A 459,202-nucleotide genomic window follows, 5' to 3' on the forward strand; every position below is an offset into this window, starting at 1 on the left:
GTTGCCGTCATCATCCACGAAGCCCGGCGTGGCGACCAGCGACCAGTTGTGCGTGACGGCGCCGTTCTCGTGCACGTGCCCGTCGAACATGTAGCCGCCGTCGCTGAACAGCCGCAGCCACGCCGAACCCTTGACGCTGGAGGGCAGCAGGCTCCCGGAGAACCACTCGCTCGACGTCTGTTCGAGCTGTACGAGCAGCCGGCGGGTGGAGCCGGTGGGGTGGCCGAGTTCCGTGCCGACCTCCCGCACCGTCAGAGGCGCCTCGAACCGTAGGTACTTCCCGGCCTTCTGACGCAGGCTGTTCATGACGTGGTCACCATGATCGGCACCAGTGCCCGACCGGTCGGCAGCGGCCCGAGCGCCTTGCCCAGGATCGCCCCGACCGCCTTGAGCGGGTCGGCCACCCGCATGGCGTGTCCCCGGGTGGGGGAGGTGGTCAGCAGGTCGCCGGGGCGCACCGCGCCGTGCGCCGCGTCGACCAGGCAGTAGACCTTGCCGGCCAGGGCCAGCGGGCGACGCTGCTCGCTGTCCGGTCGCCGGTCCAGCACCATCGCCGGCGCGAAGCTGCCGGCGCCGGAGACCACGCCGGCCACCGCCGTGTCGTACGGCTTGTCGGCCAGTTCCAACGCGCCGGTCTCGCCGATCACGAGCACCGCCCCCGGGATCGCCGACGGCAGGTGACCGGCCGCGACGTCGAACTCCTCGGCCAGGTCGGCGTTGCTGAGCGAGATGTCGCCGTGCACCCCGTCGATGACCACCGTGTACGCCCGGGTGTCCGGGTTGGCGAAGGACATCGAACTCTGGTCACCGCTGATCGCGACCGTGTAGGTGCGCGTCTTGCTGTGGCAGAACTTGATGTGGTTGTTGGCGCCGTCGAGGTCGACCTCGTTCGCCGCGACGACCTTGGAGTTGACCGCGTTGGTCGCGGACACGTTGGTCGCCGTGACACTGGGGCTGTTCACGTTGTTGGCGGCCCACACGTCGCCCGTGGTGCCGTTGAGCAGCAGCCGGTACTGCCGGGTGTCCGGGTGGGCGAAGGACATCGAGCTGTGCTCGCCGTCGATGCCGATGGTGTACGTGCGGGTCTTGCTGTGACAGAACTTCACGTGGTTGCCCGGCCCGTCCAGGTCGACCTGGTTGGCGCTCAGGCTCCGGCTGTTGACGTTGTTGGCGGCCCACAGGTTGCCGTTCTGCCCGTCCAGAACGGTCGTGTAGGCGCGCTTGTCGTTCGCCAGGCTGATGGTGCTGGTGCCGCCGTTCATCCCGATCGTGTACGCGCGGGTCGTGAAGTTGGTGAGGACGAGAGCGTTGTCGGCGCCGTCGAGCACGACGGCCCGGGCGGCGACGGTGTCGGCGGTGATGGTCGTCGGCGGTGTCGCCGTCGGCGTGGCCGGTGCCGCCTGGGCGTCACCCTTGGCCGCCGGCATCGCCGTGGCGGGCGGCCCGTCGGCGCGCTGCGCCTGCTCGGCCTCGCGGGCCGGCGCGGGTGCCCGGACCGGCGGCGGGGCCGGTGCGGCGACGTCCGCCCGGGCCGGAACCTCGTCCGGGGTGGTTCGTTGCGGCGGTGTGGTCGGTGCGGTGGTGGGCCGGGCGATCGCCTCGGCGCTGTCCGGGTTGCTGGCCTTCGCGGCCTCGTTGCTGGTCATGTGTCCATTGCAGCCGCGAGTCGGGTGGTTGGACGTCCGCAGCCGCTACGTAGATTGGCCCACCCGACTACGTAGTCGTCGGCCGGCGTACGCTGCCGCGATGGCCGCACCGCGTCGCATCCTGATCTACGGGGTGTACGGCGCGGGCAAGTCCACTCTGGCCGCCCGGTTGGCGCAGCGCCTCGACGTGCCGTGGTATCCGGTGGACGACCTGCTGTGGCTGCCGGGCTGGGTCGAGGTGCCGGTCGCCCAGCAGCGCCGCCGGATCGAGGAGATCTGCCGCCGGGACGCCTGGATCCTCGACGGCGCGTACCACGGGTGGCGGGACGTACCGCTGGCGCGCGCCGACCTGGTGGTGGCCCTGGACTACCCGCGGTGGCGTTCGTTCGGGCGTCTGCTGCGTCGTACGCTGCGCCGCCTGGGCACGGGCGAGGTGATCTGCAACGGCAACCGTGAATCAGTCGGCAGCGTGCTGTCCCGGGACTCGATCCTGCTCTGGCACGTCGCCGCGTTCGGGCGCGCACGGCGGCGGATGCGCGCCTGGCAGGCCGATCCGGCCGGCCCGCCGGTTCTCCTGTTCACGCACCCCGCGGCCCTGAACGACTGGCTGTCGAGCCTGCCGCCCCGGTGAGCGCGCTCAGGTCGCCCGCTTGTCGACCCGGGTCGCCCGGCCCACGACGCACGGCGAGGAGGGGCTGGAGCTGCCGGTCGGGAACCGGAAGCGTCGCAGCTCCTCGACGGCGAACCCCGCCGCCGCGATGGCGGCCGTGGTGTCGCGGCCGGTGTGGCAGCCGGCGAACAGCTTCGGCCACAGCGTGGCGTCGGACAGCCGCTGGACCCGGCGCAGGCGGCTGGTTTCCTCGGCCGCGACGTGCTCGAAGAAGCGCAGCTGCCCGCCGGGGCGCAGCACGCGGTGGATCTCGGCGAGCGCTGCCGCCTGGTCGGGCACGGTGCACAGCACCAGCGCGACCACTGCCGCGTCGAACTCGCCGTCGGCGGCGGGAAGCGCCTCGGCCAGGCCGTCGACGACCGTGACCGGCACCGGTGCGCCCGCGGCCGCGCGGACGGCGGCGGCACGCAGGCGACGTTCCGGTTCGACCGCGACGACCTCGGTCACGGCGCGGGGGTAGTGGGGGAACATGCGTCCGTTGCCGGCGCCGACCTCGATCACCCGGCCACTCAGGCCAGCGGCCAGGTCACGGCGGAATTCGGCGGTGCCGGCACGGTCCATGGCGACGCTGAGTCGCTCGTAGACCCGCGCGAACACCGGATGGGACACAGCGGCCACGTCGACCTCCAGGATTCGCGGGGCGGCGACCACAATCATGGGTCGCGATGTCAACCGCGCCGGTCCGGCGCGCTCCGTAGGCTGGGTTCGTCAGGCGATTCGGCACACCGGAAGTGGTCCGATCATGAAGATCGTCGTCATCGGCGGGAGCGGTCTCATCGGCTTTAAGGTCGTCCAGAACCTCGGCGGGCAGGGCCACGAGGCGGTGGCGGCATCCCCGAAGACCGGTGTGAACACCCTGACCGGCGAGGGGGTGGCCGAGGCGCTCGACGGCGCCGCTGTCGTCGTCGACACGTCGAACTCCCCGTCGTTCGAGGACACCGCCGTCCGGGAGTTCTTCGAGACGTCGACCCGGAATCTCCTCGCCGCCGCCGCCACCGCCGGGGTGCGGCACTACGTCGTGCTCTCGATCGTGGGTTCCGACCGGCTCCCGGAGAGCGGGTACATGCGGGCGAAGGTCGCACAGGAGAAACTCGTCGCCGCGTCCGGTCTGCCGTACACGCTGGTCCACGCCACCCAGTTCTTCGAGTTCCTCCCGGGCATCGTCGACGCCGCCACGGACGGCGACACGGCGCGGCTGGCGCCGGTGCTCATCCAACCCATGGCGGCGGACGACGTCGCGTCCGAGGTGACCGCTGTCGCGCTCGACGCGCCGACGAACGGCGTCGTCGAGATCGCCGGCCCGGAACAGTTCCGTCTCGACGAGCTGGGACGGTCCGTCCTCGCCACCCGGCACGACTCCCGTTCGGTCGTGTCCGACCCCGGGGCGCGTTACTTCGGCGCCACGCTGACCGAGCGCTCGCTCGTTCCGGACGACGGCGCCCGCATCGCCGCCACCCGCCTCGACGGGTGGCGTGCCCGAGCGGCGAGGTAGCCACCGCCTCACTCCGGTGGCGTGCGCCGCAGGCGGTGCGCCAACTCCCGCACCGCCGCCGCGAACCGCTCGTCGGACTCGGCCGGCCAGTGCCCGAGGATCGGCGGCGGAACGCTGTCGCCGGGCGGGGTCACCACATCGCTGGGGTCGACCTCCCGGCGATCCACCGCGGCGGCCGGGTCACCGGCGGACGCCTCGGGTCCCCGGTCGGGAAAGACGCGCCCGCCGATCGGGTCGGTGTCCCGCCAGAGGTTGACCCACCGCCAGCCCACCCGGTTGCCGATCTCGTGCAGCACCGCGTCGTCGAGGTAGGCGGGGAAGAGTCGCGCGTAGAGCCGGCGCAGCGGTGACCCGTGCGTGAGCAGCGCGACCCGGCCGCCGATCCGGGATGGCAACTGGAGCACCGCGGCGGCGAGCAGGACCGAGCCGTGGCTGTGCCCGGAGAGCAGCACGCGGTCCCCGCGCTCCACCAGGTAGGTGATCCGCCGCGTCAGCTCCGGCACGGCCCGTTCGGCGTAGCAGGGCGGCGCGAACGGGTGGGCGGCCCGGGGCCAGAAGGTGCCGAGGTCCCAGATGACACCGATGTGCCGCCGGAAGCTGGTGGTGCGGTAGGCGAAGATACCGGCGAGCACCAGGCCGAGAAGGCCCACCGCCTTCACCCAACTGGTGAACGCGATGCTGAAGGTGACCGCGCCCGCCGGCAACCGGGTGTACCGCTCGACGACGTCGCCCGGAAACACGCCCAACAGGCCGAGGGTGGTGCTGGCGGAGCCGACCCCGGCGAGACAACCGAAGATCACGCCCAGCAGCACCAGACGTTCGGTGAAGCTGGCCCGGGCCACCGCGTCGCGTACCTGTCGCAGCCGCGGGCGGGCCTCCGTCGGCGCGTCCGGGTAGTCGCGTGTGACGATCGCCGCCGCACGGCGGCGACGTCCGGAGCGGGAGACCGTGACGACCAGCACGGCGACGAGCGCCGTGACCAGCGCGGTGCGGAGAAAACCGAAGATCGCCCAGGTGTACGCCCGGGGCGGACCCGACGCGATGCCCTCCCCGGTCGGCAGGTCGCGGTCGAGGTAGTCCGCCACCCGGTAGACCAGCTCGGCGGAGTACCCCACCGCCGTGCTGATCCCCGCGGCCGCGATGACCAGCGCTCCCAGCCCGAACAGGGGGCTGCCCCTGCGCCGCCAGAGCAGGAACACGCCGAGGGCGGCCAGCAGGATCGTCTGGGTGGCGAACAGCCAGACCAGCGTCCTGTCGTAGCCGGGCAGTGCGGCGTCCTCGCGCCAGCCGGCCGGGCTGGTCGCCACGTGGGCGGCGACCACGACGGCCAGGACCATCGCGGTCGTGCGCAGGGCGGTGGTGATCGTGTCGAGCCGCCGGTCGGTGGGGGACCGGTCGATCAGCGCCGGCGTGCAGAGCAGCGCCACGCAGGCCGCCAGGACCACGCCGGTGACCACCGCCAACGCGATCGTGGCGACCGAGACGCCGCGCGCGGCGCGAGCGGTGAGCAGGACGAGACTCAACGTCCCGAACGCCGCAGCGACGTGTACGGATCGCAGCCGCCCCACCAGGGGTTCCGCGTCCCACGTGCCGACCGTGCTGAGCCGATGCCCGGCGACCTCCTCGTCGGGCGCGCGGAACGCCTCGAACGACCGTCCGGGCCGGTTGCTGAGCCGCCACACCAGGCCGATCGCGGCGGCCGGGACCAGCGCGAACACCGCCAGTCGTCGCCCGACGGGCTGACCGCTGAACCAGGACAACCAGCTGCGGCCGGCCAGGCAGCGGGGCGAGTTCAGGCAGTGCCAGGCGAGCAGGTCGAGGGCGACGCCGGCGATGGCGAGCACGTACAGCACGGTGAGGGTGAGTGCCAGCACCCGGCAGAGGGACTTGACCACGCTCTCCGAGCGGGGGTTCGCCGGCCGCATCCAGATCGCCACGTTGACCAGCAGGAACGGCAGTAGCAGCACCAGCGCCAGGGTGCGGGCGACGGTTCCGGAGGGTAGGTCGCCCCAGCGGTACGCCTCCAGCGTCACACCGCGCGCCTCGGGGGTCGCCCAGCTCGGCCGGACCCGGACGAAGCCGCCCATCTGGTCGCCCGCGACCTGCACCGTCCGCGCCAGGCCCAGCACCTGCTCGGTGCTCGCGCCGGAGACGCCGTGCACCCGCAGCTCCACGATGTCGGAGGCGGTGTCGGGGCCGCTCATCCGCGCTGATCCATCCGCCACCGCCCCCCGAGACACCCCGACCGCCCGGTGCCGGCGATCGGCCCGTGGGTGGCCCGCCACCGGCGTGGCGGACCGGGGTCTACCCGGCCGGGACGCGCCCAATCGCCCGGGGTCGCCCCCGGTCGGCGCTCGCCGCGTCACCTACCCGCCCGGAACGCTCCCGGCCACCTTGTGGCGGTAGGCGCGTGGTGAGACGCCGGTGACCCGTTTGAAGGCCACGCTGAGGGCGCTCTCCGAGCCGTATCCGACGGCTCGGGCGATGGCCGCGACGGAGTCGGAGCCGTGCCGGATGCGGTCCGCCGCGAGTTCGATCCGCCATCCGGTGAGGTATTCCAGCGGACCGACGCCGACGACCTTCCGGAAGCGGGCGGCGAGCGTCGAGCGGGAGACGGCGGCGCTGCGGGCGATGGCATCCACCGTCCACTGCTGCGCGGGCCGGGCGTGCATCGCCCGCAGAGCGGGGGCGACCACCGGGTCGGCGAGCCCGGCCAGCCAACCGGAGGTGTGCTGCGGGTCGCGGGCGAGGTGCACCCGCAGGACCTGGATCAGCAGGACGAGCGCCAGGTGTTCCGCGACGAGCCGCGACCCGAGCTGAGGCCGCCGCAGCTCGATGTCGATCTGGTCGAGGGCCCACCGGATGGTGGCGGCCTCGGGAGCGTCGGCCGGCACGTGGATGACCGGCGGAAGGCCGTCCAGCAGGAGGCTGCGACCCCTGTCGCCCAGGGAGAACGCGCCGCCGATGAGGAACATGTCGGCACCCTCGCCGACGTGTGCCACGCCGTCGCCGGCGGCGGCGAAGATCGGGTACGCCGGCTGGGTCGGTACGTCGGGATCGCTGAAGAGCGTGTACGACACCGGCCGGGTCAACAGGTAGCAGTCGCCCTCGGTGAGGGCGATCGGTTCGGCCTCGCCCTCGATGAGCAGGTGGCAGCTGCCGCGTCGGATGGCGTTGAACTTGGCGCCGGCCGGCGGGTCGAACCGGACCGCCCAGCGCCCACCCGCGACGAGACCGGCGGACAGGTGCGCGGTGGCACCGAGCAGTGCCAGCACGTCTTCGAGTGGGTCCATCCGCACCGTCCTGGACGCTCGCGAAAGTATGAAGGACTTATGACTATAGGCAGTCCAGGGTGAGCTTGCATAGCGTGGTGGACATGACAGCGCACGCACGCCTCACCACCGGATTCACCGCCCGCACCACCGCCGCCGAGATCCTCGACGGCGTGGACCTGACCGGGCGTCGGATGATCGTCACCGGCGGCGCCTCGGGCATCGGTGTCGAGACGGTTCGCGCACTGGCCGGCGCCGGCGCGCAGGTCACGGTAGCGGTCCGTGACCCGGATCGGGCCGCGGGGATCGTCGAGGAGTTCGCCGGCGACGCCGCGCGGGGAAGCGTCCGGTCGGCCGCGCTCGACCTCGCCGATCTGTCGTCGGTCGACGCGTTCGTCGCGGCCTGGGACGGCCCGCTCGACGCGCTGGTCGCCAACGCCGGCATCATGGCGCTGCCGACCCGTCAGCTCTCGGCCCAGGGCTGGGAGCTCCAGCTCGCGACCAACTACCTGGGGCACTTCGCGCTGGCCGTTGGAGTGCGCGACAACCTGCGGGCGGCGGGCGCTGCGCGGGTCGTGCTGGTCAGCTCCGGAGCACACCTGAGCGCCCCGTTCGACGCCGCGGATCCCCACTTCGAGCGGCGGCCGTACGACCGGTGGACGGCGTACGGGCAGTCGAAGACGGCGGACGTACTGCTGGCGGTGGGCATCACCCGGCGGTGGGCGGCGGACGGGATCACCGCCAACGCCCTCAACCCCGGCTACATCCACACCAATCTCCAGCGCCACCTCGACGACGACACGATGCGCGCGCTCGGCGGGATGGACGAGGCGGGCAACCTCGTGGTGCCGGACTACTACAAGACGCCCGCCCAGGGTGCGTCGACCACGGTCCTGCTCGCGGCGTCGCCCCTGCTTGAGGGCATCGGGGGCCGGTACTTCGTCGACAACCAGGAGATGGAGGTGGTTCCCGGTGGCCCCGATGCCTCGGACGGCGTCGCGGACCACGCGGTCGACCCGGTGGCCGCGGACGCGCTCTGGGCGTACGCCGAGAAGGCGCTCGCCGAGCGCTGAGCGGGACCGCCGTCCGACGCCGGGCGCGGCGCGGGCCCGCGTGGCCGCGCCCGGCGTTCAGGATTGATCGGGGTGGGGCGGGGTAGCCGCCCGCCATGGTCGCTGCCGGTCGTCCCGGTGTGGACGGGGACGCGTCGGCGCGCGCCGACGGGGCAGCGCCGCCCGGCCCGGCGTCGACCGCCGCGCGGCTGCGGGGCCAGCTGTCGGGCACGCTGCGGGATCGAGCGCGGCGGGTTCGGGGTATCGGGGGGCTGGCCCTGCAGGCCGGCGTGGCAGCGGCGCTGTCCTGGCTGGTGGTGCGCGACGTGCTGCACGTCTCGCAGCCGGTGTTCGCGCCGATCTCCGCGGTCTCCACCCTCGCGGCGTCGGTCGGGCAACGCCTGCGCCGCACCGTCGAGCTGATCATCGGTGTCACCGTCGGGGTGCTGGTCGGTGACCTGCTGCTCGGGGTGATGGGCACCGGGTGGTGGCAGCTCGCTCTGATCGTCGTGTTGGCGATCGTCGTCGCGCTGTTCCTCGTCGGCAGCGCGGCCGTGGTGATCCAGGCGGGCGCTACGGCCGTGCTCATCGCCACGCTGAGTCCAGCCGTGCGCGACCTGGAGATCCCCCGCTTCGTGGATGCTCTCGTCGGGGGCGCCGTGGCACTGCTGGTCACCGCCGTCCTGCTGCCGTTGAGCCCGTTGCGGGTGCTCAACCGGGCCGCGCGACCGGCGCTGGACCTGCTCAGCGCCCAACTCGACGCCACCGCCGGCGCGTTGGCCGACCGGGACATCGACCGCGCGCTGACCGCCCGGGCGAGGTTGCGGCAGAACAAGGACGAGTTGGGTGCGCTCGTCGAGGCGACGCAGGGTGCCCGGGAGGCCAGCACCCTCTCACCCGTGCACTGGCATCAGCGGCAGGGGCCGGTGGCCCGGTACGCGCGCACGGCGGAGCCGATCGACCGGGCCATGCGCAATGCGGGAACGCTGATCCGTAGGGCGGTGACCCTGCTCGAGGACGGTGAGCCCGTCCCGGAACCCCTGCCCACGGCGGTCGCCGGCCTGGCCGAGGCGGTACGCCTGCTCCAGCGGCAGTTCGCCGCCGGCAAGGAGCCCGTTCAGGCGCGCGAGCGGGCGCTCCGCGCGGTCTGCGCCGCTGGCGACGCCTACCGGGAAGGCGTCGGTTTCTCCGGGAACGTCGTGGTGGCGCAGGTTCGGACGACCGCCAGCGACCTGCTGGTGGCCACCGGTCTGAGCCAGGAGGCCGCGAACCGGGTGGTCCGCCGCGCGTTCGCAACCGCTGACACACCCGCTGACACACCCGCTGAGCAGCGCCGATGACTACCGTGGCAGCAATCTGAGCCACAGGTGTTGCATGCTGAGCCAAAGTGGTGCCATGATGGTGCCATGGACTTGAGGCCGTACGTCGAGAACCTGCGTAACGAGTTCGCCGTGGCAGCCGAGGGCGTGGATCCGGAGAGTCGGGCGCTGGCCGAACGGCTCTTCACCCAGCTCGAAGCGGCCACCCATCTCACGCTGCTCGAGGCGCTGTCCGACGCGGCCGACGAGATCACCCGCGATCTCGCCCCCGGGTCGGTGCACGTCCGGCTGCGCGGACGCGAGCCCGACTTCGTGGTGGCGCCCGCCGCCGCGCCCACGGACGGGCCGGGCGAGCCCGCCGCGCCAGCTCCGGCCCCGGCGCCTCTGCTGCCACCCGAGGGCGACGAGGGCGGCACGTCCCGGATCAACCTCCGCCTTCCCGACCACCTCAAGGCCAGCGTCGACGAGGCCGCGAGTCGCGCCGGGCTCTCCGTCAACGCGTGGCTGGTGCGCGCCGTCGCCGGCGCGGTCGGGGCCGGTGGCCCCGACCGTCAGCCGCCGCGCCGGCCGGAGCCCCCGAGGTCCGGCCAGCACGTCACCGGCTGGGCGCGCTGAGCAGCCGCACACCCACCCCGTAGCTCTTTCCGCCTCCGCCAACACCTCCCGGGAGACCACCATGCCTGTTTTCGACACGCCAGAACCGATCTCCGTCCAGGTCGAGCTGCCCATCGGGGACGCCTGGATCGCCGCGACCGACCGCACCGACACCGTGGTACGGGTACGGCCCCGCGACCCGTCGAGCAAGGCCGACGTGAACGCGGCCGAGCAGACCTCCGTCGACTTCGCCGCCGGGCAGCTGCGGATCAGGGTGCCGAAGAGCTGGCGCCGGTACGGCTTCGGCTCCGGCCCGTCGGTCGACGTCCTGATCGAGGTGCCGAGCGGCACGCGGCTGCACGCCGAGGCGGCCTGGGCGGCCTTCCGCGGCGAGGGTCGGCTCGGTGAGTGCCGGATCAAGACCGGAAGCGCGATCCGGCTGGAGGAGACCGGGCAGTTGGAGATCGACAGCAGTCACGGCGAGGTCGTGGTGGAGCGTGTTACCGGTTCGGCCCGGGTGAAGGCGTCGTCCGGCAAGGTGCGCCTCGGCGCGGTAGACGGCACCGCCGAAATCAAGAACTCCTCCGGCGACTGCTGGATCGGGCGCAGCGGAGGCGACGTCCGCATCAACACCGCGTACGGCGACATCACCGTCGACGCGTCGACCGCCTCGGTGGCGGCGCGCACCGCGTACGGCAACGTGCGGCTGGGTGAGGTCGTGCGCGGGTCGATCGAGTCACAGACCTCCTACGGCGCGATCGAGGTGGGCGTCCGGCGCGGCACCGCCGCCTGGCTCGACGTCAGCTCCCGACACGGCCGCGTCCACAACGCCCTCGACGCCGCCGACAGCCCGGCCGAGACCGACGAGACGGTCGAGATCCGCGCCAACACGTCCTACGGCGACATCACCATCCGCCGCGCCTGACGCGCCCCGGCCCGACCACAGATGAGGAAACCATGACCGGCAGCAGCAGACCCGCGATCGTCACCACCGAGCTGCGCAAGTCCTACGGCGACAAGGTCGTGCTCGACGGCATCGACCTGATGATCACCGAGGGAACGATCTTCGCGCTGCTCGGCCCCAACGGCGCCGGCAAGACCACCACCGTGCAGATCCTCTCCACCCTCCTTTCGGCCGACGGCGGCCACGCCCGCGTCCTCGGCCACGACGTGACCCGCGACGCCGACGCGGTACGCGAGCTGATCGGCGTCACCGGCCAGTTCTCCGCGGTGGACAGCCTGCTCACCGGCCGGGAGAACCTGCACCTCATGGCCGATCTGTGTCACCTGGACCGCGCGGCGGGTCGCCGCCGGATCGCCGACCTGCTCGACCAGTTCGACCTGACCGAAGCGGCGGACAAGCCGGCCGCGACGTACTCCGGCGGCACGCGCCGTCGACTCGACCTCGCGATGACACTCGTCGGCGATCCCCGCGTCATCTTCCTCGACGAGCCGACGACCGGGCTCGACCCGCGCAGCCGCCGCGCCATGTGGCACATCATCAAGGCGCTGGCCGCCGAGGGCGTCACCATCCTGTTGACGACCCAGTACCTGGAGGAGGCCGACCACCTCGCCGACCGCGTCGCCTTCCTCGACCACGGTCGGCTGATCGCCGAGGGTGCCCCGCACGAGCTCAAGCGGCTCATCCCGGGCGGTCACGTGGTCCTGCGCTTCACCGACCAGGGCCAACTCGACTCGGCGGCCCGTACGTTCGCGACGGCCACCCGGGACGACGCCGCGCTGACCCTCGAGGTGCCGAGCGACGGCGGGGTGGGTTCGCTGCGGTCCCTCCTCGACGACCTAGACCGGGGCTCCATCACCGTCGCCGGTCTCGCCGTGCACACCCCGGATCTCGACGACGTCTTCCTCGCCCTCACCGGCCAACCCGACGCCCCCTCCAGCCGTGAAAGGGCCACTGCGCGATGAGCACCCTGACCTTCGCCCTGCGCGACTCCTCGACCATGCTGCGGCGCAACCTCCTGCACATGCGCCGCTACCCGTCGCTGACCCTCATGCTCATCGGCATCCCGGTCATCCTTCTGCTGCTCTTCGTGTACGTCTTCGGCGGCACGCTCGGCGCCGGCCTCGGACCGACCGGCGGCCGGGCCGAGTACGCCAACTACGTCACCCCCGGCATCCTGCTCATCACGGTGGCCAGCGCGGCGCAGGGCACCGCGATCTCGGTCGCCATGGACATGGCCGAGGGCATCATCGCCCGGTTCCGTACCATGGCGATCTTTCGACCGTCGGTTCTCACCGGCCACGTCGTGGGCAGCGTGTTCCAGACGATGGTCAGCCTGGCGGCCGTCACCGGCGCGGCGCTGCTCGTCGGGTTCCGCCCCACCGCCGACGCCGTCGAGTGGTTCGCCGCGATCGGCGTGCTGACCATGGTCACCGTCGCCGTCACCTGGCTGTCGGTCGCCCTGGGCCTGGTCACCAGGAGCGTCGAGACGGCCAGCAACCTGCCCATGCCGCTGGTGCTGTTGCCGTTCCTCGGCAGCGGGTTCGTCCCCACCGACTCGATGCCGACGCCGGTCCGCCTGTTCGCCGACTACCAGCCCTTCACCCCGGTCATGGAGACGCTCCGCGGCCTGCTGCTCGGCAGTGGAATCGGTGTCAACGGGCTCCTCGCGGTCGCCTGGTGCGCCGTCATCACGGTCGGCTGCTTCTGCTGGGCCAAGGCGCTCTACAACCGTCCGCGCACGGCCTGACCCAACGTCCTCCGACGACCGACGACCGACGACCCGGCCCGGATGGGGGCCGGGTCGTCGGTGTGTCACCGGGCGGTCCCTGCGTCAGCCGGGGGCCCGGCCCGCCCGTCCGGCGGGGCCCGGAAAGCCCCGACACGGCCGGCCCGGAGCCGATCACTCCGGCGACGAGTCGACCCCGCGATCATGCATCGAATGTTATCGATAACACGCCGCGCCGGCCAGCGACCCGCCGTGGCGGTCGGGTGCTGGAGCGCCGGGTCAGGGGTCCGGACGCGGCGGCGGCGCGTTCGACGGGTCTGATCATGCCTGGGTGGCGACGCCGTCGATGTTATCGCTGCCATCCGCGCCGGCCGTCGATCGTCATCGCCATCTGACGGGGTCGCGACCGCCCGCTGCCCCGGATCGAGCGCCTTGCGCCGGTCCGGTATTGACGCGCCCGAGTCGGTACGGCCTCCGCGTTCCGTTACGGAGCTGTTGCAGGTAGATGTCTTGACGAGGCTGGATGTGAGCGTTAACACTATCCCCGTTAACGGTGGAGGTGAACATGGAGCGTGTGGGCGGAGCTGCCGAAAGCTACGTCGTGGGTGTCGATTTCGGCACCCTCTCCGGGCGGGCCCTGGTGGTCCGGGTTTCTGATGGTGCCGAGCTCGGGACCGCGGTGCACGAGTACGGCGACGGGGTCATCAGCGAGACGCTGCCCGGAGGTCGGTCGCTGCCCCCGGACTGGGCGTTGCAGAATCCGGACGACTACCGCGACGTGCTGCGCCACGCCGTTCCGGCCGCGGTCGCCGCGGCGGGGGTGGACCCGGCGGCGGTAGTGGGCATCGGCATCGACTTCACCGCCTGCACCGTGCTGCCGACCGACGCCCACGGCACCCCGCTGTGCGAGGTTCCCGAGCTGCGCGACCGGCCGCACTCCTGGGTCAAGCTGTGGAAGCACCACGCCGCGCAGCCGCACGCCGACCGGATCAACGCGCTGGCCCATGAGCGGTCGGAGCCGTGGATCGGCCGGTACGGCGGAAAGATCTCCGCCGAGTGGCAGTACGCCAAGGGTCTGCAGCTCCTGGAGGAGGACCCGGAGATCTACCACCGGGCCGAGCGGTTCATCGAGGCCGCCGACTGGATCGTCTGGCAGCTCAGCGGCACCGAGACCCGGAACGTCTGCACGGCCGGCTACAAGGGCATCCTGCAGGACGGGCAGTACCCGTCCGAGAGCTTCCTGACCGCGCTCAACCCTGACTTCGGCGACTTCGTGGCCAAGCTCGACGGTCCGCTGCTGCCGCTCGGCGCGCGGGCCGGCACGCTCAGCGCCCGCGCCTCCGCCTGGACCGGCCTCCCGGAGGGGATCGCCGTGGCGGTCGGCAACGTCGACGCGCACGTCACCGCGGCCTCTGCCCAGGCCGTTCAGCCCGGTCGGCTGGTCGCCATCATGGGCACGTCCACCTGCCACGTGGTCAACGGCGAGCACCCGGCCGAGGTCGCCGGGATGTGCGGCGTGGTCGACGGCGGCATCAGCCCCGGCGCGTGGGGCTACGAGGCCGGCCAGAGCGGTGTCGGCGACATCTTCGGCTGGTTCGTCAAGCACGGCGCACCGGCCGGGTTCGACTCGCACGAACGTCTCACCGAGCTGGCCGCCAGCCAGCCGGTCGGCGCGCACGGCCTGATCGCGCTGGACTGGTGGAACGGCAACCGCTCGCTGCTGGTCAACCACGACCTGAGCGGGATGATCGTCGGGATGACCCTGGCCACCCGCCCGCAGGACATCTACCGCGCGCTGCTGGAAGCCACGGCGTTCGGCACCAGGATGATCATCGACGCGTTCGTCGAGGCCGGGGTGCCCGTCAACGACCTGGTGATCGCCGGCGGCCTCACCAACAACAAGCTCCTGATGCAGATCTACGCCGACGTGACCAAGCGCCCGCTGAACATCATCGCGTCCGCGCAGGGGCCGGCGCTCGGCTCGGCGATCCACGCCGCCGTCGCCGCCGGGGCGTACCCGTCGATCCACGAGGCGTCCCAGGCGATGGGGCGGGTGCACGAGGCCGTCTACACGCCGGACCCGGAGCGGGCCCGTGCCTACGACGGCCTGTACGCCGAGTACCGGGCGCTGCACGACCACTTCGGTCGCGGCGGCAACGACGTCATGCTCCGCCTCCGGGCGATCCGCAACGCGGCGGTAGAGGCCGCCGTGCCCACCCACGAGGCCACGCTGGAGGTCGTCGCATGAACGCAGAGGTGAGCCGGCAGATCGGTGAACTGCGCGAGACCGTTGCCCGCCTGCACAGCGAGCTGACCCGGTACAACCTGGTCGCCTGGACGTCCGGCAACGTCTCGGCGCGGGTGCCCGGCCAGGACCTCATGGTCATCAAGCCGAGCGGCGTGGGCTACGACGACCTCACGGCCGAGACGATGGTGGTCTGCGACCTCGACGGCGTCCTCGTCGAGGGTGACCTGGCGCCGTCCAGCGACACGGCCGCCCACGCCTACGTCTACCGCGCCATGCCCGAGGTCGGCGGCGTGGTGCACACGCACAGCTCGTACGCCAGCGCCTGGGCGGCCTGTGGCGAGGCGATCCCCTGCCACCTCACCGCCCAGGCCGACGAGTTCGGCGGGGAGATCCCGCTGGGCCCGTTCGCGCTGATCGGCGGCGACGACATCGGCAAGGGCATCGTCGCCACGCTCTCCGGGCACCGTTCACCCGCCGTGCTCATGCGCAACCACGGTGTCTTCACCATCGGCCGCAACGCCCGCGCGGCGGTCAAGGCCGCGGTCATGTGCGAGGACGTGGCCCGTACCTCGTACCTGGCGCGCACCCTCGGGCAGCCCGTGCCGATCGCGCAGGCCGACATCGACGCCCTCTACCACCGTTACCAGAACGTCTACGGCCAACAACCAGTCGCACCGGCGAGCTCCTGACCGTCTCCACACGGCCCGCCGGTCTGCTCCACCGACGCACCAGCACGCACCACCCGCGTACGCCACCTCTGCTCGTCGGCGGCTGACGCGGTCCCCACCACACCCAGCCAAGGAGATCTGATGAGAAAGATGCGAACGCAGCGCGCTATCGCGGTCCTCGCCAGTGTGCTGCTCATCGGCGGCGTGGCGGCCTGCGGCAACAGCGACACCGGCGGCGGCGGGTCCAAGGACGATGGCAAGATCACGATGGGCTTCTCCCAGGTCGGCGCCGAGAGCGGGTGGCGTACGGCGAACACCACCTCGATCAAGGAGTCGGCGGCCGCGGCGGGCATCGAGCTGAAGTTCGACGACGCGCAGCAGAAGCAGGAGAACCAGATCAAGGCCATCCGCAACTACATCCAGCAGAAGGTGGACGTCATCGCCTTCTCGCCGGTGGTGGAGTCCGGTTGGGACACCGTGCTCAAGGAGGCCAAGGACGCCGGCATCCCGGTCATCCTGACCGACCGCTCGGTCGACTCGGCCGACAAGAGCCTCTACAAGACCTTCCTCGGCTCGGACTTCGTCAAGGAGGGCAAGCTCGCGGGCGAGTGGCTGGTCGAGCAGAAGAAGGGCGCCACGGGCCCGGTCAACATCGTCGAGCTGCAGGGCAACACGGGTGCCGCTCCGGCGAACGACCGCAAGAAGGGCTTCGGCGAGGCGATCGCCGCCAACCCGAACCTGAAGATCATCGCCTCGCAGCCGGGTGACTTCACCCGGGCGGGTGGCAAGCAGGTCATGGAGCAGTTCCTCAAGGCCAACCCGAAGATCGACGTGCTGTTCGCGCACAACGACGACATGGGTCTGGGTGCTCTCGAGGCGATCACCGCGGCCGGCAAGGTGCCGGGCAAGGACATCACCATCATCACGGTCGACGCCGTCAAGGACGGTATGCAGGCTCTCGCCGACGGGAAGTTCAACTTCATCGCGGAGTGCAGCCCGCTGCTCGGCCCTCAGCTGATGGACCTCGCCAAGAAGGTCAAGGCGGGCGAGACGGTGCCGGCTCGGATCGAGACCGAGGAGACCACCTTCACGCAGGAGCAGGCCAAGGAGGCTCTGCCCACCCGCAAGTACTGATCGACGAGGAGGGGTCGCCACGCTCGCGTGGCGGCCCCGCCGCGTCGCCCCGTAAACCACGAACGGACCGGGCATGACCCGCGACGACCCGCGCCACGCCCGCCCGAGCCCAGGTGAAGGGCCGGGCGGGCGCGGTGGGAGCGCAACGGCCCATCCGCGTCGACAACCCCCAGAAGAGGTCTGATGGGATGACGGATAGCCGTCCGGTCCTGACGATGACCGGGATCAGCAAGTCCTTCCCCGGGGTGCGTGCACTCCACGACGTCAACTTCCGGCTCTTCCCCGGCGAGGTGCACGCCCTGATGGGCGAGAACGGCGCCGGGAAGTCGACCCTCATCAAGGTGCTGACCGGCGTCTACGACACGGACGACGGCACGATCACCCTCGGCGGCGAGCCGGTGTCCTTCAGCGGGCCGATGCAGGCGACGGCCGCCGGGGTGAGCACCGTCTACCAGGAGGTCAATCTCTGCACCAACCTCTCGGTGGCGGAGAACATCTTCATCGGACGTGAGCCGAGGCTGTTCGGCGCCGTCCGCTGGGGCGAGGTCCGCCGCCGCGCCCGCGCGCTCCTGAGCCGTCTCGACCTCGACCTCGACGTCAGCGCGCCGCTGGGCTCGTACTCCCTCGCGATCCAGCAGATGGTCGCGATCGCCCGCGCGATCGACATCCAGGCCCGGGTGCTGATCCTGGACGAGCCGACGTCCAGTCTCGACGCGGGTGAGGTCGCGCAGTTGTTCCGCATCATGCGGCAGCTCCGCGACGAGGGCATCGCGATCCTGTTCGTGACGCACTTCCTCGACCAGGTCTACGAGATCGCCGACCGCATCACGGTGCTGCGCAACGGCGGTCTCGTCGGCGAGTACCTGACCGCCGAGCTGCCCCAACTCGGCCTCGTCGAGAAGATGATCGGCAAGGAGCTCGACGTCCTCGAGGGGATCGAGGAGCACTCTCGGCGCGACCTGGCCGCGATCGAGGAGGGCACCCCCCTGGTGGCGGTGTCGAAGCTGGGCCGGGCGGGCGCGGTCGAGCCGTTCAGTCTGACCATCCACCCCGGTGAGGTGGTGGGCCTCGCCGGCCTGCTGGGCTCGGGGCGTACCGAGGTGGCGCGGTTGTTCTTCGGCGCCGACCGGGCCGACGGTGGGCAGGTCGCGATCGACGGCACGTCGAGCAGTTTGCGTACCCCCGCGCAGGCGATCGACCAGGGCGTCGGCTTCTGCTCGGAGAACCGTCGGGCCGAGGGCATCGTCCCCGACCTGTCGGTCCGCGAGAACATGATCCTCGCCATGCAGGCCGCCCGGGGTTGGCTGCGCCCGATCCCGCGCCGCCGCCAGGACGAACTGGTCGACAAGTACGTCAAGGCGCTCAACATCCGTCCGGCGGACCCGGAGGTGCCGGTCCGCAACCTCTCCGGCGGCAACCAGCAGAAGGTGCTCCTCGCCCGCTGGCTGATCACCGAGCCACGGCTGCTGATCCTGGACGAGCCGACCCGCGGTATCGACATCGGCGCGAAGACCGAGATCCAGCGGCTCGTGGCGCAACTGTCCGACGGTGGGATGGCGGTGCTGTTCATCTCGGCCGAGTTGGAGGAGGTGCTGCGCCTCAGCCACAAGGTGGCGGTCATGCGGGACCGGCAGATGGTCGCGCAGCTCGCCAACAACGAGGACCTCGACGCGGAGCGCATCATGCAGACGATCGCGAGTGGATCCCACCGGGAGGAGGCGGACCGATGAACGACACGAAGGGCCGCTATCGGACGATGATCGGTCACCGGCTGTTCTGGCCCGTCGCCGTGCTGGTGGTCATGCTCGCCGCGAACACGATCTACCGGCCCGGGTTCCTGTCCATCGAGCTCAAGGACGGGCACCTGTACGGCACGCCGATCGACATCCTCCGGCTGAGCGCCCCGCTGATCCTCGTGGCGCTGGGCATGACGCTGGTCATCTCGACCGGCGGCATCGACCTGTCGGTCGGCTCTATCTGCGCGATCAGCGGCGCGGTCGCCTGCATGTACATCAGCAAGCAGACCGACCAGAGCAGCCTCGCCGTGGTGCTGACCGCCCTCGCGATGGCGTTCGGTATCTCGCTGGTGCTGGGCGCCTGGAACGGGGTGCTGGTGGCCGTGATCGGCATCCAACCGATCATCGCCACGCTGATCCTGATGGTGGCCGGTCGCGGCCTCGCCCAGCTGATCACCCAGGGCCAGATCATCACCATCAACTCGGGGCCGTTCCGGGCCATCGGGCTGGGTCACCTGCTGACCCTGCCGCTGGCCATCTTCATCGCGCTGGCCGCCGCACTGCTCGTCGCCGCGTTCACCCGTCGCACCGCGCTCGGCATGATCGTCGAGTCGGTGGGCGGCAACGCCGAGGCGAGCCGACTGGCGGGCATCCGGTCCAACCGGGTCATCTTCCTCGTGTACGTGCTCAGCGCCGCCTGCGCCGCCGTCGCCGGTTTCATGATGACGGCCAACGTGTCCAGCGCCGACGGCAACGCCGTCGGCCTCTGGGTGGAGCTGGACGCCATCCTGGCGGTCGTCATCGGCGGCACGTCCCTCGCCGGCGGCCGGTTCTACCTCAGCGGCACCATCCTCGGGGCGCTGATCATCCAGACCCTGACCACCACGGTGTACGCCATGAACATCTCGCCGCAGACGTCGCTGCTGTTCAAGGCGGTGGTCGTCATCGCTGTGTGCCTCATCCAGGCGCCGGCCTTCCGGGCCCGGTTCAGCCGGCGACGGAAGAGCACCCCGCCGCCGCGCCCCGTCGCCGACAAGCCGAAGGAGCAGGTGCCGGCATGACCACCGGATCGCTCACCGCCCCCCGCCGCACCCGGTTCCGGCTGCCCCGGCGGCAGGTGCCGGTGCTGGCCACGCTCGCCCTGCTGCTGGTGATGTACGGCATCGGCGTGTCCCAGTACACGGCGTTCTCGAACGTCCAGGTCATCTTCAACGTCTTCATCGACAACGGCTTCCTGCTCGTCGTCGCGGTGGGGATGACCTTCGTGATCCTCACCGGCGGCATCGACCTGTCGGTCGGGTCCGTCGTCGCCATGACGGCGATGGTGTCGGCGGCGCTGTTGGAGAAGGGCCTGCCGGCGGCGCTCGTACTCGTGATCGCGCTGCTCATCGGGCCGACGCTCGGCCTGTTGATGGGCTGTGTCATCCACTTCTTCGACATCCAGCCGTTCATCGTGACGCTCGCCGGGATGTTCTTCGCCCGGGGCATGTGCACGTTCATCTCGGACTCGTCGATCCCGATCACCGACGGTTTCTGGACCAGGATGTCGCAGGAGCGGATCGGCGATCCCCGGGGCAACTTCGTCTCGATCAGCGTGCTGATCGCCTTCGCCGTGGTGCTCGTCGCCGCGTACGTGCTGGCGTACACCCGGTTGGGACGGAACGTTCACGCGATCGGCGGCAACCCGCAGTCGGCGCTGCTGATGGGCCTGCCGCTGGGGCGTACCCGGATCGCCGTCTACACGATCAGCGGGCTCTGCTCCGCGATCGGCGGAATCCTGCTGTCGTTCTACACCCTCTCCGGGGCGCCGCTGATCGCCGTCGGCATGGAGCTGGACGTCATCGCCGCCGTCGTCATCGGTGGCACGGTGCTCACCGGCGGCTCGGGTTACATTTTCGGCACCGTGCTCGGCGTGCTGGTCCTGGGTGTGATCCAGACCCTCATCACGTTCGACGGCAGCCTCAACTCCTGGTGGACCAAGATCGTGATCGGCGGCCTGCTCTTCGCGTTCATCCTCCTGCAGCGACTCATCGGAATCCGTTACAAGTGACCGCCCCTCTCGCGGAAGGCAACCCCATGGCACCACACCCCGAACCCGAGATCTGGTTCCTCACCGGCAGCCAAGGCATGTACGGCGAGGAGACGCTCCGGCAGGTCGCCGAGCAGTCCCGCCAGATCGCGGCCACGCTCGACGACTCGCCGCAGATTCCCGCCCGGGTGGTCTGGAAGCCCGTCCTGACCAACAGCGGCGAGATCCTGCGGGTCTGCCGGGAGGCCGCCGCCCAGGGCGCGATCGGGGTCATCGCCTGGATGCACACGTTCTCGCCGGCGAAGATGTGGATCGCCGGGCTGGACGCGTTGCAGACGCCGCTGCTGCACCTGCACACCCAGGCGAACGTCCTGCTGCCGTGGGACGACATCGACATGGACTTCATGAACCTGAACCAGGCCGCGCACGGCGACCGTGAGTTCGGGTACATCCAGACCCGCCTCGGTGTGGCCCGCAAGACGGTCGCCGGGCACGTCAGCGACCCGCGGGTGACCGCCCGGGTCGGCGCCTGGGCCCGTGCGGCGACCGGCTGGTCGGCGATGCGGTCGCTGCGCCTGGCCCGCTTCGGCGACAACATGCGCGACGTCGCGGTCACCGAGGGCGACAAGGTCGAGGCGGAGCTGCGCTTCGGGGTGTCGGTCAACACCTACGGCGTGAACGACCTGGTCGAGGTGGTCGGCGAGGTCGCCGACGCCGACGTGGACGAGCTGGTCAAGGAGTACGGCGACACCTACCGCGTGGGCGCCGAGCTGCTTCCCGGCGGTGAGCGGCACGACTCGCTGCGGTACGCCGCCCGCCTCGAGTTGGGTATGCGTGCCTTCCTGGAGGCCGGTGGGTTCCGGGCGTTCACCACGAACTTCGAGGACCTCGGCGGCCTGCGTCAGCTCCCCGGCATCGCCGTCCAGCGGCTGATGGCGGACGGCTACGGCTTCGGCGGCGAGGGCGACTGGAAGACCTCCGTCCTGGTGCACACCATCAAGGCGATGTCCGTGGGGGTCTCGGGCGGCACGTCGTTCATGGAGGACTACACCTACGACCTGACCCCGGGCCAGGAGGTGGTGCTCGGCGCGCACATGCTCGAGGTCTGTCCGACCATCGCGTCCGACGTGCCCAACGTCGAGATCCACCCGCTGAGCATCGGCGGCCGGGAGGACCCGGTGCGGCTCGTGTTCGACGCCGCCCCCGGCCCAGCGGTGGTGCTCGGGTTGGCCGACATGGGGGAGCGGTTCCGGCTGGTGGCGAACGAGATCGACGTCGTGCCGCCGCCCCAGCCGCTGCGCCGGCTGCCGGTGGCGCGCGCCGTCTGGCGACCGCGGCCGGACCTGCCGGTCTCCGCCGAGTCCTGGATCACTGCCGGCGCCCCGCACCACACGGTGCTCTCGCAGGCGGTGGGCGCCGAGGAGCTGCACGATCTGGCCGAGATGAGCCGGACCGAGCTGGTCGTGATCGACGCCGAGACCACGACGCGCCGCTTCGCCGACGAGATCCGCTGGAACCAGGCCTACTACCGGCTGGCGCGCGGCTTCTGACCTGCGCCGAACCTCTGCTGAACCGGGTGGTCCACCCCTGCCTGCGGGCCGGGGTGGACCACCCGTTCGGGTTTGCGTCCGGGCTCTGCCGCGTGCATTAGCAGGCCGGCGGGCCGGTTGTGTTACGCCTTGACTAAGAGCATGTTATCGCTCACAGTCTATAGCCAAGGTGGTCGATGTCGTTGCCTGGTCCGGCCGTGCGCGCGTCCTAACCCCCCGTCGTCGGCATCGTGTGCCGTGACGCCCGGGGCGTGCTGTTAGCGATCACATGGCCGGGCGTGGTCAGCTCGGTGCCCCGCCCGGTGCCGCGGACGCCGGCCCAGACCGCACGGTTCGCGTCAGCAGAGGAGGATCATGCTTTCCATCGGTCGGGTTCCCCGGGGTGCGCCACGCCGGCGCAACTGGCTGTCGAGATTGGCCGTCGCCGCGACGGCACTGGTGGTCGGTGGCGCGGCCGTGGCGGTGGCCGCGGCGCCCGCGTCGGCGGCCACCGTCGACACGAGCGCGTGGTACGTCCTGGTGAACCGCAACAGTGGCAAGGCGTTGGACGTCTACAACCTGGCCACGAACGACGGTGCGCGGATCACGCAGTGGACGCGTAACAACGGCAACCAGCAGCAGTGGCAGTTCGTGGATTCCGGTAGTGGTTACTACCGGGTCAAGTCGCGGTTGTCCGGCAAGGTGCTGGATGTTTCCGGCCGGTCGACGGCCAACGGCGGGGCGATCGTGCAGTGGTCGGACAACAACGGGACCAACCAGCAGTTCCGGCTTGCCGACTCGGACGGCGGCTACGTCCGCCTGGTCAACCGCAACAGCAACAAGGTCATGGAGGTGCAGGGCGCCTCGACGGCCGATGGTGGCAACATCGTGCAGTACGACGACTGGAACGGCACCAACCAGCAGTGGCAGCTCGTCCGCGTCGACGGCGGGGGCAACCCCACTACGCCGCCGCCCACCACGCCGCCCCCCACCACGCCGCCACCGTCGAACGGCACGTTCTCGAACCCGGCCATCTGGCAGGACTTCGCCGACGTCGACATCATCCGGGTGGACAACGTCTACTACCTGACGTCGTCCACCATGCACTACTCGCCCGGCGCACCGGTCCTGCGCTCGTATGACCTGGTGAACTGGGAGTACGCCGGGCACGCCGTGCCCCGGCTCGACTTCGGCTCGAAGTACGACATGAGCGGCGGCAACGCGTACGTCGACGGGATCTGGGCCTCGACGTTGAACTACCGGCCGAGCAACCGCACGTACTACTGGGCCGGGTGCATCGACTTCGCGCAGACGCACATCTACACCGCGTCGGCCGTCGACGGCACCTGGAGCAAGCACACCACCATCCCCAACTGCTACTACGACGCGGGCATGCTGATCGACGACAACGACACCATGTACGTGGCGTACGGCAACACCACGATCAGCGTCGCCCAGCTCTCCGCCGACGGGAAGTCCCAGGTACGCGCCCAGCAGGTGTACCAGACCCCGTCGAGCATCGGCACGCTGGAGGGCGCCCGGTTCTACAAGCGCAACGGGGCCTACTACATCTGGCTCACCCGGCCCGCCAACGGCCAGTACGTGCTGAAGTCGACCAACGGCCCGTTCGGCCCGTACGAGCAGCGTCAGGTGCTGCTCAACCTGCCCGGTCCCATCTCGGGCGGCGGCGTGCCCCACCAGGGCGGTCTCGTGCAGACCCAGAACGGCGACTGGTACTACATGTCGTTCGTCGACGCGTACCCCGGTGGTCGGATGCCGGCCCTGGCGCCGATCACCTGGACCAGCGACGGCTGGCCGGTGCTGCAGACCGTCAACGGCGCGTGGGGCAGCTCCTACCCGAAGCCGAACCTGCCCGCTCCGCCGCGTGCGGTGAAGCCGCTGACGGGCACCGACACGTTCGCCGGCACCACCCTCGGCCCGCAGTGGGAGTGGAACCACAACCCGGACAACAGCCGCTGGTCGGTCAACAACGGGCTGAACCTGCAGACCGCCACCGTGACCGGCGACCTGTACGCGGCGCGTAACACGTTGACGCACCGGATCCAGGGCCCCACCTCCACCGCCACCATCGAGCTCGACTACTCCACGATGCGCGACGGTGACCGCACCGGCCTGGCGGTGCTGCGCAACTCGTCCGCCTGGATCGGCATCAAGCGGGACAACGGATCGACGCGTCTGGTGATGCAGAACGGTCTCACGATGGACGGTAACTGGAACACCACCAGCACCGGCAGCGAGGCGGCGAGCACCGCCATCTCCGGCGGACGGATCTGGTTGCGCGCCAACGCCGACATCAGACCGGGCTCGGGCCGGCAGGCGCGCTTCTCGTACAGCACCGACGGCGTGAACTTCACGTCCTTCGGCAACGCCCTGACGCTGGCGAACAACTGGCAGTTCTTCATGGGCTACCGGTTCGCCATCTTCAACCACGCCACCCAGGCGCTCGGCGGCTCGGTCGCGGTCCGCCGCTTCGACCTGACCACACCGTGACGCCGGTCACACAACGAGTGAGGTGACGGCATCGCCCACCCCGCAGGGGGAGGGTTCGTGTCGTCGCAGCAGACCAGTCGCCGCCCTGTTCCACGCTCTGTCCAGGAGCTTGGAGCGGGGCGGCGGCCCGTTGCGGCCACTTCCGACCGAGGGCGACGGCGCGAGGTGCGCGCGGAACTCCGGCGCGACCTGGCACCCGCCGTGTCTTCGCGTTCAGCCGTGCCGTGTCCGGGGCGATCGCTGGCGTAGACTGTCGGCGATCCAGCGCTGGTCACCTGCGATTCAGCACCGGCGTGGTGGCTGAGCGAGGGGGATCGGGCCGGGCCGCTCCAGTCAACGTCGACGGGCCGCGGGTCGGGTTGAAGGCGGGGGGAGTGAAATGGCCGTCCACGGTCCCGCGATGACAGACGTCGCTCGTCTGGCCGGTGTCTCCCACCAGACGGTGTCGCGGGTGCTCAACGGGCACCCCAACGTGCGCGAGCAGACCCGGTTACGGGTGCGGGCGGCGATCGCCGAACTCGGCTACCGCCCGAACGGCGCGGCGCGCGCCCTGGTGACCGGCCGGTCCCAGGTCATCGGCGTGGTGGCACAGAACACGACCCTCTACGGTCCGGCGTCGCTGCTGGCCGCCCTGGAGCAGACCGCCGCGGCGGAGGGCTTCGCCGTCAGCGTCGGCAGCGTGCGCGACCTGGACCACCGTTCCATCTCGGCCGCGGTCGAGCGGCACCTGGCGCACCGGGTCGCCGGCATCGTGGTCATCGCGCCGGTGGAGTCGGCCGGCGAGGCGTTGGAGCGGCTACCCAAGGACGTTCCACTGGTGACGGTCGACGGTGACCCGCACCGTCCGGTGCCGTTGGTGACGGTCGACCAGGTGGCGGGCGCGCGGGCGGTGACCGAGCATCTCCTCGACGCCGGGCACCGCACGGTGTGGCACGTGTCGGGGCCGTCCGACTGGTTCGACAGCGCCGGTCGTATCGAGGGCTGGCGTGCGGCGCTGCTCGCCGCGGGGGTGGAGCCACCGCCCCTCATGCACGGGGACTGGTCGGCGGCGTCGGGCTACCGGTGCGGGCAGATGCTCGCCCGGATGCCGGAGGTGACCGCCATCTTCACGGCCAACGACCACCTCGCCCTGGGGGTGCTGCGGGCGCTGCACGAGTTCGGGCGCAAGGTGCCGGCCGAGATCAGCGTCGTGGGTTTCGACGACGTGCCGGAAGCGGCGTACTTCATCCCGCCGCTGACCACCGTCCGACCGGATTTCGACGCGGTGGCGCGGGCGAGTCTGCAGATGTTGCTGACCCAGATCGAGTCGGGCAACGGCAATGGCGGCGGCGCCCTGCGCCAGACCATCGCGCCGACACTTGTCGCCCGCGACAGTGTCGCTCCGCCGCGCCGCTAAGCGCGTCGATGCCTCGTGACCTGCGCCAGCCGCTCAACTGTCGGGAGGGGTTGCGCGAGGTCGTGCGGGTGAGGAAGTCTCCGTTACGAGACCGTGACACCGGTATTTCGGATCAGGTGTTGACGTGCCCTATGTGAGCGCTAACACTACCCGAAAGATGACAGGTGGCCCCGGCGGTCGGCGGGGGGAATCGGGAGAGGAGACGGCCCGTGAGCAGGAAATTCCTGGTTGCTCTCGGTAGCGCGGCGTTGGCGTTGAGCCTGGCGGCGTGCAGTGGTGGAGGCGCCGGCAGCGGCGACAACACCAGCGACAAGAAGCCGGGGGACCTGACGATCGGCGTCGCGATGCCGACGCAGACCTCGGAGCGGTGGATCGCCGACGGCAACGCGGTGAAGTCGAAGCTGGAGTCCAAGGGTTACAAGGTCGACCTGCAGTACGCGGGCGACGACATCCCGACCCAGTCGCAGCAGGTCGACCAGATGATCACCCAGGGCGCGGACGTCCTGATCATCGCGGCCATCGACGGCACGGCGCTCAGCGGTCAGCTGCAGGCCGCCGCCGACGCGAAGATCCCGGTCATCTCGTACGACCGGCTCATCCGCGGCAGCAAGAACGTCGACTTCTACGTCAGCTTCGACAACTACAAGGTCGGCGTGGCGCAGGCCACCGCGCTCCTGGTCGGGCTCGGCCTGCAGAACAAGGACGGCTCGAAGGGCACGGCCAAGGGTCCGTTCAACATCGAGCTGTTCGCCGGCTCGCTGGACGACAACAACACGCAGTACTTCTTCGGCGGCGCGATGGACACCCTCAAGCCGTTCATGGACGCGGGCACGCTGAAGGTGAAGTCGAAGCAGACCACCAAGGAGCAGGTGGCCACCCTGCGTTGGCAGCAGGAGACCGCGCAGAAGCGCATGGAGGACCTGCTCACCTCCAGCTACAACGACGGCTCGGTCGTCAACGGGGTCCTGTCGCCGTACGACGGCATCTCCCGGGGCATCATCACCGCCCTGCAGAACGCGGGCTACAGCGCTACCGGCAAGAAGAAGCTGCCCGTGGTGACCGGCCAGGACGCCGAGATCGCCTCGATCAAGCTGATCAACGACGGTGTGCAGAACTCGACCGTCTTCAAGGACACCCGCCTGCTGGCCGACCAGGCCGCGAACGCCGCCGAGGCGTTCCTGCAGGACAAGACGCCGCAGGCCAACGACAGCGAGACGTACAACAACGGCGTCAAGGTCGTTCCGTCGTACCTGCTGCCGATCGCGACCGTCTACAAGGACGACATCAAGGCGACGCTGATCGACTCCGGCTACTGGACGGCGGAAGAGGTCGCCGCCGGTCAGGCCAAGAAGTAGGTCACCTCGTCGGGCTCGGCGGGCGACCGCCGGGCCCGACGCCGTGATCGAGCAACGTCCAGACCGACAGAGGACAGTGACCATGGACGACACCATCCTCGAGATGCGTCGTATCACGAAGACCTTCCCCGGAGTGACCGCGCTGGAGGATGTCAACCTCGCGGTACGTCGGGGAGAGATCCACGCCATCTGCGGCGAGAACGGCGCCGGCAAGTCCACCCTCATGAAGGTGCTCTCCGGCGTCCACCCATCCGGCTCGTACGACGGCGAGATCCTCTTCGACGGCAAGCCGATGCAGTTCCGGGGCATCCGGGACAGCGAGGCCAATGGCATCGTCATCATCCACCAGGAACTCGCCCTGGTGCCCTACCTGTCGATCGCCGAGAACCTCTTCCTGGGTAACGAGCGCCGGGGCCGCAGCGGCCTGATCGACTGGAACAAGGCCAACGCCGAGGCGGCGGAGCTGCTGGCGTCCGTCGGGCTGCACGAGAACCCCGTGACCCCGGTGATCCAGCTCGGCGTCGGCAAGCAGCAACTCGTGGAGATCGCCAAGGCGCTGTCCAAGAAGGTGCGCCTGCTCATCCTGGACGAGCCGACGGCCGCCCTCAACGACGTCGACTCGGCGCACCTGCTCGGCCTGCTCCGGCAGCTCAAGGAGCGGGGCATCACCTGCATCATGATCTCGCACAAGCTCAACGAGATCACCGCGATCGCCGACTCGACCACCGTCATCCGGGACGGTCGTACGGTGGAGACCCTGGACATGCGCGCCGACGACGTCAACCAGCAGCGCATCATCCGGGGCATGGTCGGCCGCGACATCGAGAGCTTCTACCCCGACCGCGAATCGTCGCCCGGCGAGGAGGTGCTGCGGATCGAGGACTGGTCGGTGCGGCACCCGACCCAGGAGCGGATGGTCGTCGAGGACGTCAACCTGTCGGTGCGCGCCGGCGAGGTGGTCGGCATCGCAGGGCTGATGGGCGCCGGCCGGACCGAGTTGGCGATGAGCGTCTTCGGCCGCTCCTACGGCCGCGACATCAAGGGCAAGCTCTTCATGCACGGTCGCGAGGTCAACGCCCGCAACGTCGCGGAGGCCATCGACAACCGCATCGCGTACGTCACCGAGGACCGCAAGCGGTACGGCCTGAACCTCATCGACGACGTCCGGCGCAACGTCTCCGCCGCCGCCCTGGACCGGCTGGCCAAGTACGGCTGGGTGAACGGCAACGAGGAGATCAAGGTCGCCGAGTCGAGCCGGCGGGACATGAACATCAAGACGACGAGCGTGATGGCGGTGGTCGGCAAGCTCTCCGGCGGCAACCAGCAGAAGGTCGTGCTGTCGAAGTGGCTCTTCACCGACCCGGACGTGCTGATCCTGGACGAGCCGACGCGCGGGATCGACGTCGGGGCCAAGTTCGAGATCTACACGATCATCAACCGGCTGGTGGCCGCCGGAAAAGCGGTGATCGTCATCTCCAGCGAGCTGCCGGAGCTGCTCGGGATGTGTGACCGCATCTACACCCTCGCCGCGGGCCGGATCACCGGTGAGAAGCCGGTGAGCGAGGCAACCCAGGAGAGCCTCATGGAGCTGATGACAAAGGACAAGGAGCTCGTCGGATGACCAGCATCAAAACCCCTTCGACGGAGCGCCCGACACCGTCGGACACCGCCCCGGCCGCCGCTCTGCACACGGGGACGAGCGACCTGCGGGCCCTGGTGCTGAACAACCTCCGGCAGAGCGGGATCTACGTCGCCCTGGTCGTCATCCTGGCGCTCTTCGCGGTACTGACCGACGGGGTGTCGCTGAGCCCCGGCAACATCACCAACATCGTCCTGCAGTACTCGTACATCCTGGTCCTCGCGATCGGCATGGTCATCCTGATCATCGGCGGGCACATCGACCTGTCGGTGGGTTCGGTGGTCGCGCTGACCGGCGCGGTGTCCGCCGTCCTCGTGATCCAGCAGGGGCACCCGTGGTGGCTGGGTGTCCTCGCGGCGCTGGCCGTCGGCATCGCGGTCGGCGCGTGGCACGGCTTCTGGGTGGCGTACGCCGGCATCCCGGCGTTCATCGTGACCCTGGCCGGCATGCTGCTGTTCCGGGGTCTCACCCTGCGGGTGCTCGACAACATCTCGCTGTCGCCGTTCCCGTCCGAGTACCAGAAGGTGGCGGCGGGCTTCCTCAACGGCCTGCTCGGCGGTAACGGCTTCGACGCCTTCACGTTGTTGATCGGCGCGATCGCCGTGGCCGGGTACGCCGTGAGCGGCTTCCGCACCCGTCTGGCGCGCATCCGCTACCAGCAGCCGGTCGAGTCGTTCCCGCTGTTCGTGGCCCGGGTCGTCCTGGTGGGCGCGGTCATCATGTACTTCGCCTGGCAGCTGGCCCACGCCCGGGGCCTGCCGATCGTGCTGATCATCCTGGCGGCGCTGGTGCTGGTCTACGGTCTGCTCACCCGGCGGACGGTCTTCGGCCGTCAGGTCTACGCGATCGGCGGCAACCTCTCGGCGGCGGCGCTGTCGGGCGTGAAGGTCCGCACCGTCAACTTCTGGATGTTCGTCAACATGGGCTTCCTCGCGGCCGTGGCGGGCGTCATCTACTCGTCGCGGTCCAACGGCGCGCAGCCCGCGGCCGGCAACATGTTCGAGCTGGACGCGATCGCGGCGGCCTTCATCGGCGGCGCGGCGGTCACCGGCGGCGTGGGCACCGTGGTCGGCGCGATGGTCGGTGGTCTGATCATGGCGGTGATGAGCAACGGCATGCAGCTGATGGGCGTCGACCAGTCGACGCAGTCGGTGGTGAAGGGGCTCGTCCTGCTCGTCGCCGTCGCGTTCGACGTCTACAACAAGCGCCGGGCGGCCGGCACCCGCTGATGCCCTGACCGCACGCACGTGTGCCCCCGCCCATCTCGAGGGCGGGGGCACACGTCGCTCGGTCGCCGAACCCCGTCGCAGACTGGGCTGTGAGCCCACGCGGTCAGGTCATCGCCGGCGCCGTGCACCCCGCCGTCTGGCACCATGCTGCTGGCTGGTCGTAGTTTCGTCGGCGATGGACTCGCCCGCCGGGCCGCCGACCGACCGGCTGTTCGCCTGCCCCGACCATTGGCCCTCGGGGTAGAACTGGACGCTCGGAAATGTGTCGGCCGTGTGCTGCTGCCGGGCGTGATACGCCTGCCACGCCATCGCGTGCTCGCCAAATCCCGCATCACTCAGGATGTTCATGGCCTCCTGTGCTACCTGCGCATTCCTCGCGGTGGTGGAGAAGTGTTGTGCGCCGTGCGGGTTGGAGTCGGTGTAGACCCCGCCGCTGAGTGTGTTCGCCAGCCTGTCGACTGTTTGGTCAGGTAGATCGTTCCGGGTGGGCGTCGTCTGCCAGCCCAGGTCGGACACCCCGCGCACATCGCGCTCGTTCGTGTACAGGAGGACATTGACATCAGATGACATTAGGTGGACATCATCGAGGCTCCGGGTCGCCGCTTGGCGCGCCTGGCCGAAATCCGGGTGCTGCACACCACGCGTTCTCGCCTCATCGATCGCCCCGGTGGCGATCCGGTTTATGTTCAGAAAAGTATTGATAGAGTTGATCGCATCCCTCGACTGCGCCGCTTGAAGGGTCACGATATTCTCGTTGTACGGTGAGTCGCCTTGGTGAGAGTTCCACCGCTCCCCAGCCATGTTGAGTAAGCGGACGGACGTCTCCATCGCAGAGGCCGCCCGCTCGATTCCTGCGACGCTCTCCGCCAACCTTGCCGCGGCGTCGTTCAATAGATCGTTGCTGAGGTCGGGACGCTCCAGGATTTGCGTGGCGTCTTCCGGAAGGTGTCTGACGTTGTTGAACTCGGCAATGGCCTGCTGGCTGAGGTTTACGGCCATGGCCAGCTGCCGGGTCACGTCAATGTTCTCCCAGAGAGCGACCATTGTGTCTCGTGGGCTGACGTCGGGATTGCGATTCCGGGTGTCGACGACACTTCCCTGCCCGTCGTACTGGAACCAGCTCTGGTTGTACTCTTCCCATGGTGCCGCCACTGGTAGACCTCCCGGGTAGGTGTCCTGATCGGTACCGAGGTACTACGGGGTGGCCCGGCGACGGTTCAACCGGCTCTTGGACAACTTTGGGCCTGTTTGCCGCAGATCACGGCATTGTCGGGCAGACGCTGGTCACGGCGGTGCTGAGGTACGGAGAATCCCGCTGCGCCGCGAACGGCGCAGCGGGATCGGGCCGTCAGTGGCAGTTGCCGGTGCCGCTGTCGGCGTAGGTCTGGCCGGCGACCGGCACGAACTGCCAGTCGTAGCTGCCGGAGTGCAGGGTGAACTTCAGAACCCCCCAGGCGGAGCTGTTGCGCGCCTCGCTGTTGGGCTGGATGGTGCCGAAGCCGTAGTGGTCCGCGCCGCCCATGCCGGCGACGAAGCTGCGCATGCCCCGGCTGGCGTCGTAGCTACCGGACGGGTTCATCGGGCCGAACCGCTCGTACACGTGGTTGTGGCCCCACACCACGACGTCGGCGTTGTAGTCGTAGAGCGCCTGGTACAGCGGGCGCGTCGACGTGGACGGCGCGTGGTCGGAGCTGGACGTGAAGAGCGGGTGGTGCCAGTACGCGATCGTGCACGGCTTGCTGCTGGCCGCGAGGTCGGCGCGCAGCCACTGCTCCTGGGCGGAGCCGGCCGACATGCTGATGTTCGAGTTCAGCGACACGACGTGCCAGTTGCCGAGGTCGTAGGAGTAGTAGCCCCGGCCGCTCGGGCCGGCGGTCGTACCGAAGTAGTTGTAGTAGCCGGTGGCGCCGGACGTGTTGTAGTCGTGGTTGCCCGGCGACGGGCGGGTGCGGCTCTTGTGCCGGCCCCAGGTGGGCTCGTAGTAGCTGGCGAACTGCGTCGCGGTGCCGCTGTCGTAGACGTTGTCGCCGGTCGTGAAGACGGTGCCGGAGATGTTGTCGAGCAGCGCGGCGGTGGCCGTGTCGCCGGAGCCGGAGGTGGCGATGTCGCCGGCCCCGACGAGGACGGGGTCACCGGACGGCGGCGTCGTGGTGCCGGTCGTGACCACCAACTGCGGTGCGTCGCCGCCACTCTCGCGGGTGTCGTAGTACGCGCCGTCGCCGCTGGTCGAGGTGGCGCCGAAGCTGTACGTGCCGTTGCCGGTGACCGCGGCGGTGACGTCGACCTCGTACCAGGTGTTGCCGGCGACCGCGCCGAGCGAGGAGAGGGTGGCCCCGTCGATGGCCGGCTGGTTGTTCCAGGTGGTGCCGGTCTCCGACCAGGTGGTGCTGGACATCCTCCGGAACGTGCCGCCGGCGTCGCTGCCGCTGTTGCCGCTGATCGTGCGCAACCGCAGCTTGGCGCTGGTCACTGTGCCGCTGACGCCGCTCACCGTGAAGCGCAGGAACATCCGCCGGGCGGGCGAGTTGTCGACCACGACCTGCGTAGACGTGCCGTAGTTGGTGGATGCCGTGTCGCTCTGGACGTAGGTGTCGGCGACCGGCGTGAACGTCACGCTCGCCGCGGCGGCCGTGCCCGAGCCGGTCAGGACGACGGCGGCGGTGGCGGCGACGAGCACCGCGACCGTACCGACCGTCACCGGTGGGCGGGCGATTCGAATGTCCATCCAGGACCCCTCCGTTTGCGGGTGTAGAGCGCAAGGAACGTAGGAAGGTCGATGAACCGGCGCACTGCCGCCAGGTGAACAGTACGCTCAGACAGTGAAACATCTCGATGTTTGCTGGATGTTCACCCACCGCACGCCTGCCCGCAGCCCGTGCTCTCTTGTGGCCCTTCGCGCCGGATCGTCACGATGGCTGACCGTCGCCCACCGATGTCCAGGAGATGCGCGTGTACCTGTCGACCGTCTCCCGTCCGGTCTCCGACCCACCCGGGCCGCGCCGCCGCCGGCTCGCCCTGGTCAGCGGCAACGTGGTCGCGCTCGGCACGGTCAGCCTGATCACCGACGTCTCGGCCGAGATGGTGGCCGCCGTCCTGCCGCTCTACCTGGTGCTGGGCCTGCAACTCAGCCCGGTGGCCTTCGGTGTGCTCGACGGCGTCCACACCGGCGCGACCGCGCTGCTGCGGGTCGTCGGCGGCTTCGCGGCCGACCGGTTCCGGAGGCGCAAGCTCGTCGCCGGTGTCGGTTACGCGCTCTCGGCGGTCGCCAAGCTCGGGCTGTTGCTCGCCGGCCGGTCGGTCCCCGCCATCGGCGCGGTCATCGCCGTCGACCGGCTCGGCAAGGGCGTGCGCAGCGCGCCCCGGGACGCGCTGATCACGCTCTCCACCCCGCCCGAGGCGCTGGGTCGGGCGTTCGGGGTGCACCGGGCCATGGACAGCGTCGGCGCGTTCCTCGGGCCGCTCGCCGCGTTCGCCGTCCTGCTGGCCGTCGGCCAGTCGTACGACGCGGTCTTCGTCACCAGCTTCTGCGTCGCCGCGCTGGCGGTCGTCGTGCTCGTGCTGTTCGTCCGGGAGCGCCCGAGCGGCGAGCCCGCCGACGCGCCGGACGAGCCCCGGGTCTCCGTCGGCGAGGCGTGGGGCCTGCTGCGCAGCCGGCCGGCCCGTCGGCTGCTGCTGGCCGCGACGATGCTCGGCCTGGCCACCATCGGCGACGGCTTCGTCTACCTGGTGCTGCAACGCCGCGAGGACCTGGGCCTGCGGTGGTTCCCCCTGCTGGCGGTGGGCACCAGCCTCGCCTACCTGCTGCTCGCCGCCCCGCTCGGTGTCCTGGCCGACCGGGTCGGGAGGCTGCCGGTCGTGGTGGGCGGCTACGTCGCCCTCGGCGCGACCTACCTGCTGCTGGCCGGGCCGTTGCACGGCTGGCCGGCGCTCGTGCTCACGCTGGCGCTCTACGGCGGGTTCTACGCGGCCACCGACGGCGTGCTCATCGCGCTCGCCGGACCGGTGCTGCCACCGCGGCTGCGGACCACCGGGATCGCGCTGGTGCAGACCGGGCAGGCGCTCGCGTACCTCGTCTCCTCGGTCGTGTTCGGTCTGGCTTGGCAGGCCTGGGGGCCGCGGGCGGCGGTCCTCGCGGCGGCCGTGGCCGTCGCCGGTGTCCTGGTGGTCACCGTGCTCCTGCTGGCTTCCCCGTCCCGTCTGATCCCTCGGAGGGTGTCCTCGTGACCGCGATGTCGACCCGGGCCAAGCTCGGTGTGGTGGCCGCCTCGGCGGTGCTGTTGGCCAGCGGGGCGGTGGGCTACGCGGCCCTCGCCGCCGAGCCGCCCCGGACCCCGCCAGCGGCCGCCGCCGGGGACCAGGCGGTCGCGCTGACGCCGGGCCCGCGCCTGCTGGCCGTCACCGACCGGCACGTCTCCAGCGTCGCCACCGCCGACCCCGCCGGGCCGCGTACCGTCTCGGGTCTGGAATGCCTGCGGGTGTACGCGGCGGCCGGCACCGGCGTCTGCCTGAAGCCGGATACCGCCTGGTCGTACCAGGTGGTGGTGCTCGACGCGGCGCTGAACCAGAGGCGGACGCTGAGCGTGCCGGGCCTGCCCAACCGGGCCCGGGTCTCGGCGTCGGGCCGGATGGTCTCCTGGACGACGTTCGTCGGGGGCGACTCCTACACGGCGAGCGGCTTCTCCACCCGCACCGGCATCCTCGACACCGTCACCGGGGCGACCGTCCCGTCGTTGGAGGGGTTCGCCGTCACGCGGGACGGCCGCGCCTACCGCAGCCCGGACGTCAACTACTGGGGCGTCACCTTCACCGCCGACGACAACCGGTTCTACGCGACCATGTCGACCGGCGGCAAGCGCTACCTGGTACGCGGCGACGTGGCCGCCCGGACCGTGGCGACGCTGCGGGAGAACGTCGAGTGCCCGTCGCTGTCGCCCGACGGCACCCGGATCGCCTTCAAACAGGCGATCGACGCGGACCCCAGGAAGGGCTGGCGGCTGTCCGTGCTCGACCTGGCGTCCGGGCGGATCACCGCGACGGCGGAGACCGCCAGCGTGGACGACCAGGCGGCCTGGCTCGACGACGCGACGTTGGCCTACACGCTGCGCCAGAGTGACGGCCGGCCGGACGTGTTCGGCGTCCCCGCCGACGGCTCCGGCACGCCGAAACTGCTGATCCCCAACGCCGAGTCGCCGTCGCCGCTGACCTGACGACCCGGTCGCGAGGCACGACACCTGACGGCCTTGACGCGGCCAACGTCCCGTCATGTCGGCTTCCGCGCCACAGCCTTAGCTGTTCATCGACGGCCTCGAAGGTATTGACCATGACAAGGCTCAGTCGTCGCATCTTCGTCCTCGGTGGACTCGCCGCCGCCGGCGCCGCGGTAACCCCCGGGCAGACTGCCCGCGCCGCGGCGCCGTACCCCTTCAAACTCGGTGTGGCGTCGGGTGATCCGGCCGCCGACAGCGTGGTCCTGTGGACCCGACTGGCGCCGTCACCGCTCAACGCGGACGGGCAGGGCGGCATGGCCGACGCTGACGTGACGGTCGAGTGGCAGGTGTCCACCACGGACCGCTTCTCGTCGCTGGTCGCGTCCGGCTCGGTGGTCGCCCGGTACGCCGACGCCCACTCGGTGCACGTCGTCGCGGGCGGCCTGGCGGCCGACTCCGACTACTACTACCGATTCCGGGCCCAGGGGCAGATCTCCCCGGTGGGGCGTACCCGGACCGCACCGGCGGCGGGCACGTTCGGCCGCGACCTGGTCATGGCGTTCGCCTCCTGCGCGCACTACGAGGCCGGCTACTACACGGCGTACCGGCGGATGGCCGAGGAGAACCCGGGGCTGATCCTGCACCTGGGCGACTACATCTACGAGGGCGGCGTCAACACCTCGGCGGTGCGCCAGCACGTGGGCGCGGAGATCGTGTCGCTGGCCGACTACCGCCGCCGGTACGCCCTCTACAAGTCCGACCCGGACCTGCAGGCGGCGCACGCGGCGGCGCCCTGGCTGGTGGTGCCGGACGACCACGAGGTGGAGAACAACTACGCGAACATGGTCCGGGCCGACAGCAGCCCGACGCTGACCGCCGCCCAGTGGACCGCCCGGCGCACCGCCGCGTACCGCGCCTACTACGAGAACATGCCGCTGCGACCGGCCTCCGCGCCGAGTGGCAACAGCATCGGCCTCTACCGCCGCGTGCGGTGGGGGCAGCTCGCCACCTTCCACATGCTCGACACCCGGCAGTTCCGCGACGACCAGGCGTGCGGCGACGGCTGGAAGGTCTGCGCGGACGCCGACCTAACCTCCCGGTCGCTGACCGGCGCGACCCAGGAGGCGTGGCTGCTCGACGGGCTGGCCCAGCACTACGGCACCTGGGACATCCTCGGCCAGCAGGTGTTCTTCGCCCGTCAGTTCGAGGCGAGCGGGGCGGCGAACATGGACGCCTGGGACGGCTACCGGGCCTCGCGCAGCCGCATCCAGAGCGGCTGGCAGCAGCGCGGCGTGCGCAACCCGCTCGTCCTCACCGGCGACGTGCACAAGTCCTGGGCCAACGAGCTGAAGGCCGACTACGCCAACCCGTCGTCGGCCACCATCGGCACCGAGCTGGTCTGCACCTCGATCACCTCGACGGGCAACGGGACCGGCAGCACCACCATCCCGAACGCGGCGACCAACCCGCACCTGAAGTTCTACTCCGACCGGCGCGGCTACGTCCGTACGACGATCAGCCGCAGCCAGGTCCGCGCGGACTTCCGCGCGGTGAACACGGTGACCGAGCACGGCGCGGCCGCGTCGACGGTGCGCTCGTTCGTCATCCTCGACGGCCAGCCCGGCCTGCAGGCCGGGTAGAAGGAGCACCCTGATGACCGCACTCACGACACTGCTCGCCGCGTCCCTGCTGCTGCCGACCGCCGTGGCGCCCGCTCCGAAGGCCATGACCGCCGACGCGATCACCTGGACCACCGCCAACAGCGTGGCGACCGGCGACCAGGACCTGCCCGCCATCGCCATGAACCGCGCCGGGCAGGTCGCGGTGGCCTGGGAGGACGACCGGGACAGCACCGCGCCCGAGGACGACACCCACAGCGAGATCTACCTGCGCCTGTTCCGCGACGGCACGCCCGGCTACGAGCTGAAGCTCTCGACCGGCGGCACCAGCGGGGCCGCCTGGCGACACATCAGCCCCGACGTGGGGCTCGACGACCGGGGCAACGCCGTGGTCGTCTGGGCCGCCGACGGTGACGGCAACGGCGTCTACAACATCCAGTACCGGGTGGTGTCGCCGGCCGGCGCGATCCTCGGTTCCGGGCAGGCCAACGCCAGCGACGCCGGCCAGCAGATCTGGCCGAAGGTGGCCGTCGACCCGGACGGCGCGCCCACCAGCGCGGCTGTCGGCTTCGCCGTCGTCTGGGAGGACGTGCAGGGAACCGCGCCGGCCACCGTCAAGGCCGCCGGCTTCACCGGCCCCACCAGCAAGGGGTACGAGGTGACGGCCTCGCAGACGACCGGCAGCCACCACCGCCCCGACGTGGCGGTGTCCGCCTCCGGCGAGGCGCTGGTGGTCTGGGACGAGGACGCCGACGCGAACGGGTCGTACAACATCGGTCTGACCCGGTTGGCGCGCGCGAACGGCGCGGTGGTGCTGTCCCGGCGTACGGCCAACGCGCAGAGCGGCGGCCAGCAGCGGCGGGCATCGGTCGCGTCGACCTACTCCGGTGACTTCGCCGTCGGTTGGGAGTCGGACCACACCGGCACGACGGGCGTCTGGGCCCGTTCGTTCACCGCGGCCGGCGCGGCCCGCCACGACGAGGTCCAGGTGTCCACCGGGTCCGGGGCCGTCGCCCCCGGCGTCGGCGTCGACGACGAGGACAACGTCGTGGTGGGCTGGACGGTGTCCGGCGCCAACCCGGACGTCTGGGCGCGTGGCCTCAACCCGGACGGCAGCAGCACGGGTCGGCTGGCGGCGCAGGCGTTGAGCCAGACCACGACCGGCCGCCAGGAAGACCTGGCCATCGCCGCGTCCCCGTGGGGCGAGGTGAGCCTCTGCTACACCGACGACAACGACGGCAACGGCTTCGACCAGGTGCTCCTCGGTCTCGGGGCGACGAACTCGACCTGGCTGATGACCGCGGAGGAGTTGCGCCAGCGCAAGGCGCGGGCTGCCGCTCGGGTGGGCTGAGCGGAGTGCGAGGGACGGGCCGTGACTCGACGTCGGGTCACGGCCCGTCGGTCGTGCGGGTTCCGCCGAAGAGCAGGTCCAGCTGGGCGTCCAGGGCGGCGAGGGCCTGCTCGGCGGTGTACTGCCCACCGAGCAGGTAGACGCCGAGCCCTTCCATCAGCGCCAGCAGGCCGGCCGCGGCGGCCACGTCGTTGGTGGGCAGGACGCTGGCGACGAAGGCGGTGAGCTGCGCGGTGCCCTCGCGCAGACCGGTCGCGGCCGTCGGGCGCACCGCCGTGTAGGCGAGGAACGCGAGCGCCACCCGACCGTCGTCGCGGGTGTGCGCGTCGAGCGGCAGGAGCGCGGCGATGATCGTACGCAGCAGCAGCCGGGGCGCGGGGGCCTCGCCGAGTCGCGCCACCGCCTCGGTGACCCGGATCTGGCTGCGTTCGCGGACCACGCTCAACGCGAACGCCATCATCTCGTCCTTGGTGCGGAAGTAGTGCTGGACCATTCCGGCGGACACGCCCGCCTCGGTGGCGACGTGACGGAGGCTGACGGCTTCCAGGCCCTGATCCGCGGCGACCCGCATCAACGCGTCCGCGATGAGGGTGCGGCGCTGCTGGTGATCGACCTTCTTGGGCATGGCCTCGATCGTTTCACAGCGGGTGGCCGGGAGCCGCCGTCGCGCGGCGGTCAGTCTCCGGCGCGGGCGTGCCCCGGGCGCTGCGCAGCAGGCCGTCGGGGTCGTCGGCGTACAGTCGCAGCTCGTCCACCGGCGCGGACCGGCCTCGGGGCAGGTCGAAGGTCGTCGGCCGGCGCAGCACGACGTCGATGCTCGTCTGGCTGCCGACCGAGATGTGCAAAATCTGGCGCGCACCCTCCCGCTCGACCTGGATGGACCTGCTCGACGGCAGGGAGCGGTGCCGTTTGCGCAGCGCGGCGACGTCCGACCACGGGATCCAGATGTCGATGCCGGAGCTGTTGCGTACCCGCAGCCCGGTGTCGGCGACGATGTGTGGGTGGATGGTCATGCTCGCCCAGAGACCGACCATCCAGAGCAGACCCCAGATGCCGAGGCCGAGCACGATCCAGCGGGCCGGCCGCCAGGGGACCACGTGGCTGACGATCAGGTCGAAGATCGGGATCTCGACGGCCGACAGGGCGATGAAGATCCCGAGGATCGGCTTGACCACGCCGAGGTAGCCGAACGGCTCGTCGCCCGGCCCGAGCGGCAGGGGACGGCGACGCGCCCACAGGTAGAGGCTGCGCCACATCGCCGCCTCGGTCACGACCGCCCGGCGCAGCAGCGGCCCGACGGCCGCCCTGCTCGGCGTCCTCGTCTCGGTCATCGTCGTCCTCGGGGTCAGGTGGGTGGTCAGTGGACGGTCACGGCGCCCGCGCCACCGTCGACGGTGACGAGTTGACCCGTGGTGATCGTTCGGGTGGCGTCGGGCACGCAGATGACGGCGGGGATGCCGTACTCCCGCGCCACCGTGGGGCCGTGCGCCATGATCGCGCCCGTCTCGCTGACCAGGGCGGCGGCGGTGAGGAACAGCGGGGTCCAGCCGGGGTCCGTGGTCGCGGTGACCAGGACGTCGCCGGGCTCGACGTGGGCGGTGGCCGGGTCGTGCACGACGCGGGCCGGGCCGGTGACCCGACCTGCGGACGCTCCCACGCCGACGAGCGTCCCGTCACCGCCGGGTACCCGTGCCAGGACAGTCTCGACGTCGGTGCCGTCGGACAGCAGGGCCACCGGCACCGACCGGCGACGCAGCTCGCGGCGGTGCGCGGACCGCCGGGACGCGACGACGTCGCGCTGGTCGACACCCTGGTGTACGGCGACACACACCTCGTCGAGGGTCAGGAACATGATGTCGTCGCGCTGGTCCAGCAGCCCGGCGTCGGTCAGGTCGGCTCCGATCAACAGCAACTGTCGGCGGGTCTCCCGCAGTGGGTACAGCCCGGCGAACTTGCCGGCCTCGCGCAGGCCCGCCAGCGAGCGGGCGCGACCCAGCAGGAAACCGGCGATCCGGCCGCGTACCGGCCGCTGTCGGCGGGCCCGCGCGACGAGGTCTCTCAGCGCCGTCTCGGCCGTCGCGGCGGCACGGCGGAAGCGCTGGTCGGGGCCCTGCTCCGGGTCGGTGACCCGGAGATAGTTGGCGAGCGCGGCGAAGACCGGTGTGGGGTCCTCGGCCCAGCGCGGCACCCCGAGGTCGACCTCGGCCGCACCGCGGTGCCCGTACGCGTCCAGGAAGTCGGCCATGCCGATGTCGGGCAGCGCTCCGCGCAGGTGACGGGCGGCCAACTCGTCCGGTGGTGTGTCGAGCAGCAGTCGCCGGTGCTCACCCACGCCCTGGGCGAGTCGCCACAGCGCCAGGTCCATCTCGATGGTGACGTTGTGTGGCATCCCGCCGAGCACGGCGTGGATCTCGTCCGGACCGGCGATGCCCTTGAGCAGCGGGGACGGCAGCGCCGTGGCGAGCATGCCGGCGACGATCGGCCACATGATGGCGTCGCTGTGGTCGGTGTCGTCGCGCGCCTCGACGAAGCGCAGCCGCTCGGCGGTGGTCCGCAGGTCGTCGGGGGCCACCGAGCGGGCTCGGAGCTGATCGATCGCCTCGAACAGCCGAATGCGTGCCGTGTCCGGGCGGGCCAGGGCACGCCCGATTCCCACCGCCGCCCGGCCGGCGGTCCGTAGTGACGCCGCCCGCTGTGCCGTGCCGCGCCCGCCGCTGGTCGGGGCGAATCGCGGATCGGCCAGGACGTGCCGCATCACGGCCTGCGCCCGGGGGCCGAAGTCGACCGCCATGAGCTTGACCAGTCGTCGCCGGGACGACCTGCTCCGGGCCAGGTCGGTCAGGTCGCCGTAGAGGCGGCCGCCGATGTCGACGATCTCCACCCGGACGCCGAGCGCCGCGAGCGTCGCGGTGATCTGCGCCCGCAGGGTCGCCATGCCCATCGGGGTGACCGGTCGCAGCATGCCCTGGACGTGGCCGAACTCCAGGAAGACGCGGGGGAGGGGCTTGCCGGTGGCCGGCGGCAGGGGAAACAGGCTGGTGATCGGGCGTGACTGCAGCAACCACAGCACGTCGTCCGCGTCGATCGCCCACTCCACGTCCTGCGGGCAGCCGAAGTGCCCGGCCAGCCGCTCGCCGGCCGCCCGCAGCCTCTCCAACTGCGCGGACGTCAGGCACCCGGTGTCGTCCCGCGCGACGCCGTCGAGGACGTAGTGGTCCACGGCCGTGCCGCCGTCCACGACGGTGGTGCCGAGTCCCGGCGCGGCGTCGACCACCATCTCGTCACGCCGACCGGTCAGCGGGTTGGCGGTGTAGAGCACCCCCGCCACCGTGGGCGTGACCATGCGTTGCACGACGACGGCCATCGCCAGCTCATGCTGGTCGATCTCGTGGGCCTCGCGGTACGCGGTCGCGCGGTCACTGTGCAGGGAGTCCCAGCACTTCTCGACCGCGGCGACGAGTTCCGCCGCGCCGGTGACGCCCAGGACGGTGTCCTGCTGCCCGGCGAAGCTGGCGTCCGGCAGATCCTCGGCGGTGGCGCTGGAGCGTACGGCGACCGGGCCGGCCCCGAGCCGCTCGTACGCCGCGATGATCTCCGCCACCGGTACGACGCCGTGTCGGTGGGCCTCGGTGGTGACGCAGAACCCCTCGGGTACGCGTTCGCCGTGCCGGATCAGCGCGCCCAGCCCGGCTGCCTTCCCGCCGACCAGGTCACTCATCTCGGCGGTCACCTCGGACAACGCGAGCACGTACACGCCGACCCCCAGTTGCAATACGACTGCATTGCATCCACCGTAGCGCTTTGACGATGCAACTGCAACGCATCGCCGCTGGTCGAGGATGGCCGACGTCTGCCATGCTCGGGCCGGTGACGACCGGCCGCCCCACCAGAGTCCGCGCCCATCGCCGTCCCCGTCGGCGAACCCTCGTCATCCTGCTCGCGCTCGTCGCGGCGGCGGCCGTCGCCGGCGTCGCCGTGGTCGTCGTGCCGATGCTGCGACCGGCCGGTCCCCGCCCGCTCTTCCAGATGCCCGTCACCTGCGGGGAGACCTGGCAGCTCAGCACCTACCCCGGCCACGACGACTACGACGTCGACTTCTTCCCCATCGAGGGCGAGTCGTGGGGGCGTCCCGTCCTCGCCTCCTACGGCGGCACCGTCACGGTGGCCGGCATCAACGGCTCGCTGGGTGGGCGTACGCCGGAGAACCCGGAAGGGCCGCGCGGACGTGGCGGTGGCTACTGGGTGAAGATCGACCACGGCGGCACCTGGGAGACGCAGTACCTGCACCTCCTCGAACCGCCGCTGGTCACGGTCGGTCAGAAGGTCACCCAGGGCGAGCAGATCGGTCGACTCGGCAGCACCGGCAACTCGGGCGCTCCGCACCTGCACTACGAGCAGCGCCGAGGTTGGGACAAGGTGGAGACCCACTTCGACGGCACGCCGTCGGGCATCACGACCGACGAGGAGGAGCAGATTCTCCGCCGGGTGAGCAACAACTGTCCGGCCGTCTCCTGAGGACGGCGGTTTGCCCGCCCCCGCTCAGGGCACTGAAGAGGACGACCGCGCAGACGCAGGGAAGGAGCTGGCGATGACCAAGGGCGATGTCGACACGTACCAGGAGAACGGCCAGTGGAAGAACCGCCCGGAGGGCAGCGACCGGGCCAGCAGCACGCATGACACCAAGGCCGACGCGCAGGAACAGGGCCGCGAGATGGCCGCCGACCGGGGCGTCGAGCACGTGATCAAGAAGCAGGACGGCACGATCGGGGAGAAGAACACCTACCCGCGCAGCCGCGACCCCCGCGACATCGCGGGCTGATCACCCCACCGCCTGCGGACCGGCCCCCTCGGTGTGACCGAGTGGGGCCGGTCCGCTTCCGTATGGGCTTCGCCGGCTTCCGCGTACCCAGAGTATTGGGGGCTTTTGGGGTATAGAGTCCCTTTTGGGATTGGAGTGACCAGCGGAGGATGGACGTGGCGTTTCCAGGACTGTGTCGTCCGATGGGCACCCTGGCTCTCGTGGCCGCCGTGACCGCGGGGGCGCTGACGCTCACACCGCTACCGGCGTCGGCCGTCGGGTCCGTCCTGTTCGACCAGCCCTTTCACAACAACACGGCGAACGGCATCGGCCCGGTGACGGTGCCGGGCGTGCCCACCGCCGGCGGGACCAATGCCGCCTGCCTCAGCGCGGCCGGCAACACGACCACCGGCCCGCTACTGAGCTGCACCACCTCCACCGACCCGCAGGGCGCGGGCAAGCTGCGCCTCACCCCCGCCACGATCAACCGCCAGGGCGGGGTGTTCGGCGCGGTCAGCGTTCCCACCTCGCAGGGTCTGCACCTCACCTTCAACACCTACCAGTACGGCGGCTCCAACCCGGGCGCGGACGGCCTCGCCTTCGCGCTGGCCGCTGTCGACCCCGCCAACCCGAGGTCCCCGGCGACCCTCGGTCAGACGGGCGGTTCGCTGGGCTACTCGACGGCGTTCAACGGCGTGTCGGCGGGTCTGTCCAACGGCTACCTGGGCATCGGGCTGGACGTCTTCGGCAACTTCAGCAGCAGCACCTACCAGGGCACCGGCTGCACGAACCCGCCGTACATCAACACCACCGGGGGGCGCGTACCCGGGCAGGTCGTCGTCCGTGGTCCGGGCCGCAACGGCGTCGGCTACTGCGCGATCAACAGCAGCGCCGGCAGCACCTCGGCCCCCGCCCTGGCGTTGCGGGCCAGCACCCGGGCCGCGTCCGTGGTGCCGGTCGAGGTCGTCATCAACACCACCGGCTCGCCGTACATGACCGACAGCGGGATCACCACTCCCGCCGGTCAGTACCGGATCCGCTTCACCCCGGTCGGCGGTTCCGCGCAGACCCTTCAGGGCGCGCTGCCGGTCGTGTCGCCGACCCTGTACCCGTCGCCGACCTGGCTGAACGCCGACGGCTACCCCCGGCAACTCGCCTTCGGCTGGGTGGGCTCGACCGGATCGGTCACCGACTTCCACGAGGTCGACGAGGCTCGGGCGGTCAGCTTCAACCAGGTGCCGGACCTCAACGTCGCGCAGACCAGCGCGGTCGGCCCCACCCCGCAGCCCGGTGACCCGGTCACCTACTCGATCATCGCGGGGGTCGACGCCGGCGCCACGGAGACGTCGCCCATCTCGGTCACCCAGACCGTGCCGACCGGCGTCACGCCGCGCGGCGCGGTCGGCACCGGCTGGGTCTGCGGCCCACCCTCAGGCCAGACCATCACCTGCACCAACAGCAACGGTCCGTTCCCCGGCGGCACCTTCCTGCCGCCCATCACCGTCGTCGCCACCGTGACCGGAACCGGGGTGACACCGGCACTGATCCAGACCGCCACGGTGGCGACCTCGTCGTCGGTCGACGCGAACCCGGGCTACTCCGGCATCGCCACCGGCGTCGCGCCAGCCACCGCACCGAGCGGTGTGACCGTCACCCCCGCGCAGAGCTCGATCGCCGGGGGCATCGCCGTCACCGTCGGCGGCAGCAACCTCACCGGTGCGACCGCGATCACCATCGGTACGCCCGCCGAACAGCAGGCCGGCACGTCGGTGCTGCTGCTGCCCTGCACCTCCGGCCCGGCGGCCGGCTGCTTCACCGTCAACCCCGACGGCACCCTCGGCATCTCCTCGATGCCCGCCCGCTCCAGCGCGGCGACGGTCACGGTCAGCGTCGTCACCCGAGGCGCCGCCGGGTCGGCGAACTACGTCTACGCCTCGGCGCCCGCCACGCCGGCCACGCCGACCGCCGTCGCGGGTGTCACCAGCGCCACCGTGAGCTGGACCGCGCCGGCGAGCAACGGCAGCCCGATCACGGCGTACCTCGTCACCCCGATCCGGGACGGCGTCACGCAACCGACCCTCTCCTTCGACGCCTCCACCACAAGCCGCACACTGACCGGGCTGACCGCCGGCTCCTCGTACGCCTTCCGGGTCGCCGCGGTGAACGCGTACGGCACCAGCGCGGCCAGCCCGGTGTCGGCGGCGGTGGTGCCGTACACCCTGCCGGGCGCACCGGCGATCACCTCGGTCACCGGGGGGACGACCGCCGCCAGGCTGAGCTGGACGACCCCGGCCAACGGCAGTTCGCCCATCACCGGTTACACGGTGACGCCCTACCTCAACGGAGTGGCGCAGGCCCCCCAGACCTTCAGCGGGACCGCCACGATCCAGGTCGTCACCGGACTGACCGGCGGCGCCACCTACACCTTCCGGGTGGCCGCGATCAACGCGGCCGGTACCGGCCCCCAGTCGGCCCCCTCCGCGCCGGTGGCGGTCAACCCGCCGCCGACCCTGAACTTCGCGCCGCCGCCGGGCAAGGCGTACGTGCCGTACCAGTACCAGCTCACGGTGACCGGCGGCACGAGTCCCTTCGTCTGGTCGGTCAGCTCCGGAAGCCTGCCCCCCGGCCTGAGCCTCGACCCGGCCACCGGCCTGCTCGCCGGCACACCGACGGCGTCCGGCACGTTCCCGTTCACCGTGCGGGTGACCGACTCGTTCAACCAGTCCGACACGAGGGCTGCGCAACTGGTCATCAGTCCGCTCGGCGGGCTCTCCATCAGCGTCCCGACGATCTCCCCACTCGGCACCGTCACCTCGGATGCGACAGGTGTCTCGGGTCAACTCGGCCCGGTCACCGTCACCGACGACCGTGGCCCCTTCTCCGGACGGTGGGTCAGCGTCGTCTCGACCACGAACTTCACCACCGGTTCCGGCACGTCGGACGAGACCATTCCGAACAGCAACATCACGTACGCCTCCGGGCCAGCCCTCGCCACCACCGGTGACGGGACGTTCCTCCCGCAGCCCGGCGCCGTACTGGACACGCCGCGCACGGCCGCCGGCTGGTCCGGCCAGACCGGCGGCGCGAACTCCGCCACCTGGAATCCGACGCTTGCGGTGCGGCTTTCGAACGGGCTGGTGGTCGGAGACTATGTGGCGGTCGTGACGCACTCGGTCATCTAGGGCCTGTTTCATAAGAACTGGCCGGCCTGCGGCGGGCCCGGACGGCTCCACCATCGATCCTTCTCCAAGCGGCAGCCATGCCGAAGGTCCGTGAGCGCGGCGAAGGGAGAACACACGTGCCACCGGAACCTTCGCCGCGAAGCGCTGGGACGCGCGGCCCGGTGCGACCCGCCAGGTGTACCCGCGGGTGACACCTCGGTGGACACAGGCGTGGCGGGAGGAGGACGAGATCGCCGGCCGCGACCTGATGCGCGACGGTCGGTGGCTGGTCTGAGGGGGCGGGGCCGACACGGTGCTGCCCGGCCGCTCCACGGGGAACGGCCGGGCAGGGCAGTCGGCGTCGCGGCGGTCAGGCCAGCCGGGTCCGTTGCCGACGGATGAGGTACCAGCCGCCGAGCGTCACCAGGACCAGCAGGGCGACCACTCCGACCGCGTAGACCAGCCAGCTCGGGCCGGAAGCCGTCGTGACCGCCATCGGCGCGGCGACGGGCAGGACGATCGTGCCCGTCGCGGTGCGCTCGACGGTGCCGCTGGCGAATGTCGCGTGCACCTCCCAGGTGCCCGCGGGCAACGACTGGTTGACCTCGACGCGGACCTGGCCGCTCTGGCCGGGCAGGATCGTCACGCCGTTCGTCACCTTGAACGGTCCGGCCTGCACCGCCGCCTTGCGCAGCGACAGCGTGCCGGTCATGTCCAGGGCGCGCTGGCCGGTGTTCGTGATTTTGGCGGACACCACGGGAAACTCGCCGGTTCCGGGCTCCGCGGTCAGTCCGTCGATGCGGAAGTCCGTCGGTGGCTCACCGCCGGGGCCGACGTCCAGGTAGACCCGGATGCCGACCCGGTGGATCTGCGTGACGTTGCCGCCGCGCTCCTTCGAGCTGGTGACCTGTGCCCAGATCGCGGCGTACCGCTCACCCTTGGACGCCTTGCTCGGCACGGCGATCTCGACCTCGACCGGTCGCCGCTCGCCCGGGTCCAACTCCAGCCTGGCGGTCTTGAGCCGGATCCATCCGCTGAGCTCGTTGCCCGTACGCCCCTCGGGCACGGCGAAGGCGTTCTTCTCCACCGACGCCGCCCCGGAGTAAAAGTCGATCTTCTGCGTCTCGTCCGAGGTGTTCTGCACCTCGACCCGACGGTGGATCGTCGTGCCCGGCTTCAGGTGGTCCACGATGTAGACCTGGGCACGGGGGTCCTGCACCCGACTCGCGGGGATGTCCAGCATGCGGATGCTGATCGCGGCCTCGTCGGCGGGTTCCTGGCGCTGCTCCCGCACGGCGACGGCTGGCGCCGCCGAGACCCCGAGCGCCACGAGGGCGACCGAGGCCAGCAGCACCAGCCGGCCGAGCGGGTCAGAACACCGAATGTGTCACCGTCCCGGTGTAGGCACCCTGGACGGTGCCGATCGGAATGTTCACCACCAGCGTCGGGTTCCAGGTGGCGAAGTTGTTGCCCGTCCCGCCGGTGTGGCTCATCGCCGTCTGCGGAACGTTGATGATCACCTGTTGGGCTACGGTGGGCTGTCCCGGCGTGAAGGTGCCGCTGCCGGCGGTCGCCGTGGCGGGACCGGACCAGTACAGGACGTTGATGTTCGGGATCGTCTCCCCGGAGGAGCCACCACCGGTGGTGAAGTCGGTGGAGATGACGGTGGCGGTCCAGTTGGGGGTGAGCGACCCGCGCTGGTCGAGCACGGTGACCGGGCCGAGCAGGCCGCTGACGGTCGAGCCCTCAATGCCGTGGCCGATGTTCGCCGTCGCCGGCACCGTGATCGAGAGCCCACCGGCCGCGTCGACGGTGAGAGTCACGATCGTGTCGCCGGTCGTGTCGGCGGCGGCTGGTCCGGCGAGAGCGAGGGTGGCGGCGATACCGGCCACACCCGCGAGAAATTTCCTGCGCATCGAGTCTCCTATCTGAATCGCCCAAAGGTTGCGATTCAGACGGTAAACGCGCAAAGCAGCATAAAACGGTCAAACAATGCCGTCGTCACCCGGGCGAGGTGGTGTCAGGCCGGCACCACGTACGGGAACGCGTCGGCGCGGGCGGCCTTCGTGACGTCCGGGGTGAGTCCGGAGGTGGTGCCGGTGTTCAGGACCAGGGAGAACATCACCTCGGGCGCGTTGTCGGCCATGGTGCGACCGTTGCGGACCGCGAAGCCGTAGTTCGCGGCCGTGCCCACCGTGTACGACAGCACGTCGGGGTAGAGCGCGCGGGCGACGCTCCAGCCGTACGCCTGGGGGTCCGGCGCGGTGCCGTTCGCCGCGACGACCCCGGCGACCGCCTTGGCGATCTCCTCTCCGTCCTCGGGCAGGTCCTGCTTGGGGTGCCGGAAGTTCGCCGGATCCGAGAAGTCGGTGTCGTGCGGCCAGAACACGGGCCACATCATGGGGTGGCCGGCGCGGTTGATCTGCCGCCATCCGCCCGCGTCGGTGGCGAGCAGGGTCCGGCACCAGACGCCGATCTCGGTGCCCTCGCGCAGCAGCGGCTCGTCGTGGGAGACCTCCAGGACGATCGACTCGACCGTGGTGCCGGCGAAGCTGTTCGTCGCCTGATCGGCCCGCCACGTCGAGCGGTCCACCTTCGCCCCGTTCTTGACCGCGCCGTTGATGGTGGCGAGTTCGCCGAGATCGATGTAGAACGGGTCGGTGATCCGGCCCGCCCAGACCCGGACACGCTGCCCGGTCGTCACCTCGCCGGTCCGGCCCTCGGCGATCGGAGTGCCCATGGCGGCGTCGTCCCGGGCGTCGGCGCCGGTGAGTTCGTACAGTTGGAGGGTCTGCGTGGCGTTGCCGTCCGGCTCGCCGAACGCGAACCGGTAGGTCAGCTCCTCGGTGTCCGCCCCGTTGAAGTGAATCTTGAACTCGTAGCGGGCCTCGGCGTGGAAGCCACGCTTGATGTCGGCCCTGGTCACCGAGCTGTTGACGTCCATGACGAACACCGTGGCGTGGTCGCCGTCGAAGACGTAGAGGTCGTCGATGTAGAGCTGACCTCCCTGGGCCGCGAGGGGGGTGTCGAGGTGGTGCGACATGGGCTCACTCCCGTGATGGCTATATACGGACTAAACCGAACATAGCGGTCGCTGGGTGGTCGCCCGACCGAATCGGGTTCGGGGCACTGTCGCGCACGCGAACGGGCCGTCCGAGGCTGCGCTCGGACGGCCCGTTCGCTCATGCCGGTCTGCTCAGAAGCGGGACCACTTCTGGTTGGACGCGCCGAGGCAGTCCCACAGGTGCAGCTTGCCGCCGTTGTTGGGGTTGGCCTCCCGTACGTCGACGCACTTGTTGGCGCTGAGGTTGACCAGGTCGCCTGCGCTGTTGAGCGTGAAGCGCTGAGCCGGGTTGCCGTTGCAGCTGACCAGGTTGACCTCGGTGCCGTTGGCCGTGCCGGCCCAGGCCGGGTCCATGCACTTGCCCATCGCCCGGACGGTCCCGTCGGAGGCGAAGGTCCACGCCTGCGCCGCGGTCGTGTTGCAGTCCCAGATCTGCAGCTTGGCGCCCTCGACGGGGTTGGCGCTCGGGATGTCGATGCAGCGCCCGCTCTGCGCTCCCCGAAGCCGCGTGGTGCCGGACGGCGGGTTGCCGCCGTCGGAGGTGTAGCTCGACACCCGGACGTAGTCGACGAGCATCTGCTGCGGGAACTGGGTGGAGCCGTCCGGGTAGCCGGGCCAGTTTCCCCCGACCGCCACGTTCAGGATCATGAAGAACGGGTGGTCGAACACCCACCGGTTGCCGCCGAGGCGGGCCGGGTCGACCCGGTGGTACTGCACCCCGTCCAGGTACCAGGTGATCGCGCCCGGCTCCCAGTCCACCCGGTAGTCGTGGAAACCGTCGGCGAGCGGGCCGCCGATCGTGCGGCTGCCGGTGATGCCGCCACTGCCCGAGTAGCCGGGGCCGTGCACGGTGCCGTAGACGGTGTTGGGCTCCCGGCCGATGTTCTCCATGACGTCGATCTCGCCGGAGTCGGGCCATCCGCCGCCGGTGCCGAGCATCCAGAACGCCGGCCAGATGCCCTGACCGCGCGGGATCTTGATGCGGGCTTCGAAGCGGCCGTACGTCTGGGTGAAGGTCGCCGCCGTCAGCAGCCGGGCCGAGGTGTACTCACAACGGCCGTAGTGGCACTGGTAGTTGGCGGGGTTCTCCCGACGGGCGGTGATGACGAGGTTGCCCTGGCCGTCGTGTACGGCGTTGCTGGTGCTGTTGGTGTAGTACTGCCGCTCGTTGTTGCCCCAGCCCCCGCCGCCGATGTCGAAGCGCCACTTGTTCGCGTCGACGGGCGTACCGGCCGGGGCGTTGAACTCGTCCTGCCAGGTGAGTCCGCCGATGGCGGCCTCGGCGCGGTCGGACTGGCCCGGGAGGCTGAGGGTGGCGAGGGTGGTGACGAGGGCGACCGCCGCGAGGACGAGGGGGCGGCTGCGGGAGGTGGGGCGGGCTGTGAACACGGGAGGCTCCTCAGCGAGGTGAAGGGGAGGCGGCGCGTCGGAGACGGCGCGGCAGAGAATCTTGGAGAGCGCTCTCCAAGCGAAGCATGTCGATATGGTGACCTTTCTGTCAAGAGTGTTTCCAATGCCGCGACGGTCCGTTACCGCCCGATCGCACCCCTCGATAGCGGTCGAATCGACACTTCCTATTGCCGTGGAGCGTCCACGCGGGACAGGATGACGAGGTCCGCAGGAAACCTCCCCGTAACCTGCGTGCTGCTGGTCTCTGTCACAAGGAAGTGGGAGTCAGTCATGAGCGACGCGTCGACGGCGCTGGGTGTGCGCCTCTACCCGGATCTGGTCGAGCGGGGTGGCCTGGCCCCCGCGCTCATCGAGACCGCCGACCGCCACCGGCTCGACATCGGCCGGGTGACCGCACCCGAGCAGGGGCGGGCCCGGTTCACCTGCGCCGAGCTGCACTCCGACCAGGGCGTGGTCTGTGTCGGGCTGGGCTCGCAGGCCCGGTACTTCATGATCGACGTCCGCTCCGCGGGCGAGGTGCTGGCCCGCGGCGACTGCATGGACCTGGTCCAGGTCGCCCAGGTTGCCTCGGCCTGGCGGGAGGGGGCGACCCTCGCCGAGCTGGCCGCCCGGTTCGCGTTCATGGAGGAGATCACGCACCGCCCGGCGCCGGTGGCCCAGGTCGGCTAGCCCCGGAGGGCACGTCAGCACCGGAGCCGGGGCGGCAACGGCGGCCCGACCTCACCGTCCCGGTCCAGGTAGGACGACTCCACGAAGGCGACGAAGCGTTCGGCGTCGGCCGCGGTGGACGCCAGCCCGAACGACACCCGGACCGCGCCGCCGGTCGGTAGCGCCAGCGCGTCCAGGTACTCGTCGATCGTACCGATCTGGGCGAGCAGGCGTCGCCGCAGCGTCTGCCGGGTGATCCCGAACGCCCCCTCGCCCGCACCCGGATTGCAGAAGCATCCGGTCCGCAGGGAGAAGCCCGCCGCGGCGGCCTCCCGGGCGACAAGTCGCTCGTCGACCGGCGTGCCGTCCGGCCGCAGCACGTTGAACGTCACGGTCGCGCCCCGGCCCTCGCCGGTGGCCGGCCCGTACACCCGCACCAGCGGTTGGCCGGTGCGGTGCCGCAGCGCGGTCAGGCGGTCCAGCAACCAGGCGGTGAGCAGGCCGACCCGGCTGTGCACGAGATCCACGCCGATCGAGTCGAGCCACCGCAGCCCGAACTCCACGTCCGGAATGCTCAGGAAGTTGAGCGTGCCGTCCTCGAACGCCGACTCGTCGTCCATCGAGCGGTGCCAGTCACCCTGCACGCTGACCGCCCTGATGGTGCCCCCGGCGAACCACGGACGGCGCAGCCGGGCCAGCGCGTCACGACGCGCCAGCAGCGCGCCGACGCCGGTCGGATAGCCGAACAGCTTGTACCAGCTCAGGCAGACGAAGTCGGGTCGGACGACGCGCAGGTCCAACCGGTTCGTGGCGGTGAACGCGGCGGCGTCCAGCAGCACGTCGTAGCCGTGCCGGTGGGCCAGCTCGACCCAGCCAAGGGGATGCTGCACGCCGGAGAAGTTGCTCTGCGCCGGGTACCCGAACAGCCCACGGCGGCCGGACCGAACCCCGCTGCCGGCGTCGAGCACCGAGACCAGGTCGGCCTCGGCGACCCGCAGCTCCGGGCCGCTCAACGGCACGTACCGCACCGCCGCGCCGGCCGCCCGGGCGTACTCGCGGATGCCGTTGACCGAGTTGTGGTTGTCCCAGGTCAGCGCGAAGGGTGCAGTCGGTCCGAAGGGGTACGCCTCGCCGACCAGACGGCAGGCGCCGCTGGCGTTGGGGGTGAAGACCACCGCGTACTCGGCGGGGTCGGCGGAGAAGAAGTCGAGCACCGCCCGCCGGGCCGACTCCACCAGCGAGCCGGCCGCCGCGCTGGTCGGGCTCTCCGAGTGCGGGTTGCCGTACGGGCCCGCCAGCAGCCGGTCGTGGTGCGCCCGCACCTGGGCCCGTGCGGTCACCCCGGCCCCGGCGTAGTCGAGGTAGACCTGGCCGTGCCGGTCGAGGTGCGGGTACTCGGTGGCGCGTAACTCGTCGATCCGCGCGGTGTCGGCGTACCCGGGCAGGTCTGTCGGCGAGAGGGCAGGGGCGCGCTCAGGCCGCACGGCGGGCCTCCCGCCGTACCAGCACCGCCCAGGTCGCCGCGAGCGAGAGCAGCACGAACCCGCCGAGTACCAGCCAGTCGACCCAGACCGCTCGCGCGAAGGTGTCGCCGTACGTCTGCGACAGCGGCGGGCCGAGCGGTGAGCCGCCGTCGCGCCACAGCCGTTCCACCCCGGCGGTGTGCCCCAACCCCTCGAACGCCCAGCGGTTCGACATCGCGTAGCTGAGCCACCGGCCGCCGTCCGCCATGGCCGGCACCGGCAGGATCGCCCCGACGAACAGCACCTGCGGGAAGCACAGCATCGGCAGCATGAGGGTCGCCTGGGCCGCGTCCGAGACGGACGCGGAGCAGAGCAGGCCGAGCGCGAGCGCGGCCGCCGAGGAGAGCAGCAGGGTCGCGTACAGGGCCGCGAAGTCGCCGCCGCCGACCGGCGGCAGTCGGTCCATGCCGCGCAGCACCCCGAGCAGGGCCAGGTCCACCAGGGCGAGCAGCGGCAGCAACACCGCGACCTTCGCCATCAGGTACGGCAGCAGCCGGACACCCGCCAGGCGCTCCCGGCGCAGGATCGGCAGCTCCGTGCAGATCTGGAGCAGACCGTAGGTCAGGCCGAAGAAGAAGCCGCCGAACGCGATCCAGAAGAGGATCATCACGGTGACGGTCGGGCTCGGGCTCGCTGGGTCGAACGCGCCGGGGCGGAACAGCAGCGCGAACATCCCCAGCACCATCAGTGGTGAGCCGAGCAGGATCGCCAGCGTCAGCCGGTTGCGGGCGACGATCTCCGCGTTGCGCGCCGCGAGGACCCACCACTGGCGCAGCCGGCCAACCGGCCGTCCCGGACCCCTGCCGCCTGGGTCGCCCGTGGTAGCGGTCGGTCCAACGGCGCGCGACGCGGCGAAGCGCTCGGGCCAGACGGTCTGGTCGGACTCCTCGTCGAGCAGCAGGTGGACCTCCGCGAGGGACCGCAGGCCGAAGAACTCCCGGGCGGCGTCGGGCGTGCCGGCGTACGCCAACCGCCCCTCGCGGGTCAGCACGACCACCCGGTCGCAACGGTCCACGTCAGTGACCTGGTGGGTGGTGAGCACGACGGTCGCACCGGCGTCGGCGAGCGTCCGCAGCGCCCGCAGGAGGTCCACGGCGATCGCCGGATCCAACCCGGAGGTGGGCTCGTCGAGGAAGAACACGCCGGGTCGGGTCAGCAGCTCGACGGCGATGCTGGCGCGCTTGCGCTCACCGCCGCTGAGGCGACCCACCGGCACGTCGGCCCGCTCGGTGAGCCGCAGCTCGGCGAGCACCTCGGCCACCCGGCGCGACACCTCGGCGGGGCCGGTCCCCGGTGGCAGGCGCAGCCGGGCCGCGTACCGCAGGGTGCGGGCCAGCGGTAGCTCGCGGTGGATGATGTCGTCCTGCGGGACGAAGCCGACCGAGCCCGGGACACCGTCATCGTCGTACCCCACGGTGCCGGCCGCCGGTCGGCGGACCCCGGCCAGCGTCTCCAGCAGGGTGGTCTTGCCCGCGCCGCTGACCCCGATGATCGCGACCAGCTCGCCCGGCGCGACGGTCAGCGAGATGTCGTCGAGGACGCGACGTCCACCTCGGACGGTCGCCCCCAGGTCACGGGCCACGATGCCGACGCCGGTGCGCGGTCGGGACGTGGTCTGTTCGGTCGTCATGTCGAAGGTGCCCGATCCGGTCGGCGAGGTGGTGCCCCTGACATCGTGCTTCGCCGATGCTACGTCGCGCGGCGGACCGTCCTGCCCGTCGATCGCTCCGGCATGAATCGGCCAACCGGGGGAAGACCGACGCTCCACCACCTGAGGGGGAGCCGGTATGAGAGCCGTCGTCTACGTAGACGTTCGGGACGTCGCGGTACGGGAGGTGCCCGACGCGAGGATCGAGGCGTCGACGGACGCGCTCGTGCGGATCACGTCCACCGCCCTGTGCGGCACGGACCTGCACATGTACGACGGGCGCACCGGCGCCGAACCGGGGTTGGTGTTCGGCCACGAGCCGCTGGGTGTGGTGCAGGAGGTCGGCTCGGCGGTGCAGACCGTGCGACCCGGCACCCGGGTGGTGATCCCCACGCACCTGTTCTGCGGCACCTGCGTGATGTGCTCGCGCGGGCTCTCGGCGGCCTGCCTGCGGGCACGGGCCGAGGGGCCGGGCGCTGCCTACGGCTACGCCGGGATGGGTCCGTACCGGGGCGCCCAGGCCGACCTGCTGCGGGTGCCGTGGGCCGACGCGAACTGCGTGCCCGTGCCGGGAGAGCCGGGCGACGCGTACGAGGACGACTTCGTGCTGCTCGCCGACGCGTTCGTGACCGGGTGGCACGCCGCGGCGACCCTCGCCGAGGTGCAGGCCGGCGACACCGTGGCCGTGTTCGGCGCCGGCACCATCGGTCTGCTCGGCGCGTACTCGGCGCTGCTGCGGGGCGCCCGGGTCGTCTACTGCGTCGACGGGGTGGACGCCCGGCTCGACAAGGCCGGTGAGCTCGGCGCGGTTCCGGTCGACTTCCGCCTCGGTGACCCGGTGGAGCAGATCCGCGCCGACCGCGCGCGGGCCGGTCTGCCGCTGGGCGAGGAGAAGTTGGGCGGGATCGACCGGGTCATCGACGCGGTCGGTTTCCAGGCGCGCGACCGGGAGCACCCCGACCAGGAGCGCCCGGACCAGGTGATCGCCGACGCCGCCCGGCTGGTCAATCCCGCGGGTTCGATCGCCGTGGCGGGCGTCTACCCCGAGAAGGACCTACACCCGCGGCCGGGCGCGAGCGCCCGCGAGGATCTCGTCGCGCCCTGGGGGACGCTGTTTACCAAGGGCGTCGCCGTGCGGTTCGGACGCACGCACGATCGTCGCTACACGGTGCTGCTGCGGGACATGGTCGTCGCCGGCCGGGCCCGGCCCGGTGTGATCGTGACCCACCACGGCGTTCTCGACGACGCGCCGGGGCTGTACCGCAGCTTCGACCGCCGCGAGGACGGGGTGATCAAGGCGGTGCTGCACCCCAGCTGACCGGTCGACCTCCACCGCCCGCCCCCGCCCCCGCCCCGCCTCGCCCCGCCCCGCCCCCGCCCCGCCCGCCCCGCCCGCCCCGCCTCGCCCCCGCCCCCGCCCCCGCCCCCGCCCCGCCCCCGCCCCGCCCGCCCCGCCTCGCCCCCGCCCCCGCCCCGCCCCCGTCCCGCCGATCTTGCACTTTCGGTCGTCGACATGAGCGGAATGCCCGCTATGCCGCCACAGCAAGTGCAAGATCGCGGGTGATCACCGCCCGCCCCCGTCGATCATGGAGTTGTGGTGCCGGGTTTGGAGATAGACGCGCGCTTTGTCACCAACCACAACTCCATGATCGGCGGGGCGAGGCGAGGCGAGGCGGGGCGGGGCGGGGCGGGGGCGGGGGCGGGGCGTGCGGGGGTGGCGGCCGTCGATCCCTTCGCTCGGGGGAGGCGTGGGTCACATCGCAGGCCGCGGTCGGCCGAGGCATGCTGGACGGGTCGCCGGCCTCATGGCTCGATCACCACCGTTCGATGGCAGTTCGGCCGGGGCGCCCGGGTGTCCGCGCCTGCTGGGGCGGATCGTGCCTGGTGGCGAGCCTGCTTGCGGTGATCGGCGCGGATGGCTCGTCGACTCCGATTTGACAACGTTGCCAGGAGCGGTCCATGGTGCCATCGGCGACTCGTGGGACCGGCGTGACGGGCGAATACTCTGCTTCGTCTATATTGCCGGATTGTTACATTTTCAACACCGCCTCGCCTTGCGGATGGCCTGCTCACCGCAATACGTTGCCGTCAACAACAAAACCAAGTGAAGGTTCAACCTTCCGGAGGCAACCGATGACGTTGGCGAGGTGGTACGAGCGATGAGCGACGTGCCGATCCTCCTTGAGATGCGTTCCATCACCAAGGAGTTCCCCGGAGTCAAGGCCCTCTCCGACGTCAACCTGGTGGTTCGCGCCGGCGAGATCCATGCCATCTGCGGCGAGAACGGTGCGGGCAAGTCCACGCTGATGAAGGTGCTCAGCGGGGTCTACCCGTACGGCAGCTACGACGGCCAGATCGTCTACCAGGGGTCGGAGAGCAAGTTCTCCGACATCCGGGCGAGCGAGGGCGCCGGCATCGTGATCATCCACCAGGAGTTGGCGCTCATCCCCGGGATGTCGATCGCCGAGAACATCTTCCTCGGTAACGAACCGCGCAAGCGGGGCGCGATCGACTGGAAGGCCGCCAACCGGATGGCGCTGGACCTGATGGCCCGGGTCGGTCTGGAGGAGAACCCGGACACCCTGGTCAAGGACATCGGCGTCGGCAAGCAGCAGCTCGTGGAGATCGCGAAGGCGTTCGCCAAGGACGTGAAGCTGCTCATCCTGGACGAGCCGACCGCCGCGCTGAACGAGGCCGACTCCCGGCACCTGTTGGACCTGCTGCGCGGCTTCCGCTCCCGCGGCATCACCTCGATCATGATCTCGCACAAGCTGAACGAGATCGAGGCGATCGCCGACCAGATCACCATCCTCCGGGACGGCAAGACCGTGGAGACCCTCGACGTCAAGGCGGACGGGGTCGACGAGGACCGGATCGTGCGGGGCATGGTCGGCCGCGAGCTGAGCAGCCGGTTCCCGGACCACACCCCGAAGATCGGCGACGTCTTCTTCGAGGTGCGCAACTGGAACGTCCGGCACCCGATCTCCGCCGAGCGCCAGGTCTGCAAGAACGAGAGCTTCGTGGTGCGCCGCGGCGAGATCGTCGGCTTCGCCGGCCTGATGGGCGCGGGCCGCACCGAACTCGCGATGAGCGTCTTCGGCCGCTCCTACGGGGTGTACGAGTCGGGCACGATCATCAAGGACGGCAAGGAGATCGTCCTGAAGTCGGTGGCGGACGCCATCGACCACGGCCTCGCGTACGTCAGCGAGGACCGTAAGGCGCTCGGCCTCAACCTGCTCGATGACATCAAGACGTCGACGGTGGCCGCCAAGCTGTCCAAGATCTCGCACCACGGCGTCCTGAGCGAGGTCGAGGAGTACCAGGCGGCCGAGGCGTACCGCAAGGAGTTGCGGACCAAGGCCCCGACGGTCGACGAGGGCGTCTCCAAGCTCTCGGGCGGCAACCAGCAGAAGGTCGTCCTGGCCAAGTGGATGTTCAGCGACCCGGACCTGCTGATCCTCGACGAGCCGACCCGCGGCATCGACGTGGGCGCGAAGTACGAGATCTACGGCATCATCCAGCGGCTCGCCGACCAGGGGAAGGGCGTTGTCGTCATCTCCTCGGAGCTGCCTGAGCTGATCGGGCTCTGCGACCGCATCTACACCGTCTTCGAAGGCGCCATCACGGGCGAGATCGCCCGGGCGGACGCGAACCCGGAAACCCTCATGAAGCAGATGACCTCGACGAAGAAGTTGGCCACCCGATGAGCCGTATCAGAGACCTTCAGAAGAACCTGTTTGGAGGCACGACCTCCAACGCCCGCCAGTTCGGGATGATCTTCACCCTGGTGGCGATCGTCTTGATCTTCCAGATCTGGACCAATGGGCTGACGCTGCGGTCGGACAACCTGATCGCGCTGTTCCAGCAGAACTCGTACATCCTGATCCTGGCCATCGGCATGCTCATGGTGATCGTCGCCGGGCACATCGACCTCTCGGTCGGCTCGGTCGCGGCATTCACCGGCATCCTGGTCGCCAAGTCGATGACCGAGTGGAATCTGCCCTGGCCCGCCGCCATCGTGTTCGGCCTCGCCATCGGCGCGGTGATCGGCGCCTGGCAGGGCTTCTGGGTGGCCTACATCGGGGTGCCGGCGTTCATCGTCACCCTGGCGGGAATGCTGCTCTTCCGCGGTGGCAACCAGTTCATCGGCAACGCCCAGAGCATCCCGGTGCCGGAGGGCTTCCGGGAGATCGGCTCGGGCTTCCTGCCCGAGTTCGGCCCGAACACCGGCTACAACAACGCGACGCTGCTGCTCGGTCTGGCCGCCGCGGTGGCGGTGGTGTGGCGCGAGATCCGGGCCCGCAACACCCGACGGGCGATGGACGCCGACCCGGCGCCCCTGTGGATCTCGATCCTGCGGATGGCCGTCATGGTCGGGGTGATCGCCTTCGCGGCGCTGCGCTTCGCCAGTGGTCGCGTCGGCACCAGCTTCCCGATCTCGGGCATCATCCTCGTGGCGCTGGTCATCGCGTACTCCTTCTACACCCGCAACACGGCCGGCGGCCGGCACATCTACGCGGTGGGCGGCAACTCCCGGGCGGCCGAGCTGTCCGGCGTGAAGCTCAAGCGGGTCAACTTCTTCGTCATGATGAACATGTCCGTCCTGGCCGCGCTGGCCGGCATGATCTTCGTGGCCCGTTCGCAGGCCTCCGGGCCGCAGGACGGTAACGGCTGGGAGCTGGACGCCATCGCCGCTGTCTTCATCGGTGGCGCGGCCGTCGCCGGCGGTATCGGCACCATCAGCGGCTCCATCGTCGGTGGTCTGGTGATGGCCGTGCTCAACAACGGCCTCCAGCTCGAGGGCGTGGGCACCGACAAGGTCCAGATCATCAAGGGCCTGGTCCTGCTGCTGGCCGTCGCGATCGACGTCTACAACAAGAGCCAGGGGCGCTTCTCCATCATCGGGAGCCTGATGCGGCCGTTCCGCCGCGAGGACTCCGCACCACCCGCCTCACCGCCGGACGCGGAGCGCGAGCCCGCCAAGGCAGCGGTGTCCGGCTGACGGCCACCGACCTCTCCACCCGTCTCACATCCAGAAAGGCAAGTCCTCACCATGCGTAAAATCTTCGGCTCGTCGGTGGTGGCCATCAGCGCCGCTGCCATGCTGGCCCTGGCCGGCTGCGGCTCCGGCCGCGACGGCGACTCCGGCAGCTCGGGTGGCGGCGACGCCAAGGGCTTCGCGGCGAACTCGCTGATCGGCGTGGCCCTGCCGGCCAAGACCTCGGAGAACTGGGTCCTCGCCGGTGACCTGTTCACCAACGGTCTCAAGGAGGCCGGTTTCCAGGCTGACGTGCAGTACGCCGGCGCGTCGACCACGGTCGCCGACCAGCAGGCCCAGATCACCGCCATGACCACCAAGGGCGCCAAGGTCATCGTCATCGGCGCGACCGACGCCGCGCAGCTGGCGACCCAGGTCGCCGCGGCGCACGCCGCCGGCGCCAAGGTGATCGCGTACGACCGGCTCATCACCAACACGCCGGACCTCGACTACTACGTCGCGTTCGACAACTTCAAGGTCGGCCAGCTCCAGGGCCAGGCCCTGCTGGACGGCATGAAGGCCAAGAAGCCGAACGGCCCGTACAACATCGAGCTGTTCTCCGGTTCGCCGGACGACAACAACGCCGGTGTCTTCTTCAACGGCGCGATGGACGTGCTCAAGCCGGAGATCGACAAGGGCAACGTCGTCGTCGCCTCGGGTCAGAAGGACGTCAAGCAGACCGCCATTCAGGGCTGGAAGGCCGAGGGTGCGCAGGCCCGCATGGACCAGCTGCTGACCTCGACCTACGGCAACAAGGAGCTGGACGGCGTCCTCTCCCCGAACGACACCCTGGCCCGCGCCATCCTGACCTCGGTCAAGGGTGCCGGCAAGCCGACCCCGATCGTCACCGGTCAGGACTCCGAGGTGGAGTCGGTCAAGTCGATCGTCAAGGGCGAGCAGTACATGACGATCAACAAGGACACCCGCAACCTGGTGAAGGAGACCATCAACATGGTCAAGGCTCTCCAGGCCGGTAACACCCCGCAGGTGAACGACACCAAGTCCTACAACAACGGCAGCAAGGTCGTCGACACGTTCCTGCTCCCGCCGGTGGCCGTCACCAAGGCGAACGTGGTCGAGGCGTACGCCAACGACCCGAAGCTCGCGCCGCTCACCAAGTAATCACCACACGGTAGGCAGCACCGCCGATGGGTCCCGGATCTCCTCTTCCGGGACCCATCGTCGTCCGCGCCCCATCGTTCACCCGGCACCGATCCGTGAAGGAGGTCTGACCGTGGCAACACCCGTGCGGTCCAGGCCAGCCGGTGCCGGTCGTACCGTCGACAGCCCACTGCCCCCGGTCCCCGGCGCGAGCCAGGAGGAGATCCGACGGCAGAACCTCGGCGCCGTGCTGCGCTACGTGCACCTGCACGGGCCGACGTCCCGGGCCGAGCTGACCAGCCGTCTCGGCCTGAACCGCAGCACCATCGGCGCCCTCGCCGCCGACCTGACCGCCAGCGGTCTGGTCACCGAGGAGGCGCCGGCCACGACCCGCCGCGCCGGCCGCCCCTCCCTCGTGGTCAGCCCCCGTTCCGACCGGGTCTACGCGCACGCGCTCAGCATCGACGCGGACCGACTGCGGGCGGCGCGGATCGGCCTCGGCGGGCGCATCCTCGACCTGCGGGAGGCACCCCGTCCCGGTGGCATGTCGGCCGTCGACGCCGTCCGCCCGCTGGCCGACCTCGTGCGCGGGATGGAGCGCGGCGTCGCCTCCGACGCGCTGCTGGTCGGCGGCGCGGTCGCCGTCACCGACACCACCCGCGACGCCGACGGTGGCCTGCGCATCGTCGGGGTCGAGGAGGGCCTGAGCGCAGCCCTCGAGGCCGAGCTGACCGACTGCCCAGGATTCGTGGCCGGAGATCTGGCCGACATCGCGGGCCTGGCCGAGCACATCCGGGGCGTGGCCCCCGGCATCGACGACCTCATCTACCTGCACGGCGACCTCGGCATCAGCGCTGGCATCGTGGTCGGCGGCCGACTGATGATCGGCCACCGTGGCCACAGCGGCAAGGTCGGCCACATGGTGGTCAACCCGAACGGCCTGCCGTGCGGCTGCGGCTCCCGTGGTTGCTGGGAGACCGAGATCTCCGAGGCCGCGCTGCTGCGGCATGCCGGCCGCGACCCCGACGACCGGACCGCTGTGGCCGACGTGCTGCGCGCGGCGGCGGACGGCGACGCGACCGCCCGCGCCGCCGTCGAGCGGGTCGCCGACTGGCTCGGGTTCGGCGTCGCCAACCTGGTCAACGTGGTCAACCCGGACGCCGTGGTGTTCGGTGGCTCGCTGCGCGACATCTTCATCGCCGGGGCGGACACGGTGCGGCGGCGGCTGGACGCCATGCCGCTGCCGGCCTCCCGTGAGCACCTGCGGTTGCGGGCTGCGGCTCTCGGCCGGGACGCCGTCCTGATCGGGGCCGCCGAGCTGGCCTTCGACAAGCTGCTGGCCGATCCGCTCAACGTCGGCGTGGCCGGCCAGTCAAGTTCCGTCGACCCGGTCTAGGTGATCTCCCGTACCACGCTGGTGCCGTTGCCCGGCCGGGACTCCCAGGCCCACGACTCGTGCAGCTCCAGGCGGCCGTCGGCAAGGACCCGCACCTCCGAGACGCAGTGGCCGGCGGACGTCTGGCCCTCGACATTGAGTTGGACGTAGCGAAAGTCCAACCGGTCGCCGTCGCGGGTGCCGACGAGGCAGCCGCGTCGGATGGACCCACCGGCGTACTCGGCCCAGACCTCGCCCGCCCGCTCGTGGTAGGTGAAGACCGTCTCGGTGCCGACCTCACCGGCCACCACGTCCGTCACCGCGGCGAACCGCCGGCCGTCCAACGAGATCGTCATGCCGGGGACGCTAGTCGATCCACCAACCCCGTACGGTTTACCGTACCGTGTACGGTAGACCTTCGGTGTCCGGCTGTGGGAAGGGGACGGGTGTGACGACGAGCGGCGCGGCGATAGTGGTGCGAGGGCTGCGGAAGCGGTACGGGGACCGGTTGGCCCTGGACGGGTTCGACCTTGAGGTGGCCAGCGGGACGGTGTGCGGCCTGCTCGGCCCCAACGGGGCCGGCAAGACCACGTCGGTACGGATCCTGTCCACGCTGCTGCGCCCGGACGAGGGGCACGCCGAGGTCGCCGGGTTCGACGTGACCCGCCAGCCCGACCAGGTGCGCTACCGGATCGGCCTGGTGGGGCAGCATCCCGCGCTGGACGAGGCGCTCAATGGCCGGCAGAACCTCGTGCTCTTCGGCCTGCTGTTCCACCTGGGCCGTCGCCGGGCCCGGCAGCGGGCGGTCGAGCTGTTGGAGCGGTTCGGCCTGGCCGACGTCGGCGAGCAGCCGGTCAGCACGTACTCCGGGGGCATGCGTCGCCGGTTGGACCTGGCCGCCGGCATGGTCCTCGCCCCCGCCGTGCTGTTCCTCGACGAACCCACCACCGGGCTGGACCCGCGCGGCCGGAGCGAGGTGTGGGAGTCGATCCGCGAGTTGGTCCGCGCGGGCACCACCGTCCTGCTCACCACCCAGCACCTGGACGAGGCGGACCAGCTCGCCGACCGGATCTCGGTGGTCGAGGCCGGGCGCATCGTCGCCGAAGGCACCCCCGACGAGCTGAAGACGCAGCTCGGCGGCGACCGGATCGAGGTGGTCGTGGGGGAGCCCGCCGACCTCGCGACCGCCGTCGCGCAGATGCGTCGGGTGGTCGCCGACGAACCGACTGTCGACGTGGACCGGCGCGCGGTCAGCGCCGGCGTGGGGCACCGGGCCGGCGCGCTCGTCGAGGTGCTGCGGGCGCTCGACGCCGCGCAGGTCACGGTGGTCGACATCGCCCTGCGGCGACCCACCCTCGACGACGTCTTCCTGCACGTCACGGGTGGTCGGGCCACCGTGGAGGTGACCGCGTGAGCGCCACACACCCGCCCGCGACCGTGGACCTGACGCCCGGCCGGCCCGCTGCCCTGACAGACAGCGGTGCCCTGGTCTGGCGTGGCCTGGCCCGGTGGCGACGTGACCCCGGGCCGCTGGTCGCCTCGCTCGGTTTCAACATCCTGATCGTGCTGATCTTCGCCTACCTGTTCGGCGGGGCGATGCAGGTCCCCGACGGGGGCAGCTACCGGGAGTTCCTGATGCCCGGCATGTTCGTGATGACGATGGTGTTCGGCATCAGCCTCACCACGATCGCCGTCGCCGACGACCTGGAGCGTGGGGTCACCGACCGGCTCCGTTCGATGCCGGTCGCACCACTCGCCCCGCTCGTCGCCCGCGCGGTGACCGACCTGCTCTTCGCTCTGGTCACCCTCGCGGTGCTGCTGGCCACCGGCCTCGCCGTCGGCTGGCGGGCACACGGCGGCGTCGACGCCGCGCTGGGCGCGGCGGGACTGATCCTGCTGCTGCGCTTCGCCCTGGTCTGGGTCGGCATCTTCCTCGGCCTGGTCGCCCGGGGACAGACGGCCGTGGTCGCGGTGCAGACCCTGGAGTTTCCGCTCGGCTTCCTCTCCAACGCGTTCGTCGCGCCGTCCACCATGCCGGCCTGGCTCGGCGCGGTGGCCGCCTGGAACCCGCTGTCGGCGACCGTCGGCGCCGCCCGGGAGCTGTTCGGCAACCCGGGCTGGGGTGGCGACTCGTGGGCCGCGCGGCACTACCTCTGGTTGGCGGTGGCCTGGCCGATCGCGCTGGTGGCCGTGTTCCTGCCGCTCTCGGTCGCCCGCTACCGGCGGCTGGGCCGCTGAGGCCGGCAGGGACGGGTGATCGCCGGGGCCCCCGTGGCTCCGGCGATCACCCGCCCGGTTACGCGATCCGGCGGACCCGACGCACCGCGAGGTAGAGCAGGAGCGCGGCGAGGGCCACGAAGATGCCCGTCTCGATGCTCTGGAACAGCCAGAACCGGTCCCCCGGTTGGTACAGCTGCCAGTTGTACGCGCCCGGCTCGAGGCCCAGCTCGGCGCCGCAGGCCCGACCATCCGGCCCCTTGCCGCCCGGCGGGCACTGGATCCGGGTGTCCTCCGCGATCATCGTCCCGTCCGGGTTGCGGACGCCCTGGGTGAGGATCCAGTCTCCCCGGTTGATCTCCGGCGGGCCGTCCCCTTCGATCGGGAAGGTCTGGGTGCGCGCCGGCTGGTAGTGCGGCCGGGCCAGGATCTCCACCGCCGCCCGTACGCCGATGAACCCGGCGAGGGTGATGCCCATGGCGGGCAGCATCCGCTTCCACACGGTGCCGGCGAAGACACCCAGCGCTACGGCGAAGAGCGTGTAGCCGATCGGGACGATGCCCTGGAGGTCGAAGACGATCATGCCGAGTCGGCCCTCGTACGCGGCGTCGGTGAGCGGGTCGACCCACCAGGACATACCCAGCCCGTAGGCCGTCGCGAGGGCCAGGACGCCCGCACCCACCAGCCCGAACTTCACCAGGGCCCAGCGGGTCCGGCCGACGCCCTGGGTCCAGACGAACCGGTGGGTGCCCTGCTCCACCTCGCGGGCGACCAGCGGCGCGCCCCAGAACAGGCCGACCAGCACCGGCAGGGTGATCAGCAGGACGGCCACCAGGTTCAGGCTGCCGTACTGGTTACTGAAGCGGTGGAACCCCGCGTCGCAGGCCTCCCGGGTCGCCGCGGTCACGTTCGGGTCGTCGAGCTGACGCACACATGTGGCCAGGTCGAGGTCGGCGAAGGTGCTCCGCATCGAGAGGCCGATCGGCACCAGGACGGCGGCGAGCACCAGGAACCCCAGGAGGGTGTAGAACGCCAGCTTGCGGTGTTGCCGCCAGGTCAGCCAGATCATGCCGCCACCCCCCACTCGCTGTGACTGGTCTGCGTGACGCCGTCGGCCAGGTAGGCCAGGACGACGTCCTCCAGGCTGACGTCGCGGACCGTCCAGGCGGGCTCGGTGACGGGACCGTCGGTGCGTACCAGCAGCGTGGACTGCCGGTCCGTGTGGCTGGCCCGGACCACGTGCGCCACGCCCCCGATCGGACCGCCGTCGTGCCGTGGGCCGACGAGCTGCCGGTGCCCGGCAACCAGGTCGTCGACCGAGCCGGTGAGCTGCACCTGGGCCGCGTTGAGCACGATCAGGTAGTCGCAGACGCGCTCCAGGTCGGCCAGCAGGTGCGAGGAGAGCAGAACGGTGGTGCCGGAATCCGCCACGCTGCCCATCAGCGACTGGAGGAACTCCCGACGGGCCAGCGGATCGAGGCTGGCCACCGGCTCGTCGAGCAGCAGCAGCCGGGGTTGTTTGGCCAGTGCGAGAGCAAGCGCCACCTGGGCCCGTTGCCCGCCGGACAGTTTGCCGACCGGCTTGTCGGGCGGTATCCCGAGCTGCGCCAACCGGGTCCGGGCCAGTGCGGCGTCCCATCGCCGGTTCAGCTTGCCGCCGGCGACGACCAACTCGGCGGCGGTGAAGTCCCGGTACAGCGGCGTGTCCTGGGCGACGAACCCGATGTTGGCCAGCCCCTCCGTGTCGCCGTACGGCGACCTGCCGAACACCCGCACCGCGCCCTCGTCGGGCTTGAGTAGCCCGACCGCCAGGTGCAGCAACGTGCTCTTGCCCGCGCCGTTGGGCCCGACCAGCGCGGCGATCCGGCCGGCCGGAAGGTGCAGCGAACAGTCCCGTAGCGCCCACGTTCTGCCGTACCGCTTGCCCAGCCGGTCGGCCTCCAAGACCATCTCCATCCTCTGTCCTCTCGTACCGCTCACGCGGGTTCCTTCTGTGGGGCGTCGTCGGTGAGGGTGGCGCGCAGCGTGGTCTCCACCAGGGCGACGACGTCCTCGGCCGTGAGGCCGGCGGCCCGCGCCCGCTGCAACCACGCCACGAGGTCGTCACGCAGCTCGGCCTGGTTGGGCAGGGACGCGCCGGCCAGGGTGCGCTGGACGAACGTGCCCACCCCGGGCCGGCCGCCGACCAGACCCTCGATCTCCAACTCCCGGTACGCCTTCAGCACCGTGTTCGGGTTGATCGCCAGTGACTGGGCGACGTCCCGAACCTTCGGCAGCTGATCGCCGGGTGCGAGCAGACCGACGCGCAGCGCCTGCTTCACCTGCTGCACGAGCTGCATGTAGGTGTTCACCTTCGACCGGCTGTCGAGCACGAACTCGATCACTCGTGATGATCCTTCCTGTTGTCCTACGACAGTAGGACTATGAGACAGCTTGGTCGGGTCGGCGACGCCTGTCAAGCGCGAAGGGACCGTGGCACCCGTGGGCCACCGACTGGCACCGACGGGTCAGCCGCCCGGGAAGGGAACCGGCACGCGATCCGTACTCGAACGGGGAGGTGCTCGATGGTCACCAACGACCTCCGGGCGACGACGGCGACACCGCTGCAGATCGCCCGCGCCCGGGGCCGGGTACGCGGACGGCTGATCCTGCTCGGCCCGGCGTTCGTCGCCGCCGTGGCGTACGTCGACCCGGGCAACTTCGCCACCAACTCGGCGGCCGGCGCCCGCTACGGGTACCTGCTGGTCTGGGTCGTGGTGGTGGCCAACCTGATGGCCATGCTGGTGCAGACACTCACCGCCAAGCTGGGCCTGGCCACCGGCCGCAGCCTGCCCGAGCTGTGCCGCGAGCGCCTGCCCCGCCCGCTCAACCGGATCATGTGGGTGCAGGCCGAGCTGGTGGCGATGGCCACCGACCTGGCCGAGGTCATCGGGGGAGCGGTCGCCCTCTACCTCCTCTTCGGCATCCCGTTGCTACCCGGCGGGCTGATCATCGGCGCGGCCGCGTTCGTCGTGCTCGCCCTGCGCTCGCGCGGGTTCCGCGCCTTCGAGATCGCCGTCGCCGTGCTGCTCGGCGTCATCGTCCTGGCGTTCGCGGCCAACCTGCTCGCCGCCGGCTCCGACCCGGGCTCGGCCATGGCCGGCCTCGTGCCCCGCCTCCAGGGCACCGACAGCGTCCTGCTGGCCGCCGGCATCCTCGGGGCGACGGTCATGCCGCACGTCATCTACGTGCACTCCGCGCTGACCCGCGACCGCATCCCCGCGACCGACGACGCCGAACGCCGTACCCTCTTCCGGGGCCAACGCACCGACGTGCTGCTCGCCCTGACGGCGGCCGGCGCGGTCAACCTCGCCATGCTGCTGATCGCGGCGGCCAGCTTCCGGGGCGGCGGCCCGGTGGGCGCCGACAGCCTGGAGGGGGTGCACGCCGGCCTGGGCGAGAGCATCGGCACGGCCGCCGCCTTCGGGTTCGCCGTCGCCCTGCTGGTCTCCGGGCTCGCCTCCACGAGCGTCGGCACCTACGCGGGTGAGGTGATCATGCAGGGCTTCCTGCGCCGCCGGGTTCCGCTGCTGCTGCGCCGCCTGGTCACCCTGGCACCCGCCGTGGTAGTGCTCGCCATCGGCCTCGACCCCACCCGCGCCCTCGTGCTGTCGCAGGTCATCCTCAGCTTCGGCATCCCGTTCGCGCTGATCCCGGTGGTCGCCTTCACCCGTCGCCGGGACCTCATGGGCAACCTCGTCAACCACCCACTGACCACGGTCGCCGCATCCGGAGTCGCCGTCCTGGTCGTCGCGCTCAACGCCTTCCTGCTGTGGCAGGTCGTCGCCGGCTGAGCCAGCCGGTGTCAGTGCCGGGAAGGCGGACGGGGCTACTCGTCCTCGTCTACCAAGCGGGGGCGTCGGTGTTCGGCGATGTACTTCTCCACATCAGCCTTGAGCCAGATCGAACCAACCGACAGTCGGGCGTACGGAGCCGGGAAGTGTGGCGACTGCTGGATCTGGCGGAACCGTGAGCGGCCCACCCCGAGCATCGCCAGGACCTCGCCCGCCGCGACGAGTTCGCCCGGTCCATCTGCCATGCGAACGAAGGTAGACCGGCCGTGACGGGTCAACATGAATGCGCTCAGATAGGCGCGCCAGGATTGACAGGGGGGTAGCGTCCGGGATGGGATCTGTCTACGCCCGTCGCCGCGCAAGGCGGAGCCCGGCGGCGACGGGTGTCCCGTCCGAAACCACCCCTGGAGGCTGGAGTGGAACAGGAACAAGAGGTAGAGCGGCTACGCGAGTGGGTGAGCCAGCTCGAGGCGTCACTCCTGGATGTCCGGCGAGAACTCTTCGACGCCCGTGGCCGGCTGACCGCCATCGCGCGAGTGACCGAAGACCTCGAGCGGGTCCAACGAGCACCTGGCGTCATCTTCGGAACCGTCAACGCGATCATTCACAGCCAGTCGTCGACCCTACGCTGGTCTGACCGATGGTCGCCGGTCCGCTACCAGGGGGTTCAGCAGTGAGCGGCCAGCGGCACGCCCCGGTCCGGCCGTTCTGGTTCTGCGCGTCCTGTGTGCTCCCCTGGCCGTGCGAGCACGCGAAAGTCGAACTCGTGGCCGACTACTCGGACGAGCCGAAGCTGCTCGGGGTGGACATGGCCGACTGCCTGACTGAGGCGAGCCGGGATCTGACCGACCTGTACCGGACCGCACCCGACCCGGTGCAGCACTACGGCCGGTTCTTGGGCTGGGTCAAGCAGGCCTTGACCGCCCACCGACACCGCGGCTCCGGTCGTGTGCTGTGCCGCCCCACCTGTGGGGCAGCTCGACAGGCACCGCCGACAACAGTCACCTCCACTGGTTCTAAGCGACGGGCCCCCCGCCGGTAGGGCGGGGGCACCGCCGTATCCGGCATGGGCGCTCAGGTGCGGCGGCCCTCGTCCCGCGCGGGGATCTCCTGACGCTGTTCGAGGGCGTCCGCCGGGTTGGCGTCGGCCGGCAGGGACGTCACCTCCTCCAGGGCGCCGGCCGGTAGCGCGCCCTGCTCGGCCAGGTCGGCCTCGGACGCCTCCGGGTCCACGTCGCCGGAGACCCGGTCCGGCGGCCCCACGTCGAACGCGTCCTGCCGCTGCTCGGCGGCGTCCGCCTCCGGAGGAGGGAACTGGTCGCCCTGTTCGTCCCGGTACGTGCTCATCAAAGCCTCCTACCCGGCGGAAGTCGCCATGACGCCGGGCCGCTGCCTACCCGCCGCCGTCGCGCTCACGCCTGGCGCACCACCCGCGCGGCCACGGCCTCGACCGTCTCGGGATGCCTCGCCAGCAGCCCCGCCACCGCACCCTGCTCGGCGGGAGCGTCGTCGGCCGGCAGCCACCCGCCGTCGTACCCGAGCAGACCGGAGATCGCGTCGACCACCTCGGGATGCGCGGCGAGGAGGACACCGACCCGCCGCTGCGGCGCGGCCACGGCGCGTTGGTCGTCCACCCGCCCGACAGGTGGGGCCGCGACCCACGGCGGCACCCAGGAATCCAGCTCCGGCAGCGCCTCCGGGAAGGTCCGTCCGGCCTCCCGGATCAGGAGCGGAACCAGTTCCGGGCCCTGCTCCCGCAGTGTCGTGATCAGGGTCGGCAACCAGGGCAGCAGCACCGGATCGGGCAGCCGGGCGAAGGCCGTGGAGATCGTCTCGACGACGAACGGCGCGAGACCGGGCACCGGTTCCAGCGCGTGCACGAATCCGGCCAGGTACTGCGGGAAGGCCGGCACCACCAGCGGGTTGGCCAGCAGCTCGGCACACCGGGCCCGCAGATCGGCCACCGACAGCAGGCCGAGCTGGTGTCGGCCCGCCCAGAGCAGCGCCACCTTCGCCGGCGCGGTCGGGTGCGACTGCGCGACGGCCAGTTCCAGCTGGGAGCGGTCGCAGCCCAACGACAGTGCCAGACCCTCCATCGAGAACAGGAAGCCGAGCATCGCGCCGACCTGCCGCACGTTGGTCTCGTCGCTGGTGATCGCGGTGGGCAGCAGGGTGCAGTAGTGCGCGTACCCGGTCGTCACGAACGCCTGGCACCAGGCCGGCAGGGTCGGCGCGGTGGCCCGGTGATGCGCCAGCAACCGTCGGATACGGCGCAACACGTCGGGAGCGTCGTCGACGGTGCGCGCGGTGGCGAGCAGCTCCACCGCCCGCGCCCCCAGCTCGTCGACCAGACGTGGGCTGTCGAGCAGCCGGATCGCGTCCTCGACCGCTGCCAGAGCGCTGGCGGCGGTGGCGTCCGGGCCGCGCACCGCCCGACGCAGTCGTTGCTCCAGGACCTGCTCGACGGTCACACCCTCGTAGCCGAGCTCGATCAACGCCCGCTGATGGTGACCGAGCGCCAGGTCCCAGCTCTCCTGGACCGAGCGCTGACCGAGCCGCCGCTCACCCATGATCGGGCGGACCGCGGCCGGTGGCAGCAGATGCCGCAGGATCCACAGCAGGTCCGAGCAGCGGCCCAGCGCCGGCTCGGCGTTCAGGTCCAGCAGCGCCCGCTGGACGGTCCGCTTCTCCAGGGCCAGGCCGAGCGGTTCCAGCCGATCGAACACGTCGCGGGCCAGCGGCGGCAGAGCGTCGTAGCCGACCTGACCGATCCGGTCGCCGCCCAGCAGGATCTCGCAGAGCCGTCGGACGTCCCGCCGGCCGGGCACCACGTCCTTCTCGATGCAGGTGACCGCGGCGTCGGCGAAGTCGTACGGCGTGGGCCGGGCCCGGTTGCGCAGACCGGCCAGCAGGACCGACGTCTCGAAGACCGCGATCGCGTCGGCGGTGCTCGCCAGATATCCGTTGCGGCGAGCCAACCGGACGATGTCGACACACCAGCCGCGCAGCTCCGCCTCGTCCAGACCGTCCGGGCGCGGTGGCGCGGCGAGGAAGCCGGTGAGTCGGTCATCGACCGGCCCGGCGGGGGAGGGGACCGTCGTGACCCGACCGCGTCGCCCCCGGACAGCCGTCGTGCGTTGGCCGCCGAGCTGGTACGGCGACAGTCCGTGGCGGCGTACCTCCCTGGCCCAGGTCGCCGCGGCGATGGAGACCGAGCCGGACGCCAGCCCGAACTGTGCCTCGATCGCCGAGTGGCTGGACGGGATCAGCCCGTACCGCCAGCGGGTGTCGGTGCGCGGGGTGATCTCGAAATCGTCCGCGCCGGAGCCCAGCCCGAACTGCTCGACCCGGCTGGCAGCGTGGAACGCGCCGCAGACGTAGAGGCAGTGCGCCGGATCGACGCCGGAGGTGGCCAGGTGCTGACGCATCCGCGTCCACATGTACCGCTCGCGATCCTCGTCGCGATCGAGCTGATCCGCGTCGGCCGGGCGCAGCCGCCGGAACAGGCTGCCGATCAGCACCATCACCTGCCGGTACGTGTCGTGGTCGGCGTCGGCCAGCGGGCGTTCCACGTACTGGTCCCACCATTCCGACCAGTGCCGCACCTTGCCGTGGTGCAGCAGGTACGCCTCCAGCTCCGCGAACCGCGGTCGCAGGTCGCCGATCTCCACCCCGACGGCGTCGCCGTGCAGTCCCGATTCCGCACCGGTGCCGGTCGGCCCGTTCGCGCTGCTCGCGCCGGTCGGCTGGTCGCGCGGCGACCACTGGAAGACGTGGTCGGAGGAGCGGTCCACCAGCACCAGCTCCACGCCGGGGGTCTCCAGCGCGTACGCGATGGCCTGGTATTCCGCCGACGCCTCGGTGATCGGCGCGACGACGCTGAGCGGCCCCCAGTCGGCCGGAAAGCCGGACAGCTCCGACGCGAACGCCTGCACCGCCACCGGCAGGCGGCAGTTGCGCAACTCGCCGAGCAGCGGCTGGAGATCCTCGCACAGCTCCAGGTAGATCACCCGGGGCTGTTTGGCGCGCAGCCGGCGCACCATGGCCAGCGCGGAGGCCGGCGAGTGGTGGCAGACAGGGAAGATCTCCAGCGGCTCGCCGAGCGCCCGGTCGACATCGTCGACCATCCCGGCGAGGATCGCGCCGAGCGCGTCGGAGGAGCCCGCGAACGCGGTCGCCGCGTCGGTGAGCTGCTCGCGGAGCGCGCCGAACGTGCCGGCGACTGTCGACGCGGTCACGAGAGGGACGCGATCGCCTGACGGCCGCCGTCCAGGAAGCCCGCCCAGCCGTCGTCGTCCTTGCGGGCCCGTGGCTCGACCACGCCGTGCAGGTACTTGTTGAGGATTGCCAGGTCTTCCGGGCTGCGCCGGGCCAGCGATCCGACCAACGACCCGGCGAGCGTCGCCGCGCGCAGCGTACGGTCGCCGAAGAACTGGCTGTGCAGGATCGCGTCCTCCAGCACGCCGATCTGCTCGGCGGTCGACAGTGCCGACTCCAGCTTCTCCTCGTCGCTCGTCGCTGCCGCGGCGCCGGCGCGCAGGTCGGCGAAGCTCTGCAACAGGATGTCCAGCAGGGTGGGCGGCACGTCCAGCTCGATGCGGTGCCGGCGCAGCAACTCCTCGGTGCGGAACCGCACGATCTCGGCCTCGCTGCGCTTGTTGGTGACCACCGGGATCCGGACGAAGTTGAACCGCCGCTTGAGCGCCGAGGAGAGGTCGTTGACGCCCCGGTCGCGGCTGTTCGCCGTTGCGATGATCGAGAAACCGGGTTGGGCGAAGACGATGTTGTCCTGGTCCAGCTCGGGGATCGCGACGTACTTCTCGGACAGGATCGAGATCAGCGCGTCCTGTACGTCGCTGGTGGAGCGGGTCAACTCCTCGAAGCGACCGACCACGCCACGCTCCATCGCCGTCATGATCGGCGACGGGATCATCGACTCCCGGGACTGGCCCTTGGCGATCACCATGGACACGTTCCACGAGTACTTGATGTGGTCCTCCGTCGTGCCGGCGGTGCCCTGCACGACCAGGGTCGAGTTGCGGCAGATGGCCGCGGCCAGCAACTCGGCCAGCCAGCTCTTGCCGGTGCCGGGGTCACCGATCAGCAGCAGGCCTCGGTCCGAGGCGAGGGTGACGATGGCGCGTTCGACGAAACTGCGGTCGCCGAACCACTTCTGCGGGATCTCCCGGGACAGGCCGTCAGCCCGCTCCGACCCGAGGATGAACAGCCGGACCATGCGCGGGCTCAGGCGCCACGAGAACGGCTTCGGACCGGTGTCGACCGACTCGAGGAAATCCAGCTCGTCGGCGTACGTGACCTCGGCGGGGGCGCGCAACATCTCGGACATGAGGGACTGCTCTCCTAGGTGAGGAAGTTCTTCAGCTCGCTGACGAGCTTGCGGATGTGGCCGGAGATGACCGGGGTGCCCTGGTCCTTCAGGCGTTGCCGGAACCAGGGGTTGACGCTCTGTTGGCCCGAGCTGCTGACCGAGCCCACCGGGATGACCTTGGCGCCGGAGCGGTGGACGGCCTGCAGGCCGTCGAAGACCGCCTGGTGGTTGACCTCGTAGAAGTCGGAGATCCACACCAGCACCGTGTTCTTCGGCTCGGCGATCTTCGGCCGCGCCAGCGTCAGCGCCGCCGTGCCGTCGGTGCCGCCACCGAGCTGCGTACGCAGCAACACCTCGAACGGGTCGTGCACCCACGGGGTGAGGTCCAGTGCCCGGGTGTCGTACGCGATCAGGTGCACGTCCACCTTCGGCAGGCCGGCGAAGATCGAGGCGAGGATCGTGCAGTTGACCATCGCGTCGACCATCGAGCCGGACTGGTCGACCACCACGATGAGCCGGGACGGAGTGGTGCGCCGTGCGGTGTGCCGGTAGTAGAGCCGGTCGACGTAGAGCCGCTCGTCGTCCGGACTCCAGTTGGTCAGGTTCTGCCAGATGGTCCGGTCGAGATCCAGGTTGCGGAACACCCGCTTGGGCGGCACCGACCTGTCGAGCGCGCCGACACTCGTCTGTTGCACCTGCGTCCGGAGCACCTCGGCGACCTCGTCGACGAAGCGCCGGATCAACGCCTTGGCGTTCGCCAGCGCCAGTCCGGACAGGTTGGCCTTGTCCCGTAGCAACTGCTCGATCAGCGACATGCTCGGGGTCAGCTGACTGGCCAGCGCGGGGTCGGCAAGCACCTCCCGCAGGTGCATCCGTCGGACCAGGTCACCCTCCAGCCCGGCGAGGGTGCCGCCCAGCCCGCCGCTCTGACGGCGCAGCTCGCCGGGCTCGCAGCCGAGTGCCTGCTCGAACCAGCCGGCATCGGACTGCCACCGCGCCAGCTGGGTCGCGCTGACCGGGCCGGAGCCGGTGGCGAACACGTTCAGCAGCACCTTCGACACGAGCGCGGCGCGGCGTACCTCGGCGGCACCGGGCAGATAGGCCGAATCCGCGCGCGGCCCGTCGTCGTGCGGCGCAGCGTCGTGCGGTTCAGCGTCGTGCGGTTCAGCGTCGTCCGGTTCAGCGTCGTCCGGTTCAGCGTCGTGCGGTTCAGCGTCGTCCCGCCCGCTGTCCGACCCAACGGCCCGAGGCCCGATGGCGTCCGGTCCGGTGGCGTCGGGTCCGGTGGCGTCGGGCTCGGCGTCGGTGGGGGTGAGCAGGCCGCGCAGCTCGGCCGCGAGCGTCGGGAAGCGCTGGACGATGGTGTCCACCGAGACGGCCGGATCCAGCAGGGCGGCGGGCAGCCCGAGGTCGTCGACCACGGCGACGCTCGCCGACTCCAGGCTGGGCTGCTCGTCGCGGTCGAAGAGGCGGGACAAGAGCCGCCAGTAGAGAACCTGACGGCGGTTGGCGTCGGCGAACCCGCCGGTGGGGATCGGCGTGGTCATCGGCGCAGCAACCGTCCCGCGCGTTCGCGCAGCACGGCCACGGCGTCGCCCGCCCGCGCCTCCTCCTTGGCGATCTTCGGATCGGTGACGCCGCACGCCCAGTCGCCGTTGTGCGCCGGCACCGTTCGCCGCTTCACCGTGCCCAGCACCGCCAACGGCTGGAGCTGCCACCGGTCGTCGTCCCAGCGCAGGAGCCCCAGGCTGGCGGACGCGGTGGCGACCAGGTCGACGGTCAGCGGACCGGCGGCCGGCAACCTGTCGACGGCCAGCGGTATCCGTTCGCCGTCCACCTCGACGGCGAGGGTGCCGGCCTCGTCCCGGATCACGGGCCCTTCCACGAGGACGGGCTCGGCGATGCCCGCCGGGTGTCGATCCAGGGGGTCGGTCGCGGCCGTGGTCGCCGCGGGCAACAGGACCCGGGCAGTGGCGAACGGGTCGGCGGGCTCGTCGAGCCGGACCCGGTCGTCGACCCAGCCCAGGTCGCCGCCGCGCAGCGGCAGGTCGGTCACGGTCAACGCCCGCTTGTCGGCCAGCGCGGTGAGCAGCGCCGGATGGTGCGACAACAGCCGCCAGATCGCCGGACCGACGATGGTGTCGACCTTCGCCGCGGTGACCGCCGTGCGGACCAGCCGCGCCGGGCCGCCGTCCGCCGGCTCCAGGATGGCGTGCAGTTGGATCTGCACCGCGGTGTCGTGACTGTGCACGTCCACACCGAGCGGCAACAGCCGCCCGGAGACCGAGGGCGTCGCCTCGGGCGGTGGCGTGCCCTCGGCGAGCAGGACCCCGCGAGCCCAGAGATCGGCCCACCGGCGTGCCGGCACCCGCGCCATGGTGGCGACCGGAACGCAGGCCCGCAGCTCGGCGGCGAGCCCGTCGAGCAGCACCGCGACGCGTCGTAGCTCCGGCACGAGGAGGCTGGTCTCGACCACCCCGGCGGCGACGGAGAGCAGCTCGTGGTCGACGCCCCGCCAGCCCGTGAGCGCCACCTCGTGCCACCACGCCCGCGCGCCGGCGAGCGCGGCCGGCGCCTCGGGAGGCACGCTGGTCGGTGTCGTCCACGACGACCGCGTGCGGCCGAGTGTCTCGTCGAGCTGCCTGAGCAGGGCGTCGTGTGCCGCGCCGAGCAGCGCCGAGCGCGCTCCGGCGAGCGCGGCGAGGTGCTGCGGGGCGACCGACCCGGCGACGACCGCGTCCACCGCGACGGCCACCGGGCCACCCAGTGGCGTGCCGGTGAGCGCGTCGGCGAACGCGGCCAGCGCGGAGGCGCCCCGCTCGCCGACCCGGCCGAAACCGTCGATGAGGGCGTCGTCGAAGCCGGCCACCACATCGAGCGCGTCGGTCAACCCGGCCGGGGCCGTACGCAGGGGCGCGACCTGGGCGCCGCGCATCAGCGGGCGGCCCGGGTCGCCGGGAACCAGTGCAGCTCGGGCAGCGGGGCCGTGCTGACGGGAACCTCAAGGTAGGCGAGGTGGCGCAGGAAGCGACTGAACACCACCGCCGCCGACGCCGGCTCGGGCTGACCGTCCAGCCGGGCCAGCAGCTCCGCTCCGCTGGCCACCCCGTCGCCGACGTCGACCCGCAGGTAGCGGGCGACGCGGTCGACGCCGTACTGGAGGAGCGCCTCGTCCGCGAGCGCGTGCAGATGCTTGCACGGGGTGGCGCGCAAGCCCCCGCACGGTCGGTTGTTGTTGGTGCTGCACTGGTAGGCGTGGGTGCCGGCCGCGACCGACGAGACGTAGACCCGCTCGACGTCCGACCCGCTGGAGACCACGCCCTGCAGACGTCCGTCGGCCAGCTCGACGAAGGGCACCTTCGCCAGTTTGCGGGAGCGGGCGGGCGGCAGTACCGCCACCACGCTGCGCCGCCGCCAGTCGGCTTCGTCGGCGTTCGTCACGTCACGGCCTCCCACGTTGAGAAGAATGCAGGGTGGTGCGCGCGCGGCCGGCGTCGGCGGCGCTGCGACGACACGATCATGGACCACGGGTACGACAGAGCCGGGTGCGGTGCGGGCACGGCGGCGCGGCCCGGAGCGCGGATGCCGTCGGGTCCGCGCGCTTGGTCGCCGTCGCCGTCCCCGATCGGCCAGGATGGGCGGGACGGCCGGGCCACCGGCCGCGACGAGGAGGCGGACGATGCGGGTACGCGGCTGGCTGACCCGGGGGCGGCGCGTCCGCACGACGGCGGTGGCGACTCTCGTCGCGGGCGCGGCGTCGCTGGCCGTGGCGCTACCGGCGGCTCCGGCGGCGGCCGGTGCCGCAAAAGCGGGCGACCCGGTGTGCGAGATCCGCGACGAGCGGCTCAACGAGCTGTCCGGGATGGTCACCACCGACGACGGGTACGTCGTGGTCAACGACGGCGCCGACGACGAGGCCCGCCGACGGATCTTCTTCCTCGACAAGAATTGCGCGGTGGCGCGGACCGTCAGCTACCCCACCCGGCCCCGGGACACCGAGGACCTGGCCGTCGGCCGGGACGGCACCCTCTGGGTGGCCGACATCGGTGACAACGACCGCAACCGCGAGACGATCGCGCTGTGGCGGCTCGCGCCGGGCGCGGACCGGCCGGTGCTCCACCGGATGACGTATCCGGACAATCCGCACGACGCGGAGGCGCTGCTGATCGACGCGTCCGGCCGTCCGCTGATCATCACCAAGGGTGGCAGCGGCACCGTCGTCCTGTACGCCCCGACCACCGCGCTGAAGCCGGGCGCCACCACGCCGCTGGCCTCCGTGGGCAAGGTGGTCCTGCCGTCGACAACTACCAGCAATCCGTACTCGTTTCTCGGCCGGAGCGTCGTGACCGGCGCGGCGAGCGCGCCGGACGGCCGCCGGGTGGTGCTACGCAGCTACGCCGACGCGTTCGAGTACGACGTGGCCGGCGACGACCTGGTCGGCGCGCTGACCGGCGGTACCCCGCGGATCACGCCGCTGCCGGACGAGCCGCAGGGCGAGTCGATCACCTACAGCCGGGACGGCCGGTCGCTGCTCACCGTCTCCGAGTCCGCCGACCAGCCGGCCGGCAGCCGCCCGACGATCCTGCGGTACCCCGCGACGGTGGCCCCCGCCGCTCATCCCGCGGAGTCGACCACGGCGGCCCCGCCGTCGCCCGCCGCGGCCAGCCCGGCGGCGCAGACGGCCGGTATCGGCGGCGGCCAGGTGTGGTCGCTGGCGGCCGGCGCCGGGACGCTGCTGGCGCTGCTCGCCGTGGCCGGACTGCTGTGGCGGCGGCACACCGACCGACGTTGAGGGGCAGACCGGCGCGGTACGGGAGGATGGGTGGATGTCCGTGCTGTCCGCGCTACGCCACCCGATCGTCGCCGCCCCGATGGCCGGCGGCCCGTCCACGCCGGATCTCGTGTCGGCGGTCTCCGCCGCCGGTGGACTCGGGTTCCTGGCCGCCGGCATGATCGACACCGGCCGGCTGGTCGCCGACATCGCCGCGGTGCGCGCCCGTACCGACCGGCCGTTCGGGGTCAACGTCTTCCTCCCCGGTGACGGTCGGGTCGACGAGGCCGCCGTCTCGGCGTACGCGCGGCGGCTCGCGCCGCAGGCCGAGCAGTTCGGGGTGACGCTCGGCGATCCGGCGGGCGGGGACGACGCGTACCCCGAAAAGCTGGCCGCGCTCCTCGCGGACCCGGTGCCGGTGGTGTCCTTCGCGTTCGGACTGCCCGACCGCGCCGCAGTGACGGCGTTGCGGGAGCGCGGCACCGAGGTGTGGGCGACGGTCACCCGACCGGACGCCGCCACCGCCGCCGCCGACCTGGGCGTCGACGCCGTCATCGTGCAGGGCACCGAGGCCGGCGGGCACCGCGGCGGTCTGCCGGACGACGACGACTACGCGCTGCTGCCGCTGCTCCGGCTGGTCGCCGGAGGTGACCGTCCGCTGGTGGCGGCGGGCGGCATCGCCGACGGCCCCGCGCTGGCGGCGGCGCTGGCCGCCGGGGCGGTCGCGGCGCAGGTCGGTACGGCGTTCCTGCGCTGCCCGGAGGCGGGCAGCTCGCCGTTGCACCGCGCGGCGGTGGCCAGCGTCGCCCCGACCGCGCTGACCCGGGCTTACACCGGCAAGCGGGCCCGTGGCGTGGTCAACGACTTCCTGCGGACGCACGACGCGCAGGCGCCGGTCGGCTACCCGCAGGTGCTGCACCTGACCCGTCCGCTGCTCGCCGCCGCCCGACGCGACGGCGACGCCTCGGTGGCGAACCTGTGGGCCGGGCAGGCGCACCCTCTCGCCCGGGACGTGCCGGCGGCCGAGTTGGTCGTCGAGCTGAGCACCGCCGCCCGGGTGGCGCTGACGGAGGCCGTCGAGCGGGCGGGCCGCTGGGGCTGAGCCGGCCTCCGACCCCGGAGTCTCCTGGCCACCCGTTAGAGTCTCGCCGTGATCGAGATCGGCGCGCACGTCGACCTGTCCCACCCGTCCGACCGGGTCTGGCTCGCACTGACGGATCGGGAGTTGCTCGGCCGCTGGTTCGCCGAGGCGGACATGGTGGAGGGAGTACCGGACCGGCTGCGGCTGCACACGGCCGACCTGCCCGGCTTCGACGCCGACGTCGAGGTCGAGGTGACCGAGCGGCAGGTGCCGGAGCTGCTCGCGTTGCGCTGCGACGAGGCCGGCCGGCTCACCGAGCTGACCTGCACCGTCACCGCCACCCGAGAGGGCAGTCGGCTGGCCGTGCGGGAGGTGCCGACCCACGGCGCCTGGTCGGACGAGCAGCGCGACGCCCGCGACCAGCAACTGCGTCAGGCGCTCACCGTGCGTCTGCCGGCCATTCTGGACTGGCTCGCGTTCCAGCAGGTCGACCTGCGCCGAGGCGAGGCCGGGATGACCACCGAACTGCCGGTGATCGCGGCGGCGACCGGTCCGGCTCGGCGTCGGCGGCGGACGGTCGTCGTCGGGCTCGTCGGGGTGCTGCTGGCGGCCGGGGCAATAACGTGGCTGACGCTGCCGGACGAGTCGAACCCGGTGACCGCGCCCACCTCGTCGCCGACCCCGACGCCACCGCAGCCGAGCGTCGTGGCGGCGACGCCGACCACACAACCCAGGGCCACGGCCTCCGCACGCCCGTCGCGCACCGCGACGCCGACCAGCGCCCGTCCGACGCGTACCGCGTCGGCGAAGCCGTCGCCCACTTCCACTCCCACCGGGCCGCCGCCCCCGCCCCCGCTGGTCGCGCGGTACGACACCGCCTCCAGTCGGCTGTTCGGCTACACCGGGGAGGTGGTGGTGGACAATCCGGGGCCCGCGCCCGTCGAGCAGTGGGTCGTGGTGGTGACCCTGGCCGAGGGCAGCAGCGTGGACGACGTCGACGGGGCGGACTCGTCCCGGGACGGGCAGGCGCTCACCCTCACCGGCGCGGCCCTGCCGGCCGGCGGGTCGCGGACGATCCGCTTCGACGTCCGCGACAGCCGACCCAAGGCCCGGGAGCCGGAGGGGTGCACCGTGGGCGGCAACCCGTGCGCGGGGTTCTGACTAGGCTCCGGACGCATGGCACTGCTGCACCGGGCGACACTGCGCCCCACGAAGCTCGAACTGCTGACGACCTGGCTGCCCGACCGACCCTGGTACCGGGGACCGGCCGGCGTCGAGGTGGTGAGTAGGGGGGCGTACCGCTTCGACGACCCGGCCGGCGAGGTCGGCGTGGAGACGATCCTGGTCTCCGCCGCCGACGGGCCGGTCCACCAGGTTCCACTGACCTACCGCGCCGCGCCGCTCGACGACGCCGACGAGTGGCTGGTCGGTACCACCGATCATTCGGCGCTCGGCCGCCGCTGGGTGTACGACGCCTGCGCCGACCCGGTGTACGCGTCGGCGCTGACCCACGCCGTCCTGAGCGGCGCCGGCCAGGCGGAGCAGTACTTCGAGGTCGACGGTCGGCGCGAGGTGCGAGCGCCGGCGATGACGATCGACGTCGACGGCGGCGGCGACGTGCCGGAGGTCGGCGCGGTTCGGCGGGTCGTCGACGGGGACGACACCGTCATCGTCACCGACACGGTGGAGCTGGTCGTCGTCCGCCGGCCGGTCGCCGGGGCGGGCGAGGTTCGGGGCGTCACCCTGCGCGGTTCCTGGGACGGCCAGCCGACGACCGTGCCGCTGGCGTACGTCCGCACGCGTTAGACGGCGGTGGGCGGCCCGGTCGACCGGGCCGCCCACCGCGTTCACCACTGTGCCGGAGGCGGCGGCGGTGCGACCGGCGGCCGGTCGTCGCAGGTGATCGTGTTGGGCAGCAGCCACGGCGCGAGCCAGCCGCCGTCGTTGCCACCCAGGTCGGTCAGCGTGAACTCCGAGCCGGCCGGGGTGAAGTGGAACGACCCGCAGTTGTTGACGCCGACCGCGCCCACGTTGCGGGTGTCCACGTTGGCGAACGAGGCAGAGCCGGCCGTGCGGGCGCTGACCACCGAGGTGCCCGTGCCGTCGACCCGGACGTCGCGGAAGCGCACGTTGGTGATCGAGTAGAGGTCCTTCACCGGCCAGTCGCTGACCAGCATGATCGCGTTGTAGGTGCTGTCCAGGTACGCGTCGCCGGTGACCTCGATGGCCGCGTCGATGCTGCGGTCCAGCGCGAACATCCAGATGGCGCCGAGCCCGATGTTCCAGTTCAGCTCGTACGTGCCGGCACGGGCCGTGGTGTTGCCGGTGAACCGCAGGTACCCGGCGAACGGCTCCGCGCCGAAGCGGGCGCCGGCGTGCAGGCCGCTGCCCTCGCGGACCGGGTCGGCGACGAGGTTGTGCGAGACGGTCGTGTCGGTGCCGCCGTAGATGGCGATGCCGTTGGCCAGCGTCGGGGACTGCACGGTGTTGTGGTCGAACGTGTTGCGGGCGTTGGCGGTCTTCTCCGACCACATCGCCAGGCCGTCGTCGCCGGTGTTGCGGACGAAGGTGTGCGCGACGAGAGAGTCGGTCACGCCGGTGTGGAAGTTGAGCGCGTCGGCGATCTGGTCGACGATGATGGTGTTGGTGATGCGGACGTTGCGCATCGGCCCGTCGAACCACACGCCGACCTTGGTGTGCCGCAGGTGCAGCCCGTCGATGGTGGAGTCACTCATCGCGCCACCGATGGCGTTGACCTGGTCGGTGTCGATGCGCTCGCGGACGTCGCCCTCGATGGCGAAGCCGGACAGGCGCACGTTGCGGCTGCCGCCGTCGGCGGCGTCGCGGCCGTAGAACCCGACGCCGGTGTGCACCGAGCCGTCCGGCGCGGGGGTCGACAGGGCGACCTCGCGGCCCTTGATGATGGTGTGCCAGTTGCCGGCGCCCTCGATCGTCACGTCGTCGACGATGATGTGCCGGTTGACCTGGTACGTGCCCGGCGGGATGTACACCTTCAGGTGGGTGCGGCGGGCGAAGGCGATGGCCTTGTCGATCGCGTCGGCGGAGTCCCGTCGGCCGGTCGGGTCGGCGCCGAACGCGAGGACGTTCGCCGCGAGCAGCCGTACCCGCGGCGGCGCGACCAGTTCGGAGTCGAGCAGGTCGATGACCGTCCAGGCGGCGGCGGTGCCGGTCGGCGCGGTGAGCCGGACCTTGTCACCGGCCCGGTAGGTGCGCCCGAGCAGCAGTCGCTGCTCGTCGTAGAAGTGGGTGGGCCGGAACGGCGTGGTGATGCTCGGGTACGGCGTGGTGGCCGACGGCACGCACTGGCACTCGGTGATCCACCAGTCCGGGTGCAGCAGGCCGGCCTGCGGGTCGTTGGTGAACGGGTACTGGTTGTAGAGCCACGAGTACTGCGAGGTCAGCGTCATGGTGCGCGCGTGCTTGCCGTTGACGGCGACCGTCAGCGGCGCGGTGATCCCGCCGCCGGACGGCGCGTCCGGGATGCTGTACCGCACGGTGATCCCGTTGGCGGCGCTGGGCAGGACGAACTCGACGTACTCGCCCGGGGTGAGTCGGACGGCCCGGCGGCCGGACGCCTCGGCGGGCAGGGTGTAGGCGGACCGGTCGGGGCCGATGATCTCGCCGTTGGTGCGGGCGTTCTCGGCCTCCTGTTCGACGAAGTCGACGTCGGCCCCGCGCCCGGCGACCAGCGCCGGATCGAGTGCCGCCCGGGTGACGACCGGCTGCGTGCCGGGTGACGTGGCCGGGCCGGCCGCGGCGACGGTGGGTCCGGCGACCAGCACGGCGAGGCCGGTCGCGAGCGCGACGGCGGTGGCGACCGGGCGGCGGCCTGGGCGTCCGCGCGCCGGCAGGATGCTGCGAGACATCGGTGACCCTCCTGGGTGGGTGGTGGTGGAGGTCCGCCCGGCGTTCCCCTGGACGCCCGACATTGAGCGTCATGATGCAGCACCCCGCAGTCTCCTGCAAGACATCAATCAGCGAACGAAAAGAGACGACTGTAAAGCCGCAAGAATTGGACGAAAGGACGGCGGCGGTGTCGCGCCTCGCCTGCGTCCCGCTGAGCCGGAGCGGGCGTACGCTGGGCCGCGTGGAGCACGAAGATCGGATCGCCCTCTTCCTCGACTACGAGAACCTGGCGTTGGGGGCCCGCGACCATCGTGGCGGCGGGGCCTTCGACTTCCGGCCGATCGCCGACGCGTTGGCCGAGCGCGGGCGGGTCGTGGTGCGCCGGGCGTACGCCGACTGGTCGTACTTCGACGAGGACCGCCGGATGCTCACCCGGTCCCACGTGGAGCTGATCGAGATCCCGCAGCGGATGGGGGCGTCCCGCAAGAACGCCGCCGACATCAAGATGGCCGTCGACGCGATCGAGTTGGCGTTCGAACGCGACTACATCTCCACCTTCGTCATCTGTAGCGGCGACAGCGACTTCACGCCGCTCGTCCACAAGCTCCGTGAGCTCAACAAGCGGGTCATCGGCGTCGGGGTGGAGGGGTCCACGTCGGCGCTGCTGCCACCGGCCTGCGACGAGTTCCTGTACTACGACCGGCTGGAGGGCGTGGACATCCCGCCCGTCCGCGCCCGGCACGCCCGGCCGGTCCGGCAGACCGGCCCGGACCAGCGGCCGACCGGGCCGGAGCAGCAGCGGGAGCCGGAGGTGGAGGAGCCGCCGGTGGGGGAGGAGCCCGGCCGGGACGTCGACACGCTCGCCGTGCAGGTCGCCCAGACGGTGGCCGGTCTGCAGGGCAGCGCGAGCGGCGAGGTGACCGCCTCCCGGCTCAAGCGCACCCTGCTGCGCAAGGACCCGACCTTCAGCGAGTCCGACTACGGCTTCCGTACCTTCGGCGAGCTGCTGCGCCACCTCGCCGAGCACAACGTGGTCGACCTGGCCGAGGGGCCCGCCAAGGGTGACCCGGAGGTGTCCCTGCCCGAGCACGGCGACCGGGAGGTGGCGTTCGGCCTGCTCCGGGGCGTGGTGGGCGACCTGGGCAGCGCCGGCAACCCGGTGGCGCTCTCCGGCCTGAAGAACCAGCTCCGCCGGGTGCGGCCCGACTTCAGCGAGAAGAAGCTCGGCTACCGCAGCTTCCTGCAGTTCTGCAAGGCCGCCGCCACCAGCGGCGCGGTCGACCTGCGGTGGAGCCCGGAGGCGGACGACTACCTGCTCACCAGCTCGTCCTGACCGCATCGACCGCTGTCGAGCGGAAGTGTCGGGACTGCCCATAGGGTGGACGGCAGGGCTGCCCCGAGGGCGAGGTGAGGGTCGTCATGCCGGGACGTGGGGAATGGACACTCGTCGGCCGCGACGTCGAGCTGAAGACCATCGAGGACGTCGTGGCGGCGCGGGTGCCCGGCCTGGTGCTGGTGGGCGACGCCGGCGTGGGCAAGACGCGGTTGCTGCGGGAGGCGTTGGCGCGCGCCGCTGACAGCGGTGTGGAGTGCCACTGGGTGTCGGCGACCGGCGCCGCCCGCTCGATCCCGTTCGGCGCGGTCTCGCACCTCATCCCCGCGCCGACCCGGCCGCACGCCGACCCGATGGGGCTGGTCGTCACCGTGGAACGCGACTTCGCCCGGCGCAGCGCCGGACGCACGGTCATGATCGGGATCGACGACGCGCACCTGCTCGACGAACCGTCCGCCGGGCTGCTGCACCAGCTCGCCGTGCACGGTCTGGCGGTGGCGGTGGCGACGGTCCGCGCGGGCGAACCCCTCTCCGACGCCCTCACCTCACTGTGGACCGGTTCCGGTCGGCGCCTGGAGGTGCGTCCGCTGCCGTCCACCGCCGTGGACCATCTGCTCGACGAGGCCGCGCCGGGTCCGCTCGACGCGCTCAGCCGCCGCCGGCTGCGGCAGCTCGCCGACGGCAACCCGCTGCTGCTGCGGGAGCTGCTCGCCGACGCGATGGAGACCGGCGGCCTGCACGAGGTGCGGGGCGTCTGGCGCTGGCGCGGCACCGCCTCCGGCAGCCCCCGGCTCGCCGAGCTGGTCAGCGCCCGGCTGCGCGCCCTCGAACCGGCGGCCCGGCAGGTGCTGGAGGTGGTCGCCTGCGGCGAACCACTCTCCCTGGCCCTGCTGGAACGGTTCGTCGACCCGACCGCCATCGAGGCGGCCGAGCGCAGCGGCATGGTGGTCGCGGAACGCTCCGGCGCGCGTACGGCCCTGCGGATGGCCCATCCGCTCTACGGCGAGGCGCTGCGCGCCAGCATGCCCGCCAGCCGTTCCCGGACCGTGTTCGGGCAGCTCGCCGACGTGTTGGCGAGCATGCCGCTGCGCCGCCGCGACGACGCGCTGGTCGCCGGTGTCTGGCAGCTGCGCTCCGGCAGCGTCCGGCACCCGGGTATCGCGTTGGCCGCCGCCCGACAGGCGATCGACCGGTTCGACATCGACCTGGCCGAGCGGCTGGCCCGCACGGCGTACGACGCCGGGCCGGGTTGGGAGGCACAGTGGCTGCTGGCCCGGGTGCTGCAGTACCAGGCGCGCAGCCAGGAGGCGTTCGACATGCTCCCGCCGGCCCCGCCGCCGGGCAGCAAGCGGCTCGCCATCTGGGCGATCACCCGGGCCGGGCTGCTCTACTGGGGTCTGGACCGGATCGACGAGGCGCACGAGACGCTGCGAATGGTGCCGGAGGGCTCGCCCGGCCACGACCTGGCCGAGGCCACCCGGTCGTGGGTGCTGTTCTACGACGGCCGGTGCGAGGCGGCGTTGGCGGTCGGTCAGGCCGTGCTCGCCCGCGCCGACACCGGCGTACGCGCGGCGAGCTGGGCGACCATGGGCGCGGCCTCGGCGGCGGGCATGCTCGGCCGGCTCGGGCTCGCGGCGGAGCTGGCGCGGCGGGGCCGGGCCGTGCTCGCCGCGGCGCCCGAACACCTGCCCTGGAACGAGGCCCAGGTCGGGCTGGGGCTCTGCTACGCCCGGTACGCCGCCGGTGAGCTGGCCGAGGCCGTCGAGCTGGCCGACGAGGGCTACCGCGCGGCGGTCGCCAGCGACGCGCGGGGGATGGTGGCCGTGTGGGCGGGGTTCCGGGGGATCATCGGCAAGGCGCAGGGGCAGCTCGACGCCGCCGAGGCAGACCTGCGCGAGGCCATCGCCCTGGTCGAGGAGAACGACCAGTACCACCTGGTACGGACGTACTGGGCCGAGCTGGCCGGCGTACGGGCCCTGGCCGGCGACCTGTCCGGCGCGCGGCGCTGGCTGGCCGCCGCGGACGCCCGGGAGCGGACCGCCAACCGGATCTTCCACTCCTGGGTGGAGCTGAACCGCGCCTGGGTGCAGGTCGCCGAGGGGGACCTCACCGCGGCGATCCGTACCGCCCGGCACGCGGCCGACCTGGCCCGGGGCAGCGAGCAGCCCACCATCGAGGCGGTGGCGCTCTACGAGTGCGCGCGCCTCGGCGCCCCGGAGCCGGTCCGGGACCGGCTGCGTACCCTCGCCGACCAGCTCGGCGGCTTGGCGTCGACCCTCGCCAACGCGGTCGACGGTCTGCTCCACGACGACGGGCCGGCCCTGGAGGCAGCCGCCGACGACCTCGTCGCCCGCGGGCACACGCTGCTCGCCGCCGAGGCGGTCGGCGTCGCCGCCCGGGCGTACGCCCGACGGGGTCGACCTCGACTGGCGGTGGCGCAGCGGGCCGCGACGCTGGCCGAGGCCTGCCGGGGCGTACGGACGCCGCTGCTCGCCGCGACCGCCCCGGGCGTCGAGCAGGCGACGTTGACCCGCCGCGAGCGGGACGTCGCGCTGCTCGCGGTCGCCCTGTCCAGCCGCAGCATCGCCGACCGGCTCGGACTGTCGGTCAACACCGTGAACAACAACCTGGCCCGGGTCTTCACCAAACTGGGCGTCCGCAACCGCCGGGAGCTGGCCGTCGTGCTCGGTCACGAGACGGTCGGGCGTACGCCAGAGGGTCACCGCGAGCGATCCCCGCTCGACAGTAGGTAAGGCCGACTGATCTACCGGGTTACCGCGCGCGTCCCTACCGTGCGGTAACAACCTACCGGTGCACTCAGTCCCTGGAGGACGGCAATGAGCCAGTTGGATCCAAGCGGACCACCAGGAGCACGACCCACGAGGTCGTTCCAGAACGTTCTCTTCGCCGCCGGGATGGCGCTGGCGGTGGCCATGCTCACCGCGGTGGTGGCCCCGACCGCCGGGGGCGCCTCACCCACCCCGGCGAGCGCCGCCCCCGCGTCCGAGTCGTACGACGCGGCGCCCTGCACCCGCGAGTTGGAGGGTACGACCTGGCTGCTCGACCCGTGCGTCAAGCCGGGCGGGAAGCTCCCGGCGGAGGTCGAGGCGCGGCTCGCGCAGATCCGTACCCAGAACCGGGCGGCAGCCGACGACTGCCCGACCCCGACCGGTTCGGCGTCGGCGTCGGCCTCGGCGTCGGCGTCGCCGACCCGGCAGACCCGACCGCCGGTGACGGCCCAGGCGGTCGCCCAGCGCGCCCCCGCCGCGACCGCGACAGCGCCGACATCGCCGGCCTCGCCCAGCGGTTCGCCCACCTCGTCGCCCACCTCGTCGCCCAGCGGCACGCCCTGCCCCTCGGGCAGCGCGTCTCCGTCGGGCAGCGCGTCACCGTCGGGGAGTGCGTCTCCCTCGGGGAGTGCGTCGCCGTCGGGTAGCTCGTCGCCGTCGGGCAGTTCGTCGCCGTCGGGGAGTGCGTCTCCCTCGGGGAGTGCGTCGCCGTCGGGTAGCTCGTCTCCCTCGGGGAGCGCGTCGCCGTCGGGCAGTTCCTCGCCGTCCGGCAGTGCGTCGCCGTCCGGCAGTGCGTCGCCGTCGGGCAGCGCGTCGCCGTCGGGCAGTTCCTCGCCGTCGAGCAGCGCCTCACCCAGTGGGTCGTCGTCACCCAGCAACCCGACCGACCCCACCGACGGGCCGCCCTGGCCCACCGGCGGGCCGGGGTCGCCGCCACCGCCGCCGCCGACCGGCTGCCCGCAGGTCAACGGCAACCCCACCCTCGTGGACGCCAACAAGGACCGCATCCGCTGCCGCGAGGTGCAGACCGTCGAGGATGACACCGTCCTCACCGTCACCGGCGACTCGATCAGCTCGTCGCATCACCAGTTCGGCTTTGGGTTCATGGGTCCCGGCTGCCCGAACACCTCGTTCGACGATCGGGGCATGCCCGGCAACAACGGCGTCTACAGCTACGCCCGGCGCTACTACGACATGAACGGCAGCATCGTCGACTACGACAACTACGCCCGGACCGGGTACGGCACCGGCGACATCATCGCCGGCCGGGCCGGCCCCGACTCGTGCGGCAACCCGTGGGCCCGGGTGGCCAGTCCGCTCGGTCTCGCCACGGCCCGCATCGCCAAGGCGAAGAGCGACAAGCACGACGCGTACCACGTCACGACCGGCGGCGTGAACAACACCAACTGGACGACGGTGCTGACCCGGCTGGCGAAGTGCCGGGGTTACGAGTTCGCGGCGGAAACCCTGGACCCGTACGGCGTGTTCCGCTTCGAGTGGGCGGCCCAGGGTGGCAAGGCCGGCATCGTCACCAACGGCGGCGGCTGCAACTTCTGGCTCGACCTGCCGGTCGGCGAGGACTACTACATCAACGTCCAGGTGCCCCGCTACGACGGCCCGAGCCAGTACGCCGGTGTCAGCGCCGATGCCACCTTCATCGTCAACTCCCTGTTGGCGGCCGGCGCCGACAAGGTGGTGTGGATGCTCTACTACGACATCACACCGGCCAACATCGACATCGGGCAGTACGGCTGGATGCAGCTCAAGGCGTACCTGCCGGCGGCTCTGCTGACCTACGTACCGCCGCAACCGGTGTCGATGCTGTCGCCGTTGATCGACCCGCTCTGGGTGGGCACCGTGCGGGGCGTGATCAGCGACCTCAACTGGGCCATCCAGATGGGAGTCCCGTTCGACCCGGCCGTACGGGTGGCGCTTCCACCACCGTTCACGCCGGGTGACATTCAGATCACCGCCGAGGGAGGGTCGCCACATCCCAGCCCCTCGGGTCAGGACAAGCTGGCCAACACCCTGGCCAGTGTGCTGAACGGCATCTGAGTCGCTCCTGAGTCATCGCTCAGACGGGGAGGAGCCGCCGTTGCGGTTCCTCCCCGTCGACACACAGGTGGATCTGCGCCCGGATTGCGGCTATCGACCCCGTATCTGCCCACCTGCGCCGTACCCCCGGCGCGAAAATTGCTATACGGTCGGCGAATGAAGGTGGAGGAACACTGGTGGAACGGTGACACGACCCCGCGCGGGCGCCGGGACGTGTACATCCGTACTGACGGGCAAGGTTGGGAGGTTCGCGCCCAGATCGGTGGGGCGTCGGGCCGTGAGCGGGTGCAGCAGTGCCCCAGCCGGGCCTCGGCGACCATCCTCGCCGACGCCTGGCGCGGTACGCACCCATCCTGGCGCGAGCTGAAGCAGCGCTGATCCGGCACCGGGTCGGGCCGGCAACGCCCCCCGCGCCCCCCGGCCCACCCGGTGCTCGACCCCACCCCCTTTTCGCGCCCCGAGGTCACCCCTTCTGAATCATGATCGCGGCAACCTCTGCCGCGAGGGCCGATGCCCACTCAAGCTGAGGACAGTCGTCCCGCCCTCTGCATTCCAGGCACCCACCTGCCCGCCACGGTGAGTCGAGCGCATCCGTCCAGTGCGTGTCGAGCACGCGTTTGGCGGTGAAAAGCTCGGTGGCCCTGGACACGGGTTCGTCGATCGGCATGCTCGGCACCTTTCGCGATATCACGATGAGTCCCGCCCAGAGGTTGGCGAACCGATCGCGCCAATCCCCTGAGCGGGTGCCGGGGTCAGGCTCCACCGTTTGCCGAACGAAGGAACCGACCACCTTCGCTTGACATTAGAGACCTTTAGTACCTAAGGCAATGTTGGTCTTGAAGGGGTGTGATCGGCGTGATCCGATGGAAGGTGCCGAACGAAGGAACCTTCACATGCCCATACCGACTGGCGGATACCGCGAGGTGGCCGAGGATCTCGCCGCACGCATCGCAAGTGGGGAGTACGCGCCGGGTGAGCGGCTGCCCACGTACAACGAACTCTCCGCCCTCTATGACGTCAGCGTGACCACGGTCCAGAGGGCGGTCATCGTCCTACAGACTCGTGGTCTGGTCATAGGTCTTCAGGGTCGCGGCCTGTGGGTCGCGGAGAAGTCGCCCACCTGATCGGCGCGCCCTTCGTCTTCCTTGATCACTTGATGCTCACCAGTTCGGAGAGGCTTCCTGGAACTGGTGAGCATCAAGTGATCAAGCCGAGAGCGCTCGATCAACTCGACTTCGCCGATCCGGGGGCATCCCGAGGCCGGGATACCGCGACATCGTGGAAGTGGAGTGGATCAACCCCGGGCGCGGCCAGGTCCCGTGGGCGCATTCCCCGCCGCAGGCCGGGTAGGCAGGGGTGGTCCGCGCGCGATGGAGGTCGCTCATGTCGCAGGGTCCCGACGAGGACAACCCTCGGCTCGACGAGGAGGTACGGGAGGCCGAACGCCGTCTCGCCGACCTCGTCACCCCGTCGGGCGACGCGCTGACCGACGACGACGCCCGCGTGCCGGACGATGCCCTCTCCGAGCGGGACGAAGCTCTCTTCGAGCAGGAAATTGCCCGCTCCGAGCGGGACGAGGCCTCCTCCGAGTAGGAGAAGGCCCCCTCCGAGCAGGAGACGAAGTAACGCTCAGGACGTCGGGACCGGCAGCACCGCGCCCTCGGCCGCCGACCGGTGCGCCAGCTCGATCAGCTCGACCGTGGCGGCCGAGTCGCGCGGGTCCACCGGCATCGGGGTGCCGTCGCGCAGCGCCGCCGCCACCTCGGCGTAGAAGCTCTGGTACGCCCCGGGCAGCGTCGGTGTCGGGCGCAGGTCACCGTCGACGCCGAGCAGGCCGTACCGCTCCGGTGGGACCTCGCCCCAGCCCGGCTGGTCCGGTCGGCCGCCGTCGTGCAGCGCGGCCTCCTGCACGTCCAGCCCGTAGGTCGTGTAGCCGGCGCGGTCGCCGAGCACCCGCAGGCGGGGGCCGAGCTGCGCGGTGATCGCCCCCATCCACAGGTGCGAACGCACGCCGTTGGTGTGGGTCAACGCCACGAACGCGTCGTCGTCGACCTCGGCGCCCGCGCGGCGGCGGTCGACCTCGGCGTAGACCCGCTCTACGGTGCCGAAGAGCTGCACGGCCTGATCGACGAGGTGCGCGCCCAGGTCGAACAGGGCGCCCCCGGCCTCGTCCACCCCGGCCAGCTCTCGCCAACCCGGCTTGATCGTGGGGCGGAACCGCTCGAACCGGGACTCGAACCGCAGCACCCGACCCAGCTCGCCGCTCTCCACGAGCGCGCGGGCGGTCAGGAAGTCGCCGTCCCAGCGGCGGTTCTGGAACACCGTCAGCGGCACTCCGCGCCGCTCGGCCTCCTCGACGAGCGCCCGGGCGTCGGCGGCGGTGGGGGCCAGGGGCTTGTCGACGACGACCGGCAGGCCGGCGGCGAGGGCCGCCCGCGCCATCGGCACGTGCTGCCGGTTCGGCGTCGCGACCACGACCAGGTCCAGAGCTTCGGGGGTACGCCACAGCTCGTCGGCGTCGTCCACCAGGCGGGCGTCGGGGAAGTGCTGCTGGGCCTGCTCGCGCCGCTGCGGATCGCGCGTCACGATGGCGTCCAGCCGCAGACCGGGCGTCGCGGCGATCAGCGGAGCGTGGAAGACCCGACCCGCCAGCCCGTACCCCAGCAGACCGACCCGCAGCGCCTCCGCCATGCCGTACCCCTTTCTCCTGGCCCGCGCCCGGTTCGGCGGCGGTACCGCCGATCGAATCTACGCTCCGATCATCGCCCGGCGCTGGTCAGCCCACCGGGTCGGCGCGCAGATAGGTGAGCACGGCGAGCACCCGGCGGTTCGTGTCGTCGCTGGGCGGCAGGTCGAGCTTCAGCAGGATGTTGCCGACGTGCTTGCCGATGGCGGCCTCGGTGACGTGCAGCCGGGCGGCGATGGACGCGTTGGAGCGGCCCTCGGCCAGCAGCGCCAGCACCTCCCGTTCGCGGGCGGAGAGCGCGGCGAGCGGGTCGCGGGGCCGGTGCAGCAGTTGCCGCACCACGTCCGGGTCGATGGCGGTGCCGCCGTCGGTGACGCGGCGCAGCGTGTCGACGAACTCGGTGACCTCGGCCACCCGGTCCTTGAGCAGGTAGCCGACCCGCTGGCCGTCGCCGCTGTCCAGCAGCGCCGCCGCGTACCCGGTCTGCACGAACTGGCTGAGCACCACCACGGGCAGGCCGGGCCGCTCGGCGCGCAGCGCGACGGCGGCGCGTAGCCCGTCGTCACGCCGACCCGGTGGCATCCGGATGTCGGTCAGCACGAGATCCGGCTGGTGCGTGCGGGCCGCCTCCAGCAGTTCCGGCGCGGAGCCGACGGCCGCGCACACCGCGAACTCGAAGCGGGTCAGGAGCGCGACCAGCCCCTCGCGCAGCAGCACCTCGTCCTCGGCGAGCACCACCCGGGTCACCGGCGACATGGCAGCTCCACCCGGACCAGGGTGGGCCCGCCGGGAGGGCTGGCCAGCAGCAACCGGCCGTCGGCGGCGGCGACCCGGTCGGCGAGGCCGGTCAGGCCGGTGCCCCGGGCGGGGTCGGCGCCGCCGCGCCCGTCGTCGGACACCTCGACGACGAGGTCGCCGCCGGTCCGGGTCAGGCGTACGTCGGCGCGGGTCGCCCCGGCGTGCCGGGCCACGTTGCCCAACGCCTCGGACACCACGAAGTACGCGGTGGTCTCGACGATCTCGGGCAACTCACCGTCGACGTCGGCGTGCACCGTGACCGCGACGGGAGAGGCGTCGGCCACCTCGCGGACGGCGTCGGCGAGGCCGAGATCGGTGAGGCTCTGCGGCCGGATGCCGTGCACCAACTGCCGCAACATCACCATCAGTCCCCGCGCCTGGTCGTGCGCCACGGCGAGGGGCCGGGCGGCGGGGGAGTCCTCGGGTACGTCCAGCCGGGCCAGGCCCAGTTGGAGGGTGAGGCTGGTCAGCCGGGGCTGCGCGCCGTCGTGCAGGTCCCGTTCGATGCGCCGCCGTTCCGCCTCGTACGCGCCGACCAGCCGGGTCCGGGAACGGGCGACCTCGCGCAGCGCGGCGGCGTCGGCGGGGCTGGCCAGCGCCCACCGGGCGACCGTGGCCTGGGCGGCGGCGAGCAGTCCCGCCGCGTAGCAGAGCACCGGGACGAGCAGCACACCCACGATCGCGTACGGGACGGCTTCGCCGGCGCTTTCGATCGGGCGCCAGATCACCACCGGATCGGCCTCGCCGACCACCCAGGGGCTGGTGACCATCCCGAGGTCCAGCAGCACCAACACCAGGAACGTCCAGTACGCGACCGGCACCACACCGCCCAGCCAGAACAGGTACGCCACCTCCCGCCAGCCGGCCGCGCTGCGGTAGCGGGCCACCAGGCCCGGCCACCGCGACGTGGGCAGCGGGCGGCCGTCCACGAGGCCGAGTCGCCAGCGTTCGACGGCGGCGACCGGGACGCTCGCGAGCGGCGCGAGGGCCACCATCGTGAGGCTGCCGACCGCCAGGAACAGCATCAGCGGTATCTCCGGCGGCCGACCGTGCTGTCGCAGCGCGTTGGCGGCGGCCAGTAGGGGCGCGCCGATGATGAGCAGCCCGACGGTGAGCACACCGGCGATCGGCACGGTGGTGACCAGGTAGGCCAGCGCGCGCCAGGGCCAGGCGGAGATCAGCCAGTCGCGCCTTCGCAGGGCGGCGGCGAGGTGACGGGGGTGTTCCGAGGTCATGCCGCTGACGCTAATCGCCGACCAGGGGCGGCCCCAGCCGTCCAGATCCCCTTTGCGGGGTATGCCCAGCACTACCGGCGCCGGGGTGTGCGACGTCGGGAAACGGGAAGGACGCGCGACGTGTGACCTGTGGTGGCGACGGCGGGAGCGACATGGGTGCCAGAACGTTCGTGGTGGTCGGCGGAACCAGCGGGCTGGGCCTCGCGGTGGCCCGGCTGCTGCTCGACGAGTACCGCGTCGTGGTGTTCGGCAACGTGCCGGCCGAGGTCGCCGCGACGACCGACGAGCTGGGGTGCGACGGCGCGGTCTGCGACGTCTCCTCCTACGAGCAGGTCCGGGACGCCTTCGCCGAGGTGGTGGGGCGCTACGGCACCGTCGACGGGGTTGCGGCGTGCGCGTCGATGTGGGCGGGCGGTGATCTGGACGACCTGTCCGTGGAGCACATCCGGCGGGCCGTGGAGATCAACGTGCTGGGCACCACGTTCCTGTTGCGGGAGGCGTTGGCGCACCTGAACCGGCAGGGCTACGGCAACATCGTGTACGTCGGGGCGATGGCGCTGGCGGCGCCCAGGCCCGGCATACCGGTCTACCGGGCGACCAAGAGCTACGGCAGCAGCCTCGTCGACTCGCTGGCCGAGGCCCAGCACAGCAACCGGGTCAAGGTGATGCAGTTGCATCCCGGGCCGATGCCGACCCGCCTCCAGGAGCGCGTCGGGGCCGAGTTCCTCGACGAGATCTACGCCCTGCCCGAGCAGGTCGCCACCGAGGTCGTCCGACTGCTGCTGCTGCGACCCGACGACCTCTACGTCTCCGGTGAGCGCGTGCTCCGCGCGGACGGACGGTGGTGACGGCGGGGCCCGGGGCGGGGGACCGTCCGGCCTCCGCGTGGGCGCCCCTGCGCGGCGCCGTCTACCGCAACCTGTGGCTGGCCCTGCTCGCCGCCAACGTCGGCACCTGGATGCAGACCGTCGGCGCGCAGTGGCTGCTGATCCACCACGCCAACGCCGCCACGCTGGTCGCCCTGGTGCAGACCGCCAGCCTCCTGCCGGTGCTGCTGCTGGCGCTGCCCGCCGGTGTGCTGGCCGACAGTTTCGACCGCCGCCACCTGCTGATCGCCGTACAGCTGTTCCTGGTCGCGGTGGCGGTGGCGTTGGCCCTGCTCACCCTGACCGATCGGATGCCACCGGCCCTGCTGCTCACCCTGACCTTCGCGTTCGGCGTCGGGCAGGCGCTCACCCTGCCGGCCTGGTCGGCGGTGATCCCGGAGTTGGTGCCGCAGGAACAACTGCGCTCGGCGTCCGCGCTGGGCTCGATCAGTGTGAACGTGGCGCGGGCGGTGGGACCGGCGGTGGCCGGCGTGCTGATCTCCCGGACCGGCGTCGCCCCGGTGTTCGGGCTGAACGCGCTGGCGTTCGCCATCTTCGCGTACGCGCTGTGGCGCTGGCGGCCCGGCAACGCCCGCGCCGTCGAGGTGCCCGAGCGGTTCACCGCCGCGCTGCGCGCCGGGAGCCGCTACGTACGCCACTCGCCGACCGTGCGCCGGCTGCTGCGCCGCGCGTTGGTCTTCGTGATCCCGGCCAGCGCGCTGTGGGCGCTGCTGCCGCTGGTGGCGGCCCGGCGGCTCGGGCTGGGTTCCGGCGGGTACGGGCTGCTCCTGGGCGCGCTCGGGGTGGGCGCCATCGCGGGCGGCGTGCTGCTGGCCCTGATCCGTACCCGGCTTTCGGCCAACCAGCTCCTGCTCATCTCCGGCGCGCTGTTCACCGCCGCGCTGGCGGTCGTCGGCACCGTCCGGGTGGTGCCACTGGTGCTCGTGGCCCTGCTGCCGGCGGGGATGGCCTGGGTGACGGTGCTGGCCAACATCAACGCCGAGATGCAGCTCTTCCTGCCCAGCTGGGTACGGGCCCGGGGCCTGGCCGTCTACCAGGTGTGTTTCGCCGGCGGGCAGGCCGTGGGCGCGCTGCTGTGGGGTCTGGTGGCCGAGATGGGCGGGCTGCTCCCCGCCTACCTCACGGCGGCGGCGTTGATGTTCGTCGGAACGGTGACCAGCCGGATCTGGCCGCTGCCGGACCTGCGGTCGGTGAACCGGGAACCGGCGGCCTACTGGCCGCAACTGCACCTGGAACACGAGCCGGACCCGTGGGTGGGGCCGGTGCTGGTGACGGTGCGGTACACCGTCCGGCCGGAGCGGGAGGGACCGTTCCTCGCGGCGATGAACGTGGTACGCGCAGCCCGGCAGCGCACCGGCGCGATGCGCTGGGGGCTGTTCCGGCCGGCCGAGACGACCGGCCGGTTCGTCGAGGTGTACCTGGTGCCGTCGTGGGACGAGCACCTGCGCCAGCACGGCGGTCGGTTGACCGGCGCGGACCGCGAGGCCGAGGCGCGGGCCCGGGAGCTGACCGATGGCATCCCGCAGGTACGCCACCTCGTGCCGGCCGCCGCCGGACCGCGGCTGTCCGACGCCCGCGAAGAGGTTTGACGCGTCGTACCCGTCGGTGCCGACGGGCCGCCACCTGTGGACCGCGCCGGCACCGTACCGCGTACGCCCGCGTTGTTAGGATGGCCGGACCATGGCGACTGAGCGCAAGCCGACCGCGGACCCGGCCCGCAGCCTGGCGATCCTCTGGCGCACCCGGGAACCGACCAGCCGCGGCGCCGGGCAGGGGCTCACCGTCGACCGGATCGTCCGGGCCGCCATCGACATCGCCGACGCCGAAGGGCTCGACGCGGTGACCATGCGTCGGGTCGCCGAGGCGCTGGGGGTGGGCACCATGTCGGTCTACACATACGTGCCGGGCAAGGCCGAACTCGTCGACGTCATGATCGACACCGCGTACGGCGAGATGCCGCGTTCCGCCGCCGAGGGGGACTGGCGGGCCCGGCTGGAACGGATTGCCCGGGACAACCTGGCGCTCTACCAGCGGCACCGGTGGATGGTGCGGGCCGAGACCACCCGCCCGGTGCTCGGGCCGCACCTGGTGGCCAAGTACGACCACGAACTCGGCGCGGTCGCCGACATCGGGCTCTCCGACGTCGAGATGGACGCCGTGCTCACCCTCGTGCTCGGGCACGTGAAGAGTTCCGCGCGCGCCGCCTCCGAGGTGGTCGACCTGGAACGGGAGACCGGCATGACCGACGGCCAGTGGTGGCAGTCGCACGCGCCCTGGCTGGAAACGTTCCTGAACCCCGACAGCTACCCGACCGCGTCGCGGGTCGGCACGGCGGCCGGCCAGCAGCACGGCGCCGCCTACGGCCCGGAGTACGCCTTCGAGTTCGGCCTGCAACGCGTCCTCGACGGCATCTCGGTGGTGGTCGCCGAGCGGGCGGCCGACTAGCCGTCCAGCGCGGGGACGGCGTTGCCGAGCCGGGCGAGGGAGCGGGCGGACGGGCTGCCCGGCTCGGCGTGGTAGACGACCAGCGACTGGGTCGTGCCGCTGATCGTCAGCTTCTCGTAGCGCAGCTCCAACTCGCCCACCTGCGGATGGCGGAACACGCGCAACCCGCCGCCCGCGCGGGCGGTGACGTCGTGGCGCGCCCACAGCCGCCGGAACAACTCGCTGCCGGCCGTCAACTCGTCGACCAGCTCGGTGAGCCGTGGATCGTCCACCTGCGCGCGCAGGCCCGCCACCGCGCTGGCGGCGACCGCCTCCGGGGCCGGGTAGAGCGCCGGCACGCGCGGGCCCAGGAAGACCTCGCGCAGCAGGTTCACCCCGACCCGGTAGATCGGTGTCAGCGCGGTCGCCATCGGGTTGGCGAAGAGGACGTCCAGGTGTCGGCCGTGCACGAAGGCCGGCGTTTGCGCCCAGGAACCCACCAACTGCCGGATGCCCACCGGTACCCGCTCCGGGCGTCGTGCCGGGCGCTCGGGCGGGGCGTGCCCACCGAGGCGGCGCAGGTGCGCGGTGGCCTCCGTGTCCAACAGCAGCGCCCGGGCCAGCGCTTCGAGCACCTGGGCCGACGGGTTGCGGTCCCGGCCCTGCTCCAACCGCAGGTAGTAGTCGGCGCTGATGCCGGCGAGCAGGGCCACCTCCTCGCGTCGCAGCCCCGGCACCCGTCGGCGACCATGTGCCGGCAGACCGACGTCACCCGGCCCGACCAGCTCGCGCCGGGCACGCAGGTACTCGCCCAGCGGGCCGGCCATGCTCACCAGCCCATCGTAGGAGCGCCCGCCGCCGCCCAGCCTGGTCCTGCCACTACCAGGAAAACCGGTAACCCGGATATCGCCGTCCGGCCGGGTGACAGTGGGTCGCATACGGATTCCGAGAGAGATGGGACAAAGATGACCAAGCTCATCACGACGCCGTTCGGTTTCGCCTCGACCGCCGACGAGGTGCTGGCCGGAGTCGACCTGACCGGCAAGCGGGCCGTCATCACCGGCGGCGCGGCCGGCATCGGCATCGAGACCGCCCGCTCCCTGGCCGCGGCCGGCGCCGAGGTGGTGCTCGCGGTGCGTCGCGTCCCGGCCGGCGAGGAGGCCGCAAGGAACATCGCGGCCAGCGTCGGCGCGGACCGGGTCACGGTCCGCGAGCTGGATGTGGCCAACCAGGACTCGGTACGCCGGTTCGTCGCCGGCTGGGAGGGGCCGCTGCACATTCTGATCAACAATGCCGGGATCATGGCGCTGCCCGAGTTGGAGCGCACCACCGAGGGCTGGGAGATGCAGTTCGCCACCAACTTCGTGGGGCACTACGCGCTGACCGTCGGCCTGCACGACGCCCTCGCCGCCGCCGGTGGCGCCCGGGTCGTGTCGGTCAGCTCCAGCGGCAACCTCTTCTCCCCGGTGATCTTCGACGACCTGCACTTCGCGTTCCGCCCGTACGACCCGCTCCTGGCGTACGGGCAGTCCAAGAGCGCCGAGGCCCTGCTCGCCGTCGAGGCCGACCGTCGCTGGGCCGCCGAGGGCATCCACGCCAACGCCTTGAACCCGGGCGCGATCGCGACCGGGCTGCAGAAGCACACCGGCGGGCTGCGTACCCCGAAGGAGCGGCAGAAGACCCCGCAGCAGGGTGCCGCCACCTCGGTGCTGCTCGCCGCGTCCCCGCTGCTCGACGGCGTCGGCGGTCGCTACTTCGAGGACTGCGCCGAGGCCCCGGTCCGGACCGAGCGACCCGCCGACTACACCGGTGTGGCGGCGTACGCCCTCGACCCGGGCAACGCCGAGCGCCTCTGGAACGTGGCGGCGGACCTGATCGCCCGCTGACCCCGGAACCCGCCCGAGCGGGGCCCTGCGGATGGTACGACTGGGTCGGCGGGTGACGTCCGGGAAGGGGGGCGATGGCGAACGGGCTTCCCGGGCGGCTGCTCCAGAAGCGGGAGGACCCCCGGCGGACCTCGTTCCTGGAGCTCTTCTTCGACCTGGCCTTCATCTTCGCGTTGACCCGGCTGTCCCGGGCGGTGGTCGACGACCCCAGCGTCAACGGTGGCTTCCAGGTCATGGTGATGCTGGCGGCGATCTGGTGGGTGTGGTTCGTGACCGCGTGGTCGGCGGACTGGTTCGACCCCCGGGCGCCGCTGATCGTCGTACTCCTGCTCTGGGTGATGTTCGGCGGCCTGCTGATGGCCGCGGCCGTGCCCACCGCGTTCGGCTCGCACGCCGCGCTGTTCGCCAGCGCCTACGTGGCGATCCACGTCGGCCGGGGCGCCCTGCTGATCCCGGCGCTGCGCGGGCACCCGCTGCAACTGCGGAGCCTGCGGGTGGCGATCTGGTTCGCGATCTCCGGTGCGATGTGGTTGGTGGGCGCGGCCGTCGCGCCGGCCCGGGAGGTGCTCTGGACCCTCGCCCTGGTGCTGGAGTACTCCCTGGCCCGGCTGCGTTGGCCGTTTCCGTGGCTCGGGCGCAGCTCGTGGCCGGACCTCCAGGTCAACGGTGAGCACCTCTCCGAGCGGTACCAGCAGATCTTCATCATCGCGTTGGGCGAGCTGATCCTGTTCGCCGGCATCGCCTACAGCGACGCCGGCCTGCACGTCGAGAGCACGCTGGCCTTCGCCCTGGCGTTCGTCACCGCGGTGGCCCTCGCCCGGCTCTACCTGGTGCCGGCCGGCTCGCGGCTGGGCGCGAGCATCATGGCGGCCGGTCCGCCCGGCAGCAAGCTGGCGCTGCTCGCCGGCTACCTGCACCTGCTCATGATCGCCGGCGTCCTGGCCACCTCGGTGGCCATGGAGATGACGATCGAGAACCCCCGCACCGAGGAGACGGCGCAACTGGCCCTCGGCATCGTCGGCCCGGCGCTGTTCCTGACCGCCCGGATCCTGCTCGCGTGGGCGGTCGACGGCAGCCGGCCCTGGGCACGCCTGGTGGGCGTGCCGGCGATCATCGGGTTCGGGTTCGCGACCCAGCGGCTTCCGCACGTCGCCAACAGCGCCGTCGTCGCCGGGGTGCTGGTGCTGATCGTCCTGATCGACGGGACGCCCGGCCTCCGGCGCTCCGCCGCCAGCAGCAGGCGGGACGGCAGGCCCGATCCCCGGCGGCCCGGGTAACCCGCCGATGTCAGCACCGCGACGGGATGCCCCACCACGATCCGCCGACGTGGTGGAGTTGCGCGTGCACGGCGTGTCGGGGGCGGAACCCTCGGTCGTTCTGGGCTCGGCGTCGGCCCGCCAGGTCGCGGGCGACGATCGTGGCGGCTTCTACCGGCCGGATGGGCCGGGCCGCGACGCCCCCGACGGGTTGACGCTCGAGGCGTACCGCTGGGGTGATCTGCCCTCGGACACGGTGGCCCGGACGATCTCCATGGTCCTGCTGCTGCCGTTCATGCTCAGTAACGCGGCGGCGTGGATGCGACCCACCGGCGAGCGCGCCGCCGGAGTCACCGTCCTCAGCCGGCTCCTCGCGCTCAACCTCACCCTGGTGTACGTGGTGTCCATCGCCGGGGTCGCCCTCGACCTGCTCGCCTGGCGTTGTCTCGGCGCGACACCCTGCCGGGCGCCCTTCGACACGCTGTTCGGGCTGGACGACCGACACGTCGGGCAGCGGCTGGCGGTGTTGGCGTTGCTGCCGATCGCCGCCGTGGGGCTGCTGCGACTGCTCGGGACCCGCCGTCGCCGACTGTCCGGCAGCCCGCTCTGGGCCGTGGAGCCGCTGGTGGAGCGGTTGCGGGCGATCCACGTCGCCGCCGCGCTCGGCGTACTCGATCTGCTGCTGCTCACGGCCCGGCGGGCCGGCGGCGCGACGGTCGGGACGAACCTGTTGCTGGCGTCCACCGCGGCGGTCCTGGTGGCCTGCGTCGGTCTGCTCGCCGTCCCCGGCCTGATCGACCGGGCCGCGACCGCGCGGACGGCGACCGTGACCGCCCGCGCCACCGCCGTGGCGGCGGCCGCCCTGACCGTGGCGACCCTCGTCGTCGTCGCGGGCGACGGGCGGGGCTGGCCGGCGTCGGGCGGACTCCCCGGCTACGGCGGGATCGCGGGCGGCACGCTGTTCGGCCAGATGGCGTTGCTGGTGTTGCTCAGTGCACTGGTGTTGGGGCGACGGGGTCGCGCTCGCGGTCGCCGGGCGCTGCCGGGAGGCGCGGGCGCCGCGGTTATCGCGGCCATCGCGGTCGGCCTGGCTGGCGCTCTCGCCTCCGGCCTGGTCTACCAGAGCGGGGTGCTGCTCGGCGGATATCGCGGTGACGGCGGGCCGCCGTTGCCGTACCGCTGGACGGTGCTGGCCTTCTTCCTGCACGTCGACGCGGCAGTGCTGTTGGGTGTGGTGCTGACCCTCCTGTCGCGTCGGCGTCGCCGCCGCGCGGCGGCGACGATCACCACCCGCGATTTTCCCGCGCCGCCGCCGGGGGCGACCGTGCGGTTGCGACAGGTCACCAAGGCCGTGGCCCGTGCGCGGTTCACCGAGTGGCTGGGCCTGCTGGCCGGCACCTACGCGGTGCTCGCCCTGATCGGGCTGGCCACGAGTCTGCTCGGGCAGTTCGGACGCGAACCGGACGAGCTGGCGTGGCGGGTTCTCGGCCTACCGGCCGGTGTGGTCGGGATGGGCCTGGCGGGAGGCACCTACCTCGTCGCCGCAGTGGCTCTGGCGCTGCTGTCCGGCGGCCTGTTCGCGTACCGGACGGCGTGGTTCCGCCGGCACGTCGGGATCCTGTGGGACCTGGGCACCTTCTGGCCCCGGGCCGCCCACCCGTTCGCGCCGCCGAGCTACGCCGACCGGGCGGTACCGGAGTTGGCCGACCGGATCGGCCACCTGGCCGAGCGGCACGCCGGAGTGCTGCTGTGCGGGCACAGTCACGGTTCGGCGCTGCTGGCGCTCGCGGTGCTGCGGCTGCCGCCGGCCGCGCGGCGACGGGTCGCGCTGCTGACCTACGGCTCCCCACTGGACCGCCTCTACGCCCGGCTCTTCCCCGCCTACCTCGACGACAGGACGCTGCGTCAGGTGGGGGAGCGGGTCGGATGGCGGTGGGTCAACCTGTGGCGGGACACCGATCCGGTCGGCGGCTGGATCTTCGCCGCGCACCGACCCGGCGATCCTTCGCCGGACCCCACCGACCCCGCCGGTCGCGTCGACCGGCGGCTGCGGGATCCGGACGGCCTGCTGCCGGCACCCGGCGAGCGCCGGCCTCCGCCGCTGCGCGGGCACCACCCGGGCGAGTCCGACCCGGCGTTCCGGGCGGTCGTACGTGACCTCGTCGGCCGGCTCCGCGGCGCCGACGCGGAGTGAACAGTGCGCGCGTCACTCGGGGATCCGGTCGGACTCCGCCACCACCGCGCGCACCCTGCGCAGCGTGGCGTCCGGCGCGCGGATCGCCGCCCGCCACCGGTCCAACGTGCGGTTCAGCACGCGGACGACGAACTGCAACTGGTTGACCTGCTCGCGCAGCGTCCCCAGCTCGGTGCGGGCGTGCAGCGCCTCGCCCTCCAGTTCGGTGATCCGGGTCTGGAGCGGCTGCACCAGGGTGAGGGCGGCCTCGGTGAGGGTGTCGGCGGCATCGGCTTTGAACTTGCCTCGCTGGACCAGCACGGTGGCGATCGCGGCCAGGCCGGTCGAACCGCCGAGGATGCCGAGCACGCTGAGCGCCACCTGCACCCAGTGCGGCGCGGTTGGCGCGGGGGAGGTGTTCATGGTGCACTTCCCTGTAGTTCTTCGTAGCTCACACATTCACATGCACGGACGAGACGGCGTAGGTCGACGGCGAGTTGCCAGGCCCGCCACAGCGATCCGACCGTCACCGCGACGATGAACGACGAGGCGACCAGGGACTGCTGGCTCCAGAGGGCGACCAGGGCCACTGCGTACATGCCGGTGATCGTGCCGAGCACCAGGATCGCCGCGAGTTCCATGCCGAGCCCGGTGGAGAGCCGGCCCGGCCACGACAGGCCCAGCAGCCCACAGACACCCGCCGTGATCAGACCGATCTCCCAGGCGACCTGCAGCGGCGTGGGCATGGACGTCTGGACGGAGGCCGGCCGCACGTCGAGGAGCACCATGAGGAGGCCGCAGACGGGCGCCATGCCCAGGACAGCGACCTCGTACGGCTGCTGGTGGAACCGGCTACGCAGATACCTCACGGCAACTCCCTGGCGAAGACCCTGCCGCCTGCCGGCCACCAGAGAGGGCGGCTTGGTCCGGGACCGGCGGTGGTGGAGAGACGATGGTCGAGGAGATGACCGACGTGCCGTCGTTGGTCGCCGATATCTGCCTGTGTATCACCGCCGACCGGTATGCGTCCACCTGGTGTAACGTCGTATTTCCGCAGGTCAGAGCATTCGGGGGTGGGTGGCCGGGCGGTCTGCGGCAACCCGGCCACCCCTCGACCGCTCGTTACATTCAGTGTCGGATATCCAACTCCCCGTGGCCGCGTAGCGCCCCCACCACGACGGCCGGCGCCTCCTCGGCCATGAAGTGCCCGCAGGTGACGGTCTGGTGCGAGAGGTCCGGCGCCCAGGCCCGCCACACGGCTGCCGCGTCGTAGCCGAGAGCGGCCCCCCAGTCCTGCTGAAGCACGGTCACCGGCATCCGCAGCCGGTTGCCGCCCGCCCGGTCGGCCTCGTCGTGCGCGACGTCGATCGCCGCGGACGCCCGGTAGTCGGCGACGATCGAGGTCACCGCCTCGCGCGACGCGCGCAGGTATTCGGCGCGTACGTCGGCCGGCAGCGCGTCCGGGTCCCGGGTCCAGACGTCGAGGAAGTGGCCGAAGAACGCGTCCGGGCTGCCAGCGATCAGCTTCTCGGGCAGGCCGGGCGGCTGCGCCATCAGGTAGAGGTGGAAGGCGACGGAGGCGTCGACCCCGTGCAGCACATCCCACATGTCCAGGGTGGGTAGCACGTCGAGCAGGGTGAGCCGGCTGATCGCCGCCGGGTGGTCGAGGCCGGCGCGGAACGCCACGAGAGCGCCCCGGTCGTGCCCGGCCAGGGCGAAGCGGTCATGGCCGAGCGCGTGGGCCAGCGCCACGACGTCGGCGGCCATGGTCCGCTTCGAGTACGCGGTGCCGTCGCCGTCCACGGGCTTGTCGCTCTCGCCGTAGCCGCGCAGGTCCGGGCAGATGACGGTGTGGTCGGCGGCGAGGTCGGCCGCGACGTGCCGCCACATGAGGTGGGTCTGCGGGAAGCCGTGCAACAGCACGATCGGTGGCCCGGAGCCGCCCACGGCGGCGCTGAGCGTCACGCCGTCGGCGACGGTGACGCGCTGGTAGTCGAATCCGTTGATCCTCGGCTGCACGGGTGAGCCTTCCTGGTGAGCGGTCCGGCGCGGGGGGATGCCCGTCGTCGGCGTACGTCATCGAGCCTGCCCGGGGGTGATCAGCGGACGGTCAGTGTCGGATCAGTGCGGGCTAGATTGAGGCCATGACCAGGCAGCCGACGGCACCGGTGACGTTCGGCGTGCTCGGGCCGGTGACCGCCGTCGCCGGGACCGGCCCGGTTCCGCTGCGGGGGCACCGGCAGCGCCTGGTGCTGGCCCGGTTGCTCATCGCCGGTGGCCGGGTGGTGCCGGTGGAACGTCTCGTCGACGACCTGTGGGAGGTTCCGCCGGAGCGCGCGGTGGGCGCGATCCGGACGTTCGTCGCCGACCTCCGCCGGGCGTTGGAGCCCGACCGGCCGCCCCGGCAGCCATCTGGCCTCCTGGTCACCGAGCCCTCGGGGTACGCGCTGCGGACCACCCCGGACGCGGTGGACGCCGACCGTTTCGAGGCGGCGGTCGGCGAGGCGGGTCGGCTCCTGACGGCGGAGCTGCCCGCGCCGGCCCTCGTGGCGCTGGACGCGGCGCTCGGGCTGTGGCGTGGGCCCGCGTACGCGGACTGCGTGGGCGAGGGCTGGGCCGTGGCGGAGGTCAACCGGCTGGACGAGCTGCGGATGCTCGCCGTGGAGCGGCGGGCCGAGGCGCTGCTCGCGCTGGGTCGGCCGGACGAGGCCGCCGCCGACCTGCCCGGCCACCTCGCCGCCCATCCGCTGCGCGAGGACGCCTGGCGGCTGCTCGCCCTGGCCCGGTACCGCGCCGGCCGACAGGGCGAGGCGCTGGCCGCCCTGCGCGAGGCCCGCGCCGTCCTGGTGGCGGAGCTGGGGGTGGACCCGGGCCCCGAGTTGCGCCGGCTGGAGGCCGACATCCTCACGCAGGCTCCACACCTCATCGTCACCCCCACGGTGGCCGTTGCGGACCGGGCCGGAGCCGTCCCCGACGGCGGATCGGCGTCACCACGGCCGTTCGTCGGGCGGGACGCGGAGCGGAAGCGGCTGCGGCGTGCCGCCGAGGCCGCCACCCGTTCCGGGCGGCCCACGCTCGCTCTGCTCAGCGGCGACCCGGGCGCCGGCAAGACGGCCCTGGCCGAGGCGCTGACGCGAGAGTTGGCCGCCGAGGGCTGGACCACGGCGTGGGGCCGCAGCCCCGAGTACGAGGGCGCCCCGGCCGCCTGGCCGTGGACCCAGATCGTCGAAGCGCTCACCGGCTCGGACGAGCCGTCCACTCCGGGCGGCGTGTCGTCGTCTGCGGGCGGTGTGTCGTCCGACGGCGGGGCGGCGGACGCCGACAGCGTCGATGATCCCGCCGTGGCCCGGTTCCGCCGACACCGCGCGGTGGCGTCGGTGCTCTCCGCCGCTGCCGACCGGGGCCCGCTGCTGCTGGTCCTGGACGACCTGCACCGGGCCGACGGTGACACGTTGGACCTGCTCACCGCACTGCTCGCCGGGCCGCAACCCGCCACCGGCCCGGTGCTGGTCCTGGGCACGTACCGGGCCACCGAGATCACCGGGGGGTTGACCGCCGCCCTGGCCCGCGCCGCCGGGCTCGAACCCGTGCGGGAGTACCTCGCAGGCCTGTCCCTGGAAGCCACCGGCGAACTGGCCCGCGCCGTCGCCGGCACGGAACTGACCCCGCCCGCCGTCGCGCTGATCCACCGCCGCAGCGCGGGTAACCCGTTCTTCGTCCGGGAGCTGGTCCAGCTCTACGCCGTTGCGGGCGGCGCGGCGCTGGAGGCGGTACCGCCCGGGGTGCGCGACGTCATCCGGCACCGCCTCGCGCAGCTGCCCCCACCAACCCGTACCGTGCTGCGGCAGGCGGCGGTGCTCGGCCGGGACGTCGACCCCGCCGTGCTCGGCGCGTTGACCGACGACCCGGCGGTGCTGCTGGACGCCGTCGACCGCGCGTTGCAGGCCGGCTTCCTGACCGAGCAGGCGTCCGACGGGCGGCTACGGTTCACCCACATCCTGGTCCGCGACACGCTCTACGCCGACCTGTCCGCGCCGCGCCGCGCCGCCTGGCACGCCGCCGTGGCCGAGGCGTTGCAGCGGCACCAGCCCGTCGACCCCGCCACGCTCGCCCACCACCTGCTGTCCGCCGGGGGCCGACGGCCGCCCGCCGGGCCGCCGACTACGCCCGTACCGCCGCCGAACGGGCCGAACGTGGCGGCAACCCGCACGAGGCCACCCGGCTGTGGGCGCAGGTCGTCGAGGCGTACGACCGGGCCGGGGGGACCGAGCGGCGCGAACGGCTGACGGCTCTGCTCGGCCTCGGGCGCTCGCTGGCGGTGACGGGTCGGCTGGCCGAGGCGCGGCGTCACCGTGCCGAGGCGATCGCCGACGCCGAGGCGCTCGGTGACGCCCGACTGACCGCCCAGGTGCTGGCCGGTTTCGACGTGCCCGCCATCTGGACCCGCAACGACGACGACCCGCTCTCCGAGCGGATCGTCCGCGCCGCCGAGCACGCCCTGACCGGCCTCGGCCCGTCCGGATCGGCGCACCGCAGTCGGCTGCTGAGCACCCTCGCGCTGGAACTGCGGGGCGTCACCGATGACCGTGGCCGCCGCGCCGCCGTCGAGGCCGAACGGATCGCCCGGACCCTCGACGACCCCGGGCTGCTGGCCTTCGCGCTGAACGCGCGCTTCATGCACGCCTTCGACCGCGTCGGGCTGGCCGATGTCCGGGCCCGGATCGGCGCCGAGCTGGTCGACCTCGCCGCCCGGCGGCACCTGGTGACCTTCGAGGTGCTGGGCCACCTCATCCTGCTCCAGGCGTGCTGCGCGCGGGCCGACCGGACCGGCGCGGACGAGCACGCGCGCGCCGCCGACCGCCTGGCGCAGCGGTACGAGCTGCCGCTCGTCGGTGTCTTCACCGGCTGGTACGCCGCGCTGCGTCGGGCGTGGGTCGGTGACCGGGGCGCGGCGGTGACCGCGTACCGGAGCGCCGCCGAGCGGCTGCCGACCGACGGCATGCCGGGCCTGGCCCAGGGGCTGCTGCCGCTCGCGCTGCTCGGCCTGCGCCTGGCCGACGCCGTCGACTACCCGGCGGATGATCGGTTGGTACCCGCCGACGGGCGGCCGGTGGACGGTCTCGGCGACGAGGACTGGGCGGGGCTGGACTGGGGCCCGCACGAGCCGTGGGTCCGACCGCTGCTGCTCGCCCACTCCGGTGACCGCGGCGCCGCCGTGTCGGCGTTGCGGGCCGTCCCGGACGGGCCACACGACCTGCTGCGCGAGGTGCGACTGTGCCTCGTCGCCCGGGCTGCGCTCGCCCTGGACGACCGGCCCGCCATCGAGCGCGCCGCCGCCGCGCTCCGGCCGGCCGCCGCCGAACTGGCCGCCGGCAGCGGCGTGCTCACCGCCGGACCGGTCGCCGGGCACCTGGCCGATCTCGCCGCCGCGCTCGGCCACGACGAGGAGGCCGGCACGCACCGCCGCACCGCCCGCCTGCTCACCGCGCGCGTCCGCGCAGTCGACCCGACCTGAGCACTGCCGCGCTCGGCAGCCGGCGACTTGCCGGTTCCGGTGGAACCGGCAACCGGTGTGCGGTCAGATGGAACCACCGGCCTGCGCCGCCAATCGGGGATCTAGGGGGTACGCCGTGCAGGGGCTCGTGCTGATCGTGGTGCTGGGCGTCACCGTCCTGATCGGCACCACCCTCGGCGGCCGCTACCGGGTCGCGCCGCCGGTGCTGCTCATCGCGTTCGGAGTGCTGCTCGGGCTCGCGCCGCCGCTGTCCGACCTGGTCCTGGAACCGGACCTGGTACTGCTGATCTTCCTGCCGGCGATCCTCTACCGGGAGAGCCTGACCATCAGCCTGCGGGAGATCCGGGCCAACCTGCCGGTGATCGGGCTGCTCGCCGTCGTGCTCGTGGTCCTCACCATGATCACCGTCTCCCTGACCGCCCAGGCGTTCGGCGTGAACCCCGCCGCCGCCTGGGTGCTCGGCGCGGTCCTCGCGCCGACCGATGCCGCCGCGGTCACCGGTCTGGCCAAGCGGCTGCCCCGCAAGCTCCTCACCACCCTGCACGCCGAGAGCCTGATCAACGACGGAACCGCCCTGGTGATCTTCGCGGTGACCGTGGGCCTGCTCACCCAGCGCGGGGAACCGGGGGCGCTGGGCATCGGCGAGGAGTTCGTCGGGGCCAGCCTCGGCGGGGTGGTCGCCGGTCTGCTGGTGGGCGTCATCGTGGTGTTGATCCGCAAGCGGCTCGACGATCCGCTGCGCGAGGGCGCGCTGAGCGTCCTGACGCCGTTCGCCGCCTTCCTGCTCGCCAGCGCGGTGCACGCCAGTGGTGTGCTGGCCGTCGTGGTCGCCGGTCTGGTGCTCGCGTACGCCGGCCCACGGGTCATCCGCGCCCGCTCCCGGGTGCTGGCGTACGCGTTCTGGGACCTGTCCACCTTCCTGATCAACGGCGGCCTGTTCGTGCTGCTCGGCACCCAGATTCCCCGCGCCGTGCGCGGCATCGTCAGCACCTCGCCCCCGAGGGCCGTGCTGATCGTGCTCGCGGTGACGCTCGCCGTGGTGCTCACTCGGTTGGGCTTCGTCTACCTGACGTCGCAGTCGGTGCGGCTGCGGCGTCTTCGGATGGCGGAGCAGGAGCGCACGACACCGAGTTGGCGGGTCGGCACGGTCGCGGGCTGGTCCGGTTTCCGGGGCGCCGTGTCGCTCGCCGCCGCGCTGGCCGTGCCGACGATGACGGTCTCCGGTCGTCCGGTGGTCGAGCGGGATCTGATCATCTTCGTCACGGCGCTGGTGATCGTCCTGATCATGCTGGTGCAGGGCACCACGCTGCCGCTGGTGGTGCGCTGGGCGGGCCTGTCCGGCGACCCCGAGCGCGTCGACGAGACCCGACACGCCCGCCGCCGTGCCACCCAGGCCGGCCTGGACGCCCTGCCCGGAGTCGCCGAGAAGGTGGGGGCCGAGGAGGAGGCCGTACGCCGGCTGCGCGCCGAGTACCAGCGACACCTGGCCGACCTCAACGAGACCGGTGGTCGGACCGCTCAGGAGCGCAAGCTGGAGCTCCGGCTGCGTCTCGGCGTCCTCGCCCACAAGCGACGGGAGCTGACGCGGCTGCGCGACAACCGGGAGATCGACGACCTGGTGCTCCAGGAGCTCCAGTCGGCGTTGGACAACGAGGAGATCCGACTGCTGGGCCGCAACCCGAACGAGTGACCAGCGGCGGTATCCCGTGACGGATTGGTGACATGGGCTCGGCCGGGTACGGGGCATTCGGGCAGGTCGTCGGCGGGTACGGTGAAAGCCATTCGGCGATCGTCGATGCGTTCGGTCCGGGTGGGGGTGTCCATGACCAGCGGGGCGAGCGCGGCCGAGCCGCGGGTGGTCACCGAGCGGCAGTTCCTCGACGAGCTGGCCTCGGTCACCCGCGAGCGTGTCGCCACCGGGTTTCTCTACCTGATGGCGCAGGAGGGTGCCGTCGTCGGCGTCCAGTGGGAACAGCCCGGCGTGGACCACCTCCGGCGCTACCGCGTCCGCGACGCCTGCCCGCACTGCGTAGTCCTCGCCGCCGTGGTGACCCTCGCCCCCGTGCTGCCGCTGGACGGGCTGCGGGCCGGTCGCGCCCGGCCGCAGTACGAGACGGTCCTGCGTACCGGACGGTTGCCCCACCTGGCGTTCGCCCGTCCGCCAGGACCACCCGGGGCGAGCTGGCTGGGCGACTGCCACGCGGTCGACGGTGACCCGCACTCCGACGCCGACTGCCCGAGGCACGCCGTGCCCGCGCCCACCGGTGACCCGTTGGCGCTGCGCCCCGGGTCGCTGCCCCGGGCCGTACGGGAGCTGTATCCGCACGACGGCGCGGCCACCGCCGACCTGGCGCGGCGGCTACGGATCGCCCAGGACTGGCGGGCGGACGCGCAGGCCGTGGCGAGTGGTATCCGCGAAGCGGCGGCGACCTGGGCGTTCCTGCGTAACTCCTGCGTGCTGGCTGTGCCCGTGCCCGGCGCCAACGGCCTCGTGCTCACGCTGCCGCCGGGGCGTCCCCCGGACGACCGGCCGCTCGGCGAGCTGCACGAGGCGACCGTACGCGCCCTGCCCTCCGGCGGCCCGGTGCCCTACCAGGAGCTGGCCTGCCTGCTGCCCGAGCCGGCGTCGACGACGCAGCGCCTGCCGACGTACGCAGGTGCGGTGGACCTGACCGCCGCCGCGCCGGTGCGGACGCTGCGGCTGCCGACGCCGCGCCGGCCGCTGAGCACCACCGGCCGGGGTGTGCTGCTGCTCTACGAGGCCCGGCACGCCATGGGCCGGCACGTGGCGAGCGCGCCGGTGCGCGACAGCGCGTACTGGGATTCCGAGGCGGCGTTGAACGTCTTCGAGTTCACCCTGCTGGAACGGGTCGCCGGGCGGCACTACCAGGAGGCGGTGGCCGCCTACCTCCAGGCGTTGCGGCGCGAGGGTGACCTGCTCGCGCGCCCGCACAAGGTGCTCGACCGACGTCGCCGCAAGGCGCTGTCGCTCGCGTTCGGCGGGCTGGACGACGAGGAGCTGCACCTGTGGGCGTCGGTGGCCTACCGCAACGCCATCCTGGAACTGCTCGGCGACCTGCAGGCGTTCGCCGCGCACCTGCGCCACCAGGCTGGCTGAGCGGTCTCCTCAGAGCACCTGGGCGAGGAAGCTTCGCAGCCGGGGATGCTCGGCCCCCTCGAAGATCCGCTCCGGCGGGCCGGCCTCCAGCACCACGCCCCGGTCCATGAAGGCCACGGTGTCGGCGACCTGCCGGGCGAAGCCCATCTCGTGGGTGACCACCACCATGGTCATTCCGGCGGCGGACAGGTCGGCCATCACCCCGAGGACCCCCTTGACCAGCTCCGGGTCGAGCGCCGAGGTGGCCTCGTCGAAGAGCATCACCTCGGGTCGCAGCGCCAGCGCCCGGGCGATCGCCACCCGCTGCTGCTGACCGCCGGAGAGCTGCGCGGGCCGGGCGTCGGCCTTGCCGGCGAGCCCCACCAGCTCCAACTGCGCGCGGGCGACCTGGACCGCCTCGTCCTGGCCGAGCTTGCGCAGTCGGCGCAGCGCCAGCGTGACGTTGCGCAGCACGCTCAGGTGCGGAAAGAGGTTGAACTGCTGGAACACCATGCCGACCCGCTGGCGTAGCGCGTCCGGGTCGTCCCGCAGCACGCTGCGTCCGTCCAGCAGCACGTCGCCGCGGTCGGGTTCGATGAGGCGGTTGAGCGTACGCAGCAGGGTGGACTTGCCCGAACCGGACGGTCCGATCACGCAGGCCGTCGCGCCGCGGGGCACGGTCAGGTCGACGCCGCGCAGCACGCGGTTCGGCCCGAAGGCCAGGTGGACGTCGCGCGCCTGCACGCTCACCGAGGTCGTGGTCATCGCCGGTCTCCCTGCGTCGTGGCGGGCAGCGCCGTGTCGTCGTCCTCGTCGTCCGGCGCGGTGGCCGGGCGGCCGTGGCGCAGCCGCCGGTCGATCCAGTTGACGAGGTGGGTCAGCGGGACGGTCAACGCCAGGTAGAACAGGCCCGCCAGCAGCAGCGCGGATTCGTTCCCGGTGGTGGCCGCGTAGTCCTGCCCGATCCGGAACAGCTCGCGCTGGCTGGCCACCAGGCCGAGGAAGTACACCAGACTGGAGTCCTTGATCAGCGCGATGAGCTGGTTGACCCAGGCGGGCAGCACCCGCCGGATGCCCTGCGGGATGATCACCAGCCGCATCGCGTCGGCCCAGGAGAAGCCGAGCGCCCGGGCGCCCTCCAGTTGGGCGGCCTCCACCGACTGGATGCCGGAGCGGAAGATCTCCCCGATGTACGCGGCGGCGATCAGCGACAGCGCGAGGATGCCCAGCGGGTACGGTTCCGGTCCCCAGACCCGCATGCCCAGCGGCGCCAACCCGACGCCGATCAGCAGGATCGTCGCCGCGGCCGGCAGCCCTCGGAACACGTCCGTGTAGACGCGCGCCGGCCAGCGTAGCCACCGACTGCGGGAGATGCCGGCCACGGCCAGCAGCAGACCCAGCACCGTGCCGAGCAGGGCGGCGGAGACCGCCAGGATCAGCGTGTTGGGCAGCCCGACGGTCAGCATCTCGGGCAACGCCTCGCGCATCGCGTCGACGTCGAAGAACGTTTCCCAGAGGGTGCTCAACGGATCCATCGTTCGCCTCTCCTGCCGCCCTGCTCGCTCGTCACCGCCGGCCGCTCAGGAGGCGGCCGACGCGGACGCCGACGGTTGCGCCGACCCGGACGCGGACGGGGCTGTCGCCTTGCCGCTGCCCGGCTTGAAGTCCGCCGGGATCGGCCGGCCCGGGTAGTACTGCGCCTGCAACCGGCTCCAGGTGCCGTCGGCGATGACCTCGTCGAGGGCCTTGTTCAGCGCCTCGCGCAGCTTGTCGCTGCCCTTGGCGACGGCGTACGCGGTCGGCGCCGGGCTGAGCTGCTTGGCCGCCACGGTGATCTTGCCGTTGCTGTCGGCGGCGGACTTCTCGCCGATCTCGGCCGGTGCGATCCAGGCGTCGGCCGTGCCCGCCTTGAGCTGGTTGATCGCGCCGTTGTAGTCCGGCACGCGGACCGGGTCGAGCTGCTTGCCGGTGGCGTAGTCGTCCTGGACGGTGCCCTGCACCACCACGACACGCTCGCCGGTGAGCTGGTCGAATCCCTTGATCGGCGAGCCGGCCGGCACGTCCAGCCCGAAGTAGCCGAAGTCGTACCCGTTGCCGAAGTCGACGGTCTTCTTGCGCGCCTCCGTGATGGTGATCGAGGAGCTTCCGACGTCGAACTTGTGGTTGTTGACCTGGGAGAGCAGCGCGGAGAAGTCGGTGCCGACGAACTCCACCTTCAGGCCGAGCTTGCCGGCCACGGCGGTCAGCAGGTCGTTGTCGAAGCCGGTGAACTTGCCGTCCTTGAGGTACACGTTGGGCGGGGCGTCGGTCAGCGTGCCGGCCCGCAGCACACCCGGCTGCGCCAGACCGTACGGGTTCCCGCCGCCACCCGCCGAAGAGTCACCCCCGTCAGAGCAGGCACCCAGCAAACCAACGGTCAACAAAGAAACCCCAACAGCAACAAAACGAGAAGAAATACGCATAACTAACTCCAAAGGGATGCGTCGATCCCGTCGACCATGAAGTTATTGCCGCGACACGCCGGTCAGGCGGGCAACAACTTCATGATCGACGCGAAGAAGGGTGAGGCGGGGTGGGGAGGGGTTAGCGCTTTAGGCGGCGGTACACGCCGCGCTGCGCATTCGCATCAGGTCCACGTGGCGGCGCCGGGTCAGGGCCGGCGTACGGCGGCTGGCCGGTGGCGTGGGGCTGAGGATGTGCATGCGGTCTCCCGGGTCTTGGTGCTGACCTGGGTGCCAGGCCACGCTTGCACCGACGTCCCGCCGGTGCCTGGTCTTCACCCGGGGCACCCCACCGCGGAGGAGGGTTGCCGGCCAGCGAGCCGGGGCTTCGCGCTGGCACTCATGACCTGCGCCGAGGCTAGCAGCAGCCACCGGTCGGTCGTCCAGCCGATATGACCACCCTCACCGGCCGCGACCCGCGCTCGGCGAGCCGGTCAGCCGGCGTGCACGTGGGGCCGGCGCGTCCGGTCCGGCTCCTGGCGGCGCAGGATCTCCCGGGTGACCGAGACGATCTCGCCCTGCCCGAACGCCAGGTAACGCAGCACGTTGCGGGCCGGGCCGCCCTCGGTCCACTCGAAGTAGATGTGGGGGCGGCGCGTGCTGCGGTCGCGGATCTCCAACAGCAGCGCGGCCAGCGCGTTGGGCACCGAGGAGCTGGCCAGGCTGAGCACCGGGAAACGGTCGTGCGCCACGCTGCCGCGTACCAGCAACCCCGTCTCGAAGTCCGACGGATCGGTGACCCGGACCTCGACGAAGATCACGTCGCTGTCGTCGGGGAAGTCGTTGTCCGCCATGGTCTGGGCCAGCTTGTCGCGGTACTCCGCGAGGTCGCGGCGCTCCGGCTCGTGCGCGACCAGGCGGATGCGACGTCCGGAGCGCTCGTCGATCATCGCGCTCGCCAGCTCGTCGAGCTGGACGCGGTCGACCCGCAGCTCGAACGCCCGCGACACCCGCGACAGCGCCGACACCAGGATCATCGCGCCGATGAAGCAGGCGGCGATCTTCACGCCGTCGGGCCGCTCTGCCACGTTCGCCACGGTGGTGTAGACGAACGCCACCGTGATGACCCCGAACGCGACCGCGCGACCGCGCTGACGCCGCCGCCGCGCCGCGAGCGTCACGGCCGTCGCCGCCGAGGTGATCAACACCAGAACCCCGGTGGCGTACGCGCCGCCCTGCGCGTCGACGCTGGCGGAGAAAATGATCGTGATGAGGAACGCCACGCCGGTGAACACCAGGACCAGCGGCCGGACCGCGCGAGCCCACGTCGGCGCCATGCCGTAGCGGGGCAGATACCGGGGTACGAGGTTCAGCAGCCCGGCCATCGCGGACGCCCCCGCGAACCAGAGGATCGCGATGGTGGAGAGGTCGTAGACGGTGCCGAACACCCCGCCGAGATGCTGGTGGGCCAGGTAGGCCAGTGCCCGGCCGTTGGCGGCCCCGCCCGGCCGGAAGGCCTCGGGCGGGATCAGCACGGTGGTGGTCACGCTGCTGGTGATCAGGAAGACGCTCATCGTCGCGGCGGCCGTGGTGAGCAGCCGCCGCGCGCCCCGGATGCGGCCCAACGGCCGGTCCTCCGAGTCTTGGCGGTCCCCTCGGATGTGCGGCATCACCGCCACCCCGGTCTCGAAACCGGACAGACCCAGCGCCAGCTTCGGGAACACGAGCAGGGACAGCCCGACCACCAGCAGGGGATCCCCGTGTCCGGTGGTCAGGGCGTTCGTCCAGTCCCCGACCGCGCTCGGGTGGCTCACCACCCGCCACAGCGCGTCGGCGATCACCACCGCATTCAGCGTCAGGTAGACCGCGACCAGGACGACGGCGATCCCGATGGCCTCGCCGAACCCCTTGAGGAACACCGCGCCGAGCAGCGCCACCAGCAGCAGCGTGATGACCACCTCGTGACCCTTGAGGCCGCTGGGCAGGAACGGGTTCTCGTCGAGGTGGGCGGTCGCGTCGGCCGCGGACAGGGTGATGGTGATGATGAAGTCGGTGGCCGCGAAGCCCAGCAGCACCAGCACGAACAGCTTGCCCGGCCAGTAGCTGAGCAGGCGTACGAGCATCGCGATCGAACCCTCGCCGTGCGGGCTCTCCACCGCCACCCGCCGGTAGACGGGCAGCGCGCCCAGCAGCGTCACCAGCACCAGCACCAGGGTCGCCACCGGCGAGAGCGCCCCCGCCGCCAGCGCCGCGATCCCCGGCTGGTAGCCCAGCGTCGAGAAGTAGTCGACGCCGGTCAGGCACATCACCTTCCACCACGGGTGGTGGCGCTGCTCGGGTGGGCGACCGCCGGGGCCCTGCGGCACCGGCTGCTGCGACTCGTCGGCGAGCAGCCAGCGCCGTACCCGGTCGGTCCGCCGGCCGGCACGCCTGTTCACCTCCACCGGCGTCACCCCCGTCCCGCCCATGGTCACCGCGAGTATCCGCCGTGTGGTCGCCATCCGTCCGGCGGTGTGCGGAAACCGTCCGTCGCGTGCACCGGCCCGGGGCCCCGGGTTTCGGGTCGTAAGCACCGGGGAAGCAGCGCCCCCGTCCCGAACCCCGGGCCGGGCAGCGCCGGGAGGGGAGCGGGCTCGTGGTTGGTGGCCGCCGCTTCCGCCGGGGCGACGGCTTCGGCCGTCAGCTCGACGAGCACGAGGCCCGGGTCGGGGCCGTCCCGCCCGCACAGCCGGGGAGCCCGTCCACCGGCCGTCTGGTGGACAGCGCGGTCTACATCCGCGGACACCGGTTCGCCTCACCGGCCGGTCTCGCCGAGACGTACGCCTGCCTGCAGACGCAGGACCACGCGATGGCCTGGATCGGGTTGTACCGCCCCGACATCGACCAGATCTCCTCGTTGGCGCGCGAGTTCCGTCTGCACGACCTGGCGGTTGAGGACGCGATCAACGCGCACCAGCGGCCCAAGCTGGAACGGTACGGGCACACCCTCTTCGTGGTGCTGCGCGCCGCCCGCTACGACGACCTGCGGGAGGAGGTGGAGTTCTCCGAGCTGCACCTGTTCATCGGGCCCGGTTTCGTGGTCACGGTCCGGCACGGAGAGGCGCCCGACCTGGCCGCGGTACGACGTCGCATGGAGGCCGACGCGCCGATGCTCGCCCGGGGTCCCGAGGCGGTGCTGTACGCGATCCTGGACCAGGTCGTCGACGGGTACGCGCCGGTGGTCGCCGGGTTGGAGAACGACATCGACGAGATCGAGACCCAGGTGTTCGGTGGTGACCCGAACGCCAGCCGGCGCATCTACGGGCTCAGCCGGGAGGTCATCGAGTTCCAGCGGGCCGCCCGCCCACTGCTGGGCATGCTCGACTCCCTGGCGGCCGGCGCCGGCAGCTACGGCACCGACGAGGAGCTGCGCCGCTACCTGCGTGACGTCATCGACCACCTCACCCAGGTGGTGGAGCGGGTGGACGGGTTCCGGCACCTGCTGCAGAACATCCTCACCGTCAACGCCACGCTGGTCTCGCAGCAGCAGAACGAGGAGATGCGCAGCCTCACGGCCGCCAGCTACGCGCAGAACGAGGAGTTGAAGAAGGTCTCCTCGTGGGCCGCGATCCTGTTCGCCCCCACCCTGATCGGCACGGTGTACGGGATGAACTTCGTGCACATGCCCGAGTTGAACTGGCGCTTCGGCTACCTGTTCGCGCTCCTGCTCATGGTGCTGGTCTGCGGCACCCTCTACCTGGTCTTCAAGCGCCGCGGCTGGCTGTGAACGACGCTCACTCGATGCCGCGCAGGATGTGCCGCTCGTCCTCGAGGTCGTCGTCGCCGGCGCCGATGCGACCGAGCAGCACGGCGGCGGCCCAGATGGTCAGCGGGGTGGCGGCACCGGTCAGGCCACCGCCGGTGCGGTCGTGCTTGGTCTGGCTCCGCTCGCTCCGCGGTGGCCTGCGCTGAGCCTGCATGGGCCCTGCCTCTCGTCGTCGAAGCCGTCGCGGGCGACGCGGTGTGCCCCGCGCGCCCGGCCGGGCGACCCGCGCACGCGGGTCGCCACCGGTACGGCATCCACGTCGAACCATCCCACGTCGGGCCGCGTCCGCACCCCCTGTTTTCGGTTTCCCGACTCAGGCCCGCCAAACCGGACAACTTGCCCCGCGGTCGGGCCTGCTCAGCGCAGCGGGTGGGCGATACCACGGGCGTGGTCGGTGAGCGCCGCGCCGACCACTGTCGCTGTCAGCGGCAGCACCTCCAGACAGCGGCGCACCGCGGCGGCCATCAGCGTGTTCGGCACCCGCATGGACAGCGTGCAGTGCGGCACCCAGCGCCCCGGCTGGTAGTGCTCGACCAGTTCGATACCGGCGGCGGCGAGCCGGCCGTGCACCAGCCGGTGATGCGCCAGCAGTTCCGCCGTCGGCGTCGGACCGAGCCACAGCACCCGACCGACGAACTGCCCGGCGTGCTGGAAGTCGAGGCGCAGCGGAGCCGCCACGACCGTTCCGCTCAGCGCCTCGGCCACCCGCTCCGGGTCGAAACGGGGCGCCACCGCGAGGGACACGTGCGGGCGGTGGCGCTGCTGGAGCAGCGAGCGCATGCTCTGCACACCCTCGGCCTCCAGGGCGTCCCACAGCACCCGGATCCGCCGCGTGGCGTCCGGGTCCAGATACAGCTCCAGCGCGGCGACCACGTGATCACGGTAGCGGCCGAGGTTCGGCCGTCGGTGGCCGGCGGTACGGTGATCCAAGACCCACCAGGAGGCGTACCCGTGGACGTGAGTGACCTGCTGACCGAGACGTACGACCGGCTGCCCGACCTCGTCCGCGCGGCGGTCGACGGCCTCACGCCGGAGCAGCTGCGCTGGGCGCCCGCCGAGGGGGCCAACTCGATCGGCTGGCTCGTCTGGCACCTGACCCGCGTCCAGGACCACCACGTCGCCGACCTGCTCGACGCCGAGCAGATCTGGACCGGTGGCGACTGGGCGGGGCGCTTCGGGCTCGTCGCCGACCCGCACGACACCGGCTACGGTCACACGCCCGCCCAGGTCGCAGGGGTACGGCCGGAGAGCGCGCAGGCGCTCGTCGACTACTACGGCGCGGTCTCGGCGCGTACCCGATCGTTTCTCGCCGGCTTGCGCCCGGCGGACCTGGACCGCATCGTCGACGAGTCGTGGGACCCGCCGGTCAGCCTCGGCGTGCGGCTGGTCAGCATCGCCGACGACGACGCGCAGCATGCCGGCCAGGCCGCCTACGTCCGGGGCCTGCTCGAGCGCGGCTGACGCCCGGCGTCCGCCGGGCTCACGGCACGATCACCGCCCGGCCTTCGAGCGTCCCGTCGCGCATCTGCCGGTACGCGTCAAGCGCGTCCTCCAACGCGAACGTGGTGATCTTCGGCCGGACCAGGCCCCGCGCGCCGAGGTCCAGCACCTCCACCAGTTCGGGCCGGCTCCCCCAGTACGTCGTCGCGATGCTCACCTCGTACGGCACGGAGAAGAACGAGACTCCCAGCGTGCCCCCACCGATGCCCACGATCGTGAGATCACCCACGGTGCGGGCCACCGCCGCGCCGAGCGTCAGGGTGGCGTCGCTGCCGACGAAGTCCAGCACCACGTCGGCGCCCCGCCCACCGGTGGCCCGCCGGATCTCCTCGGTGGCCTCGGGGCCCGGGGTGACCGTGCGGTCGGCGCCGTACTCCCGCGCCAGGTCGAGCGCCTCGGCGCGGGTGTCCACGGCGATCACCCGCGCGGCCGTGGTCGCCTTGAGGATCTGCACGCCGACGTGTCCCAGCCCGCCGACGCCGATCACAACGGCGGTGCTGCCCGGCGGCAGGTTCGGCCACGACCGCCGGATGGCGTGGTACGGGGTGAGACCCGCGTCGGTCAGCGGGGCGGCGTGCACCGGGTCGAGCCCGTTCGGCAGCGGCACGAGATGCCGCGCGTCCGGGACCAACTGGTACTCGGCCATCCCGCCGTCCAGGCCCAGCCCGCCACCTCCGCTCGGCACCGGCGCGCCGGCCGGGTTCTCGCAGTACGGGTCGATGCCGAGGCGGCACCGGGCGCAGGTGCCGCACCCCCACGAGCCGAACACCGCCACGGGCTGCCCCACCGTCAACCCGGAGACCCCGTCGCCGAGTGTGTGTACCCAGCCCGCGTTCTCATGCCCGAGGGTGAACGGCGGATTCCACGGCATCGCGCCCGGCTCGAACTCGTCCATCAGGTGCAGATCCGAGTGGCAGGCGCCCGCGCCTCCGATCCGTACCACCACCTGACCTGGACCTGGCGTCGGCTCGGGAACCTCGACCAGCTCCGGTGTCGACTTCCACTCCCGCAGCCGCAGCGCCCGCATGTCGACCCCCCCTTGCCGTCACCGTCCTGGCGTCGGTGCCTGCCCACCACCCCCCGTGCCAAACAAACCCAACCCTCCCCGCCCCCGAGTCCCCTCGCGATCTTGCAGTTTCTGCTGTCGATTCGCGTTCTCTCGACCGATATGTCACCACCGAAAGTGCAAGATCGCGGGGGCGCGGAGCTCGCGGGTTCACCCGATTCGGGTGACTCCCGATCACCCTGGCGCGAGGGACTCTGCGGGGATGCGGGAGGGGATGTGATGGGCACGACGGCGACGAGCTACCTGGAGCACCTGGAGACGGGCCGGCCTTTCGACCTGCCCGAGACGATGGCCGGGACGCTCCGGCTGGACCTGCGCGACGACGGGTACACCGAGCACTGGTACCTGACCGTGGCGGACCAGCACATCCGGGTCAGCCGCTCGGCCGACGACGCGGACCTGGTCGTCCGCGCGCCCCGGGCGGTCTTCGACGAGTTGGTCAACGGTGACCTGCCCCCGGGCACGGCGCTGCTGCGCAACGAGCTGACCCTGCGGGGCGACATGCGGCTGCTGCTGGTGCTGCGGCGTGTCCTGCCGGGGCCGAGGGGCGCCCGGCACCCGCGCGAGCTGGGGCGGGCCGCGTTGGCCCGGCGGAGCGCGCCGGCCGGGCGGGCGGCGACCGGCGGGCCGGGCGGCCAACCATGAGGCAGGAGCTCGTGCACGTCCTCGCCGGCAACGTGTTCGCCATCAGCGACGCCCAGGGTGACGTCGAGGTGGATCCACAGGCGCCCGTCGGGCTCTTCGCGTTCGACACGCGCTTCCTCTCGCACTGGGTGCTGACCGTCGACGGCGAGCGGATCAACGCCCTCTCCCGGGACGACATGACGTACTTCGAGACCCGGTTCTTCCTGGTGCCCGGCGCCGCGAGCCACTACGTCGACGCCGACCTGTCGATCATCCGGCACCGCTCGGTCCACGATTGCTTCCACGAGAAGATCACCGTGCTGAACCACTCGCCGCAGCCCGCCGAGCTGACCGTACGGATGGAGATGGGCAGCGACTTCGCCGACATCACCGAGATCGGGAACCTGCGGCGGCGGGATGTACGGGTCGACGTCGACTCCGCGCGCCAACGGCTCACCCTGCGCTACGAGCGGCAGCGGTTCGTCCGGGAGACGACGGTCAGCAGCACCGCCGCGGTCGACGTCGACGAGGGCGGGATGACGTTCCGGATCCGCATCCCCCCGCACGGGCGCTGGGAGACCGACCTGCACGTCGTCCTGACCGTCGTCGGGGAGGGCGGCCAGGACATGCGCGCCAGCCTCCATGCGCACCAGCGGGCCGTCCGCACCGGGATGCGGGAGGACCTGGCGGCCTGGCTGGACCGTGCGCCGCGGTTGGTGGCCGAGCGCGGGGGCCTGGAGGAGATGTACCGGGGGAGCCTCGCCGACCTGGCCGCGCTGCGGTACCGGCCACTGTCGACCGCCGAGCGTGTGCCGGTCGCCGGCCTCCCGTGGTCGATGGCCTTCCTGGGGCGGGACAGCATCATCACCTGCCTGGAGACGCTGGCCTTCACCCCGGAGTTGACGCCGGCCACGCTGCGGATGCTGGCCCTGCTGCAGGGCGGGCACCTCGACGACGAACGCGAGGAGGAGCCCGGCAAGATCGTCTCTGAGCTCCGTTACGGCGAGTCGAGCGTCTTCGGTGAGCGACCGAGCGCGGTGTACTACGCCGCCGCGGACATCACCCCGTTGTTCGTGGTGCTGCTCGACGAGTACGAGCGCTGGTCCGGTGACGCCCAGCTCGTCCGCGAGCTGCGCCAGCCGGCCCGGATGGCGCTGGACTGGATCGACGAGTACGGCGACATGACCGGCGACGGCTACGTGCGCTACCAGCGCCGCAATGAGCGCGTCGGCGCGGTCAACCAGTCCTGGAAGGACTCCTCGGACGCGATCATCGACGCGCAGGGACGGCTGCCCGAGTTCCCCCGCGCCACCTGTGAGTTGCAGGGTTACGCGTACGACGCGAAGCGGCGCGGCGCCCGGCTGGCCCGCGAGTTCTGGGGCGACCCGGAGTACGCCGACCGTCTCGACCGGGAGGCCACGGCGCTGAAGGAGCGGTTCAACCGGGACTTCTGGCTGCCCCACCGGGAGTACTACGCGCTGGCGCTGGACCCGTACGGCGAACCGGTCGACGCCCTGTCGTCAAACATCGGGCACCTGCTGTGGAGCGGGATCGTCGCGGACGATCGGGCCGAGGCGGTCGCCGAGCACCTCCTGGGGCCCCAGCTCTTCAACGGCTGGGGCGTGCGGACGTACGCCGCCGGTCAGCGCCCGTACAACCCGGTGGGGTCGCACCTGGGGGCGGTGTGGCCGTCGGACAACGCCCTGATCGCCGCCGGGCTGCGGCACTACCGGTTCGACGCGCACGCGGCCCGGATCGCGAAGGGCATCTTCGACCTGGCCCAGACGCTCGGCGGGGCGGTACCCGAGCTGATCGCCGGCTACGAACGGAGCTTGACGAAGTATCCGGTCCAGTTGCCGTCGGCCGGACGCCCGAAGTCGTGGTCCTCGGGAGGCCTGCTGATGTTGCTCGGCACCCTGCTGGGTCTGCGACCCACCGGTGAGGACCTGTTGGTCAGGCCCGCTCTGCCCGCGGGGTTCGGCCGTGTCGACCTGCTCGGCGTTCCCGGGCGCTGGGGCCGCACCGACGCGTACGCCGGCGAGCGCTCCACCCAGCCGGTCAGGCCCCCGACGTCCCCGTTCCGGTCCTGAGATCGGCAGCCGTCGAGCCCTGCTCCTGCACGGGCGCGTCCCGCTGGGCCGGGGGAGACCGGTGGCGGTGTGCCTGGGCCTGGCGGAAGCCCCGCACGGCGCTGCCCAGACCGGCCAGCTCGCCGGGCCGCGCAGCGGCGCGGGCCGCCGTCAGCAGCAGCCCGACCGGATGCGTGCCGGCGGACTCGTCGACGGGAAGACCGCCGAGCAGCTGCTCGGCGGTCTCGCCGTCCATCCGGTCCGCGTTCATCTCGTGTCCCTCAGCGCCGCTCTGGCGGGCGATGTCACATCCGCTCGCGCGGGGGGACGAGGAACACGACGTGCACGCGGGCCGGTGACCGCCGGATCGCGGGTCAGCCCATGGTCTTCGCCCCGTCGATCGCCTCCCGCAGGATGTCGGCGTGCCCGGCGTGCTGGGACGTCTCGGCGATCAGGTGCAGCAGGACCCGACGCACCGTCCAACTCGCGCCCGGCTCGAACCAGGGCGCCTGCGGCAGCGGGTGCGCCGCGTCCAGGTCGAGGGTGGCGATCAGCTCGTCGGTGTGCGCGGCCACCGCCTGGAACCGCTCGACCAGCCCGGCCAGGGTCTCGCCCGGCGACATCTGGAACTGGCCGACCCAGTCGATCTCGGTCCGCTGCATCTCCTCGGCGCCACCCACGGCGAACAGCATCCACCGCTCCTCGGTGGTCGCGACGTGCTTGATCAGCCCGCCGGGGCAGAGCTCGCTCACGGTGCTGCGGGTGCCGGCCTGCTCGTCGGTCAGACCGTCGACGGTCTGCAGGAGGAAGCCCCGGTGCCGGCGCAGCGTCTGCAACAGGTCGGCCCGTTCCCCGGTGAGCTGCGCGGTGCTGGTCATGGTGTCGCCCTCTCCTCGAAGTCCGTCGGCCCGCAGCCTAGGACCGGGCACCGACACTTCCAGGTCGGACACGACGTGGGCATCGGGCGTCAGCGGTTGCCGATCGCGGTGCGGGACTGTCCACTGAATGACATGGGTGTCATCAAGGTGGGCACGTCGTCCTGGGCGGACCAGTCGCTGCTGCGCTCGGGCTGGTATCCCCGCTCGGCCAACACGCCGGCCGGCCGGCTGGCCTTCTACGCGGGCCGGTTCCCGCTCGTCGAGGTGGACACCTCCTACTACGCCGTCCCGGTCCCGGAGACGACACAGGGCTGGGTCGACGCCACGCCCGACGACTTCACCTTCGACGTCAAGGCGTTCAGCCTCTTCACCGGGCATCCCACGCAGGTCGCCGCGCTGCCACGCGACCTGCGGCCGACCGCCGGCGCCGGCCGGGTCCGTCGCCGCGACCTGCCCGAGCAGGCGTACGAGGAGCTGTGGTCCCGCTTCCGGGCGGCGCTGGCCCCGATCGCGGCCGCCGGCAAGTTGGGCACTGTCCTCCTGCAGTTTCCGCCCTGGCTGGCCCGAAGCGCCGCCGCCGAGCGGCGCATCGTGGAGCTGGCGCAGCGCTGCCGGCCGTGGCGGGTGGCGGTGGAGCTGCGGCACGGGTCCTGGTTCGACGGCGCGGCCACGACCGCGACCCTGGATCTGCTGCGCGCGCACGACCTCTCACTGGTCTGCGTCGACATGCCGCAGGGGCACCCCTCGTCGGTGCCGCCGATCCTGGTGCGGACGGCGGAGCCGGCGATCGTCCGTTTCCACGGCCACAGTGACGCGTGGCGCGACGGCGACAAGCAGGACAAGTTCCGCTACGCGTACGCCGAGCAGGAGCTACGCGCCTGGGCGGAACGGCTGGCCGGGTTGGCTGGGGACGTCGACGACCTGCACGTCCTGTTCAACAACTGCTGCGCCGGGCAGGCCCAGCGGGACGCGACGCGGCTGGCGCAGCTGCTCGCCGAGACGATGCTCGGCGACACACCGGTGCCCGTCGGGCCGCGTCGGACGCCCGACGGTCCGGCCGTCGCGGCCTCGCGCGGCTGACCGACGGCCTTCGCGGGTGCCCACGTCCGGCGCACCTGACGGGGCCGCTGCTCAGGAGCGGCGACCCCGGCTGCGCAGCGCGTCCTGGGACCGGTCGGTGACCTCCGCCTCGTCGGGGAACGTCCGTCCGCTGGGCGCGGGATCGGGCGGCGCGCCCGGCCCCGCCATCGTGGTGCGGGTGGGCTCGACCGAGCCGAAGCCGTGCCGTCCGGCCGGGCCGCTCTGCCCGTCCGGCAAGCCCGCCCGCCGTTCACCGCGCCGCCCCTCGGGCACCGCCGTCTCCTCGCTGCCCTCGTCCATCGGGGAGTCGTCGCCCGCGCCCCAGGGCGCGTCGGCGTCGAGGCCGTCGCTGGTTCCCCACGGGTTGGTCGCCTCCGGTTCGAGCCGGTCACCGCCGCGTCCCTCGTGTGCCGTCATGGCCACCTCTTCGGTCGGTCCGCCGCTGTCGACGGACGGGTTGCCCCTCCCGGTCCTGTCCACCGGGCGTGGGCGCGGGGTGGGCCGGCGCCGGTGCGACCCGTGCCCACCCCGAAGTGCCGCGCGGCGCAGGGCCGGCCGGCGTCCCGCCGTCGACGGTCCGGCGGGGCCCCGGCCGGCCCGACGCTCAGCGTCCGGCCATCGCCATCTGGCGCTTGCCGCCGACGCTCATGCCGATCTTGGCCAGGCCCATCGGGGCGCTGCGCATCCCGCCGGCACGGCTCATCAGGCCCCGCAGCACCTGACCGGGCTTCTGCTGCTCACCCATGTACGCGGTGACCACGACCAGCGATCCGGTCAGCGCCGGGATCGCCCACTGGAGCAGCTTCATCTGCCGCTGCGATGAGGCGACGCTGGCCGGTGTCTGGTGGTTGGGCTCGGTGGCGCCGCTCACCGGCGGTCCGCCCGCCTTCTCCAACCGCATACCGACCAACCGGCTGTAGCCGGTGACGGCCAGCGCGCCGATCGTCAGCGCCGTCTTGATGGCGCTGGCGCGGCCAACTCCACGCTGGGCCGCCACCCGCGGGCTCTCGGTGACCAGTTCGCCGACCGCGCCGGCGAGGTGCGCGCCGATCGCGGCCGCGTTGACCGGTGTCCACTTGGACCATCCGGCCGAGGCGACCGGGAGCCGCTGGGTCGAGTCGTTGATCTTCGCTGCCGCGCCGTTGACGCCGAAGGCACCCATGAGGGAGCCGCCGAACCAGGCCGCCAGACCCAGATCGTGCATCGAGCGCAGTGCGGTGTGTCGTTCGGACATGTGTGATCCCCTTCCGCCGTGTCGGGCGAGGCGGCTTACCCGTCGCCCGGACGGCTAACCCCGTCGTCCGCCGGTCGATCCCCGCGACGGGGACATTCGGGCTTCGGGGGCCGAACCGTCTTCGCCGAGGAGTCGTCGGCGCGGCGGTGGGTAGGTCAGGCGGACGCCGACGGAGAGGGGAACGGCATGTCGCAGCCGGACGAGGTCCGCGAGAAGACCCCCAAGACCGACGCGGTGCTCATGCACCCGGACAACGATCCGCACCGCACCACCGCCGAGGTCGCGCCGCGCAAGGACCACGCGCCGATCGAGGTGGAGCGCGACGGCGAACGGACGCCGGTCGAGCAGGAGGACTGAGTCGACACGACGGAGGCCCCGTCGGATGACGGGGCCTCCGGTGGCGAGACCGGTCAGGAGACCGAGATCGCCCCGTTGCTCGCACGGACACACGACACCGCGCGGGCGGCGGTGACGGCGGCGCCGGCGAGGCACTGGCCGAGCACCTGGTGTCCGGTGGCGTTGGGGTGCCACGACTCCTGGCACGTCTGGAAGTAGCTGACGCAGGTGTTGGCGATCCGCTGGATGGCGATCTTGTCCTTACCGGCGAGGCTCGTCACGAAGGTGCCCGTGGCGCCGTCCTGCAACCGGATCGGGGTGGCCAGCGCGCCGGCCGGGCTGGACGTCGACTCGCACAGCCGCGCGCCGTCGAAGGCCCGCTGCACGTTCAGATAGACCAGATCGTCGTTGGGGAACTCGGCGGCCAGGGTGTCCCGGGTGGACTTCACGATGCCGCCGAGTCCCTGCGAGAAGCGGTGCCCGGGGGCGAGGCTGGCCCGGTGGATCGGGCAGCCGGCCGCGTACCGCTCGGCGCCGAGGTCACGGAACTTGTCCCGGGTGTCGTCGCGGCCGTCCTCCTCGTGGAACGCCGCGTTCAGCTCCTGCGGCAGCGGGTTGGTGTAGTCCTGGAACACCACCCGGTGCTGTCCGTCCGCGTCCACCTGGTCGAGGGTGGTGAGGATCTGGCGTACGGCGGCGGTGGTCTCCGCGGTCGCGGCGCTGAGCTGCGCGGCGGTGGCCAGGTCGGCGTCGCTGCACGGCTTCTGCTCGACCGGCCCGTTCAGGTACGCCCAGAACTCCCACCAGCCGGTCCAGGCGTCGGCGATGAACCGGTTGGCGCACGTCTCCGCGACGCTGCCGAAGGTGAACGAGCTGTTGTTGGAACCGAGGCCGATCAGCACCAGGTCGATGTCCTGGGTCTGCGCGACGGCACGGAGCTGGTCGAGCTGCGCGGCCACCGTACGGCCGTTGGTCCGGGCCTGGGAGGCGGTCGCGATGTCGTGCGGCTGGCCGCCGGAGCAGGCCAGGTTGAACCGGTTCTGGATGCCCGGCAGGTTCGCCTGGTTCAGCGAGGCGTTGGCCGACCGGTGGCAGAAGTACGCGTTGTTGTTCGGGGCGGACCAGCCGGGGAAGCCCTGGGTGACCCCGTTGGCGTCGACCACCGGCGTGTACGCGCCGGCGCCCTCCCCGCTGATGAAGCTGTCGCCGAGCGCCACGGCTGCGGTGGGCAGCGCGGCGGTCGCGGGGGCGGGCAGCGCGACGGCGGTCGACAGCGCGGCCGTGACGATCGTGAGTGCCGCGGCGAGCGCGGTGCGGCGGAACCTGGGCATGGGGCTCCCATCCATCGAAAGATGAAAGATTCTCTGAGAGCGCGATCAGATCACCCCCGTGCAACGGGCGTCAATGGCCCGTAACAGAATCTTTCGACGATCGACACGTGGATGTCGGCGCAGCGGTGGGCGCCCACTCTGGACGGGGGATGAACGCCGGACCGTCGACTACGTCAGGGGTGACGCCGGCCGCGCACGGCCGCGCCGAGCGCGTTCAGACCAACACCCCAGATCAGGAGTACGCACAGCCACTGCGCCCACCGCAACACGCTCATCTCCCCGGAGAGCAGGTTGCGGACGCTGCCGAACGGGGTGAGCCACGGCAGCGCCGGACGCAGCGCGTCGACGGCCTCCAACAGCCCGAACAGGCCCAGCGGGAGGACGATCGTGGCGAGGAACGCGACCACCCGCGAGCCCAGCAGCAGACCGAGCCCGGTGCCGACCAGGCCGGCGACCACCTGCACCAGCACGCTGCCCACCGCGACCGTGCCGGCGTGCCGCCACGGGTCAGCCGCCCCGTCGGCCGGGCTCAGCGCCAGCGTCGCGGCGCAGATCACCACACCGGCCACCCCGATCACGACGGCCGGCAGCAGCACTCCGAGCGCCGTCGGGACAACACCGGCGGACTCCCGGCGCGGATCGTGCGCGAGCAGGATGCCGAACAGTGGCGTCGCCACCGACAGCAGACTCTGGACCGCACCCGACAGGTCGACGAACGTCCGATCGGCGGGCGCCGCGGTCGCGACGAGCGCCACGGCGGTGAGCAGCCCCGCCAGGAGGGTGCCCGCGAGCAGCCAACGCCGGGCACGCGTACCGACCGAGCGCCGCAGGGCGTCGCGTGTCGTGTCGTCCACCCCGGCCGCCTCCCCGCGTCCGTCGTCCCCGCAAGTGAGGAATCGTACCGAGGTGGGTATCTCTGCGTGGTCCCCTGCTCACTGTGCGGCTGTTCGGTGGCTCACGTTCGTCGGGTCGAGCACGGCGGGTCGCGTAGGTGCTCCGGGAGTTGTCTCAGTCTCGGGCTAGGCTCGCTGCGGCGCGCGCCGGCCGACCGACAGTTGGGACGCCGCACCACACCGCCGAGACCGGGGAGTACGACCAGTTGACCGCAGAGCCTGACACCCTGTACGGGGCCGATGACCTCACCCACCTTGAGGGGCTGGACGCCGTTCGTAAGCGGCCCGGCATGTACATCGGTTCCACCGACAGCCGTGGCGTGGGTCACCTCGTCAACGAGATCCTCGACAACTCCACTGACGAGGGCGTCGCCGGCCACGCCAGCCACGTCGAGGTGATCCTGCACCCCGACGGCTCGGTCCAGGTCGACGACGACGGCCGGGGCATCCCCACCGACGTGCACGCCAAATCCGGCATCTCCGGCGTCGAGTTGGTGCTGACCCGCCTACACGCGGGCGGCAAGTTCGGCGGCTCCGGCTACAAGACCTCCGGCGGCCTGCACGGCGTTGGCGCCTCGGCGGTCAACGCGCTGTCCCGTCGGTTCGACGTGACCGTCCGCCGCGCCGGCAAGATCCACGCCATGTCGTTCCGGCACGGCGTACCCGGGATCTTCGACGGCGCCGGGCCGGACGCGCCCTTCACCGCCGGACCGGGGCTCCAGGTGACCGGGGCGATGAAGCGCGGCCAGCGCACCGGCACCTCCATCCGCTGGTGGCACGACGCGCGCTACTTCGAGACCGGCGCGGCGCTGGACGTCGACGCGGTCCGGATGAAGCTGCGCAACACGGCGTTCCTGGTCCCCGGCGTGACGTACCTGCTGCGCGACCTGACCGGTGAGGCGCCCGTCGAGGAGCGGTTCCACTACCCCAACGGGCTCAGCGACATGGTCGAGTTCCTCGCGCCGGCCGGCGACCGGCCGGTCTCCGGCATCCTGCTGGTCAACGGCGAGGGGACGTACCGGGAGAACGCCGCCGACGCCAACGGCGTCATGCAGTCCAACGTGCAGCGCCGCGCCGAGGTCGAGGTGGCGTTCCGCTGGGGCACCGGCTACGAGCGCACCGTCGAGTGCTTCACCAACACCATCCGCAACGCCCACGGCGGCACCCACCGCAAGGGCTTCGAGCGGGCCCTGGTGCGCACCCTCGCCGACGCCGTCCGCAACACCCGCGGCCTGCTCAAGGCCAAGGAGGAGCCGCCCACCCTGGACGACGTCCTGGAGGGGATGACCGCCGTGGTGCACGTGCGGCTTCCCGAGCCGCAGTTCACCTCCCAGACCAAGGACGAGCTGTCGACCACCGGCATCACCAAGGTCATCCAGAGCCTCGTCGACGCGCACGTCAAGGCCTGGCTGGAGGACCGGCGCACCAAGGCCGAGGCGCGCGTCGTCCTGCAGAAGATCGTCGACGCGGCGCGGGTGCGGCTCACCCAGAAGCAGCAGAAGGACGCCGCCCGGCGCAAGACCGCCCTGGAGGGCGCGTCCATGCCGCCGAAGCTGGTCGACTGCCGCGCCACGGGCATCGACCGTAGCGAGCTGTTCATCGTGGAGGGTGACAGCGCCCTCGGCACGAGCCGGATGGCCCGTTCGTCGGAATACCAGGCGTTGCTGCCGATCCGGGGCAAGATCCTCAACGTGCAGAAGGCCAACCTGCAGCAGGTGCTGGACAATGCCGAGTGCGCGGCGATCGTGCAGGTGCTCGGTGCGGGTTCGGGGCGGACGTTCGACCTGTCCGCGCTGCGCTACGGCCGCGTACTGATCATGGCCGACGCCGACGTGGACGGCGCGCACATCCGTACGCTGCTGATCACCCTCTTCGCCCGCTACATGCGGCCGTTGATCGAGGCCGGCCGGCTCTACGCCGCGATGCCGCCCCTGCACAAGATCACCACCAAGGGGCGGAACCCGCAGACCGTCTACACCTACACCCAGGCCGAGATGGAGGCGACGGTCCGCAAGCTGGAAAAGGCCGGCAAGCAGATCGTCACGCCCATCCCGCGCTTCAAGGGCCTCGGTGAGATGGACGCCGACGAGCTGTGGGAGACCACGATGAACCCGGCCACCCGCGCGGTCCGCCGGATCACCCTCGACGACGTGGACGCCGCCGAGCGCATCCTCGAACTGCTGATGGGCGAGAAGGTCGAGCCGCGCCGCAACTGGCTGATCGACTCCGCCGACCGGGTCGACCGGGAGGCGATCGACGCATGAGCCGACGTTTCATTCGAGTGGAGAGCTGAGTCATGGCACGCCGCAAGGACAACAAGGTCGACCTCTCCTCGTTCGACCAGGCCGGCGCGCGGGTCTTCGACAATCCGCTGGTCACCGAGGTCTCCGACTCCTACCTGGAGTACGCCTTCTCGGTCATCCACTCCCGTGCCCTGCCGGACGCCCGCGACGGCCTCAAGCCGGTGCACCGGCGGATCCTCTGGTCGATGTACGAGCAGGGCTACCGCCCCGACCGAGGGCACGTGAAGTCCGCCCGAATTGTCGGGGATGCGATGGGAAAGTATCATCCGCACGGCGACACGGCGATCTACGACGCCATGGTCCGCCTGGCGCAGGACTTCTCGCTCAACGTGCCGCTCATCGACGGACATGGCAACTTCGGCTCCCCGGACGACGGCCCGGCCGCCTCGCGCTACACCGAAGCGCGGATGTCCCGCGAGGCCATGCTGCTCGTCGGTGAGCTGGGCGAGGACACGGTCGACGTCGAGCCCAACTACGACGGGTCGTTGACGCAGCCGACCGTGCTGCCGGCGGCCTTTCCGAACCTGCTGGTCAACGGCGCGTCCGGGATCGCGGTCGGGATGGCCACCAACATGATCCCGCACAACCTCGCCGAGGTGGTCTCCGCGGCCCGTTGGCTGATCAACCACCCGGACGCCACCCTGGACAAGCTCATGGAGTTCGTCCCCGGCCCCGACCTGCCCACCGGTGGCGTGCTGCTCGGCCTCGACGAGGTGCGCCGGGCGTACGAGACCGGGCGCGGCGTGGTGCGGATGCGCGGCAAGGTGGAGATCGGCCCGATCGAGGGCAGCCGGGGCCGCCAGGCCATCACCGTGGTCGAGCTGCCCTACGGCGTCGGCGCGGAGAAGGTCATCGCGGCGATCACCAACGAGGTCACCAAGACCAAGCGGCTGACCGGCATCGCGGACGTCAAGGACCTCACCGACCGCGAGAGCGGCACCCGCCTCGTGGTCGAGTGCAAGGTGGGCGTCAACCCGCAGGCGCTCCTCGCCGACCTGTACCGATTGACCCCGTTGGAGCAGTCGTTCGGCGTCAACAACCTCGTGCTGGTCGACGGTCAGCCCCGTACCCTCGGGTTGAAGGCGCTTTTGGAGGTCTTCCTCGCCCACCGGTACGAGGTGGTCACCCGGCGCAGCTCCTACCGTCGCCGTAAGCGCGAGGAGCGCCTGCACCTGGTCGACGGTCTGCTGATCGCGCTGCTCGACATCGACCGGGTGGTCCGTCTGATCCGTGGCAGCGACGACGCGCAGGCGGCCAAGGACGCTCTGATGAGCCAGTTCGGCCTCTCCGACATCCAGGCCACCTACATCCTGGACACGCCGCTGCGCCGCCTCACGAAATTCGACCGGATCGAGCTGGAGGCCGAGCAGGACCGGCTGCGCTCCGAGATCGCCGAGCTGTCCACGATCCTCGACGATGAGCGGGTGCTCAAGAAGCTGGTCTCCGACGAGCTGGCGGCCGTGGTCAAGCAGTTCAGTACCGAACGGCGTACGACCCTTGTCGACGGTGACCTGAAGGAGGTGCTGGCGGCGTCCGCGCCGGCCGGCCCGCTGGAGGTCGCGGACGACCCGTGCCAGGTGATCCTCTCGGCGACCGGGCTGGTCGCCCGGACCGCGGCCGAGTCGGAGGAGAGCGCCGAGGGGCGTCGGCGCAACGGCCGGATCAAGCACGACACGGTACGCGCGATCGTGCACTCCACGGCCCGTGGCCGGGTGCTGCTGGTCACCAGCGCGGGTCGCGCCTTCAAGATCGACGTACTGCCGTTGCCGGTGCTGCCCGAGCAGGCCGGCACGGTGTCGCTGCGCGGCGGCATGTCCGCGGCCGAGTTGGTGCCGCTGGAGGCGGGGGAGACCGTCGTCGGTCTGGCCCCGCTCGCCGGCGCCACCGACGCCTCAGCCGGGCTGGCGCTGGGCACTCGGCAGGGCGTGGTCAAGATCTGCGCCCCGGAGTGGCCGGTGCGGTCCGACGAGTTCGAGGTGATCGGCCTGCGGGACGGTGACGAGGTGGTCGGGGCGACCTGGCTGACCGACAACACCGAGACGCTGACGTTCGTGACCTCGGAGGCGTCGTTGCTGCGCTTCGCGGCTTCAGTGGTGCGCCCACAGGGCCTCAAGGGCGGTGGCATGGCCGGCATCAGCCTGCCGGCCGGGGCGCGGGTGGTCTTCTTCGGCGCGGTACGCACCGACGATCCGGGTCACGGCGAGCCGATGGTGGTCACCTCCACCGGAGCGACGGTCAAGGTCACGCCGTTTCAGGCGTACCCGGCGAAGGGCCGGGCGACCGGCGGCGTGCGTGCCCACCGGTTCCTCAAGGGTGAGACGGACGTCGCCGTGGCCTGGGTGGGGCCGCGCCCGGTCGGCGCGACCGCCACCGGCGAGCCGGTCGAACTGCCGGCGGCGGACCCCCGCCGCGACGGCAGCGGCTTCGCCGTGATGCTCGGCCCAACGGTAGTAGGCCACCTAATCGAACGCGACTAACCCCGCGCTCCCCACCCCCACCCCCACCCCCACCCCCACCCCCACCCCCACCCCCACCCCCCCACCCCCCGGCCCCGCTGCCTCCTTGGTGATCAAGAGGTTTGCGTCATCGCTCCCGGCGTGTCGTGACGCAAACCTCTTGATCACCGGGGCGGAGCGGGGAGGGGGGTGGGTGGGGTGGGGTGGGGGAGGGGTGGGGTGGGGGAGGGACCGGGTTAGGCGACGTTGATTGGGCGGAACTGGACGCTCACCCTGGGGCCTACTGGGCGGGTGGTCTTGGGGATGGCGTGTTCCCAGGTGCGCTGGCAGGAGCCGCCCATGACGATCAGATCGCCGTGTCCCACGGGGAAGCGCAGGCTGTCGCCGCCGCCGCGCGGGCGTAGCAGCAGCGGTCGGGGTGAACCGAACGAGACGATCGCGACGATCGTGTCCGTGTGCGCGGAGCGGCCGATGGTGTCGCCGTGCCAGGCGACGCTGTCGCGGCCGGAGCGGTAGAGGCACATGCCGGCGGTGACGAAAGGTTCGCCCAGCTCGGGTGCGTAGTGCCGGGTCAGGGCGGTGCGGGCGGCCGTGAGCACGGGGTGCGGCAGTTGCCGTTCGCCGTCGTACCAGCAGAGCAGGCGGGGCACGTCGACCTCGCTGTCGTACATGGTCCGGCGTTCCGCGCGCCAGGGCACTTCGGCGAGCAGGGTGTCGAGGACCGCGTCGGAGCCGCGTACCCAGCCGGGGAGGTGGTCGACCCAGGCGCCCCGGGTGAGATCGTGCCGCCGGATCGCGCCGGGCAGCGGCCCCAGGGCCGGGTCCGCGTCGGTCAGATCGAGCATCGACGGCTGGTAGACGACCTCCATGCAGCCCACCCTAACAGCACGTTAGTACAAGCGTGCGAGTGCCGAGCCGCACGCCCGCAGCCCCCACCCACACCGCACCCCCACACCGCACCCCCCGCCGCGCCCCCACACCGCGCCCCCACACCGCGCTCCCACACCGCGCCCCTCGCCGCGCCCCCACACCGCGCCCCTCGCCGCGCCCCTCGCCGCGCCCCCCGCCGCGCCGATCTTGCAGTTTCGGTTGCCGATATGGGAGTAGACGCCCCTTGTGTCGCCACAGCAAGTGCAAGATCGCGGGGAGCGGGGAGCGGGGAGCGGGGAGCGGGAGCGGGAGCGGGGAGCGGGGAGTGGGGAGTGGGGGCGGCGGTCAGGGTTTGGTGGGGGTTGGGGTTATGGCTTCCAGCACGGCGTCTACGACGCGGGCGCGGCCCTGGCCGTCCACGGCGGCCCAGGCTCGGGCGGCCAGCGCCGCCCGGCGTCGCGGCGAGCTGAGCAGCCCGTTCAGCGTTCGTGCCGCCGTCGCGCGGGCGGTCCGCCCGGACAGCCCGGCGGCGGTCAACTCCGGCAGTTCGCCGAGGCCGGCGGCCAGGCCGTGGCGCACCACCCGGGTGTACGACTCGCGCTGGTTGTCGACCACGCAGACCAACGCAGCGGGCGCGCCGAGGCAGCACAGTTCCCAGGTGGAGGTGCCGGCGGCGCTGATCACGAGGTCCGCCTCGGTGATCAGGGTGGGCAGCGAGCCGGTGGGCGGGACGGGATGCACGACCTGCCCCCGCCCGGGGCTGATCGCCTCCAGCTCGGCCTCGATCTCGGGTCGCCCGACGACGACCGTGAGGTCCAGCGGGTGGCCGGTGGCCAGCAGTACCCGGGTCAGCGCCGGTGCCGCGCCGACCGCGTCGGTGCCACCGAAGAAGGCGAGCACCCGTGGCCTGCCGACCGTCGTGGCGGGCCGGGGCGTCGCCGGGCGGGCGGTCACGACCGAGTCGCGCAGCAGGGCGTACCCGCTGCCGGCGAGCAGCCGTCCGGGCAGCTCCGGAAGCCGCGCCCCGAAGTTCTGGTCGAGGTAGAGGTCGGCGTCCTGGCCCCGGCTGTCCCCGTCGATCACGGCGAGGGTGAGGATGCCGGCTGCGCGCAGGGCGCCGGCGGCGGCCGGGTCCAGTTCGTACGAGTCGAGGACCACCACGTCGAGGTCGTGTCGTCGGGCCGCCTCGACCAGCTCGCTCGGTGACTCGGGGCCGGGGTGCAGCTTGATGCCGCGCGCGGCCAGTTCGGCGCTGGCCCAGCCGACGCGCTCGACCGTGCCGAACACCGCGACGTGGGCGCCTCGGGCCAGGAACTCCTCGGCGAGGGCCAGGCAGCGGACGAGGTGCCCGACGCCGCGCCGTGGCCCGGCGTCGCAGCGCAGCCCGACCCGTAGCGTGCTCAGGACTCCTCCAGCCGCTTCTGGCGTACGTCGGCGTTGAGCGCGCGCAGCCGGGGTTGCCCGTCGAGCCAGTCGGCGAGCTTGGCCAGTGGCACGCTGACGTCGCCGAAGTGGTCGGCGACGGCGCTCACCAGCGCCCAGTCCTGCTCGGTGTCGAGGGTCAGCCGCAGCGCCGAACGGTCCGGGGTGAGGGTGACCCCGAGCACCCGGAACAGCTCCGGATGGGTGTACGCGTACGAGGTCACGTGGACCCGGTGGTGGCCGGTGGCGAGCCGGTCCAGGGTACGCAGGGCGTCCGCGCGGATGATCTCGACGTCCAGCCCTCGGGGCAGGGTGCGTGCGATCGACGTGCTCGCGTAGTCCAACCCGGGTACGGCCCGGTATACCGAGGCCACCAGCGTGATGATCTCCGGATCGAGCAGCGGGCAGTCGGCGGTGAACCGCATGACCGCGTCGCCCGGGTGGGCGGCGAGCGCGCCCACGAACCGGCCCAGCACGTCGTCGACGGGGCCGCGATGGCACGGCACGTCGAGCCGGCGGCACTCGTCGACAACCGCGTCGTCGACGGTGTCGGTGCTCGTGGCGACCACCAGGTCGGCCAGGACGCCGCTGTCGCGGGCGGCGCGGACGACGCGGCCGAGCACGGACCGCCCGGCGAGCGGGCGCAGCACCTTGCCGGGCAGCCGGGACGAGCCCATTCGGGCCTGCACGATGCCGACGATCCGTGCTCCGGCGGCCGCTCCCGCGTCGGCCGTCGCATCCGGACGCGCGGCAGGACCGGGCCGCGCCGCAGGACCGGGCCGCGCCGCAGGGCCGGGCCGCGCCGCAGGACCGGGCCGCGCCGCAGGGCCGGGCCGCGTCGTCGCGGGAGCGCCGCCGTCGTCGGTCACTGCTGCTCCTCCTGCTCCGTGACGAGCTGCTTCGGGGCGAGCGCCGCGCGGGCACGTCGCTTCGCGGCACGCGCACCCCGCTTGGCCAGCCGGGCGGGGGTGATGGCGAGCCGGCCGACTCGGTAGCTGATGGACCCGCTGAGCAGGCCGATCTTCGCCTCGGCCCGGCGCAGCGCCCGTTCCCGGGAGGTGAGCAGCTCGTCGGTCCACTTGGTGAGGGCCGCCAGCCGACTGATCTCCTCGCGTTGGCGCAGCCACGCCTCGCGCAACTGCTGGTAGCTGTGCGCGCCGAGCGGCGGGTCGGTCGGTTCGACCGCCTGCAGGTCGGTGGTGAGGGCCGTGCGGTGCTCGGCGTCCAGGCCGTGCAGGCTGGCCGTGATCGCCGCCTCGACCTGGACCGCCTCGGCCACCGTCGTCCGGTCCAGGTCGTGGCCGGCGAGCCCGCCGAGGACGACGGTGAGGCCGGCGACGTCGAGGGTGGACGACCACGGGTGGGCGTACCCGCCGGTGAGCAGGGCCGCCGCGAAGCGCCACAGCCCGCGGGCCAGCACCACGTCGCCGGGGAGCCGGTCGGCCGCCCGCCAGCTCGGGTCGAGTACCGCGAAGCGTTCCCCGTCGACCACCATGTTGTCGGCACTGGCCAGCGCGGCGGCGCCGACCAGCCGTCCGTCGGCGTCGGCCTGGTCGGCGAGCCAGCCCGCGTACCCGTGCAGCAGCGCGCGCACCGTGGTCAGGTCGCGGCGCAGCGCGGCGTCGAGCAGCAGGGTGCGCAGCAGCCGCCCGGACGGCACCGGCCCGGTCAGCGCGTCGGGGTCCCGGTACGCGGCCTCGCGGCTGGCGAACGGCGCGCTCGGCGCGCGCGTGTCGGCGGTGGCGACGTGCCCCCACCGCCAGCCGGACGGGCCGTCGCGCACCTCCAGCACACCGATCCCGGGCTGCCCGGACGAGCCGGTCTGCACCAGCGCCACCGGCAGCTCCGTCTCGCCGGGGAGTCCGTGGGCCCGCCGGGCCGGTGGGCCAGCATCAGCCAGGCCGGCGCGAGGTCCGCGGCGCGCCCGGCGTGCAGGGCGTCCACCGCCAGCCGGGCCGGGTCCTGGAGCACCGTGGCGGGAGCGAAGGCACCGGCGCAGGCGCCGTGCAGCACCGCGTCGAACAGCCCGCGGCCCGCGCCGTGGTCGAGCTGGTCGGCGTCGAGCAGGGCCGTCGCCGTCGCGCCATCGGGGTACGCGGCCCAGCAGGCGCTCGGGCGGAGCCCGCTGTCGGTGATTCGCTGCCGGAGCTGGTCCCGGTTGGCGGGGTGGGCCGGGTCGAGCACGCCGCCGATGACCCAGGCGGAGTCGTCGCGGGCGGCGTACCAGGGGGTAGTGGCGACCAGCCGGTGCAGCCCGAGCGGGTTGTCCAGGCGCAGCAGCAGCGCGCCACCGGGGCGTACCGCCGCGACCAGCCGGGCCAGCACGCCGTCCCAGCCGAGCCGGGTGCCCTCCACCGACTCGATCGGGTCCAGGCCGGCGGCGGCGATCACCACGTCGTACGTCTCGTCGTCGGGCAGGCCGGCGGGGCCGCCCACGATGACGTGGGTGGCCCGCTGGGCGAGCACCACCGCGTCCGGGTGACTGCGCAGCAGGCAGGTCACCTCGGCGTGGGCGAGCCGGTCGAGCAGCGCCGGGTCGTGCGGGCCGGCCAGCAGGACCCGCGCGCCGGACGGCACGACGCGGGCGGCCAGCGCGGCGAGCGGCCCGCCATCGGCCAACCGCTCTTTCGGCAGGTCGGACCAGGCCAGCATCTCGCCGCCGGGCAGGCTGATCCGGCCAGCGGGTGCGGTCTCAGTCGTCACTGTCGTCCTCTTCTTCCCCAAGGTTCGCCCAACCCAGCAGCTCACGCAGCTCGGCCGGGGTGCAGCGGTGGTCGACGCCCAGCTCCGCGCGGGCGATCGAGACGGCGGTGGGCAGGTCGACCCTGGTGCCGTGCAGCTCCGGCCACTGCCGACGGATGCGGGCGGTGCCGCCGAAGGTCGGGTCCTCGTTGGACAGGATCATCGGGTCGCCGTAGACCGCCGGTTCGCAGCCGGCCGCGATGCCGTAGAAGATCGCGCTGGTCAGCCGGTTGGATGCTACCCGGCGGTGTCGGCGCAGCTCGGTCAGTTGCTTGTCGAGGAACTCCGGGTCGGTGTCCTTCCACCAGTGTCCCCGGTAGCCGTGGCAGATCACCCGGAACCCGGCGCGCTCGTAGAGCCGCCGGACGTGGCGCATGCCGTACTCGTGCCAGTACAGGCAGACCGTCACCGGGCCGGGCTCGGTGTCGCGGATCCGGGCGATCAGCTCCCGGTGGTCGCCCTTGACGTGCTGGCCCTCCCAGCCGTGGAACGGGTACCAGATGGTGCCCTCCCGCTCCTGCTCCGGCGGGTTGTCCGGCCGCATCGCCAGCAGGTAGGTGAACGGGGCGCCGATCACGACGACGTTGCGCCGCCCCACCGACCAGGCCCGGCGGCGGGTCTGCTCGGACCAGAGCAGGCTGGGCGTGCGGTCGGCGTACGGGTGACCCGGCGCCAGGCCGTCGCCGATGTTCCAGCCGTGCTGCACGTACCCGTTGATCCGTGGCGGATGCCGGTCGCCGAGACCGGCGTAACGGGCCAGCACGTGGGCGTGGCCGTAGAAGTGGTTCGCGTGGTGCATCAGCTTCCCATCAGGCGGCGGAACGCACCGCGCTGCCCCGCAGGATCGCGGTCAGCGCGTCGATGACGCGGTCCTGGTCGGCGTCGCTGAGTCCCGGGTACAGCGGCAGCGACAGCTGCTGGGCGTAGAACGACTCGGCCACCGGGCACGACCCGCGCCGGTAACCCAGGTCGGCGAAGGCCGGGTGCCAGTGCACCGGGATGTAGTTGACCTGTACGCCGATGCCGGCCGCGCGCATCCGGTCGTAGACCTCGCGGCGACGGCCGTTGAGCACCCGGATCGGGTAGAGGTGCCAGGCCGGCTCGGCCCACGGCTGCTGGACGGGCAGGCGTACCCCGTCCAGGTCGGCGAGCGCCTCGTTGTAGCGGGCGACGAGCGCGGCCCGGCGGGCCACGAACTCGCCGAGGCGGCGCAGTTGGCTGCGGCCCAGGGCGCAGAGCACGTCCGGCAGGCGGTAGTTCAGCCCGAACTCGGGGACCTCGTAGAACCAGCCGCCCTCGTCGGGGCGGCGCAGGTCGTCGCGCTCGCGGACCATGCCCACGCCACGGAAGCGGCGGGCCCGCTCCAGGATCTTCGGATCCAGCGCGGCGACCCCGCCGCCCTCGGCGGTGGTGAGGTTCTTCGTCGGGAAGAACGAGAACGTGGTCAGGTCGGCGAGTGATCCGACCGGCCGAGCGTGGTACGTCCCGCCGATGGAGTGCGCCGCGTCGGCGAGCAGCAGGGCGTCGGTGCCCGCGACGGTCTTGCGCAGCGCGTCGTAGTCGGCCGGGTGGCCGGCGTAGTCGACGGCGGAAACCACCTTGGTACGCGAGGTGACCGCCGCCGCCGCGGCAGCCGGGTCGAGGCAGAAGGTCTCCTCGTCGACGTCCGCGAACACGATCTTCGCGCCGAGGGCGACAGCGCTGCTGGCGGTCGCCACGAACGTCATGGGCGGCACCACCACCTCGTCGCCCGGTCCGACACCGGCCGCCGCGTACGCCACGTGCAGCGCGGCGGTGCCGTTGGAGACGGCGGCGACACCTGCCGCGCCGGTCACCCGAGCCAGGTCGGCCTCGAACGCGTCGACCTGCGGCCCGGTGGTGAGCCAGTCGCCGCGCAGCACGCCGGCGACGGCCGCGACGTCGTCCTCGGAGATCGACTGCCGGCCGTACGGGAGCATCCCTGTCATGCGGTCAGGCCGAGCATCTCGCGTAGCTGCTCGACGGTGAGCCACTCGTCGTTCGTGTCCGACTGGTAGGCGAAGCCGTCCGGCACGGGCTCGCAGTCGACCGGCGGCTGGTAGCCCCAACCGGCGATGGTCGGCTGGACGATGTAGCGGTCCTTGGCGCGCAGCGTCCGCCGGCTGTCGTCCGGGGCGATCATCTCCTCGTGCAGCTTCTCGCCGGGCCGGATGCCGATCTCGTGGGTGGTGGCGTCCGGGGCGACGGCCTCGACCAGGTCGAGGATGCGCATGCTGGGGATCCGGGGCACGAACAGCTCGCCACCCTGCATCTGGTCGAACGAGTCCATGACGAACTGCACGGCCTGCTCGAGGGTGATCCAGAAGCGGGTCATCCGCTTGTCGGTGATCGGCAGGCTCTTGCCCTCGGCGGCCAGCCGGTGGAACAGCGGGACGACCGAACCACGGCTGCCGACCACGTTGCCGTAGCGCACGACCGAGAACCGGGTCGGGTGGTGCGCGGCGTAGTGGTTGGCCGAGACGAACAGCTTGTCGCCGACCAGCTTGGTGGCGCCGTACAGGTTGATCGGGCTGGACGCCTTGTCGGTCGAGAGCGCGATGACCTTCTTGACGCCCGCCTCGATCGCCGCGTCGACCACGTGCTGCGAGCCGGTGATGTTGGTGGCGATGAACTCCGACGGGTTGTACTCGGCGGTGTCCACCTGCTTCAGGGCGGCGGCGTGCACCACGTGGTCCACGCCGTGCATCGCCCGCGTGAGGCGGTGCCGGTCCCGGATGTCGCCGATGAACCAGCGCAGGCGCGGGTCGTCGCCGAGCTGCTGGCGCAACTCGTACTGCTTGAGCTCGTCGCGGGAGAAGACCACCACCCGGGCGGGGTCGGCCTCGGTGAGGATGTGCCGGAGGAAGGTCCTGCCGAAGGAACCCGTTCCCCCGGTGATCAGAATGGACGATCCATTCAACTCACTCAATTTGGTGCTCCCGTGATCGTGGATGAACCGGCGGCCCTCGGCCGGCCGACCGGGGTGAGACGCTAACGGCGGCGGGTTAACGCACCGGCGCTCGCGGGTTAACCGCTTCCCCTGCCGTCGTGAATGGCGGGCACCGTGCAGGCGAACATTTCCGACCGGCCGGGAAGCGGGCTGACCAGGGGAGATCCGGCCGCTACAGTGGCCGCGCGAGCGACCCGGCAGCCTTGAGCGCGTCGTGGTTGCCGCGTTCACCCGACATCCGCACCGCCTCGGTGCGAGCGGATCATCCCCGAGCGTCACCAGCCTGTCCGGCATGCCCAGCGGCCGGTCCGGCCGACGGTTCAGGAGGCGTTGATGGCAATCGGCAGCGACGTGATCGAACGGCCGGCGGTCCCGGCCGGGACACCGCCCGCGACACCCGCACGCCGATGGCTGGTGCCGCTGCTGCTGTTCGTCGGTTGGGTGCTGAGCGTCGCCTGGCGCATGTGGCTGTCGCGGCACATCGCGCTGCCCATCGCCCACACCGACGAGGACAGCTATCTGAACACCGCCCGCGCCCTCGCCGGCGGTCCGGGCGGGTTCAGCAGCGAGAACGACCTGCTGCGCCGGGTCGGATACCCCATGCTCATCTCGCCCGCGTTCCTCGGCCACCACGACTTCGCCGACAGTTACCGTCTCGTCCAACTGATCAACGCGATGGTCAACTCGACGCTGCTGCCGCTGGCGTACCTCCTGGGCCGCCGGGTGCTCCGGCTGCCCCGCGCGTCGGCGCTGCTCGCGGCGGTGGTGGCGGCCACGCTGCCGGCCACCGCCTTCTACGCCGGCGTCGCGATGATCGACACGGTGATGGCGCCGCTCGTGGTCGCCTGGCTGCTCGCCGTGCACCGCTGGATCGAACGCCCCGGGCCGCTCGCCGCGGCCACCGTGGGCCTGCTGGTGGGGTCGTTCCACCTGCTGCACTCGCGCGGTCTGGTGATCGTGGCCGTGCACGCCGGCCTGGTCCTGCTGCTGTTCGTGCGCCGCCGGATCACCCCCGTCGCGGTGCTCGCGGCGCTGCTGCCGGTGCTGGCCCTGGCGCTGGTCAACGAGGCCGGCATCCGCTTCCTCGGGGACAAGGTCTACCTGCTGGGCAGCACCCCCGGGGGCGGCACGGTCGCCGCCGTCGCCTCCGCCCAGGGGGTGGTCCGCGTCGGGGCGGCCGTCACCACCCAGCTCTGGTACCTCGTGGTGATCACGTTCGGACTGGCCGGGATCGCCTGGGCCGCCGCCGTCAAGGAGCTGTGGCGTCCGCGCCACGGTGACGCCACCCGCTGGACGATGGGGGTGGCGCTGGTCGTGAGCGTCGGGGTCGCCAGCGGCGCGTCGGTGCTCCTGGCCGGCATCACCGGCAAGCCGTTGGACGCGATCTACGGCCGCTACGTGCAGATGCTCGCCCCGTTCTGGCTGCTGGTCGGGCTCGGGGTGCTGCTCACCGAGGAGCGCCGGGTGGCGCTGCGCCGGGCGGCGGTCGCGGTGGGCCTGCTGGTCGCCGGCGGCGCGCTGGTCGCCGGTCGCCTCGCGTACGTGGCCAGCCGAGGGCACTCGCTGCGCTACGGCGGCTTCGGCGCGCCGGACCTGATGGCGTTGACCAACGGTTGGCGCGAGATGCGTCCGGTGCTCGGGTCGCTGATCGGCATCGGCGCGTGCGTGCTGCTGGTGGCCGCGGTCCGGGTGCCCCGGCTGCGGCTGCCCGTGCTCGGCGTCCTGGTCGTGGTCAACCTGCTCACCATGCAGGTGATCGACCAACGGCTGGTGCGGCCGATGGCCGCGAGCACCGCGCCGACCCCCCGGGTCGCCGACGTCGGCGTACGCCCCGGCGAGCGGGTCTGGGCCTCCACCGGTGTGCACTACATCCTGCGGTTCAACCTCAGTCACCAGGTCACCTGGACCGACGTGCGGTGGTTCCGCGAACAGCCGCCCGCCGCCGCGCAGGTGGTGTTCGCCCGCTGGGCGCCCGGCCAGCCGGACGACTGGGACGGCGCGAGGTACGACTTCGTCCGGCTCGGCGGCAACGAACGGCAGCACTGGGCCGCCTGGCGGCGCGCCTGATTCCGACGCCCATTACCGCCCGGTGGTCACCGCGTTCCGGTGAACGGTGGATGTCCACCGGGCGTACGGGTGCCTAACGCTTTACCGCCATTGCGGAAATGCCGGCGGCAATCACCGTTGGCGACGATCCTCACGCGCCAGGGAAATCGGAATGACGGTGATTTCCCGCCCGTCGGACAGTTCCTGCCGTGGCGTGCCCTCGACGAATCGAAAACGTCGGTTCATCTGCCGCACGACGGTGTTGTGCGCCAGCACCTCGCCGTCGAGCCGAGTCAGGTGCAACCCGTCGAAGGCGTACTCCACGGCCTCCCGCATCACCCCCAGCCAGGCCGGCAGCGTCTCGCCCCGCCCGGCCAGCCCGTCGGCGTCCAGGTAGAAGCCCCACGCCCCGGTTCGCGGGGCGTCCAGCCGCAGGTCGAAGAAGGTGACGACACCGCAGGGTCGGTCGTCGTGGACGTACGTCAGGACGCGCCGCGTCGGGTCGTCGCGCACCGCCGACCACCACCGGGCGTGCTCCTCGGCGGTGATCTCGTGGCTGGTCTTGCTGACCTGACGGTTGGTTTCCTGATTACGCCAGGACAACATCAGATGAACGTCGTCCGCCGTCGCTTCGCGTAGCACGTGCTCCCGCTTTCCTGTCTGAACACATCCGGTCGGAGCACCTTACCCGGGCCTACCGGGAAAGCAGTTATCCATTCGCTGGGTTGTAGACTCCGGCGCATGAACGAATTGAGTCGCGCGCAGATCCGCGACCTCATGGCGCAGGTGCTCAAGAACCAGGACAAGGAGCTGCCCGCCGACGACGCGGCGCAGCTGCGGGACATCGGTTTCCGCTCGCTGGACTTCTCCGAGCTGGCCCTGCGCGTGGAGGACGAGACGGGGGAGGAGCTGAACTTCGACGCTCCCGGCCTGCGCCGCATCGCCACCGTCGGCGACGTCCTCGACTTCCTCGTCGAGCTTTCGCAGCAGTGACCGTCGCGACCCCCCACCCGGCCACCGCGGGTCGGGAAGCGGCCGGCGTCGACAACCGGCTCGTCGTGGGCGGCGCCGCGCTGACCTGGCGGACGTTGCCGACGCCGGAGCTGCCCGACCCCGCCGCGGTGCTGGCGCACTCCGCCCGGCACGCGCTCGCCGCCGCGCGACAGCACGCCGTGCACGGCACCGAGCTGCTGCTCAGCACCGCGAGTCGGGTGGACGCGACGATGCGCGCGGAGCTGGACGACGCCGGCTTCACCGTGACCCTCCTCGACGACGACGGCGCGCACCCCAGCGCGCCCGCCCGATCGCGCGTCGCCGAACCCGGCCGGCTGTGGCTGCTGACGTCCGGGTCGACGGGCCGTCCCAAGCGGGTCGGGCACACCCTCGACACGTTGACCACCGTGCGGGCCGACCAGCCGGACCGGACCTGGCTGTGCCCCTACGCCCCCGGCACGTACGCCTGGTGGCAGGTCGTGACCCTGTCGCTGACCCAGCCCGGTCAGCACCTGGTGGTCATCGAGCCGGACGAACTGGACGACTGGCCGGCGGTCGCCGCCGCGCACGGGGTCGACGCCGCGTCCGGCACGCCCACCTTCTGGCGGCGCACCCTCTACCGGGACGCCGCCGCGCTGGCCCGGGTGCCGCTGCGTCAGATCACCCTCGGCGGCGAGCCGGTGGACCAGGCGATCCTGGACCAGCTGCGCGAGGTCTTCCCCGCCGCGCGGATCTCCTGGATCTACGCGTCCTCGGAGGTCGGCGCGTCCATCGTGGTGCACGACGGGCGGGCCGGGTTCCCCGCCGAGTGGCTGGACCGGGAAACCGAGGGCCGACCCACCCTGTCGGTACGCGACGACGAACTGGTCGTCACCTCCCCGTACCACGGGGTCGGGCTCTCCGGCCCGGTCCGCACCGGGGATCGGGTGCAGGTGGTCGACGGGCGGGTGCTGATCACAGGTCGCTTGGACACCGACGAGATCAACGTGGGTGGGAGCAAGGTCTCCGCCGGTGTGGTCCGTGGCGTGCTGACCCAGCATCCTGGTGTGGCCTGGGCCCGCGTCACCGGCCGCCGCGCCCCGGTGCTCGGTCGGATGGTCGTCGCCGAGGTGGTCCTCGCACCCGCCGAGCACGCGGACGCCCCGCTGCCCGACGAGGCCGCGCTGGTCCGCTGGTGCGCCGACCGGCTGCCCGAGCACGCCGTGCCCCGCCGGATCCGTGTGCTGACCGAGATTCCCGTCAAGGAGACCCTGAAGAGCGATGTCTGACCCCGCCGACACCAAGCTCGTTCCCCCCAGCTCCGTGGTCCTCGTCTCCGGCGGTTCCCGGGGGCTGGGCCTGGCCATCGTCACCGACCTGCTCGACGCGGGCGTACGGGTGGCCGCGTTCGCCCGTACCGTCACCCCCGAGCTGGAGAAGCTCGCCGCCGAGCACCCCGACCGGGTGCACGTCGGTTCGGTCGACGTCACCGATCTGCGCGCCGCGCAGGGCTTCGTCCGCGAGGTGGAGCAGCGCCTCGGCCCGATCGACGGCATCGTCAACAACGCCGCCGTCGGGCAGGACTCCCTGCACGTGCACACCGCGACCGACGACATCGCCCGGATCATCGAGACCAACCTGACCGCGCCGCTGCAACTGACCCGGCTGGTGATCCGTCGGATGCTCGGCAAGGGGCTGCGGGGCCGCGTCGTCAACATCACCTCGATCTGCGCGCAGCGTGGCTTCCCGGGCCTGGTCGCGTACTCGGCCACCAAGGGCGGCATGGACGCCGCCACCCGCTCGCTCGCCCGGGAACTCGGCGGCCGGATGCTGGTCAACGCGGTCGCGCCCGGCTTCTTCGCCTCGGAGATGTCCGCCGTGCTCGGCCCGACCCAGCTCGACCAGATCGTGCGCCGTACCCCGACCGGCCACCTGACCGAGCCGGAGGAGGTCGTACCGGTGGTGCGGATGCTGCTGCGCGAGCACACCAACATCAACGGCCAGGTCATCGTGGTGGACGGTGCCGCCTCCATCTGACCTGCGCCCGGTGCCGGGACTGCTCGCCGCCGCCGAACGGCACCTACGCATCGGTACGCCCGCCGACCTGGCCTCGGCGACGACCCGCAGTCACCTCGACGACGGGCGCTGCGTCGGCTGGTACGGCCCGCCGGTGCCGGGTTGGCGAGTGGCCGTCGACGCGGAGCGCGCGAACGCCCCGGTGCCCCCGGCACTGGCCCGCCACTTCGGCACCGCTGACTTCTGGGCCCGGTGGACCCGGGCCGAGTGCTGCTGCAAGTTGGTCGACGTGCCGATCGCGACCTGGTGGCGTCGGCACGGGCTGGGCACTCCGGTGAACGTCGCCATCCTCTGGAGCACCCTGCGGGTCGCCGACCTGGTGGTCACCGTCGGCTTCGCCCCCGAGCAGGGCGCGGGGCTGACCGGCCGCGACTGACGGCGGGGTGCCGCTGTTGTCGGGCGCCTCCTGTCGAGCTGCCCCATCGGTGGGGCGGGATGGCACCCACGGCACGCGCCCCATTTTCGGGGCAGCTCGACAGGAGGCGCACAGGGCACTGCCAGCCGCAGAGCCGGGCACCCCGCGGCGCCGCTACCGGCGCGGCGGGGCACCCGGCCGCACAGCGGTCAGATCAGGTCCCAGCTCAGCGGGGTGCCGCGCGGGACGTCGGTGGTGAAGGTGCGGCCCAACACCCTGTCGATCTCGATCGGGGCCAGGCCGCCGGCTGGGCGGATCGACCGGACGTTCTGTGCCGTCACCGGGTCGCCGGCCCGGACGTCCTCGACCACGAACAGCGAACGGCGGAACCGTAGCCCTTCCCGCTCGGCCGGCGTCGGGCCGATCGCGGTGCCGCCCAGCGCCGCGTAGGCGCGGCCCGACTCCTCGACGAGCGCGGTCAACTCCGCCGGGTTCAGCGAGAAGTCCGAGTCCACGCCGCCATCGGCCCGGTCCAGGGTCACGTGCTTCTCGATGAAGCAGGCGCCCAGCGCCACCGAGGCGACCGCCACGCCGATACCGGGCGTGTGGTCGGAGAGCCCGACCGGCACGTCGAACGCGCCGGCCAGCACCGGCAGGCGGCGCAGGTTGCTGTCGGCGGGGGGTGCCGGGTAGGACGCGGTGCAGGCCAGCAGGACGATGCCCGCCGCGCCGCCGTCGCGCGCGGTCCGTACGGCGGCGTCGATCTCGGCGACCGTCGCCATCCCGGTCGAGATCACCATCGGCTTGCCGGTGCTGGCCACCAAGCGGATCAGCGGCAGGTCCACCAGCTCCGAGGACGCGATCTTGTACGCCGGGGCGTCCAACGACTCCAACAGCGCCACGGCGGTCGCGTCGAACGGTGACGAGAAGACCGTCAGCCCGCGCGCGCGGGCCCGCGCGAAGATCGGGGCGTGCCACTCGTACGGGGTGTGCGCCCGCTCGTAGAGGCGGTACAGGTTCTCCCCGCCCCACAGCTCGTGTCCGCCGGAGATGCGGAAGGCCGGGGTGTCGACGTCGATCGTGATCGTGTCCGGCCGGTACGTCTGCAGCTTGAGCGCGTGCGCGCCGCTCTCGGCGACCGCGTCCACGATGGCCAGCGCCCGGTCCAGGTCGCCGTTGTGGTTACCGGACATCTCGGCGACCACGAAGGGCCGCTCCCCGGCACCGACCGCGTGCGGTCCGATCTTGATTGTCGCCGTCATTCCGACCTCTGTTCCCTTACGCCCGCACCGACGTGCGGTGGTGCTGTCGTCGTCCCCCCGAACGGGTGGACGACCTGAAAAACCCCGGCACCCGCCGAACGGGTCACGGCAGGCGGCCACCGGCCAACGCGTCCGACCGTCCCGGCCTGCCGGCGGCGTGCCCGCCGTCCGGCCTGCTCGTCGACCGCGCCGCTCGGGAGGGGTCGTCGGTCGACGACGAGTCGGCGCTGGCGGTCGGGCCGGACCGTCGCCACCGTCCGGTGACCCGGTGCGCCTGCCGCAGCGCCGAGTACGCCAACCAGTCACCCCGCCCCACCAGGCGGTGCTTGAGCCCGCTGACCCCCGGCGGCATCGGATAGCCGCCGGGGGGCAGGTATCGGCGGTAGTGCTCGGCGACCCGGTGGAAGAAGGCGCGCCGCAGGTGTGGGTGCAGCCGGTCGTCGTTGCCGACCACCACCAGGTAGTGGCTGATCATCAGCTCGAACAGCTCGGCCCGCAGGCCCTCGTCCGGGTGCCGGCGGGCAACCCAGTCCATCAGCCGCTCGTACTGGCCGAACGCGTCGAAGTGCCGGCCACTGCGGGTGGAGGTGATGGCGCCCTGGCGGCCCTGCCGGTACAGGTAGCAGACCCGGTCCAGCACCGAGATCTTCTCCGCGCCGATCAGCAGCGGGTGGCTGAACGGGATGTCCTCGTACCAGCCGGGGAAGAAGCGCAGCTCCAACTCGTCGAGAAAGGCCCGGCGTACCACCTTGTTCCACGCCGTGTGCTGCACCCGCAGCAGGTGCGGCTGGTCGGCCAGGCGGGCCACGCCCGGCACCCCGCGCAGCAGGTGGCTGCTCGCGTCGACCTCCCGCCGACCGTCCTCGTGCACCCGCAGGTGGTCCAGCATGAGGACGTCAGGCTGGTGTTCACGCAGCCGGTCCAGCACCGCCGCGATCGTGCCCGGTGGCAGCCAGTCGTCGCTGTCGACGAACCACACGTACCGGCCGGTGGCCACGTCGAGGCCCGCGTTGCGGGCCAGGCCCAGACCCACGTTCTCTTCCAGGTGTACGACGCGGACGTTGTCGCGCCCGGTGGCGTAGGACCGCAGCATCGCGCCGCAGCCGTCCGGCGAGGCGTCGTCCACGGCGATCAGCTCGACCGCCTCCGACTCGCCCGCCGGGATGTCCGCCCGGACCGACTCGAGGCACTGGTACAGGTAAGCCTCGACGCCGTAGACGGGCACGACGATGCTCAGCAGCGGCGCGTGCGTCGGCTCATTGACCACGTCGCCACCTTCGACGACGTGGATGGCCAGCCCCGGAACCACACGTGGCCGCCGATGGTGAAATCCCTGAACACCCGCGAAGCGGAAGGTAAACAACGGCCGCCCGGTTCACCCGGGAGTGACCCGGTAGGGTGCCTCGGCATGACGAGCACCACCGACGCGCCGGCCGCGCCGGCCGCCCCCGCCCGGCTGCCGTCGCTGACCGGGCTGCGGTGGATCGCCGCGCTGCTGGTCTTCGGGTTCCACGCCGGGACGATGCGGATCATCGCCGAGCCGGAGTACAAGGCCGTCGTCGACGCCCTCTTCACCCTCGGCCTGTCCGGCGTGCAGTTCTTCTTCATTCTCAGCGGCTTCGTGTTGGTCTGGTCGGCCCGCCCGGGCGACTCGCGGCTGACCTTCTGGCGTCGACGGGTCGCGAAGATCTACCCGAACCACGTGGTGCTGTGGGCCGCCGCGCTGCTGGTCGCCGGGTGGTTCGCCGATCCCGTCCTGCCGGCCGTCGCCGTGGAGAACCTGCTGCTGTTGCAGGCGTGGGACCCCCGGCTGGGCTGGTTCTACAGCGTCAACACGGTGAGCTGGTCGCTGTCCTGCGAGTTCTTCTTCTACCTCTGTCTGCCGCTGGCGCTGCCCCTGTTGCGCCGGGCGCGACCCGCGGTGCTCTGGGCGCTCGTGGTCGCGCTGCCGCTGCTGATCCTCGCGCTCTGGCCGGCCCAGCATCTGGTGCCGGAGGTAAGCCGCTGGTGGTTCACCCAGATCTTCCCGCCGGTGCGGTCCCTGGAGTTCTGGTTGGGCGCGGTGGCGGCCGAGCTGATGCTCCGGGGCCGGTGGCGCGGGCCGGGCCTGACCGCCGCCACCGCGATCTTCGTGGGCACCTGGGTGGCCGCCGCGCAGTGGATCCGCGCCGAGTTGTGGACCACGCTGCTCGCCGTCGCGTACCTGTTGGTGATCACCGCGGCCGCCGACGCCGACGTGCGCGGCCGGCGCTCGCCGTGGCGCTCGCGTCCGCTGGTCTGGCTCGGCGAGGTCTCGTTCGCCTTCTACCTGGTGCACGTCCTGGTGATGACGAGCGTGCTCCGGCTCAGCGGCGACTGGGGGACCGGTTTCCGGGGTTGGCGGGGTCCGGCGGTGGTGCTCGGATTCCTGCTCGCGAACCTGGTCCTCGCCGGGTTGCTGCACCGCTGGGTGGAGACCCCGATGATGCGCCGGCTCGCGCCACGTCGCCCGGGTCGCCCGCCGCTCGTTCCCCATCAGCGCACCACCTCGTCGGCCGGGAGCGGTGACGCCGGCGTGCCGCCCGTGCCCGCCCGTCCAGACGCGCAAGATCGCGCTCGATCCTGGTTGTAGTGGTCTCGTCAGCCGAGTGAGGCCACTACATCAACGATCGAGCGCGATCTTGACCGGCGCGGTGGCACCCACCAGCGCCGGCTGACGCCACCTGGTCCACGCTGGTCGGACGGGGTCGGCGCGGCGCTGGCCGACACGCCCGTCGCCGATGCGTCCGGGCGGTCCCGACGGTAGCGTGAGGACGTGCTCCCGGTCGCGCTCACCTGTCCCCTGTGGTGGGTGGCGCGCTGGGCGGCACGGGTGCTGACCAGCCTCGCCGTGCTGTCGCTCGCCCTGGGCGCGGCCCCGGCGCTGCTACCGGCATCGACCGCCGCGGCCCCGCCGCCCATCATCGGGTCGCTCGCCCTCGCGGAGCCGCTCGGACCGTCGACCGCGGCCCTCTCCACCGTCCTCACCGACCGCGCCGCCACCGGCTCGGCCGCCACCGACAGGGTCGGCGAGGGACGAGCCGCAGAGCTTGGCGCTGACGCCTCCGCGCGGTCGGTCGAGCCGCAGCCCGCCCGGCACGGTGGTTCGGACGCGTTACCCCGCCCATTGGCGGGCGTGACCTCGGCGCGCACGGGCTCGGAGCGGCCCCTCCGCGCCGCCGGCTCGGCCAGCCGGGCCCCCCGCGCCCCGCCGGCCTAGCGGGGTCAGTCACCGGGGCGGCACGCCGTCCCGCGAGCGCCGGAGTGTGGCGCGCCGAGATCTCCATCACCGGCGACGCCGCCAGACCGAACGCCAGTCACCACACCTGACGACACACCGCCCGCACCCGCCCGTGCGGCATCCCATCGCTTACGTGCTCATGCCGAGGTGTCGATCATGGAAACCGTCGTCTTCTACCAGTTCCTGACCGAGGTGCCCCAGGCCGCCGCCATCTGGTCGGCCCTGTTCCTGCTGGCGCTGACGGTCCTCGCCGTCCTGGTGGCCCGACCGGAGCGGGACTCGCCCGCGGCCGACCCCACGCCGCCGACACCCACCGCCCGCGAGATGGCCGTCGCCGAGATGGCCGACCTGCGCCGGTACGCCGAGGAGGTGGCCGTGGCCGCCGCCCGGGCCGCGCGGACCGCCCGACGGCGGCGCGCTGACTGGCTGGTCGCTCAGGACGAGGCGCAGCGGGCCTGGACCGCGTACGACGAGGCGGACACGGCCGCCCGTCGGGTCGCCGGTGCCGGGGCGTTGCCGACACCGCGTACCCCGCACACCCCCGCCGAGTACGCGGCCCGGGAGCGCTATCTGCACCGTGCCGCCATGGCGGCGCACTGGCGGGGGGAGTTGACCATGGCTCAGCTCGGCGACGTGTTCGGGCACCGGCGCGGCTGGGACCCCCGCCGGCACCCGGTCGAGCAGGAGACGCTGCTCATCCGGGCGATCCGTGACGCGAGGCTGGCCGAGCACCGGACGGCCGCCGAGCGGGAGCGGTCGTCCTGGCGGGATGCCGAGGTGGCCGCCGAGTCGGCGCGCGTCCTCGCCGAGGAGGCGTACGTGGCGGCGGTCCGGTCGCGGCCGAGCCCGGCGTTCTCCCGGCGCACCGCGACGCGGCCGTCGCGTACGGCCCTCGTGGCACGCTGGCGTCCGGCCCGGGCCGGTTGAGCCCGATCCGTTATGTGAGGCGGGTCACCGGCAGCGGAAATCGGGCGGCGGGCATCATCGGCGGCCATTGCGCCCGCGATTGTGGCCGCGTTGTCGGCCACCTGTCCGGTTGTCGCCCACAGGTGCCGGCGGAACCCGTTGTCCCATCGAGTCACGTCAGCGGCAGAACGCGCAGAAATTGCTGGGCCAATCGATGTTTACGCAGGTGGGCGCGGCTTGGCAGAGTGCGTACCGGCCAGTACTGTCGTCCCGTCCGGTGCGGTTACCGATCGCAGGAGGCGACGCCGCGCCGACCCGCTCAATCGTGATCAACGAACCGGGGACCCACAGTAAGTCCGGGGTGAATCCGCGAGCCACGGCCCGCGGTAGGGCGATCTTCCCGCCCGAATCCGTCAGCTAACCCGGTAGGCGGTGACGGAAGGAGTTCCATCCTCGTGCAGCACCCCTCGACCCCCTTGTTGTTCCGCCGCCTCCACGGCGACGCGGTGTCCCCGCTCATCCGCCTCGTGACGGTGAGCTGACCCCCCGGGTCACCGCACTTCCCGCCCGGCCGCGCCGGGCGTTCCCCTGAGCGGCTCATCATCCGCGGGCCACCGCCCGCGCGCTGACGCCTGCCCGGATGCCGGTCGAGCCCCGGTGTGCCGCTCTCCCTGTGAACCGTGGAGGACCTCGTGAAGCACACCCTGAAGCGCCAGCTCCGTCGCCTCGCGACCGAGCGCCCGTACCAAATCGTCGCCGCCTCCGCCGCGGCCCTCGCGATCGCCACCACCGCCGGCGCCCTGGTCGCCGGCGCCGACGACGCCCCGGCCGGCTCGCGTACCCCGACCACGGTCGCCGAGATGCGCAGTGACACCGTCGCCTCCCGTGGCGAACTCCGGTCCGCAGCTCCGTCGGCGAGCGTCGCGCCGAGCACCGCCGCCCCGGCCACCAGCGCCGCGTCCCCCGCCGCGAAGGCCACGAGCAACCCGGACGTCACCCGGAAGCCGACGCCGCCGAAGCCGCCCGCGACGAAGGTGCTCGACTACGACTACGAGGCGCAGAACACCTACTACAACTGTGGCCCGGCGGCCACCCGCAACGCGCTCAGCGCCAGCGGCATCGACCGCACCCAGGAGGAGCTCGGCGCCGAGCTGGGCACCACCGAGATGGGCACCAACTCGGCCGAGGACACCACCCGGGTGCTCAACGCCGAGGTGAAGGGCTCCCCGTACCGCACCCGCATGTTCGCGGGCACGCCCAGCCCGGCCCAGATGGACCGTCTTCAGGCCGACGTCGTCAAGGCCATCACCGATGGCCGGGGCGTGGTGGCGAACGTCGTCGGCGACGCCATCGACACCGAGGGCGGCTATCACTCCTACGGCGGTGGGCACTACATCGCCGTCGTCGGCTACAAGGACAACGGCCGTACGGTGCGGATCGCCGACTCGGCGAACGCCGCCGACCCGGCCTACTGGATCACCACGATCGACCTGGCGAACTGGATCGCCACCCGGGGTTACTCCGCCTGACCAACGCGCGACACCCCACGACGCCGCGGGCGCCGTCTCCCACAAGGGGCCGGCGCCCGCGGCGTCCCCGTGTCGGGCGCGACGCCGGTGAACGGCTCTCGTACCGGGCCGCGAACCGTGGGAGACTGCGGCCGTGGTGGATGAATCGGGTGGTCAAGCCGGCCGGGAGCCGATCCTGTTGCTGCTGCACGGCATGGGGGCGACGGGTGACGTGTGGCTGCCCTGGGCGCCACTTCTGGAGCAGCACTGGCCCGGCCGGTGGCTGGCGCCCGATCTCGCCGGTCACGGTTGGTCGGCGCCGCTGTCGTCGTACTCCTTCGAGGGTTTCGCCCAGCGGGTCGCGCAGGGCCTGGCCTCCGACGACCGCATCGTGGTGCTCGGGCACTCGCTCGGTGGCGTGGTCGGCCTGGCGCTGGCGGCCCGCGCCGCCGGTCTGCCAGTGGACGCGGTGGTGGGCTTGGGTATCAAGGCCGTCTGGGCGCCGGCCGAGCTGGCCCGTGCCGCGGACCTCGCCGCCCGCCCGGTGGGCTGGTTCACCAGCCGCACCGAGGCCGCCCGCCGGTACCTGCGGGTCGCCGGCCTCACCGGTCTGGTCCTCCCGGACCACCCGATGGTCGACGCCGGTCTGCGTCAGGTCGACGGCCGGTGGCGGCTCGCGATGGACAACGCCGCGTTCGCCGTCGGCGCGCCCGACCTGGCGGCGCTGCTCGCGGCGACCGACGTGCCGGTGGTGCTGGCCCGCGGGGAGCACGACCCGATGGTCACGGACGCGCAGCTCAAGGAGTACGGCGTACCGGTCGCCACGCTGTCCGGTCTCGGGCACAACGCGCACCTGGAGGATCCGGCGGCCGTGCTGGCGTTGCTGGAGCCGTACCGCTGATCGGTCAGGCGGCTGCGGGCGCGGGTAGTTCCCGGGCCGAGGTCAGCTCGCGGCGGGCGGCGGTCAGGAAACCCTCGGCGTACGACTCGGCCGGGAAGTCGCCCAGGTAGCGGCGGCGGGTGACCCAGCGGGCATCGGCCAGCGGGTCGGTGTCCAGCAGGGCCGTGAGCACGGCGTCCACGTTGGACATGTCGCGCCGCAGCACGTAGCCCGAGCCGGCCAGTGGAAAGCGCTCGGTGAACCGGTCGCCCTCGTCACCCATGTCGGTGACGGCATACGGCTTGCCGGAGTAGAGGTAGTCGGAGATCACCCCGGAGACGTCGGAGACCAGCGCGTCCGAGCGGTTGACGCACTCGGTCAGGCTCAGCTCCCGGGCGGCCGCGCCGAACACGTGCTGCCGGCCGGTGCGGGCGCGGTCGACGGCCAGCAGTTCGGTGAGCCGGCCCAACTGGCGTGCCGACGCCGGGTTCTGCGTCGTGTACGGATGCGCCCGCAGGATCACCGTCGCGCCACGCCCCAGCAGCCGCCGCAGCAGCTCCTCGGCCACCGGCAGCGAGCAGTAGTCGGCGTCGGCGTGGTGCCCGGTCCAGGTCGGGGTGTAGAGCACCGTCGGGTGCGCGAGGCCCCGCGCCGGCTCCTGGCGCACCTCGATCGACTCGACCTGGGGGCGGCCCACCACGACGAACTTCTCCGCCGGGATCTGTACCCCGGCGCGGGCGTACCGGTCGATCGCCGCCGGCCCGGCCACGAAGATCCGGTCGAAGATGCCCGAGACCGGGTTGGCGCTGGGCGCCTTGTCGCTGTCGCCGTGGTGCAGTTGGACGTGGGTGAGCTGGGTGAACCGGATGCAGTGGCTGTTCTTCGCCCCGTGGTTGACGTAGAAGGCCACCCGCAGGCTCGGCACCAGCGCCTCGTCCATCGCGCGCAGCGTGGGGCAGTAGACCACCGGCGCGTCGGTGGCCGCGGCGATCGGCGCGACGAACTCCGGCTCACGGACCAGCACCAGGAAGGGCCGGCCGATCCGTTCGAGGTACGGCAGCCACATGGTGACCTGGTACTCCGAGCCGGGCGGTGCGGAGAAGTAGAGCAGGAACTCCGGCTCGTGCCGGCGTAGCGCGCGGGCGACCTGCCCACCGCCGGCGGTCGGGCGGAACCGTCGTCGGGCCAGGTCCAGCGCGACCGCCCCGGCGGCGGCGGCCACCAGCAGGCTGGCGGCGAGCGCCACGACGGCCGGCAGGGTCGACGCGGCGGCGATGGCCACCACCGCGAGCAGCCCCAGCAGGGCGACGCCGAGTCGGTCAGCGATCAGCGGGGTCCAGGCGCGTACCGGCAGGTTGGCCGCCCGGAGCTCCAGGTTGCCGGCGGTACGCAACGGCCCCACCAGCAGCACCAGCCCCAGCAGGACCAGCGCCGTCGCGGCCAGCGCGGGGTCGAAGCCGTCGTCGAGCCGTCGGGAGTAGCCGATCAGGACCGCCGCGGCGATCAGGGCGGTCTCGGCCACCAGGTCGGCGGCCGGTCGGATCCGCTGCTCAGCGGCCGCCGCCACCAGCGCGGCGACGGCCAGCGCGAGGCCCCACCCGGTGCTGCCGGTGAGGGCCAGCACGACGAAGGCCAGCACGGCGAGCCCGGTGCTCAGGCACCGGGCGACCACCTTGCGAACCAGGTCACCACGCATGTCGCTCCGATCGCCGCCCTCGGTGTCGCGGGGGTGCCGTCGACGTCAGTTCGTCGACGCCGCGGCCGGCGTCTCGGACCGGTCCGGGCCGGCCTGCGCCGGCACGGACGGGCCGTCGCCAGGCGCCCGGCGTACGTCGATGACCTGGCCGGTCAGGTCGGAGATCAACACGTCGAGCGAGGACTGGGCGACGGCCTCCGCGGCCAGCAGGGTGTTCTCCGGCTCCTCGCCGAAGGCCCGCGTACGCATGGGGGTGGCCGTCCGCTCCGGGTTGATGCAGTTGACCCGTACGCCGACGTCGGCCCACTCGTCGGCGAGCGCCTGGGTCAGGTTGACCAGGGCGGCCTTGGTGGACGAGTAGAGGGCGTAGCGGGCCCGACCCCGGGTGTACGAGCTGGAGGTGTAAAGCAGCAGCTGACCCTTGGTCTGCTGCAGGTACGGAAGGGCCTGCCGGGCGATGGTCACCGGGCCGACGAAGTTGACCTGCAACACCCGGTCCATCGTCTCCTCGTCCATCTCGGCCAGGGCGCCCCGCTCCAGGATCCCGGCGGTGACCACCACGTGGTCGATCCGGCCGGTCGCCTCGAAGGCGGTCGTCAGCGCGGCCTCGACGTCCTCGGCGCGCTCGACGTGGGTGCCCGTGGTGGAGCGGCTGAACGGGAAGACCTGCGCGCCGTAGCGCCGCGCCAGCTCGGTCAGCTCGTGGCCGATCCCGTAGCTGCCGCCGAACACCACGATCGTGCGGCCCGTCAGCTCCTCGGTGTAGCTGCGGTGATCGGTCAGCCGGGGCGCCTGCGCGGCCGCGAGCTGGAAGAGCTTGTCCGCCAGGTGCACGTCGACCGGGTGGGTGACCTTGATGTTCTCGTCCGAGCCGTCGATCACCTTGATCGGCGTGCCCGGCAGGTACCGCAGCACCACGCCGCAGTCGTCGGTGGCGGCGAAGTCGGGGTCGTTCTCGGCGATCCGGTACGCCTCACGGATCGTGGGGGAGCGGAACGCCTGCGGGGTCTGTCCCCGGCGGAGCCGGGAGCGCACCGGAATGTCGGTGATGCAGTCGTTCTCGTCCACCTGGATGATCGTGTCGGCGGAGGGGATGGCGACGTCGACGGCGGCGTAGGTCCACAGCGCGTTGACGCACTCGCGCACGATCCGGCCGCTGAGCAGCGGGCGGACGGCGTCGTGGAAGAGGATGTTGCAGTCGGCCGGGCCGACCGCGTCCAGCGCGATCCGGGTGGTCGCGTTGCGGGTGTCGCCGCCCTCGATGACCTGGGTGACCTTGCGCAGGCCGGCCTTCTCGACGATCTGCCGGGCGTCGTCGACGTGACCGGTCGCCATCAGCACGATGATCTCGTCGATCTCCGGAGCGGCCTCGAAGACCGCCAGGGTGTGCTCGATGATCGGCTTACCGGCGATCTTGAGCAGTTGCTTGGGGATGCCGAGGCCCAGCCGGGTCCCGGTGCCGCCGGCCAGCACCACGGCCACTGTCCGCGAGGGCCGCCACGGTGCGGGGGTCTCCGTTGCGGCGTCCGGGCCAGTGGTCTGGTCCTGCGTCATTGCCGGATCCTCACTCTCAGGGTTGCGTTAACGGAAAGTTCCGCCCGAGCGGCGACGGAATGAACCTTAACGCGCGGACCGCGCCGCCCCAACGCGGGCGACGCGGTCCTGGTTGCCGTGTCGATGCCGGTGGTTGGCCGGCACTCTACTTGCTGTTAGCGAACGCCTCGTACGCGCGGATGACCTCGTCGGTCGGGCCGTCCATCCGGATAAGGCCCGATTCCAGCCAGATCGTCCGTTCGCAGGTGTCGCGCACGGAAGAGAGCTGGTGGCTGACCAGGAACACCGTGCCGGCGCCCTCGCGCAGCTCGCGGACGCGCTGCTCGCTGCGCTTGCGGAAACCCTTGTCGCCGGTGGCGAGCGCCTCGTCGATGAGCAGCACGTCGTGCCTCTTGGCGGCGGCGATGGAGAACCGCAGCCGGGCCGCCATGCCCGACGAGTACGTGCGCATCGGCAGGCTGGCGAAGTCACCCCGCTCGTTGATCCCGGAGAAGTCGATGATCCCCGCGGCCTGCTTGGCGACCTCGTCGGGGTGCATGCCCATCGCCAGGCACCCCAGCACGACGTTTCGCTCGCCGGACAGGTCGTTGAGCAGCGCCGCGTTCACCCCGAGCAGCGACGGCTGCCCCTGGGTGTGGATCGCGCCCCGGTTGACCGGCAGCAGGCCGGCGATGGCCCGCAGGATGGTGGACTTGCCCGAGCCGTTGCTGCCGATCAACCCGATCGCCTCGCCCCGGTACGCGGTGAACGACACGCCCTTGACGGCGTGCACCTCCCGCACGTTCGGCGCGTTGGTGCGCTTGACCAGCCGGCGCAGCGCCGCCACCGGAGTGGTGCCACCGGTGGCGCCCTGGTGGACCCGGTAGATGATGTGCGCGTCGTCCACCACCACGGTGGGGATCCGCTCGGGCGTCAGCGTCGGCAGGGAGACGGTCGCCTCGTCGGCGGCCGGCAGGGAATCAACCACGGCCGTACTCCTGTTCGCCGCGCCAGAAGTAGATGTAGCCACCGATTCCGGCCACCACGGCCCAACCGGCGGCGACCAGCCAGAGCTGGGTCAGCGACTCGTTGAGCAGTGGCGCCTGCTCGAGCAGCGCGTACCGGGCCAACTCGATGTAGACCAGCAGCGGGTTGAACTGGACCAGCGTCGTCGCCCAGCCGGGCAGCCGCTCGAAGAGGCTGACGCTGTAGAGGACGCCGGAGCCGTACATCCAGGTGCGCATGACGAACGGCATGACCTGCTTGAGGTCGCTGGCCTTGGAGCCCAGCCGGGCGACCAGCAGCACCACGCCCGCGTTGAAGACCGCCTGCAACAGCAGCGCCGGCACCAGCATCAGCCAGTCCCAGGTGATCGGCTCGCCGGTGACCAGCACGATGCCGACCAGCACCACCATCGACGCCAGCAGCTGCTGGAACTGGGTCATGGTGGTCGACAGCGGCAGGCTGGCCCGGGGGAAGTGCAACGCCCGGATCAGCCCGAGGTTGCTGCTGATCGACTGGGTGCCGGCCAGGACCGCGCTCTGGGTGAAGTTGAAGATGAACAACCCGGTGGTCAGGTACGCGATGAAGTTCGGGATGCTGTTCTGTGCCAGCACCACCCCGAAGATCAGGTAGTAGACCGCGGCGTTGGTCAGCGGGGTGAGCACCTGCCAGAGCTGGCCCAGCTTGGCGTTGCTGTAGGACGCGACCAGCTTGGCGTTGGCGTACGCGGCGATGAAGTGCCGGTAGGCCCAGAGTCGGCGGCTGTACTCGACGAGGGTGGGTCGCTCACCGGCGACCCGTAGCCCGTGCCGAGCGGCCAGCTGCGCCTGGGTCAGGCCCGTGTCAGGGTCGACCAGCGCGGTGGTGGCCATGGAAATGGCACTCCGATCTTTCGTGCAGACGGGTTGCTCGCGACGATGGAATCCTAGTGGGAGTTGTGCGCGGGACGCCGCCTCGTCGCTGCGTGGACAGTAGTCCGAAACACGTCGGGACGCAACCGTACCGTCGTTGCGCTACTCTAGCGGGCGTGACCTGCGAGAAGAGTCCTCGGTGACGACCGAGAAGAGGCGCGTACCGGCCGGCGCGGCGGTGCTGCGCGACGAGATCACCACGGCCATCCGGCGCGCGCTCATGCAGGAGCTGGCCGCGGTCGGCTACGGCCGGCTCTCCATCGAGGCGGTGGCCCGAAGGGCCGGCGTCAGCAAGACGGCGGTCTACCGCCGGTGGAGTTCGAAGCTCGACCTGGTGGTGGAGATCGTCGCCGCCGCCGCACACGGCAAGCTGCCGGTGCTGGACACCGGCACCCTGCGCGGCGACCTCGCGCTGCTGTTCCAGGCCGTGGCGCACGCGCTGCGTCACCCCCTGGCGTCGCAGATCATCCCCGACCTGCTGGCCGAGGCGGCCCGTAACCCGGCCATCGACGAGACTCTGCGTCAGGTGCTGCGCGCCCGCCAGCAGGAGATCGGTGGTCGCCTGGTCATCCGCGCCGTGCAGCGCGGCGAGCTGCCCGCCGACACCGATCCGGACGCCGCCGTCGACCTGATCGTCGGCCCGCTCTACTGGCGGCTCGCCATCGCCCGGTTGCCGCTCACCGACAGCTACCTGGACAACCTGGTCGAATCCGTGGCCGTCGGGCTCGGCGCGACCGGCGTCGTACCCCGGCCGAGGGCGACGCCGGTATCCGGCTGACCCGGCCCGCGACACCACCCACGACGGGGACCTGGCGGGCCACCCGGCTCCGCTAGGCTGCCCCCTTGACACCCGGCCGTCACCGAGCCGACATCGACCTTTCGCCCCCAGATCCGCCTGACGAGAAGGACGCCCGTGGCCAACGTCGACAGCATCGCCGTCGCGCCCACTGACCCGGACCCGACGCCGCGCTCCGAGCCGGTGTCCCGGTCGGGTCAGGGCCCCGACCGTAGCCCCGCCGCCCGCGTACGCGCGTTGGTGGCCGCCGCCCCGACGCTGCTCACCGACGGGGCCGTGGTCGCGTTCGCGCTCTTCACCGTCATCTACCACGCGGCCTTCCTGGCGGATCTGCGTCCGTCGGTGACCTTCCGGATCTGGGTGGTCGCCTGCGTCCTGCTCGCCGTGGTGGCGATGCTGCGTGCCCGACGCCGCTCCGCCGCCCTCCGCGAGGAGAGCGGACCGGCCGAGCCGGTCGAGCCGACCGGGACGCGGCCCGCCGTCGACCGGCGGCTGCTGATCGGCGTGCTCGCCGCCGCCGCGGTAGCCTCGGTCAGCGCCGGAGTCATCGGCACCGGCGCCGCCGTCTCCTGGTGGATCCCGGCGGTGGCGGGCCTGCTCGCGGCGACCGGCGGGATCCTGCTGCTGCGTCGGGTCTGGCTGGACGGCCCGACGCCCACCTCGATCGCGCCAAGGCCCACGGCGGGGCAGTCGGCGTACGCGCTGGTCATCTCCGTACTGGTCGGGATCTCCTCGTTCTTCCTCGCCCGCAATACCCCGGACGACGTCTACTACGTCGGGAAGTCGGTCTGGATCGCCGAGCGGGACCTCGTTCCGCTCAACGACTTCCTCTTCTCCGAGAACGTCCTTCCGGCGATGGGTTCGCAACCCCCCATCCCCTCGATCGAGGTGTTCGACGGCGCGCTCGCCAACGTGCTCGGGATCCACGGCGCCTCGGCCACCTGGTACGTGATGCTGCCGATCATGGCGGTGCTGGCGGTGCTCGCGCTCTGGCGGCTGACCCAGCGCTGGGCACCCCGGCGGCCGGTGCTCGCCTTCACGGTCGCCGTCGCGTACCTGTACCTGGTCGCCGGTGGGGACGCCGCGCTGGGCACCTTCCACCTGCCCCGGCTCTACGAGGGCAAGGGCATGTTCGTCTCGGCCGTCATCCCGCTGATGTGGCTCTACCTGACCGAGTGGTTCGACCGGCGTACCCGGCGGAGCCTGCTGCTCATCGTGGCGCTCTCGATCACCGCCATCGGACTCACCAACACCGCCGCGATCATCCTGCCGATGCTGGTCGGGGCCGCCGGTTTCGCCATGGTGCTGGTCGGGCGCTGGAAGCTCGCCGTGGTGGCGGCGGTGGCCGCCCTCACGTACCCGATCGGGTCCCTGGTGGTGTCCCGGATCCTGCTCGGCGGCCTGAGTGCCGACGGCGCGGACGACGCCTTCTTCGACGCGGCGTACACCTACAAGCGGACCCTGCTGTTCGGCGTGGTCGGCGTGATCTCCGGCCTGGCGCTCTGGTGCGGCCCACTGCTGGCCCGTCGGCGTACGCCCGCGCTGCTCACCGCCGGCGCGACCCTGGCGCTGAGCGTGCTGTTCGTCCCCGGTGTGCTGGAGACGTTGAGCGCGCTCAGCGGCATCTCGGTCGTGCTGTGGCGGGTGCCGTGGCTGCTCGCCCTGCCGACCCTGATCGGGCTGCTCTGCACGGTTCGCGTGCCGGCCCCCACGCCGGTGCTGCGTCGTGCGGCGTCCGGTGGGATCGCGGTGCTGCTGGTCGCCTCGTTCACGCTCTTCGCCACCCCGATGTGGTCCGCCAAGAGCTGGGTCGACGTGCACGAGCGGCCCACCTGGAAGCTGCCGCAGCAGCGCCAGTCGATCGCTTTCTGGATCAAGGGGTTGGACCGGCCCGCGGGCCTGCTGCTGGCGCCGAAGACCATCATGCGGACCTCGCTCGTCGTCACCAGCCAGGTTCGGGTCGTCCTACCGCGTGACTTCTACCTCGTCGAGTACGACCTCAACTCCCAGTTCGCCAAGGACCGGCTGCTGCTCGCCAGCTTCGCCGACGGCGCCACCACCGCGACGCCGGCGGAGTTGGCACCGGCGCTCGATCGGTTGGATGTGGGCACCATCTGCGTCTACAACGGCAACCAGTACGCCCGTGACCTGGCGCCGCAGCTCGGCTACCAGGAGTTCGCGAAGCGTGGCAAGCCCGGAGCGATGACGTGTTTCCGGCGGGTCGGCTGAGCATTCCGCCCCTGGGTCTGCCGGTGCCGCGACAATGCGGCACCGGCAGTTTCGGTGCGGTGACCGAAATGTGCGCCCGATACCCGAGCGACACCGCTGGGTGTCTTCGCGTTAAGGTCGCAGTCATCACTACCGCCCGCCGTGCGGGGTGTGGGTCACCACATCCGTGGCCCGCCGCTCCGGCCGCGCGGTAGGTCATGCGCGACGGGGAGTGTCATCGACGCACCACGGGCATGCGTCCACCTCGAAAATCGTAGGGAGCGAACTCGTTGTTCGGCACGTTGACAGGACGCATCGGAGTGGCCGCCCGCAGCGCGCTGCTGGTGCTGGCCTACCTGGTCATGCTCGTCGCAGGAGTCTTCGGTTGGGTCGGCCTGTTCGCCGTCGCCGGGCTGGCGGCGGTGGTCGGGGAGTTCGCCGCCGCCCGCTGGTCCCCGCCGTCGCAGCTGCTGCTGGAGAAGGTCGGCCTGAACTTCTCCTACCGGCAGTTGACCCGTGACCTGTCGGCCGTGCTGCTGGTCGCCGCCCAGGTCGAGCTCGACGGCGTCGAGTTGAGCTTCCTGCTGATCCTGCCGGCGGCGGTGTGGGTCGTCTCGGTCTTCGCGGGCGCGCTCTCCACCATGATCGACCGTCGTAACCCGCAGTCTGCCCTGGTCCGCAACATCGAGCTGGGCCCCCTGCGCTCGGCCCCTCGCCCGCCGGCCTGGGCGGCAGCCGTCGCGGGGGACCGGATGCCCCTGCTGAACCTCCTGCTGGTCCCGGCCGCGGTGGTCGCAGCCGTGCGGCACGAGCCGACGCCGTACTTCGTCGCCGCCGCTCTGACGGTGGCGGCGACCGGGGTGGTGGGCGCGATCATCGCCGTGACGTGGCTGCGCGGTCGAGGCTCCGGCCAGGGACCGCTGATGCCGGCCGTGCAGCGCTGGCTCGACACCCACCGGCCCGAGGTGGCGCTCTACTTCGCCGGCCCGGCCAAGGACGTCTACCAGGCCAACATGTGGCTCGCCCCGACCGAGGCGCTGAACCAGCGCGCGGTGGTGCTGATGCGCAGCCGGGAGGCGTTCTTCGAGCTGGCCGACACCCGGCTGCCGGTGCTCTGCGTACCGGCCGGGGTGGACTTCATGAACCTCGAACTCGGCAGCGTCCGCGCCGCCCTCTACGCCGCGAACGTCGGCGCGAACATCCACATGCTGCGCGAGCCCGGCATGAAGCACGTCTTCGTGGGGCACGGCGACAGCGACAAGCAGGCCAGCGTCAACCCCTACAGCAAGGTGTACGACGAGGTGTGGGTGGCGGGCCTGGCCGGTCGGGAGCGGTACGCCCGTGCCGGGGTGGGCGTGCTCGACTCGGACATCGTGGAGATCGGCCGGCCGCAGTTGGCCGGCGTGCACACCTTCGGGGCCGAGTCGGTGGACCGTCCGTTCACCGTGCTCTACGCGCCCACCTGGGAGGGCTGGCTCGACGACGACCCGTACCACACCTCGCTGGTGTTGATGGGTGAGCGGATCGTCAAGGGCCTGCTGGCGAGCAACCCCGGGGTGCGTCTGGTCTACAAGCCGCACCCGCTCACCGGGTCCCGGTCCAAGGCGGCCAAGGCGGTGCACGACCGGATCGTCGAGGCGATCCGCTCCGCCGGTGGAAACCCCAACGCGGCCTCCCTGGACGGCACCGCGCACGTCGTGGTGACCGGCCGTACCCCCGGGCTGTTCGACTGCTTCAACCAGACCGACCTGCTGATCAGCGACGTGTCCAGTGTGGTCTCGGACTTCGTGCAGAGTCAGCGGCCGTACGTGGTGGCCAACCCGGCCGGCCTGCCGGAGGACGAGTTCCGTCGGGAGTACCCGACCGCGCGGGCCGCGTACCTGCTCTCCGCCGACTGCGGTGAGCTGGAGAAGATCGTGGCGGTGACCCGGGCCGGCGACGACCCGATGACGGAGGCACGCCGCGACCTGAAGACCTACCTGTTGGGGCCGGCGGAGGCCAACCCGATGGACCGGTTCGCCGAGGAGATCACCCGGCTCTGCCGCTGACCGCGCACCACGTCCCGCGCCCGGCCCGACACCTGTCGGACCGGGCGCGGTCGTGTCGGCGGCGAAGGGGTGTGACTCAGTCGAGCAGGGCGGCGACCGCGTCGGCGACCGGAGTGTCCGCCGGCAACGCCCGTGCCGTCACCACCGCGCTCAGCGGCAGCGGCCCGTACAGGTGGGGGAAGAGCTGCCCGCCGCGCGACGGCTCCCAGCGCAGGGCGTCGGCCAGCCGACCCTCGTCCACGCCCAGCAGGGTGAGGCCGGTGACGCCGGTGAAGTGCCGGCGGGCCGTCTCCACCACCTGGTCGGCGGCGGAGAGGTGGATGAAACCGTCCTGGTGGTCCAGGGCCGAGCCGGCGACGGCGCCGGCGACCCGGGCGTCGTCCCACTCGACGGTCGGCAACAGCTTGTAGATCACCTCCGCAGACTACGTCGCCCACGTTTCGGCCGTACCGCCGCCGACGTCGGCCGCCGCCCGTCATGCTCAGGTTGACCCGCCGGAAGGGGATGGACGATGGCGAGCTACGACGACGACTGGACCGACACCCAGCGCGGGCTGTACGACGAGTGCTACCGGGCCGGCGGCGAGTGGGCCGAGGACCCGGACACCCCGTCGGACGACGTGCAGCACGTGATCAACCTGGCCGAGGCGGACGACGACGCCTTCGACGATGCCGAGATCGACTTTCCGCCCCTGGTCGACGCCGTCACCCAGGCCAGCGGCGTCAACGTCACCAGCGTGCCCGCCCGGCACGACGACCCCGGTTTCCGCGGCTTCACCGACGGCGTGCGGGACGCGGTCGCCGACGACACGTTCGGTCTGTAGGGCCTGACCGGAGCCGGCCCTCCCGCTCGCGGCGGCCTTCTGCCACCATTCGCAGGACGGCTGCGACGGATGGGGGCACGGTGCGGATCCTGCTGGTGGAGGACGACCGCCGGGTGGCCGCCGCGCTCTCCTCCGCCCTGACCCGTCGTGGCTACCAGGTCGAGCACGCCGCCACCGTCGCCGCGGCGCTCTCCGCCGCCCCCTGCGACCTGGTGCTGCTGGATCTGACCCTGCCCGACGGCGACGGCACCGAGGTGTGTCGGGAGCTGCGCCGGCGCAGCAGCCAGCTCGGCATCATCGCGGTGACCGCGCGGGGTGAGGAGCGCGACCGGGTCCTCGGGCTGCGCCTGGGCGCGGACGACTACGTGGTCAAACCGTTCTCGATGGTCGAGTTGCAAGCCCGGATCGAGGCGGTGCTGCGCCGGGCCGCCAATGCCGCCCCCGAGCGGCACCTGATCGAGGCGGGGGCGGTGCGCATCGACGTGGCCGCCCGCACGGTGACGGTGGCGGGGCGCGCGGTAACGCTGACCCGCAAGGAGTTCGACGTGCTGCTGTCGCTCGCCCGCCAGCCGGGGGTGGCGGTGCCCCGCGACCGCATCCTGCTCGACGCCTGGGGCACCACCTGGGGCGATCCGCACACCGTCGAGGTGCACGTCGGGTCGTTGCGCGGCAAGCTGGGCGACGCGCGGCTGGTGGAGACCGTCCGTGGGGTCGGCTACCGGTTGCGCGATGCGTGAGGGGACCCCGTGCGCCGTCGACTGGTGATCAGTTACCTGCTGCTGATGGTGCTCGTCCTCGTCGCGCTGGAGAGCCCGCTCGCGGTGACCCTGGCCAGCCGGGAGACCGAGCGGGTACGCGCCGACCGGCTCGCCGACGCCACCCGGTTCGCCTCGCTGGCCGGTCCGGCGCTGCGCGGCGGGGAGCCCGGCCCGATCGGGGCGGAGCTGCGCAGCTACGACGAGCTGTACGGGATCGGCGCGGCGGTCGTCGACCGGGACCGGGGCATCGTCGTGGACTCGGCGAGCTGGCGGTCCACCGGCACCGCCACGGTCCTGGACGTGGCGCTGTCCGGGCAGCAGTCCAGCGCGCCCGAGTCGATCTGGCCCTGGTCCGCCGGCCCGGTGGTGGTGGCGGTGCCCATCAACGACGGCGGTGAGGTCCTCGGCGCGGTGGTGATCGTGACACCCGCCGGCGAGATCCGTCGGGCCGTGACCACCTGGTGGCTGCTGCTCACCGTGGCCGGCCTGCTCGTCGTGCTGGCCTGCGTGCTCACCGCGTTCGGCCTGGCCGGCTGGGTGCTGCGGCCGGTCACCGAGCTGGACGCGGTCACCCACGAGATCGCCGAGGGCGACCGGGGTGCCCGCGTGCAGCACCGACTCGGCCCGCCGGAGCTGCGCCGGCTCGCGACCAGCTTCAACCACATGGCCGACGTGGTCTCCGACGTGATGGACCGGCAGCGTGCCTTCGTCGCGCACGCCAGCCACCAGCTGCGCAATCCGCTCACGGCGTTGCGGCTGCGGGTGGAGGAGCTGGGTCCCAGCCTCACCGACGCGGACGGGCGCTCCGAGCACCGGCTGGCGTTGGAGGAGACCGACCGGCTGGCGCTGGTGCTCGACGCGCTGCTCACCCTGGCCCGGGCCGAACGCGAGGAGAACGAGCGGGTCAGCGTGGACGCCGCCGCCGTCGCGGCCTCCCGGGTGGCGGCGTGGGCGCCGTTGGCCCGGCACCGGTCGGTCGCGCTGCGCCTGGCCACGAGCGACGCTCCCGCGTACGCGCGGACCGTGCCGACCGCCGTCGACCAGGCGCTGGACGCCCTGATCGACAACGCGGTGAAGTTCAGCGGGGCCGGCGGGGCGGTGACGGTGACGGTGGCCCGCCGCGACGACGGGGTCCTGTTGGAGGTGCGCGACACCGGCCCGGGAATGACCGAGAGTCAACTCCGCCAGGCCACCGAGCGGTTCTGGCGGGCCCCGGACGCGCAGAACGTCGACGGCGCCGGGCTCGGCCTGACCATCGCCGCCGTGCTGGTGGACGCCTCCGACGGGCGGCTCACCATGCGAGCGGGCACCCCGCGCGGGCTGGTCGCCGGCCTGTGGTTCCCGGCCGCCGAGCCGGCGGAAGAGCCGCTGGACGGGGACGGGGACCCGGCCGCCGACCGGTGGCCCACCCCGGCGCGCTAGCGGACCGGCGACTCAGGCCGCGTGCCCGCTGCGGCGACCCGGCAGCTCAGGGCTTGGCGGCCCGGTACCAGGCGGCGGCGCCCGGGTGCAGCGGCAGCGGCGCGGTGGCGATCGCCGAGCGGGGGCTCATCCGTCCCGCCGCCGGATGTGCCGCGCCCAGTTCGGCCCGGCGCTCCATCAGCAGTCGGGTCACGTCCCGGACCAGCGGCTCCGGCAGGTCGGCCCGCACGATCAGATAGTTCGGGTCGGCGACCGTGGTCACCGGGTTAATCCCGTACACCGAGCGGGGGATGTCCCGGGAGACGTAGACCTGCCCGTAGCGGGCACGCAACGGCTCCGTCCACTCGCCCAGGTCGACGATCCGGGTGGCGCTGCGCCCGGCCAGCTCCTCGATGCCCCGCACCGGCAGACCACCGGAGAAGAAGAACGCGTCGATGCGTCCCGAGCGCAGGGCGGTCACCGAGTCGTCCAGGCCGAGCCGTTCCCGGCGTACCGCGTCGCCGCCGAGCCGGGCCACCTCCAGCAGCCGGCTGGCGGTGATCTCGGTGCCGGAGCCGGCCGCGCCCACCGAGACCCGCCGACCCCGCAGGTCGCCGACCGTACGGACCGGCCCGCCGTCGGTCGTGACCAGGTGCAGTTGGTCGTCGTACACCCGGGCCACCGCGTCCACCGAGGGGCTCTGCGTCGGGCTGGTGGGCAGCACGTCGGCCTGGGTGAAACCCAGCTCGGCGGCCCCCGAGCCGACCAGGCGGACGTTCTCCGCCGAGGCCGCGGTGATCACCACGCTGGCCCGTACCCCGGGCAGTTCGCGGTTGAGGATGGTCGCGAGGGACTGCCCGAACGCGTAGTAGACGGCGGTGGGGCTGCCGGTGGCGATCCGGATCTCCACCGGCTCGGCCGGGTCGTCCCGGCAGCCGGCGACGGTCAGGGCCACGACCAGCGCCAGCGCCGCCGCTCCCGGGCGGCGTCGACCGGCCCGAGGAGACGAGGTACGACCCACGCGGTGCACTGTGCGCGCTCCGACGGGCAGGCGCAAGCCCGCACCCGTCAGTACCGCCGGTACGGGCCTGCGCTCAGCAGACCGGGCGGCGGCCCGGCGTCGACACCGCGGCGCGCGCCGGCTCCAACGACGCGCTGTGCAGGATGCGCTCCCGGTCCGGCCCGTCGGCCACGCTCACCAGGAAACAACCGGTGCCCGGGCGGAGTACGGCCGGCACGTCGAGCACGGCCGCGCCGCGGATCAGCACGGCGGCCAACTCCCGGTCGGTGAGCCGCACACCGAGGATGTGCCGGCGCACGTGCCGCCCGCCGGCCAGCAGCGCCGACCGCCAGGCCGCCGCCGCGAGGCGGGACACCCACCGGCGGCGGGCCGGCGAGGCGCCCGGCAGGGGACCGCCCAACAGCTCCCGACGTCCCTGCCACCAGCCGGCATCCATCAGCCGGCCGTACGTGCCCCGGTGCTCCGGCGGCACCCACAGCCGGTGCACCTCGTAGCGGCGGCGGAGTCCGCCGACCGTCACCTCCTGGGTGACCGGAATGTCGAGGCGGGCGAGCAGCTGGCGCATCCGCTGCGCGGCGTCCTCCCGGTTGAACTCGACCCCCGGCGCGAGCGCCGGTGGCGGGGCGCTCGACCGGGCGCCCGTCGGAGGCGCGGTGCAGCGCAGCAGGCAGGACGCCTCGAACGCGTCGCCCAGGGTCAGCCAGTCCAGCGGGGGTGGCGTCGCCGGTGGGCGGGGCCGGTCGAGCAGGGCGGGATCGCGGGCCAACGGGGGCTCCCTCGTCGGAGTCTGGGTTCCCCTACCGTGGCCCCTGCGCGGCCGTTACGGAATGTGTCCCGCCCAGCCTTGAGCAAATCTTGCGGCTCCCGCTGCGCTACAGCTCGGTGACCACCAGATCCACCTGCCGGACCCGCCCGGCGGCGGCCGGTTCCTCCACCACGGTGTGCTTCAGCTCGCGCAGGGCGCCGACCAACTCCCGGGCGGTGCGCGGCTTCGCGCCGGTGAGGAGCAGATCCCGCACCAGCCGTCCCTTGGTCGCCTTGTTGAAGTGGCTCACGACCGAGCGGACGGGCACACCGTCGACCTCCCGCTCGTGCAGCACCCGCACGGTGACCGTCCGCTCGGCCAGCTCACCACGCGGCGTCCAGGTGGCCGCGTACGCGCCGGAGCGCAGGTCCAGCACCGGGCCCCGACCGGCCGCGCCGGCCAGGACCGGCGTCAACTCCCTGCGCCAGTACGCCGACAGCGCCCCGACCTCCGGCAGGCGGACGCCGATCGGGCAGCGGTACGGCGGAATCCGGTCGGCGAGGCGTACCGCGCCCCACAGGCCGGAGCTGATGAGGATCGACCGGCGGGCCGCCCGCAGCGCCGCCGGTGGCAGCGTGGCCAGCTCCAGCGCCTCGTACAGCACCCCGGTGTAGAGCCGCTCGGCCGGGGCGGTCGCCGCCTCCCGCAGCCGGGCGTTGCGGCGCAGCTCGCCGCGCTGACCGTCGCTGAGCCCGAGCGCGGCCAACGCCGCCTCCTCGTCCGGCCCGGCGCTGAGCGCCACGAGCGCGTCGAGCACCCGCTCGCGGGCCGGGTTCAGCTCCGGCAGTGACAGCTTGTCCGGCGTCCACCGCCGTCCGGTGCCGGCGTCGGCCTTGCCCTCCGAGGGCGGCAGCAGGATGAGCATCGGGTCTCCTCGGACGGCGTACGGCGGCGGCCCGGCCAGCGTACGACCCGTGCTCAGCGCCAGGGCCGCACCGGGGTGTCGGGGTGGTACACGCGATAGCCACCCACCTCGCGGACCGGTGCGGCGTCGGGTCGGTCGGCGAGCAGCCGGCGCAGCCGCCGGTCCATCGGCGAGTCGACCTCCACCACGTAGCCGGGCCGCGCGGCCCGCCCGACCTGCCGCCAGTACGGCCGGTAGCGGTTCTGCCCCGGGGACAGGTCGCCGTCGAGCACCCCGCAGACCACCGCCTCGTCGGTGTTGAAGATCAGCCGGTTGCAGGTCCAGTAGTCCCCGTACACCTCGTGGGGTCCGTCGGCGCGCAGCGCGGCGGCCAACTCCCGGGCCTGGCGCTCCTCGGTCCGCGACGCGGCGGCGCCGCTGACCGCGAAGAGCACGGTGACCACCAGCGTCGTCGCGGTCAGCGCCGCCAGCACGGCGGCGGCCAGCGCGCCGATCAGCCGGCCGAGCACGCCCACCGTGCCCCGCCAGCCGGCCACGGCCGCCGCCCAGAGCGGCCAGAGCACCGCCGGCAGCGACAGTTGCAGCACCGACAGGTAGCGGGCGTTGTCCAGCGGACTGGTCGCGGCGAGCGGACTACGCACGTACGACAGCAGGGTCAACGCCGCCCCGACGACCAGCGCGAGCTGCACCACCGGCCCGACCCGCGCGGCCCGTGGCGTGCCCTCGGCCCGGCCGCCGCGCAGGGTGCCGGCGGCGGGCTCGCCGGGTGTCGTGCCCACGGCCCGGCGGTACGCGACGAGCGCGAGCGCCGCGGCGGCCACCAGCAGCGCCGGGTAGAGCAGTCCGAACCACTGCTGCCAGCGACCGCAGCCGTCGACCGGGCAGAGCCCGTGCGCCAGCGGCACTCCCTCCAACAGGCCGCCCCGGATCCGGTCCGACCACGGTGGCAGCGGGCCGGCCTTGGTGCTGACCTCCCGGAACACCGTCAGCGAGTCCTCACCCGGCCCGGCACGCAGGTTGTCGACGATCATCGGCGCGATCCCGACCACGAAACCCGCCACCAGCAGCAGCCCGGCCCAGCCGAGCAGTTCCCGCCGCACCGCCCAGAGCAGGGCCAGCACGGCCACCGCCAGGTACGGCAGGATCAGCCAGTCCGACCAGGCGGCCAGCCCGGCCAGCAGCCCGAACAGCGCGACGGCCAGCCGACGGTGGCGCACCGACCCGGCGGCCAGCCCCACGACGATCAGCAGCATCAGCAGCACCGCCGGTTTGACCTCCGGCCGACCGCCGACCACGGTGAGCTGGTCACGCACCACCCGCTCGGATCCCAGCGCCAGCAGTCCGACGACGAGGACGGCGAACCACGGCGGGTAGAGCCGGCGGGTGAGCGCGTACACCAGGTAGAGGAAGACCGCGTACAGGGCCAGCATCGGCAGCCGCAGCACCGGCCAGCTCGGCCCGAAGACCGCGAGCAGGGGCGCCGCCAGGTACGACTCCAGCATCCCCATGTAGTGCTGGCCGTAGAGGAAGACGGGGTGTTCCCGGCGCTGCCCGATGTGCAGGGCGGCCAGCCCGAAGGTCGCCTCGTCGCTGTTCGACACCGGGACGGTGTACAGCGTCAGGACCAGCCGGTACCCGACGCCGACCAGCCCGAACAGCAGCGCGACGAGCGCCGGCCGGTCAAGTCGCGGACGCCACCGCCCGCGGTGCTGCTCTGGATGCGACACGACCACGCCCCCGTCGTCGTCCCGACCGGAGTGTTTCACGGACCGACGGTCGGTCGGGCCGCTTCGGCGCAGTACGACCTGGCTGGCGGGCTGCGGTTCGGACCCGCTCGCGTGGCCGTCGCCGACGACGTGTGGCAGGGTTGGCGCGTGCCACCCACACCCGCCGGCGAACTTGCCGTGCCGAATCTGCACCGGGCCGCGCGGATCGAAGACGCCGTGCACCAGCTCGTGGAGCGTCGGCTGCGCCGCACCGGCTGGCGGATGAACATCGTCGCCTACACCGGCTACGGCCGGCCGGGCTGGGTACGTGTGATGTGCCGGGTGCTGCTGGGCCGTCCGGACAACCGCCAGCGGGGTCGGCTGGACAAGGTGCGTGGCTGGCGCAGCTTCACCACCCTGCCCGCCAAGCACGTAACGGTGCAGATCGAGGCCGGCGGGGTACGGCACGAGGCCCAGGCCGACCGCAGCGGTTTCGTCGACACGCTCGTCGAGGCCGACCTGCCACCCGGCTGGGGCACCGTACGCCTCAGCGTCCCCGACGCCGAGCCCGTCGACGCCCCCGTGCGCATCCTCGACCCGGAGGTCAAGTTCGGCATCCTCTCCGACATCGACGACACGGTGATGGTGACGGCGCTGCCCCGACCCCTGCTCGCCGCGTGGAACACCTTCGTTCTCGACGAGCACGCCCGCGCCGCCGTACCCGGCATGGCGGTGCTCTACGAGCGACTGGTCACCGCGCACCCCGGCGCCCCGGTCTTCTACCTCTCCACCGGCGCGTGGAACGTCGCGCCGACGTTGACGCGGTTCCTGTCCCGGCACCTCTACCCGGCCGGTCCGCTGCTGCTCACCGACTGGGGTCCGACCGCCGACCGCTGGTTCCGCAGCGGCATGGAGCACAAGCGTTCCACCCTCGCGCGGCTCGCCAAGGAGTTTCCCGACGTGCGCTGGCTCCTGGTCGGCGACGACGGCCAGCACGACCAGGAGATCTACCGCGAGTTCGCCGCCGCCCACCCGGAGAACGTCGCCGGGGTGGCGATCCGTCGGCTGTCCCCGACCCAGTCGGTGCTGGCCGGTAGCCTGCCCGCCCCGGCCGGACGGCCGTCCTCGGGGCCGGTGGGGCAGAAGTGGCTGTCCGCGCCCGACGGCGCCGGCCTGTGGCAGCTCCTCCGCGACGCCGGCCTGGTCTGACCTCTACTCCCTCCGGCTCAGCCCGCATAGGCGAACCCCCCGGGTACCGCAGTTCGCGGTGCCCGGGGGGTTCCGGCCATTCGGGTTACATCGTGTTCGGTTCTACATCAGCGTGGGCGAGGCCCAGGTGACGGTGCCGGGGGCGCCGTTGCCCGGGTAGAGGGCCAGGGTGCCGTTGCTCCTGCGACGGACCATGAGATCCATCTTCCCGTCGTTGGTGACGTCGCCGAGGCTACTCATATCGAAGTCCTTGCACTTGCCGCAGACCAGGACACGGGGACCCCAGGCCGGCGTTCCGCTGGCGGCCGTGTTGGGGTAGACCCACATGTCGCCGGTGCTGGCATTGCGCATGATCAAGTCAGTCTTGCCGTCGTTGTTGGCGTCCTCGACGCTCGCCTGATCGTACCCGCCGCACAATTCGCAGAGCATGATCCGGGTACTCCAGGTGACTTCGCCGCCTGGAGTACCGCTGCCCAGGTATGCGTACATGTTCCCGGTGCTGTTTTCTTTGACGAACAGGTCGGTCTTGCCGTCCCGGTTCACGTCGCCCAGGTCGGACAGGCCGAAGTTGAGGCATTTGCCACAGACCAGCTGGCGGCCACCCCAGACCGGGTCGCCGCTGGCGACCGTGTTCGTATAGACGTACATGTCACCGGTGCTGATCTGCCGCATGAAGAAGTCCAACTTGCCGTCATTGTTGGCGTCGGCCATGTTGAACGAGTCGTAACCGCCGCACTTGCCGCACACCACCACGCCGGCATCGAACGTGAGCGTGCCGTCCAGGTTCGTTCCGCGGCGCAGCAGCACGTCGCCGTTGCCCTGCCTGACCAGCATGTCGCCCCGGCCGTCGCCGGTGATGTCGCGGACGTTTGGTGCGATGAGCATCTGGGCGTAGTTGCCCGGCGCGGTGGCCTCGGCCGGGTTCAGAGCCCGGTCCCAGTGCTGCACGTTGCTGACCTGACCCGAGTAGTACGAACTCGGCGCGCCCTTGTAGCGGTAGTGACCGATCACGAAACGACCGGTGCTGGGCCAGGACACGGCTGCGGCGTGCTGTGCCGTGCCAGCGAGGTTGTTGTTGACGTACAGGGCCATCGTGCTCGTGGTCGCGTTGTAGGTGGCTACCAGGTGTGTCCAGACTCCGAGCTGGGCGTTGGGCGCGCTGATGGCCTGGTCGTACGCCCAGGCGTCGCTGTCGGATCGGGCCATCCCGAACCGCCAGGTGTTGTCGCTCTGCTCCTGCCAGAGGATGAACCGGGCCGAGCGCGATCCCTCCTCGGAAAGGATGATCTTTCCGGCGGTGGTGGGCTTCACCCAGGCGGCGACGCTGAACGACCTGGTGGTGTCGACCAGCACCGGACTGGCGGCGCTGACCAGGCTGCCGGTGCCGTTGGCGTCCACGCCCGTGCCGGTGGCATCGCTGTTGAGCCGCAGGTCCGGGCTGAAGAGGTCACCCTCGTGCCAGTACGCGTTGCCGGTGCCGGTGAGAGTGCTGCCACCGGTGATGTCGCCGGCGGTGGCCGCGGACGCTCCGGCCGTGCCGTCGTCGAGCGGCCAGGTGTGCTTGGCGGTGACCAGGCCCTGCGCCTGCTGGGTGGCGATGGTGGGCGTGGTGCCCAGGCCGCTCACCAGGTACGCCGTGGTCAGGCCGTTGCCGCCGACGCTCCACAGGTCGGGAGTGCCGTCGGAGTTGGCGTCGGCGGCCCGCAGGGCTAGCGACGCGCCCCGGTTCCAGTTGGTCGAGAGCGTGTACGGCGTGTAGGTGAGCTGGTTGGTGTCCTGGTTGTACGCCAGGTTCGTCCACAGGTGCAGGGCGCCGGTGCTGCTGTTCCAGAGGAACATGGCGGTGCCACCGCTGACCTGGGCGGTGGCGATCGTCCAGTTGTTCCAGTCCACGCCACCGGCCGGGGTGAGCGTCGTGGTGCTGCCCGCGTAGTAGTAGAGGCCGGCCGCGAAGGCCATCGGGTAGTAGTTGAGGAAGTACCCGTTCGTCGCGTCGCCGCTGGTGCCGATCAGGTCCGGGATGGTGCTTCCGGTCGCTCGGGAGTCGCCGGCGTTTGCCAACTGCAGCGGAGCGTTGCCGTTGCTGTCGACAAGCAGTTCGCCGGAGACGCTCACCTGGTTGTTGTACGGCTGGATGACCGAGCCGTCGCCGCTGCCCCGCAGGACGATGCCGTTGCCCGCGTTGACGCCCCCGGTGTAGTAGACGAGGACGTCCTGCAGACCGGAGCCGAAGAAGTGGCCGGAGATCGCCTGGCCGTTGTTGAAGTCGGACGGGTCCTCGTTGCCGGTGACTCCGTTGCCCCGGGCGCCGAGGTCGTTGACCGTGGTGCGTACCGCGCCGCTGTTCATGCCCGTGCCCAGCCAGAGGCCGGCGGGCAGCCCGTTGCGGGCGCCGATGGTCAGCAGGTCGGCGACACCGTCACCGGTGAGGTCCGCGTCAGCCGCCGTGTCGGCGGGATCCGCGTTGAAGGTGATGGTGGCGGTCTCGCCGAAGTTCCCACCGGTCGAGAGGCTGGTCACGGCGAGGGTGTTGGTGAACCGGGTCGGCGTCACGACCACCGAGGCGGTGCCGGCGGAGGCGGAGATGCTGACCGGGGGCAGGCCGTTGAGCTGGTAGCTGTAGCTGGCCGGCTGGGTACCGGTGCTCGGCGGCGTGACGGCGAAGCTGACCTCTTCGCCGATCTTCGACTGCCCCTGCGGCTGGCTGATGTCGGGAGCGCCGGTCCGGGTGGGGTCGTAGGTGAAGCTGCAGGTCGTCGACCAGTCGCTGGACGCCCCGAAGTCGGTCGCCTGGACCTTCCAGGAGAAGCTGGTGATGGCGCCGCCCGCGGCGGAGCGCAGCGTGGCGACCGGCACGATCAGCACGCCCGTGCTGCCGGACGAGTACGTGAGCAGGTTCGGGTTGGAGGATGCCAGGGCGGTCTGCGCGGAGTCGGAGGTCTTCCAGAGCTTGAAGCTCACGCCGAGGGTGCCGCCGTCGGGGTCGGAAACCGGGGCGTACAGGTAGACCGGGTTGTCGCCGACCATCGACCCACCGCCGCAGGCGGTGCGCGGTGAGGTGGTCATGCCGGTCGGCTTGTTGGGCTTGTGGTTGAAGCGGATTTCCAGCGTGGGGCTGGTCTCCAGGAATTCCTTCCAGCTCTCATCGTCGCTGGCCTCGTTGCCGCCGATCATCCACAGGGTCCGGGTGGCCTTCTTGTTGGCGACGTCGGTCTTGATCTGGTCGGTGATGTCGAAGGACACGCCCTGGGCGCTACAGCCGCTGTAGCCGTAGGCGAAGCTCCCGGACGCGGCGAGGGGGCCCTTGCTCTGGTCCTCCCAGTAGTCCCAGCTGGCGTTCGACTTCGACAACGTCGTCGCGGGGGCGTAGACGTTTACCGTCTTCTTGGTGCAGCTCCACGACCAGGTATTAGTGATCTTGAACGTAGCGTCGTTGATCGTCGCGCCCGTGAGGGTGCTGTACGGCACCGGGAAGTTGATGAGCGTGTTCGAGCGCTGCTCGCCGGAGTTGCCCACCTGCATCCGACCCTGCGGGTCGGGCGTGTTGTTCCAGTAGTTCGTCGACTGGTGCTGGTACGAGATGCTGGACCAGCCGGACATCCGCGGTCCGGTGACGCTCCAGTTGAAGCTGGGATCGATGTAGACCGGGTAGACGGTCGCGGCATCGGTGAGCAGCTTGCGGTCGGGCTTGAGAGCGAGCTTGCCGGGGGAGACGGAGACCCCGATGGCGGCGGTGCGAGCCGCCCGGCCCGGGGCCGCGGTCGTCGACGCGGCGCTACTGCGCCCGGTCGGGGCGGCGGTGGCACCCGCCGAGGAGTCCCACATGGTCGGGGCCGGCGCGGTGATGACCGCATCGCCGGTGCGGTCCCGACCGCTGATGTTGCCGACCGCGTCGGCGTCGAGGGTGAACCCCTTGGCGGTGGTGGCCAGTTCGAGCGTGGCCAGCTTCGGGTTCTTCGCCGCTGTCGCGTCCTTGACCACGAAGACGTGGGAGAACCCGCCTTGGGCGTTGACCGTCACGGTCAGGTCCACACCGGGAAGGACGTTGGGGTACGTCGCCGTCGGCCCGGCGAGCGTGGGGGTCGGCAGCGCGACGGGGGCGGTCAGGGTGAGTGACCGGTCCCCACTGACCAGGTGTGCCATCGGCCCGCTGCCACCGCCCGACAGGCTGATGTCGTGTGTGGTGGTGGTCGCGGTGACGGCGCCGTCGGCCCGCCGGTACAGGGTGGGGTCCAGTTGCTTCCAGTCGGCGCCCACGCGCTTGCGGTTCGGCACCGCGCTCTGGCTGAGCAGGATCTGGCCGTTCGGAAGGGCGGTCAGCTTCTCCGTCGAGGTGCCGGCGGCGGTCGCCTCGACCTGCTTACCGGTCCGCTTGGCCTGCGCCAGGGCCGCGTCGACGCCGAGTGCCTTCTTCGGATCGACGGCGGGCTTCGGCGCTGCCGGTGCGGCGGCGGCTGGTATGGCGAGCGGCACCGTGGCCGTGGCGATGGCGACGGCGGCCACCGCGCCCGATGCGACGGCGCGTAGGCGCAGTCGTCTCCTGATCATGTCAAGTACTCCCCGTGAGTGACGTGAGCGCGTGGGTGCGCCCGATCGAGCGGCCACAGTGAAGCAGGCGTGGCCGGCTGCGGGAAACGCCCGAGGGTCCTCGACGCCGTCCCTTTGACGTTCAGTGGAGCGCATTTGAGGGCTTTGGCGGCTGATCATCGTTACCGTGTCGTGACCTTGTGGACGGTCGGACATGAAACATTGTTCGCGCCACGGGGGTGCGCGACCCATCACCCTGCGTGGTTTCCATTTCATCGGGCAGAGGTGAGGTCTGCATGACCGTCTACGGGGGATTACGCCTGCTCACACGTCCTAGACGTCTGGCCGCGACTGTCGTGGCCATGTCTGTGGCGGCGGGCTTGTTGTCGGGTGCGCCGGCGGTGGCGAAGCCGAAGGGGCCGGAGGTGGCGAAGGCCCCGGCGACGTCGCCGGGGCAGTCGGTCAAGGGTGTGAAGCCGTTGCCGACGAGGTTCGTCACGCCGCCTGATGACGCGAAGTCGACGTACCGGCCGACGCGTACGGCGTGGCCGAAGGCCGTTTCCGCGAAGGTCGACCTGCCGGCCGCACCGCTTGTTGGGGCGCGGGGCGCGGCTGCGGCGAAGGCACGTGTGGCGGATGCGCCGGTGTGGGTTCAGCCAGCGGGGGAGAAGACGGGCCCGCGCACCCTGGCGGTGAAGGTCGCTGACCGCAAGGCCGCCGAGGCTGCCGGGGTAGACGGTGTGCTGCTGTCGGTGACTCCGGACGTAGCCTCGGGGGCGGTTCGGGTCGGCGTGGACTACGCGGGGTTCGCCGAGGCGTTCGGCGGTAACTACGGGTCGCGGTTGCGCCTGGTGCGTCTGCCGTCGTGTGTGCTGACGACGCCGGCGGCGAGCGAGTGCCGGGTGCCGTCGCCGTTGGTGTCGACGAATGACGCCGGGGCGAGGTCGGTGTCGGCGGAGGTGCCGATGACGACGGAGGCGGGTTCCCGGGCGGCGGGCGGCCTGACCGTGTTGGCGGCCGTCGCGGCTGCCGGCGAGGAGGGCGGTAAGGGTGGCACGTATGCGGCCACGGATCTGAAGCCGTCGGGTTCGTGGAGCGGTGGTGGAAGTACGGGGTCGTTCACGTACTCGTATCCGATCAGTGTGCCGCCGGTGGCCTCGGATCTGGTGCCGCCGGTGGCGTTGTCGTACGACTCGGGCAGTGTGGACGGGCAGACGGCGTCGACGAACGCGCAGGCCTCGTGGGTGGGTGACGGTTGGTCCACGCCGCGTTCGTTCGTGGAGCAGACGTTCGCGTCGTGCATGGACGACCCGGGTGGCAGCGCGTCTCCGGTGAAGACGCCGGACCGTTGCTACGACGGTCCGATGCTGACGCTGTCGTTGAATGGCTCGTCGACGGCGCTGGTGTGGGACGCGGCGAAGGAGGTGTGGAAGCCGGAGTCGGACAACGGCGAGGTGATCACCCACGTCGAGAACGCCAACAACGGTTCGGGGACGTACAACACCGACTACTGGCGGGTGACGCTGCGCGACGGCACGAGCTACGAGTTCGGCCGTAACCGGCTGCCAGGGTGGGCCTCGGATAAGGCGGAGACGAAGTCGGTGGACCACACGCCGGTGTACTCGCCGCACTCCGGCGACCCGTGTTACAAAGCGGCGGGGTTCACCTCGTCGGTGTGCACGATGGCGTACCGATGGAACCTGGACTACGTCACCGACACCCACGGCAACGCGATGGCCTACTACTACGACCAGGCCACCAACTTCTACGGCCGTAACAAGGGCGCCTCGGACGAGTCCTACATCCGGGACAGCAACCTGGCGCGCATCGACTACGGCTTCACCGACGGCGGCGCGTACGGCACGGTGGCGAACCGGGTGGTCTTCAACACCGGTGACCGCTGCCTGTCGGGGACGTGTCAGCCGTTGAACTCGACGAACAAGGCGAACTGGCCGGACGTGCCGTTCGACCTGATCTGCGCCTCGGGAACCGACTGTGACGACTGGAGCCCGTCGTTCTTCTCCACGGTGCGCCTGACCTCGATCGAGGCCCAGCAGTACAACACGGCCACCAAGCAGTACGAGAAGGTCGACTCGTACGCCCTGTCGCACAGCATGCCGGCCACCGGTGACGGCACCTCGCCGACGTTGTGGCTCACCGATATCGCGCGTACCGGTCACGACACCAGCGCGGGTGGGTCCACCGAGGCGATCACGTTGCCGTCGGTGTCGTTCACCGGCATCAAGCTGCCCAACCGGGTCGACATCACCGGCGGCCTGCCGTCGTTCTACCGCCAGCGCATCGCCACGATCACCACCGAGACCGGTTCGGTGATCTCGCCGTCCTACGAGTTGCCGGTGCCGTGCACCGCCCCGGTCAGCACCGACCCGGCGGTCAACACGAAGTCCTGCTACCCGGTCTACTGGACCCCGGACGGCTACGTGAACCCGTTCAAGGACTGGTTCAACAAGTACGCCGTCACCCGCGTCACCTCGACGGACCCGACCGGTGGCGCCGCGGCCCTGTCGACCAGCTACAAGTACCTCGGCGGCGCGGCCTGGCACTACGACGAGAACGAGGTCGTCAAGTCCAAGTACCGCAGCTACGGCCAGTTCCGCGGCTACGCCAAGGTGCAGACGTTCACCGGCGACGGTGTCAACGACCGTCGGACCCAGTCCGAGACCGCCTACTACCGCGGCATGTCGAAGAACAACAACAGCATCGTGCTGAACCTGACCGACTCCGTCGGCGGCAACCACGAGGACGTCGACGAACTCGCCGGCAAGGAGTTGGAGACCACCAAGTACCTCGGCGAGAACGGCCGCGTCGACTCCTCCACGATCACCTCGTACTGGGTGTCCGGCGCCACCGCCACCCGCAGCAGGACCGGACTGTCGGCGTTGACGGCGCAGTGGGTCGCGCCGGTCAAGACGTACACCCGCCAGGCCGTCACCAGCAGCGGATCGGTGACCTGGCGTACCACCGCCAGCGACAACAGCTACGACGCGAACACCACCAGCGCCACGTTCGGCGAGCTGAAGAACACCTACACCTACACCGTGCCGGTCGACACGGCGTACAACCAGTGCACCACCTACACCTACGCTCCGGCGAACACCAGCAATAACCTCGCCGGCCTGGTCAGCCAGACCGAAACCGTGGCGGTGGCCTGCGGCGGGTTCACCCAGGGCAGCCCCGCCTCCGAGCCCGGCAGCCTCAACACCCTGACCGCCCCCGGCAGCGTCGGCCGGCCCGCCCAGGTCGTCAAGGCCGAACGCACCTTCTACGACGACCAGACCTTCTCCACCACGTTCCCGCAGACGAACGCCCCGTCCAAGGGCGACGTCACCCTCACCCAGACCGCCAAGGATTACACCTCCGGCGCGTACGTCTGGCAGACCACCGAGCGGTCGACCTACGACAACTACGGCCGGGTCACCGACTCGTACGACGCCAAGGGCAACAAGACCAGCAGCGGCTACACCATGAACGCCGTCAAACTGGTCACGGCCACCTCCAGCACCAACGCCGCAGGGCACGCCGGTTCCGTCACCCTCGACACGAAGCGCGGCATTCCGCTGGTCAGCACCGACCCCAACGGCGTCGTCACCACCCAGCGGTACGACGCGCTCGGCCGCGGGACGTCGGTGTGGCTGAACTCTCGTGCCACGAGCGTCGGAGCAGACTACAAGTTCGGCTACACCGTCTCGAAGACGGGGGTGTCCGCCACCACGACGGAGAAACTGACCGAATCCGGCGGCTACCAGAAGTCGGTCACCATCTACGACGCGCTGCTGCGCAGCCGTCAGACCCAGTCGGTCACCCCTGCGGGTGGTCGGATGATCACGGACACGTTCTACGACACTCGCGGGTGGACCCGCGCGTCGTACAACGGTTGGTGGGACGACGGTTCGTCGCCGGCGGTCAGCACGCCGGTGTCGGCGGCTGACTTGGGTAAGCAGGTGCCGAACCAGACGTTCACCACCTACGACGGCCTGGGCCGCGCGGTGATCGTGGCGGCGGCCAAGAACGGTGTGACCGTGTCGACGACGACTACGGTGCACGGCGGTGACCGCACCACGGTCGTTCCGCCTGCCGGCGGTGTGGTGTCCGCCACGCTCACCGACGCGCTGGGTCGGAAGAAGGAGTTGCAGGAGTACAGCGTCCGTCCCACGGTGACGACGCCGTCGGACACGTTCACCGGCACGTTCGCCGTCTCAGGCGGGACGGCGACGGTCAGCAAGTACGGCTACGACGGGCACGGCAACCAGTCGACGCTCACCGATGCCAGCAACAACGTGTGGACCTCGACGTACAACCTGCTCGGTCAGGTCGTGGCGAAGTCCGACCCGGATGCCGGTGGCAGCAGCATGAGCTACGACGCCAACGGCAACCTGCAGGAGTCCACCGACGGGCGCGGCAAGACCCTGTCGTTCACCTACGACTCCCTGAACCGCAAGACCGGGGAGTACGCCTCGACGGTGGCGAACCAGGCGTCGGCGAACCAACGCGCGGCGTGGGTGTACGACAACAGCAACGGCGTCTCGGGGGTCACCAATGCGCTCGGGAAGCTGACTACCACCATCGCCTACCGCGGTGGGCAGGCGTACACCACGCAGCAGAAGGCGTTCAACGTCTTCGGTAGCTCGCTGGGCACGACGGTCACCATCCCCAGCACCGAGGGCGCCCTCGGCGGCTCGTACGCGTTCGGGCACACCTATACCTCGACGCTGGGTTTGCTCCTGACCGACACCTACCCCGCCAAGGGTGGGCTGCCCGCGGAAGTCGTGATACACGGCTACTCGCCGGATATGGATCTGCCCTGGACGCTCGGTGGACTGCACGGCTATGCCAACGGGGTCAGCTACGACGCCTACGGCCGGGTCAACCAGCAGACCCTCGGCATGAACACGAACCTGGCGTATGTCACCAACACCTACGACCCGCACACCAGCCGGCTGACCAACCAGCTCGTCACCCGCTCGACGGCTACCCCGTCGAATGTCGACGAGCAGGAGTACAAGTACGACCTGGTCGGCAACATCACCCGCAAGACCAGCAAGAGGTTGGGTGCCACCACTCCGGCGGAGACCCAGTGCTACGGCTACGACGGCCTGGCCCGACTCGCCGAAGGCTGGACCGGCACCGACGCCTGCGCCGCCACGCCCACGGACGCCAACAAGTCCATGGTCGGCAACACCATCGGCGGAGGTAGCGCCTACTGGACCAGCTGGCAGATCGACCTGATCGGCAACCGCACCCAGCAGACCGAGCACAACCTCACCGGCGGCACCGACACCAAGACCGTCTACGCCTACAACGGCAACGGTCAGAACAAGCCCCACACCCTGACCTCCACCACCACAACCGGCGGGGCAACCGGCACCACGTCGTACACCTACGACAACGCCGGCAACACCACCGGCCGCAACGCCGCCCAGGGCAACCAGACCCTCACCTGGGACGACGCCGGCAAACTCGCCACCGTGACCGGAGGCGCCAGCGGCGACAACAGCTTCATCTACGACGCCGACGGCAACCTGCTGCTGCAAAAGGAGCCCGGCAAGAACACCCTCTACCTGCCGGGGCAACAACACACCCTCAACACCAGTTCCACGGTGGTGACCGGTAGCCGGTACTACGCCCTCCCCGGCGGCGGCAGCTGCATCCGCACCGGGAGCGGCACGGCGTACACCTTCGCCATCGCCGACCACCAGGGCACCCCGTCGCTCTACCTCGACAACACCGCACAAAATCCGACCTGGCGGCAGTACACGCCGTACGGTGGCGCTCGGGGTGCTGCCGTCGCCGCACCCGACAACCATGGCTTCCTCGACAAGCCGATGAGCCCGACCGGACTCACCACCGTCGGCGCCCGCTCCTACGACCCCATCCTCGGTCGATTCATCTCCATCGATCCTGTGCAGGACGCAGCCCAGCCGCAACAGTGGAACGGCTACTCCTACGCCAACAACACACCCGTCACCTCGAGCGACCCCACCGGGCTGATCCCCACCGACTGCCTCACCCAGGCCAGTTGTCCCGATTACCGCCTCGGTGACGAAAAAGGCAACCGTAAAAACAAGGCCAAGAACTCCGATTGTTGGCCCCGTTGCTTGGGATCTCGGGATCTGACGAAGCCGCGACACTTGACACGGCCGAAACCCAATAAGCTTCGCTGTATGAACTGCAATACTGGGCCAGGTACTCCCGGAGCAGTCGAGTTTATGGAGCCCTGGCCGGGTTTGGTCCACTCAAGTGGGCAATGCCTCTCTCCGACGGCGCCCCCCTCCTGTTTCCGCACCGGAGGCTGGCTCCGAAACGATTGCGGAGTGCTGGTGAGTGACTACAACTCGGCATACGCACCGTGTCAAGTGGCCGCTCCGCGAAGGAAGCCTGTAAAGGAGGAGCCTAAGCCTTGGGGGACGTTGAATATATGCGGTGGACTGGGAGCTCAAATGGGTGCGTCCATAGCGGGGGAGCTGTGCATTGAGGTGGACCGGCATGGGCCGGGATTCGGTGGTGGATTCAAAGTTGGTACCGGCCCTAGTGCCGGCGCTGATGCAACGGTAGGCTTCAACTACTCTAACCAAGATATCGACGACAAAGGCGGGTGTAATCCTTACGGGCAGGTGACCGGAGGCGAAGGCGTTGTGGGCGGCATCAGTGGTGAGGGTGATGGCAATGGTAACTATCAAGGCGGCTTCTCTATTGGAGGGGGAGCTTCTTTCACTCCTGCTCCACCCTTCGCTTGGTCCGGTTCGAGTGGAATCAGTTGCGCAGAAGCTTTCCACCCTTTCAGTCAGTAGTGCCTGCTATCGGAAGTTAGAATATTGGAAGAGTTGAAAGCTATTGTTCGAACATTGAGGTGGCGATTGGCGGTGTGGAGCTTGCGAACTTCACTTGCGATATTGCCATCAATGGTCATTCTGGTTTTAATGGCGGGGATTGATGGTCTCAAGCAGCTAGCTGAGCCGTTGGTGTTGATCCTGTTCTTCATAGCCGCGATCGTATTAGTCATCGGATGGGTGGCGGCGATATTGCTTGCGCGTGACACCACAAGATTAGCTGTAGGGCAGTCAGGGCTTATCGATCCAGGTCGAAGCATGATTATATTGCAGCACCTTTTAAGAGACACCTGCAGCTTCCGTAACCGATAGGACAGGTACATTCCTCAACCATCGGTCTTGGGCGGCGCGGAGGCTTTCGGGCCTGTGGTCGTAGCCCCTGTAGCTAGCTCCTGGTGAGCTACTGATCGTCCCCGGCTGGGGGCTCCCCGAGTGGGGAGTCCCCCAGCCACCCGGTCAAAGCCTGAAGCCGAAAAGAAGGAGTGCTCCGCTTGGTCTCGGGCGCGAGGCCGGCAAGGCGCCCAATAGGACGTACCGTAGTGTCAGGAGTGGGATAAACTCGGCAATTGTGCTGCGGGCACCAAACGAGATGCTAACCGGCGCTGCCGTCCTGGCAGATGGTGTCTGTGTCGCGGCTTCGCAGGCGCCTGCCCTGGTCACTCGCGAGAGATGGAAAAGGGTTCAGGCCGGGCGAAGGACGCTCGGTCGCTCTATGGCGACGCTCGGCATCCCAAAAGGGCATGACACATCGGGGATGTCGAGCGTCCGTCTTGCCTATGAGCCAGCCGCTTCAGCAAGCTATTTCTTAAGCAACCAGATGACGCCCAGTGGGGGGACCTGGAGGGCCCCCGAGGCGACCAGGCCGTGCCAGGGCACGTCCTGGGCGTGCACCTCGCCCAGGTTGCCCACCCCGGAACCGCCGTAGTGGTGGGCGTCGGTGTTGAGCACCTCGGTCCAGGTGCCGCCGGCCGGTAGGCCGATCCGGTAGTCGTGCAGCGGTAGCGCGGAGAAGTTCGCCACGCACACCAGCGTCGAGCCGTCCGGGGCGATCCGGACGAAGGAGACGGTGTTGTTGGCGACGTCGTCGCCGGCGATCCACCGGAACCCGGCTGGTTCGGTGTCCTGCGCCCAGAGCGCCGGGGTGTCCCGGTAGACGCGGTTGAGGTCGCCGACGAGCCGCTGCACGCCGGCGCGGGCCGGGTCGTGCAGCAGGTACCAGTCGAGACCGCGCTCCTCGCTCCACTCCCGGTCGTCGGCCAGCTCGGAGCCCATGAAGAGCAGTTGCTTGCCGGGGTGCGCCCACATGTACGCCAGGAGCGCCCGGACGTTGGCGAGGCGCTGCCAGGTGTCGCCGGGCATCTTGCCGGCCAGCGATCCCTTGCCGTGCACGACCTCGTCGTGGCTGATCGGCAGCACGTAGTTCTCGCTCCAGGCGTACGCCAGGGAGAACGTGAGCTGGTGGTGGTGGTGCTGGCGGTAGATTGGGTCCTTCGACGTGTAGAGCAGGGTGTCGTGCATCCAGCCCATGTTCCACTTGAAGCCGAAGCCCAGCCCGCCGCCGGCGGTGGACTGGGTGACTCCCGGCCACGCGGTGGACTCCTCGGCGATCATCACGACGCCGGCGTGGTGCTTGTAGACCGTCGCGTTCACCTCCTGCATGAGCGCGATGGCCTCCAGGTTCTCCCGACCACCGTACTGGTTGGGCGTCCACTGGCCCGCCTCGCGGGAGTAGTCCAGGTAGAGCATCGAGGCGACCGCGTCGACGCGCAGCCCGTCGACGTGGAACTCCTCGCACCAGTAGAGCGCGTTGGCGACCAGGAAGTTGCGCACCTCGCGGCGGCCGAAGTCGAAGACGTACGTGCCCCAGTCCGGGTGCTCGCCGCGACGGGGGTCGGGGTGCTCGTACAGCGGGGTGCCGTCGAAGCGCGCGAGCGCCCACTCGTCCTTCGGGAAGTGCGCGGGCACCCAGTCGAGGATGACGCCGATGCCGGCGGCGTGCAGGGCGTCGACGAGGTGGCGGAACTCGTCCGGGTCGCCGAAGCGGGACGTCGGCGCGTAGTAGCCGGTCACCTGGTAGCCCCAGGAGCCGCCGAACGGGTGCTCCATCACGGGCAGGAACTCCACGTGCGTGAAGCCCAGCTCGGTGACGTACGCGGTGAGCTGGTCGGCCAGCTCGCGGTAACCCAGGCCGGGCCGCCACGAGCCGAGGTGCACCTCGTACACGCTCATCGGCTCCTGGTGCGGCCGCCGTTCGGCCCGCCGGGCGAGCCAGTCGGCGTCGTTCCACCGGTACGTCGAGTGGTGCACCACCGACGCGGTGGCCGGCGGCACCTCCGCGTACGCCGCCAGGGGGTCGGCCTTGTCCCGCCACTTCCCGTCGGCGCCGAGCACCCGGTACTTGTAGCGGGCGCCGACCCGCGCGTTGGGGACGAACAGCTCCCACACTCCGCTGGAGCCGAGCGAGCGCATCGGCCAGCCGTCGTCCGCGCCCCAGCCGGTGAAGTCACCGATCACGCGGACGCCCTGGGCGTTGGGCGCCCAGACGCTGAACGCCACGCCCTCGTCGAAGACCCGCGCGCCGAGCGCTTCCCACAGCCGCTCGTGGCGGCCCTCGCCGATGAGGTGCAGGTCCAGCTCGCCGAGGGTGGGCGGGTAGCGGTACGGGTCGTCGTGCGTGGTGCCGTCGACCTCCACCCGGTAGTCGAGCACGTTGCCCTCGACCTGCGCCTCGAAGATGCCCAGGTCGTGCACCCGCTTCATCGGGTGCCGGTCGTCGCCGACGAGCAGCGCCACGTCACCCGCGCCCCGGCGCATCGTGCGGATCGTGGTCGACCCCTCGGCGGGGTGCGCGCCGAGCAGCGCGTGCGGGTCGTGCGTCACACCGGTGATCAGCTGGTCCATCGGTCGTCCTTCGAGGCGGGAGCGGTCGGCGCGGGGCGGGACGGGCGGGTGGCAGCCGGGTGGGGCGCGGGCGGGCGGCCGTCCGAGGACTGGGCGGCAGCCGCACGGGCCGCGGCGCGGGACGCCAGGGTGGCCGGCGTCGCCGCACTGCGGGCCGGGGTCGCCGCCGCCGCGGCCGGGGCAGATGGCGGGGCGGCTGAGGCAGAGGGCGCGGCGGCCGGGGGAGATGGCTCGGCAGCCGGGGCAGGTGACTCGGCGGCCGGGGGAGATGGCGCGGCGGCCGGGGCAGAGGGCGCGGCGGCCGGGGGCGGCGTCGTGGTGGCTGGGGCGGGCGGCGCGGTAGCCGGGGCGGGCGGCGCGGTAGTCGGAGTCGGGAGCGCGGTCGCCGGCGGCGCGGTGGGCGGGGACGACGGCTGGGTAGCCGAGGGCTCTGCGACGCTGGCCGGGGGCTCTCCGACGCTGGCCGGAGGCGGTGGCTCGGTGGCCGGAGGCGGTGGCTCGGTGGCCGGGGTCGTCGGCGCGGTGCCGCCGGACAGCTCGTCCGGCACGTCGGCGACGGTGAGATCCGCCGGTTCGACGCCGGCCGGCTCGGGAACGGCGGGCGGCGTCGGGCGGCGGACGGTCAGCACGTGCGCCGGTTGCAGGTACGGGTCGAGCCGTACCGCGTTGCGTTGCCCCCAGTCGTAGCTGGTGCCGGTCAGCTCGTCGTACACGGTGAAGCGCTCGTGCCAGTCGAACCCGAGCGCGGGCATGTCGAGCGTGGTGTTGCCCCACTGCACCTCGCGGGAGTCGAACGAGCAGACCACGATGACCGTGTTGCCGGTCTCCGGGTCGTGCTTCGACCAGCAGAGCAGCGCCGGGTTGTCGATCTCGTGGAACCGCAGGTTGCGGAGCTGGTGCAGCGCCGGGTTGTCGCGGCGTACCCGGTTGAGGGTGGTCAGGAACGGCGCGAGCGAGCGGCCCTGCGCCTCGGCGGCGGCCCAGTCGCGGGGACGCAGCTCGTACTTCTCGTTGTCCAGGTACTCCTCCGCGCCGGGGCGGGCCACGTGTTCGAACAGCTCGTAGCCCGCGTACAGGCCCCAGGAGGGGGAGAGCAGCGCGGCCAGCACCGCCCGGATCTTGAACATCGGCGGGCCGCCGTGCTGCAACGATTCGTGCAGGATGTCCGGCGTGTTCGGCCAGAAGTTGGGCCGCATGTGGTCGGCCGACTCGACCAGCTCCTCGCAGTACTCCCGCATCTGGGCGGCCGTCGTGCGCCAGGTGAAGTAGGTGTACGACTGCGTGAAGCCGATCTTGCCGAGTCCGTGCATGATGGCCGGCCGGGTGAACGCCTCGGCCAGGAACAGCACGTCCTTGTCGACCTTCTTGACCTCGGCGATCAGCCAGTGCCAGAAGTCGAACGGCTTGGTGTGCGGGTTGTCCACCCGGAAGATCCGGATACCCTCGCCCACCCAGTGCAGCACGACCCGCAGCACCTCGGCCCGGATGCCCTCCGGGTCGTTGTCGAAGTTGACCGGGTAGATGTCCTGGTACTTCTTCGGCGGGTTCTCCGCGTACGCGATGCTGCCGTCGGCCCGGGTGGTGAACCACTCCGGGTGCTCGGTCACCCAGGGGTGGTCCGGCGCGCACTGCAACGCCAGGTCCATCGCCACTTCCAGGCCCTGCGCCGCAGCGGCCTCGATGAACGCCCGGAAGTCTGCCGGCGTACCCAGGTCGGGGTGGATCGTGTCGTGGCCGCCCTCGGCGGCGCCGATGGCCCACGGCGAGCCGACGTCGGTCGGTCCGGCGGTGAGCGCGTTGTTGCGGCCCTTGCGGTTGACCCGGCCGATCGGGTGGATCGGCGGCAGGTAGAGCACGTCGAAGCCCATCGCGGCCACGCCCGGCAGCCGCCCGGTCGCGGTGGCGAAGGTGCCGGAGCGCCCACCCGCTGCTCCTTCGGAGCGCGGGAAGAACTCGTACCAGGCCGAGAAGAGGGCCCGCTTGCGGTCAACCCAGAGGGTGTACGCGTCACCGACCGTCACCAACTCGCGCACCGGGTGCTCCCAGAGCAGGTCGGCGAGGGCGAGCGCCGGCCCGACGCGCTGCGGTAACGGCAGATCGGTGGCGGCGAGGGCGGTGAGCGCGTCGGCGACGCTCGCGCGGTCGGCGGCCGGCACCAGGTCCCGGGCAGCGGCCAGCACGCGCGCGCCCTCGGCCAGGTCGTTGGCGAGATCTTCCGGGCCCTGCCCGGCGGCGATCTTCTTGGTCACCGCGTTCTGCCACGTCAGGTACGGGTCTCCGAACGCCTCGACGGTGAAGGTCCACGCGCCGACGGCGTCCGGGCGGATCGTGGCGTGCCAACGGTCCTGGCCGGGCTCGCCGGGGCGCATCCGGGTGAACGGCCGTTTCTCGCCGTCCGGGCCGGCCCACACCACGTTGCAGCCCAGCGCGTCGTGCCCCTCCCGGTAGGCGCGCGCCGACACCGGAACCGGCTCGTCGACGACCGCCTTGGCCGGGTACCGCCCGCACGAGACGACGGGGGAGACGTCTTCGATCGGGAACCGTCCTGTCACCCCGCCAACCTACTGTGCGAGATCGGCTCGCGCGCGGCCAAGCACCCGCCCGGTGGGCACCCGACCCAAGATCCGCTCACTTTCGGGGAAACTGCTGCATCGCGGCGCCTTGAGACAGCAGTTTCCCCGAAGTTGCGCGGATCTCCGCGGCTCGGTGGGTAGAGGCGTCCATCTGACCGGCCGCTCCCGCCTTGATCCACTCGCGTTACAGGAAACCGCGGTGTCAGTGCGCGTTCGATGCCGCGATTTCCCGGAAGGCGAGTGGATCAAGACCGTGTGGCACACACGAACGGGCCAGGTGGGGGGTTCTGGAGCGCGGCCCGTGGTGGCATTCGGGCGGCGATGATCGTTGGCGCCTCGGCAGCAATGCGCTCGGCGTGTCGTACCGCTCAGCCGCCAACGATCGAGGGAGCGACGTTGTGCTCGGGCTCAGGCGGGCGGGTTCGGTGCGACGAACGAGCCCTTGCCCTGGCGAGTGACGATCCAGCCTCGCTCCTCGAGAATCCGAAGGGCGTAACGCACAGGCCACGCGCTCGACTGGTACTGCTCACGCATCTCGGCGATGGACGGCAGTTTGTCGCCCGGTTTGAGGGTGCCGCTGCGGATTGAAGCAGCGACGTCATCGATGATCTGCTCGTACAGCGGTGCTTGCGGCATGGTGGCGCCACCTCTCGTCAGCGCACCGATCTTCGCACTCTGGGTAACTCGCCGTGCATGCTCTGTTGACTGTGACGGCAGTGCCTTCTAAGTTGGGATGGGTAGGGGTTCTCTCGTCAGCAACGGAGTGCCTCCAGCCGGGGCGGGAGTGCCCGCAGGTCGCTTCCGCCCCGGGTCGATCGTCCGGTCAGCCGCCGTTCCCCAATGTTCGCCATCTCGATCGCGCTGGTCAGGAGGCACGATGTATGAACGTTCGCCGGATGGGCCGTTGCCACCGGCCAATCCCGTTGCCGGTGCGCGTCCTCGGCTGCCGGACGGGGATCAGGTGCCCTGTCCGCCGCTCCCGGCGCGGGCGTCGCTCACCCGGCGGCAGTACCTCTACGGACTCGTGATCGCTGTGGTCGTACTCCTGTTGTTTGTTCTTGGGTCGTGCGGTGAGCGCGACGGGCCGGCGGTGAACGAGCTGCCGGTGGGTCGCCGGGTCGCCCAGTGGCGGGTGCGGCGCAACATGACGCAGCAGCAGTTCGCGGACCGGCTCGGCAAGTCGAAGAGTTGGGTGGACAAGGTCGAGCGTGGGGTACGCCGGTTGGAGCGGGTATCGAACCTCCGGGAGGTCGCCGAGACGTTGCGCATCGACGTGGAGGTCCTGTTGGCGGCACGGCCAGTGCGGCCGACTCCGGTCGTGGCCGGGGTGGACGGGGTACGGGCGGCGCTGGCCCGGTACCACCTACCGGGCGCGGACCGACTGCCGCTGGCGGAGGAGTTGCGGGCCCGGCTGGAGCATGCCGAGCAGAGCTATCGCCACGCTCGGTACCCAGCGTTGCTGGCACTGTTGCCCGGCCTGCTCGACGCGGCCCGGGAAGCACACGCGGCTCGCCCCGGCGCGACGGACGCGCTGCTGGTGTCGGTGTACGCGCTCATCGCCCTGGCGCTGGTCAAGGTCGACCAGGGGGACCTGGCCTGGTTGGCCGCCGACCGGGGAATGGCAGTCGCCTTGGCGACCCACGACCCGCAGTTGGTCGGCCTCGCCACCGTGTCACTGAGTCAGGCCCTGCGATCTCGTGGTCGACGACGATCCGCCCTGGACGCCGCGCTCGTCGCCGCCGAACACATCGATGTGTCTCGGGCCGGTGACGACTCTCCGGCTGGCGCGCTTCGAGGCGTGCTACTGATCCAGGCTGCGCTCGCCGCCGCGGGTGGCAAGGACCAGGCCCGCGCACTCCGCGCGCTCGACCAGGCCACGGGGATCGCCGGCTGGGCGGTGGTCGAGGCCGCCCGAGTGGTGGCCGAGGCGTCCCTTGGCGACGTCACCACGGCCTCGGCTCGGCACGAGCGGCTGGTAACCGGCGAGGAGTGGCGGTGGCTGCCGCCCGAGCACCGTGCCGCGTACCTCCTCGATGTGGCCCGCGCCTACGCGCTGACCGGCGACATGCTTCGGGCTGGCCGGGCGCTGCTCGACGCGGAACGCACCGCACCCGGCGAGGTGCACGACCGCCCGGCGGTACGAAAGCTGGTCACGGTCATGTGGCGGTCCGCCGACGCGCCAGCCGGCATCGTTCAGCTCGCCACCACTCTCGGTGTCGCCTGACCGCCGTCACATCGTCTTCCCGTCGTCGCCGAGTACGGAGCCGACAAGTGCGTCCAGTCCCGCGTGCCACCGAGCTTCGGGCCAGTCGCGCAGGTGCTCGACCAGGTCGCTGCGGACGGCGGCGAGCAGCGCGTGGGCCAGGTAGTCCGCCGACTGCGGGCCGCGTGCCTCGGTGACGAGGCCGGCGAGCAGGGCGTGCCAGTGGTCGTACGCCTCGTTGCGGTACGGGCTGCCGCCTCCGGCGCTCTCCAGCGCCAGCGTGAGCACCCGGTTGTCGAGCTTGAAGCGCAGCATGGCCCGCAGCAGGTCGACGGCCTGTTCCGCGGCCGGCCGGGTGGGTGACACCGCGAGCGCGTCCCGCAACCGCAGTCCCCGTTGCTCGTAGAGCGCGCGGATGAGCCCGATGCGGTCGCCGAAGCGCCGGAACAGGGTGCCCTTGCCGACGCCGGCCGCGGTGGCGATGTCGTCCATCGACACCTGGTCGGGGTCGGTTGCGGCGTCGAAGAGACGCCCGGCGGCGGCCAGCACCGACTCCCTGTTGCGCAGCGCATCGGCCCGCATCGGACACCCCTCTCGCCAAACGGACTGCCGGTCCGTATAGTCGAAGCGGACCGGCGGTCCGAATCTTATCGTGGCCGTGCCGGACGACGAAAGGACGAGATCATGTCGGACCACCCCACCGCGGTGTTCCATCGCGCCATGGAGCTGCTGCTCGCCAAGGACATGGCCGGGTTCATCGCGCTGTTCGCCGAGGACGCGGTGCTGGAGCTGCCGTTCGCGCCGCCCGGCCAGCCGCGCCGCGTAGCCGGCCGCGCCGAGCTGCACGACTACCTGATCAACTACCCGGCCCTGCTCGACGTCCGCGAGATCCACGATCGAACCGTGCACGAGACCACGGATCCAGAGGTCGTCGTCGTCGAGTTCGCCGCCTCCGGTGTCGTCGTCGCCACGGGTCGGCCGTACGAGGTGCGCTACATCGCCGTGCTGACCATTCGCGACGGGCGGCTCGTGCGCTATCGCGACTACTGGGATCCGATCGCCGCCCAGGAACTGCTCGGCGGCGGCCTGGTGCGCTCATGATCCTGGTCATCGGTGGCACCGGAACCACCGGCCGCATCGTCGCCGCCACGCTCGCCGAGCGTGGTCACCCCACCCGGATCGCCAGCCGACACCCCTCGACCGGAGGGTTCCGCTTCGACTGGTACGACCCGACCACCCACCCGGACGCGCTGGACGGCGTACGCGCGATCTACGCCATCCCCCCGGTCGGCGAGGTCGATCCGGTGCCGGTCATGCTGCCCTTCCTCGAACGGGCGCGCAGCGCCGGTGTCCGCCGGGTGGTTCTGCTCAGCTCCTCGGCCATTCCGCCGGCCGGACACGGGCTGGGTCTGGTGCACGTGCGGCTGGGTGAGCTGTTCGCGCAATGGGCGGTACTGCGGCCGTCCTGGTTCATGGAGAACTTCGTCGGTGAGCAGCCGCACGCCGTCAGCGCTCGCGAGCAGGGCGAGATCGTCAGCGCCACCGGCACCGCCCGGGTCGGCTTCGTCGATCCCGCCGACATCGCCGAGGTGGCGGTGCGGGCTCTCACCGACCCGACGCCGCACAACACCGACCACCTCATCACCGGACCGGAGGCGCTGAGCTACGACGAGATCGCCGCCGTCCTCACCGAGGTCGGTGGCCGGCCGGTCGAGCACCGTGCGATCGACACGGCGGAACTGACCGCCCGCCACACCGCGAACGGCATACCGCCGGACTTCGCCCGCTTCCTCGCGAGCCTGGACACGGCGATAGCGGCAGGGGCGGAGGACCGGACGACGTCGACCGTCGCGGACGTGACAGGTCGCCCGCCCCGATCCTTCCGGGACTTCTGCCGGGGCCGGCTGCGCGGCGACCGTCCCGGCTGACGCTCGGTAGACGTCTACTCATCACAAATGGCGTAGCCTCCGCTCATGATCGAACGGGTCAGGGTTGCGGTTGTCGGTGTCGGCAACAACACGTCGGCGCTGGTGCAGGGGCTGGCTCTCTACCGCCAGAGCGGCAGCCTGGTCGGGATCCGCCGGCCGGTGATCGACGGGCTCGGGGTGGGGGACATCGACGTCGTGGCGGCCTTCGCCACCTCCCCGGAGAAGATCGGTCGGGACCTGACCGAGGCGATCTTCCTGCCGCCCAACAACTTCCCCCGACTGAACTGCGACCTACCCCGAGCAGGTGTGCCCGTCACGAAGGGCCTCGTCGACGCGACCGGGGTGGGGCGGGTGGCGGCGGCGCTTGCCGAGGCGGAGGTGCTGCTCTACTCGGCGCCGAGCGGCCGGCCGGAAACCGCTCAGGCGTACGCCGAGGCAGCTCAGACGGCCGGTGTCGCCTTCATCAACACCACCTCGGACCCGGTCGCACGCGATCCAGGTTGGATCGACAGGTTCGAGGCGGCCGGGCTGCCGCTGCTCGGCGACGACCTGGCCAGTCAGTTCGGCACCTCGGTACTGCACGACGCGCTGCTGCGGCTGCTCCAGGAGCGGGGCCTCACCCTGGACAGCTCCTACCAGGTCAATTTGGGCGGCACCGAGGACTTCCGCAACCTGGTCGAGAACCCCAACACCAAGAAGCAGTCCAAGCTCAATGCCCTGTCGGGCGCGAACGGCGTCGAGGTCGCCCCGCTCGGCTACCTCCCGCATCTCGCGTCGCAGAAGGTGGCCCACCTCAACCTCGAGGCGCGGGGTTGGGGTGAGACGGCGGTGAGCCTCGACGTGAAGCTGAAGGTGCACGATCCGAGTGGCGCTGCGGGAGTCAACATCGACCTGATCCGCATCGCGGCCAGCGCGCTTAGAGGCGGACGTGGTGGTTACCGCGCCGAGGCGACGTCGTTGCTCAAGTCCCCTCCCGGGACGGCGGTTTGAGCCCGGCGGTGAGCAGGCGTTCGATCCGGGCGTACTCGGCGGCCATCTCCGGGGTGGCGAGGACGTCGTCGAGGTCGGCCGAGACCTGGAAGTCGACCTCCTCCACCGAGCGGATGGCCAGCTCGTAGATCTCCCCGCGCGCGTTCTCCTCCAGGTAGGTGGTCCAGTGCTCCAGCGCGGTGAAGGCCGTCAGGAGACCCTGATCGAGGTCACTCTCGGCGAGAATGCCCTCGTCGATCCGTACCAGCAGCGCGCGCAGCTCCGTCGCGTCGGCCGTCCGCACGTTCTTGCGGGCGCTGGTGAGCGCCGCCCACCCGTCCTCGGTCATCTCGTCGTCGACGGCGGTGTCGAGCAGATCGTCCCGGGTCAGCCGGGTGACCGTGTCGAGGCCGAACGCGCGCAGGTCGTCGTCGCCCGCCGCGACCACGAGTGCGAGGATCGCGGCTTCGAGTTCGTCGTACCGCATGTCGTCAGCGCCCGCCGACGGAGCGGTACACGTCCAGGGTCTGCCGCGCGACGGCATCCCAGGAGAAGTGCTCGACCGCCCGCCGTCGACCGGCCAGGCCGAACCGCTCGGTACGCGCCGGGTCGGCGAGCAGCGCGTTGATCGCCGCCGCCAGGTCGGCCACGAACGTCTCCGGCTTCAGCGGCGTCCCCGACCCGTCGGTGGCCTGCTCGATCGGCACCAGCAGCCCGGTGTCGCCGTCGGCCACCACCTCGGGGATGCCGCCGGTGGCGGTCGCCACCACGGCCGTCTCGCAGGCCATCGCCTCCAGGTTCACGATGCCCATCGGCTCGTACACCGACGGGCAGACGAAGACCGTCGCGTGCGTGAGCACCTGGATCACCTCGGGCTTGGGCAGCATCTCGGCCACCCAGACGACGCCGGAGCGGTTGGCCCGCAGCTCGGCCACCAGCTCCTCGACCTCGGCGGCGATCTCCGCCGTGTCCGGCGCGCCGGCCAGCAGCACGAGCTGGGTGTCCGCCGGCAGCTCCCGGGCGGCCCGCAGCAGGTAGGGCAGGCCCTTCTGCCGGGTGATCCGGCCCACGTAGACGACGCTGGGCAGCGCCGGGTCGATGCCGAGCCGGTCGAGCACGTCGGTGCCGGAGTCCGGGGCGTACTGCACGGTGTCGATGCCGTTGTAGACCACCTGGACCTTCGCCGGGTCGATCTGCGGGTACGCGGTCAGCACGTCGCCGCGCATCCCACCACTGACCGCGATGATCGCGTCGGCCGACTCGTACGCCGTGCGCTCGATCCACGAGGAGAGCGCGTAGCCGCCGCCGAGCTGCTCGGCCTTCCACGGCCGCAGCGGCTCCAGGCTGTGCGCGGTCACCACGTGCGGCACCCCGTGCAGCAGCTTCGCGGTGTGCCCGGCCAGGTTCGCGTACCAGGTGTGGCTGTGCACCACGTCGGTGCCGGCGGTGCCGGCGGCCATCTCCAGGTCCACGCCCATGGTCCGCAACGCGGCGTTCGCGCCGGTCAGGCCGGGCGGATCGGCGTACGCGGTGACGCCCGGCTCGGTGCGCGGCAGGCCGAAGCAGTGCACCCGGACGTCGGCGAGGCGACGCAGCTCCCGGGCCAGGTACTCGACGTGCACGCCCGCGCCGCCGTAGACCTCCGGCGGGTACTCGCGGGTGAGCAGGTCGACGCGCAGCGGGGTGGGTTCCGTCATGACCCCGCACCCTAGTGCAGAAGACTCCCCGTACGAGTGGTGAAGTGGCACGCGGGTGGATAGCGTCGGGGCATGGCTGCCAAGGTTCTCGCGATCGTCCTGGCGGGTGGTGAGGGCAAGCGCCTGATGCCACTCACCACGGATCGGGCCAAGCCGGCCGTCCCGTTCGGCGGGATGTACCGCATGGTCGATTTCGTCCTCTCCAACCTGGCAAACGCCGGCTATCTCAAGATCGTCGTGCTGACCCAGTACAAGTCCCACTCCCTCGACCGACACATCACCAAGACCTGGCGGATGTCCACGCTGCTCGGCAACTACGTCACCCCGGTGCCGGCGCAGCAGCGTCGCGGCCCGTGGTGGTTCGCCGGCTCGGCCGACGCCATCTACCAGAGCTTCAACCTCATCAACGACGAGCAGCCCGACTACGTGATCGTCTTCGGCGCCGACCACATCTACCGGATGGACCCCCGGCAGATGGTGGAGGACCACATCGCCTCCGGCGCCGCGGTGACCGTCGCCGGCATCCGCCAGCCGCTGTCGATGGCCGACCAGTTCGGTGTCATCGAGGTCGGCGAGGACGGCCGGAAGATCCGCGCGTTCCGCGAGAAGCCCACCGACGCGGTCGGCCTGCCGGACGCGCCGGACGAGATCTACGCCTCGATGGGCAACTACGTCTTCACCACCCGGGCCCTGTGCGAGGCCGTGGAGCGCGACGCCGCCGACAAGAGCAGCAAGCACGACATGGGCGGCAGCATCATCCCGATGCTCGTCGAGCGGGGCGAGGCCAACGTCTACGACTTCCGTGACAACGAGGTGCCGGGCAGCACCGACCGGGACCGGGGCTACTGGCGGGACGTGGGAACGCTCGACTCGTTCTACGACGCGCACATGGATCTGATCAACGTGCACCCCGTGTTCAACCTCTACAACTTCGACTGGCCGATCTACACCGAGCAGCCGCCGTGGCCGCCGGCGAAGTTCGTCCACCAGTGGGGTGAGCGGGTCGGCCGGGCGGTCGGCTCGATGGTCTCGCCCGGCGTGGTGATCTCCGGCTCGCTGGTGGAGAACTCGATCGTGTCGCCGAAGGTCCGGGTTCACTCGTGGGCGCACGTGGAGGGCTCGGTGCTGATGGAGGGCGTCGAGATCGGCCGACACGCGGTGGTCCGACGGGCGATCCTGGACAAGAACGTGTTCGTCCCCGAGGGCGTCGAGATCGGCGTCGACCTGGAGAAGGACCGCCAGCGCTACACCGTCTCCGACAACGGCATCGTGGTCATCGGCAAGGGCCAGAAGGTCGAGCCGTGACCGACCCGCACACACCGAGGAGGATCCCGCAGTGACCCACCCCCGTGCCGGCCAGCCCGCCGAGCCCGCCGACCTGGTCGACGTGCCGCGCCTGGTGACCGCCTACTACGCCGAGCATCCGGACCCCGCGGACCCGGCGCAGCAGGTCTCCTTCGGCACCTCCGGTCACCGCGGCTCCAGCCTGCGCAACGCGTTCAACTCCGACCACATCGTCGCGGTCACCCAGGCGCTCTGCGACTACCGGCGGGAGCAGGGCCTCGACGGCCCGCTGTTCCTCGCCCGGGACACCCACGCGCTCTCCGCGCCGGCCGCCGTGGACGCCCTCGAGGTCCTCGCCGCCAACGGCGTCACCGTGCTGGTGGACAGCCGCGACGGCTACACCCCCACGCCGGCGCTGTCGCACGCGATCCTCACTCACAACCGGGGTCGTACCAGCGGCCTCGCCGACGGCATCGTCATCACCCCGTCGCACAACCCGCCGGACGACGGCGGCTTCAAGTACAACCCGACCAACGGCGGGCCCGCCGACACCGACGTCACCCGGTGGATCCAGGACCGCGCCAACAGCATCCTCGCCGCCGGGCTCAAGGAGGTCCGCCGGATCACCTACGCGCGGGCCCGGGCCGCCGACACCACCGGGGAGTACGACTTCCTCGCGCACTACGTCGACGACCTGCCGGCCGCGATCGACATCGACGCCATCCGTGACGCCGGCATCCGCATCGGCGCGGATCCGCTGGGCGGTGCCAGCGTGGCGTACTGGGGTGAGATCGCCGAGCGGCACCGGCTGGACCTGACGGTGGTCAACCCGACGGTCGACCCGACCTGGCGGTTCATGACCCTGGACGGCGACGGCAAGATCCGGATGGACTGCTCCTCGCCGAACGCGATGGCGTCGCTGATCGCCGCCCGCGCCGACTACCAGATCTCCACCGGCAACGACGCGGACGCCGACCGGCACGGCATCGTCACTCCCGACGGCGGCCTGATGAACCCCAACCACTTCCTGGCGGTCGCGATCGGGCACCTGTTCCGCACCCGCGCCGACTGGGGGCCGGCCGCCGCCGTCGGCAAGACCCTGGTCTCGTCCTCGATGATCGACCGGGTGGCCGCCGATCTGGGTCGGCCGCTGTTGGAGGTACCGGTCGGGTTCAAGTGGTTCGTGCCCGGCCTGCTCGACGGGGCGGTCGGCTTCGGTGGCGAGGAGAGCGCCGGGGCGTCGTTCCTGCGCCGTGACGGCTCCACCTGGACCACCGACAAGGACGGCATCCTGCTCTGCCTGCTGGCCTCCGAGATCCTGGCCACCACCGGGCGCAGCCCGAGCGAGCACTGGGCGGAGTTGGCCGAGCGGTTCGGCGCCCCCGCGTACGCCCGGATCGACGCCCCGGCCACCCGCGAGCAGAAGGCCGTGCTCGCCAAGCTCAACCCGGATCAGGTCACCGCCACGGAGTTGGCCGGCGAGCCGATCACCGCGACCCTCACCACCGCCCCCGGCAACAACGCCCCGATCGGTGGCCTGAAGGTCAGCACGAAGTCCGGCTGGTTCGCCGCCCGTCCCTCGGGCACGGAAGACGTCTACAAGATCTACGCCGAGTCCTTCCAGGGCCCCGACCACCTGAAGAAGATCCAAAAAGAAGCCAAAACCCTGGTAGACCAGGCCCTGACCCAGGCCTGACCCCTCCGGCCGCGTTGATCAAGAGGTTCGCGTCACGCCGCCCGGCGTGTCGTGACGCAAACCTCTTGATCACGCGGCAGGTGCGGTGGGGGTGGGGGGCGCGGCAGGGGTGGTGGGCGTGGGGGGTCAGCAGGGTGGGGGGTCGGCGGGTGGGGGGAGTTCCTGGCTGCGGCGGCGGAGTTCTTCGGGGAGTAGTTCGCGGAGTTGCTCGGGGAGGAACGGCAGGTCGAGCAGGGTCATCTTCAACTGGTTGCGCTCCTGGTAGCGCAGCGGGTCGAAGCGGACCACCAGGCCGGCGTCACGGCGGTACGAGATGTCCACCGCCCCCTCCGTCGCCGCGTCGCGGAAGACCAGACCGTCCATCTCCACGACGACCGGCGACGAGTTGGGCTGTAGCTCCAACCGGATCTTCTCGTCCGGGGAGAGCACCACGGCACGGGAGATACCGGCCATCGGCGCGGCCGGCGTGATCACCACCGAGTCCGCCGCCGGGGAGATCAGTGGACCGCCGGCCGCGTAGCTGTACGCCGTCGAACCGATCGGGGTGCTGACCACCACGGCGTCGCTGCGGTAGTAGCCGTACTGCTGGCCGTCGATGGCGAGCGTGACGCTGACGAAACCGGCGCCCGGCTGGCGGACCAGCGCGATGTCGTTGAATGCGACGACGTCGTCACCGCACACGTCGCAGGCGAGACACGCGTGCGACTCGACGGTGAAGTCCTTCGACAGCAGCCGGCTCAGCGCGTCGGGCAGTCCCGGCGGTTCGATCTCGACCAGAAACCCCAGACGACCCAGGTGTACGCCGAGCACCGGCTTCGGGTCGCGGACGGCGGAGCGCAGCGCACCCAGCATCGTGCCGTCACCGCCGATGCTGATCAACGCGTCGGCGCGGGATGCCACCTGGTCCGCCGGCACCGGTTCGACAGAGGACGGGACGCGGTGCTGGTCCTCCTCGGACACGTACAGCGTCTTGCGGTGACGCGTCGCCCACCGTTCGATGATTTCGACCACCTCGGTGACATCCCGGGTGGGGTGCAGCACAAGTCCCAGCCCCGACACCCGTCCAGCTCATCACATCGGTGCGGGGCGCACCCGGCGTACGCCGAAGGTGCGCCGACGGTCCGTGGACCGCCGGCGCACCTCGCCGCCGTCAGGGGCGGCGTTGACCGGTGAGGTGGGTCAACGAGCGGGCGACCAGGTCATCGCGGGTCGCTGGGGAGAGGCCCTCCAACCCGAAGCCCAGGTACACCGTGTCCCCGGTGACCACCACGGAGCCCTCCTCGAACGCCTGCTGGCTGCGCGACCAGTCGTTGGCGTTGCCGCCGGAGCCGGCCGGCGGCCCGGCCACCGTCCAGCCGCCCAGGTCGGCGGACTCGAACGAGGTCTCCGCCACGGTCGCGGAGTCGACAATTACCCGGGCGTCGTCCAGGAAGACCCCGAGCCCCTGGGCCCCCCAGTCCGAGGCGTACGTGATTGACACCTCGACCTGCTTGCCGGCGTACGCGGTCAGGTCGACCACGAACTCCTTCCACCCACTCGACGTCCCGGTCGCCGCGTTCCAGCTTCCGGTGCTCCCCGAGGGGGAGCAGCCCGCGCCCTGGTAGTGGGCGAGGAAGGGGTGCAGCTGGCCCCAACCCGAGGCGCAGCTCTCCCCGGTGACCGTGCTGGTCTTGCCGTTGACGTCCGGCAGTGTCGTCCAGTTGTCGCTGCCCACCTCGTGGGCCTCGACGAAGAGGAAGTCCCAGTTCTGCTCGATCTCGTACGAGGTGAAGAAGCGCAGCTCTGAGCTGGTCGCCCCGCTGAGGTCCACCGTGCGGGTGAGCCGTTTGTACGACTCGTTGGCCTGCCCGCTGTACAGGTACCACTCACCCGTACGCGGGTCGAACGGTGCGCCGCCCGGTCGGGTCCAGCCCACCGGCGCGGAGCTGGCGAACTGCGGGAACTCGTCCGGCGGCAGGAAACTCGACGTGGTCAGGAACGACGCGGTGTGCCCCTGGTTCTCCGCCGAACCGGCCGCGTTGAGCTGCCCGTTGAAGCCGGTGAACGTGCCGTCGCGGCCGGCGACCGGGAACGGCTCTCCCTCCGGCGCGGTACCGCCGTCGCTGACGTAGGTGTGCGCTCCCAACCAGTACTGCTGGAAGTCGTTCAGCAGCGGCAGGCAGGCCGGATCGTCGGCGTTGGTGCACTCCGGCGGCGCGTCCGGGTGGTAGACGTACGAACCGTTGGCGCCCTGGGCGTACAGCGCGTACTGGCCGCTGACCAGGAGCTTGCCACCCTCGTTGAGGTAGTCCCGCACGGCCAGTTCGGTGTCCAGCGCCGCCTTGGCCGCGGTGCCGGCAACCTGGCCGGGGGAGCGCATGATCACGTCGTCGCCGGTCTCCCACACCACCGCCTTGTAGTGCGACAGCACGCCCAGCGGATGGGGCGCCTTGCGGCCCATCGCGTCGAAGTCGTACACGTCGCTGCTGCGGCCGGCGGCGCTCAACGATGCCGCGACCTCGTCGGCGTACTTGGCGGTGGTGCCGGTCTGTGTCGGGCTGAGGCCGGTGACGTCCTCCATCGCGAGGACCAGCACGTCGCCGCCGATGTCGGTGTGCACCTGGTAGGTGAAGTGTTCGCTGGCGACCACCCCGGACCGGGGTTTGTTGCCGGTGAACCAGACCTCCACCCGGTCACCCGGTTTCGTGCCGCCGACCGTGCCGCGGAGCTCCGCGTAGTAGTCGTCGTGAGTGTCGCCGTACCGTTCGCCTCCGCGCCACTCGCGGACCGCGACGTTCTTCGGTCGCCCGCCGTTGACCGTGTAGTGCATCTTCACGTTCTTCAGCGCCCGCCGGGTGATGGCGGCGACCTGCTGGGTGCGCCCGTACGAGGTGTCGAAGGCGTCCACCACGAAGTCCGGGGTGCTCCGGCCGACCACCGACACCGGCTCGTCCGGGTGCGCCGCCGACTTGGCCACGGCGAGCGCGAACGGCAGGTTCTTGCGCACCTCACCAGCGATCAACGTCTCGTCGTCGGGGAAGATGAAGCCGCTGACGCAGTCCTCCGGGCGCCACTCGTCGTCCGGGTCGACCGCCGAGGCGGCCTCACACGTGGACATCTCGGGGGTGAAGCCCAGCGCGCCGTACCGGACGGTGGCGTGGCTGTCGGTGTCACCGTTGGTCGTGTACAGCTCGGCGGAGATGTCGGGGTCGTAACCGGGCACCGCCGGGTGCGCGTCGTCCCCGGCCATCGCCTTGTAGATCTCGTCGTCCGGGCTGGGGGTGCTCACCTGCCAGCCGATCCCGTAGAGCAGCAGCTCGGCCGCCGAGTGGTAGTTGACGAAGAACTCGAACCCGACCCGCTTGAAGAGCTGGTCCAGGGCCTTGGTCTCCGGCTCCGAGTTGGGGCCCGGACCCCGGTAGGTCTCACTGTTCGGCTCCGGTGACGAGCCCTCGTTGTCGTACCCCCACTTGTAGGCGAAGTTGCGGTTGAGGTCCACGCCGTCGCCGGAGGTGATCTGCCCGTCGCCGTTGTTGTCCCGCAGGTTCTTGCGCCACAGCCGGTTGCCGGTGGTGAAGGTGAAGTCGTAGCCGTCCGGGTTGGCCACCGGCAGGAACCACAGCTCGGTCGTGTCCAGAAGTTTCGTGATCTCCCGGTCGGTGCCGTAGCTGTCGAGCACGTGGTGCATCAGTCGACGGGTCATCTCTGGCGTGATCCACTCACGGGCGTGCTGCGCGCCGGCGTAGAGCACGGCTGGCCGCTTCCCGTCCGCGACGGTCCGCGCGTTCTTGGTGACCTTCACGGCGACGATCGGCTGGCCCTGCTGGGTACGGCCGATCGTCTCCACCTTGGTCAGCTTGGGATAGCGGGCCGCCGTGGCGTTCAACTCGTCGCGCAGACCGCCCGGCTCCCCGTAGGGCCGGAACGCCGTCCAGCCCGCCGCCGCCTGCTCCCGCAGCGCCTGGGACGCGTCCTTGCCGCGCACCTTCTTCACCGACAACGGGACGCCCTGGTCGGTCAGCCGCTTCGCCTGCCGGCGACTGAGCACCGTCTCGACGGTCGTCCTGCCGGTCGAGTCGGTCTTCGCGTCGTGGCCGAGGTCGACTCCCGCCGCGCGTAGCTGGTCCCGCTGTTTCGCGTCGACCGTGCCGACGTAGACCTCCAGGCCGTCGCGGGCGCCCGGTTCGGACGGTGGCTTCGCGCTTGCCGGCGGGGTTAATGCGAGTGCGCCGAGCAGGGTGACCACGCTGGCGATCGCCAGTCGTCTCGGTCTCATCGCGCCTCCTTGGGTGAAGGACCTGTAGGCGCGAGCTTTCGGTGTGGCGTGATTGATGTCAATCGGTCGATGGGCGGGTCGTTGCTGTCCGCGTCGATGCCGGAGCCAGCTGTGACGGGTGGCGAGTCGGGTGGGAAGGCTCCGTCAGCTCGCGCCGGGGCCGACGCGGGGTGTGCGCCGGCCCCGGTTGCGACGGCGTCAGCGGGCCAGCGGGATCCCGGTGCGGCGGTCGGAGAACGGACCGGGCAGGATGCCGCAGAGCCGGGCTAGCTGGTCGGTGACCTTGTCGGGTTCGTCGAACGGGTCCAGTCCACTCACCTCGAAGGGGTCCAGGACCGGTACCGTCACGTGCGAGATCAGCGGGTGCAGCGGCCGGCGGTCCGCCTCCCCCTTGCCGAACAGGTCCTCGTGCAGCTTCTCCCCGGGTCGTAGCCCGGTGTAGACGATCGGGACCGGGCTGGCCGCCTGCTCCACCATGCGCCGGGCGAGATCGTCGATCCGTACCGGTTCGCCCATGTCGAGGACCAGGGCCTCCCCGCCGCGCCCGATGGCCGCCGCTTGGAGAACCAGATGTACCGCCTCCTGCACCGTCATCAGGTACCGGGTCACGTGCGGGTCGGTGACGGTCAGGGGCTGTCGCGCCTCGATCTGCCGCTGGAAGGCGGTCACCACGGATCCCCGGCTGCTCAGGACGTTGCCGAACCGGACGCTCAGGAAGGTGCCCGGGTACGTGGCGGCGGCGTGCGCGGTCAGCATCTCGGTGATGCGCTTCGAGTAGCCGAGCACGCTTATCGGGTTGGCGGCCTTGTCGGTGGAGATGTTGACGAAGCGGGTGACATCCCGGCAGGCGTCCAGGACGGTGAGCGTCCCCCAGACGTTGGTCTTGACCGCCTCACCCGGGTGGCGTTCCAGCAGGGTCAGATGCTTCAACGCGGCCGCGTGGAAGACGATCTCGGGGCGGCGCTCCCGCATGATGCGGCGTACACCTTCGTCGTCCCGTAGGTCGGCGAGAATGAGTTCGGGGCCGTCCAACAGCGCGCGCCCGGTGAGCGACATCTGGAGGCTGTGCAGGGCCGACTCGTCCCGGTCCAGCATCATCAGCTCACCGGGGTTGGCGCGCATGATCTGCCGGCACAGCTCCGATCCGATCGAACCCCCGGCACCGGTGACCAGAACACGTCGACCGGTCAGCCCGTTGTCGTCCAGGGTCAGGTCGCCGACCACCTGCCGGCGGCCCAGCAGGTCGCTGATCTGGACGTCCCGTACGTCGCTGACGGTGATCCGGTGATCCACCAACTCCCGGACCGGCGGCAGCACCTTGAACGCCGCCCCCGTGCGTAGGGTCGCCTCCCGCACCTCCCGGATCAGCATGGCGTCGGCGTTCGCCACGGCGAAGATGACAGTGGTGGCACCGGTGCGCTCGATCACCTCGACGAGGTGCTGCCGGCCGCCGACCACCGGGACACCTGCGATGCGCAGGTCGTGTTTGCCCGGATCGTCGTCGAGCGCGCCGACGGGAAGGTAGCGGCCCTTCGGGTCGCTGAGCATCGCGCGTACCAGCCCCTGCCCGGCCTCGCCGAAACCGAAGAGGAGCACCGGGGTGGCCGAGCGGGCATCGGGTCGCATCGCGCGGTCGCGCCGGTGGCGGTGCAGAAGACGGCAGCTGAGCATCAGCAGCAGCGCCAGCGCGGCACCGATCACGGGGGTGCTGGCCGGCACTGGGCGTTCGCCCATCGCGAGGAGGGCGACGAGGACGATCGCGGCCGTGGTGGCGGTGGTGCCGGCGAGTCCACGGACTTCCTCGACGGTGCCGAGAGGCTGACGACCGGAACGAATACGACGCAGTGCGCTGACTCCGACATGCAGCACGGCGGCACCGCCACCGAGCAGTACCGCATTGACCGCTTGGTCGACGGTGAGGGCCATCTCGTACCTGGCCCAGCCCGCGACCGTGAACCCGCCGACCCAGCCGAGGGCGTCGGCGGCGAGGAAGATGGCAGTCCGACGGCGGCTCACCCTGGCCCGGCCGGTGGCTGTTGACGCCGTTGGCTCAACCCGTTGCATCTCCGGGGGCATCTACGACTCCCTGTCCTGTCCGTGGCCGAAGATGACCCAGGGCAGGTCAGGGGGCCACGGCCATCCGCTACCTGCTTAGCGGAATATGCGGCGCCGAATCCGGTTTTCACATTTCTATGACCGGTTGTCTGATTTATGGCCGGGAAGTCCGACGGGTCTACGCGCGAGGCTCGCGTCCGCAAGGGCGTTTCGCCCGGTCGGTTGGCTCGTTGGGTCAGGAGCGACCATCCGCATCTCGAAGGGGGCCCGCGCGCAATGACCTGGCCCGGGGCTGCCCTCTTCCCCGGCGGGGCGACCGGTGCGACCGAGGCGCGGACGGACCACCCACCTGGGAACAGGGCTTCGGGCGCCCACCGGGACCTCGTCGGTCGGTTGCTCCGCTGCTATCCGGTGACCGTCGTCGTGCTCGCCCCGTACGCGCTGCTGATCCTGCCGATGGCGGTCTACTACCGGAATCCGGAGACCGGTTTCATCGTCTATCTGGTCGGGCTCGCGTTGCTGGGCAGTGTCGCCGTGGAGACGATGGCCAGCCTGTTCGGCCGTCCCGACCCGCGCTGGCGCGACGGCTTCCGGCGCGCCCACGCCCGCTATCCGTGGCTGTACCCGATCGCCATCGTGGTCACGCTCACCAGCGTCGCCGCGAACTTGCTCGCGGCGTACCTCGGTCGGGGCAGCATCGTCAACCAGATCTCCGGCGATCTGTCCGACGGACCGCTCGCCATGGTGAGCACGCTCTTCTCCGGCTGGACGGCTCTGGGCTTCGCGTTGCTGGTGGCCAGCCATCTGAGCGGTCGGCTGTCGCGGACGAAGCTGTACGGCTGGTTGGCCGTCCTCGTCGGCGCGGAAATCTACGTCGCGGTACTGACGGCCCTCACCGCTCCGCTTGTCGCGCTGGTGTTCTTCATGGCGGCCACCGGGGCGCTCTGCGGCGTCTTCCGGCTGCGTTACCTGGTGCTCTGCGCGGTCGTGGTCTTCCTCGCGTGGCCGGCGGTGTTCGAGCAGCGCAACAGCATCCGGGAGGATCGCGGCGTCGCGGTGGACACCAAGGTCACCGCCACGGACCGGCTGCGGCTGGACAGCCAGCTCAGTGTGGTGGCGGGCTTCGACGTCCCGGTCGACCTGGGCCAGCCCGTGGCCACCGACTACCTGCGGTACGGGCTGGTGCCCCGGGTGCTCGATCCGGACCGTCCGGCGATCTCCACCGGGCAGCGGATCAACCAGTACATCGGCGGTGGCCCGACGTCGGCCTACACATTCCTGCTGCTGGGCAACATCTGGTTCTTCGACGGTCCGGCCGGCGTGGTCGCCGTGCACGCGTTCTGGGCCGCGGTGGCGGCGGTGCTGCTGCGCTGGCGGGGCGCACCCGGCCCGATCCGGCTGAGCCTCTTCTGCCTGGTGCTCTTCGACCCGCTGCTCTGGTCCAACACCTACCCGGACTCCACGATCAGCTTCCTGCAACACGTGGTGGCGGCGATCCCGGTCTTCGTCCTCCTGGCGCTCAGCCGCCGCTCCCTGCACGGGGCCCGCAGGCACCCGGAGCCCGGTCGAACACCCGCGATCCCGGCCGCGCGCCGGTGACCGTACGGGTGGGCCGGCACGCGGTCGGTCGCGCCGACGCCCGAGAGGGTCCCCGGACCGGACGTCGGGCGCTGCTCGCGCTCGTCGTCGGCGGGCTCTCCAGCGGCGGCAACCTGCTGCTGGCGATCACCGTGACCCGACTGGAGTCGGTCGGTGGGCTGGGCCAGTTCGCCCTGGCGTTCTCGTTCTACATCGTCGGCTCCGGGCTGGTCCGGAGCACCGTGACCGACACCGTGCTGGCCACCGGCGTCGGGGTCGCGTCGGCCTCCCGGCGGGCGATCCTGCTCGGCCTCGTCGGTGGCACCCTCGTCTGCGCGGCCGGCGTGTCGTACGGCTCGCCCTACCTGCTGGTCGCGGGCCTCGCCCTGCCCGGTCTGGCCCTCTACGACTACACCAAGGCGGTCGCCGTCGGCATCGGCGCTCCCTCGGCGGCGATGGCCCAGGAGATCACGTGGGCCGCGCTCACCGGGTGCGCCGTGCTGGCCGGCCTGTTCCGGGTGATCGACCCGCCATCCGTCTTCGCCCTGTGGGGCGGCGGCGGCGCGCTGATCGGCCTGGTCGTCGCGGCCCGGCGCCGGTACGCGCTGGTGCCCGGCTGGCGCGTCGGCCGAGCGGAGACCCGCGTCGCGGTGGGATTCGGTACGCAGTTCCTGCTGACCAACGGGTCCGCGCAGCTGGCGCTGACCGCGGTGGCGCTGGTCGCCGGCACGGCGGTGGTCGGTGCGTTGAGCGCCGGGCGCACGCTGCTGGGGCCGGTCAACCTGGTGCTGTCCACGGCGGCCACGCTGGTCCTGCCGCAGTTGGCCCGCACCCGGGCCGAGTCCCGCACGGTGCGGACCCGGGCGGCTGTCCGGCTGGCACTGCTGGTGGCCGCCGCCATCGGGCCGTTGACAGTCGCGGTCGCCCTGCTGCCGGACGCGGTCGGCAGGGAGCTGCTCGGCTCCAACTGGAGCGTCGCCCGGAGCCTGCTGGTGTTGCTCGCGCTGGAGAGCCTGCTGGCCGTGCCGGCCACCATCGGCTTCGCCGGGCTGCGGATCGAACGGGCGAGCCGGCGGGCGATCGTCCTCGGCCTCCTGCTCGGCGGGCTGCGCGTGCCGGCGGTCGTCGCCGGGGCGGTTCTGTTCGGCGCGCCCGGTGCGGCCGGCGCGCTGGTCCTGTTGGCCCTGGCCAGCGCGGTCGCCTGGGGCGGCAGCTATCTCCTGCTGCTGGCCGACCGGGCGGCCGACCGTCCACCGGCGGTCCAACCGGTCTGACCGCCGGACCGGCGCCGACCCGGTCGGGCGCCGGTCCGGCGGCGGGTCAGGCGATGGTCGCCAGGGCGGCGCGGACCCGCTCCACCACGGCCTTGACCGCCGGCTCGCTCAGATCGGCGTACGTGGGCAGATTGAGGCCCCGCCGACTCAGGTCCTCGGTCACCGGACAGTCCGCGCCCGGATCGTGATGCGCCGGCAGGTCCGGGATCGGCACGAAGAACGGGCGGGTCTCCACGCCGAGCCGGGTGAGCGCACGGGCCAGCGCATCCCGGGACGTGGCGTCCCCCTCGGCCCCGACGAGGAAGGCCGCCATCCAGGGCGCGCGGCGGACCCCGGCGGCCACCGGCTGCGCCGACAGCGTCGGCTCGTCGGCCAACTGCTCCTCGTAACCGGCGATGACCCGGTCCCGAAGGGCGATGATCTCGTCCGCGCGCTCCAGTTGGGCGCAGAGCACCGCGGCGCACAGGTTCGTCATCCGGTAGTTGTAGCCGAGCACCGGGAAGTAGTACCGACGGTGCGGGTCCATGCCCTGGTTCCGGAGGAGACGCATCCGCTCGGCGAGGGCCGCGTCGGAGGTGGTCACGCAGCCGCCCTCGCCGGACGTGAGCACCTTGTTGCCGAAGAACGAGAAGGTCGTGACGTCGGCGAGTGAGCCGGTGGGCCGCCCGTCGAGGGTGGCGCCGAACGACTCCGCCGCATCGGCGACCAGGAGCAGATTGTGCTGGTCACAGAGTTGCCGCAGGGCGGAGTAGTCGGCCGGATGTCCGTACAGGTCGACAGCGATGACCGCCCGGGTACGCGGGCCGATCGCGGCGCGTACCGCCGCCGGGTCGACGCACCAGCTCTCCGGCAGGACGTCCACACAGACGGCCCGCGCACCGCAGTACGCCACGGCGTTGGCCGTCGCCACGTACGTCAGCGCGGGGACGACCACCTCGTCCCCCGGCCCGATGCCCGCCGCCGCCAGGACCAGGTGCAGCGCGACCGTGCCGTTGCTCGTCGTCAGCGCGGTGCCGGCGGCGCAGCGACTGGCGAACCGTTCCTCGAAGTCCCGCAGGTACGGACCCTGCGAGGAGATCCACCCGCTCCGCAGCGCGTCCAGGACGTACCGCTCCTCCAGCGTGGAGAGGCTCGGTCGGGCCACCGGATAGGTGTCGTCCGCGATGCTCATGGCCCGTCACCTCCGCCGGGCACGGTGTCGTTCGCCGCCGTGACGAAGGGGGAGCGGGGCACCGGACCCGATCCGCCCCGCGCCGCCCAGGCGAGGACGTCCAGGTAGTCGCGGCCGGTGGCCGCCCACGTGCGAGCGGCCAGCCGGTCGTTCGCACGCCGGGAGGCCGCGGCATAGCGCTCCCGGTCGTCGAGGAGGTGCCGGACCGCGTCGGCCAGGGACCGCGGATCCCGCGCCCGGAAGACCGCCGCCTCGGCGTGGTTGAACTCCAACTGGTCGAGCAACGGCTCGACGTCGGCGCAGGCGACCGGGAGACCCCAGGTGAACGCCTCCAGCATCGCGCCGCTGGCCGCCTCCCAGAGCGAGGGTACGACCACCGCGTCCGCCCTCGCGTAGATGGCGTTCAGCTCGTCGAGGCTGACGAAGCCGGGAAAGGACACCCGGCCGCGCAGGTCGGCCTGCCCGGCGCGGGCGAGCAGTCGGCTCGCCTCGGGCTCGACCAGCGGTCCCGGGCAGATCAGGCGGCAGTCGGGCAGCAGCGCCATCGCCTCCAGCAGCGTGGCGTGGTTCTTGTGCTCCGCGGTGGACGACGGGTAGACCAGCAGTCCCGGTTCGGGCCGCGCGTGCGCGCGTTCCGGCGCCGGTTGGAACGCCGGGGTCGGGATGAGCACGGTCCGCTCCGCGGCCTCCGGGAAGAGACGCAGGGTTTCCCGGTACGGATGGGGCCAGGTGACCACGATCGCCGCCGCGCGGGCCACGTTCTCCCGGACGACCGCCGCGAAGCCGGGGGCGTGGAACTCGGTCCGCAGGTGGCGTGTGTCGTGCAGGACGACGACGGAGGGGCCCGACCCGATCGGGGCAGAGTGGAACGGGAACAGGGTGACGTCGGTGTCGGCATGCCGTACGACCGAGCGTTGCCGGACCGCGTTGACCGCCGTGCGGACCGTACGGGAGTTGCGCACCACCGTCGGTGTCCACCTGCGCAGCAATTGGCCGGTGGGGTTGTCGGAGCGCAGCGGCTGGGTCACCTCGGTCCAGCCGATGCGCGCGACGGGCACCTGTTCCCGCCACTGGTCCAGCGTGCCCCGCAGGACGTTCACCCGCAGCTCGCAGGAGTCGTCGGCGGCCATGCCGGTCAACAGTCCGTAGGTGAAGGCTTCCAGCCCTGCGGCGTGACCGGGACGGATGGGTGCGGCGTCGACCGCGACCCTCACCGGTCCACCCGGATCAGTCGCCCCATCCGCTCGTCCTCGAGCAGTTGCCGGTCGGCGTCGACCATGATCCGGACCAGGTCGCTGAAGAGCGTCTTCGGAGCCCACCCCAGGGCGCGCCGGGCCTTCGAGTAGTCGCCGACGAGGGCATCGACCTCCGCCGGGCGGAAGTAGGCGGGGTCCAACTCCACGTACCGCTGCCAGTCCAACCCGACCCGGTCGAACGCGGCCTCCACGAATTCGCGCACCGTGTGGCCCTCACCGGTGGCGACCACGTAGTCGTCCGGGGTGTCCCGCTGGAGGGCGAGCCACATCGCCTCGACGTACTCCGGTGCGTAGCCCCAGTCCCGAACGGCGTCCAGGTTGCCCAGGTAGAGCTTGTCCTGGATACCGGCCTCGATCCTGGCCACCGCCCGGGTGACCTTGCGGGTCACGAAGTTCTCACCCCGGCGCGGGCTCTCGTGGTTGAACAGGATGCCGTTGACGCAGAACATGTTCCAGGACTCGCGGTAGTTCACCGCCGACCAGTAGGCGTACACCTTGGCGCAGGCGTACGGGCTGCGCGGGTGGAACGGGGTCTCCTCGCGTTGCGGGGGTGGGGTCGAGCCGAATATCTCCGACGAGGACGCCTGGTAGAACCGGCAGCCGATGTCGGCCGAGCGGGCCGCCTCCATCATGCGCAGCGCCCCGAGGCCGGTGACGTCCGCCGTGTACGTGGGGATGTCGAAGGACACCCGAACGTGGCTCTGGGCGCCCAGGTTGTAGATCTCGTGAGGGCGGATGTCCCGGATCAGCGCCGTCAGCGAGGCCGGGTCGGAGAGGTCGCTGTAGTGGAGGAAGAGGCGGGCGTCGCCGCTGCGCGGATGAACGTCCACGTGGTCGATCCGCTCGGTGTTGAAAGAGGACGATCGTCGTTTGATGCCGTGCACCGTGTATCCCTTGTCGAGCAGGAACTCCGACAGGTAACTGCCGTCCTGCCCGGTGATACCGGATATGAGCGCCGTTCGTGACATGAAGTCCCTCTCCTGCTGGGCCAATTTCCCCCGCGCTTCCTTATATCGCTCTCGACGTCGGCGTAACTCGGGTTTCAGGTAACTGGCGGAATTTATTCTCCCCGCCCAACCTCCCAGCTCAGTGGAGAGAAGGATCAGTCACGTATCGAGCTTTCGATCGTTGGGTGAATTGATCCTGCGGCACGAGCGAGGAGTGCGGATGGTCGGCGACCCCACCCCCGCGGGGGACGCCCGGGAACGCATGGCGTCGGGTAACGCAAACAAATTCCACGTCCTTATCACCGCCGGCTATTTCGCTCCCGGCTGGCGGGCCGGCGGGCCGGTCCGGTCCATTGGCGAAGTGCTCGCTCTGGCCAGCGACGACATCGAGACGTCGATGTTGACCCGCGACCGCGACCTCGGATGCCGCGACCCCTATCCGGGGCTCTCCGGGCGTTGGGTCCGGGTCGGCCGGACGAACGTCTTCTATCTCGGTGTGCGTCGGCCGGAGCAGTGGCGGTCGCTCTGGCGCTCGCTGCGCGCCGACCGCTTCGACCTGCTGTACGTCAACAGCGTCTGGTCGACCTTCTCCATCCTGCCCCTGGCCGCGGCCCGGCTCGGGTTGCTGCGGGCGGGCCGCATCCTGGTCGCCCCCCGAGGTGAGTTCGGCGCGGCCGCGCTTCGGGTGCACCGATTCCGTAAGCGGATCTTCCTGGCCGCCTGGCGGTGGATGCTGCTTGACCGTCGGGTGCTGTGGCACGCCACCACGCCGGTCGAGGCGAACGACATCCAGCGGGTGCTGCCCCGGGCGCGGATCGGTGTCGTCGCGGTCAGTCGTGGCCCCGAGCCGCAGACGGAGCCGGTCGAGATGCTCTCCACCCACCACGCGCGGCTGGTCTTCATCGGGCGGATCTCGCCCATGAAGAACCTCGACCTGGTGCTTGCCGCGCTCGCCTTCGTGCCGGTGCCGGTGCGGCTGGACATCTACGGCCCGGTGGAGGACCCGGCGTACTGGCGACGGTGCCGGGAACGCCTGGCCGAGCTGCCCGACTCGGTCGCCGTCAGCTACCGGGGTGAGCTGCCGCCCGAGCAGGTCTGTCCGACCTTCTCCCGCTACGACGCCTTCGTCATGCCGACCCGCGGGGAGAACTACGGCAACGCCATCGCCGAGAGCCTCTCCGCATGCTGCCCGGTGGTCTGCTCCGACCGGACACCGTGGACGGGCGTGCTGCGCGACGGCGGGGGACTGGTGCTGACCGAGCTGACCGCGGCCGCGCTGGGCGCCCTCGTCACGCAGGTGGCGACCGCCACCCCGGAGCAGCGACACGCGGCCCGGATCGAGGCGGGCGCCGCCTATCGCCGGTGGCGGGCGAGCAGGGCGCCGATAAGCGTCCTCGACCAGGCCCGGTGGGTGATCCACGACCCGGCGTATCGGGAGCCCTGTCCACTGCCCGCCCAGCGGGCCGAATCCGTCCAACTGCCACCAGGAGGCGTCAAGTGACCCGCGTGATGACCGTCGTCGGGACCAGGCCGGAGATCATCCGGCTGGCCCGGGTGATCGACGCGCTCGACCGGACCGTGGACCACACCCTGGTGCACACCGGGCAGAACTGGGATCCCTCGCTCTCCGACGTCTTCTTCAGCGAGTTGGGGGTCCGCGCGCCGGACGTCTTCCTGCGGGCCGACACCCAGTCTCTCGGCAGCCTCCTGGGTGCCGTCCTGGTCGGTACGGAGAAGGCGATCGCCGAGCTGCGCCCGGACGCCCTGCTGGTGCTCGGCGACACCAACAGCGCGATCTCCGCGCTGATGGCCCGGCGGATGAACGTGCCGGTGTACCACATGGAGGCTGGCAACCGCTGCTTCGACCTGAACGTGCCGGAGGAGACCAACCGGTGCATGGTCGACCACATCGCCGACTTCAACCTGGTCTACTCGGAGCACGCCCGGCGCAACCTGCTCGCCGAAGGGCTGCACCCGCGTCGCATCCTGCACACCGGATCACCCATGCGGGAGGTGCTCGACCACTACCGGCGGCAGATCGAGGGGTCCACCGTGCTGGCCCAACTCGAACTCGAACCGGGCGGCTACTTCGTCGTCAGCGCGCACCGGCAGGAGAACGTCGATCACCCGGACCGGCTCCACCGACTGCTGGAATGCCTGCGGGCGGTCCGCGACCAGTGGCGGCTGCCGCTGCTGGTCTCCACACATCCGCGTACGCGCAAGCGGCTGGAGGCGCTCGCCGGCGACGGCCTGCACCTCGACGGTGTGGCGTTCCACGAGCCGTTCGGCTTCTTCGACTACGTGACCCTGCAACGCAACGCCCGATGCGCCCTCTCGGACAGTGGCACCGTCAGCGAGGAGGCCGCGATTCTCGGATTCCCAGCGGTGACCCTGCGCGAGTCCATCGAGCGACCGGAGGCGCTGGACAGCGGGGCGATCGTGATGACCGGCCTCGATCCGGACGGGGTCGTCGAGGCCATCCGGGTGGTGGTGGCGCAGGTGGCCGAGGGCTCGGTCGCCTGCCCGCTCGACTACCAGGTCCCCGATACGTCACGCCGGGTCGTCGACTTCATCCTGTCGACCGTGCGCCGCCATCACGACTGGGCGGGCATTCGCCGCTGACCGCTCCACCGGTCGGGCCGGCACACCCGTCACGACGACGCCCGGCGGTACGTCGCGGGTCACGCAGGCGCCGGCGCCCACGGTGGCGTCCCGGCCGACGGTCAGCTTCGGCAGGATCGCGGCAGTGGTACCCACCAGCACGCCGTCCTCCAGCCGGCAGTACCCGGAAACCGCGGCGAGCGGATTGACCGAGACGTAGTCACCGAGCACCGTGTCGTGCCCGACCGTGCAGTTCTGATTGAGGTGCACGTGCCGCCCCACCAGCACGTTCGTGGTGACCCGGGCGCCACCGGCGGCGAACAGTCCCTGCTGGTGGACGCAGTCGGGGCCGATCTCCGCGGCCGGATGCACCACCGTGGCCGCCGGCAGGCCGTACCGGGAGATGGTCTGGTCGGTCTCGCGGCGCAGCCGGGGGTGCCCGACGCCGAGCACCACGTGGGTGCTGGCCGGTTGGGCGGCCAGCCAACGGGTCGGACCGAGGAAGGCGACGCCGAGACGGTGTACCGACTCGACGTTTCTCTCGGTGGGGTAGTCGTCGACGAAGCCCAGCACCCGCCAGGATGCGGTATCTCCCGCAAAAGTATTTAGAAGCCGAATTACCCCATATACCTCTCGGCCCATCCCGCCGGTGCCTACGATCACTACGTCGGTCGTCAACCGCGGCTCTCCCTCGGCTACGGAGAACGCTGGTCGCTCTCCGTCATCTGAACCGGTTACCGGTGCCGATGGTGACGGGGTGAGCGGCGGCGCCCTGGCCGATCCTCGCGCGTTCCAGGTGCGCAGACGTGCCCGCACCGACGCCGGAACAGGATTTCGGAAGGTGAGCCCAAGGTGAACGAGCTGGCAATGACGCGTGCGCCCGACAGCACCGGAACGCCGAGGAACACGGCGCGATCCACCATCACGACGGGGTATCGGGTGCTCGCCACCGCCCGCGTGTTCGAGCCGGGCTTTCGTGGCGGCGGGCCGATCCGCTCTCTGCGGTTCATCCTCGACACCCTGCCGGACGACCTCGACGTCACCCTGGTCACCGCGGACCGGGACCTCTGCTCGTCCGCACCGTACCCGGGCCTGTCCGGGCGGTTCGTACGCCGCGACGACCGCTGCGCCATTTTCTATCTCGGCACGTTCGCGCTGCGGCACTGGGTGCGACTGGCGCGGCACGTCCGGTCCCGCCCACTCGACCTGGTCTACGTCAACAGCCTCTGGTCGCTCTTCTCGGTGCTGCCGATCCTGGCGGTGGCGCTGCGGCTGGTGCGGGTCCGCTCGATCATGCTGGCCCCGCGCGGCGAACTCTCGCCCGGCGCGCTCGCCATCAAGGCCCGCAAGAAGCGGCTCTTCCTCGCGGTCTGGGCCCCGCTGCTGCGCCGGCTCGACGTACGGTGGCAGGCCTGCAGCCGGCTGGAGGAAGATCAGATCCGCGCGAACATGCCATGGGCGCAGATCATGGTGAACGGCAACGAGTGCCCCATCCCGGAACAGCCGGCACCCCGAGCCGTCGCGCACGACGGCCCGTTGCGACTGGTGTTCGTCGGCCGGATCTCCCCGATGAAGAACCTGACCAGGGCGTTGGAGGCGGTCGCCGGCGCCACCCGCCCGCTGGAGTTCGACATCTACGGTCCGCGGGAGGACGAGCAGTACTGGGCGTGCTGCCGGCGACTCATCGACACGATGCCCGACCATGTGCGGGTCCGCTACCTCGGAGAACTGGCGGCGGACGAGGTGATGGCGACCTTCAGCCGGTACGACGCGTTCCTCTTTCCGACACTTGGCGAGAACTACGGGCACGTCATCCTGGAGAGCCTCGCATCCGGCTGCCCGGTGGTCTGCTCCGACGCCACGCCGTTCAGCGACCTGATCGCGGCCGGCGGGGGAGCGGTGGTCCGGCCGGCGTCGGCGGCGGGCCTGAGCGAGACCCTCGACCGGCTCGCCGACCGGTCCGCCGGGGAGCGCGCCGAGGCCAAGGAGACCGCGGGCCGGCGATACCGACTCTGGCGACAGCAGCTCCGGGAACCCAACGTGCTGGACCACGCCCGACAGTTCTGCGGCTGATCCGGCGGGCCGCGCCCCTGCGGCTGGCCGGGACCGCGTCACCCCGGCCGGAGCTGGTTCGTTGCAGTGGCGGGTCCGCGTGGGCGGGTCCGTCGTCCGCCACCCCGGCCGGCTCCGATGAGCGAGGACAGCAGGTGCCCAGTCGCGTTCGCACGATGGTCCGACGAGTCGCGGACCACCTGGCCGCCACCCGGAATCCCGAGGCCTTCGCGCGGTCCCTGGGGGTGAAGCTGAACGGACGGGTCCGGTTCTACGGGATCAGCCGGGCGATGTTCGGCTCGGAGCCGTGGCTGATCACCATCGGAGACAACGTCTACATCACCTCCGAGGTGCAGTTCGTCACCCACGACGGCGGGACGCTGATCCTGCGCAAGGACCACCCCGACCTGGACTGGACCGCCCCGATCACGATCGGCGACGACGTGTACATCGGTATGCGGTCGATGATCCTGGCCGGTGTCACCATCGGAAACCGGTGCGTCATCGGGGCAGGTTCGATCGTGACGCGCGACATCCCCGACAACACGGTGGCGGCCGGTGTCCCGGCACGCCCGCTGCGGACCACCGACGAGTACCTCGAACGGTTGCAGGCCAAGTCGCTGGGCATCGGGCACCTTCCCGTCCCGGAGAAGCACGAGGCGATGAAGAAGATCTACGGGGTGACGACGGTCTGAGTCCCGCCGGCCCGCTCAGGCACGCCGGTAGGCGACCCGCGGTGGCGGCAGTTGGTGCACTCCGGCGAGGGTGATGGCCCCCAGGGCACCGGTCGTCCCGGTCACCTCGTAACCGAACCGGTCGCCGGTCATCGCCGCCGAACTCGTGCCGAGATTGAGGCCGGTGGCCGCGCCGGTGCTGCTGGCCCGCAACGTGGGCGGGGTGACACCGCTGGTCTGCCACACATGCCCGTACCAGTGCCAGCCGGCGGGCAGCAGCACGGGGACACTCAGCACCGACTCCCGGACCCCGACGGAGGTGACGGCGACGCTGCCGAAGTCGGCGATCGGGCCGAGCAGGGCGGGACGACCGGTGGTCGGATCGTGGGCGTACACGCCGTGCCGCAGCACCCCCGATCCCGCGACGGTCACCTCGACGCACACCCGGTCGACCGGGGTGGGCTCCGCCAGGTACACCGGGTGCAGCAGGAGCGACTGGTAGGCGCCGGTGTAGGTCACGTTCTGGGTCGGGCCGGCGAGGGCCAGGAAGTAACTGCCGCGCGGGCAGGTCGTCCCGGGCAGTGGCCCCACCTGCGCCGGGCCGGGCTCCGCACGCCACATGCCGTACCCGGTGGGCACCGCCATGGCGTACGAGATGCCGGCCACCGCGACCCGGTCCGGCACGGTGAGATTCGTCGGCCCCGCCGGGACCAGCAACCGGTGGAACAGTTGCGGCGCCGCCATCTGGGTCTGGGCGACCGCCTCGACCCGTTCGATCATCACGAAGTCGTTGGCGGAGTCCGACACGACGATCTCGGTGGCCGCCGAGGGCGGCGCGAGGTAGCGCCGGTAGGCGGTGCCGGTCACTGATTCGCCGGCGTCGAGGGTGCGACCCCACACCAGCTGCGGGTAGTTCTTCTTCAGGCTGGAGGTGATGAACCAGCCCTTGGCCGTGGTGTGCCGGGACCGGATCTCCGGCACGCCGTCGGCGACCGGCAGCAGACCGACGGCGATGCCCCACTGCTGGACCTGGCCGCTGTTGACCACCCACTGGGTCATGCTGCTCGCCGGCATCAGCCGGTTCGTGAGGGTCGCCGGAGTGAAGTCGGTGAGGGCCGCGAGCGTGTCGATGTTGGCCCACACCGACCAGTTCAGACCGCCGGCCGTGCCCACGTTCGGCATGAACTGCCGGCGGGTGCCGCCGGCCACCGGGGTCAACGGACCGCACTGGGTCACCCCGGCGTTCAGCGCGAAGCGTTCCAACGCGGCCACCGTCTGCCGGACCAGCAGACCCCCCTGCGACCAGCGGTAGACGTTCGAGATGCGGCACAGGGACGGGATCCGCGACATGATCGTGGCGATGGGCGTGCCGACGTTCGCCCGAGCGGTGTCGATCATCCCCTGGTAGGACGGGATAACGTAGGACTCCCGGATGGTCAGCTCCTGCCCCGTGAACCGGCCGTCCGGCACCGGCCGTCCGTCGAGCTCGACGGTCACCGTGTGGGAGTGGGTGGCCGGACGGATCTGCACGTCGGGCGTCAGACCCGTGATCGGCACGGTCGCCGTGTGGGTCGCCCCCGAGAGGTGGGTGAGCGGCGCGGCCGGCTTGACCCGGGCGCCCTGCGCGATGCCGTCGACGATCGTGTACGGGTTGCCGAAGAGCAGGCTGTCCGCGTTGGTGATGGCCAGCAGGGTGAAGGTGCGCGTCCCGTCGGTCCACTGCGAGCCCACGTCGACTGTCGTCTTGCCGTGATTGGCGACGGCGATCTGGTTGCCGACGTTGTAGCCGTGGTTGCCGCCGACGTACGACCAGCCGGTGTTGATCGGGCAGTTGTCGTCGGCGGTGTCGTGGATCTTCGTTCCGACGGCGGACATCACCGGCCACACCTGGGCGTCGGTCGCGGTCGAGGGCACCAGGGTGACCTGGGGTAGACCCGAGTGCCACATGCCGACCATCGCCTCGGCGTACGCCAGGTTGGCCGGCATCACCAGGTCCCGCGTGCCGTCGAAGCGAGACCTGACGGACATCAGGGCGTTGGATCGGTAGACGATCAACTCGGACATGGTCGGCACCTCCGCCGCGAACGCATGACGATGAACTTCACTGTGCGCCGCCGCGGCGAGGCTGGCCGTTTTCGGTCAGCACCCGGACAGGGTGAATTTCCCGCTGTCGCCGTCACGTGTCCCGTGTTCACTCGATGAACAGGTGATCGGTGTAAACGGGGGTTTTCATGCGCATTCTGATCACCGGCGGAGCCGGTTTCATCGGGTCCAATCTGGCCCGCGCCGCGATGGTCGAGCCCACCATCGGCGGGGTGACCGTCCTCGACGACCTCTCGGTCGGACTGCGGACCAACCTCGACGGTCTGCACGTCGAGCTGATCGAGGGCTCGATCCTGGACCCGGCCGCCCTGGACGCCGCGATGACGGGCCGCGACGCGGTGGTCCACCTGGCCGCGTTGCCCAGCGTTCCCCGGTCGCTGAGTGACCCGCTGGCCTCCCACCACGCGAACGCCACCGGCACCCTCATGGTGTTGGAGGCGGCGCGACGACACCGGGTCGCGCACGTCATCGTCGCCTCCTCCTCGTCGGTGTACGGCATGAACCCGGCCCTGCCCAAGACCGAGCTGACCTGGACCCGCCCGATGAGCCCGTACGCGGCCAGCAAGCTCGCCACCGAGGCGTACGCCCTGGCCCACCAGGCGTCGTTCGGGCTGCCGACAGTGGCTTTCCGCTTCTTCAACGTGTTCGGCCCCGGGCAGCGACACGACCACGCGTACGCGGCTGTCATCCCCCGCTTCGTGCACGCCGCGCTGCGCGACGAACCCGCGGTGGTGCACGGCGACGGGACGCAGTCGCGTGACTTCACCTACGTCGGTACGGTCTGCGACGTCATCCTGGACGCCGTCCGCCGCCGGGTACACCACCCTCACCCGGTGAACCTCGCCTTTGGCGCGCGGGCCAGCCTGTTGCAGGTCCTCGACGAGCTTGAGTGGTTGTGCGGCCGGCCGATCGTCCGCGAGTACGCGCCGCCACGCACCGGCGATGTCGCGCACTCCCTCGCCGACAACGCCGCGCTGCGTCAGCTCTTTCCGAACGTCGCACCTGTCGCCCGTGCCCAGGGCCTGCGGGCGACGGTCGAGTGGATGGCCGGTCGGTTGGACGCCGAGCGTGCCGTAGCCGCCGCGCCTCGGTGACCCGGGCAGCGAGTCGGGCCGTACCGGAGCCGCTGGCCCGGGTGCCGGCCGCCGCGCCACCGACCGGCAGCACGCTCGCGCCCGGCGAGCGGCCCTCGGCGGCGTCGAAGGATCGGGATCGCTCCGTCACGGTGGGCATCGCCGCCGCGATGGTGGCGAAGGGCATCGGCCTGGGCGCCCCGCTGGTCATCACCCCGGCCTGCTTCCGATTCCTCGGCGACCAACGGTACGGCCTCTGGATAGCGGTCACCGCCCTCACCGGGATGGCCTGGTTCGCCGATCTGGGACTGGGCAACGGGCTGCTCACCCGGCTCAGTCACCTGGCCGACGACCCCCGGCAACAGGCCCGGGAGGTCTCCAGCGCGTTCGCCACCCTCGGTGTGGTCGCGCTGGCGCTGCTCGCGGGCCTCGTGCTTGTCGTACCCGTGGTGTCCTGGGCCGCGCTGTTCAACGTCACCGACCCGGGCGTCGCCGCGGAGGCGCCCGCTCTGGTCCTGCTCTGCTTCGGCGCCTTCGCGGTCAACATTCCGCTCTCGCTGGTCCAGCGGGTCCAGTACGCCCGTGGCCAGGTGGTGCAGAGCAACATCTGGCAGTCGGCGGGCGCGCTGTTGGGGATGGCGGCCGTGCTCGGCGCCATCGCCGCCGGGTGGCGACCACTGGCGGTCATCGCCTGTGCGGTGCTGGCCGTGCCGGTGACCAACCTGCTCAACTGCGTGACGTACTTCTGGTCGCAGGATCGCGGCCGGCGGCCGGGCCCGAAGCACGTGCACCGGGCCACCGCGGTCGGCCTGCTCCGGTTGGGTCTGCGGTTCTTCGCGCTCACCACGATGTCGGCGATCGCGCTGAACGTGGACAGCCCGCTCGTCGCGAACGTCCTCGGGGCCACCACGGCGGCGCACTACGCGGTGGTGGGGAAGCTGTTCGGCGTCCTCTCGATCTTCGTCGGCCTGGTCGGTATGACGGTCTGGCCGGTCAACGGCGCGGCCCTGGCGCGGGGCGAGGTGGCCTGGGTGCGTCGCAACACGCGCCGCATGGTGCTGCTCTACGGGGGCATCGTGGGGACGGTCGGGGTGGTGCTGGTCGGCTACGGCCACCGGCTGATCGACCTGTGGGTGGGCGGCATCGACCGCGCCGAGATCCCGGTCGCGGTCCTGGTCGGGCTGGCGAGCTGGTCCCTGCTGATCGCGGTCACCTCACCGCTGATCCTGGTGCAGAACAGCATCGGGTTGCTCCGGCCGCAGTTCGTCGGCTGGGCCGCGTTCCTGCTGTTGGCGACCGCGCTCAAGGTCTGGGCGCTGCGACGGTTCGGGCTCGCCGGCCTGCCGGTGGCGGCCTGTGTCGCGTACGTGCTCACCATGTGGCCGGCCGTGTTCGTGGGGTACCGGCGGGCGGTCACCAGGGGAGCGTCGACGTGACCGGGGAGTGCCGGGTGCTGCGGGTCGTCGGCGAGCTGAACTTCGGCGGTACCGAGATGCGTACCGCCGAACTGCTGCCCCGGCTCTGGGCCGCCGGCGTCCAGGTGCACCTCGCGACGCTCAGCGACCACATCGGGCCCGGCCCGCTGGCCGGTGTGGTCCGCCGGCACGGCGGCACGGTCACCCCGATCCCGCTCGATTTCCGCTTTGCCGCCCGCTTCCTCGGACTGCTGCGGCGGGTACGCCCCGATGTGGTGCACGTCGACTGCGCCAACTTCTCCGGGGTGCTGCTCGCGCTCGCCGCCCTCCGGGGTGTGCCCGTCCGCGTCGCCCACTTCCGCGGCGACGACAACCAGCATCGCGATCTACGCCGACGTGTCTACCGCCGGGCCTTCAGACGGTTGCTGCGGGTCTTCGCCACCGACATCCTGGGCGTCTCGCCCAGCTCGCTCGCCGTCGCCTACGACCCGCGCTGGTACGACGATCCCCGCTGCCGGGTGGTGCTCAACGGACTTGACCTGGACCGGCTGCGTCGCCCCAGTCGGGACGACCTACGCGAGTTGATCGGCGCGCGCCCGGCCGATCTGGTCTGCGTCAGCGTCGGCCGGGCTTCGCCGGAGAAGCGGCGCTGGCTCCTGCCGCCGATCCTCGCCGAGTTGCGGGCCCGGGGAGTGCGGGCCCACGCGGTCCTCGTCGGGCCGGGCGACGACGTCGACGACGAGCGCGTCCGGGCGGCGGCGGTCGCCGCCGGTCTCGCCGAGCGGGTGCACCTGTTGGGCCCGCGCGACGACGTGGGCGGCCTGTTGAGCCAGGCCGACGTGGTCGTCCACCCGTCCTGCCTGGAAGGGCTGCCCGGGGGCGTGCTGGAGCCGGTCGCCCTGGGCATCGGCACGGTGGCCGCCGACCTGCCGGGGGTGCGCTTCATCAACGAGCATCTGCCCGGCGTGACGATCGTCGACACCGAGGCCGTGCCGGGGCAGTGGGCGCACGCGGTGTGCGTGGCGGCGACGTACACCGAGCAGACCTCGGCCTCGACGGCGGCGGAACGGTTCGCGCGCAGCGTCTTCGCCATCGACACGGCGGTCACCACCCACCTGGCGATCTACCGCCGGTGGGTGTCGTGCCGCCCGGCGCGGCCCCAGCCGCCCGCCTTCTCGACACGGGGAGAGAGATGAACGATCAGACAACGGTGCTCGGCCGGCAGCCGCGACCGGCGGCGGGGTCGACCGCCCGCACCGCCCGGCCGCGTCCACTGCTGGTGGGCGCGTACGCGTTCCCGTACGGGGACGCCACCTCGAACCGGCTGCTGCAACTCGCCCGTTGCGCCGCGCCCGAGGGTGCGCGCACGCTCGTCGTCAACGACTGGCCGTGCGAGGTGGCCTTCCCGGCCGGGCAGCTCGGCGCGGCCGGGATCGACCTGGTCACTCTGCGGATCCGAGGTCGACACCACCTCACCCGCGCGTCGGCCCGGCTCGCCCGGCCGCTGCGGGTCCTGCGGGCCGTCCGCCGGGCGCGGGTGGGTCGCGGGGACGTGAGCGTCGTGCTGTTGCCGATGGCCCTGCTGACCCTCGGCAACTGGGCGACCCTGCGCCTCGTGCTGCGCTGCCCGGTGGTGGTGGACGCCAGCGAGCGCCACGACCGACGGCAGTTCCGCCGCGGCTGGCTCACCCCGTACTTCGTCCGGCACCGCTGGTCGACGTTCCTGGCGACCCGGCTCGTGGATCGGGCCACGGCGGTCTCCACCACGCTGGCCGACTACCTGACGGGCCACGGCCTGGACGTGCTGGTGGTGCCGCCGCAGGTGGACTGCGACGAGTTCCGGGCGCCGCAACCACCCCCGATCAGCGCGGGCCTGCGCCTGCTCTACGCCGGCACGCCCGGGCGCAAGGACATGCTCGACGTGATCCTGCGGGGGCTCAGCCGGCTCACTCCGGAGCAGCAGCGGCGGGTCAGCCTTACGATCGCCGGGGTGAGCGCGCGGGACGCCGCCGCCCACTCCGACCTGGACCTGACGGTGCTGGACGCCGTCTCGGCCGACGTGCGGTTCCTCGGCCGCGTTCCGCGCGAGACCGTGCTGACCCTCCTGTCGGAGTCGCACTTCTCGATGCTGGTCCGCCCCACCGGCGGGTACGCGGCCAACGGGTTTCCGTCCAAGGTGCCGGAGAGCCTCGCCGCCGGGTGCCCGGTGCTGCTCAACCACACGAGTGACCTGGCCGCCTACGTCCACGACGGGATCGAGGGTCTGGTGCTCGACGGCAACGGCCCGGACGACGTCCGGGTGGCCATCGAGCGGGCGTTGCGGCTGCGCGACGAGGAGTGGACGGCGATGAGCGGAGCTGCCCGTTCGCGGGCCCGGGAGTCGTTCGACCACCGTTCCTGGCGGGACCGGGTCAGCGCCTTCGTGACGGCGGGCCGGGGCGACTGAGGCGACGCCCGCCCGCCGAAGGCACGCGCCAGGGCATCCCGGGGCGGCCGTCGGCGCTGCCGGCGGGCACTCAGCGCAGCAGGACGATGGGTCGGCGCGGTGTGGCGTCGTCGAACATGCCGGCCCGTTGCCGGCGCGCCTCCGCGTGGGGCGGGTTGGCCTGAGCGGCGTCCCGGCCGGCGGGGGCCCGATCCTTCGGCAGGTGCAGCAGCGCGGCGGCGACCACGGTCCAGAACACGTACGGATAGGTCTGGCCCGTGCCGAACATGGCCGACTCGGTGACCTGGATCAGCAGGCCGGTGACGACGAGCCAGACCAGCCCCGCGTCGGCCCGCCGCACCGGGGCCCGCACCGCGACCCGCCCGGCGGCCACCAGCAACACCACCAGCGGTGGCACCGCGACGAGCCCCAACTCCAGCAGCAGCTGGAGGTAGCTGTTGTGCACCACGCTGACGCCGGCGGTCCCGAAGAACTCGTCGGCGCTGGCCAGCTCGAACAGGTGATTCCGCGATGCGTACCCGAAGCCCAGCGTGGGCCGGTTCTGCCACCACAGGTCGATGGTCGTCTGCCACATCTGGGTTCGCCCGTTGGACAGGTCGCCGCCGGTGGGGTCGGTGAAGCGCATGACGAACTGGCGCATCCAGGGTGCGGCGAAGATGGTGGGCAGCAGGTTGAGCAGGTATGCCACCAGCAGCAGGGCGGTCGCCCCGGCGGCCAGCCGGACCACCCGGCCGAGACCGTGGCGCACCACGAGCCAGAGCGCGCCGACGAGCACGGCGATCAGCGCGGTACGCGACTGGGACAACAGGAGGCTGACGGCGGCCGGCGCCAGGCCGAGGAGCGTGACGGGCCGCCGGGACTGCCGGTGGACGGCCCAGCCCAGCGGGATCGTCAGGGCGCAGACGATGCCGAGCATGTTCGGGTTGTTGTAGAGGCCCTGGAACCGGGCGACGCTGGAGGTCGCCGCGACGAGCGTGCCGTCGACGAACCCGATGCCGAGGCTGACCACGATGGACGCGGTGAGGACCAGGTAGACCACGCGCAGGTCGGCCATCATGACCGCACGATCGGGCCATCGACGCCGGACGAGTACGTGCACCAGGGCGGCCAGGAGCAGCAGCGCGACGCCCCGCTGGAGGGTCTCCATCGGAACCACCGACCAGGCGAAGCTCACCGTGGCGAGACCGGCCATCGCCCAGAGCGCGCCGACGAACACGCTGGTCCAGGCATCGCTGCGGGCCGGCGTCCGGACCGGGAGGCAGAGGCCCCAGAGGACCAGGCCGCTGACCGCCGCGTACCGAGGGTAGAAGCTGGCGTCGACGAGCGCCGGCACGTTGGACGAGGCGCATACCAGTAGCCCCATGGTCAGGGTCAGCATCCACCGCCAGCCGTCGACCCGCCGGCTGAAGGCGAGCAGCAGCACCAGCGCGACCAACCCGGTCGCGACAAGCGGGGCGGTGATGGCGGCGACGGTGGTGACCACCACCAGACACGTCGCGACGACGAGCAGGCCCAGTTGGCCCATCCGGTTTCCCACGTGATGTCCTTTGAAGTCCGGCCGCCGGCGTTGCCCGCGGTCGTTGGGTGGACCGCCCTCAGCGAGGCAGGTCCTGTAGGCCCGGTTGGGCCGTTTCGGCAGCCCAGCGGGCCCTGGCGGCGTGCATCGCCCGGATCATGTCCGGCCAGTGCGGCGGTCGGTACCCGGTGGCCTTGGCGAGGGCGTCCGCGTTCATCGACCGGTCGCAGGTGAACTCGTCGTCCGGGACGATGTCACCGGGCCACCCGTAGACCTCGGCGACCAGGCGGAGCAGGTCGTACTTGGAGATCGGCTCGGCGGCGACGTGGTAGAGCCCGGCCAGCTCCGTCCGGGGCAGGATCACCGTCCGGAGCAGTCGGGCGAACTCGACGGTCGTCACGCCGCTGTAGATGGCCCTCGTGAAACCGCGTACCTGGCCTCGCTGGGAGAGGAACCAGTCCACGAGGGAGCGGTTCGTGTCCAGCTCGTGCCCGATGATCGAGGTGCGGAGGGTGAGCGCGGAGACCCCGCGCGCCTCACCCAGCAGCTTCGACCGCCCGTACAGGTCCGGCGGGTCCGGCAGGTCGTCCTCGACGTAGCCACCCCGCCGGCCGGAGAAGACACAGTCGGTGCTGACGTGGATCAGGCGACTGCCGAGGGGCCCGCAGGCCTCGGCGAGCAGATGGGGGAAGAGCGCGTTGAGGGTGACCGTCTGCACCGCGTCCTGCACATCGGGCCGTTGCTTGATCACACCCACGCAGTTCACGACGACGTCCGGCCGCAGGTCGTCGACGATCTGCCGGACCTCGTCGAAGCGGGTCGCGTCGACGGCCGGGGTGATCCGGTCGAGCAGACGCGGCGGGTACCACCCCGCGCGGTCCTCGATGCTCCGGGCGACGCCGTGGACGTCGAGGTCCGCGTCGTCGCTCAGCTCCCGCAGGACAGCGTGGCCGAGCATGCCGGTGACGCCGACGACGAGGACCCGTCGCGTCGGGCGCGGCTCGTCCGCGCCGGGGCCGCTGCGTCGGCGGGGGACGAACTCCGGTCGCCGGCCACCGGTGCCGGTGCTCATGCCGTTACGACCGCCGCCGCCGCGGCCTCGACCTGCGCCCGTACCTCGGGCAGCGTCAGCAGCAGCGCCTCGATCTCCGGTACGGACAACCGCCGGGCGTTGTGCGAGTGGAAGTCGGCCATGTTGCCGCTCTCGACGTCGCCCTCCTCGAAGTAGAGGGAGTAGTTGAGGTCACGACTGTCCACCGGCACCCGAAGGAACTCGCCAAGATCCTCGACGTGGGCGAGTTCCTCGCGGCTGGCCAGCGTCTCGTACAGCTTCTCCCCGTGCCGGATGCCGAGCACGTTGAACTTCGCCGGGACGCGGAACAGGTTGCACAGCGCGGTGGCCAGGTCGCCGATGGTGCAGGCGTCGGCCTTGCGGATGAAGACGTCGCCTGGCTGGCCGTACCGGAAGGCGTGCTCCACCAGGTCGACCGACTGCGGCAGGGACATCAGGAACCGGGTCATCGACGGCTCGGTCACCGTCGGCAGGCCACCGCGCAGGATCTGGTCGATGAACAGCGGGATCACCGATCCGCGCGAGTACATGACGTTGCCGTAGCGCACGCAGCAGACCCGGGTACGCGCTTCCGGATTGTTGCGGGAGTGCGCCTGCGCGACCTTCTCCATCAGCGCTTTGGTCATGCCCATCGCGTTTACCGGATAGACGGCCTTGTCGGTGCTCAACAGCACCAGCGCCTCGACGCCGACGCGTTCGCAGGCGTCCACCACGTTCGCGCTGCCGAGCACATTGGTGCGGACGGCCTCCAGTGGGAAGAACTCGCACGAGGGGACCTGCTTCAGGGCTGCGGCGTGAAAGACGAACTCCATTCCCCGCGCGGCCTTGAGCACACTGTCGTAGTCGCGGACGTCGCCGACGTAGTAGCGGACCCGGTCGTCGCCGAGGCGGTGCCGCATCGCGTCCTGCTTCGACTCGTCCCGGCTGAGTACGCGCACCTCGGCGGCCCCGGCGTCGAGCAGTCGGGAGACCATCGTCTGACCGAAGGATCCCGTGCCACCGGTGATCAGGAATCGCCGGTCCGAAAGCGAGGAAACCACATCTTCTCCTGCCTGTTTCCCGAAGGCCATCCTCGGGATTCGGATTCTCGTCGAACGCGACCCTACGCTGGCCTTGGAGGTGTCGTGACCGCTTCCGCCAAAAGCAATTCGAGTCGCGTTCACCTCTAATGGAGCCGACAAATACGCGAGCAGGGCTCGGCGCGCCGAAGTGGTCGCCGCGCTCCATTGTCGACGCGCCGGAGCGCCCTATCGTGAAAGTCGGAAGTGGTGCTCGAAATGGTGGTATGCGTTGTCCATGGCAAAAGTTGCTCTCCATGCGGCACATACGCGCGCCGGCACCTCCGGCCCGACGACCGGTCGGGAGACACCTCGGGACGGCACCACGACGCGCCGACCGTACGATCGCTGGAAGCGGCTTCTCGACGTCATCGGCGCTCTCCTCGTCCTGTCGCTCGGCGCCCCCGTACTGGCCGTGGTGGCCCTGGTGGTGCTGGTGGCGCACGGGCGGCCGGTGCTGTTCCGGCACACCCGCCCGGGGTTGCACGGCGAACTGTTCGAGGTGGTCAAGTTCCGGACCATGCGCCACCCCGATCCGGATCGAGGGCTGGTGAGCGACGCGGATCGGCTGACCCGGGTGGGCCGCTGGCTGCGGGCCAGCAGCCTTGACGAGCTGCCGGAGTTCTGGAACGTGCTGCGGGGCGAGATGAGCGTGGTCGGTCCCCGCCCGCACCTCGTGCGCTACCTCAGCCTCTACAACCCGGAACAGGCCCGACGACACGACGTGCGACCGGGCATCACCGGGCTGGCCCAGGTGCGTGGCCGAAACGCGCTGGACTGGGACGCGAAGTTCACCTACGACGTCGAGTACGTCGACCGCCGCTCCTTCCTGCTGGATCTGCGGATCGTCCTGGCCACGATCTGGGTGGTGCTCAGTCGCCAGGGCATCTCCGCGCCGGGCGCGGCCACCTGGCACGAGTTCACCGGTAACCCACCCGCGCAGCCGACCGTCGACCACGACTCCGCCCACCGGCGATGAACCGGGTCCTGCTCCTGGGGGCCGGTGGATTCCTCGGCCGGCACATCCGGACGGCGCTGGCCGCCCACGCCACCGTCCGGTCGATCACCCGCGCCGAGTGTGACCTGGTCCGGGTCGAGCTGCGCGACCTGACCGCGCTCATCGCCCGGGAGCGACCGGACACGGTGGTGACGGCGGCCGGACGGATCGTCGGCTCCGGCCACGACTTCGTGCAGGCGCACGTGGTGGCGACCGCGAAGCTGATCGAAGCGGTGGCCGCCGCCGCCCCCGGGGCCCGCCTGATCCGGATCGGCTCGGCCGCCGAGTACGGCGCCGTGCCGCACGGCCTCGCCGTCACTGAGGAGTACCAGGGCACGCCCGTCAGCGAGTACGGGCTCAGCCACCTGGCCGCCACGCGGTTGGCGGAGCTGGCCGGCGGGGCGGGCCGACTCGACACGATGGTGTTGCGCATCTTCAACCCGGTCGGGCCCGGCATGCCGGCGGGCAACGTGCTCACCCGGGTGACCGCGATGGTGAGGTCGGCGGTCGCTACCGGATCGGAGGACATCGCCGTGGGCCTGCACGACACGTACCGGGACTTCGTCGACGTCCGGGACGTCGCCTCGGCGGTCCTCGCCGCGGCGAGCTGCCGCCCGGGGCCCGCCCGGGTCTTCAACGTGGGCAGCGGTAGGGCGGTGGCGACGCGCGACGTCGTCCGGTTGTTGGCGGAGGTGTCGGGCTTCACCGGTGACATCCGGGACGGCAGCTTCGCGCCGGACGCCGATCGCTCAGCCGCCGTGCCGTGGATGTGCGCCGACATCGAGCGCGCGAACCGGGTGCTCGGGTGGACGCCCGCACACGACCTCGGTGATTCGCTGGCAACACTGTGGCAGGCCGACGGCGACCAGCCCGCCCGTCCGGTCGCCGGCTCGGCAGCGCGGTGAAGCCCATGCGGATCGGCATGCTCAGCCAGTGGTTCGACCCGGAGCCGGGCGCGGCGGCGCTCCCCGGGATGCTCGCTCGGGCTCTCGTCCGCCGAGGACACGAGGTCCAGGTCCTCACCGGGTTCCCCAATTACCCGACCGGCGAGTTGGCGCCCGGCTTTCGGGTGACCCGTCGGCTCGACGAGGTCGACGGGACGACCCGGATCCGCCGGGTGGCCCTCTATCCCAGCCATGACCGCTCCGCGCTGCGCCGGCTGGCGAACTACGGCTCCTTCGCCGCCTCGGCGCTGGTGTCCGGCACGTCGGCGCTGCGCGGCGTGGACGCCCTCTGGGTCGGCAACTCGCCGATCAGCGTCGCCCTGCCGATGTGGTTCACCCGGTACGTCCAGCGGGTGCCGGTGCTGCTGCACGTGCTGGACCTGTGGCCCGACAGCGCGGTGGCCAGCGGCTTCATCGGCACCGACCGGGTGTCCCGGATGATCGAGCGGGGGATGAGCGGCTGGTGCGGTGGGATGTACCGCAGCGCCGGCCGGGTCGCCTACGTCTCGCCCAGCGCCGCCGACCTGCTCGCCAGCCGAGGCGTACCCCGGGAGAAGCTCGTCCACATTCCGGTGTGGGCCGACGAGACGCCGAGGACGGGCGTCGCGGACCTGCGCGCCGAGTTCGGGCTCCGCGAGGACCAGGTGGTGCTGGTGTACGCGGGCACGCTCGGTGAGGCGCAGGGGCTCGACTCGCTCATCGACGCCTGCGCCCGGATCAACGATCCGCGACTGGTCTGCCTGATCGCCGGCTCCGGCACCACCGAGGAGCGGCTGCGCCGTCGGGCCGAAGAGCTGAACGCGACACACGTGCGGTTCCTGGGGCGGCTGCCCCGGGAGCGGATGCCCGCGTTGATGGCCACCGGTGACGCGCACTACGTGAGCCTGCGACCCGGCGGCATGTCGGCGTACACGATGCCCAGCAAGGTGCAGGCCACCCTCGCTGCCGGGCGGGCCCTGCTGGTCGCCGCGCAGGGGGACGCCGCAGCCGTCGCGCACGACAGCGGCGCGGGTATCACCGCCCGACCCGGTGACCCCGACTCGATCGCCGACGCGCTACGGGAACTCTGCGACCTGGGCCGGGAGAAGCTCGAGCTGCTCGGTCAGGCCGGCCGGGCGCACTACGACCGGGTCTTCTCCGTCGCCGCCGGCGCCGAGCGGGTCGAGCAGGCGCTGGGCGAGGCGGTGGAGAGCCACCGACGGCGCTGACCCGCTGCAGCACGTTTCAAAGTGGGCGGCTCGTCCAGACTGGTGGCGCGCGCGGCCACCGTCCGAGCGGGGTGAGTCGATCGCGGTCTCCGACCAGGCCGAGGCTCCCGTTGTGGCCTCGGCCTTGTGCAGCTCCCGGCCTCGACGGGGCGAGCTGTAGAGTCGCGACGGCCGGTCGGGCGAGGGAAGCACCGACCGGACCGGCGAGGGGATGGCGCGTGCTGCACCTGAGGGTGATCACCCCGGAGAGCAGGACGACGGATGTCGTCGACCTGCTCTCCGCAGAGGCAGGAGTGACTCACCTCGCCGTGCTGCCGGGTGCCGCCCGGCAACCGCGTGGTGATCTCATCCTCTGCGACGTGGTGCGGGAGAGCGCGGACCGTGTGCTGCGGGAGTTGCGGCGACTCGGCGTGGACACCAGCGGCGGCATCGCGGCCGAGGACATCGAGCTGACCATCTCCGCGGCGGCCGACCGGGCGGCGGACCGGGCGCCGGGCAGTGGCGCGGACGCGGTGGTCTGGGACGAGATTGCCGCGAAGACCGGTGAGCAGACGGAACTGTCCGGCACGTACCTCGTACTGATCGTGGTGGCCACCATGATCGCCGGCATCGGGGTGCTGCTGGACCAGCCGATTCTCATCGTCGGGGCGATGGTCGTCGGTCCGGAGTTCGGCCCCCTCGCCGCGCTGTGCGTGGCGTTGCTGCGCCGCCGGCTCGGGGTGATCGGCCGCTCGGTGCAGGCTCTCGTGGTCGGCTTCGTGGCGGCCATGGTGGCGACCGTGCTGAGCACCTGGGCGCTGACCGCCGCCGGCCTGGTCAGTCGGGAGATGCTGCTCGCCGAACGCCCACTCACCGATTTCATCTGGCGGCCGGACGCGCTGTCCTGGGTGGTCGGTCTCCTCGCCGGCGTGGCCGGGATGCTCTCGTTGACGTCGAAGAAGTCCGGCAGCCTGGTCGGGGTGCTGATCTCGGTGACGACGGTCCCGGCAGCGGCGAACGTGGCGGTGGCTGCCGCCTACGGAGTATGGGACGAAGCGGGCGGCTCGGCACTCCAACTGGTCATCAACCTGAGTGCGATCGTCCTGGCCGGCCTGCTCACCCTCGTGGTGCAGCAGGCCTGGTGGTGGGGTCTGGCTCGCCGGTCCCGTCGTCCAGCAACCGGGTGAGCAGCGTCCGCAACGGGATCGACTCGCCGTCTCGTCCACCGGACCCGACCACCAACGGTGCCGGGCTGGGTTCCGGGTCGGCGCCGAACAGCCGGGCCCGCAGACCTCCGGGCACGGTCAGCAGGTGGAACCGGCCGGCCACATCCACCGCCCGGGTCTCGGCCCGGTCGACGTACCAGCCGGTCAGCCTGGTCCGGTAGCGCCCGCGCCCGTCGTAACCCCGGGCGACCAGCCGGGTGGTGCGCAGCCCCCGCCGGGTCGCCTCGGCCACGAACCAGGCCACCAGCTTCGCCGCCTCGGCCTGCTCGGCGGCCCGCCGCCGCGCGTCCGCGTCGGCATGCGCGCGCACCGCCTGCCGCTGCTGCTCCCGCCACGTCCGGCCGTCCGGCTCATTCACGACGCCGACGGTACGCACGGGGCTCAGTCGAGCGGCCCGCAGGGTGCCCCGGGCGATCGCGGCCATCACCACGTTGGTCTAGACGTAGTACGGCAGCGCGTTGATCGCCTGCTGTAGCCCCGCGCTCGCCCCGCCTCGCCCCGCCCCGCCCTCGCCCCGCCTCCGCCTGCGTCGATCTTGCAGTTTCGGTCGTCGGAATAGGCGGAATGCCGGCTATGCCGGCGCAGAAAGTGCAAGATCGCGGCCAGGCCCGGTCGATCATGGAGTTGTGGTGCCTGGCTTGGCGTTATGCGGGCGGTTTGTCACCCACCACAACTCCATGATCGACGGGGCCGCGCGGGGTCGAGGTGGTGAACGGGTTAGGCCAGGCCGGCGCGGCGTAGGGCTTCGGCCATCGCGTCGTTGGCCGGCGCCGGTGCGCCCTGCCGCTGCTGCCCGCCGCGACCACCCTGCCCGCCACCACGACTGCCCTGGCCTTCGCGACCACCCTGCCCGCCGCCGCGACTGTCCTGCCCGCCGCGACTGTCCTGCCCGCCACGACTGCCCTGCCCGCCGCGACTGTCCTGCCCGCCGCGACCCTGCTGTCCGGCACCGCGACCGCCCTGGCCGTCGCGACCGCCCTGCGGTCCGCGCTGCGCCGGGCCGCCACGCCCCTCCTGACTCGTCCGACCACCGGCGGCCGGCTCATCCTCCAGCCGCAGGGTCAGCGAGATGCGCTTTCGGGGTACGTCCACGTCGAGCACCCTGACCTTGACCACGTCGCCGGACTTCACCACCTCACGGGGGTCCTTCACGAACGTCCGGGACATCGCCGAGACGTGCACCAGGCCGTCCTGGTGCACCCCGACGTCCACGAACGCGCCGAAGGCGGCCACGTTGGTGACCACGCCCTCCAGCACCATGCCCGGCGTCAGGTCGCCGATCTTCTCCACGCCCTCGACGAAGGTGGCGGTGCGGAACTCCGGCCGGGGGTCACGGCCCGGCTTCTCCAGCTCGGCGAGGATGTCGGTGACGGTGGGCAGGCCGAACCGGTCGTCGACGAAGTCGGTGGCCCGCAGCCCGCGCAGGATCGCGCTTCGGCCGATCACGGCGCGCAGGTCCTGCCCGGTGCTGGCGAGGATCCGCCGCACCACCGGGTACGCCTCGGGGTGCACGCTCGACGAGTCCAGCGGGTCGTCCCCGCCGGGGATCCGCAGGAAGCCGGCGCACTGCTCGAACGCCTTCGGCCCGAGCCGGGCGACCTTCTTCAGCTCGGTCCGCGACCGGAACGGCCCGTTGGCGTCCCGGTGCAGCACGATGTTCTCGGCCAGCCCGGCCCCGATCCCGGAGACCCGGGTCAGCAGGGGCGCGGACGCGGTGTTGACGTCCACCCCGACCGCGTTCACGCAGTCCTCCACGACGGCGTCCAGCGACCGGGAGAGCTTCACCTCGGACAGGTCGTGCTGATACTGGCCGACCCCGATCGAGCGAGGGTCGATCTTGACCAGCTCGGCGAGCGGGTCCTGGAGACGACGGGCGATGGAGACCGCGCCGCGCAGCGACACGTCCATTCCGGGCAGCTCCTGCGCGGCGTACGCGGAGGCGGAGTAGACCGACGCGCCGGCCTCGGAAACCATGACCTTGGTCAGGTTGAGCTGCGGGTGGCGCTTGATCAGGTCAGCGGCCAGCTTGTCGGTCTCGCGCGAGGCGGTGCCGTTGCCGATCGCGATCAGCTCCACGTCGTGCGCGCCGGCCAGCCGGGCCAGGGTCTCGATCGACGCGTCCCACTGTCGGCGTGGCTCGTGCGGATAGATCGTGTCGGTGGCGAGGACCTTGCCGGTGGCGTCGACTACGGCCACCTTCACGCCGGTTCGCAGGCCCGGGTCCAGGCCCATCGTCGGCCGGGTGCCGGCCGGCGCGGCGAGCAGCAGGTCGCGCAGGTTGGTGGCGAAGACCCGTACGGCCTCCTCCTCGGCGGCCTGCCACAGCCGCATCCGCAGGTCGGCCCCGAGGTGGATGAGGATGCGCGTACGCCAGGCCCAGCGGACCGTGTCGGTCAACCACCGGTCCGCGGGGCGCCCGGCGTCGGACACTCCGAACCGGCCGGCGATCATCGCCTCGTACCGGGTCGGACCGGTCGGTACGGCGTCGGCCTCGCCGGCCTCCTCCGACTCCATGGTCAGGTCGAGCACGCCCTCCTTCTCGCCCCGGAACATGGCCAGGATGCGGTGCGACGGCAGCTTCGGGTACGGCTCGGAGAAGTCGAAGTAGTCGGCGAACTTCGCGCCGGCCGTCTCCTGACCGTCGCGTACCCGGGAGGCCAGGCGGCCCCGCGACCACATCTGCTCGCGCAGCGTGCCGATCAGGTCGGCGTCCTCGGCGAATGTCTCGATGAGGATCGCCCGAGCGCCCTCCAGCGCGGCGGCGGCGTCGGCGACGCCCTTCTCGGCGTCGACGAATCCGGCGGCGGTGGCCTTCGGATCCTGGGACGGGTCGGCCAGCAGCGTCTCCGCCAGCGGCGCGAGGCCGGCCTCGCGGGCGATCTGCGCCCGGGTCCGCCGCTTCGGCTTGTACGGCAGGTAGATGTCCTCCAGCCGCGACTTCGAGTCGGCGGCCATGATCTGTGCTTCCAGCGCCTCGTCCAGCTTGCCCTGGCCGCGGATCGACTCCAGCACGGCGGCCCGCCGCTCGTCCAGCTCCCGCAGGTAGCGCAGCCGCTCCTCCAGGGTGCGTAGCTGGGTGTCGTCGAGCAGGCCGGTGGCCTCCTTGCGGTAGCGGGCGATGAACGGCACGGTGGCGCCGCCGTCGAGCAGCTCCACGGCCGCCCGCACCTGACGCTCGGCCACGCCGAGCTCGTCGGCGATCCGCTGATGAACAGACTGGGTCACGATCTCGATCCGCCTTCGACTCGATCCGCCCTCAAAGAGCGGGTACCGCCTGCATTCTGCCGGTCGGCCCCGACCACTGTCGCCGCGCCCGGCCGGTCGCGCCCCCGCGCCGTCCCCCCCCCCGCCCCCGCGTCACCGCGCCGTCCTGCCTCCGCGCCCGGGCCGGGTCGATCCCTCGACCGCCCCGGCCGGGCCTGCGCTAGCGTGGCGATCATGGAATCACCTGCGGAGCCGCGCGCCCGACGGCTCTTCGGCGGCAGCGCCCGGGCCCTCGGCGACCTCACGGCCAACCCGTTCCGTGCCGACCGGGACCGGATCGTCGGGTCGCCGTTCTTCGCCCGGCTCGGCGGGGTCACCCAGGTGATCAGCCCGGTCGGCTCCGGGCTGCTGGTGCACAACCGGCTCACCCACAGCCTCAAGGTCGCCCAGGTGGCCCGGGCCATCGCCGAGCGGTTGACGGCCGACGGCAGGTGGCGTGACCTGCTGGACAAGCTCGGCGGCTGTGACCCCGACGTGGTGGAGGCCGCCGCGCTCGCGCACGACCTCGGCCACCCGCCGTTCGGCCACCTGGGGGAGCGGGTGCTCGACCGGCTGGCCCGCCAGCGTCTCGGCCTCGCCGACGGCTTCGAGGGCAACGCGCAGTCGTACCGGATCGTCACGAGCACCGAGATCCGGGGCGCCGCCACCACCGGGTTGGACCTGACCGCCGCCGTCCGCGCGGCGATGCTGAAGTACCCGTGGACCCGGCTGGACTACCCCGACCCGCACCCGCGCCTGCTGGACCCGCCGCCGCGGGGCGCCACCCCGCCGCCGGACGACCCGGAGAGCGGCTCGTTGAAGTTCGGGGCGTACCGCACCGAGCTGGACGACCTGCGGCAGGCCCGGGAGCCGTTCGTCGGCCGCATTCCGGACTGGCAGCAGACCGTCGAGGCGTCCGTCATGGACACCGCCGACGACATCGCGTACGCCATCCACGACGTGGAGGACTTCTACCGGGTCGGGGTGCTCCAGCAGGGCGCGGTGTCCGCCGAGCTGATGGCCTGGCAGCGCGAGAGCGGGCACTTCCGGGCGATCACCGACGCGGCGCTGGCCACCTCGGCCCGACGACCCGGCGCGGCCATCGAGCGGCTGCGCCGGCAACTGCACCGCAAGGACGCCTGGGTCGCGGACGACGACGCGTTCGCCGCCGCCGTCGAGCATGTCCGCGAGGAGTTGGTGGACGGGCTGCTCGCGATGCCGTTCGACGGTTCGATCGAGGCGGAGCAGTACGTGGCGCGGTTCTCCGCCCGCTGGTCCACCCGCTTCGTCGAGGCCGTCACCGTGACCGACCAGCCGTCGGTGCGCTCCGGGCACGTGCTGCTCGGCTGCGCGCAGTGGCACGAGGTGCAGGTGCTCAAGTTCGTCCACCACCGGTTCGTGCTGGCCCGCCCCGACCTGGCCCTGCACCAGCGTGGTCAGGCCCGACTGCTGGGCACCCTGGTGGAGGCGCTGTGGGAGTGGCTGCTCGACCCGGAGGAGGAGTCCCGCCTACCTCGCCGGCTGCACGACCTGGTCGAGTTGGCCGAGGCCGAGCTGCACCCGCGTACGCCGCACCGGATCGGCCGCGCCCGGGGACGCGCGATCGTGGACTTCGTCGCGCAGCTCACCGACGGCCAGGCGGTCGCCATGCTGGACGCGCTCTCCGGTCGCTCCGGCGCGCTCTGGACCGACGCCTTCGTACTCTGAGATGTAAGGAAGGGCACCTTGTTATACGCCAGGCGTTAACAAGGTGCCCTTCCTTACATCTCAGGCGACGGACTGCCACCAGCCGTCGACCGCCGGTGGGTCGTCGACGACCACCCGCTCGCCGGGGCGGGGTACGGCGAGCCGCACGTCCCGGGCCTTCGCCTCGGCCCACAGTCGGTTCACCGGCTCCGACCAGTCGTGCAGGGCCAGGTTGAACGTCGCCCAGTGCACCGGGATGAACAGCCCGCCGCGCAGGTCGAGGTGGGCGTCGACCGCCTCCTCGGGGAACATGTGGATGGTCGGCCAGGCCCGTTCGTACGCGCCGATCTGCATCAGCGTGACGTCGAAGGGCCCGTGCTCGGCGCCGATCGCCGCGTACCCGGCGAAGTAGCCGGAGTCACCGGTGTAGAAGACCTTGCGTCGTGCCCCGGCCACCACCCAGGAGCTCCAGAGCGTGCCGTCGCGGCGCAGCCCGCGACCGGAGAAGTGCTGGGCGGCGGTGGCGGTGATCTTCAACCCGTCGACCCGGTGCGACTCGGACCAGTCCAGCTCGATGATCCGCTCGGCGGGCACCCCCCAGCGATCCAGGTGGGCGCCCACCCCGAGCGGCACCACGAACGGCGCCGACTGCCCGGCGACCAGCGCCCGCACGGTGGGCATGTCCAGGTGGTCGTAGTGGTCGTGGGAGATCAGGATGGCGTCGAGCGGAGGCAGCTCGTCGATGCCCACCGGCGGCTCGTGCAGCCGACGCGGGCCGACCGCGCCGGACGGCGAGCAGCGGTCACTCCACACCGGGTCGAGCAGGACCCGCCGCCCCTCGATCTCGATCAGCGCCGAGGCATGGCCGTACCAGACGATGTTCAGCTCGTCGGCGGTGTCGGCGGCCGGCGACGCGCCGGGCCGCAGCAGCGGCACGGGCGCGGTGGGGCGGCGCTTCTGCTTGCCGAAGATCAGTTCCCGGACCAGGTTCCGACCCGGTTCGGCGGCGACCATCGTGCGGACGTCGGCCTGGTTGTGGAACGTGCCGTCGCGGAACTGCGGCGAGCGGGCCGCCCGCTCGGCCCGGGCCCCGGCGAGTCGCCCGCCCAGTGCCGCCGGGACGTCCCGTGCCATCCAGGCCAGGCCGGCCAGCGCGGCCAGTCCCGCCGTCGCCCGCATCCGTCGCCCGAGCGACCTCTGCCCGTCCGTGCGTTCCGTTGGCGTCATCGCCGTCCCTCCGCCGTGTCCCGCACTACACGGTAGTTCCCCCGTGCGGCTTCCGCCCCGGCGGTCGCCCGCACCGGGCCGGTCGTCCCCGACGACCGGCCCGGCAGCGGAGTCAGCCGCCGTTGCTGGGCCGCTGGAAGGTCGTCCGGTACGCGGTGCCCGCGCCCCCGAGGCGGTCCACCGCGGCGAGGACCTTCGGACCCATGGCGGCGCGCGCCCGCACCGCCGGATGGGTCGCACCGAAGTTGTCCGGGTCGGCCTGCCCGTCGGCGAACAGCGCGTAGGTGAGCACCGCAGCGCCGGACCGGTCGAAGATCACGCCGGCCTCGTGCCGGGCGTCGGCGAACCAGCCGGCCTTCGTGGCGATGCGGGCCCGATCGTCGGAGGACATGGTGCGACGGATCCCGTCGGTGAAGGCCACCGGGGAGCGCAGCAGCCCGAGCAGGTGCGCCGTCGAGGCCGGCGAGAGCAGCGTGCCGGCGACCAGGGCCCGCAGCAGGTCGTGCGTCTCCCGGGGAGTGCTGGTGCCGAGGAAGAACCGATTCGGGTTGGCGACCGGCTCGACCTGGGTGTTCGGGAAGCCCTTGGCGACCAGGATCGAGTTGATCTCGGCGGCCGGGGCGACCAGACCGCACAGTCGTACGGCGGTGTCGTCCGAGACGGTCAGCAGGTTCGCCAGCACGTGTCCCAGCGTCACGCTGCTCGGGTACGCGCCGTCCCGGCTGAAGATGCCGTCCCCACCCGGCACCACGATCGTCTCGGTCACCTCGACCCGCTGGTCCAGCGTCAGCAGCCCGCGGTCGACCTTGTCCAACACCGCCGTGGCCACCGCGATCTTGTTGACGCTGTACGCCTCGATCGTCCGGTCCTCGTCCGCCGCCACCGCGACGACCGGCGTGCCCGCCGGGTCGGCCACGCTGACGTATGCCTGCCAGTTGCCGCCGGCCTCGGCGCTGTGGCGCCCGAAGGCCGTGGCGACCCGCCGGGCCGCCTGCGCGGGGGTGGTGGGTGTCGCCTCGGCGGCGCTGGCCGGAGTGGTCGCGGCGAGCACCGTACCGGCGGTGGCCACCGTACCCAGTCCGAGGGCGGTCCTGCGGTTCAGTCGGATGGTCAATCGTCTCTCCCGTCGTGGGGCGCCGGAGCGCCTGCCGGCCCCCCACGCTAGGCGAGTTGATCTATTCATGATGCCCCCGGAGAGAGTCCCGAACAGTCCCGAACAGTCTTACCCGGGCCGTCGGCGCAGCGCGGCGCCGATCGCGCCGGCCGCCGTCCCACGGAGCTGTGCCGCCGGCCCGGACACGGCCCGGGCGAGCTGCCGCAGGTCGGGCAGGTGACCGCCACGGACCGCCTCGCCGGCCGGGTTCGGGGCGAAGACCGAGCCGTCGTGCGCCGCGACCGGCCGCCCACTGAGGCCCGCGAGCCGCATCAACGGGCCGACGGGGACGTCGTAGACGCCGGGCAGCAGCGTGAAGCCGGCTCGCAGCAGCACGTTGAGCCGCCCCACCGACACCTCCCGGCGCGGACTGTCCACACAGTCGACGATGGCCCGGGCCACCCGCTGCGGCCCGGCGACCGGCGGTGGAGGGCGACCGACGCGACCCAGGTAGTTGGCCGCCTGCTGGTAGACGGGTGTGTCCACACTGCCCGGGTTGACCAGGCACAGCCGGATTCCCGGGCTGTCCCGCAGCTCCTGCTGGAGCGTCCGGGCCAGCCCCTGCAAACCCCACTTGCTGGTCACGTACGCGCTCATGTAGGGGGCGGTGATGTGCCCGAGCACCGACCCGGTGAGGATCAACGTCCCGGCGCCGGTGGCCCGGAAGTGCCGCAGCGCCACCCGGGCCGCGCCGGCGGCGGCCAGCAGGTCCGTCCGCACCACGTGGTCGAACACCCGCTCCGGCAGCTCGTCGAAGCGCCCGTAGGCCATCACCGCCGCGGTGTGCACCCAGACGTCGATGCGGCCGAACCGTTCGATCGCCGCCTGCGCCAGCGCGTCCAGCGCGCCCGCCTCGGTGACGTCGGTCGCCACGGTCAGCACCTCGACGTCCGCGCACTCCTCGCGTACCTCGGCGAGGGTCTGCGGCGCACGGGCCGCGAGGACCAGGCGGTCGCCGCGCTCGGCGAACGCCCGCGCCGTCGCCCGACCGATCCCGCTGGTCGCGCCCGCGACCACCACGACCCGACTCATGGAGCGAGCACGACCTTGATGCAGCCGTCCTCCTTCTGCTGGAACATCTCGTACGCGCGCGGCGCGTCGCTCAGCGGCAGCCGGTGGGTACGCAGATCCTCCACGCCCAGCGGGTCGTCGTCGCCGGAGAGCAGCGGCATGATCTCGTCGACCCAGCGGCGAACGTGACACTGCCCCATCCGCAGTTGGACGCCCCGGTCGAACATCTCCATCATCGGCATCGGGTCGGCCTCGCCGCCGTAGACGCCGGATATCGAGACGGTGCCGCCGCGCCGGACCGCCTTGAGCGCGGCGTGCAGGACGGCGAGCCGGTCGATGGCGACCCGGTCCGTCATCGTCTGGGCGAGCTTGTCCGGCAGCAGGCCGACGGCCGCGTGGGCGAGCTTGCCGACCGGCGAGCCGTGCGCCTCCATGCCGACCGCGTCGATGACCGCGTCCGGGCCACGCCCGTCGACCAGGTCGATCAGCGCGCCCGGTACGTCGGACAGCTCGCGTACGTCGAGCACCTCGATGCCGTGCCGGCGGGCCAGCTCCAGCCGCTCGGGCACCAGGTCCAGCCCGATGACCCGCCCCGCGCCGAGGTGGCGGCCGATCCGGGCGCAGAACTGGCCGACCGGGCCCAGCCCGAAGACGGCGAGCGTGCCGCCGGGCGGGGTGTCCGCGTACTTCACCGCCTGCCAGGCGGTGGGCAGGATGTCGGAGAGGTAGAGGTAGCGCTCGTCCGCGCCGGTCTGCGGGATCTTGATCGGCCCGAAGTGGGCCTGGGGAACGCGCAGGTACTCGGCCTGGCCGCCGGGCACCGACCCGTAGAGGGACGTGTAGCCGAACAGCGCCGCGCCCTTGCCCTCGCTGGTCACCTGGGTCGTCTCGCACTGGGCGTAGAGCTGGCGTCGGCACATCCAGCAGTCGCCGCAGGAGATGTTGAACGGCACCACCACCCGGTCGCCGGGCTTCAGGCCGGTCACCTCCGGGCCGACCTCCTCGACGATGCCCATCGGCTCGTGTCCCAGGATGTCCCCGGGCTTCAGGTACGGCCCCAGCACCTCGTACAGGTGCAGATCCGAGCCGCAGATCGCCGTCGATGTGATCTTGACGATCGCGTCGGTCGGCTCCTCGATCCGGGGGTCGGGTACCTCCTCGACCCGTACGTCCCGCTTGCCCTGCCAGGTCAACGCCTTCATGTCCGGTTGCCCTCCCTCGGTCCTGTCTGACTGCTACCCCGGGAGAGGGGGTTGAACCGGCTTGCCGAGGGGTGTGCCTGCTTGCCGGCTCGCCGAGCCCGTCGTGGTGCCGTGATCGACTCGGGTTCCAGGAAGTCGCGGTGTGGTGGGAGCCCGGACCAGCCGACTTCCGGTATGCCGAGTTGATCTTCCCCGGGCCAGTCGCGGACCGGGCCGGGCCAGTCGCGGGCCGGGCCGGACTAGCGCGTTCGGTGGACGCCCTCAACGCCGGACCGCCGCGCCCGACGATCGGGGGCGCAGCGGTCCGGGGGTTGCCTGGGCCGGAGGGTTCAGGAGCCGGGGGTGTTGCCGCCCTTGGTGGTGGCCGACAGGTAGTCGCGGTTGAGCCGGCCGATGGTGTTCAGCGGGATGCCCTTCGGGCAGGCCACCGTGCACTCACCGGCGTTGGTGCAGCCGCCGAAGCCCGCCTCGTCGTGCGCGTCGACCATGCCGATCACCCGGGTGTAGCGCTCCGGCTGGCCCTGGGGCAGCAGCGAGAGCTGGGTGAGCTTGGCGGCGGTGAAGAGCATGCCGGAGCCGTTCGGGCAGGCCGCCACGCACGCGCCGCAGCCGATGCAGGCGGCCGACTCGAAGGCGGCGTCCGCGTTGGCCTTGGCGACCGGGGTGGAGTGCGCCTCGGGCGCGCTTCCCGTCGGTGCGGTGATGTAGCCGCCGGCGGCGATGATCTTGTCGAAGGCGCTCCGGTTGACCACCAGGTCCTTGACGACCGGGAAGGCGCTGGCCCGCCACGGCTCGATGTCGATCGTGTCGCCGTCCTTGAACTGCCGCATGTGCAGCTGGCACGCCGTGGTGCCGCGCTGCGGCCCGTGCGCGTCGCCGTTGATCATGAGGCCGCACATGCCGCAGATGCCCTCGCGGCAGTCGTGGTCGAACGCCACCGGGTCCTCGCCGGAGAGGATCAGCCGCTCGTTGAGCACGTCGAGCATCTCCAGGAACGACATGTCCGGGGACACGTCGTCGACCGGGTAGGTCACCATCCGACCCTTGTCCTCAGGGCCCTTCTGGCGCCAGATGCGCAGGGTCAGGTTCACTTGTAACTCCGCTGCGTGGGGTGGACGTATTCGAACTTCAGGTCTTCCTTGTGCAGCACCGAGGGCTCACCGGTGGCGGTGAACTCCCAGGCCGCCACGTACGCGAACTTCTCGTCGTCGCGCTGCGCCTCCCCGTCGGGGGTCTGGTGCTCGGCCCGGAAGTGACCGCCGCAGGACTCCTCGCGGTGCAGGGCGTCGATGCACATCAGCTCGGCCAGCTCGAAGAAGTCGGCCACCCGGCCGGCCTTCTCCAGCGACTGGTTCAGCTCCTCACCGGTGCCGGACACCTTGACCCGCTGCCAGAACTGCTCGCGCAGGTCGCGGATCTCGCCGATCGCCTTGCGCAGTCCGGCCTCGGAGCGCTCCATGCCGCAGTGCTCCCACATGATCTGGCCCAGCTCCCGGTGGAACGAGTCCACGGTCCGGTCGCCGTCGACCGCCAGCAGCCGCTGGATCCGGTCCTCGACATCGGTACGCGCCTCGACCGCCGCCGGGTGGCTGGCGTCGACCTTCTCGAGGGGCCCCGAGGCCAGGTAGTTGGCGATGGTGGTGGGCAGCACGAAGTAGCCGTCGGCGAGGCCCTGCATCAGCGCCGAGGCGCCGAGGCGGTTCGCGCCGTGGTCGGAGAAGTTCGCCTCGCCGATCACGAACAGGCCCGGGATGCTGGACTGGAGGTCGTAGTCGACCCAGAGCCCGCCCATCGTGTAGTGCACGGCGGGGTAGATCCGCATCGGCACCTCGTACGGGTCCTCGCCGGTGATCCGCTCGTACATCTCGAAGAGGTTGCCGTACTTGGCCTCGATGGCCTTGCGGCCCAACCGGTCGATCGCGTCGCCGAAGTCGAGGTAGACGCCGAGCTTGGTCGGACCGACGCCGCGGCCCTCGTCGCAGACGTTCTTGGCGGCGCGGGAGGCGATGTCGCGGGGGACCAGGTTGCCGAAGGACGGGTAGATCCGCTCCAGGTAGTAGTCCCGCTCGTCCTCGGGGATGTCCTTCGGGCTGCGGTCGTCGCCCTTGCGCTTGGGCACCCACACCCGGCCGTCGTTGCGCAGCGACTCGCTCATCAGGGTCAGCTTCGACTGGTGGTCGCCGGAGACTGGGATGCAGGTCGGGTGGATCTGCGTGTAGCAGGGGTTGGCGAAGTACGCCCCCTTGCGGTGCGCCCGCCAGGTGGCGGTGACGTTGCAGCCCTTGGCGTTGGTGGAGAGGTAGAAGACGTTGCCGTAACCGCCGGAGGCGAGCACGACGGCGTCGGCCATCTCGGTGGTGATCTCGCCGGTGACCAGGTCCCGGACCACGATGCCGCGGGCCTTGCCGTCGACGATGACCAGCTCCAGCATCTCGTGCCGGGCGTTCATCTCCACGTTGCCGAGGCCGATCTGCCGCTCCAGGGCCTGGTACGCGCCGAGCAGCAGCTGCTGGCCCGTCTGGCCCCGGGCGTAGAAGGTGCGCTGCACCTGCGCGCCGCCGAAGGAGCGGGTGTCCAGCAGGCCGCCGTACTCGCGGGCGAACGGCACGCCCTGGGCGACGCACTGGTCGATGATGTTGACCGAGACCTCGGCGAGCCGGTGCACGTTCGACTCCCGGGAGCGGAAGTCGCCGCCCTTGACGGTGTCGTAGAACAGCCGGTGCACGGAGTCGCCGTCGTTGCGGTAGTTCTTCGCGGCGTTGATGCCGCCCTGCGCCGCGATGGAGTGGGCCCGGCGCGGGCTGTCCTGGTAGCAGTAGGACTTGACGTGGTAGCCCTGCTCGGCCAGCGTCGCCGCGGCGGAGCCGCCGGCCAGGCCGGTGCCGACCACGATCACCGTCATCTTGCGGCGGTTGGCCGGGTTGACCAGCTTGGCCTCGAAGCGCCGCGTCTCCCAGCGCTTCTCGACCGGGCCGGCGGGCGCCTTCGTGTCGGCGATCGGGTCGCCCTCGGTGAAGAGTTCCATGTCAGGACACCAATCCGGTGAGTACGGCGAACGGGACCACCAGGTATCCGGCGCAGAGCGCCACGGCGAAGACCAGCGCGGCGGCGCGCGCCCGGCGCTCGCCCCGGGGCGTCTGCTGCCCGAGGCTGCGGAACGCGCTGAAGGCGCCGTGGCGCAGGTGGAAGCCGAGCGTGACGATCGCCAGGGTGTAGAAGAGGGTGACGTACCAGCGCTCCGGCGCGAAGTCGGCGACGACGTTGCCGTACGGCTTGCCCTCGGTCCCGACCGGGTTGAGCGTGCCGGTGGTCAGGTCCAGCAGGTGGTAGATCACGAAGAGCAGGATGATCACGCCACCCCAGCGCATGGTGCGCGCCGCGTAGCTGCCCCGGACCTTCTTGCGGTGGGCGTACTTCACCGCGCGGGCGGCGCGGGCGCGCAGCGCCAGCACGGTGGCGGCCACGATGTGGGCGACGACGGCGACCGTGAGGACGGTGCGCAGGATCCACAGGAACCAGACACCGGGCAGCAGTGGCTTGCCGATGTCGCGCAGCCAGTGCGCGTAGTGGTCGAACGAGGTCTCCCCCGTGAACACCTTCAGGTTCCCGAGCATGTGCGCGATCAGGAAGAGCACCAGCAGGATGCCCGTCACCGCCATGACGGCCTTGAGGCCGACGTTCGAGCGGATGGGCGACCGAGTTTTCGTCATTACCACGGGATCGACGCTAGGAGCACTTTGATCAGTCGTCCAATGCATCGAACTCGCAGCGTTGATAGCCATAAGCTATGTAGATGCAGCTCCATCAGCTCCGGTACTTCGCCGCGGTGGCCGAAGTACGACATTTCACCCAAGCCGCCGACATCGTTGGCATAACCCAGCCTTCGTTGAGTAAGCAAATTCACGCCCTCGAGACCGACCTCGGGGCCCCGCTGTTCGAGCGGGTAAGGGGCAACATCGCCCTCACCGCGGCCGGGGAGGTGCTCCTGCCGTTGGCGACCCGGATCCTCGCCGACGTGGAGACCGCGACCCGGGAGGTGCAGGAGCTGGTCGGCCTGCGCCGCGGGCGCGTACGCCTGGGCGCGACCCCGAGCCTGGCCACCTCGCTCGCCCCGCCGGTGCTGCGCCGGTTCCGCGACGCGCACCCCACCGTCGACCTCCGCGTCGAGGAGAGCGGTTCCCAGGACCTCGTCCGTGACCTGCTGCGCGGCGACCTGGACCTGGCGCTGATCATCATGCCGTCGCAGGGCGCCGACCCGGGCCTGCGCGTCGACCCGATCCTGCGCGAGAGCCTGGTGGTGGCCTCGGTGGACGAGGTGCCGACGGGCTCGGGGACGGGCGAGCTGCGCATCACCGATCTGCGTGACCAGCCGATGGTGATGTTCCGGGAGGGCTACGACCTGCGTGACGCCACCATCGCGGCGTGTCGGGAGGCGGGCTTCGAGCCCACGTTCGCGGTGGACGGCGGCGAGATGGACGCCGTCCTCAGTTTTGTCGAGGCGGGACTCGGCATCGCGCTGGTGCCGGGGATCGTGCTGGCCCGCCGGCCCGGGGTGCGCGGCACGCCGCTGGCGTCTCCCGGGGTGACGCGGACCATCGCGGTGGCCCGTCGCCGTGACGTGGTGCCGACGCACGCCGGCCGCGAGCTGCGGCGGATCCTGCTCGACTACGTCCAGTCCGCGATCGACCGGGGCGAGCTGCCGCCGGGTGTCGAGCCGCTGGGCTGACCCGGCCGGGGCCGCCGCCGCGAAGGGGCCGGCGGCGGCCGGGCCGGCGGGCTCAGCGGCCCTCGGCGTCGTCCATCGCGCGGTAGATCCGCTGCTCCGAGACGGGGTACGGGGTGCCCAGCGCCTGGGCGAACACGTTCACCCGCAACTCCTCGATCATCCAGCGGATCTGCCGGACAGCCGCCTCCTGCCGGCGCGCGGGCGGCAGAGCGGCGAGCAGGTCGTCGTACTCCTTGCGCACCGCCGCGATCCGGTCCTGCTGTTGTCGGTCGCGCTGCGGGTTGCCGCCGAGCCGGTCCAGCCGACGTTCGATGGCGGTGAGGTAGCGCAGCAGGTCGGGCAGGCGGGCGTACCCGGTCTCGGTGATGAAGCCGGCGTGCACCAGCCCGGCGAGCTGCTTGCGGATGTCGGCCAGCGCCGCCACCACGGCCAGGTTGCGGGTCGCGCCGAGCCGCTGCTCGACCGCGTACGCGGCGGCGAGCACCTTGCGGACCCGGTCCATCACCTCGACGACGGTGTCGACCAGGTCGGCGCGGACCTTCTCGCGCAGGGCGGCGAAGCCCTCGGCGTCCCACGCCGGGCCACCGGCGGCGTCGATCAGGCGGTCGATGGCCGCGCCGGCCGCGTCCTCGATCAGCTCCTGCACGCCGCCGTGCGGGTTGCGACTCAACGCCAGCTTCGCCTCGTTGCTCAACCGACCCTGCAGGAACCGGGCCGGGGACGGCACGGTGAGCCGCAGCAGCCGGCGGGTGCCGGCCCAGTGCGCGGCCTCCGCCTCGGCGGGGGAGTCGAACACCTTCACCCCGACCGTCGTGCCCTCGTCGACCAGGGCCGGGTACGCGGTCACCGCGTAGCCGGCGCGGACCTGCTCGATGCTCCGGGGCAGCGTGCCGAGGCTCCACTCGCGCAGGCCGGTCCGGGCGACCTCCGGCGCGGCGGCCGCCACGACCTGGCGTACCTCCTGGCGCAGTTGACGTTGCAGGGCCGGCAGGTCCTTGCCCTCGGCGACCGGCTTGTCGTCGTCGCCGAGCACCCGGAACGTCACCCGCAGGTGGTCGGGGAGCTTGCCGGGCTCCCAGGCGTCGCGGGGCACGGTGACACCGGTCATCCGGCGCAGCTCACGGGTGAGCGCGTCCAGCAGCGACGTCTCGCCGGGGGTGATCGCCGCGAGGGCGGCGCGGGCGTAGTCCGGCACCGGCACGAAGTTGCGCCGGATCGCCTTGGGCAGCGAGCGGATCAGCGCGATCACCGTCTCCTCGCGCAGCCCCGGCACCTGCCAGTCGAAGCTCTCCGCCGGCACCTGGTTCAGCAGCGGCAGCGGGATGTCCACGGTGACGCCGTCGGTCGCCGTGCCCGGCTCGAACCGGTAGGTCAGCGGCAGGGTCACCCCCTGGGTCTGCCACTCGTCGGGGTAGTCGCTCTCGTCGACACCGCCGCGACCGTCGTTGACCAGCAGGTCGCGGGTGAAGGTCAGCAGATCGGGACGCTCGTGGCGGGTCTTCTTCCACCAGGTGTCGAAGTGCCGGCCGGAGACCACGTCGGCGGGGATCCGCTGGTCGTAGAAGCCGAAGATGGTCTCGTCGTCGACCAGGATGTCCCGGCGGCGGGCCCGGCTCTCCAACTCCTCGATCTCGCCCAGCAGTCGCTTGTTGTCGGCCCAGAACCGGTGGTGGGTCTGCCAGTCGCCCTCGACGAGCGCGTGCCGGATGAACAGCTCCCGGCTCAACGTCGGGTCGATCCGCCCGAAGTTGACCTTGCGGGAGGCGACCAGCGGCATGCCGTACAGGGTGACCTTCTCGTAGGCCATCACCGCGGCCTGCTTCTTCTCCCAGTGCGGCTCGCTGTAGCTGCGCTTGACCAGGTGCTGCGCCAGCGGCTCGACCCACTCCGGCTCGACCCGCCCGGCGATGCGCCCCCACAGCCGGGACGTCTCCACCAACTCGGCGGCCATCACCCAGCGCGGCGGCTTCTTGAACAGCGCCGAGCCGGGGAACAGCGCGAACTTCGCGCCCCGCGCCCCCAGGTACTCGTGTTTCTGGGCGTCCTTGAGGCCGATGTGCGACAGCAGGCCGGGCAGCAGCGACTGGTGCACCTTCGGGGTGTCGATCTCCTCCGGCAGGTCCGCGCCGCCCCGGCGGCCCGCGCCCCGGCCGGCGTCCGCCTCGGCCGGGGTGTCCCGCGCCGCCCGCCCGCCGCGCCGGTCGTTCTCGGCGGGGGTACGCAGCACCTGGCGCAACTGGCTGACGATGTCCTGCCACTCGCGGATCCGCAGGTAGTTCAGGTACTCCGCCTTGCACATCCGGCGGAACGCGCTGGACGACAGCTCCCGCTGCTGCTCCCGCAGGTACCGCCACAGGTTCAGGTAAGCCACGAAGTCGGACTCTTTGTCGGCGAACCGGGCGTGTGCCTGGTCGGCCTGGGCCTGCTTCTCGGCCGGGCGCTCGCGGGGGTCCTGAATGGAGAGCGCGGCGGCGATCACCAGGATCTCGGTGGCACAGCCGTTGCGCTCGCCCTCGACCACCATCCGGGCCAGCCGCGGGTCGACCGGGAGCTGGGCGAGCCGGCGGCCCAGCGCGGTGAGCCGCTTCGCCGGGTCGGTCTCGGTCGGGTCCAACGCGCCCAGCTCGTGCAGCAGGTTGACGCCGTCGGTGATGTTGCGCTTGTCCGGCGGGTCGATGAACGGAAACGCGGCCAGGTCGCCCAGCCCGATCGCGGTCATCTGGAGGATGACCGACGCCAGGTTGGTGCGCAGGATCTCCGGGTCGGTGAACTCGGGGCGGGACAGGAAGTCCTGCTCGTCGTAGAGGCGGATGCAGATACCGTCCGACGTCCGACCGCAGCGGCCCTTGCGCTGGTTGGCCGACGCCTGCGAGACGGGCTCGATCGGCAGCCGCTGCACCTTGAGCCGGCTGGAGTAACGGGAGATGCGGGCGGTGCCCGGGTCCACCACGTACTTGATTCCCGGCACGGTCAGCGAGGTCTCCGCGACGTTGGTGGCGAGCACCACGCGTCGTGAGCTGTGCGCGGCGAAGACGCGGTGCTGCTCGGCGGCGGAGAGCCGGGCGTACAGCGGCAGGATCTCGGTGCCCAGCAGGGACCGCTTCTTCTGCACCAGCTTGCCCAGCGCGTCGGCGGTGTCGCGGATCTCCCGTTCGCCGCTGAGGAAGACCAGGATGTCGCCCGGACCCTCGGCGGCCAGCTCCTCGACGGCGTCGCCGATCGCCTGGATCTGGTCGCGGACGTTCTCCTCGTCGGCGTCGCCCTCCTCGTCGCTCTCGGCGACCTCGACCAGCGGCCGGTAGCGGACCTCCACGGGATAGGTGCGTCCGGAGACCTCGACGACCGGCGCCGGACTGCCCTGGGCGTCGGCGAAGTGCTTGGCGAAGCGGTCGGTTTCGATGGTCGCCGAGGTGATGATCACCTTGAGGTCGGGCCGGCGGGGCAGCAGTTCGCGCAGGTAGCCGAGGATGAAGTCGATGTTGAGGCTGCGCTCGTGCGCCTCGTCGATGATCAACGTGTCGTACTGGCGCAGCATCCGGTCGGTCTGCAACTCGGCCAGCAGGATGCCGTCGGTCATCAGCTTGACCAGGCTGCGGTCGCTGACCTGGTCGGTGAAGCGCACCTTGTAGCCGACCACGTCGCCCAGCTCGGTACCCAGCTCGTCGGCGATCCGGTCGGCCACCGTCCGGGCGGCCAGCCGCCGGGGCTGGGTGTGCCCGATCAGGCCGTTGATGCCGCGCCCCAGCTCCAGACAGATCTTCGGCAGCTGGGTCGTCTTACCGGAGCCGGTCTCGCCGGCCACGATCACCACCTGGTGATCGCGGATGGCGGCGGCGATGTCGTCCTTGCGCTCGCTGACCGGCAACCCCACGGGGTACGCGATCGTCGGCACCGCCGCCCGCCGGTCGGCCAGCCGCTGCTCGGCCCGCGCCAGCTCGGCGGTGATCTCGGTCAGGGCCGCCTCCCGGCGCTGCGGGTCGCGCAGCTTGCGGGCGCCGTCCAGGCGTCGCTGGAGCCGGCGCTGGTCGCGGAACATCAGGGGACTGAGGCGGCGGTGCAGGTCGCGGACGGGATCGGTCGCGGCGGAGGAGGCTGGATTCTGCATGTCGTGCCCAAGGATAGGCAGCCCGGCGGCGGACCGCCCCTGGGTTACCGCGCGTGGGTGCTTCGGCGCGGGGACGGCGGTCTACAGTTGCGGCCGACGTCGAGCGCCGGGGGGCCGGGATGGAGCTGCGGGACACCGATCGAGCGCTGGTGCAGGCCGCCACGGCGGTCGCCAAACTTCGGTGCCGCAGCCGCCACCACACCGGCGCGTCGGCCGCCCGTACCGCCGACGGGCGGGTGTTCTCCGGGGTGAACCTGCACCACGACAGCGGGGACACCTGCGCGGAGTTGGTCGTCATCGGCACCGCCGCCACGCAGGGCGTGACCGAGCTGGAGACCATCGTCTCGGTCGCCGACCGGGGTCGTACGGTCGTCGGGCCCTGCGACAGGTGCCGGCCGGTGCTCAGCGCGTACTTCCCAGCGCTGCGGGTCATCGTGGGCGAGCCGGACGACCTGCGGGTGCTGCCGATCGCGGACCTGCCGGGCTGACCGCGTCAGTCGCCCGCCGCCGCCTCCAGCATCGACGCGGGGATCGGCACGCCCTCGTACCGCACGTTGCCCTCGGGCACCATCCAGCTCGCCACCCGCGCGACGAGCAGGCCGGCACGGACGGCCGGGTCGTCGGCGTAGAGCCCGCGTACCTCGTCCGGGGCGATGGAGAAGACGACGAAGCCCCGCATCCGGTCGTCGTCGGCGTGCAGGAGCGGGCCGGCCGCGAGCACCAGTCCCTGCTCCACGAGCCCTGCCTGGTGGGCCAGATGGGCGTCGCGTAGCCGGTCGATCGCCTCCGGTGGCAGCTCCGGCGGATCCGACGGTCGGATCAGCAGGACGACCGTGTGCTGGTCGAATCGCATGCCCCACACCCTATGGTGCTCGCTGTCCCTCTTACGGGTGTTATCCGCCATCCGCCCCACTTGCCCCGTCCGCGAAACTCATTCTCTTATCGAGGTCCGATACGAGTGGAGGTGCGGCATGGTCAGCAGACGACAGGTGCTCGTGGCCGGTGCCGCCGGGGGCGCCGCGGTTCTGGTCCCGGCCGGCTCGACGGCCGCGGGCCGCACGCTCGCCGCGGCGACGGTGCTGCGCGCCGCCGACATCCCGAAGTACGTCGCGCCGCTGCGCATCCCCCTGGCCATGCCCCGGGTGGCGAACGACCCCGAGCGGGACACCTACGTCGTCGGGGTGCGGCAGTTCCGCCAGCAGATCCTGCCGCTGTCCTGGCCGCGTACGACCGTGTGGGGTTACGGCTCCACCGCCCACCCCGACAGCTTCGGCTACCCGGCGCACAGCATCGTCGCGCGGGTGAACCGCCCGGTACGGGTGACCTGGGTCAACGAACTCGTCGACCACCGGGGCGACTACCTGCCCCACCTGCTGCCCGTCGATGAGACCCTGCACTGGGCCAACCCGGCCGGTGGCCGGAACGGCCGGGACGGGCACGGCCGCTCGGACGGCAGCCGCCGTGGCTACCGGGGGCCGGTGCCCCAGGTGGTCCACCTGCACGGCGGGCACAGCACGCAGGAGAGCGACGGGCACGCCGAGGCGTGGTACCTGCCGGTGGCCCGCGACCTGCCGGCCGACTTCGCCGTCACGGGCAGCGCGTACGGCGAGTTCCGGTCCCGCTTCGCCGAGGGGTCCGGCCTGCGCTGGGCGGCGGGTTCGGCCACCTTCGAGTACGCCAACGACCAGCGGCCCTGCACCCTCTGGTACCACGACCACACGCTGGGCCTCACCAGGGAGAACGTCTACGCCGGGCCGGCCGGTTTCTACCTGCTGGGCGGCGACGACCTGCCCGACGGGGTGCTGCCCGGCCCGACGCCGGGTCACGACGATCCGCCGGACACCGACTACCACGACATCCCGCTGCTCATCCAGGACCGCAGTTTCAGCGCCGACGGCGAGCTGGTCTACCCCGGGGGTCACCACGAGGGTCCGGCGTGGACGTCGGCGTTCTCCGGCACCACCATCGTGGTCAACGGCCGGACCTGGCCCAGCCTTACCGTGCAGCGTCGGCGCTACCGGTTCCGGTTGCTCAACGGCTGCAACAGCCGCTTCCTGATGCTCAGCGTCGCCGCCCACGCCACCGCACGGCCGGCCCGTCCGGTGCTGCCGGTCTGGCAGATCGGCAGCGACAGCGGCTTCCTGCCCGAGCCGGTGGCGCACGACCGCGTCATTCTCGGCCCCGCCCAACGGGCCGACGTGATCGTCGACTTCACCGGCGTGCCCGCCGGCACCGAGCTCTTCCTCGTCAACGAGGGGCCCGAGTGGGCGTACCGGGGCGGCCGGCCCGGGGTGGACTTCGCGCCGTCCGACCCGCGGACCACCGGGCAGGTGATGCGGTTCGTGGTCACCGAGGCCACCGGCGCGGACTCCAGCGTGCCGCCGGAGCACCTGCAACTGCCCGCCCACCCCCGGCTCGGTGCGGCGGAGCGGGTCCGGCGGCTGTCGCTCAACGAGCGGATGTCCGGCCGGTCGATGGTGATGCTGCTCGGCACCCTCGACGAGCGCGGCCGGGGTCGGCCGATGCGCTGGAGCGATCCCGCGACCGAACAGCCCCTCGTCGGCGCGACCGAGGTGTGGGAGGTGCGCAACTTCACCCGCAACGTCCACCCCGTCCACCTGCACCAGGCCCAGTTCGAGCTGCTGGGCCGTGGACGGTCGGGCCGGGCGGAGCCGGAGCCGGGGGAGCGGGGATGGATGGACACCGTGCTCGCGTACCCGTGGGAGGTGACGCGGATCAAGGCCCGCTTCGACCTGCCGGGCCGCTTCTCCTGGCACTGCCACCTGCTCGAGCACGAGGACAACGAGATGATGCGGCCCCTCAACGTGCTGCCGCGCGGCGCGGCGGCGGCCGGGGACGGCGGCTCGGTGCAGATGCCGCAGGCTGAGTCGGCGGCATCGACCGACGCCAGTTAGGTCACTTTCCGCAGGTCGGCTAAGGTTAGGCGAACCTAAGCTCGAACGTGCAGGAGTTTCGTGACCACCCTCGCCGCCCGGCCGACGCCGGCCCGCAACTCCTCCGGTGCCCGCACCGGTCGGCGGGTCGCCGTCACCGTCGGCGCCGCGCTGGTGTTGCTGCTCGCCGTACTGGCCAGCTTCGCGCTGGGCAGCCGGCAACTCGGAGTCGGCGCGGTCTGGCACGCCCTCGTCGCGCCGGACGGCAGCGACGCGAGCACCATCGTCCGGGAACTACGTATGCCGCGTACCGCGCTCGGGCTCGCCGTCGGGCTGGCGCTCGCCGTGGCCGGCGTGCTGTTCCAGGCGCTCACCCGCAACCCGCTCGCCGAGCCGCGCATCCTCGGCATCAGCGCCGGCGCGTCGTTCGGCGTGGTCCTCGCCATCTCCGTCTTCGGCATCGGCACGCTCGCCGGGTACGTCTGGTTCGGCATCGCCGGCGCGCTCGCCGCCGGCCTGCTGGTCTTCGCCATCGCCAGCCGGGCCCGCGAGGGCGCGAGCCCGGTCACCCTCGCGCTGGTCGGCGCGGCGCTCGACGCCAGTCTCGCCTCCGGGGTGTACGCGCTGCTCAGCATCGACGCCCGCACCTTCGAGGAGTACCGGTTCTGGGTGGTGGGCGGACTGGCCGGGCGGGACCTCGGCGTCACCGCCCAGGTGCTGCCGTTCGTCCTCGTCGGGCTGCTGCTCGCCGCGCTGGTGGCCCGGGGCCTGGACGCCCTCGCTCTCGGCGACGACGTGGCCCGTGGCCTGGGCCACCGCATCGGCCTGGTCCGCCTCGGCGGTGGAATCGCCGCCGTGCTGCTCACCGGCGCCGCGGTGGCCGCCGCCGGCCCGGTCGCCTTCGTCGGGCTGGCCGTGCCGCACCTCGCCCGTGCCCTGGTCGGCGCGGACCACCGCTGGACCCTCGCCGTCTCCGCCCTGCTCGGGCCCGCGCTGCTGCTCGGGGCCGACGTCGTCGGCCGACTCGTCGCCCCGCCCGGCGAGATACCCGCCGGCATCGTCACCGCCCTGATCGGCGCGCCGCTGCTGGCCGTGCTGGTCCGCCGCGCCCGGGTGGTGACCGCGTGACCGCCGGTCGTCCCGCCGAAGCGTCCGGCACCGCCGGCCCGGACCCTGCCGCTGACCCGGTCGCTGGTCCGACCCGCGCCGCGTCCGGCGCTGCTGGTCCGGCCCGCGCTGCTGCCCCGGCCGCTGGTCCGGCCCGCGTCGCCGATGCGTCTGGCGCGGCTGGCGCGGCTCGCGTCGCCGATGCGTCTGGCGCGGCTGGTGCGGCCCGCGTCGCCGATGCGTCCGGCGCGGCTGGTGCGGCCCGCGTCGCCGATGCGTCCGGCGCGGCTGGGCTCGCAGCCGCGGCCGGGCTGCCCGATGCGCCCGGCGGCACGTCCCGGCTGCCCGGCCGGTCGTTGCTGCGGGTCGGTCCGGTCAGCCTGCTGATCCGTCGCCGCGCGACGCTGGTCGCCGCCGTGCTGACCGTGCTGCTCCTGCTGGCCGTCGTGCTCAGCCTCTCGCTGGGCACCCCGTACGTCGCCCCGGCCGACGTGCTCCGGGCGCTCTCCGGCGCGGGCACCCCGTACGACCTCGTGGTTCTTGATCTTCGCCTGCCCCGGGTCGTGCTGGCGGCGGTGGCCGGCGCGGCCTTCGGCGTGGCCGGCACGCTGATCCAGAGCGTGGCGCGCAACCCGCTCGCCAGCCCGGACGTCATCGGCATCACCCAGGGCGCCGGCCTCGCCGCGACCGTGGCGTTGACCAGCGGCGCGGCGGCGGTGCTGGTGGCGCCCAGCGCGCTGGTCGGCGGTCTGCTGGCGGCGGTGCTGCTGTTCGCCCTCGGTGCCCGGCACGGGCTGGCCGCGCAACGGTTCGTCCTCGCCGGGGTGGCGGTCGCGTTCGCCTTCCGGGCGCTGACCGAGGTGGTCATGCTCACCGCCGACCCGATCGACGGCCTGCGGGCGCAGATCTGGCTGATCGGCACCCTCGCCGGCAAGGGCTGGACCGAGGCGGCCTGGATCGCCGGCACACTCGCGGTGCTGCTGCCGGTGCTGGCGTGGGCCGGCTGGGCCCTGAACAGCACCGCCCTCGACGACGACACCGCGCGCGGCGTCGGGCTACGCCCGGTGGCCCGCCGGATCGGGCTCGCCGGCACCGGCGTGCTCGTCGCCGCGATGGTCACCGCCCAGGTCGGCGCCGTCGACTTCGTGGCGCTCGTCGCACCGCAGTTGGCCCGCCGGCTGGTCCGCGCCGAACGGCCCCCGCTCGTCTGCGCCGCGCTGCTCGGCGCGCTCCTGCTCGTCCTCGCCGACCTGGCCGGCCGTCGACTGTTCGCGCCCACCCAACTGCCGGCGGGCGTGCTGACCGCCGCGATCGGCGGCCCGTACCTGATCTTCCTGTTGCTTCGTGGACGGCCACGGTCGTCGTGACGCCTGTGAGGAGTCGTGTGATGCTCTCCACCCGCGACCTGGTCGTCGGCTACGACGAGCGGACCGTGCTCGACGGGCTGACCCTGGACCTGCCCACCGACGCGTTCACGGTGATCGTCGGCCCCAACGCGTGCGGCAAGTCCACCCTGCTGCGCACGATGGCCCGACTGCTCGCCCCGCGACAGGGCACCGTCCTGCTGGACGGCACCGCCATCCGTGACCTGCCCACCCGCGACGTGGCCCGCCGGCTCGGCGTCCTGCCGCAGAGCCCGCTGGTGCCCGAGGGCGTCACCGTGGCCGACCTGGTCGGACGCGGCCGGCAGCCGTACCAGCGGTGGTGGCGGCAGTGGTCGTCGTCCGACGCCGCGGCGGTCGACGAGGCGATGGCCCTGGCCGACGTGGCCGACCTCGCCGACCGGCCGGTGGACAGCCTCTCCGGTGGCCAGCGGCAACGGGTGTGGATCGCCATGACGCTCGCCCAGGACACCGAGGCGCTGCTGCTGGACGAGCCGACGACCTTCCTCGACCTGGCCCACCAGGTGGAGGTGCTGGACCTGCTGCACCGGCTCCGCGCCGAGCGTGGCCGCACCGTGGTCGCCGTCCTGCACGACCTCAACCAGGCCGCCCGCTACGCCGACCACCTGGTCGCGATGCGCGCCGGCGCGGTGGTGGCCGCCGGCCCACCCCGGGAGATCCTCACCGCCGAACTGGTCCGGGACGTCTTCGGGCTGGCCTGCGTCGTCGTGCCCTGCCCGGTGACCGGCGCACCCCTGGTGGTTCCCGCGCGCACCGGCGGCCCGGCCCTTCCCACCGGCTCTACTGGCGTGGGCAACTCTGCCGGCTCTGTTGCGGCCGCCGAGTCTGCTGGCGTGGGCGGCCCGGAGGCCCCTGCCGCTGTCGGGTCCGCTGCGCCGGCCGCTGACGCTGCGCCGGCCGCTGACGCTGCGCCGGCCGCTGACACTGCGCCAGCCGCTGACGCTGCGCCGGCCGCTGCTGCTGGGCCTGCTGCGCCGGCCGCTGCTGCCGGGTTCGCTGCGCCGGCCGCTGGCCCTGGCGGCGCTGATTCGTCGACGGCGTCCGTACCGGACGCCCGATCCGCCGATGGCGACGCGGCCACCCCGCTCGCCGGCACGTACCCCTCGAAAGGACACTGATGCGTCGTCTCGTCGCCGCTCTCGCCGCGGCCGTCGCCCTCGGGGTCGGCCTCACCGCCTGCGGTGAGAGCGACCCGGTCGCCGGCTCCGCTACCGGGGAGACCCGGGAGATCACCCACGCCATGGGCACCACCAAGGTCCCGGCCGAACCCAAGCGCGTCGTCGTGCTCGACACCGACAAGATCGACACGGCGCTCTCGTTGGGCATCACGCCCGTCGGCGCGGCCACCGCCGGCGAGGCCAAGAGTTGGCCCACGTACTTCGGCGCGGACAAGCTCGCCGGCATCAAGGAGGTCGGGGTGCTCACCGAGCCTGACCTGGAGGCGATCAACGCCCTCAAGCCGGACCTGATCCTCGGTAGCAAGTTCCGCCAGGAGAAGTTCTACGACGAGCTGGCCGCCATCGCGCCGACCGTGTTCACCGACAAGGTGGGCATCACCTGGAAGGAGAACTTCCTCCTCGACGGCAAGGCGCTCGGCCGCGAACAGCAGGCCAAGGACCTGCTCGGCGCGTACGAGAAGCGGGCCAAGGACTTCGGCGCGACCCTCGGCGACGCCGCCGCCCGCAAGGTGTCCATCGTGCGGTTCATCCCGGGCAACATCCGGGTGTACGGCCCGGACTCCTTCTCCGGCATCGTCATCGGTGACACCGGCCTGGGCCGCCCCGAGCGGCAGTTGCTCGCCAACAAGGAGGACAAGCGCTTCGACCTGGTCAGCCCCGAGCGGATCAACGAGGTCGACGGCGACGTCATCTTCGTGACCGCGTACGGCGACAAGGCCGCCGCCGAGCAGAGCAAGGTGGCCGGCGGGACCCTCTGGAAGGGCCTCGGCGCGGTCAAGGCCGGCAAGGCGTACCCGGTCTCCGACGAGATCTGGATGACCGGCATCGGCGTCGGCGCCGCCAACAAGATCCTCGACGACCTGGCCAAGTACCTCCCCGCCACCTGACCCACCCGGGCCGCACCCAAGATCCGCGCAAGTTCGGGGAAACTGCTGCCTCGCGAGCCAATGAAGCAGCAGCATCCCTGAAGTTGTGCGGATCTTGGTGCCGGTGCCGGTGCCGGTGCCGGTGCCGGTGCCGGTGCCGGTGGCGGTGCTGGTTCTGGTTCCGGTTCCGGTGCGGGTGCGTCTCGGGTCGGGTCAGCGGGAGCGGGAGCGCAGGGCTTGACGGAGTTCGTCGAGGAAGCCGTCGAAGTCCTCCCGAAGTCGTTTTGCGGTGACGTGCAGCACGATCCAATCCTCACCGAGCAGCCGATTGAGGCGACGGCGGTCGAGGTGGAGTTGCTCGGGATCGTCATGCCACAACCCGTCGTACTCGACGGCGACCTTGAGATGCGGCCATGCCAGATCGAGACGGGCCACGAACCTCCCATCGTGCTCGACCACGAACTGGGTGACCGGCGGCGGTATCCGGGCGAGCACGATTCGCACGCGAAGTCGGGACTCCGGTGTCGACTCCGAGCCCGCGTCGGCCAGATCGGCCACCCGCGTCATGCGCTTCACCCTCGGTCGCCGACCCGCGCTCGGGCATTCGCCCGCAGCGGCGCGAGCGCTACCAGATGCTTGTGGGCGAGCCGATCCACGATGGCAACTGCCTCCTCGGTCGGCAGCCACTGGGCCAGATCCCAGCAGGTGCGCGTCGGCGTGGTCACCGGGATGCCCTGACGTCGGATGACGTCGAATTCGTCGATCGCGCCGGCATGGACGGCGAGTCCCGACACCGGTCCGAACCGCTGGCCGGCGGGCACGAGCACATCGACGGGCTCATGGTGGGCGACCGTCGTCGCGCCGTAGAGCGCTGCCGCGCTGCGTCCGGCGATCACCACACCCGGCGGCAGCACGAGTTGGGCAGCCGCGGCGCAACGGGTGCGGTGAGTGACGTCGAGTTGGGCGTCGGCATACACGTCCCGGAAGAGCGGGCGCCAGGCCGCGCTGCGTAGTTCCGCAGGGGTGAGCAGACCGTCGGCGACGGCGCGGGAACCGCGAAAGACGCGCCCCTGCAGTCTCGCCGGGCGTCGTGGAGAAGCAGGCATGACGACACCCTGACGGCCAGGCGTGGCTGCCGGCAGCCCCTGTGGATAACTTCCGCCGGGGGTAATTACGCCAAGATCCGCGCAACTTCAGTGCTCTTGCTGCCTCCCGATCACGGGAGGCAGCAGCATCCCTGATGTTGCGCGGATCTTGGCTGAGCGGGCGAGCGTGGGCGGGCGTGGGCGGGCGTGGGTGCGTGGGCGGGCGCGGGCGGGTGGTGCGGGTGGAGGGGTGTGGGCGGGTGGTGCGGGTGGAGGGGTGTGGTTAGGCGGCGGTGGACCAGATGGCGCGGAAGGCGGCGGCTTCGCCGGCCAGCCAGCGTTCGATCTGTTCGGGCTTGGCGTCGGTGGGCATGCGGTGGGTCTGACCGCGCCGGACGTCGACCAGGACCGGCTCGGCGTGCGGGAGGACCGCGTCCATGTGGCGGGCCATCAGGTGCAGGGTGGCGAGCATCGATTCCTCGCTCGGCGGCGCCTCGTCGAAGTGCAGTCGGACCGCGTCGGCGTGACCGTCGGGGTAACGTACGCCGAAGTGGGGGTTGATCTTGACGGGTAGGTCGCCGAGCATGGCCAGGGCGTCGCGGGTCTGGGCCAGGTCGAGGGTGGCCGGGTCGCCGAGGGAGTGCAGCCAGGCCGTCGCGCCGGGCACCAGCGCCTGGTAGAGCGGGCGCCAGCGCGGCTTGACGACGTCGACCACACCGGCCAGGTGGGTGCCGCCGGTGTGGAAGGCGATGTCGGCCTTGAGCGCCTTGACGAACTGGCCGTGCGGGTTGAAGCCGGAACGGCTGGCGCGCTGCTTGCGCAGACCGCCCACGAAGGTCGCCTTGGTGGGGCCGGTGCGGTCGACGTAGCGGGTGAAGCCGAGCAGGGTGGTGTAGGGCGTCAGGGGCATGGAGGTGGGCGCGGTCACGGGCGTCCTCCCAGTTCAGAAGCGCTATTAGTACATACATTCTAATCGACACCCCTGACATCGCCCAGTGAAAACGGGGCGGCGGAAGACGCGACAAAGGGGGCCGTCCGGCAATCCGGACGACCCCCTCGCGGCGACCGCTAAAGCTGACCGACGTCCGTGATCCGGACGACCGCCGCGCCGACCTCGTCCGAGGCGGCGAGGTCGACCTCGGCGCTGATGCCCCAGTCGTGGTCGCCGTCCGGGTCGTCGAAGATCTGCCGGACGGTCCACTTCTCCCGGCCCTGCTCGATCATGAGCAGCGCCGGGCCGCGGGCGTCCGGACCCACCCCGATCGAGTCGTACGCCTCGAAGTACGGCGTCAGCGCGTCGGCCCACGCGTCGTAGTCCCAGCCGTCGCCGGAGTCCAGCTCGGCGAGCAGGTCCCAGCGGCGCAGCGCGGCCAGCTCCACCCGCCGGAACAGCGCGTTGCGCACCAGCACCCGGAACGCCCGCGCGTTGCGGGTCACCGCCGGTGGTCGGTCGGTCAGGGCGGCGTGCGCCTGGGCCACCTCGGCCACGTCGGACGGGTTGCGCAGCCGCTCCCACTCGTCGATGAGGCTGGAGTCGACCTGGCGGACCAGCTCGCCCAGCCACTCGATGAGGTCGATCAGCTCCTCGGTCTTGGCGTCCTCGGGGACGGTCTGGCGCAGCGTCTTGTACGCGTCGGCCAGGTAGCGCAGGACCAGGCCCTCCGAGCGGGTCAGCCCGTAGAACTGCACGTACTCGGTGAAGGTCATGGCCCGCTCGTACATGTCGCGGACGACGGCCTTGGGGGAGAGCTGGTGGTCGGCGACCCACGGGTGGCCCTGCCGGTACATCTCGTACGCGGCCTCCAGCAGCTCGGCGAGCGGCTTCGGGTGGGTCACCTCGTCCAGTAGTTCGAGGCGGGCCTCGTACTCGATGCCCTCGGCCTTCATCGCGGCGACCGCCTCGCCGCGCGCCTTGAACTGCTGCGCGGACAGGATCTGGCGGGGGTCGTCGAGGATCGACTCGATCACGCTCAACACGTCGAGGGCGTACGACGGGGACTCGGCGTCGAGCAGCTCGATGGTGGCCAGGGCGAGGGGGGAGAGCGGCTGGTTGAGCGCGAAGTCGAGCTGGAGGTCGACGGTGAGCCGGATCCGGCGACCGGTTTCGTCCGGCTCGGGCAGCTCCTCGACGACCCCACCGGCCCGCAGCGCCCGGTAGATGGCGATGGCCCGGCGGATGTGCCGGCGCTGGGCGGCGGGCTCCTCGTGGTTGTCGGTGAGCAGGTGCCGCATCGCCGCGAACGCGTCCCCGGGGCGGCCGATGACGTTCAGCAGCATCGAGTGGCTGACCTGGAAGCTGGACGTCAGCGGCTCCGGCTCGGCCTCGACGAGGCGGTCGAAGGTGGGCTGCCCCCAGCCGATCGAGCCCTCCGGCGGCTTCTTGCGGACGACCTTACGGCGTTTCTTCGGGTCGTCGCCGGCCTTGGCGAGGGCCTTCTCGTTGTCGATGACGTGCTCGGGGGCCTGCACGACGACCCGGCCGATGGTGTCGTACCCGGCCCGGCCGGCCCGCCCGGCGATCTGGTGGAACTCCCGGTTCTTGAGCAGGCGGGTACGGACCCCGTCGTACTTGCTCAGGCCGGTGAACAGCACCGTGCGGATCGGCACGTTGATGCCGACGCCGAGCGTGTCGGTGCCACAGATGACCTTGAGCAGACCGGCCTGGGCCAGGGTCTCGACCAGGCGGCGGTACTTGGGCAGCATGCCGGCGTGGTGTACGCCGATGCCGTGCCGGACCAGCCGGGACAGCGTCTTGCCGAAGCCGGAGGTGAACCGGAAGCCGCCGATCGCCTGGGCGATCATGTCCTTCTCGGCGCGGGTGCAGACGTTGACGCTCATCAGCGCCTGGGCGCGTTCCAGCGCGGCGGCCTGGGTGAAGTGCACGACGTACACCGGAGCCTGTTTGGTCTCCAGCAGCTCCTCAAGCGTCTCGTGCAGCGGCGTCATCGCGTACGAGAAGATCAGCGGGACCGGCCGCTCGGCCGAGCGCACGACGGCGGTCGGCCGTCCGGTACGCCGGGTCAGGTCGTCCACGAAGCGGGTGGTGTCCCCCAGGGTGGCGGACATCAGGATGAACTGGGCCTGCGGTAGTTCGATGATCGGCACCTGCCACGCCCAACCACGGTCGGGTTCGGCGTAGAAGTGGAACTCGTCCATGATCACCTGGCCGACGTCGGCCTTGGCGCCCTCGCGCAGCGCCAGGTTGGCCAGGATCTCCGCCGTGCAGCAGATGATCGGGGCGTCGGCGTTGACGCTGGCGTCGCCGGTGAGCATGCCGACGTTCTCGGCGCCGAAGACCTCGCAGAGCGCGAAGAACTTCTCCGACACCAGCGCCTTGATCGGCGCGGTGTAGAACGTCGTCCGGCTGTCGGCCAGGGCCGCGAAGTGCGCGGCGACGGCCACCAGGCTCTTACCCGAGCCGGTGGGCGTGTTCATGATCAGGTTGGCGCCGGAGACGATCTCGATGACCGCCTCCTCCTGATGGGGGTAGAGGTCGAGGCCGCGCTCCTTCGCCCAACCGGCGAACGCGTCGAAGAGGGTGTCGGGGTCGGCGCTTCTCGGCAGCGCGGCGGTGAGCGTCATAGCGTGTCCATGGTGCCTGGATCATGCCCTCCGGCGCCAACCAGGTTGTCGCGCGACCCGCTCAAGGCGTTAGGAAGGGCCCCTTTTACAACGCCAGGCGTTAACAGGGGGCCCTTCCTTACCGTCGGCGGTAGATGAGATCAGCGACCGGACGGCCCGCCGTGATCGCCCGCCGCTCGAACTTCGTCACCGGGCGGTGCGCCGGACGGGGCGCGTAGCCGCCGTACGCGTCGACCAGCTCCGGGTCCGCGTCCAGGGTCTCCCGCATCGCCTCGGCGTACTCGGCCCAGTCCGTCGCGCAGTGCAGCACGCCGCCGGGGGCCAACCGGGACCGCAGCAGGGCCACGTGCGACGGCTGGATGATCCGCCGCTTGTGGTGCCGGGCCTTCGGCCACGGATCCGGAAAGAACACGTGTACGGCGTCCAGCGCGCCCTCCGGCAGGCCGCCGACCAACTCCAGTGCGTCACCGCGAGCAACCCGGACATTCCCCAGGTCAGCGCGGTCCACCAGGTCGAGCAGGTTGGCGATTCCCGGCGTGTGCACCTCGACCGCCAGATAATCTCGGTCCGGGTCGGCGGCGGCCATCGCGGCCGTACTGTCGCCCATGCCCGAGCCGATCTCCAGCACCACCGGGGCCCGGCGGCCGAAGAGGGCGGCCAGGTCGACGGGCTCGCCCGACACGTCCAGACCGTACGAGGACCAGAGCCGGTCCAACGCGTCGGTCTGCCGGCCGCTCATCCGTCCCCGGCGGGGGTGGAAGGTGCGGATCATCCGGCCCGTGGGCGGGACGGTGGCGGGGTCAGGGTCGTCGGTGATGGTCACAGCGACCCGAGCGTACGCGACTTCGTCTGCGGATCGGATGTGATGTGCGACCGGGAATGAGAGGATCCGATTGGTACGGCAGGCCGGGCGGTCCGCTGCCCGGCGCGGTTCGACGGCGTCGAGAGGGGGCATCGTGACAGTGACCCGCGGCGGCGTGCTCCTGTCGGTGGCGGCCATGCTCGCCATCCCCCTGCTCAGCACCGCTCCCGCGCTCGCCGCCCCGGCGACGCTGGCCACGCCGCCGGCCCTCGCCACTGCGCCCGGCGGGCCGTCCGACGCCCTGTCGACCGCCTCCGACTGGCCGCTCGATCCTCTGTCGGCCGTCGCCGCACCCGCCCGGCCGCTCGACGTCCTGCCGGTTGCCGCGTCCGCGCCGCTCGACGTCCTGCCGGCTGCCGCGCCCGCGCCGCAGCCCGGAGGCGTGCCGGGTGGCGCGCCACAGCCCGCTCCCGTGGTGGACGTCTTCGTCGAGGTGAGCCCCAGCACGGTGCAGCCCGGCTACCTGGTCGGCATTCGGGCCAGTTGCCGGGACAACTCGATCGGCGCCACCGTCGTCTCGGACGCGTTCGGCGCCGTCGGCGTGCAACCGCAGGGCGGCGTGCTCACCGCCGCGCCGATGGTGCGCGAGCGCACCCGCCCCGGCAACTACCGGGTCAAGCTGGAGTGCCGCGACGGCGAGACGGCGTCGACCATGTTGCAGGTGGTGAAGACGGTGCCCTCCCCCCACCCCAGTCGAGGCCCGGCGACCGGCTTCGGTGGCAGTGCCGGGGGAGTTACCGGCAAGCTGCTGCTGCCCGGCGGTGCCGCCTTCACGGTCGCCGGCCTGGTCCTCGCCGTGGTGGCCCTGCGCCGGCCCCGTAGCGTCGCGCGCCGCTGAGCCCGCCATGGAAATCTTCCGCCCCACACCGCCGCCGGCCGGATCCCGTCCGCCCACGGGTTCGCGCCCGTCCGCCGGCTCGTGGCTGCCCGGCGATGCCCGCCCACCCGCTGTCGCACGCCCGTCCGGCGATGCCCGGCAATCCGCTGCTGCCCAGCAGGCCGGCAGTTCGCGCCCGTCCGATGGCGCGAAGCCCTCGCCGGTGTCCCGCGCGTCGCATGTCTCCGGCGAGCGGCCGGCGGTGGCCGCCCGTCCGCCGACCGTCGTCGCTCCCCGGCGCAGCCGTCCGACGGGGCGTAGCCCCTGGTCGGTGCCGCTGGCCGTGATGCTGGTGCTGGTGGGCGTCTTCGCCACCGGCGCGGGACTGGGTCGTTCGGTCGGCCCGCTCGACCTGACCCCGGCCGGCGGCGAACGCCCGCCGCGCAGCGAGACGGTCGGGTTGTCGGCGAGCCGCCCGGTGCGCCTCACCGTCCCGGCGATCAAGGTGGAGGCGCCGGTGGCTCCGGTCGGGCAGGCGTCGGACGGCACGATCGCCGTACCGCCGCTGGAGAAGCACAACGAGACCGGCTGGTACGACCGGGGGCCGACACCCGGTGAGCCCGGTCCCGCCGTCATCGTCGGGCACGTGGACACCAAGAGCGGCCCGTCGGTCTTCTACGACCTGGGCAAGCTGAAGCCCGGTGACCTGATCGAGGTGGCCCGCGCGGACCGGTCGACGGTGGTGTTCAAGGTCGACACGGTCGAGCGCTTCCCGAAGGACCAACTGCCCGCCGAGCGCATCTACGGGCACGAGGGCCCCGCCGGACTCCGGCTCATTACCTGCGGCGGCCAGTTCATCGGCGGTCGCGCCGGCTACGCCGACAACGTGATCGCGTTCGCCACCCTCCAGTCGTCCCGCAAGCCCTGAGCCCGGCCGGGCTCGGCTTGATCCACACGACGTCGGTGATGTCGGGGTGTCCAGGTGGCGCTGACACCCCGATTTCGCCGAAGTCGAGTCGATCAAGCCCGGCGGTCAGGGCGTCAGGGGAACCCGCCTGGCGCGGATCGTGCGGGCGGGCGCTGGTCACCGCCCCGGCCCGACCCGGGCGAGCTGGTAGCCCGGCCGGGCGTCAGCGCAGGAAGTCCAGAAGTCGGTGGGCCGTCTCGTCGGGCGCTTCCTCGGGGATGAAGTGCCCGGCCGGTACGGGGCCGCCTCGTACGTCGTCGGCCCACTGCCGCCAGATCGCCATCGGGTCGTCGTAGAGCTTGGCGACCTGGCCGTGTTGGCTCCAGAGGAACAACAGCGGGCAGGCGATCTTCCGGCTCCCACGGTCTGCCCGGTCCTGGTCGTAGTCCAGGCTGGCCGCCGCGCGGAACTCCTCGCAGATCGCGTGCACGGTCTCGGGGTGCGTGAACTGCTCGACGTAGGCCGCCCGTACCTCGGGTGGGAAGGAGTCCTTCACCTCCGGCCAGTTCTCCAGCATGTAGTCGACGAGCACCTCGGGCGCGGCGGCGATGAACCGCTCGGGCACCGGCTCCGGCGCGGCCAGGAAGGACCAGACCCAGTAGGACAGGCTGAACGCCTTGTCGGCGCGGTCGTACACGTCGCCGATCGGCACGACGTCCAGGACGGCCAACCGGGTGACGACGTCCGGCGCGTCGAGCGCGAGTCGGTACGCGCACCGCGCCCCGCGATCGTGGCCGACCAGGTGGAACCGGTCGTACCCGAGGCTCCGCATCACCTCGATCTGGTCGCGGGCGATAGCGCGCATGCTGTACGGCTCGTGGTCGGCGCTGCTCGGCGGTGTGCCGCTGTCTCCCCAGCCCCGCAGGTCGGTGGCGACGACGGTGAAGTGCTCGGCGAGCCGGGGCGCGACCCGGTGCCACATGAGGTGCGTCTCGGGTATGCCGTGCAGCAGCAGAACGGGCGGCCCGTCACCGCCACGCCGTCCGTGGATCGTCGCGCCGGACGTGGCGATGTCGAACTCTTCGAAGCCGTCGAACATGGCCGGACGCTATCAGCGCAGATCGCCGTCGGGGCGGGGTTACGTCGAGCCCGGCAGGCCGGCAGGTGGTCAGGGCTGGGGGACCCGCAACGCCACCTCGAACTCCAGCAGGGTCGCGCCGCTGGAGACCGGCGGGCGGGGCGTCTCCCCGGGGGCGGTGGCGTGGGCGGCGCGGGCGGACCCCGAAGCCCAGGCCTGGTACGCCTCCTCGCTCTCCCACCGCGTATAGACGAAGTAGCGGGTCTCGCCGGCCACCGGGCGCAGCAGTTCGAAGCCGAGGAAGCCGGGGGAGCCCTCCACCGCGCCGGCCCGTGCCGCGAACCGCTTCTCCAGCTCGGGGCCGGCGTTCGGGGGAACCTCGATTGCGTTGATCTTCACGACTGCCATCTGCCCACCCTAGCCAGCCCCGGCGGCCGTGCGGCGGGAGCGCCGGAGGTCAGAGCCCCTCGACCGCCGGAACGAGGTCCGCGTCGACCACGATCGGCGCGTGGTCGGAGGGGCCCTTGCCCTTGCGGGCCTCCCGGTCGACGTACGCCGAGCGGACCGCGCGGCTGAACGGCGCGGAGGCGTACACCAGGTCGATTCTCATGCCCTTGTTCTGGTGGAACATCCCCGCGCGGTAGTCCCAGTACGTGAAGGGGTGCGGCCCCTTCATGGGCGTCGGCACCACGTCGTTGAGGCCCAGGTCGCGCAGCGCGGCGAGGGCGGCCCGTTCGGCCGGGGTGACGTGCGTGGAGTGGGTGAACACCGCCGGGTCCCAGACGTCGGCGTCGGTCGGGGCGACGTTGAAGTCACCGCAGACGGCCAGCGGCCGGCCGCCGGCCAGCTCCGCCTCCAGCGCGTCGCGCAGCGCCGCGAACCAGGCGAGCTTGTACGCGTAGTGCGGGTCGTCGGGCGCGCGCCCGTTGGGGACGTACACCGACCAGACCCGCACCCCGTCGCAGGTGGCGGAGATGGCCCGAGCCTCCGGCTCGGGAAAGCCCGGCTCGCCCGCGAAGCCGACGCGGACGTCGTCGAGGCCGACCCGGGACAGGATCGCGACCCCGTTCCAGCGGCCGTCACTGTGGCTGGCCACCGTGTAGCCCAGCTCGCCCACCTCGGCCACCGGGAACGCGCCGTCGGGGCACTTCGTCTCCTGCAGGCAGACGACGTCGGGACCGGTGTCAGCCAGCCATTCCAGCAGCCGGGGGAGCCGGGCCTTCACCGAGTTCACGTTCCAGGTCGCCAGGCGCATACGTCCACCCTGCCGTATCCGCCGCCCCGACGCCGCCTCACACAGGTGCCGGGTCGCCGGCACGCCGCCGGATCAGCTCCCGGGAGTGTCGCCGGGGCGGGTCTGTTCGGCCAGGAACCGTTCCAGCTCCGCGCCGAGTTCGTCGGCGGTGGGTAGCGGGCCGGCGTCCGGGGCGAGAAGGCTCCGCTCGCCGCGTCCTCGGGCGAACGCGTCGTACTGCTCCTCCAGGGCCTGGACCAGCGCGGCGGCGTCCTCGGTCTGGGCGACCTGCCGGTCGATCTCCACCCGGACCACCTCGGCGGCCGAGCGCAGGCCGTCGCCGGGCAGCAGCAGCCCGGTGCTGCGGGACACGGCGCTCAGCAGCACCTCGGCGGCGGCCGGGTACTCGGTCTGCGCCACGTAGTGCGGCACGTGGGCGGCGAAGCCGAGCGCGTCGCGGCCCTGCTCGCCGAGGCGGAACTCCAGCAGATGGCCGACGCTGCCGGGCACCTGAACCCGTTGCAGCCACGGCTCGTACCCGCTGATCAGCTCGGGACGGGTGGCGTGGGCCGTCACCCCGGTCGGCCGGGTGTGCGGGACCGCCATCGGGATCGAGTTGAGCCCGACGGTGAGCCGTACGTCGAGCCGGGCGGCGAGCCCCGCGACGGCGGCGGTGAACCGCTCCCACTGCAGGTCCGGCTCGGGGCCGGTGAGCAGCAGGAAGGGCGTCTCGTCGTCGTCGTGCAGCAGGTGCAGCTCCAGCTCCGGCGCGTCGAAGCTCTCCCAGTGGTCCTCGTTGAAGGTCATCACCGGTCGCCGGGAGCGGTAGTCGAAGAGCTGGTCCACGTCGAAGGTGGCGATCGGCCGACCCTCGAGCGAGGTGAGCAGTTGCTCGCGGGCCAGCCGGCTGGCGTTGCCGGCGTCCACGAACCCGGTGAGGGCCTGAATCAGGACCGGCTGCCCGAGGTCGGGCAGATCGTCGGTGAGCTGGTAGAGCTCGTGTGGGTCGAGCACCGGTGCGGACCTCCCTGGAATGTGCCTGTTCGGGTGCCGTCGCGACGGACAGCACTCGGTTCGGGCAACGTACCCGCCATCCTGGCGCATTCCTGCGTCGGGCGATCCGTCGCCCGCCCGGTGGGCACGATCGGACGAACCACCCGATTCCGCCGATCGGCCGATGGGCGGTTCGGCCCAAAGGCCGAGTTTGTCGATCATGTCGGGTCGCGCGGACCGATGTCCATCTCTGTCGCGGTCCGTGCCGGCCTGTACGCCCCGCCGCTTTCCTCCGGTACGCGAGGTTCGTTCCTCGGGCGGGTCGAGCGGCATCGCTCGTCCACCGGTGGCGCCTGTTTGTGTGGCGATGACCACGTGATCACCGTGCGTGATCGGGGCTTCGGTCTGCCTAGCCTCGGCTGATGCGTGACGACGGCACCCTCGACGACCCGTACGCCCCGAGTAGCCCCACTGCCGAAACAGCGGAAGGCACCTCAGCCGAACGGACAACCGCCGCGAGTCGGCTTCGGGCGTACGCCCGCGACCTGAGCGGCCGACGCCGCGCCCAGGTGGCGCTCGCCACCGGCGTGGTCTGCTGCCTCGGTCTGGCCACCGCCGTGCAGGTCCGGGACCAGGACGCCGGCGCGCAGTCGCGCGAGAAGACCGCCGGCGTCGAGCTGGCGGAGCGCGCCGAGCAGCAGACCGCATCCCGCGGGCTCGACCGATCGGCGGCCCCGTCCGCCACCCCGTCGACGTCCACCACCCCGGCCGACCCGGACGCCACCCCCCGCGCCCGCAAGGTCGCCCCGGCGAAGCCGACCCGCCCGGCGCCGGTCGCCGGTCTGGACGAGGACCAGATGGAGAACGCCGAGGCGATCGTCCGCGCCGGCCGCAAGATGGGCATCCCGCGCCGTGGCCTGGTCATCGCGGTGGCGACCGCCATGCAGGAGAGCAACCTCTACAACGTCGCCAGCGGCGTCCTGCCGGAGTCGCAGGACTACCCGCACCAGGGCGTCGGCTGGGACCACGACTCGGTCGGGTTGTTCCAGCAGCGCTCCAGCAGCGGCTGGGGTCCGGTCGGTCGGTTGATGGACCCGGAGTTCGCGACCCGGCAGTTCCTCACGGCACTCGAACAGGTGCCCGGCTGGCAGCAGATGCGCCTCACCGATGCCGCGCAGGCGGTGCAGGTCTCCGCGTACCCGGAGTACTACCAGCAGCACGAATGGCGGGCCACCCGGGTCGTCGACGCCATCGTGCCGACGGGGCGGTAGCCTACCGACCACTATGGACGGTGAGGGTTGAGCCTGTCGCGTCCCGGGTACATCCGTTGCGGGTTCGGGGTACACATGACTGAGGGATCACCGACAGGAGGACGTTATGTCTCTGATGCAGCGGATCAGCACTTTCCTGAGATCGCCCAAGGGTCAGCAACTGGTGGACCGGGGCCGGCGCGAGCTGGCCAAGCCGGAGAACCAGCAGAAGCTCAAGGGGTTGGCCACCCGCCTGTCCAACCGCCGTCGCTGACCGCGCCACCGGCCGTCCTGCCCGTACCCACCCCTGGGGAGACCCGGTGACCGACACCCCGCCCACCGGCGGTCAACCCGCCGCGCCCACCCCCGAGCCGTCGGCCGACCTGCCGGTCGCGCCGCCGGCCACGCCCGAAGGCCCGCCTGCGCGGCTGTGGGACCGGATGCGTGACGATCCGCAGTACGCCCCGGAGCACCTCGCGCTGGAGGCGGTACGCCGACTCGGGCCGGAGGCCGCGCAGTGGGCCGCCCGGGCCCGCAACGACCACCCCGGTGTCTCGTCCGACGTCCTGGCCGACCAGGCGGTCCGCAAGTTCGTCAACCTGGCCCGCCTGTCCGGGGCGGTCTCCGGCGCGGCCGGGCTGCCCGGCGCGGTCCTCGACGTCGGCGTGCTGGCCTGGACCCAGGCGCGGATGGTCCTGCACGTCGCCGCCGCGTACGAGGTCGACCCGCTGCACAGCGACCGGGCCACCGATCTGCTCGTGCTCCAGCGGGTGCACAAGGTCGCCGAGAGCGCCCGCCTGGCGCTCGGGGTGGCCGCCGGCCGGGAACGCGCCGACGCGCTCTTCGGCCTGGGCGGTCAGCGTCCGCTGGGCCGGGTCATGTTGCAGCTCGGCGTCCGGCTCGCCCAGATGGCCGGTGTGCGGGCGGCCAAACGCGTCATCGCGAAGATCGTCCCCGGGGCGGCAATCGTGCTCGGCACCTGGGCCAACTCGTCCGCCACGAAGGACCTGGCCGAGCGCTCGCGGGCGCTCTACGGTCGCCGCGGCACCGCCGTTCCGGAGCCCCGCCACCCCTGATCGGTCCGCTCGCGCGGGCGGACTCAGTCGGCCAGTCCGGAGGCGCGCCAGGTCACCTCGGCCAGGCGGTCCTGACCGCTGGCGTTGGGGTGGAACCAGTCCAGCGAGTTGAGCAGGTCCAGGGTGAAGCGCACCCGGTGCGCCGCGCCGCCGTCGTGCCGGCAGCGCGAGCCGTACGCCCGGCAGGCCGCCACCAACTGCACGTTGTACGCGTCGATCCGTTCCCGGACGGCGGCCCGGCGGGCCTTGTCGGCGGCCGCGTTCGACGTCGCGTTGGCCAGCAGCGCCGGACAGATGCCCCGCTTCCACGCACGCGTCGCCCGACCGTCGGTGTGCCCGACCTCCCAGAGTCGGTACAGGTCGGGGATGCTCACCACCAGCACCCGGGCCTTCGGTCGACCGGTGCGCAACGCCCGCAGGCCCCGGTCGACGTCGGTACGGAACGTGGTCACCGGGGTCATCGCGTCCACCCCGCCCCGGCAGATGTCGTTGGCGCCGATCAGCACGGTGACGTAGTCGGCGCGGTCGCGTACCGCTGCCTGGGCCTGGCCTTCCAGGGCGTCGGCGCGGGCGCCGGGCCGTGCGTGGTTGTACGCCCGGCCACGGATCGCGGAGTCCTGGTCGAGCAGTCGCCGGTAGTGACTGTGTACCCGCAGACCGTCCCCGGTGGACCACGAGTTGCGTTCGCAGGAGGTGAGGACCAGGCAGGAGGCGAAGCCGGTGCTGATCGAGTCGCCGAGCGCGGCGATGCCGCCGGGGCCGCCGGACGACGGCGCGCTCTTGGTGGGGCGCGGCGCCGCCGATGTGCCACCCTCACAGGCCAGCGCCACCAGTGCGGCGAGGCAGGCCAGGGCGGCGATCCAGCGTCGAGGCATGACATCCCCTGTCTCGCAGCACAGAGCGACAGCGCGGTAACTCTATGCGCTGGACCCGGTTGGGCGGGAAGTTGCTGTCGGGTATGCGGCGAAGAGGCCTCGGACCTGCCGTCGGGATGCTATAAGTGCCGCCGCGCGTGGAGTCGTCGGCCACCGGTTAACACCCCCGATCGCGGGTAGATCGTGGGGTATGACGAGATCGCAGCCCCGGCGCGCCCGTGGCACGGTCGGGCACGCGTACAGCGCCCTCAACCTGCGGCTCACCCTCGCCAGCTTCGGACTGGTGATCATGGTGATCTTCGCGGTGCTGGCGTTCTGGGTCGGGATCGCCTGGCTCGGCGTGCTCTGCGCGATCCTCGCGGTGGTCGCCGTGGTCGATCTGGTCGTGATCCAACGCCGCCGCGCCGCCCGCCGCCGCGAGGAGCCGGGCGTACGACACTCGCTGTTCGAGTGACAGGAGAAGCGAAATGCCGCACATCGCCACCACCAACCCCGCCACCGGTCAGGTGCTCAAGACCTACGAGGCGATGTCCACCGAACAGCTCGACGCCGCCATCGAGCGCACCGATCTCGCGTACCGGCAGCTGCGCGGCACAGGCGTCGAGGAGCGCGCCCGGTGGATGAACGCCGCCGCCGACCTCCTCGACGCCGAGCGGGACGAGATCGCCCGGATCATGACCACGGAGATGGGCAAGACGTACGCCGCCGCGCAGGCCGAGGTGACCAAGTGCGCCACGGCCGCCCGCTTCTACGCCGACAGGGCCCCGGCGTTCCTCGCCGACGAGCCGGCCGACGCCGCCGCCGTGAAGGCGACCAGGGCGTTCATCCGCTACCAGCCGATCGGCGTGGTGCTCGCCGTGATGCCGTGGAACTTCCCGCTCTGGCAGGTGATGCGCTTCGCCGCCCCGGCGTTGATGGCCGGCAACACCGGCCTGCTCAAGCACGCCTCGAACGTGCCGCAGACCGCGCTGCTGCTGGAGGACGTGTTCCGCCGCGCCGGCTTCCCGGAGGGCGCGTTCACCACCCTGCTGGTCGGCTCGGACGCCGTCGAGCGCATCCTCGCCGACCCCCGGGTACGCGCCGCGACGCTCACCGGCAGTGAGGCGGCCGGGCGGTCGATCGCGCAGATCGCCGGGCGGGAACTCAAGAAGACGGTGCTGGAGCTGGGCGGCAGCGACCCGTTCGTGGTGATGCCCTCGGCGGACCTGGACCGTGCCGCCGAGGTCGCCACCACCGCCCGCTGTCAGAACAACGGCCAGTCCTGCATCGCCGCCAAGCGTTTCATCGTGCACACCGACGTCTTCGACGCGTTCGCCGAGAAGTTCGCCGCGAACATGGCCGCGCTGCGCGTCGGCGACCCGATGGACGGCGACACCGACGTCGGTCCGCTGGCCAGCGAACACGGCCGCGACGAGGTGCACGCCCAGGTGCGCGACGCGGCGGAGAACGGCGCGACGGTGCTCTGCGGCGGTGAGCTGCCCACCGGCGACGGATGGTTCTATCCGCCGACCGTCGTCACCGACCTGACGCCGCAGATGCGGATGTGGTCCGAGGAGGTGTTCGGGCCGGTCGCCGGCCTGTACCGGGTGTCGTCCTACGACGAGGCCATCGAGGTGGCCAACGGCACGAGCTTCGGGCTCGGGTCGAACGCCTGGACCAGGGACGCGGCCGAGCAGGAGCGCTTCGCCACCGACCTGGACGCCGGCAACGTCTTCGTCAACGGCATGACCACCTCGTACCCGGAGCTGCCCTTCGGCGGCGTGAAGAACTCCGGCTACGGACGGGAGCTGTCCGAGCTGGGCATGCGGGAGTTCTGCAACACCAAGACGGTCTGGGTGGGCGAGGGGGCGGCGTCGGCCGGCGCCGGCGCGCACGCCGAGTAACACCTCCGCTTGAAAGGAAGGGCCCCTTATTAGACGCGGAGCGTTAATAAGGGGCCCTTCCTTTCAAGCATCAGCGGGCGTTGTCGTGGGTAGGAGATGCGCCCATGACGACGTTCGGGTTCCACGCCTCCCACGAGCAGATCAACCCCCGCGCCCTGCTGGAAGCGGTGATGCACGCCGAGCGGGCCGGCTTCGACGCCGCCATGTGCTCCGACCACTTCTCGCCGTGGAGCGAGCGGCAGGGTGAGTCCGGCTTCGCCTGGTCCTGGTTGGGCGCGGCCCTGCAGGCCACCGGCATGCCGTTCGGCGTCGTCAACGCCCCCGGCCAGCGGTACCACCCGGCGATCATCGCGCAGGCGATCGGCACCCTCGGCGCGATGTACCCGGGCCGGTTCTGGGCGGCCCTCGGCACCGGCGAGGCCAGCAACGAGCACATCACCGGTGACGTGTGGCCCCGCAAGGACGTCCGTTCCGCCCGGCTGCGCGAGTGCGTGGACGTGATCCGGGCACTGCTGGCCGGTGAGGAGGTCAGCCACGACGGCCTCGTCCGGGTCGACCGGGCCCGGCTGTGGACCCGTCCCGAGGAGCCGCCCGCGCTGGTCGGCGCCGCCGTCAGCGTCGCCACCGCCCGCTGGTGCGCCGAGTGGGCCGACGGCCTGATCACCGTGAACGCGCCCGTTGAGCACCTGCGGGCGATGATCGACGCGTACCGGGACGCCGGTGGCCGGGGACCGCTGCACCTCCAGGTGCACGTCTCCTGGGCGCGGGAGCAGGCACAGGCCGAGGCGATCGCGTACGACCAGTGGCGCAGCAACGTCTTCGCCCCTCCGGTCTGCTGGGACCTGGAGACCGTGGAGCACTTCGACGAGGTGTCCGCCGACGTACCCGCCCAGCGGGTCGCCCAGGTGGTGAACGTCTCGGCGGACCTGGGCCGGCACGTCGGCTGGTTGGAGGAGTACGTGGCGCTCGGCTTCGACCAGATCGCTCTGCACCACGTCGGGCAGGAGCAGCGCGGTTTCATCGACGCGTTCGGCGCCGAGGTGCTGCCGAAGTTGCGTCCGGCCGGCTGATCGGGCGTCGACCACCCGCCCCCTAGGCTCGTACCCCATGGAAAGCCTGTTTCCGGTCGTCGTCTTCCTGGCGATCGCCACCCTGGGCGCGGCCTTGGCCCGCCGGCTGGGCCTGCTCGCGCCGATCCTGCTTGTCGTACTCGGATTGGCCCTGTCCTTCCTTCCGGGCTTCCCGCAGATCCACCTCGAGCCGGAGTTGGTGCTGATCGGCATCCTGCCGCCGTTGCTGTACGTCGCGGCGCTGGAGACGTCGGTGCCGGCGTTCAAGAACAACATCCGGCCGATCCTGCTGCTCGCCGTGGGCCTGGTGCTGTTCACCGCGTTCGCGGTGGGCGTCGTGCTGCATCTGCTGCTGCCGCAGGTGCCGTTCGCGATCTGCCTGGCCCTCGGCGCGGTGGTCGCGCCGCCGGACGCGGTGGCCGCCACCGCGGTCGCCCGCCGCGTCGGGCTGCCCCGCCGGGTGGTCACCATCCTGGAGGGGGAGAGCCTCGTCAACGACGCGACCGCGCTGGTGCTGCTGCGGGTCGCGACCATGGCCACCATCGGTTCGACCGTCGGCACGGCGGACGTGGCCGTGGAGGTGCTGCGCGCGACCGGCGGCGGCATCCTGATCGGCGCGCTCGGGGCGGTCGTCTTCGGCTTCCTGCACCGGCGGATCAGCGACCCGCTGCTGGACAACGCGCTGTCGTTGATCATCCCGTTCGCGGTGGTGTTCACCGCCGAGCACGTGCACGCCTCAGGTGTGGTCGCCGTGGTCGTCACCGGGCTGGCCCTCGGCCACAAGCTGCCGCAACTGCTGTCGGCGGCGTCCCGGTTGCAGACCGGGGCGTTCTGGCGGCTGGTGCGGTTTCTTCTCGAAGGGCTGGTCTTCCTCCTGGTCGGGCTGCAACTGCGGGACGTGCTGCGGAACCTCGACGAGCCGGCCGGCTCCCTCGTCCTGATCACCGTGGCGGTGTTGGCCACCGTCTTCCTGACCCGCTTCGTCTGGCTCTTCCCGGCCACCTACCTGGCCCGGCTGGTCCCTCGGATCCGCCGCCGCGACGCGGCCCCCTCCCCGAAGATCCCGATCATCATCGGCTGGGCCGGGATGCGCGGCGTGGTGACGCTCGCTGCCGCCCTGGCCCTGCCGTTGACGCTGGCCGAGGAGGAGCCGTACCCGCGGGCCCTGTTCATCTGGCTGGCCTTCGCGGTGATCGTGGTCACCCTGGTCGGGCAGGGGGCCACCCTCCCGCTGGTCGCCCGCCGCCTGAAACTGCCCCAGGATGACCCCATGCAGGACGCGTTGTCCGCCGCTGGTGTACAGCAGCAGGCCAGCCGGGCAGCGCGGGACCGCCTGGAGGAGCTGGCCGACAGCGCGCCCGCCCCCGTGGTGGACCGGCTGCGCCGGGTGCTGGAGGACCGCACCAACATGGCCTGGGAACGGCTCGGCGGCGACGAGCGGGAAACCCCTTCACAGGCGTACGGTCGGCTGCGACAAGAGATGATCGACGCCGAGCGGGACGTCTTCCGAGCTGCCCGGGACTCCGGTCGCATTCCCGAGGAGGTACTGGTGCAGGCCTACCGTGACCTGGACCTGGAAGAGTCGCTGCTGCGGCAGGAGGTGGAACAGTGAGCTGTCAGCATCTGACCGAGGCCGGCACCGCCGAGCCGCTAACCCCCGACGAGTGCGCCGACTGCGTCGCCATCGGCAACACCTACTGGGTGCACCTGCGTACCTGCCTGAGCTGCGGGCAGGTCGGCTGCTGCGACTCGTCGCCGAACCAGCACGCGAGCAAGCACTTCGCGTCCACCGGTCACCCGGTGATCCGCTCGGCGCAGCCGGGCGAGGCGTGGCGCTGGTGCTTCGTCGACGAGGAGATCGGCTGACGTTCAGTCGAGCCGGCGCACGAGCAACTGCCCCGGCCACGGCTCACGCCCCGACCGGACCACGGTGAACGGTTCGGTCGGGGTGAAGCCGCAGCCCTCGTAGAACCCGACGAGTGCCCGGTCGTCGCCGCCATAGCAGTCCACCCGCAACAATCCCAGCCCGCGTGCCCGCGCCACCTCGGCGGCGTGCTCCAGCAGTCGGGCCCCGATCCTCAGCCCGGCGTGCGCCCGGTCGGTGACCAGCAGCCGGACGTACAGCTCCGGCTCGGTGGCCGGGGGCACGTGTTCGGTGGCGTCACCCACCACCAGCGCGCCGACGACACGGTTGCCCCGCATCGCCAGGTGCAGGCCGCCACTCGTGGCCCACTGATCGGCCCGGGCGATCTGGCCGGGATCGGTGGAGGGCTGCCGCGTGCCCCACTGCCCGGTCCGGCCGCGCTCCACCAGCCAGGCGGTGGCCACGTCGAGCAGCCGCAGCACGGCCGGGGCGTCGTCGGGGCCGCCGGGGCGGATGGTGATGATCGACTGATCGTTCATGCCCGGCATCCTGCTACACCCGGCGGGTGTTCAGCGCCCACCGGGTCAGCGCCGGGATGATCAGACCCGTCACGGCGAACAGCCCGGCGACGGCCAGCCAGCCGGCCGCCCCGCCGTCGATGATGACCAGGGTCAGCAGGGCCGGGGCGACGGCTCGGGCCAGGCCGGCGAGCATCCCGTCCACCCCCTGGTACGCGCCGACGGCTCCCGATGGGGCGAGATCGTAGGCCAGCCCGGCTCCCGCAGCGGCGTGCCACAGGTCTCCGGCGGTGTAGACGGCCGTGGCGAGCAGGAGGAGTGCGACCGCCGCCGTGGTGGGCAGGGCGACCGTGGTGGCGTACAGCAGCATCGCGGACGCCAGTACCAGGCCGGCGCGGCGCATCGTCGCCGCCGCGGGGACGGCGGTGTCCGCGCCCCGGCTCAGCCGCACCGCCAGCACGACGGTCAGCAGCGTGTTGGTCAGCAGCACCGCCGACACGACGGGCGGCGGCGCTCCGGCCACGGTCACCGCCCACAGTGGCACGACGAGCGTGAGAACTGTCTGGTGCATAGCGAGCAGCGCCGACGCGCCGCTCACCACGAGGAACCGGCCGTCGCGCAGCGCTCCTCCCCGGCCCAGGACAGCACCGGTCGCGACACGTGGCATCGGCGGGTAGGCCGGCAGTCGCAGCAACAGCGCCGCCGACACCAGGTAGGTGACCGCGTTGCCGACCACCAACAGTTGGTACGCCCGGTGCGTGTCGACGGCCAACGCGAACCCGGCCAGCCCGGCCCCGACGGCGATGCCCAGGTTCGCCACGGCGCGCAGCGTGGCGAAGGCGTGTACCCGCCGCTGCGGACCAGTGACGGCCGCGACCAACGCGGCGCGGACCGCGAGGTTGCCCGAGGCCAACAGCAGTTCGAGCACCGCGACGGCCAGGAAGACCGTGAACGAGTCGACCAGCAGGTACGTCGCCCCCACCGCCGCCTGGAGGACCTGCAGCGCGGCTCGCAGCGTGCGCGGGTCGCGCCGATCCGCCAGGGCGCCGAGCGGCACGCTGGCGGTCAGCCCGACCAGTCCGGCGACGCTGAGCCCGGCACCCACCTGGACGGGGGACAGCCCCACATCCCGGGTGAGATAGAGAGCCGCCCCGGTCAGCCACAGGCCCGCGCCGACCGAGTTCGCCAGGGTGGCGAGCGCGAGAGTGCGCAGTCGACCCGCCGGTGGTAACGGCGAGACGCCCGTGTCTGGACGGTCTCGCCGATGACCCGCGCCTGCTCGACAGTGATGTCTCCGTTGGCCAGCGCGGCGCGCACCCCGGGCGCTCCGGCATCGAGCGCCCCAGCGACATTGACCAGTCGGCGCGCGGTGGAACCGTCGAGCCGCAGCCGGTCCCGCGACCACACTGCCGTCGACGACGCGCCCTGGTGCGTGCCCCGGCCGTCCACCTCACGCACCAGCGCCAGTTGCACGGCCGCCAAGCGTTGCGCGAGCCGGTGCGCGGCGTCGAGGGCCGCGACGAGATCGTGCTCGGGGAGGGCCCACACCGCCGCGTCGAGGCAGTCGGCAACCGCCGCCTCCGCCCGCGCCAACCCTTCCACCATGGGACCGAGATTAGAACAGGTGTACGACAATCCAGGGCCGGGTCGTGCGTCGAATGCGCCTATGATCATCGATGATCGCAGCGGGACGGGAGAGACGGGTTGATCAAGGCGGTCTTCTTCGATGTGGGCGGGGTGATTCTCGACGAGTCCCGCGAGTTCGCGGCCTGGGCGGACTGGTTCGGCGTCCCGCGGCACACGTTGTCTGCGGTCTTCGGCGCGGTCGTCGCGAGGGGCCTGGACTACCGGGAGACGTTCCGGACCTTCCGGCCCGACTTCGACCTGGAGGTCGAGCTTGCCCGTCGAGCCGCCGCCGGGCAGCCGGAGACGTTCGGCGCGGAGGATCTCTATCCGGACGCGCAAGGGTGCCTCGCCGCCCTGCGCGATCAGGGTCTGCTGGTGGGCCTGGCCGGTAACCAGCCGGCCCATGCCGAGGGGACCCTTCGCTCTCTCGACCTCAAGGTGGACGTGATCGGCACGTCGCACTCCTGGGGCGTGGCGAAGCCGGCACCGGCCTTCTTCGACCGGGTGGTGGCCGAAGGCGGCGGCGATCCGGCCTCGATCCTGTACGTCGGCGACCGGCCCGACAACGACGCCCGTCCGGCTCAGGAGGCCGGTATGAAGACGTGCCTGATCCGGCGCTCCCCGTGGGGGCACATCCTCGACATGCCAGCCGTGGCCGACCGGTGCCTGTTCCGCATCGACTCGCTGCACGAGCTGCCGGCCCTGATCGCCGCACACAACAGCCGAGCCGACTAGCCGCGCCCAACAGCCGAGCCGACTAGCCGTGCACACCGAGCTGGGAACAGCAGGCCGAGCACAACAAGCCCGGCACGACACGAGCAGCGGACCCGGTGCCGGCCCGCACCGCTCGGCCCACTCCCGCCGAAGCGTGGCCGTAGGGTTTTGCGGTGACCGTCAAGCGGATGCCCGCCGCGGAGATTCCCGTCTCTGTCGAACTGGTGCGCGGTCTGCTCGACCAGCAGCACCCCGATCTGGCGGACCTGCCGATCGAGATCCTCGCCAACGGCTGGGACAACCTGGTGTGCCGGCTTGGTGCGGAGTTGCTGGTCCGGTTGCCGCGCCGCGCCATGGCCGCCGAGTTGACCGCGCACGAGCAGCGCTGGTTGCCGGAGCTGGTCGGTCGCCTGCCGTTGCCGGTGCCAGCGCCGGTGCGCGTCGGGCAGCCGACGACCCGCTACCCCTGGTCGTGGAGTGTCGTACCGTTCTTCCCGGGCCGGATCGTGGCGCTTTCGGCGCCCGGCGACCCCGGGGCGGCCGCGGCGACGCTCGGCGGCTTCCTGGACGCGCTGCACACCCCGGCTCCGCCGGAGGCTCCCGTCAACCCGATGCGTGGGATTCCCCTGCTCGGCCGCGCCCCGGGGGTCCTGAACGGGCTCGCGCATGTCGATCCGGCCGATCGTGCCGCCGCGCTGGGGATCTGGGAGGTGGCCGTCGCCGCACCCGCGTGGGGTGGTCCACCGCTGTGGCTGCACGGGGACCTGCATCCCGCCAACATCCTCGTCGACCGGGGCCGGCTCAGCGCCGTGATCGACTTCGGCGACATCACCTCGGGCGATCCCGCGACCGACTTGTCCGTGGCCTGGATGCTGTTCACGGCTGAGCAGCGTGCTGCTCTTCGACGGGAGTACGGCCGTGCGGACGACGCGACCTGGGAGCGGGCGCGCGGCTGGGCGCTGGCCCTGTCCCTGGTGTTCCTGACGCACTCGCAGGACAACCCGCTGATGCGCGGCATCGGCGAGCGCGCCTTCCGCCTGGTGCTGGATTCGTGATGGCGGACGGGTGGTCCTGGTGGCCGCCCCCCGGGGGGAAGGGCGGCCACCAGGGGTCGCGCTCAGGACAGCGAGCAGGCGTTCCCGTTGACGGTGACCAGCCCCGGGTTGGGGTTGGCGCCGCCGTTGGTCGTCGCGTTGAAGCCGAACGTCACCGTGCCACCGGGGACGATCTTGGCGTTGTACGACTCGTTCTTCGCGGTGACCGTCGCGCCGGACTGGGTGACCTTCGCCAGCCAGGCCTCCCGGACGCGCTGGTCACCCGTGAACGCGAACCGGGTGGTCCAGCCGTTGACGGCCGTGGACCCGGTGTTGCGGATGGTCAACTGCGCGGTGAACCCGGTGTTGCCCTGCCAAGCGCCGTAGTTGGCGTAGCTCACCGAGCAGGTGACGGCCGGTACGGCGCCCGCCTCGCCCTGGTCGGCCAGGAACGAGGAGATCCAGGCCAGCGCCGAGTTCCAGTTGATCGCCACCTCGTTCGTGGAGTACGAGTTGATGTCGTCGACGTAGCAGAACATCGGCTTGCAGCCGGCGAGCAACTGCGCCACGAACGGGTCCTGCAACGCCGCGTTCGCGCCACCGGCGAGGGAGCCGGCGGGCGGACGGGGCAGGTTGGCGTCGAGCTGGTGGCCGAAGATCCGGCTGTGCTGGTTCTGCGCGGCGTGCTCGCCCCAGCCGGTGACGTACGAGATGTTCAGGGCGTTGCGGCCCAGGATGTAGTCCATCGCCTGCACGGCGCCGTCGCGGTAACGGGCGTCGCGGGTCAGGTCGAAGGCGGTGGCCAGGACGATCGCGTTGTTGATGATGCTGCTGTTCGCGCCCCAGAAGTAGCTGTCGGCGTCCCCGGGCATCGGCAGCCCGTACGCCTGCCGGCGCAGCTCGGCGAGGTACGCGTCGGCGGCGGCGGTGACCGAGGCGCGAACCCGGGTCAGGTCGGCGGCGGGCAGCCCGTTCGGCACGGTGGCCAGATCGAGGCGACCCAGCGCGGCGACGCTCTGCCAGCCGAAGCCACGCGGCTCGAACACGTTGCCGGTGTGGTGCGGCGACGCGGTCAGGTCGGTCAGGTAGGTCTGCGAGCCGGTGGTGAGGTACAGCTCGACCGCCGCCCAGTAGAACTCGTCGGTGACGTTCGAGTCGTCGTACGCGCCGCCGCCGGTGCCGTCGGTCGGGCTGGCGTACACGGCGGGGTGTGCCTTCGCGGCGGCGTAGGCCGTCTTCGCGGCGGTGCCGCAGCGGGACGCGAACGCCGCGTCGTACGGGGCGAAGAGTCGCGCGCACTGGGCGGCGGTCGCGGCCATGTTGAGGGTGGCGGCGGTCGACGGCGGGTGCAGCTCGCGCGGCTGCGGGTCGTCCTGCGGGGCGAGCGGCAGGCCGGTCCAGTTCTTGTCGTGGATCTTGTGGTGGACCATGCCGGCGAGCGGCTTGCCGGCCGGCACCTGCATGCGCAGCAGGAACTCCAGCTCCCAGCGGGCCTCGTCGAGGATGTCCGGGACGCCGTTGCCGCGCTCGGGCACCCGCAGGGTGCTGTCGGCCAGTCCGGCGCCGCCGTTGGCGGTGGCGGCCGTCTTGGTCCGCTCGAAGGTGTTGAGGAGCTGGTAGGTGGCGATGCCGCCGTTGACCACGTACTTGCCGTGGTCGCCGGCGTCGTACCAGCCGCCGCGCACGTCGAGGGAGTAGTCGCAGACGCCCGGCTGGCAGGGCACGCTGGTGTCGCCCTGGTTGGGGGCGACGCCGAGGTGGCCGGCCGGGCGGGCGTACTCGTCGCCGATCAGGTCACCGTCGATGGCGATGCCGCTGCGCTGGGCGTAGAAGAACTGCATCGAGTCGGAGCGCAGCTGGTTGTAGAGGGTGCCGGAGATGTCGAACGGGTGACTGGTCTCGCCGTCGACGGTGAGCGTCAGCCCCGCGCCCGGGGTGCGGTAGCTGGAGAAGTCGACGGTCTGCACGTTCTGCCCGGAGGCGGCGTCCATGCCACGCGTGGTGGTGGTGCCGCTGGCCAGGACGGCCCCGGCGGCCGAGTGGAGCTGCCAGGGCAGCGGCGTGGTCGCCTCGGTGACCACCGTGGCGTTCTTCGGCCCGCCGGGCAGGTAGCCGGCCTGGTTGACGCGGACGCGGGGCCCGGTGTCCGGCTCGTACGGCGCGGGGGGCTCGCCGCCGCGCAGCGACACGTCGTCGAGGCAGATGGTCTGCGCCTGCGCGCTACCACCGACCTGGAAGATGAGCTGGGCGTTCTGGTTGTCGTCCGGGACGGTGAAGGTCGACTCGACGCGCTGGACGGTGCCGGTGGCGGCGGCGTCCACGGCCGCGTACGTGGTGTACGGGGCGCTGCCGAGCTGGAGCACGGCCTTGATGGCGGTGCCGGGCGTGGCGGTGATGTCGAAGCCGAGCGTGTACTCGGCGCCCGCGATCAGCGGCACGCCGTCCTGACCGATGCCGGCGTCCCACGGGTTGGCGAGTCCACCGGGGACGGCGGCGCAGAGCTGGCCGTCGGTGACCCCGAGTGAGTCGGTGCCGTAGGAGAACCACGGGCTCACGCCCGCGCTGAAGTCCCCGTTGTCGATCTGCTCGGGGGCGTCCGGTGGAGGGGCGGCGTAGGCCGCTCCGGCGCCCGCGCCGGTGAGGGCCAGGGCGGTCGCCGCGGCCAGGAGGAGGCGACGTTTGGATGGCGTCACGGGGTAGTCCTTCCGGGACGGGAGGTGAGGCAGGTGGCGGTGGCGACCTGGGAGCGCTCCCAGGTCGAAGCTCGATGTTTCCAGTGGTGGATCGTCCTGTCAATTGATCCGACTGGATGGGATCTGCCGTCCGACAAGGGCGGAGACGCGCGCTGCGGTCGGACGCGAGACGTGAGATTGGCCGCGCCACGCGCCGTCGTCCTGATCTCCTAGAGACAACTGCGCCCTTCGCCTGGCAGGCTGCCTCCCATGACCCTGAAGCTGCGCTCCGTGGGAACGAGCGACCGTGGGCTGATCCGCAGCGGAAACCAGGACGCCCTGCACGCCGGCACCTGGCTCGTCGCGGTCGCCGACGGCATGGGCGGAATGGCCGCCGGTGACCTCGCCAGCTCGCTCACCATCGACGCGGTCGCCCCGCTGGACGTGGAGACACCCGAGGACGCCCTGGTGGCCGCCCTCCAGGACGGCATCGCGCTGGCCACCGCCCGCATCCGGCAGGCGGTCGCCGACGACCCCGAGCGCCAGGGCATGGGCACCACGTTGACCGCCCTGCTCTTCGCCCGTACCGGTAGCTGCCTGGCCCTCGCCCACGTCGGTGACTCGCGGGCCTACCTGTTCCGCGAGGGTGTGCTCAAGCAGATCACCCGCGACGACACCTTCGTGCAGATGCTCGTCGACCAGGGCGTGATCACCCCGGACCAGGCCAGCAGCCATCCGCGCCGGGCCGTCGTGACCCAGGCGTTGCAGGGCGAGGACGTCTCCCCGTCGTACGCGACGATGGTGCCCCGGTCCGGCGACCGGTGGCTGCTGTGCAGCGACGGCCTTTCCAACGTCGTCCGCCCGGACACCCTGGCCGAGGTGCTCGCCGCCTACCCCGACCGGTCCGCCTGCGCCGGCAAGCTGATCGACCTGGCGCTGCACGCGGGCGCTCCGGACAATGTCACCGTCGTGGTGGCCGACGTCGTGGAGGAGTAACCCCTGCTCAGCGTCGTCGCGGCGCGGCCCGGCGGGTGGGCGTCGCCGTGTCCGGGTCCTCGGGCCACGGATGACGCGGATAGCGACCGCGTAGCTCGGCGCGGACCTGCGGATAGCCGGTACGCCAGAACGACGCGAGGTCCGCGGTGACCGCCACCGGCCGGCCGGCGGGGGAGAGCAGGTGCAGCAGCACCGGCACCCGGCCACCGGCGATGCGTGGGGCCGCCGGCCAGCCGAACGTCTCCTGGAGCTTGACCGCGAGCACCGGCGCGGCCGGGTCGGCGTAGTCGACGCGGATACGTGAGCCGCTGGGCACCTCGATGCGCTCGGGCGCGAACTCGTCCAGGCGCGCGGCCTGCGCCCAGGGCAGCAGCCGACGCAGGGCCGAGGTCACGTCGACCCGGCTCAGGTCGGCCCGCCGCCGGCCGGCGGCCAGCTCCGGCCCCAGCCAGGTCGGGGCGGCGGCGAGCAGCGCCTCGTCGTCGACGTCGGGCCACTCGGCGTCGAGGTGCAGCCGGCAGAACGCCATCCGCTCGCGCAGCCCCCGCGCCGCCGGGGTCCACGGCAGCAACCCCAGGCCCTCCTGACGCAGGCCGGTGAGCAGCGCCGCCGTGATCTCCGCCCGGTCCGGACGGTCCAGCCGCCGCGCCACCAGTTCGATCGCGCCCAGTCGGGTCACCTCCCGGGCCACCACGTCCCCGTCGGACCAGCCGACCTCCCGGCGCGTGGACAGCAGGGGGCCCGCCGCCTCCCGGGCGGTCGCCTCGTCCAGGCCGGTGGCGCGGCGGATCCGCGCCGAGGGCGCGCCGGGGCGGCGGTCCGCGACCGCCACCGCCAGCCAGTCGGCGCCGGCCAGCCCCGAACCGGCCGCCAGCTCCGCGGCGGTCCCGCCCGTCATGAGGTACGACGATCCGCCCGGCCGCCGCACCCGGGCCAACCGCTCGGGGTACGCCAGACCGACGACCAGCCCGGCGGCGAGGTCATCGGTCAGCCGCTCGCGGTCAGCGGGTACGCCGGGCCGAGAAGTCGCGGCGGTACCGGTCGGTGACGCGCTACCGGTCGGCGGTGCGGTGCCGGGCGCGCGGGTTGCCCGGACACGTCCAGAACCGGCATGGTCGCCGTCGGGCGAGCCGGCGGGCAGGGCGGCGCGCAGGCGGCGTACCTCGGCCCGCCAGCGGGCGGTGGCCCCCGCGTCGACGCCGGCGCGCAACCGACGCCAGCCGGCCACCAGGTCGTCGCCGGGGCCGGCCGCGCTCTCCTCGGCGAGGAGGGCGACCACCTCGGCCGCCCGGTCGCCGCCGACCCGGTCGGCGGCGTCGAGCAGCGCCCGGGCCAGCCGGGGGTGCGCACCGGCGGAGGCGATCGCCCGTCCCCGCCCGGTGATCCGACCCGTCGCGTCGACCGCGCCAAGTGTTTCGAGGGTGTCCCGGGCGACGGTCATCGCCGCGGCCGGTGGCGCGTCGGGCAGCGCGAGTCCGACGCCGTCCGGGCTGCCCCAGGCGGCCAGCTCCAACGCGAACCCGGTCAGGTCGGCGGTGGCGATCTCCGGCTCCGGCCGGGCGGGCAGCCGCTCGTGGGTGGCCTCCGACCAGCAGCGGTAGACGCATCCGGGCGCCTCGCGGCCGGCCCGGCCGGCCCGCTGGGTGGCGGCGGCCCGGGAGACCGGCACGGTGACCAACGCGCCCAGTCCCCGGGCCAGGTCGATGCGGGGCACCCGGGACAGCCCGGCGTCCACCACCGTCCGTACGCCCGGCACGGTGAGGCTGGTCTCGGCGAGCGCGGTGGACAGCACCACGCGACGCCGGTCGTCGGTCCGGGGGCGCAGCGCCGCGTCCTGCTCGGCCCCGCGCTGACGGCCGTGCAACGGCAGCAGCGCGACGGTGTCCCGCAGGTCGGCGAGCCGCCCGGCGACCGACGCGATCTCACCGGCCCCGGGCAGGAAGACCAGCACGTCGCCGGCCTGCTCGCGCAGCGCCCGGCGGACGGTGGCGGCCACCTGGTCGAGCAGCGCGCGGTCGACCGGGCCGGCCCCGGGCGGCGCGACGGGCCGGGGCGGCGGCGTCCAGATCCGCCGCACCGGGTGCAGCGCCGACTCGGCCCGGACCACCGGGGCGGGGGTGGCCCCGCCGAGTAGCGCGGCGAACCGGTCGGTGTCCGGCGTGGCGGACATGGCGAGGAGCCACAGGTCGGGCCGGAGCGTGGCCCGGGCCTCCACCGTGAAGGCGAGCGCCAGGTCGGCGTCGAGCTGCCGCTCGTGGCACTCGTCGAGCAGTACCGCGCCCGTGCCGGGCAACTCCGGGTCGTGGTGCAGTCGGCGGACCAGCAGGCCGGTGGTGACCACCTCGATCCGGGTGGCCGGGGAGACCCGCCGCTCGCCGCGTACGGCGTAACCGACCCGGTCGCCGACGCGCTCGCCCAGCAGGTCGGCCATCCGCCGGGCCGCGGCGCGCGCCGCCACCCGGCGGGGCTGGGCGATCACCACCCGGCCGTCGACCCGGTCGGCCACCGCCAGCGGCGCGAGGGTGGTCTTGCCGGTGCCCGGCGGCGCGACCAGAACCGCCGCGCCGGCCGCGTCGAGCGCGGTGAGCACCGCCGGCAGGGTGGGACGGACCGGCAGGTCCAGGGTCACGTCGGAGAGCACGGCCCAGTCTCGCACCGGGCCCCGGCGGGCTCGACGGGCCCGCCACCAACGCGAACGGCCGGGTCGCCGCCCCGAAGGGAAGCGACCCGGCCGGTGTTCACACGATCGAGGACCGGGGCAACGCTGACCCGACCCTCGATCGTGAAGCCCCTAGTAGGTGCCGTCGAGCTGGCCCCGCAGCTTGGTCAGCGCCCGAGCGAGCAGCCGGGAGACGTGCATCTGCGAGACGCCGATCTGGTCGGCGATCTGCGACTGGGTCAGGTTGCCGTAGAACCGCAGGGTCAGGATCTTCTGCTCCCGCTCGTCGAGCGTGGCGAGCGCCGGGCCGAGGGCGACCCGCAGCTCGGCCAGCTCGAACTCGTTGTCCTCGCCGCCGAGCATGTCGCCCAGCTCGGTGGCCCGGTCACCGTCGCCGGTCGGCGTGGACAGCGACACCGCGTTGTACGCGCGGGCGCCTTCCAGGCCCTCCAGGACCTCTTCCTCGGTGATCTTGAGGTGGGCGGCGATGTCGGCGACCGTCGGCGAACGGCCGAGGGTCTGCAGCAGCGAGCTGTTGGCGTCGGAGATGGCGAGCCGCAGCTCCTGGAGACGACGCGGAACCCGGATGTCCCAGGTGCGGTCGCGGAAGTGGCGCTTGAGCTCGCCGATGATGGTGGGGATCGCGTAACCGGCGAAGTCGACGCCGCGCGACGGGTCGAACTTGTCGATGGCCTTGATCAGGCCGACGGCGGCGGTCTGCGCCAGGTCGTCGGTCGGCTCGCCCCGCCCGCTGTAGCGGTGGGCCAGGTGGTTGGCCAGCGGCAGCCAGGCCTCGATCGCGCGGTCCCGCAGAGCGGCGCGCGACGGGTGGTTGGCGGGCAGCGCGGCCATCGCGTTGAGGAGATCGGCGGCGCTGTCGGTGAGTGCGCGCGGGTCCAGCTTGGTGGTGCTCTTCTGCTCGGTAACCGTGGTGCTCGCCTGCTCGGTGATCGTTGACGCGGTCATGGTGGTCCTCCCTGCACCTCGTCCGCGGACAAAAATAAGGTGGCGCTTTGGTTTAGCTTCAGTTGGGCCGTTCGGGAGTCACCTTAACCTGATCGGCTCCCGGAAAGCTAGCCGAAAGGTTGATGTACTTAAGGTGTGTCGACCCACAAAACGCCCATAAGCGGCGACGATCGCGCAGGTGGCGAAGTCCCTTACCCGTTTTCGGGGCGATCCTGCGGTGTCCGATCAACCCGGCGGGTCCGACCGGTCGGTCCAGGAGCCTCCACCGACCGGTCAACATGAAATCCGACAACCGGGCAGGTGTGTCGACTATCCGTCGTTGTCCCGTCGGCGGGACCGGCCGTAGCGTCGCGGAGTAGACACCCGGTTCGGAGGCACCGTGCTAGATCCAACCGCTCCCCAGCTCGTCGTGAACAGCCACACCCTCTACTTCAGCTGGTTGCCGGCGGACCCCGACGCGGTCGCCGCCCTGGTGCCCACCGGGCTGTGCCCCCGTGCCGACCGACAGGTGTTCCTCAACCAGTACGTCGTCGAGGACGAGACGCAGACCTCCGGCTTCGGCGCGTACTCGCTGACGTACATCGGTGTCTCGCTGGCCGGCGTGGACGCTCCCGGCGGGCTCAGCCCCGGCGGCTGGTGGACCCACTACGTGGCCTCCAGTCGAATCGTCCGCGAGTACGCCACCGCGCGCGGCGCTCCCGTGCTGGCCGGCCTGACCACGATCAAGCTCAACGGCGAGGCGCTGCAATCCGAGACCGAGGCGGACGGGGTGCCGCTGATCCGCGCCCGGTGTCGGGTCGGGCAGACCGGGCACGTGATCAGCAGCGGGCACCACCGCTACTTCACCCAGCGTGACGGTCAACTGCTCAGCTCGGTCTACCCGTACGTGGCCGAGCCGGTCACGCCGTTCGAGATCGAGTCGGTGGAGTTCCTGCAGCCCCGACACCCGATGTACGCGCTGCGCCCCGCCAACCCGCTGATCATCGGCTTCGGCTACTTCTCACCGCGCTCGTCGTTCGCCTACCCGGGAGGGCTCAGCGTGCACCCGGGCGGGGCTGGCCTGCCCGAGCCGGCCCGGCCGGCTCACCAGGTGCCGGCCAGCCTCGCGCGCAGCGGCCTGCCGTCGGGGTCGTAGACCAGCCGGTACACCGGCAGCGCCCAGGCTCGCGTGAACCAGGGCAGCCGCTCCGGGCGGTGCGGGCGCAGCCGGCCGGGCGGACGCTCGCCGACCTGGCCGCCGTCGTACCACCGTTGCAGTTCGTCGGCCGCGGCCGTGATGGCCGCGACGGCGTCGGCCGGGTCGATCAGGTCGGCGTCGTCGGCGCCGTCGGGGTCGCGGTCCAGGTGCTCGCGCCAGAGCCGCAGCCGCAGGTCCCGGGCGTAGGCGCGGGCCCCGTCGCCGAGGCCCGCCGGGTCGGTGGGCGTCCGCTCGTCGCGCGTGTCGTCGAGTACGGCGCAGGACAGCTCGCTGTCGTGGGTCCAGGAGCGGCGGTTGAAGTTGTCGCTGCCGACGCTGGCCCACACGTCGTCGACCACGCAGACCTTCGCGTGGACGTACACCGGGGTCCCGGCGTGGTTCTCCACGTCGAACACGTGCACCCGATCGGGCGCGGCGCGCTCGCACAGCGACAGGGCCTGCTCGCGGCCGACCATGTTGGGCGGCAGGGCGAGCCGGCCGTCCACGTCCGGGTGCCGGGGCACCACGGCGACCAGGTGCAGCTCCGGGTTCTCCCGCAGCGCCTGGGCGAACAGGTTCGCCACCTCGGTCGACCAGAGGTACTGGTCCTCCAGGTAGATGAGGCGGCGGGCCCGCTGTACCGCCTTGGTGTAGCCCCGGGCCACGGTCCGCTCGCCGTCCGGGGCGAACGAGTAGCGCGGCCGCACGGCGGGGTAGGTGCGCAGCACCTGGATCTGGTGCGGCCCGCACTCGGGCGGGTCGGCGGGCTGGTCGGGCAGCGGGTCCGGTCGCAGGTCCGCGCCGCGCAGCCGGTCCCGGGCGTACGCCACCGGGTTCTCCGAGTCCAACGGCATCGGGTCGGTCCAGCGCTCCCGGAAGAGGGTGTCCAGCGCGCCGACCACCGGCCCGCGCACCGCGAGCTGCACGTCGTGCCAGGGCGGGTTCGGGCCGTACCGGGAGGACATCTGCACCGGCTGGGGGTCGCCGCCGTGCGCGGCGTCGTCGCGGCGGCTGTGGCACAGGTCGATGCCACCGGCGAAGGCGATGTCCCGCTCCGGGGCGTTGACGTGCCGCAGCACCACCAGCTTCTGGTGGTGCGAGCCGCCCCGGCGCACCCGCTGGTCCAGCAGCACCTCACCGCCGGCCGCCGAGACCGTCTCGCTGAGGTTGCGGTTCTCCGCCTCGCTGTAGGCCAGCACGTCCAGGTGTGAGCGCCAGATCAGGCCCTTGACCACCACGCCGCGCTGGGCGGCCTGGGCGAAGAGCTGCGCCACGGTGGGGCCGTCCGGGCGCAGCCGCTGGTCCGGGTCACCCCGCCAGTCGGTGAAGAAGAGGTGGTCACCGGCGGTCAACGCCTCCACCTCCTCGACCAGCCGGTCGAAGTACGCCGCGCCGTGAATCAACGGCTCGGCGAGGTTTCCCCTGGTCCAGACGGGTAACCCAGAGACCGGGTTGGCGCGTTCCTGCGCGGTGAGGAACCACTCCTGCAACGGCACGTCCAGCCCTCCGGAGGTCGACAACGTCCTCACGGTAGGACCCCCGACGCGGGTCCGCATGCCAGGCCGCCCGACCGGTGACCTGGATGACGCCATGCGAGCAGCGACAACAGCCAGGGAGGCCACACCATGCCCCGCGAAACGACGAACCCCGTGAACGAGTACCGCGAGCCGGCGGTGGAGAGCGAACGGGGGGCGCTGGTAGCGGTCTTGGTGATGGTGATCCTGGGCGTCGCGGGAATCTTCGCGGTCTCGTAGGACGGCGCTGCGGGTCCTCCTAGCTCGGACGTTCTTGACTCGGATGTTCCTGGGTCGTACGGTTTCGGGCGTGGTCATCTCACCTTCCTCGTACTGGACCGGCCCGCTGCCCGAGGCGACTCCGCCAGCGGACCTGGCGCTGTACCGTCTGCCCACCGGCACCTACACGACGCGAGCGGCGTTCGCCGTGACCGGAGGGTCCATCCGGGACAAGCGGGATTTCGCGGCCACCGCCGTGCTTATCGCTCACCCGAAGGGCGACCTGCTCATCGACGCCGGGTTCGGCGAGCACGTGGCGGAGCACATCACGATGCTCGCGCGCGTGGAGCGTGCTCCCCACCGGCTCGGCCGGACCGTGGCGCAGCAACTCGACGCGGCGGGCTATGACCGGTCCCGGCTGCTGGGCGTGCTCGTCACGCACGTGCACTGGGATCACGTCAGCGGCCTGGACTCCCTGCGGGTGCCGGTGTGGATCAACGAGGCCGAGATCCGCTACGGCGCCGACGACTCGCACGGCAGGGTCTTCCGCGCGGTGTCGCAAGGCCTGGAGATCCGGGAGTACGCCTTCGACGGCCCGGAGTATCTCGGCTTCCCGGCGAGCTTCGACGTCTACGGAGACGGCTCGGTGATCGTGGCCCTCGCCGCGGGGCACACCTCGGGTTCCGTCGTCGTATTCGTCACGCTGCCCGCCGGGAACCGGTATGCGTTCATCGGCGACCTCACCTGGCAGATGGACGGCATCTCCCGTGGTGCGGAGCGCCCGTGGTTGCTGCGCCGCGTCGCCGACGTCGACGCCAAGACGGTCCGGGTCGGCCTACGGCGCAGCATCGCTCTCAGCCGCGTGTTGCGGGTCGTTCCGGCACACGATGTCGCCGCCTACGACACCATCCCGCTCCTGCCGTCCCGGTTCCCGGCCGGGACACTGTGACCATGCCTGCCTCACCCGCGACCATGCCTGCCTCACCCGCGAGCCGCCCCGGTCCGACGATCGACGACGAGGCACCGCAGCGCCCCACTCTGGGGCCGGGGCCCGACTCCGAGCTCACGTGGCTGCTGCACCGGGCGGCCCAGCGGATGCACGCACTCGTCGGCGCGGAAGCAGAACGCCACGGACTGACGCTGCGCGACCACATCGTCCTCAGCGCTCTGCACAAGAGCGCCGATCTCACCCAGGTCGAACTCGGGCAAGCCCTCGGGATGGACAAGACGACTCTCACCGCTGAGATCGACCGGCTCGAGCGCATGGAACTCGTCTCACGACGCGTCAACCCGCGAGACCGGCGGGCCCGCATCGTCGCCATCACCCCGAAGGGCGACGCGGTGCGGGCGGCCATCGCCGCCGGCACCGAGGCCCGGGAGGCCGACGCGGTCCGGCCCATCCCGGCGGCCGAGGTCGCACAGCTACGACGGGCCCTCTACTTGATCATCGGCTCGGCCGAAGACCCGGGATCGTGCATCTGAACGCTTCCCCAGACGTGGCCGGCCGCAGCACCGCCGGCCGCCTCGGGTACGCCCGCAACCTCGCCGGGCCGGAGGACGAAGCCCAGAGCATGGTGGCGGCGCGAGCCGGCGCGGTCACCGCCGTCTGGCAGCAGTCCGGCCCCGATATGCCGGGCATGGCGTCACCTCACTGGCGGGCTCCACCAAAGCGCCGGTGGCCAAGTCCTGGCTTCTTCAGCGATCAGCCGGGCACCTCAACCCAGCGAGCGGCCGCGTCGAATGTGTCCATCGGGGTGGCGTTGAATGCGATCGCCGCCTCGGGCGCATGGCGATGCACCAGGTTGACCACCAGCTCGAACAGTTCCGGCTGATTGCGAACCCCGCCACCAATGACGACGCATTCCCACGGCCGGGCGCGAAGGGCAGTGGTGACGACCGCCCTCACATCGTCGCTGCCGTCGAGGCCGAACAGGCAGAACTCTGCCCCCACATTGTGCTCGACAAATCGGGCCCGCCCGGCCTCGATGCCGTCCGCGACCGGCTTGGGGTCCCACGGTCCCGGCACCCGATACGGATCCAACCCGATCACCAGCACGCGGGGTGTGAGGGCCGTTGTGTCCACTGTCGAAGACTACGTGGCGTGCTGCGGCGTCCTGCGGAGGCATGTCCGGGCGGTGATCCACACGAGATCGCCGAAGTCGGGGTATCTGAGGCCGGTTGATACCCCCAGATCGGCGAAGTCGAGTCGATCATGCCGCAGGAAACGGTCCAAGATCTCGCTGGTGGCTGCATCCAGCAAACGCGAAAGGCCCCCGGCGCGAACCGGGGGCCTTTCGCGTGGGTCAGGGACGCGGGCCCTGGCCGTTGGTGTGCGGGATGCGCTCGGTGGGGATGACGCCGAGTCGGCCGGCCTTGAAGTCCTCGAAGGCCTGGAGCAGTTCGTCGCGGGTGTTCATGACGAACGGGCCGTACTGCGCCACCGGCTCGCGGATGGGCTGACCGCCCATGATGTAGAGGTCGAGCGCCGGGGTGTTGCTGTCCTGCGTGGCGTTCGCGCTGAAGCGCAGCGCGTTGCCCGGCCCGTGCACCGCGAGCTGGCCGGTGTGGACCGGCCGGCGCTCGGCGCCGACGGTGCCGCGCCCGCCGAGGACGTACACCAGGGCGTTGAAGTTGGGGTTCCAGGGCAGGTCGACCTGCGCGCCGGGCTGAACGGTGACGTGGCTGATGGTGATCGGCGTGAACGTGGAGCCCGGCCCCTTGTGCCCGGCGATCTCACCGGCGATGACCCGGACGAGCGCGCCGCCGTCCTCGGTGGTGAGCAGCGCCGACTCCCGGCCCCGGATGTCCTGGTACTGGGGCGGGTTCATCTTGGCCTTGCGGGGCAGGTTCACCCAGAGCTGCGTGCCGTGAAAGAGGCCGCCGCTCATCACCAGGTGCTCCGGCGGGGCCTCGATGTGCAGCAGGCCACTGCCGGCCGTCATCCACTGGGTGTCGCCGTCGGTGATGGTGCCGCCGCCGCCCTGCGAGTCCTGGTGGTCGAAGACGCCGTCGATGATGTACGTGACGGTCTCGAAGCCGCGGTGCGGATGCCACGGGGTGCCCTTCGGCTCACCCGGCGCGTAGTCGACCTCGCCCATCTGGTCGAGGTGGATGAACGGGTCCAGGTCGGTCGTCGACACCCCGGCGAAGGCCCGGCGGACCGGGAAGCCCTCGCCCTCGAAGCCGCTGGGCGCGGTGGTCACCTTGCGGACCTTGCGGATCGTGGTGGCCTTGTGAAGCTTGGGCAGGCGGGGCAGAACGAGGACGTTGTCAACGGTGATCGCGGGCATCGCAGGGCTCCTTAGCGTGTGGCGTGGGTGTCCGACGTGGTCCCGGCCGCCCGCAGGCGGCGGCCGAGCCGGTCGAAGATCCGGGTGAGGCAGGCGACCTCGGCGTCATCGAGGTCGTCCATCAGATGGGTACGCACCGACGCCAGGTGGTGGGGTGCGGCCTCGGTCAGGGTGAGCAGCCCGGCGGCGGTGAGCACGGCTTCGCTGCCGCGCCGATCGTCCGGGCAGGGCTCCTTGCTGACCAGGCCGCGCCGCTGCATCGAGGAGATCTGGTACGTGAGGCGGCTGGGGGAGAAGACCAAACGGCCGGCCAGCTCACCCATCCGCAGCCGTTGCCCCGGCGCTTCGGAGAGCAGGACCAGCACGTGGTAGTCGGCGAAGCTGAGATCGCTGTCGGCCCGCAGGTCGTCTTCCATCCGGGTGAACAGGCGCTGACTGGCCTCGATGTAGGCGCGCCAGGCGGCCGCTCGGGTGCTGTCCAGGCTCTCTGTCACGACCACGACACTAGCACTAGTTAAAAATCTAACTAGTGGTGTTCAGGGTTGCCTGCGTCACGTCTGTCTGGTTGCAGGCTCGCTTCGTACAGCTTTGAAGAAGGTCGTGGGTAAGCCGGCAGCGGGACCGGCGCGGAGTGTGTCAGACTCCGGCCTCGTGGAACACGTGGAGCTCGCCGCCGACGACCTGCTGTTGCGTCCCTGGCGGGACGCGGACGCCCCGGCGGTGCTCGACGCCCTGCGCGACCCGGCCGTCGCCCAGTGGAACCCGCAGGGCGACGGCCCGATCGACGACCAGGTGGCCCTGCTCTGGGTACGTCGCCGGGCTGACTGGTCGGCCGGTGACCACGCCTCGCTGGCGGTGACCGACGCCGGTGACGGCGAACTGCTCGGCTCGGTGTCGCTGCACCACATCCGGGACGGCGACGCCTCGATCGGGTACTGGACGATGCCGGCGGCGCGCGGGCGCGGTGTCGCGACGCGGGCCGTCGCCCGGCTCACCGCGTGGGCGTTCGACGACCTCCGGCTGCACCGGATCGAGCTGTGCCATGCCGTCGCCAACCCGGCGTCCTGCCGGGTCGCCGACCGGGCCGGCTATCGCGCCGAGGGGACGCTACGCGAGTCGTACCGGTACGGCGACGGCCGCCGCTACGACGAGCACCTGCACGCCCGCCTGGCCACCGACCGCTGACAGCCTGGTGTAGAAGGGGCTTCGAAACGCCGAATCTCGCCTGCTTCGTCCTGGTGGGTGAAAGAGTGAACATCGTGACGACGAACCATCCGCCATCTGCGGCGGCAGACTCGGGGTACGCCGCCGCGCTGGACACGGCTGAGCGTCTGCTGGGCTTCCGCTTGGAGCGTTTTCTTGGCGCCACGCCTGGTGAGCCAGCCAACGGCGCAGACTTCAAACGGATCGCGACGGTGCACGCATTTGGCGACGTCTGGCCGCGCACCGAGCACCTGGATACACGGACGCGGGCACTGGTGTCCGTCACCATCGCGGCGACACTCGGCGTCCTGGAGCCCCTCCGTGGTCAGCTCCGCATCGCGCTCAACGCCGGCGCCACCAACGAAGAGATCGTCGAAGTCTTTCTTCAGGTCGCGGCCTACGCTGGCGTAGCACGCGCGTTCGACGGCTACCAGGTCGCGGCCCAGGTCTTCGCAGAAAACGCCGAGCGCTCAGACCCCGGTAAGTGAGGCATTCAGAGGTTGGTGGCGCCGAGACCTTGTTTACCAGGGTCTAAGACTGGCCGGTCAGCCCGAACTACGAGCCGTCTCGGCCCTGCCAGGTCGTCACGCAAGCCTCGTTGCCCTCGATGTCGGCGAGAATCCAGAAGGCGGGAGCGCGGGACGCGGACACGAGTCGGCCGCCGGCCGCCAGCGCGGCCTCGATCCGCCGGGGTGCCTCGTCGTGTGGGACGCAGACATCGAAGTGGATGCGATTCCGGTCCGTGCGTGGCCGATCCATCTGCTGGAACCACATCGCCGGACCCTGCCCCACCGGGTCGACGATCGGATCCTCGGGACCGTCGGCTCCCGCCTCGTCCGCGTAGCCCAGGACGGCCTTCCAGAACGGCCGCACCGCCGCGATGTCGAGCGCGTCGACAGCGATCTCCACGAGCTGGACCGAACGCGGTGCTCCCGTACCGATCTCAGGCTCGGTCCGGTGCCCGAGGTTACGCACGGTGGCGGAGATCCGATGCGCGAGGTCGATGTCGCGGGCGGTGAGCGCCGCCTGATCCATCGACTGGAGGGTCAAAACGACCCGTTCCGACCGCAGATCAGCGCGCAGGTGCCCATCCGCGTCGTCACCGCACTCCGCGACCAGGCGCCCCACCACCTCGACCGCCTCGGCCAGCGAGCCAACGGGCACCGACGTGCGGAGCGCGCCCAGCAAATACCGCCATCCCTGGTCGCTGATCGCGTCCGAGGCCGCCCGCCGGCTCAGCACCTGCTCCATATAGGCATCCTTGCACGCGGCGGCGGTGCCGGTTTGCGGACTGCGGGCCCAGTACGAATATCGTTTACGCCAGCGCGGCCGGTAAATTGACCCCATCGCCGATAGTGGAATTCTCGATATTCTGGCGACGAGCGTTGAGATCGTATGGGGGATATGGGGTGAACGAGGAAGAGGCTCAGAAAAGTACTTCACCTGACAGTTCAGCTGATGTCCCCGACGAAGTCATGTCGCCCCCGGCCGCAGGCGGCAGCGAAGGCCGGCAACCCCGCTCTGCGTCGCGGCCGTGGGAGGCCGTGGCCGCAGTCTCTGCCGCTGCCGGGGTGATCGTGGCGCTCGCCGTCGGCCTGCCGAGTGTTCTGTCGGACAGGTCTGCCGAGTCCGATCGCCCCCCGGCCGCTGTGTTCCCGACGTCGGCCCCGGCGCAGGCGCCGTCGCCCAGCCCTGCACCGCCCGTCACGATCCTCACGCCGACGTCGACAGAGGGCGCCACCGTGGAGTGTGTGAAAGACGCCTGCGCCATCGAGGTGCGCGGCAGGACGCGCGCTGCGGCTGGGCTGCATTCGTATGTGCTGATCGCGCGCGAATGTTGCCCAGGAGACACGCCGCGGTTTTACGTGCAGTGGGATTCCACGAAAGAGGTCCCCGGTGGGGACTGGGTCGCTCTGGCCTATGTTCAAAAGCCGCCCGTCAACGCCACGTTTCAGATCAAGGCGATTCTCACGACCTCCGCCGTCCGGGCGACGCCCGGAGCCGATGACCTCATTGTCTGGTCCGACGACATGGCGGAGGCCGCCGGACTCGTCGCGGAGACCCCGACGGTCACCGTGAAAGTCGCGGACGTCGTCCAGGCGACCGCGTTCTGCGACTGCTCATAGCGGGACGCCAGTTACTCGGTGACCCGGCGCAGGAACGCGGCCAGGTGGCCGGTGGTGCGGTCGATCTTCTCGGTCAGGGTGATGGTCTCGTCGATTCGCCGCCCGGCCTCCTTCTTGCCCCGTACATAGAGCGAGCAGGCCAGGTCGGAGCAGACGTACGCGCCCACGGAGTTGCCCTGCCGGCCCTCGCGGCCCGCCTTGCGCGCGGTCATCAGCGACACGCCGTCGCCGGTGTGGGTGGTCAGGCAGAAGGAGCACATGCTGCGCCGTGTCCGCCCGGTCTGCTGCGGCGCCACCCGCAGCGCGACCCCGACGGGGCCGTCGTCGGTCTCGGCGACCAGGTACGCCCGCTGCGGCGCGGCGGGGTCCCGCCAACCGAGGAAGTCGAGGTCGTCCCAGGGGTACGTCTCCAGATCGACCGGTACGGCCATCCGCTTCGCCTCGCCCTGCGTGACGTTGACGAAGGAGGCGCGGATGGCGGGTTCGGTGATGGCTAGCATAGGTTGTAGCCTAGCTCTCCTAGGCAACCGATTAACAAGGCTAGTTTGAGGGGTGTGGCGAGTGGCACGTGCCGGCGTGACGGTCGAGCGGTTGACCCAGGTGGCGGCCGACCTGGCCGACGAGGTGGGCGTCGAGAACGTGACAGTCGCCGCCCTCGCGCGGCACTTCGGGGTGAAGGACGCGAGCCTCTACTTCCACCTCAAGAACGCGCACGACCTGCGCGTCCGAATCGCCCTGCTGGCGCTCGCCGAGCTGGCCGACCACGTCTCCGACGCGCTCGCCGGCCGGGCCGGCAAGGACGCGCTGGTGGCCTTCGCGAACGCGTACCGGGACTATGCGAGGCGGCACCCGGGCCGGTACGCGGCCATGCAGATCGACCTCGATCCCGAGACGGCCGCCGCGAGCGCGGGTATCCGGCACGCGGAGATGACCCGGGCGATTCTGCGCGGCTACCGGCTCGCCGAGCCGGACCAGACCGACGCCATCCGGATGATGCACAGCACGTTCCACGGATTTGTGAGCCTGGAGCGTACCGGCGGTTTCCGCCACACGCCGCGCCCGACGGACGACTCCTGGGCCCGTACCCTCGATGCTCTTGATGCCCTGCTGCGCAACTGGCCGCAACCGTGACGGGCGGGCATGGCCGCCAATGGCCGCCATGCCCGCCCGCCCGCGCCTGCCCGACTCCGCGCCCCGGTCAGGACGTCGAGGGCGGCGTGACGTTCACCAGCCAGTCGGTCCCGAACCTGTCGGTGCACCGGCCGTAGCGGGCGCCCCAGGGTGACCGCGCGAACGGCACCGTGACGCTGCCGCCCACGCAGAGCCGCTCCCAGTACCCGGTGAGTTCCGCTTCGTCGTCACCGCCCAGGGTGATCGACGGCGGGCTACCGGTCCCGTCGTCGCCGGGCTTGCGGTCCGAGCCCATCAGCACGATCCCGGACGCTCCCCGGAGAATCACGTGCGCGACCAGATCGTCGGTCGCCGCGTCGTCGGGTCCGTGCAGGTCGCCGAAAGTGGTGATCTGGAGACCGCCGCCGAACACGGACTGGTAGAACCCCATGGCTTCCCGGGCGTTGCCGGCGAAGCTGAGGTACGGGCTCACCCGGGCGGTCATCGGCCGGCCTCGGCGGCGAGCGGACGTCGCGCGGCGGTCCGCTGTCGGAGCAGGACGAACCCCAGCCCCGCCAGGAACCAGGCGGCGAGCACCGCGAGCGGCACCAGCGTGTGCGAGCCGCCGAAGTAGCCGAAGTTGTTCACCGCGCGGACGGCCGCGCCCGGCGGAAGCTTCGCCGAGATCGCCTGCGCCCAGCCCGGCAGCAGGTCGACGCCGATCGTCGCACCGCTCGTCGCGTTACCGATGGTGGTGAGGGTGAGCACGGCGAGCGCGATACCGATCGGCCCGAGCCAGGCGCCGAGGGCCTTCGTGGTGAAGGCGCTGGCCGCCGACAGCAGGATGAGCGACAGGGCGAGCAGGGGGAACGGCGCCGTCAGTGAGCCGTACACCGGGCCGGCGACCGTGGCCGCGACCACGCCGATCACGACCGCGAACCCGCCCATCGCGTAGAGCCGGTGGCGCAGGCGCACCTTCGCGGTGGCGGCGGTGAGCCCCTGCGCGAGGACGAACGACGAGAGGGTGACCCCGAAGACCACGTAGAAGGCGGACAGCCCGCGACTGTCGTAGCCCGCCAGCGGGACGATGTCGTTCTCCTGGACGGTCATGCCCGCCTGCTTGCCGAGACCGGCGACGAGTTGCCGGGCGGCACCGCTCTCGCTGAACCCGCTCGCGCCGGCGTAGTCGAGGCGCAGGCTGTCGGGCGCGGCCGCGCTGAGAACCGCGACGGCGTCCCCGTCGTGGACCAGGGCGGCACCGTCGTCGACGCTGGTGACCTGGGTTACGGCGACGGCGTCGCCGAACCCGCCGTGGGCGGCGGTGGCCAGTTGCTCGCCGACGACCGCGATCGGCAGGCGGCTCGGTGCGGGATCACGTTGCAGCCCGACGTAGACGGCGATGAACGCCGTACCGATGATCAGCCCGGTGATCACCAGAGAGAGCCAGGCGGCACGCTGGGTGGTGACGGGCGTTTCCCGCTCGGTGGGTGACTCGGATGGCGACGTCATGGGTGCTTCCTCGGGTAGTGTGGTTTGAATGTCCAACCAGACGAACCGTAGCACCCCCGGTTTGAATTCCAAACCAGAGCGGGACACTCTCGCGGTGGCGCTCGACGCGGTCAACGACAGGTGGTCGCTGCACATCGTGCGGGCGCTCGCCTTCGGCGCGTCGCGGTACACCGAGATCCTGCGAGCGGTCGGCGCACCCCGGGACGTCCTCGCCGCCCGGCTGCGGAAACTGGCCGAAACCGGAATCCTGCAGGCCCGTGCCGCCGAGGACGGCAAGGTCGCCGGGTACGAACTCACCCAGAAGGGCCGGGACCTCGGTCAGGTCATCCTCGTGCTCAAGCGCTGGGGCGACACCTACAGCGATGCCGACGTGCCCCAGGTCGACTTCATCCACGACGTCTGTGGCGAGGTGTTCGTCGCCGAGGTCCGTTGCCAGGCGTGCGGCCGGCCCCTGAAGTCCGGAGAACTGTCCCTCGACAAGGAGTCCCCCGCATGCTGACCGACCTCGAACTGGCCGACTGGCGGGAGCGGGTGGCTCGGCTCTACCTGTCCGACGTCGACCTGGCGGGCTTCCGCGCCGGCCGCGACGACCTCTTCGCCACCCACCCGCAGAGCCCCATCCCGCCCGACGAACGGGCCGCCTTCCGGGGCGTGCGGTACTTCCCACCCAACCCGGAGGCCGTGGTCGAAGCGCCGCTACGGCCGGCCAGCGGTGAGCTGAGCATCGACACCGGAGGCCCGGACGGCGTCGTGACGTACCGGCGGGTGGCGGTGGCCGAGACGTCGTGGGGGCCGCTCACGCTGTGGTGGATCGAGGCGTACGGGGGCGGACTGTTCGTGCCGCTGCGCGACGGCACCTGCGGACAGCAGACGTACGGTGGGGGCCGCTACCTCACCGACACGGTGAAGGGCACCTTCGGCCGGGGCGTCGAGCTGCTGCCCGGTGACCGCGTCCGCCTCGACGCTAACTACCTCTACAACCCGAGCTGCGCGTACGACGACCGTTGGGCCTGCCCCCTCGCGCCGTCGGAGAACCGGGTCGACGTCCCGCTGCGCGCCGGCGAGTTGGCCTACCACGACTGACCGGCGAGCGGGAGAACCGGTTACGAACACCGAGCTGACAGCTTCCTGACATGCCTGCGCCAGGGTGGGGCCGAATCGGTCACACGACGGGAAAGAGGCACAGCATGGCGAGGCAGCGCATGGCGTTCCTGGTGTTCGCGGCCGTCATCGTGGCGGCGACCGCCGGATGCGACCCCGGCGGCGCGAAGACCGGTGAAGAACAGCCCGACGTCGCCACCCTCCAGACGGCGACCGCCGCGTCGCCGTCGCGGAGCGCGTCGCCGACCGTCGAGGCGCCGAGGTTCCGCCTCGACGACACCGACGCGGACCGGACCGCGAAGATGAAGCCCTACGACGACTGCCTCAAGCAGCACGGGCTCGACGTCATCGCCATCCGGCAGAAGCGCAAGCCCCCGCTCGGCGACGCCGCCCGGGAGGCCGCCAACAAGGCGTGCGAACCCCTCAACCCGCTCCCACCCTGGGAGGAGGACCCCGCCAACCCGAAGGCCCGCGACTTCACGTACGCCGTGGTCAAGTGCCTGAGGGCGAAGGGCGTGGACGTCGAGCTGTCACCCGACGGAGCGAGCTACGGCTACCGGGGAACACCCGACGACCCGGGCGACGTCGAGAAGGGCATGAGCCTCGCCCTCGTCTGTCGCCGCGAGGTCGCCAAGACCGACTACTAGCTGACCCCCGCCCGGCGCGCGCCGATCTTGCACTTTCGGTCACTGATATGCCCGCTCTGCGCCAATGTGGTAGCGCAGAAAGTGCAAGATCGGCGGCGGGGTGTCGACGGGTCAGCGGGTCAGCGGGTCGTTGCCGGGCGTGAGCCGGGCATCTGCATGCGGCCCAGGAGCTGCCTCGCCTGGTCGGCTAGCTGCGCGTCGACAGTTACCGCGTACTGGCCGGCGCGGAGCGAGCTGGCTGAGGTGAAGTCGCGCTGCCCGCCGGTCATGGCGTGCGCGACCGCGCCGAACACGGCGCCCCAGATCGCGCCGATGACCAGTCCGACCAGGATCACCGCCAGCCAGTTGCCGACGGTGAAGATGCCGAACAGCAGGCCGATGAAGAGCCCGAACCAGGCGCCGGTGCCGGCGCCGAGCAGGGCCGCGCGGCCCGTCGTCATCCGTCCCAGCACCGTCTCGACAAGCGTCAGGTTCGTGCCGACGATGGCGGTGTGCTCCACCGGGAAGCGGTTGTCCGCCAGGTAGTCGACCACCTTCTGCGCGGACGGATAGTCCGGATACGAGCCGATCGTCACGGTGGGTGGGCCACCTTCCGGCCCGTGCCCGTCCGCGCCGGGTGTCGACGGGCGGCCTGCCGGGCCGGACGGAAGCACGTCACCACTGGTTGCGCCGGGCCGCCAGGCGGCGGTCGGCTCCGGGGCTGAGGTCATCAGCATCCTCCCTCGTCAGCCGCCCGGTTTCCCGCAAGTGCCGAGTGGTAACGCCGGGCCGGCGGGCGGGTGCCGCGGCTCGGGAGGCATGCGTGGGGACGGCCCGGGTAGGCAGCCGGGTGCAGACCGCAAAGATCAGCGACCACGGCTTCCTCGCGGACGGCCGCAGCGCGGCTCTGGTGGACCACGCGGGGTCGGTGAACTGGTGGTGCCCGGGTCGGTTCGACGCCCCGTCGGTGTTCGCGCGGCTGATCGGCGAGGACGCCGGGCACTGGTCGATCCGGCCGGAGACCGACGACTTCACCGTCGAACGCAGCTACCTCGACGACACCCTGGTCCTGCGGACCGTCTTCCGCACCGCTGCGGGCGAGGTGGAGTTGACCGACGCGCTCGCCCTGGAACCCGGCGCGCGCGAGCACGACATCGGTTACCGCTCGCCACAGGTGCTGGTCCGCAGCGTGCGGGGCCTCTCCGGCGAGGTGCCGATGCGGGTGCACTACCGGCCCCGGTTCGAGTACGGCCGCACCACGCCGTTCCTCGTCGAGCAGGACGGCGCCCTGGATGCGGTCGGCGGGGCGAGCCGGCTCACCCTGGTCGGCAGCGTGCGGCTGACCTGCGGCGACGGCGAGGCCGCCGCCGCGTTCACCGTCCGCGCCGGCACGACGAACAACTTCACCCTCGGGTACGCCCCGACCTACGACTCGCCCCGGCCGCAGGTGCCCGACGCCGACCGGACCATCGCCGACACGGCCGAGGGGTGGCGCTCCTGGGTCCGCAAGCACGAGTACCAGGGGATCTACGCCGAGCATGTGCGACGCAGCGCGCTGATCGTGCAGGGCATGACGTACCGACCCAGCGGCGCGGTGGTCGCCGCCGTGACGACGTCGCTGCCGGAGGAGCTCGGCGGGGACCGGAACTACGACTACCGGTACGTCTGGGTGCGTGATTTCAGCCTGACCCTGCGGGCGCTCTGGCGGACGGCCTGCTTCGACGAGGTGCAGCGGCAGTTCACCTGGCTCGGCCGGGCGATGGGCCGGATCGACGAGGAGCCGGTGCCCATCATGTACGGGGTGCTGGGGGAGCGGGACCTCACCGAACACCGCCTCGACCAGCTCGCCGGCTACCGCGACAGCCCGCCCGTGATGATCGGTAACGACGCGTGGCGGCAGCGCCAGACCGACGTCTTCGGCGAGGCGATGGACGCGGCCTGGCTCATGCGTGACCGGCTGGAACCGTTGGAGCCGGACGTCTACCACCTGCTGCGGTCCCTCGCCGACAAGGCGGCCCGGGACTGGCCGCTGCCGGACGCGGGGATGTGGGAGGAGCGCGGGGTCGAACACCACCACGTGTCCTCGAAGGTGCACTGCTGGTCGGCGCTGGACCGGGCGGTCCGCTTCGGCGCCCGACTCGGGGAGCCGCAGGACGTGGCCCGCTGGGCGGCCGCCCGCGACAAGGTCCGTGCCGAGGTGCTGGAACGAGGATGGAGCGAGCGGGTCGGGGCGTACACCGGAAGTTATGAATCCGACGACCTGGACGCGTCGGTGCTGGTGATGCCCCTGGTGGGGTTCCTGCCGGCCGACGACGAGCGGATGCGCTCGACGATCCGTGCCGTGGAGGACAAGCTGTCCCACGACGGCCTGCTGCGACGCTGGGACGGCGACCCGGCGGGGTTCCTCATCTGCTCGTTCTGGCTGGTCTGCTGCCTGGCGCTGGCCGGCGAACGGGACCGGGCGCGCGAGTTGTTCGAGACGCTACTGGCGCGACTCAACGATCTGGGACTGTTCGCCGAGCAGATCGACCCGCTGACCGGGGAGCAGTTGGGCAACTTTCCCCAGGCGTTCTCGCACATCGGTCTGATCAACGCCGCCGGTGTGCTCAGCGACGTCGAAGAGGACTCGGCGCTGCGCAGCCTGGGCATGCCGCCCTCCTTCTTCACCCCGGCGTCGCGCTGAGCACGCGGCCCACGTCCGGGAGATGATGCCGGCATGAGGCTGGTGCTCACGGCGGACACGCATCTCCCCAAGCGGGCCCGGGACCTCCCGGAGCAGTTGTGGACGGCGGTCGAGGCGGCGGACGTCGTGCTGCACGCCGGCGACTGGGTCGACGAGTCGCTGCTCGACGCGATGACCGCCCGCGCGCGACGGCTCGTCGCGGTGTACGGCAACAACGACGGGCCGGCGCTGCGCGCCCGGCTGCCCGAGGTGGCCCGCGTGGACCTCGACGGGCTACGGGTGGCCGTGGTGCACGAGACGGGTCCGCGCACCGGCCGCGAACAGCGGTGCGCGGCCCGTTTCCCCGACGTCGACCTGCTGGTCTTCGGGCACTCGCACATCCCCTGGGACACCGTGGCCCCCAACGGGCTGCGCCTGCTCAACCCCGGGTCGCCCACCGACCGCCGCTCTCAGCCACACGCCACCTACATCGAGGCCGAGACGACCCGGGGGAGCCTTACGTCCGTACGCCTGCATATCCTGCCGCGTCGCTGACCAGCGCGCCTACTGGCCCCGGCCCGTCTCGGCCTGGAGCTCGTCGATCCGCTTGGAGGCCTCGGCCTTGGTCAGGTCGTCCGGGAGCGTCGCGTCCGCCTCCCGGGCCAGCGTGGCCAGGTACGACTCCTGGGCCGCCGTGGGCGGCTCGTCGCCGGTGACCCACTCGTCCGGGTCCTTGATCGCGCCGCGCGGGTCGGCCTGATCGTTGCTACGGTCCGTCATCCTCATCACCCTTTCTTCGAACAGGTGTGCCAGTACCCCGATTACCGCCGGTTCATGCCCCCGGACGACGCCTACGATCATCGGATGAGCGTTGACTCGGCGGGCGTGCTGGTGGTCGGGGCGGGCATCGCCGGGGTGGCGTGCGCCGTGGAGCTGACCCGCGCCGGGCTGCCGGTGCGGGTGCGCGAGCGGGGGCACGTCAGTGGCGGCCGGATGGCCAGCAAACGCTTCGACGGTCGCCCCGCCGACATCGGCGCCGCGTACTTCACGGCCAGCGACCCGGACTTCGCCGCCGTGGTCGACGAGTGGCGTGCCGCCGGCCTGGTCCGCGAGTGGACCGACACCTTCTGGGCGTACGACACGAACGGCCGGCACGAGGTGCCCGGCCCGCTGCGCTACGCCGCCCCACGCGGGCTGCGGTCGCTCGTCGAACACCTGGCCCGTCCGGTGCCGGTGACCGTCGACCGGTTGGTGCTCGCCGTGGAACCCGGGCCGACGGTCGACGGCGAGGCGTACGACGCGGTCGCCCTGGCGATGCCGGGACCACAGGCGGCCCTGCTGCTCGATCCGGCCCTGGCCGACGCCACCCGCGTCGTGCAGGCGCAGACCTGGTCGCCGACCCTCGCCGCGGTGCTGCGCTTCGGTTCCCGGCGCTGGCCGACCTTCCGTGGCGCGTTCGTCAACGACCATCCGGTGCTCAGTCTCGTCTGCGACGACGGCGACCGGCGGGGCGACGACGCGCCGGTGCTGGTCGCGCACACCGTGCCGGAGTTCGCCGCCGGGCACCTGGCCCAGCCCAGCGCCGCCGGGCCGGCGATCGAGCAGGCCGTCCGGGACCTGCTCGGTCTGCCCGACGAGGCCGCCGACGTGCACGTGCACCGCTGGACGTACGCCAAGCCGACCGGCGAACCCACCGACGTCACCCACCACCTCGACGCCGACGGGATCGGCCTGGCCGGCGACGCGTTCGGCGCACCCCGTGTGCAGAGCGCCTGGCGCTCCGGCCGGGACCTCGGTCACGCGCTCGTCTCCCGCCTCGGCTGAGGAGTCCCGGCGCGCTCAGGAGTGCCCGGCGACGGCCACCGGCTGGGCCTCGGACTCGGACGGGTCCTCGGTGCGCTCGCCCTCGCGGTCCAGCAGCTGCATCACCGGGGTCGCGGCGACGCCGTGCACCACCACGGACACGAGCACCACCAGTCCGACGGTGGCCCACAGCAGCTCTGCCTGCGGGAAGTCCGCCTTCGTGGTGGCGTACGCCAGGTAGTAGAACGAGCCCACCCCACGGATGCCGAACAGCGAGATCACCCAGTGCTCCGCCGGACGACCGGGCGCGCCGCGCAGCGACAACCAGCCGACGACCGGCCGGATCAGGAAGACCAGCGCCAGCCCGACGGCCGCCGCCGGCCAGGTCAGCGGCGCGAGCAGGCCGCCCACGATCGCGCCGCCGAGCAGCAGCAACAGCACCAGGGTGAGCAGCCGCTCGACCTGCTCGGCGAAGTCGTGCAGCACCGAGTGGAACTCGTGGGTCCGCTCGGCGGCCCGGATGGCCCGCGCGGCCACGAACACCGCCAGGAAGCCGTACCCGCCGGCCACCTCCACCAGCCCGTACGCGAGGAACGTGGCGGCCAGCGCCAGGAACCCCTCGGCGTGCCGGGCCAGCCGCAACTCGCTGGGTGCCCGGAAGAACAGCTTGCCGAGCAGCCAGCCGATGAGCAGGCCGCCGCCCACCCCGACGCCGACCTTCCAGAGCACGTCGACGGTGAACCACTCGGCCATCCACGCGCGCGGGGCGAGGCTGGTCGAGGCGATGGCGATGGCCGCGTAGACGAAGGGGAACGCCAGCCCGTCGTTGAGGCCGGCCTCCGAGGTCAGGGCGAAGCGGACCTCGTCCTCGGAGTCCTCCACATCGGTCGGCTCGCCGACCTGCACGTCTGCGGCGAGCACCGGGTCGGTCGGGGCCAGCGCGGCGGCCAGCAGCAGCGCCGCCGCCGGCACCAGACCGGCCCACCACCAGCCGAGCAGCGCCACCGCCGCGATGCACACCGGCATCGCGATGGCCAGCAGTCGCCAGGTGGAGGACCACCGGGCCCAGCTCAACGGTCGGTCGATCTTCAACCCGGCGCCCATCAGGGCGACGATCACGCCGATCTCGGTGAGGTGGGTGGCCAGCTCGGGATGGGCCAGCGGGTCCGGCGTGGGCAGTTCGATCGGAAGGAGGAAGACCAGCATGCCGAGGGCGAGGAACGCGATCGGCATGGACAGCGGTCGGCGCTCCAACACCCGGGGCAGAATGCCCGCGAGCAGGGCGCCCACGCCCACCAACGCGAACGCCACATCTACCGGCTCCACGGACACCACCCTCTCGCCGCACCCGCACGGTGCGGGCAGGTGGCCACAGACCATGCCCCGCGAGACTGGTGGCTATGCGTGTCGACCCGGACGAACCGGAGTGGGGCTCACCTCGGGCGGGTGAGGGGGGAGTCCGCCAGCTCGGCCAGCAGCGCGGCCGGGTCGTCGTACACCGCCACCGCGCCGGCGCCGGCGAGTTCGCCGCGGCTCGTGCCGCCGCAGGTCAACCCGACGCACGGGATGTCGAGCTTGCCGGCCGCCGCGACGTCCCACACCGAGTCGCCGACGAAGACGACCCGCTCGGCGGCCAGCCCCGACTGATCGAGCGCCGCTTCGAGAATGTCCGGCGCGGGCTTGCTCTCCTTGGCGTCGGCCGACGACGTGACGGTGTCCACCACGTCGTCCGCGTTCAGTGCCCGGCGCAGCGCGCCCACCTCGTGCTCGGCGGCGGAGGTGGCGAGCACCACCCGCAACCCGCGCTCGGCGCAGGCGCGCAGCAGGTCCGCCGCCCGGGGCAGCGGCGTCAGCCGTTCCCAGTACTCGGTGTAGAGGGTGTCGTGCGCCTCGCGCAGCTTCGGATCCTCGTCGCGGTCCCGCTCCGGGCCGAGCAGGTGATCCAGCAGCTTGTCCGAGCCCATGCCGATCGAGCGGTGCACGGTCGCCATCGGTACCGGCCGGTCGGCTTGGCGCAGCGCCTCCCACCAGCTCACCGTGTGCAGGTACGTGGTGTCGACGAGCGTTCCGTCGACGTCGAAGAGCACCCCTTGGGGTTGTTCGTTGGCCATGGCCGCACTCCTACCCCTTCGGCGATCGGCTGACTCGCCCCGCACGGGTCGGTGGGTACGACTCAGTGTGGTTCGGCCGGTGGGACGAGGATCTCGAACCAGACCGTCGAACCGCGCACCGACGGATCGGTGCCCCAAGCGTCACTCAGCTCCTCGATCAGGCCCAGTCCACGCCCGCGACTGCTCAACGTGTCGGTACGGGCCCGGGTCACGGTGCCCCGGGTGCCGGAATCGGCGACCGAGACCAGCAGCCGCTCGGGGCTCAGGTCGATCTCCACCCGGGCGGCCGTGCCGGCGTGCAGCAACGCGTTGGTCGTCAGCTCGCTGGTGCACAGCACCGCCGCCCCGATCACCGACTCGGGCACCTGCCACTCGGTGAGTTGACCGGTCATCCAGTGCCGGACCCGGCTCGGCGCGGTCGGCTCCGCCGGCATCTCCATCGCCGTCGACCGGCTCGGCTTGAGGGCGTGCTCGACCGCCAGCACCGCCACGTCGTCCTCGGTACCGCCGGCCACCGCCGCGGTCGCCACCGCGCAGAGGGCACGAGGGTCGCTGGTACCGGCCTTGGCCACCGCGTCGCCGAGGGCGTCCATCCCGGCGCTCAGGCTCTGCCTGCGCCGCTCCACCACGCCGTCGCTGAACAGCAGCAGGGTGTCGCCGGGCGGGAACGCGACGGTGACGGTGGTCGGTCGTCCGCCCAGTCCCAGCGGGGGAGCGGCCGGCACCTGCACGTACTCGGCGTGCGTGCGGCCGTCGGGCGCGCACCGGCGGATCAGGGGAGCGGGATGACCGGCGCTGGCCAGGGTCAGTTCCCGCCGCTCGGCGTCGATGACCCCGAACGCCACGGTGACGAACAGTTCGTGGCTGCCGGCCTCCGCGCCGAGGCTGGTCACCAACCGGTCCAGACGGGTCAGCACCGCGTCCGGCGCCGGATCGGCCAGGGCCAGCGCGCGCAGGGCCGCCCGCACCTGCCCCATCCGTGCCGCCGCCTGGACGTCGTGCCCGGCGACGTCGCCCAACACCACGCCGAGCGCGCCGGTGGGCAGCAGGAACGCGTCGTAGAAGTCGCCGCCGGCAGCGTTGCCGTCGACCCCGGGGTCGTAGCGGGCCGCGATCCGCAGCCGGGGCAGGTCGGGCAGGTGCTCGGGCAGCATGCTGCGTTGCAGCAACTGGGCGGTGCCGTGCTGGGTCTCGAACCGCCGCGCCCGCTCGGCGGCCTGGCCGATCAGCTCCGCCGCCGCGGCGAGCAGCGCGCGCTCGGCGGCCGACCAGGAGTGTGCGCCCTGGTAGCCGACCGTCAGCCCGCCCCGAACCACCGACGTGCCCAGCGGGAGCGTGGCCATCGAGCGGATCTTCTCGTCATGCCGGTCCACGGCGGTCTCGCGCAGCGGCTGGCCGTCGCGGATGAACCGGGCCTCGCCCGACCGGGCGGCCAGCGCGACGGGACCTTCCCAGTCGGCCGGCGCCCGCCGCCACAGCGGAGGCAGCCGCTCGTCTGCCTCGTCCATCAACTCGCCGCGCACCCGACGCACCATCCGCCAGCCGCCGCCACCCTCGTCGACCACGAACGCCACCCGGTCGGCGTCGAACATTCCGATGGTGTGGCGCAGCGCGACCCGGGCCACGTCGTCGAGGGTGAGGGTGCCGGCGAGCGCGGCGGCCACCTCGCTGAGACTCTGCAACTGCTCGGTGACGTGAGTGGTTTCGGCGGCCACCGTCAGGATTCCGACGATCTGCCCGTCGCTGTCGCGTACGGCCGAGTGACTGCGGGTGAAGACCACCTGTTCGGCACCGCCGTTCTCCCCGATCAGGGGGAGCGTGGACTCCTTCTCCAGGAACGGCACACCCTGGCGGTAGGCGCGCTCGATCGCGTCACCGAAGCCGGGCAGGTCCCAGACCTCGGCGTGGACCTCGGCGGCGGGTCGACCGAGGGCGGTCGGATGCTTGCTCCCCAGCAACTCGGCGTAGCCGTCGTTGTAGAGCAGGACCAGGTCGTCGCCGTACGCCAGCGCCATCGGCATCGGCGAGGCGAGGATCAGCCCCACCACGGCCCGGACCGCCGCGTCCCACCCCTCAGGTGGGCCGAGCGCGGTGGCGGACCAGTCGTGGGCGAGCACGGCTGCCGCGCCGGGGCCGGTGGATGCGCCGGGGGCCGGAATTGATGGCGTGGGGACTCGCCCGACCGTTCCTGGCATGTTCGCAGCCTAGCCGGCCGTCGCTCAGCCGCATCCGATCATGTGCGCGGGTCGCCGACACCCCCGGCGCGGTTGCTGTTCGGGCAGGTCAAGGCCCCTGTTTGTCGACTTGTCGGAAAAATGGCAGTGAGCCGCCCGGACTGCCGTACCGGTGGCCGGGTATGCGCCCGGCGCAGTCCACGCGACAGGAGGGACATCATGCTGAAAACCCTCGCGGTGCGGCAGGCCGACATCGGCGACGCCATCGCCGACACCTGGAGGTCGGTGCTGCTCTTCATCCCGAAGGCAGTGGCCTTCATCGTCATCCTCGTGGTCGGCTGGCTTATCGCCAGAGCGGTCCTCAAGATCGTGGATGCGGTGCTGGAACGGGTGCGCTTCGACGAAGCGGTAGAACGCGGAGGCATCAAACGGGCACTTGAGAGAACGAAGTACGACGCCAGCGACATCCTGGCCAGGTTGGCGTACTACGCCGTCCTGCTGTTCACCCTGCAGTTCGCCTTCGGAGTCTGGGGGCCCAACGCGATCAGTGACCTGATCCGCGGTGTGGTGGCCTGGCTGCCGCGCGCGTTCATCGCGATCGTCATCGTGGTGGTCGCGGCCGCCATCGCCAACGCCGTCCGGGATCTGGTCACCGGGGCGCTGGGCGGACTCTCGTACGGCAAGGTCCTGGCGGACCTGACGGCGATCTTCATCATCGCGCTCGGCGTGATCGCCGCCCTGAACCAGGTGGGTATCGCCACCACGGTCACCACTCCGGTGTTGATCGCGGTCCTCGCAACGGTCGCCGGCATCCTGATCGTCGGCGTCGGCGGTGGCCTGGTCAAGCCGATGCAGAACCGCTGGGACGGCTGGCTGGACCGGGCCGCCCGGGAAGCCCAGGCGGTGCAGGAGCACCGGCGGGCCGCCTCGGCGGGGCGCGGCGACATGGAGCGGCAGATGGCCGACCGTGGCGGCGACCGGACCCAGGCCATGCCCCGGGTCGACGAGCAGTCGACGGTGGCCGGCGGACGTGGCACGTACCAGTCCGGTGCGGCCGACGAAACCCAGCAGTACCGCCCGTAACGGGGCGTGATCGTGCGAGGGAGGGCGTCCACGCGGCTCGCGTGGGCGCCCTCCGCGTGCTCAGGAACGGTCGAGCGAGCGGGCCAGCGCGCAGACGGCGACCAGCCGGGCCAGCGGCCACTCCGGCGCGCTCCAGTCCACCGACCCGCGCGGTGGGGCCCACCCGTGCTCCAGGGCGGCGTCGCGTACCCCCTCGGCGTAGCCGGCGAGCGCCGCGGCCGTCAACGGCCGGCGGTCACCGTCCAGGCTGTCGCGGACGGCGGCGGCGTGCTGGTCGACCAGCGCCAGCAGCCCGGGACGCGCGGCGGCGGCCGCGAGGCCGGCGGTGCCCACGGTGACGGTGAGGGCGGCCAGGGTGGACCGCGCCGACTCGACGGCGGTCGGGGAGGCGACCCGGTTGAACGGCACACGCATGGTGACCGAGGCTAACCGACCGGTGATCGACCGACCTCGGCCGCTCGGTGCTTGTGGGTTGTGCCACCGGACGAGCGACGCTGGCCGCGAGGGTTGATCCGGCACAGACGGGGCACCAGGCACTGGACGACGCAGGACGGCGCAGAGTGTGGGAGCGGCGATGGGGCAGCGGGCGGACGGGCCGGACGAGCAGCACCGGCGGCCGGCCGGGGTGAGCGACGAGACGGTCGCCGCGCTGGGCAAGCTCAGCGAGGCGTTGGAGTGCGTCGAACGGGCCCGCGGACACCTGTACTCGCTGCACCAGCTCATCGGGCACGCCGACCTGATGCTCGACGACGCGATCGAGACGTTCCGCGCGGCCGGGCACCACCGGATCGCCGAGCGGATCGACACCGAGCTGCTGGGCCGCAACGTGATCGCCGGCCGGTGGACCTTCCAGATCGTCGAGGACTTCGACGACGGCTACCACGCGCTGTTCCGGGAGCTGGACCAGCAGGCCCGCGACGAACTGGTGGGCGGGCGGCGACACCTTTACGAGGCGGAGATGAAGGAGCGCCGCCGCACCCGGGGCCAGCCGGGGCACGAGGCCCGCCCGGACTGACACTGGACTGGCGGACGCGAATGATGGGGCCTGATGGGCCGGTCCCCGTCATTCACCAGGAGCGTTCGTGGCCCTGGCCGCCGGACTGTTGCGCCGCTTCGGCTGGTGATCGACCGGGCCAGCCAGGACCTGGGCTGGGAGGGCGCGACCCACGGCACCAGCCTTACCCCCGACCGCACGCTGAAGATCGAGCCGGGCGAGACCGAGGTGGTCGCGAGGCTGTTCGTCGCCGTCCCGGCGACGACGTTCGCCGGCACGGTGGGGGCGTTGGAGCCGTGGTTGGCCCGCGTCGAGCCGCCGGCGGTCGGGGTGGACGGTCGGGGCCGGGGCGCTGAGCGGCGGCGGTCGTGCTGGTGAGCGTGATGCCGGTGAGTCATCTAGATGACTCACCGGCATCACGCTCACCGGGGTGTTGTCACCGTCGGTCGCATGGCGTGGCGGTCGGAACGCCAGAGTTCGTCCCAGGCCGTCGAAGGCCGCGCTACATCATTCTCCACCAAGATCCTTCAAAGACACGGCCTAACGGGCCAGGCGGTCCAGGAGCTCGCCGAGCAGCGCGTGTTCGCCGGGGGTGAGGTCGCCCGGGTCGTCGCCGACCAGCGCACGTAGCGTCAGCGCGGCGCTCGCACGAGTCGCGGGGGCGTCGGTGGGGGCCATGCGCAGGACTCCGGCCAGCGCGGCCTCGCGGACACGTCCGGACAGCTCGAGATCCGGCTCTGGCTGGCTGATCAAGGTGAGCGTGATGCCGACGTTGGCGGCCAACACCTGTTCGGCGGCATCGGCCGCCGGCACCTTGAGTCGGCCCCGGGCGGCGGTCAACCGGTCGCGCAACGCGGCGTGCGCGGGAGCGGTGACGGCGCAGGGCCTTCCCGGCTCTGCGCGGCCGTAGAGCAGCCCGTAGAACGACGGGTGCTCCAGCCCGAACTGTACGTGTCTGTCCCAGCCCTCGCGCAGGTCGTTCAGCGGGTCGCCAGAGTTCTCGATCGCCGTGTACTGGGTGAAGCCGTGGCTCGCCACGGCGTCGATCAGGCCCTGCTTGCTGCCGAAGTGGTGGTACAGCGTCGGGGCCTGCACGCCGGCGCGGTCGCACACCGCCCTGGTGGACACCGTGCCGCCGCTCTCCAGCAGTTCCGCCGCGGCGAGCAGGAGTCGATCTCGTGCGTTCTGCATAGTTGCTACATTAGCTCATGTAGCGCTACATTGCTCGCTATAGCGAAAGGAGAAGTCCATGAGGACTTGGTTCATCACGGGTGGGACGCCCGGCGGGTTCGGCCTCGTCTATGCCGAGGCTGCCCTGGAGCAGGGCGATCAGGTGGTGGTGACCGCGCGTCGGCCTGCTGAGCTGCGGGAGTGGGCTGAGTCCTACGGCGACCGGGTGCTGGTCCTGCAGCTCGACGTCACCGATGCCGACCAGGTGCGTGCGGCGGTCAGGGCGGCCGAGGAGCGGTTCGGCGGGATCGACGTGCTCGTCAACAGCGCGGGCCGTGGCTGGTACGGCTCGATCGAGGGTGCCCCCGACGAGACGATCCGCCGCACGTTCGACCTCAACCTGTTCGCCGTGGTCGAGGTGGTACGCGCCGTCCTGCCCGGTATGCGGGCACGCGGCGACGGTTGGATCGTGAACATGTCGTCGGTGGCAGGCCTCGTCGGCGCGCTGGGGTTCGGCTACTACGCGGCGGCGAAGTTCGCGATCGAAGGACTGTCGGAGACACTGCGCCAGGAAGTCGAGCCGTTCGGCGTGCGCGTGCTCGTCGTGGAGCCGGGAGCGTTCCGCACCAAGGCCTTCGCCTACTTCCAGAACGAGGACGTCAACGAGACCGTCGACGCCTACCTGCCGATGGTCGAGGGCGTCCGGGCGGCGTTCGTGGACCACAACGGAAAGCAGGCGGGAGACCCCGTTCGTGGGGTGCAGGCCGTGATCAGCGCCTTGAACGCACCCGTCCCGCCGAAGCGGATCGTGCTCGGCAACTCCGGCTACGACGCCGTTGTCGCGATGCACGAGAACGCGCTCGCGGAGCTGCGCGCGAACGAGAAGCTCTCCCGTGGAGCGGACTTCTGAGCCTGTCACACACCAGGACGCGCCCGCGTCCTGGCACCCGAGAAGACTGGAGAGAAGAAATGAACGACATCACTCTGCCCAAGGCCGTCGATCACTTCATCACGGCGACCAACGCGCACGATGCGAACGAGCTGGCCGCGGTCTTCGGCGACGGGGCCACCGTGCGCGATGACGGGCAGACCTGGACCGGGGAGGCCGAGATCCGCGAGTGGATCCAGGGGCACCTGATCGACCCCAGGGTCGTGCTCACGCCGACCTCGTTCGCCCACGACCGGCTGGTGGCCTCCGGGGACGGTGATTTCCCTGGCGGGCCCCTGTCCTTCGCCCTCGTGTTCGACATCAAGGACGACCAGATCAGCGGCCTTGCGATCGAGCCCGTCTGATTCGTTGCCGGCCGGAACTGCCGCAGGGCGGTTCCGGCCGGTGACCAGGAACGGGCAGCCAGCGGCACCAGCAGAGCGCCCCTGGCCGGAAGTGCGGTTGGCCGCTCTACTCGCTGGGGGCGTTGGCGGGCCGACGACGGGCGGCGTCGTCGGCGATGATCACGGTGGCCACCATCAGCGCGACGCAGACGCTGAACAGCCACGAGTCGTCGGAGACGAGCCGGGCCGACACCGGCGCCTGGAGCGCGGCGAGCAGGAAGCCGAGCCAGGCGATGCGGCGCTGACGCGTGGAGAGGATTCCGGAGCCTTGATGCATCCCGAAATTCTTACGCGAACACGCGCGTTTGCCGTCCCCCGATCGGCCGATTCTGACTGAGCTGTCCGCTTTCTCGACCGTCCGGACACCACTTCTTGTCGCAGCGGGCGGGCGCCTTCCGACGACGGTACGGTGCGCTGCGGCAGGATGCTGTCCCATGTCCACCTCGCCCCCGCCACCCCGCGCCGCGCTGCTCCTGCTGGCCTACCTCGCGTTCGTCAGCCTCGGCCTGCCGGACGGCCTGCTCGGCGTCGGCTGGCCGTCGATCCGGGCGGACTTCGGCATCCCGACCGAGGCCGTCGGGTTGCTGCTCACCGCGGGCACCGTCGGCTACCTCACCTCCAGCGTGCTGGCCGGGTTCACGCTGGCCCGCATCGGCGTGGGCGCGCTGCTCGCCGGAAGCACCCTGCTCGCCAGCCTGGCGCTGACCGGATACGCCCTGAGCCCCGGGCTGGCGGTGATCGTGGGCTGCGCGCTGCTGCTCGGGCTGGGCTCCGGCGCTGTCGACTCCGGGCTCAACGCGTACGCCGCCGGCGCGTTCGGTCCGCGCCACATGAACTGGCTGCACGCCTTCTTCGGCCTGGGCGTGGCGATCGGTCCACTGATCATGACAGCGGCGCTGAGCGCTGGACTGGCCTGGCGGTGGGGGTACGGCATCGTGGCCGCCGCCCAGCTCGCCCTCGCCACGGCGTTCGCGCTGACCGTACGCGCGTGGCGACGCCGCGATCCCGCTCCCGGGGCGGACGCGGAAACGTCCGACACCGCCGCGCCGGTCCGGGTGCCGGTCCTGGCCACCCTGCGGCTGCCGGTCGTCTGGTCGGGGACACTGGCCTTCGCGCTGTACGTCGCCATCGAGGTGTCCGCCGGGCTGTGGGCGTTCCTGCTGCTCACCCAGGGGCGCGGCCTGACCGGCGCGGTGGCGGGCGGCTGCGTCTCCGCGTACTGGGGGAGTCTCTTCGTCGGCCGGGTGGTGCAGGGGGTGGTGGCCGAACGGCTCGGGCCCCGGCTGGTGTTGCGGGTGAGCCTGGCGGGCATGGCCGTCGGCGCGGCGCTGATCGCCGTCCCCGGCTCGGCCGTGTTGGCCGTGCTCGGCCTGGTCGTGCTCGGTTTCGCCGCCGCGCCGGTGTTCCCGCTGCTCACCCTCACCACCGCCGAGCGGGTCGGCGCGGCGCACGCGGACCGCGCCATCGGGTTGCAGATCGGTGCCGCCGGTCTGGGCGCGGCGCTCGTTCCGGCGGGCCTCGGCGTGCTGATCAGCAACGTGTCGGTACAGGCGCTCGGCCCGTCCCTGGTGGTGCTCGCGCTGGCGCTGATCGTGCTCTACGAGCTGGGCGCCCGCCGGTCGTCCGGGGACGCCGGGCGGACCGGGCCGCCCGGCGTGGACTATCCGTTGTCCGGTCCGGTACGGCCGGTCGTGGAGGGACGGTAGGCGCGCTCCGGGTCGGTCGGCTCCCGCCCCGGCGCCTCGCCGCCCCGGTCGGCCGCAGCCGGCCCGTGCCCGAAGGCGGCCTCCTCGCCGGCGTCGTTGCCGGTCACGTCGTCAGCCTGCCCGTCGATGCTGGAACCCGCCACGGCGCGCTCCAACTCCTCCAGCGGCAGCCGCTCCTCGTCCCGCCACACCCTGTCGTCCGTCATGCCATCAGCGGTACCCGGGCGCGATGATCGCAAACAGGTGCGCCGCGGCCCGGAACACGACGATGGCCGCCGGGAAACCGGCGGCCATCGTTGATCGCGTACGCCCGATCACGGCTGCGGGCGGTCCACCGAGCCACGCCAGGCGCCGGTCTCCTGACCGCGCCGCTCGATGAACGTCTTGAACCGCTCCAGGTCGCCCTTGGCGCGCCGGTCGACGATGCCGAGCTTGTCGCCAGCCTGCTCGACCACACCGTGCGGCTCGAACTCGAGCTGGAGGGTGACCCGGGTCTTGCTCTCGTCCAGGCGGTGGAAGGTCACCACACCCGCCTGCTGGGTGCCGCCGGTCGAACGCCACGCGACCCGCTCGTCGGGAAGCTGCTCGGTGATCTCGGCGTCGAACTCGCGCTTGACACCGGCGATGTCCACCGTCCAGTGGGTCATCGTCTCGGAGAGCTGCCGGACCTCCTGCACGCCCTCCATGAACTGGGGGAACTCCTCGAACTGCGTCCACTGGTCGTACGCGGTCCGCACGGGTACGGAAACCTCAACGTGTTCGGTAACGCCACTCATCGGTCAATCCTCCTTCGGCCGCTGTCTGTCGGATCGGGGGGCGATCACTACCAGCGGGTTGTCTCGTTCTTGTGGCCGAGCGCGGCCCACACCTCGGAGACCGTCTGGTACTCGGTGCCCTCGGGCAGCCGTTCCAGCGCCGCCACGATGTCGTCGGGCGCCTCGTTCTCCCGCGCGCTGGCGATGAGCACCAACCGGTCGCCGGGCAGCGCGCTCATCGAGATGAACCGGCCGAGCCGGCTGCGCTGCTCCACGTCCGTGGAACTCATCCCCTGCGGGGTGCCGGTGCGCAGGTCGCCCGCCGGGGCCGTGGTGGTCTCCGGCTGGTCCTCACCGGCCGGCTCGGGCACCCGGGACTCGTCGACCCGTGAGCCGCCGGTGCCCGGCCCCTGCACGAGGCCGCTGACCTCCTGGCTCATCTGCTCGTCGATCCTCGGTCCGTGCTTGCTGTTGCCACGCTCCATGCCTTCTGCGCTACCCGGCACCCCGCCCGGTAAACCGGCACCCGGTCACGAACCGGCCCTCGGGCCGGACATCCGGTCCCTTTCAGCCCTCGGCCGGCCTGCGTGGCGGCAGCACCGGATCGTCCGCGTCCCGCTCGCCCGCCTGCAACTGCCGGCCGCGCTGCACCTCGGCGTTGATCTGCACGCCGAGCATCAGGGCGCAGTTGGACAGGTAGAGCCAGACCAGGAACGCGATGGCCGCGCCCAGGCTGCCGTAGGTCGTCTGGTAGGTGGCGAAGTTCGCGACGTAGAAGCCGAAACCGAACGACACCACCGCCCAGGAGAGCAGGGCCACCGCGCCGCCGGGGGTGAGCCAGCGGAAACGGGGTTGGCGCACGTTCGGGGCGATCCAGAACAGCAGGGACAGCAGCACCATCATCACCAGGGCGAGCACCGGCCACTTCGCGACGCTCCACACCGTTCGCGCCAGACCACCGGCGTTGATCAGGTCGCCGACCGCGTCGGTGACCGGGCCGCTGACGATCAGAGCGAGGGCGACCACCGCGAGCAGCACCAGCGTCACGGCGGCCAGGCCGATCTGCAACGGCCGCAGCCGCCAGACCGGCCTGCCCTCGGTCACCCCGTAGATGGCGTTCGAGGCGCGGGTGAACGCACCGATGAAGCCCGACGCGGACCACAGCGCGCCGAGCAGACCGAAGCTCAGCAGCACCTTGGCGTTGCTCTGCTGGACGACCACCGAGCGGATCACCCCGACCACGCCGCCGTCGTCGTCGGCCACCACCGAACCGGCGCCCACCTGCTTGGCCAGGTCGACAACCGTGTCGAGGGTCCGCTCGCCCGAGGAGACCAGGCCGACCAGGGCCACCACCACGATGGCGGACGGAAAGAGCGCCAGCACCCCGTAGTAGGTGAGCGCGGCGGCCCAGTCCGAGCAGTTGTCGTTCACGAAGTTCTGCACGCTGCGGACCAGCACCCCGCGCCACGTCCGCCAGCTCAGTTGCCGGATCCGCCCGGGAATCCCCGAACCGGTGAGTGTCGTGCCGGGATCCGTGGTCGTCATGCCCGCTCCCTGTGCCCCGGCCACCGGATGACCGGTCGTCCGGTCTGGCCTGGACCGGCCGGTACCCAGGGCGGGAAATCGACAAACCCGCTCGGCGGCCCGCCGACGCCGCTAGGGTTTGCCGCCGCGCTCGCGGGGAACGGACACAGTGACTCTGTCGATGCATCAGGAGGACGAGATGCCCGCGCGCGAGGACATGCCCAGCACGCTGCGACGCTCCTCGGACAAGGCGCAGCGCACCTGGGAGAAGACCCACGACTCGGCGGTGGAGACCTACGGCGAGGGCGAGCGGTCGCACCGTACCGCCTTCGCGGCGGTGAAGCACCAGTTCGAGAAGGTGGGCGACCACTGGGAGCCCAAGGGCCGTAAGGGCCCGAGCGACCGCCAGGCCGCCGGTGGAGGCCCCGAGCGGCGTGCCCCTACCGCCGGTGGGGTGGACGCCAACGCCAGCAAGGACCACCTGATGTCGGTGGCCCGCAAGCTGGACGTGCCGGGCCGGTCCAGCATGACCAAGTCGGAGCTGGTCACGGCCATCGAGAAGGCCAACGACCGGGCGACCCGCAAGGCTCGCGGCGACTGACCCACGCGCAGCGTGGCACGGGGCGGACGCGCCACCCCTGCGTCCGCCCCGTGCCGCTTTGACCGTTTACCACCGCCCGCCGCCGGGCGCCTCGATGTGCACCGCCTTCGTGGCCGTGAACTCGTCCAGCAGCTCCGGGCCGTAGCCGAAGCCCTGCCCGCTGGACCGGCGCGGATGCGCGGCTCCGCCCGGCGCCCCACCGAACACCGCGTTGACCTTCACGGTGCCCACCGGCAGCTCCCGCCAGGCCCGCTGCGCGTGGCTCATCGACGCGGTCAGCACCGTGGCCGCCAGCCCGTACGGGGAGTCCGCCGCACAGGTCAGCGCCTCGTCGAACGAGTCGACCACCACCACCGGGGCGACCGGCCCGAACGTCTCCTCGCGTACCAACGCCATGTCGTGCCGGCAGTCGGCGACCACGGTGGCCGGGTAGTACGCGCCCGGTCCGTCCGGCAGCTCCCCGCCGGTGCGTACCCGCGCGCCGGCCGCCACCGCCGCCGTCACCTGTCCGTGCACGTGGTCGCGGTGCCGCCGGTCGACGAGCGGGCCCAACTCGGTGCCCGGGTCGCGCCCCGGCCCGACCCGCAACGCGTCGGCCCGACGCACCAGCGCCGCCACGAAGTCGTCGGCCAGGTCGCGATGTACGTAGATCCGCTCCACCGCGACGCAGATCTGCCCGGCGTTGGCGAACGCGCCGAGCGCGGCCTGTTGCGCCGCCCACTCGGGGTCGACACCCGCGTCGACGATGAGCGGGTCGCTGCCGCCGTTCTCCAGCAGCACCTTCGCGCCGGTGCCGGCAGCGGCGGCGGCGATCTTGCGCCCGGTGGCGGTGGACCCGAAGTGCGCGATCACGTCCACGTCCTGCGCGGCCAGCGCCGCGCCGACCTCCGGGCCGCCGGTGAGCAGGGACAGCACGCCCGCCGGCAACGCCCCGTCCAGGGCCCGGGCCAGCAGCCAACCCGTCGCGGGCGTCCGCTCGCTCGGCTTGTAGAGCACCACGTTGCCGGTGACCAGGGCCGCGCCGAGCAGCCCGCACGAGACCGCCACCGGGTCGTTCCAGGGGGTGATCGCGGCGACCACGCCGCGCGGCTGTGGAGTCATGAAGTCCACCGCGTCGGTCGCGCCGTGCAATGTCCGTCCGCCGCGCAGCGGCGCGAGTTCCGCGTACTGTCGCAGGGTGCCGATGCCCGCCTCGACGCCGCCGCGGGCGTCCGCGAGTGGCTTGCCCATCTCCGCGGTGACCGCCGCCGCCAGCTCGTCGGTGAGCGCCGCGACCGCGTCCGCGGCCCGGTGCAGGGTCGCCGCCCGCTCGGCCGGCGCGGTCGCCGCCCACTCGTCGGCCGCCTCGCGTGCCGCCTGGGCCGCCTTGCCGACCTCGTCGGCCGTGGCGACCGGCGCCGAGGTGACCGGTTCGCCGTCCGCCGGATCACACACGACCAGCTCGCCGCCGGACCCGCCCGCGCCCCACACCCCGCCCACCAGCTGCGCAACCGTGTACATGCGGCGCTGGATGCCCGGGTCCCGGCGAGACAAACGCGTTTCGCCCGGTTGCGCCCCGGGTAGGCGGGTCGGATGACTACCACCGGCGCGCAGGGCGCGGACGCCGTCGTCATCGGCGCCGGGCACAACGGCCTGGTCGCGGCGAACCTGCTGGCCGACGCCGGGTGGGACGTGGTCGTGCTGGAAGCGACCGCCGTACCCGGCGGCGCCGTCCAGTCGGCCGAGGTGACCGCGCCGGGCTATCTGAGCGACCTCTACAGCTCGTTCTACCCCCTCGGGTACGCCTCGCCCGTGCTCAACGGCCTCGACCTGGGCCGCCACGGGTTGTCCTGGCGGCACGCCCCGGACGTGCTGGCGCACCTGCTGCCCGACGGGCGGGCCGCGGTGATCAACCGGGACCCGGACGCCACGGCCGCCTCGTTGGAACAGTTCGCCCCCGGGGACGGGAAGCGCTGGCTGAACGCGTACACGGACTGGCTCGAGGTGGCCGAGCCGATGTTGACGGCGATCACCACGCCGTTCCCGCCGGTACGCGGCGGACTGGGTCTGCTGCGCCGGCTGCGGGTCGCGGGGGCGCTGCGGCTGGCCCGCCGACTCGTGGTGCCGGTGCGCAAACTCGGCGACGAGCTGTTCGACGGCGAGGGGGGCCCGGCGCTGCTCGCCGGGTGCGCCCTGCACACCGACCTGTCCCCCGAGGAGGCCGGCTCCGGCGTGTACGGCTGGCTGCTGGCCATGCTCGGCCAGCAGGTCGGCTGGCCGGTGCCCGACGGCGGCGCGCGGCGGATCACCGACGCATTGGTGGACCGCCTCGCCGAACGCGGCGGCCGCATCCTGTACGGCGCGCGCGTCGACCGGGTGCTCACCGCGCGCGGCCGGGCGATGGGCGTACGCACCGAGGGCGGCACGCTGTGGCGGGCCCGGCGGGCGGTCCTCGCCGACGTGCCGGCGCCCGCCCTCTACCTCGACCTCGTCGGTGCGGCGGTCCTGCCGTCGCGGCTCGTGGAGGACCTGGCGCACTTCCGGTGGGACGGCTCGACGCTGAAGGTGGACTGGGCGCTCTCCGCCCCCGTCCCGTGGACCAACCGGGCGATCGCCGGGGCCGGCACGGTGCACCTCGGCGCGGACCTCGACGGGCTGACCCGCTACGCCGGCGAGCTGGCCCGGGGTGAGCTGCCCCGCGACCCGTTCCTGCTGGTCGGGCAGATGTCCGTGGCCGACCCCAGCCACTCGCCGCCGGGCACCGAGTCGCTCTGGTCGTACACCCACCTGCCGTTCCGCCGGAACTGGCGGGCCGAGGACATCGCCGAACACGTGCAGCGCATGGAGGACGTGCTCGAAGCGGCGGCCCCGGGTTTCCGGCAGCTCATCGTGGGCCGGCACGTGGCCGGACCGGCCGACCTGGAGAAGGGCGATCCGAGCCTGGTCGGCGGCGCGCTGGGCGGGGGCACCGCCGCCGCGTACCAACAGTTGTTCCTGCGCCCGATCCCCGGCCTGGGCCGCGCGGACACCCCGGTGGACCGGCTCTTCCTGGCCAGTTCGTCGGCGCACCCGGGCGGTGGGGTGCACGGCGCGCCGGGCGCGAACGCGGCCCGCGCGGCCCTGGCCCGCGACCGCGCCCTAACCGGCACCGCCTACAAGGCGGCCGTAACCACAGCCCACCGAGCGATCTACCCCCCCACCTGACGCGGTGATCAAGAGGTTTGCGTCACCGGCGGGCCGGATTCTGACGCAAACCTCTTGATCGACGCGGGGGGAGGGAGGGGGTTAGGGGGGGGGTCAGGGGGTGATGTTGCGGTGCTTGCTGCGTAGGCGGAACGGCATCAGGGCGCTCTCGACCTTGGTCGCGGTGGTCATCTTGGAGACGCCGTCACGCCGCTCCTCGAAGCGGATCGGGACCTCCAGGATGGTGTGCCCCAGCTTGGTGGCCAGGTAGTGCATCTCCACCTGGAAGCTGTAGCCGTTGGACTGCACCCGGTGCAGGCCGATGTCCTTCAGCGCGTCGGCCCGCCAGATCTTGAAGCCGGCGGTCAGGTCGCGGATGCGCACCCGCAGCAGCGTGTGCACGTAGAGGTTCGCCCAGCCGCTGAGCGCGCGGCGGTACAGCGGCCAGTTCTCGTCCAGCTCGCCGCCCGGCACGTACCGGGAACCGATCACCACGCCCGCCTGGGTGGAGAGCAGCGCGCCCAGCATCCCGGGCAGCGCCTCCGGCGGGTGCGACAGGTCGGCGTCCATCTGCGCCACGAACTCGGCCCCGCCCTCGAGCGCCCGGGTCATCCCGTCGACGTACGCCCGACCCAGGCCCTCCTTGCCGGCCCGGTGCATCACCTCGATCCGCTCCGGGTACTCGATGGCCAGCTTGTCGGCCACCTCGCCGGTGCCATCGGGGGAGTTGTCGTCGGCGACGAGGATGCGCAGCCCCGGCAGCGGCAGCGCGAGCAGCCGCTCGACCAGCGCCGGCAGGTTGCCCGCCTCGTTGTAGGTGGGCACGACGACTGTCAGGTGTACGTCTCGCCACGGCGACGGCAGCTGGACGGGCTCGATCATGTCGGACATCCTCGGTTTGCGGACACGGCTACCCCAGAGGGTAGCCAGTTGCCCGACCCGGATTGAAAAGGCTCCCCGTGGGTCCGGCCCCCCGCAGGTGGCGGCGCGCTCAGCGCGGGCGGCGGCGCACCACCGTCCGCGTCACTGCGGGCCCCTCTGCCGGGTGGCGATGTCGGAGAGCCGGGCCAGCGTCTCCCGGTTGCGCAGGTGCAGCACGAGGTCGTTGGCCTTGTTCCGGACCCAGCGCAGCGGACCGGCCGCGAAGTCCTCACCGAGCCGGACGCGGGTGGCGCTCCCGTCGACCGGTTCCAGGGTGAACGCGACGATCGCCTCCCCGGCCGGCCACAGCCCGGCGCGCAGCACCAGCCGGTGCGGCGGCTCGCACACCAGCACCGTCGAGGCGTCCTGCAACGAGAACGGCCACGGGCCGGCCCGGTGGTGCAGTTGGCTGCCCACCCGGGGCCACGCGTCGTCCACGTCGCGCACGTGCGCCGTACCGACCACCCAGTCGCTGTACGTCCACCCGTCGGCCAGCACGTCGAACACCTGCTGCGGGGGAGCGTCGATCACTTTCTCCACTATCGCCACTGGACTCCCATACCCCTGCGGTGACGGAGGCTAACGAGCCGGCGGGTTAGCTTCTTCCGGGCGGCGGGTAAGGCCGACCGGGGCACCGCCGGTGGCGTTGGCCCACGGCGCCGACGACGACGTTTACTCCTTCGGGCGCCGGGAACCCGCCGGCTGTGCGACAGGACCAGGAGGATCCGTATCAGCGCAGGTCAGCCCGGGTGTACGCCGGTGCTGGCCGGGTTGGTCGCGGGCCTGCCGCACCGCACGGTGGCGTCCTGTACGACGCGGTGCTGCTCGACCGCGACGGCACCCTGATCGAGGACGTGCCGTACAACGGCGACCCGGAGAAGGTACGCCCGCTGCCGGGCGTCCGCGCGGCGCTGGACCGACTGCGGGCCGCCGGTCTGCGCCTCGCGGTGGTGACCAACCAGTCCGGCCTGGCCCGGGGCTACTTCGACGAGGCGCAGATGTGGGCGGTACACGCCCGCGTCGAGGAGCTGCTGGGCGGCTTCGACGCCTGGCTGGTCTGCCCGCACGACGACGCCGACGGCTGCGACTGCCGCAAGCCGTCGCCCGGCCTGGTGCACGCCGCCGCCCGGCAGTTGGGCACGAGCGCGTCGCGCTGCGTGCTGGTGGGCGACATCGGCCGTGACGTGGGCGCGGCGCTGGCCGCCGGAGCGGCCGGGGTGCTGGTGCCGACGCCGGTGACCCGCCCGGAGGAGATCGCCGCCGCCGGCTGGGTGGCGCCGGACCTGCCGTCCGCGGTCGACGAGATCCTGCGCCGCCAGCGGGCCGTGCAGCCCGCGCGAACCGCCGACGCAGTGGGCACCGCGCTGGTGGTGCGCTCGGACTCGGCCGGGGACGTGCTCGTCACCGGGCCGGCGATCCGGGCCGTCGCGGCCGGCGCGCGACGGGTGGTGCTGCTCTGCGGACCACGTGGGCGTGCCGCCGCCGAGCTGCTGCCCGGCGTCGACGAGATCATCGAGCACCCACTGCCGTGGATCGACCCCGCGCCGACGCCCGTCGACCCGGACGACATGCGACGCCTGACCGCCCGGCTCGCCGCCGTCGGCGCGGACGAGGCGGTGGTGTTCACCTCGTTCCACCAGTCGGCCCTGCCGCTGGCGTTGCTGCTGCGGATGGCCGGGATCACCCGGATCGCCGCGATCAGCGACGACTACCCGGGCGCGCTGGTGGACATCCGCCACCGGGTGCCGGCGGGTGTCCCCGAACCCGAGCGGGCGCTCTCCCTCGCCGCCGCGGCCGGTCACCGGTTGCCGGCCGGCGACGAACCCGTGCTGCGGCTCCGCGACGACGCCGTGGCGTCCCGCCCGGCCGCTGTCGGTGACCCCGGCTACGTGGTGCTGCACCCGGGCTCGGCCGCGTCGAGCCGGGCCTGCCCGACCGAGCTGGCCGCCCGCATCGCCGGGGCGCTCCGCGCGGCCGGGCATCGTGTGCTGGTCACCGGCGGGCCCGACGAGCGGACGGTGACCGCCCGGGTCGCGGCGGCGGGCGGCACCGACCTGGGCGGTACGACCGACCTGGCCGGACTGGCCGCGCTCGTCGCCGACGCCGCCGCCGTGGTGGTCGGCAACACCGGGCCCGCGCACCTGGCCGCTGCCGCCGGCGTACCGGTGGTGAGCCTGTTCGCGCCGACCGTCCCCTTCGGGCAGTGGGGTCCCTACCGGGTGCCCACCGTCCGGCTCGGCAACGCGAGCGCGCCCTGCCGTGACACCCGGGCGGCGGCCTGCCCGGTCCCCGGCCACCCGTGCCTGAGCGGCGTCGACCCGGCCGAGGTGGTCGAGGCGGTACGGACCCTGACCGCCAGCGGTGGTGGCGTCCGATGAACATCCTGCTCTGGCACGTGCACGGCTCCTGGACGACGTCCTTCGTGCACGGCAGTCACCGCTACCTGATCCCCACCACGCCCGACCGGGGTCCGTACGGCCTCGGCCGGGCGCGGACGTATCCGTGGCCGGACAGCGCCGTCGAGGTGGCCCCCGACGACCTGCCGGACGCCGACGTCGACGTGGTCGTTCTGCAACGCCCCGAGGAGATCGACCTGGCCGAGCAGTGGCTGGGCCGGCGTCCGGGTCGCGACCTGCCCGCCATCTACGTGGAGCACAACACGCCCAAGGGCGACGTCCCCAACACCCGGCACCCGATGGCCGACCGTGACGACCTGCTCGTCGCCCACGTCACCGGGTTCAACCAGATCTTCTGGGACACCGGCGCGACCCGCACCGGCGTCGTCGACCACGGCATCGTCGCGCCGGCCGTGTCGTACACGGGCGAACTCGACCGGCTCGCCGTCGTGATCAACGAGCCGGTGCGGCGGGGACGGGTCACCGGCACCGACCTGCTGCCGCAGTTCGCCGAGATCGCGCCCCTGGACGTGTTCGGCATGGGCGTCGCGGGCCTCGCCGACCACCTCGGACTGCCCGCCGACCGGCTCACCAGCCACGACGACGTCCCGCAGGACCGGATGCACGCCGAACTGGCCCGCCGGCGGGCGTACCTGCACCTGTGCCGCTGGACCAGCCTGGGGCTCAGCCTCATCGAGGCGATGGCGATCGGCATGCCGGTCGTCGCGCTCGCCACCACCGAGGCGGTCACCGCCGTGCCCCCGGAGGCGGGGGCCCTCGCCACCCGGATGGACGTCCTGCTCGACGCCGCCCGCCGGTTCATCGCCGAGCCGGCGGCCGCACGCCAGGCCGGCGTGGCGGCCCAGGCCGCCGCGCGCGACAGGTACGGCCTCGACCGTTTCCTCGCTGACTGGGACCGGCTGCTGGAGGAGGAAGTATGCGGATCGCGATGATCTCGGAGCACGCCAGCCCGCTCGCCATCCTCGGAGGGGAGGACGCCGGCGGCCAGAACACGCACGTGGCCGAGTTGTCCGCCGCGCTCGTCGCCGCCGGGCACGACGTACGGGTCTACACCCGCCGCGACGCCCTCGACCTGCCGGTGACCGTCCGCGCCCCGGACGGGTACGACGTGGTGCACGTGCCCGCCGGCCCGGCCGAGCCGCTCGCGAAGGACGCGCTGCTGCCGCACATGCGCGAGTTCAGCCGGTGGCTCGTCGAGCGGTGGCGGGGCGGGGACTGGACACCCGAGGTGATCCACGCGCACTTCTGGATGAGCGGCCTCGCCGCGTTGACCGCCGGCCGGCAGGCCGGCGTGCCGGTGGTGCAGACGTACCACGCGCTGGGCACGGTCAAGCGCCGCCACCAGGGCGTGCAGGACACCAGCCCGGCCCGGCGCATCGCCTACGAGCGGGAGCTGGGCCGCTCGGTGGACCGGGTGGTCGCCCAGTGCCGCGACGAGGTCGGCGAGCTGGTCCGGATGGGGGTGCCCCGGAACCGCATGGTGGTCGTGCCCTCCGGCGTCAACCTCGCCTCGTTCGCCCCGCTCGGGCCGGCCGCCGACCGGGAGCCGGGCCGCGCCCGCATCCTCACCGTGGGCCGGCTGGTCGAGCGCAAGGGCTTCCAGACGGTCGTCCGCGCGATGGCGCTGGTGCCCGACGCGGAGTGCGTCGTGGTGGGCGGGCCGCCCGAGGGGCTGCTGGAGACCGACCCGTACGCCCGGCGGCTGCGGGCCCTCGCCGAGTCGTGCGGGGTCGCCGACCGGGTGCACCTGGTCGGCGCGGTGCCCCGCGAGGAGATGGGCCGCTGGTACCGCTCGGCGGACCTGCTGGTCGCCGCCCCCTGGTACGAGCCGTTCGGCCTGACCCCGCTGGAGGCGATGGCGTGCGGCGTGCCGGTCGTCGGCACCGCCGTGGGCGGCATCCGCGACACCGTCGTCGACGGTACGACCGGTGACCTCGTGCCGGCCCGCGACCCCAACGCCCTCGCCGCCGCGATCCGGGGACTGCTCGACGACCGGATCCGCCGCTTCCGGTACGCCACGGCGGCCCGCGAGCGGGCCCGGTCGCGCTACTCGTGGGAGGCCACCGCCGAACGCCTCGCCGAGGTCTACAACGAGGTCGCCGCCGTACGCCGGCCGACCCGGGTGGTGGCCTGATGCCGGCGGTCAGCCCGCTCGAGGAGCACCTGACCAACCTCGCCGCCGCACTGGACCCGTACCGCCGGTGTGAACCGCAGTTGGCGCGCTGGGGCGCGCATCTGGCGCACCGGCTGGCCGGCGGCGGACGACTGCTCGTCGCCGGCAACGGCGGCAGCGCCGCCGAGGCCCAGCACCTCACCGCCGAGCTGGTGGGCAAGCTGCGGGACGACCGCCAGCCCCTGTCGGCGATCGCCCTGCACGCCGAGACCAGCGCGGTGACCGCCATCGCCAACGACTACGGCTATGCCGACGTCTACGCCCGTCAGGTCCGCGCCCACGGCCGACCCGGCGACGTGCTGCTGCTGCTCAGCACCAGCGGCGTCAGCGGCAACCTGCTCAGCGCCGCGCACGCGGCGCGCGACGCCGGGCTCACCTCCTGGGCGCTCACCGGACCCGCGCCCAATCCCCTCGCGGACGCCTGCGACGAGGCGCTCGCCGTGTCGTCGGCCGACACCCAGGTCGTCCAGGAGCTGCATCTCGTCACCAGTCACCTGATCTGCGAGTACCTCGAGAAGGAACTGCCCGCGGCGCTGGCCGCCGTGGAGCCCGCGACGACCGGTCGGCTCGCGTCCGAGCCGGTACGCACCGGGGTCGAGGTCGTGCTCGACGGCCCGACCGCACAGCAGATCGACGCGTGAGCATGAGGAGGTAGGCGTGAGGGGACCCGTGGTGGTCGTCGGGGACACCCTGCTCGACCGGGACGTGGAAGGGGTGGTGAACCGCCTCTGCCCGGACTCCCCGGTGCCGGTGCTCGACGAGACCTCGGCCGTCGACCGGCCCGGCGGCGCGGGCCTCGCGGCGGTCTTCGCCGCCGCGCAGGGCGCCGACGTGGTGCTGGTCACCGCGCTCGCCGACGACGCCGGGGGCGCGCGGCTCAGCGCGCTGCTGGCCGCCGCCGGCGTGCGGGTCTACCCGCTGGCCCTCGCCGGCGCGACGCCGGAGAAGATCCGGCTGCGGGCCCGGGGTCGGGTGCTGCTGCGCCACGACCGGGGCGGCCCCTCCGGTGAGCCGGGCCAGCCCTCCGACGAGGTGCTGCGGGTGCTCGCCGCCGCGTCGGCGGTGCTGGTCAGCGACTACGGCCGGGGCGTCGCCCGCCAGCCCGCGCTGCGCGCCGCGCTGGCCGCCACCCGCGCGCCGGTCGTCTGGGACCCGCACCCGCGCGGGCCGGCCGCGGTACCCGGCGTGCACCTGGCCACGCCGAACGAGTCGGAGGTGCGCGAACTGGTCCCGACACTGCCCGGCGCGTCCCGGATCGCCGCCGCCTCCCAGGGTGCGCAGGGGCTGCGTCGCCGGTGGCGGGCGGGCGCCGTCGCGGTGACGTTGGGCGGGGACGGCGCGTTGCTCTGCCACGCCGGATCGACGCCGCTGGTGGTGCCCACATCGGGCAGCGCCGAGGGCGACACCTGCGGGGCGGGCGACCGCTTCGCCGCCGCCGCGAGCCTCGCGCTGGCCCAGGGCGCGCTCGTCTCCGAGGCGGTGCAGGCGGCCGTCGCCGAGGCCGCCACGTACGTGGCGGGTGGGGAGTGGCCACGGCCCTGCCGCCCCCCACCGACGTGGTGAGCGTGCGCGGCGCCCGCCGGCCCGGCGTCAGCGCCGAGCGGGTGGGTGTCGCGGCCGTCGCCGCGCTCCTTTCCGAGGTGCGCAGCGCGGGCGGCACGGTGGTGGCCACCGGAGGCTGCTTCGACCTGTTGCACGCCGGGCACCTGGCCACCCTGCAGGCCGCCCGGCAGCTCGGCGACTGCCTGATCGTCTGCGTGAACTCCGACGCCAGCGTCGCCGGGTTGAAGGGGCCGCAGCGACCCGTGCTGCCCGAGGGCGACCGCGCCCGGCTGCTGGCCGCTCTGAGCTGCGTCGACGCCGTCCTCATCTTCGACGAGCCGACGCCCGAGGCGGTGCTGTCCTGGGTACGCCCGGACGTCTGGGTCAAGGGCGGCGACTACGCGAGCGGTGTCGGCGACGAGGCCACGCTGCCCGAGGCGGAAGTGCTGCGTCGGTGGGGCGGGAACACGGTGGTGGTGCCGTACCTGGACGGCCGCTCCACCAGCGACCTCATCGCGCGCGCCGCCGCCGGACCGGCCCTCGGCACCGACAGCGGGCCGCCACAGCCGGTCGGCATCGCCGTCCCGGTCGCGACCACAGGGGAGCGGACCCGATGACCGCCACACGACCCGACGCCGGACCCGCCGTCCTGGTCACCGGCGGTTCCAGCGGGCTCGGCGCGGCGGTGGTCGCGGCGGTGGCCGCCGCCGGTGGCCGTCCACTCGTGCTGGACCGGCAGCCGCCGGTCGACGGCGTGGACTGGACCGAGTGCGACCTCGCCGACACCCGCGCCGCCGAGGTGGCCACCCGGCACCTCGCCGAGCAGGCCGGTGGCCTGGACGCCGTGGTGACGGCCGCCGGTGTGGACGTGCCGGGCCGGCTCGCCGACGTGCCGGGGGAGACCTGGGACCGGATCGTCATGGTGGACCTGCTGGCCACGGCCGCGGTGATCCGGGCCGCGCTCCCGTTCCTGCAGACCTCCGCCGGGCGCATCGTCACGGTCGCCTCAACCCTGGGCGTGAAGGCGGTCAGCGACGCCACCGCGTACTGCGCGGCGAAGTTCGGCGTCGTCGGGTTCACCCGTGCGCTGGCCGCCGAGCTGGCCGGTCAGGTCGGTGTCACCCTGCTCATCCCCGGTGGCATGCGCACCGCGTTCTTCGACGAACGCGATCCGCAGTACAGGCCGGGTCCGGACGCCATCCTCAACGACCCCGCCGACACGGCCGCGGCGATCATGTTCGCGCTCCAACAGCCACCCGGCTGCGCGGTGCGGGAGATGGTGGTGTGCGCCGAGCAGGAGACGTCGTACCCGTGATCCTCGTGCTGCGCGCCCTCGGCGTCGGCGACCTGGTCACCGCGGTGCCCGCGCTGCGGGCGCTGCGGGCCGCGTACCCGGATCACGAGCTGGCGCTCGCCGCGCCCGGCGGCCTGGCCCCGCTGGTCGACCTGGTCGGCGGCGTCGACGAGCTGGTGGACACCACCGGGCTGGACGGGCCGCTGCGGCCGGGCCGTGCGCCGGAGATCGCGGTGAACCTGCACGGGCGTGGGCCGCAGTCGCACCGACTGCTGGCCGCCGCCCGTCCCGGGCGGCTCGTCGCCTTCGCCAACGCCGACGCCGGGTTCGGCGACGGTCCGCGCTGGCGCGACGACGAGCACGAGGTGGACCGTTGGTGCCGGCTGCTCTCCTGGTACGACATCCCGGCCGACCGCCGTGACCTGGGCCTGCGCCGGCCCGACCCGGCCGGCCTGCCGGTCGGCGCGACCCTGCTGCATCCGGGCAGCACCGTCCCCGCCAAGCGGTGGCCGGCCGAGCGGTTCGCGGCGTTGGCCCGGACGCTGCGGGAGCGGGGGCACCGCGTGCTGGTCACCGGCTCGGCCGACGAACGAGGGTTGGCCGAGCGGGTGGCCGAGGCGTCCGGTCTGCCGCCGGCCGCCGTGCTGGCGGGCCGGACCGACCTCGGCGCGCTGGCCGCGCTGGTCGCCGACGCGCGGCTGGTGGTCAGCGGGGACACCGGTGTGGCGCACCTGGCGACCGCGTACGGGACCGCCTCGGTGGTGCTCTTCGGGCCGGTGCCCCCGGCGGCGTGGGGGCCGCCGCCGGACCGGCCCCGCCACCGGGCGCTCTGGGCCGGAGAGGGGGATTGGCCCAGGTGGGACGGGGTAGGAACCCACCCGACACTGACGGCTCTGCCGCTGGACGAGGTGCTGGCTGCCGTGAACGAGGTGGAGAGAGCGGTGCGGGTCTCCGGTGCGGTTACGGCGTAGCGACCCGGCTCGGCCCGGCTACGGGCGACGCCGGCGCGGCAAGGGCTGGACCTTCGTCGATCCCAGCGGCGCCGTCGTGCGCGATCCGGCCATCCGGGCGCGGCTGAACGACCTGGTGATCCCGCCGGCCTGGCAGGACGTGTGGATCGCGCCGCACGCGAACGGACACATCCTGGCCACCGGCGTCGACGCGGCCGGACGCAAGCAGTACCTCTACCACCCGGTGTGGCGGGAGAAGCAGGACGCGGCGAAGTTCGACCACATGCTGGAGGTGGCCCGACGGCTGCCGACGTTGCGCGAGCGGGTGGGGCAGGACCTCGTCGGGCGGGGACTGAACCGCGATCGGGTGCTGGCCACCGTGGCCCGCCTGCTCGACATGGGGATGTTCCGGGTCGGCAGTGACCAGTACGCGGCCGGTGACGATCCGACGTTCGGGGTGTCGACCCTGCGCCCGGAGCACGCGCGACGCCGGGGCGACTGCGTGGTCTTCGAGTTCCCCGCCAAGGGCGGTATCGAGCAGGTGCGCCGGATCGAGGACCCACAGCTGTGCGAGGTGCTGGTCAACCTGCGTCGGCGTCGCCGCAGGGCGGACCGGCTGTTCGGCTACTGGGACGGCCTCCAGTGGCGGGACGTGCGCAGCGACGAGGTCAACGGCTACCTGCGCGACGCCAGCGGCGGCGAGATGACCGCCAAGGACTTCCGCACCTGGCACGCCACGGTGCGCGCGGCGGCGGAGTTGGCCGCCGCCGACCCGGCCCGCTCGGTCACCGCCCGGCGCAGGGCGGTGGCCGCGGTGATGCGGGCGGTGGCGGAGCTGCTGGGCAACACCCCGACCGTGGCGCGCACGTCCTACGTGGACCCGAGGGTCGTCGACCTCTACCACGACGGGGTGGTGGTGCCGGTCGACCCGAGCGCCCCCCGCGAGGAGATCGAGCGGGTCGTGTTGGAGCTGCTGGAGAAGGCCTGACCGGCCCCGCCGACGATCCTGGGGGGGAAGCGACGGGGCCGGAGCCTCGGCCGGGGGCGACACCGGGCGGCCGCCCGCCGCGCGCCACGGCGGGCGCCTCGCCACGGCCCCCGTTCGCGGCCAATGCGGGCCCCGGGGTACGCGGGCGCCGCCTCTGCCGCGTCGGTTGTCAGTCTGCCTGGCCCGAGTTGACTCTGGACGCCAGGTCGTTGACGTCCCGTGCCGTAACCGGATCGCCGTCGCGGCACGCCTGCGGGCTCACCCCGTACGCCGCCCGGAACGCCCGGCTGAAGTGGGCCTTGTCGCCGAACCCCCAGCGTGCCGCGATGACCTGCACCGGCTGGGCCCGCAGCGCCGGGTCGGTGAGGTCGCGCCGGCACCGGGCCAGCCGAAGGTCGCGGATGTACGCCGCCACGGTGGTGTTCTCGGCCTCGAACAGGCGGTGCAGCGTCCGCAGCGAGATGTGGTGGGCGTCCGCGATGGTCTGCGGGCCCAGCGTGGCGTCGCCCAGGTGACGGTGGACGTACGCCTGCACCTGGGTGATCAGCGCACGGCGGCGGACCTCGGTCGGCACCGCGTCCTCGGCGACCAGGTTCCGGCCGAGCAGGGTGGTGGCCAGGTCGAGGCCCACCGTGCCGAGCCGGCCGGCGTCGGCGGCGTGGTACTGCTCGGGGTGGCCGGTCACCTGGATCAGGAACTGCGCCAGCAGCGCCCCGAGCCCCTCGCTGCCGGACATCCGCCCGCCGTAGAGCGCGGCCATCCGCTTTGGCGGCAGCGGGAGCGCGGAGTGCGGGATCACCGTCGTGATCGAGGTGGCCCGGGTCCGGCCCGGCTCGCTCGCGTGGTGGCAGACGTCGTGCGGGCGCGAGGCGTCGTAGAAGGTGAACTCGCCGGCCAGGATGTCGCTGCGTCGACCGTCCTGGCTGGACGTGCCGACCCCGCTGGTGGTGAAGGCGAGGATGTACAGCTCCGGGTCCGACTGTCGGATCAGCTTGCGGGTGGCATCGAGTGAGGGGTACTGGTAGCTGACCAGTTGGATCGCGCCGAGGTCGATGAATTCGGCCCGGGCGGCGAAGTCGTCGGCGTACGGGGACTCCATCCGCAACGGCACGGACGTGCGCGCCACCAGGTCCAGCCACATCCCGAACCGCTCGGCGGGCGGCAGGACGGTCGTGTCGATGGTGTTCCTGGCCAGCACCCGCGCCCCCTCACGCCGTCCGGCGGGCGATCAGGGCCTCGACGCCGTCGAGGATCCGGTCGAGGCCGAACGTGAACTCGTCGTCCGGATCATCGTCCTGGTCGAGGACGCCGGCGTCGAGCACCCGGGTCAGCGCGGGGAAGCGGGCCGGGTCGATCAGTCGCGCCAGCATCGCGCCGTACGCCGGCATCATGTCGCCCGGCTCGACACCGGCGGCCCGGCTGCCCTCGGCGATCTGGTTGGTGAGCATCGCCTCGTTGCGCACGTATCCGGTGACCAGCAGAAGGATCGACATCTTCGCGCCCTCCGGCAACGGGGTGCCGTCTAGACAACCCAGCCCGTCCTCCATCCAGCCGAGCTGCTGGGGTGTGACGGGCGGCCCGGCGATCGGAATGTGCAGCAGCCACGGGCGCTGTCGCAGGACGTCGTGTTCGGCCCAGGCCCAGCGGGTCAGGCCGGCACGCCAGTCGTCGTCCGGCGCGGCCGGGCCCGGTGAGGGGCCGTAGCCGGCGTCCACCATGAGCGTCAGCAGGTCGTCCTTCGAGCCGACGTGCCGGTAGAGGGCCATGGTGGCGGCGCCCAGCTCCTTGGCCACCCGGCTCATCGACACGGCGGCCAGCCCGTCGGCGTCGGCGACCCGGATGGCGGCGTCGACGATGCCGGGCACGGTGAGGCCCGGCCGGGGGCCCTTGGGTGGTCGCTCCCGCAGCCCCCAGGCGCTCTCGATGGCCGGCGGAAGCACCGGGCCGCTGTCGTCTTTCGTCTCCGCCACTTTTCCTCCTTGCCCCGCCATCCTAGTTCTGCGTATGGTCTACGCATTAAAGCGTACGGCATACGCAGAAGGAGTTCTCATGACAGCGACGACCGCACCGGCGCCCCGAGCGGGCCGGCGGGAATGGATCGGATTCGCGGTGCTGATGCTGCCGCTGCTCCTCGTCTCGATGGACGTGTCAGTGCTCTACTTCGCCGTCCCGTTCATCAGCGAGGAGCTGCGGCCCAGCGCCACCCAGCAACTCTGGATCTTCGACATCTACGGCTTCGTGCTGGCCGGGCTGCTGATCACCATGGGCGCCCTGGGTGACCGGATCGGCCGGCGTCGGCTGCTGCTGCTGGGCGCGACCGCCTTCGGGGCGGCGTCCCTGCTGGCCGCGTACGCCGACAGCGCCGCGACCCTGATCGCCGCGCGCGCCGTGCTCGGCGTCGGCGGGGCCACCCTGATGCCCTCCACGCTCGCCCTGGTGCGCAACATGTTCCACGACGCCAAGCAGCGCGGCACCGCGATCGGCATCTGGACCGCCACGCTCACCGGCGGCATCGCCATCGGCCCGGTGCTCAGCGGCGTCCTGCTGGAGCACTTCTGGTGGGGCTCCATCTTCCTGATCAACATCCCGGCGATGCTGCTCCTGCTCCTGCTCGCCCCGGTCCTGGTGCCCGAGTTCCGCAACCCGGCGCGCGGCCGCTTCGACCTGGTCAGCGCGGCGCTGTCGCTCGGCACGCTGCTGCCGGTGATCTACGGCATCAAGGAGATGGCCCGCGACGGCGTCAGCGCGGCGCGGGGGCTGGCCGTCGTCGCCGGCCTGCTGGTCGGGGCGCTCTTCCTGCACCGGCAACGGACCCGGGCGTACCCCATGATCGACCTGGCGCTGTTCCGCCGGCACGGCTTCGCGGGATCGCTGGCGGTCAACCTGCTCGCGATGTTCGCCCTGGTCGGGTTCGCCATCTTCACCACCCAGCACCTCCAACTGGTGCTCGGGCTGAGTCCACTGCGGGCGGCACTGTGGAGCCTCGTACCGTCGCTCGCGGTCGGCGGCGTCGCCCCGGCCGCCGCCGCGCTCGCCCAGCGGGTCGAGCGGGCGTACCTGATCGGGGCCGGCTTCGTGATCGCCGTCGTCGGCTTCGCGGTGCTGACCCGGGTCACCCCCGAGACGCCGCTCTGGCTGCTGCTCGTCGGCGCGAGCGTGTACGCCGGCGGCCTGGTGATGGTGATGTCGCTCGTCACCGAGCTGGTGCTCGGCGCGGCCCCGCCGGAGCAGGCCGGTGTCGCCTCCGCGCTGACCGAGTCCAGCAGCGAACTGGGTGGCGCGCTGGGAATGGCCATCCTGGGCAGCGTGGGCGCCGCGATCTACCACCGGGAGGTTCTGGACGAGCTGCCGGCCGGGCTGCCGACGGGCGTCCGCGACGCGGCCGGCGAGACCCTGGGCGGCGCGCTCGCCGTGACCCGGGGACTGCCGACGGAGGTCGGCGAAGCGGTGCTGCACGCGGCCCGGTTCGCCTTCACCGACGGGCTGCACCTCGCCGCCCTCGCCGCCATGGTGGCGATGGCGCTCGGCGCGGTGACCGCGCTGCTGACGCTGCGCGGCGTCCGGCCGGCCGACCCCGCAGCGCTGGCCGCCGAGCCGACCGAACCGTCGCTGTCGGACGCCGCCCCGGTCAGTCGTTGAGCACCTGGGCGAGTCGGTCGCGGAACCGCCGCTCGGAGTCGCTGACCGACTCGCCGCCCAGGCCCAGCAGACCGCCGCTGGACGCCGCGCCCACGACCTGGTCGGCGATGGTCACCAGCCAGTGCTTGTACGCGCCGGCCTCGCCCTCGTCCACCCGGGCGGCCAGCAGCACGGCCGCCTCACGGGCCCGCACCAGCACGTCGTCGATGTACGCCTGCGGGTCGGCGGGCGCGATGACCGGCAGCTCCTCGCCGGCCTCGGGGTCGCCGACCCGGGTCACGATCTCCCCGGCCACGGCGGCGACGAGGGGGTTGGCCGACTCCCGGCCCGCCCCGATGGACTCCAGACCGGCCGCGTTCTCCGCCATGGTCCGGCGGGTGCCGTCGGACTCGGCGGCGCTCGCCGCGGTCAGCACCGACTGCGGCAGGCCGACCAGCAGCCCCCACTCCTCGTCGGAGAAACCGAAACCGGTGTACGCCGGCTGCTCGATCACGGCAATGCCCCTTCCGCCCTGCGCTGTGTGGTCAATCGGTGCTGCTTGAGTCGATCCACCGGGCCCGTGTGGTGCCCGGGTCAGGCTAGTCGAGGGTCAGCAGACCCTGCTCGGACACCACGCGCACCGAGAGGGTCTTGTACCCGACCTCGTCGAAGAGGACCGTCATCTTGTCGTCCTCGTAGCTGAGCACCAGGCCGCGCCCCCACTCGCCGTGCCGCACCTGACTGTGCACCGGGAACGGGCCGACCGCGCCCTCGTCGGCGGTGCTGGTACCCCGGTGGCAGTTGTCGCAGTGCGCGCAGACCTCGGTCATCTGCTCGCCGAAGTAGGCCAGCAGGGTCTGCCCCCGGCAGGCGGTGGTCTCGGCGAACGCCCGCATCATGTCGGTACGCGAACGCGTCACCGTCTGCTGGCGTTCCGCCTCGGCCAGGGCGGCCGCCGCCGCGTCGACCGGCGCGGGAGAGTAGCGCGGGGCCCCGATGCGCTGGCGGGCGCGGGGCTCGGCGGCCCCCACCTGCTCCAGCAGCGCCAGGTACTGGCCCAGCTTGCGCGGTCCCAGGCCGGTGGCCTCCCGCAGTTCGGTCTTGGTGGCCGGTTTGCGGCGCAGCAGCGCGGCCAGGTCCCGCAGCTCGTTCTCGTCCGGCAGGCCGCCGCTGAAGAACCGTTGCAGGCCCACGTCCTCGGCCCGCCAGAGCAGCAGCACCCGGGCCGGTTGTCCGTCCCGCCCGGCCCGGCCGATCTCCTGGAAGTAGCTGTCCGGCGAGTCGGGCAGCGCCGTGTGCACCACCCAGGCGATGTTCGGCTTGTCGATGCCCATGCCGAACGCCGAGGTGGCGACCATGATGGGAACCTGGTCGGCGAGGAACGCCTCGTGCAGGTCGTTGCGCGCGCCGGTGGGCATCCCACCGTGGTAGAACTGCGCCGGGAAGCCCGCCTTGGTCAACTTCTCGGCCAACTCCTCGGCCGAGCGGCGGGTCGGCACGTAGATGATCCCGGGCCGTTCGTCGTCGCGCAGCAGGGCGATCAGCCGCCGCCACCGGTAGTCCTCGGTCGGGCAGTGTGCCACCTCGAGGAAGAGGTTGGGCCGGTCCAGCCCGGAGACCACCACCTCCGGGTCGCGCAGCCGCAGCCGGGCGATGATGTCGTCGCGTACGGGTGGGGACGCGGTGGCGGTCAGCGCGACCACCGGCGGTCGGCCGATGCCCTCGATGAGGTGGCCCAGCGCCAGGTAGTCGGGCCGGAAGTCGTGCCCCCAGGCGGAGATGCAGTGCGCCTCGTCGATCGCGACCAGCGCCGGCTTCAGCGCGGCGACCTCGGCCATCCGGTCCGGGTTGCTCAACTGCTCCGGGGTGATGAACAGGAACTCGGCCCGCCCGGCCTGGATCTCGGCGATCGCCTCGGCCTGCTGGCCGGCCGACTCGTTCGAGCTGATCCGTACCGCCCGCAGCTCGGGACGTTGCCGCTCGTTGAGCGCCGCGATCTGGTCCTGCTGGAGGGCCAGCAGCGGAGAGATCACCACGGTCGGGCCGGGGATCAGGCTGGCCGGGATCTGGTAGATCGCCGACTTGCCGGCCCCGGTGGGCAACACCACCAGGGCGTCGTGTCGCTTCATCACCGCGCGCATGGCGGCGAGCTGGTTGGGCCGGAGCGCTTTCCAGCCGAAGAGGCTCTTCGCGGCGCGGCGCAACGTCATCGAGTGCGTGGACAGTTTCATCGAGGGCCGGAGGTACCCGAGCCCATGACCACCGAAACACTCCGTTGCGATCATGGGCTCGGGTGCGTCAGGTCTCACCGTAGGCGGGGCAGGACCTCGCGCTGGTAGAGGTCGAACAGGCCCTGGAAGTGGGGGCCGGTGTTGGCCACGTACAGCTCGTCGAAGCCGGCCTTGGCGTACTTGTCGATCATCTCCAGGTGCGCGTCGGCGCTGTTGCCGCAGACGAACGACTCCCGCACCATGTCCTGCGTGACCAGCTCGGAGGCCTGTTCGAAGTGGCGCGGCGAGGGCAGCACCTGCGACAGCTCGCCGGGCACGCCCGCGTTGGGCCAGCGCTCGTACGCGATCCGTGCGCCCTCTTCCTCGCTGGCCGCGTACGCCGCCTTGAACCCGGCCTGGCACGGCTTGTCACCGCCGCCGTTCTCCCGGAAGCGCCGGACCAGCTCGCCGTCGGGCATGGTGCTCACGTAGCCGTCGCCGATGCGGGCGGCCAGGTCGACGGCCTTCGGCCCGAACCCGGAGACGTAGATCGACGGCGGGGTGTCCGGCAGCGTGTAGACCCGGGCGTTCTCCACCGTGTAGTGCGTGCCCCGGTGGTTGACGAAGTCGCCCCGCCACAGCTCGCGGATGACCTCGACGGACTCTTCGAGCATCTCCAGCCGCACGTCGGCGGAGGGCCAGGCGTCGCCGAAGATGTGCTCGTTGAGCGCCTCGCCGGTGCCGACGCCGAGCACGAACCGGCCGCCGTGCAGCACCGCGCTGGTCGCCGCCGCCTGGGCGATCACGGCCGGGTGGATCCGTACGGTCGGGCAGGTCACCGCCGTGGTCACCGGCAGCGCGCAGACCTGGCTGAGCGCGCCGATCATCGACCAGACGAAGGGGCTCTGCCCCTGTGCGTCGACCCAGGGATGGTAGTGGTCGGAGATCCACAGTGCCTCGAAGCCGGCCGCCTCGGCGCCACGGGCCTGCGCCAGCAACTCGGCCGGCGGGTACTCCTCACTGGACAGAAAATATCCGATCTTCATGGCTTCCCCTTCGGCGCGCGGTCCTGCTGTCGGGGAGAGCCGTACCCCGGTCGCGGCGGACCACACCGGCGGGTCGGAGCCCGATCGCCTCAGCGTCGACCGAACATGGCCCGGATCGCGGCGAGCAGCAGCAGAGCGCCGACCACCAGGCCGAGCAGGCGTACGCCGGGGATGTCGGCCGGGCTCGTGGCGTCGGCCAGCGGGGCGGTGTCCATCCCCGCACTCTTCCGGGGAAGGGTCCCATCGGGCAACTGTAAGGTTTATTGACTATTGAATCGCTCGGTGTGACCATGGCAGCACCGCCTGCCCAGGGCGGTGCGCCGAGGGCGCGCGAGAGATGGGGTACGGGGCCGCATGAGCGAGCGCAACCAGCGGGTCGGCGTCACCGCGCCGGCGGGAAACGTCGACCGTTCCGAGGCGACGGCGTGACCGCGCCGGCCGGGCACCTTCCGACGTTGGCAGCCGCCGTCCTGCAACCCGGTTTCGTCGGCACCACGCCGCCGCCCTGGGTGTGCCGCTGGCTCGGCGAAGGGCTCGGCTCGGTGGTGCTGTTCGCCCGCAACGTCGTCGACACCGCCCAGGTGGCGGCGCTCACCGCGACGCTGCGCGCCGAACGGCCGGACGTCATCGTGGCGATCGACGAGGAAGCCGGCGACGTCACCCGGATCGAGTCCGCCCGGGGCAGCTCCCGGCCGGGTAACTACGCCCTCGGCGCGGTCGACGACCCGGCGCTGACCGAGGCCGTCGCCCTCGACCTCGGCATCGAGCTGGCGGCGGCCGGGGTGACCCTCGACTACGCCCCGGACGCCGACGTCAACTCCAACCCGGCCAACCCGGTGATCGGCGTCCGCTCGTTCGGGGCCGACCCGGCGCTCGTCGCGCGGCACACCGCCGCCTGGATCCGTGGCCTCCAGGGTGGCGGCGTGGCCGCCTGCGCCAAGCACTTCCCCGGGCACGGCGACACCCGCGTCGACTCCCACCACGACCTGCCGCGCATCACCGCCGACCGGGCCCGCCTGGACGCCTGCGAGCTGGCCCCGTTCCGGGCGGCGGTGGCGGCCGGCGCGCAGGCGGTGATGACCGGCCACCTGCTCGTGCCCGCGCTCGACGCGGACCTGCCGGCCACGCTGAGCCAGCGCATCCTGGGCGGGCTGCTCCGCGACGAGTTGGGCTTCTCCGGCGTGGTCGTGACCGACGCCGTGGAGATGCGCGCGGTCGCCGACCGGTACGGCTTCGCGGGCGCGGCCGTGCGGGCGCTCGCGGCCGGGGCCGACGCCATCTGCGTCGGTGGCGAGCGCAGCGACGAGGACGCCGCCCGGGAACTGCGCGACGCCATCGTGGCCGCCGTCGTCTCCGGTGAGCTGCCCGAGGAACGCCTCGCCGAGGCCGCCAAGCGGGTCGGCCAGCTCGCCGCCTGGACGGTGGCCGCCCGCGCCGCCCGCCCGAGCCTCACCCACCGGGCCACCGACGTCGGGCTGGTCGCCGCCCGCCGGGCCGTCCGGATCAGCACCGGCCCGGACGCCCCGGTCGCGCTGCCCCTGACCCGCGCCGCCCACGTGGTCGAGTTCGAGCCGCCGCGCAACATCGCCATCGGCGCGGAGACCCCGTGGGGCATCGGCGAGCCGTTGGGCGAACTGCTGCCCGGCACGACGACGGTCCGCCACGCCGAGCCCGACGTGCCCGCCGACCCGGGAGCCGACGCCGGGGACCACCCGCTGGTGCTGGTCGTCCGTGACCTGCACCGGCACGACTGGATGCAGGCGGCGGTGCGGCGAGCGCTCGCCAATCGGCCGGACGCGGTCGTGGTCGAGCTGGGTGTGCCCGCGCTGGTCGTCGGGGCGGTGCACCTGGCCACCCACGGCGCCACCCGGGCCAGCGGGCGGGCCGCCGCCGAGGTGCTGACCGGCCGGACCCGCTGACGCTACGGTTGCTCGGCGACCAGGTCGGCGTACTCGGGATGCTTGTCGATGAACGCCGCCACGAACGGGCACTGCGGCACCACCCGCCCACCCCGGTCCCGCACCTGGTCGAGGGTGCCGCGGATCAGCGCGCCGCCGACGCCCTTGCCCTGGAAGCCCGGGTCCACCTGGGTGTGCGTGAAGACCAGCACGTCGTCGCCACGCTGCAGGTAGGCGGTGAAGCCGGCCAACGCGTCGTCGACCAGGATCTCGAATCGGTTCTTGGCGGGATTGTCCTCGACGAGGGTGCTCACCGGGCCATTGTCCCAGCCCCGGCGGCAAGCACGTCGAGTTCGGCGAGCAACCGGTCCACCTCGTCCACCGTGTTGTAGTGGTAGATGCTGGCCCGCACCGCGCCACCGCTGTCGCGCAGACCCATCGTCTGGAAGTACTCGTAGGCGTAGTAGTCGCCGGCCGACAGGCAGAACCCGGCCTCGCCCAGCGCCTGCTGGGTCTGCTGCGGCGACAGCCCGGCGACCCGGAAGGAGACGGTCGGGCAGCGCCGGGCCGGCGAGCCGTAGACCGTGACGGCGGGCCGCGCGGCGAGACCGGCGAGCAGCCGATCCAGCAGCGCCTCCTCGTGGGCCTGGGCGGCGGCCAACCCGGACCGCAGCCGCGCCCGGCGGTCGCCGGTCGCGTCCGGGTCCAGGGCGGCCAGGTGATCCACGGCGGCCGTCACGCCGGCCAGCAGCGGGAAGCTCGGTGTGCCGTACTCGAAACGGTCCGGCGCGGCGTCGGCGGACGGCACCAGCTTCGCCGGGCGCAACGCCGCCCACCGGCTCGGGTCGGCCACCATCGCGGCCAGGTGCGGCCCGGACCACTTGTACGCGCTGGTGACCAGCACGTCCGCGCCGAGCGACGTCAGGTCGGTCGGACCGTGCGGCACGGAGTGCACGCCGTCCACGCAGACCAGCGCCCCGACCGAGTGTGCGATCTTGGCGATCGCCGGCACGTCCGGCACGGTGCCGATGGCGTTGCTGCCGGCGGTCACCGCCACCAGCCGAGTCCGCTCGCCCACCAGGTCGGCGTACTGGCCGCTGGGCAGCTCGCCGGTGTGCCGGTCGAACTCGGCCCAGCGCACCGTCGCGCCGGCCGCCTCGGCGGCCTGCACCCACGGGCGCACGTTGGCGTCGTGGTCGAGCCGGGACACCACCACCTGGTCGCCGGGCCGCCAGGTCGCGCCGAGGGTACGGGCCAGGGTGTACGTCAGCGCGGTGGCGCTCGGCCCGAGCACCACCCCGTCCGGCTCGGCCCCGAGCAGGTCGGCGACCGCCGAGCGGGCCTGCGCCACCATCTCCAGCGACCGACGACCGGGCGTGAAGGCGGCGCTGCGATTGCCGACGGCGGCGCGCATGGCGTCGGTGACCGCGTCGATCACGCCGGCCGCGGTCTGCGTGCCCCCGGCGCCGTCGAAGTGGACGAAGCCCTCGGTCAGGGCGGGATAGGCGGCCCGGGTACGGGCGATGTCGAAGGCCATGCCCGGACCCTAGCCGGGACGCCGGCCACGCTCGCCCCCGCCCGGTCGTCGCGGACGTCTCGTACCCTTGGCGGGGTGACGAACCGACCCACCACCATCGGCCTGCCCCCCGTCCGCCGTGCCGCCGGCCTGGTTGCCGCCGTGGCGCTCGGCCTCGCCCTGCTCGCCGGCTGCAGCTCCCAGGGCGCCTCCACCGACTGCGGGCTGGACGCCTGCACGGTCACCTTCGAGCGGGGCGTCGAGGCGAGCGCCACCATCCTCGGCGTCGAGGCGAAGCTGGTCGGCGCCGAGGGCGACCAGGTGACCGTCGAGGTCGCCGGCGAGCAGCTCACCCTCACCACCGGCCAGCAGGCCACCGAGGCCGGCGGGTTCGCGGTCACCGTCGACAGCGTCACCGACCAGCAGGTCAAGATCCGCGTTTCCCGCAACCCGGGTAACTGACCCGCGCGGGCGGCGGTGGCCGACGTTTGGGAATCGTCGGAATCGGAGATTGTGACGCCATGTCACTCACCCGTAGCGCCGAAGCCACCGCCTCCCGGACGGCGGACAGCCGGTGGCTGGAACTTCTCGCCCGGGCCGGCTTCATCGGCTACGGCATCGTCCACCTGCTCTTCGCCTGGTTGGCGTTGCAGATCGCGTTCGGCACGTCGTCCGACGACGGCGACCAGTCCGGCGCGCTGCGTACCCTCTCGGAACAGCCGCTCGGCAAGTTCCTCGTCATCGCCGTCGCGGTCGGCCTGCTCGCCATGGCGATCTGGCAGGGCCTCGAGGCGGCGGGCGGGCACCGCGCCGAGCGGGGCAAGGAGCGGGTCATGGAGCGGCTGGCCTCGGCCGGCCGGACCATCGTCTACCTCTACTTCGCCTGGACCGCCTTCAAGGTGTTCTCCGAGGCCGGGTCGAACAGCGCCGACAACCAGGAGGCGCTGAGCGGCAAGCTGATGACCTCCACCGGTGGCCGCTGGCTGGTCGGCCTGGCCGGTCTGGTGGTCGCGGCGATCGGCATCGGCCTGGTCATCTACGGCATCCGCAAGACGTTCGAGAAGCACCTCAAGACCGGCGAGATGAGCCCGAAGACTCGCCAGTTGGCCCGTCGCCTCGGCATCGCGGGCTACGTCGCCAAGGGTGTCGCGTACGGCATCGCCGGCCTGCTGGTCATCGTCGCCGCGGTGAAGTACGACCCGGAGAAGGCCCGGGGTCTGGACGCCGCCCTGCACACGCTGCGCGAGCAGTCGTACGGCTCGTTCCTGCTGGCCCTGGTCGCCCTCGGCATCGCCGCCTTCGGCGTCTACTGCTTCCTCCAGTCCCGGTACCGCAAGGTCTGAACTGGTCGATACCGAGGACGTCGGGCACTATTGGGCTTTTGCCCGAAGTTCCGCCGCTCGGTCGAAGGGAAGCGCCCCACTCGTGCAGAGCTATCTCGAAACGACCGTCGCCGCGCTCGCCGCGGCGGCGGTCGCCCTCTTCCTGGTCGAGGTCGTCCACCGGATCACCCGGCGGTTCGGCCGCCGGTCCCTGTTGTTGACCGAGTTGACCGACCACGCGCACCGTCCGTTCCAGGTCGCCGCCACCGTCCTCGCGGTGCAGTTCGCCGCCCGCTTCACCACCGGGTACGCCGTCGGCGAGAGCTGGCGGCGGCTCCTGCTGCACCTGCTGGTGCTCTGTGTGATCGCCAGCGCCGCCTGGCTGGTGGCGGCGCTGTTGATCGTCGTCGAGGACACCGCGCTCGCCCGCTTCCGGGTCGACGTGCCCAACAACCGGCACGCCCGGCGGGTGCGTACCCAGGTGGTGATGCTGCGCCGGCTGACCGTCGCGGTGATCGTCATCCTGACCGTCGGCGTGATGCTGATGACGTTCCCGAGCGTGCGCGGCATCGGCGCCGGCGTGCTGACCTCCGCCGGTGTCGTCGGCGTGGTGGCCGCCCTGGCCGCCCAGAGCCTGCTCGGCAACGTCTTCGCCGGGCTGCAACTCGCCTTCAGCGACGCGGTCCGCCTCGACGACGTGGTGGTTGTCGAGGGGGAGTGGGGTCGGATCGAGGAGCTGACCCTCAGCTACGTGGTGGTCCAGATCTGGGACGACCGGCGGCTGATCCTGCCCACCTCGTACTTCACCAGCAAGCCGTTCCAGAACTGGACCCGCACCGAGGCGGCGGTGCTCGGCACCGCCGAGTTCGACGTCGACTGGGCCGTGCCGGTGCAGACCATGCGCGAGGAGCTGCGCCGGCTCGTCGAGGGCACCGAGTTGTGGGACGGTCGGGTCTGCGTCCTCCAGGTCACCGACGCCACCGGCGGGATGGTGCGGCTGCGCGCGCTGGTCAGCGCCGCCGACGCGGGCAGTCTGTGGGACCTGCGCGCCCTCGTCCGCGAGCACCTGGTGGCCTGGATCCGGGACAACCGGCCCACCGCCATGCCCCGCGTCCGCACCGAACTGGGCGACGCCACCAGCAACCTGTCCTGGCAGTGGGTGCAGCCCAGGCGGCCGACCCGACGCCTCTCCGACACCGAGGCCCCCGACGACGCCCGCGTCTTCGGCGGTAGCGACGACGGCGACGCCCGCAGCGAAGCCTTCGTAGGCCCCGAGGAAACCCGCCCCTGACCCCCGTACTCACCCCGTTGTTCATGAAAGTTATTGCCTCTTGCTTCGGTGTGTCCTGGCAATAACTTCATGATCGCCGCGAATGGGTGGGGTGGGGTCTGGGGAGGTTTGGTTGGGGTTGCGCGGGGGATGTGCTGCCGGACGTCTCTGCCGTGATCGGGGTGACCCACGCCAGCTTGTCGGCGCGGCATCCCGACAACGGCGACAGGTCGCCGCACGTCGAGTTTTAGGATTGACAGGCGACGACTCCGGGCATACAGCGCGGTGATGAGGAAAGGAGGACAGCATGGCTGACGTGGCGAATGCCCGCACATCCCGCAATGGGAGCGAGCCCTCCACCGCCGAGCTGGTGCAGCGGGCCACCGAACAGGTATCCCGTCTGGTACGGGACGAACTGGCGCTGGCCCGGGCGGAGTTGACCCAGAAGGGCAAGCACGCCGGCATCGGGATCGGCCTGTTCGGCGGCGGCGGGGCGCTGGCGTTCTACGGCCTGGGCGCGCTCGTCGCCACCGCCATCCTGCTGCTGGATCTGGTGCTGCCCGCCTGGGCCGCCGCGCTGATCGTGGCGGTGGCCCTCTTCCTGGTGGCCGGCATCCTCGCGCTGGTGGGCAAGAAGCAGGTCAGTCGTGCGGTCCCACCGGTGCCGGCGGCGACGGTCCGCAGCCTCCGTGCCGACGTGGACACCGTGGCCGCCGCCGTGAAGGACAGGGGACGGGCATGACGGGCAACGGAACGGGCGACACCGAGGCCCTACGCGAGGAGATCCGCCGTACCCGGGTGGAGCTGGGCGAGACGATGGAGGCGTTGGCCGCCAAGGCGGACGTCAAGGCCCGCCTGAAGGAGTCCGCCGAACAGGCGAAGGAGCGGATGCGCGAGCAGGCGGCGCAGACCGTGGCCCGGGTCCGCGGGCAGGCCGCGCGCGGTGCCGGGATGGCCCGCGCCCAGGCGTACGACAAGGGCGGCCTGGTCCGTGAGAAGGGCGAGCTGGTTCGACGCAACCCGGTGCCGTGGGCGGCGCTCGCCGCCAGCGCGGTGGCCACCGTGGTGGTGCTGATGATCGTGCGGGGGAGGCGTAGGTGAGCAGGAGCATCGGCAAGGTCGCGTACCGGCCGGTCGGCGTGTTGTTGGGTATCGCCGCGGGTACGGTGGCCGGCGCGATCTTCCGGCAGGTCTGGAAGGTCACGGCGGGCGACGGCGAGGCGCCGAACGCCACCGACGAGGACCGTGGTTGGGGCGAGATCCTGGCCGCCGCGGCGTTGCAGGGGGCCATCTTCGCGGTGGTCCGTGCCGCCGTGGACCGGGGTGGGGCGGTCGGCGTCCGCCGGATGACCGGCCACTGGCCGGACTGACCGACGCATAGACGTCAGGCCCTCTTCCCCATCGACGGGAAGGGGGCCTTTCGCACGACTCGCAACGCCGCCCAGCGACCTGAGCCATCCGTCAGGTCACATGTCGGAGAAATTCGTCGGACAGGTCGTGCAGACTTTTTGCGTACGTGATTTGCTGTTCCACGCTGTTGCGAGATGGCGTGGGTTGAGAGAAGTCTCCTTCGTGGGGGCCGCCTCAGACGCCGCTGCTCGAAAACGGCCAATCGGCCGCACGGCGTGCACGGCCGCCAGTTTTAGAAGGAGATACACATGGCGCAGGGAACCGTGAAGTGGTTCAACGCTGACAAGGGCTTCGGCTTCATCACCGTCGACGGCGGGGGTGCTGACGTGTTCGTCCACTTCTCGGCCATCCAGACCAGCGGCTACCGCACGCTGGAGGAGAACCAGCGGGTGGAGTTCGAGATCGCCCAGGGTCAGAAGGGCCCGCAGGCCGAGCAGGTCCGTCCCCTCTGACACATCTGGCCGGCCCCCGCCGGTCAGGGCTCGTTGAAGTGAAGCCCCGTATCCCGTGCTGGGATGCGGGGCTTTCCACGTCCACCGCTCACCCGCTCGCGCCGGCGACCAGGCTGGCTTCTCACCGGCGGCGTCGTGAGCGCAGTCCCAGCCAGAGCGCCACCAGTCCGGCGGCGGCCACGATCGGGCCCACCACCACCCAGAGCGTCTCGTCGGTCATCGGGCTGCCGTCGACGTAGCCGAGGCCCTGCACCGTCCACACCGCACCGATCACCACGGCCAGCAGGCCGAGGGTGAGTGTCAGCCAACCCCTCATCGCGCACCCTCCTCGCCGGATCGGGCGGCACGCCGCCCCGGGCGTCCAGCATCGTCGTCTTGACGGCGCGACGCGAGCACCCGGGGTCGGCGGCTCACCACCGGTCGTGCACCTGCGGGCGGATCAGCTCGTCGTAGACCTCGCGTACACCGGCCAGTTGGGCGGCCTCCAGTGGCGGCAGGTCCGCCGCGGCGGCGTTGCGCCGCGCCTGCTCGGCGTCGCGCGCGCCCGGGATGACGACGGTGACGCCGGCCTGGTCCAGCACCCACCGCAGCGCGAACTGGGCCATGGTGCGGTCGGCGTCGACAAGCGGCGCGAGCCGGCGTACGGCCGCGAGCCCCTGCGTGTAGTCGACGCCGGAGAACGTCTCGCCCACGTCGAACGCCGCACCGTTGCGGTTGTAGTTGCGGTGGTCGTCGGCGGGGAACTCGGTGTGCTCGTCGTACCGGCCGGAGAGCAGGCCACTGGCCAGCGGCACCCGGGCGATGATCCCGACGCCGGCCTCGGCGGCCGCCGGCAGCACCTGCTCCAGCGGCTTGTGCCGGACGGCGTTGAGGATGATCTGGACGCTGGCCACGCCGGGCCGGGCGATGGCGGTCAGCGCCTGGTCGCAGGTCTCCACGCTGACGCCGTACCCCGCGATGGCCTTCTCCGCGACGAGGGTGTCCAGGGCGTCGAAGACCGCGTCGTCGGCGAAGACGGCGGTCGGCGGGCAGTGCAGTTGGACCAGATCCAGGGTGTCCATCCCGAGGTTGGCCCGGGACCGGTCGGTCCACTGCCGGAAGTTGGCCATGGTGTACGCCTCGGGCCGCTGCTCGACGCGCCGGCCCATCTTGGTGGCGACGGTCAGCCCGGCGTCCGGCCGGGAGCGCAGGAAGCGGCCGATCAGCTGCTCGCTGCGGCCGTCGCCGTACACGTCGGCGGTGTCCAGGAAGGTGACTCCGGCGTCCACGGCGGCGCTGAGCACGGCCATGGCGTCGGTCTCGCTGACGGTCCCCCAGTCGGCGCCGAGTTGCCAGGCGCCCAGGCCGACGACCCCGACGGTCCGGCCGAGCCGGTTGAAGCTGCGCTGTTCCATGCCCCGAGCCTAGTGATCGGGTTGCCGGGCTGCCACGCGAGTCGTACCGTCAACAAGACGGACGTACGGTTTGGAGGCTGCGATGTGGGATCCGACGACGTACCTGCGCTACTCCGACGAGCGCTCCCGCCCCTTTCACGACCTGCTCAGCCGGATCCCCGCCGCCCGGCCCCGAACGGTGATCGACCTCGGCTGCGGTCCCGGCCACCTCACCGCCGTCCTGGCCGAACGCTGGCCGAACGCGCGGGTCGTCGGCCTCGACTCCGCGCCCGAGATGATCGACCGCGCGCGGGCGCTGCCGACCCCGGTCGAGTTCGCCGTCGCCGACCTGCGCGACTGGCGGCCAACCGGTGACGAGGACGTGGTGGTCACGACCGCGGCCCTGCAGTGGGTGCCCGGCCACCAGGAGTTGCTGCGCCGCTGGGCCGTCGAGCTGCCCGCCGGCGCCTGGCTCGCCATGCAGGTCCCCGGCAACTTCGACGCCCCGTCACACCGGGCACTGCGCGAGGTCGCCGGTCTCCCGGCCTGGCGGGCCGAGCTGGCCCCGCTCCAGCGGGCCGACCCCGTCGACGACCCGGCCGACTACGCGGACCTGCTGACCACCGCGGGCTGCGCGGTGGACGCCTGGGAGACTACCTACGTGCACCTGCTGCCGGCCGATCCCGCCGCCGACCACCCGGTACTGGCCTGGATGGAGGGCACCGCGCTGCGACCCGTCCGGGCCGCGCTGGACGCCGCCGGCTGGTCGGCCTTCCGGGCCGAGCTGGGGGTACGCCTCAGCGCCGCCTACCCGGTGCGGCACGGTCAGGTGTCCTTCCCGTTCCGCCGTGTCTTCGTCGTCGCCCGTACCGGCGCCCCCGCACAGGAGAATCCGTGACCGATCTGACCACCTTCATCGCCGGTCTGCCCAAGGTGGAGCTGCACGTGCACCACGTCGGCTCCGCCTCGCCCCGGATCGTCGCCGAGCTGGCCGCCCGCCACGAGGGCAACACCCCCGTCCCGGCCGACCCGGACGCGCTCGCCAGCTACTTCGAGTTCCGCGACTTCGCGCACTTCATCGAGGTCTACCTGAGCGTCGTCGACCTCATCCGGGACCCGGAGGACGTCTGGCTCCTCACCCACGAGGTGGCCCGGGAGCTGGCCCGCCAGCAGGTCCGGTACGCCGAGCTGACCATCACCCCGTACTCGCACGTGCGGCGGGGCATTCCCGCGCCCGCGTTCTGCGAGGCGATCGAGGACGCCCGCAAGCGCGCCGCCGCCGACTTCGGCCTCGACCTGCGCTGGTGCTTCGACATCCCCGGCGAGGCCGGCCTGCCGGCCGCCGAGGAGACGCTGCGGATCGCCCTCGACGAGCGGCCGGACTCGCTGATCAGCTTCGGTCTGGGCGGCCCGGAGATCGGCGTACCCCGGCCGCAGTTCCGGCCCTACTTCGACCAGGCCCGCGCCGCCGGCCTGCGCTCGGTGCCGCACGCCGGCGAGACCACCGGCCCGCAGACCATCTGGGACGCCCTGCACGAGCTGGGCGCGGAGCGGATCGGGCACGGCATCTCCGCCGCACAGGATCCGGAACTGCTCACCTACCTCGCCGAACGGCAGATCGGGATGGAGATCTGCCCGACCTCGAACGTGCGGACCCGGGCCGTGGCCACCCTCGACGAGCACCCGCTGCCCCGGCTGGTCGAGGCCGGGCTGCTGGTCACCATCAACTCCGACGACCCGCCGATGTTCGGCACCACCCTCAACGACGAGTACGCGGTGGCGGCCCGACTGCTCGGTGCGGGCCCGGGGGAGCTGGCCGCGCTGGCCCGCAACGCGGTGACCGCGTCCTTCCTCGACCCGGCCGGCAAGCAGCGGATCATCGAGGAGATCGACGCGTACGTGGCCGACGCCCGCTGAGGTACGGGGTGAGCGGGGCGCGCGGCGGGAGCGTGGGTGTGGGGGGACCTGAGACTCCCGCCGCGCGCACGGCTCCACCGGCCGGTGGGTGCGCGGTGCGCTGGCCGGTGGAACTGGTGGGTTCGTGCACTGATCCTGTCAGCCCGCAAGCGGCTGACCGCGCTCGTTAACCTCGATCTAAGGAAGACTTGTGCCGCCGCACAGCCCCGGCCCGCCCGGCCGATCGGAGCGTGCCCATCAACCGATCGGCCGGGCGGACCTCGGCCGTCGGTCGACAGTGCTCGGTCGCCGGTCGGGCGGTCCTCGCCCGCCGGTGGACGCTCAGTCGTCGGTGGGGCGCTGGCGGGGCCAGCGACGACCGCTGCTCTTCTGATCCCGGGCGTCGCGGGCCATCCGGCCCACCAGGCCGAACCTGCTGACCTGCCGGGGCGTCGCCTCGGGGTCGGCGAGCAGCATCACCACGCTGGCGCCGCCCAACCGGGCCCGGTCGATGCTGACCGAGCCGTTCGCCTGCAACGCCACCCGCTTGGCGATGTCCAGGCCGAGCCCCGTCGAGCCCTGGTCGCTGGTGCCCCGCCGCAGCGCCCGGTCCGGGTTGGCGATACCCGGGCCGGCGTCGTCGATCCGGATCGCCACGTACCCGTCGCGGCGGGACACGGCCACCTCGAACGCCGTACCCTGCGGCGTGTAACGGAAGACGTTGCCGATCACCGCGTCCAACGCGGCGGCCAGTTCGGCCCGCGGCACGGGCGCGGGGATGCGCAGTTGGGCGCCGGTCACCCGCTGCGGCCGGTTCTGGTCACCGGCCAGCGCCGCCCAGAACACCATCCGGTCCCGGACCACCTCGCTGACGTCGCACTCGGCCGGGCCGGCCTCGTGCGCCACCGCCTTGCGGGTGGTCTTGATCAGCACGTCGATCTCGCCCTCGAGCGTGACGATCGCCTGCCGGATGCGCCGGATACCCCGCAGCCGGTCCAGCTCCGCCGGGCTGAACGAGCCCACGCTGGTGTCGTCGGACTCCAGCGCCTCCGCGTCGAGCCGGAGCACGGTCAACGGCGTCCGCAGCCGGTGCGACAGGTCGGCCACCAGCTCTCGCTCGTCGGTGCGGGCCGCGTCCAGCCGGTCGGCCATCCGGTTGAAGGCGTACCCGGCCTCCGCCAGCTCGCGCGGGCCGGTCGGCTCCACGCGTACGCCCAAGTCGCCGTCACCGATCGACAGGGCGGCCTTGACCAGACCCTGGGTGGCGTCCACCGCCCGGGCGGCCACCCGGTCGACCACCAGCACCGCCGCGCCGACCATCGCCGCGCCCACCGCGAACAGGAGCAACCAGGTGCCACCGGCGCCCTCGCCCAGCGTCGAGTCCGGCACGAACACCTCGACCACGGCCGTCCGGTCACCCAGGACCACCGGGTCGAGCCGGACCACCCCGCCGTCGACGTCGGTGACCAGCGAGCGGCGGTCGGCGCGGGCCCGGTCCAGGTCGGCGCCACCGGCGCGGCCCGCGGACTCGTCCAGCCCCAACCCGTACACCACCGGCCGGACGGCGGCATCGTCGCCGCTGGCCACGACGGCCCGTTCGACCACCGCGCGGTCCGTGCTCACCGCCAACGCGCCGGTGACCAGCGCGCTGCGTCGGGCCGCCTCGGCGATCGCCTCGTCCCGTGTCTGCCCCCGCAGGCTCAACCCGAGCGGGATCAGGAACGCGAGCGCGACGAGGCTGCACATGCCGGCCGTGAGCAGGGCCAGCGCGGTCCTCAGTCCGGTGCCACCAGCCGGAACCCGACCCCCCGCACGGTGCGCAGGTAGCGCGGCTTCGCCGCGGACTCGCCCATCTTTCGGCGAAGCCAGTACAGGTGTACGTCGATGGTCTGATCCTCGCCGACCGATGGCTGCCGCCATACCTCCTCCAAGAGTTCCCGGCGGGACACTACCCGCCCGGGTCGTGCGGCGAGATACGCCAGCAGGTCGAATTCCTTACGGGTCAGCGCCAGCGGCTCCCCGTCGAGATGGGCGCTGCGCTCACCGACGTCCACCCGCAGCCCGCCGACGGTGTGCACCGCCGGCTGCACCGTCCGGCTGGCCCGTCCGGCGCGCCGCAGGACCGTGGTGATGCGGGCGTCCAGGTGCGCGCCGGTGAACGGCTTGACCATGTAGTCGTCGGCCCCGGCGCGCAGCAGCTTGACCACCGACTGCTCGTCGTCGCGGGCGGTGGCGATGATGATCGGGATGTCGGTGATGCCGCGCAGCATCCGCAGCGCGTCCGAGCCGTCCAGGTCGGGCAGGCCCAGGTCCAACACCACCAGGTCGGGCGTCTCCGCGGCGACCCGTCGCAGCGCGTCCAGGGCGGTGCCCACGGCGTGCACGGCGTGCCCCCGGTCAGCGAGGGACCGCAGCATCGCGCCGCGTACGACGTGATCGTCTTCGACCAGGAGCACGGAGGCCACGACAAGACGGTACTTGGCCTGGCAAGTTGATCGCGTTGCGACGTACCCGGGAAGCGGGCAAGCTGGTACGACGATGTCCTTCACCCTGTTCGCCGACGCTCGGCTGGCGCTCGCCCGAGACAGTCTCGCCGGCCTCTCCACCGGTGACGCGCTCGGCGAGCGGTACGCCCCGCCGGCCACGGCCGTCGTTCCCGGCGACGACGTGCCCGGCGCGTGGGCCGGCCCGTCGGCCACGGCCGTCGTTCCCGGCGACGACGTGCCCGGCGCGTGGGCCGGCCCGTCGGGCGTGGCCGATCCCGGCGCGGGCAGCCTGCCACCGGCACCGTGGTCCTGGACCGACGACACCGAGATGGCCTGCTCGGTCGTCGCCGAACTGGCCGCGGCGGGCGCCATCGACCGGGACCGGCTGGCGCTGGCGTTCGCCGAGCGCTGCGACGCGCGACGCGGCTACGGCGCGGGCGCGATGCTGACCCTGCGGCTGATCCGCAGCGGCACCCCGTGGCCGGTGGCCGCCGCGTCCGCCTTCGACGGGCAGGGCTCCTGCGGAAACGGGGCAGCCATGCGGGTGGGTCCGCTGGGCGCGTACTTCGCCGACTCCACGGCCCGCGCGGCCGCGCAGGCCCGCGCCTCGGCCGAGGTGACCCACGCACACCCCGAGGGGATCGCCGGCGCGGTCGCCGTGGCGGTGGCCGCCGCGCTCGCCGCCCGGGCCCGCCTCGACGGCCACCGACCGGCCCCGGCCCGGCTCCTCGCCGGGGTCGCCGCCGTGGTCGACGCGGGCACCCAGGTGCACCGTGGCGTACACACCGCCATCGGGCTGCTCGGCCGCCCGCTGTCCCGCGTGGTGGCCGCGCTCGGCAACGGCGCCCGGGTGACCGCCCAGGACACCGTCGCGTTCACGCTCTGGGTTGCCGCGACACACCTCGACGACTACCCGACGGCGATCCGGACCTGCGTACGCGCCGGCGGCGACGTGGACACCACGGCCGCCATCGCGGGGGCGGTGGTGGCGGCGTACACCGGGGTCGGCACCCCGGGCGGCGTCCCCGACGCGTGGCTGGCCGCCCGCGAGCCGCTACCCGCCTGGCTGCCCTGACGGCCCTGGTCCGCCCCAGGCTTGATCGACTCGGGCTCCCGGACATTGGGCTGTCCGCGCGGCTCGGATGGCGCGGTTTGCAGGAACCCGGGTGGATCAACGGGAGGCGGACACCGGCTCGTCCGCGCGGCCGGTGATCTCGGCGAGGGAAGGTGGCTCGTCGGCGCTGCCGGTCGCCTCGGCGAGCGCGGCGGCCTGGACCGGGTCGCGCCGCCGCCAACGACTGATCACCCAGCCGATCGCCGCGCCGCCGCCCAGCCCGGCCAGCAGTCCGGCGGCCAGCATTCCGTCGGCGTTGCCGGAATCCTCGTCGCCCTCCCGGCCGACCGGTGCGGGATTCACACCGCTGTCCCCGGCGGCGGGTCCGCCGGCCGCCGGCGCGCCGTGGCCGCCGTGCGCGGCCGGTCCGGCGGCGCCCGGGACCGCCGGCAGCAGCGTCAGCACCGGCGCGCGGTGGTCGCCGCCGGCATCCGCCCACCGGACGACCGTGCCGTCGGCGTACGTCTGGACGACCTCGAACGTGAGCCGCTCGGCCTGCGGCAACGGGCCCATGGACAGGGCCAGTTTGGCCGGGCCGGTCGCACCCTGGCCGACGCGGACCCACGTCACCGCCGTGGTCACGGTGCTCACCCCGGAGGAGTGGATGCCCGCGACCGGCTTGTCCAGGGTCTTGGAGTCGATCCTGGGCGCCCAGCCGTCGACCGACATCGGGTAGACCTCGGCCACCGGCGCGCCGGCCGGCAACCGGATTTCGACCTGCTTGGTCGTCGTGCCGGCGCGCTCCTCGGGCACGCTGAACTCCAGCCGTACGGCGTCGCCCTGCCGCGCCTCCGTCGGGGTGGTCGTCACGTCCGCGGCCTGCGCCGCCGCAGCGGGCCAGAGCAGCAGCCCGACCGCGGTCAGCGCGGTCACCGCCACGATCCGCCGCGGACGGCCACCGCCGTGCGTGCTCGCCATCTCGTGCCCCCATCCCTCTCGGCGCGACCGGCACCGGTTTCCGGCCACACCACGTAGTTCGGATTCGAGACGCGAAAGGTTCAACGCCGACCGTTAGGAAGGGCACCTTGCTCTACCGGAGGCGTTACTAAAGTGCCCTTCCTTACCCGATAGCATCGGCAGGAGCCGACTGCCGGCACCGTTTCGTACTGCTTGGAGGAATCACCGTGTCCGCACCCCGTACCCCCGCCGTGGCCGACCCCGTCGTCGTCGCCGCCGGGACGACGGCGGCCGACGCGGTGGCCGCGGCCGGACTGCCCGCGAACGGCCCCAAGGCGATCGTCGTGGTCCGCGACCCGCAGGGCCAGCTCCGCGACCTGGACTGGTCACCGGCCGAGGAGACCGTCGTCGAGCCGGTCAGCCTGGACTCGCCGGACGGGCTGAACGTGCTGCGGCACTCCACCGCGCACGTGCTCGCGCAGGCCGTGCAGGACGTCTTCCCCGAGGCCAAGCTGGGCATCGGGCCGCCCATCGAGAACGGCTTCTACTACGACTTCGACGTCGACAAGCCGTTCCAGCCCGATGACCTCAGCAAGCTCGAGAAGCGCATGCAGGAGATCATCAAGTCCGGGCAGCGGTTCCGTCGCCGCCGCTTCGGCAGCCTCGACGAGGCGCGCGCCGAGCTGGCCGACGAGCCGTTCAAGCTGGAGTTGATCGAGGTCAAGGGCGAGGGCCTGGACACCGACGAGGTGATGGAGGTCGGCGGCGGCGAGCTGACGATCTACGACAACCTCGACGCCAAGGAGGACAAGGTCTGCTGGTCGGACCTGTGCCGGGGCCCGCACCTGCCGACCACCCGACTGATCGGCGCGTTCAAGCTGATGCGCTCGGCCGCCGCGTACTGGCGCGGGTCGGAGAAGAACCCCCAACTGCAGCGGGTGTACGGCACCGCGTGGCCGACCCGGGACGAGCTGAAGGCGTACCTGAAGCTGTTGGAGGAGGCCGCCCGGCGCGACCACCGCAAGCTCGGCGCGGACCTGGACCTGTTCAGCTTCCCCGACGAGATCGGCTCGGGCCTCGCGGTCTTCCACCCCAAGGGCGGCATCATCCGCCGCGAGATGGAGCAGTACTCGCGGCGGCGGCACGAGGAGGCGGGGTACGAGTTCGTCAACACCCCGCACATCACCAAGGCGCAGCTCTTCCAGACCTCCGGTCACCTGCCGTACTACGCGGACACCATGTTCCCGCCCATGCAGTTGGAGGGCGCGGACTACTACCTCAAGGCGATGAACTGCCCGATGCACAACCTGATCTTCAGGGCGCGCGGGCGGTCGTACCGGGAGCTGCCGCTGCGGATGTTCGAGTTCGGCACGGTCTACCGGTACGAGAAGTCCGGCGTCGTGCACGGCCTCACCCGGGTCCGGGGTCTGACCCAGGACGACTCGCACATCTACTGCACCCGCGAGCAGATGGCCGGCGAGCTGACCACGCTGCTCAGCTTCGTGCTGGACCTGCTGCGCGACTACGGCCTGGACGACTTCTACCTGGAGCTGTCGACCCGGGACGACTCGCCCAAGTTCATCGGGGCCGAGGAGGATTGGGCCGAGGCCACCGAGGCGCTGCGGACCGCCGCCGAGACCTCCGGCCTCGACCTGGTGCCCGACCCGGGTGGCGCGGCGTTCTACGGGCCGAAGATCTCCGTGCAGGCCCGCGACGCGATCGGCCGGACCTGGCAGCTGTCCACCCTCCAGGTCGACTTCAACCAGCCGGAGCGGTTCGGGTTGGAGTACCAGGCCGCCGACGGCACCCGCCAGCGGCCCGTGATGATCCACCGGGCGCTGTTCGGGTCGATCGAGCGGTTCTTCGGGGTGCTCGTCGAGCACTACGCGGGCGCGTTCCCGGCCTGGCTGGCGCCGGTGCAGGTGGTGGGCATCCCGATCCGCGAGGACCACACCGACTACCTGCACGGCTTCGTCGCGGCGCTGCGCGCCGAGGGCATCCGGGCCCAGGTGGACGCGGGTGACGACCGGATGCAGAAGAAGATCCGTACGGCGCAGCAGCAGAAGATCCCGTTCATGGTGATCGCCGGTGACGACGACGTGGCCGCCGGTACGGTCTCCTTCCGTTACCGCGACGGCTCGCAGCGCAACGGCGTGCCGATCGCCGAGGCGGTGACCCACATCCTGGACGTGGTCAGCTCCCGCACCAACATCGGCCCGTCCGCCGCCGCGGAGTAGCGCCCGCTTGTCGCGCGCCGCGCGTCATGATCGTGCTCGATCCAGGATGTAGTGGCCTCCCGCGCCAGGGAGGCCACTACATCCATGGTCGAGCGCGATCTTCAGCCGGGAGGCGGGCTTCCCGTCGTCAGATGCCGCAGTTCGGCGCTGACCAGCCGCCGACCGCCGCCACGTGGGTGTGGTCGTTGTGGTCCGGGTAGCCGGGGCCGAGGATCTGGCCGAAGCCGTGGTAGCGGGCCTGCTGGGCGAGCCGGCAGAACGAGGGTGAGCCGACCAGGTCGACCGCGTCGCCGTACAGGTGCCGGCTGTTCGACGCCCCGCCGACCGCGCTGTTGCAGGCGTAGCTGCGGAAGCTGCTGCTGATCGCGATGGGTACGTCGCCGAGGGCGTGCCGCAGCGCCTGGAGCTTCCACATCGAGACGAGCGCGTTGGCGCGGGCGGTGCTGGCCGAGACCGCGCCGCCGGACCAGGTGCTGTTGCAGTTGTTCAGCTCGGCATAGCTGAAGTTGGCGGGTGTGCAGTCGTCGTCCTGGAGCGCGTAGAGCCGGTTGAAGGTCTGCGGGCCGGCGATCCCGTCCGCGCCCAGCCCGTACGCCTGCTGGAAGCGGATCACCGCCGATCGCGTGGCCGGGCCGAACGCGCCGTCGATGGTGAGCACGGCGGCGTAACCGGGGTAGCCGGCGACGCGGATCTGCAGTTGCCGGACGTCCTCGCCGGACATCCCCTGGGACAGCGTGCGACCCCAGGTGTAGCAGCCGTCGGCGTGCGCGGCGCTGGAGGTGAGGGTGACCCCGGTAACCGTGGTGACGGCGGCCAGCGCGAGCGCCGCGAGGATTCTGCCGATCTGACGGATCATGAAGCTCACCTTCCATTGATCTAATGAAATGGATGAATGGAAGTTTCACGGCTGAGTCTCGACTCCGTCAAGAAGTTGCAGCAGCGAGTTTCCGGTCACGGGTGTCGCGGCCCGCCGGCCCGGCTCCGTAGGATCGGCTCGTGACAGGGGCGGAGCGACACACGGAAAGCGGCGGCATGGCGGACGGCCTGGAACGGCTCTGGACGCCGCACCGGATGACCTACATCTCGGGTGAGGACCGCCCCGCCGAGGGCTACGAGAAGCCGACCGGCTGCCCGTTCTGTCTCGCCCCCGGGCTGCCCGCCGAGGAGAGCCTCGTGGTGGCCCGGGGCGAGCACGTCTTCGTCGTGCTCAACCTCTACCCGTACAACCCGGGACACCTGCTGGTCTGCCCGTACCGGCACGTCGCCGACTACACCGACCTCGACGAGGCGGAGACCGTCGAGCTGGCGTCCCACACGCAGACCGCGATGCGGGTGATCCGCAAGGTGAGCAACGCGCACGGCTTCAACCTCGGCATGAACCAGGGCGGCGTCGCCGGCGCCGGCATCGCCGCCCACCTGCACCAGCACGTGGTGCCGCGTTGGGGCGGCGACGCGAACTTCATGCCGGTGATCGGCCGCACCAAGGTGCTGCCGCAGCTGCTGCACGACACCCGCGACCTGTTCGCCCGCGCCTGGCCGTCCTGACCGCGCCGCCCACGCGGCGTCCGCGCCGGTCCGGCTAGTCGGCGCGCAGCAGCGGCAGCAGCTCCGGCCAGCTCTCCACCCGGTGTACGAGCGGCAGCAGCGCGGCGTACTCGGCTACCTGCGCCGGGCGGGGTCGGAACAGGAACCGGTGCGGCACCGAGTCGAGGTAGCCGAGCACCTCGAGCTTGTCGTCCACGAAGTGGGTCAGGCCGAGCCGCCGGGCGATCGGCGCCTTGGCCGGACGGGTCCGGCAGAAGTGCATCCGCTCGACCGGGATCCCGGTGCGGGCCGTGAAGTCGTGGTGCGCCAACCACTGGAGGGTCCGCCGCTCGGTGGACTCGCCGCACTTGGAGACCAGGTGCACCTCGTCGAACGCCGGCCCGAGCGCCGCGAGCGCGTCGAACGCGCCGTCGACCATGGGCGTACGCAGGTAGTGCGCGCCGAAGAAGGAGGTGTCGGCGTCGTCGTCGGCCGGCTCGATGAGCACCCCGCCGATGTCCACGCCCAGTCGTCGCATGGCGACGATCATGCCGTACGCCGTCGGCGCAGGCGTACCGCGTTTCCGCGTCCGTGGTTGCTACACCCCGGCCCGTGGAAGGTGGCACGATCGGCCGATGGCAGTCACGACACGGATGTTGGGGCGCAGCGGCATCGAGGTCAGCGCCCTCGGCATGGGGTGCTGGGCGATCGCCGGCCCCTGGGCGGAGGGCAGCCAGCCGCTGGGCTGGGGCGCGGTCGACGACGACGAATCGGTGCGGGCCGTACGCCGCGCGCTTGAGCTGGGCGTGACCCTCTTCGACACCGCCGACACGTACGGCGCGGGGCACGGCGAGCGGGTGCTGGGCCGGGCGCTCGCCGGCCACCGGGACGACGCCGTGATCGCCACCAAGTGGGGTTACACGTTCGACGAGGCGACCCGGCAGGCCACCGGCGAGGACGCGTCACCGGCGTACCTGCGGCGGGCCGTTATCGCCTCGCTGCGCCGGTTGGGCACCGACCGGATCGACCTCTACCAGCTCCACCTGGCCGACCTGCCCGTGCACCGGGCGGAGGCGTTGTTCGCCGCCTGCGAGGACCTCGTCGCCGAGGGCCTGATCCGGGCGTACGGGTGGAGCACCGACCGCGCCGACCGGGCCGCCGCGCTCGGGCCGGCCGCCCCGGGCGCCGCCGCCGTGCAGCACGCCCTGTCGGTGCTGCGTGACGCCCCCGAGGTGCTCGCCGTCTGCGACAAGTACGACCTGGCCAGCATCGACCAGGGGCCCCTCGGGATGGGACTGCTCACCGGCAAGTACACCGCCGCGTCCACGCTGCCCCGCGACGACGTACGCGGGTTGACGCCGGGCTGGCTGGAGTGGTTCCGCGGCGGCCGGCCGGCGCCGGAGTGGCTGCGCCGGGTCGGAGCGGTCCGTGCCGCGCTGACCGCCGACGGTCGTACCCTCGCCCAGGGCGCGTTGGGCTGGATCTGGGCCCGCAGCGGGCGGGCCATCCCGATCCCGGGTTGCCGTACCGTCGCCCAGGTCGAAGAGAACGCGGCGGCACTGCACCGCGGCCCGCTACCGGCGGAGCAGTTCGTCGAGGTGGAACGCCAACTCGCCGCCCTGCGCACCGCCGCCCTCCGCGACGCCGACCGCCCCCACTGGCCCCGCCCCACCCACCCCCAGACCCACCCCTGACCCACGCACCGAGCCCAGAGCGCACACCTGCCCAGCCTTCGCGGCGTGCCGCCACGTGCCGCCATGTGCCGCCGCCTGCGGCGTCGTGACGGCCCGCGCCGGCCTGGTCTGGTCCTGTACTGGTCGGGTCTGGTGCCGGCCTGGCTCTGTGTTGGCCTGGCCCTGTGCTGGTGTCGTCCTGTCGAGCTGCCCCGAATATGGGACAACCGAACAGCTCCTCGGCCCACCGCGGCCCACCCGCCATGTGCGCGCGGATGCGCGCGTCTTTGGCCGCCCTCCTCGGCTGCGATGCCCCGAATATGGGGCAGCGCGACAGGACGCGAACACCTAGGGCGCCCCTCCGCCCGGGCCCGCGGCCGCGCAGCAGTCAGGGACGGCCCGTGGCCGCGCAGCAGTCAGGGACGGCCCGCGGCCGCGCAGCCGTCAGGGACGGAGCGCGGGCGATCGGGCCAGCCGAAACGCGGGTCGGCGGGAGCGGAGTGTTACGGGGTTTGCTCCTTGCGGGTCTGGTCGGCCAGGTGGGTGGGCATCGGGTCGTGGCGGACGAAGTGGCGGCGGAAGGTGCCGGTGCCACCGGTCATCGAACGCAGCTCGACGGCGTAGCGCAGCAGTTCCAGGGCCGGCACCTCGGCGCGGACCAGGGTGCGGCCGTCGGCGTCCGGGTCCGGCTCGGTGCCGAGCACCCGGCCGCGCCGGCCGGACAGGTCGCCCAGCACGGCGCCCACCGAGCCGTCCGGCACCCGGATGGTCACCTCGTCGATGGGCTCCAGGAGGGCCGGCTGGCCGCGCTCGGCCGCGTCGCGCAGGGCCAGCGCTCCGGCGGTCTGGAAGGCCGCGTCGGAGGAGTCGACGCTGTGCGCCTTGCCGTCGACCAGGGTGACCCGCAGGTCGACCACCGGGTGGCCGGCGACCAGTCCGCGTTCCAGCTGGGCGCGGACGCCCTTCTCCACCGACGGGATGTAGTTGTGCGGGACGGCGCCGCCGACGACCCGGTCGACGAACTCGAAGCCGGCGCCCCGGGGTAGTGGCTCGACCTCGATGTCGCAGACCGCGTACTGGCCGTGGCCGCCGGACTGCTTGACGTGCCGGCCGTGCCCCCGCGCGGGGGCGGTCAGCGTCTCGCGCAGCGACACCCGCACCGGTTCGGTGTCCAGCTCGACGCCCCCGGAGCGCAGCCGGTCCAGCAGGACGTCCGCGTGCGCCTCGCCCATGCACCAGAGCACCAGTTGGTGGGTCTCCGGGTTGCGGTCCAGCCGCAGGGTGGGGTCGCCGGCGACCAGCCGGGCGAGGTTGCGGGCGAGGGCGTCCTCGTCGGCGCGGCTGCGGGCGACGATCGCCACCGGCAGCAGCGGCTCCGGCATCTCCCACGGCGCGATCAGCAGCGGGTCGTCCTTGGCCGACACGGTGTCGCCGGTCTCCGCGCTGGGCGACTTGGTGATCGCGCAGATGTCGCCGGCGACGCAGTGCGGCACCTCGCGCAGGGTGGCGCCCAGCGGGGTGTAGAGGTGCCCGACCCGCTCGTCGGCGTCATGGTCGGGGTGCCCGCGCTCGGCCATGCCGTGCCCGCAGACGTGCACCGTGTCGTCGGGACGCAGCGTGCCGGAGAAGACCCGCACCAGCGAGACGCGGCCGACGTGCCGGTCGACGGTGGTCTTGACGACCTCGGCCACGAGCGGGCCGTCCGGATCGCAGGTCAGCGGCGGGCGGGGCGAGCCGTCCACCCCGGTGACCGCCGGCAGCTCGTGCTCCAACGGTGACGGGAACGCCGCGGTCAGCACCTCCAGCAGCGCGTCCAGGCCGACGCCGGTCTCGGCGCAGACCGGCACCGCCGGATAGAAGTGACCCCGCGCGACCGCCTTCTCCAGGTCGTCGACGAGCACCTCGGTGCTGATCTCCTCGCCGTCGAGGTAGCGGTCCATGAGGGTCTCGTCCTCGCTCTCGGCGATGATCCCCTCGATCAGCTCGTCGCGGGACTCGTCGATGGCCCGCTGGTGCTCCGGGTCCGGGTCGCGGACGTCCGCGGGCAGCCCGGCGGTGTAGTCGAAGACCCGGCAAGTGATCAGCCCGAGCAGACCCTCGGTGGAGACCCCGTCGTCGCCGAGCATCGGCAGGTAGAGCGGCATCACGTTGTCGCCGAAGACCCGCTGGCAGAGCGCGACCGTCTCATCGAAGTCGGCGCGGGGCGCGTCCAGGCGGGTCACCGCGACGGCGCGCGGCATGTCGACCGCCGCGCACTCCTCCCACAGGGCGACGGTGGCCGCGTCCATGCCGCCGGCGGCGGAGACCACGAACAGCGCGGCGTCGGCGGCCCGCAGACCGGCCCGCAGCTCGCCCACGAAGTCGGCGTACCCGGGCGTGTCCAGCAGGTTGACCTTGATGCCGTCGTGCAGCAGGGGCGCGCACGACAGGCTCACCGAGCGCTGCTGGCGTACCGCCGCGGGGTCGTGGTCGCCCACGGTCGTGCCGTCGACGACGCTGCCGGCCCGGCCGATCGTGCCGGTCGCGGCGAGCAGGGCCTCGACGAGCGTGGTCTTGCCCGCGCCGGAGTGCCCGACGAGCGCCACGTTGCGAACCCGCGCGGGTTCGGTCACCACCGGCGTGCCGCCGGCGGCCCCCTTGTCCTGATGTTTCTGCGCCATGGGGCGCACCTCCCTCAGCCGGTGGTGGGTGGCGACCGCCGCGCGAGGTGGAAGCGGCCCGGGGCGAGTGCGCGGCGATATCCTCCGGTGGTCTGCTGCCCGGTGAGAACTCAACGGGTGGACGGGTGAGCTGGCTCACCTCCCGGCTCGATCTCACACCCGTTGCCGGACACGCACAAGCCTGCCCCGGGCGGGTCGTCCGGACCGGCGTTATGGCCGGAGCTGCGCGGACCGTTATCGTGGGGACCGCCATGGCGAAGATCTTCCAAGTGTCGGCCCGCGCGGGGATGACCCGCGTCGTCGAGCCGATTGCCCGCGCCCTGCTGCGCGCGGGCGTCACCCCTAATGTCGTCACCGTCGCGGGCACCGTTGGTGTGCTCGTCGGCGCGCTCGGCTTCGGTGCCCGCGGCCATCTGGTCGCGGGCGCGTTGATCGTGACTCTGTTCGCGTTGACCGACCTGCTCGACGGGACGATGGCCCGGATGAGCGGCGGCTCCACCCGGTTCGGCGCGTTCCTCGACTCAAGCATGGACCGGGTCGCCGACAGCGCCGTCTTCGGCGCGGTGGCGTACTGGCTGGCCACCCGGGGCGACCACTCGGGCGTCGCCGCCGCGCTGCTCTGCCTGGCCGCCGGCGGGCTCGTCTCGTACGTGAAGGCCCGTGCCGAAGGGCTGGGCATGACCTGCAACGTGGGCATCGCCGAGCGCACCGAGCGACTGCTGATCGTCGGTGTCGGTGGGATCCTCACCGGCGTGGGCGTGAAGCCCGCGTTGGAGATCGCGCTCTGGCTGCTGGCCGCCATCTCGATCTTCACGGTGGGGCAGCGGATGGCGCACGTCTACCGCCAGGCCCAGCAGCTCCAGCCGGATGGCCAGGCGTGAGCGCGACCGGCGGCCGGGCCGCGTGAACCTCACCGAGCTGGGCTACCTCGCCGGCTGGCGGCTGGTCCGCGCGCTGCCCCGGTCGCTGGCGGCGGCGGCCTTCGCGGCGGGCGCGGACCGCGCGTACCGCCGGGGCGGCGGGGGTACGGCCCGACTGCGCGCCAACCTGCGCCGGGTGGTCGGCCCGGAGGTGCCCGAGGCCGAGCTGGACGATCTCGTGCGGCGTGGCATGCGCTCGTACGCCCGGTACTGGATGGAGGCGTTCCGCCTGCCGTCGTTGAGCCGGGCGCAGATCCTGTCCGGGTTCCGGCTCGACGGCGCGGAGCTGCTGGCCGCCGACGTCGCCGCCGGCCGGGGCGCGGTGGTGGCGCTGCCGCACGCCGGCAACTGGGACGCGGCGGGCGCCTGGGTGGCGGCCACCGGCTGGCCGATCAGCACGGTGATGGAACGGCTCAAGCCGGAGGGCGTGTACAAGCGGTTCCTGGCGTTCCGCGGAAAGCTGGGCATGGAGATCCTGCCCACCCATGGCGGCCCGCGTCCGGCGTTCGACGTGCTGCTGGACCGGCTGCGCTCAGGCGCGGTCGTGCCGCTGCTGGCCGACCGGGACCTGTCGGCCCGTGGCGTCGAGGTGGACTTCTTCGGCGCGAAGACGCGTATGCCCGCCGGCCCCGCGCTGCTCGCGATACACACCGGTGCGCCGCTCTACGTGGCCTCGATGTGGTACGAGCAGGACCGGGCGTGCGCGTCGCTCGCCGGCCCGCTGCCGGTGCCCGGCCCGGAGGCGGGGCCACTGGACGCGCGGGTCCGGTCGCTGACCCAGATGATCGCCGACCGTCTGGCGACGGGCATCGCCCGGCATCCGCAAGACTGGCACATGTTGCAGCGGATGTGGCTGGACCAGCGCGGCGCGGGGGGCACGGACCTGCCGGCGTCGACCTCGGGTCGGTCCTGAAGGGGGTGGCTGACGCATGCGGATCGGTATCGTCTGCCCGTACTCCTTCGACGTCCCCGGCGGCGTGCAGAACCACGTCGTGGACCTCGCCGAGACGCTGATCACCCTCGGGCACGAGGTCAGCGTGCTCGCGCCGGCCGACGAGGACGCCGACCTGCCGGGGTACGTGGTGTCCGCCGGTCGGGCGGTGCCGCTGCCGTACAACGGGTCGGTGGCCCGGATCGCGTTCGGCCCGGTCTCCACGGCCCGCGTCCGGCGTTGGCTCACCAACGGTGACTTCGACGTGCTGCACGTACACGAGCCGCTGACGTTGAGCCTGTCGCTGCTGGCGGTGCTGTCGGCGCGCGGGCCGGTGGTGGCCACCTTCCACACGGCGATGACCCGCTCGCGGGTGCTGGCGGCCGCCCAGGGCGTGCTGCAGATCGTGTTGGAGCGGATCACCGCCCGGATCGCGGTGAGCGCGCTGGCCCGCAAGGTGCAGGTCGAGCACATGGACGGCGGCGCGGTGGAGATCCCCAACGGGGTGGCGGTGGCGAAGTTCGCCGACGCCGAGCCGCTGCCGGAGTGGCCGGGGGAGTGTGGGCCGGGCACCGGCGGCACGCTGGGCTTCCTGGGGCGGTTCACGGAGGCGCGCAAGGGCTTCCCGGTGCTGCGGGACGCCTTCGTGGCGCTGGCGGCGACCCGTCCGGGCCTGCGGCTGCTGGTCGCCGGCCCGGGTGACCCGGACGACCTGTACGACCAGTTCCCGGCCGAGCTGCGGGATCGGGTGACGTTCCTCGGTCTGGTCTCCGAGCCGGACAAGGCGCGGATGCTGCGCAGCGTGCACCTGTACGTGGCGCCGAACACCGGCGGCGAGTCGTTCGGCATGATCCTCACCGAGGCGTTGGCCGCCGGCACCACGGTCGTGGCGAGCGACCTGGACGCGTTCCGGCGGGTGCTCGACGGTGGGCGGGCGGGGCGGTTGTTCCCGACCGGCGACGCGGTCGGGCTGCGGGACGCGCTGTCCGAGTTGCTCGACGATCCGGGAGCACGGGCCGCGCTGACGGCCTGCGGTGATCAGGTGGTGGCGAATTTCGACTGGCCTATGGTTGCCCGCCGTGTTCTGGAGGTATACGCAGCGGCGATCGAGGCGACCGACGGGCGGGTCATCGACCAGGAATGGGTGGGGCTGGGCTGAGCCGGAGTGACCGATGGTGCGCCTGGTGACGCCGGTGACGAGCGGCGACGCGCGCGATGGAGGAGAAACGGAGCAGCACTACGATGCCGCACATGTGGTGGGTGGTGGCCGCGAGTGTGCTCGTGGGGGTGCTTGCGGCGTACCTCATCTGGACCGCCGGCCGGGTCGAGCGGCTGCAGGCCCGCGCGGAGCTTGCGGCGCGGGCCCTCGACGCCCACCTGTTGCGCCGGGCGGCGGCCGCCGCGGTGCTGGCCGAGCGGCGGTTCGGCGTCGAGCTGTACGCGGCGGCCCGGATCGCGCTCGACGCCGTGCCGGACGAGCGGGAGGCGGCGGAGAACGACCTGACCCGGCAGCTACGCACGGTGCGGTTGGACCCGGCCGACGCGGACTGCACGGCGGTCATCGCGGCGAGCCGCCGGCTCGCGTTGTCCCGGCAGGTACACACCGACCTGGTCCGCGACGCCCGGTCGGCGCGTAGCCGTCCGCTGGTGCGGTTGTTGCGGATGGGGCGGGGTCGCCAGTGGCCGCGCTACTTCGACATCGACGATCCGACGCTCGTCGTGCCGGCGGACGTGCCGGCGGGCTGACCAGGTCGGCAGCGGTGCCGGCAGACCGTGAGCGGGGCCACAGAGCAGGCCACCGGGGGCCTGATTGGCTGTCGAAGCGGCGTTGCGCCGTGCGTAGCATTTTCGCTGCCACCGCCCGCCGCACGTTCTAGGAGCGCCGATCCGTGTCCGACACCAACGCCTCGACCACCGGTACCGCCCCCGTAGTCGGCACGGCCCGCGTGAAGCGGGGCATGGCCGAGATGCTCAAGGGCGGCGTGATCATGGACGTCGTCAACGCCGAGCAGGCCAAGATCGCCGAGGACGCCGGCGCGGTCGCGGTGATGGCGTTGGAGCGGGTGCCCGCCGACATCCGCGCGCAGGGCGGGGTGTCCCGGATGAGCGACCCCGACATGATCGACGGCATCATCTCCGCCGTGTCGATCCCGGTGATGGCCAAGGCCCGCATCGGGCACTTCGTCGAGGCGCAGATCCTCCAGTCGCTGGGCGTGGACTACGTCGACGAGTCCGAGGTGCTGACCCCGGCCGACTACGCGAACCACATCGACAAGTGGGCGTTCACGGTGCCCTTCGTCTGCGGCGCGACCAACCTGGGCGAGGCGCTGCGCCGGATCACCGAGGGCGCGGCCATGATCCGCTCCAAGGGCGAGGCCGGCACCGGTGACGTCTCGAACGCCACCACCCACATGCGGAAGATCCGCCAGGAGATCCGCCGGCTGTCGTCGCTGCCGGCCGACGAGCTGTACGTGGCGGCCAAGGAGTTGCAGGCCCCGTACGAGCTGGTCAAGGAGGTCGCCGAGAGCGGCAAGCTGCCGGTCGTGCTGTTCACCGCCGGCGGGATCGCCACCCCGGCCGACGCCGCGATGATGATGCAGCTCGGCGCGGAGGGCGTATTCGTCGGCTCCGGCATCTTCAAGGCCGGTAACCCGGCGCAGCGGGCCGCCGCGATCGTCAAGGCCACCACCTTCCACGATGACCCGGACGTGCTGGCGAAGGTCTCACGTGGTCTGGGTGAGGCGATGGTCGGCATCAACGTTGACGAGATTCCCCAGCCGCACCGCCTGGCCGAGCGCGGCTGGTGAGCAAACGCGGCTGGTGTGCAAGGAAGGGCACCTTGTTAACGCCTGACGTATAGGAAGGGCACCTTCCTAACGCGGGATCGAGAGGAACGGTGCAAACGTGGCGACACCAGCGATCGGTGTCCTCGCCCTGCAGGGTGACGTCCGCGAGCATGTGGCGGCACTGACCGCGGCGGGTGCGGACGCCCGTCCGGTCCGCCGGCCGGGCGAGCTGGACGCGGTGGACGGTCTGGTGATCCCCGGCGGCGAGTCCACCACCATCAGCAAGCTCGTCGACATCTTCGAGATGCGCGAGCCGATCGACAAGCGGATCGCTGACGGCATGCCCGTCTACGGCTCCTGCGCCGGCATGATCATGTTGGCCACCGAGGTGCTGGACGGCCGCGCCGACCAGCGCGGTTTCGCCGGCATCGACATGACGGTACGGCGCAACGCGTTCGGGCGGCAGGTCGACTCGTTCGAGGCGCCGGTGGAGATCACCGGCGTGCCGGGCGACCCCTTCCACGCGGTGTTCATCCGCGCGCCATGGGTCGAGCGGGTCGGCCCGGCCGTCGAGGTGATCGGCACGGTGAGCGGCGGCCCGGCCGTCGAGGTGATCGGCACGGTGAGCGGCGGCCCGGCCGCCGAGCGGATTGTGGCGGTCCGGCAGGGCAACCTGCTGGCCACCTCCTTCCACCCCGAGCTGACGGGCGACCTGCGCCTGCACGCGTACTTCGTCGAGCTGGCACGGACCGCCTGAGCGGCCGACACCGCCGCGCGGGCATGGATCGGGCCCCCGGGCCGTTGGTCTGAGCGGGCCCAGACGCCGCGCCGCTGCCCCGGGCGGGTCCCGGGTGTGACATGGCGGGGCGTGACCTCGGTAAGATTGCCGCGGTTCGGCAGGGCCGTCGCCCGGCGCGGCACTTCCCGCGGGGCCGACCGGCCGCCGGACCGCCGGATGCGGCGCGGAATCGGTGCGGCAGTCGACGCAGGCGTGCAATGACAGACGGAGGTAGAAGATGTCCGGCCACTCAAAGTGGGCGACCACCAAGCACAAGAAGGCCGTCATCGACGCCAAGCGCGGCAAGATGTTCGCCAAGCTGATCAAGAACGTCGAGGTGGCCGCCCGGACCGGCGGCGGCGACCCGTCCGGTAACCCGACGCTGTTCGACGCCATCCAGAAGGCGAAGAAGAGCTCGGTTCCCAACGACAACATCGACCGCGCCGTCAAGCGCGGCTCCGGCCTGGAAGCCGGCGGCGCCGACTGGCAGACCATCATGTACGAGGGGTACGGCCCGAACGGCGTGGCGATGCTGATCGAGTGCCTCACCGACAACCGCAACCGGGCGGCCACCGAGGTGCGCACCGCGCTGACCCGCAACGGCGGCTCGCTCGCCGACGCCGGCTCGGTGTCGTACATGTTCTCCCGCAAGGGCGTGGTGATCGTGCCCAAGGAGGGCACCAGCGAGGACGACGTCATGATGGCCGTCCTCGACGCCGGCGCCGAGGAGGTCAACGACCTCGGTGAGGCGTTCGAGGTCGTCTCCGAGCCGACCGACCTGATCCCGGTGCGGACGGCGTTGCAGGACGCCGGCATCGAGTACGAGTCGGCCGAGTCCTCCCTGATCCCCAGCATGAACGTCCCGCTGGACGAAGAGGGCGCCCGCAAGATCTTCAAGCTGATCGACGTCCTGGAGGACTGCGACGACGTGCAGAACGTCTACGCCAACTTCGACGTCTCCGACGACGTGATGGCGGCCGTCGACGCCTGAGGTCCGGCCCGGCCCTTGATCGACTCGACTTCATGAAAAGCGGGGTGTCCGCCGCGTGCGGACACCCCGCTTTCCGTGAACCGGAGTCGATCAAGCACCAAGCGTCCCGCCCACGCTGGCGTCAGCCCTCCGGCACCGGATCGATCAGGAACACCTGGTCGGGTTGGCCTGTGCACGGCTCGGCGGCGGCCTCGGCCGGTACCTCCGTGTCGTCGTCGCGGATGCCCACGCACAGGTCACCGCCCGCCGGTCGCAGGCGGTACGCGTTCGGTGCCGACCCGGTCGGTTCGAAGCGGAACAGTTGGTCCCAGGAGTCGGTGCGGCACTCGTGCTGAGGCTCGATGAGGTTCTGCCCGGGATCCTCGCGGCGCACCGTGAGGCAGCCGATCCCCTTGACCGGGTGCTCCCACCTGACGAAGTACATGCCGTCGGTCACCGGCACCAGGTAGGTCTCCGGCGGTGTGGCGCCCACGCAGGGGCGCTGGACCGCCACCTCGTTCTCGTATCGGGCGCTGCGATCGCGACCCTCGCTGATACAGAGCTGCGGGTCACGGGCGGGATGAATCCGGCTCCGACCGCTGGCCGGCGATCCCTGGCCGGTGCCGGACGCCGTTCCGTTGGCCGAGGCGCTGCCGGTCGGCGACGCGCCGACAGCGGTACGGTCCGACGTCCTGGGCCCGTCGTCGTCCGGCCACCAGAACCAGACGCCGAGACCGACCAGCAGGGTGGCCACGACGAGCAGCGCCAGCGGCCCGGGTCGGGTGAACAAGCCCGATCGCGTCTCGTCTGGGCCGACGGTCAGCACGTCGTCCGCGCGCGCTCCGAACGACGCTTCCACGGGCGGCTCGGCAGAGGCGTACGCGCCCGCGGCCAATCTGTCCCGCGCCCGCAGCCACTCGTCGACCTCGTCAGCGGCGCCGCAGGCGCGCACGAAGGCCGCCAGAACCTCGGGTCGCGGCAGTGTCGACCGGCGCAGGACGTCGGCGGCGGTGCTGCGGGCCAGCACGTCGCCCGCCGCGACCGCGCGCTGTTCCAGTTGCCGGAACGTCAGCCGTGACCGGTCCTTGAGCTGGCGCAGCAGGTCGACGAACTCGGCCGGGTCTGCCGCAGCACGCGGTCGGAGGTCCCCCGTGGTCATCGCCTGATTCTGCTGACCCCGCACGCCTTCGGGCAAGTCGTCGCGGGGTCTGTCCGAGATGGTCGGACACAACCCGGACAGACGGCTCTGAGCTGCGCGGACACCGCATTACCCTGACCAGGGCATTGTCCGCCACGACGCGACTATCTAGCGTTTTCGACGATGACCGCGACGCTCTGCGTCGTGCGAGCCGTCGGGTGGGACCGGGGATCGGTCCAAGCCCGACCACATCAACGACACGGGGGAGATCCGATGATTGACGCTGTCCGGGATCCGGTGCCGCAGGCGGCCACGGCGGGGGAGTACCTGGTGTCACTTCGGAACGTGCGGAGGCGTTCCGGCCTGACGTACCGGGAGATCTCCCGTCGGGCCTCGGCGGCCGGGCACTGGCTCCCGCCGAGCACACTCGCCACCATGCTGGGGCGGAACACGCTTCCCCGGGAACGGACCGTCGTGGCGTTGCTCGCCGCGTGTGGCACGTCCGCGGCCGAGATCGAACGGTGGCTCGACCTACGCCGTGACATCGAAGCGCAGCTCGGCGAGCCGATGCGCCCCACCGGCCAACCGGCGCCCGACGAGCCGGCATACCCGGCGCCGCCGCCTTCCGCTCCGGTGTCCGCCGAGGCGGCCGGTCCCCGCCGGTCCACCGACCGACCACGGCCGGCGCGTCGCCGGCTGTCACTGGGCGCGCTGGCGCTGGTGGGCGCGCTGATCGTGGGCGCGCTGCTGCCCGGCGGCGACGGAATGATCCCCAGGTCGAGCGGCGCCGAATCGAGCGGCGCGTGCCCCGTCGTCCTCCGCCAGGGCATGTACGGCCCCTGCGTGCTGGATGTCCAGGAGCGGCTGGTGGCGGGTGGGTTGGGCGTACCCGTCGACGGGTGGTTCGGACCCGACACCACCAGCCGGGTGATCGCCTTTCAGGCGCTGGCCGCCCTGGAGGTCAGCGGCACGGTGGACGGGCAGGTGCTCGACGCGCTCCAGGACGGTCCGGTGTCGCCTGTCCGGTGGACGGAGAACCGGATCAGCAAGTACCTCCGGGCGAGGTTCCCGGAAGACCCGTCCGAGGCCGTGTGGCTGGCGCGGTGTCTGTCCGGGCTGGATCCGCTACGGGTGGAGGTGACCACCGACGGGTCGCGGCGCTGGGGCCTGTTCCAGTTCAGCGACATGGAGCTGTCACGGCTCGGTGTTGACCGCCGGACCGCGCTGGATCCTGGTTGGAACATCAGTGCGGCGCGCGACGTCTGGTCGCGTACCGGCGACTTCCGCCACTGGCGGTGTCTCCCGTCGTCCTGAGCGGGCGTCGCCGATGCCGTACGGGCAGGCGGGCTCGCGCAGAACGCCGGCCCGGCGCGGACATCCGCGCCGGGCCGCCGTCCCGGGTGCCGCTCAGGTGGTCCGGCGGCGGGTCTTCAGTGCGGTGTCGATCAGTTCCCACACCGCGATCCCGGCGGTGCTCAGCGCGATGATGACCGCGAGGATCTCGCGATTGTCGGCGACCGCCAGCCAGTCGAGCCGCTCACCGAGGGCCGGATTGAGCAGCCGGTCGGAGAGCGCCAGCCACACCACCGGCACCGTGAACGCCAGGTTGAGCAGCGCCTTGGTCGCGAAGAGCCGCCAGCTCCAGCGCCCGATCCGGTACTTGACGATCTCGAACACCACGTCGAGGACCAGCACGCCGATCAGCGCCGGCAGCCAGAACGACCAGAGAGCCGGGTCGAGGAGCGGGATGTTGTCGCCGTCGGTGTCGCGCACCCAGGACTGGTAGTGCTGCCACGGCAGGTAGCCGATGAACACCACCAGCATCGTCACCGTCGCGATGGTGTCGACGAGCGAGATGTCCCGGTGCGCGGGGACGTCGGGGAGTTGGTCGACGGTCCAGTCGGGCAGGTCGACGGTGGGCTGCGACCGCTCGATGAGGACGAACGTCAGGGTGAGCCAGAAGCAGATGTGCACCGCCACGTGCAGGGCGACGACGAGGCCCGGGCCGATGGCGCCGAAGCCCTTGCCCTCGACGACCGCGACGATCGCGACGACCGTGCCGGCGAGCGCCGGGATGAAGCTGAGCAGCAGCTTCAGCAGCCGCAGCCAGATCAGGTAGTAGGTCGGGCCGAGGAGTTGGAGCCGGCGGTCGGCGTAGCGGGCGGCCAACCGGTCGGGGTTGCCCAACTCGGTGAGCACCTCCCGCTCGGCGGCTGCCGCGTTCGCGCCGCCGCCCGTCCGGTCCTCGATCATGTCCTCGATGGAGGCGCGCAACTCGGTGGCGATCTCGTCGCGGCGCGGGGCGGGCACCGAGCGCAGGGTGGCGGCGAGGTAGCGATCGGTCAGGGTGTTCATCGGTCGACTCCTTGGATCAGCCCGGTGATGGAGGTCTGTACGGCGGCGAGGTCGTCCAGGAGCCGGCTCAGCATCGACTCGCCCTCGTCGCTGGTCCGGTAGAACTTGCGCGGCCGGCTCTCCTCGGTGTTCCACTCGCTGGTCAGCAGGCCCTGGTCCTCCAGGCGGCGCAGCAGCGGGTAGAGCGTGTTGGCGTCCACCGGGAAGCCGTGGTCGGTGAGCCGTTGCAGCAGTGCGTAGCCGTAGTCCGGTCGCCGGAGCGCGACCAGGCTGGCCACCACGACGGTGCCTCGACGCAACTCCTGCAGATGCGTCCGTAGAACGTCCTCGCTAACCATGTGTCACACCATACTGTGTGCCACACAGTGTTGTCTACTGAGACATCATCGTGTGTGCCAAGCCCCGCTCGGGCCGCTGGGACGTGCGGGGCGCCCGGTCGACACCGACGCCCCGCCACGTGGTCACACACTCAGCAGGACGCGCCCTGGCGGAAGTTCCGCTCGACGAAGCTGGCCGGGCCGACCTGGAAGTAGCCGACGTCCACCGTGACGAGCCCGGGCCCGATGCCCTGGATCCGCAGCACCGCACCGGTGGCGAAGCAGAGCGATCGCAGCAGCTCGATCTCGGTCTCGGCGAGTGGCAGGTCGTAGCGGACCGCGCCCTGGCAGGCCGGTGTCGCGGTGGTCGACGGGGGAGTCGTTCGGGGCGTACCCCTTGGTGTGGGTGGTGCGGGCGGACGCCCGCTGGTCGGCGGCGGTCGGGACGGCGACGCGGTGGGCGCGGGGGCTCGCGGAGATCGCCGGGGGTGCCGGCGTCGAACGGGTCGGGCCGGGCGGCTGGACGGGCGGCGGCGAGACGGCGTCGGCGCCGCAGGCGGCGACCCCCACGGTGGCCGCGAGGACGACGGTGAGCCGGCGGAACGATGACGGGATCGTCCGGCGCCGAGCCGTTGCCGGACCTGCCGCCGGGCCAGGTGCAACCGGGACTTCACCGTGCCCACCGGAAGGTCGAGCAGGGTGGCGATCTCGGGGTAGCTCAGCCCGAGCACGTCGCGCAGGGCCACCACCTCGGCGTGGTCGGGGTGGACCGAGTCGAACGCGTCGAGCAGATCGAGGCGGGTGCCCGCGACCACGCTGGTCCGCCGCGGATCGGCCTGATCGGGCACCGGAACACCGCCGGCCTCCAGTCGACAGCGGCGACGCAACCTGCGGTACGTGGAGCGGACCCGATTGGCGGCCAGCCGGTGCAGCCAGGTACGGAACGAGGAGCGACCCTCGAACCGGGTGATGCCGCCGGCCAGCGCCAGGAGCGTGGTCCTGGCAGGCTTCCTCGGCGTCCTGGCGGTTGGGCAGGAATCGGGCGCACAGCCGCAGCGCCTCCGGACGCACCGCGACCAGCAGAGCGTCCAGCGCCGCCGGGTCGCCCTGCGCGGCGGAGCGGGCCAGGGCGTCGAGGTCAGCGGGGTCGGGGATGCCGGCCGGGTGTCCAATGCTCGCCGGTGGTCGATCCTCAAGCGTGCGGCCGTCGGCGCTGGTCCGTCCTCGTCCGGTCCGGCACCCGACCCGGGCTACTCGAAGCGGGACACGTCCCCGGCGCCCCGGCGCAGGATCTCCGGCTCCGGCCCGGACAGGTCGATCACCGTCGTCGGCTCCATGCCGCACTCGCCGGCGTCCAGCACCGCGTCGAGCTGGTGGTCGAGCTGTTCCTTGATTTCCCACCCCTGGGTCATCGGCTCGTCCTCGCCGGGCAGCGTCAGGGTGCTGGACACCAGCGGTTCGCCCAGCTCGGCGAGCAGCGCCTGGGTCACCGTGTGCCGGGGTACGCGGACACCGACGGTCCGCTTCTTCGGGTGCAGCATCCGGCGGGGCACCTCCTTGGTGGCCGGCAGGATGAACGTGTAGCTGCCCGGCGTGGACGCCTTCACCAGGCGGAACACCGCATTGCTGATCTGGACGAACTGGCCGAGCTGCGCGAAGTCCCGGCAGACCAGGGTGAAGTGGTGCCGCTCGTCGAGATGGCGGATCGCGCGGATCCGGTCCAACCCGTCCCGGTTGCCCAGTTGGCAGCCCAGCGCGTAGCAGGAGTCCGTCGGATAGGCGACCAGGCCGCCGCCGCGGACCAGGTCGGCGACCTGCCCGATCACGCGGGGCTGCGGGTTTTCCGGGTGTACGTCGTAGTACCTCGCCATCCGTCGAGCCTAGGCCTGTCCGGTGCGAACAGGAGACGCGGACCACCCTCGGCGCGGACGGTGGAGCCGCCGAGATCACCTCGGTAGGGTAGGTGCCGGTCGGCTCCGACCACCTAGATCCACACCGCCGGGGGGCGCCACGCATGGCTGATTCGTTCGCGCATCTGCACGTGCACACCGAGTACTCGATGCTCGACGGAGCGGCCCGGTTGAAGGACCTGTTCGCCGAGGCCAACCGGCTGGGCATGCCGGCGGTGGCGATCACCGACCACGGCAACATGCACGGCGCGAACGACTTCTACAACCAGGCGGTGGCCGCCGGGATCACCCCGATCCTGGGCGTCGAGGCGTACGTGGCGCCGGAGTCGCGCTACCACAAGGCGCGGGTCAAGTGGGGTCGGCCGGAGCAGAAGAGCGACGACGTCTCGGGTAACGGCGCGATCACCCACAAGACCATGTGGGCGAAGAACGCGCAGGGTCTGAAGAACCTGTTCACCCTCAACTCGCGCGCCTCCATGGAGGGGCACTACGTCAAGTGGCCCCGGATGGACATGGAGCTGATCGCCGAGCACGCCGAGGGGATCATGGCCACCACGGGCTGCCCGTCGGGGGCGGTGCAGACCCGACTGCGGCTGGGGCAGTTCGACGAGGCGCTCAAGGTCGCCGCGAGCTACCAGGACATCTTCGGCAAGGACAATTACTTCCTGGAGATCATGGATCACGGCCTCTCCATCGAGAGCCGGGTCCGCGAGGGGCTCACCGAGATCGCCCGCAAGCTGGACATCCCGCCGGTGGTTACCAACGACTCGCACTACACGCACGAGGCGCAGGCCACCGCGCACGACGTGCTGCTGTGTGTGCAGACCGGCAGCAACATCGACGACCCGAACCGGTTCCGGTTCGAGGGCGGCGGCTACTTCGTCAAGAGCGCCGACCAGATGCGCGCGGTCGACTCGTCCGAGTTGTGGCAGCAGGGCTGCCGCAACACCCTGTTGGTCGCCGAGAAGGTCGATCCGAAGGGCATGTTCGAGTTCCACAACCTGATGCCACGCTTCCCGGTGCCCGACGGCGAGACCGAGGAGTCCTGGTTCCGCAAGGAGACCTTCGCCGGGCTGGGCCGTCGCTACCCGAACGGCATCCCCGAGGGGCACGTCGTCCAGGCGGAGTACGAGCTGGGCGTCATCAACCAGATGGGCTTCCCGTCGTACTTCCTCGTGGTCGCCGACTTCATCCAGTGGGCGAAGAAGCAGGGCATCGCGGTGGGCCCGGGCCGTGGTTCGGCCGCCGGCTCGCTGGTGGCGTACGCGCTGGGCATCACCGACCTGGATCCGATCCAGCACGGCCTGATCTTCGAGCGGTTCCTCAACCCCGAGCGGGTCTCGATGCCGGATGTCGACATCGACTTCGACGAGCGTCGGCGCGGTGAGGTGATCAAGTACGTCACCGACAAGTGGGGTGAGGACAAGGTCGCCCAGATCGCCACCTTCGGCACGATCAAGGCGAAGGCCGCGATCAAGGACTCGGCCCGGGTGCTGGGCTTCCCGTACGCGGTCGGTGACCGGATCACCAAGGCCATGCCGCCGGCCGTGATGGGCAAGGACATCCCGCTCACCGGCATCTTCGACTCGAAGCACCCCCGGTACGCCGAGGCGGGCGAGATCCGGGGCCTGTACGACTCCGACCCGGACGTGCGCAAGGTGATCGACACGGCCAAGGGCATCGAGGGGCTGATCCGGCAGACCGGTGTGCACGCGGCCGGCGTCATCATGTCCGCCGAGCCGATCATCGAGCACATCCCGTTGATGCGCCGCGACGCGGACGGGGCGATCATCACGCAGTTCGACTACCCGACCTGCGAGTCGCTCGGGCTGCTGAAGATGGACTTCCTCGGCCTGCGCAACCTGACGATCATCGACGACGCGGTCAAGAACATCGAGCTGAACCACGGCCTCAAGCTCGACCTGCTGGGTCTGCCGCTGGACGACAAGGCCGCGTACGAGCTGCTGGCCCGCGGCGACACCCTCGGCGTCTTCCAGCTCGACGGTGGGCCGATGCGCTCGCTGCTGCGGTTGATGAAGCCGGACAACTTCGAGGACATCTCCGCCGTCCTGGCGCTGTACCGGCCCGGACCGATGGGCGTCGACTCGCACACCAACTACGCGCTGCGCAAGAACAACCTCCAGGAGATCACGCCGATCCACCCGGAGCTGGAGGAGCCGCTGCGGGAGATCCTGGCGCCGACGCACGGCCTGATCGTCTACCAGGAGCAGGTGCAGCGCGCCGCGCAGATCCTCGCCGGCTACACCCTCGGCCAGGCGGACCTGCTGCGCCGGGCGATGGGTAAGAAGAAGAAGGAGATCCTCGACAAGGAGTTCATCCCGTTCCGGGACGGCTGCCGCGAGCGCGGCTACTCCGACGAGGCGATCCAGGCCGTGTGGGACGTGCTGGTGCCGTTCGCCGGGTACGCCTTCAACAAGGCGCACTCCGCCGCGTACGGCCTGGTCTCCTACTGGACGGCGTACCTGAAGGCGCACTACCCGGCCGAGTACATGGCCGGTCTGCTCACGTCGGTCGGCGACGACAAGGACAAGATGGCGCTGTACCTGTCCGAGTGCCGCCGGATGCGCATCCAGGTGCTGCCGCCGGACGTGAACACCTCGGCGGGCCCGTTCACCCCGGTCGGCAAGGACATCCGCTTCGGCCTGGCGGCGGTCCGCAACGTCGGCGCGAACGTCGTCGCCTCGATCATGCGGTGCCGCGCGGAGAAGGGCGAGTACACCGACTTCTACGATTTCCTGTCCAAGGTGGACGCGGTGGTCTGCAACAAGAAGACCATCGAATCGCTGATCAAGGCGGGCGCGTTCGACTCCATGGAGCACCCCCGCAAGGGCCTGCTCGCGGTGCACGCCGACGCCATCGACGCGTACGCCGACGTCAAGCGCAAGGAGGCCGTCGGCCAGTACGACCTGTTCGGCGCCGGCTTCGGCGACGCGGACACCGGCAGCACGACGGTGATGCCGGTGATCGGCGACAGCGAGTGGGAGAAGCGCGACAAGCTGGCCTTCGAGCGCGAGATGCTCGGTCTGTACGTCTCCGACCACCCGCTGTTCGGCCTGGAACACATCCTGGGCGCGGCGGCCGACACCACGATCGCGTCCCTGGCCGAGGACGGCGCGGTGCCCGACGGGGCGGTCGTCACCCTCGCCGGCATCCTCTCCGGCGTCCAACGGCGGGTCACCAAGCAGGGCCGGGCCTGGGCCTCGGCCACCCTGGAGGACCTGGCCGGCGGCGTGGAGACGCTGTTCTTCCCGAACACCTACGAGGTGATCGGGCAGTACATCGCCGAGGACGCCATCGTGGTGGTCAAGGGCCGGGTGGACCGCCGCGACGACACCCCGCGCATCATGGCGATGGACATGTCCATGCCGGACGTCAGCACCAGCGCCACCAACAAGCCGGTCACCCTCACCATCCCGGTGCACCGGTGCACCCCGCCGCTGGTGGAACGGCTCAAGGAGACCCTGGTGCTGCACCCCGGCGACACCGAGGTGCACGTGAAGCTGCTCAACGGCGGCCGTACCACCACCCTGCGGCTGGGACCGTTCCGGGTGGCGGCGACGACCGCGCTGATGGGTGACCTCAAGAGCGTCCTCGGCCCAGCCAACGTGAGCTGACCCGCCCTCGGCCCGCCCTCGGCCCGCCCTCGGCCCGTCCTCGGCCCGTCCTCGGCCCGCCCCGCCGATCAAGGAGTTGTGGTGGGTGGCAAAGCGCCCATAACCGCGCTTTGTGGGCACCACCACTCCATGATCGACGGGGCGGTCGGGCCAGGGTCGGGCCAGGGTCGGGCCAGGGCTCAGCCCTGGTCGGGGGCGGCGATCTCGCGTAGCTGGCCGTCGGTCAGGCGAAGCCAGCGCTGCACGCCGATCTCGGCCAGGAACCGTTCGTCGTGGCTGACCACCACGAACGCCCCCTGGTACGCGGTCAGCGCGCTCTCCAACTGGGCGACGCTGACCAGGTCCAGGTTGTTCGTCGGCTCGTCGAGCAGCAGCAGTTGCGGCGCCGGCTCCGCGCAGAGCACACAGGCCAGGGTGGCGCGCAGCCGCTCACCGCCGGAGAGCACCCCGACGGGCAGGTTCACCCGGGCGCCCCGGAACAGGAACCGGGCCAGCAGGTTCATCCGCTTGGCGTCCGGCAGGCTCGGCGCGTACGCGGCGAAGTTCTCCGCCACCGTCCGGTCGGGGTCCAGCAGGTCGAGCCGCTGCGACAGGTACGCGATCCGCCCGTCGGCCCGGCGGATCTCGCCGCCGGCCGGTTCGAGGTCGCCGTTGACGAGGCGCAGCAGCGTCGACTTGCCCACGCCGTTCGCCCCGGTGAGCGCGATCCGCTCCGGACCCCGGATCACCAGGTCGGCGCCGTCGCCGCCGAACAGGTCCCGGTCGTCGAAGCGGGCCCGCATCCCCGTACCGGTGAAGACCGTCCGTCCGGCCGGGACGGTGGTGTCCGGCAGGTCCACGACGATCCGGTCCTCCTCGCGGACGGCCCGGCCCGCCTCGTCCAGTCGGGCCTTGGCCTGACCGAGGCGGGCGGAGTGCGTGTCCTGGGCCCTGCCCGCCGACTCCTGCGCGCTGCGCTTCAGCCCACCGGCGACGATCCGGGCCAGGCCGGCGTTCTTCAGGTTCTTCGAGGCGTTGCTGGCCCGCCGGTCGGCCCGTTCCCGGGCCTGCTGCATCTCCCGCTTCTCCCGCTTGACCTCCTGCTCGGCGTTGCGCAGGTTGCTCTCGGCCACCTCGCGCGCCGCCCGCACCGCCTCGGTGTACGCGGTGAAGTTGCCCCCGTACCAGTGGATCTCGCCGCGTTCCAGCTCGGCGATCCGGTCCATCCGGTCCAGCAGCTCCCGGTCGTGGCTGACCAGCAGCAGACACCCGGTGAAGTCGGTGAGCACGTCGTAGAGCTGGTGCCGGGCCGCCAGGTCCAGGTTGTTGGTCGGCTCGTCGAGCAGCAGCACGTCCGGGCGGCGCAGCAACTGCGCCGCCAGCCCGAGGGAGACCACCTGGCCCCCGCTGAGCGTGTGCAGCGGCCGGTCGAGCGACAGGTCGCCCAGGCCGAGCCGATCCAGCTCGGCGCGGGTGCGCTCCTCGATGTCCCAGTCGTCGCCGATGGTGGCGAAGTGCGTCTCGCTGGCGTCGCCGCCCTCGATGGCGTGCAGCGCCGCGATGCGTTCGGCGACGCCGAGCACCTGCGACACGGCCAGGTCGCCGGCCAGCGGCAGGGTCTGCGGCAGGTACCCGAGCAGACCGTCGACCGTGACGCTGCCGCCGGTGGGCCGCAGCTCCCCGGCGATCAGCCGCAGCAGGGTGCTCTTGCCGGCGCCGTTGGGCGCGACCAGACCGGTGCGACCGCCGGGGACGCTGAAGGACAGGTCGGAGAAGACCGGAGTGTCGTCCGGCCAGGAAAAGGACAGGTTCGAGCAGACGATGAAAGCGTCAGACATGGTGAGTGACCTCGGAGGGTGGGTTGGGCGCGCGTGAGCGGCCCGACGACGAACGGGACCGGTGGAGCGACGGCATGGCCACGACGGCTGCGCCTACGCGCGCCGAACCGATGGCCGAACATGTCCGGTCTCACCCGGAGATGTCGTCGTCACCCGCCATGTCTGGTCTCCCTGGTCGTGTCACTGACCCAACTCGGCCAAGTCTAACAACGGATCTTCCGTCCGCCACCGGGTTCCGACCCCACACCGCCGCACGGCGTCGCCAGTCGACGAGCTCTGACGACGGCCTTGATCACGGTCGGGTTGATGATCCAGGCCAGGGTCTGGCCGACCGGAATCACCGAGCCCGCCACGCCCCGAGCATCGCCACGACCCCCGTGGCCGCGGCAAACACCAGCCCGAGCGACATCACCACATTGCCCGCGACAGTCCCCGCGTTCTCCGATCGGAAATTCGGCGTCAGCTGGCCGGCCGCCCACCCGCCGAGGACGATCCACAATGAGATCAGCACCGAGAACACCGGTGCCCACCAGCGCGGAACGGTGAACACCACCAAGGCACCGCACACCACGATGAAGACGATCCCCGGTGGGAACGGGGGGAACTTGCCGGGATCCGCGATCCATTGGATGAGCAGTCCCAGGATGCCCACCACCAGCCCCCACAGCGACAACCTTGTGCTTCTGCGGGCCGCCGTCACTCTCGCCACGATCGCGCTCACCGTCGAGGTCCCTCCGTCTCAGTGTCCTGTCGTCTGTCTGCATCCGCTGTCCGGGCCGGCCCGGAACCATGCACCCAGACGGCGGCGATCCCGAACGCCACAGCCGCGGCGAATCCGGCCATCTGAAGCCATCCCGCGTAGAACTGGACGGGTTCCGTCGGGGTACCGAGCCGACCCACGAAGGAGGCGTCGGAGAACCCGCCGAAGAGAAACAAGACGCCCGTCACCACCGCCAACAACGGCGTGAAGCGCCACCTGAAGGCCGCCACCATGGCGGCCACTCCGAGGTAGATCAGCGGCCCCGGCCCGTCGTAACCGGCGACCAGGCTGCGGGACTCGATAATCTCGGGACCAGCGTCGCCGATCGCCGCCACGACAAGCGCTACGCAGGTCGCGATGGCCCAGCGGCGCCGTTCCGCCTTCACCATGGATTGATCCGTCACGGCTCGACTATCCGCAGTCCAGCCGGGATTGGCGTCAGCCCACGGAAGGCTCTGGCTCTACGCAAATCTGCGTAGAGCGGCGCCCCGCTCACCGGGGCCGGTATTCAACCTCCGGGCGGCCGGGGGTGCCGTAGCGGGGGTGGCGGACGGCGCTGTCGATCGTCACCAGGTACTCCAGGTAGCGGCGGGCGGTCACCCGCGAGATGCCGGTCGCCGCGCTCACCTCGGTCGCGGACAGCCCCGCCCCGGGAGTGGACCCGTCGGCCAGCGCGGCGCGTACCCGGGTGAGGGTCTGCGCGTCGAGCCCCTTGGGCAGGCTGTGCCCGGTCGCGCCGCGCAGCGTGGCGAACATCCGGTCCACGTCGTGCTGGGCGGCCACCTCGCCGTCGGCGAGCGCCTGTGCCCGGTAGTCCGCGTAGCGGTCCAGCTTGTCGCGGAACGCCGCGAACGTGAACGGCTTGAGCAGGTAGTGCGTCACCCCGAGGGAGACCGCGGTGCGCACCACCGCGAGGTCCCGCGCGGACGTCACCGCGAGGACGTCGACGCTGCTGCCGGCCGCGCGCAGCGCCCGGCAGACGTCCAGGCCGTGCAGGTCGGGCAGCCGAAAATCCAGGAGTACGAGGTCCACGTCGCCGCCGTCGTTGGCGCGCAGGGCCGCCATCGCCGCCCGTGCGGTGTGTGCCACCCCGACCACCGCGAAACCGGGCACCCGCTCGGTGTACGCGGCGTGCGCCTCGGCCAGCAGCGGCTCGTCCTCGACCACGAGCACCCGGATGTCGTTCACGGCCGGGTCCCCGGGAGTCGCACGGTGAACAGGCTGCCGCCGGCGTCCGAGCGGGTCACCTCGGCGCTGCCGCCGTGCCGGCGGACCACCTGCCCGATCAGGGCCAGCCCGAGCCCCCGCCCGGTGCTCTTGGTGGACCAGCCGCGCCGGAAGGCGTCCGCCACCCGCTCCTTCGCCAGCCCGGGTCCGCTGTCGGCGACCCGAACCACGAGTTCGTCGTCGACGGTGCCGACGAAGACCCGCACGGTGCGCGGCGGGGGCGTACCGGCGACGGCCTCCAGGGCGTTGTCGACCAGGTTGCCGACGACGGTGAGCAGGTCGTTGGTCGGCAGCGGGCTGTCGTCGAGGTGGCAGTCCGGCTCGATCACCAGGTCCACGCCGCGCTCTCCGGCCTGCGCGGACTTGCCGAGCAGCAGGGCGGCCAGGGCCGGCTCGGTGACCGCGTCGACCACCCGGTCGGTCAGTTGCTGGGCGAGGGCGAGGTCCCGGGTGCCGAGCCGGACCGCCTCGTCGGCGCGGCCCAGCTCCACCAGCGTGAGGACGGTGTGCAGCCGGTTGGCCGACTCGTGCGTCTGCGCCTGCAACGCCTGGGTGAGCGCGCGCACCGAGTCCAGCTCGCTGGCCAGGGTCCGTAGCTCGGTCTGGTCGCGCAGGGTCAGCACGGTGCCGAGCGCCGCCCCCTCGAAGCGGGCGGTCCGCTGGTTGGCCACCAGCACCCGGTCACCGGCCAGCAGGGGCTCGTCGAGGGCGTCGCGACCGGCCGCGAGCAGCTCGGCCACCGCCGGTGGCAGGTCGACCTCGGCCACCGCCTGGTCGGTGACCGGCTCGTCGGCGTCGAGGCCCAGCAGTCGCCGGCCCTCGTCATTGATCAACGCCACCCGCCGGTCAGTGGTCAGCACCACCAGACCCTCGCGCACCGAGTGCAGGACCGCGTCGTAGTACTCGTACATCCGGGTCATCTGTGTCGGTCCCAGGCCGTGGGTCTGGCGGCGCAGGCGGCGGCTGAGCAGCCACGAACCGGTCGCGGCGAGCGCGAGCGCCGGTACCGCGACGCCGAGCAGCACGGGGAGCTGGCGCAGCAGCTTCCGGTTGATCGCGCGGGTGGTGATGCCCACCGAGACCAGGCCGACGATGCGCCCCTGCTGGTCGTACACCGGGACGACCGCGCGCACCGACTCGCCGAGCGTTCCGACGTTGGTGGTGGTGAACGCGTGGCCCGCCAGGGCGGGCCCGATCTCCCCGACGAACGGCTCGCCGATCTGCTCCGGCGTGGGATGGGAGAAGCGGGTGCGGTCGGGGGCCATCACGACCACGAAGTCCGTCCCCGTGGCCTTGCGGGTCGACTCGGCGTACGGCTGCAGGGTGCGGGCGGGGTCGGCGGTCGTGAGGGCCGCGCGGACGTCGGGGGAGCCGGCGACGGTCTGGGCGACCGCGAGCACCTCCTCCTGCGCGGCCTGGCGGGAGTCGACGCGGGCCAGCCAGACGGCGCCCGCCGCCCCGGCCAGCACGAGCAGGGTGACCACCACCGCCTGGAGGGCGAAGAGCTGCCCCGCGATGCTCCACTGCCGTCGGGCCACCTCCGGCACCTCCTCGGACTTCTCCCGGTGAGCGGTGAACAGAATGACCGCAAGGCTGTCAACGGGTGAGACGCGCTTCACATTGTCGACATGGACACCACCGCATCCACCACCACGGCGGAACCGTCGGCCCGTCGGGACCGTACCCGTTACCTGTACCTGGCCGTCATCGTGGCCGTGCTCGCCGGCATCGTCGTCGGCCTGGTCGCCCCCGATTTCGGCAAGGAACTCAAGCCCATTGGCACGGGCTTCGTCAACCTCATCAAGATGATGATCAGCCCGGTCATCTTCTGCACCATCGTGCTCGGCGTCGGCTCGGTCCGGCAGGCCGCGAAGGTCGGCAAGGTCGGCGGCCTGGCCCTCGGCTACTTCCTGACCATGTCGACCGTGGCGCTCGCCATCGGCCTGGTCGTCGGCAACCTCATCCACCCCGGCTCCGGCCTCGACCTGGGTCAGGACCTCGCGGGCGCCGGCAAGGCCGCCGCCGGAGACGAGGCCGGCGGTACGACGGAGTTCCTCCTCGGGATCATCCCGACGACGCTGCTCTCCGCGCTCACCGAGGGCGAGGTGCTCCAGACGCTGCTGGTCGCGCTGCTCGTCGGCTTCGCCGTCCAGGCCATGGGACGGCGCGGTGAGCCGGTGCTCGGCGCGATCGCCGTCATCCAACGGGTCGTCTTCAAGGTCCTCGCGATGATCATGTGGCTGGCGCCGGTCGGCGCGTTCGGCGCGATGGCCGCCGTGGTCGGCGCGACCGGCGTGGACGCCCTCAAGAGCCTCGCCCAGATCATGCTCGGCTTCTACGCCACCTGCCTGATCTTCGTGCTGGTGGTGCTGGGCGCGCTGCTCTGGTTCATCGCCCGGATCTCGATCTTCTCGCTGCTGCGCTACCTGGGCCGGGAGTTCCTGCTGATCCTGTCGACGTCGTCGTCGGAGTCGGCGCTGCCCCGGCTGATCGCCAAGATGGAGCACTTCGGCGTCAGCAAGCCGGTCGTCGGCATCACCGTGCCGACCGGGTACTCCTTCAACCTCGACGGCACGGCCATCTACCTGACCATGGCGTCGCTGTTCATCGCCGACGCGCTGGGCAAGCCCCTCGCGGTCGGGGAGCAGATCTCGCTGCTGCTGTTCATGGTGATCGCGTCCAAGGGCGCCGCCGGTGTCACCGGCGCCGGGCTGGCCACGCTGGCCGGTGGCCTCCAGTCGCACCGCCCGGACCTCGTCGACGGGGTCGGCCTGATCGTCGGCATCGACCGCTTCATGTCCGAGGCGCGGGCGCTGACCAACTTCGCCGGCAACGCGGTGGCGACCGTGCTGGTGGGCACCTGGACCGGTGAGTTCGACCGGGAGCGGGCGGCCGAGGTCCTGCGCGGCGACGATCCGTTCGACGAGGCGACCATGCTCGACCACCACGACGACGAGGAGTCCGGGTCGGCGGCGCGGCGACCCGCCGACGACAAGACGGTTAGTGCCGCCGGCGTGGGAGCCTGATCCGGAGCTTGGGAGCCCTCTGCGGTCGCCTGCTCATCGCTGACGAGGACGTGACCGCGTTGCGAGGCGAGCGGCGCGACCGCAGGGGGTTCCACCGAAGCCGACCATCTATCGGGAGGGCCGGTCCGGGAGCGCGAACGGATCCGCCAGGCCGAGCATCCGGTGCAGGTGAGTGACCTGCTCACGGGCGGGCCCGATCGGTTCGGTAGGTACGCCGCGCTGAACAGCGCGCAGCAGTCCTTCCGCGAGCGTTAGCCCGTCATCCTCGCGCGCCGCCACTGTGGTCACGATCCGTTCGCTCTCCGTCGGGTTGCTCACGAGGTCGTCCATCCTGAGGCGTCCGAAGATCTTCCTCAGGTTCGCCGCGGAGAATCCCGGAGCATCGTCGACCAGTTGCCGGATGAGCAGGCTCCGCTGCCGTGGCAGGGGCGTGAGCGCGAAGGCCCAGGCGTACTGCTCGGCCCGCATGTCGCGCCGCTGCGGATCCGGTGGCGACAGCAGTAGTTGCAGAAAGAGTGCCGCCTCGGACACCAGGAACGGCTCGCCGTCGATCTGGTGCAGACCGGGAACGCCAGCTTCTTGCCAGTACGGCATCAGGTCGTAGAGGCATTCCCGAACGTCGTGTCCGGTCTGCACGAACGCCGACCGACGCAGGGACCGCCCGATGCGGCTGTCCGCCGCGACGAACACGTCCGGCGCCATGGCAGCTACCCGACGATCAAGCGGCTGGGTGTTCGGACGGGTATCCGGTGGCCAGGGCAGCGACTCGTAGACGCTGATCTCGGCGCCGTCCTCGGGGCGTACCTCCAGGCGGGTGGGAGACACATCCAGCCGCCAGGCCACCCGAAGCGTCTGCCATATCCGCTTGCGGTCCTCGGCGTCGAGTTGGCTCTGCCACAGCAGCGCCTGCCGTCGCCAGTTGTCGACAACCGGCTCCCCGACCAACTCGACCGCGTCCACGGGGCCGTCCGACAACAGCAGCACGAAGCAGGCCAGGTTCGCCGAGAACGCCGCCTGCCGCACGGCGGCCGGTGTCCGCCGAGGTTCGTATTCGCCTCTCGTCCAGGTGGGGTGGGGGTATCCGACGTCAGGCAGGAGCTCCAGGGCCAGCTCGCGGCAGATCCCACGCCGCCGTGGGTCCAGTCGCCCGAGCATTCCCCGGCAGAACTCCCACAGCGGAGTTCGCCGGGTGATGGTGACGAATGATGTCGCCCCGTACAACGGGCCGGGATCGATCACACCCTGACGCCGTCGCTGATGGACGCGTTCTTCGGCGAGATCGACAAGGGCGGCGACAATCTGTCGGGCGGCCAGAAAATCGCCGAAGGTGGCGTGCAGGAATTCGAAGCTGCGTTCCGGTCCGCTGGTGTCCCGGGACGCTCGCGACTCGTGGATGAAGAAGAACCGACCGACCATCAGCTGGCTCATGGTGAGCGCCCGGTCGGCAGCCTCGGCCGACGGCGAGCGCAGGTCTTCTTTCCACAGCAGGTGCGGGATGTCAGCATCCAGTTCGGCTTCCAGGATCACCTCACCGCTCCGGTTCAGGATGGCGATGGCGACCGCCATCAGACGGCGCCATTCCGCAGCGATCTCGTGGGCGCGTTGGTCGTCGGTGTGGCCGCGCTCCTGTTTGTCGACCTCGCGTTCGACGAAATCAGCGAAGAGTCGTTCGTAGAGTTCCACGCGGCGCATGTCGCCCTCGGCGTTCTGCAGGCCGTTGTCACCCGCGTCATAGAGCGCCAGCAGGAGAAGCAGCAGTGGCTGACTCGCCAACTCGCCATGTGCGAGGGCTGTTTCGGCGGACAACGGCCGCAACCCCCGGGCGGTGAGGCTGGCACCGTTGTGGTCGTTCCACACGTCGAGCCACGCCCGGATCTGCGGTTCTCCGAACGGTTCGAGTCGCAGCACCACGGACTTGTCCGGGAACCGCGCTCGGTCGGCGACCACGGTACGGCTGGTGACGAGCACGGCGACCGGACGGTCAAGTTCCTCCTCGCGCTGCTGAAACAGCCGGATCTGGTCGAGGTAGTCCGCGTGGTTGATCCCGGTGGCTTGCAGCAACTCGTCGAAGCCGTCCAGGATGACGACGGGCAGCGCGTCGCCCGCGCGGCGGGCGAGGTCGGGCCAGGAGACCCGCTCGCCGAGCATCTGCACGAGCGCCTCCTCAATCTGCCCCTGGATCGAGGAGTCAGCGGGAACGTTGCGTAGTTCGACTCGGATGACCAGGAAGTCGGCCGGAGGAAGCCGGGCGGCGAGAACCCTCGTCATCGCGGACTTGCCCGAGCCGGGTTGGCCCAGTACGACGAGCGGGCTCTCGACGGCGTTCGGTCCGGTCAGGTGCGCCAGCAGGAAGGCGTGGACGTCATCGAGGCGGGTGGACCGTGACCACCACGTCTCGGTGGCGGGAAGATCGTAGGGCCCGGCCACCGCGACCCGGCCGTGCGGGTTGACGTAGCCCTTGCCCAGGCTGGGAAGCACGACGTGGCGAGGCGCATGCGCGGAGGCCAGGATGGCTCGGTCCAATCCGGCCCGGTACCGCCGGCCGAGACCGGCCAGGACGGCGTCGACGGCGGTCGCAGCCGACACGGCGCGCAGATCGGCAAGCTGTCTGGACAGGTCGGCGACCGAGTCCCGCAGCAGCGCGCGGGTGGCCTCGGTGTCGACCATGCTCGCCCAGACCCCGAACTCGGGGGCCTGCGTGATGAGTGCCCGGTACGCCTGCGTATACCGGTCAATCGCGATCCGCCGTACGTCTCCTTCGATGGCCGCGATGGTCTCGGTGACCCGGTCGTCGCGTGCCTCGAAGGCGCTGAGACCGTGCAGGAAGTCCCGCAAGGCTGCCGCCGCTGATCCGAAGTAACCGCCGAGCGCGGCGATCGTCGCCTCGAAGGGTTGGTGCGGCGCGGGCATCGGAGGCGGTGTGTCGATGAGCACCCGCACCAGGTCGGCGTAGCGGTCGACGACCGCCGTCGAGGTGGTGATGGCGACCTGTTCGCCGGCGGTCAGTGCGGCATCGGCCAGGTCGACCTCCGGATGGTCGGCCAGGGCGATCTCAAGCGCCTCGTAGAAGGCGGTGACGACGATGATCGCGTGGGCGGCTACGAGACGTTGCGTGCGGTCGAAACGCCGTAGGCCAGCGATCCGCTCGTGCAGGCCGGCCATTGCCGAGTTGCCCCAGAGGATCAGTTCGCGGCCCAGGGAAAGGAGGTCGGCTCCGCCGAGGCCAGCCGCGGTCAGGCCGGCGGCAGCTACGCCGCTCGTCGCGCCGACGGCTCGTATCACGGGATTTTCCGGGCTGCCAAGCAGACGAGCCGCATCGGCATAGCACAGCGGGCGGGAGCGCATGTGCCGCACCGTAGTGCAGCGACTACGGGCGGGCAACGCCTACCTTTCCCGCTTTGGGATGTTTCCATATCTTTTGAGAGTTGGTTGAGGGGCCGAATCCTTCAGCGGCAATCGATGCCCGATGCCTCATCTCCACTCCGGCGGTAGTTGGGCGCTCGGCCTAGCTGAATTTGAATTCATGACTAATTTGCGACACTGCCGATATACGTGTCGGTAACGTTGCTCTGGGCGACTGGGCCAGGTCAACGGCGCATATGTATCGAATGGCGGATGGTTGTCACCGGAAGCCTTATGTGAAAAAGCCAACTGCCGCTTATTGACGGTCCCGAGAAATTGGGTGTGTAAACAACGCCCGGTACCTTCCTGACGTGCCCGATGCCCCTCGACAGTTGATCGCCGATCGTTACCGGCTGGTCCGTCCCCTCGGCCAGGGCGGGATGGGCCGCGTGTGGCAGGCCCGCGACGAGATGCTTCAGCGCGACGTCGCCATCAAGGAACTGGTGGCACCGCTCGGCCTGCGTGACGACGAACGCCGGGAGCTGCGCGAACGGTCCATGCGCGAGGCGCGGGCCGTCGCCCGCCTGGGCCACCCCAACGTGGTACGCGTCTTCGATGTGCTGCACTCGGGCGGCGACCCCCTGATCGTGATGGAACTCGTCCCGTCCCGGTCGCTGCACCAGGTGCTCGAAGCCGACGGGCCGATGCCGGTGGACCGCGCCGCGCGGATCGGGCTGGGCCTCCTGGGCGCGCTGCGGGCCGCACATCGGGCCGGCGTGCTGCACCGCGACGTCAAGCCGGCCAACGTGCTGCTCGGCGACGACGGCAGGGTGGTGCTGACCGACTTCGGTCTGGCCACCCTTCCGGGCGACCCACGGATGACCCAGACTGGGATGGTGCTCGGCTCGCCGGCGTTCCTCGCGCCCGAGCGGGCCACCGACGGCGACGTGGGTCCGGCCGCCGACCTGTGGTCACTCGGCGCCACCCTCTACGCGGCCGTCGAGGGGCGCACCCCGTACCACCGTTCGTCTCCGCTCGCCACGCTGGCGGCCCTGGCCACCGAGCCGCCACCGCCGGCCCAGCGAGCCGGTCGGCTGACCCCGCTCCTGGAAGGACTGCTGCGGCGGGATCCGGACCAACGGATCGGCGCGGACGAAGCCGAGCGACTGCTGCGTCAGGCCACCGCCCCCGACACGCTCTCCACCCCCGCAATGCCCGCCGTGGCCGTGCCTGCCGTGGCGGTGCCCGCGGTAGCCGTGCCTGCCGTCCCGGCGCCGGATGCCGGCGCCCCCACCGTGCCGGTGACCAGCGCCGATGACATGGCCGGCAACGACGCCACCGACCCGGTGTCCCGTCCGGCGATCGTGCCCGAGTTCGTCACCGCCGACGGCCCGGCCGCGTCGTCGACGGTCCACGACGAGCCGTCGCCAGGACCAGCGCGCCGTCGTCGGGCTCGGTTGATCGGGTCGCTGGCCGCCGCGCTGCTGCTCGTCCTGGTGGTGACGACGTCGCTGCGGTACGGCGGAATGCTGGGCGGTGCGGGCGTCCTCGGATCGTCGGACCCGAGCGCCAACCCGAACATCGCGGAGATGCCGGTGTCCCGGGTGCTGCCGCCCGCGCCCGCCGGATGGCGCTACTACCGCGACGACCCCCGCTTCCTCGTGCCGGTTCCAGACGGTTGGCAGGCGCGCCGCGACGGCGAGCGCGTCGTCTTCCGCGAGCAGGACGGCAGCCGGGTGCTCGTCATCAACGAGCTTCGGGCCGTCCCGGCGGACCTGGTCGCCGCCCTGCGGCAGCGCGAGGACGCGGAACGCGGGCGGTACACCCAGTACCGGCCGGTCCGGCTCGCTGCGCTGCGCTACCAGGCGCGGGCCGCCGAATGGGAGTGGACGTACACCGACCGGGACGACACGCCGACCCGCATGGCGAGCCGGCTGTTCGTCGGCCACAACGGGCACGCGTACTCCATCGACTGGACCACCTCCGCCGCCGAATGGTCCGCCAGCACGCCCGTGTTCGCGCTGATCACGGATGGTTTCCAGGGCCTGCCGGCGGCGACGGCTCCGCCCCGGTCCCCCGGCCCGCCACCGTCGATGAGCGTCGGGCCGCCGGCGTCCACCGGGACCGGCAGCGGCACGACCACCGCACCGCGGAACCAGGCGCAGCAGCCGTCCGCTCCGCCGTCCCCGACGAAGTCCAGCGCGCCCGCCGGCAAGCAGATCTCCAGCTTCGCCAGTGACCGCTGCATCGACATCCAGGACGGCAACCCCTACGCGGGCGCGCGACCGCAGATCTGGGACTGCCGGCGCACCGCCAAGCAGCTGTGGACCTTCCCGTCGGACGGCACGGTCCGGTCCATGGGTATGTGCCTGGACGTCGCGGGCCACTCCACCCAGGACGGGGCCGCCGTCATCCTGGCCGAATGCTCCGGAGCGTCATCGCAGAAGTTCACCCTCAACAAGGCGTACGACCTGGTGAACACCAAGGCGGACAGATGCGTCGACGTGGTCGAATCGAACCCGGACAACGGCGCCCAGTTGCAGATCTGGCAGTGCACCGGCAACGCCAACCAGAAGTGGCGGGCCACCTAGCCTCTGGATCCTGAGCACGGCGGTGAATTGCCGCGAAACCCATCGCCCCGGGCGGGTCGCGGGGAGAATGGTGGACCGGACAGGGGCGCTGCGACGAACCGGGGGAGCGGTCGTGCTCGGAACCAGCCTCCTCGGTCGGCTTCGCCGCCGTGACCCGGGTGACGCCGTCCTGCGGCGCGCGGCCCGGCTGACCCTGGTCGCGTCGGTCCTCTTCTACGCCTGCCGCTACGGCGTGGGCAGCCCGCTGCTCGCCACGTACGCACTGTTCGGCACGATCGCCGCCGGGGCGTTCGCGCAACTGCCCGGCCCGGCGTCACAACGGGCGCGGATCCTCGTCACGTCGCTGCCGGCGGTCTGGGCGTTGATCGCCGCCGGCACGCTCCTGGCGTGGAACACCTGGGCGGCGGCCGGCGGGATGCTGGTCATCGGGTTCGTCGTGGCGTTCGCCGGGGTCGGTAACCCGCGACTGGTGGGTCTGGCCAGCGCGTTCCAACTCTTCTACATCCTGGCGTCGTTCCCGCCGTACCAGCCGGACAGCCTGCCGCAGCGCCTCGGCGGGGTCACCCTCGCGATCGTGCTGCTCGCCGCGGCCGAGGTGGTGCTCTGGCCCGACCCGGTGCCCGTCTCCTACCGGCAACTGCTCGCCCGAGCGGCGGACAGCGTCGCGGCCTTCCTCGACGCCACGGCCGACGCGATGACCGCCCCCGGCCCCGGTGCTCGGGACGGGCGTCGCGAACGGGCGTACGACCTCGTGGCACTGCTCGGGCTGGGCCGCAACTCCCCGGAGTCGGCGCCCACGGCCGCCGGAGCGCAGGACCGGGCGCTGCGGACCTCCGCAGCGGCGCTGCGGGAGGTGCTGGCCACGGCGGACCGGCTCGCCACGGACGCCCCCTCGACGCCGATCCCGGACCTGGCGGCGGCGCGGCTGCTGCGCCCGTGCGCCGACGCGATCCGGGCTGCCAGCCGTAGCCTGCTTTCCGACGCGCCCCAGGCGGATCTGCGCGACCTGGACGCCGCGATCGGCGCGGCTGAGCCGTCGGTGGGATCGGGCCCGCCGGACGTACCCCGGATGTGCCGGGACGCGACGGCGCTGGCCCTCGCCGACCAGGTACGGATCTTCGCCCTCGGCACCCGGATCGCCGCCGGGGCGCGCGTCGACGTCGACGCCTATCCCCGGCTCTTCGAGTACGCGCGGCACGGCGCGTGGACGCTGTACTGGCGACAGTTCGGCGCCCACCTCGCGCCCCGCTCCGCGCACCTGCACAGCGCGCTGCGACTGGCGGTGGCGCTGGCGGTCGCCCGGGTGGCGGCCGGGGTGCTGCACCTCAACCACGGCTTCTGGGTGCTCCTGGCGACTCTCACCGTCCTGCGCACCTCGGCCGCCGACACCCGCACCGCGCTGCGACCCGCCGTGCTCGGCACCATCGCGGGCGTGGTCGCGAGCGGCCTGCTGGTGCTCGTCGTGCAGGAACCGGTCGTGTACGCCGTCGTACTGCCGGTCTCGTTGCTGCTGGCGTTCGGAGTCGGTCGCCTGCTCGGCCCGGTGTGGCAGCAGGCGCTGTTCACCCTGCTGCTGACCGTCGTGTTCACCCAGCTCAGCCCCGAGGGGTGGCGACTCGCCGAGGCACGGCTGGTCGACGTCGGGCTCGGCGCGGTGATCGGCGTGCTCGCCGGTGTGGCCATGTGGCCGCGCGGCGCCGGCCACGACCTACGGCACAACGCCGCCCGCTACCTGGCGGCCAGTGGGACGGCGGTCGAGCGGACGGTCGAGGCGGTGCTCGGCGACGGGCGGCCACCCGAGCACGACTTCGACCAGGTCGGCCGGCGGGTGATCCTGGTCGACTCGTCCTACTGCCAGTACCACTCCGAGCGCCACGACCCACGGCGCGTTCAGCTGAACTGGGACGCCGCCCTGAGCGCCGGACACCACCTGGTGCCCGGCGCCGAGTCGTTGCTGCGCCGGAACCCGCCCGGCTGCCTGGCCGGCTGGCCGGCGGCAGCAGCACTGCTGCGGGACACAGCCGGGCACCTGCGGTCGGCGTACGACGACCTGGCCGGCGAGGTGACGAACGGTCGGGCGGCCGGGCCGATGCCCGTACCGATCGACTGCGTCGACGAGGTGGACCGGCTCCGCCCGCTTCTCGGCGACGTCGACTCGGCCGCGGTGCGGCACCTGGTGGAGGTCGACAGGTGGCTCGCCGGGCTCGCCGACAGCCTCAGCCGGATCCACCCGGACGCCGACGCGCCCCGGCGACCCTGAGCCGGCCCGGTTAGGGGATGACGGGCAGGCCGCCGTGGTACAGGTGCTCGAACTGGCGGTGGACCCAGAGGATGCGGCCGTCCGGGCGGACGACCTTGCGGAGATCGGCGATGGTGACGTCCTGGGCGCGCAGCGCGGCGTGCAGCGTCCGGAGGGTGGCGCCCTCGGCGATGACCGGCACCGGCGGTGCGCCCGGGGCCCGCTCGGCCAGGCCGGCGCTGTGGTCGTCGGCGGTGAGGTGGTCGGCGGCCTCCGCCGCGGCGTTCAGTGTCTCGTTCGCCAGCGAGACCTGCTCTTCCACCGCCTTCCACTGCTCGTCGCTGAACTCGAGTTTGAGCTCGGCCACCCCCACGCCGAGCAGGGGCTTCAGGAGCATGGTGGTGGCCCGCAGGAGAGGAACGGCCCGGACCCACCACTCCCGGGAGACATCTATCGAGTAGACGCCGGCGTCGCGTCGAGAGGGCTCCAGGACGTGCACGGGCTGGAGCGAGTGCTCGCAGTACAAGGTCAGCCGCATCCGGATGGAGGTCCACTGCGGATTGCGCAGGGACGCCCCGACGGGGGTGAGGGTGAAGAGGCGCGGCCCGTCCGCGGCCTCGTCGTTGAGCTGCCACATCAGGGCCGTCAGCCGTGCGTGCACGCCCGCGAGGTTGGCCTTGACGGTGTCGCTGAGCTCGGTGACCCGCCGACTCAGGCCGCGGACCTGCCTGTCCACCAGGGCCATGCCGTCCTGCAGCACCGCGAGCGCGTCGTGCCCGGCGTGCGAGCCGCCCAACAGCGCGTCGATGGCGGGGAAGGCATCGCAGCTGGAGACGGGACACTGCGCCACGCTCTGACCGTGCGCGTCGCGCAGCTTGACGAGCTTGTCGACGTCGAACAGGCCCGCGCCCGGGGTGGGCAGGCCGCAGCCGTGCCGGCAGGCGACGAGGGCGACTGTGGTCAGGCCGGGCCAGAACCGTTCGATGCAGTAGCGGATTTCGTCGGTGACCTGTCGCAGGTAGGTGACGGCATCCGGGCCACGGACCTGGACCTGGACACCGACTCCGGTACGCACCGTGAGGAGCGCGCGGGCGCCGTACCGGCTCTGCAGGATCACACCCTGCTGCCAGTGCACGCCCTGCAACGAGTCGGGCTCCGTGTAGCGCTGATGGTGCAGACGCACGATGAGCCGGTACATCAGCGACTCGGGAATGACCACGGGACCCGCCGGGCCCTCCGAGATCCGGCACACCTCCAGGTACTCGCGGTCGCCGGAACGAAAGTCGACCCAGGCGCTGCGCAGGTCCGGCTGCGCGGCGGGGACGAGTTGCGCGATGAGGCTCACCGGCTCGGGCGAGGCGTCGAGCGAGACCTGGTACGTCAGCTCGAAGCGCCCCATGAGCGCCAGGAACAGTCGCTGTTGTTCCCTCGTGTAGAGCGTGCCGTCGGGCGCCTGCCCGGCACCCCACAGGCTGCCGAGCATACGGTGTGAAACGAGACCGAGGGCGTCGACGGCGTCTCGACTGTCGAGGACGGCGGCGATCGCGACGTTGAGCCAGTCCGGTTGGAGGATCACGAACGCGGCCAACGCGTCGTCGTCCGCGTAGTAGATCCACTTTCCCAGGTGGTGGGCGTTGCTGGCCAGCGCCCGCGCCTGGGCAACGGTCAGTCCCTGCGCCTCGGCCATCGCCTCGAAGTCGCGGTAGTCGATCACCTGCTGACCGTCGGCGGTGACGGCCTCGATCGTCCGCTGCCAGCTCGCCGGATAGTTGCGGTGCACGTGCGGGAGCGTGCCGGCGGCCACGGAGATCGCCTCCCGCAGCGCCTCCAGCCGGTCGTCCGGGACGGCGCTGTCGACCTCGTAGAAGCCGATGATCAGGTCACCGAAGCGCTGCTTGAGATGCCGTTCGTCGATGGCGTCCGCCCGCGAGGTCGGCCCGCCGTGCGACGCGACCACGAGCACCCGGGCGTCCGGGGCCCGGTGGGCGATCATGGCGATCCAGGATTCCACCATGCCGGCCGCGACACCCGGACGCGGTTTCCAGACGACGACGTAGACGGCCGGCGCGCTGAAGAACAACTGGTGCGCCGGCTGGTAGGCTTGCTGACCGCCGAAATCCCACCCGTTCAGGGTGATCTCCCGACCGGCGTGGGTCACCACCAGCGACTTGATGTCCATGCCCTGCGTCTGGTGACGATCCCGCCACGGCTCGCCGCGCAACGCTCCGAGCAGCGAGCTCTTCCCCGCCTCGCCGGCGCCCACGAACAGGAGCTTCGCCTCCGAAATCGGTATCCCGTCGGCGGCGACGTTCCGGAGAAACGCCAGCAGCGCTTCAGTGCCCTCCGCCTCAGCGGCCAGCACCTCGGGCGGAAGTGGGTTGTCGTCGACGACGAGCGTCCGGAGCTCTGCGAGCCGACCGATGGCGTGGGGCAGGGTGGTGAGCTGATTGCTTTCCAGGTAAAGGCCGGTGAGGGAGGTCCAAGCGGCGACGGCGTCGGGTAGCGCGGTGAGCCGGTTGCCGGCTAGGTAAAGCCCGGTGAGGGAGGTCCAGGCGGTAACGGCGTCGGGTAGCGCGGTGAGGCGGTTGCTGTCGAGGTTCAGCTCGGTGAGGGCGGTCCAGGCGGCGACGGCGTCGGGTAGTGCGGTGAGCTGGTTGCCTTCCAGGTGCAGCTCGGTGAGGGAGGTCCAGGACGCGGCGTCGTCGGGCAAGGCGGTGAGCTCATTGTTCTGGAGGTAAAGGCTGGTGAGGGCGGTCCAGGCGGCGACAGCGTCGGGCAAGGCGGTGAGTTTGTTGCCGGTCAGGTGCAGCTCGGTGAGGGAGGTCCAGGCGGCGACGGCGTCGGGTAGTGCGGTGAGCTGGTTGCCTTCCAGGTACAGGACATTGAGGCAGCTCCAGGCGGCGACCGCGTCGGGTAGTGCGGTGAGCTGGTTGTGATCCATGTCGAGCCGGGTGAGGGCGGTCCAGGCGGCGACGGCGTCGGGTAGTGCGCTGATCTGATTGTTATCCAGGTTGGACTTTGTCATGGCGGTCCAAGCGGCGACGGCGTCGGGTAGTGCGGTGAGCTGGTTGTGATTCAGGTGCAGGACATCGAGGAAGGGCCAGGCGGCGACGGCTTCGGGTAGTGCGGTGAGCTGGTTGCTGTCCAGGTGCAGGTCGGTGAGGGCGGTCCAGGCGGCGACCGCGTCGGGTAGTGCGGTGAGCTGGTTGTTCTCCAGGTACAGCCCGCTGAGGGAGGTCCAGGCGGCGACGGCGTCGGGTAGCGCGGTGAGTTTGTTGCTGGCCAGGTTCAGCTCGCTGAGGGAGGTCCAGGCGGCGACGGCGTCGGGTAGTGCGGTGAGCTGGTTGCCTTCCAGGTACAGGACATTGAGGCAGCTCCAGGCGGCGACCGCGTCGGGTAGTGCGGTGAGCTGGTTGTGATCCATGTCGAGCCGGGTGAGGGCGGTCCAGGCGGCGACGGCGTCGGGTAGTGCGCTGATCTGATTGTTATCCAGGTTGAGCTTTGTCATGGCGGTCCAGGCGGCGACGGCGTCGGGTAGCGCGGTGATTCTGTTGTCGATCAGGTTCAGCTCGCTGAGGGAGGTCCAGGCGGCGACGGCGTTCGGCAGCGCGGTGAGCTGGTTGTTGTCCAGGATGAGCCGTTCCAGGGTGGTCCAGGCGGCGACGGCGTCGGGTAGCGACGAAAACCGGTTGCTACTCAGGTCCAACAGGGTGAGGGACGTCCAGGCGGCGACGGCGTCCGGCAGCGTGTCCAGCTCGTTGCTGGCGAGATCGAGGCTGACGACCTCGGCGAAAGCCCAGGTGTCGCGCAGCAGTTCGGTGAGGTCTTCTGAGGTGAGATCGAGACCGCTCAGGTCGACATGCCCAGTGGTGGCGGTATCAATGCGCTTCCGGGCCTCGACAAGCCTGCCGTCGTCCATGCCCGAGCAGCGTAGTCTCCCGTGCACAGTCGGTACGGCCGGCGCGGTCCGCCCTACTGCGTCCGGGTCGCGAGCAGGGATGCCCGCTGGCAGGCCGCCGATTGCCGATTGGCCGTGGCTGACCGTCGATGACCAGGCCTAACGTCGGTGGTATGGAGATCGCGCAGGCGCAGCAGTTGTGGAAGCCGGAGCCCGGCTGGTTGAACACCGCCTCCTACGGGTTGCCGCCCGAGCCGGGCTGGACGGCGTTGCAGGACTCCCTGGCCCAGTGGCGTGTCGGCAGCACCTCCTGGGAGGGCTGGGGCGACTCGGTGCAGCGGGCCCGGACGACGTTCGCCGGTCTGATCGGGGTGCCTGACGTCGACGTGGCCGTCGGCGCGACGGTCTCCCAGATGCTCGCGCCGGTGGCGGCGGCCCTGCCGGCCGGCGCCACCGTGGTCGTTCCGGACATCGAGTTCACCTCGAACCTGTTCCCCTGGCTGGTGCAGGAGGAGCGCGGCGTCACGGTCCGCACCGTGCCGGTGGACGGGCTCGTCGACGCGATCGACGCCGACACGGACGTGGTCGCGTTCAGCCTGGTGCAGTCGTCCGACGGCGCGGTCGCCGCGTACGACGAGATCGTGGCCGCCGCCCGCGCGCACGGCGCGCTGGTGGTGGTGGACGCGACCCAGGCGTGCGGGTGGCTGCCGTTCGACGGCAGCCGGGCCGACGTGGTGGCCGTGGGCGGTTACAAGTGGCTGATGAACCCGCGCGGCACCGCGTACGCCTATCTGGCCCCCGCCCTGCGCGAGCGGCTGCGCCCGGACGCGGCCGGCTGGTTCGCCGGCCAGGACCCGCACGCCTCCTATTACGGCCTGCCGTTGCGGCTGGCGGACGATGCCCGCCGGTTCGACATCTCGCCGGCCTGGTTCAGCTGGGTGGGCGCGGCCCCCGCCATGGAGCTGGTCGCCGAGATCGGCGTGCCGGCGATCCAGGCGCACAACGTGGCGCTGGCCAACCGGTTCCTGACCGGCCTGGGCCGGCCGGCGGGGGACAGCGCCATCGTCGCCGTTGACGTGCCCGACGCGGAACAGCGCCTCGCGGCAGCTGGCATCCGGGCGGCGGTCCGGGCCGGCCGGGTCCGCGCCTCGTTCCACCTCTACTCGACCGAGGCGGACGTGGACGCGGCGCTGACGGCGCTCGTCGGCTGAGGCCGGAAGGCCGGCCGCGCCCCGCAATGGGGCACGGCCGGCCTGCGCTCAGGAGCAGAGGACTGACATTCGGGCTCAGGCCAGGTGACCGCCGATCTTCGTGTACCCGCGCAGCAGGTCCCGGGAGATGATGAGCCGCTGCATCTCGTCGGTGCCCTCGAAGATGCGGTAGAGCCGGACCTGCCGGTACCAGCGTTCGATGGGCAGCTCCCGGGTGTAGCCCATACCGCCGTGGATCTGGAGCACCCGGTCGACGACCCGGTTGACCATCTGCGCGCCGTACAACTTGCCCATCGACGACGCGTGCCGGGGGTCGAGGCCCTGGTCGACGGTCCACGCCGAGCGCAGGATCAGCCAGCGGGCCGCCTCCAGTTCGGTCTCCGAGTCGGCGATCATCCACTGGATGGCCTGGTTGGTGCCGATCTTCGCGCCGAAGGTCTCCCGGGTGTTGGCGTACTCGATGGCCATCTGCAGGACCCGCTCGGCGATGCCGACGGCGTGCGACGGGATGGTGTAGCGGCCCTTGCCGATCCACTCCATGCCGAGGGTGAAGCCCTGCCCGATCTCGCCGAGGATGTTGCGGTGTGGCACCCGTACGCCGTCGAAGATGAGGGACGCCGGGCCGCCCTCGCCCATGGTCTGGATGAACTCCGAGCGCCAGCCCATGGCCCGGTCCACCAGGAAGGCGGTCGCGCCGCCGTTGCGGGCGCCCTTCTCCCGGTCGGTCACCGCGACGACGATGGCGAAGTCGGCGTCGTGACCGCCGGTGATGAAGGTCTTCTCGCCGTCGAGGATCCAGTCGTCGCCGTCGCGGCGGGCGGAGAGCCGGATGTTGGCGGCGTCCGAGCCGGCGCCCGGTTCGGTGATCGCGAAGCAGGACCGGCGCTCACCCTCGATCGTCGGGATGAGGAACTCCTGCTTCTGCTCCTCGGTGGCGTGGAACAGGATGTTGTCGGCCTCGCCGCCGAAGCGGAACGGCACGAACGTGTGGCCCAGCTCTGTCCAGATCAGCGACTGGAGGACGGCCGGCAGGTTCATCCCGCCGTACTCCTCGGGGGTCGCGAGACCCCAGAAGCCGAACTTGCGGGCCTTGAGTTGCAGCTCGCGGACCTCGGAATGGTCCAGACTCGGCTGGTGGGCCCGCTCCCGGCGAAGCACCTCCGCCTCCAGCGGCATCACCTCGCGTTGGATGAACGACCGGGCGGTGTCCCGCACCGCCCGCTCCTCGTCGGTGAGCGAAAAGTCCACGATGGTCCTCCTGGCGTCGGCGCGGCCGGTCACCACTAAACTAGCGGTGTAAGTTTTGCTGAGTCCAGTCCCGCGAGGAGCGTTGTGCCCCGACCCCGCCAGCCCCGGCTCACCCGGCAGCTGATCGTCGAGACAGCCACCGCGCTGATCGACGCCGAGGGCCTGCCCGCCTTCTCCACCCGCCGGCTCGCCGCCGCGTTGAGCGTCCAGGGGCCCTCGCTCTACAACCACTTCGCCACCAAGGACGAGATCCTCGACGCGGTCGCCGACGGGGTCACCGGCGCCGTCGACACCAGCGGATTCGCCAGCCGTGACTGGGCCGCCGCGCTGCGCGATTGGGCGTGGTCGTACCGGCGGGCGCTCACCGCGCACCCGAACATCGTGCCGTACCTGGCGCAGGGGCCGGGTCGACGTCCGGCCGCGCTCGCCATGGCGGACGCGGTCTACGGCGGTCTCGTCCGCGCCGGCTGGCCGCCGGCCCGCGCCACCCACATCGGCGCGGCGCTGCGCTACTTCGTGGCCGGGTCGGCGCTCGGCTCGTTCGCTCGCGGCTTCGTCGAGGATCCCGAGCTGTACGCCGCGCACTACCCGCACCTGGGCCAGGCGCACCGGCTCGCCGAGCACCAGCAGAGCGTCGACGAGGGCGCCTTCGCCCTCGGCCTGGACGCGCTGCTGCACGGGCTGGCCGCCGAGTACGACCGCGCCGTCGGCCCCCTCGGCGCGGTGGAGTCCGGGCAGTCCAGCGGGTAGCGTCCAAACTCCCAGCGCTAGTTTCATCGTCCGTCCGCCGCTGAGCCGCCCGTCGCCCACCCCCCGAAGGGACGCCATGGACCTCGCCGCACCGCCGTCGCCGCTCCCCGACACCCTGCGCCTCCGGCGTCACCTGCACATCGGCGGCGAGTGGACGCCGCCCGCCGGCGCCGACGTGCTCGACGTGGAGAATCCGAGCACCGGGGACACCGTCGGCCAGGTCCCCGCCGGCACGGCGGCCGATGTGGACGCCGCCGTCACCGCCGCCCGCGCCGCCTTCGCGGGCTGGGCGGCCACCGCGCCCGCGGAACGCTCCGCGCACCTCGACCGGCTGCACACCGCGCTCGCCGCCCGTGCCGACGACCTCGCCCGCACCATCGCCGTGGAGCAGGGCTCGCCGCTCAAGCTCGCTACCCGCGTGCAGGTCGGGCTCCCGCTGACGGTGCTGCGCGACCACGTCGCGCTCGCCGCCCGTCCGCCGGTCGAGGAGAGCATCGGCAACTCTCTCGTCGTCCGCGAGCCGATCGGCGTGGTCGGCGCGATCACCCCGTGGAACTACCCCCTGCACCAGGTGATGGCCAAGGTGGCGTCCGCGCTCGCCGCCGGCTGCACGGTCGTGCTCAAGCCGAGCGAGCTGACCCCGCTGACCGCGTACCTGCTCTTCGACGCGGTCACCGAGGCCGGCCTGCCGCCGGGCGTGCTCAACCTGGTCCCCGGCACCGGCGCGGTGGCGGGCGAGGCGCTCGCCGGGCACCCGGACGTCGACCTGGTGTCGTTCACCGGCAGCACCGCCACCGGCAGCCGGATCATGCGACTCGCCGCCGACCGGATCACCCGGGTCGCGCTGGAGCTGGGCGGCAAGTCCGCCAACGTGATCCTCGGCGACGCCGACCTGGCCACCGCGGTCAAGGTGGGCGTGGGCAACGCCCTGCTCAACTCCGGGCAGACCTGCACGGCGTGGACCAGGATGCTGGTGCACCGTGACCGGTACGACGAGGCGCTCGACCTGGTCGCGGCGGCGGTCTCCGGTTACCGCCTCGGCGACCCGTTCGACCCGGCCACCCGGCTGGGCCCGCTCGTCTCCGCTGCGCAGGCGCAGCGGGTACGCGGTCACGTCGACCGGGCGCTCGCCGACGGCGCGCGGCTGGTCGTCGGCGGCCCGGACGCCCCGGTCCCGGCGCGCGGGCACTTCGTCGCCCCGACCGTCTTCGCCGACGTGCGTCCGGACAGCGCGCTCGCCCAGGAGGAGGTCTTCGGCCCGGTCCTCGCGGTCATCCCGTTCGACGACACCGACGAGGCCGTGGCCATCGCCAACAACTCGCGGTACGGGTTGGCCGGCGCGGTCTGGTCCGCCGACACCGACGCGGCGCTCGCGGTGGCGCGACGCCTGCGGACCGGGGCCGTCGACATCAACGGCGCGCCGTTCAACCCGCTCGCTCCCTTCGGCGGCTACAAGCAGTCCGGCCTCGGCCGGGAGCTGGGCACGCACGGGCTCGCCGAGTTCTGCGAGGTAAAGGCGATCCAGCGATGACCGGCCCCGAGCTGACATCGGCCGCGCCGGGCGGCGCCGCCGAGCCGGCGTCCGCGCCGGTCGTCGTCCGCGCGCTGGTCGCCCGCGAACGCGGGGCCGAGCTGCGGGTCGAGCGGGTACGACTGCCCGCGCCCGGCCCCGGCGAGGTGCGGGTGACGATCCGGGCGGCCGGTGTCTGCCACTCCGACCTGTCCATGGTGAACGGCACGATCGCCGCGAGGTTCCCGCTGGTGCTCGGGCACGAGGCGACCGGGGTGGTGGCCGAGGTCGGGCCGGGCGGCGGGCTGACGGTCGGCACACCGGTGGTGCTCAACTGGGCGCCCGCCTGCCGGGCCTGCTGGTGGTGCCGACGCGGCGAGCCGTGGCTGTGCGCCGACACGACGGCCCCGACCGTGCCGCGGGGCGAGACCGAGGACGGGGTTCCGCTGCACCTGACCCTCGGTCTCGGCGCGCTCGCCGAGGCGGTGGTGGTCCCGGAGAGCGCTGTCGTACCGATCCCCGTCGGCCTGCCGGTCGAGCAGGCCGCGCTGCTCGGCTGCGCGGTGCTCACCGGCCTCGGCGCGGTCCGGAACACCGCCCGGGTGGCGTCCGGCGAGTCGGTCGCCGTCGTCGGGCTCGGCGGGGTCGGGCTCGCCGTGCTCAGCGCGGCACGCCGGGCGGGTGCCACGACGATCCTCGCCGTGGACGTGGCCGAGGCGAAGCGTGACCTGGCCCTGGCCGCCGGAGCCACCGACTTCCTGCTCTCCGACGATCGGCTCTCCAAGGAGGTGCGGGCTCGCACCGAGGGGCGCGGCGCCGACCACGCCTTCGAGTGCGTGGGTCGGGCCGCCACCATCCGGGCGGCCTGGCGGCTCACCCGGCGCGGGGGCTCGGTCACCGTGGTCGGCATGGGCGCGAAGGACGACATGGTCAGCCTCGGCGCGCTCGACATCTTCCACTCCGCCCGTACGCTGCGCTCCTCGGTGTACGGCTCGTCCGACCCGGACCGTGAGGTGCCGGTGCTGGCCGCCGAACTGGCCGACGGTGCACTGGACCTGCGCGTGCTGGTCAGCGGCACGGTCGCGCTGGGCGAGGCGCCCGCCGCGTTCGACCGGCTCGCCCGAGGCGAGGGTGCCCGCTGGGTGGTGACACTGGACTGAGCCGAGCAGGCTCACCCGCTGGCGATCTCCGGCCGGCGGCACCGGCCGGAGATCGGCTTCGCTCAGAAGGGTGGTGCGTCCTCGCCCATCAGCGCCAGTACGACGCCACCCCTTCCGCTCTTGAGGCTCTGGACGACGACCTTGCCGGTGCTGCCGTCGGGCAGCTCCAACGTGAAGGTCTTGCCGATCGCGTTCTTGGGACCATTTCCGGCGCTGTTGGCGGGACGGAAGTCGCCGGCCCACGGCCGGGTCCCACCTTTGCGGGCGGGCTCGGCGAAGAGGGCGGCGGTGCCAGGGGTCCTGGTGCCGTCCGAGGAGAGAAGCACTGAGGCGCTGCGATAGGTAGCCATATGCGCCAAGGCTATCCCGGAGTGCCGCGGTCGCGGCAGATGACGGCGCGGGTAAACGTCGACCGCCGCCGGCCCGGACGCCTTTGTCGCTGGCCGGCGGCCACCGGGGTCACGCGGCGGCGCCGAGCACCCACTGTCTGGTCTCGGCGATGAAATCGGCCGGGAAGCCGAGACGGAACCCGGTGGCCGTCTCCAGCCGCAGGGCCAGTTCCGGCGGCAGCGTGACCGCGGTGCAGCCCAGGTTGTCCCGGAGTTGTTCCACGGTCCGCGCGCCGATGATCGGCAGCACGCCGCTGCGGAGGCGGGTCCAGGCGAGGGCCACCTGCGCCGGGGTGACGCCCAGCTCGCCGGCGACCTCCTGCACGACCTGCGCCACAGTGAGGTCGCGGTCGCCGATCGTGTCCCGGCTCAGCCGCGTCCTCTCCTGCGGCGGGCCGGCGTTGTACTTGCCGGACAGCACGCCGCCGCCGAGCGGGCTCCAGGCCGTCACGGTCATGCCGTACGCCTCGGCCATGGGCAACAGTTCCCGCTCGGCGTCGCGGTTGACGAGGCTGTACGGCACCTGGAGGCCGGCGAACGGGCTCCAGCCGCGCCACTCGGCCAACGTGTTCGCGCGGGAGACCACCCAGGCAGGGGTGTCCGACACCCCGACATAGAGGACCTTGCCGGCGGTGACCGCGTCGTCGAGTGCCCGCATGGTCTCGTCGATGGGCGTGCGCTGGTCCCAGATGTGCACCCAGTAGACGTCGACGTGGTCGGTGCGCAGCCGGCGCAGGCTGGTCTCCAGCGACAGCCTGAGGTTCTTGCGGTGGCTGCCACCACCGTTGGGGTCGGCCGAATCACGGGTCACCGTGTACTTCGTGGCCACGACGAACCTGTCGCGCCGCCCGGCGAGCAGCTCGCCGAGCATCTCCTCGCTGGCGCCGCCGCGGTAGTTGATGGCGGTGTCAACGACGTTGCCGCCGGCCTCGGCGTAGGCGTCGAGGATGCGGCGGCACTCTTCGATCGGCGCACCGACGCCACCCTGTTCACCGAACGTCATCGCGCCGAGCACCAACTCGGACACTCGCAGCCCGGTCCGCCCGAACGTCGTGTACCTCATGCGAACTCCGTCGCAACGAACTCGGCAGCGACGTCGCTCAGGTGCCGGTGGGGTGCCCAGCGGTGCTCGGGCGGGTCGAGGAACTGCGCGGTGCGGTCGGTAACCTCGGTCATGCGCCCGACCATACGCCCTGTCTGGTCACAGTGTCCAGATGCTCTATCAGGTAGGCTGCGGCCTGTGATGGCCCGCCGTGACGACCCGCAGCAGAGCCGCGCCGAGCTGCGCGAACGTGTCTTGAACGCACTTCGTGAACTGCTGCGCGAACGCACTTTCGACACGCTCAGCGTGGCCGACATCATCACCGCCGCAGGCGTCTCGCGGGCCAGCTTCTACTTCTACTTCGCCGGCAAACAGGCGGTGCTGGCCGAGCTGGTACGTCGGGCGGTCGGTGCCGGTCACGAGGCCGCCCAACCGTGGGTGCAGGCGACCGCCGACCCGCGCGAGACGCTGCGAGCGGGCATCGACGCCGGTGCCGAACTCTGGCTCGCCAATGCCGCCGTGCTGCGCGCGATCGTGGAGACCTGGGCGTCCGACCCGCAGTTGCGCGAGCTGTGGCTGGGCCAGATGGCGACGTTCACCGACGCGACGGTCGCACGGATCGAGGCCGATCGTCGGGCGGACCCCGCTGTCTCGGCCCGGCTCGACGGTGTCGACGTGCACGCGCTCGCCGCAACGCTGACCTGGACCGGCGAGCGGCTCTACTACCTGGCCGCGTGCGGGGTGCCGCCGTTCGACGACCGGGCGGTGCTGGTCGACACGCTCACCCGCCTGTGGGTGTCGGCGCTGTACGACCAGCCCGTACCGACGACCGGGAATCCCTCTCGTCCTGCTGGCGGTCAGGTGGTTTGATCACGACGTCGATGCGGAGGGGGCACGGTGGGACGGAACGCGATCATCTTCCACGGCACCGGCGGTAACCCGGACGTCGTCTGGTACCGCTGGCTGGCCCGGCGGCTGGAGGCCCGGGGTTACGCCGTCGAGGTGCCGCACCTGCCGGGTGTCAACGTCGAGCCGATCGCGACGTTCCTGTCGACGGTGCTGGCCGGGCACCACTTCGACGAGGAGACGGTGCTGGTGGGCCACTCCGGCGGCGCGGCCCTGCTGCTGGCGCTCCTGGAGCACGTCGAGGTGACCGTGGCCCAGGCGATCCTGGTCGCCGGCTACTGCACCCGGCCCAACACGAGCGACGAGCCCGTCCTGCAGGAGCGCTACGACTGGGCCGCGATCCGGTCGCACGTGCGGGACATCTACTTCGTCAACTCGCGCGAGGATCCGTACGGCTGCGACGACCGGCAGGGACGCGCGATGTTCGAGCGGCTCGGCGGCACCCAGATCGTGCGCGACGACGGCCACTTCGGCGACTACGACCAGTCGTACGAGCGGTTCGAGCTGCTCGACCGCCTCATCCCCTGACGCTCGTCACATCCGCGCCCGCAGCACGTCGACCTCGCAGCCGGGCGCCGACGGGTCGAAGCCGTGCTCGGTCAGCCAACGGATCACCACCAGGCTGCGCCACGACCACCACGCCCGGATCACGTCGAGGTCGACGTCGGCGCCGTAGCCGGCCAGGACATCACCGAGGCGCTCCTCGTGGCCGAGCGTCAGCGTGGCGAGGTCGAACAGGGCGTCGCCCCGGGCCGCCTCGGACCAGTCGAGGACGCCGGTGACCTCGTCACCGTCGACGAACACGTGGCCCACCTGCAGGTCGCCGTGCGTGAAGACCGGCGTCCACGGCCGGAGCGCCGCCTCGGCGATGTGCCGGTTGCGGGTGACCAGGTCGGTGGGGAGAGCGCCGTTCGCGACGAGCCAGGCGCACTCGCGGTCGAGCCGCGTGGCCAACTCGTCGAGACTCCGACCGGGCCAGGGCGGCAGCGGCGCGTCGTGCAGCCTCCGTACGGCGGCGCCCGCCGCGACCCACGCCGTGGCCGGCGCGGTCGACGGCTCGCCCAGGCGGCCGAGCGCCCGCCCGCGCAGGGCGGCGAGCGCGAGCACGGGCGGGTTGTGCCAGAGGACCTGCGGGGTCGGCACGGGCGCCAGCGCCATCGCCGCCACCTCGACGTCCGCGTGATCCGGATCAGCGTCGATCTTGAGAAACACGTCCCCGGCACGTACGGTCGCCCGCTCGGAATGGGCGACGACGACCTCGATCTCCGGCACGTCGGCCATTGTCGCGGGATCGGCCGCGACCTTCGACGGGTTTTCGGTGGCGGAGTCGTTGCGGCGGGAAAATACCTAGCAGTACTATGCATCGTACTTCTAGGGTTGGACGGGAGGTCCCGTGAAGGTCGCCAAGGATCTGGTCGCCGCGTCGGCGACGCCGATGGTGCTCGGCATCCTGGCCGAGGGGGACAGCTACGGCTACGCCATCCTCCGGCGGATCAACGAGCTGTCCGGCGGTGAGCTGGACTGGACCGAGGGGCTGCTCTATCCGTTGCTGCACCGGCTCGAACGTCTCGGCTTCGTGGAGTCGAGCTGGCAGGCGGTCGCCGGCGAGCGCAGGCGCAAGTACTACCGGATCACCGACCGGGGCCGGGCCGAGCTGGCCGAGCAGCGCCGGCAGTGGGACACGGTCGTGGGCGCGCTCAAGGCGGTCTGGCACGACCGCGCGCCGCTGACGCCGCGTCCGCTGGAGGGTCTCGCATGACGGTGTACGACGGTCCCCACGAGCACGAAGGCCCGCGCGAGTTGGAGGCGCAGGTGACGCAGTGGCGTCAGTACGTGCTGCGCCGCGGGACGCTGAGCCCGGCCGACGCCGACGAGCTGGAGGACCACCTCCGCGGTTCCGTCGACGCGCTCGTCGCGGCGGGCCTCAGCGCGGACGAGGCGTTCCTGGTCGCCGTGAAACGGATGGGCAGCCTCGACGAGTTGTCCCGGGAGTTCGCCCGGGAACACTCGGAGCGGCTCTGGAAGCAGCTCGTGCTCACCGGCGACTCCGGCGCCTCGGACGCCGGCACGCGTTCCCGACGGGACCTGTGGGCGATGCTCGGCGCGGCGGCCGGCGCGGTGGCGTCGGTGAAGGTGCCGGCGCTGTTCGGGCTGACCTTCGACGGCGACGGCTCGTTCTACACGCGTAACTTCACCCTGTTCGCGCTGCCCTGGCTGGCGGCGTTCCTCGCCTGGCGGCGCCGAGCCCGGCCGGCGGTGGTCGTGGCGCTGGTGGCGCTGTTCGTCCTCGGCGCGCTGGCGGCCAACGTCTACCCGCTGGCGGGCGACTCGCAGTCCATCGTCGTCACCAGCGTCCACCTACCGATCGCGCTGTGGCTCGTGGTCGGTCTGGCCTACGTCGCCGACGACTGGCGCTCGACACGTCGACGCATGGACTTCATCCGCTTCACCGGCGAGTGGTTCATCTACTTCGTGCTGATGGCCCTCGGTGGTGGAGTGCTCGCCGCCTTCCTGTTCAACACCTTCGCGGCCATCGGCATCGTCCCGGAGGCGTTCGTCTCGCAGTGGCTCCTACCCTGCGGCGCGGCGGCCGCGGTCGTCGTGGCCGGGTGGCTGGTCGAGGCCAAGCAGAGCGTCGTCGAGAACATCGCGCCCGTCCTCACCCGGCTGTTCACCCCGCTGTTCACGGCCGCGCTCCTGGCCTTCCTCGTCGCCGTCGTCTGGACCAGCCACGGCATCGACGTCGAGCGCGAGGCGCTGATCCTGTTCGACCTGCTGCTGGTCGTGGTGCTGGGGCTGCTGCTCTACTCGTTGTCGGCCCGCGATCCGCTGGCCCCGCCCGGCGCGTTCGACAAGCTCCAGCTGGCGCTGGTGCTCAGCGCGCTGGCCATCGACCTGCTGGTGCTGTTCGAGATCACCGGGCGGATCACCGACGACTACGGCGGTACGCCCAACCGGGCGGCGGCCCTCGGCGAGAACGTGGTCCTGCTGGTCAACCTCGCGTGGTCGGCCTGGCTCCTGCTGAGCTTCGTCCGTCGGCGTACGCCGTTCGCGGCCCTCGAACGCTGGCAGACCGGCTACCTGCCGGTGTACGCCGCCTGGGCCTGGATCGTGGTCCTCGCCTTCCCTCCGCTGTTCCGGTACGCCTAGCGAGCTGCGGGACAGGAGGCGTCCGGCCAGCGCGGCGGCGAGGCCGGCGATCCCGGCCGCCGCGAAGCCGCCGGCCGGTACGGAGAGGTCGATCGCCACGCCGACGAGAGGGGACCCCAGGGCGAACCCGGCGCTCTGCGCCGACGACTGCAGACCTGTCGCCGGCGACGGAGGGTGATCCGTTGACGGACGCCGTGGAAGACGCGCTGCGTCGGATGGTCCGAGCCCCGCCCCGGGTCACTTGCCGGTGACGATGCCCGGGTTGATGCACAGGCCCGGGTTCGCGCCGTTCTTCTCGGCGATCTCCAGGCATCGGGTCACCTTGTCGACCTTCGCGTTGGTCTCGGTGATCTGCTTGGAGATCTCGGCGTTCTTACGGTCCTGCTCCAGGTTGCGGGTCTGCGCCAGCTTGTCCTGGAACGCCTTGATGTTGCCCTCGGTCTTGTCGTCGTGGTTGACCCGGGTGATGGTCACCGACAGGATGTCGACGTCCGTGGCGAGGCGGCTCTCCGCGCTGGTCTTGATGTTCGCCGCGAACGGTTTGAGGTCCACGTTGAGGTCGCCGGTGCGCGCGTCGATCTTCTCCAGCGGGTTGTACGCGGCGAACGCGTCGTTGACCGCGCTGTCGAGCTGCACGCCCACCCGCTGTCCCCGGAAGCTCACGAAGTCGCCCTTGTAGTCCATGAACTGCTTGGGGGCGTTCTCCGGTTTGACCTGCCACTCGATGAGCACCTCGACGCAGGCGTCGGCGAGCGTTCCGGTACGGACCCGGACGCAGTCGTCGCCGCCGATGTGGTCGTACTTCTGCCGGCCCGCGTCCCACTCGCCGACCTTCTGCCAGGGGGCCACCCACTTCAGGCCCGAGCCGGTCACCTCGCCGGTCGGCTTGCCGAAGCTGGTCACGATGCCGACCGAGCGGATCGGCACCGAGTGGGCGCTGGAGGCGATGCCGACCACCAGGCTGAGGGTGAGGAAGCCGAGCGCGGCGAGGGCGGCCACCCGCTTCAGCGAGCGGGCGGGGGCGACGAGCGCGGCGACGGCGCTGACGACCAGGGCGACGGCGAGGATGATCGCCATGGTGAAGCCGACGGGCATGGGGTGGGGGCCTTCCGCTGGGCTGTGTGGATCTTCACGCTAGGAGGTCCGGTCAAGTCGGGCCGCGCCGGTCGGCGTCGGCCCGCCGCCGGTAAATTCCGCGCCGGGCGCATCCGCCGCGCCCGGTCGCGGCGAACCCTGGGTAGCGAACACCGACCCGGGGGTACGTCTGTGCTGACCGATCCGATGCCGCCTGTGCTGACCGATCCGATGCCGGCCGACGCCGTGCAGACCGCGCTCAAGCGGGTCTCGCTGGCGGCCGAGGACCTGGACGGTAACCGGGTCGCCACGCTGATGCTGGAGTTGGCGGCCGAGTGGGGCGTGCCGGCGCTCTGGGAGCAGGTCTGCCAGCCGCTGCTGGCGCCGATGTCGGGGCGCGACGTCGGCGAGATCGCCGTGGAACACGCCCTGTCCGAGGGCGTCCGGGTCGGGCTGGACGTGTATCGCCGGGATCCCGGGCGGTCCCTGCCGACCGGCGGGGTGCTGCTGGCCGGCGCCGAGCGGGAGGCGCACTCGCTCGGTCTGCACGCCCTCGCCGCGGCCCTGCGGGAGCGGGGGCGTGGCTGCCTGCACCTGGGACCCGCGCTGCCGTGGTCCGCGCTGAGCGGCGCCGTGCGCCGCGCTCGCCCGTACACCGTCGTGGTGTGGTCGCAGACGCCGGTCACCGGGCGCGCGTACCGGCTGGTGCGTTTCGCCCGTGATTTCCCCGGCCTGCGCGTCTACGGCGCCGGGCCGGGCTGGATCGAACCGCTCGCCGCGCCCGCCGTCCACCTGAGCGCGCTGCCGGCCGCCGTGGCCGCCTGTCTGAACGTGCCGGAGCCGGGGGAGCGGCGTCGCGCCGAGACGTGACGCCGACCACTTCCGATACGAAACAGTTCCGTATCGTTAATGGCTGGTCGTAGTCTGTTCGCCGTTACGAGTCTGGCCCGTATCGTATTGCGGAACGGGTGCAACCGGGGGGAGAACCGGGCATGGAGCTGCACGAGAACACAGGACACCCGAGGAGGTGGGCGATCCTGGGGGTGCTGGTGATCAGCCTCCTCGTCGTCGTCCTCGACAACACGATCCTCAACGTCGCCCTCCGCACCCTGGCCGACCCGGTACACGGTCTCGGCGCCAGCCAGGGCGAGCTGGAGTGGGCGATCAACTCCTACACGCTGGTCTTCGCCGGCCTGCTGTTCACCTTCGGCGTGCTCGGCGACCGCGCCGGCCGCAAGCGCTTCCTGATGATCGGGCTGGCACTGTTCGGCCTGGCGTCGCTGCTCTCGGCGTACGCCGACAGCCCCGCGCAGCTCATCGGCGCCCGCGCCCTGATGGGGGTCGGCGGCGCGGCCATCATGCCGGTGACGCTCTCGATCATCTCCAACGTCTTCGACCCCCGCGAGCGCGGCCGGGCCATCGGCGTCTGGGCCGGCGCGGTCGGCCTGGCCGTGGCGATCGGCCCGATCCTCGGCGGCACGCTGCTGGAGCACTTCTGGTGGGGCTCGGTCTTCCTGATCAACGTCCCGGTGGTCGTCGCCGGCGTGATCCTGGTGGCGCTGCTCGTCCCCGAGTCGCGTGACCCGCGCCCCGGCCGCGTCGACCTGCTCGGCGTCCTGCTCTCCGTGGTCGGCCTGGTGGCCCTCTCCTACGGCATCATCGACGGTGGCGAGCACGGCTTCGACCGTCCGGTGGCCTGGGGTTCGATTCTGGTGGGCATCGCCGTGCTGGCCTGGTTCGTGCGGCACGAGCTCCGCTCCGACCACCCGTCACTGGACGTCCGCCTGTTCAAGGTGCCCCGTTTCGCCGCGCCGGTGGCCATCGTCGGCCTGGTGTTCTTCGCCGCGATGGGCGTGATGTTCTTCAGCTCCTTCTACCTGCAGCTGGTTCGCGACTACAGCCCGCTGCAGACCGGTCTGCTCTTCCTGCCCTTCGCCGGGGCCCAGCTGATCTTCGCGCCGCGCAGCGCCGCGATGGTCCGCCGCTACGGCGGCCGGGCGGTCGCCGCCGTCGGGCTGGGGCTGACCGTGGTGGCGCTGGCCGCGTTCGCCTTCATCGACGCCTCCACCCCGATCTGGATGGTGCTGGTCGTCTTCTTCCTCCAGGGCGTCGGAATGGCCAACATCATGCCGCCGGCCACCGAGTCCATCATGTCGGCGCTGCCGCGCGAGAAGGCCGGCGTCGGCTCCGCGGTGAGCAACACCGTCCGCCAGGTGGCCGGCGCGCTCGGCGTGGCGGTCCTCGGCTCGGTGCTCAGCGCGGTCTACCGCAGCGACGTGGGCGACGCGCTGACCGGCCTGCCCGCCCAGGCGCAGGACGCAGCCAACGAGTCGATCTCCGGGGCGTACGCAGCCGCCGGACAGCTCGGCCCGGCAGCGCCCACGCTGATCTCGGCGGCCAACGATGCCTTCGTCACCGCCATGCACTGGGCGGCGGCGCTGTCCGCGATCGTCGCGGCTCTCGGCATGCTGGTGGTGCTGCGGTGGATGCCGGGCCGCGACGCGCTGGCTCCGGCGTCGGCGGCCCCCGCCGCCGAGCCCGAGTTGGCCGGGACGGCCTAGGTTCGGGGACGATGTCCGACATGACCTCCACCGCAGATGCTCCGCGGTCGCCCGGGCGACCGCGGAGCATCCGCGCCGACGAGGCGATCATCGAGGCGACCCTCGACCTGCTCGCCGAGGGCAGCACCATCGAGGCGCTCTCGATCGAGGCGATCGCCACCCGCGCCGGCGTCGGCAAGGCCACCATCTACCGCCGCTGGGCCGGCAAGGACGCGTTGCTGCTGGACGCGCTGCGCCGACTCAAGGGCATCATGCCGCAGCCGGCCGGCCACTCCGTCCGCGACGACCTGCTGCTGCTGGTCGGCGCGGTCGGGCAGAACGTCGACCCCCGCGCGACGAAGATCATGCCGTGCCTGGTGCCGGCGGTGAACCGCAGCCCGGACCAGTTCCAGCTCTACCAGAACATCATCGAGCCCCGGCGGCAGCTCATGCGCGAGGTGCTGCGGCGCGGCATCGACGAGGGACTGCTCCGGCCCGACATCGACATCGAGGTCACCATGGCGCTGCTCACCGGGCCGATGCTGATCCAACGCGTACTCCAGTGGAACCCGGAGCTGGACAACCGCAAGCTGCCCGCGCAGGTCGTGGACGCTGTTCTCGAGGGCATCCGCGCCCGCTGAGCCGACCGCGCGCCCTGGCCGGGGCCTTCCCGACCGCGCGCCCTGGCCGGGGCCTGCACCGACCGCGCGCCCTGGCCGGGGCCTTCTCGACCGCGCGTCGGGTCAGCCCGCCGGGGCGCGCAGCCGGTGCAGGCGCAGCGCCAACTGCACCTCCAACGCCCGCTCGGGGCGCTGCCAGTCCGCGCCGAGCAGCTGCCCGACCCGCTCCAGCCGCTGCGTCACCGTGTTGACGTGCACGTGCAGTTGCTCGGCGGCCCGGGCCAGGCTGCCACCCACCCCGAAGTACGCCTCCAGCGTCTTCACCAGCGCCGTCCCGCGCCGGGCGTCGTAGTCGACCACCGGTCCGACCGTGGTGGTGAGGAACCGCGCCACGTCCCTGTCGCCCCGGTCACCCACCGTGCCCAGCAGCAGCCCGACGAAGCCCAACTCGGCGGTGCTCGCCCCCTGACCGGCGCGGCCCAGCGCGCCGAGGGCGGTGAGGCACCGGTCCGCCTCGTGGAACGTCCCCGCCAGCGCCCCCGGCCCCGTCGCCGGGCCGCTCGCCCCGGCGGTCACCGGCCGGCCCGTCACCCGCGACAGGTCCCGCGCCACCGCGCGGGCGCTGCCGCCGGCATCCTGGCCCGGCAGCATCAGGACCACCCGACCGTCGCGCGCCGCCGCCAGGCCACCCCGCGTCGAGGCGTACGTGGTGGCCCAGGAGAGCACCCGCTGCCGCGCCGAGCCGGTCGCCGCGATCGCGTCGTCGCCCACCGTCACCAGCACGTGCGGCGCGTCCAGGTCCACGCCGAGCCGACGGGCCCGGCTGCGCAGCGCGTCGGTGTCGCGCAGCGGCCGGGCGATCAGGTCGTCCAGCAACTCGCCACGGACCCGCCCCTCCGCCTCGGCGACCGTCCGGCGGAACAGCAGCAGCAGCGCGGTCACCAGCGCGGCCCGCTCCAGGATGCGCTGGTCCGCGTCGACCAACTCGTCGTTGGGACGCAACACCAGCGCGCCCAGGTTCTCGGCGCCCGCCACCACCGCCGCGTACCACAGTGGACCACGGCGGACGCTGCGCCCCTCGGTCCGGGAAGCGGCCACCGCCTCGACGATGTCCGCCCGCTCCGGCTCGTCGATCTCGCCGACCCGGGCCAGCAGGCGGCCTTCGGCGTCCAACGCCAGCAGCGCCCCGCCCAGCACGTCGGTCACCGCCGCCGCCACGTCCTCCACGCCGCCGCCGCGCAGCACCAGCGCCGTCATCCGGTCGTGCGCCGCCGCCGCCCGCTCCACCGAACTGCTGTGCGCCCGGATGGTGGTGTTCGCCGCCGACAACTCGGCCAGCGCCGAACGGGTCTCGGCCAGCAGCCGGGCCGTGTCGATCGCCACCGCGGCGTGCGCGGCCAGGGAGACCAGCAACGCCACCTCCTCCCGGGCGAACGGCCGGGCCGAGCGGTTGGCCGAGTAGAGCACCCCGATCGAGGTGGACCCGAGCCGCAGCGGCACCCCGAGGATCGCCACCAGGCCCTCCTCGCCCACTCCGGCGTCGATCTCACCGGTGTGGTGAAAGCGCGCGTCCTCGCCGTAGTTGGCGGTGACGTACGGTGCGCCGGACTGGGCCACCAGACCACCGAGGCCGGCGCCCATCGGCAGCCGCAACCGCTGGAAGCGGGCCGACACTGACCCGTCGGTCACCCGCATGTACGTGTCGCCGCGCTCGTCGTCGTTCAGCGTCATGTACGCCACGTCGGCGCCGAGCAGGTTGCGCGCCCGGTGCACGATCGCCCGCAGCACGTCGTCCAGGTCGCGCAGCCCGGCCAGGTCACTGACCGTGTCGTACAGGCCGGACAGCTCGGTCTCCCGGCGACGACGGCGCTCCAGCAGCGCACGGACCCGCAACGCCACCGTCTTGGCCTGCTCCAACTCGGCCAGCCGGGCCGGCGGCACACCCGCGGCCCGCGCGGCCACCAGCGGGCCCTCGAACTCCACCGCGGCGGCCTCGCGGGCGAGCAGTTCCAGGAACTCCACCGGCGACGACATGGTCGACATTGTGCGCGGACCCACTAGTTGGCCGTCCAGCCCCCGTCGAGCGCGATCGACGCGCCGGTGATGAAGGCCGCCGGCGGGGAGCAGAGGTACGCCAGCAACTCGGCCACCTCCTCCGGTTCGATCAGCCGTTTGACGGCCGCCCGGGCCAGCATGATCTTCTCGACGACCTCGGCCTCCTCGATACCGTGGCTGGCCGCCTGGTCGGCGATCTGGCTCTCCACCAGGGCGGTCCGCACGTACGCGGGGTTGATGCAGTTGGCGGTCACCCCGTGCGCGGCGCCCTCCAGCGCCACCACCTTCGAGAGCCCTTCGAGGGCGTGCTTCGCCGAGACGTACGCCGCCTTGTACGGCGAGGCCCGCAGACCGTGCACCGACGAGATGTTGACGATCCGACCCCAGCCCCGGGCGTACATGTGCGGCAGCGCCCGGCGGATCAGCAGGAACGGCGCCTCGACCATCACCCGCTGGATGTACTCGAAACGCTCGACGGGAAAATCCTGCACCGGCGCCACGTGCTGGAGCCCCGCGTTGTTCACCACGATGTCGACGTCCACGTCGAGCGCGTCCACGGCAGCCGGGTCGGCCAGGTCCACGCCCTCGGCGCGTCCGCCGGCCTGGGCGGCCACGGCCTTGGCCGCCTCCAGGTTGCGGTCCACTACGAGCACCTTCGCGCCGGCCGCGCCGAGACGCAGGGCGCACGCCCGCCCGATGCCGCTGCCGCCGCCGGTGACCAGGGCGGTCCGACCGGCGAGGTCGACCTGTACGACGTGGGGGACCGCCACGGGTTCTGCCGTCATGGCGCAAGAAGTTACGAGCTGTGTGTCCGTCGGCACATGGGCCGGAGCCACATACTCCCGGGCAAAGCTGTGTGCCCCGCTGGGTCGCCGCTCCGTTGGGTCGTAGGCCTGGTGGGTTGCCGCTCCGCCGGGTCGCCGCGCCCCCGCTGGGTCGTCGCGCTGCCCGCTGGGTCGTCGCGCTGCCCGCTGGGTCGTCGCGCCCTCGCTGGGTCGTCGCGCCCTCGCTGGGTCGTCGCGCCCTCGCTGGGTCGTCGCGCCCTCGCTGGGTCGTCGCGCCCTCGCTGGGTCGTCGCGCCCTCGCTGGGTCGTCGCGCCCTCGCTGGGTCGTCGCGCCCTCGCTGGGTCGTCGCGCCCTCGCTGGGTCGTCGCGCCCTCGCTGGGTCGTCGCGCCCTCGCTGGGTCGTCGCGCCCTCGCTGGGTCGTCGCGCCCTCGCTGGGTCGTCGCGCCCTCGCTGGGTCGTCGCGCCCTCGCTGGGTCGTCGCGCCCTCGCTGGGTCGTCGCGCCCTCGCTGGGTCGTCGCGCCCCCGCTGGGCCGTCGCGCTGCCCGCCGGGTCGCCGCGCCCCCGCTGGGCCGTCGCGCTGCCCGCCGGGTCGCCGCGCTGCCCGTCCGGCCGCCGCGCTGCCCGCTGGGCCGCCCGCAAGATCGCGCTGCATCCAGGATGTAGTGGTGTCGGCGGTGCGAGAGGCCACTACATCCAGGATCGAGCGTGACCTTGAGCCGTGCCGGCCCGGCCCGCCCGTGCCGCTGCCCGTCGGCCCGCAGACCCGTGCCGGTCGGTGGTCGTGGCTGGCGCGCCGTCAAGATCCGCGCGACTTCGGGGATGTTGCTGTCTCCGGCGCGGCTGAGGCAGCAACATCCCCGATCTTGTGAGGATCTTGGGCGCGGGGCGCGGGGCGCGGGGCGCGGGGCGCGGGGCGCGGGGCGCGGGGCGCGGGGCGCGGGGCGCGGGGCGCGGGGCGCGGGGCGCGGGGCGCGGGGCGCGGGGCGTGTCCCGTGGGGGCGGTGGGGAGGGTGGGGGTTAGGGTGTCGAACACACGTACTGGGGGAGGGGGCGGCGTGCGGGTGCTGGGGGTCGATCCGGGGTTGACGCGCTGTGGGGTGGGCGTCGTCGAGGGCGTGCCCGGCCGGCCCTGCACGCTGGTCGCCTACTACGTGGTCTACACCGATCCGGCCGACGACCTGGCGTTGCGGCTGCTGCACCTGGACCGGTCGCTGACCGAGTTGGTGACCAAGCACGAACCGGAGAGTGTCGCCGTCGAGCGGGTGTTCAGTCAGCACAACGTCCGTACGGTGATGGGCACCGCCCAGGCCAGCGGCATCGCGGTGCTGGCCGGGGCGCGGGCCGGGTTGCCGGTGCAGACGTACACCCCGAGCGAGGTGAAGGCGGCGGTGACCGGTTCCGGTCAGGCCGACAAGGCGCAGATGACCGCGATGGTGACCCGGCTGCTGCGGTTGGCCGAGCCGCCGAAACCGGCGGACGCCGCCGACGCGCTCGCCCTGGCCATCTGTCACGTGTGGCGCGGCGGCACCCGGTCCAAGCTGGCCGCGGCGGCCGACCGGGCACGACGAGGAGGAGCACGATGATCGCCAGCGTGCGCGGCACGGTGACCGCGACGGGTCCGGATCTGGCCGTGATCGAGGTCGGCGGGGTCGGCCTGGCCGTGCACTGCGCTCCCGGGACGCTCGCCGAGCTGCGGGTGGGACAGTCGGCGCGGCTGGCGACCAGCCTGGTGGTCCGGGAGGATTCGCTGACCCTGTACGGGTTCGCCGACGACGACGCCAGGGCGCTGTTCGAGCTGTTGCAGACCGCCAGCGGGGTCGGCCCGCGGCTGGCCCAGGCCGTGCTGGCGGTGCACACGCCGGACGCGGTGCGCAAGGCCATCGCCAACGCCGACACCGCCGCGCTGACCCGGGTGCCCGGGATCGGCAAGAAGGGCGCCGAGCGGCTGGTGCTGGAGTTGCGTGACCGCATCGGCCCGGTCTCGATCGGCGCCGACGGGGCCGGTGGCGTGACCGGTGGCGCGTGGCCCGACCAGGTCCGGCAGGCGCTTGTCGGGCTGGGCTGGACGGCCGGGCAGGCGGACCAGGCGGTGGCCGCCGTGGCGGAGACGATCGACGGGCCCACCCCGCCCGTGCCGGTCCTGCTCAAGCAGGCCATCCGGCTGCTGGGCCGGACCCGATGAGCGAGACCGACGGGCTCGTCTCGGCGTACGTCAGCGATGCCGAGCGCGACGCGGAGGCGACCGTACGGCCTCGGCGGCTGGCGGAGTTCATCGCCCAGGACCGGGTGCGTGACCAGCTCGACCTGCTGTTGCAGGGCGCCATGCGGCGGGGGTCGCCCCCGGACCACATCCTGCTCTCCGGGCCACCCGGGCTGGGCAAGACGAGCCTCGCCAACATCGTCGCCGCCGAGCTGGGCGCGGGCATCCGAGTGACCAGCGGTCCGGCGATCGAACGGTCGGGTGACCTGGCGGCGATCCTGACCAGCCTCGCCGAGGGCGACGTGCTCTTCATCGACGAGATCCACCGGATCGCCCGACCGGCGGAGGAGCTGCTCTACAGCGCGATGGAGGACTTCCGGGTCGACGTGGTGGTCGGCAAGGGGCCGGGCGCGACCGCGATCCCGCTGGACGTCGAGCCGTTCACCCTGGTCGGCGCGACCACCCGCTCGGGTCTGCTGACCGGACCCATGCGGGACCGGTTCGGTTTCGTCGCGCACCTCGACTTCTACGCCCCGGCGGATCTGGAGACGCTGCTGCACCGTTCGGCGCGCATCCTCGGGGTGCCGATCACCCCGGACGGCGCGGCCGAGATCGCGGGCCGCTCCCGGGGCACGCCCCGGATCGCCAACCGGTTGTTGCGCCGGGTCCGTGACTACGCGGAGGTCCGCGCCGACGGTGTGGTCACCCTCGGCACGGCCCGCAAGGCGCTGACGGTGTACGACGTCGACGCGCTGGGCCTGGACCGGTTGGACCGGGCGGTGCTGACCGCCCTGGTGGACTCGTTCCGGGGTGGCCCGGTCGGGCTGTCCACCCTCGCCGTGGCGGTGGGGGAGCAGCCGGACACGGTCGAGGAGGTCTGCGAGCCGTTCCTGGTGCGTGCCGGCCTGTTGGCGCGCACGCCCCGGGGGCGGGTGGCGACGGAGGCCGCCTGGCTGCATCTGGGGCGTACGCCACCGAATGGTACATTTGGGGCGGATATCCCGCCGACACCCGATCTGTTCTCCGTAGATACCGATCAGCCGTAATGTGAACGTGATCTGTGCCGCATTCGGTGTTCTCAGGTGCAGGGATTAGACTTCGCCGCGGTCTGTACAGGTTGTGAGAATCCGCCTCCGCTCCGGCACCCCCCGTGCCGGCGTGGAGGCCAATGGGAAGGCAGTAACCGTGCAATACCTTGCAGCGGGTGGTGGAGCCGGCGGCTTCACGCCGGTCCTGATGGTCGTCCTGCTCGGCGGCGTCATGTACTTCATGATGATCCGTCCCCAGCAGAAGCGTCGTCGCGACGCCGAGGCCATGCAGTCCGGGCTCGGCCCGGGCGACGAGGTCGTCACCATCGGCGGGCTCTACGGCACGGTCACCGGCGTCGAGGACGACGCCGTCCTGCTCGAGATCGCTCCGGGCGTCCAGACCCGCTACGCCCGCCCGGCCATCGCCCGGGTGGTCACCCGCGCGGAGCTGCCGAGCGAGCCGGTCACCGAGGACGCGGACACCGTCAAGGAGTGACCTCCCGCGAGGGGTCGACGGTTCCGGCGGCAAGGCCGGCCGACCGACTCCCCGGGGCACCGCGCCCGACGGGGCAGCGGACGTGACGTGAAAACTGGATAGTTGGGTCGACGCCGGGCGTCGGCACGTTCCCGTGGCCGTCGGCGTCCCCGTGCCGGCGTGTCCGGTCACTGTGTCGGCACCCCGCCGACCCAGGTCAGATCGTTGGCCGGAACCCCCGGCTCGACACTCGCCGCCGCCGCGCGCAGCGGCGCGACCGTACAGGGAGACAGGACAACCGTGGCACCACCTCAGGGACAGATGCGCCCCGGCCGGCAACTCGCCGTGCTCGGGCTCATCTTCGTCGTCCTCTACCTTCTGGTGTTCTTCGCGGGCGGTGCCAGCGGCAGCTTCAAGGACCGGCTGGAGCCACGGCTCGGCCTGGACCTGATCGGCGGCACCCGGGTCACGCTGGAGGCGACCAACTCCGTCGACGGTAAGCCCCCGACGGCGGAGAACCTCGAGGAGGCCCGCCAGATCATCGAGAGCCGGGTCAACGCGTTCGGCGTGGCCGAGGCCGAGGTGGTCACCGAGGGCAACCGGAACATCGTCATCTCCCTGCCCGGTGAGAACCGGGACCTCACCGACGTGGGCAGCGCCGCCGAGCTGCGCTTCCGCAAGGTGCTCAAGGCCGCCGACGGCAGCGGGACGGCCGTCGCGCCGCCGGCCGCTGCGCCGACCCCGAGCGCCGCGCCGCCGTCCGGCGCCCCGTCGGCCAGCGCCGCGCCGAAGGTGACCCCGTCGGCCAGCGGTGGACAGGGCGGGATGGCGCCCGCGCCGTCCGCCAGCGCCACGCCGACCCCGTCGGCCTCCGCGAGTGCCGCGCCCTCGGCGAGCGCCAGCGCCGAGCCGGTGCCGGCGAGCATCGAGGAGCAGCGCAAGGCAGTCGAGCAGAAGGTCGGAGCCGCCGCCTGGCAGGCCGCGAGTGGCCTGCAGGCCCCCGCCGACCTGAGCGCCGACCCGTCGCTGGGCGACAAGCTCAAGCCGTTCAGCACGCTGACCCCGCAAGAGGTCGCCGTCCTGCCGGCGCAGATGCAGTTCAACGTGCCGACGATCGGTTGCGCGCAGCTCGACAAGCGCCCGCCGGCGTCGATCTCCGACCCGAAGCAGCAGGTCGTGTCCTGCGAGGACGGCGCGTCGAAGTACCTGCTCGACCAGGCCAAGGTGCTGGGTACCGACGTGGACGACGCCGACGCGGTGCTCGACCAGGCCAACTCCTGGGTGGTCAGCCTCGACTTCACGGGCGACGGCCAGGGCAAGTGGACGGCGCTGACCCGCGAGGCGTTCGGCAACGAGGGCCAGGCCTGTGACGCCACCGCCCTCGGCCAGGACGGCAAGTGCCGGGTGGCCGTGGTGCTGGACAACGAGATCGTCTCCTCGCCGGAGATCCAGGGTGTGCTGACCGGCAACTCGCAGATCACCGGCCAGTTCACCCAGAAGGACGCCAGCACCCTCGCCGGTCAGCTCCGCTACGGCGCGCTGCCGGTGACGTTCGAGCAGCAGGAGGCGCAGAACGTCACGGCGACCCTGGGCGCCAGCCACCTGCGGGCCGGTCTGCTCGCGGCCGGCATCGGCATGCTGCTGGTCATCATCTACGCGTTCTTCTACTACCGGCTGCTCGGCTCGGTCATCTTCCTGAGCCTCATCCTCTCCGCGCTGCTGGTCTTCGGCGCGCTGGTGGTGCTCGGCCGGCAGATCGGCTTCACGCTCACCCTCGCCGGCATCGCCGGCATGATCGTCTCGCTCGGTGTGGCGGCGGACTCGTTCGTCATCTACTTCGAACGACTCAAGGACGAGATCAGAGAGGGTCGCAGCCCACGCAGCGCGGTGCCCCGCGCCTGGATCCGGGCCCGCCGGACGATCATCTCGGCCAACGCGATCACGTTGCTCTCCGCGGTGGTGCTCTACGTGGTCTCGGTCGGCACGGTCAAGGGCTTCGCGTTCGCGCTCGGCCTGGCCACGGTGCTGGACCTGGTCGTGGTCTTCCTCTTCCGGCACCCGATCATGACGATGTTCGCCCGGACCCGGGCGTTCCTGTCCCCGCGGGTCAGCGGCCTGGGCCGGGCTCTTCCGGCCCGCAGCCAGCAGACTCAGCCCCGCAACCCGCGCGCCAAGGAGGCCTGAGATGGCTCAAAACGGTTTGGCGAGCCGCCTCTACAACGGCGAGGCCGGTCTCAACATCGTCGGCCGCCGCAAGCTGTGGTTCGGTGTCGCCGGTGTCCTGATCCTGGTCGCGATCCTCAGCTTCGCGCTCCGCGGTTTCAGCCTCGGCATCGAGTTCGCCGGCGGTAACTCGTTCCAGGTGCCGGCCAGCGTCGGCACCCTGGACGACGCCGAGCGCGAGGTCAACTCGGCCCTCGCGACCGAGAACACCGGCGTCAAGGTCGCCACCACGCAGAAGGTCGGCGGCCCGGGTGGCGACTCGTACGAGCTGCGGACGCCGCAGCTCACCGTCGAGCAGGCCAACGCGGTCAAGGCCCAGATCGCCGAAGACCTCGACATCAACGCCAACGAGATCAGCAGCAACCAGGTCAGCGAGGCGTGGGGCAGCCAGGTGACCGAGCGGGCGGTGCTCGGCCTGGTCATCTTCATCGCGCTGGTGATGGTCTACCTGATCCTGCGCTTCGAGTGGCGGATGGCCGTCGCGGCGGTCTCGTCGCTGTTCATGAACCTGATCCTGACCGCCGGCATCTATTCGCTGGTCGGCTTCGAGGTCACCCCGTCGACGATCATCGGCTTCCTCACGATCCTGGGCTTCGCGCTCTACGACGTGGTGGTGGTCTTCGACAAGGTGCAGGAGAACACGCGGGGCATCACCGCCAACAACAACATGACGTACAGCGAGGCGGCCAACCTGGCCGTCAACCAGAGCCTCATGCGGTCGCTCAACACCTCCGTGGTGGCGCTCCTGCCGGTCGGCGGTCTGCTCTTCATCGGTGCCGGCCTGCTCGGCGCGGGCACCCTGAAGGACCTCGGCCTGGTGCTGTTCGTCGGTATGGCGGTGGCGTTCCTGACCTCCATCCTGGTGGCGACGCCGCTGCTGGCGCTGCTGAAGAACTACGACCCGCGTATCCAGGCGCACAACAAGCGGGTGCAGACCCGCCGGGGTGCGTTGGGCCGTGGTGAGGCCACCGGCAAGGTTACGCCGACGCCGGTCGACGGCGACGCGGCCGACGTGATCGACCCGGACTCGGCGGCGCTGGCCGGCGCGGCCCCCAAGGTGGGTTCGCGGCCGGCGGGCAAGCGGCCGACCGGCGCGCGGGGCGGCCGCCCCGGCGGCGGCGGTAACCGGCCCGGTGGCGCGAAGCGTCGCTGACCGGCCGGCGCGCTCACCGGCGCGAGGCGAGGGCGAAAGGAAGGGCCCCTTGTTATGCACCAGGCGTTAACAAGGGGCCCTTCCTTTCGCAGCACCTGATCGGTCCGGGGCTGACCCGGGAGGAAACGCCCGAACGGCGTCCGGCATGCTGTGCGAGCAGCATGCCGGACGCCGTCGTCGTTGGAAGGGAACGCAACAGCCGTGACGGAGACCCACAGCAGCGCCCCGCGGGGGGACAGCGGCCCGGAGGCCGCCCGACTGGTGGCCAGCCGGGTGCTGGACGTGCCGGACTTCCCCAAGCCCGGTGTCCTGTTCAAGGACCTGATGCCGCTGTTCGCCGACGGAAAGGCGTTCCGCGAGGTTGTCGACGGGATCGTCGCGTACCACGGGCGGGACGCGTTCGACGTGGTGGTCGGCATCGAGGCGCGGGGGTTCGTCGTCGCGGCGGCCGTCGCGTACGCGGCCGGGGTGGGTGTCGTACCGGTGCGTAAGGCCGGCAAGTTGCCCCGTCCGGCGCACTCGGTCTCGTACGCGCTGGAGTACGGCGAGGCCACGCTCGAGGTGCACGAGGACGCCTTCACCGCCGGCCACCGGGTGCTCGTCGTCGACGACGTGCTGGCCACCGGGGGCACCGCCGAGGCGACGCTGGACCTGGTCGAGCGTGCGGGCGGTACGGTGACGGGCTTCACCGTACTGTTGGAGCTTGCCTTCCTGGGCGCCCGGGAGCGACTGACGCCGCGTCCGGTCCATGCCCTTTTGACCGTTTGATCCCTGTCGCGCTGGCGCTGGGACGGGGGTGCGCCCACGTCGCGGATCGAACGGCCGTGCCGACCGGCGGAGCCGGGGCCCGGTCAGGCCGGCCGCCCGGGGCGTCGACCGTCCGGCGGAGCGGCAGGGGACCGTCCGTGCGGGTAGCATTGCCCATTGCTGACGCCGGCGGTACACCGTCCGGCGACGCGAGACCAGGCCGGCCGACACACGGCCGGCGTGTTTCCGGCGAGCGGTGAGGAGGCCGGTGTCCCACGATGTCGTCCCTCCGGCGGAGGGCACGGTGCACCCCACAGGCGACGCTGACGGCTCGGTGACCGACCGGAACGGCGACGCGCCGGCCCGGGTGACGGGCACCGACAACGGCTCCGGCAGGGCTCCTGCCGACAGCGTGACGGCTCCTACCGAGGTCACGGCGAGCGCCGTCGAGGCGTCGCCCGGCGCGGACGGGGTCGTGGTTCCGTTCCCGACCGATGTCGACCCGTCGCCGAGCGGCGGCTTCGGGTTCTCCAACGCGCCCACCGGCCGACGGGTGCGCGCCCGCCTGGCCCGGTTCAACGCGCCCTGGCAGACCTCGCAGGTCAGCGAGGTGCTGGAGCCGCTCATCGCCAGCCACCGGGAGAACCACCCGAAGGCCGACGCACGGTTGCTCCAGCGTGCCTTCGACACGGCCGCGCGGTGGCACTCCGGCCAGTACCGCAAGTCCGGCGACCCGTACATCACGCATCCCCTCGCCGTGGCGACGATCCTGGGCAACCTGGGGATGGACACGACCACGCTGGTCGCCGCGCTGCTGCACGACACGATCGAGGACACCGAGTACACCCTCGACGCGATGCGCGCCGACTTCGGCGGCGAGGTCGCCCTGCTGGTCGACGGCGTCACCAAGCTGGACAAGGTCAAGCTGGGCGACGCGGCCAAGGCCGAGACGATCCGCAAGATGGTCGTGGCGATGGCCAAGGACCCGCGGGTGCTCGTGATCAAGCTGGCCGACCGGCTGCACAACATGCGCACCCTGTCCTTCCTGCCGGCGCCCAAGCGCGAGCAGAAGGCCAAGGAGACCCTGGAGATCCTCGCGCCGCTGGCCCACCGCCTCGGTATGAACACGATCAAGTGGGAGCTGGAGGATCTGGCCTTCGGCACGCTCTTCCCGAAGCGGTTCGAGGAGATCAACCGGCTGATCGGTGAGCACCAGCCGCAGCGCGAGTCGCTGCTGCGGCAGGTCACCCAGAAGGTCGGCACCGACCTGAAGGCCGCCAAGATCAAGGCGGAGACGACCGGCCGACCGAAGCACCTCTACTCGATCTACCAGAAGATGATCGTGCGGGGTCGCGACTTCAACGACATCTACGACCTGGTGGGTGTGCGGATCCTGGTCGACACGGTGCGGGACTGCTACGCGGCGCTCGGGGTCATCCACGCCAACTGGCAGCCGGTGCCGGGCCGGTTCAAGGACTACATCGCCATGCCCAAGTTCAACATGTACCAGTCGTTGCACACGACGGTCATCGGGCCCACCGGCAAGCCGGTGGAGATGCAGATCCGCACGTACGCGATGCACCGCACCGCCGAGTTCGGCATCGCCGCGCACTGGAAGTACAAGGAGCACAAGGGCACCCCGGTGGTCGGTCCGCCGGCGCACATCGACGAGATGACCTGGCTGCGGCAGCTGCTGGACTGGCAGCGCGAGGCCGCCGACCCGAGCGAGTTCCTGGACGCGCTGCGCTTCGACCTGTCCAGCCAGGAGGTGTACGTCTTCACCCCCAAGGGTGACGTCATTCCGCTGCCGACCGGGTCGACGCCTGTCGACTTCGCGTACGCGGTGCACACCGAGGTCGGGCACAAGTGCATCGGCGCGCGGGTCAACGGCAAGCTCGTGCCGCTGGAGTCGACGCTGTCCAACGGCGACGTGATCGAGATCTTCACGTCGAAGTCCGAGACGGCCGGCCCCACGCAGGACTGGCTGGGATTCGTCAAGAGCCCGCGCGCCCGCACCAAGATCCGCCAGTACTTCAACAAGGAGCGGCGAGAGGAGGCGATCGAGGCCGGCAAGGACGCGATCGTCAAGGCGATGCGCAAGCAGGGCATGCCGCTGCAGCGGATGCTCACCTCCGACGCGCTGATGTCGATCGCACGGGACCTGCACCTCGCCGACGTGGCCTCGCTCTACGCGGCCGTCGGCGACAGCCAGGTCTCCGCGCAGTCGGTGGTGCAGAAGCTGATGGCCGCGTACGGCGGCGAGGAGGGCGCGGCGGAGGACATCGCCGAGACCGCCGTCGCCACCCGGCCGCCGCGCAGCCGGCAGAGCAGCAGCGACCCGGGCGTGGTGGTCCGGGGCGTCAGCGACGTCTGGATCAAGCTGGCGCGGTGCTGCACCCCGGTTCCGCCCGACTCGGTGTTCGGGTTCGTCACCCGCTCCGGTGGGGTGAGCGTGCACCGTGACGACTGCGCCAATGCCGAGGACCTGCGGGCGCAGGCCGAACGGGTGGTCGAGGTGAGCTGGAAGCTCACGTCCGCCTCCACGTTCCTGGTGGCGATCCAGGTCGAGGCTCTGGACCGGCACAAGCTGCTCGCCGACGTCACCCGGGTGCTCTCCGACGAGCGGGTGAACATCCTGTCCGCGACCGTCACCACCACCCGTGACCGGGTCGCGGTGAGCCGGTTCAGCTTCGAGATGGCCGACCCGAAGCACCTGGGCCACCTGCTGGCCACCGTTCGCAAGGTCGACGGTGTGTTCGACGCGTACCGGGTCACCTCCGGCGCCTGACGCGTACCCCACACACGAGAGCGCCCGCCGGCTCAGCCGGCGGGCGCTTCGTCATCCTGGTGGGCGTCAGCCCTGCGGCGCGCTCATCGTGAGGGTCTTGATGACGACCTCCTTCTTCGGGTGGCCGCCACCGGCCTGCTGGGCGAACGCCCCGTCGTCGCCGGCCTTGGCCACGTCCTTGACGATGTCCATGCCACCGGTGACGGTGCCCAGCACGGTGTACGCCGGGTCGAGCGGCGAGTCTCCGTACACGATGAAGAACTGGCTACCGGTGCTGCCCGGCTGACCGGAGTTGGCCATCGCGATGACACCCTCCGGGTACGGCGGGCGCTTGTCGGTGGGCAGGTTCTCCTCGGGCAGCCGGAAGCTCGGGCCACCCGTGCCGTCGGTGTCCCGCCAACCCTTGCCGGTGGCGCTCGGGTCACCGCACTGCAGCACCTTGATGCCCTCGGTCACCAGGCGGTGGCACTTGGTGTTGTCGAAGAACTTCTTCTCGGCGAGGAGGCTGAACGCCCCCGCCGTGCAGGGCACCTGCGACCGGTCGACCTTGGCCGTGATCGGGCCCAGGTTGGTGTCGATCGTCATGGTCTGCACACCGCTGGCGGACTGCTGGTTGCTCGGTACCCCGACGTCCTTGATCTGCGGGGACCGCTGGTCGGCCGGCATCGCGTTGTAGACGCACTCGGACGCCCCGGGCGCCGACGCGGCGTTCTTGTCCTTGTCGTCGTCGCCGCCGAGGGTCGTGGCCAGCCAGACGGTGCCGGCGACCACGAGGACCAGCACGGCGGCGGCGCCGACGATCGCCTGCGTCTGGCGGCGCTTGCGGGCCTTGGCCGAGCGCTCGGCCATCTCCTTCTCGAGTCGGGCGCGTGCCGCCGCGCGCTGCCGCTCTCTGGTGGACGTCACGCCTGGATCCTCCTGGCTGTTTGCTGCGGGGTGCCGCTCGGGTGGGTGGGGGCGACCGGTCAGCCGGCGCTCGGGCTGCTGGCCGGGGCGCCGGAGGGCGGCGGTGCCGCGCCGGTGACCGGCTCGCCGACCGTGAGGCTCTGGATCACCACGTCGGTCTTGGGCTTCACCTTCGCCCCGGTCCCATTGTCCACGGTCGGCTGGGCGCCGATCTTCTCCACCACGTCCAGCCCGCCGGTGACCTTGCCGATCACCGGGTACTTCGGGTCCGCCGTGGTGAAGTCCTTGAAGAAGATCAGGAACTGGCTGCCGTTGGCGCCCGGCGGGTTGGAGATCATCGCCACGGTGCCCTTGGGGTACGTCGGCGGCTGTCCGGGCGCGGGGCTGGCCGAGGGCGACGGCGCGGTCGGCACGTCCTCGTCGTAGAACGAGTAGGTGGGCCCACCGAGGCCGGTGCCGCTGGGGTCACCGCAGCGTAGCGCGCCGTCGGTGGTGATCTCGTGGCACTTGGTGTTGTCGTAGAACGACCGGCTCGCCAGGTGGGCGATGCTCGCGGCGGCGCACGGCGAGCTGGTCAGGTTCAGCTCGGCGGTGATCGGCGCGCCCTGGTTGGTGGTGACGGTCATCGCCCGGGTGCCGTCGGTCGGCAGACCCTTGGTCTCCGGCGTGCCGACGTCCTTGAGGTTGGTGTTCGCCGTCGCGTCCTGCGGCGTCCAGAGGCAGGTGTCCTCCGCGGCCGCGTTCTGCTTCGGGTCGGAGTCGAACGCCCCGAGCGCCCAGGCCGAGCCGGCCACGATCACCGCGAGGACCAGGAAGGCGCCCACGCCGGCCTGGATCTGCCGACGCCGCCGCGTGGCGGCCGCCCGGCGTGCCATCTGCCGGTCGAGCTTGGCCCGCGCCAGTTTGCGCTGCCGGTCCCTGCTGGAAGCCACAGGTGCTCCCCTTTCTTCGCCTGATCGTCACCGGCGGCCGGCTCTCCCGGCCCGTCCGGGCGTCGCGTGTGCCGCGCCACACGCCCGCCAGAGTGTACGGCTAGTGACTGGGAATGTGGTGTACGAGGTCCACCCCGTCCCGAGCAGCGCTTATCGGAAGTTGTCACTGTGCCGGTCGGGGCGCGCGGGACGGACGCGGCAAACCCGCTCGGCCCGCCCGATAGGCTGCTGGGCAGGACGACAGCTCGACGGAGAGGACAGCGCCCGTGCTCGTGGCCGGCTTTCCCGCGGACGCCTTCGGCACCAACTGTTACGTGGTCGCCACCGCGCCGGGGGAGCAGTGCGTGGTGGTCGACCCCGGCATCGGGGTGCTCGACCAGCTCGACGCGCTGCTCGCCGAGCACCGCCTGCATCCGGCCGCTGTGCTGCTCACCCACGGCCACCTGGACCACACGTTCTCGGTGGCGCCGGTCTGCGACGCCCGCGGGATCACCGCGTACGTGCACCCCGGCGACCGGGAGATGCTCGCCGACCCGGCCAAGGGCCTCTCGGCCGACCTGACGTCGCTCTTCGGCGGCCGGCTGAGCTACAGCGAGCCGGAGGACGTGGCCGAGTTGACCGACGGCGCCACCCTCACGCTCGCCGGCCTGGAGATCGCCGTCGACCACGCGCCGGGCCATACCGGCGGGTCGGTGCTGTTCCGGCTGCCCGGCGCCGGGTCGGGCTGGGAGGCGGACGAGATCTGCCTCTCCGGCGACGTCCTCTTCGCCGGTTCGATCGGCCGCACCGACCTGCCCGGCGGCAGCATGCCGGCCATGCTCGCCAGCCTGCGCGACAAGATCCTCCCGCTGGCCGACGACACCGTCGTGCTGCCCGGCCACGGCCCGAGCACCACCATCGGCCGCGAGCGCGCCGGCAACCCGTACCTCGTCGAGGTGGCCGGCACGTCGCCGGCCGCGCCCACCCGGGGTTTCTAGATCATTCGTCCGCGCCGCGCGCGGACCCACGACACCACCGCGCCATGGGCGCGGAACCGCAAGGAGTACGCGATGAGCAAGCCCACGCCCATCTCCGGGTTCCCGGAGTGGACCCCCGGTCAGCGGATGATCGAGCAGTTCGTGCTCGACAAGATCCGCGACACCTTCGAGCTGTACGGGTTCGCCCCCCTGGAGACCCGCTCGGTGGAGCCGCTGGACCAGCTCCTGCGCAAGGGGGAGACCTCCAAGGAGGTCTACGTGATCCGGCGGCTGCACGCCGACGCCGAGGGCGCCGGCGGTGATGACCAGCTCGGGCTGCACTTCGACCTGACCGTGCCGTTCGCCCGCTACGTGTTGGAGAACGCCGGCAAGCTCACCTTCCCGTTCCGTCGTTACCAGATCCAGAAGGTGTGGCGGGGGGAGCGGCCGCAGGAGGGCCGCTACCGGGAGTTCGTCCAGGCCGACATCGACATCGTCGACCGGGACACCCTCGCCCCGCACCACGAGGCGGAGATGCCGCTGGTCATCGGGGACGCGCTGCGCGCCCTGCCCATCCCGCCGGTGACCATCCAGGTCAACAACCGCAAGATCTGGGAGGGCTTCTTCCGGGGCACCGGGGTGACCGACCCGGAGGCGGCGCTGCGTACCGTCGACAAGCTCGACAAGATCGGCCCGGCGAAGGTGGTCGAGCTGTTGGCCGAGACCGCGGGGGCGAGCGAGGCGCAGGCCAAGGCGTGCCTCGCGTTGGCCGAGATCTCCGCGCCGGACGCCTCGTTCGCCGACGCCGTACGCGCGCTCGGGGTCAGCGACCCGCTGCTGGACGAGGGCGTCGACGAGCTGGTCCGGGTGGTGGAGACCGCGGCCGGGCACTCGCCCGGACTCTGCGTGGCCGACCTGCGCATCGCCCGCGGTCTGGACTACTACACGGGCACGGTCTACGAGACCCAGCTGCGCGGCTACGAGCGGTTCGGCTCGATCTGCTCCGGCGGCCGGTACGACAACCTGGCCAGCGCCGGCGCCGTCTCGTACCCCGGTGTGGGCATCTCGATCGGGGTGACCCGGCTGCTCGGGCTGCTCTTCGGGGCGGGGGAGCTGACCGTCTCCCGTTCGGTGCCCACCTGTGTCCTGGTGGCGCTCGCCGACGAGGAGCACCGCGCGGCCAGCGACAAGATCGCGGCAGAGCTGCGTCGGCGGGGGATCGCCACCGAGGTGTCCCCGAGCGCGGCCAAGTTCGGCAAGCAGATCCGGTACGCCGAGCGGCGGGGCATCCCGTACGTCTGGTTCCCGGGGACCGACGGCGCGGCGGACGAGGTGAAGGACATCCGCTCCGGTGAGCAGGTCACGGCCGACGCGCAGGCCTGGACGCCACCGGCGGGCGACCTCCGGCCGGCGGTGAACTGAGGGCTTCCACTGGCGCTATCGGTCGCGGGGACCTACGGTAGCGTAAGTTACGCCACCGTAGGGAGTTCTTCGTGACCGTGAGCACCACACTGAGCCAGACCGCCCTGCTCGTCGAGCTGGAGCCGGTAGTCGCGCGCAACCTGGACCGCCATCTCTCGTTGGCGAAGGAATGGTTCCCGCACGAGTACGTGCCGTGGAGCGAGGGGCGCACCTTCGACGGGCCGCTCGGTGGCGAGGCGTGGTCGCCGACCGACTCGACGATCCCGGACGTGGCCCGCACCGCGCTGATCGTGAACCTGCTGACCGAGGACAACCTGCCCTCGTACCACCACGAGATCGCCACCCTGTTCGGCCGCGACGGCGCCTGGGGCACCTGGGTGCACCGGTGGACCGCGGAGGAGGGCCGGCACGGCGTCGCGATCCGCGACTACCTGACCGTCACCCGCGCCGTCGACCCGGTGGCGTTGGAGCGGGCCCGGATGACGCACATGTCGGAGGGCTACACCAACGCCCACGGCGACGAGGTGCTGCACTCGCTGGCGTACGTCTCGTTCCAGGAGTTGGCCACCCGGATCTCGCACCGCAACACCGGCAAGGCCACCGGCGACCCCGCCTGCGAGGCGCTGCTGGCCCGGGTGGCCGCCGACGAGAACCTGCACATGGTCTTCTACCGGAACCTGCTCGCCGCCGCGTTCGAGCTGGCCCCGAGCCAGGCCATGCGGGCCGTCGCCGATGTCGTCGCCGACTTCCAGATGCCCGGCAGCGGCATCGACGGCTTCGCCCGCAAGTCGGTGGCGATCGCCCTGGCCGGCATCTACGACCTGCGCCAGCACCGCGACGAGGTGTTGCAGCCGGTGCTGCGCCAGTGGGACGTCTTCAACGTCACCGGCCTCGACGCCGACGGCGAAGCCGCCCGCGAACAACTCGCCACCCAGCTCGACGCCCTGGACCGCGCGGCGTCCCGCTTCGAAGAAAAGCGCGACGCCCGAGCCGCCCGCCTGGCCCAGCGCTAACCCCCACCTGCACCCCGTCGATCTTGCACTTTCTGTTGTCACGAATCGGGGCGCAGCCCGCGTTTCGGCGACAGGAACTGCAAGATCGACGGCAAAGGGGTGGGGTTAGGGGAGGGGGAGGATCAGGCAGGTGCTGGTGGCGTGGGCTACCAGGCGGCTCTGCGCGTCCGTTAGGCGGGCTTCGGCCAGGGTCGTGCGGCGTCCGCGTTGCAGGACGGTGCCCTCGCAGCTCAACGTGCCGCTCGCGACGGTGACCGGCCGGAGGAACTTCACGTTCAGGTCCAGCGAGGTGTAGCCGACCCCGGCGGGCAGCGTGGTGTGTACGGCGCAGGCGGCGGCGGTGTCCAGCAGTGTCGAGAGGACGCCGCCGTGCACGGTGCCCAGCGGGTTGTAGTGGAACTCCTGGGGGGTCAGCTCGACGACGACCCGCCCCTCGTCGGCCTCCATGCGGGCCATGTCGAGCAGGTGCATCACCGGGGGCGCGGCCAGTTCCCCCGCGATCATCGCGCGAAGCATGTCGAGGCCGCTGCGCCGACCGACCTGCGCCGCGTTGGCCGCCGGGTCCGACCAGGTGAAGGTACGGCTGCGCGCCGGCTCCTGAGTCTGTGTCATGGACGCAGCGTCGCAGGATGTTGCTGAGTCTGTCAATGAGACCTAGCCTGGTCGGATGAGGCCCGCGGCACTGGACTGGTCGGTGGAGAACTGCACCATCGCCCGCGCGATGGAGATCCTCGGCGAGCGGTGGACCATGGTGGTGCTGCGCGAGGTGTTCAGCGGCGTACGACGCTTCGACGACATGCGGGTCCGTACCGGGATCCCCAGGCAGGTTCTCACCAACCGGCTGGCCCTGCTGGTCGAGCGGGGCGTCCTTCGTCGCGAGCCGTACCGGGAGCCCGGCAGCCGACTGCGCCACGAGTACCGACTGACGGAGATGGGCCTCGCCCTCTGGCCCGTGCTCGTCGCCGTGCTCGGTTGGGGCGACAGGTACCTGGCCGACGCCGAGGGCGCGCCGTTGCGGGTGGAGCACCGCGACTGCGGCGCCGAGGTGCGCGCCGAGCTGCGCTGCGCCGACGGGCACGAGGTGCGGGACCCGCGTGACGTGCTGCCCCGCCCGGGGCCCGGCGCGCGCCGCCGCGACCCCTGACGCCGCCGGCCGCCCATCCCGGGGCGTCACACGTGTCCGCCCGGACGAGCCGGCGTCACACGTGTCCGCCCGGACGAGCCGGCGTGGCACGCGTCCGCCGGGCTTGCCGGCGTCGTAGACGGCCGTCGGAACGGGCGGGCCGGCGTGGCACGCGTCCGCCTGTTGTGGCGTCAACCGCCTCCGTTGCCCGGCGCTGTCCGAAAGGGATCCGGCGGTCGTCGGGGTGTGACGGTAGATGTCCCCGAGTGTGTCGATGGTGTTGCGCCGACGTCCTCGGTGACGTTCGACGAATTCGGGCGAAACCAGATCTTGTTAATGATCTTAAGTATGTGAATACTTCAGTTCACTCGACCGGTTTTCGCAGATCGGCCGGGTTGCCCTCGGGTCAGCCATCCCCGGCCAGACCCGTCTCCCCCGCCCAGGAGGTTTGTTACATGCGACCCACGAGGTCCTCCTTCCGTGTTGCGGCGACCGTCGCCGTGACCGGAACCCTGGTCGTCGGCTCGCTCATCGGCGCACCCGCCCAGGCCGCCCCCGCCGCCTCGCCCGACGCCGGCGCGGCCCTCTCCGCTCAGCTCGGTGACCGCTCCGCCGGCTCGTACATCGACGCCAGCGGCAAGACCGTCGTCACGGTGACCGACGCCGCCGCCGCGAGCGCGGTCAGCAAGGCCGGAGCGAGCGTCCGGTACGTCACCCGCGGCGCCGCCGAGCTCAACCGGGCCACCGCCGAGCTGGAGCGCTCGGCGAAGATCCCGGGCACCGCCTGGTGGAGCGACCCGATCACCAACCAGGTGGTCGTCTCCGTCGACAGCACCGTCACCGGCGCCAAGCTGGAGCGGGTCAAGGCGGCCGCCGCGCGCGCCAACGGCGCGGTGCGGGTCGAGGCCGAGGCCGGCGTGCTGAGCACCCGGATCTCCGGTGGCCAGGCCATCTACACCGGCGGTTACCGCTGCTCGCTGGGCTTCAACGTGCGCAGCGGCAGCACCTACTACTTCCTGACCGCCGGGCACTGCACCAACCTCGGCAGCAACTGGTACTCGAACTCGAGCCAGACCAGCCTGCTCGGCACCCGTACCGGCACCAGCTTCCCGGGCAACGACTACGGCATCGTGCGGCACAGCAACTCGGCGAACGCCGCCGGTAACGTCTACCTCTACAACGGCAGCTACCGGGACATCACCGGCGCCGGCAACGCGTCGGTCGGCCAGTCGGTGCAGCGCTCCGGCAGCACCACGGGCCTGCGCAGCGGCTCGGTGACGGCGACCAACGCCACGGTGAACTACGCCGAGGGCTCGGTCTCCGGCCTGATCCGCACCAACGTCTGCGCCGAGGGTGGCGACAGCGGTGGCTCGCTCTTCTCCGGTAGCACCGCGCTCGGCCTCACCTCCGGCGGCAGCGGTAACTGCCGCACCGGCGGTACCACCTTCTTCCAGCCGGTCACCGAGCCGCTGAGCGTCTACGGCGTCAGCGTCTTCTGATCGACGTACCGCACGCGGGCCGCCGGGGCACTCCGGCGGCCCGCGTCGCGCGTGCGGGTCGGCTCACGCGAGCCGGTCGGGCCCGTCCGTCGGCAGCAACGAATCCGGGGGTACGACACCGGTCGTCGGCACTGCCGGTCCGACTGGCGTGGTGCCGGCGGCGGCCCACGCGAGATGCGCCCGGCGCGCCGAGAGCACCGCCAGCAGCGGCCAGAGCGAGACGCCCACCGCCGTCACCCGTTCGGCCAGGCCGGTCCGGGATCCGCTGGTCACCTCGAACGCGAACCAGCCGAACAGGGCCAGCAGCACCAGCGTGGCGCTCAACGCCACGCCGCGCCGGAACGCCCAGGGCGGTTGCGGCGTGCGTGGATGCGCGGCGTCCGGGCCACGCGACAGCCGCAGCGCCGACCCGGCCGGCCAGAGCGCCAGCGCCAGGACGGCGATGGTCGCCACGATGCCGTGGCTGAGCGAGCCGCCGACCGTCGGCCGGGGAAAGGCGACGAGCGCGATGGTGGCCACGCCGCCGACGGCGAGCAGGAAACGGCTGGGTAGCCCGGCCGCGTGCAGCACCGCGGCGGTCGCCAGGTAACAGCACCCGAGCAGCGCCAGGGCACTGATCATGATCCAGGCGTCGGTGGCGTCATGCCCGGCCAGTTCGCTGATGGTGTCGCGGATCGGGTCGTACCCGGCGGGTTGCCGGGCGCCCGCGACCGTCCAGCCGCCCACCAGCAGCACCGGCGCGGCGACCGCCGTGGCGACGCCCCAGTTCGGTACGGCGCGCATCAGGCCACGCTAACCGGCGTCGGGGCCCGCTGCCCGGGGTTCGCCGGCTCGTCCACCAGCGAATCGGGCCGGGCTGCCGGGTGCCCCCCAGCGGGCCCGGCCACCCCTGACAGAATGCGGGGTGAGGACTGTTCCACGATGAGGAGTTGCCAGCCGTGATCCGTACCCACAATGCCGGAAGCCTGCGCGCCGCGGACGCCGGCTCGACGGTGACGCTCGCCGGGTGGGTGGCCCGCCGGCGCGACCACGGCGGTGTCATCTTCGTCGACCTGCGTGACGGCTCCGGCGTCGTGCAGGTGGTGTTCCGCGAGGAGGACGCGCACGCGCTGCGCAACGAGTTCTGCGTGAAGGTCACCGGCGAGGTGACCCGCCGCCCCGAGGGCAACGAGAACCCCGACCTGCCCACCGGCGAGGTCGAGGTGACCGCCGCCGCGCTGGAGGTGCTCTCCGAGGCCGCGCCGCTGCCACTGCCGGTGGACGACCAGGTCGAGGCCGGTGACGACATCCGGCTCAAGTACCGCTACCTGGACCTGCGCCGCAGCGGCCCGGCGAACGCGCTGCGGCTGCGCTCGCGCGCCAGCCAGCTCGCCCGCGGCGTGCTGCACGAGCGGGACTTCCTGGAGATCGAGACGCCGACGCTGACCCGGTCGACCCCGGAGGGCGCCCGGGACTTCCTGGTGCCGGTGCGGTTGCAGCCCGGCAGCTGGTACGCGCTGCCGCAGTCGCCGCAGCTCTTCAAGCAGCTGCTGATGGTCGGCGGCATGGAGCGGTACTACCAGATCGCCCGCTGCTACCGCGACGAGGACTTCCGCGCCGACCGGCAGCCGGAGTTCACCCAGCTCGACATCGAGATGTCCTTCGTCACCGAGGACGACGTGATCGACCTCGGCGAGGCGATCGTCTCGGCGCTCTGGCAGGACCTGGCCGGGCACGAGATCACCCGACCGATCCCGCGGATCACCTGGCACGACGCGATGGCCCGGTACGGCTCGGACAAGCCGGACCTGCGCTACGGCGTCGAGCTGACCGAACTGACCGACTACCTGCGCGGCACCGAGTTCCGGGTGTTCGCCGGGGCGATCGACGCGGGCGGCTACGTCGGCGCGGTGGTGATGCCCGGTGGCGCGGCCCAGACCCGCAAGGAGCTGGACGGCTGGCAGGACTGGGCCAAGGCGCGCGGCGCGCGGGGCCTGGCGTACGTGGTGCTGGACGCCGAGACCGGCGAGGCGCGCGGACCGGTGGCCAAGAACCTCTCCGCCGAGCACCTGGGCGGGCTCGCCGACGCGGTCGGCGCGAAGCCGGGCGACGCGGTCTTCTTCGCCGCGAGCACGACCACCCGTGAGGCGCAGGAGCTGCTCGGCGCTGCCCGGGTCGAGATCGCCAAGCGCTCCGGCCTGATCGATGAGAGCGCCTGGGCGTTCTGCTGGGTGGTCGACGCCCCGATGTTCGAGAAGACGGACGAGGGCGCGTGGACGGCCGTGCACCACCCGTTCACCTCGCCGAACGCGGAGTGGGTGGACCGGTTCGAGGAGGCGCCGGACCGGGCCCTGGCCTACGCGTACGACATTGTCTGCAACGGCAACGAGATCGGCGGCGGGTCGATCCGTATCCACCGGGGTGACGTGCAGAAGCGGGTCTTCGACCTGCTGGGCATCACCCCGGAGGAGGCGCAGGACAAGTTCGGCTTCCTGCTGGAGGCGTTCAAGTACGGCGCCCCGCCGCACGGCGGCATCGCGTTCGGTTGGGACCGGGTCTGCATGCTGCTGGCCGGCGCGGACTCCATCCGCGAGGTCATCGCGTTCCCGAAGACCCGGGGCGGCTTCGACCCGCTGACCGGCGCGCCCACCCCGATCACCGCCCAGCAGCGCGCCGAGGCCGGCATCGACGCCAAGCCCAAGCCCGCGCCTGCGGCCCACACCGGCACCGCCGGCCCGGCCGCCCCGGTGGCCGACCCGGTCTAACCCGTCCCTGTTTGGTTGATCAAGAGGTTTGCGTCATCATCGCCCCGCGAGATGACGCGAACCTCTTGATCAACGGGGGAGTGGGCCGGGATGCGGGTGCTTGTCGTCGGGGGTAGTGGGTTTCTCGGGCGGGAGGTTTGTCGGCGGGGCGTACGCGTGGGGCTTTCGGTCGTCGGGACGTTTCACTCCGGTGAGATCGGGGTGCCGGGGGTCGCGGCGCGGCGGTTGGACGTGACCGACCGCGCCGCCGTGCGCGCGCTGGTCGCCGAGGTGCGGCCGGACGCCGTGGTCGCGACCCCCAACCGGTACGACGACTGGACGGTCACCGCCGACGGCGCCGCCCACGTGGCCCTCGCCGCCGCCCAGGTGGGTGCCCGGCTGGTGCACCTGTCCAGCGACGCGCTGCACGGCGGCCGACCCCAGCCGTACGCCGACGACGAGCCACCCAGCCCGGTCAACGCGTACGGGGCCGCGAAGGCGGCGGCCGAGACCGCCGTGCGCGCGATCGATCCCGGTGCGGCGCTGGTGCGTACCTCGCTGATCCTGGGGGAGGGCAGCAAACAGATCCAGCTCTGCCGCGACGCGCTCGCCGGGCGGGCCGTGCTGTTCACCGACGAGGTCCGGTGCCCGGTCGACGTCACCGACCTGGCCGACGCCGTGCTGGAGCTGGCCCAATCGTCGTACGCCGGTCTGCTCAACGTGGCCGGTGTCGACGCGGTCAGCCGGGCCGAGCTGGGCCTGCTGGTCGCCGAGCGGTTCGGGCTGGACGCGACAGGACTGAAGACCACCACGGCCGCCGCCGTCGGTGTCGTGCGCCCCAGCGGCGTACGCCTCGACTCCGCCCGCGCCGCCGGCCTGCTGCGGACCCGCCTGCGCGGGGTACGGGAACTCCTCGCTTGACATCGTGCACACTTTCTATGCACAACTCTTGTGCATAGAAAGTGTGCAGAGATAGTGTGCAGTCATGGCGAATGACGAAGCGACCCCGCAGCCGACCCCCCGGGAGGTGCGGATCGACAAGCGGCAGGTCCGGGTGCTCGCGCACCCGCTGCGGATGCGACTGGTCGGTGCCCTGCGGGTGAACGGGCCCGCCACCGCCACCACCCTCGCCGAACTTCTCGGCACCAACACCGGCGCGACCAGCTACCACCTGCGCCAACTCGCCGAGGTCGGGCTGGTCACCGAGGATCCCGACCGGGGCAGCGGACGGCAGCGCTGGTGGCAGGCCGCGCACGACGTCACGAGCTGGGAGCCGAGCGACTTCGACGACGACCCCGACGCCCGTGCCGCTATCGAGTGGATCCAGGGCGACCAGGTGCGCCTCCTCGTCGAACACGCCGACCGCTGGTTCGCCAATCAGCACGAGTGGTCCCCCGCCTGGCGGGACGCCTTTGGCATGGGCGACATCTTCCTGACCGTCCCGCCTGAGCGGCTGGAGGCGCTCAAGGCGGAGGTGTGGCAGGTGCTGGAGCGGTACCACCGCGAGGCCGAGTCGGTCGACGCGGCCGAGCCCGCCGACCCGCAGGCCCGCCCGGTGCAGGTCTTCCTGGCCGCCTATCCGCTGCTGGACGGTCCCCGATGAGCCCGAGGAGTGAGTCGGGTTTGGGAGCCCCGCAGTCGCGAATGGAGGTGGCGTCGTGAGCGTGAGGAGTGAGTCGGGTTTGCGAGCCCCGCAGTCGCGAATGGAGGTGACGTCGTGAGCGCGCTCACCGTACGCCAGGTCCGGCGTCGCTACCTCACGCTGTACGGCCTGCGCTGGCTGCCCACGGGCCTGCTGATCCCGGTGCTGATCCTGCTGATGCAGGAGCGCGGCCTGTCGCTGCCGCAGATCGGCCTGGTCAGCACCGCGCAGGGGCTGCTGGTGCTCGCGCTGGAGCTGCCCACCGGTGGATTCGCCGACGCCCTCGGGCGCAAGCCGGTCCTGCTCGCCGCCGGGGTTCTCAACCTCGCCTCCCTCGCGGTGTTCGCGGTGGCCGACTCGTTCGCGCTGTTCTTCCTGGTCTGGGCCCTGCAGGGCGTCTACCGGGCGCTCGACAGCGGCCCCCTGGAGTCCTGGTACGTCGACGCCACGCTGGCCGCCGACCCGCAGGCCGAGTACGAGAAGGGCCTCGGCTACGCCGGCACCGTCGTCGGGATCGCCATCGGCGGCGGGGCCCTGCTCAGCGGCGGACTGGTCGCGCTCGGGCCGCTCGGCCCGGTCAGCGCCCTCACCGTGCCGGTGCTGGCCGCGCTCCTCGCGCAGGCGGTGGCGCTCGGCGCGTTGCTGGTCCTGCTGGTCGAGGAGCGCCCGACCACCGGTCTGGCGGCGGTGCGCGCGTCGGTGACGCAGGCCCCCCGCATGATCGGCCAGGCGGTCGGCCTGCTGCGCCGATCCCGGGTACTGCTCGCATTGGTGGCGGTGGAGCTGTTCTGGGGCTTCGGCATGATCACCTTCGAATCGCTGCTGCCGGTCCGGCTCGCCGAGGTGGTCGGCGACCCGGAACGCGCCGCCGCGCTGCTCGGCCCGGCCAGCTCCGCCGCCTGGATCGCCAACGCGGCCGGCGCGGCGCTCACCCCGCTACTGCTGCGCTGGCCCGGGGCGGCGCCGGGCGCGGCCCTGCTGCGCATCCTGCAGGGGGCGACGGTCGTCGGGATGGGACTGCTCGCCGGCCCGGTCGGGGTGCTCGTCGCCTACCTGGCCTGCTACGCCGTGCACGGCGCGTCGAACCCGCTGCACAGTGGCCTGCTGCACCGCCAGGTCGACGGCCCGTACCGCACCAGCGTGCTCTCGCTGAACTCGATGATGGCGCAGCCGGCCGCCGCGCTCGGCGGAGTCGTGCTGACCGCGCTCGCGGCCAGCACCAGCGTGGGTACGGCGATGGTGGTCGGCGCGGTCGTGCTGGCCGTCGCGGCCCCGCTCTACCTGCCCGCCTGGCGGGCCGACCGGCGGGCAACCCCCGTCGCCGAACCGGTCACGATTCCCGTAGCCGCCGATCGATGAGGGGGAGGGGCCGCCGGTCCTGGACGGGTGGCCCCTTCCGGTGCTTTCAGGTGAGGCGGATCGAGGCGAGCGGGAGGGTGTCGGTGAAGCCGAGCCGACGGTAGAGCCGTATCGCGCCGACATTGCTCGGATAGACGCCGAGCCCCACGGTGTCGTAGCGGGCCAGCAGAGCCCGAGTCATCCCGGCGGTAAGCGCCGCGCCAAGGCCGCGACCCCGCTGGTCCGGGGCTACGGTCAGACCGGCGAGGAAACCGATCTCGCCCTGACTGCGATCCGCCCCGCATGCCACCAGCCGGTCGCCGGCGCGGATGCCGTACCAGGCCACCACGCGTGGATCGGTCGGGCGGGAGGTGGTGCTCGGAAACGCCTCGTCGATCAGCGCCTCCATGGCGGGGCGGTCGCTGTCGGTGAGCCTTACGACCCGCTCCTCGTCCGGCTGGAGCGGCGGCGGCGTCGAGGTCCAGTGGAAGACCCAGTCCCGGTGTTCGGTCACCGACAGTCGGTCGGACAGTTGTTCGCGGTCGTGCTGGGGCAGGTGCAGCCGCTGGCCCGGGAGCAACGTCCCTCCGGCGACCAGCGCGACACACATCTCGATCGCCGGCTCGGGCGGGCCGATCGCGCAGCCGGCTGACCCGTGCTCGGGCGGCAGCAGCCACAGCACGGCCCCCTCGCGCCGGTAGCCGCGCGCCGACGGGCGGCCGCCGAGCGCGTGTCGGGCGAACGGGTGGTGGCCGGCGGCGGCCAGGATGGCGGCCCGGTCGTGGAGCACCTGGTCGTCGACGATCATGCAGTTCAGCCTAGGTGTCGGCGTACCGGCAACCAAGCCGGGCTGGCGATGTGCCCCGCTCGACGGCCGGTGTGTCGTACCGCGCCGCCAAGATCGTCACAACGTCGGGGATGTTGCTGCTTCAGTGGCGCCGGAGGCAGCAACTTCACCGAAGTTGCGCGACGGGGCCGGAGCGAGGTGAGCGGCGACCGGCCGGTGGGGTACGCAGCAGATCCACGGTGGAGATTGGCGGGTCGACCGATTGGGTACATCACGCGCCGACCTACTGGGAACCCCCACCGGAGGACCGATATGCTCGCCATTCTCGCGGCCATCGTCTTTGGCTTCGCCCTGCTGATCGACCTGTTCGACACCAACTTCGGCGCGCCCGACCTGTTCAACTGGAACACCCTCGTACTCATCGGCCTCTTCCTGCTCGCGCTCTACCTGGGCGGCGTCGGCAGCGGGCCGCGCGGCGGTGGTGGCGGTCGCTGGTACCGGGGTCGTCGCCCCGGCCGTGGCTGACCGAGACCGATCAGCGGTGGCCCGGCCCGTAGCGCGATTCCGGCGTCTCGGGTCGGGCCCGGTACTGTCTTCGTGATGGAGTCCGACGCTCTCTTCTCCCTCGGTGCCCCCACCGGGTCGCGTGGCGCGCCCGAGGGTCCCGCCGGTGTAGACGGCTTCACTCCGGTAGCGGACGATTCGCCCCTGCCTGTCCGCATGCGACCCGCGAGCCTGGACGAGCTGATCGGGCAGGACCACCTGCTGGCCCCCGGCGCGCCGCTGCGGCAACTGGTCTCCGGCGGTGCGCCGATGTCGGTCATCCTCTGGGGTCCGCCCGGTAGTGGCAAGACGACCATCGCGCACCTGGTGGCCGGCGCGACCGACCGCCGTTTCGTCGCCATGTCGGCGCTGTCCGCCGGCGTCAAGGACGTCCGCGCGGTGATCGAGACGGCCCGTCGTCAGCGCCGTTCGGGCGGCCCGCAGACGGTGCTGTTCATCGACGAGGTGCACCGGTTCAGCAAGACCCAGCAGGATTCGCTGCTCGCCGCCGTCGAGGACCGGACGGTCACGCTCCTCGCGGCGACCACCGAGAACCCGTACTTCTCGGTCATCTCGCCATTGCTCTCGCGGTGCGTGCTGCTCACCCTGCAACCGCTCGACGACGACGCCGTACGCGGCCTGCTGCGCCGCGCGGTCGCCGACGGGCGCGGCCTGGGCGGCGCGCTCACCCTGGCCACCGATGCCGAGGACCATCTCGTCCGGCTCGCCGCCGGTGACGTCCGCAAGGCGTTGACCGCGCTGGAGGCGGCGGCGGCCTCCGCCACGGCCCTCGGCGCCGGGCGCATCGACCTGGCCACCGCCGAGCAGGCGGTCGACGTGGCGGCGGTGCGGTACGACCGCGACGGCGACGCCCACTACGACGTGATCAGCGCCTTCATCAAGAGCATGCGCGGCTCGGACGTCGACGCCGCCGTGCACTGGCTGGCCCGGATGCTGGTCGCCGGGGAGGACGCCCGGTTCATCGCCCGACGACTCGTCATCTTCGCGAGCGAGGACGTGGGCATGGCCGACCCCACCGCGCTGAGCGTGGCCACCGCCGCCGCGCACGCGGTGGAGTACGTCGGCCTGCCCGAGGTGCAGCTCAACCTGGCCCAGGCCGTGATCCACCTGGCCACCGCGCCGAAGTCGAACTCGGCCACCACCGCGATCGGCGCTGCCATCGCCGACGTACGGGCCGGGCGGGGCGGTCCGGTGCCCCGGGGTCTGCGTGACGCGCACTACGCCGGCGCCCGCGGGTTGGGCCACGGCACCGGATACCGCTACCCGCACGACGACCAGCGCGGCGTGGTCACCCAGCAGTACGTCCCCGACGACCTGGTGGGCGTCGACTACTACCAGCCCGGCCCACACGGGGCGGAACGGTCCGTGGCGACGCGGCTGCCGCTGCTGCGCCGGATCGTGCGCGGGCTGCCGGTCCCGCCGGCCCGCCCGGAAAGTCCGCCCGCGACGGCCGGACCGGCCGCCACGGCCGCGCCGGCCGCCGGGGATTCGGTAACGCCGCAGCCGGGGACGGCGCTTGCTGGTCGGAACGGCCGGGCGGTCACGGGTGTGGATGGTGCCGCTACGACGCAGGACGGCGGCACGAACGCCGCAGGAGAGGGTCAACAGTGAGATCGCGTGGTGCCGACCGCCCCGACGAGGGCCCGGACGAGCGGCGTGATCCCCGCGCCAAGGGCCGCCGCTGGGGTCGAGGCCGAGCCGAGGCCGAGCCGGAGGAGCCGGTAGCCGGCGAGGAGTTCGGCTGGATCGACGACTTGCGTTCGGCCAAGCAGCAACGGGGCGAGCTGGGCCCGGACGGGGTTCCGGTTGAGCCGGTGCCGCCGCGTGCCGGCGTGCCGACGCCCCCGGACGCGCCCCCGGCCCGCGCCGGCCGGACACCGAGGCCGCCGGGGCGCGCCGAGGTGTCGACGGACCCTGGCCCGGCGAGACGCCCCCGCCCGGTCGCCGCCCGGACGCCCGCCCGCCCGCCGACCGGGCGCCGGTTGAGCGCCCGCGTGAGCTTGGGCCGGCCGGCGTCTCCGGTCCGCCGTCGCCGCGCGGCAACCAGCCAGTTCCCGGCGTCGACCCGCGCGCCGCCGCGGGCCCGCGTACGCCGCCGTCCGTCCGTCCGGGCGGCGGTGACCCGGCCGACCCCGCCGGCCCCCGACCGAGGGGCGGCGCTCCGGCCGGCCCCGCGCGAGCGCGTCCGACCGTCGGGCCGTCCGGCCCGCCGCTGGGGGCACCGGCCGTGGGCGCTGCGACCGGCCCCCGTCCCGAGGTCCCCGCGCCCGCCGGCCGGGCGGAAGCCGCGCCGCCACTGCGCCGGCCCGACGCCGTACCGCCGGGCCGTCGACCCGCGCCCGAGCCGGGCGCGGGCGGCCGGCCGCTCAGCGGTGACGGCCCGCAGCCCGGACGTCGTACGCCCGAACCGGCGCGGCCCGCCGGTGGCGCTGCCCGCTTCGACGGACCCGTGACCGGTGTCGCCCCGCAGGTCGCCGACGGACTGCGACCCGACCCCGCGATCGCCGACGACCCGCGTACGGCCCGGCGTCGTCCCGGGCCGGTCGACCCGGGCGCGCCGGAGCCACCCCGCCCCGCCGGGGGTGGTCACCGTCGTGCCGCCGAACCGGACGAGCCGGCGGTTCCCCGCACGGGCAACGCCCCGCCGCTGCCCGACGCGTCGCCCAGCGGCGCTGTCCCCACCGGCGGCCCGGCCACCGACGGCACCGGTCGCCGTCGGGCGGTCCCCGACGAGCAGGACCGACGCGCGGCGACCGGCGGTGAGCCGCAGCCGGAACGCCGGGACCGTCCGGAGCGGCCGGCGGACTGGCTGCGTCAGGCCGGCCGGCTGCCGCACACCGACCCGGGCCTGCCGGTGGTCAACCGTCGAGGGGCCGGCGGGCAGCCTGCGGAGCGGCCCGCCGGCCGCCGTACCGGCCCACCGCCCGCCGGTGACCTGAACGACCGCTCCGGTGCTCCACTCGCCGTACCCGATCCGGCCGCGGAGCGGGCCACCGGCCGCCGGGCCGCCGGGCCGCCCGCCGACCCGGGCGCGGACGCTCCCACCGGCCGCCGGGCCGCCCGCGCCCCGGAAACCACCGGCGAGCACCCGAGCGGTCCCGTGCCGCAGCCGCCGGCCCCGGGGGAGCGCCCGGTCGGCCGTCGGAGTGCTCCGAGCACCGCCCCGGACCCGATCAACCGTCGTCGCCGCCCGTCGGCCGAGCCGGCTGCCGAGGGGCGGCCCGGCCCGGCGGGCGAGCGCGGTGACGACTCGTACGCCGGTCCGCCCGGCGGCGGACGACCCGGGCCCGGCGCGCCCGTGCGCGGCGTCCGCTCCGGCCCACCCGGTGGCCGGGCCCGGCTTGCGCCCGACGACGCGCCGGTCTCCGGCGCCGGCCGCCGTGGGACCGATGGTCCACCCCGGCCCGGCGTGGCCCGCCCCGACGGACCGGCGCGCGCGGCGGTGCCGCCGGGCGCCGGTCCCGACAGCCCGCCCGGTCCACGCGGGGACGGCCCGCTCCGGTCCCGCCCCGAGGGTCCGGGCCGCGCCGCGGTGCCGCGGAACGCCGATGGTTCCGCTCGCGCGGCGACGCCGCCGGGCGTCGGTCCGGACGCCGCGGCCCGCGCCGCTGTCCCACCCGGCGTCGATCCGCAGGGTGCGGCTCGTGCCGGGGTACGACCTGGCGTCGGTCCGGACGCGCCACCCCGACCTGGTACGGCCCGGCCCCGCCCGGATGGTCCGGCTCGCGCGGCGGTCCCGCCGGGCGTCGGTTCGGACGCCGCGCCCCGACCGGATGGCCCGGCGCGTGCCGCCGTCCGCCCCCGGGCGTCGCCCAGCCACCCGGTGGCGACGTTCGGACGGGCGTCGAGCAAGCCGGCCCCGGATCACCCGCGACCGCGCGTGCCGCCGCCCCACGTCCGGCGGACCGCGCCGCGGGCCGGGCGCTGCCGCCGCCCCGCGAGGGCGGCCGTCCCGAGCCCAGCGGTGTCGCCCCGGTGCCGCCGTCCGGTCGTACCGGCGAACCGGTCGCCCGTGCCGCGGTCGTGCCGCCGGGTGCGGCTGGCCCGGTGGACCGGCCACCGTCCGAACCGGTCGACGGGCCGGCGCTGCGCGCGGCCGGCGACGTCGCCGACGACGAGGACGCGGCCCCGGGCGCCCGCTCCGAGCAGCACCGGCAGTCGCGCGAACGACGCCGGCTGCGGGTCGCCGTCCTGGCGCTGGTCAGCATCGTGCTGCTCGGCGCGGTGCCCCTCTTCTTCGGCCTCCGCACCCTCAGCAGGGACCCGGTGTTCGACAACCTCGACCAGCTCAATGTGCCCTCATGGGCCGCGACGAAGACGGTCGACGACGTCAGCGGCAGCCGTTGGTGCCTGCTCGACTGTCGGCTGCGCGAGCGCACCGTCACCTCCGAGAAGTCGCCGGAGGAGACGGCGAAGGTCTACGAGGAGGCGCTGCGCGGCGATGGTTGGCGGCCGTGGAAGGTGGGCCGCTGCCCCGAGCAGGAGACCAAGGGCAGTTACACGTGCTGGCGTCAGGACGAGTTGACCCTCGACCTGTGGGTGCGCGCGCCGGCCTGCGTACCGCCGCCGGTCGACGGGGAGCCGGCGATCGTGCCGTCCCCCGAGCCGTCGGCCGCTGCGGGGGAGTGCGCCGGCTCGTTGGTGTCGGTGAAGGTGCGCAACGCGATCGACGACGAGCGGACCAGGCCGCAGCCCAGCACCGATCCGTCACTGACCGGGGAGGATCCGTTCCCGACGGTCAGCGGGGATCCGCTGGGCGATGTGACACCCTCACCGTCCTGAGCCGCTCTCCATCACGGACGGTAGGGTCTGGGGCTGGCGGACGCGCCGGCCGGCGACGGTTCGGTGGGTTCGGTGGGCACCACGGTTGTGCGTTCCGGGGACGTCGGGTCCGGCGGAAATCTGCTTGAGGAGGAGACGCGTGGGCGACATTCTGGCGGTCGCGGCGCTGATCGCGGCGAGCGCGTTCGCGGTGCTGGTGCTCATCCTGACGCTGCCGATCCTTCGGCTGCGGCACACGGTGGACGCCACCACCCGGATGATCAACGACCTCAACGACCGGACGGGACCGCTGCTCGGCGACGTCAACACCACGGTGAAGAACGTCAACGTGGCGCTGGAGCAGGTGCAGACCTCGCTCGACGGTGTGAACCTGCAGTTGGCGAAGGTCGACACGATGACCAGCCACGCCCAGAACGTCACCGCCAACGTCGCCAACCTGGCGACGGTGGTCTCCGCCGCGGCCGCGAACCCGCTGGTCAAGGTGGCCGCCTTCGGCTACAGCGTGCGCCGGGCCGCCGCCAGCCGCCGGCACGCCGAGACCGAGCGCGAGGTGCGCGACACCATCAAGCAGCAGCGGCGGGCCGCCCGGCGCGGCAACCGTTGACCGACCCGGCCACAGGAGGTAGCGCGACATGAAGCGGTTGTTCTGGCTCGGCATCGGCGTGGCCGTCGGCGTGGTGGTGGTCCGCAGGGCGACCCGGACCGCGCAGGCGTACACCCCGGCCGGCATCGCCAGCTCGTTGTCGGAATCCGCTGGCAGCCTGGTGGAGTCGGTGCGTAGCTTCGTGGAGGACGTGCGGGTCGGGATGGCCGAGCGCGAGCAGGAGATTCACCAGGCGTTCGTCCAGGGCGAGGCGTTCGACGACCAGTTCGCCGAGCTGCGGGAGTCCCCGCGGATCGGCGATAGAGAGATTTTTCCGGAGGAACACCAGCGATGAAGACGGCGGAGATCAAGCGGCGGTACCTCGCGCACTTCGAGGCGAACGGCCATGCCGTGGTGCCGTCCGCTCCGCTGCCCGCCATCAGCGATCCGAACCTGCTGTTCGTCAACGCCGGCATGGTGCAGTTCGTGCCCTACTTCCTGGGCCAGCAGACCCCGCCGTACCAGCGGGCGGTCAGCGTGCAGAAGTGCATCCGCACCCCGGACATCGACGAGGTCGGCAAGACCAGCCGGCACGGCACGTTCTTCCAGATGAACGGCAACTTCTCCTTCGGCGACTACTTCAAGGCCGGGGCGATTCCCCTGGCGTGGGAGTTGTCCACGAAGCCGATCGCCGAGGGTGGCTACGGGCTTGATCCGGAGCGGATCTGGCCGACCATCTACCTCGATGACGATGAGGCGTACGAGATCTGGCGGTCGGTGGGTGTGCCGGCGGAGCGGATCGTGCGGCGCGGCAAGGCGGACAACTTCTGGTCCATGGGCATCCCCGGACCGTGCGGTCCGTCGTCGGAGCTGTTCTACGACCGCGGCCCGGAGTACGGCGCCGAGGGTGGTCCGGCGGTCGACGAGGACCGGTACATGGAGTACTGGAACCTCGTGTTCATGCAGTTCGAGCGGGGACCGGGTACCAACAAGGAGGACTACCCGATCCTGGGTGACCTGCCGGCGCAGAACATCGACACCGGCATGGGCCTGGAGCGGATGGCCTCGATCCTGCAGGGCGTCGACAACCTGTACGAGATCGACGAGGTACGACCCATCCTCGCCCGGGCGGCCGAGCTGACCGGCAAGCGGTACGGCGCGCACTCCGGGCACGTGGCGAGCGAGTCGCACCCGGACGACGTCCGGCTGCGGGTGGTCGCGGATCACGTGCGCACCGCGCTGATGCTGATCGGCGACGGCGTGACGCCGAGCAACGAGGGCCGCGGGTACGTGCTGCGGCGGATCATGCGTCGGGCGATCCGGTCGATCCGCCTGCTGGGCTGGCAGGACCGGGCGCTGCCCGAACTGCTGCCCGTCGCGCGGGACTGCATGGCCCCCTCGTACCCGGAGCTGGCGACCGACTTCGACCGCATCGCGCAGTACGCGTACGCGGAGGAGGAGGCGTTCCTGTCGACCCTGCGCGCCGGCACGACGATCCTGGACACGGCGATCGCCGAGACCCGTACGGCGGGTGGCACGGCGCTGTCCGGGGCGAAGGCGTTCCAGCTGCACGACACGTACGGCTTCCCGATCGACCTGACCCTGGAGATCGCGGCCGAGCAGGGCCTGAAGGTCGACGACGAGGGCTTCCGCCGGCTGATGGCCGACCAGCGGACCCGGGCCAAGGCGGACGCGCAGGCGCGCAAGACCGGGCACACCGACGTGTCGGCGTACCGGTCGGTGCTCGACGAGGGCGGCCCGGTGACGTTCACCGGCTACAGCGAGGTGGCCCGCGAGTCGCGGGTGCGGGCGCTGCTGGGCTCGGACGGCCCGCGCGCGGCGGCGACCGAGGGTGAGCTGGTCGAGTTGGTGCTCGACACGACCCCGTTCTACGCCGAGGGCGGCGGCCAGCAGCCCGACCACGGCATCATCACGGTCGGCGACGGCCAGGTCGAGGTGCTCGACGTGCAGCAACCGGTGCCGGGCCTGATCGTGCACCGGGCCCGCGTCCTCCGGGGTGAGGTGCACCCCGGCGACACCGGCTACGCCGAGATCGACACCACCCGGCGGCGGGCGATCTCCCGGTCGCACACGGCCACCCACCTGGTGCACCAGACCATGCGCAACTTCCTTGGCGAGTCGGCCACCCAGGCGGGTTCGTTGAACGCGCCGGGCCGGCTGCGGTTCGACTTCAACACCCCGACGGGTGTGTCGCCGACCGTCCTGCGCGACGTGGAGCAGCAGGTCAACGAGGTGTTGCTGGCCGACCTGGAGGTGCACGCCTTCATCACGTCGCTGGACGAGGCGCGGCGGATCGGCGCGATGGCGCTCTTCGGCGAGAAGTACGGCGAGGAGGTGCGGGTCGTCGAGGTGGGCGACTACGCCCGGGAGCTGTGCGGCGGCACGCACGTGGCCCGCTCGGCGCAGCTCGGGCTCGTGAAGATCCTCTCCGAGTCGTCGATCGGCTCCGGCGTACGCCGGGTCGAGGCGCTGGTCGGCATGGACGCGTTCGGCTTCCTGGCCAAGGAGCACCTGCTGGTGTCCCGGCTGGCCGAGCTGTACCGGGTGCCCAACGACCAGGTCGCCGACCGGGTGGAGCAGACGGTCACCCAGCTCCGGGACGCGGAGAAGGAGCTGGAGAAGCTGCGCGCCCAGTTGGTGCTGGGTGGGGCGGGCGCGCTCGCCGCGCAGGCGAAGGACGTGCGCGGGGTGGCGTACGTGGGAACCGAGGCGCCCGAGGGCGCGGCCGGCAACGACGTACGGACCCTCGCCCAGGAGATTCGCGGCAAGATCGACCCGGCGCGGCCGGCGGTGGTCGCCGTGGCGGCCCGGTCGAACGGCAAGGCGTCGTTGGTGGTGGCGGTCAACGCGGCGGCCCGCAGCCGGGGCCTCACCGCGTCGGACCTGGTGAAGGCGGCGTTCTCCGGGCGCGGCGGGGGGAGCCCCGACCTGGCCCAGGGTGGCGGTCTGCCCGCGACCGAGGCACCGAACCTGCTGCTCACCGTCGAGAAGGCGATCACCGAGGCGTGATGGACGGTCAGTTTCGACCAGGGCGGACCGAATGGTCCGCCCTGGTTCGTCGACAGCACAGGGGTGACCCACGGTGAGCGACTTCACACGGGGAGTTCGCCTCGGTGTGGACGTCGGTCAGGTGCGCGTGGGGGTGTCCCGCTCGGATCCGCACGGGGTGCTGGCCACGCCGCTGGTGACCCTCGCCCGCGATCTCACCGCCGCGCCGGAGGCGGTGCCGAGCGACATTGCCCAGCTCGCGGCGTTGGTAGCCGAGCACGAGGCGGTCGAGGTGGTCGTCGGGCTTCCGATCAATCTGGCCGGCAAACATGGCCCGGCCGCGCTCAGCGTCACGGCGTACGCTGACCGGCTGGTCAATGTGATAGCGCCGGTCCCGGTAACGCTCACCGACGAGAGGATGTCGACCGTGGTCGCTTCTCGTAGGCTTGCCGAGCGTGGCGTTCGTGGCAAGCGTCAACGTGCGGTTGTCGACCAGGCGGCCGCGGTGGAGATCCTGCAGAGCTGGCTGGACGCGCAGCGGAGGCGGACGTAATGATCGACGATCTGGACCTTGGGTTCGACGAGCCGGAGCGGGGTGAGAAGGGACGGCACCGACGCGGCTTCCGCAACAAGCGCAAGGGAGGCTCCGGCGGCGGCCGGGGCAAGACCTTCCTGGCGCTGTTGATGGCCCTGGTCCTGTTGGGCACCATCGGTGGTGGCGCGTACTACGGGTTCGACCGGATCCAGAACTACTTCGTCACGCCCGACTACGACGGTGCCGGCTCGGGCGAGGTGCTGGTCGACGTCAAGGCCGGTGACAGCGCGACCGATGTCGGCGCCACGTTGTACGAGGCCGGTGTGGTCAAGAGCGTCAAGGCCTTCATCGAGGCGGCGGACGGAAACTCGCGTAGCAAGAACCTCCAGGTGGGTCGCTACAAGGTCAAGAAGGAGATGAAGGCGTCCGAGGCCCTGCTCCTGCTGCTCGATCCGAAGAGCCGGGTGGTGAACGGGGTGACCATCCCGGAGGGGATGATCACCTTGGCGATCTATGACGAGCTGGCCAAGGCGACGAAGATTCCGGTCGCCGAGTTCAAGGCCGCCGCGAAGGACCCGGTCAAGCTGGGGGTGCCGGCCTTCTGGTTCAACCGGGGAGACGGCAAGAAGGGGCCGAAGAGCCTGGAGGGCTTCTTGTTCCCGGCGACGTACGAGCTTCCGCCGAAGGCGACGGCCGCGGAGATCCTGTCGCTGATGGTGGACAAGTTCCTCGAGGTGACCGAGCAGATCAAGTTCGTCGACACCGTCCAGGAGAAGCGGGGCATCTCCCCGTACGAAGCCTTGATCGCCGCCTCCATCGCGCAGGCCGAGTCGGTCAACCACGTCGACTTCCCGAAGGTATCCCGGGTGATCTACAACCGGGTGTACACGGACAAGTACCACTGCAAGTGCCTGGAGATCGACAGTGCGATCAACTACTGGTTGCGGTTGCAGGGCAAGGACCCGAAGGACTCCGACGTCCTGAAGGCCAGCGAACTCAACGATCCGAAGAACCCGTACCGCACCCATGGCGCCAACGGCCTGACCATCACGCCGATCAGCAACCCGGGCGAGGACGCGCTCAAGGGCGCGATGGACCCGCCGGTGGGCGACTGGATCTACTTCATGACCGTCGACAAGAAGGGCACGATGGGCTACGGCTCCAACGACGCCGACTTCCGGAACCTGCAGCGACAGATGTGCCGCAACGGCGTGCTCAGCGGCGAGAACTGTTAGTGAGGGCCGCCGTGGTCGGTGCGCCGATCGCGCACTCCCTCTCTCCGGTGATCCACAACGCCGGGTACGCCGCCGCCGGGCTGACCGGGTGGTCGTACACCCGGATCGAGTGCGGGGCGGCGGAGCTGCCGGATCTGGTCGCCGGCCTGGGCCCGGAGTGGGCCGGACTGTCGGTGACCATGCCGGGTAAGGAGGCGGCGCTCGCCGTGGCCGACGCCGCGTCGCCGGTAGCCGTCGCCGTCGGCGCGGCGAACACGTTGGTACGCCGTGCGGACGGCACGTGGTACGCGGACAACACGGACGTCGGTGGCATGGTGGACGTGCTCACCGAGGCCGGGGTGGTGGCCGGCGCGGCGGTGACCGTGCTCGGCGCGGGGGGTACGGCCCGCGCCGCCCTCGCCGCCGCCGCGCGGTTGGCCTGTTCGTCGGTCATCGTGGTGGCCCGTCGGGCCGAGGCGGTGGACGAGTTGCGACCGGTGGCGGCGGCGTTGGGTGTCGCCCTGACCGCCGGCCGTTGGGCCGATGCGCAACGGCACGTCTCGGCCGCCGACGTGGTCGTGTCCACCGTGCCGAAGGGGGTCGCCGATCCGCTGGCCGGCGGTGCGACCTGGCGGCCCGGCGCGGTGTTCTTCGACGCGCTCTACGACCCGTGGCCGACGCCGATGGCGGCGTCCGCCCGCGCGGCCGGCCTGCGGGTGGTGTCCGGACTGGACCTGCTGCTGGCGCAGGCGGTGGGTCAGTTCGAGCAGTTCACTGGCGTGACCGCGCCATTTACGGCGATGCGGGAAGCTCTGGTGGCGGCCCGCCGCTGACAATTGTGGCGGATCAGTGGCGCAATCGCTGGAATTCCGTCGGCCGTGCCGCGATTCGAATTCAGACAGACTTCGGGCGCTGTTCAGGTAGGCGAATGATTGATGCCGGTGGCCCTCGAAAATCGACCTGAGTCCATCCTAGCGGCCGGTGCTCTGGCGCGCTGCCCCGTTGCGGCATCGTGGCGGATTCTCTTCGTCGGTGGTCGGCATTGATGGCGCGTCATCCCTGGTAGAGGTGCGTGTGCAACTCAATGGAGAACCCGCTGGGGATCACCTGCAATCGCGGTGACGGTGACCGATCTGCCCTAGCTGCGACGTATGGGCGTCACTTTATAGACGATTAATCGGGTAGCCGAACTGCTTATCAGGCAACGCAAAGTAATGATTGACGTGCGGCAAGTATCTCTCCTACGGTTCGATCACTGTCGTTTTCGGACTTGGAGGTCCGTAGGTGAGTCATGCCTTTTTCCGAGGTGGAACACGTGCCACTCGACGATTGGCGGTCGCCGCTTCGCTGGCCCTGGTGGCCGGTACGCTGCCGACCCTGACCGGGCCGGCGGTCGCGGCCCCGGTCGCCGCACCAGCGCCGGCGTCAGGTCCCGACACCAGTTGCGCCGACCAGCAGCCCGACGAGGCCGCCGCGGTGGACGCCGCTCGCCGGTGTGCCAAGCGGGTGGAGAACCTCGCCGCCCGCAGCGAGACGCAGGATGTCTTCGTCAACCCCGACGGCACGTCGACCGCCCAGGTCTATGCCGGCCCGATCCGGATGCGGGACGCGGGGGGTCAGCTCGTCCCGATCGACCTCACCATGCGTGCGGAGGCGGATGGTTCGGTCGCACCGGTCGCCCACCCCAACGGTCTCAAGCTTTCCGGCGCGGTGGGCGCGGGCGAGCACGACCTGCTGAGCGTCGGAGTCGGCGCGCACCGGGCCGCGATCGGTTGGACCGGCGCGCTGCCGAAGCCGGTGCTGGCCGCCAACCGCGCGACGTACCCGGAGGTCCGGCCGGGTGTCGACCTCGTGGTCGAGGCCAGCCGTACCGGCGTGCGGCAGTACCTGCTGGTCAAGAACCGGGCCGCCGCCGCCCAGGTGGCGTCGGTGCGGCTGCCGGTACGGGCGAAGGGCCTGGTGACCACCGGCGACGGCGCCGGCGGTCTGCGCTTCGCCGATGACAAGGGCCGCATCGTGGCCACCTCGGCCACCCCGGAGATGTGGGACTCGTCCGTCGACCCGGCCAGCGGCGGCCCGAAGCGGCTGGTCAAGATCGCCGCCAAGCAGACCGCGCGGGCCGGCGCGATGGACCTGGCGCTCACCCCCGACCAGGCGTTCCTCGCGGACCCCGCGACGGTCTACCCGGTGATCGTGGATCCGTCGATCAATCCGGTATCGCCCACCTTCGCGACCTACGTGAAGTCCGACGACACCGTGACCCGCTCGGGTGCGAACGACATCCAGATCGGCAAGGCCTCCGGGGCCAACCCCGGAGTCGCCCGAGGGTTCGTCCACTGGGGCACGAGCGCGCTGCGCGGCAAGCAGATCACCTCGGCCACCGTCTACTTCTGGAACTGGTACTCCACGACCTGCTCCGCGAAGTCCTGGCAGATCTGGTCCACCGGCGCGGCCAGCTCCGGCACGCTCTGGACGAACCAGCCGGCGTGGAACTACCAGGAGGCCTCCTCCACCGCCACCAAGGGTCTGAACAGCACCTGTGACGACGGCTGGGTGAGCATCACCGGCACCAGCTTCTTCCAGCGGGCCGCCACGGCCAACCAGGCCACCGCCTACATGGGGATCCGGGCCACCAGCGAGACCGATCCGGACAGCTGGAAGCAGTTCCGCTCCGACGACGCGGACATCCAGAGCGAGGTTCCGTACGCGGTCGTGAACTACAACAGCTACCCCAACGCGTTGGACCCGACGAAGCTGCAGCCGGGCGACGCGAGCGAGACCGAGACGCGGACGCCGACCATGAAGGGTGTCTTCAGCGACCCGGACGGCGGCAGCGGCCGGGTCGACTTCGAGATCTACGACCGCAGCGGGTCGACGCTGGAGGTCTCCGGTTCCGGCGGCAGCGTCACGAACGGCAGCGAGTCGAGCTGGACGGTGCCGTCCGGTGAACTCGTCGCCAACACCACGTACAAGTGGCGGGCTCGCGGCCACGACGGCAGCGTCGCCGGGCCGTGGTCGAGCTGGCGGTTCATGACCACCTCGGACGGCTCGCCCACCGGTGAGCAGGGCCGGTTCTCCTTCCAGGACCAGGACCTGACCGACCGGTTGCAGCTCAAGGTGAACGTCGCCAACGGCAACCTGCTGCTCAAGGGTACCGACTTCAACATCCGTGGCACCGGCACCGACCTGGTGCTGGACCGCTACTACAACTCCCGGTCGACGGCCACGTCGACGCTTGGTAAGGGCTGGGTGCTCGGCACCGGGCAGGACGTGAAGGTGACGTTCTCCAAGACCGACCACGCCACCGCCGACATCACGTACCAGGCGCCCACGGGCTTCACCGCACGGTTCGTCAACGACGGCACCAACTCCTGGCGGACCCCGCCGAGCCTGGACGCCAAATTGACCCGTAACACCAGCACCGGGGAACTGCGGCTGAAGTTCGACAAGAGCGAGGGCAGCTTCTACTTCGCCGACGCGACCGGCCGGCTGCTGCGCACCCAGGACAAGAACAACAACAAGATCACCTTTGGGTACGACGGCTCGGGGAACGTCACCACCGTCACCGACACCCAGAGCCGGGTGGTGACCCTGTCGTACACCTCGGGTCGGTTGACCTCGATGACCGACTCGACCGGACGCCGGGTGAGCTACACCTACAACTCGGACCAGAACCTGAACACGGTGACCGACACCGCCAACGGCGTCACGGTCTACGAGTACACCGGCGATCGACTTACAAAGATCATCACGCCCGAGGGTCGGGTCACCAACCTCGGCTACGAGCCCGACACCTCCCGGATGCTCGACTACTTCGAGTTGACCAACCCGGGCGGCACGCCGGCCGAGGCGCGGTGGCTGCTCACCTACTCCACCGGCAAGACGGAGGTGACCGACCCCAACGGGTACGCCACCGCCTCGACCACCGATGGCATCACCACCCACACCTACGAGACCCGCGACCGGGTCACCGAGGTGAAGGACGCCCTCGGCCACAAGCGGGCCAAGAAGTACAACGCCAACGACAACGTCGAGACCACCACCGACTCGCTGACCAACACCACCACCTTCGGGTACGACGCCAACACCAACAACATGACGTCGGTCGGCATCGCCACCGGGGCGAAGTCCACGATGTCCTACAACGACACCTCGCACCCGAACTCGGTGAGCGGGTCGACGGATCCCCAGGGCAACACCAACGCCTACTCCTACGACGCCGCGGGCAACAAGACCGGCACCGAGAGCTCGCAGTATCCGGGGCAGAAGATCGACGAGGCGGAGCACAACTCGAACGGCACGGTCAAGTGGCGCGAGGACGGCAAGGACGTCCGCACCAACTACACCTACGACGCCAAGGGCAATCTGACCCTGGTGGACAACCCGGGCCCGCTGGGGGACATCACCATCCTGCCGGACGCGCTGTCGCGCATGCTCGAACACACCGACGGCAAGGGTCAGAAGACCCAGTACGTCTACGACCAGCTGGACCGGGTCGACAAGATCACCTTTAAGGGCGCCGTCGTCGTCGACTACACCTACGACAAGGACGGCAACCTCACCCAGGTGGCCGATCCGACCGGTGCCACGACGTTCGGCTACGACAGGTTCGGCCGACCCAGCAGCAAGTCCGTGCCCGGGGCGACGCCGATCGGGTACGAGTACGACCGTAACGGGAACATGACGAAGTACACCGACGGCGGCGGCTCGGTCACCTATGGCTACAACGCCGTGAACCTGGTGACGTCGCTGCTGGAGCCGGGTGCGTCCACCGCGGTGACCTTCACCTACGACGAGAACAACCGGCGGCGGTTCATGTACCTGCCGACGTCACCGCGGATCACCGTGGAGATGAAGTACGACAAGTCCGGCCGGCAAACCTCGATCACGGCGACCAACGACAGCACGTCGGCGAAGCTGTCCTCCTTCACCTACGACTACAGCAAGACGGTCAACGGGGTCACGACCGACACCGCCCAGCGGCAGAAGGTCACCGACCTGTCGGGAACGACGACGTACACCTACGACAAGCTGAACCGTCTGACGGGTGCGTCGGGTGCGCTGTCGCGCAGCTACGACTACGACGAGAACTTCAACCGCACCTCCAAGACGGAGAGCGGCACCACCACGTCGTACAGCTACAACGACGCCCACCAGTTGACGTCTGCGGCCTCGACGACGTACTCGTACGACGCCAACGGCAACACCACCGGCTCGTCGTCGGGCTGGGCGTTCTCCTACAACACGGTGAACAACCAGACCACCTCGATCACCAAGCCGGGCGGGACGGCGTTGACTCCGCTCACCTACGGCGGCGCGGACCAGACCGAGCGGCGGGGCGCGGGCTCGACCACGTACGTCAGCTCGGCCCTGGGCGTCGCCTCGGCGAAGGCCCCGGCGGGCTCCGGTGGCACGGTGACCGCGAACTCGACGGACCCCGCGCCGGGGACCACCGACTACTACACCCGGGACAACACCGGTTCGCTGATCGGTTTGCGGGCCAACGGGGTGCGGTACTACTACCTCGTCGACGGCCTCGGCTCGGTGGTGGGTCTGGTGAACGGAAGCGCTGCGAAGGTCAACTCCTACAGCTACGACCCGTACGGCATCCAGCTGTCGGCGTCGCAGCAGGTGTCGAACCCCTGGCGGTACGCGTCCGGTCACCTCGACGGCGCGACCGGTCTGACCAAGTTCGGTGCCCGCTACTACGACCCGGGTCTGGGTCGGTTCACCCAGCGGGACCCGTCCGGTAAGGACCTGGCGTACAGCTACGCGTCCTGCAACCCGGCCAACAACACCGACCCCACCGGACTTGCGACCGACGCGGAGGCCAACGACGCCTTCGCATTGATCGGCGGGGCCATCGCGGGTGTAGCGATCGGTGGGTTTGCGTCAACCCTCGGCGCGCCGGTGCTAGCCGCGTGGGCCATCGGAGGGTGTGCTGCTGGCGCAGTCGGTACGCTCATCTCCCAAAAGGGCGAGTCAACATGGAGTGGCGTCGCGCTGAACTGCTTCGCGGGTGCCGTAGGCGGGCTGATCGGCGGGGTTTTCTCCAAAGGCGCGAGAGCTCTCTTCTGATGATCCCTTCCGCCGGAGGTCTTG

391 protein-coding genes, 6 pseudogenes and 2 riboswitches (1 of these 399 cut by a window edge) are annotated in these 459,202 nt (G+C 71.9%); of the genes and pseudogenes, 220 read left to right on the top strand and 177 right to left on the bottom strand.

The window, feature by feature from the left end:
• Positions 1 to 306, bottom strand: partial view of a hypothetical protein gene (locus tag ACQP03_RS10895; RefSeq protein ID WP_355050456.1) — the 5' portion only. Its footprint begins 303 nt before the window's first position; the window shows 306 of its 609 coding nt (coding positions 1–306); the start codon lies at positions 304 to 306; its stop codon lies off the left edge, out of view.
• The gene (locus ACQP03_RS10900) at positions 303 to 1,646 is read right to left on the bottom strand and encodes a hypothetical protein (RefSeq protein WP_433460842.1); all 1,344 of its coding nucleotides are present in this window, start codon (positions 1,644 to 1,646) and stop codon (positions 303 to 305) included. Before ACQP03_RS10900 ends, ACQP03_RS10895 begins: the two co-directional genes overlap by 4 nt.
• Before the next feature lie 100 nt (positions 1,647 to 1,746).
• Between ACQP03_RS10900 and ACQP03_RS10905 the strand changes: the two genes are divergently transcribed.
• Entirely contained in the window at positions 1,747 to 2,277 is a 531-nt protein-coding gene (locus ACQP03_RS10905; protein ID WP_433460843.1) for an adenylate kinase, read from the top strand.
• 6 nt (positions 2,278 to 2,283) lie between these two features.
• Here ACQP03_RS10905 and ACQP03_RS10910 read toward each other — a convergent pair whose 3' ends face one another.
• Entirely contained in the window at positions 2,284 to 2,973 is a 690-nt protein-coding gene (locus ACQP03_RS10910; protein WP_433460844.1) for a class I SAM-dependent methyltransferase, read from the bottom strand.
• An 85-nt stretch (positions 2,974 to 3,058) separates the two neighbouring features.
• Here ACQP03_RS10910 and ACQP03_RS10915 point away from each other — a divergent pair, with 85 nt between their 5' ends.
• Positions 3,059 to 3,808: an SDR family oxidoreductase gene (locus tag ACQP03_RS10915; RefSeq protein WP_357120438.1), complete on the top strand. Its 750-nt coding sequence runs from the start codon at positions 3,059 to 3,061 to the stop codon at positions 3,806 to 3,808.
• 8 nt (positions 3,809 to 3,816) lie between these two features.
• Here ACQP03_RS10915 and ACQP03_RS10920 read toward each other — a convergent pair whose 3' ends face one another.
• Entirely contained in the window at positions 3,817 to 6,012 is a 2,196-nt protein-coding gene (locus tag ACQP03_RS10920) for a hypothetical protein (protein WP_357120435.1), read from the bottom strand.
• Between the two features lie 162 nt (positions 6,013 to 6,174).
• On the bottom strand, positions 6,175 to 7,101 hold the full coding sequence (locus tag ACQP03_RS10925) for an AraC family transcriptional regulator (RefSeq protein ID WP_357120432.1): 927 nt from the start codon (positions 7,099 to 7,101) through the stop codon (positions 6,175 to 6,177).
• Between the two features lie 83 nt (positions 7,102 to 7,184).
• On the opposite strand from ACQP03_RS10925, the gene ACQP03_RS10930 reads away from it, so the two are divergent.
• The 18 genes from ACQP03_RS10930 to mmsB (ACQP03_RS11015) all read left to right on the top strand — a co-directional run bounded on the left by ACQP03_RS10930 (position 7,185) and on the right by mmsB (ACQP03_RS11015) (position 30,209).
• On the top strand, positions 7,185 to 8,153 hold the full coding sequence (locus tag ACQP03_RS10930) for an SDR family NAD(P)-dependent oxidoreductase (protein WP_357120429.1): 969 nt from the start codon (positions 7,185 to 7,187) through the stop codon (positions 8,151 to 8,153).
• 95 nt (positions 8,154 to 8,248) lie between these two features.
• On the top strand, positions 8,249 to 9,472 hold the full coding sequence (locus tag ACQP03_RS10935; RefSeq protein WP_433460845.1) for an FUSC family protein: 1,224 nt from the start codon (positions 8,249 to 8,251) through the stop codon (positions 9,470 to 9,472).
• 66 nt (positions 9,473 to 9,538) lie between these two features.
• Entirely contained in the window at positions 9,539 to 10,066 is a 528-nt protein-coding gene (locus ACQP03_RS10940) for a hypothetical protein (RefSeq protein WP_357120423.1), read from the top strand.
• Between the two features lie 61 nt (positions 10,067 to 10,127).
• Positions 10,128 to 10,970 carry a DUF4097 family beta strand repeat-containing protein gene (locus ACQP03_RS10945; RefSeq protein ID WP_357120420.1) on the top strand — a complete coding sequence of 281 codons (843 nt, stop codon included), beginning with the start codon at positions 10,128 to 10,130 and terminating at the stop codon, positions 10,968 to 10,970.
• Between the two features lie 32 nt (positions 10,971 to 11,002).
• Positions 11,003 to 11,971 carry an ATP-binding cassette domain-containing protein gene (locus ACQP03_RS10950; RefSeq protein WP_433460846.1) on the top strand — a complete coding sequence of 323 codons (969 nt, stop codon included), beginning with the start codon at positions 11,003 to 11,005 and terminating at the stop codon, positions 11,969 to 11,971.
• Entirely contained in the window at positions 11,968 to 12,756 is a 789-nt protein-coding gene (locus ACQP03_RS10955) for an ABC transporter permease (RefSeq protein ID WP_357120414.1), read from the top strand. The genes ACQP03_RS10950 and ACQP03_RS10955 overlap by 4 nt, the downstream gene beginning before the upstream one ends.
• Positions 12,757 to 13,300: 544 nt before the next feature.
• Positions 13,301 to 14,983 carry a ribulokinase gene (araB, locus tag ACQP03_RS10960; RefSeq protein ID WP_363661219.1) on the top strand — a complete coding sequence of 561 codons (1,683 nt, stop codon included), beginning with the start codon at positions 13,301 to 13,303 and terminating at the stop codon, positions 14,981 to 14,983.
• Positions 14,980 to 15,672: an L-ribulose-5-phosphate 4-epimerase gene (locus ACQP03_RS10965; protein ID WP_357120408.1), complete on the top strand. Its 693-nt coding sequence runs from the start codon at positions 14,980 to 14,982 to the stop codon at positions 15,670 to 15,672. Before araB ends, ACQP03_RS10965 begins: the two co-directional genes overlap by 4 nt.
• A 120-nt stretch (positions 15,673 to 15,792) precedes the next feature.
• Complete coding sequence (locus ACQP03_RS10970) at positions 15,793 to 16,785, top strand: ABC transporter substrate-binding protein (RefSeq protein WP_357120405.1); 993 nt, start codon at positions 15,793 to 15,795, stop codon at positions 16,783 to 16,785.
• 188 nt (positions 16,786 to 16,973) lie between these two features.
• Positions 16,974 to 18,515: a sugar ABC transporter ATP-binding protein gene (locus ACQP03_RS10975; protein WP_355050441.1), complete on the top strand. Its 1,542-nt coding sequence runs from the start codon at positions 16,974 to 16,976 to the stop codon at positions 18,513 to 18,515.
• Positions 18,512 to 19,582, top strand: coding sequence for an ABC transporter permease (locus ACQP03_RS10980; RefSeq protein ID WP_357120401.1), 1,071 nt, complete (start codon positions 18,512 to 18,514; stop codon positions 19,580 to 19,582). Before ACQP03_RS10975 ends, ACQP03_RS10980 begins: the two co-directional genes overlap by 4 nt.
• Positions 19,579 to 20,571 (top strand): galactofuranose ABC transporter, permease protein YjfF, encoded by a 993-nt coding sequence (yjfF, locus tag ACQP03_RS10985; protein WP_357120398.1) that lies wholly within the window; start codon positions 19,579 to 19,581, stop codon positions 20,569 to 20,571. Before ACQP03_RS10980 ends, yjfF begins: the two co-directional genes overlap by 4 nt.
• Before the next feature lie 26 nt (positions 20,572 to 20,597).
• Positions 20,598 to 22,100, top strand: a complete 1,503-nt coding sequence (gene araA / locus ACQP03_RS10990; protein WP_357171503.1) for an L-arabinose isomerase — start codon at positions 20,598 to 20,600, stop codon at positions 22,098 to 22,100.
• Positions 22,101 to 22,454: 354 nt separating this feature from the next.
• Positions 22,455 to 24,590 carry a family 43 glycosylhydrolase gene (locus ACQP03_RS10995; protein ID WP_357120392.1) on the top strand — a complete coding sequence of 712 codons (2,136 nt, stop codon included), beginning with the start codon at positions 22,455 to 22,457 and terminating at the stop codon, positions 24,588 to 24,590.
• 400 nt (positions 24,591 to 24,990) lie between these two features.
• Positions 24,991 to 25,986, top strand: a complete 996-nt coding sequence (locus ACQP03_RS11000) for a LacI family DNA-binding transcriptional regulator (RefSeq protein ID WP_357120389.1) — start codon at positions 24,991 to 24,993, stop codon at positions 25,984 to 25,986.
• A gap of 209 nt (positions 25,987 to 26,195) precedes the next feature.
• A complete protein-coding gene (gene chvE, locus ACQP03_RS11005; protein ID WP_357120386.1) occupies positions 26,196 to 27,341 on the top strand; it encodes a multiple monosaccharide ABC transporter substrate-binding protein in 1,146 nt (381 codons plus the stop codon).
• 82 nt (positions 27,342 to 27,423) lie between these two features.
• Positions 27,424 to 28,962, top strand: a complete 1,539-nt coding sequence (gene mmsA, locus ACQP03_RS11010) for a multiple monosaccharide ABC transporter ATP-binding protein (RefSeq protein ID WP_357120383.1) — start codon at positions 27,424 to 27,426, stop codon at positions 28,960 to 28,962.
• Entirely contained in the window at positions 28,959 to 30,209 is a 1,251-nt protein-coding gene (gene mmsB / locus ACQP03_RS11015) for a multiple monosaccharide ABC transporter permease (RefSeq protein ID WP_357120380.1), read from the top strand. The genes mmsA (ACQP03_RS11010) and mmsB (ACQP03_RS11015) overlap by 4 nt, the downstream gene beginning before the upstream one ends.
• Before the next feature lie 108 nt (positions 30,210 to 30,317).
• On the opposite strand, the gene ACQP03_RS11020 is transcribed toward mmsB (ACQP03_RS11015), so the two are convergent.
• A complete protein-coding gene (locus tag ACQP03_RS11020) occupies positions 30,318 to 31,361 on the bottom strand; it encodes a hypothetical protein (RefSeq protein WP_357120377.1) in 1,044 nt (347 codons plus the stop codon).
• 196 nt (positions 31,362 to 31,557) lie between these two features.
• Positions 31,558 to 32,934 (bottom strand): CBM96 family carbohydrate-binding protein, encoded by a 1,377-nt coding sequence (locus tag ACQP03_RS11025; RefSeq protein ID WP_357120374.1) that lies wholly within the window; start codon positions 32,932 to 32,934, stop codon positions 31,558 to 31,560.
• Between the two features lie 224 nt (positions 32,935 to 33,158).
• On the opposite strand from ACQP03_RS11025, the gene ACQP03_RS11030 reads away from it, so the two are divergent.
• The 4 genes from ACQP03_RS11030 to ACQP03_RS11045 all read left to right on the top strand — a co-directional run bounded on the left by ACQP03_RS11030 (position 33,159) and on the right by ACQP03_RS11045 (position 38,386).
• Positions 33,159 to 34,433 carry an MFS transporter gene (locus ACQP03_RS11030; protein ID WP_433460847.1) on the top strand — a complete coding sequence of 425 codons (1,275 nt, stop codon included), beginning with the start codon at positions 33,159 to 33,161 and terminating at the stop codon, positions 34,431 to 34,433.
• Between the two features lie 5 nt (positions 34,434 to 34,438).
• On the top strand, positions 34,439 to 35,416 hold the full coding sequence (locus ACQP03_RS11035) for a hypothetical protein (RefSeq protein ID WP_357120809.1): 978 nt from the start codon (positions 34,439 to 34,441) through the stop codon (positions 35,414 to 35,416).
• Between the two features lie 113 nt (positions 35,417 to 35,529).
• Positions 35,530 to 37,056, top strand: a complete 1,527-nt coding sequence (locus ACQP03_RS11040) for an alkaline phosphatase D family protein (protein WP_357120368.1) — start codon at positions 35,530 to 35,532, stop codon at positions 37,054 to 37,056.
• A gap of 13 nt (positions 37,057 to 37,069) precedes the next feature.
• Complete coding sequence (locus ACQP03_RS11045; RefSeq protein WP_363661217.1) at positions 37,070 to 38,386, top strand: hypothetical protein; 1,317 nt, start codon at positions 37,070 to 37,072, stop codon at positions 38,384 to 38,386.
• 37 nt (positions 38,387 to 38,423) lie between these two features.
• Here ACQP03_RS11045 and ACQP03_RS11050 read toward each other — a convergent pair whose 3' ends face one another.
• From ACQP03_RS11050 to ACQP03_RS11060, 3 genes are read right to left on the bottom strand one after another with little or no spacing between them, the layout of a single operon-like run.
• The gene (locus ACQP03_RS11050) at positions 38,424 to 39,011 is read right to left on the bottom strand and encodes a TetR/AcrR family transcriptional regulator (RefSeq protein ID WP_357120362.1); all 588 of its coding nucleotides are present in this window, start codon (positions 39,009 to 39,011) and stop codon (positions 38,424 to 38,426) included.
• 13 nt (positions 39,012 to 39,024) lie between these two features.
• Positions 39,025 to 39,717, bottom strand: a complete 693-nt coding sequence (locus tag ACQP03_RS11055) for a hypothetical protein (RefSeq protein ID WP_357120359.1) — start codon at positions 39,715 to 39,717, stop codon at positions 39,025 to 39,027.
• A 26-nt stretch (positions 39,718 to 39,743) separates the two neighbouring features.
• Positions 39,744 to 42,158, bottom strand: coding sequence for a PEP/pyruvate-binding domain-containing protein (locus tag ACQP03_RS11060; RefSeq protein ID WP_357120356.1), 2,415 nt, complete (start codon positions 42,156 to 42,158; stop codon positions 39,744 to 39,746).
• Between the two features lie 83 nt (positions 42,159 to 42,241).
• On the opposite strand from ACQP03_RS11060, the gene ACQP03_RS11065 reads away from it, so the two are divergent.
• The 3 genes from ACQP03_RS11065 (at position 42,242) to ACQP03_RS11075 (ending at position 46,366) form a co-directional block, all read left to right on the top strand.
• Positions 42,242 to 42,901, top strand: a complete 660-nt coding sequence (locus tag ACQP03_RS11065) for a M23 family metallopeptidase (RefSeq protein ID WP_357120805.1) — start codon at positions 42,242 to 42,244, stop codon at positions 42,899 to 42,901.
• A gap of 73 nt (positions 42,902 to 42,974) precedes the next feature.
• Positions 42,975 to 43,205, top strand: coding sequence for a DUF2188 domain-containing protein (locus ACQP03_RS11070; RefSeq protein ID WP_357120353.1), 231 nt, complete (start codon positions 42,975 to 42,977; stop codon positions 43,203 to 43,205).
• 200 nt (positions 43,206 to 43,405) lie between these two features.
• A complete protein-coding gene (locus ACQP03_RS11075) occupies positions 43,406 to 46,366 on the top strand; it encodes a fibronectin type III domain-containing protein (RefSeq protein ID WP_433460848.1) in 2,961 nt (986 codons plus the stop codon).
• 349 nt (positions 46,367 to 46,715) lie between these two features.
• Here the strand turns inward: ACQP03_RS11075 and ACQP03_RS11080 are convergent, their stop codons facing one another.
• The 4 genes from ACQP03_RS11080 to ACQP03_RS11095 all read right to left on the bottom strand — a co-directional run bounded on the left by ACQP03_RS11080 (position 46,716) and on the right by ACQP03_RS11095 (position 50,798).
• Positions 46,716 to 47,699, bottom strand: a complete 984-nt coding sequence (locus tag ACQP03_RS11080) for a hypothetical protein (protein ID WP_357397029.1) — start codon at positions 47,697 to 47,699, stop codon at positions 46,716 to 46,718.
• Between the two features lie 16 nt (positions 47,700 to 47,715).
• Positions 47,716 to 48,261, bottom strand: coding sequence for a hypothetical protein (locus ACQP03_RS11085; protein WP_357397026.1), 546 nt, complete (start codon positions 48,259 to 48,261; stop codon positions 47,716 to 47,718).
• A gap of 104 nt (positions 48,262 to 48,365) precedes the next feature.
• Positions 48,366 to 49,388, bottom strand: a complete 1,023-nt coding sequence (locus tag ACQP03_RS11090; protein ID WP_357120341.1) for a DUF4331 family protein — start codon at positions 49,386 to 49,388, stop codon at positions 48,366 to 48,368.
• Between the two features lie 153 nt (positions 49,389 to 49,541).
• Positions 49,542 to 50,798 carry a family 16 glycosylhydrolase gene (locus tag ACQP03_RS11095; protein WP_357397024.1) on the bottom strand — a complete coding sequence of 419 codons (1,257 nt, stop codon included), beginning with the start codon at positions 50,796 to 50,798 and terminating at the stop codon, positions 49,542 to 49,544.
• A 291-nt stretch (positions 50,799 to 51,089) separates the two neighbouring features.
• On the opposite strand from ACQP03_RS11095, the gene ACQP03_RS11100 reads away from it, so the two are divergent.
• Positions 51,090 to 51,488 (top strand): hypothetical protein, encoded by a 399-nt coding sequence (locus ACQP03_RS11100; protein WP_357120335.1) that lies wholly within the window; start codon positions 51,090 to 51,092, stop codon positions 51,486 to 51,488.
• Between the two features lie 14 nt (positions 51,489 to 51,502).
• On the opposite strand, the gene ACQP03_RS11105 is transcribed toward ACQP03_RS11100, so the two are convergent.
• Both ACQP03_RS11105 and ACQP03_RS11110 read right to left on the bottom strand, forming a co-directional pair.
• Entirely contained in the window at positions 51,503 to 52,951 is a 1,449-nt protein-coding gene (locus ACQP03_RS11105) for an aminotransferase class V-fold PLP-dependent enzyme (protein WP_357120332.1), read from the bottom strand.
• Positions 52,941 to 54,620 (bottom strand): ATP-binding cassette domain-containing protein, encoded by a 1,680-nt coding sequence (locus ACQP03_RS11110; protein WP_357120329.1) that lies wholly within the window; start codon positions 54,618 to 54,620, stop codon positions 52,941 to 52,943. Before ACQP03_RS11110 ends, ACQP03_RS11105 begins: the two co-directional genes overlap by 11 nt.
• Positions 54,621 to 54,777: 157 nt before the next feature.
• Here ACQP03_RS11110 and ACQP03_RS11115 point away from each other — a divergent pair, with 157 nt between their 5' ends.
• The 5 genes from ACQP03_RS11115 to ACQP03_RS11135 all read left to right on the top strand — a co-directional run bounded on the left by ACQP03_RS11115 (position 54,778) and on the right by ACQP03_RS11135 (position 62,173).
• Complete coding sequence (locus ACQP03_RS11115) at positions 54,778 to 55,956, top strand: glutathione-independent formaldehyde dehydrogenase (RefSeq protein ID WP_357397023.1); 1,179 nt, start codon at positions 54,778 to 54,780, stop codon at positions 55,954 to 55,956.
• An 841-nt stretch (positions 55,957 to 56,797) separates the two neighbouring features.
• Positions 56,798 to 58,345, top strand: a complete 1,548-nt coding sequence (gene mmsA / locus ACQP03_RS11120) for a multiple monosaccharide ABC transporter ATP-binding protein (RefSeq protein WP_357120323.1) — start codon at positions 56,798 to 56,800, stop codon at positions 58,343 to 58,345.
• Positions 58,342 to 59,640 (top strand): multiple monosaccharide ABC transporter permease, encoded by a 1,299-nt coding sequence (gene mmsB, locus ACQP03_RS11125; protein WP_357120319.1) that lies wholly within the window; start codon positions 58,342 to 58,344, stop codon positions 59,638 to 59,640. The genes mmsA (ACQP03_RS11120) and mmsB (ACQP03_RS11125) overlap by 4 nt, the downstream gene beginning before the upstream one ends.
• 51 nt (positions 59,641 to 59,691) lie before the next feature.
• Entirely contained in the window at positions 59,692 to 60,798 is a 1,107-nt protein-coding gene (locus ACQP03_RS11130; protein WP_357120316.1) for a sugar-binding protein, read from the top strand.
• Positions 60,799 to 60,910: 112 nt separating this feature from the next.
• Complete coding sequence (locus ACQP03_RS11135) at positions 60,911 to 62,173, top strand: ROK family transcriptional regulator (RefSeq protein WP_433460849.1); 1,263 nt, start codon at positions 60,911 to 60,913, stop codon at positions 62,171 to 62,173.
• Here the strand turns inward: ACQP03_RS11135 and ACQP03_RS11140 are convergent.
• Positions 62,170 to 62,508 (bottom strand): hypothetical protein, encoded by a 339-nt coding sequence (locus tag ACQP03_RS11140; protein ID WP_357398521.1) that lies wholly within the window; start codon positions 62,506 to 62,508, stop codon positions 62,170 to 62,172. The two genes, ACQP03_RS11135 and ACQP03_RS11140, sit on opposite strands and share 4 nt — an antisense overlap.
• Positions 62,509 to 62,600: 92 nt before the next feature.
• Here ACQP03_RS11140 and ACQP03_RS11145 point away from each other — a divergent pair, with 92 nt between their 5' ends.
• Together ACQP03_RS11145 and ACQP03_RS11150 are read left to right on the top strand one after the other, a co-directional pair.
• Positions 62,601 to 63,566: an ATP-binding cassette domain-containing protein gene (locus ACQP03_RS11145; protein WP_357398519.1), complete on the top strand. Its 966-nt coding sequence runs from the start codon at positions 62,601 to 62,603 to the stop codon at positions 63,564 to 63,566.
• The gene (locus tag ACQP03_RS11150) at positions 63,563 to 64,390 is read left to right on the top strand and encodes an ABC transporter permease (RefSeq protein ID WP_357398517.1); all 828 of its coding nucleotides are present in this window, start codon (positions 63,563 to 63,565) and stop codon (positions 64,388 to 64,390) included. The genes ACQP03_RS11145 and ACQP03_RS11150 overlap by 4 nt, the downstream gene beginning before the upstream one ends.
• 58 nt (positions 64,391 to 64,448) lie before the next feature.
• On the opposite strand, the gene ACQP03_RS11155 is transcribed toward ACQP03_RS11150, so the two are convergent.
• The 3 genes from ACQP03_RS11155 to ACQP03_RS11165 are packed head-to-tail and all read right to left on the bottom strand — an operon-like array spanning position 64,449 to position 66,753.
• Complete coding sequence (locus ACQP03_RS11155) at positions 64,449 to 65,438, bottom strand: ABC transporter permease (protein WP_357398514.1); 990 nt, start codon at positions 65,436 to 65,438, stop codon at positions 64,449 to 64,451.
• Positions 65,435 to 66,325 (bottom strand): ABC transporter ATP-binding protein, encoded by an 891-nt coding sequence (locus tag ACQP03_RS11160; RefSeq protein ID WP_357398512.1) that lies wholly within the window; start codon positions 66,323 to 66,325, stop codon positions 65,435 to 65,437. The genes ACQP03_RS11155 and ACQP03_RS11160 overlap by 4 nt, the downstream gene beginning before the upstream one ends.
• Positions 66,326 to 66,345: 20 nt before the next feature.
• Positions 66,346 to 66,753: a GntR family transcriptional regulator gene (locus tag ACQP03_RS11165; protein WP_355050404.1), complete on the bottom strand. Its 408-nt coding sequence runs from the start codon at positions 66,751 to 66,753 to the stop codon at positions 66,346 to 66,348.
• 180 nt (positions 66,754 to 66,933) lie between these two features.
• On the opposite strand from ACQP03_RS11165, the gene ACQP03_RS11170 reads away from it, so the two are divergent.
• A complete protein-coding gene (locus tag ACQP03_RS11170) occupies positions 66,934 to 68,202 on the top strand; it encodes an Nramp family divalent metal transporter (RefSeq protein ID WP_357171511.1) in 1,269 nt (422 codons plus the stop codon).
• Between the two features lie 35 nt (positions 68,203 to 68,237).
• Here the strand turns inward: ACQP03_RS11170 and ACQP03_RS11175 are convergent, their stop codons facing one another.
• On the bottom strand, positions 68,238 to 68,447 hold the full coding sequence (locus ACQP03_RS11175; RefSeq protein ID WP_357171512.1) for a helix-turn-helix transcriptional regulator: 210 nt from the start codon (positions 68,445 to 68,447) through the stop codon (positions 68,238 to 68,240).
• Between the two features lie 171 nt (positions 68,448 to 68,618).
• On the opposite strand from ACQP03_RS11175, the gene ACQP03_RS11180 reads away from it, so the two are divergent.
• Complete coding sequence (locus tag ACQP03_RS11180) at positions 68,619 to 68,879, top strand: hypothetical protein (protein WP_357171513.1); 261 nt, start codon at positions 68,619 to 68,621, stop codon at positions 68,877 to 68,879.
• Positions 68,880 to 69,276: 397 nt separating this feature from the next.
• Here the strand turns inward: ACQP03_RS11180 and ACQP03_RS11185 are convergent, their stop codons facing one another.
• The 6 genes from ACQP03_RS11185 to ACQP03_RS11210 all read right to left on the bottom strand — a co-directional run bounded on the left by ACQP03_RS11185 (position 69,277) and on the right by ACQP03_RS11210 (position 76,933).
• Positions 69,277 to 69,549, bottom strand: a complete 273-nt coding sequence (locus tag ACQP03_RS11185; protein WP_357120288.1) for a hypothetical protein — start codon at positions 69,547 to 69,549, stop codon at positions 69,277 to 69,279.
• A 65-nt stretch (positions 69,550 to 69,614) separates the two neighbouring features.
• On the bottom strand, positions 69,615 to 72,440 hold the full coding sequence (locus ACQP03_RS11190) for a DUF5682 family protein (protein WP_357398509.1): 2,826 nt from the start codon (positions 72,438 to 72,440) through the stop codon (positions 69,615 to 69,617).
• Positions 72,437 to 73,549: an ATP-binding protein gene (locus ACQP03_RS11195; RefSeq protein ID WP_357171515.1), complete on the bottom strand. Its 1,113-nt coding sequence runs from the start codon at positions 73,547 to 73,549 to the stop codon at positions 72,437 to 72,439. Before ACQP03_RS11195 ends, ACQP03_RS11190 begins: the two co-directional genes overlap by 4 nt.
• Before the next feature lie 14 nt (positions 73,550 to 73,563).
• Positions 73,564 to 75,078, bottom strand: a complete 1,515-nt coding sequence (locus tag ACQP03_RS11200) for a VWA domain-containing protein (protein WP_433460850.1) — start codon at positions 75,076 to 75,078, stop codon at positions 73,564 to 73,566.
• Positions 75,075 to 76,466, bottom strand: a complete 1,392-nt coding sequence (locus tag ACQP03_RS11205; RefSeq protein ID WP_357120279.1) for a hypothetical protein — start codon at positions 76,464 to 76,466, stop codon at positions 75,075 to 75,077. The genes ACQP03_RS11200 and ACQP03_RS11205 overlap by 4 nt, the downstream gene beginning before the upstream one ends.
• Positions 76,466 to 76,933, bottom strand: coding sequence for a hypothetical protein (locus tag ACQP03_RS11210; RefSeq protein ID WP_357120799.1), 468 nt, complete (start codon positions 76,931 to 76,933; stop codon positions 76,466 to 76,468). Before ACQP03_RS11210 ends, ACQP03_RS11205 begins: the two co-directional genes overlap by 1 nt.
• A gap of 277 nt (positions 76,934 to 77,210) precedes the next feature.
• Here ACQP03_RS11210 and ACQP03_RS11215 point away from each other — a divergent pair, with 277 nt between their 5' ends.
• From ACQP03_RS11215 to ACQP03_RS11230, 4 genes are read left to right on the top strand one after another with little or no spacing between them, the layout of a single operon-like run.
• Entirely contained in the window at positions 77,211 to 78,323 is a 1,113-nt protein-coding gene (locus tag ACQP03_RS11215) for a hypothetical protein (RefSeq protein WP_433460851.1), read from the top strand.
• A gap of 34 nt (positions 78,324 to 78,357) precedes the next feature.
• Positions 78,358 to 79,404, top strand: coding sequence for an NAD(P)H-dependent flavin oxidoreductase (locus ACQP03_RS11220; protein WP_357171518.1), 1,047 nt, complete (start codon positions 78,358 to 78,360; stop codon positions 79,402 to 79,404).
• A gap of 48 nt (positions 79,405 to 79,452) precedes the next feature.
• Positions 79,453 to 80,544 carry a cellulose binding domain-containing protein gene (locus ACQP03_RS11225; protein ID WP_357171519.1) on the top strand — a complete coding sequence of 364 codons (1,092 nt, stop codon included), beginning with the start codon at positions 79,453 to 79,455 and terminating at the stop codon, positions 80,542 to 80,544.
• A gap of 15 nt (positions 80,545 to 80,559) precedes the next feature.
• Positions 80,560 to 81,189 carry a CG0192-related protein gene (locus ACQP03_RS11230; protein ID WP_363661510.1) on the top strand — a complete coding sequence of 210 codons (630 nt, stop codon included), beginning with the start codon at positions 80,560 to 80,562 and terminating at the stop codon, positions 81,187 to 81,189.
• Positions 81,190 to 81,230: 41 nt separating this feature from the next.
• On the opposite strand, the gene ACQP03_RS11235 is transcribed toward ACQP03_RS11230, so the two are convergent.
• On the bottom strand, positions 81,231 to 83,270 hold the full coding sequence (locus ACQP03_RS11235) for a glycosyl hydrolase family 28-related protein (RefSeq protein WP_433460852.1): 2,040 nt from the start codon (positions 83,268 to 83,270) through the stop codon (positions 81,231 to 81,233).
• Positions 83,271 to 83,491: 221 nt separating this feature from the next.
• Here ACQP03_RS11235 and ACQP03_RS11240 point away from each other — a divergent pair, with 221 nt between their 5' ends.
• Together ACQP03_RS11240 and ACQP03_RS11245 are read left to right on the top strand one after the other, a co-directional pair.
• Entirely contained in the window at positions 83,492 to 84,583 is a 1,092-nt protein-coding gene (locus tag ACQP03_RS11240; RefSeq protein ID WP_357120262.1) for an NYN domain-containing protein, read from the top strand.
• Between the two features lie 86 nt (positions 84,584 to 84,669).
• Entirely contained in the window at positions 84,670 to 87,336 is a 2,667-nt protein-coding gene (locus ACQP03_RS11245) for a LuxR C-terminal-related transcriptional regulator (protein WP_433460853.1), read from the top strand.
• An 11-nt stretch (positions 87,337 to 87,347) separates the two neighbouring features.
• Here the strand turns inward: ACQP03_RS11245 and ACQP03_RS11250 are convergent, their stop codons facing one another.
• Entirely contained in the window at positions 87,348 to 88,352 is a 1,005-nt protein-coding gene (locus tag ACQP03_RS11250; RefSeq protein WP_433460854.1) for a hypothetical protein, read from the bottom strand.
• Between the two features lie 4 nt (positions 88,353 to 88,356).
• Here ACQP03_RS11250 and ACQP03_RS11255 point away from each other — a divergent pair, with 4 nt between their 5' ends.
• Positions 88,357 to 89,427 (top strand): hypothetical protein, encoded by a 1,071-nt coding sequence (locus ACQP03_RS11255; protein WP_357120251.1) that lies wholly within the window; start codon positions 88,357 to 88,359, stop codon positions 89,425 to 89,427.
• A 156-nt stretch (positions 89,428 to 89,583) separates the two neighbouring features.
• Positions 89,584 to 89,805 (top strand): hypothetical protein, encoded by a 222-nt coding sequence (locus ACQP03_RS11260; RefSeq protein ID WP_355050387.1) that lies wholly within the window; start codon positions 89,584 to 89,586, stop codon positions 89,803 to 89,805.
• Between the two features lie 85 nt (positions 89,806 to 89,890).
• On the opposite strand, the gene ACQP03_RS11265 is transcribed toward ACQP03_RS11260, so the two are convergent.
• A complete protein-coding gene (locus ACQP03_RS11265; protein ID WP_357120246.1) occupies positions 89,891 to 90,094 on the bottom strand; it encodes a hypothetical protein in 204 nt (67 codons plus the stop codon).
• A gap of 226 nt (positions 90,095 to 90,320) precedes the next feature.
• Between ACQP03_RS11265 and ACQP03_RS11270 the strand changes: the two genes are divergently transcribed.
• Both ACQP03_RS11270 and ACQP03_RS11275 read left to right on the top strand, forming a co-directional pair.
• Positions 90,321 to 90,551, top strand: coding sequence for a winged helix-turn-helix domain-containing protein (locus tag ACQP03_RS11270; protein WP_357120243.1), 231 nt, complete (start codon positions 90,321 to 90,323; stop codon positions 90,549 to 90,551).
• Between the two features lie 259 nt (positions 90,552 to 90,810).
• Positions 90,811 to 91,020, top strand: a complete 210-nt coding sequence (locus tag ACQP03_RS11275; protein WP_433460855.1) for a hypothetical protein — start codon at positions 90,811 to 90,813, stop codon at positions 91,018 to 91,020.
• A gap of 36 nt (positions 91,021 to 91,056) precedes the next feature.
• Here the strand turns inward: ACQP03_RS11275 and ACQP03_RS11280 are convergent, their stop codons facing one another.
• From ACQP03_RS11280 to ACQP03_RS11290, 3 genes are all read right to left on the bottom strand, one after another.
• The gene (locus ACQP03_RS11280) at positions 91,057 to 92,118 is read right to left on the bottom strand and encodes a Gfo/Idh/MocA family oxidoreductase (protein ID WP_357120237.1); all 1,062 of its coding nucleotides are present in this window, start codon (positions 92,116 to 92,118) and stop codon (positions 91,057 to 91,059) included.
• 85 nt (positions 92,119 to 92,203) lie between these two features.
• Positions 92,204 to 92,869 carry a response regulator transcription factor gene (locus ACQP03_RS11285; RefSeq protein WP_357171526.1) on the bottom strand — a complete coding sequence of 222 codons (666 nt, stop codon included), beginning with the start codon at positions 92,867 to 92,869 and terminating at the stop codon, positions 92,204 to 92,206.
• Positions 92,857 to 94,146, bottom strand: a complete 1,290-nt coding sequence (locus ACQP03_RS11290) for a sensor histidine kinase (protein WP_396832232.1) — start codon at positions 94,144 to 94,146, stop codon at positions 92,857 to 92,859. The genes ACQP03_RS11285 and ACQP03_RS11290 overlap by 13 nt, the downstream gene beginning before the upstream one ends.
• Positions 94,147 to 94,298: 152 nt before the next feature.
• Between ACQP03_RS11290 and ACQP03_RS11295 the strand changes: the two genes are divergently transcribed.
• The 3 genes from ACQP03_RS11295 to ACQP03_RS11305 all read left to right on the top strand — a co-directional run bounded on the left by ACQP03_RS11295 (position 94,299) and on the right by ACQP03_RS11305 (position 97,478).
• Complete coding sequence (locus ACQP03_RS11295) at positions 94,299 to 94,994, top strand: SDR family NAD(P)-dependent oxidoreductase (protein WP_357120228.1); 696 nt, start codon at positions 94,299 to 94,301, stop codon at positions 94,992 to 94,994.
• Positions 94,988 to 96,622: an MFS transporter gene (locus ACQP03_RS11300; protein WP_357120225.1), complete on the top strand. Its 1,635-nt coding sequence runs from the start codon at positions 94,988 to 94,990 to the stop codon at positions 96,620 to 96,622. Before ACQP03_RS11295 ends, ACQP03_RS11300 begins: the two co-directional genes overlap by 7 nt.
• A gap of 91 nt (positions 96,623 to 96,713) precedes the next feature.
• The gene (locus ACQP03_RS11305; protein WP_357171528.1) at positions 96,714 to 97,478 is read left to right on the top strand and encodes a TetR/AcrR family transcriptional regulator; all 765 of its coding nucleotides are present in this window, start codon (positions 96,714 to 96,716) and stop codon (positions 97,476 to 97,478) included.
• On the opposite strand, the gene ACQP03_RS11310 is transcribed toward ACQP03_RS11305, so the two are convergent.
• The gene (locus ACQP03_RS11310; protein WP_433461147.1) at positions 97,475 to 98,284 is read right to left on the bottom strand and encodes a helix-turn-helix domain-containing protein; all 810 of its coding nucleotides are present in this window, start codon (positions 98,282 to 98,284) and stop codon (positions 97,475 to 97,477) included. The genes ACQP03_RS11305 and ACQP03_RS11310 overlap by 4 nt on opposite strands.
• 138 nt (positions 98,285 to 98,422) lie before the next feature.
• Between ACQP03_RS11310 and ACQP03_RS11315 the strand changes: the two genes are divergently transcribed.
• The 3 genes from ACQP03_RS11315 to ACQP03_RS11325 all read left to right on the top strand — a co-directional run bounded on the left by ACQP03_RS11315 (position 98,423) and on the right by ACQP03_RS11325 (position 102,793).
• A complete protein-coding gene (locus tag ACQP03_RS11315) occupies positions 98,423 to 99,343 on the top strand; it encodes an SDR family NAD(P)-dependent oxidoreductase (protein WP_357120220.1) in 921 nt (306 codons plus the stop codon).
• A 74-nt stretch (positions 99,344 to 99,417) separates the two neighbouring features.
• On the top strand, positions 99,418 to 100,620 hold the full coding sequence (locus ACQP03_RS11320) for a low temperature requirement protein A (RefSeq protein WP_357120217.1): 1,203 nt from the start codon (positions 99,418 to 99,420) through the stop codon (positions 100,618 to 100,620).
• A gap of 49 nt (positions 100,621 to 100,669) precedes the next feature.
• The gene (locus tag ACQP03_RS11325; RefSeq protein ID WP_433460856.1) at positions 100,670 to 102,793 is read left to right on the top strand and encodes a hypothetical protein; all 2,124 of its coding nucleotides are present in this window, start codon (positions 100,670 to 100,672) and stop codon (positions 102,791 to 102,793) included.
• 12 nt (positions 102,794 to 102,805) lie between these two features.
• On the opposite strand, the gene ACQP03_RS11330 is transcribed toward ACQP03_RS11325, so the two are convergent.
• From ACQP03_RS11330 to ACQP03_RS11340, 3 genes are all read right to left on the bottom strand, one after another.
• Positions 102,806 to 103,195 (bottom strand): hypothetical protein, encoded by a 390-nt coding sequence (locus ACQP03_RS11330; protein WP_357120212.1) that lies wholly within the window; start codon positions 103,193 to 103,195, stop codon positions 102,806 to 102,808.
• A complete protein-coding gene (locus ACQP03_RS11335) occupies positions 103,192 to 103,641 on the bottom strand; it encodes a hypothetical protein (protein ID WP_357120209.1) in 450 nt (149 codons plus the stop codon). The genes ACQP03_RS11330 and ACQP03_RS11335 overlap by 4 nt, the downstream gene beginning before the upstream one ends.
• Before the next feature lie 259 nt (positions 103,642 to 103,900).
• Entirely contained in the window at positions 103,901 to 104,791 is an 891-nt protein-coding gene (locus tag ACQP03_RS11340; RefSeq protein ID WP_357171530.1) for an alpha/beta fold hydrolase, read from the bottom strand.
• 125 nt (positions 104,792 to 104,916) lie between these two features.
• On the opposite strand from ACQP03_RS11340, the gene ACQP03_RS11345 reads away from it, so the two are divergent.
• The 4 genes from ACQP03_RS11345 to ACQP03_RS11360 all read left to right on the top strand — a co-directional run bounded on the left by ACQP03_RS11345 (position 104,917) and on the right by ACQP03_RS11360 (position 111,405).
• Positions 104,917 to 107,058, top strand: coding sequence for a BTAD domain-containing putative transcriptional regulator (locus tag ACQP03_RS11345; RefSeq protein WP_433460857.1), 2,142 nt, complete (start codon positions 104,917 to 104,919; stop codon positions 107,056 to 107,058).
• A 32-nt stretch (positions 107,059 to 107,090) separates the two neighbouring features.
• On the top strand, positions 107,091 to 108,287 hold the full coding sequence (locus ACQP03_RS11350; protein WP_433460858.1) for a hypothetical protein: 1,197 nt from the start codon (positions 107,091 to 107,093) through the stop codon (positions 108,285 to 108,287).
• Positions 108,288 to 108,402: 115 nt separating this feature from the next.
• On the top strand, positions 108,403 to 109,977 hold the full coding sequence (locus tag ACQP03_RS11355) for a Na+/H+ antiporter (RefSeq protein ID WP_357120200.1): 1,575 nt from the start codon (positions 108,403 to 108,405) through the stop codon (positions 109,975 to 109,977).
• A 132-nt stretch (positions 109,978 to 110,109) separates the two neighbouring features.
• Positions 110,110 to 111,405, top strand: coding sequence for a hypothetical protein (locus ACQP03_RS11360; protein WP_357120197.1), 1,296 nt, complete (start codon positions 110,110 to 110,112; stop codon positions 111,403 to 111,405).
• Positions 111,406 to 111,414: 9 nt separating this feature from the next.
• Here ACQP03_RS11360 and ACQP03_RS11365 read toward each other — a convergent pair whose 3' ends face one another.
• The 4 genes from ACQP03_RS11365 to ACQP03_RS11380 all read right to left on the bottom strand — a co-directional run bounded on the left by ACQP03_RS11365 (position 111,415) and on the right by ACQP03_RS11380 (position 116,326).
• Complete coding sequence (locus ACQP03_RS11365) at positions 111,415 to 112,149, bottom strand: amino acid ABC transporter ATP-binding protein (protein ID WP_357120194.1); 735 nt, start codon at positions 112,147 to 112,149, stop codon at positions 111,415 to 111,417.
• Positions 112,146 to 112,919 (bottom strand): amino acid ABC transporter permease, encoded by a 774-nt coding sequence (locus tag ACQP03_RS11370; protein WP_357120191.1) that lies wholly within the window; start codon positions 112,917 to 112,919, stop codon positions 112,146 to 112,148. Before ACQP03_RS11370 ends, ACQP03_RS11365 begins: the two co-directional genes overlap by 4 nt.
• Before the next feature lie 45 nt (positions 112,920 to 112,964).
• Positions 112,965 to 113,804 carry an ABC transporter substrate-binding protein gene (locus ACQP03_RS11375; protein WP_433460859.1) on the bottom strand — a complete coding sequence of 280 codons (840 nt, stop codon included), beginning with the start codon at positions 113,802 to 113,804 and terminating at the stop codon, positions 112,965 to 112,967.
• A gap of 317 nt (positions 113,805 to 114,121) precedes the next feature.
• Positions 114,122 to 114,233: riboswitch (SAM riboswitch) on the bottom strand.
• A gap of 86 nt (positions 114,234 to 114,319) precedes the next feature.
• Positions 114,320 to 116,326, bottom strand: coding sequence for an amino acid transporter (locus tag ACQP03_RS11380; RefSeq protein WP_357120185.1), 2,007 nt, complete (start codon positions 116,324 to 116,326; stop codon positions 114,320 to 114,322).
• A gap of 134 nt (positions 116,327 to 116,460) precedes the next feature.
• Here ACQP03_RS11380 and corA point away from each other — a divergent pair, with 134 nt between their 5' ends.
• Entirely contained in the window at positions 116,461 to 117,591 is a 1,131-nt protein-coding gene (gene corA, locus ACQP03_RS11385) for a magnesium/cobalt transporter CorA (protein WP_357120182.1), read from the top strand.
• A 7-nt stretch (positions 117,592 to 117,598) separates the two neighbouring features.
• Here corA and ACQP03_RS11390 read toward each other — a convergent pair whose 3' ends face one another.
• Positions 117,599 to 117,784: a hypothetical protein gene (locus ACQP03_RS11390; RefSeq protein WP_357120179.1), complete on the bottom strand. Its 186-nt coding sequence runs from the start codon at positions 117,782 to 117,784 to the stop codon at positions 117,599 to 117,601.
• Positions 117,785 to 117,987: 203 nt separating this feature from the next.
• On the bottom strand, positions 117,988 to 118,503 hold the full coding sequence (locus ACQP03_RS11395; RefSeq protein ID WP_357171535.1) for a 2'-5' RNA ligase family protein: 516 nt from the start codon (positions 118,501 to 118,503) through the stop codon (positions 117,988 to 117,990).
• Between the two features lie 78 nt (positions 118,504 to 118,581).
• Between ACQP03_RS11395 and ACQP03_RS11400 the strand changes: the two genes are divergently transcribed.
• On the top strand, positions 118,582 to 119,091 hold the full coding sequence (locus ACQP03_RS11400; RefSeq protein WP_357120175.1) for a mycothiol transferase: 510 nt from the start codon (positions 118,582 to 118,584) through the stop codon (positions 119,089 to 119,091).
• Positions 119,092 to 119,110: 19 nt separating this feature from the next.
• On the opposite strand, the gene ACQP03_RS11405 is transcribed toward ACQP03_RS11400, so the two are convergent.
• Complete coding sequence (locus ACQP03_RS11405) at positions 119,111 to 120,157, bottom strand: NAD(P)-dependent alcohol dehydrogenase (protein WP_357171537.1); 1,047 nt, start codon at positions 120,155 to 120,157, stop codon at positions 119,111 to 119,113.
• A gap of 258 nt (positions 120,158 to 120,415) precedes the next feature.
• Between ACQP03_RS11405 and ACQP03_RS11410 the strand changes: the two genes are divergently transcribed.
• Positions 120,416 to 120,841 (top strand): SCP2 sterol-binding domain-containing protein, encoded by a 426-nt coding sequence (locus ACQP03_RS11410; RefSeq protein WP_357171538.1) that lies wholly within the window; start codon positions 120,416 to 120,418, stop codon positions 120,839 to 120,841.
• Entirely contained in the window at positions 120,838 to 122,910 is a 2,073-nt protein-coding gene (locus ACQP03_RS11415; RefSeq protein WP_396832228.1) for an amylo-alpha-1,6-glucosidase, read from the top strand. Before ACQP03_RS11410 ends, ACQP03_RS11415 begins: the two co-directional genes overlap by 4 nt.
• Here ACQP03_RS11415 and ACQP03_RS11420 read toward each other — a convergent pair.
• Together ACQP03_RS11420 and ACQP03_RS11425 are read right to left on the bottom strand one after the other, a co-directional pair.
• Positions 122,879 to 123,160 (bottom strand): hypothetical protein, encoded by a 282-nt coding sequence (locus ACQP03_RS11420; RefSeq protein ID WP_357120163.1) that lies wholly within the window; start codon positions 123,158 to 123,160, stop codon positions 122,879 to 122,881. The genes ACQP03_RS11415 and ACQP03_RS11420 overlap by 32 nt on opposite strands.
• A 103-nt stretch (positions 123,161 to 123,263) precedes the next feature.
• Entirely contained in the window at positions 123,264 to 123,767 is a 504-nt protein-coding gene (locus ACQP03_RS11425) for a DinB family protein (protein WP_357120160.1), read from the bottom strand.
• Between the two features lie 132 nt (positions 123,768 to 123,899).
• On the opposite strand from ACQP03_RS11425, the gene ACQP03_RS11430 reads away from it, so the two are divergent.
• The gene (locus tag ACQP03_RS11430; protein WP_433460860.1) at positions 123,900 to 124,847 is read left to right on the top strand and encodes a DUF72 domain-containing protein; all 948 of its coding nucleotides are present in this window, start codon (positions 123,900 to 123,902) and stop codon (positions 124,845 to 124,847) included.
• A 51-nt stretch (positions 124,848 to 124,898) separates the two neighbouring features.
• Here ACQP03_RS11430 and ACQP03_RS11435 read toward each other — a convergent pair whose 3' ends face one another.
• Both ACQP03_RS11435 and ACQP03_RS11440 read right to left on the bottom strand, forming a co-directional pair.
• Positions 124,899 to 125,264: a hypothetical protein gene (locus ACQP03_RS11435; protein ID WP_433460861.1), complete on the bottom strand. Its 366-nt coding sequence runs from the start codon at positions 125,262 to 125,264 to the stop codon at positions 124,899 to 124,901.
• A 187-nt stretch (positions 125,265 to 125,451) separates the two neighbouring features.
• Positions 125,452 to 126,081 carry a hypothetical protein gene (locus ACQP03_RS11440; protein WP_357120151.1) on the bottom strand — a complete coding sequence of 210 codons (630 nt, stop codon included), beginning with the start codon at positions 126,079 to 126,081 and terminating at the stop codon, positions 125,452 to 125,454.
• 186 nt (positions 126,082 to 126,267) lie between these two features.
• Here ACQP03_RS11440 and ACQP03_RS11445 point away from each other — a divergent pair, with 186 nt between their 5' ends.
• A complete protein-coding gene (locus tag ACQP03_RS11445) occupies positions 126,268 to 126,438 on the top strand; it encodes a hypothetical protein (RefSeq protein WP_355050353.1) in 171 nt (56 codons plus the stop codon).
• 53 nt (positions 126,439 to 126,491) lie between these two features.
• Here ACQP03_RS11445 and ACQP03_RS11450 read toward each other — a convergent pair whose 3' ends face one another.
• Together ACQP03_RS11450 and ACQP03_RS11455 are read right to left on the bottom strand one after the other, a co-directional pair.
• Positions 126,492 to 127,748 carry a hypothetical protein gene (locus tag ACQP03_RS11450; RefSeq protein ID WP_396832224.1) on the bottom strand — a complete coding sequence of 419 codons (1,257 nt, stop codon included), beginning with the start codon at positions 127,746 to 127,748 and terminating at the stop codon, positions 126,492 to 126,494.
• Between the two features lie 173 nt (positions 127,749 to 127,921).
• Complete coding sequence (locus tag ACQP03_RS11455) at positions 127,922 to 128,602, bottom strand: hypothetical protein (RefSeq protein ID WP_396832223.1); 681 nt, start codon at positions 128,600 to 128,602, stop codon at positions 127,922 to 127,924.
• A 245-nt stretch (positions 128,603 to 128,847) separates the two neighbouring features.
• On the opposite strand from ACQP03_RS11455, the gene ACQP03_RS11460 reads away from it, so the two are divergent.
• Both ACQP03_RS11460 and ACQP03_RS11465 read left to right on the top strand, forming a co-directional pair.
• A complete protein-coding gene (locus ACQP03_RS11460) occupies positions 128,848 to 130,905 on the top strand; it encodes a type IIA DNA topoisomerase subunit B (protein WP_396832222.1) in 2,058 nt (685 codons plus the stop codon).
• 32 nt (positions 130,906 to 130,937) lie between these two features.
• Positions 130,938 to 133,421 (top strand): DNA gyrase/topoisomerase IV subunit A, encoded by a 2,484-nt coding sequence (locus ACQP03_RS11465; RefSeq protein ID WP_433460862.1) that lies wholly within the window; start codon positions 130,938 to 130,940, stop codon positions 133,419 to 133,421.
• A gap of 215 nt (positions 133,422 to 133,636) precedes the next feature.
• Here ACQP03_RS11465 and ACQP03_RS11470 read toward each other — a convergent pair whose 3' ends face one another.
• The 7 genes and pseudogenes from ACQP03_RS11470 to pseB all read right to left on the bottom strand — a co-directional run bounded on the left by ACQP03_RS11470 (position 133,637) and on the right by pseB (position 141,381).
• Complete coding sequence (locus ACQP03_RS11470; RefSeq protein ID WP_357120136.1) at positions 133,637 to 134,269, bottom strand: alpha-ketoglutarate-dependent dioxygenase AlkB; 633 nt, start codon at positions 134,267 to 134,269, stop codon at positions 133,637 to 133,639.
• A gap of 346 nt (positions 134,270 to 134,615) precedes the next feature.
• A complete protein-coding gene (locus ACQP03_RS11475; RefSeq protein WP_433461148.1) occupies positions 134,616 to 135,674 on the bottom strand; it encodes a PseG/SpsG family protein in 1,059 nt (352 codons plus the stop codon).
• Complete coding sequence (locus ACQP03_RS11480) at positions 135,671 to 136,369, bottom strand: cytidylyltransferase domain-containing protein (RefSeq protein ID WP_433461149.1); 699 nt, start codon at positions 136,367 to 136,369, stop codon at positions 135,671 to 135,673. Before ACQP03_RS11480 ends, ACQP03_RS11475 begins: the two co-directional genes overlap by 4 nt.
• Positions 136,370 to 136,557: 188 nt before the next feature.
• Positions 136,558 to 138,395: pseudogene (locus ACQP03_RS11485) on the bottom strand (class I SAM-dependent methyltransferase).
• Positions 138,385 to 139,233: a hypothetical protein gene (locus ACQP03_RS11490; protein ID WP_357120130.1), complete on the bottom strand. Its 849-nt coding sequence runs from the start codon at positions 139,231 to 139,233 to the stop codon at positions 138,385 to 138,387. The pseudogene ACQP03_RS11485 and the gene ACQP03_RS11490 overlap by 11 nt, the downstream one beginning before the upstream one ends.
• 10 nt (positions 139,234 to 139,243) lie before the next feature.
• Positions 139,244 to 140,401 (bottom strand): DegT/DnrJ/EryC1/StrS family aminotransferase, encoded by a 1,158-nt coding sequence (locus ACQP03_RS11495; protein WP_433460863.1) that lies wholly within the window; start codon positions 140,399 to 140,401, stop codon positions 139,244 to 139,246.
• Complete coding sequence (gene pseB, locus ACQP03_RS11500; protein ID WP_357120124.1) at positions 140,398 to 141,381, bottom strand: UDP-N-acetylglucosamine 4,6-dehydratase (inverting); 984 nt, start codon at positions 141,379 to 141,381, stop codon at positions 140,398 to 140,400. Before pseB ends, ACQP03_RS11495 begins: the two co-directional genes overlap by 4 nt.
• A gap of 354 nt (positions 141,382 to 141,735) precedes the next feature.
• On the opposite strand from pseB, the gene ACQP03_RS11505 reads away from it, so the two are divergent.
• Positions 141,736 to 143,469 (top strand): hypothetical protein, encoded by a 1,734-nt coding sequence (locus ACQP03_RS11505; RefSeq protein ID WP_433460864.1) that lies wholly within the window; start codon positions 141,736 to 141,738, stop codon positions 143,467 to 143,469.
• 111 nt (positions 143,470 to 143,580) lie between these two features.
• Here ACQP03_RS11505 and ACQP03_RS11510 read toward each other — a convergent pair whose 3' ends face one another.
• Positions 143,581 to 144,054, bottom strand: coding sequence for a GNAT family N-acetyltransferase (locus ACQP03_RS11510; protein ID WP_433119679.1), 474 nt, complete (start codon positions 144,052 to 144,054; stop codon positions 143,581 to 143,583).
• A gap of 135 nt (positions 144,055 to 144,189) precedes the next feature.
• Here ACQP03_RS11510 and ACQP03_RS11515 point away from each other — a divergent pair, with 135 nt between their 5' ends.
• The 4 genes from ACQP03_RS11515 to ACQP03_RS11530 are packed head-to-tail and all read left to right on the top strand — an operon-like array spanning position 144,190 to position 146,872.
• Complete coding sequence (locus tag ACQP03_RS11515) at positions 144,190 to 144,441, top strand: acyl carrier protein (RefSeq protein WP_357120118.1); 252 nt, start codon at positions 144,190 to 144,192, stop codon at positions 144,439 to 144,441.
• Entirely contained in the window at positions 144,438 to 145,709 is a 1,272-nt protein-coding gene (locus tag ACQP03_RS11520; protein WP_433460865.1) for an AMP-binding protein, read from the top strand. Before ACQP03_RS11515 ends, ACQP03_RS11520 begins: the two co-directional genes overlap by 4 nt.
• The gene (locus tag ACQP03_RS11525; RefSeq protein WP_357120112.1) at positions 145,702 to 146,457 is read left to right on the top strand and encodes an SDR family NAD(P)-dependent oxidoreductase; all 756 of its coding nucleotides are present in this window, start codon (positions 145,702 to 145,704) and stop codon (positions 146,455 to 146,457) included. The genes ACQP03_RS11520 and ACQP03_RS11525 overlap by 8 nt, the downstream gene beginning before the upstream one ends.
• Positions 146,441 to 146,872, top strand: a complete 432-nt coding sequence (locus ACQP03_RS11530; protein WP_357120109.1) for a hypothetical protein — start codon at positions 146,441 to 146,443, stop codon at positions 146,870 to 146,872. The genes ACQP03_RS11525 and ACQP03_RS11530 overlap by 17 nt, the downstream gene beginning before the upstream one ends.
• Positions 146,873 to 147,060: 188 nt before the next feature.
• On the opposite strand, the gene pseI is transcribed toward ACQP03_RS11530, so the two are convergent.
• Positions 147,061 to 148,113, bottom strand: coding sequence for a pseudaminic acid synthase (gene pseI / locus ACQP03_RS11535; protein ID WP_357120106.1), 1,053 nt, complete (start codon positions 148,111 to 148,113; stop codon positions 147,061 to 147,063).
• Positions 148,114 to 148,216: 103 nt separating this feature from the next.
• Positions 148,217 to 149,380 carry a glycosyltransferase family 2 protein gene (locus ACQP03_RS11540; RefSeq protein WP_357120103.1) on the bottom strand — a complete coding sequence of 388 codons (1,164 nt, stop codon included), beginning with the start codon at positions 149,378 to 149,380 and terminating at the stop codon, positions 148,217 to 148,219.
• A 141-nt stretch (positions 149,381 to 149,521) separates the two neighbouring features.
• Here ACQP03_RS11540 and ACQP03_RS11545 point away from each other — a divergent pair, with 141 nt between their 5' ends.
• The 5 genes from ACQP03_RS11545 to ACQP03_RS11565 all read left to right on the top strand — a co-directional run bounded on the left by ACQP03_RS11545 (position 149,522) and on the right by ACQP03_RS11565 (position 154,687).
• Positions 149,522 to 150,724 carry an acyltransferase family protein gene (locus tag ACQP03_RS11545; protein WP_357171549.1) on the top strand — a complete coding sequence of 401 codons (1,203 nt, stop codon included), beginning with the start codon at positions 149,522 to 149,524 and terminating at the stop codon, positions 150,722 to 150,724.
• 183 nt (positions 150,725 to 150,907) lie between these two features.
• Positions 150,908 to 151,351 carry a hypothetical protein gene (locus ACQP03_RS11550; RefSeq protein ID WP_363661120.1) on the top strand — a complete coding sequence of 148 codons (444 nt, stop codon included), beginning with the start codon at positions 150,908 to 150,910 and terminating at the stop codon, positions 151,349 to 151,351.
• A 177-nt stretch (positions 151,352 to 151,528) separates the two neighbouring features.
• Entirely contained in the window at positions 151,529 to 152,299 is a 771-nt protein-coding gene (locus ACQP03_RS11555; RefSeq protein ID WP_357120094.1) for a hypothetical protein, read from the top strand.
• 285 nt (positions 152,300 to 152,584) lie between these two features.
• Positions 152,585 to 152,725, top strand: a riboswitch (cyclic di-AMP (ydaO/yuaA leader).
• Between the two features lie 233 nt (positions 152,726 to 152,958).
• Positions 152,959 to 153,807 (top strand): C39 family peptidase, encoded by an 849-nt coding sequence (locus ACQP03_RS11560; RefSeq protein ID WP_433460866.1) that lies wholly within the window; start codon positions 152,959 to 152,961, stop codon positions 153,805 to 153,807.
• A 133-nt stretch (positions 153,808 to 153,940) separates the two neighbouring features.
• On the top strand, positions 153,941 to 154,687 hold the full coding sequence (locus ACQP03_RS11565; RefSeq protein WP_357171552.1) for an alpha/beta fold hydrolase: 747 nt from the start codon (positions 153,941 to 153,943) through the stop codon (positions 154,685 to 154,687).
• Between the two features lie 4 nt (positions 154,688 to 154,691).
• Here the strand turns inward: ACQP03_RS11565 and ACQP03_RS11570 are convergent, their stop codons facing one another.
• The 4 genes from ACQP03_RS11570 to ACQP03_RS11585 all read right to left on the bottom strand — a co-directional run bounded on the left by ACQP03_RS11570 (position 154,692) and on the right by ACQP03_RS11585 (position 159,769).
• Entirely contained in the window at positions 154,692 to 156,362 is a 1,671-nt protein-coding gene (locus tag ACQP03_RS11570) for a CDP-glycerol glycerophosphotransferase family protein (RefSeq protein ID WP_357398069.1), read from the bottom strand.
• Between the two features lie 45 nt (positions 156,363 to 156,407).
• Entirely contained in the window at positions 156,408 to 157,916 is a 1,509-nt protein-coding gene (locus ACQP03_RS11575) for a bifunctional cytidylyltransferase/SDR family oxidoreductase (protein WP_357120082.1), read from the bottom strand.
• A 145-nt stretch (positions 157,917 to 158,061) separates the two neighbouring features.
• Positions 158,062 to 158,871 (bottom strand): ABC transporter ATP-binding protein, encoded by an 810-nt coding sequence (locus tag ACQP03_RS11580; protein WP_357120787.1) that lies wholly within the window; start codon positions 158,869 to 158,871, stop codon positions 158,062 to 158,064.
• A gap of 4 nt (positions 158,872 to 158,875) precedes the next feature.
• Entirely contained in the window at positions 158,876 to 159,769 is an 894-nt protein-coding gene (locus tag ACQP03_RS11585; protein ID WP_357120079.1) for an ABC transporter permease, read from the bottom strand.
• A gap of 217 nt (positions 159,770 to 159,986) precedes the next feature.
• Here ACQP03_RS11585 and ACQP03_RS11590 point away from each other — a divergent pair, with 217 nt between their 5' ends.
• The 3 genes from ACQP03_RS11590 (at position 159,987) to ACQP03_RS11600 (ending at position 164,860) form a co-directional block, all read left to right on the top strand.
• The gene (locus ACQP03_RS11590) at positions 159,987 to 160,586 is read left to right on the top strand and encodes a TetR/AcrR family transcriptional regulator (protein ID WP_396832276.1); all 600 of its coding nucleotides are present in this window, start codon (positions 159,987 to 159,989) and stop codon (positions 160,584 to 160,586) included.
• Between the two features lie 135 nt (positions 160,587 to 160,721).
• The gene (locus tag ACQP03_RS11595; RefSeq protein WP_357398063.1) at positions 160,722 to 162,833 is read left to right on the top strand and encodes a DUF6077 domain-containing protein; all 2,112 of its coding nucleotides are present in this window, start codon (positions 160,722 to 160,724) and stop codon (positions 162,831 to 162,833) included.
• Between the two features lie 269 nt (positions 162,834 to 163,102).
• Positions 163,103 to 164,860 (top strand): CDP-glycerol glycerophosphotransferase family protein, encoded by a 1,758-nt coding sequence (locus ACQP03_RS11600; RefSeq protein ID WP_357120072.1) that lies wholly within the window; start codon positions 163,103 to 163,105, stop codon positions 164,858 to 164,860.
• Positions 164,861 to 164,936: 76 nt separating this feature from the next.
• Here ACQP03_RS11600 and ACQP03_RS11605 read toward each other — a convergent pair whose 3' ends face one another.
• The gene (locus ACQP03_RS11605) at positions 164,937 to 165,275 is read right to left on the bottom strand and encodes a DUF952 domain-containing protein (RefSeq protein ID WP_357120068.1); all 339 of its coding nucleotides are present in this window, start codon (positions 165,273 to 165,275) and stop codon (positions 164,937 to 164,939) included.
• 96 nt (positions 165,276 to 165,371) lie between these two features.
• Between ACQP03_RS11605 and ACQP03_RS11610 the strand changes: the two genes are divergently transcribed.
• The 3 genes from ACQP03_RS11610 to ACQP03_RS11620 all read left to right on the top strand — a co-directional run bounded on the left by ACQP03_RS11610 (position 165,372) and on the right by ACQP03_RS11620 (position 167,863).
• A complete protein-coding gene (locus ACQP03_RS11610) occupies positions 165,372 to 165,683 on the top strand; it encodes a hypothetical protein (protein WP_355050324.1) in 312 nt (103 codons plus the stop codon).
• An 80-nt stretch (positions 165,684 to 165,763) separates the two neighbouring features.
• On the top strand, positions 165,764 to 166,420 hold the full coding sequence (locus ACQP03_RS11615; RefSeq protein WP_355050323.1) for a response regulator transcription factor: 657 nt from the start codon (positions 165,764 to 165,766) through the stop codon (positions 166,418 to 166,420).
• Positions 166,421 to 166,429: 9 nt separating this feature from the next.
• The gene (locus ACQP03_RS11620; RefSeq protein WP_357120063.1) at positions 166,430 to 167,863 is read left to right on the top strand and encodes a sensor histidine kinase; all 1,434 of its coding nucleotides are present in this window, start codon (positions 166,430 to 166,432) and stop codon (positions 167,861 to 167,863) included.
• A 46-nt stretch (positions 167,864 to 167,909) separates the two neighbouring features.
• Here ACQP03_RS11620 and ACQP03_RS11625 read toward each other — a convergent pair whose 3' ends face one another.
• The 4 genes from ACQP03_RS11625 to ACQP03_RS11640 form a co-directional block, all read right to left on the bottom strand.
• Positions 167,910 to 168,872 carry a TAXI family TRAP transporter solute-binding subunit gene (locus tag ACQP03_RS11625; protein WP_396832214.1) on the bottom strand — a complete coding sequence of 321 codons (963 nt, stop codon included), beginning with the start codon at positions 168,870 to 168,872 and terminating at the stop codon, positions 167,910 to 167,912.
• A gap of 64 nt (positions 168,873 to 168,936) precedes the next feature.
• Positions 168,937 to 169,629 (bottom strand): hypothetical protein, encoded by a 693-nt coding sequence (locus ACQP03_RS11630; RefSeq protein WP_357171556.1) that lies wholly within the window; start codon positions 169,627 to 169,629, stop codon positions 168,937 to 168,939.
• Between the two features lie 106 nt (positions 169,630 to 169,735).
• Positions 169,736 to 170,533 (bottom strand): peroxide stress protein YaaA, encoded by a 798-nt coding sequence (gene yaaA, locus ACQP03_RS11635; protein WP_357397741.1) that lies wholly within the window; start codon positions 170,531 to 170,533, stop codon positions 169,736 to 169,738.
• A gap of 53 nt (positions 170,534 to 170,586) precedes the next feature.
• On the bottom strand, positions 170,587 to 172,260 hold the full coding sequence (locus ACQP03_RS11640) for an ArnT family glycosyltransferase (RefSeq protein ID WP_433461150.1): 1,674 nt from the start codon (positions 172,258 to 172,260) through the stop codon (positions 170,587 to 170,589).
• Between the two features lie 147 nt (positions 172,261 to 172,407).
• Between ACQP03_RS11640 and ACQP03_RS11645 the strand changes: the two genes are divergently transcribed.
• Positions 172,408 to 173,448 carry an App1 family protein gene (locus ACQP03_RS11645; protein WP_357120051.1) on the top strand — a complete coding sequence of 347 codons (1,041 nt, stop codon included), beginning with the start codon at positions 172,408 to 172,410 and terminating at the stop codon, positions 173,446 to 173,448.
• Positions 173,449 to 173,550: 102 nt separating this feature from the next.
• Here ACQP03_RS11645 and ACQP03_RS11650 read toward each other — a convergent pair whose 3' ends face one another.
• Positions 173,551 to 177,996, bottom strand: coding sequence for a LamG-like jellyroll fold domain-containing protein (locus ACQP03_RS11650; RefSeq protein WP_363661114.1), 4,446 nt, complete (start codon positions 177,994 to 177,996; stop codon positions 173,551 to 173,553).
• Between the two features lie 380 nt (positions 177,997 to 178,376).
• Here ACQP03_RS11650 and ACQP03_RS11655 point away from each other — a divergent pair, with 380 nt between their 5' ends.
• Together ACQP03_RS11655 and ACQP03_RS11660 are read left to right on the top strand one after the other, a co-directional pair.
• The gene (locus ACQP03_RS11655; RefSeq protein ID WP_433460867.1) at positions 178,377 to 184,784 is read left to right on the top strand and encodes an RHS repeat domain-containing protein; all 6,408 of its coding nucleotides are present in this window, start codon (positions 178,377 to 178,379) and stop codon (positions 184,782 to 184,784) included.
• 111 nt (positions 184,785 to 184,895) lie between these two features.
• On the top strand, positions 184,896 to 185,135 hold the full coding sequence (locus tag ACQP03_RS11660; protein WP_357120042.1) for a hypothetical protein: 240 nt from the start codon (positions 184,896 to 184,898) through the stop codon (positions 185,133 to 185,135).
• 486 nt (positions 185,136 to 185,621) lie between these two features.
• Here ACQP03_RS11660 and glgB read toward each other — a convergent pair whose 3' ends face one another.
• The 3 genes and pseudogenes from glgB to ACQP03_RS11675 form a co-directional block, all read right to left on the bottom strand.
• Positions 185,622 to 187,724 carry a 1,4-alpha-glucan branching protein GlgB gene (gene glgB / locus ACQP03_RS11665; RefSeq protein WP_357120039.1) on the bottom strand — a complete coding sequence of 701 codons (2,103 nt, stop codon included), beginning with the start codon at positions 187,722 to 187,724 and terminating at the stop codon, positions 185,622 to 185,624.
• A 476-nt stretch (positions 187,725 to 188,200) separates the two neighbouring features.
• A pseudogene (locus ACQP03_RS11670) lies at positions 188,201 to 190,276 on the bottom strand (maltotransferase domain-containing protein); the annotation flags it as partial.
• Positions 190,277 to 190,705: 429 nt separating this feature from the next.
• A complete protein-coding gene (locus ACQP03_RS11675) occupies positions 190,706 to 190,933 on the bottom strand; it encodes a winged helix-turn-helix domain-containing protein (protein WP_355618591.1) in 228 nt (75 codons plus the stop codon).
• Between the two features lie 325 nt (positions 190,934 to 191,258).
• On the opposite strand from ACQP03_RS11675, the gene ACQP03_RS11680 reads away from it, so the two are divergent.
• Entirely contained in the window at positions 191,259 to 192,521 is a 1,263-nt protein-coding gene (locus tag ACQP03_RS11680) for a helix-turn-helix domain-containing protein (RefSeq protein WP_433460868.1), read from the top strand.
• A 6-nt stretch (positions 192,522 to 192,527) separates the two neighbouring features.
• On the opposite strand, the gene ACQP03_RS11685 is transcribed toward ACQP03_RS11680, so the two are convergent.
• The gene (locus ACQP03_RS11685; protein WP_357120031.1) at positions 192,528 to 193,082 is read right to left on the bottom strand and encodes a TetR/AcrR family transcriptional regulator; all 555 of its coding nucleotides are present in this window, start codon (positions 193,080 to 193,082) and stop codon (positions 192,528 to 192,530) included.
• A gap of 102 nt (positions 193,083 to 193,184) precedes the next feature.
• On the opposite strand from ACQP03_RS11685, the gene ACQP03_RS11690 reads away from it, so the two are divergent.
• From ACQP03_RS11690 to ACQP03_RS11700, 3 genes are read left to right on the top strand one after another with little or no spacing between them, the layout of a single operon-like run.
• Positions 193,185 to 193,601 (top strand): nuclear transport factor 2 family protein, encoded by a 417-nt coding sequence (locus ACQP03_RS11690; RefSeq protein ID WP_357120028.1) that lies wholly within the window; start codon positions 193,185 to 193,187, stop codon positions 193,599 to 193,601.
• Positions 193,598 to 194,428, top strand: a complete 831-nt coding sequence (locus ACQP03_RS11695) for an ergot alkaloid biosynthesis protein (RefSeq protein ID WP_433460869.1) — start codon at positions 193,598 to 193,600, stop codon at positions 194,426 to 194,428. The genes ACQP03_RS11690 and ACQP03_RS11695 overlap by 4 nt, the downstream gene beginning before the upstream one ends.
• A gap of 45 nt (positions 194,429 to 194,473) precedes the next feature.
• Positions 194,474 to 195,418 carry an inositol-3-phosphate synthase gene (locus ACQP03_RS11700; protein ID WP_357171563.1) on the top strand — a complete coding sequence of 315 codons (945 nt, stop codon included), beginning with the start codon at positions 194,474 to 194,476 and terminating at the stop codon, positions 195,416 to 195,418.
• On the opposite strand, the gene ACQP03_RS11705 is transcribed toward ACQP03_RS11700, so the two are convergent.
• Together ACQP03_RS11705 and glgA are read right to left on the bottom strand one after the other, a co-directional pair.
• The gene (locus tag ACQP03_RS11705) at positions 195,390 to 195,884 is read right to left on the bottom strand and encodes a hypothetical protein (RefSeq protein WP_357120019.1); all 495 of its coding nucleotides are present in this window, start codon (positions 195,882 to 195,884) and stop codon (positions 195,390 to 195,392) included. The genes ACQP03_RS11700 and ACQP03_RS11705 overlap by 29 nt on opposite strands.
• A 4-nt stretch (positions 195,885 to 195,888) precedes the next feature.
• Positions 195,889 to 197,094: a glycogen synthase gene (gene glgA / locus ACQP03_RS11710; RefSeq protein WP_396832208.1), complete on the bottom strand. Its 1,206-nt coding sequence runs from the start codon at positions 197,092 to 197,094 to the stop codon at positions 195,889 to 195,891.
• A gap of 72 nt (positions 197,095 to 197,166) precedes the next feature.
• Here glgA and glgC point away from each other — a divergent pair, with 72 nt between their 5' ends.
• On the top strand, positions 197,167 to 198,399 hold the full coding sequence (gene glgC, locus ACQP03_RS11715) for a glucose-1-phosphate adenylyltransferase (RefSeq protein ID WP_278138510.1): 1,233 nt from the start codon (positions 197,167 to 197,169) through the stop codon (positions 198,397 to 198,399).
• A gap of 31 nt (positions 198,400 to 198,430) precedes the next feature.
• Complete coding sequence (gene pgm / locus ACQP03_RS11720) at positions 198,431 to 200,074, top strand: phosphoglucomutase (alpha-D-glucose-1,6-bisphosphate-dependent) (protein WP_433460870.1); 1,644 nt, start codon at positions 198,431 to 198,433, stop codon at positions 200,072 to 200,074.
• A gap of 126 nt (positions 200,075 to 200,200) precedes the next feature.
• Here pgm and ACQP03_RS11725 read toward each other — a convergent pair whose 3' ends face one another.
• From ACQP03_RS11725 to ACQP03_RS11735, 3 genes are all read right to left on the bottom strand, one after another.
• Positions 200,201 to 201,124, bottom strand: a complete 924-nt coding sequence (locus tag ACQP03_RS11725; RefSeq protein ID WP_396832274.1) for an NAD(+)/NADH kinase — start codon at positions 201,122 to 201,124, stop codon at positions 200,201 to 200,203.
• A gap of 100 nt (positions 201,125 to 201,224) precedes the next feature.
• Positions 201,225 to 204,329: a M14 family zinc carboxypeptidase gene (locus tag ACQP03_RS11730; protein ID WP_433460871.1), complete on the bottom strand. Its 3,105-nt coding sequence runs from the start codon at positions 204,327 to 204,329 to the stop codon at positions 201,225 to 201,227.
• 198 nt (positions 204,330 to 204,527) lie between these two features.
• Positions 204,528 to 206,405 carry a polysaccharide biosynthesis protein gene (locus ACQP03_RS11735; RefSeq protein WP_433460872.1) on the bottom strand — a complete coding sequence of 626 codons (1,878 nt, stop codon included), beginning with the start codon at positions 206,403 to 206,405 and terminating at the stop codon, positions 204,528 to 204,530.
• Positions 206,406 to 206,795: 390 nt separating this feature from the next.
• Here ACQP03_RS11735 and ACQP03_RS11740 point away from each other — a divergent pair, with 390 nt between their 5' ends.
• Together ACQP03_RS11740 and ACQP03_RS11745 are read left to right on the top strand one after the other, a co-directional pair.
• Positions 206,796 to 207,983 carry a hypothetical protein gene (locus ACQP03_RS11740; protein WP_433460873.1) on the top strand — a complete coding sequence of 396 codons (1,188 nt, stop codon included), beginning with the start codon at positions 206,796 to 206,798 and terminating at the stop codon, positions 207,981 to 207,983.
• Positions 207,980 to 209,236 carry a hypothetical protein gene (locus ACQP03_RS11745; protein WP_433460874.1) on the top strand — a complete coding sequence of 419 codons (1,257 nt, stop codon included), beginning with the start codon at positions 207,980 to 207,982 and terminating at the stop codon, positions 209,234 to 209,236. Before ACQP03_RS11740 ends, ACQP03_RS11745 begins: the two co-directional genes overlap by 4 nt.
• A gap of 46 nt (positions 209,237 to 209,282) precedes the next feature.
• On the opposite strand, the gene ACQP03_RS11750 is transcribed toward ACQP03_RS11745, so the two are convergent.
• Genes ACQP03_RS11750 through gmd form a run of 3 tightly spaced genes read right to left on the bottom strand, consistent with a single transcriptional unit; the run spans position 209,283 to position 212,631 of the window.
• Positions 209,283 to 210,407, bottom strand: coding sequence for a DegT/DnrJ/EryC1/StrS family aminotransferase (locus ACQP03_RS11750; RefSeq protein ID WP_357393200.1), 1,125 nt, complete (start codon positions 210,405 to 210,407; stop codon positions 209,283 to 209,285).
• Positions 210,404 to 211,621 carry a glycosyltransferase gene (locus ACQP03_RS11755; protein ID WP_433460875.1) on the bottom strand — a complete coding sequence of 406 codons (1,218 nt, stop codon included), beginning with the start codon at positions 211,619 to 211,621 and terminating at the stop codon, positions 210,404 to 210,406. The genes ACQP03_RS11750 and ACQP03_RS11755 overlap by 4 nt, the downstream gene beginning before the upstream one ends.
• Entirely contained in the window at positions 211,618 to 212,631 is a 1,014-nt protein-coding gene (gmd, locus tag ACQP03_RS11760) for a GDP-mannose 4,6-dehydratase (RefSeq protein WP_433460876.1), read from the bottom strand. Before gmd ends, ACQP03_RS11755 begins: the two co-directional genes overlap by 4 nt.
• Before the next feature lie 199 nt (positions 212,632 to 212,830).
• Between gmd and ACQP03_RS11765 the strand changes: the two genes are divergently transcribed.
• Both ACQP03_RS11765 and wecB read left to right on the top strand, forming a co-directional pair.
• On the top strand, positions 212,831 to 214,111 hold the full coding sequence (locus ACQP03_RS11765; protein ID WP_433460877.1) for a glycosyltransferase family 4 protein: 1,281 nt from the start codon (positions 212,831 to 212,833) through the stop codon (positions 214,109 to 214,111).
• Positions 214,108 to 215,232: a non-hydrolyzing UDP-N-acetylglucosamine 2-epimerase gene (gene wecB / locus ACQP03_RS11770; RefSeq protein ID WP_433460878.1), complete on the top strand. Its 1,125-nt coding sequence runs from the start codon at positions 214,108 to 214,110 to the stop codon at positions 215,230 to 215,232. The genes ACQP03_RS11765 and wecB overlap by 4 nt, the downstream gene beginning before the upstream one ends.
• Here wecB and ACQP03_RS11775 read toward each other — a convergent pair.
• On the bottom strand, positions 215,161 to 215,853 hold the full coding sequence (locus ACQP03_RS11775) for an acetyltransferase (RefSeq protein WP_433461151.1): 693 nt from the start codon (positions 215,851 to 215,853) through the stop codon (positions 215,161 to 215,163). The two genes, wecB and ACQP03_RS11775, sit on opposite strands and share 72 nt — an antisense overlap.
• Before the next feature lie 210 nt (positions 215,854 to 216,063).
• On the opposite strand from ACQP03_RS11775, the gene ACQP03_RS11780 reads away from it, so the two are divergent.
• Entirely contained in the window at positions 216,064 to 217,284 is a 1,221-nt protein-coding gene (locus ACQP03_RS11780; RefSeq protein WP_433460879.1) for a glycosyltransferase, read from the top strand.
• A gap of 155 nt (positions 217,285 to 217,439) precedes the next feature.
• Positions 217,440 to 217,958 carry an acyltransferase gene (locus ACQP03_RS11785; protein ID WP_357119977.1) on the top strand — a complete coding sequence of 173 codons (519 nt, stop codon included), beginning with the start codon at positions 217,440 to 217,442 and terminating at the stop codon, positions 217,956 to 217,958.
• A 15-nt stretch (positions 217,959 to 217,973) separates the two neighbouring features.
• Here ACQP03_RS11785 and ACQP03_RS11790 read toward each other — a convergent pair whose 3' ends face one another.
• Positions 217,974 to 220,001 carry a hypothetical protein gene (locus ACQP03_RS11790; protein ID WP_357171572.1) on the bottom strand — a complete coding sequence of 676 codons (2,028 nt, stop codon included), beginning with the start codon at positions 219,999 to 220,001 and terminating at the stop codon, positions 217,974 to 217,976.
• Between the two features lie 167 nt (positions 220,002 to 220,168).
• On the opposite strand from ACQP03_RS11790, the gene ACQP03_RS11795 reads away from it, so the two are divergent.
• The 4 genes from ACQP03_RS11795 to ACQP03_RS11810 are packed head-to-tail and all read left to right on the top strand — an operon-like array spanning position 220,169 to position 224,974.
• A complete protein-coding gene (locus ACQP03_RS11795) occupies positions 220,169 to 221,134 on the top strand; it encodes an NAD-dependent epimerase/dehydratase family protein (RefSeq protein ID WP_357119971.1) in 966 nt (321 codons plus the stop codon).
• Positions 221,131 to 222,549, top strand: a complete 1,419-nt coding sequence (locus tag ACQP03_RS11800) for a lipopolysaccharide biosynthesis protein (RefSeq protein WP_433460880.1) — start codon at positions 221,131 to 221,133, stop codon at positions 222,547 to 222,549. Before ACQP03_RS11795 ends, ACQP03_RS11800 begins: the two co-directional genes overlap by 4 nt.
• A complete protein-coding gene (locus tag ACQP03_RS11805) occupies positions 222,546 to 223,724 on the top strand; it encodes a glycosyltransferase (RefSeq protein WP_433460881.1) in 1,179 nt (392 codons plus the stop codon). Before ACQP03_RS11800 ends, ACQP03_RS11805 begins: the two co-directional genes overlap by 4 nt.
• The gene (locus ACQP03_RS11810) at positions 223,721 to 224,974 is read left to right on the top strand and encodes a glycosyltransferase (RefSeq protein WP_357119962.1); all 1,254 of its coding nucleotides are present in this window, start codon (positions 223,721 to 223,723) and stop codon (positions 224,972 to 224,974) included. Before ACQP03_RS11805 ends, ACQP03_RS11810 begins: the two co-directional genes overlap by 4 nt.
• 70 nt (positions 224,975 to 225,044) lie before the next feature.
• On the opposite strand, the gene ACQP03_RS11815 is transcribed toward ACQP03_RS11810, so the two are convergent.
• Genes ACQP03_RS11815 through ACQP03_RS11825 form a run of 3 tightly spaced genes read right to left on the bottom strand, consistent with a single transcriptional unit; the run spans position 225,045 to position 228,602 of the window.
• Positions 225,045 to 226,511 (bottom strand): O-antigen ligase family protein, encoded by a 1,467-nt coding sequence (locus ACQP03_RS11815; RefSeq protein ID WP_433460882.1) that lies wholly within the window; start codon positions 226,509 to 226,511, stop codon positions 225,045 to 225,047.
• Between the two features lie 58 nt (positions 226,512 to 226,569).
• Positions 226,570 to 227,562, bottom strand: coding sequence for a dTDP-4-dehydrorhamnose reductase family protein (locus ACQP03_RS11820; protein ID WP_357119956.1), 993 nt, complete (start codon positions 227,560 to 227,562; stop codon positions 226,570 to 226,572).
• Positions 227,559 to 228,602 carry a polysaccharide biosynthesis protein gene (locus tag ACQP03_RS11825; protein WP_357119952.1) on the bottom strand — a complete coding sequence of 348 codons (1,044 nt, stop codon included), beginning with the start codon at positions 228,600 to 228,602 and terminating at the stop codon, positions 227,559 to 227,561. Before ACQP03_RS11825 ends, ACQP03_RS11820 begins: the two co-directional genes overlap by 4 nt.
• Before the next feature lie 256 nt (positions 228,603 to 228,858).
• Between ACQP03_RS11825 and ACQP03_RS11830 the strand changes: the two genes are divergently transcribed.
• The 4 genes from ACQP03_RS11830 (at position 228,859) to ACQP03_RS11845 (ending at position 232,935) form a co-directional block, all read left to right on the top strand.
• A complete protein-coding gene (locus ACQP03_RS11830) occupies positions 228,859 to 229,599 on the top strand; it encodes a sugar transferase (RefSeq protein ID WP_396832200.1) in 741 nt (246 codons plus the stop codon).
• The gene (locus ACQP03_RS11835; RefSeq protein WP_396832199.1) at positions 229,596 to 230,522 is read left to right on the top strand and encodes an NAD-dependent epimerase/dehydratase family protein; all 927 of its coding nucleotides are present in this window, start codon (positions 229,596 to 229,598) and stop codon (positions 230,520 to 230,522) included. Before ACQP03_RS11830 ends, ACQP03_RS11835 begins: the two co-directional genes overlap by 4 nt.
• Before the next feature lie 5 nt (positions 230,523 to 230,527).
• A complete protein-coding gene (locus tag ACQP03_RS11840; protein WP_357171575.1) occupies positions 230,528 to 231,769 on the top strand; it encodes a glycosyltransferase family 4 protein in 1,242 nt (413 codons plus the stop codon).
• A 218-nt stretch (positions 231,770 to 231,987) separates the two neighbouring features.
• The gene (locus ACQP03_RS11845; protein ID WP_357119940.1) at positions 231,988 to 232,935 is read left to right on the top strand and encodes a DUF389 domain-containing protein; all 948 of its coding nucleotides are present in this window, start codon (positions 231,988 to 231,990) and stop codon (positions 232,933 to 232,935) included.
• On the opposite strand, the gene ACQP03_RS11850 is transcribed toward ACQP03_RS11845, so the two are convergent.
• The gene (locus ACQP03_RS11850) at positions 232,865 to 233,332 is read right to left on the bottom strand and encodes a hypothetical protein (RefSeq protein WP_357119937.1); all 468 of its coding nucleotides are present in this window, start codon (positions 233,330 to 233,332) and stop codon (positions 232,865 to 232,867) included. The genes ACQP03_RS11845 and ACQP03_RS11850 overlap by 71 nt on opposite strands.
• A 359-nt stretch (positions 233,333 to 233,691) precedes the next feature.
• The gene (locus ACQP03_RS11855; protein ID WP_396832198.1) at positions 233,692 to 236,199 is read right to left on the bottom strand and encodes a Tex family protein; all 2,508 of its coding nucleotides are present in this window, start codon (positions 236,197 to 236,199) and stop codon (positions 233,692 to 233,694) included.
• Between the two features lie 213 nt (positions 236,200 to 236,412).
• Between ACQP03_RS11855 and ACQP03_RS11860 the strand changes: the two genes are divergently transcribed.
• Entirely contained in the window at positions 236,413 to 237,924 is a 1,512-nt protein-coding gene (locus ACQP03_RS11860; protein ID WP_357119931.1) for a deoxyguanosinetriphosphate triphosphohydrolase family protein, read from the top strand.
• A 60-nt stretch (positions 237,925 to 237,984) separates the two neighbouring features.
• Here ACQP03_RS11860 and ACQP03_RS11865 read toward each other — a convergent pair whose 3' ends face one another.
• The 7 genes from ACQP03_RS11865 to ACQP03_RS11895 form a co-directional block, all read right to left on the bottom strand.
• Positions 237,985 to 239,130: an MBL fold metallo-hydrolase gene (locus tag ACQP03_RS11865; RefSeq protein WP_433460883.1), complete on the bottom strand. Its 1,146-nt coding sequence runs from the start codon at positions 239,128 to 239,130 to the stop codon at positions 237,985 to 237,987.
• Positions 239,131 to 239,242: 112 nt separating this feature from the next.
• Complete coding sequence (locus tag ACQP03_RS11870; RefSeq protein ID WP_363660899.1) at positions 239,243 to 240,244, bottom strand: serine hydrolase; 1,002 nt, start codon at positions 240,242 to 240,244, stop codon at positions 239,243 to 239,245.
• A 108-nt stretch (positions 240,245 to 240,352) separates the two neighbouring features.
• Complete coding sequence (locus ACQP03_RS11875) at positions 240,353 to 241,315, bottom strand: SDR family NAD(P)-dependent oxidoreductase (RefSeq protein ID WP_363660900.1); 963 nt, start codon at positions 241,313 to 241,315, stop codon at positions 240,353 to 240,355.
• Positions 241,312 to 242,496, bottom strand: a complete 1,185-nt coding sequence (locus tag ACQP03_RS11880) for a zinc-dependent alcohol dehydrogenase (RefSeq protein ID WP_357119920.1) — start codon at positions 242,494 to 242,496, stop codon at positions 241,312 to 241,314. Before ACQP03_RS11880 ends, ACQP03_RS11875 begins: the two co-directional genes overlap by 4 nt.
• Before the next feature lie 329 nt (positions 242,497 to 242,825).
• Positions 242,826 to 243,587, bottom strand: coding sequence for a succinate dehydrogenase/fumarate reductase iron-sulfur subunit (locus ACQP03_RS11885; protein ID WP_357119917.1), 762 nt, complete (start codon positions 243,585 to 243,587; stop codon positions 242,826 to 242,828).
• Positions 243,584 to 245,521, bottom strand: coding sequence for a fumarate reductase/succinate dehydrogenase flavoprotein subunit (locus ACQP03_RS11890; protein ID WP_357119914.1), 1,938 nt, complete (start codon positions 245,519 to 245,521; stop codon positions 243,584 to 243,586). The genes ACQP03_RS11885 and ACQP03_RS11890 overlap by 4 nt, the downstream gene beginning before the upstream one ends.
• A 1-nt stretch (position 245,522) precedes the next feature.
• Complete coding sequence (locus tag ACQP03_RS11895) at positions 245,523 to 246,155, bottom strand: succinate dehydrogenase cytochrome b subunit (RefSeq protein WP_433461152.1); 633 nt, start codon at positions 246,153 to 246,155, stop codon at positions 245,523 to 245,525.
• Between the two features lie 134 nt (positions 246,156 to 246,289).
• Here ACQP03_RS11895 and ACQP03_RS11900 point away from each other — a divergent pair, with 134 nt between their 5' ends.
• Positions 246,290 to 247,222 (top strand): LysR family transcriptional regulator, encoded by a 933-nt coding sequence (locus ACQP03_RS11900; RefSeq protein WP_357393176.1) that lies wholly within the window; start codon positions 246,290 to 246,292, stop codon positions 247,220 to 247,222.
• A gap of 52 nt (positions 247,223 to 247,274) precedes the next feature.
• Here the strand turns inward: ACQP03_RS11900 and hrpA are convergent, their stop codons facing one another.
• A complete protein-coding gene (gene hrpA / locus ACQP03_RS11905) occupies positions 247,275 to 251,327 on the bottom strand; it encodes an ATP-dependent RNA helicase HrpA (protein ID WP_357393174.1) in 4,053 nt (1,350 codons plus the stop codon).
• A gap of 119 nt (positions 251,328 to 251,446) precedes the next feature.
• Here hrpA and ACQP03_RS11910 point away from each other — a divergent pair, with 119 nt between their 5' ends.
• Positions 251,447 to 251,815, top strand: coding sequence for a cytidine deaminase (locus ACQP03_RS11910; protein WP_355050269.1), 369 nt, complete (start codon positions 251,447 to 251,449; stop codon positions 251,813 to 251,815).
• A gap of 5 nt (positions 251,816 to 251,820) precedes the next feature.
• On the opposite strand, the gene ACQP03_RS11915 is transcribed toward ACQP03_RS11910, so the two are convergent.
• Positions 251,821 to 252,180 (bottom strand): YciI family protein, encoded by a 360-nt coding sequence (locus tag ACQP03_RS11915; protein WP_357393172.1) that lies wholly within the window; start codon positions 252,178 to 252,180, stop codon positions 251,821 to 251,823.
• Positions 252,181 to 252,298: 118 nt separating this feature from the next.
• Here ACQP03_RS11915 and ACQP03_RS11920 point away from each other — a divergent pair, with 118 nt between their 5' ends.
• From ACQP03_RS11920 to ACQP03_RS11940, 5 genes and pseudogenes are all read left to right on the top strand, one after another.
• The gene (locus ACQP03_RS11920) at positions 252,299 to 254,242 is read left to right on the top strand and encodes a multicopper oxidase family protein (RefSeq protein ID WP_433460884.1); all 1,944 of its coding nucleotides are present in this window, start codon (positions 252,299 to 252,301) and stop codon (positions 254,240 to 254,242) included.
• 60 nt (positions 254,243 to 254,302) lie between these two features.
• On the top strand, positions 254,303 to 255,349 hold the full coding sequence (locus ACQP03_RS11925; RefSeq protein ID WP_355050266.1) for a FecCD family ABC transporter permease: 1,047 nt from the start codon (positions 254,303 to 254,305) through the stop codon (positions 255,347 to 255,349).
• Entirely contained in the window at positions 255,346 to 256,695 is a 1,350-nt protein-coding gene (locus ACQP03_RS11930; protein WP_357393168.1) for a FecCD family ABC transporter permease, read from the top strand. Before ACQP03_RS11925 ends, ACQP03_RS11930 begins: the two co-directional genes overlap by 4 nt.
• A gap of 20 nt (positions 256,696 to 256,715) precedes the next feature.
• Positions 256,716 to 257,504 (top strand): annotated as a pseudogene (locus tag ACQP03_RS11935) (ABC transporter ATP-binding protein); the annotation flags it as partial.
• A 344-nt stretch (positions 257,505 to 257,848) separates the two neighbouring features.
• Positions 257,849 to 258,796, top strand: a complete 948-nt coding sequence (locus ACQP03_RS11940; RefSeq protein ID WP_357173365.1) for an ABC transporter substrate-binding protein — start codon at positions 257,849 to 257,851, stop codon at positions 258,794 to 258,796.
• 192 nt (positions 258,797 to 258,988) lie between these two features.
• Here ACQP03_RS11940 and ACQP03_RS11945 read toward each other — a convergent pair whose 3' ends face one another.
• The 5 genes from ACQP03_RS11945 to trmB form a co-directional block, all read right to left on the bottom strand.
• Positions 258,989 to 259,342, bottom strand: coding sequence for a hypothetical protein (locus ACQP03_RS11945; RefSeq protein WP_357393166.1), 354 nt, complete (start codon positions 259,340 to 259,342; stop codon positions 258,989 to 258,991).
• 5 nt (positions 259,343 to 259,347) lie between these two features.
• Positions 259,348 to 259,881, bottom strand: a complete 534-nt coding sequence (locus ACQP03_RS11950; RefSeq protein ID WP_357393164.1) for a hypothetical protein — start codon at positions 259,879 to 259,881, stop codon at positions 259,348 to 259,350.
• 262 nt (positions 259,882 to 260,143) lie between these two features.
• A complete protein-coding gene (locus ACQP03_RS11955; protein WP_357393162.1) occupies positions 260,144 to 260,788 on the bottom strand; it encodes a hypothetical protein in 645 nt (214 codons plus the stop codon).
• Between the two features lie 140 nt (positions 260,789 to 260,928).
• Entirely contained in the window at positions 260,929 to 263,442 is a 2,514-nt protein-coding gene (locus tag ACQP03_RS11960; protein ID WP_357119885.1) for a DEAD/DEAH box helicase, read from the bottom strand.
• A gap of 118 nt (positions 263,443 to 263,560) precedes the next feature.
• Positions 263,561 to 264,265: a tRNA (guanosine(46)-N7)-methyltransferase TrmB gene (trmB, locus tag ACQP03_RS11965; protein WP_433460885.1), complete on the bottom strand. Its 705-nt coding sequence runs from the start codon at positions 264,263 to 264,265 to the stop codon at positions 263,561 to 263,563.
• 130 nt (positions 264,266 to 264,395) lie between these two features.
• On the opposite strand from trmB, the gene ACQP03_RS11970 reads away from it, so the two are divergent.
• On the top strand, positions 264,396 to 265,142 hold the full coding sequence (locus ACQP03_RS11970; RefSeq protein WP_357120774.1) for a hypothetical protein: 747 nt from the start codon (positions 264,396 to 264,398) through the stop codon (positions 265,140 to 265,142).
• Between the two features lie 241 nt (positions 265,143 to 265,383).
• Complete coding sequence (locus ACQP03_RS11975) at positions 265,384 to 266,049, top strand: class F sortase (RefSeq protein WP_357120771.1); 666 nt, start codon at positions 265,384 to 265,386, stop codon at positions 266,047 to 266,049.
• A gap of 202 nt (positions 266,050 to 266,251) precedes the next feature.
• On the opposite strand, the gene ACQP03_RS11980 is transcribed toward ACQP03_RS11975, so the two are convergent.
• The 4 genes from ACQP03_RS11980 to ACQP03_RS11995 all read right to left on the bottom strand — a co-directional run bounded on the left by ACQP03_RS11980 (position 266,252) and on the right by ACQP03_RS11995 (position 269,354).
• Complete coding sequence (locus ACQP03_RS11980; protein WP_357119881.1) at positions 266,252 to 267,127, bottom strand: alpha/beta fold hydrolase; 876 nt, start codon at positions 267,125 to 267,127, stop codon at positions 266,252 to 266,254.
• Positions 267,128 to 267,196: 69 nt separating this feature from the next.
• Positions 267,197 to 267,514 (bottom strand): antibiotic biosynthesis monooxygenase family protein, encoded by a 318-nt coding sequence (locus ACQP03_RS11985; RefSeq protein WP_355050256.1) that lies wholly within the window; start codon positions 267,512 to 267,514, stop codon positions 267,197 to 267,199.
• A 49-nt stretch (positions 267,515 to 267,563) separates the two neighbouring features.
• Complete coding sequence (locus tag ACQP03_RS11990) at positions 267,564 to 268,361, bottom strand: exodeoxyribonuclease III (protein ID WP_357119878.1); 798 nt, start codon at positions 268,359 to 268,361, stop codon at positions 267,564 to 267,566.
• 72 nt (positions 268,362 to 268,433) lie between these two features.
• Positions 268,434 to 269,354 (bottom strand): proteasome assembly chaperone family protein, encoded by a 921-nt coding sequence (locus tag ACQP03_RS11995; protein ID WP_355050254.1) that lies wholly within the window; start codon positions 269,352 to 269,354, stop codon positions 268,434 to 268,436.
• A gap of 401 nt (positions 269,355 to 269,755) precedes the next feature.
• Between ACQP03_RS11995 and ACQP03_RS12000 the strand changes: the two genes are divergently transcribed.
• The 3 genes from ACQP03_RS12000 to ACQP03_RS12010 all read left to right on the top strand — a co-directional run bounded on the left by ACQP03_RS12000 (position 269,756) and on the right by ACQP03_RS12010 (position 271,659).
• On the top strand, positions 269,756 to 270,604 hold the full coding sequence (locus tag ACQP03_RS12000; RefSeq protein WP_357119875.1) for a peptidase M23: 849 nt from the start codon (positions 269,756 to 269,758) through the stop codon (positions 270,602 to 270,604).
• Positions 270,605 to 270,710: 106 nt separating this feature from the next.
• Positions 270,711 to 270,857 (top strand): hypothetical protein, encoded by a 147-nt coding sequence (locus tag ACQP03_RS12005; protein WP_355237852.1) that lies wholly within the window; start codon positions 270,711 to 270,713, stop codon positions 270,855 to 270,857.
• A gap of 46 nt (positions 270,858 to 270,903) precedes the next feature.
• Positions 270,904 to 271,659: an EcsC family protein gene (locus ACQP03_RS12010; protein WP_357119872.1), complete on the top strand. Its 756-nt coding sequence runs from the start codon at positions 270,904 to 270,906 to the stop codon at positions 271,657 to 271,659.
• 23 nt (positions 271,660 to 271,682) lie between these two features.
• Here ACQP03_RS12010 and ACQP03_RS12015 read toward each other — a convergent pair whose 3' ends face one another.
• On the bottom strand, positions 271,683 to 272,534 hold the full coding sequence (locus ACQP03_RS12015) for a GDSL-type esterase/lipase family protein (RefSeq protein ID WP_396832188.1): 852 nt from the start codon (positions 272,532 to 272,534) through the stop codon (positions 271,683 to 271,685).
• Between the two features lie 190 nt (positions 272,535 to 272,724).
• Between ACQP03_RS12015 and ACQP03_RS12020 the strand changes: the two genes are divergently transcribed.
• From ACQP03_RS12020 to ACQP03_RS12040, 5 genes are all read left to right on the top strand, one after another.
• Positions 272,725 to 272,988 carry a DUF6343 family protein gene (locus ACQP03_RS12020; RefSeq protein ID WP_357119866.1) on the top strand — a complete coding sequence of 88 codons (264 nt, stop codon included), beginning with the start codon at positions 272,725 to 272,727 and terminating at the stop codon, positions 272,986 to 272,988.
• Between the two features lie 13 nt (positions 272,989 to 273,001).
• Positions 273,002 to 274,417, top strand: coding sequence for an NADP-dependent succinic semialdehyde dehydrogenase (locus ACQP03_RS12025; RefSeq protein WP_357119863.1), 1,416 nt, complete (start codon positions 273,002 to 273,004; stop codon positions 274,415 to 274,417).
• A gap of 104 nt (positions 274,418 to 274,521) precedes the next feature.
• Positions 274,522 to 275,487, top strand: coding sequence for a TIGR03885 family FMN-dependent LLM class oxidoreductase (locus tag ACQP03_RS12030; protein WP_357119860.1), 966 nt, complete (start codon positions 274,522 to 274,524; stop codon positions 275,485 to 275,487).
• A 37-nt stretch (positions 275,488 to 275,524) separates the two neighbouring features.
• Positions 275,525 to 277,099: a Na+/H+ antiporter gene (locus tag ACQP03_RS12035; RefSeq protein ID WP_357173380.1), complete on the top strand. Its 1,575-nt coding sequence runs from the start codon at positions 275,525 to 275,527 to the stop codon at positions 277,097 to 277,099.
• The gene (locus tag ACQP03_RS12040) at positions 277,096 to 277,353 is read left to right on the top strand and encodes a UBP-type zinc finger domain-containing protein (RefSeq protein ID WP_357119854.1); all 258 of its coding nucleotides are present in this window, start codon (positions 277,096 to 277,098) and stop codon (positions 277,351 to 277,353) included. The genes ACQP03_RS12035 and ACQP03_RS12040 overlap by 4 nt, the downstream gene beginning before the upstream one ends.
• A gap of 3 nt (positions 277,354 to 277,356) precedes the next feature.
• On the opposite strand, the gene ACQP03_RS12045 is transcribed toward ACQP03_RS12040, so the two are convergent.
• Genes ACQP03_RS12045 through ACQP03_RS12055 form a run of 3 tightly spaced genes read right to left on the bottom strand, consistent with a single transcriptional unit; the run spans position 277,357 to position 279,474 of the window.
• On the bottom strand, positions 277,357 to 277,890 hold the full coding sequence (locus ACQP03_RS12045; protein WP_433460886.1) for a GNAT family N-acetyltransferase: 534 nt from the start codon (positions 277,888 to 277,890) through the stop codon (positions 277,357 to 277,359).
• A gap of 13 nt (positions 277,891 to 277,903) precedes the next feature.
• Entirely contained in the window at positions 277,904 to 279,082 is a 1,179-nt protein-coding gene (locus tag ACQP03_RS12050) for an MFS transporter (protein WP_433461153.1), read from the bottom strand.
• A complete protein-coding gene (locus ACQP03_RS12055; RefSeq protein ID WP_433461247.1) occupies positions 279,025 to 279,474 on the bottom strand; it encodes a DUF222 domain-containing protein in 450 nt (149 codons plus the stop codon). Before ACQP03_RS12055 ends, ACQP03_RS12050 begins: the two co-directional genes overlap by 58 nt.
• 99 nt (positions 279,475 to 279,573) lie before the next feature.
• Here ACQP03_RS12055 and ACQP03_RS12060 point away from each other — a divergent pair, with 99 nt between their 5' ends.
• Positions 279,574 to 280,230 carry an HAD family hydrolase gene (locus ACQP03_RS12060; protein WP_433460887.1) on the top strand — a complete coding sequence of 219 codons (657 nt, stop codon included), beginning with the start codon at positions 279,574 to 279,576 and terminating at the stop codon, positions 280,228 to 280,230.
• Between the two features lie 152 nt (positions 280,231 to 280,382).
• Positions 280,383 to 281,264, top strand: a complete 882-nt coding sequence (locus ACQP03_RS12065) for an aminoglycoside phosphotransferase family protein (RefSeq protein WP_433460888.1) — start codon at positions 280,383 to 280,385, stop codon at positions 281,262 to 281,264.
• A gap of 62 nt (positions 281,265 to 281,326) precedes the next feature.
• On the opposite strand, the gene ACQP03_RS12070 is transcribed toward ACQP03_RS12065, so the two are convergent.
• Positions 281,327 to 283,936 (bottom strand): glycoside hydrolase family 9 protein, encoded by a 2,610-nt coding sequence (locus ACQP03_RS12070; protein ID WP_433460889.1) that lies wholly within the window; start codon positions 283,934 to 283,936, stop codon positions 281,327 to 281,329.
• 249 nt (positions 283,937 to 284,185) lie between these two features.
• Here ACQP03_RS12070 and ACQP03_RS12075 point away from each other — a divergent pair, with 249 nt between their 5' ends.
• Positions 284,186 to 284,911, top strand: a complete 726-nt coding sequence (locus ACQP03_RS12075; protein WP_357119833.1) for a PP2C family protein-serine/threonine phosphatase — start codon at positions 284,186 to 284,188, stop codon at positions 284,909 to 284,911.
• Between the two features lie 7 nt (positions 284,912 to 284,918).
• Here ACQP03_RS12075 and ACQP03_RS12080 read toward each other — a convergent pair whose 3' ends face one another.
• Both ACQP03_RS12080 and ACQP03_RS12085 read right to left on the bottom strand, forming a co-directional pair.
• Positions 284,919 to 287,552 carry an ATP-dependent RNA helicase gene (locus ACQP03_RS12080; protein ID WP_433460891.1) on the bottom strand — a complete coding sequence of 878 codons (2,634 nt, stop codon included), beginning with the start codon at positions 287,550 to 287,552 and terminating at the stop codon, positions 284,919 to 284,921.
• Positions 287,553 to 287,702: 150 nt separating this feature from the next.
• Positions 287,703 to 288,536: a SigB/SigF/SigG family RNA polymerase sigma factor gene (locus ACQP03_RS12085; RefSeq protein WP_357119831.1), complete on the bottom strand. Its 834-nt coding sequence runs from the start codon at positions 288,534 to 288,536 to the stop codon at positions 287,703 to 287,705.
• A 379-nt stretch (positions 288,537 to 288,915) separates the two neighbouring features.
• On the opposite strand from ACQP03_RS12085, the gene ACQP03_RS12090 reads away from it, so the two are divergent.
• Positions 288,916 to 289,671 carry a hypothetical protein gene (locus ACQP03_RS12090; protein WP_357119828.1) on the top strand — a complete coding sequence of 252 codons (756 nt, stop codon included), beginning with the start codon at positions 288,916 to 288,918 and terminating at the stop codon, positions 289,669 to 289,671.
• Here the strand turns inward: ACQP03_RS12090 and ACQP03_RS12095 are convergent.
• Entirely contained in the window at positions 289,620 to 291,209 is a 1,590-nt protein-coding gene (locus ACQP03_RS12095) for a phospholipase D family protein (protein ID WP_357120765.1), read from the bottom strand. The genes ACQP03_RS12090 and ACQP03_RS12095 overlap by 52 nt on opposite strands.
• Positions 291,210 to 291,537: 328 nt before the next feature.
• Between ACQP03_RS12095 and ACQP03_RS12100 the strand changes: the two genes are divergently transcribed.
• Entirely contained in the window at positions 291,538 to 292,395 is an 858-nt protein-coding gene (locus ACQP03_RS12100) for an MBL fold metallo-hydrolase (RefSeq protein WP_433460893.1), read from the top strand.
• Between the two features lie 2 nt (positions 292,396 to 292,397).
• Positions 292,398 to 292,928: a MarR family winged helix-turn-helix transcriptional regulator gene (locus tag ACQP03_RS12105; protein WP_433460894.1), complete on the top strand. Its 531-nt coding sequence runs from the start codon at positions 292,398 to 292,400 to the stop codon at positions 292,926 to 292,928.
• Positions 292,929 to 293,148: 220 nt separating this feature from the next.
• Here ACQP03_RS12105 and ACQP03_RS12110 read toward each other — a convergent pair whose 3' ends face one another.
• From ACQP03_RS12110 to ACQP03_RS12120, 3 genes are all read right to left on the bottom strand, one after another.
• Positions 293,149 to 293,529 (bottom strand): hypothetical protein, encoded by a 381-nt coding sequence (locus ACQP03_RS12110; RefSeq protein ID WP_433460895.1) that lies wholly within the window; start codon positions 293,527 to 293,529, stop codon positions 293,149 to 293,151.
• A gap of 220 nt (positions 293,530 to 293,749) precedes the next feature.
• Complete coding sequence (locus tag ACQP03_RS12115) at positions 293,750 to 294,736, bottom strand: pirin family protein (protein ID WP_396832178.1); 987 nt, start codon at positions 294,734 to 294,736, stop codon at positions 293,750 to 293,752.
• A gap of 11 nt (positions 294,737 to 294,747) precedes the next feature.
• The gene (locus ACQP03_RS12120) at positions 294,748 to 295,230 is read right to left on the bottom strand and encodes a MarR family winged helix-turn-helix transcriptional regulator (RefSeq protein ID WP_357119813.1); all 483 of its coding nucleotides are present in this window, start codon (positions 295,228 to 295,230) and stop codon (positions 294,748 to 294,750) included.
• Between the two features lie 157 nt (positions 295,231 to 295,387).
• On the opposite strand from ACQP03_RS12120, the gene ACQP03_RS12125 reads away from it, so the two are divergent.
• The gene (locus tag ACQP03_RS12125) at positions 295,388 to 295,921 is read left to right on the top strand and encodes a GNAT family N-acetyltransferase (RefSeq protein WP_433460896.1); all 534 of its coding nucleotides are present in this window, start codon (positions 295,388 to 295,390) and stop codon (positions 295,919 to 295,921) included.
• 65 nt (positions 295,922 to 295,986) lie between these two features.
• Positions 295,987 to 296,427: a carboxymuconolactone decarboxylase family protein gene (locus ACQP03_RS12130; RefSeq protein WP_357119807.1), complete on the top strand. Its 441-nt coding sequence runs from the start codon at positions 295,987 to 295,989 to the stop codon at positions 296,425 to 296,427.
• Positions 296,428 to 296,494: 67 nt separating this feature from the next.
• On the opposite strand, the gene ACQP03_RS12135 is transcribed toward ACQP03_RS12130, so the two are convergent.
• The gene (locus tag ACQP03_RS12135; RefSeq protein WP_433460898.1) at positions 296,495 to 297,190 is read right to left on the bottom strand and encodes a VOC family protein; all 696 of its coding nucleotides are present in this window, start codon (positions 297,188 to 297,190) and stop codon (positions 296,495 to 296,497) included.
• Between the two features lie 158 nt (positions 297,191 to 297,348).
• On the opposite strand from ACQP03_RS12135, the gene ACQP03_RS12140 reads away from it, so the two are divergent.
• Complete coding sequence (locus ACQP03_RS12140; protein ID WP_357173407.1) at positions 297,349 to 298,065, top strand: hypothetical protein; 717 nt, start codon at positions 297,349 to 297,351, stop codon at positions 298,063 to 298,065.
• An 11-nt stretch (positions 298,066 to 298,076) separates the two neighbouring features.
• Here ACQP03_RS12140 and ACQP03_RS12145 read toward each other — a convergent pair whose 3' ends face one another.
• Complete coding sequence (locus ACQP03_RS12145) at positions 298,077 to 298,565, bottom strand: FBP domain-containing protein (RefSeq protein WP_357119799.1); 489 nt, start codon at positions 298,563 to 298,565, stop codon at positions 298,077 to 298,079.
• Positions 298,566 to 298,626: 61 nt separating this feature from the next.
• Here ACQP03_RS12145 and ACQP03_RS12150 point away from each other — a divergent pair, with 61 nt between their 5' ends.
• The gene (locus ACQP03_RS12150) at positions 298,627 to 299,196 is read left to right on the top strand and encodes a TetR/AcrR family transcriptional regulator (RefSeq protein ID WP_357119796.1); all 570 of its coding nucleotides are present in this window, start codon (positions 298,627 to 298,629) and stop codon (positions 299,194 to 299,196) included.
• Between the two features lie 67 nt (positions 299,197 to 299,263).
• Here ACQP03_RS12150 and ACQP03_RS12155 read toward each other — a convergent pair whose 3' ends face one another.
• Both ACQP03_RS12155 and ACQP03_RS12160 read right to left on the bottom strand, forming a co-directional pair.
• Positions 299,264 to 299,680: a VOC family protein gene (locus ACQP03_RS12155; protein WP_357173410.1), complete on the bottom strand. Its 417-nt coding sequence runs from the start codon at positions 299,678 to 299,680 to the stop codon at positions 299,264 to 299,266.
• Entirely contained in the window at positions 299,677 to 300,684 is a 1,008-nt protein-coding gene (locus ACQP03_RS12160) for a hypothetical protein (RefSeq protein WP_433460899.1), read from the bottom strand. Before ACQP03_RS12160 ends, ACQP03_RS12155 begins: the two co-directional genes overlap by 4 nt.
• 61 nt (positions 300,685 to 300,745) lie before the next feature.
• Here ACQP03_RS12160 and ACQP03_RS12165 point away from each other — a divergent pair, with 61 nt between their 5' ends.
• The 3 genes from ACQP03_RS12165 (at position 300,746) to ACQP03_RS12175 (ending at position 302,432) form a co-directional block, all read left to right on the top strand.
• Positions 300,746 to 301,183: a winged helix-turn-helix transcriptional regulator gene (locus ACQP03_RS12165; protein ID WP_357119787.1), complete on the top strand. Its 438-nt coding sequence runs from the start codon at positions 300,746 to 300,748 to the stop codon at positions 301,181 to 301,183.
• A complete protein-coding gene (locus ACQP03_RS12170) occupies positions 301,180 to 301,767 on the top strand; it encodes a DUF1684 domain-containing protein (protein ID WP_433461155.1) in 588 nt (195 codons plus the stop codon). Before ACQP03_RS12165 ends, ACQP03_RS12170 begins: the two co-directional genes overlap by 4 nt.
• Positions 301,768 to 301,871: 104 nt before the next feature.
• The gene (locus ACQP03_RS12175) at positions 301,872 to 302,432 is read left to right on the top strand and encodes a hypothetical protein (protein ID WP_357119784.1); all 561 of its coding nucleotides are present in this window, start codon (positions 301,872 to 301,874) and stop codon (positions 302,430 to 302,432) included.
• 119 nt (positions 302,433 to 302,551) lie between these two features.
• On the opposite strand, the gene ACQP03_RS12180 is transcribed toward ACQP03_RS12175, so the two are convergent.
• Positions 302,552 to 303,142 (bottom strand): general stress protein, encoded by a 591-nt coding sequence (locus tag ACQP03_RS12180; RefSeq protein WP_357119781.1) that lies wholly within the window; start codon positions 303,140 to 303,142, stop codon positions 302,552 to 302,554.
• Between the two features lie 119 nt (positions 303,143 to 303,261).
• Between ACQP03_RS12180 and ACQP03_RS12185 the strand changes: the two genes are divergently transcribed.
• The gene (locus ACQP03_RS12185) at positions 303,262 to 305,094 is read left to right on the top strand and encodes a glycoside hydrolase family 15 protein (RefSeq protein ID WP_357173418.1); all 1,833 of its coding nucleotides are present in this window, start codon (positions 303,262 to 303,264) and stop codon (positions 305,092 to 305,094) included.
• Between the two features lie 33 nt (positions 305,095 to 305,127).
• A complete protein-coding gene (locus tag ACQP03_RS12190) occupies positions 305,128 to 305,628 on the top strand; it encodes a metallophosphoesterase family protein (RefSeq protein WP_357173421.1) in 501 nt (166 codons plus the stop codon).
• A 9-nt stretch (positions 305,629 to 305,637) separates the two neighbouring features.
• On the opposite strand, the gene ACQP03_RS12195 is transcribed toward ACQP03_RS12190, so the two are convergent.
• Positions 305,638 to 305,853, bottom strand: coding sequence for a DUF3072 domain-containing protein (locus ACQP03_RS12195; RefSeq protein ID WP_357119772.1), 216 nt, complete (start codon positions 305,851 to 305,853; stop codon positions 305,638 to 305,640).
• A 105-nt stretch (positions 305,854 to 305,958) separates the two neighbouring features.
• Between ACQP03_RS12195 and ACQP03_RS12200 the strand changes: the two genes are divergently transcribed.
• Positions 305,959 to 306,897, top strand: coding sequence for an NAD(P)/FAD-dependent oxidoreductase (locus ACQP03_RS12200; RefSeq protein WP_357120759.1), 939 nt, complete (start codon positions 305,959 to 305,961; stop codon positions 306,895 to 306,897).
• Positions 306,898 to 306,912: 15 nt separating this feature from the next.
• Here ACQP03_RS12200 and ACQP03_RS12205 read toward each other — a convergent pair whose 3' ends face one another.
• The 3 genes from ACQP03_RS12205 to ACQP03_RS12215 all read right to left on the bottom strand — a co-directional run bounded on the left by ACQP03_RS12205 (position 306,913) and on the right by ACQP03_RS12215 (position 311,182).
• Positions 306,913 to 308,202: a cation:proton antiporter domain-containing protein gene (locus tag ACQP03_RS12205; RefSeq protein ID WP_357173426.1), complete on the bottom strand. Its 1,290-nt coding sequence runs from the start codon at positions 308,200 to 308,202 to the stop codon at positions 306,913 to 306,915.
• 107 nt (positions 308,203 to 308,309) lie between these two features.
• On the bottom strand, positions 308,310 to 308,987 hold the full coding sequence (locus ACQP03_RS12210; protein ID WP_355053431.1) for an HAD family hydrolase: 678 nt from the start codon (positions 308,985 to 308,987) through the stop codon (positions 308,310 to 308,312).
• Between the two features lie 62 nt (positions 308,988 to 309,049).
• Entirely contained in the window at positions 309,050 to 311,182 is a 2,133-nt protein-coding gene (locus ACQP03_RS12215; protein ID WP_357393123.1) for an ATP-binding SpoIIE family protein phosphatase, read from the bottom strand.
• Between the two features lie 198 nt (positions 311,183 to 311,380).
• On the opposite strand from ACQP03_RS12215, the gene ACQP03_RS12220 reads away from it, so the two are divergent.
• Positions 311,381 to 312,244, top strand: coding sequence for a mechanosensitive ion channel family protein (locus tag ACQP03_RS12220; protein ID WP_357119761.1), 864 nt, complete (start codon positions 311,381 to 311,383; stop codon positions 312,242 to 312,244).
• 60 nt (positions 312,245 to 312,304) lie between these two features.
• On the opposite strand, the gene ACQP03_RS12225 is transcribed toward ACQP03_RS12220, so the two are convergent.
• Positions 312,305 to 312,658, bottom strand: a complete 354-nt coding sequence (locus tag ACQP03_RS12225; RefSeq protein WP_357119758.1) for a DUF6401 family natural product biosynthesis protein — start codon at positions 312,656 to 312,658, stop codon at positions 312,305 to 312,307.
• Positions 312,659 to 312,818: 160 nt separating this feature from the next.
• On the opposite strand from ACQP03_RS12225, the gene ACQP03_RS12230 reads away from it, so the two are divergent.
• Positions 312,819 to 313,259, top strand: a complete 441-nt coding sequence (locus ACQP03_RS12230; RefSeq protein ID WP_357119755.1) for a hypothetical protein — start codon at positions 312,819 to 312,821, stop codon at positions 313,257 to 313,259.
• A gap of 99 nt (positions 313,260 to 313,358) precedes the next feature.
• A pseudogene (locus ACQP03_RS12235) lies at positions 313,359 to 313,592 on the top strand (hypothetical protein); the annotation flags it as partial.
• A 186-nt stretch (positions 313,593 to 313,778) separates the two neighbouring features.
• Here ACQP03_RS12235 and ACQP03_RS12240 read toward each other — a convergent pair.
• Positions 313,779 to 314,429 (bottom strand): TetR/AcrR family transcriptional regulator, encoded by a 651-nt coding sequence (locus tag ACQP03_RS12240; protein WP_357119752.1) that lies wholly within the window; start codon positions 314,427 to 314,429, stop codon positions 313,779 to 313,781.
• A gap of 58 nt (positions 314,430 to 314,487) precedes the next feature.
• On the opposite strand from ACQP03_RS12240, the gene ACQP03_RS12245 reads away from it, so the two are divergent.
• Positions 314,488 to 315,318, top strand: coding sequence for an SDR family NAD(P)-dependent oxidoreductase (locus ACQP03_RS12245; protein ID WP_357119749.1), 831 nt, complete (start codon positions 314,488 to 314,490; stop codon positions 315,316 to 315,318).
• Between the two features lie 59 nt (positions 315,319 to 315,377).
• Complete coding sequence (locus tag ACQP03_RS12250) at positions 315,378 to 315,701, top strand: nuclear transport factor 2 family protein (protein ID WP_357119746.1); 324 nt, start codon at positions 315,378 to 315,380, stop codon at positions 315,699 to 315,701.
• Between the two features lie 106 nt (positions 315,702 to 315,807).
• Here the strand turns inward: ACQP03_RS12250 and ACQP03_RS12255 are convergent, their stop codons facing one another.
• The gene (locus ACQP03_RS12255; protein ID WP_357119743.1) at positions 315,808 to 316,017 is read right to left on the bottom strand and encodes a hypothetical protein; all 210 of its coding nucleotides are present in this window, start codon (positions 316,015 to 316,017) and stop codon (positions 315,808 to 315,810) included.
• Positions 316,018 to 316,174: 157 nt separating this feature from the next.
• On the opposite strand from ACQP03_RS12255, the gene ACQP03_RS12260 reads away from it, so the two are divergent.
• Positions 316,175 to 317,446: an MFS transporter gene (locus ACQP03_RS12260; protein ID WP_357119740.1), complete on the top strand. Its 1,272-nt coding sequence runs from the start codon at positions 316,175 to 316,177 to the stop codon at positions 317,444 to 317,446.
• Here ACQP03_RS12260 and ACQP03_RS12265 read toward each other — a convergent pair.
• From ACQP03_RS12265 to ACQP03_RS12280, 4 genes are all read right to left on the bottom strand, one after another.
• Positions 317,401 to 317,652, bottom strand: coding sequence for a hypothetical protein (locus ACQP03_RS12265; RefSeq protein WP_355053421.1), 252 nt, complete (start codon positions 317,650 to 317,652; stop codon positions 317,401 to 317,403). The two genes, ACQP03_RS12260 and ACQP03_RS12265, sit on opposite strands and share 46 nt — an antisense overlap.
• Before the next feature lie 108 nt (positions 317,653 to 317,760).
• Positions 317,761 to 318,222, bottom strand: a complete 462-nt coding sequence (locus ACQP03_RS12270) for an SRPBCC family protein (RefSeq protein ID WP_357119737.1) — start codon at positions 318,220 to 318,222, stop codon at positions 317,761 to 317,763.
• A 47-nt stretch (positions 318,223 to 318,269) separates the two neighbouring features.
• Positions 318,270 to 318,686, bottom strand: coding sequence for a DUF2795 domain-containing protein (locus tag ACQP03_RS12275; RefSeq protein ID WP_007458076.1), 417 nt, complete (start codon positions 318,684 to 318,686; stop codon positions 318,270 to 318,272).
• Positions 318,687 to 318,768: 82 nt separating this feature from the next.
• Complete coding sequence (locus ACQP03_RS12280) at positions 318,769 to 319,746, bottom strand: YihY/virulence factor BrkB family protein (RefSeq protein ID WP_433460900.1); 978 nt, start codon at positions 319,744 to 319,746, stop codon at positions 318,769 to 318,771.
• 178 nt (positions 319,747 to 319,924) lie between these two features.
• On the opposite strand from ACQP03_RS12280, the gene ACQP03_RS12285 reads away from it, so the two are divergent.
• Complete coding sequence (locus tag ACQP03_RS12285; RefSeq protein WP_357119731.1) at positions 319,925 to 320,326, top strand: ChaB family protein; 402 nt, start codon at positions 319,925 to 319,927, stop codon at positions 320,324 to 320,326.
• Positions 320,327 to 320,392: 66 nt separating this feature from the next.
• On the opposite strand, the gene ACQP03_RS12290 is transcribed toward ACQP03_RS12285, so the two are convergent.
• Positions 320,393 to 321,826, bottom strand: a complete 1,434-nt coding sequence (locus ACQP03_RS12290) for an aldehyde dehydrogenase family protein (protein WP_433460901.1) — start codon at positions 321,824 to 321,826, stop codon at positions 320,393 to 320,395.
• Between the two features lie 72 nt (positions 321,827 to 321,898).
• Here ACQP03_RS12290 and ACQP03_RS12295 point away from each other — a divergent pair, with 72 nt between their 5' ends.
• Positions 321,899 to 323,509 carry a phytoene desaturase family protein gene (locus ACQP03_RS12295; protein ID WP_357119725.1) on the top strand — a complete coding sequence of 537 codons (1,611 nt, stop codon included), beginning with the start codon at positions 321,899 to 321,901 and terminating at the stop codon, positions 323,507 to 323,509.
• A 93-nt stretch (positions 323,510 to 323,602) separates the two neighbouring features.
• Here the strand turns inward: ACQP03_RS12295 and ACQP03_RS12300 are convergent, their stop codons facing one another.
• Positions 323,603 to 324,370 (bottom strand): polyprenol monophosphomannose synthase, encoded by a 768-nt coding sequence (locus ACQP03_RS12300; RefSeq protein WP_355053415.1) that lies wholly within the window; start codon positions 324,368 to 324,370, stop codon positions 323,603 to 323,605.
• A gap of 141 nt (positions 324,371 to 324,511) precedes the next feature.
• Positions 324,512 to 324,958 (bottom strand): SRPBCC family protein, encoded by a 447-nt coding sequence (locus ACQP03_RS12305; protein WP_357119722.1) that lies wholly within the window; start codon positions 324,956 to 324,958, stop codon positions 324,512 to 324,514.
• 155 nt (positions 324,959 to 325,113) lie between these two features.
• On the opposite strand from ACQP03_RS12305, the gene ACQP03_RS12310 reads away from it, so the two are divergent.
• The 8 genes and pseudogenes from ACQP03_RS12310 to ACQP03_RS12345 all read left to right on the top strand — a co-directional run bounded on the left by ACQP03_RS12310 (position 325,114) and on the right by ACQP03_RS12345 (position 333,773).
• A complete protein-coding gene (locus ACQP03_RS12310) occupies positions 325,114 to 326,787 on the top strand; it encodes an HAD-IIIA family hydrolase (protein WP_433460902.1) in 1,674 nt (557 codons plus the stop codon).
• Positions 326,784 to 327,758, top strand: a complete 975-nt coding sequence (locus ACQP03_RS12315) for a glycosyltransferase (RefSeq protein ID WP_357119716.1) — start codon at positions 326,784 to 326,786, stop codon at positions 327,756 to 327,758. Before ACQP03_RS12310 ends, ACQP03_RS12315 begins: the two co-directional genes overlap by 4 nt.
• Positions 327,743 to 328,960, top strand: coding sequence for a glycosyltransferase (locus ACQP03_RS12320; protein ID WP_357119713.1), 1,218 nt, complete (start codon positions 327,743 to 327,745; stop codon positions 328,958 to 328,960). Before ACQP03_RS12315 ends, ACQP03_RS12320 begins: the two co-directional genes overlap by 16 nt.
• The gene (locus ACQP03_RS12325; RefSeq protein ID WP_357392893.1) at positions 328,957 to 329,640 is read left to right on the top strand and encodes a D-sedoheptulose-7-phosphate isomerase; all 684 of its coding nucleotides are present in this window, start codon (positions 328,957 to 328,959) and stop codon (positions 329,638 to 329,640) included. Before ACQP03_RS12320 ends, ACQP03_RS12325 begins: the two co-directional genes overlap by 4 nt.
• Positions 329,641 to 329,656: 16 nt before the next feature.
• A pseudogene (locus ACQP03_RS12330) lies at positions 329,657 to 331,158 on the top strand (PfkB family carbohydrate kinase).
• Positions 331,155 to 331,856, top strand: a complete 702-nt coding sequence (locus ACQP03_RS12335; RefSeq protein WP_357119707.1) for an SDR family oxidoreductase — start codon at positions 331,155 to 331,157, stop codon at positions 331,854 to 331,856. Before ACQP03_RS12330 ends, ACQP03_RS12335 begins: the two are co-directional and overlap by 4 nt.
• Positions 331,853 to 332,806 (top strand): glycosyltransferase family 9 protein, encoded by a 954-nt coding sequence (locus tag ACQP03_RS12340; RefSeq protein WP_433461157.1) that lies wholly within the window; start codon positions 331,853 to 331,855, stop codon positions 332,804 to 332,806. Before ACQP03_RS12335 ends, ACQP03_RS12340 begins: the two co-directional genes overlap by 4 nt.
• Positions 332,790 to 333,773, top strand: coding sequence for a DNA topoisomerase IB (locus tag ACQP03_RS12345; protein WP_357119704.1), 984 nt, complete (start codon positions 332,790 to 332,792; stop codon positions 333,771 to 333,773). Before ACQP03_RS12340 ends, ACQP03_RS12345 begins: the two co-directional genes overlap by 17 nt.
• A gap of 169 nt (positions 333,774 to 333,942) precedes the next feature.
• On the opposite strand, the gene ACQP03_RS12350 is transcribed toward ACQP03_RS12345, so the two are convergent.
• Together ACQP03_RS12350 and ACQP03_RS12355 are read right to left on the bottom strand one after the other, a co-directional pair.
• A complete protein-coding gene (locus tag ACQP03_RS12350) occupies positions 333,943 to 334,971 on the bottom strand; it encodes a helix-turn-helix domain-containing protein (RefSeq protein ID WP_357119701.1) in 1,029 nt (342 codons plus the stop codon).
• A gap of 10 nt (positions 334,972 to 334,981) precedes the next feature.
• The gene (locus ACQP03_RS12355; protein WP_433460903.1) at positions 334,982 to 335,743 is read right to left on the bottom strand and encodes a TetR/AcrR family transcriptional regulator; all 762 of its coding nucleotides are present in this window, start codon (positions 335,741 to 335,743) and stop codon (positions 334,982 to 334,984) included.
• Between the two features lie 79 nt (positions 335,744 to 335,822).
• Between ACQP03_RS12355 and ACQP03_RS12360 the strand changes: the two genes are divergently transcribed.
• Positions 335,823 to 337,412, top strand: coding sequence for an MFS transporter (locus tag ACQP03_RS12360; protein WP_357173453.1), 1,590 nt, complete (start codon positions 335,823 to 335,825; stop codon positions 337,410 to 337,412).
• Here the strand turns inward: ACQP03_RS12360 and ACQP03_RS12365 are convergent.
• The 4 genes from ACQP03_RS12365 to ACQP03_RS12380 all read right to left on the bottom strand — a co-directional run bounded on the left by ACQP03_RS12365 (position 337,402) and on the right by ACQP03_RS12380 (position 340,862).
• Positions 337,402 to 337,905, bottom strand: coding sequence for a hypothetical protein (locus tag ACQP03_RS12365; RefSeq protein ID WP_355053404.1), 504 nt, complete (start codon positions 337,903 to 337,905; stop codon positions 337,402 to 337,404). The genes ACQP03_RS12360 and ACQP03_RS12365 overlap by 11 nt on opposite strands.
• Positions 337,906 to 337,990: 85 nt before the next feature.
• On the bottom strand, positions 337,991 to 339,622 hold the full coding sequence (locus ACQP03_RS12370) for a RecQ family ATP-dependent DNA helicase (RefSeq protein ID WP_357173456.1): 1,632 nt from the start codon (positions 339,620 to 339,622) through the stop codon (positions 337,991 to 337,993).
• A gap of 74 nt (positions 339,623 to 339,696) precedes the next feature.
• Positions 339,697 to 340,647 carry a TIGR03557 family F420-dependent LLM class oxidoreductase gene (locus ACQP03_RS12375; RefSeq protein ID WP_357119688.1) on the bottom strand — a complete coding sequence of 317 codons (951 nt, stop codon included), beginning with the start codon at positions 340,645 to 340,647 and terminating at the stop codon, positions 339,697 to 339,699.
• An 89-nt stretch (positions 340,648 to 340,736) separates the two neighbouring features.
• A complete protein-coding gene (locus ACQP03_RS12380) occupies positions 340,737 to 340,862 on the bottom strand; it encodes a hypothetical protein (protein WP_355053401.1) in 126 nt (41 codons plus the stop codon).
• A 210-nt stretch (positions 340,863 to 341,072) separates the two neighbouring features.
• Between ACQP03_RS12380 and ACQP03_RS12385 the strand changes: the two genes are divergently transcribed.
• On the top strand, positions 341,073 to 342,566 hold the full coding sequence (locus tag ACQP03_RS12385) for a glycoside hydrolase family 3 protein (protein ID WP_396832168.1): 1,494 nt from the start codon (positions 341,073 to 341,075) through the stop codon (positions 342,564 to 342,566).
• Positions 342,567 to 342,568: 2 nt separating this feature from the next.
• Here the strand turns inward: ACQP03_RS12385 and ACQP03_RS12390 are convergent, their stop codons facing one another.
• Together ACQP03_RS12390 and ACQP03_RS12395 are read right to left on the bottom strand one after the other, a co-directional pair.
• A complete protein-coding gene (locus tag ACQP03_RS12390; protein ID WP_363661004.1) occupies positions 342,569 to 342,859 on the bottom strand; it encodes a GNAT family N-acetyltransferase in 291 nt (96 codons plus the stop codon).
• Positions 342,856 to 344,082, bottom strand: coding sequence for a cysteine desulfurase-like protein (locus ACQP03_RS12395; RefSeq protein ID WP_363661003.1), 1,227 nt, complete (start codon positions 344,080 to 344,082; stop codon positions 342,856 to 342,858). Before ACQP03_RS12395 ends, ACQP03_RS12390 begins: the two co-directional genes overlap by 4 nt.
• Before the next feature lie 75 nt (positions 344,083 to 344,157).
• Between ACQP03_RS12395 and ACQP03_RS12400 the strand changes: the two genes are divergently transcribed.
• From ACQP03_RS12400 to ACQP03_RS12430, 7 genes are all read left to right on the top strand, one after another.
• Positions 344,158 to 344,523 (top strand): hypothetical protein, encoded by a 366-nt coding sequence (locus ACQP03_RS12400; RefSeq protein ID WP_357119675.1) that lies wholly within the window; start codon positions 344,158 to 344,160, stop codon positions 344,521 to 344,523.
• A gap of 59 nt (positions 344,524 to 344,582) precedes the next feature.
• Positions 344,583 to 345,404, top strand: coding sequence for a DUF1206 domain-containing protein (locus ACQP03_RS12405; RefSeq protein ID WP_357173462.1), 822 nt, complete (start codon positions 344,583 to 344,585; stop codon positions 345,402 to 345,404).
• Between the two features lie 82 nt (positions 345,405 to 345,486).
• Positions 345,487 to 346,674, top strand: coding sequence for a mechanosensitive ion channel family protein (locus ACQP03_RS12410; protein WP_357119669.1), 1,188 nt, complete (start codon positions 345,487 to 345,489; stop codon positions 346,672 to 346,674).
• 286 nt (positions 346,675 to 346,960) lie between these two features.
• The gene (locus ACQP03_RS12415) at positions 346,961 to 347,395 is read left to right on the top strand and encodes a phage holin family protein (protein ID WP_357119666.1); all 435 of its coding nucleotides are present in this window, start codon (positions 346,961 to 346,963) and stop codon (positions 347,393 to 347,395) included.
• The gene (locus ACQP03_RS12420) at positions 347,392 to 347,754 is read left to right on the top strand and encodes a DUF3618 domain-containing protein (protein ID WP_357119663.1); all 363 of its coding nucleotides are present in this window, start codon (positions 347,392 to 347,394) and stop codon (positions 347,752 to 347,754) included. The genes ACQP03_RS12415 and ACQP03_RS12420 overlap by 4 nt, the downstream gene beginning before the upstream one ends.
• Positions 347,751 to 348,023 carry a DUF4235 domain-containing protein gene (locus ACQP03_RS12425; RefSeq protein WP_007458126.1) on the top strand — a complete coding sequence of 91 codons (273 nt, stop codon included), beginning with the start codon at positions 347,751 to 347,753 and terminating at the stop codon, positions 348,021 to 348,023. The genes ACQP03_RS12420 and ACQP03_RS12425 overlap by 4 nt, the downstream gene beginning before the upstream one ends.
• A 288-nt stretch (positions 348,024 to 348,311) precedes the next feature.
• Positions 348,312 to 348,515 carry a cold-shock protein gene (locus ACQP03_RS12430; RefSeq protein WP_011905669.1) on the top strand — a complete coding sequence of 68 codons (204 nt, stop codon included), beginning with the start codon at positions 348,312 to 348,314 and terminating at the stop codon, positions 348,513 to 348,515.
• 121 nt (positions 348,516 to 348,636) lie between these two features.
• Here ACQP03_RS12430 and ACQP03_RS12435 read toward each other — a convergent pair whose 3' ends face one another.
• Together ACQP03_RS12435 and ACQP03_RS12440 are read right to left on the bottom strand one after the other, a co-directional pair.
• Positions 348,637 to 348,831: a hypothetical protein gene (locus ACQP03_RS12435; RefSeq protein ID WP_357119660.1), complete on the bottom strand. Its 195-nt coding sequence runs from the start codon at positions 348,829 to 348,831 to the stop codon at positions 348,637 to 348,639.
• A gap of 94 nt (positions 348,832 to 348,925) precedes the next feature.
• Positions 348,926 to 349,909, bottom strand: coding sequence for an aldo/keto reductase (locus ACQP03_RS12440; RefSeq protein WP_357119657.1), 984 nt, complete (start codon positions 349,907 to 349,909; stop codon positions 348,926 to 348,928).
• Positions 349,910 to 349,991: 82 nt separating this feature from the next.
• Between ACQP03_RS12440 and ACQP03_RS12445 the strand changes: the two genes are divergently transcribed.
• On the top strand, positions 349,992 to 350,786 hold the full coding sequence (locus ACQP03_RS12445) for a trans-aconitate 2-methyltransferase (RefSeq protein WP_433460905.1): 795 nt from the start codon (positions 349,992 to 349,994) through the stop codon (positions 350,784 to 350,786).
• Positions 350,783 to 351,805, top strand: a complete 1,023-nt coding sequence (locus tag ACQP03_RS12450) for an adenosine deaminase (protein ID WP_357119649.1) — start codon at positions 350,783 to 350,785, stop codon at positions 351,803 to 351,805. Before ACQP03_RS12445 ends, ACQP03_RS12450 begins: the two co-directional genes overlap by 4 nt.
• 321 nt (positions 351,806 to 352,126) lie before the next feature.
• Here the strand turns inward: ACQP03_RS12450 and ACQP03_RS12455 are convergent, their stop codons facing one another.
• Both ACQP03_RS12455 and ACQP03_RS12460 read right to left on the bottom strand, forming a co-directional pair.
• Entirely contained in the window at positions 352,127 to 353,530 is a 1,404-nt protein-coding gene (locus ACQP03_RS12455) for a HAMP domain-containing sensor histidine kinase (RefSeq protein WP_357119646.1), read from the bottom strand.
• A gap of 29 nt (positions 353,531 to 353,559) precedes the next feature.
• Positions 353,560 to 354,249 (bottom strand): response regulator transcription factor, encoded by a 690-nt coding sequence (locus tag ACQP03_RS12460; protein ID WP_074318485.1) that lies wholly within the window; start codon positions 354,247 to 354,249, stop codon positions 353,560 to 353,562.
• A gap of 73 nt (positions 354,250 to 354,322) precedes the next feature.
• On the opposite strand from ACQP03_RS12460, the gene ACQP03_RS12465 reads away from it, so the two are divergent.
• Positions 354,323 to 355,345 (top strand): ADP-ribosylglycohydrolase family protein, encoded by a 1,023-nt coding sequence (locus ACQP03_RS12465; RefSeq protein ID WP_396832166.1) that lies wholly within the window; start codon positions 354,323 to 354,325, stop codon positions 355,343 to 355,345.
• A gap of 96 nt (positions 355,346 to 355,441) precedes the next feature.
• Here the strand turns inward: ACQP03_RS12465 and ACQP03_RS12470 are convergent, their stop codons facing one another.
• On the bottom strand, positions 355,442 to 356,302 hold the full coding sequence (locus tag ACQP03_RS12470) for a DUF1775 domain-containing protein (RefSeq protein WP_363661002.1): 861 nt from the start codon (positions 356,300 to 356,302) through the stop codon (positions 355,442 to 355,444).
• A gap of 206 nt (positions 356,303 to 356,508) precedes the next feature.
• On the opposite strand from ACQP03_RS12470, the gene thrS reads away from it, so the two are divergent.
• Positions 356,509 to 358,518, top strand: coding sequence for a threonine--tRNA ligase (gene thrS, locus ACQP03_RS12475; RefSeq protein ID WP_357392865.1), 2,010 nt, complete (start codon positions 356,509 to 356,511; stop codon positions 358,516 to 358,518).
• A gap of 127 nt (positions 358,519 to 358,645) precedes the next feature.
• Here the strand turns inward: thrS and ACQP03_RS12480 are convergent, their stop codons facing one another.
• The gene (locus ACQP03_RS12480) at positions 358,646 to 359,374 is read right to left on the bottom strand and encodes a D-Ala-D-Ala carboxypeptidase family metallohydrolase (RefSeq protein ID WP_396832164.1); all 729 of its coding nucleotides are present in this window, start codon (positions 359,372 to 359,374) and stop codon (positions 358,646 to 358,648) included.
• 176 nt (positions 359,375 to 359,550) lie between these two features.
• Between ACQP03_RS12480 and ACQP03_RS12485 the strand changes: the two genes are divergently transcribed.
• Positions 359,551 to 360,063: an HIT family protein gene (locus tag ACQP03_RS12485; protein WP_357120750.1), complete on the top strand. Its 513-nt coding sequence runs from the start codon at positions 359,551 to 359,553 to the stop codon at positions 360,061 to 360,063.
• Between the two features lie 34 nt (positions 360,064 to 360,097).
• Here ACQP03_RS12485 and ACQP03_RS12490 read toward each other — a convergent pair whose 3' ends face one another.
• Complete coding sequence (locus tag ACQP03_RS12490; protein ID WP_357173485.1) at positions 360,098 to 360,580, bottom strand: hypothetical protein; 483 nt, start codon at positions 360,578 to 360,580, stop codon at positions 360,098 to 360,100.
• 97 nt (positions 360,581 to 360,677) lie between these two features.
• Between ACQP03_RS12490 and ACQP03_RS12495 the strand changes: the two genes are divergently transcribed.
• The gene (locus ACQP03_RS12495; protein WP_357173488.1) at positions 360,678 to 361,736 is read left to right on the top strand and encodes an aldo/keto reductase; all 1,059 of its coding nucleotides are present in this window, start codon (positions 360,678 to 360,680) and stop codon (positions 361,734 to 361,736) included.
• Between the two features lie 482 nt (positions 361,737 to 362,218).
• Here the strand turns inward: ACQP03_RS12495 and ACQP03_RS12500 are convergent, their stop codons facing one another.
• Positions 362,219 to 364,375: an elongation factor G-like protein EF-G2 gene (locus tag ACQP03_RS12500; protein WP_357119623.1), complete on the bottom strand. Its 2,157-nt coding sequence runs from the start codon at positions 364,373 to 364,375 to the stop codon at positions 362,219 to 362,221.
• A gap of 251 nt (positions 364,376 to 364,626) precedes the next feature.
• Here ACQP03_RS12500 and pgsA point away from each other — a divergent pair, with 251 nt between their 5' ends.
• The 7 genes from pgsA to ACQP03_RS12535 all read left to right on the top strand — a co-directional run bounded on the left by pgsA (position 364,627) and on the right by ACQP03_RS12535 (position 370,781).
• Positions 364,627 to 365,256: a phosphatidylinositol phosphate synthase gene (gene pgsA, locus ACQP03_RS12505; protein ID WP_355053455.1), complete on the top strand. Its 630-nt coding sequence runs from the start codon at positions 364,627 to 364,629 to the stop codon at positions 365,254 to 365,256.
• A gap of 22 nt (positions 365,257 to 365,278) precedes the next feature.
• A complete protein-coding gene (locus ACQP03_RS12510; protein ID WP_357120747.1) occupies positions 365,279 to 366,208 on the top strand; it encodes a phosphatidylinositol mannoside acyltransferase in 930 nt (309 codons plus the stop codon).
• Positions 366,209 to 366,224: 16 nt separating this feature from the next.
• Entirely contained in the window at positions 366,225 to 367,385 is a 1,161-nt protein-coding gene (locus tag ACQP03_RS12515; protein ID WP_357119619.1) for a glycosyltransferase family 4 protein, read from the top strand.
• Between the two features lie 83 nt (positions 367,386 to 367,468).
• Positions 367,469 to 367,972, top strand: a complete 504-nt coding sequence (locus ACQP03_RS12520; protein WP_357119615.1) for a hypothetical protein — start codon at positions 367,469 to 367,471, stop codon at positions 367,970 to 367,972.
• Positions 367,973 to 368,184: 212 nt separating this feature from the next.
• Positions 368,185 to 369,033, top strand: coding sequence for a pyridoxal 5'-phosphate synthase lyase subunit PdxS (pdxS, locus tag ACQP03_RS12525; RefSeq protein WP_231924708.1), 849 nt, complete (start codon positions 368,185 to 368,187; stop codon positions 369,031 to 369,033).
• 97 nt (positions 369,034 to 369,130) lie between these two features.
• The gene (gene pdxT / locus ACQP03_RS12530) at positions 369,131 to 369,769 is read left to right on the top strand and encodes a pyridoxal 5'-phosphate synthase glutaminase subunit PdxT (protein WP_357392863.1); all 639 of its coding nucleotides are present in this window, start codon (positions 369,131 to 369,133) and stop codon (positions 369,767 to 369,769) included.
• 259 nt (positions 369,770 to 370,028) lie between these two features.
• Positions 370,029 to 370,781: a YebC/PmpR family DNA-binding transcriptional regulator gene (locus tag ACQP03_RS12535; RefSeq protein WP_139587604.1), complete on the top strand. Its 753-nt coding sequence runs from the start codon at positions 370,029 to 370,031 to the stop codon at positions 370,779 to 370,781.
• 121 nt (positions 370,782 to 370,902) lie between these two features.
• Here ACQP03_RS12535 and ACQP03_RS12540 read toward each other — a convergent pair whose 3' ends face one another.
• Positions 370,903 to 371,919, bottom strand: a complete 1,017-nt coding sequence (locus tag ACQP03_RS12540) for a helix-turn-helix domain-containing protein (RefSeq protein ID WP_357392862.1) — start codon at positions 371,917 to 371,919, stop codon at positions 370,903 to 370,905.
• Positions 371,920 to 372,171: 252 nt separating this feature from the next.
• On the opposite strand from ACQP03_RS12540, the gene ACQP03_RS12545 reads away from it, so the two are divergent.
• Positions 372,172 to 373,212: a peptidoglycan-binding protein gene (locus tag ACQP03_RS12545; protein ID WP_357392861.1), complete on the top strand. Its 1,041-nt coding sequence runs from the start codon at positions 372,172 to 372,174 to the stop codon at positions 373,210 to 373,212.
• 93 nt (positions 373,213 to 373,305) lie between these two features.
• On the opposite strand, the gene ACQP03_RS12550 is transcribed toward ACQP03_RS12545, so the two are convergent.
• The 4 genes from ACQP03_RS12550 to ACQP03_RS12565 all read right to left on the bottom strand — a co-directional run bounded on the left by ACQP03_RS12550 (position 373,306) and on the right by ACQP03_RS12565 (position 376,441).
• A complete protein-coding gene (locus ACQP03_RS12550) occupies positions 373,306 to 374,253 on the bottom strand; it encodes a permease prefix domain 1-containing protein (protein ID WP_357119599.1) in 948 nt (315 codons plus the stop codon).
• A complete protein-coding gene (locus tag ACQP03_RS12555; protein WP_110564981.1) occupies positions 374,250 to 374,591 on the bottom strand; it encodes a PadR family transcriptional regulator in 342 nt (113 codons plus the stop codon). Before ACQP03_RS12555 ends, ACQP03_RS12550 begins: the two co-directional genes overlap by 4 nt.
• Positions 374,592 to 374,722: 131 nt before the next feature.
• A complete protein-coding gene (locus tag ACQP03_RS12560) occupies positions 374,723 to 375,766 on the bottom strand; it encodes an RNA polymerase sigma factor (RefSeq protein WP_433460906.1) in 1,044 nt (347 codons plus the stop codon).
• Between the two features lie 54 nt (positions 375,767 to 375,820).
• On the bottom strand, positions 375,821 to 376,441 hold the full coding sequence (locus ACQP03_RS12565) for an L-threonylcarbamoyladenylate synthase (protein WP_357392860.1): 621 nt from the start codon (positions 376,439 to 376,441) through the stop codon (positions 375,821 to 375,823).
• A 143-nt stretch (positions 376,442 to 376,584) separates the two neighbouring features.
• Between ACQP03_RS12565 and dnaE the strand changes: the two genes are divergently transcribed.
• Entirely contained in the window at positions 376,585 to 380,115 is a 3,531-nt protein-coding gene (gene dnaE, locus ACQP03_RS12570; protein WP_357392859.1) for a DNA polymerase III subunit alpha, read from the top strand.
• Positions 380,116 to 380,294: 179 nt separating this feature from the next.
• Here dnaE and abc-f read toward each other — a convergent pair whose 3' ends face one another.
• The 5 genes from abc-f to ACQP03_RS12595 all read right to left on the bottom strand — a co-directional run bounded on the left by abc-f (position 380,295) and on the right by ACQP03_RS12595 (position 385,457).
• Positions 380,295 to 381,932, bottom strand: a complete 1,638-nt coding sequence (gene abc-f / locus ACQP03_RS12575) for a ribosomal protection-like ABC-F family protein (protein ID WP_357392858.1) — start codon at positions 381,930 to 381,932, stop codon at positions 380,295 to 380,297.
• Between the two features lie 337 nt (positions 381,933 to 382,269).
• On the bottom strand, positions 382,270 to 382,653 hold the full coding sequence (locus ACQP03_RS12580) for a hypothetical protein (protein ID WP_357119585.1): 384 nt from the start codon (positions 382,651 to 382,653) through the stop codon (positions 382,270 to 382,272).
• A complete protein-coding gene (locus ACQP03_RS12585; RefSeq protein WP_357392857.1) occupies positions 382,650 to 383,096 on the bottom strand; it encodes a hypothetical protein in 447 nt (148 codons plus the stop codon). Before ACQP03_RS12585 ends, ACQP03_RS12580 begins: the two co-directional genes overlap by 4 nt.
• A gap of 88 nt (positions 383,097 to 383,184) precedes the next feature.
• A complete protein-coding gene (locus ACQP03_RS12590; RefSeq protein WP_357119579.1) occupies positions 383,185 to 383,880 on the bottom strand; it encodes a response regulator in 696 nt (231 codons plus the stop codon).
• On the bottom strand, positions 383,877 to 385,457 hold the full coding sequence (locus ACQP03_RS12595) for a sensor histidine kinase (protein WP_357173508.1): 1,581 nt from the start codon (positions 385,455 to 385,457) through the stop codon (positions 383,877 to 383,879). Before ACQP03_RS12595 ends, ACQP03_RS12590 begins: the two co-directional genes overlap by 4 nt.
• Before the next feature lie 90 nt (positions 385,458 to 385,547).
• Between ACQP03_RS12595 and ACQP03_RS12600 the strand changes: the two genes are divergently transcribed.
• Complete coding sequence (locus ACQP03_RS12600) at positions 385,548 to 386,945, top strand: cation:dicarboxylate symporter family transporter (RefSeq protein ID WP_357392856.1); 1,398 nt, start codon at positions 385,548 to 385,550, stop codon at positions 386,943 to 386,945.
• Positions 386,946 to 387,053: 108 nt separating this feature from the next.
• Here the strand turns inward: ACQP03_RS12600 and ACQP03_RS12605 are convergent, their stop codons facing one another.
• On the bottom strand, positions 387,054 to 390,227 hold the full coding sequence (locus ACQP03_RS12605) for an NACHT domain-containing protein (protein ID WP_433460907.1): 3,174 nt from the start codon (positions 390,225 to 390,227) through the stop codon (positions 387,054 to 387,056).
• Positions 390,228 to 390,658: 431 nt separating this feature from the next.
• Here ACQP03_RS12605 and ACQP03_RS12610 point away from each other — a divergent pair, with 431 nt between their 5' ends.
• Positions 390,659 to 392,878, top strand: coding sequence for a serine/threonine protein kinase (locus ACQP03_RS12610; RefSeq protein ID WP_357119567.1), 2,220 nt, complete (start codon positions 390,659 to 390,661; stop codon positions 392,876 to 392,878).
• A 112-nt stretch (positions 392,879 to 392,990) separates the two neighbouring features.
• Positions 392,991 to 395,138, top strand: a complete 2,148-nt coding sequence (locus tag ACQP03_RS12615) for an FUSC family protein (protein ID WP_433460908.1) — start codon at positions 392,991 to 392,993, stop codon at positions 395,136 to 395,138.
• 10 nt (positions 395,139 to 395,148) lie between these two features.
• On the opposite strand, the gene ACQP03_RS12620 is transcribed toward ACQP03_RS12615, so the two are convergent.
• Complete coding sequence (locus tag ACQP03_RS12620; protein ID WP_433460909.1) at positions 395,149 to 399,036, bottom strand: leucine-rich repeat domain-containing protein; 3,888 nt, start codon at positions 399,034 to 399,036, stop codon at positions 395,149 to 395,151.
• A 152-nt stretch (positions 399,037 to 399,188) separates the two neighbouring features.
• Here ACQP03_RS12620 and ACQP03_RS12625 point away from each other — a divergent pair, with 152 nt between their 5' ends.
• Positions 399,189 to 400,226, top strand: a complete 1,038-nt coding sequence (locus ACQP03_RS12625) for an aminotransferase class V-fold PLP-dependent enzyme (RefSeq protein ID WP_357119558.1) — start codon at positions 399,189 to 399,191, stop codon at positions 400,224 to 400,226.
• 75 nt (positions 400,227 to 400,301) lie between these two features.
• Here ACQP03_RS12625 and ACQP03_RS12630 read toward each other — a convergent pair whose 3' ends face one another.
• Positions 400,302 to 401,474: an acyl-CoA dehydrogenase family protein gene (locus ACQP03_RS12630; RefSeq protein WP_357119555.1), complete on the bottom strand. Its 1,173-nt coding sequence runs from the start codon at positions 401,472 to 401,474 to the stop codon at positions 400,302 to 400,304.
• 84 nt (positions 401,475 to 401,558) lie between these two features.
• Here ACQP03_RS12630 and ACQP03_RS12635 point away from each other — a divergent pair, with 84 nt between their 5' ends.
• The 3 genes from ACQP03_RS12635 (at position 401,559) to ACQP03_RS12645 (ending at position 404,894) form a co-directional block, all read left to right on the top strand.
• Positions 401,559 to 402,224, top strand: coding sequence for a TetR/AcrR family transcriptional regulator (locus ACQP03_RS12635; RefSeq protein WP_357119552.1), 666 nt, complete (start codon positions 401,559 to 401,561; stop codon positions 402,222 to 402,224).
• Between the two features lie 76 nt (positions 402,225 to 402,300).
• Positions 402,301 to 403,755: an aldehyde dehydrogenase family protein gene (locus ACQP03_RS12640; protein WP_357119549.1), complete on the top strand. Its 1,455-nt coding sequence runs from the start codon at positions 402,301 to 402,303 to the stop codon at positions 403,753 to 403,755.
• Positions 403,752 to 404,894 carry an alcohol dehydrogenase catalytic domain-containing protein gene (locus ACQP03_RS12645; protein ID WP_357392850.1) on the top strand — a complete coding sequence of 381 codons (1,143 nt, stop codon included), beginning with the start codon at positions 403,752 to 403,754 and terminating at the stop codon, positions 404,892 to 404,894. Before ACQP03_RS12640 ends, ACQP03_RS12645 begins: the two co-directional genes overlap by 4 nt.
• 62 nt (positions 404,895 to 404,956) lie before the next feature.
• On the opposite strand, the gene ACQP03_RS12650 is transcribed toward ACQP03_RS12645, so the two are convergent.
• Positions 404,957 to 405,244 (bottom strand): hypothetical protein, encoded by a 288-nt coding sequence (locus tag ACQP03_RS12650; protein ID WP_355053485.1) that lies wholly within the window; start codon positions 405,242 to 405,244, stop codon positions 404,957 to 404,959.
• A 109-nt stretch (positions 405,245 to 405,353) separates the two neighbouring features.
• On the bottom strand, positions 405,354 to 406,346 hold the full coding sequence (locus ACQP03_RS12655) for an aldo/keto reductase (protein ID WP_357119541.1): 993 nt from the start codon (positions 406,344 to 406,346) through the stop codon (positions 405,354 to 405,356).
• Positions 406,347 to 406,526: 180 nt separating this feature from the next.
• Here ACQP03_RS12655 and ACQP03_RS12660 point away from each other — a divergent pair, with 180 nt between their 5' ends.
• Both ACQP03_RS12660 and ACQP03_RS12665 read left to right on the top strand, forming a co-directional pair.
• Positions 406,527 to 407,195, top strand: coding sequence for a TetR/AcrR family transcriptional regulator (locus tag ACQP03_RS12660; RefSeq protein WP_396832272.1), 669 nt, complete (start codon positions 406,527 to 406,529; stop codon positions 407,193 to 407,195).
• 27 nt (positions 407,196 to 407,222) lie between these two features.
• Positions 407,223 to 407,759 carry an RBBP9/YdeN family alpha/beta hydrolase gene (locus ACQP03_RS12665; protein ID WP_433460910.1) on the top strand — a complete coding sequence of 179 codons (537 nt, stop codon included), beginning with the start codon at positions 407,223 to 407,225 and terminating at the stop codon, positions 407,757 to 407,759.
• Between the two features lie 6 nt (positions 407,760 to 407,765).
• Here ACQP03_RS12665 and ACQP03_RS12670 read toward each other — a convergent pair whose 3' ends face one another.
• Positions 407,766 to 408,512, bottom strand: a complete 747-nt coding sequence (locus ACQP03_RS12670; RefSeq protein ID WP_357173523.1) for a phosphotransferase family protein — start codon at positions 408,510 to 408,512, stop codon at positions 407,766 to 407,768.
• A 112-nt stretch (positions 408,513 to 408,624) separates the two neighbouring features.
• Here ACQP03_RS12670 and ACQP03_RS12675 point away from each other — a divergent pair, with 112 nt between their 5' ends.
• On the top strand, positions 408,625 to 408,990 hold the full coding sequence (locus ACQP03_RS12675) for a PadR family transcriptional regulator (protein ID WP_357119532.1): 366 nt from the start codon (positions 408,625 to 408,627) through the stop codon (positions 408,988 to 408,990).
• Positions 408,987 to 410,381 (top strand): permease prefix domain 1-containing protein, encoded by a 1,395-nt coding sequence (locus tag ACQP03_RS12680; protein ID WP_433460911.1) that lies wholly within the window; start codon positions 408,987 to 408,989, stop codon positions 410,379 to 410,381. Before ACQP03_RS12675 ends, ACQP03_RS12680 begins: the two co-directional genes overlap by 4 nt.
• A gap of 237 nt (positions 410,382 to 410,618) precedes the next feature.
• On the opposite strand, the gene ACQP03_RS12685 is transcribed toward ACQP03_RS12680, so the two are convergent.
• Complete coding sequence (locus ACQP03_RS12685; protein WP_357119525.1) at positions 410,619 to 411,476, bottom strand: SPFH domain-containing protein; 858 nt, start codon at positions 411,474 to 411,476, stop codon at positions 410,619 to 410,621.
• A 186-nt stretch (positions 411,477 to 411,662) separates the two neighbouring features.
• Here ACQP03_RS12685 and ACQP03_RS12690 point away from each other — a divergent pair, with 186 nt between their 5' ends.
• From ACQP03_RS12690 to ACQP03_RS12700, 3 genes are all read left to right on the top strand, one after another.
• On the top strand, positions 411,663 to 412,325 hold the full coding sequence (locus tag ACQP03_RS12690; protein WP_357120740.1) for a transcriptional regulator: 663 nt from the start codon (positions 411,663 to 411,665) through the stop codon (positions 412,323 to 412,325).
• 122 nt (positions 412,326 to 412,447) lie between these two features.
• Positions 412,448 to 414,016, top strand: coding sequence for an MFS transporter (locus ACQP03_RS12695; protein WP_357119522.1), 1,569 nt, complete (start codon positions 412,448 to 412,450; stop codon positions 414,014 to 414,016).
• A gap of 11 nt (positions 414,017 to 414,027) precedes the next feature.
• The gene (locus tag ACQP03_RS12700) at positions 414,028 to 414,636 is read left to right on the top strand and encodes a TetR/AcrR family transcriptional regulator (RefSeq protein WP_357119519.1); all 609 of its coding nucleotides are present in this window, start codon (positions 414,028 to 414,030) and stop codon (positions 414,634 to 414,636) included.
• Between the two features lie 102 nt (positions 414,637 to 414,738).
• Here the strand turns inward: ACQP03_RS12700 and ACQP03_RS12705 are convergent, their stop codons facing one another.
• A complete protein-coding gene (locus ACQP03_RS12705; RefSeq protein WP_357119516.1) occupies positions 414,739 to 416,658 on the bottom strand; it encodes a helix-turn-helix domain-containing protein in 1,920 nt (639 codons plus the stop codon).
• Positions 416,659 to 416,672: 14 nt separating this feature from the next.
• Positions 416,673 to 417,455 carry a 3-hydroxybutyrate dehydrogenase gene (locus tag ACQP03_RS12710; RefSeq protein WP_357119513.1) on the bottom strand — a complete coding sequence of 261 codons (783 nt, stop codon included), beginning with the start codon at positions 417,453 to 417,455 and terminating at the stop codon, positions 416,673 to 416,675.
• Between the two features lie 1,058 nt (positions 417,456 to 418,513).
• Here ACQP03_RS12710 and ruvC point away from each other — a divergent pair.
• From ruvC to ACQP03_RS12750, 8 genes are all read left to right on the top strand, one after another.
• A complete protein-coding gene (gene ruvC, locus ACQP03_RS12715) occupies positions 418,514 to 419,041 on the top strand; it encodes a crossover junction endodeoxyribonuclease RuvC (protein ID WP_357134893.1) in 528 nt (175 codons plus the stop codon).
• Positions 419,038 to 419,640, top strand: a complete 603-nt coding sequence (gene ruvA, locus ACQP03_RS12720) for a Holliday junction branch migration protein RuvA (RefSeq protein WP_357134891.1) — start codon at positions 419,038 to 419,040, stop codon at positions 419,638 to 419,640. Before ruvC ends, ruvA begins: the two co-directional genes overlap by 4 nt.
• The gene (ruvB, locus tag ACQP03_RS12725; RefSeq protein WP_357134889.1) at positions 419,637 to 420,704 is read left to right on the top strand and encodes a Holliday junction branch migration DNA helicase RuvB; all 1,068 of its coding nucleotides are present in this window, start codon (positions 419,637 to 419,639) and stop codon (positions 420,702 to 420,704) included. Before ruvA ends, ruvB begins: the two co-directional genes overlap by 4 nt.
• A gap of 190 nt (positions 420,705 to 420,894) precedes the next feature.
• Entirely contained in the window at positions 420,895 to 421,182 is a 288-nt protein-coding gene (gene yajC, locus ACQP03_RS12730) for a preprotein translocase subunit YajC (protein WP_433461158.1), read from the top strand.
• Between the two features lie 279 nt (positions 421,183 to 421,461).
• The gene (gene secD / locus ACQP03_RS12735; protein ID WP_357399286.1) at positions 421,462 to 423,345 is read left to right on the top strand and encodes a protein translocase subunit SecD; all 1,884 of its coding nucleotides are present in this window, start codon (positions 421,462 to 421,464) and stop codon (positions 423,343 to 423,345) included.
• Position 423,346: 1 nt separating this feature from the next.
• Complete coding sequence (gene secF / locus ACQP03_RS12740) at positions 423,347 to 424,537, top strand: protein translocase subunit SecF (RefSeq protein ID WP_357399289.1); 1,191 nt, start codon at positions 423,347 to 423,349, stop codon at positions 424,535 to 424,537.
• 201 nt (positions 424,538 to 424,738) lie between these two features.
• Complete coding sequence (locus ACQP03_RS12745; RefSeq protein ID WP_357133529.1) at positions 424,739 to 425,305, top strand: adenine phosphoribosyltransferase; 567 nt, start codon at positions 424,739 to 424,741, stop codon at positions 425,303 to 425,305.
• A gap of 247 nt (positions 425,306 to 425,552) precedes the next feature.
• Positions 425,553 to 428,072 (top strand): RelA/SpoT family protein, encoded by a 2,520-nt coding sequence (locus ACQP03_RS12750; RefSeq protein WP_355053635.1) that lies wholly within the window; start codon positions 425,553 to 425,555, stop codon positions 428,070 to 428,072.
• A 66-nt stretch (positions 428,073 to 428,138) separates the two neighbouring features.
• On the opposite strand, the gene ACQP03_RS12755 is transcribed toward ACQP03_RS12750, so the two are convergent.
• Both ACQP03_RS12755 and ACQP03_RS12760 read right to left on the bottom strand, forming a co-directional pair.
• Complete coding sequence (locus tag ACQP03_RS12755) at positions 428,139 to 428,978, bottom strand: peptidylprolyl isomerase (protein WP_355053634.1); 840 nt, start codon at positions 428,976 to 428,978, stop codon at positions 428,139 to 428,141.
• A 59-nt stretch (positions 428,979 to 429,037) separates the two neighbouring features.
• A complete protein-coding gene (locus ACQP03_RS12760; RefSeq protein WP_357133515.1) occupies positions 429,038 to 429,910 on the bottom strand; it encodes a peptidylprolyl isomerase in 873 nt (290 codons plus the stop codon).
• A gap of 266 nt (positions 429,911 to 430,176) precedes the next feature.
• Here ACQP03_RS12760 and ACQP03_RS12765 point away from each other — a divergent pair, with 266 nt between their 5' ends.
• The 3 genes from ACQP03_RS12765 (at position 430,177) to ACQP03_RS12775 (ending at position 433,301) form a co-directional block, all read left to right on the top strand.
• Positions 430,177 to 430,887, top strand: a complete 711-nt coding sequence (locus ACQP03_RS12765) for an MBL fold metallo-hydrolase (protein WP_357133513.1) — start codon at positions 430,177 to 430,179, stop codon at positions 430,885 to 430,887.
• Positions 430,888 to 430,959: 72 nt separating this feature from the next.
• Positions 430,960 to 432,288, top strand: coding sequence for a histidine--tRNA ligase (gene hisS / locus ACQP03_RS12770; RefSeq protein WP_433460913.1), 1,329 nt, complete (start codon positions 430,960 to 430,962; stop codon positions 432,286 to 432,288).
• 71 nt (positions 432,289 to 432,359) lie between these two features.
• The gene (locus ACQP03_RS12775; RefSeq protein ID WP_357133509.1) at positions 432,360 to 433,301 is read left to right on the top strand and encodes an acyl-ACP desaturase; all 942 of its coding nucleotides are present in this window, start codon (positions 432,360 to 432,362) and stop codon (positions 433,299 to 433,301) included.
• Between the two features lie 105 nt (positions 433,302 to 433,406).
• Here the strand turns inward: ACQP03_RS12775 and ACQP03_RS12780 are convergent, their stop codons facing one another.
• Positions 433,407 to 433,913, bottom strand: coding sequence for a PaaI family thioesterase (locus ACQP03_RS12780; RefSeq protein ID WP_433460914.1), 507 nt, complete (start codon positions 433,911 to 433,913; stop codon positions 433,407 to 433,409).
• A 55-nt stretch (positions 433,914 to 433,968) separates the two neighbouring features.
• Here ACQP03_RS12780 and ACQP03_RS12785 point away from each other — a divergent pair, with 55 nt between their 5' ends.
• Together ACQP03_RS12785 and ACQP03_RS12790 are read left to right on the top strand one after the other, a co-directional pair.
• Positions 433,969 to 434,445 (top strand): winged helix-turn-helix transcriptional regulator, encoded by a 477-nt coding sequence (locus ACQP03_RS12785; protein ID WP_357175763.1) that lies wholly within the window; start codon positions 433,969 to 433,971, stop codon positions 434,443 to 434,445.
• Positions 434,446 to 434,879: 434 nt separating this feature from the next.
• Positions 434,880 to 435,923, top strand: coding sequence for a S1 family peptidase (locus ACQP03_RS12790; RefSeq protein WP_357133503.1), 1,044 nt, complete (start codon positions 434,880 to 434,882; stop codon positions 435,921 to 435,923).
• Positions 435,924 to 435,986: 63 nt separating this feature from the next.
• On the opposite strand, the gene ACQP03_RS12795 is transcribed toward ACQP03_RS12790, so the two are convergent.
• Positions 435,987 to 436,706, bottom strand: coding sequence for a DUF998 domain-containing protein (locus ACQP03_RS12795; RefSeq protein WP_433460915.1), 720 nt, complete (start codon positions 436,704 to 436,706; stop codon positions 435,987 to 435,989).
• Between the two features lie 155 nt (positions 436,707 to 436,861).
• On the opposite strand from ACQP03_RS12795, the gene aspS reads away from it, so the two are divergent.
• From aspS to ACQP03_RS12815, 4 genes and pseudogenes are all read left to right on the top strand, one after another.
• A complete protein-coding gene (aspS, locus tag ACQP03_RS12800; RefSeq protein WP_357133499.1) occupies positions 436,862 to 438,667 on the top strand; it encodes an aspartate--tRNA ligase in 1,806 nt (601 codons plus the stop codon).
• Positions 438,668 to 438,757: 90 nt separating this feature from the next.
• The gene (locus ACQP03_RS12805) at positions 438,758 to 439,567 is read left to right on the top strand and encodes an SDR family oxidoreductase (RefSeq protein WP_433460916.1); all 810 of its coding nucleotides are present in this window, start codon (positions 438,758 to 438,760) and stop codon (positions 439,565 to 439,567) included.
• Between the two features lie 64 nt (positions 439,568 to 439,631).
• Positions 439,632 to 440,249: an ArsR/SmtB family transcription factor gene (locus tag ACQP03_RS12810; RefSeq protein WP_433460917.1), complete on the top strand. Its 618-nt coding sequence runs from the start codon at positions 439,632 to 439,634 to the stop codon at positions 440,247 to 440,249.
• A 114-nt stretch (positions 440,250 to 440,363) separates the two neighbouring features.
• Positions 440,364 to 441,605 (top strand): annotated as a pseudogene (locus ACQP03_RS12815) (MFS transporter); the annotation flags it as partial.
• Between the two features lie 88 nt (positions 441,606 to 441,693).
• On the opposite strand, the gene ACQP03_RS12820 reads toward ACQP03_RS12815, so the two are convergent.
• Positions 441,694 to 442,434, bottom strand: a complete 741-nt coding sequence (locus tag ACQP03_RS12820) for a GNAT family N-acetyltransferase (RefSeq protein WP_433460918.1) — start codon at positions 442,432 to 442,434, stop codon at positions 441,694 to 441,696.
• Between the two features lie 291 nt (positions 442,435 to 442,725).
• Here ACQP03_RS12820 and ACQP03_RS12825 point away from each other — a divergent pair, with 291 nt between their 5' ends.
• The 11 genes from ACQP03_RS12825 to ACQP03_RS12875 all read left to right on the top strand — a co-directional run bounded on the left by ACQP03_RS12825 (position 442,726) and on the right by ACQP03_RS12875 (position 459,178).
• Positions 442,726 to 442,938, top strand: a complete 213-nt coding sequence (locus tag ACQP03_RS12825) for a hypothetical protein (RefSeq protein ID WP_357133491.1) — start codon at positions 442,726 to 442,728, stop codon at positions 442,936 to 442,938.
• A 75-nt stretch (positions 442,939 to 443,013) separates the two neighbouring features.
• A complete protein-coding gene (locus ACQP03_RS12830; RefSeq protein WP_357133489.1) occupies positions 443,014 to 444,588 on the top strand; it encodes a replication-associated recombination protein A in 1,575 nt (524 codons plus the stop codon).
• Positions 444,585 to 445,430 carry a hypothetical protein gene (locus ACQP03_RS12835; RefSeq protein ID WP_433460919.1) on the top strand — a complete coding sequence of 282 codons (846 nt, stop codon included), beginning with the start codon at positions 444,585 to 444,587 and terminating at the stop codon, positions 445,428 to 445,430. The genes ACQP03_RS12830 and ACQP03_RS12835 overlap by 4 nt, the downstream gene beginning before the upstream one ends.
• Positions 445,431 to 447,063: 1,633 nt before the next feature.
• The gene (locus tag ACQP03_RS12840) at positions 447,064 to 447,759 is read left to right on the top strand and encodes a hypothetical protein (RefSeq protein WP_357133527.1); all 696 of its coding nucleotides are present in this window, start codon (positions 447,064 to 447,066) and stop codon (positions 447,757 to 447,759) included.
• 139 nt (positions 447,760 to 447,898) lie between these two features.
• The gene (locus tag ACQP03_RS12845; protein ID WP_355053620.1) at positions 447,899 to 448,363 is read left to right on the top strand and encodes a DUF948 domain-containing protein; all 465 of its coding nucleotides are present in this window, start codon (positions 447,899 to 447,901) and stop codon (positions 448,361 to 448,363) included.
• A gap of 28 nt (positions 448,364 to 448,391) precedes the next feature.
• Positions 448,392 to 448,697: a hypothetical protein gene (locus tag ACQP03_RS12850; RefSeq protein WP_355053621.1), complete on the top strand. Its 306-nt coding sequence runs from the start codon at positions 448,392 to 448,394 to the stop codon at positions 448,695 to 448,697.
• Positions 448,694 to 451,372, top strand: coding sequence for an alanine--tRNA ligase (alaS, locus tag ACQP03_RS12855; protein WP_357133486.1), 2,679 nt, complete (start codon positions 448,694 to 448,696; stop codon positions 451,370 to 451,372). The genes ACQP03_RS12850 and alaS overlap by 4 nt, the downstream gene beginning before the upstream one ends.
• A 73-nt stretch (positions 451,373 to 451,445) precedes the next feature.
• Positions 451,446 to 451,904: a Holliday junction resolvase RuvX gene (gene ruvX, locus ACQP03_RS12860; RefSeq protein ID WP_357175751.1), complete on the top strand. Its 459-nt coding sequence runs from the start codon at positions 451,446 to 451,448 to the stop codon at positions 451,902 to 451,904.
• Positions 451,904 to 453,121, top strand: coding sequence for an endolytic transglycosylase MltG (mltG, locus tag ACQP03_RS12865; RefSeq protein WP_357133482.1), 1,218 nt, complete (start codon positions 451,904 to 451,906; stop codon positions 453,119 to 453,121). Before ruvX ends, mltG begins: the two co-directional genes overlap by 1 nt.
• Complete coding sequence (locus ACQP03_RS12870) at positions 453,121 to 453,933, top strand: shikimate dehydrogenase (protein WP_357133480.1); 813 nt, start codon at positions 453,121 to 453,123, stop codon at positions 453,931 to 453,933. The genes mltG and ACQP03_RS12870 overlap by 1 nt, the downstream gene beginning before the upstream one ends.
• Before the next feature lie 496 nt (positions 453,934 to 454,429).
• Complete coding sequence (locus ACQP03_RS12875) at positions 454,430 to 459,178, top strand: RHS repeat-associated core domain-containing protein (protein ID WP_357175748.1); 4,749 nt, start codon at positions 454,430 to 454,432, stop codon at positions 459,176 to 459,178.
• The last annotated feature ends 24 nt before the right edge of the window (positions 459,179 to 459,202 follow it).

The sequence above is a fragment of the Micromonospora sp. CA-248212 genome, from assembly GCF_050948405.1.
In the GTDB taxonomy this organism is placed as follows: Bacteria; Actinomycetota; Actinomycetes; order Mycobacteriales; family Micromonosporaceae; genus Micromonospora.

Bases quoted from the DNA above. Each gene is read 5' to 3' on its own strand.
- ACQP03_RS11200 (WP_433460850.1), bottom strand. From the start codon at position 75,078: ATGACCACGCCGATCCCCACCGGCGGGTTCGCCGACGCCAACCGCCGT.
- ACQP03_RS12645 (WP_357392850.1), top strand. From the start codon at position 403,752: ATGACCGGCCCCGAGCTGACATCGGCCGCGCCGGGCGGCGCCGCCGAG.
- ACQP03_RS11575 (WP_357120082.1), bottom strand. From the start codon at position 157,916: ATGACGCAGGACCAGACCACTGGCCCGGACGCCGCAACGGAGACCCCC.
- ACQP03_RS10940 (WP_357120423.1), top strand. From the start codon at position 9,539: ATGGACTTGAGGCCGTACGTCGAGAACCTGCGTAACGAGTTCGCCGTG.
- ACQP03_RS12555 (WP_110564981.1), bottom strand. From the start codon at position 374,591: ATGGTTAGCGAGGACGTTCTACGGACGCATCTGCAGGAGTTGCGTCGA.
- ACQP03_RS11985 (WP_355050256.1), bottom strand. From the start codon at position 267,514: ATGGCAGTCGTGAAGATCAACGCAATCGAGGTTCCCCCGAACGCCGGC.
- ACQP03_RS12470 (WP_363661002.1), bottom strand. From the start codon at position 356,302: ATGGCGAGCACGCACGGCGGTGGCCGTCCGCGGCGGATCGTGGCGGTG.
- ACQP03_RS11895 (WP_433461152.1), bottom strand. From the start codon at position 246,155: ATGGCGGTGACGGGCATCCTGCTGGTGCTCTTCCTGATCGCGCACATG.
- ACQP03_RS12160 (WP_433460899.1), bottom strand. From the start codon at position 300,684: ATGACGTCGCCATCCGAGTCACCCACCGAGCGGGAAACGCCCGTCACC.
- ACQP03_RS12600 (WP_357392856.1), top strand. From the start codon at position 385,548: ATGGACACCACCGCATCCACCACCACGGCGGAACCGTCGGCCCGTCGG.
- ACQP03_RS12495 (WP_357173488.1), top strand. From the start codon at position 360,678: ATGGCAGTCACGACACGGATGTTGGGGCGCAGCGGCATCGAGGTCAGC.
- araA (WP_357171503.1), top strand. From the start codon at position 20,598: ATGGCACCACACCCCGAACCCGAGATCTGGTTCCTCACCGGCAGCCAA.
- ACQP03_RS11820 (WP_357119956.1), bottom strand. From the start codon at position 227,562: ATGAGCACCGGCACCGGTGGCCGGCGACCGGAGTTCGTCCCCCGCCGA.
- ACQP03_RS11410 (WP_357171538.1), top strand. From the start codon at position 120,416: ATGGGCACGACGGCGACGAGCTACCTGGAGCACCTGGAGACGGGCCGG.
- ACQP03_RS12785 (WP_357175763.1), top strand. From the start codon at position 433,969: ATGAGGCCCGCGGCACTGGACTGGTCGGTGGAGAACTGCACCATCGCC.
- ACQP03_RS11610 (WP_355050324.1), top strand. From the start codon at position 165,372: ATGGCGAGCTACGACGACGACTGGACCGACACCCAGCGCGGGCTGTAC.
- ACQP03_RS12225 (WP_357119758.1), bottom strand. From the start codon at position 312,658: ATGCGTGTGCCGTTCAACCGGGTCGCCTCCCCGACCGCCGTCGAGTCG.
- hrpA (WP_357393174.1), bottom strand. From the start codon at position 251,327: ATGCAGAATCCAGCCTCCTCCGCCGCGACCGATCCCGTCCGCGACCTG.
- ACQP03_RS11555 (WP_357120094.1), top strand. From the start codon at position 151,529: ATGGAAACCGTCGTCTTCTACCAGTTCCTGACCGAGGTGCCCCAGGCC.
- ACQP03_RS12670 (WP_357173523.1), bottom strand. From the start codon at position 408,512: ATGGCCGACGTGCCGGAGATCGAGGTCGTCGTCGCCCATTCCGAGCGG.
- abc-f (WP_357392858.1), bottom strand. From the start codon at position 381,932: ATGTCTGACGCTTTCATCGTCTGCTCGAACCTGTCCTTTTCCTGGCCG.
- ACQP03_RS12270 (WP_357119737.1), bottom strand. From the start codon at position 318,222: ATGAGTGGCGTTACCGAACACGTTGAGGTTTCCGTACCCGTGCGGACC.
- ACQP03_RS11750 (WP_357393200.1), bottom strand. From the start codon at position 210,407: ATGAGCATCGCGGACGACACCTATCCGGTGGCCCGACCGAGCCTCTCC.
- ACQP03_RS11320 (WP_357120217.1), top strand. From the start codon at position 99,418: ATGGCGAACGGGCTTCCCGGGCGGCTGCTCCAGAAGCGGGAGGACCCC.
- ACQP03_RS12275 (WP_007458076.1), bottom strand. From the start codon at position 318,686: ATGGAGCGTGGCAACAGCAAGCACGGACCGAGGATCGACGAGCAGATG.
- ACQP03_RS11435 (WP_433460861.1), bottom strand. From the start codon at position 125,264: ATGACGGCACACGAGGGACGCGGCGGTGACCGGCTCGAACCGGAGGCG.
- ACQP03_RS12240 (WP_357119752.1), bottom strand. From the start codon at position 314,429: ATGCAGAACGCACGAGATCGACTCCTGCTCGCCGCGGCGGAACTGCTG.
- ACQP03_RS12300 (WP_355053415.1), bottom strand. From the start codon at position 324,370: ATGATCGAGCCCGTCCAGCTGCCGTCGCCGTGGCGAGACGTACACCTG.
- ACQP03_RS11730 (WP_433460871.1), bottom strand. From the start codon at position 204,329: ATGAGACCGAGACGACTGGCGATCGCCAGCGTGGTCACCCTGCTCGGC.
- ACQP03_RS11290 (WP_396832232.1), bottom strand. From the start codon at position 94,146: ATGACCTCGGAACACCCCCGTCACCTCGCCGCCGCCCTGCGAAGGCGC.
- ACQP03_RS12320 (WP_357119713.1), top strand. From the start codon at position 327,743: ATGCGGATCGCGATGATCTCGGAGCACGCCAGCCCGCTCGCCATCCTC.
- ACQP03_RS12075 (WP_357119833.1), top strand. From the start codon at position 284,186: ATGACCCTGAAGCTGCGCTCCGTGGGAACGAGCGACCGTGGGCTGATC.
- araB (WP_363661219.1), top strand. From the start codon at position 13,301: ATGGAGCGTGTGGGCGGAGCTGCCGAAAGCTACGTCGTGGGTGTCGAT.
- ACQP03_RS11000 (WP_357120389.1), top strand. From the start codon at position 24,991: ATGACAGACGTCGCTCGTCTGGCCGGTGTCTCCCACCAGACGGTGTCG.
- ACQP03_RS11490 (WP_357120130.1), bottom strand. From the start codon at position 139,233: ATGCACCACGCGAACCACTTCTACGGCCACGCCCACGTGCTGGCCCGT.
- ACQP03_RS12280 (WP_433460900.1), bottom strand. From the start codon at position 319,746: ATGACGACCACGGATCCCGGCACGACACTCACCGGTTCGGGGATTCCC.
- ACQP03_RS12145 (WP_357119799.1), bottom strand. From the start codon at position 298,565: ATGCTAGCCATCACCGAACCCGCCATCCGCGCCTCCTTCGTCAACGTC.
- glgB (WP_357120039.1), bottom strand. From the start codon at position 187,724: ATGGACCAGCTGATCACCGGTGTGACGCACGACCCGCACGCGCTGCTC.
- ACQP03_RS12395 (WP_363661003.1), bottom strand. From the start codon at position 344,082: ATGGCCTTCGACATCGCCCGTACCCGGGCCGCCTATCCCGCCCTGACC.
- ACQP03_RS11945 (WP_357393166.1), bottom strand. From the start codon at position 259,342: ATGACGCGGGTGGCCGATCTGGCCGACGCGGGCTCGGAGTCGACACCG.
- pseI (WP_357120106.1), bottom strand. From the start codon at position 148,113: ATGACGGCGACAATCAAGATCGGACCGCACGCGGTCGGTGCCGGGGAG.
- ACQP03_RS11270 (WP_357120243.1), top strand. From the start codon at position 90,321: ATGCCCATACCGACTGGCGGATACCGCGAGGTGGCCGAGGATCTCGCC.
- ACQP03_RS11110 (WP_357120329.1), bottom strand. From the start codon at position 54,620: ATGACGACCGAACAGACCACGTCCCGACCGCGCACCGGCGTCGGCATC.
- ACQP03_RS12695 (WP_357119522.1), top strand. From the start codon at position 412,448: ATGGAGCTGCACGAGAACACAGGACACCCGAGGAGGTGGGCGATCCTG.
- ACQP03_RS12255 (WP_357119743.1), bottom strand. From the start codon at position 316,017: ATGCATCAAGGCTCCGGAATCCTCTCCACGCGTCAGCGCCGCATCGCC.
- yaaA (WP_357397741.1), bottom strand. From the start codon at position 170,533: ATGCTCATCCTGCTGCCGCCCTCGGAGGGCAAGGCCGACGCCGGCACC.
- ACQP03_RS11830 (WP_396832200.1), top strand. From the start codon at position 228,859: ATGGCAAAAGTTGCTCTCCATGCGGCACATACGCGCGCCGGCACCTCC.
- ACQP03_RS11415 (WP_396832228.1), top strand. From the start codon at position 120,838: ATGAGGCAGGAGCTCGTGCACGTCCTCGCCGGCAACGTGTTCGCCATC.
- yajC (WP_433461158.1), top strand. From the start codon at position 420,895: ATGGTCGTCCTGCTCGGCGGCGTCATGTACTTCATGATGATCCGTCCC.
- alaS (WP_357133486.1), top strand. From the start codon at position 448,694: ATGAAGACGGCGGAGATCAAGCGGCGGTACCTCGCGCACTTCGAGGCG.
- ACQP03_RS11790 (WP_357171572.1), bottom strand. From the start codon at position 220,001: ATGTCCGAGTTGATCGTCTACCGATCCAACGCCCTGATGTCCGTCAGG.
- mmsB (WP_357120380.1), top strand. From the start codon at position 28,959: ATGACCAGCATCAAAACCCCTTCGACGGAGCGCCCGACACCGTCGGAC.
- dnaE (WP_357392859.1), top strand. From the start codon at position 376,585: ATGGCTGATTCGTTCGCGCATCTGCACGTGCACACCGAGTACTCGATG.
- ACQP03_RS11040 (WP_357120368.1), top strand. From the start codon at position 35,530: ATGACAAGGCTCAGTCGTCGCATCTTCGTCCTCGGTGGACTCGCCGCC.
- ACQP03_RS11215 (WP_433460851.1), top strand. From the start codon at position 77,211: ATGCGGGTACGCGGCTGGCTGACCCGGGGGCGGCGCGTCCGCACGACG.
- ACQP03_RS12175 (WP_357119784.1), top strand. From the start codon at position 301,872: ATGGCGAGGCAGCGCATGGCGTTCCTGGTGTTCGCGGCCGTCATCGTG.
- pgsA (WP_355053455.1), top strand. From the start codon at position 364,627: ATGGCGAAGATCTTCCAAGTGTCGGCCCGCGCGGGGATGACCCGCGTC.
- ACQP03_RS12485 (WP_357120750.1), top strand. From the start codon at position 359,551: ATGGCGGACGGCCTGGAACGGCTCTGGACGCCGCACCGGATGACCTAC.
- ACQP03_RS11735 (WP_433460872.1), bottom strand. From the start codon at position 206,405: ATGCCCCCGGAGATGCAACGGGTTGAGCCAACGGCGTCAACAGCCACC.
- ACQP03_RS10905 (WP_433460843.1), top strand. From the start codon at position 1,747: ATGGCCGCACCGCGTCGCATCCTGATCTACGGGGTGTACGGCGCGGGC.
- ACQP03_RS11700 (WP_357171563.1), top strand. From the start codon at position 194,474: ATGATCGAACGGGTCAGGGTTGCGGTTGTCGGTGTCGGCAACAACACG.
- ACQP03_RS12215 (WP_357393123.1), bottom strand. From the start codon at position 311,182: ATGCCAGGAACGGTCGGGCGAGTCCCCACGCCATCAATTCCGGCCCCC.
- ACQP03_RS12250 (WP_357119746.1), top strand. From the start codon at position 315,378: ATGAACGACATCACTCTGCCCAAGGCCGTCGATCACTTCATCACGGCG.
- ACQP03_RS12550 (WP_357119599.1), bottom strand. From the start codon at position 374,253: ATGAACACCCTGACCGATCGCTACCTCGCCGCCACCCTGCGCTCGGTG.
- ACQP03_RS12700 (WP_357119519.1), top strand. From the start codon at position 414,028: ATGTCCGACATGACCTCCACCGCAGATGCTCCGCGGTCGCCCGGGCGA.
- ACQP03_RS11785 (WP_357119977.1), top strand. From the start codon at position 217,440: ATGGTCCGACGAGTCGCGGACCACCTGGCCGCCACCCGGAATCCCGAG.
- ACQP03_RS12105 (WP_433460894.1), top strand. From the start codon at position 292,398: ATGCCTGCCTCACCCGCGACCATGCCTGCCTCACCCGCGAGCCGCCCC.
- pdxS (WP_231924708.1), top strand. From the start codon at position 368,185: ATGGCCGAGATGCTCAAGGGCGGCGTGATCATGGACGTCGTCAACGCC.
- ACQP03_RS11330 (WP_357120212.1), bottom strand. From the start codon at position 103,195: ATGAACACCTCCCCCGCGCCAACCGCGCCGCACTGGGTGCAGGTGGCG.
- ACQP03_RS11775 (WP_433461151.1), bottom strand. From the start codon at position 215,853: ATGGGCCGAGAGGTATATGGGGTAATTCGGCTTCTAAATACTTTTGCG.
- ACQP03_RS11480 (WP_433461149.1), bottom strand. From the start codon at position 136,369: ATGGGCTCGTCCCGGCTGCCCGGCAAGGTGCTGCGCCCGCTCGCCGGG.
- ACQP03_RS12435 (WP_357119660.1), bottom strand. From the start codon at position 348,831: ATGAGGGGTTGGCTGACACTCACCCTCGGCCTGCTGGCCGTGGTGATC.
- ACQP03_RS11505 (WP_433460864.1), top strand. From the start codon at position 141,736: ATGGCAATCGGCAGCGACGTGATCGAACGGCCGGCGGTCCCGGCCGGG.
- ACQP03_RS12020 (WP_357119866.1), top strand. From the start codon at position 272,725: ATGACGAGATCGCAGCCCCGGCGCGCCCGTGGCACGGTCGGGCACGCG.
- ACQP03_RS11155 (WP_357398514.1), bottom strand. From the start codon at position 65,438: ATGATCTGGCTGACCTGGCGGCAACACCGCAAGCTGGCGTTCTACACC.
- ACQP03_RS11880 (WP_357119920.1), bottom strand. From the start codon at position 242,496: ATGAAGGCGTTGACCTGGCAGGGCAAGCGGGACGTACGGGTCGAGGAG.
- ACQP03_RS12420 (WP_357119663.1), top strand. From the start codon at position 347,392: ATGACGGGCAACGGAACGGGCGACACCGAGGCCCTACGCGAGGAGATC.
- ACQP03_RS11065 (WP_357120805.1), top strand. From the start codon at position 42,242: ATGCTCGGGCCGGTGACGACCGGCCGCCCCACCAGAGTCCGCGCCCAT.
- ACQP03_RS12690 (WP_357120740.1), top strand. From the start codon at position 411,663: ATGCCGCCTGTGCTGACCGATCCGATGCCGGCCGACGCCGTGCAGACC.
- ACQP03_RS11795 (WP_357119971.1), top strand. From the start codon at position 220,169: ATGCGCATTCTGATCACCGGCGGAGCCGGTTTCATCGGGTCCAATCTG.
- ACQP03_RS10975 (WP_355050441.1), top strand. From the start codon at position 16,974: ATGACGGATAGCCGTCCGGTCCTGACGATGACCGGGATCAGCAAGTCC.
- ACQP03_RS12335 (WP_357119707.1), top strand. From the start codon at position 331,155: ATGACCGCCACACGACCCGACGCCGGACCCGCCGTCCTGGTCACCGGC.
- ACQP03_RS10945 (WP_357120420.1), top strand. From the start codon at position 10,128: ATGCCTGTTTTCGACACGCCAGAACCGATCTCCGTCCAGGTCGAGCTG.
- ACQP03_RS11315 (WP_357120220.1), top strand. From the start codon at position 98,423: ATGACCAAGCTCATCACGACGCCGTTCGGTTTCGCCTCGACCGCCGAC.
- ACQP03_RS12430 (WP_011905669.1), top strand. From the start codon at position 348,312: ATGGCGCAGGGAACCGTGAAGTGGTTCAACGCTGACAAGGGCTTCGGC.
- ACQP03_RS11390 (WP_357120179.1), bottom strand. From the start codon at position 117,784: ATGCAGGCTCAGCGCAGGCCACCGCGGAGCGAGCGGAGCCAGACCAAG.
- ACQP03_RS11220 (WP_357171518.1), top strand. From the start codon at position 78,358: ATGTCCGTGCTGTCCGCGCTACGCCACCCGATCGTCGCCGCCCCGATG.
- ACQP03_RS11310 (WP_433461147.1), bottom strand. From the start codon at position 98,284: ATGGCCGGCCCGCTGGGCGAGTACCTGCGTGCCCGGCGCGAGCTGGTC.
- ACQP03_RS11440 (WP_357120151.1), bottom strand. From the start codon at position 126,081: ATGTCCGAACGACACACCGCACTGCGCTCGATGCACGATCTGGGTCTG.
- ACQP03_RS11360 (WP_357120197.1), top strand. From the start codon at position 110,110: ATGACCAGCGGGGCGAGCGCGGCCGAGCCGCGGGTGGTCACCGAGCGG.
- ACQP03_RS11305 (WP_357171528.1), top strand. From the start codon at position 96,714: ATGGCGACTGAGCGCAAGCCGACCGCGGACCCGGCCCGCAGCCTGGCG.
- ACQP03_RS12230 (WP_357119755.1), top strand. From the start codon at position 312,819: ATGGGGCAGCGGGCGGACGGGCCGGACGAGCAGCACCGGCGGCCGGCC.
- ACQP03_RS11285 (WP_357171526.1), bottom strand. From the start codon at position 92,869: ATGTCGCCGGTGACCCGGGTGGTGCTCGCCGAGGACGAGGTGCTGCTG.
- ACQP03_RS12220 (WP_357119761.1), top strand. From the start codon at position 311,381: ATGCTGAAAACCCTCGCGGTGCGGCAGGCCGACATCGGCGACGCCATC.
- ACQP03_RS10915 (WP_357120438.1), top strand. From the start codon at position 3,059: ATGAAGATCGTCGTCATCGGCGGGAGCGGTCTCATCGGCTTTAAGGTC.
- ACQP03_RS11090 (WP_357120341.1), bottom strand. From the start codon at position 49,388: ATGTCGCACCACCTCGACACCCCCCTCGCGGCCCAGGGAGGTCAGCTC.
- ACQP03_RS12780 (WP_433460914.1), bottom strand. From the start codon at position 433,913: ATGACACAGACTCAGGAGCCGGCGCGCAGCCGTACCTTCACCTGGTCG.
- ACQP03_RS12850 (WP_355053621.1), top strand. From the start codon at position 448,392: ATGAAGCGGTTGTTCTGGCTCGGCATCGGCGTGGCCGTCGGCGTGGTG.
- ACQP03_RS12210 (WP_355053431.1), bottom strand. From the start codon at position 308,987: ATGGCCAACGAACAACCCCAAGGGGTGCTCTTCGACGTCGACGGAACG.
- ACQP03_RS11170 (WP_357171511.1), top strand. From the start codon at position 66,934: ATGGTCACCAACGACCTCCGGGCGACGACGGCGACACCGCTGCAGATC.
- ACQP03_RS11660 (WP_357120042.1), top strand. From the start codon at position 184,896: ATGGTCATTCTGGTTTTAATGGCGGGGATTGATGGTCTCAAGCAGCTA.
- ACQP03_RS11960 (WP_357119885.1), bottom strand. From the start codon at position 263,442: ATGACGCTCACCGCCGCGCTGCCGAGAAGCGCCGACCCCGACACCCTC.
- ACQP03_RS12290 (WP_433460901.1), bottom strand. From the start codon at position 321,826: ATGTACACGGTTGCGCAGCTGGTGGGCGGGGTGTGGGGCGCGGGCGGG.
- ACQP03_RS12000 (WP_357119875.1), top strand. From the start codon at position 269,756: ATGCGTGACGACGGCACCCTCGACGACCCGTACGCCCCGAGTAGCCCC.
- ACQP03_RS11035 (WP_357120809.1), top strand. From the start codon at position 34,439: ATGTCGACCCGGGCCAAGCTCGGTGTGGTGGCCGCCTCGGCGGTGCTG.
- ACQP03_RS11085 (WP_357397026.1), bottom strand. From the start codon at position 48,261: ATGCGCAGGAAATTTCTCGCGGGTGTGGCCGGTATCGCCGCCACCCTC.
- ACQP03_RS12265 (WP_355053421.1), bottom strand. From the start codon at position 317,652: ATGACGGACGACAGGGTGTGGCGGGACGAGGAGCGGCTGCCGCTGGAG.
- ACQP03_RS12540 (WP_357392862.1), bottom strand. From the start codon at position 371,919: ATGACCACGGGGGACCTCCGACCGCGTGCTGCGGCAGACCCGGCCGAG.
- ACQP03_RS12465 (WP_396832166.1), top strand. From the start codon at position 354,323: ATGTCCTTCACCCTGTTCGCCGACGCTCGGCTGGCGCTCGCCCGAGAC.
- ACQP03_RS11160 (WP_357398512.1), bottom strand. From the start codon at position 66,325: ATGGAGATGGTCTTGGAGGCCGACCGGCTGGGCAAGCGGTACGGCAGA.
- ACQP03_RS12545 (WP_357392861.1), top strand. From the start codon at position 372,172: ATGATTGACGCTGTCCGGGATCCGGTGCCGCAGGCGGCCACGGCGGGG.
- mmsA (WP_357120383.1), top strand. From the start codon at position 27,424: ATGGACGACACCATCCTCGAGATGCGTCGTATCACGAAGACCTTCCCC.
- ACQP03_RS12380 (WP_355053401.1), bottom strand. From the start codon at position 340,862: ATGGACACCGCCCCGCTGGCCGACGCCACGAGCCCGGCCGACATCCCC.
- ACQP03_RS11245 (WP_433460853.1), top strand. From the start codon at position 84,670: ATGCCGGGACGTGGGGAATGGACACTCGTCGGCCGCGACGTCGAGCTG.
- ACQP03_RS12180 (WP_357119781.1), bottom strand. From the start codon at position 303,142: ATGACCTCAGCCCCGGAGCCGACCGCCGCCTGGCGGCCCGGCGCAACC.
- ACQP03_RS11910 (WP_355050269.1), top strand. From the start codon at position 251,447: ATGGAGCTGCGGGACACCGATCGAGCGCTGGTGCAGGCCGCCACGGCG.
- hisS (WP_433460913.1), top strand. From the start codon at position 430,960: ATGAGCAAGCCCACGCCCATCTCCGGGTTCCCGGAGTGGACCCCCGGT.
- ACQP03_RS12620 (WP_433460909.1), bottom strand. From the start codon at position 399,036: ATGGACGACGGCAGGCTTGTCGAGGCCCGGAAGCGCATTGATACCGCC.
- ACQP03_RS11465 (WP_433460862.1), top strand. From the start codon at position 130,938: ATGGCACGCCGCAAGGACAACAAGGTCGACCTCTCCTCGTTCGACCAG.
- ACQP03_RS11690 (WP_357120028.1), top strand. From the start codon at position 193,185: ATGTCGGACCACCCCACCGCGGTGTTCCATCGCGCCATGGAGCTGCTG.
- ACQP03_RS11430 (WP_433460860.1), top strand. From the start codon at position 123,900: ATGGGTGTCATCAAGGTGGGCACGTCGTCCTGGGCGGACCAGTCGCTG.
- ACQP03_RS11205 (WP_357120279.1), bottom strand. From the start codon at position 76,466: ATGCGCGGCGCCCAGGTCGCGCCCCTGCGTACGGCCCCGGCCGGGTTG.
- ACQP03_RS11380 (WP_357120185.1), bottom strand. From the start codon at position 116,326: ATGGCGACCACACGGCGGATACTCGCGGTGACCATGGGCGGGACGGGG.
- ACQP03_RS12025 (WP_357119863.1), top strand. From the start codon at position 273,002: ATGCCGCACATCGCCACCACCAACCCCGCCACCGGTCAGGTGCTCAAG.
- ACQP03_RS11980 (WP_357119881.1), bottom strand. From the start codon at position 267,127: ATGTTCGACGGCTTCGAAGAGTTCGACATCGCCACGTCCGGCGCGACG.
- ACQP03_RS12660 (WP_396832272.1), top strand. From the start codon at position 406,527: ATGGCCCGCCGTGACGACCCGCAGCAGAGCCGCGCCGAGCTGCGCGAA.
- ACQP03_RS11900 (WP_357393176.1), top strand. From the start codon at position 246,290: ATGCAGCTCCATCAGCTCCGGTACTTCGCCGCGGTGGCCGAAGTACGA.
- ACQP03_RS11405 (WP_357171537.1), bottom strand. From the start codon at position 120,157: ATGCGGGCGCTGCGGCTGCGGGAGTGGAAGTCGACACCGGAGCTGGTC.
- ACQP03_RS12705 (WP_357119516.1), bottom strand. From the start codon at position 416,658: ATGTCGACCATGTCGTCGCCGGTGGAGTTCCTGGAACTGCTCGCCCGC.
- ACQP03_RS11295 (WP_357120228.1), top strand. From the start codon at position 94,299: ATGGGTGCCAGAACGTTCGTGGTGGTCGGCGGAACCAGCGGGCTGGGC.
- ACQP03_RS10955 (WP_357120414.1), top strand. From the start codon at position 11,968: ATGAGCACCCTGACCTTCGCCCTGCGCGACTCCTCGACCATGCTGCGG.
- ACQP03_RS12655 (WP_357119541.1), bottom strand. From the start codon at position 406,346: ATGAGGTACACGACGTTCGGGCGGACCGGGCTGCGAGTGTCCGAGTTG.
- ACQP03_RS11890 (WP_357119914.1), bottom strand. From the start codon at position 245,521: ATGGAACTCTTCACCGAGGGCGACCCGATCGCCGACACGAAGGCGCCC.
- ACQP03_RS11115 (WP_357397023.1), top strand. From the start codon at position 54,778: ATGAGAGCCGTCGTCTACGTAGACGTTCGGGACGTCGCGGTACGGGAG.
- ACQP03_RS12445 (WP_433460905.1), top strand. From the start codon at position 349,992: ATGTGGGATCCGACGACGTACCTGCGCTACTCCGACGAGCGCTCCCGC.
- ACQP03_RS11545 (WP_357171549.1), top strand. From the start codon at position 149,522: ATGACGAGCACCACCGACGCGCCGGCCGCGCCGGCCGCCCCCGCCCGG.
- ACQP03_RS11685 (WP_357120031.1), bottom strand. From the start codon at position 193,082: ATGCGGGCCGATGCGCTGCGCAACAGGGAGTCGGTGCTGGCCGCCGCC.
- ACQP03_RS11370 (WP_357120191.1), bottom strand. From the start codon at position 112,919: ATGGATCCGTTGAGCACCCTCTGGGAAACGTTCTTCGACGTCGACGCG.
- ACQP03_RS11860 (WP_357119931.1), top strand. From the start codon at position 236,413: ATGGAATCACCTGCGGAGCCGCGCGCCCGACGGCTCTTCGGCGGCAGC.
- ACQP03_RS10920 (WP_357120435.1), bottom strand. From the start codon at position 6,012: ATGAGCGGCCCCGACACCGCCTCCGACATCGTGGAGCTGCGGGTGCAC.
- ACQP03_RS12810 (WP_433460917.1), top strand. From the start codon at position 439,632: ATGGCGAATGACGAAGCGACCCCGCAGCCGACCCCCCGGGAGGTGCGG.
- ACQP03_RS11260 (WP_355050387.1), top strand. From the start codon at position 89,584: ATGAAGGTGGAGGAACACTGGTGGAACGGTGACACGACCCCGCGCGGG.
- ACQP03_RS11345 (WP_433460857.1), top strand. From the start codon at position 104,917: ATGACCAGGCAGCCGACGGCACCGGTGACGTTCGGCGTGCTCGGGCCG.
- ACQP03_RS11265 (WP_357120246.1), bottom strand. From the start codon at position 90,094: ATGCCGATCGACGAACCCGTGTCCAGGGCCACCGAGCTTTTCACCGCC.
- ACQP03_RS11705 (WP_357120019.1), bottom strand. From the start codon at position 195,884: ATGCGGTACGACGAACTCGAAGCCGCGATCCTCGCACTCGTGGTCGCG.
- ACQP03_RS11025 (WP_357120374.1), bottom strand. From the start codon at position 32,934: ATGGACATTCGAATCGCCCGCCCACCGGTGACGGTCGGTACGGTCGCG.
- ACQP03_RS11515 (WP_357120118.1), top strand. From the start codon at position 144,190: ATGAACGAATTGAGTCGCGCGCAGATCCGCGACCTCATGGCGCAGGTG.
- ACQP03_RS12830 (WP_357133489.1), top strand. From the start codon at position 443,014: ATGGAGTCCGACGCTCTCTTCTCCCTCGGTGCCCCCACCGGGTCGCGT.
- ACQP03_RS12790 (WP_357133503.1), top strand. From the start codon at position 434,880: ATGCGACCCACGAGGTCCTCCTTCCGTGTTGCGGCGACCGTCGCCGTG.
- ACQP03_RS10970 (WP_357120405.1), top strand. From the start codon at position 15,793: ATGAGAAAGATGCGAACGCAGCGCGCTATCGCGGTCCTCGCCAGTGTG.
- ACQP03_RS10930 (WP_357120429.1), top strand. From the start codon at position 7,185: ATGACAGCGCACGCACGCCTCACCACCGGATTCACCGCCCGCACCACC.
- ACQP03_RS12015 (WP_396832188.1), bottom strand. From the start codon at position 272,534: ATGCCTCGACGCTGGATCGCCGCCCTGGCCTGCCTCGCCGCACTGGTG.
- ACQP03_RS12455 (WP_357119646.1), bottom strand. From the start codon at position 353,530: ATGTGCAGCCTCGTCGCGCTCGCGTTCCTGATCCCGCTCGGGTTGAGC.
- gmd (WP_433460876.1), bottom strand. From the start codon at position 212,631: ATGTCACGAACGGCGCTCATATCCGGTATCACCGGGCAGGACGGCAGT.
- ACQP03_RS12135 (WP_433460898.1), bottom strand. From the start codon at position 297,190: ATGGAGCAGGTGCTGAGCCGGCGGGCGGCCTCGGACGCGATCAGCGAC.
- ACQP03_RS12795 (WP_433460915.1), bottom strand. From the start codon at position 436,706: ATGCGCGCCGTACCGAACTGGGGCGTCGCCACGGCGGTCGCCGCGCCG.
- glgA (WP_396832208.1), bottom strand. From the start codon at position 197,094: ATGACGGAACCCACCCCGCTGCGCGTCGACCTGCTCACCCGCGAGTAC.
- ACQP03_RS12490 (WP_357173485.1), bottom strand. From the start codon at position 360,580: ATGCGACGACTGGGCGTGGACATCGGCGGGGTGCTCATCGAGCCGGCC.
- ACQP03_RS12405 (WP_357173462.1), top strand. From the start codon at position 344,583: ATGTCACTCACCCGTAGCGCCGAAGCCACCGCCTCCCGGACGGCGGAC.
- ACQP03_RS12515 (WP_357119619.1), top strand. From the start codon at position 366,225: ATGCGGATCGGTATCGTCTGCCCGTACTCCTTCGACGTCCCCGGCGGC.
- mmsB (WP_357120319.1), top strand. From the start codon at position 58,342: ATGAGCCGTATCAGAGACCTTCAGAAGAACCTGTTTGGAGGCACGACC.
- ACQP03_RS11175 (WP_357171512.1), bottom strand. From the start codon at position 68,447: ATGGCAGATGGACCGGGCGAACTCGTCGCGGCGGGCGAGGTCCTGGCG.
- ACQP03_RS11495 (WP_433460863.1), bottom strand. From the start codon at position 140,401: ATGACAGGGATGCTCCCGTACGGCCGGCAGTCGATCTCCGAGGACGAC.
- ACQP03_RS11185 (WP_357120288.1), bottom strand. From the start codon at position 69,549: ATGAGCACGTACCGGGACGAACAGGGCGACCAGTTCCCTCCTCCGGAG.
- ACQP03_RS12820 (WP_433460918.1), bottom strand. From the start codon at position 442,434: ATGATCGTCGACGACCAGGTGCTCCACGACCGGGCCGCCATCCTGGCC.
- ACQP03_RS11425 (WP_357120160.1), bottom strand. From the start codon at position 123,767: ATGACCAGCACCGCGCAGCTCACCGGGGAACGGGCCGACCTGTTGCAG.
- ACQP03_RS11585 (WP_357120079.1), bottom strand. From the start codon at position 159,769: ATGGCCACCACCGCGCTGGTCGACCCTGACACGGGCCTGACCCAGGCG.
- ACQP03_RS11050 (WP_357120362.1), bottom strand. From the start codon at position 39,011: ATGCCCAAGAAGGTCGATCACCAGCAGCGCCGCACCCTCATCGCGGAC.
- ACQP03_RS11840 (WP_357171575.1), top strand. From the start codon at position 230,528: ATGCGGATCGGCATGCTCAGCCAGTGGTTCGACCCGGAGCCGGGCGCG.
- ACQP03_RS10925 (WP_357120432.1), bottom strand. From the start codon at position 7,101: ATGGACCCACTCGAAGACGTGCTGGCACTGCTCGGTGCCACCGCGCAC.
- ACQP03_RS10980 (WP_357120401.1), top strand. From the start codon at position 18,512: ATGAACGACACGAAGGGCCGCTATCGGACGATGATCGGTCACCGGCTG.
- ACQP03_RS11450 (WP_396832224.1), bottom strand. From the start codon at position 127,748: ATGCCCAGGTTCCGCCGCACCGCGCTCGCCGCGGCACTCACGATCGTC.
- ACQP03_RS11280 (WP_357120237.1), bottom strand. From the start codon at position 92,118: ATGGCGGAGGCGCTGCGGGTCGGTCTGCTGGGGTACGGGCTGGCGGGT.
- ACQP03_RS11275 (WP_433460855.1), top strand. From the start codon at position 90,811: ATGTCGCAGGGTCCCGACGAGGACAACCCTCGGCTCGACGAGGAGGTA.
- ACQP03_RS12440 (WP_357119657.1), bottom strand. From the start codon at position 349,909: ATGGAACAGCGCAGCTTCAACCGGCTCGGCCGGACCGTCGGGGTCGTC.
- ACQP03_RS11695 (WP_433460869.1), top strand. From the start codon at position 193,598: ATGATCCTGGTCATCGGTGGCACCGGAACCACCGGCCGCATCGTCGCC.
- secF (WP_357399289.1), top strand. From the start codon at position 423,347: ATGGCTCAAAACGGTTTGGCGAGCCGCCTCTACAACGGCGAGGCCGGT.
- ACQP03_RS12030 (WP_357119860.1), top strand. From the start codon at position 274,522: ATGACGACGTTCGGGTTCCACGCCTCCCACGAGCAGATCAACCCCCGC.
- ACQP03_RS12045 (WP_433460886.1), bottom strand. From the start codon at position 277,890: ATGAACGATCAGTCGATCATCACCATCCGCCCCGGCGGCCCCGACGAC.
- ACQP03_RS12370 (WP_357173456.1), bottom strand. From the start codon at position 339,622: ATGAAACTGTCCACGCACTCGATGACGTTGCGCCGCGCCGCGAAGAGC.
- ACQP03_RS11675 (WP_355618591.1), bottom strand. From the start codon at position 190,933: ATGCCGCAAGCACCGCTGTACGAGCAGATCATCGATGACGTCGCTGCT.
- ACQP03_RS12245 (WP_357119749.1), top strand. From the start codon at position 314,488: ATGAGGACTTGGTTCATCACGGGTGGGACGCCCGGCGGGTTCGGCCTC.
- ACQP03_RS11235 (WP_433460852.1), bottom strand. From the start codon at position 83,270: ATGTCTCGCAGCATCCTGCCGGCGCGCGGACGCCCAGGCCGCCGCCCG.
- ACQP03_RS10950 (WP_433460846.1), top strand. From the start codon at position 11,003: ATGACCGGCAGCAGCAGACCCGCGATCGTCACCACCGAGCTGCGCAAG.
- ACQP03_RS11525 (WP_357120112.1), top strand. From the start codon at position 145,702: ATGTCTGACCCCGCCGACACCAAGCTCGTTCCCCCCAGCTCCGTGGTC.
- ACQP03_RS12195 (WP_357119772.1), bottom strand. From the start codon at position 305,853: ATGACGGACCGTAGCAACGATCAGGCCGACCCGCGCGGCGCGATCAAG.
- ACQP03_RS10910 (WP_433460844.1), bottom strand. From the start codon at position 2,973: ATGATTGTGGTCGCCGCCCCGCGAATCCTGGAGGTCGACGTGGCCGCT.
- ACQP03_RS11915 (WP_357393172.1), bottom strand. From the start codon at position 252,180: ATGCGATTCGACCAGCACACGGTCGTCCTGCTGATCCGACCGTCGGAT.
- ACQP03_RS12360 (WP_357173453.1), top strand. From the start codon at position 335,823: ATGACAGCGACGACCGCACCGGCGCCCCGAGCGGGCCGGCGGGAATGG.
- ACQP03_RS11055 (WP_357120359.1), bottom strand. From the start codon at position 39,717: ATGACCGAGACGAGGACGCCGAGCAGGGCGGCCGTCGGGCCGCTGCTG.
- ACQP03_RS11365 (WP_357120194.1), bottom strand. From the start codon at position 112,149: ATGACCACGACCTCGGTGAGCGTGCAGGCGCGCGACGTCCACCTGGCC.
- ACQP03_RS12035 (WP_357173380.1), top strand. From the start codon at position 275,525: ATGGAAAGCCTGTTTCCGGTCGTCGTCTTCCTGGCGATCGCCACCCTG.
- ACQP03_RS11865 (WP_433460883.1), bottom strand. From the start codon at position 239,130: ATGACGCCAACGGAACGCACGGACGGGCAGAGGTCGCTCGGGCGACGG.
- ACQP03_RS11470 (WP_357120136.1), bottom strand. From the start codon at position 134,269: ATGGAGGTCGTCTACCAGCCGTCGATGCTCGATCTGACCGACGCGGAC.
- ACQP03_RS12520 (WP_357119615.1), top strand. From the start codon at position 367,469: ATGCCGCACATGTGGTGGGTGGTGGCCGCGAGTGTGCTCGTGGGGGTG.
- ACQP03_RS11950 (WP_357393164.1), bottom strand. From the start codon at position 259,881: ATGCCTGCTTCTCCACGACGCCCGGCGAGACTGCAGGGGCGCGTCTTT.
- ACQP03_RS12190 (WP_357173421.1), top strand. From the start codon at position 305,128: ATGAGGCTGGTGCTCACGGCGGACACGCATCTCCCCAAGCGGGCCCGG.
- ACQP03_RS11650 (WP_363661114.1), bottom strand. From the start codon at position 177,996: ATGATCAGGAGACGACTGCGCCTACGCGCCGTCGCATCGGGCGCGGTG.
- ACQP03_RS12115 (WP_396832178.1), bottom strand. From the start codon at position 294,736: ATGCCCGCGATCACCGTTGACAACGTCCTCGTTCTGCCCCGCCTGCCC.
- mmsA (WP_357120323.1), top strand. From the start codon at position 56,798: ATGAGCGACGTGCCGATCCTCCTTGAGATGCGTTCCATCACCAAGGAG.
- ACQP03_RS11230 (WP_363661510.1), top strand. From the start codon at position 80,560: ATGGCACTGCTGCACCGGGCGACACTGCGCCCCACGAAGCTCGAACTG.
- ACQP03_RS12650 (WP_355053485.1), bottom strand. From the start codon at position 405,244: ATGGCTACCTATCGCAGCGCCTCAGTGCTTCTCTCCTCGGACGGCACC.
- ACQP03_RS12260 (WP_357119740.1), top strand. From the start codon at position 316,175: ATGTCCACCTCGCCCCCGCCACCCCGCGCCGCGCTGCTCCTGCTGGCC.
- ACQP03_RS12680 (WP_433460911.1), top strand. From the start codon at position 408,987: ATGACGGTGTACGACGGTCCCCACGAGCACGAAGGCCCGCGCGAGTTG.
- ACQP03_RS11570 (WP_357398069.1), bottom strand. From the start codon at position 156,362: ATGCGTGGTGACCTGGTTCGCAAGGTGGTCGCCCGGTGCCTGAGCACC.
- yjfF (WP_357120398.1), top strand. From the start codon at position 19,579: ATGACCACCGGATCGCTCACCGCCCCCCGCCGCACCCGGTTCCGGCTG.
- ACQP03_RS11195 (WP_357171515.1), bottom strand. From the start codon at position 73,549: ATGTCCGAGATGTTGCGCGCCCCCGCCGAGGTCACGTACGCCGACGAG.
- ACQP03_RS11070 (WP_357120353.1), top strand. From the start codon at position 42,975: ATGACCAAGGGCGATGTCGACACGTACCAGGAGAACGGCCAGTGGAAG.
- ACQP03_RS12295 (WP_357119725.1), top strand. From the start codon at position 321,899: ATGACTACCACCGGCGCGCAGGGCGCGGACGCCGTCGTCATCGGCGCC.
- ACQP03_RS10935 (WP_433460845.1), top strand. From the start codon at position 8,249: ATGGTCGCTGCCGGTCGTCCCGGTGTGGACGGGGACGCGTCGGCGCGC.
- ACQP03_RS11835 (WP_396832199.1), top strand. From the start codon at position 229,596: ATGAACCGGGTCCTGCTCCTGGGGGCCGGTGGATTCCTCGGCCGGCAC.
- ACQP03_RS10965 (WP_357120408.1), top strand. From the start codon at position 14,980: ATGAACGCAGAGGTGAGCCGGCAGATCGGTGAACTGCGCGAGACCGTT.
- ACQP03_RS11100 (WP_357120335.1), top strand. From the start codon at position 51,090: ATGAGCGACGCGTCGACGGCGCTGGGTGTGCGCCTCTACCCGGATCTG.
- ACQP03_RS11510 (WP_433119679.1), bottom strand. From the start codon at position 144,054: ATGTTGTCCTGGCGTAATCAGGAAACCAACCGTCAGGTCAGCAAGACC.
- ACQP03_RS12155 (WP_357173410.1), bottom strand. From the start codon at position 299,680: ATGACCGCCCGGGTGAGCCCGTACCTCAGCTTCGCCGGCAACGCCCGG.
- ACQP03_RS12085 (WP_357119831.1), bottom strand. From the start codon at position 288,536: ATGACCGCGTCAACGATCACCGAGCAGGCGAGCACCACGGTTACCGAG.
- ACQP03_RS12710 (WP_357119513.1), bottom strand. From the start codon at position 417,455: ATGACGGCAGAACCCGTGGCGGTCCCCCACGTCGTACAGGTCGACCTC.
- ACQP03_RS10900 (WP_433460842.1), bottom strand. From the start codon at position 1,646: ATGACCAGCAACGAGGCCGCGAAGGCCAGCAACCCGGACAGCGCCGAG.
- ACQP03_RS12315 (WP_357119716.1), top strand. From the start codon at position 326,784: ATGAACATCCTGCTCTGGCACGTGCACGGCTCCTGGACGACGTCCTTC.
- ACQP03_RS11810 (WP_357119962.1), top strand. From the start codon at position 223,721: ATGAACGATCAGACAACGGTGCTCGGCCGGCAGCCGCGACCGGCGGCG.
- ACQP03_RS11940 (WP_357173365.1), top strand. From the start codon at position 257,849: ATGCGTCGTCTCGTCGCCGCTCTCGCCGCGGCCGTCGCCCTCGGGGTC.
- ACQP03_RS11045 (WP_363661217.1), top strand. From the start codon at position 37,070: ATGACCGCACTCACGACACTGCTCGCCGCGTCCCTGCTGCTGCCGACC.
- ACQP03_RS12565 (WP_357392860.1), bottom strand. From the start codon at position 376,441: ATGGCGAGGTACTACGACGTACACCCGGAAAACCCGCAGCCCCGCGTG.
- ACQP03_RS11920 (WP_433460884.1), top strand. From the start codon at position 252,299: ATGGTCAGCAGACGACAGGTGCTCGTGGCCGGTGCCGCCGGGGGCGCC.
- ACQP03_RS12055 (WP_433461247.1), bottom strand. From the start codon at position 279,474: ATGGTGGAAGGGTTGGCGCGGGCGGAGGCGGCGGTTGCCGACTGCCTC.
- ACQP03_RS11875 (WP_363660900.1), bottom strand. From the start codon at position 241,315: ATGAGTCGGGTCGTGGTGGTCGCGGGCGCGACCAGCGGGATCGGTCGG.
- ACQP03_RS11990 (WP_357119878.1), bottom strand. From the start codon at position 268,361: ATGCGCCTGGCGACCTGGAACGTGAACTCGGTGAAGGCCCGGCTCCCC.
- ruvA (WP_357134891.1), top strand. From the start codon at position 419,038: ATGATCGCCAGCGTGCGCGGCACGGTGACCGCGACGGGTCCGGATCTG.
- ACQP03_RS12640 (WP_357119549.1), top strand. From the start codon at position 402,301: ATGGACCTCGCCGCACCGCCGTCGCCGCTCCCCGACACCCTGCGCCTC.
- ACQP03_RS11420 (WP_357120163.1), bottom strand. From the start codon at position 123,160: ATGAACGCGGACCGGATGGACGGCGAGACCGCCGAGCAGCTGCTCGGC.
- ACQP03_RS11140 (WP_357398521.1), bottom strand. From the start codon at position 62,508: ATGACGATCTCGTTGGACGGCCGGCGGTTCGCCGCGGTGACGGACGTG.
- ACQP03_RS12825 (WP_357133491.1), top strand. From the start codon at position 442,726: ATGCTCGCCATTCTCGCGGCCATCGTCTTTGGCTTCGCCCTGCTGATC.
- ACQP03_RS12285 (WP_357119731.1), top strand. From the start codon at position 319,925: ATGCCCGCGCGCGAGGACATGCCCAGCACGCTGCGACGCTCCTCGGAC.
- ACQP03_RS12535 (WP_139587604.1), top strand. From the start codon at position 370,029: ATGTCCGGCCACTCAAAGTGGGCGACCACCAAGCACAAGAAGGCCGTC.
- ruvB (WP_357134889.1), top strand. From the start codon at position 419,637: ATGAGCGAGACCGACGGGCTCGTCTCGGCGTACGTCAGCGATGCCGAG.
- ACQP03_RS11765 (WP_433460877.1), top strand. From the start codon at position 212,831: ATGGTCGGCGACCCCACCCCCGCGGGGGACGCCCGGGAACGCATGGCG.
- ACQP03_RS12480 (WP_396832164.1), bottom strand. From the start codon at position 359,374: ATGATCCGTCAGATCGGCAGAATCCTCGCGGCGCTCGCGCTGGCCGCC.
- mltG (WP_357133482.1), top strand. From the start codon at position 451,904: ATGATCGACGATCTGGACCTTGGGTTCGACGAGCCGGAGCGGGGTGAG.
- ACQP03_RS11445 (WP_355050353.1), top strand. From the start codon at position 126,268: ATGTCGCAGCCGGACGAGGTCCGCGAGAAGACCCCCAAGACCGACGCG.
- ACQP03_RS12415 (WP_357119666.1), top strand. From the start codon at position 346,961: ATGGCTGACGTGGCGAATGCCCGCACATCCCGCAATGGGAGCGAGCCC.
- ACQP03_RS12685 (WP_357119525.1), bottom strand. From the start codon at position 411,476: ATGCCCGTCGGCTTCACCATGGCGATCATCCTCGCCGTCGCCCTGGTC.
- ACQP03_RS11130 (WP_357120316.1), top strand. From the start codon at position 59,692: ATGCGTAAAATCTTCGGCTCGTCGGTGGTGGCCATCAGCGCCGCTGCC.
- ACQP03_RS10995 (WP_357120392.1), top strand. From the start codon at position 22,455: ATGCTTTCCATCGGTCGGGTTCCCCGGGGTGCGCCACGCCGGCGCAAC.
- glgC (WP_278138510.1), top strand. From the start codon at position 197,167: ATGGCTGCCAAGGTTCTCGCGATCGTCCTGGCGGGTGGTGAGGGCAAG.
- ACQP03_RS12375 (WP_357119688.1), bottom strand. From the start codon at position 340,647: ATGAAGATCGGATATTTTCTGTCCAGTGAGGAGTACCCGCCGGCCGAG.
- ACQP03_RS12805 (WP_433460916.1), top strand. From the start codon at position 438,758: ATGCGGGTGCTTGTCGTCGGGGGTAGTGGGTTTCTCGGGCGGGAGGTT.
- ACQP03_RS12500 (WP_357119623.1), bottom strand. From the start codon at position 364,375: ATGGCGCAGAAACATCAGGACAAGGGGGCCGCCGGCGGCACGCCGGTG.
- ACQP03_RS12625 (WP_357119558.1), top strand. From the start codon at position 399,189: ATGGAGATCGCGCAGGCGCAGCAGTTGTGGAAGCCGGAGCCCGGCTGG.
- ACQP03_RS12005 (WP_355237852.1), top strand. From the start codon at position 270,711: ATGTCTCTGATGCAGCGGATCAGCACTTTCCTGAGATCGCCCAAGGGT.